446 protein-coding genes, 2 tRNA genes, 3 rRNA genes, 6 pseudogenes and 1 riboswitch (2 of these 458 cut by a window edge) are annotated in these 451,645 nt (G+C 71.0%); of the genes and pseudogenes, 166 read left to right on the top strand and 291 right to left on the bottom strand.

Annotated elements, in window-relative coordinates; genetic code table 11:
- From F6J85_RS07170 to F6J85_RS07160, 3 genes are all read left to right on the top strand, one after another.
- Positions 1-1,303 carry the 3' portion of a hypothetical protein gene (locus F6J85_RS07170; protein WP_150924425.1) on the top strand. It extends 2 nt beyond the left edge of the window, so only the last 1,303 of its 1,305 coding nucleotides appear in the window; only part of the start codon is in view: it crosses the left edge, with 1 base visible at position 1; it ends in the stop codon at positions 1,301-1,303.
- Between the two features lie 165 nt (positions 1,304-1,468).
- Complete coding sequence (locus F6J85_RS07165; RefSeq protein ID WP_191906782.1) at positions 1,469-2,443, top strand: aggregation-promoting factor C-terminal-like domain-containing protein; 975 nt, start codon at positions 1,469-1,471, stop codon at positions 2,441-2,443.
- Positions 2,444-2,749: 306 nt separating this feature from the next.
- A complete protein-coding gene (locus F6J85_RS07160; RefSeq protein WP_150924424.1) occupies positions 2,750-3,253 on the top strand; it encodes a hypothetical protein in 504 nt (167 codons plus the stop codon).
- Positions 3,254-3,314: 61 nt separating this feature from the next.
- Here F6J85_RS07160 and F6J85_RS07155 read toward each other — a convergent pair whose 3' ends face one another.
- On the bottom strand, positions 3,315-5,027 hold the full coding sequence (locus F6J85_RS07155) for an ABC1 kinase family protein (protein ID WP_150927256.1): 1,713 nt from the start codon (positions 5,025-5,027) through the stop codon (positions 3,315-3,317).
- A 55-nt stretch (positions 5,028-5,082) separates the two neighbouring features.
- Positions 5,083-5,685 (bottom strand): PadR family transcriptional regulator, encoded by a 603-nt coding sequence (locus tag F6J85_RS07150; protein WP_150924423.1) that lies wholly within the window; start codon positions 5,683-5,685, stop codon positions 5,083-5,085.
- 262 nt (positions 5,686-5,947) lie between these two features.
- Here F6J85_RS07150 and F6J85_RS07145 point away from each other — a divergent pair, with 262 nt between their 5' ends.
- Positions 5,948-6,346, top strand: coding sequence for a TIGR03618 family F420-dependent PPOX class oxidoreductase (locus F6J85_RS07145; RefSeq protein ID WP_150924422.1), 399 nt, complete (start codon positions 5,948-5,950; stop codon positions 6,344-6,346).
- 15 nt (positions 6,347-6,361) lie between these two features.
- On the opposite strand, the gene F6J85_RS07140 is transcribed toward F6J85_RS07145, so the two are convergent.
- The 13 genes from F6J85_RS07140 to F6J85_RS07080 all read right to left on the bottom strand — a co-directional run bounded on the left by F6J85_RS07140 (position 6,362) and on the right by F6J85_RS07080 (position 18,799).
- A complete protein-coding gene (locus F6J85_RS07140) occupies positions 6,362-7,261 on the bottom strand; it encodes an aggregation-promoting factor C-terminal-like domain-containing protein (protein WP_150924421.1) in 900 nt (299 codons plus the stop codon).
- 237 nt (positions 7,262-7,498) lie between these two features.
- On the bottom strand, positions 7,499-7,996 hold the full coding sequence (locus F6J85_RS07135) for a DUF427 domain-containing protein (protein WP_150927254.1): 498 nt from the start codon (positions 7,994-7,996) through the stop codon (positions 7,499-7,501).
- Positions 7,997-8,009: 13 nt separating this feature from the next.
- Positions 8,010-9,689 (bottom strand): glucose-6-phosphate isomerase, encoded by a 1,680-nt coding sequence (gene pgi, locus F6J85_RS07130; protein ID WP_150924420.1) that lies wholly within the window; start codon positions 9,687-9,689, stop codon positions 8,010-8,012.
- Positions 9,690-9,704: 15 nt separating this feature from the next.
- Complete coding sequence (locus F6J85_RS07125) at positions 9,705-10,589, bottom strand: NAD(P)H-hydrate dehydratase (protein ID WP_150924419.1); 885 nt, start codon at positions 10,587-10,589, stop codon at positions 9,705-9,707.
- Positions 10,573-11,340, bottom strand: a complete 768-nt coding sequence (locus F6J85_RS07120) for a histidine phosphatase family protein (protein ID WP_150924418.1) — start codon at positions 11,338-11,340, stop codon at positions 10,573-10,575. The genes F6J85_RS07125 and F6J85_RS07120 overlap by 17 nt, the downstream gene beginning before the upstream one ends.
- 62 nt (positions 11,341-11,402) lie before the next feature.
- A complete protein-coding gene (locus F6J85_RS07115; protein ID WP_150924417.1) occupies positions 11,403-12,545 on the bottom strand; it encodes a PQQ-dependent sugar dehydrogenase in 1,143 nt (380 codons plus the stop codon).
- Between the two features lie 137 nt (positions 12,546-12,682).
- Positions 12,683-13,471 carry a siderophore-interacting protein gene (locus tag F6J85_RS07110; RefSeq protein ID WP_150924416.1) on the bottom strand — a complete coding sequence of 263 codons (789 nt, stop codon included), beginning with the start codon at positions 13,469-13,471 and terminating at the stop codon, positions 12,683-12,685.
- Positions 13,472-13,512: 41 nt separating this feature from the next.
- Positions 13,513-14,265: an iron ABC transporter ATP-binding protein gene (locus F6J85_RS07105; protein WP_150924415.1), complete on the bottom strand. Its 753-nt coding sequence runs from the start codon at positions 14,263-14,265 to the stop codon at positions 13,513-13,515.
- Between the two features lies 1 nt (position 14,266).
- On the bottom strand, positions 14,267-15,253 hold the full coding sequence (locus F6J85_RS07100) for an iron chelate uptake ABC transporter family permease subunit (RefSeq protein ID WP_150924414.1): 987 nt from the start codon (positions 15,251-15,253) through the stop codon (positions 14,267-14,269).
- Positions 15,250-16,266: an iron chelate uptake ABC transporter family permease subunit gene (locus tag F6J85_RS07095; protein ID WP_238707083.1), complete on the bottom strand. Its 1,017-nt coding sequence runs from the start codon at positions 16,264-16,266 to the stop codon at positions 15,250-15,252. The genes F6J85_RS07100 and F6J85_RS07095 overlap by 4 nt, the downstream gene beginning before the upstream one ends.
- Before the next feature lie 13 nt (positions 16,267-16,279).
- Positions 16,280-17,320: a siderophore ABC transporter substrate-binding protein gene (locus F6J85_RS07090; RefSeq protein WP_150924413.1), complete on the bottom strand. Its 1,041-nt coding sequence runs from the start codon at positions 17,318-17,320 to the stop codon at positions 16,280-16,282.
- Positions 17,321-17,445: 125 nt separating this feature from the next.
- Positions 17,446-18,276: an SDR family NAD(P)-dependent oxidoreductase gene (locus F6J85_RS07085; protein ID WP_150924412.1), complete on the bottom strand. Its 831-nt coding sequence runs from the start codon at positions 18,274-18,276 to the stop codon at positions 17,446-17,448.
- 40 nt (positions 18,277-18,316) lie between these two features.
- A complete protein-coding gene (locus F6J85_RS07080; protein WP_150924411.1) occupies positions 18,317-18,799 on the bottom strand; it encodes a pyridoxamine 5'-phosphate oxidase family protein in 483 nt (160 codons plus the stop codon).
- A 313-nt stretch (positions 18,800-19,112) separates the two neighbouring features.
- On the opposite strand from F6J85_RS07080, the gene F6J85_RS07075 reads away from it, so the two are divergent.
- Both F6J85_RS07075 and F6J85_RS07070 read left to right on the top strand, forming a co-directional pair.
- Entirely contained in the window at positions 19,113-20,876 is a 1,764-nt protein-coding gene (locus F6J85_RS07075) for a pyruvate dehydrogenase (protein WP_150924410.1), read from the top strand.
- A 25-nt stretch (positions 20,877-20,901) separates the two neighbouring features.
- The gene (locus tag F6J85_RS07070; protein ID WP_202980879.1) at positions 20,902-21,459 is read left to right on the top strand and encodes a dihydrofolate reductase family protein; all 558 of its coding nucleotides are present in this window, start codon (positions 20,902-20,904) and stop codon (positions 21,457-21,459) included.
- 10 nt (positions 21,460-21,469) lie between these two features.
- Here the strand turns inward: F6J85_RS07070 and F6J85_RS07065 are convergent, their stop codons facing one another.
- Positions 21,470-21,859, bottom strand: a complete 390-nt coding sequence (locus F6J85_RS07065; protein WP_150919060.1) for a nuclear transport factor 2 family protein — start codon at positions 21,857-21,859, stop codon at positions 21,470-21,472.
- A 53-nt stretch (positions 21,860-21,912) separates the two neighbouring features.
- On the bottom strand, positions 21,913-22,623 hold the full coding sequence (locus F6J85_RS07060; RefSeq protein WP_150924408.1) for an NUDIX hydrolase: 711 nt from the start codon (positions 22,621-22,623) through the stop codon (positions 21,913-21,915).
- Between the two features lie 175 nt (positions 22,624-22,798).
- Here F6J85_RS07060 and F6J85_RS07055 point away from each other — a divergent pair, with 175 nt between their 5' ends.
- From F6J85_RS07055 to F6J85_RS07035, 5 genes are read left to right on the top strand one after another with little or no spacing between them, the layout of a single operon-like run.
- Positions 22,799-23,155, top strand: coding sequence for a glutaredoxin family protein (locus F6J85_RS07055; protein WP_238707082.1), 357 nt, complete (start codon positions 22,799-22,801; stop codon positions 23,153-23,155).
- Between the two features lie 34 nt (positions 23,156-23,189).
- The gene (gene msrB / locus F6J85_RS07050; protein ID WP_150924407.1) at positions 23,190-23,654 is read left to right on the top strand and encodes a peptide-methionine (R)-S-oxide reductase MsrB; all 465 of its coding nucleotides are present in this window, start codon (positions 23,190-23,192) and stop codon (positions 23,652-23,654) included.
- Positions 23,651-24,208 carry a peptide-methionine (S)-S-oxide reductase MsrA gene (gene msrA, locus F6J85_RS07045; protein WP_150924406.1) on the top strand — a complete coding sequence of 186 codons (558 nt, stop codon included), beginning with the start codon at positions 23,651-23,653 and terminating at the stop codon, positions 24,206-24,208. The genes msrB and msrA overlap by 4 nt, the downstream gene beginning before the upstream one ends.
- Positions 24,205-25,383 (top strand): MalY/PatB family protein, encoded by a 1,179-nt coding sequence (locus tag F6J85_RS07040; RefSeq protein ID WP_238707081.1) that lies wholly within the window; start codon positions 24,205-24,207, stop codon positions 25,381-25,383. Before msrA ends, F6J85_RS07040 begins: the two co-directional genes overlap by 4 nt.
- A 25-nt stretch (positions 25,384-25,408) precedes the next feature.
- Positions 25,409-26,491, top strand: a complete 1,083-nt coding sequence (locus tag F6J85_RS07035; protein WP_191906780.1) for a DNA polymerase IV — start codon at positions 25,409-25,411, stop codon at positions 26,489-26,491.
- A 21-nt stretch (positions 26,492-26,512) separates the two neighbouring features.
- Here the strand turns inward: F6J85_RS07035 and F6J85_RS07030 are convergent, their stop codons facing one another.
- The gene (locus tag F6J85_RS07030; RefSeq protein WP_191906779.1) at positions 26,513-27,115 is read right to left on the bottom strand and encodes a M15 family metallopeptidase; all 603 of its coding nucleotides are present in this window, start codon (positions 27,113-27,115) and stop codon (positions 26,513-26,515) included.
- Positions 27,116-27,202: 87 nt separating this feature from the next.
- On the opposite strand from F6J85_RS07030, the gene F6J85_RS07025 reads away from it, so the two are divergent.
- Positions 27,203-27,886: a response regulator transcription factor gene (locus F6J85_RS07025; RefSeq protein WP_150924404.1), complete on the top strand. Its 684-nt coding sequence runs from the start codon at positions 27,203-27,205 to the stop codon at positions 27,884-27,886.
- Entirely contained in the window at positions 27,876-28,970 is a 1,095-nt protein-coding gene (locus F6J85_RS07020) for a sensor histidine kinase (protein ID WP_150924403.1), read from the top strand. Before F6J85_RS07025 ends, F6J85_RS07020 begins: the two co-directional genes overlap by 11 nt.
- Here F6J85_RS07020 and F6J85_RS07015 read toward each other — a convergent pair.
- On the bottom strand, positions 28,943-29,380 hold the full coding sequence (locus F6J85_RS07015; RefSeq protein ID WP_150924402.1) for a VanZ family protein: 438 nt from the start codon (positions 29,378-29,380) through the stop codon (positions 28,943-28,945). The two genes, F6J85_RS07020 and F6J85_RS07015, sit on opposite strands and share 28 nt — an antisense overlap.
- Positions 29,381-29,525: 145 nt before the next feature.
- On the opposite strand from F6J85_RS07015, the gene F6J85_RS07010 reads away from it, so the two are divergent.
- Positions 29,526-31,091, top strand: a complete 1,566-nt coding sequence (locus F6J85_RS07010; RefSeq protein ID WP_150924401.1) for a sodium-dependent transporter — start codon at positions 29,526-29,528, stop codon at positions 31,089-31,091.
- Positions 31,088-31,255, top strand: a complete 168-nt coding sequence (locus F6J85_RS07005; RefSeq protein ID WP_150924400.1) for a methionine/alanine import family NSS transporter small subunit — start codon at positions 31,088-31,090, stop codon at positions 31,253-31,255. The genes F6J85_RS07010 and F6J85_RS07005 overlap by 4 nt, the downstream gene beginning before the upstream one ends.
- Before the next feature lie 9 nt (positions 31,256-31,264).
- Here the strand turns inward: F6J85_RS07005 and F6J85_RS18155 are convergent, their stop codons facing one another.
- Together F6J85_RS18155 and F6J85_RS17675 are read right to left on the bottom strand one after the other, a co-directional pair.
- Positions 31,265-31,396: a hypothetical protein gene (locus F6J85_RS18155; protein WP_275094062.1), complete on the bottom strand. Its 132-nt coding sequence runs from the start codon at positions 31,394-31,396 to the stop codon at positions 31,265-31,267.
- Complete coding sequence (locus F6J85_RS17675; RefSeq protein ID WP_191906778.1) at positions 31,393-31,536, bottom strand: hypothetical protein; 144 nt, start codon at positions 31,534-31,536, stop codon at positions 31,393-31,395. Before F6J85_RS17675 ends, F6J85_RS18155 begins: the two co-directional genes overlap by 4 nt.
- A gap of 273 nt (positions 31,537-31,809) precedes the next feature.
- On the opposite strand from F6J85_RS17675, the gene F6J85_RS07000 reads away from it, so the two are divergent.
- From F6J85_RS07000 to F6J85_RS06980, 5 genes are all read left to right on the top strand, one after another.
- Positions 31,810-32,301: an FBP domain-containing protein gene (locus F6J85_RS07000; RefSeq protein ID WP_150924399.1), complete on the top strand. Its 492-nt coding sequence runs from the start codon at positions 31,810-31,812 to the stop codon at positions 32,299-32,301.
- 129 nt (positions 32,302-32,430) lie between these two features.
- Complete coding sequence (locus F6J85_RS06995; protein WP_202980878.1) at positions 32,431-33,180, top strand: glycosyltransferase family 2 protein; 750 nt, start codon at positions 32,431-32,433, stop codon at positions 33,178-33,180.
- The gene (locus tag F6J85_RS06990; protein WP_202980877.1) at positions 33,173-33,982 is read left to right on the top strand and encodes an endonuclease/exonuclease/phosphatase family protein; all 810 of its coding nucleotides are present in this window, start codon (positions 33,173-33,175) and stop codon (positions 33,980-33,982) included. The genes F6J85_RS06995 and F6J85_RS06990 overlap by 8 nt, the downstream gene beginning before the upstream one ends.
- On the top strand, positions 33,979-34,548 hold the full coding sequence (locus tag F6J85_RS06985) for a DUF2238 domain-containing protein (protein ID WP_150924396.1): 570 nt from the start codon (positions 33,979-33,981) through the stop codon (positions 34,546-34,548). The genes F6J85_RS06990 and F6J85_RS06985 overlap by 4 nt, the downstream gene beginning before the upstream one ends.
- Before the next feature lie 45 nt (positions 34,549-34,593).
- Complete coding sequence (locus F6J85_RS06980) at positions 34,594-34,962, top strand: DUF3054 domain-containing protein (protein WP_150924395.1); 369 nt, start codon at positions 34,594-34,596, stop codon at positions 34,960-34,962.
- Between the two features lie 125 nt (positions 34,963-35,087).
- On the opposite strand, the gene F6J85_RS06975 is transcribed toward F6J85_RS06980, so the two are convergent.
- Entirely contained in the window at positions 35,088-35,597 is a 510-nt protein-coding gene (locus F6J85_RS06975) for a glycine cleavage system transcriptional repressor (RefSeq protein WP_150924394.1), read from the bottom strand.
- 90 nt (positions 35,598-35,687) lie between these two features.
- Here F6J85_RS06975 and F6J85_RS06970 point away from each other — a divergent pair, with 90 nt between their 5' ends.
- The 3 genes from F6J85_RS06970 (at position 35,688) to F6J85_RS06960 (ending at position 37,824) form a co-directional block, all read left to right on the top strand.
- Positions 35,688-36,044: a nuclear transport factor 2 family protein gene (locus F6J85_RS06970; RefSeq protein ID WP_150924393.1), complete on the top strand. Its 357-nt coding sequence runs from the start codon at positions 35,688-35,690 to the stop codon at positions 36,042-36,044.
- Position 36,045: 1 nt separating this feature from the next.
- On the top strand, positions 36,046-36,339 hold the full coding sequence (locus F6J85_RS06965) for a DUF503 domain-containing protein (RefSeq protein WP_150924392.1): 294 nt from the start codon (positions 36,046-36,048) through the stop codon (positions 36,337-36,339).
- 129 nt (positions 36,340-36,468) lie between these two features.
- Complete coding sequence (locus F6J85_RS06960) at positions 36,469-37,824, top strand: HNH endonuclease signature motif containing protein (protein WP_150924391.1); 1,356 nt, start codon at positions 36,469-36,471, stop codon at positions 37,822-37,824.
- Positions 37,825-37,899: 75 nt separating this feature from the next.
- On the opposite strand, the gene F6J85_RS06955 is transcribed toward F6J85_RS06960, so the two are convergent.
- On the bottom strand, positions 37,900-38,220 hold the full coding sequence (locus F6J85_RS06955) for a TraR/DksA family transcriptional regulator (RefSeq protein WP_150924390.1): 321 nt from the start codon (positions 38,218-38,220) through the stop codon (positions 37,900-37,902).
- A 120-nt stretch (positions 38,221-38,340) separates the two neighbouring features.
- On the opposite strand from F6J85_RS06955, the gene F6J85_RS06950 reads away from it, so the two are divergent.
- A complete protein-coding gene (locus tag F6J85_RS06950; RefSeq protein ID WP_150924389.1) occupies positions 38,341-39,375 on the top strand; it encodes an FUSC family protein in 1,035 nt (344 codons plus the stop codon).
- 14 nt (positions 39,376-39,389) lie between these two features.
- Here F6J85_RS06950 and F6J85_RS06945 read toward each other — a convergent pair whose 3' ends face one another.
- Genes F6J85_RS06945 through F6J85_RS06935 form a run of 3 tightly spaced genes read right to left on the bottom strand, consistent with a single transcriptional unit; the run spans position 39,390 to position 41,647 of the window.
- Complete coding sequence (locus F6J85_RS06945) at positions 39,390-40,034, bottom strand: SDR family oxidoreductase (protein WP_150924388.1); 645 nt, start codon at positions 40,032-40,034, stop codon at positions 39,390-39,392.
- A gap of 52 nt (positions 40,035-40,086) precedes the next feature.
- Positions 40,087-41,187 (bottom strand): NAD(P)-binding domain-containing protein, encoded by a 1,101-nt coding sequence (locus tag F6J85_RS06940; RefSeq protein WP_150924387.1) that lies wholly within the window; start codon positions 41,185-41,187, stop codon positions 40,087-40,089.
- 28 nt (positions 41,188-41,215) lie between these two features.
- Positions 41,216-41,647 carry a YchJ family protein gene (locus F6J85_RS06935; RefSeq protein ID WP_150924386.1) on the bottom strand — a complete coding sequence of 144 codons (432 nt, stop codon included), beginning with the start codon at positions 41,645-41,647 and terminating at the stop codon, positions 41,216-41,218.
- 108 nt (positions 41,648-41,755) lie between these two features.
- Here F6J85_RS06935 and F6J85_RS06930 point away from each other — a divergent pair, with 108 nt between their 5' ends.
- Entirely contained in the window at positions 41,756-42,661 is a 906-nt protein-coding gene (locus F6J85_RS06930; protein WP_150924385.1) for a hypothetical protein, read from the top strand.
- Positions 42,662-42,689: 28 nt separating this feature from the next.
- Here the strand turns inward: F6J85_RS06930 and F6J85_RS06925 are convergent, their stop codons facing one another.
- Positions 42,690-43,280 (bottom strand): nucleoside deaminase, encoded by a 591-nt coding sequence (locus F6J85_RS06925; RefSeq protein ID WP_150924384.1) that lies wholly within the window; start codon positions 43,278-43,280, stop codon positions 42,690-42,692.
- 104 nt (positions 43,281-43,384) lie between these two features.
- Here F6J85_RS06925 and F6J85_RS06920 point away from each other — a divergent pair, with 104 nt between their 5' ends.
- Genes F6J85_RS06920 through F6J85_RS06910 form a run of 3 tightly spaced genes read left to right on the top strand, consistent with a single transcriptional unit; the run spans position 43,385 to position 45,541 of the window.
- Positions 43,385-43,903 (top strand): hypothetical protein, encoded by a 519-nt coding sequence (locus tag F6J85_RS06920; protein WP_150924383.1) that lies wholly within the window; start codon positions 43,385-43,387, stop codon positions 43,901-43,903.
- Positions 43,904-43,920: 17 nt separating this feature from the next.
- Positions 43,921-44,685: a hypothetical protein gene (locus F6J85_RS06915; protein ID WP_150924382.1), complete on the top strand. Its 765-nt coding sequence runs from the start codon at positions 43,921-43,923 to the stop codon at positions 44,683-44,685.
- Positions 44,686-44,713: 28 nt separating this feature from the next.
- Positions 44,714-45,541: an alpha/beta fold hydrolase gene (locus tag F6J85_RS06910; RefSeq protein ID WP_238707080.1), complete on the top strand. Its 828-nt coding sequence runs from the start codon at positions 44,714-44,716 to the stop codon at positions 45,539-45,541.
- A gap of 30 nt (positions 45,542-45,571) precedes the next feature.
- On the opposite strand, the gene F6J85_RS06905 is transcribed toward F6J85_RS06910, so the two are convergent.
- A complete protein-coding gene (locus F6J85_RS06905) occupies positions 45,572-45,991 on the bottom strand; it encodes a hypothetical protein (RefSeq protein WP_150924381.1) in 420 nt (139 codons plus the stop codon).
- A gap of 113 nt (positions 45,992-46,104) precedes the next feature.
- On the opposite strand from F6J85_RS06905, the gene F6J85_RS06900 reads away from it, so the two are divergent.
- Positions 46,105-47,034 carry a 5'-3' exonuclease gene (locus tag F6J85_RS06900; protein WP_150924380.1) on the top strand — a complete coding sequence of 310 codons (930 nt, stop codon included), beginning with the start codon at positions 46,105-46,107 and terminating at the stop codon, positions 47,032-47,034.
- 24 nt (positions 47,035-47,058) lie between these two features.
- Here the strand turns inward: F6J85_RS06900 and F6J85_RS06895 are convergent, their stop codons facing one another.
- Genes F6J85_RS06895 through trpD form a run of 3 tightly spaced genes read right to left on the bottom strand, consistent with a single transcriptional unit; the run spans position 47,059 to position 50,414 of the window.
- Positions 47,059-48,336, bottom strand: coding sequence for an MFS transporter (locus F6J85_RS06895; protein ID WP_150924379.1), 1,278 nt, complete (start codon positions 48,334-48,336; stop codon positions 47,059-47,061).
- 20 nt (positions 48,337-48,356) lie between these two features.
- Positions 48,357-49,349 (bottom strand): PHP domain-containing protein, encoded by a 993-nt coding sequence (locus tag F6J85_RS06890; RefSeq protein WP_150924378.1) that lies wholly within the window; start codon positions 49,347-49,349, stop codon positions 48,357-48,359.
- Between the two features lie 3 nt (positions 49,350-49,352).
- Positions 49,353-50,414, bottom strand: coding sequence for an anthranilate phosphoribosyltransferase (gene trpD / locus F6J85_RS06885; RefSeq protein WP_150924377.1), 1,062 nt, complete (start codon positions 50,412-50,414; stop codon positions 49,353-49,355).
- A gap of 153 nt (positions 50,415-50,567) precedes the next feature.
- Between trpD and ctaE the strand changes: the two genes are divergently transcribed.
- From ctaE to F6J85_RS06850, 7 genes are all read left to right on the top strand, one after another.
- The gene (gene ctaE, locus F6J85_RS06880; protein ID WP_150919126.1) at positions 50,568-51,203 is read left to right on the top strand and encodes an aa3-type cytochrome oxidase subunit III; all 636 of its coding nucleotides are present in this window, start codon (positions 50,568-50,570) and stop codon (positions 51,201-51,203) included.
- A 19-nt stretch (positions 51,204-51,222) separates the two neighbouring features.
- Positions 51,223-52,029, top strand: coding sequence for a cytochrome bc1 complex diheme cytochrome c subunit (qcrC, locus tag F6J85_RS06875; RefSeq protein WP_150924376.1), 807 nt, complete (start codon positions 51,223-51,225; stop codon positions 52,027-52,029).
- 42 nt (positions 52,030-52,071) lie between these two features.
- Positions 52,072-53,151, top strand: coding sequence for a cytochrome bc1 complex Rieske iron-sulfur subunit (qcrA, locus tag F6J85_RS06870; RefSeq protein WP_150924375.1), 1,080 nt, complete (start codon positions 52,072-52,074; stop codon positions 53,149-53,151).
- A gap of 59 nt (positions 53,152-53,210) precedes the next feature.
- Positions 53,211-54,992 carry a cytochrome bc1 complex cytochrome b subunit gene (gene qcrB, locus F6J85_RS06865; protein ID WP_150927244.1) on the top strand — a complete coding sequence of 594 codons (1,782 nt, stop codon included), beginning with the start codon at positions 53,211-53,213 and terminating at the stop codon, positions 54,990-54,992.
- A gap of 120 nt (positions 54,993-55,112) precedes the next feature.
- On the top strand, positions 55,113-55,538 hold the full coding sequence (locus F6J85_RS06860; RefSeq protein ID WP_150924374.1) for a rhodanese-like domain-containing protein: 426 nt from the start codon (positions 55,113-55,115) through the stop codon (positions 55,536-55,538).
- 63 nt (positions 55,539-55,601) lie between these two features.
- The gene (locus tag F6J85_RS06855) at positions 55,602-56,117 is read left to right on the top strand and encodes a DUF2243 domain-containing protein (protein WP_150924373.1); all 516 of its coding nucleotides are present in this window, start codon (positions 55,602-55,604) and stop codon (positions 56,115-56,117) included.
- Complete coding sequence (locus F6J85_RS06850; protein WP_150924372.1) at positions 56,114-56,935, top strand: cytochrome c oxidase assembly protein; 822 nt, start codon at positions 56,114-56,116, stop codon at positions 56,933-56,935. Before F6J85_RS06855 ends, F6J85_RS06850 begins: the two co-directional genes overlap by 4 nt.
- Here the strand turns inward: F6J85_RS06850 and F6J85_RS06845 are convergent.
- The 6 genes and pseudogenes from F6J85_RS06845 to F6J85_RS06820 all read right to left on the bottom strand — a co-directional run bounded on the left by F6J85_RS06845 (position 56,905) and on the right by F6J85_RS06820 (position 62,800).
- Positions 56,905-57,693, bottom strand: coding sequence for a PP2C family protein-serine/threonine phosphatase (locus F6J85_RS06845; RefSeq protein WP_150924371.1), 789 nt, complete (start codon positions 57,691-57,693; stop codon positions 56,905-56,907). The genes F6J85_RS06850 and F6J85_RS06845 overlap by 31 nt on opposite strands.
- 7 nt (positions 57,694-57,700) lie before the next feature.
- Positions 57,701-58,132 (bottom strand): cytochrome c oxidase subunit 4, encoded by a 432-nt coding sequence (locus tag F6J85_RS06840; RefSeq protein WP_150924370.1) that lies wholly within the window; start codon positions 58,130-58,132, stop codon positions 57,701-57,703.
- On the bottom strand, positions 58,132-59,895 hold the full coding sequence (gene ctaD / locus F6J85_RS06835) for an aa3-type cytochrome oxidase subunit I (protein ID WP_150919141.1): 1,764 nt from the start codon (positions 59,893-59,895) through the stop codon (positions 58,132-58,134). Before ctaD ends, F6J85_RS06840 begins: the two co-directional genes overlap by 1 nt.
- A gap of 6 nt (positions 59,896-59,901) precedes the next feature.
- Positions 59,902-60,789 carry an aa3-type cytochrome oxidase subunit II gene (gene ctaC, locus F6J85_RS06830; RefSeq protein ID WP_150919143.1) on the bottom strand — a complete coding sequence of 296 codons (888 nt, stop codon included), beginning with the start codon at positions 60,787-60,789 and terminating at the stop codon, positions 59,902-59,904.
- A gap of 176 nt (positions 60,790-60,965) precedes the next feature.
- The gene (locus F6J85_RS06825) at positions 60,966-61,331 is read right to left on the bottom strand and encodes a HesB/IscA family protein (RefSeq protein ID WP_150919145.1); all 366 of its coding nucleotides are present in this window, start codon (positions 61,329-61,331) and stop codon (positions 60,966-60,968) included.
- A gap of 75 nt (positions 61,332-61,406) precedes the next feature.
- Positions 61,407-62,800: pseudogene (locus tag F6J85_RS06820) on the bottom strand (M20/M25/M40 family metallo-hydrolase).
- A 45-nt stretch (positions 62,801-62,845) separates the two neighbouring features.
- On the opposite strand from F6J85_RS06820, the gene F6J85_RS06815 reads away from it, so the two are divergent.
- Complete coding sequence (locus F6J85_RS06815) at positions 62,846-63,418, top strand: DUF3043 domain-containing protein (protein WP_150919149.1); 573 nt, start codon at positions 62,846-62,848, stop codon at positions 63,416-63,418.
- Positions 63,419-63,560: 142 nt separating this feature from the next.
- Here the strand turns inward: F6J85_RS06815 and F6J85_RS06810 are convergent, their stop codons facing one another.
- The 5 genes from F6J85_RS06810 to dnaE form a co-directional block, all read right to left on the bottom strand.
- A complete protein-coding gene (locus F6J85_RS06810; RefSeq protein WP_150924369.1) occupies positions 63,561-64,595 on the bottom strand; it encodes a quinone-dependent dihydroorotate dehydrogenase in 1,035 nt (344 codons plus the stop codon).
- 39 nt (positions 64,596-64,634) lie between these two features.
- On the bottom strand, positions 64,635-65,120 hold the full coding sequence (gene nrdR / locus F6J85_RS06805; protein WP_150924368.1) for a transcriptional regulator NrdR: 486 nt from the start codon (positions 65,118-65,120) through the stop codon (positions 64,635-64,637).
- A gap of 25 nt (positions 65,121-65,145) precedes the next feature.
- Positions 65,146-66,474, bottom strand: a complete 1,329-nt coding sequence (gene hisD, locus F6J85_RS06800; protein WP_150924367.1) for a histidinol dehydrogenase — start codon at positions 66,472-66,474, stop codon at positions 65,146-65,148.
- Positions 66,475-66,522: 48 nt separating this feature from the next.
- Positions 66,523-67,749: a hypothetical protein gene (locus F6J85_RS17670; RefSeq protein ID WP_238707079.1), complete on the bottom strand. Its 1,227-nt coding sequence runs from the start codon at positions 67,747-67,749 to the stop codon at positions 66,523-66,525.
- An 85-nt stretch (positions 67,750-67,834) separates the two neighbouring features.
- Positions 67,835-71,299 carry a DNA polymerase III subunit alpha gene (gene dnaE / locus F6J85_RS06790; RefSeq protein ID WP_238707106.1) on the bottom strand — a complete coding sequence of 1,155 codons (3,465 nt, stop codon included), beginning with the start codon at positions 71,297-71,299 and terminating at the stop codon, positions 67,835-67,837.
- A 116-nt stretch (positions 71,300-71,415) separates the two neighbouring features.
- On the opposite strand from dnaE, the gene F6J85_RS06785 reads away from it, so the two are divergent.
- The gene (locus F6J85_RS06785; RefSeq protein WP_150924365.1) at positions 71,416-71,889 is read left to right on the top strand and encodes an NUDIX hydrolase; all 474 of its coding nucleotides are present in this window, start codon (positions 71,416-71,418) and stop codon (positions 71,887-71,889) included.
- On the opposite strand, the gene F6J85_RS06780 is transcribed toward F6J85_RS06785, so the two are convergent.
- From F6J85_RS06780 to F6J85_RS06685, 20 genes are all read right to left on the bottom strand, one after another.
- Positions 71,886-72,455, bottom strand: a complete 570-nt coding sequence (locus tag F6J85_RS06780) for a GNAT family N-acetyltransferase (protein ID WP_150927242.1) — start codon at positions 72,453-72,455, stop codon at positions 71,886-71,888. The genes F6J85_RS06785 and F6J85_RS06780 overlap by 4 nt on opposite strands.
- Positions 72,456-72,586: 131 nt before the next feature.
- A complete protein-coding gene (locus F6J85_RS06775) occupies positions 72,587-73,510 on the bottom strand; it encodes an RluA family pseudouridine synthase (protein ID WP_150919159.1) in 924 nt (307 codons plus the stop codon).
- Positions 73,510-74,124 (bottom strand): signal peptidase II, encoded by a 615-nt coding sequence (gene lspA, locus F6J85_RS06770; RefSeq protein WP_150924364.1) that lies wholly within the window; start codon positions 74,122-74,124, stop codon positions 73,510-73,512. The genes F6J85_RS06775 and lspA overlap by 1 nt, the downstream gene beginning before the upstream one ends.
- Positions 74,125-74,133: 9 nt before the next feature.
- A complete protein-coding gene (locus F6J85_RS06765) occupies positions 74,134-74,730 on the bottom strand; it encodes a DivIVA domain-containing protein (RefSeq protein ID WP_150924363.1) in 597 nt (198 codons plus the stop codon).
- Between the two features lie 114 nt (positions 74,731-74,844).
- Positions 74,845-75,147, bottom strand: coding sequence for a YggT family protein (locus F6J85_RS06760; protein WP_150919363.1), 303 nt, complete (start codon positions 75,145-75,147; stop codon positions 74,845-74,847).
- A 6-nt stretch (positions 75,148-75,153) separates the two neighbouring features.
- Positions 75,154-75,612, bottom strand: a complete 459-nt coding sequence (locus F6J85_RS06755) for a cell division protein SepF (RefSeq protein WP_150919361.1) — start codon at positions 75,610-75,612, stop codon at positions 75,154-75,156.
- A gap of 31 nt (positions 75,613-75,643) precedes the next feature.
- Positions 75,644-76,333 (bottom strand): YggS family pyridoxal phosphate-dependent enzyme, encoded by a 690-nt coding sequence (locus F6J85_RS06750; protein WP_150924362.1) that lies wholly within the window; start codon positions 76,331-76,333, stop codon positions 75,644-75,646.
- A 66-nt stretch (positions 76,334-76,399) separates the two neighbouring features.
- Positions 76,400-77,578 carry a cell division protein FtsZ gene (gene ftsZ / locus F6J85_RS06745; RefSeq protein WP_150919357.1) on the bottom strand — a complete coding sequence of 393 codons (1,179 nt, stop codon included), beginning with the start codon at positions 77,576-77,578 and terminating at the stop codon, positions 76,400-76,402.
- Positions 77,579-77,724: 146 nt separating this feature from the next.
- Positions 77,725-78,642: an FtsQ-type POTRA domain-containing protein gene (locus tag F6J85_RS06740; protein WP_150924361.1), complete on the bottom strand. Its 918-nt coding sequence runs from the start codon at positions 78,640-78,642 to the stop codon at positions 77,725-77,727.
- A 5-nt stretch (positions 78,643-78,647) separates the two neighbouring features.
- Complete coding sequence (murC, locus tag F6J85_RS06735) at positions 78,648-80,057, bottom strand: UDP-N-acetylmuramate--L-alanine ligase (protein ID WP_150924360.1); 1,410 nt, start codon at positions 80,055-80,057, stop codon at positions 78,648-78,650.
- A gap of 238 nt (positions 80,058-80,295) precedes the next feature.
- The gene (locus tag F6J85_RS06730) at positions 80,296-81,375 is read right to left on the bottom strand and encodes a UDP-N-acetylglucosamine--N-acetylmuramyl-(pentapeptide) pyrophosphoryl-undecaprenol N-acetylglucosamine transferase (RefSeq protein WP_150924359.1); all 1,080 of its coding nucleotides are present in this window, start codon (positions 81,373-81,375) and stop codon (positions 80,296-80,298) included.
- Between the two features lie 49 nt (positions 81,376-81,424).
- The gene (gene ftsW / locus F6J85_RS06725) at positions 81,425-82,624 is read right to left on the bottom strand and encodes a putative lipid II flippase FtsW (protein WP_150924358.1); all 1,200 of its coding nucleotides are present in this window, start codon (positions 82,622-82,624) and stop codon (positions 81,425-81,427) included.
- Complete coding sequence (gene murD / locus F6J85_RS06720; protein WP_191906775.1) at positions 82,587-84,140, bottom strand: UDP-N-acetylmuramoyl-L-alanine--D-glutamate ligase; 1,554 nt, start codon at positions 84,138-84,140, stop codon at positions 82,587-82,589. Before murD ends, ftsW begins: the two co-directional genes overlap by 38 nt.
- The gene (mraY, locus tag F6J85_RS06715) at positions 84,137-85,240 is read right to left on the bottom strand and encodes a phospho-N-acetylmuramoyl-pentapeptide-transferase (RefSeq protein ID WP_150924356.1); all 1,104 of its coding nucleotides are present in this window, start codon (positions 85,238-85,240) and stop codon (positions 84,137-84,139) included. Before mraY ends, murD begins: the two co-directional genes overlap by 4 nt.
- On the bottom strand, positions 85,237-86,649 hold the full coding sequence (locus tag F6J85_RS06710) for a UDP-N-acetylmuramoyl-tripeptide--D-alanyl-D-alanine ligase (RefSeq protein WP_150924355.1): 1,413 nt from the start codon (positions 86,647-86,649) through the stop codon (positions 85,237-85,239). Before F6J85_RS06710 ends, mraY begins: the two co-directional genes overlap by 4 nt.
- Before the next feature lie 18 nt (positions 86,650-86,667).
- Positions 86,668-88,452, bottom strand: coding sequence for a peptidoglycan D,D-transpeptidase FtsI family protein (locus F6J85_RS06705; protein WP_150924354.1), 1,785 nt, complete (start codon positions 88,450-88,452; stop codon positions 86,668-86,670).
- A 5-nt stretch (positions 88,453-88,457) separates the two neighbouring features.
- Complete coding sequence (gene ftsL / locus F6J85_RS06700) at positions 88,458-89,036, bottom strand: cell division protein FtsL (RefSeq protein WP_150924353.1); 579 nt, start codon at positions 89,034-89,036, stop codon at positions 88,458-88,460.
- Positions 89,033-89,986 (bottom strand): 16S rRNA (cytosine(1402)-N(4))-methyltransferase RsmH, encoded by a 954-nt coding sequence (rsmH, locus tag F6J85_RS06695; protein ID WP_191639758.1) that lies wholly within the window; start codon positions 89,984-89,986, stop codon positions 89,033-89,035. The genes ftsL and rsmH overlap by 4 nt, the downstream gene beginning before the upstream one ends.
- Before the next feature lie 98 nt (positions 89,987-90,084).
- On the bottom strand, positions 90,085-90,516 hold the full coding sequence (gene mraZ / locus F6J85_RS06690) for a division/cell wall cluster transcriptional repressor MraZ (RefSeq protein WP_150924352.1): 432 nt from the start codon (positions 90,514-90,516) through the stop codon (positions 90,085-90,087).
- A 191-nt stretch (positions 90,517-90,707) separates the two neighbouring features.
- Positions 90,708-91,082, bottom strand: a complete 375-nt coding sequence (locus F6J85_RS06685; protein WP_150924351.1) for a DUF3040 domain-containing protein — start codon at positions 91,080-91,082, stop codon at positions 90,708-90,710.
- Positions 91,083-91,146: 64 nt separating this feature from the next.
- Between F6J85_RS06685 and F6J85_RS06680 the strand changes: the two genes are divergently transcribed.
- Positions 91,147-92,238, top strand: a complete 1,092-nt coding sequence (locus tag F6J85_RS06680) for a polyprenyl synthetase family protein (RefSeq protein WP_150924350.1) — start codon at positions 91,147-91,149, stop codon at positions 92,236-92,238.
- Positions 92,239-92,254: 16 nt separating this feature from the next.
- Here F6J85_RS06680 and F6J85_RS06675 read toward each other — a convergent pair whose 3' ends face one another.
- Positions 92,255-92,596, bottom strand: a complete 342-nt coding sequence (locus tag F6J85_RS06675; RefSeq protein WP_150924349.1) for an Rv2175c family DNA-binding protein — start codon at positions 92,594-92,596, stop codon at positions 92,255-92,257.
- A gap of 136 nt (positions 92,597-92,732) precedes the next feature.
- Between F6J85_RS06675 and F6J85_RS06670 the strand changes: the two genes are divergently transcribed.
- Complete coding sequence (locus F6J85_RS06670; RefSeq protein ID WP_150924348.1) at positions 92,733-93,761, top strand: LysM peptidoglycan-binding domain-containing protein; 1,029 nt, start codon at positions 92,733-92,735, stop codon at positions 93,759-93,761.
- Positions 93,762-93,841: 80 nt separating this feature from the next.
- Positions 93,842-95,773 carry a Stk1 family PASTA domain-containing Ser/Thr kinase gene (pknB, locus tag F6J85_RS06665; protein WP_150924347.1) on the top strand — a complete coding sequence of 644 codons (1,932 nt, stop codon included), beginning with the start codon at positions 93,842-93,844 and terminating at the stop codon, positions 95,771-95,773.
- Positions 95,774-95,887: 114 nt separating this feature from the next.
- Here pknB and F6J85_RS06660 read toward each other — a convergent pair whose 3' ends face one another.
- Genes F6J85_RS06660 through F6J85_RS06650 form a run of 3 tightly spaced genes read right to left on the bottom strand, consistent with a single transcriptional unit; the run spans position 95,888 to position 98,886 of the window.
- The gene (locus F6J85_RS06660; RefSeq protein ID WP_150924346.1) at positions 95,888-97,225 is read right to left on the bottom strand and encodes a class II 3-deoxy-7-phosphoheptulonate synthase; all 1,338 of its coding nucleotides are present in this window, start codon (positions 97,223-97,225) and stop codon (positions 95,888-95,890) included.
- Between the two features lie 9 nt (positions 97,226-97,234).
- Entirely contained in the window at positions 97,235-97,948 is a 714-nt protein-coding gene (locus F6J85_RS06655; protein WP_150917315.1) for a lysophospholipid acyltransferase family protein, read from the bottom strand.
- Between the two features lie 2 nt (positions 97,949-97,950).
- The gene (locus F6J85_RS06650; protein ID WP_150924345.1) at positions 97,951-98,886 is read right to left on the bottom strand and encodes an ROK family glucokinase; all 936 of its coding nucleotides are present in this window, start codon (positions 98,884-98,886) and stop codon (positions 97,951-97,953) included.
- Positions 98,887-99,019: 133 nt separating this feature from the next.
- On the opposite strand from F6J85_RS06650, the gene F6J85_RS06645 reads away from it, so the two are divergent.
- Positions 99,020-100,846 (top strand): AMP-dependent synthetase/ligase, encoded by a 1,827-nt coding sequence (locus tag F6J85_RS06645; protein WP_150924344.1) that lies wholly within the window; start codon positions 99,020-99,022, stop codon positions 100,844-100,846.
- Positions 100,847-100,870: 24 nt separating this feature from the next.
- On the opposite strand, the gene F6J85_RS06640 is transcribed toward F6J85_RS06645, so the two are convergent.
- From F6J85_RS06640 to F6J85_RS06630, 3 genes are read right to left on the bottom strand one after another with little or no spacing between them, the layout of a single operon-like run.
- The gene (locus tag F6J85_RS06640; RefSeq protein WP_150917306.1) at positions 100,871-101,362 is read right to left on the bottom strand and encodes a peptide deformylase; all 492 of its coding nucleotides are present in this window, start codon (positions 101,360-101,362) and stop codon (positions 100,871-100,873) included.
- A 4-nt stretch (positions 101,363-101,366) separates the two neighbouring features.
- Positions 101,367-102,947, bottom strand: coding sequence for a MinD/ParA family ATP-binding protein (locus F6J85_RS06635; protein WP_420846138.1), 1,581 nt, complete (start codon positions 102,945-102,947; stop codon positions 101,367-101,369).
- 46 nt (positions 102,948-102,993) lie between these two features.
- Positions 102,994-106,401 carry a pyruvate carboxylase gene (locus F6J85_RS06630; protein ID WP_150924343.1) on the bottom strand — a complete coding sequence of 1,136 codons (3,408 nt, stop codon included), beginning with the start codon at positions 106,399-106,401 and terminating at the stop codon, positions 102,994-102,996.
- A 65-nt stretch (positions 106,402-106,466) separates the two neighbouring features.
- Between F6J85_RS06630 and F6J85_RS06625 the strand changes: the two genes are divergently transcribed.
- Positions 106,467-107,279: a ParA family protein gene (locus F6J85_RS06625; protein ID WP_135065326.1), complete on the top strand. Its 813-nt coding sequence runs from the start codon at positions 106,467-106,469 to the stop codon at positions 107,277-107,279.
- A gap of 143 nt (positions 107,280-107,422) precedes the next feature.
- Here F6J85_RS06625 and F6J85_RS06620 read toward each other — a convergent pair whose 3' ends face one another.
- The 3 genes from F6J85_RS06620 to F6J85_RS06610 all read right to left on the bottom strand — a co-directional run bounded on the left by F6J85_RS06620 (position 107,423) and on the right by F6J85_RS06610 (position 109,252).
- Complete coding sequence (locus F6J85_RS06620; RefSeq protein WP_135065323.1) at positions 107,423-107,968, bottom strand: MerR family transcriptional regulator; 546 nt, start codon at positions 107,966-107,968, stop codon at positions 107,423-107,425.
- 97 nt (positions 107,969-108,065) lie between these two features.
- Complete coding sequence (gene ftsR / locus F6J85_RS06615) at positions 108,066-108,752, bottom strand: transcriptional regulator FtsR (protein ID WP_150917300.1); 687 nt, start codon at positions 108,750-108,752, stop codon at positions 108,066-108,068.
- Positions 108,752-109,252, bottom strand: a complete 501-nt coding sequence (locus F6J85_RS06610) for an FHA domain-containing protein (RefSeq protein WP_150917296.1) — start codon at positions 109,250-109,252, stop codon at positions 108,752-108,754. The genes ftsR and F6J85_RS06610 overlap by 1 nt, the downstream gene beginning before the upstream one ends.
- Before the next feature lie 311 nt (positions 109,253-109,563).
- Here F6J85_RS06610 and F6J85_RS06605 point away from each other — a divergent pair, with 311 nt between their 5' ends.
- Both F6J85_RS06605 and lpdA read left to right on the top strand, forming a co-directional pair.
- A complete protein-coding gene (locus F6J85_RS06605; protein WP_191906774.1) occupies positions 109,564-110,202 on the top strand; it encodes a copper resistance CopC family protein in 639 nt (212 codons plus the stop codon).
- Between the two features lie 10 nt (positions 110,203-110,212).
- Positions 110,213-111,610 carry a dihydrolipoyl dehydrogenase gene (gene lpdA, locus F6J85_RS06600; protein ID WP_150924341.1) on the top strand — a complete coding sequence of 466 codons (1,398 nt, stop codon included), beginning with the start codon at positions 110,213-110,215 and terminating at the stop codon, positions 111,608-111,610.
- A 70-nt stretch (positions 111,611-111,680) separates the two neighbouring features.
- Here lpdA and F6J85_RS06595 read toward each other — a convergent pair whose 3' ends face one another.
- Positions 111,681-112,313: a CYTH domain-containing protein gene (locus tag F6J85_RS06595; RefSeq protein ID WP_150924340.1), complete on the bottom strand. Its 633-nt coding sequence runs from the start codon at positions 112,311-112,313 to the stop codon at positions 111,681-111,683.
- A complete protein-coding gene (locus F6J85_RS06590) occupies positions 112,310-112,537 on the bottom strand; it encodes a response regulator (protein WP_150924339.1) in 228 nt (75 codons plus the stop codon). Before F6J85_RS06590 ends, F6J85_RS06595 begins: the two co-directional genes overlap by 4 nt.
- A gap of 65 nt (positions 112,538-112,602) precedes the next feature.
- Here F6J85_RS06590 and glgP point away from each other — a divergent pair, with 65 nt between their 5' ends.
- Together glgP and F6J85_RS06580 are read left to right on the top strand one after the other, a co-directional pair.
- On the top strand, positions 112,603-115,146 hold the full coding sequence (glgP, locus tag F6J85_RS06585; protein ID WP_150924338.1) for an alpha-glucan family phosphorylase: 2,544 nt from the start codon (positions 112,603-112,605) through the stop codon (positions 115,144-115,146).
- The gene (locus F6J85_RS06580) at positions 115,143-115,886 is read left to right on the top strand and encodes a glutamine amidotransferase (protein ID WP_150920167.1); all 744 of its coding nucleotides are present in this window, start codon (positions 115,143-115,145) and stop codon (positions 115,884-115,886) included. Before glgP ends, F6J85_RS06580 begins: the two co-directional genes overlap by 4 nt.
- Here the strand turns inward: F6J85_RS06580 and F6J85_RS06575 are convergent.
- From F6J85_RS06575 to F6J85_RS06550, 6 genes are all read right to left on the bottom strand, one after another.
- Positions 115,874-116,587 (bottom strand): NAD(P)H-hydrate epimerase, encoded by a 714-nt coding sequence (locus tag F6J85_RS06575; protein ID WP_150924337.1) that lies wholly within the window; start codon positions 116,585-116,587, stop codon positions 115,874-115,876. The genes F6J85_RS06580 and F6J85_RS06575 overlap by 13 nt on opposite strands.
- A complete protein-coding gene (locus F6J85_RS06570; protein WP_191906773.1) occupies positions 116,580-117,575 on the bottom strand; it encodes a YihY/virulence factor BrkB family protein in 996 nt (331 codons plus the stop codon). Before F6J85_RS06570 ends, F6J85_RS06575 begins: the two co-directional genes overlap by 8 nt.
- A 62-nt stretch (positions 117,576-117,637) precedes the next feature.
- Positions 117,638-118,144: a prepilin peptidase gene (locus tag F6J85_RS06565; protein ID WP_150924335.1), complete on the bottom strand. Its 507-nt coding sequence runs from the start codon at positions 118,142-118,144 to the stop codon at positions 117,638-117,640.
- 1 nt (position 118,145) lies between these two features.
- Positions 118,146-118,445 (bottom strand): DUF1905 domain-containing protein, encoded by a 300-nt coding sequence (locus F6J85_RS06560; RefSeq protein WP_150924334.1) that lies wholly within the window; start codon positions 118,443-118,445, stop codon positions 118,146-118,148.
- Between the two features lie 2 nt (positions 118,446-118,447).
- The gene (locus F6J85_RS06555) at positions 118,448-119,254 is read right to left on the bottom strand and encodes a glycosyltransferase family A protein (RefSeq protein ID WP_150924333.1); all 807 of its coding nucleotides are present in this window, start codon (positions 119,252-119,254) and stop codon (positions 118,448-118,450) included.
- A gap of 68 nt (positions 119,255-119,322) precedes the next feature.
- Positions 119,323-120,237 (bottom strand): L,D-transpeptidase, encoded by a 915-nt coding sequence (locus F6J85_RS06550; protein WP_150924332.1) that lies wholly within the window; start codon positions 120,235-120,237, stop codon positions 119,323-119,325.
- An 87-nt stretch (positions 120,238-120,324) separates the two neighbouring features.
- On the opposite strand from F6J85_RS06550, the gene F6J85_RS06545 reads away from it, so the two are divergent.
- From F6J85_RS06545 to F6J85_RS06530, 4 genes are all read left to right on the top strand, one after another.
- Positions 120,325-120,789, top strand: coding sequence for a hypothetical protein (locus tag F6J85_RS06545; protein WP_150924331.1), 465 nt, complete (start codon positions 120,325-120,327; stop codon positions 120,787-120,789).
- 93 nt (positions 120,790-120,882) lie between these two features.
- Entirely contained in the window at positions 120,883-122,103 is a 1,221-nt protein-coding gene (locus F6J85_RS06540) for a serine hydrolase domain-containing protein (protein ID WP_150924330.1), read from the top strand.
- A gap of 68 nt (positions 122,104-122,171) precedes the next feature.
- Positions 122,172-123,401: a sensor histidine kinase gene (locus tag F6J85_RS06535; RefSeq protein WP_150924329.1), complete on the top strand. Its 1,230-nt coding sequence runs from the start codon at positions 122,172-122,174 to the stop codon at positions 123,399-123,401.
- On the top strand, positions 123,398-124,054 hold the full coding sequence (locus F6J85_RS06530; protein WP_150924328.1) for a response regulator: 657 nt from the start codon (positions 123,398-123,400) through the stop codon (positions 124,052-124,054). Before F6J85_RS06535 ends, F6J85_RS06530 begins: the two co-directional genes overlap by 4 nt.
- A 6-nt stretch (positions 124,055-124,060) precedes the next feature.
- Here the strand turns inward: F6J85_RS06530 and F6J85_RS06525 are convergent, their stop codons facing one another.
- The 3 genes from F6J85_RS06525 to F6J85_RS06515 form a co-directional block, all read right to left on the bottom strand.
- A complete protein-coding gene (locus tag F6J85_RS06525) occupies positions 124,061-124,627 on the bottom strand; it encodes a mismatch-specific DNA-glycosylase (RefSeq protein WP_150924327.1) in 567 nt (188 codons plus the stop codon).
- 1 nt (position 124,628) lies between these two features.
- The gene (locus F6J85_RS06520; protein ID WP_150924326.1) at positions 124,629-125,618 is read right to left on the bottom strand and encodes an aldo/keto reductase; all 990 of its coding nucleotides are present in this window, start codon (positions 125,616-125,618) and stop codon (positions 124,629-124,631) included.
- 79 nt (positions 125,619-125,697) lie between these two features.
- Positions 125,698-126,507 carry an SDR family oxidoreductase gene (locus F6J85_RS06515; protein ID WP_150924325.1) on the bottom strand — a complete coding sequence of 270 codons (810 nt, stop codon included), beginning with the start codon at positions 126,505-126,507 and terminating at the stop codon, positions 125,698-125,700.
- A 134-nt stretch (positions 126,508-126,641) separates the two neighbouring features.
- Between F6J85_RS06515 and F6J85_RS06510 the strand changes: the two genes are divergently transcribed.
- The 6 genes and pseudogenes from F6J85_RS06510 (at position 126,642) to F6J85_RS06490 (ending at position 130,730) form a co-directional block, all read left to right on the top strand.
- On the top strand, positions 126,642-127,274 hold the full coding sequence (locus tag F6J85_RS06510; protein WP_150924324.1) for a GntR family transcriptional regulator: 633 nt from the start codon (positions 126,642-126,644) through the stop codon (positions 127,272-127,274).
- Complete coding sequence (locus tag F6J85_RS06505) at positions 127,271-127,810, top strand: OsmC family protein (RefSeq protein WP_150924323.1); 540 nt, start codon at positions 127,271-127,273, stop codon at positions 127,808-127,810. Before F6J85_RS06510 ends, F6J85_RS06505 begins: the two co-directional genes overlap by 4 nt.
- Positions 127,811-127,831: 21 nt before the next feature.
- Positions 127,832-128,707: a sigma-70 family RNA polymerase sigma factor gene (locus tag F6J85_RS06500; protein WP_150924322.1), complete on the top strand. Its 876-nt coding sequence runs from the start codon at positions 127,832-127,834 to the stop codon at positions 128,705-128,707.
- A gap of 264 nt (positions 128,708-128,971) precedes the next feature.
- A pseudogene (gene erm, locus F6J85_RS06495) lies at positions 128,972-129,724 on the top strand (23S ribosomal RNA methyltransferase Erm); the annotation flags it as partial.
- Between the two features lie 101 nt (positions 129,725-129,825).
- Complete coding sequence (locus F6J85_RS17950) at positions 129,826-129,984, top strand: hypothetical protein (protein ID WP_238707078.1); 159 nt, start codon at positions 129,826-129,828, stop codon at positions 129,982-129,984.
- Positions 129,985-130,067: 83 nt separating this feature from the next.
- A complete protein-coding gene (locus F6J85_RS06490; RefSeq protein ID WP_238707105.1) occupies positions 130,068-130,730 on the top strand; it encodes a VIT1/CCC1 transporter family protein in 663 nt (220 codons plus the stop codon).
- A gap of 49 nt (positions 130,731-130,779) precedes the next feature.
- On the opposite strand, the gene F6J85_RS06485 is transcribed toward F6J85_RS06490, so the two are convergent.
- The gene (locus F6J85_RS06485) at positions 130,780-131,181 is read right to left on the bottom strand and encodes a VOC family protein (protein WP_150924320.1); all 402 of its coding nucleotides are present in this window, start codon (positions 131,179-131,181) and stop codon (positions 130,780-130,782) included.
- A gap of 63 nt (positions 131,182-131,244) precedes the next feature.
- Between F6J85_RS06485 and F6J85_RS06480 the strand changes: the two genes are divergently transcribed.
- Complete coding sequence (locus F6J85_RS06480) at positions 131,245-131,958, top strand: TetR/AcrR family transcriptional regulator (RefSeq protein ID WP_150924319.1); 714 nt, start codon at positions 131,245-131,247, stop codon at positions 131,956-131,958.
- 48 nt (positions 131,959-132,006) lie between these two features.
- Here F6J85_RS06480 and F6J85_RS06475 read toward each other — a convergent pair whose 3' ends face one another.
- From F6J85_RS06475 to F6J85_RS06465, 3 genes are read right to left on the bottom strand one after another with little or no spacing between them, the layout of a single operon-like run.
- Entirely contained in the window at positions 132,007-132,495 is a 489-nt protein-coding gene (locus F6J85_RS06475) for a GAF domain-containing protein (protein ID WP_150924318.1), read from the bottom strand.
- 10 nt (positions 132,496-132,505) lie between these two features.
- Entirely contained in the window at positions 132,506-133,114 is a 609-nt protein-coding gene (locus F6J85_RS06470) for a histidine phosphatase family protein (protein WP_150924317.1), read from the bottom strand.
- 37 nt (positions 133,115-133,151) lie between these two features.
- A complete protein-coding gene (locus F6J85_RS06465) occupies positions 133,152-134,381 on the bottom strand; it encodes a PEP/pyruvate-binding domain-containing protein (RefSeq protein WP_150924316.1) in 1,230 nt (409 codons plus the stop codon).
- 55 nt (positions 134,382-134,436) lie between these two features.
- On the opposite strand from F6J85_RS06465, the gene F6J85_RS06460 reads away from it, so the two are divergent.
- Both F6J85_RS06460 and F6J85_RS06455 read left to right on the top strand, forming a co-directional pair.
- The gene (locus F6J85_RS06460; protein WP_150924315.1) at positions 134,437-134,829 is read left to right on the top strand and encodes a DNA-binding protein; all 393 of its coding nucleotides are present in this window, start codon (positions 134,437-134,439) and stop codon (positions 134,827-134,829) included.
- Positions 134,826-135,461, top strand: a complete 636-nt coding sequence (locus tag F6J85_RS06455) for a transcriptional regulator (RefSeq protein ID WP_150924314.1) — start codon at positions 134,826-134,828, stop codon at positions 135,459-135,461. The genes F6J85_RS06460 and F6J85_RS06455 overlap by 4 nt, the downstream gene beginning before the upstream one ends.
- A 33-nt stretch (positions 135,462-135,494) precedes the next feature.
- Here the strand turns inward: F6J85_RS06455 and F6J85_RS06450 are convergent, their stop codons facing one another.
- Positions 135,495-136,124 (bottom strand): GyrI-like domain-containing protein, encoded by a 630-nt coding sequence (locus F6J85_RS06450; protein ID WP_150924313.1) that lies wholly within the window; start codon positions 136,122-136,124, stop codon positions 135,495-135,497.
- Positions 136,066-136,641 (bottom strand): PadR family transcriptional regulator, encoded by a 576-nt coding sequence (locus tag F6J85_RS06445; protein ID WP_150924312.1) that lies wholly within the window; start codon positions 136,639-136,641, stop codon positions 136,066-136,068. The genes F6J85_RS06450 and F6J85_RS06445 overlap by 59 nt, the downstream gene beginning before the upstream one ends.
- A gap of 69 nt (positions 136,642-136,710) precedes the next feature.
- Between F6J85_RS06445 and F6J85_RS06440 the strand changes: the two genes are divergently transcribed.
- Positions 136,711-137,070, top strand: coding sequence for an MmcQ/YjbR family DNA-binding protein (locus F6J85_RS06440; RefSeq protein ID WP_150924311.1), 360 nt, complete (start codon positions 136,711-136,713; stop codon positions 137,068-137,070).
- A 133-nt stretch (positions 137,071-137,203) separates the two neighbouring features.
- On the opposite strand, the pseudogene F6J85_RS18150 reads toward F6J85_RS06440, so the two are convergent.
- Positions 137,204-137,352 (bottom strand): annotated as a pseudogene (locus F6J85_RS18150) (winged helix-turn-helix transcriptional regulator); the annotation flags it as partial.
- Positions 137,353-137,577: 225 nt separating this feature from the next.
- Between F6J85_RS18150 and F6J85_RS06430 the strand changes: the two are divergent.
- A complete protein-coding gene (locus F6J85_RS06430; protein WP_150924310.1) occupies positions 137,578-139,011 on the top strand; it encodes an MFS transporter in 1,434 nt (477 codons plus the stop codon).
- Here F6J85_RS06430 and F6J85_RS06425 read toward each other — a convergent pair.
- Both F6J85_RS06425 and F6J85_RS06420 read right to left on the bottom strand, forming a co-directional pair.
- Positions 139,003-139,758, bottom strand: a complete 756-nt coding sequence (locus F6J85_RS06425; protein ID WP_150924309.1) for a CPBP family intramembrane glutamic endopeptidase — start codon at positions 139,756-139,758, stop codon at positions 139,003-139,005. The two genes, F6J85_RS06430 and F6J85_RS06425, sit on opposite strands and share 9 nt — an antisense overlap.
- A 59-nt stretch (positions 139,759-139,817) precedes the next feature.
- Positions 139,818-141,077, bottom strand: coding sequence for a hypothetical protein (locus tag F6J85_RS06420; RefSeq protein ID WP_150924308.1), 1,260 nt, complete (start codon positions 141,075-141,077; stop codon positions 139,818-139,820).
- A 183-nt stretch (positions 141,078-141,260) separates the two neighbouring features.
- Here F6J85_RS06420 and F6J85_RS06415 point away from each other — a divergent pair, with 183 nt between their 5' ends.
- The 5 genes from F6J85_RS06415 to F6J85_RS06395 all read left to right on the top strand — a co-directional run bounded on the left by F6J85_RS06415 (position 141,261) and on the right by F6J85_RS06395 (position 144,202).
- Positions 141,261-141,767: a hypothetical protein gene (locus tag F6J85_RS06415; RefSeq protein WP_150924307.1), complete on the top strand. Its 507-nt coding sequence runs from the start codon at positions 141,261-141,263 to the stop codon at positions 141,765-141,767.
- An 87-nt stretch (positions 141,768-141,854) separates the two neighbouring features.
- Entirely contained in the window at positions 141,855-142,079 is a 225-nt protein-coding gene (locus F6J85_RS06410) for a hypothetical protein (RefSeq protein WP_150924306.1), read from the top strand.
- Between the two features lie 13 nt (positions 142,080-142,092).
- A complete protein-coding gene (locus F6J85_RS06405) occupies positions 142,093-142,872 on the top strand; it encodes a MerR family transcriptional regulator (protein ID WP_150924305.1) in 780 nt (259 codons plus the stop codon).
- A gap of 83 nt (positions 142,873-142,955) precedes the next feature.
- On the top strand, positions 142,956-143,537 hold the full coding sequence (locus tag F6J85_RS06400) for a small multidrug efflux protein (RefSeq protein ID WP_150924304.1): 582 nt from the start codon (positions 142,956-142,958) through the stop codon (positions 143,535-143,537).
- A gap of 26 nt (positions 143,538-143,563) precedes the next feature.
- Positions 143,564-144,202, top strand: coding sequence for a hypothetical protein (locus F6J85_RS06395; RefSeq protein ID WP_150924303.1), 639 nt, complete (start codon positions 143,564-143,566; stop codon positions 144,200-144,202).
- A 126-nt stretch (positions 144,203-144,328) separates the two neighbouring features.
- Here the strand turns inward: F6J85_RS06395 and F6J85_RS06390 are convergent, their stop codons facing one another.
- Entirely contained in the window at positions 144,329-144,739 is a 411-nt protein-coding gene (locus F6J85_RS06390) for a helix-turn-helix domain-containing protein (protein WP_150924302.1), read from the bottom strand.
- Positions 144,740-144,831: 92 nt separating this feature from the next.
- Positions 144,832-147,564 (bottom strand): ATP-binding protein, encoded by a 2,733-nt coding sequence (locus F6J85_RS06385; protein ID WP_150924301.1) that lies wholly within the window; start codon positions 147,562-147,564, stop codon positions 144,832-144,834.
- Between the two features lie 316 nt (positions 147,565-147,880).
- Between F6J85_RS06385 and F6J85_RS06380 the strand changes: the two genes are divergently transcribed.
- The 5 genes from F6J85_RS06380 (at position 147,881) to F6J85_RS06360 (ending at position 152,979) form a co-directional block, all read left to right on the top strand.
- Complete coding sequence (locus F6J85_RS06380; RefSeq protein ID WP_150924300.1) at positions 147,881-148,696, top strand: ABC transporter ATP-binding protein; 816 nt, start codon at positions 147,881-147,883, stop codon at positions 148,694-148,696.
- Entirely contained in the window at positions 148,693-149,466 is a 774-nt protein-coding gene (locus F6J85_RS06375; RefSeq protein WP_150924299.1) for an ABC transporter permease, read from the top strand. Before F6J85_RS06380 ends, F6J85_RS06375 begins: the two co-directional genes overlap by 4 nt.
- Positions 149,467-149,481: 15 nt before the next feature.
- Positions 149,482-150,258 carry a MerR family transcriptional regulator gene (locus F6J85_RS06370; protein WP_150924298.1) on the top strand — a complete coding sequence of 259 codons (777 nt, stop codon included), beginning with the start codon at positions 149,482-149,484 and terminating at the stop codon, positions 150,256-150,258.
- A gap of 100 nt (positions 150,259-150,358) precedes the next feature.
- Entirely contained in the window at positions 150,359-151,324 is a 966-nt protein-coding gene (locus F6J85_RS06365) for an ABC transporter ATP-binding protein (RefSeq protein ID WP_150924297.1), read from the top strand.
- On the top strand, positions 151,321-152,979 hold the full coding sequence (locus tag F6J85_RS06360; protein ID WP_202980876.1) for an ABC transporter permease: 1,659 nt from the start codon (positions 151,321-151,323) through the stop codon (positions 152,977-152,979). Before F6J85_RS06365 ends, F6J85_RS06360 begins: the two co-directional genes overlap by 4 nt.
- A gap of 123 nt (positions 152,980-153,102) precedes the next feature.
- Here F6J85_RS06360 and F6J85_RS06355 read toward each other — a convergent pair whose 3' ends face one another.
- From F6J85_RS06355 to F6J85_RS06335, 5 genes are all read right to left on the bottom strand, one after another.
- Positions 153,103-154,287 carry a glycoside hydrolase 5 family protein gene (locus F6J85_RS06355; RefSeq protein WP_191906772.1) on the bottom strand — a complete coding sequence of 395 codons (1,185 nt, stop codon included), beginning with the start codon at positions 154,285-154,287 and terminating at the stop codon, positions 153,103-153,105.
- A 20-nt stretch (positions 154,288-154,307) separates the two neighbouring features.
- On the bottom strand, positions 154,308-156,332 hold the full coding sequence (locus F6J85_RS06350; RefSeq protein WP_150924295.1) for a beta-galactosidase: 2,025 nt from the start codon (positions 156,330-156,332) through the stop codon (positions 154,308-154,310).
- A gap of 3 nt (positions 156,333-156,335) precedes the next feature.
- Complete coding sequence (locus F6J85_RS06345) at positions 156,336-157,175, bottom strand: carbohydrate ABC transporter permease (protein ID WP_150924294.1); 840 nt, start codon at positions 157,173-157,175, stop codon at positions 156,336-156,338.
- Positions 157,175-157,996, bottom strand: coding sequence for a carbohydrate ABC transporter permease (locus tag F6J85_RS06340; RefSeq protein ID WP_150924293.1), 822 nt, complete (start codon positions 157,994-157,996; stop codon positions 157,175-157,177). The genes F6J85_RS06345 and F6J85_RS06340 overlap by 1 nt, the downstream gene beginning before the upstream one ends.
- A 92-nt stretch (positions 157,997-158,088) precedes the next feature.
- Positions 158,089-159,372, bottom strand: coding sequence for an ABC transporter substrate-binding protein (locus F6J85_RS06335; RefSeq protein ID WP_150924292.1), 1,284 nt, complete (start codon positions 159,370-159,372; stop codon positions 158,089-158,091).
- 251 nt (positions 159,373-159,623) lie between these two features.
- On the opposite strand from F6J85_RS06335, the gene F6J85_RS06330 reads away from it, so the two are divergent.
- Positions 159,624-160,559: an acetylxylan esterase gene (locus tag F6J85_RS06330; RefSeq protein ID WP_238707077.1), complete on the top strand. Its 936-nt coding sequence runs from the start codon at positions 159,624-159,626 to the stop codon at positions 160,557-160,559.
- Between the two features lie 23 nt (positions 160,560-160,582).
- Here the strand turns inward: F6J85_RS06330 and F6J85_RS06325 are convergent, their stop codons facing one another.
- Together F6J85_RS06325 and F6J85_RS06320 are read right to left on the bottom strand one after the other, a co-directional pair.
- Positions 160,583-161,596 carry a LacI family DNA-binding transcriptional regulator gene (locus F6J85_RS06325; protein ID WP_191906770.1) on the bottom strand — a complete coding sequence of 338 codons (1,014 nt, stop codon included), beginning with the start codon at positions 161,594-161,596 and terminating at the stop codon, positions 160,583-160,585.
- A gap of 44 nt (positions 161,597-161,640) precedes the next feature.
- The gene (locus F6J85_RS06320; RefSeq protein WP_150924289.1) at positions 161,641-162,672 is read right to left on the bottom strand and encodes a LacI family DNA-binding transcriptional regulator; all 1,032 of its coding nucleotides are present in this window, start codon (positions 162,670-162,672) and stop codon (positions 161,641-161,643) included.
- A gap of 105 nt (positions 162,673-162,777) precedes the next feature.
- Here F6J85_RS06320 and F6J85_RS06315 point away from each other — a divergent pair, with 105 nt between their 5' ends.
- Both F6J85_RS06315 and F6J85_RS06310 read left to right on the top strand, forming a co-directional pair.
- The gene (locus tag F6J85_RS06315; protein WP_150924288.1) at positions 162,778-163,503 is read left to right on the top strand and encodes a helix-turn-helix domain-containing protein; all 726 of its coding nucleotides are present in this window, start codon (positions 162,778-162,780) and stop codon (positions 163,501-163,503) included.
- Between the two features lie 11 nt (positions 163,504-163,514).
- A complete protein-coding gene (locus F6J85_RS06310; protein WP_150924287.1) occupies positions 163,515-165,860 on the top strand; it encodes an FAD-dependent oxidoreductase in 2,346 nt (781 codons plus the stop codon).
- 69 nt (positions 165,861-165,929) lie between these two features.
- Here the strand turns inward: F6J85_RS06310 and F6J85_RS06305 are convergent, their stop codons facing one another.
- Positions 165,930-168,110 (bottom strand): family 16 glycosylhydrolase, encoded by a 2,181-nt coding sequence (locus F6J85_RS06305; protein WP_191906769.1) that lies wholly within the window; start codon positions 168,108-168,110, stop codon positions 165,930-165,932.
- 372 nt (positions 168,111-168,482) lie between these two features.
- On the bottom strand, positions 168,483-169,154 hold the full coding sequence (locus F6J85_RS06300; protein ID WP_150924285.1) for an SDR family oxidoreductase: 672 nt from the start codon (positions 169,152-169,154) through the stop codon (positions 168,483-168,485).
- Between the two features lie 91 nt (positions 169,155-169,245).
- Here F6J85_RS06300 and F6J85_RS06295 point away from each other — a divergent pair, with 91 nt between their 5' ends.
- Positions 169,246-170,178 (top strand): AraC family transcriptional regulator, encoded by a 933-nt coding sequence (locus F6J85_RS06295; protein WP_150924284.1) that lies wholly within the window; start codon positions 169,246-169,248, stop codon positions 170,176-170,178.
- Positions 170,179-170,385: 207 nt separating this feature from the next.
- On the opposite strand, the gene F6J85_RS06290 is transcribed toward F6J85_RS06295, so the two are convergent.
- The 3 genes from F6J85_RS06290 to F6J85_RS06280 are packed head-to-tail and all read right to left on the bottom strand — an operon-like array spanning position 170,386 to position 174,643.
- Positions 170,386-171,387 carry a Gfo/Idh/MocA family protein gene (locus F6J85_RS06290; RefSeq protein ID WP_150924283.1) on the bottom strand — a complete coding sequence of 334 codons (1,002 nt, stop codon included), beginning with the start codon at positions 171,385-171,387 and terminating at the stop codon, positions 170,386-170,388.
- The gene (locus F6J85_RS06285; RefSeq protein WP_150924282.1) at positions 171,387-172,439 is read right to left on the bottom strand and encodes a zinc-dependent alcohol dehydrogenase; all 1,053 of its coding nucleotides are present in this window, start codon (positions 172,437-172,439) and stop codon (positions 171,387-171,389) included. The genes F6J85_RS06290 and F6J85_RS06285 overlap by 1 nt, the downstream gene beginning before the upstream one ends.
- A 2-nt stretch (positions 172,440-172,441) precedes the next feature.
- Complete coding sequence (locus F6J85_RS06280; protein WP_150924281.1) at positions 172,442-174,643, bottom strand: alpha-galactosidase; 2,202 nt, start codon at positions 174,641-174,643, stop codon at positions 172,442-172,444.
- Between the two features lie 132 nt (positions 174,644-174,775).
- Between F6J85_RS06280 and F6J85_RS06275 the strand changes: the two genes are divergently transcribed.
- The 5 genes from F6J85_RS06275 (at position 174,776) to F6J85_RS06255 (ending at position 180,513) form a co-directional block, all read left to right on the top strand.
- Positions 174,776-175,969, top strand: coding sequence for an ROK family transcriptional regulator (locus F6J85_RS06275; RefSeq protein ID WP_150924280.1), 1,194 nt, complete (start codon positions 174,776-174,778; stop codon positions 175,967-175,969).
- An 88-nt stretch (positions 175,970-176,057) separates the two neighbouring features.
- On the top strand, positions 176,058-177,326 hold the full coding sequence (locus tag F6J85_RS06270; protein ID WP_191906768.1) for an ABC transporter substrate-binding protein: 1,269 nt from the start codon (positions 176,058-176,060) through the stop codon (positions 177,324-177,326).
- Positions 177,323-178,318 carry a carbohydrate ABC transporter permease gene (locus F6J85_RS06265; RefSeq protein WP_150924278.1) on the top strand — a complete coding sequence of 332 codons (996 nt, stop codon included), beginning with the start codon at positions 177,323-177,325 and terminating at the stop codon, positions 178,316-178,318. Before F6J85_RS06270 ends, F6J85_RS06265 begins: the two co-directional genes overlap by 4 nt.
- Complete coding sequence (locus tag F6J85_RS06260) at positions 178,315-179,166, top strand: carbohydrate ABC transporter permease (protein WP_150924277.1); 852 nt, start codon at positions 178,315-178,317, stop codon at positions 179,164-179,166. Before F6J85_RS06265 ends, F6J85_RS06260 begins: the two co-directional genes overlap by 4 nt.
- A gap of 36 nt (positions 179,167-179,202) precedes the next feature.
- The gene (locus F6J85_RS06255) at positions 179,203-180,513 is read left to right on the top strand and encodes an ADP-ribosylglycohydrolase family protein (protein ID WP_150924276.1); all 1,311 of its coding nucleotides are present in this window, start codon (positions 179,203-179,205) and stop codon (positions 180,511-180,513) included.
- A gap of 643 nt (positions 180,514-181,156) precedes the next feature.
- On the opposite strand, the gene F6J85_RS06250 is transcribed toward F6J85_RS06255, so the two are convergent.
- Positions 181,157-181,393 carry a hypothetical protein gene (locus F6J85_RS06250; protein WP_150924275.1) on the bottom strand — a complete coding sequence of 79 codons (237 nt, stop codon included), beginning with the start codon at positions 181,391-181,393 and terminating at the stop codon, positions 181,157-181,159.
- A 48-nt stretch (positions 181,394-181,441) separates the two neighbouring features.
- Here F6J85_RS06250 and F6J85_RS06245 point away from each other — a divergent pair, with 48 nt between their 5' ends.
- Positions 181,442-181,630 (top strand): SDR family oxidoreductase, encoded by a 189-nt coding sequence (locus F6J85_RS06245; RefSeq protein WP_275094063.1) that lies wholly within the window; start codon positions 181,442-181,444, stop codon positions 181,628-181,630.
- A 27-nt stretch (positions 181,631-181,657) separates the two neighbouring features.
- Here the strand turns inward: F6J85_RS06245 and F6J85_RS06240 are convergent, their stop codons facing one another.
- Complete coding sequence (locus F6J85_RS06240) at positions 181,658-182,719, bottom strand: extracellular catalytic domain type 1 short-chain-length polyhydroxyalkanoate depolymerase (protein WP_191906767.1); 1,062 nt, start codon at positions 182,717-182,719, stop codon at positions 181,658-181,660.
- A 275-nt stretch (positions 182,720-182,994) separates the two neighbouring features.
- Between F6J85_RS06240 and F6J85_RS06230 the strand changes: the two genes are divergently transcribed.
- Positions 182,995-183,285, top strand: coding sequence for a DUF1905 domain-containing protein (locus F6J85_RS06230; RefSeq protein WP_150924272.1), 291 nt, complete (start codon positions 182,995-182,997; stop codon positions 183,283-183,285).
- A 68-nt stretch (positions 183,286-183,353) separates the two neighbouring features.
- Here the strand turns inward: F6J85_RS06230 and F6J85_RS06225 are convergent.
- Positions 183,354-183,427 (bottom strand) — tRNA-Pro (locus F6J85_RS06225).
- 161 nt (positions 183,428-183,588) lie between these two features.
- Between F6J85_RS06225 and F6J85_RS06220 the strand changes: the two genes are divergently transcribed.
- Entirely contained in the window at positions 183,589-185,040 is a 1,452-nt protein-coding gene (locus F6J85_RS06220) for an HNH endonuclease (protein WP_150924271.1), read from the top strand.
- A gap of 44 nt (positions 185,041-185,084) precedes the next feature.
- Positions 185,085-185,666, top strand: a complete 582-nt coding sequence (locus F6J85_RS06215) for a GNAT family N-acetyltransferase (RefSeq protein WP_150924270.1) — start codon at positions 185,085-185,087, stop codon at positions 185,664-185,666.
- Here the strand turns inward: F6J85_RS06215 and F6J85_RS06210 are convergent.
- Positions 185,650-186,825, bottom strand: a complete 1,176-nt coding sequence (locus F6J85_RS06210) for a low temperature requirement protein A (RefSeq protein WP_150924269.1) — start codon at positions 186,823-186,825, stop codon at positions 185,650-185,652. The genes F6J85_RS06215 and F6J85_RS06210 overlap by 17 nt on opposite strands.
- Before the next feature lie 50 nt (positions 186,826-186,875).
- Between F6J85_RS06210 and F6J85_RS06205 the strand changes: the two genes are divergently transcribed.
- Together F6J85_RS06205 and F6J85_RS06200 are read left to right on the top strand one after the other, a co-directional pair.
- Positions 186,876-187,562, top strand: coding sequence for a lysoplasmalogenase family protein (locus tag F6J85_RS06205; protein WP_238707076.1), 687 nt, complete (start codon positions 186,876-186,878; stop codon positions 187,560-187,562).
- Complete coding sequence (locus F6J85_RS06200) at positions 187,559-187,927, top strand: RNA-binding S4 domain-containing protein (protein WP_224793663.1); 369 nt, start codon at positions 187,559-187,561, stop codon at positions 187,925-187,927. Before F6J85_RS06205 ends, F6J85_RS06200 begins: the two co-directional genes overlap by 4 nt.
- A 3-nt stretch (positions 187,928-187,930) precedes the next feature.
- On the opposite strand, the gene F6J85_RS06195 is transcribed toward F6J85_RS06200, so the two are convergent.
- The 32 genes from F6J85_RS06195 to argC all read right to left on the bottom strand — a co-directional run bounded on the left by F6J85_RS06195 (position 187,931) and on the right by argC (position 224,765).
- Complete coding sequence (locus F6J85_RS06195) at positions 187,931-188,836, bottom strand: NUDIX domain-containing protein (protein WP_150924267.1); 906 nt, start codon at positions 188,834-188,836, stop codon at positions 187,931-187,933.
- Positions 188,837-188,866: 30 nt separating this feature from the next.
- Positions 188,867-190,339, bottom strand: a complete 1,473-nt coding sequence (der, locus tag F6J85_RS06190) for a ribosome biogenesis GTPase Der (RefSeq protein WP_420846144.1) — start codon at positions 190,337-190,339, stop codon at positions 188,867-188,869.
- Between the two features lie 43 nt (positions 190,340-190,382).
- Complete coding sequence (gene cmk, locus F6J85_RS06185) at positions 190,383-191,084, bottom strand: (d)CMP kinase (RefSeq protein WP_191906766.1); 702 nt, start codon at positions 191,082-191,084, stop codon at positions 190,383-190,385.
- The gene (locus tag F6J85_RS06180; RefSeq protein WP_420846137.1) at positions 191,077-192,195 is read right to left on the bottom strand and encodes a prephenate dehydrogenase; all 1,119 of its coding nucleotides are present in this window, start codon (positions 192,193-192,195) and stop codon (positions 191,077-191,079) included. Before F6J85_RS06180 ends, cmk begins: the two co-directional genes overlap by 8 nt.
- A gap of 8 nt (positions 192,196-192,203) precedes the next feature.
- A complete protein-coding gene (locus F6J85_RS06175; protein WP_150922004.1) occupies positions 192,204-192,971 on the bottom strand; it encodes a pseudouridine synthase in 768 nt (255 codons plus the stop codon).
- Positions 192,968-193,546: an SMC-Scp complex subunit ScpB gene (scpB, locus tag F6J85_RS06170; protein ID WP_150922003.1), complete on the bottom strand. Its 579-nt coding sequence runs from the start codon at positions 193,544-193,546 to the stop codon at positions 192,968-192,970. Before scpB ends, F6J85_RS06175 begins: the two co-directional genes overlap by 4 nt.
- Positions 193,536-194,342 carry a segregation and condensation protein A gene (locus tag F6J85_RS06165; protein ID WP_150924265.1) on the bottom strand — a complete coding sequence of 269 codons (807 nt, stop codon included), beginning with the start codon at positions 194,340-194,342 and terminating at the stop codon, positions 193,536-193,538. The genes scpB and F6J85_RS06165 overlap by 11 nt, the downstream gene beginning before the upstream one ends.
- Entirely contained in the window at positions 194,326-195,240 is a 915-nt protein-coding gene (locus F6J85_RS06160; RefSeq protein ID WP_150924264.1) for a ParA family protein, read from the bottom strand. Before F6J85_RS06160 ends, F6J85_RS06165 begins: the two co-directional genes overlap by 17 nt.
- 62 nt (positions 195,241-195,302) lie before the next feature.
- A complete protein-coding gene (gene xerD / locus F6J85_RS06155) occupies positions 195,303-196,226 on the bottom strand; it encodes a site-specific tyrosine recombinase XerD (protein ID WP_150924263.1) in 924 nt (307 codons plus the stop codon).
- Position 196,227: 1 nt separating this feature from the next.
- Positions 196,228-196,821 (bottom strand): NUDIX domain-containing protein, encoded by a 594-nt coding sequence (locus F6J85_RS06150; protein ID WP_150924262.1) that lies wholly within the window; start codon positions 196,819-196,821, stop codon positions 196,228-196,230.
- 1 nt (position 196,822) lies between these two features.
- Entirely contained in the window at positions 196,823-198,511 is a 1,689-nt protein-coding gene (locus F6J85_RS06145) for a CTP synthase (RefSeq protein ID WP_150924261.1), read from the bottom strand.
- Positions 198,512-198,605: 94 nt separating this feature from the next.
- On the bottom strand, positions 198,606-201,431 hold the full coding sequence (locus tag F6J85_RS06140) for a DUF2207 domain-containing protein (RefSeq protein ID WP_150924260.1): 2,826 nt from the start codon (positions 201,429-201,431) through the stop codon (positions 198,606-198,608).
- Positions 201,428-203,119 carry a DNA repair protein RecN gene (gene recN / locus F6J85_RS06135; RefSeq protein ID WP_150924259.1) on the bottom strand — a complete coding sequence of 564 codons (1,692 nt, stop codon included), beginning with the start codon at positions 203,117-203,119 and terminating at the stop codon, positions 201,428-201,430. The genes F6J85_RS06140 and recN overlap by 4 nt, the downstream gene beginning before the upstream one ends.
- A complete protein-coding gene (locus F6J85_RS06130; RefSeq protein ID WP_150924258.1) occupies positions 203,116-204,036 on the bottom strand; it encodes an NAD kinase in 921 nt (306 codons plus the stop codon). The genes recN and F6J85_RS06130 overlap by 4 nt, the downstream gene beginning before the upstream one ends.
- Entirely contained in the window at positions 204,033-204,833 is an 801-nt protein-coding gene (locus F6J85_RS06125) for a TlyA family RNA methyltransferase (protein WP_150924257.1), read from the bottom strand. The genes F6J85_RS06130 and F6J85_RS06125 overlap by 4 nt, the downstream gene beginning before the upstream one ends.
- Positions 204,830-205,003, bottom strand: coding sequence for a hypothetical protein (locus F6J85_RS17665; protein ID WP_167747746.1), 174 nt, complete (start codon positions 205,001-205,003; stop codon positions 204,830-204,832). Before F6J85_RS17665 ends, F6J85_RS06125 begins: the two co-directional genes overlap by 4 nt.
- 17 nt (positions 205,004-205,020) lie before the next feature.
- Positions 205,021-206,061, bottom strand: a complete 1,041-nt coding sequence (locus tag F6J85_RS06120; protein WP_150924256.1) for an HAD-IIA family hydrolase — start codon at positions 206,059-206,061, stop codon at positions 205,021-205,023.
- Entirely contained in the window at positions 206,058-206,708 is a 651-nt protein-coding gene (locus tag F6J85_RS06115; protein WP_191906765.1) for a hypothetical protein, read from the bottom strand. The genes F6J85_RS06120 and F6J85_RS06115 overlap by 4 nt, the downstream gene beginning before the upstream one ends.
- Positions 206,709-207,631: 923 nt before the next feature.
- Positions 207,632-207,748 (bottom strand): 5S ribosomal RNA (gene rrf, locus F6J85_RS06105).
- A 106-nt stretch (positions 207,749-207,854) separates the two neighbouring features.
- Positions 207,855-210,961, bottom strand: a 23S ribosomal RNA gene (locus tag F6J85_RS06100).
- Between the two features lie 406 nt (positions 210,962-211,367).
- Positions 211,368-212,888, bottom strand: a 16S ribosomal RNA gene (locus F6J85_RS06095).
- The 16S, 23S and 5S rRNA genes sit together here, the layout of an rRNA operon.
- 522 nt (positions 212,889-213,410) lie before the next feature.
- Positions 213,411-214,211, bottom strand: a complete 801-nt coding sequence (locus tag F6J85_RS06090; protein ID WP_150924255.1) for a DUF4184 family protein — start codon at positions 214,209-214,211, stop codon at positions 213,411-213,413.
- Between the two features lie 9 nt (positions 214,212-214,220).
- Positions 214,221-215,534, bottom strand: coding sequence for a tyrosine--tRNA ligase (gene tyrS, locus F6J85_RS06085; protein WP_224793624.1), 1,314 nt, complete (start codon positions 215,532-215,534; stop codon positions 214,221-214,223).
- A gap of 5 nt (positions 215,535-215,539) precedes the next feature.
- Positions 215,540-216,244 carry a hypothetical protein gene (locus F6J85_RS06080; protein ID WP_150924254.1) on the bottom strand — a complete coding sequence of 235 codons (705 nt, stop codon included), beginning with the start codon at positions 216,242-216,244 and terminating at the stop codon, positions 215,540-215,542.
- Positions 216,241-216,891: a SatD family protein gene (locus F6J85_RS06075; protein ID WP_150924253.1), complete on the bottom strand. Its 651-nt coding sequence runs from the start codon at positions 216,889-216,891 to the stop codon at positions 216,241-216,243. Before F6J85_RS06075 ends, F6J85_RS06080 begins: the two co-directional genes overlap by 4 nt.
- 47 nt (positions 216,892-216,938) lie before the next feature.
- Complete coding sequence (gene argH / locus F6J85_RS06070; RefSeq protein WP_150924252.1) at positions 216,939-218,369, bottom strand: argininosuccinate lyase; 1,431 nt, start codon at positions 218,367-218,369, stop codon at positions 216,939-216,941.
- Positions 218,366-219,505 (bottom strand): heparan-alpha-glucosaminide N-acetyltransferase domain-containing protein, encoded by a 1,140-nt coding sequence (locus F6J85_RS06065; RefSeq protein WP_238707075.1) that lies wholly within the window; start codon positions 219,503-219,505, stop codon positions 218,366-218,368. The genes argH and F6J85_RS06065 overlap by 4 nt, the downstream gene beginning before the upstream one ends.
- Positions 219,484-220,407 carry an ornithine carbamoyltransferase gene (argF, locus tag F6J85_RS06060; RefSeq protein WP_150924251.1) on the bottom strand — a complete coding sequence of 308 codons (924 nt, stop codon included), beginning with the start codon at positions 220,405-220,407 and terminating at the stop codon, positions 219,484-219,486. The genes F6J85_RS06065 and argF overlap by 22 nt, the downstream gene beginning before the upstream one ends.
- On the bottom strand, positions 220,404-221,666 hold the full coding sequence (locus F6J85_RS06055; RefSeq protein WP_150924250.1) for an acetylornithine transaminase: 1,263 nt from the start codon (positions 221,664-221,666) through the stop codon (positions 220,404-220,406). The genes argF and F6J85_RS06055 overlap by 4 nt, the downstream gene beginning before the upstream one ends.
- On the bottom strand, positions 221,663-222,565 hold the full coding sequence (argB, locus tag F6J85_RS06050; RefSeq protein WP_150924249.1) for an acetylglutamate kinase: 903 nt from the start codon (positions 222,563-222,565) through the stop codon (positions 221,663-221,665). The genes F6J85_RS06055 and argB overlap by 4 nt, the downstream gene beginning before the upstream one ends.
- Positions 222,562-223,719, bottom strand: a complete 1,158-nt coding sequence (argJ, locus tag F6J85_RS06045; RefSeq protein ID WP_150924248.1) for a bifunctional glutamate N-acetyltransferase/amino-acid acetyltransferase ArgJ — start codon at positions 223,717-223,719, stop codon at positions 222,562-222,564. Before argJ ends, argB begins: the two co-directional genes overlap by 4 nt.
- On the bottom strand, positions 223,716-224,765 hold the full coding sequence (gene argC / locus F6J85_RS06040) for an N-acetyl-gamma-glutamyl-phosphate reductase (RefSeq protein ID WP_150924247.1): 1,050 nt from the start codon (positions 224,763-224,765) through the stop codon (positions 223,716-223,718). Before argC ends, argJ begins: the two co-directional genes overlap by 4 nt.
- Positions 224,766-225,029: 264 nt before the next feature.
- On the opposite strand from argC, the gene F6J85_RS06035 reads away from it, so the two are divergent.
- Positions 225,030-226,163, top strand: a complete 1,134-nt coding sequence (locus tag F6J85_RS06035; RefSeq protein WP_150924246.1) for an AAA family ATPase — start codon at positions 225,030-225,032, stop codon at positions 226,161-226,163.
- Positions 226,164-226,172: 9 nt separating this feature from the next.
- On the opposite strand, the gene pheT is transcribed toward F6J85_RS06035, so the two are convergent.
- From pheT to infC, 10 genes are all read right to left on the bottom strand, one after another.
- On the bottom strand, positions 226,173-228,686 hold the full coding sequence (pheT, locus tag F6J85_RS06030) for a phenylalanine--tRNA ligase subunit beta (RefSeq protein ID WP_150924245.1): 2,514 nt from the start codon (positions 228,684-228,686) through the stop codon (positions 226,173-226,175).
- Entirely contained in the window at positions 228,686-229,726 is a 1,041-nt protein-coding gene (gene pheS / locus F6J85_RS06025) for a phenylalanine--tRNA ligase subunit alpha (protein ID WP_150922047.1), read from the bottom strand. Before pheS ends, pheT begins: the two co-directional genes overlap by 1 nt.
- Before the next feature lie 42 nt (positions 229,727-229,768).
- Positions 229,769-230,695 (bottom strand): amino acid ABC transporter permease, encoded by a 927-nt coding sequence (locus F6J85_RS06020; RefSeq protein ID WP_150924244.1) that lies wholly within the window; start codon positions 230,693-230,695, stop codon positions 229,769-229,771.
- Positions 230,692-231,348, bottom strand: coding sequence for an amino acid ABC transporter permease (locus F6J85_RS06015; RefSeq protein ID WP_150924243.1), 657 nt, complete (start codon positions 231,346-231,348; stop codon positions 230,692-230,694). The genes F6J85_RS06020 and F6J85_RS06015 overlap by 4 nt, the downstream gene beginning before the upstream one ends.
- 64 nt (positions 231,349-231,412) lie before the next feature.
- Positions 231,413-232,318 (bottom strand): glutamate ABC transporter substrate-binding protein, encoded by a 906-nt coding sequence (locus F6J85_RS06010; RefSeq protein WP_150924242.1) that lies wholly within the window; start codon positions 232,316-232,318, stop codon positions 231,413-231,415.
- A gap of 40 nt (positions 232,319-232,358) precedes the next feature.
- Positions 232,359-233,123 carry an amino acid ABC transporter ATP-binding protein gene (locus F6J85_RS06005; RefSeq protein WP_150920960.1) on the bottom strand — a complete coding sequence of 255 codons (765 nt, stop codon included), beginning with the start codon at positions 233,121-233,123 and terminating at the stop codon, positions 232,359-232,361.
- Between the two features lie 52 nt (positions 233,124-233,175).
- Positions 233,176-234,009: a TrmH family RNA methyltransferase gene (locus F6J85_RS06000; RefSeq protein WP_150924241.1), complete on the bottom strand. Its 834-nt coding sequence runs from the start codon at positions 234,007-234,009 to the stop codon at positions 233,176-233,178.
- 105 nt (positions 234,010-234,114) lie between these two features.
- The gene (gene rplT, locus F6J85_RS05995) at positions 234,115-234,498 is read right to left on the bottom strand and encodes a 50S ribosomal protein L20 (RefSeq protein ID WP_150920958.1); all 384 of its coding nucleotides are present in this window, start codon (positions 234,496-234,498) and stop codon (positions 234,115-234,117) included.
- A 29-nt stretch (positions 234,499-234,527) separates the two neighbouring features.
- Positions 234,528-234,722, bottom strand: a complete 195-nt coding sequence (rpmI, locus tag F6J85_RS05990) for a 50S ribosomal protein L35 (protein ID WP_135065005.1) — start codon at positions 234,720-234,722, stop codon at positions 234,528-234,530.
- 48 nt (positions 234,723-234,770) lie between these two features.
- Positions 234,771-235,406 carry a translation initiation factor IF-3 gene (gene infC / locus F6J85_RS05985; RefSeq protein ID WP_150924240.1) on the bottom strand — a complete coding sequence of 212 codons (636 nt, stop codon included), beginning with the start codon at positions 235,404-235,406 and terminating at the stop codon, positions 234,771-234,773.
- Between the two features lie 239 nt (positions 235,407-235,645).
- Here infC and F6J85_RS05980 point away from each other — a divergent pair, with 239 nt between their 5' ends.
- Positions 235,646-236,050 carry a DUF1844 domain-containing protein gene (locus F6J85_RS05980; RefSeq protein WP_150920956.1) on the top strand — a complete coding sequence of 135 codons (405 nt, stop codon included), beginning with the start codon at positions 235,646-235,648 and terminating at the stop codon, positions 236,048-236,050.
- A 30-nt stretch (positions 236,051-236,080) separates the two neighbouring features.
- Here F6J85_RS05980 and F6J85_RS05975 read toward each other — a convergent pair whose 3' ends face one another.
- The 6 genes from F6J85_RS05975 to F6J85_RS05950 are packed head-to-tail and all read right to left on the bottom strand — an operon-like array spanning position 236,081 to position 240,350.
- On the bottom strand, positions 236,081-236,851 hold the full coding sequence (locus F6J85_RS05975; RefSeq protein WP_150924239.1) for an SseB family protein: 771 nt from the start codon (positions 236,849-236,851) through the stop codon (positions 236,081-236,083).
- The gene (gene priA, locus F6J85_RS05970) at positions 236,835-237,581 is read right to left on the bottom strand and encodes a bifunctional 1-(5-phosphoribosyl)-5-((5-phosphoribosylamino)methylideneamino)imidazole-4-carboxamide isomerase/phosphoribosylanthranilate isomerase PriA (protein WP_150920954.1); all 747 of its coding nucleotides are present in this window, start codon (positions 237,579-237,581) and stop codon (positions 236,835-236,837) included. The genes F6J85_RS05975 and priA overlap by 17 nt, the downstream gene beginning before the upstream one ends.
- Before the next feature lie 46 nt (positions 237,582-237,627).
- The gene (hisH, locus tag F6J85_RS05965) at positions 237,628-238,278 is read right to left on the bottom strand and encodes an imidazole glycerol phosphate synthase subunit HisH (RefSeq protein WP_150924238.1); all 651 of its coding nucleotides are present in this window, start codon (positions 238,276-238,278) and stop codon (positions 237,628-237,630) included.
- Complete coding sequence (hisB, locus tag F6J85_RS05960) at positions 238,275-238,889, bottom strand: imidazoleglycerol-phosphate dehydratase HisB (protein ID WP_150920952.1); 615 nt, start codon at positions 238,887-238,889, stop codon at positions 238,275-238,277. The genes hisH and hisB overlap by 4 nt, the downstream gene beginning before the upstream one ends.
- Positions 238,886-239,971, bottom strand: a complete 1,086-nt coding sequence (locus F6J85_RS05955) for a histidinol-phosphate transaminase (RefSeq protein WP_150924237.1) — start codon at positions 239,969-239,971, stop codon at positions 238,886-238,888. Before F6J85_RS05955 ends, hisB begins: the two co-directional genes overlap by 4 nt.
- A 28-nt stretch (positions 239,972-239,999) precedes the next feature.
- Entirely contained in the window at positions 240,000-240,350 is a 351-nt protein-coding gene (locus F6J85_RS05950; RefSeq protein ID WP_150924236.1) for a LysM peptidoglycan-binding domain-containing protein, read from the bottom strand.
- A gap of 253 nt (positions 240,351-240,603) precedes the next feature.
- Here F6J85_RS05950 and lexA point away from each other — a divergent pair, with 253 nt between their 5' ends.
- Both lexA and F6J85_RS05940 read left to right on the top strand, forming a co-directional pair.
- On the top strand, positions 240,604-241,284 hold the full coding sequence (gene lexA / locus F6J85_RS05945; RefSeq protein ID WP_150920949.1) for a transcriptional repressor LexA: 681 nt from the start codon (positions 240,604-240,606) through the stop codon (positions 241,282-241,284).
- A 69-nt stretch (positions 241,285-241,353) separates the two neighbouring features.
- The gene (locus F6J85_RS05940) at positions 241,354-243,270 is read left to right on the top strand and encodes a dipeptidyl-peptidase 5 (protein ID WP_150924235.1); all 1,917 of its coding nucleotides are present in this window, start codon (positions 241,354-241,356) and stop codon (positions 243,268-243,270) included.
- A 98-nt stretch (positions 243,271-243,368) separates the two neighbouring features.
- On the opposite strand, the gene hflX is transcribed toward F6J85_RS05940, so the two are convergent.
- On the bottom strand, positions 243,369-244,910 hold the full coding sequence (gene hflX / locus F6J85_RS05935) for a GTPase HflX (protein ID WP_150924234.1): 1,542 nt from the start codon (positions 244,908-244,910) through the stop codon (positions 243,369-243,371).
- A 103-nt stretch (positions 244,911-245,013) separates the two neighbouring features.
- On the opposite strand from hflX, the gene F6J85_RS05930 reads away from it, so the two are divergent.
- Entirely contained in the window at positions 245,014-245,655 is a 642-nt protein-coding gene (locus F6J85_RS05930; protein ID WP_150924233.1) for a class I SAM-dependent methyltransferase, read from the top strand.
- Here the strand turns inward: F6J85_RS05930 and dapF are convergent, their stop codons facing one another.
- The 16 genes from dapF to thyX all read right to left on the bottom strand — a co-directional run bounded on the left by dapF (position 245,656) and on the right by thyX (position 261,585).
- Positions 245,656-246,507, bottom strand: coding sequence for a diaminopimelate epimerase (gene dapF / locus F6J85_RS05925; protein WP_150924232.1), 852 nt, complete (start codon positions 246,505-246,507; stop codon positions 245,656-245,658). It lies immediately after the preceding gene.
- A gap of 9 nt (positions 246,508-246,516) precedes the next feature.
- Complete coding sequence (gene miaA / locus F6J85_RS05920) at positions 246,517-247,440, bottom strand: tRNA (adenosine(37)-N6)-dimethylallyltransferase MiaA (protein WP_150924231.1); 924 nt, start codon at positions 247,438-247,440, stop codon at positions 246,517-246,519.
- Entirely contained in the window at positions 247,437-248,987 is a 1,551-nt protein-coding gene (gene miaB / locus F6J85_RS05915) for a tRNA (N6-isopentenyl adenosine(37)-C2)-methylthiotransferase MiaB (RefSeq protein WP_150924230.1), read from the bottom strand. The genes miaA and miaB overlap by 4 nt, the downstream gene beginning before the upstream one ends.
- Before the next feature lie 56 nt (positions 248,988-249,043).
- Complete coding sequence (locus F6J85_RS05910; RefSeq protein ID WP_191906764.1) at positions 249,044-250,189, bottom strand: alpha/beta hydrolase family protein; 1,146 nt, start codon at positions 250,187-250,189, stop codon at positions 249,044-249,046.
- A gap of 42 nt (positions 250,190-250,231) precedes the next feature.
- Positions 250,232-250,870, bottom strand: a complete 639-nt coding sequence (locus F6J85_RS05905; RefSeq protein ID WP_150924228.1) for a regulatory protein RecX — start codon at positions 250,868-250,870, stop codon at positions 250,232-250,234.
- Between the two features lies 1 nt (position 250,871).
- Positions 250,872-251,918, bottom strand: a complete 1,047-nt coding sequence (recA, locus tag F6J85_RS05900) for a recombinase RecA (RefSeq protein ID WP_150924227.1) — start codon at positions 251,916-251,918, stop codon at positions 250,872-250,874.
- A gap of 269 nt (positions 251,919-252,187) precedes the next feature.
- Positions 252,188-252,412, bottom strand: a complete 225-nt coding sequence (locus F6J85_RS05895) for a DUF3046 domain-containing protein (protein WP_150920936.1) — start codon at positions 252,410-252,412, stop codon at positions 252,188-252,190.
- 27 nt (positions 252,413-252,439) lie between these two features.
- Complete coding sequence (locus tag F6J85_RS05890) at positions 252,440-252,748, bottom strand: helix-turn-helix domain-containing protein (protein ID WP_150924226.1); 309 nt, start codon at positions 252,746-252,748, stop codon at positions 252,440-252,442.
- Positions 252,749-252,904: 156 nt separating this feature from the next.
- On the bottom strand, positions 252,905-253,426 hold the full coding sequence (locus F6J85_RS05885; protein ID WP_150927226.1) for a CinA family protein: 522 nt from the start codon (positions 253,424-253,426) through the stop codon (positions 252,905-252,907).
- Positions 253,426-254,013: a CDP-diacylglycerol--glycerol-3-phosphate 3-phosphatidyltransferase gene (pgsA, locus tag F6J85_RS05880; protein WP_150924225.1), complete on the bottom strand. Its 588-nt coding sequence runs from the start codon at positions 254,011-254,013 to the stop codon at positions 253,426-253,428. Before pgsA ends, F6J85_RS05885 begins: the two co-directional genes overlap by 1 nt.
- A complete protein-coding gene (locus F6J85_RS05875; protein ID WP_150924224.1) occupies positions 254,013-256,691 on the bottom strand; it encodes an FtsK/SpoIIIE family DNA translocase in 2,679 nt (892 codons plus the stop codon). Before F6J85_RS05875 ends, pgsA begins: the two co-directional genes overlap by 1 nt.
- 65 nt (positions 256,692-256,756) lie before the next feature.
- Entirely contained in the window at positions 256,757-257,248 is a 492-nt protein-coding gene (locus tag F6J85_RS05870; RefSeq protein ID WP_150924223.1) for a GNAT family N-acetyltransferase, read from the bottom strand.
- Positions 257,249-257,250: 2 nt separating this feature from the next.
- A complete protein-coding gene (locus F6J85_RS05865; protein ID WP_150924222.1) occupies positions 257,251-258,927 on the bottom strand; it encodes a ribonuclease J in 1,677 nt (558 codons plus the stop codon).
- 60 nt (positions 258,928-258,987) lie between these two features.
- A complete protein-coding gene (dapA, locus tag F6J85_RS05860; RefSeq protein WP_150920930.1) occupies positions 258,988-259,965 on the bottom strand; it encodes a 4-hydroxy-tetrahydrodipicolinate synthase in 978 nt (325 codons plus the stop codon).
- A 71-nt stretch (positions 259,966-260,036) separates the two neighbouring features.
- Positions 260,037-260,801 (bottom strand): SDR family NAD(P)-dependent oxidoreductase, encoded by a 765-nt coding sequence (locus F6J85_RS05855; protein WP_150924221.1) that lies wholly within the window; start codon positions 260,799-260,801, stop codon positions 260,037-260,039.
- Between the two features lie 40 nt (positions 260,802-260,841).
- Positions 260,842-261,585, bottom strand: a complete 744-nt coding sequence (thyX, locus tag F6J85_RS05850; RefSeq protein ID WP_150920928.1) for an FAD-dependent thymidylate synthase — start codon at positions 261,583-261,585, stop codon at positions 260,842-260,844.
- 106 nt (positions 261,586-261,691) lie between these two features.
- On the opposite strand from thyX, the gene F6J85_RS05845 reads away from it, so the two are divergent.
- From F6J85_RS05845 to F6J85_RS05830, 4 genes are all read left to right on the top strand, one after another.
- Complete coding sequence (locus F6J85_RS05845; RefSeq protein ID WP_150924220.1) at positions 261,692-262,129, top strand: thioredoxin family protein; 438 nt, start codon at positions 261,692-261,694, stop codon at positions 262,127-262,129.
- Complete coding sequence (locus F6J85_RS05840) at positions 262,122-262,718, top strand: DUF4395 domain-containing protein (RefSeq protein ID WP_150924219.1); 597 nt, start codon at positions 262,122-262,124, stop codon at positions 262,716-262,718. Before F6J85_RS05845 ends, F6J85_RS05840 begins: the two co-directional genes overlap by 8 nt.
- A gap of 119 nt (positions 262,719-262,837) precedes the next feature.
- On the top strand, positions 262,838-263,263 hold the full coding sequence (locus F6J85_RS05835) for an OsmC family peroxiredoxin (RefSeq protein WP_150920925.1): 426 nt from the start codon (positions 262,838-262,840) through the stop codon (positions 263,261-263,263).
- A complete protein-coding gene (locus F6J85_RS05830) occupies positions 263,256-264,164 on the top strand; it encodes a TIGR01777 family oxidoreductase (protein WP_150924218.1) in 909 nt (302 codons plus the stop codon). The genes F6J85_RS05835 and F6J85_RS05830 overlap by 8 nt, the downstream gene beginning before the upstream one ends.
- Before the next feature lie 22 nt (positions 264,165-264,186).
- Here the strand turns inward: F6J85_RS05830 and F6J85_RS05825 are convergent, their stop codons facing one another.
- The gene (locus tag F6J85_RS05825) at positions 264,187-264,639 is read right to left on the bottom strand and encodes a tetratricopeptide repeat protein (RefSeq protein WP_150920923.1); all 453 of its coding nucleotides are present in this window, start codon (positions 264,637-264,639) and stop codon (positions 264,187-264,189) included.
- Positions 264,636-265,448 (bottom strand): 4-hydroxy-tetrahydrodipicolinate reductase, encoded by an 813-nt coding sequence (dapB, locus tag F6J85_RS05820; protein WP_150924217.1) that lies wholly within the window; start codon positions 265,446-265,448, stop codon positions 264,636-264,638. Before dapB ends, F6J85_RS05825 begins: the two co-directional genes overlap by 4 nt.
- A 30-nt stretch (positions 265,449-265,478) precedes the next feature.
- Here dapB and F6J85_RS05815 point away from each other — a divergent pair, with 30 nt between their 5' ends.
- Complete coding sequence (locus F6J85_RS05815) at positions 265,479-265,946, top strand: GNAT family N-acetyltransferase (RefSeq protein ID WP_150920921.1); 468 nt, start codon at positions 265,479-265,481, stop codon at positions 265,944-265,946.
- 109 nt (positions 265,947-266,055) lie between these two features.
- On the opposite strand, the gene F6J85_RS05810 is transcribed toward F6J85_RS05815, so the two are convergent.
- The 3 genes from F6J85_RS05810 to F6J85_RS05800 form a co-directional block, all read right to left on the bottom strand.
- Complete coding sequence (locus F6J85_RS05810; RefSeq protein WP_150924216.1) at positions 266,056-266,658, bottom strand: histidine phosphatase family protein; 603 nt, start codon at positions 266,656-266,658, stop codon at positions 266,056-266,058.
- Between the two features lie 67 nt (positions 266,659-266,725).
- Positions 266,726-267,751, bottom strand: coding sequence for an aldo/keto reductase (locus tag F6J85_RS05805; RefSeq protein WP_150927224.1), 1,026 nt, complete (start codon positions 267,749-267,751; stop codon positions 266,726-266,728).
- A 189-nt stretch (positions 267,752-267,940) separates the two neighbouring features.
- Positions 267,941-270,226, bottom strand: coding sequence for a polyribonucleotide nucleotidyltransferase (locus F6J85_RS05800; RefSeq protein WP_150924215.1), 2,286 nt, complete (start codon positions 270,224-270,226; stop codon positions 267,941-267,943).
- Between the two features lie 326 nt (positions 270,227-270,552).
- On the opposite strand from F6J85_RS05800, the gene F6J85_RS05795 reads away from it, so the two are divergent.
- Both F6J85_RS05795 and F6J85_RS05790 read left to right on the top strand, forming a co-directional pair.
- Positions 270,553-271,680: an aggregation-promoting factor C-terminal-like domain-containing protein gene (locus F6J85_RS05795; RefSeq protein ID WP_150924214.1), complete on the top strand. Its 1,128-nt coding sequence runs from the start codon at positions 270,553-270,555 to the stop codon at positions 271,678-271,680.
- 27 nt (positions 271,681-271,707) lie between these two features.
- Positions 271,708-271,893 (top strand): DUF5302 domain-containing protein, encoded by a 186-nt coding sequence (locus F6J85_RS05790; RefSeq protein ID WP_150920917.1) that lies wholly within the window; start codon positions 271,708-271,710, stop codon positions 271,891-271,893.
- Between the two features lie 34 nt (positions 271,894-271,927).
- On the opposite strand, the gene F6J85_RS05785 is transcribed toward F6J85_RS05790, so the two are convergent.
- From F6J85_RS05785 to F6J85_RS05770, 4 genes are all read right to left on the bottom strand, one after another.
- Positions 271,928-272,683 carry a fructosamine kinase family protein gene (locus F6J85_RS05785; RefSeq protein ID WP_150927222.1) on the bottom strand — a complete coding sequence of 252 codons (756 nt, stop codon included), beginning with the start codon at positions 272,681-272,683 and terminating at the stop codon, positions 271,928-271,930.
- 16 nt (positions 272,684-272,699) lie between these two features.
- Positions 272,700-273,365, bottom strand: coding sequence for a CE1759 family FMN reductase (locus tag F6J85_RS05780; protein WP_150924213.1), 666 nt, complete (start codon positions 273,363-273,365; stop codon positions 272,700-272,702).
- A 1-nt stretch (position 273,366) separates the two neighbouring features.
- Positions 273,367-274,572: an LLM class flavin-dependent oxidoreductase gene (locus tag F6J85_RS05775; protein ID WP_150927220.1), complete on the bottom strand. Its 1,206-nt coding sequence runs from the start codon at positions 274,570-274,572 to the stop codon at positions 273,367-273,369.
- Positions 274,573-274,677: 105 nt separating this feature from the next.
- Positions 274,678-275,562 (bottom strand): alpha/beta fold hydrolase, encoded by an 885-nt coding sequence (locus F6J85_RS05770; protein WP_150924212.1) that lies wholly within the window; start codon positions 275,560-275,562, stop codon positions 274,678-274,680.
- Positions 275,563-275,637: 75 nt separating this feature from the next.
- Here F6J85_RS05770 and F6J85_RS05765 point away from each other — a divergent pair, with 75 nt between their 5' ends.
- Both F6J85_RS05765 and F6J85_RS05760 read left to right on the top strand, forming a co-directional pair.
- Positions 275,638-276,825, top strand: coding sequence for an acyltransferase family protein (locus tag F6J85_RS05765; RefSeq protein WP_150924211.1), 1,188 nt, complete (start codon positions 275,638-275,640; stop codon positions 276,823-276,825).
- 51 nt (positions 276,826-276,876) lie between these two features.
- Positions 276,877-277,893, top strand: a complete 1,017-nt coding sequence (locus F6J85_RS05760; RefSeq protein WP_150924210.1) for an isopenicillin N synthase family dioxygenase — start codon at positions 276,877-276,879, stop codon at positions 277,891-277,893.
- Between the two features lie 239 nt (positions 277,894-278,132).
- Here F6J85_RS05760 and rpsO read toward each other — a convergent pair whose 3' ends face one another.
- Entirely contained in the window at positions 278,133-278,402 is a 270-nt protein-coding gene (gene rpsO, locus F6J85_RS05755; protein WP_019180606.1) for a 30S ribosomal protein S15, read from the bottom strand.
- Between the two features lie 225 nt (positions 278,403-278,627).
- Between rpsO and F6J85_RS05750 the strand changes: the two genes are divergently transcribed.
- Entirely contained in the window at positions 278,628-279,926 is a 1,299-nt protein-coding gene (locus F6J85_RS05750) for an MFS transporter (protein ID WP_150927218.1), read from the top strand.
- Positions 279,927-280,014: 88 nt separating this feature from the next.
- Entirely contained in the window at positions 280,015-280,938 is a 924-nt protein-coding gene (locus tag F6J85_RS05745; RefSeq protein ID WP_150924209.1) for a DMT family transporter, read from the top strand.
- 6 nt (positions 280,939-280,944) lie between these two features.
- Here F6J85_RS05745 and F6J85_RS05740 read toward each other — a convergent pair whose 3' ends face one another.
- The 3 genes from F6J85_RS05740 to F6J85_RS05730 form a co-directional block, all read right to left on the bottom strand.
- The gene (locus tag F6J85_RS05740; RefSeq protein ID WP_150924208.1) at positions 280,945-281,994 is read right to left on the bottom strand and encodes a DUF2776 family protein; all 1,050 of its coding nucleotides are present in this window, start codon (positions 281,992-281,994) and stop codon (positions 280,945-280,947) included.
- 159 nt (positions 281,995-282,153) lie between these two features.
- Positions 282,154-282,519 carry an FKBP-type peptidyl-prolyl cis-trans isomerase gene (locus F6J85_RS05735; protein ID WP_150920968.1) on the bottom strand — a complete coding sequence of 122 codons (366 nt, stop codon included), beginning with the start codon at positions 282,517-282,519 and terminating at the stop codon, positions 282,154-282,156.
- Positions 282,520-282,684: 165 nt separating this feature from the next.
- The gene (locus tag F6J85_RS05730) at positions 282,685-283,848 is read right to left on the bottom strand and encodes a PrsW family intramembrane metalloprotease (RefSeq protein ID WP_150924207.1); all 1,164 of its coding nucleotides are present in this window, start codon (positions 283,846-283,848) and stop codon (positions 282,685-282,687) included.
- Positions 283,849-283,923: 75 nt separating this feature from the next.
- Between F6J85_RS05730 and F6J85_RS05725 the strand changes: the two genes are divergently transcribed.
- Positions 283,924-284,787 (top strand): fumarylacetoacetate hydrolase family protein, encoded by an 864-nt coding sequence (locus F6J85_RS05725; RefSeq protein ID WP_150924206.1) that lies wholly within the window; start codon positions 283,924-283,926, stop codon positions 284,785-284,787.
- 8 nt (positions 284,788-284,795) lie between these two features.
- Here the strand turns inward: F6J85_RS05725 and F6J85_RS05720 are convergent, their stop codons facing one another.
- From F6J85_RS05720 to F6J85_RS05705, 4 genes are all read right to left on the bottom strand, one after another.
- Positions 284,796-286,268, bottom strand: a complete 1,473-nt coding sequence (locus tag F6J85_RS05720) for an aspartate ammonia-lyase (protein ID WP_150920971.1) — start codon at positions 286,266-286,268, stop codon at positions 284,796-284,798.
- A gap of 109 nt (positions 286,269-286,377) precedes the next feature.
- On the bottom strand, positions 286,378-287,295 hold the full coding sequence (locus F6J85_RS05715; protein WP_150924205.1) for a phosphodiesterase: 918 nt from the start codon (positions 287,293-287,295) through the stop codon (positions 286,378-286,380).
- Positions 287,296-287,326: 31 nt separating this feature from the next.
- Positions 287,327-287,659, bottom strand: a complete 333-nt coding sequence (locus F6J85_RS05710) for a peptidase (protein WP_150924204.1) — start codon at positions 287,657-287,659, stop codon at positions 287,327-287,329.
- Complete coding sequence (locus tag F6J85_RS05705; protein ID WP_150924203.1) at positions 287,656-288,900, bottom strand: inorganic phosphate transporter; 1,245 nt, start codon at positions 288,898-288,900, stop codon at positions 287,656-287,658. Before F6J85_RS05705 ends, F6J85_RS05710 begins: the two co-directional genes overlap by 4 nt.
- A 179-nt stretch (positions 288,901-289,079) precedes the next feature.
- Between F6J85_RS05705 and F6J85_RS05700 the strand changes: the two genes are divergently transcribed.
- Both F6J85_RS05700 and F6J85_RS05695 read left to right on the top strand, forming a co-directional pair.
- The gene (locus F6J85_RS05700) at positions 289,080-291,194 is read left to right on the top strand and encodes a S9 family peptidase (protein WP_238707073.1); all 2,115 of its coding nucleotides are present in this window, start codon (positions 289,080-289,082) and stop codon (positions 291,192-291,194) included.
- A 603-nt stretch (positions 291,195-291,797) separates the two neighbouring features.
- On the top strand, positions 291,798-292,415 hold the full coding sequence (locus F6J85_RS05695; RefSeq protein ID WP_150924202.1) for a hypothetical protein: 618 nt from the start codon (positions 291,798-291,800) through the stop codon (positions 292,413-292,415).
- 43 nt (positions 292,416-292,458) lie between these two features.
- Here F6J85_RS05695 and F6J85_RS05690 read toward each other — a convergent pair whose 3' ends face one another.
- The 3 genes from F6J85_RS05690 to F6J85_RS17660 form a co-directional block, all read right to left on the bottom strand.
- Positions 292,459-293,487: a 6-phosphofructokinase gene (locus F6J85_RS05690; RefSeq protein ID WP_150920977.1), complete on the bottom strand. Its 1,029-nt coding sequence runs from the start codon at positions 293,485-293,487 to the stop codon at positions 292,459-292,461.
- Positions 293,488-293,586: 99 nt separating this feature from the next.
- Positions 293,587-295,746, bottom strand: coding sequence for a DEAD/DEAH box helicase (locus F6J85_RS05685; protein WP_150924201.1), 2,160 nt, complete (start codon positions 295,744-295,746; stop codon positions 293,587-293,589).
- A gap of 188 nt (positions 295,747-295,934) precedes the next feature.
- Positions 295,935-296,102: a hypothetical protein gene (locus tag F6J85_RS17660; RefSeq protein WP_191906763.1), complete on the bottom strand. Its 168-nt coding sequence runs from the start codon at positions 296,100-296,102 to the stop codon at positions 295,935-295,937.
- 75 nt (positions 296,103-296,177) lie between these two features.
- Between F6J85_RS17660 and F6J85_RS05680 the strand changes: the two genes are divergently transcribed.
- Both F6J85_RS05680 and deoC read left to right on the top strand, forming a co-directional pair.
- On the top strand, positions 296,178-297,563 hold the full coding sequence (locus tag F6J85_RS05680) for an MFS transporter (protein ID WP_150924200.1): 1,386 nt from the start codon (positions 296,178-296,180) through the stop codon (positions 297,561-297,563).
- A gap of 9 nt (positions 297,564-297,572) precedes the next feature.
- Entirely contained in the window at positions 297,573-298,289 is a 717-nt protein-coding gene (gene deoC, locus F6J85_RS05675) for a deoxyribose-phosphate aldolase (protein ID WP_150924199.1), read from the top strand.
- On the opposite strand, the gene F6J85_RS05670 is transcribed toward deoC, so the two are convergent.
- Genes F6J85_RS05670 through F6J85_RS05650 form a run of 5 tightly spaced genes read right to left on the bottom strand, consistent with a single transcriptional unit; the run spans position 298,283 to position 301,691 of the window.
- Positions 298,283-299,263 (bottom strand): bifunctional riboflavin kinase/FAD synthetase, encoded by a 981-nt coding sequence (locus tag F6J85_RS05670; protein ID WP_150920981.1) that lies wholly within the window; start codon positions 299,261-299,263, stop codon positions 298,283-298,285. The two genes, deoC and F6J85_RS05670, sit on opposite strands and share 7 nt — an antisense overlap.
- Positions 299,260-299,709: a hypothetical protein gene (locus F6J85_RS05665; RefSeq protein ID WP_150924198.1), complete on the bottom strand. Its 450-nt coding sequence runs from the start codon at positions 299,707-299,709 to the stop codon at positions 299,260-299,262. Before F6J85_RS05665 ends, F6J85_RS05670 begins: the two co-directional genes overlap by 4 nt.
- A 43-nt stretch (positions 299,710-299,752) precedes the next feature.
- Positions 299,753-300,121, bottom strand: coding sequence for a hypothetical protein (locus tag F6J85_RS05660; RefSeq protein ID WP_150924197.1), 369 nt, complete (start codon positions 300,119-300,121; stop codon positions 299,753-299,755).
- A complete protein-coding gene (gene truB / locus F6J85_RS05655) occupies positions 300,118-301,017 on the bottom strand; it encodes a tRNA pseudouridine(55) synthase TruB (RefSeq protein ID WP_150924196.1) in 900 nt (299 codons plus the stop codon). The genes F6J85_RS05660 and truB overlap by 4 nt, the downstream gene beginning before the upstream one ends.
- Positions 301,017-301,691: a nucleoside/nucleotide kinase family protein gene (locus F6J85_RS05650; RefSeq protein WP_150924195.1), complete on the bottom strand. Its 675-nt coding sequence runs from the start codon at positions 301,689-301,691 to the stop codon at positions 301,017-301,019. Before F6J85_RS05650 ends, truB begins: the two co-directional genes overlap by 1 nt.
- Positions 301,692-301,762: 71 nt before the next feature.
- On the opposite strand from F6J85_RS05650, the gene F6J85_RS05645 reads away from it, so the two are divergent.
- On the top strand, positions 301,763-302,629 hold the full coding sequence (locus F6J85_RS05645) for an HhH-GPD family protein (RefSeq protein ID WP_150924194.1): 867 nt from the start codon (positions 301,763-301,765) through the stop codon (positions 302,627-302,629).
- A gap of 21 nt (positions 302,630-302,650) precedes the next feature.
- On the opposite strand, the gene rbfA is transcribed toward F6J85_RS05645, so the two are convergent.
- From rbfA to F6J85_RS05620, 5 genes are all read right to left on the bottom strand, one after another.
- Positions 302,651-303,148 (bottom strand): 30S ribosome-binding factor RbfA, encoded by a 498-nt coding sequence (rbfA, locus tag F6J85_RS05640; RefSeq protein ID WP_150924193.1) that lies wholly within the window; start codon positions 303,146-303,148, stop codon positions 302,651-302,653.
- A gap of 222 nt (positions 303,149-303,370) precedes the next feature.
- Positions 303,371-306,181 (bottom strand): translation initiation factor IF-2, encoded by a 2,811-nt coding sequence (infB, locus tag F6J85_RS05635; RefSeq protein ID WP_191906762.1) that lies wholly within the window; start codon positions 306,179-306,181, stop codon positions 303,371-303,373.
- 93 nt (positions 306,182-306,274) lie between these two features.
- Positions 306,275-306,526 carry a YlxR family protein gene (locus tag F6J85_RS05630; RefSeq protein ID WP_135064812.1) on the bottom strand — a complete coding sequence of 84 codons (252 nt, stop codon included), beginning with the start codon at positions 306,524-306,526 and terminating at the stop codon, positions 306,275-306,277.
- A gap of 42 nt (positions 306,527-306,568) precedes the next feature.
- On the bottom strand, positions 306,569-307,558 hold the full coding sequence (nusA, locus tag F6J85_RS05625; RefSeq protein WP_150920988.1) for a transcription termination factor NusA: 990 nt from the start codon (positions 307,556-307,558) through the stop codon (positions 306,569-306,571).
- 103 nt (positions 307,559-307,661) lie between these two features.
- Complete coding sequence (locus F6J85_RS05620; RefSeq protein WP_150924191.1) at positions 307,662-309,500, bottom strand: lipase family protein; 1,839 nt, start codon at positions 309,498-309,500, stop codon at positions 307,662-307,664.
- 78 nt (positions 309,501-309,578) lie between these two features.
- On the opposite strand from F6J85_RS05620, the gene F6J85_RS05615 reads away from it, so the two are divergent.
- A complete protein-coding gene (locus tag F6J85_RS05615) occupies positions 309,579-310,388 on the top strand; it encodes a DUF1206 domain-containing protein (RefSeq protein WP_150924190.1) in 810 nt (269 codons plus the stop codon).
- A gap of 3 nt (positions 310,389-310,391) precedes the next feature.
- Here F6J85_RS05615 and F6J85_RS05610 read toward each other — a convergent pair whose 3' ends face one another.
- From F6J85_RS05610 to ispG, 5 genes are all read right to left on the bottom strand, one after another.
- Positions 310,392-311,213: an aldo/keto reductase gene (locus tag F6J85_RS05610; protein ID WP_150924189.1), complete on the bottom strand. Its 822-nt coding sequence runs from the start codon at positions 311,211-311,213 to the stop codon at positions 310,392-310,394.
- Between the two features lie 2 nt (positions 311,214-311,215).
- Complete coding sequence (locus tag F6J85_RS05605) at positions 311,216-312,988, bottom strand: proline--tRNA ligase (protein ID WP_150920992.1); 1,773 nt, start codon at positions 312,986-312,988, stop codon at positions 311,216-311,218.
- Between the two features lie 34 nt (positions 312,989-313,022).
- The gene (locus F6J85_RS05600; protein ID WP_150924188.1) at positions 313,023-314,033 is read right to left on the bottom strand and encodes a hypothetical protein; all 1,011 of its coding nucleotides are present in this window, start codon (positions 314,031-314,033) and stop codon (positions 313,023-313,025) included.
- Positions 314,034-314,186: 153 nt separating this feature from the next.
- On the bottom strand, positions 314,187-315,371 hold the full coding sequence (locus F6J85_RS05595) for a benzoate/H(+) symporter BenE family transporter (RefSeq protein WP_150924187.1): 1,185 nt from the start codon (positions 315,369-315,371) through the stop codon (positions 314,187-314,189).
- A 164-nt stretch (positions 315,372-315,535) separates the two neighbouring features.
- Positions 315,536-316,666 (bottom strand): flavodoxin-dependent (E)-4-hydroxy-3-methylbut-2-enyl-diphosphate synthase, encoded by a 1,131-nt coding sequence (ispG, locus tag F6J85_RS05590; protein ID WP_150927213.1) that lies wholly within the window; start codon positions 316,664-316,666, stop codon positions 315,536-315,538.
- A gap of 198 nt (positions 316,667-316,864) precedes the next feature.
- Here ispG and F6J85_RS05585 point away from each other — a divergent pair, with 198 nt between their 5' ends.
- Positions 316,865-318,760: a chorismate-binding protein gene (locus tag F6J85_RS05585; protein WP_150924186.1), complete on the top strand. Its 1,896-nt coding sequence runs from the start codon at positions 316,865-316,867 to the stop codon at positions 318,758-318,760.
- 3 nt (positions 318,761-318,763) lie between these two features.
- Here F6J85_RS05585 and F6J85_RS05580 read toward each other — a convergent pair whose 3' ends face one another.
- The 3 genes from F6J85_RS05580 to F6J85_RS05570 form a co-directional block, all read right to left on the bottom strand.
- Positions 318,764-320,041: an RNA polymerase sigma factor gene (locus tag F6J85_RS05580; RefSeq protein ID WP_150924185.1), complete on the bottom strand. Its 1,278-nt coding sequence runs from the start codon at positions 320,039-320,041 to the stop codon at positions 318,764-318,766.
- Positions 320,038-320,403 (bottom strand): YciI family protein, encoded by a 366-nt coding sequence (locus F6J85_RS05575; protein WP_150924184.1) that lies wholly within the window; start codon positions 320,401-320,403, stop codon positions 320,038-320,040. The genes F6J85_RS05580 and F6J85_RS05575 overlap by 4 nt, the downstream gene beginning before the upstream one ends.
- 88 nt (positions 320,404-320,491) lie before the next feature.
- Complete coding sequence (locus F6J85_RS05570; RefSeq protein WP_150924183.1) at positions 320,492-321,835, bottom strand: M50 family metallopeptidase; 1,344 nt, start codon at positions 321,833-321,835, stop codon at positions 320,492-320,494.
- A gap of 113 nt (positions 321,836-321,948) precedes the next feature.
- Here F6J85_RS05570 and gad point away from each other — a divergent pair, with 113 nt between their 5' ends.
- A complete protein-coding gene (gene gad / locus F6J85_RS05565; protein WP_150924182.1) occupies positions 321,949-323,322 on the top strand; it encodes a glutamate decarboxylase in 1,374 nt (457 codons plus the stop codon).
- 130 nt (positions 323,323-323,452) lie between these two features.
- Positions 323,453-325,116, top strand: a pseudogene (locus F6J85_RS05560) (Mur ligase family protein).
- 82 nt (positions 325,117-325,198) lie between these two features.
- On the opposite strand, the gene dxr reads toward F6J85_RS05560, so the two are convergent.
- A complete protein-coding gene (dxr, locus tag F6J85_RS05555; protein ID WP_150924181.1) occupies positions 325,199-326,284 on the bottom strand; it encodes a 1-deoxy-D-xylulose-5-phosphate reductoisomerase in 1,086 nt (361 codons plus the stop codon).
- A gap of 29 nt (positions 326,285-326,313) precedes the next feature.
- Entirely contained in the window at positions 326,314-327,255 is a 942-nt protein-coding gene (locus F6J85_RS05550) for an FKBP-type peptidyl-prolyl cis-trans isomerase (protein ID WP_191906761.1), read from the bottom strand.
- Between the two features lie 163 nt (positions 327,256-327,418).
- Here F6J85_RS05550 and F6J85_RS05545 point away from each other — a divergent pair, with 163 nt between their 5' ends.
- From F6J85_RS05545 to dhaM, 4 genes are all read left to right on the top strand, one after another.
- The gene (locus F6J85_RS05545) at positions 327,419-328,129 is read left to right on the top strand and encodes a lysophospholipid acyltransferase family protein (protein WP_150920082.1); all 711 of its coding nucleotides are present in this window, start codon (positions 327,419-327,421) and stop codon (positions 328,127-328,129) included.
- Positions 328,130-328,210: 81 nt separating this feature from the next.
- On the top strand, positions 328,211-329,203 hold the full coding sequence (gene dhaK / locus F6J85_RS05540) for a dihydroxyacetone kinase subunit DhaK (RefSeq protein ID WP_150924179.1): 993 nt from the start codon (positions 328,211-328,213) through the stop codon (positions 329,201-329,203).
- Positions 329,204-329,205: 2 nt separating this feature from the next.
- Positions 329,206-329,844 (top strand): dihydroxyacetone kinase subunit DhaL, encoded by a 639-nt coding sequence (gene dhaL / locus F6J85_RS05535; RefSeq protein WP_150927211.1) that lies wholly within the window; start codon positions 329,206-329,208, stop codon positions 329,842-329,844.
- Complete coding sequence (gene dhaM / locus F6J85_RS05530) at positions 329,841-330,584, top strand: dihydroxyacetone kinase phosphoryl donor subunit DhaM (protein ID WP_150924178.1); 744 nt, start codon at positions 329,841-329,843, stop codon at positions 330,582-330,584. Before dhaL ends, dhaM begins: the two co-directional genes overlap by 4 nt.
- A 7-nt stretch (positions 330,585-330,591) precedes the next feature.
- Here the strand turns inward: dhaM and F6J85_RS05525 are convergent, their stop codons facing one another.
- Complete coding sequence (locus F6J85_RS05525) at positions 330,592-331,560, bottom strand: sugar-binding transcriptional regulator (protein ID WP_150924177.1); 969 nt, start codon at positions 331,558-331,560, stop codon at positions 330,592-330,594.
- Positions 331,561-331,668: 108 nt separating this feature from the next.
- Here F6J85_RS05525 and F6J85_RS05520 point away from each other — a divergent pair, with 108 nt between their 5' ends.
- The 3 genes from F6J85_RS05520 (at position 331,669) to glpK (ending at position 335,854) form a co-directional block, all read left to right on the top strand.
- Positions 331,669-333,396: a glycerol-3-phosphate dehydrogenase/oxidase gene (locus F6J85_RS05520; protein ID WP_150924176.1), complete on the top strand. Its 1,728-nt coding sequence runs from the start codon at positions 331,669-331,671 to the stop codon at positions 333,394-333,396.
- A gap of 117 nt (positions 333,397-333,513) precedes the next feature.
- Positions 333,514-334,266 (top strand): MIP/aquaporin family protein, encoded by a 753-nt coding sequence (locus F6J85_RS05515; protein WP_150924175.1) that lies wholly within the window; start codon positions 333,514-333,516, stop codon positions 334,264-334,266.
- 73 nt (positions 334,267-334,339) lie between these two features.
- The gene (glpK, locus tag F6J85_RS05510) at positions 334,340-335,854 is read left to right on the top strand and encodes a glycerol kinase GlpK (RefSeq protein ID WP_150924174.1); all 1,515 of its coding nucleotides are present in this window, start codon (positions 334,340-334,342) and stop codon (positions 335,852-335,854) included.
- A 118-nt stretch (positions 335,855-335,972) separates the two neighbouring features.
- Here glpK and F6J85_RS05505 read toward each other — a convergent pair whose 3' ends face one another.
- Positions 335,973-336,440: an OsmC family protein gene (locus F6J85_RS05505; protein ID WP_150924173.1), complete on the bottom strand. Its 468-nt coding sequence runs from the start codon at positions 336,438-336,440 to the stop codon at positions 335,973-335,975.
- A gap of 63 nt (positions 336,441-336,503) precedes the next feature.
- On the opposite strand from F6J85_RS05505, the gene F6J85_RS05500 reads away from it, so the two are divergent.
- Together F6J85_RS05500 and ald are read left to right on the top strand one after the other, a co-directional pair.
- The gene (locus F6J85_RS05500) at positions 336,504-337,487 is read left to right on the top strand and encodes an asparaginase (RefSeq protein ID WP_150924172.1); all 984 of its coding nucleotides are present in this window, start codon (positions 336,504-336,506) and stop codon (positions 337,485-337,487) included.
- Positions 337,488-337,523: 36 nt separating this feature from the next.
- Positions 337,524-338,639, top strand: coding sequence for an alanine dehydrogenase (gene ald, locus F6J85_RS05495; RefSeq protein WP_150924171.1), 1,116 nt, complete (start codon positions 337,524-337,526; stop codon positions 338,637-338,639).
- A gap of 44 nt (positions 338,640-338,683) precedes the next feature.
- Here the strand turns inward: ald and F6J85_RS05490 are convergent, their stop codons facing one another.
- From F6J85_RS05490 to prmC, 19 genes are all read right to left on the bottom strand, one after another.
- Positions 338,684-339,913, bottom strand: coding sequence for a saccharopine dehydrogenase family protein (locus F6J85_RS05490; RefSeq protein WP_150924170.1), 1,230 nt, complete (start codon positions 339,911-339,913; stop codon positions 338,684-338,686).
- A 3-nt stretch (positions 339,914-339,916) separates the two neighbouring features.
- Entirely contained in the window at positions 339,917-341,455 is a 1,539-nt protein-coding gene (locus F6J85_RS05485; protein ID WP_150924169.1) for an APC family permease, read from the bottom strand.
- A 32-nt stretch (positions 341,456-341,487) separates the two neighbouring features.
- On the bottom strand, positions 341,488-344,274 hold the full coding sequence (locus tag F6J85_RS05480) for an FtsK/SpoIIIE domain-containing protein (protein WP_150924168.1): 2,787 nt from the start codon (positions 344,272-344,274) through the stop codon (positions 341,488-341,490).
- A 91-nt stretch (positions 344,275-344,365) separates the two neighbouring features.
- The gene (locus F6J85_RS05475) at positions 344,366-345,139 is read right to left on the bottom strand and encodes a PP2C family protein-serine/threonine phosphatase (RefSeq protein WP_150924167.1); all 774 of its coding nucleotides are present in this window, start codon (positions 345,137-345,139) and stop codon (positions 344,366-344,368) included.
- Between the two features lie 94 nt (positions 345,140-345,233).
- A complete protein-coding gene (locus F6J85_RS05470; RefSeq protein WP_150924166.1) occupies positions 345,234-346,211 on the bottom strand; it encodes an aldo/keto reductase in 978 nt (325 codons plus the stop codon).
- Positions 346,212-346,279: 68 nt separating this feature from the next.
- Positions 346,280-347,053: a DUF5684 domain-containing protein gene (locus tag F6J85_RS05465; RefSeq protein WP_150924165.1), complete on the bottom strand. Its 774-nt coding sequence runs from the start codon at positions 347,051-347,053 to the stop codon at positions 346,280-346,282.
- A 116-nt stretch (positions 347,054-347,169) separates the two neighbouring features.
- Positions 347,170-347,919: a YaaA family protein gene (locus F6J85_RS05460; protein ID WP_150924164.1), complete on the bottom strand. Its 750-nt coding sequence runs from the start codon at positions 347,917-347,919 to the stop codon at positions 347,170-347,172.
- A gap of 101 nt (positions 347,920-348,020) precedes the next feature.
- Positions 348,021-348,281 carry a F0F1 ATP synthase subunit epsilon gene (locus F6J85_RS05455; protein ID WP_150921287.1) on the bottom strand — a complete coding sequence of 87 codons (261 nt, stop codon included), beginning with the start codon at positions 348,279-348,281 and terminating at the stop codon, positions 348,021-348,023.
- 1 nt (position 348,282) lies between these two features.
- The gene (gene atpD / locus F6J85_RS05450) at positions 348,283-349,725 is read right to left on the bottom strand and encodes a F0F1 ATP synthase subunit beta (RefSeq protein WP_150921288.1); all 1,443 of its coding nucleotides are present in this window, start codon (positions 349,723-349,725) and stop codon (positions 348,283-348,285) included.
- Between the two features lie 22 nt (positions 349,726-349,747).
- Positions 349,748-350,644 carry a F0F1 ATP synthase subunit gamma gene (locus tag F6J85_RS05445; protein WP_150924163.1) on the bottom strand — a complete coding sequence of 299 codons (897 nt, stop codon included), beginning with the start codon at positions 350,642-350,644 and terminating at the stop codon, positions 349,748-349,750.
- 21 nt (positions 350,645-350,665) lie between these two features.
- A complete protein-coding gene (gene atpA, locus F6J85_RS05440; RefSeq protein ID WP_150924162.1) occupies positions 350,666-352,303 on the bottom strand; it encodes a F0F1 ATP synthase subunit alpha in 1,638 nt (545 codons plus the stop codon).
- Between the two features lie 71 nt (positions 352,304-352,374).
- Positions 352,375-353,166: a F0F1 ATP synthase subunit delta gene (locus F6J85_RS05435; protein ID WP_150921291.1), complete on the bottom strand. Its 792-nt coding sequence runs from the start codon at positions 353,164-353,166 to the stop codon at positions 352,375-352,377.
- Positions 353,166-353,735, bottom strand: a complete 570-nt coding sequence (locus F6J85_RS05430; protein WP_150921292.1) for a F0F1 ATP synthase subunit B — start codon at positions 353,733-353,735, stop codon at positions 353,166-353,168. Before F6J85_RS05430 ends, F6J85_RS05435 begins: the two co-directional genes overlap by 1 nt.
- Positions 353,736-353,763: 28 nt before the next feature.
- A complete protein-coding gene (gene atpE, locus F6J85_RS05425; RefSeq protein WP_135064700.1) occupies positions 353,764-354,000 on the bottom strand; it encodes an ATP synthase F0 subunit C in 237 nt (78 codons plus the stop codon).
- A 46-nt stretch (positions 354,001-354,046) separates the two neighbouring features.
- Complete coding sequence (gene atpB / locus F6J85_RS05420) at positions 354,047-354,916, bottom strand: F0F1 ATP synthase subunit A (protein WP_420846135.1); 870 nt, start codon at positions 354,914-354,916, stop codon at positions 354,047-354,049.
- 69 nt (positions 354,917-354,985) lie between these two features.
- On the bottom strand, positions 354,986-355,456 hold the full coding sequence (locus F6J85_RS05415; protein ID WP_150924161.1) for a Cg1360 family ATP-synthase-associated protein: 471 nt from the start codon (positions 355,454-355,456) through the stop codon (positions 354,986-354,988).
- Positions 355,453-356,607 carry an MraY family glycosyltransferase gene (locus F6J85_RS05410; RefSeq protein WP_150924160.1) on the bottom strand — a complete coding sequence of 385 codons (1,155 nt, stop codon included), beginning with the start codon at positions 356,605-356,607 and terminating at the stop codon, positions 355,453-355,455. The genes F6J85_RS05415 and F6J85_RS05410 overlap by 4 nt, the downstream gene beginning before the upstream one ends.
- Positions 356,604-357,296 carry an L-threonylcarbamoyladenylate synthase gene (locus tag F6J85_RS05405; protein ID WP_150924159.1) on the bottom strand — a complete coding sequence of 231 codons (693 nt, stop codon included), beginning with the start codon at positions 357,294-357,296 and terminating at the stop codon, positions 356,604-356,606. The genes F6J85_RS05410 and F6J85_RS05405 overlap by 4 nt, the downstream gene beginning before the upstream one ends.
- A 55-nt stretch (positions 357,297-357,351) precedes the next feature.
- Complete coding sequence (gene prmC, locus F6J85_RS05400; protein ID WP_150924158.1) at positions 357,352-358,227, bottom strand: peptide chain release factor N(5)-glutamine methyltransferase; 876 nt, start codon at positions 358,225-358,227, stop codon at positions 357,352-357,354.
- Positions 358,228-358,335: 108 nt separating this feature from the next.
- Between prmC and cysK the strand changes: the two genes are divergently transcribed.
- The 3 genes from cysK (at position 358,336) to F6J85_RS05385 (ending at position 361,581) form a co-directional block, all read left to right on the top strand.
- Positions 358,336-359,274, top strand: coding sequence for a cysteine synthase A (cysK, locus tag F6J85_RS05395; RefSeq protein WP_150924157.1), 939 nt, complete (start codon positions 358,336-358,338; stop codon positions 359,272-359,274).
- The gene (gene epsC / locus F6J85_RS05390; protein ID WP_150924156.1) at positions 359,275-359,844 is read left to right on the top strand and encodes a serine O-acetyltransferase EpsC; all 570 of its coding nucleotides are present in this window, start codon (positions 359,275-359,277) and stop codon (positions 359,842-359,844) included. It abuts the gene before it with no gap.
- 339 nt (positions 359,845-360,183) lie between these two features.
- Positions 360,184-361,581, top strand: coding sequence for an amidase (locus F6J85_RS05385; protein ID WP_150924155.1), 1,398 nt, complete (start codon positions 360,184-360,186; stop codon positions 361,579-361,581).
- An 8-nt stretch (positions 361,582-361,589) separates the two neighbouring features.
- On the opposite strand, the gene prfA is transcribed toward F6J85_RS05385, so the two are convergent.
- The 9 genes and pseudogenes from prfA to F6J85_RS05340 form a co-directional block, all read right to left on the bottom strand.
- Complete coding sequence (gene prfA, locus F6J85_RS05380) at positions 361,590-362,669, bottom strand: peptide chain release factor 1 (RefSeq protein ID WP_150927210.1); 1,080 nt, start codon at positions 362,667-362,669, stop codon at positions 361,590-361,592.
- Positions 362,670-362,690: 21 nt separating this feature from the next.
- Positions 362,691-364,880: a transcription termination factor Rho gene (gene rho, locus F6J85_RS05375; protein ID WP_150924154.1), complete on the bottom strand. Its 2,190-nt coding sequence runs from the start codon at positions 364,878-364,880 to the stop codon at positions 362,691-362,693.
- Positions 364,881-365,038: 158 nt separating this feature from the next.
- On the bottom strand, positions 365,039-365,968 hold the full coding sequence (gene thrB / locus F6J85_RS05370; RefSeq protein ID WP_150924153.1) for a homoserine kinase: 930 nt from the start codon (positions 365,966-365,968) through the stop codon (positions 365,039-365,041).
- A pseudogene (gene thrC / locus F6J85_RS05365) lies at positions 365,965-367,046 on the bottom strand (threonine synthase). Before thrC ends, thrB begins: the two are co-directional and overlap by 4 nt.
- 1 nt (position 367,047) lies before the next feature.
- Positions 367,048-368,412, bottom strand: a complete 1,365-nt coding sequence (locus F6J85_RS05360) for a homoserine dehydrogenase (protein WP_150924152.1) — start codon at positions 368,410-368,412, stop codon at positions 367,048-367,050.
- Positions 368,409-369,821 carry a diaminopimelate decarboxylase gene (gene lysA / locus F6J85_RS05355; protein WP_191906760.1) on the bottom strand — a complete coding sequence of 471 codons (1,413 nt, stop codon included), beginning with the start codon at positions 369,819-369,821 and terminating at the stop codon, positions 368,409-368,411. The genes F6J85_RS05360 and lysA overlap by 4 nt, the downstream gene beginning before the upstream one ends.
- Before the next feature lie 127 nt (positions 369,822-369,948).
- Positions 369,949-370,755, bottom strand: a complete 807-nt coding sequence (locus tag F6J85_RS05350; RefSeq protein ID WP_150924150.1) for an LmeA family phospholipid-binding protein — start codon at positions 370,753-370,755, stop codon at positions 369,949-369,951.
- A gap of 2 nt (positions 370,756-370,757) precedes the next feature.
- Positions 370,758-372,425 (bottom strand): arginine--tRNA ligase, encoded by a 1,668-nt coding sequence (argS, locus tag F6J85_RS05345; protein WP_150924149.1) that lies wholly within the window; start codon positions 372,423-372,425, stop codon positions 370,758-370,760.
- Positions 372,426-372,641: 216 nt separating this feature from the next.
- Complete coding sequence (locus tag F6J85_RS05340) at positions 372,642-373,442, bottom strand: transglutaminase-like domain-containing protein (protein WP_150924148.1); 801 nt, start codon at positions 373,440-373,442, stop codon at positions 372,642-372,644.
- 145 nt (positions 373,443-373,587) lie between these two features.
- Between F6J85_RS05340 and F6J85_RS05335 the strand changes: the two genes are divergently transcribed.
- Entirely contained in the window at positions 373,588-374,415 is an 828-nt protein-coding gene (locus tag F6J85_RS05335; RefSeq protein ID WP_238707070.1) for an SGNH/GDSL hydrolase family protein, read from the top strand.
- A gap of 7 nt (positions 374,416-374,422) precedes the next feature.
- Here the strand turns inward: F6J85_RS05335 and F6J85_RS05330 are convergent, their stop codons facing one another.
- The 3 genes from F6J85_RS05330 to F6J85_RS17655 are packed head-to-tail and all read right to left on the bottom strand — an operon-like array spanning position 374,423 to position 375,484.
- Complete coding sequence (locus F6J85_RS05330) at positions 374,423-374,833, bottom strand: VOC family protein (protein ID WP_150924147.1); 411 nt, start codon at positions 374,831-374,833, stop codon at positions 374,423-374,425.
- A gap of 5 nt (positions 374,834-374,838) precedes the next feature.
- Positions 374,839-375,285 (bottom strand): helix-turn-helix transcriptional regulator, encoded by a 447-nt coding sequence (locus tag F6J85_RS05325; protein WP_150924146.1) that lies wholly within the window; start codon positions 375,283-375,285, stop codon positions 374,839-374,841.
- 40 nt (positions 375,286-375,325) lie between these two features.
- On the bottom strand, positions 375,326-375,484 hold the full coding sequence (locus F6J85_RS17655) for a hypothetical protein (RefSeq protein ID WP_191639994.1): 159 nt from the start codon (positions 375,482-375,484) through the stop codon (positions 375,326-375,328).
- Between the two features lie 152 nt (positions 375,485-375,636).
- On the opposite strand from F6J85_RS17655, the gene F6J85_RS05320 reads away from it, so the two are divergent.
- Positions 375,637-375,822 (top strand): hypothetical protein, encoded by a 186-nt coding sequence (locus F6J85_RS05320; RefSeq protein WP_150924145.1) that lies wholly within the window; start codon positions 375,637-375,639, stop codon positions 375,820-375,822.
- Positions 375,819-376,004: a hypothetical protein gene (locus F6J85_RS05315; protein WP_150924144.1), complete on the top strand. Its 186-nt coding sequence runs from the start codon at positions 375,819-375,821 to the stop codon at positions 376,002-376,004. Before F6J85_RS05320 ends, F6J85_RS05315 begins: the two co-directional genes overlap by 4 nt.
- Positions 376,005-376,018: 14 nt before the next feature.
- Here the strand turns inward: F6J85_RS05315 and F6J85_RS05310 are convergent, their stop codons facing one another.
- The 3 genes from F6J85_RS05310 to F6J85_RS05300 all read right to left on the bottom strand — a co-directional run bounded on the left by F6J85_RS05310 (position 376,019) and on the right by F6J85_RS05300 (position 378,208).
- Positions 376,019-377,098: a DNA glycosylase AlkZ-like family protein gene (locus tag F6J85_RS05310; protein WP_150924143.1), complete on the bottom strand. Its 1,080-nt coding sequence runs from the start codon at positions 377,096-377,098 to the stop codon at positions 376,019-376,021.
- Positions 377,099-377,141: 43 nt separating this feature from the next.
- Positions 377,142-377,807, bottom strand: coding sequence for an SDR family oxidoreductase (locus tag F6J85_RS05305; protein ID WP_150924142.1), 666 nt, complete (start codon positions 377,805-377,807; stop codon positions 377,142-377,144).
- 62 nt (positions 377,808-377,869) lie between these two features.
- Positions 377,870-378,208 (bottom strand): sugar ABC transporter ATPase, encoded by a 339-nt coding sequence (locus F6J85_RS05300; protein ID WP_150924141.1) that lies wholly within the window; start codon positions 378,206-378,208, stop codon positions 377,870-377,872.
- 164 nt (positions 378,209-378,372) lie between these two features.
- Between F6J85_RS05300 and F6J85_RS05295 the strand changes: the two genes are divergently transcribed.
- Complete coding sequence (locus tag F6J85_RS05295; RefSeq protein ID WP_150924140.1) at positions 378,373-379,212, top strand: SDR family oxidoreductase; 840 nt, start codon at positions 378,373-378,375, stop codon at positions 379,210-379,212.
- 66 nt (positions 379,213-379,278) lie between these two features.
- Here F6J85_RS05295 and F6J85_RS05290 read toward each other — a convergent pair whose 3' ends face one another.
- Positions 379,279-379,989 carry a LuxR C-terminal-related transcriptional regulator gene (locus F6J85_RS05290; protein WP_238707069.1) on the bottom strand — a complete coding sequence of 237 codons (711 nt, stop codon included), beginning with the start codon at positions 379,987-379,989 and terminating at the stop codon, positions 379,279-379,281.
- A 267-nt stretch (positions 379,990-380,256) separates the two neighbouring features.
- On the opposite strand from F6J85_RS05290, the gene F6J85_RS05285 reads away from it, so the two are divergent.
- The 4 genes from F6J85_RS05285 (at position 380,257) to F6J85_RS05270 (ending at position 384,623) form a co-directional block, all read left to right on the top strand.
- Positions 380,257-381,684 (top strand): thioester domain-containing protein, encoded by a 1,428-nt coding sequence (locus F6J85_RS05285; protein WP_150924138.1) that lies wholly within the window; start codon positions 380,257-380,259, stop codon positions 381,682-381,684.
- A 118-nt stretch (positions 381,685-381,802) separates the two neighbouring features.
- Positions 381,803-383,227 carry a thioester domain-containing protein gene (locus F6J85_RS05280; protein ID WP_150924137.1) on the top strand — a complete coding sequence of 475 codons (1,425 nt, stop codon included), beginning with the start codon at positions 381,803-381,805 and terminating at the stop codon, positions 383,225-383,227.
- A 70-nt stretch (positions 383,228-383,297) separates the two neighbouring features.
- Positions 383,298-384,161, top strand: a complete 864-nt coding sequence (locus F6J85_RS05275) for a universal stress protein (protein WP_338037103.1) — start codon at positions 383,298-383,300, stop codon at positions 384,159-384,161.
- Between the two features lie 54 nt (positions 384,162-384,215).
- Positions 384,216-384,623 (top strand): HIRAN domain-containing protein, encoded by a 408-nt coding sequence (locus F6J85_RS05270; protein ID WP_150921320.1) that lies wholly within the window; start codon positions 384,216-384,218, stop codon positions 384,621-384,623.
- Positions 384,624-384,627: 4 nt separating this feature from the next.
- Here the strand turns inward: F6J85_RS05270 and F6J85_RS05265 are convergent, their stop codons facing one another.
- The 3 genes from F6J85_RS05265 to glsA form a co-directional block, all read right to left on the bottom strand.
- The gene (locus tag F6J85_RS05265) at positions 384,628-385,803 is read right to left on the bottom strand and encodes a Fic family protein (protein WP_238707067.1); all 1,176 of its coding nucleotides are present in this window, start codon (positions 385,801-385,803) and stop codon (positions 384,628-384,630) included.
- Between the two features lie 69 nt (positions 385,804-385,872).
- Complete coding sequence (locus F6J85_RS05260) at positions 385,873-386,919, bottom strand: YihY/virulence factor BrkB family protein (RefSeq protein ID WP_150924135.1); 1,047 nt, start codon at positions 386,917-386,919, stop codon at positions 385,873-385,875.
- A gap of 127 nt (positions 386,920-387,046) precedes the next feature.
- Positions 387,047-387,973 (bottom strand): glutaminase A, encoded by a 927-nt coding sequence (gene glsA / locus F6J85_RS05255; protein ID WP_150924134.1) that lies wholly within the window; start codon positions 387,971-387,973, stop codon positions 387,047-387,049.
- Positions 387,974-388,088: 115 nt separating this feature from the next.
- On the opposite strand from glsA, the gene F6J85_RS05250 reads away from it, so the two are divergent.
- A complete protein-coding gene (locus F6J85_RS05250; RefSeq protein ID WP_150918464.1) occupies positions 388,089-388,271 on the top strand; it encodes a hypothetical protein in 183 nt (60 codons plus the stop codon).
- 79 nt (positions 388,272-388,350) lie between these two features.
- Here the strand turns inward: F6J85_RS05250 and F6J85_RS05245 are convergent, their stop codons facing one another.
- Positions 388,351-389,376 carry a zinc-dependent alcohol dehydrogenase family protein gene (locus F6J85_RS05245; protein WP_150924133.1) on the bottom strand — a complete coding sequence of 342 codons (1,026 nt, stop codon included), beginning with the start codon at positions 389,374-389,376 and terminating at the stop codon, positions 388,351-388,353.
- Positions 389,377-389,642: 266 nt separating this feature from the next.
- Here F6J85_RS05245 and F6J85_RS05240 point away from each other — a divergent pair, with 266 nt between their 5' ends.
- From F6J85_RS05240 to F6J85_RS05215, 6 genes are all read left to right on the top strand, one after another.
- Positions 389,643-389,846, top strand: a complete 204-nt coding sequence (locus F6J85_RS05240; RefSeq protein ID WP_150924132.1) for a hypothetical protein — start codon at positions 389,643-389,645, stop codon at positions 389,844-389,846.
- Positions 389,847-389,940: 94 nt separating this feature from the next.
- A complete protein-coding gene (locus F6J85_RS05235; RefSeq protein ID WP_150924131.1) occupies positions 389,941-390,294 on the top strand; it encodes a cupin domain-containing protein in 354 nt (117 codons plus the stop codon).
- An 82-nt stretch (positions 390,295-390,376) separates the two neighbouring features.
- On the top strand, positions 390,377-391,966 hold the full coding sequence (locus F6J85_RS05230; protein ID WP_238707066.1) for a radical SAM protein: 1,590 nt from the start codon (positions 390,377-390,379) through the stop codon (positions 391,964-391,966).
- Entirely contained in the window at positions 391,963-392,280 is a 318-nt protein-coding gene (locus F6J85_RS05225) for a hypothetical protein (RefSeq protein ID WP_150924130.1), read from the top strand. Before F6J85_RS05230 ends, F6J85_RS05225 begins: the two co-directional genes overlap by 4 nt.
- A gap of 3 nt (positions 392,281-392,283) precedes the next feature.
- Positions 392,284-393,108 (top strand): prolipoprotein diacylglyceryl transferase, encoded by an 825-nt coding sequence (locus tag F6J85_RS05220; protein WP_150924129.1) that lies wholly within the window; start codon positions 392,284-392,286, stop codon positions 393,106-393,108.
- Positions 393,092-393,586, top strand: coding sequence for a hypothetical protein (locus F6J85_RS05215; protein ID WP_150924128.1), 495 nt, complete (start codon positions 393,092-393,094; stop codon positions 393,584-393,586). Before F6J85_RS05220 ends, F6J85_RS05215 begins: the two co-directional genes overlap by 17 nt.
- A 105-nt stretch (positions 393,587-393,691) precedes the next feature.
- Here the strand turns inward: F6J85_RS05215 and F6J85_RS05210 are convergent, their stop codons facing one another.
- Positions 393,692-394,273, bottom strand: coding sequence for a TetR/AcrR family transcriptional regulator (locus F6J85_RS05210; RefSeq protein WP_150924127.1), 582 nt, complete (start codon positions 394,271-394,273; stop codon positions 393,692-393,694).
- Positions 394,274-394,494: 221 nt separating this feature from the next.
- Here F6J85_RS05210 and F6J85_RS05205 point away from each other — a divergent pair, with 221 nt between their 5' ends.
- The gene (locus tag F6J85_RS05205) at positions 394,495-395,433 is read left to right on the top strand and encodes a hypothetical protein (protein WP_150924126.1); all 939 of its coding nucleotides are present in this window, start codon (positions 394,495-394,497) and stop codon (positions 395,431-395,433) included.
- Positions 395,434-395,650: 217 nt separating this feature from the next.
- Here the strand turns inward: F6J85_RS05205 and F6J85_RS05200 are convergent.
- From F6J85_RS05200 to F6J85_RS05170, 7 genes are all read right to left on the bottom strand, one after another.
- A tRNA-Arg gene (locus tag F6J85_RS05200) sits at positions 395,651-395,723 on the bottom strand.
- A 54-nt stretch (positions 395,724-395,777) separates the two neighbouring features.
- Positions 395,778-396,020 (bottom strand): hypothetical protein, encoded by a 243-nt coding sequence (locus F6J85_RS05195; RefSeq protein WP_150924125.1) that lies wholly within the window; start codon positions 396,018-396,020, stop codon positions 395,778-395,780.
- A gap of 37 nt (positions 396,021-396,057) precedes the next feature.
- On the bottom strand, positions 396,058-396,375 hold the full coding sequence (locus F6J85_RS05190; RefSeq protein ID WP_150924124.1) for a DMT family transporter: 318 nt from the start codon (positions 396,373-396,375) through the stop codon (positions 396,058-396,060).
- A gap of 10 nt (positions 396,376-396,385) precedes the next feature.
- Positions 396,386-396,450, bottom strand: a riboswitch (guanidine-III (ykkC-III) riboswitch).
- Between the two features lie 111 nt (positions 396,451-396,561).
- Entirely contained in the window at positions 396,562-397,434 is an 873-nt protein-coding gene (locus F6J85_RS05185; RefSeq protein WP_150924123.1) for a CPBP family intramembrane glutamic endopeptidase, read from the bottom strand.
- Positions 397,431-398,696 (bottom strand): MFS transporter, encoded by a 1,266-nt coding sequence (locus F6J85_RS05180; protein ID WP_150927202.1) that lies wholly within the window; start codon positions 398,694-398,696, stop codon positions 397,431-397,433. The genes F6J85_RS05185 and F6J85_RS05180 overlap by 4 nt, the downstream gene beginning before the upstream one ends.
- Positions 398,697-398,701: 5 nt before the next feature.
- Positions 398,702-399,436 carry a tRNA (guanosine(46)-N7)-methyltransferase TrmB gene (gene trmB, locus F6J85_RS05175; protein ID WP_150924122.1) on the bottom strand — a complete coding sequence of 245 codons (735 nt, stop codon included), beginning with the start codon at positions 399,434-399,436 and terminating at the stop codon, positions 398,702-398,704.
- A gap of 162 nt (positions 399,437-399,598) precedes the next feature.
- A complete protein-coding gene (locus tag F6J85_RS05170; RefSeq protein WP_150924121.1) occupies positions 399,599-400,432 on the bottom strand; it encodes a DUF3097 domain-containing protein in 834 nt (277 codons plus the stop codon).
- A 145-nt stretch (positions 400,433-400,577) separates the two neighbouring features.
- Here F6J85_RS05170 and F6J85_RS05165 point away from each other — a divergent pair, with 145 nt between their 5' ends.
- The 4 genes from F6J85_RS05165 to F6J85_RS05150 all read left to right on the top strand — a co-directional run bounded on the left by F6J85_RS05165 (position 400,578) and on the right by F6J85_RS05150 (position 404,820).
- On the top strand, positions 400,578-402,602 hold the full coding sequence (locus tag F6J85_RS05165) for a TPM domain-containing protein (protein ID WP_150924120.1): 2,025 nt from the start codon (positions 400,578-400,580) through the stop codon (positions 402,600-402,602).
- A gap of 87 nt (positions 402,603-402,689) precedes the next feature.
- Positions 402,690-403,451: a PspA/IM30 family protein gene (locus tag F6J85_RS05160; protein ID WP_150924119.1), complete on the top strand. Its 762-nt coding sequence runs from the start codon at positions 402,690-402,692 to the stop codon at positions 403,449-403,451.
- Between the two features lie 107 nt (positions 403,452-403,558).
- The gene (locus F6J85_RS05155) at positions 403,559-404,368 is read left to right on the top strand and encodes an arginase family protein (protein ID WP_150924118.1); all 810 of its coding nucleotides are present in this window, start codon (positions 403,559-403,561) and stop codon (positions 404,366-404,368) included.
- The gene (locus F6J85_RS05150; RefSeq protein WP_150924117.1) at positions 404,365-404,820 is read left to right on the top strand and encodes a Fe-S oxidoreductase; all 456 of its coding nucleotides are present in this window, start codon (positions 404,365-404,367) and stop codon (positions 404,818-404,820) included. Before F6J85_RS05155 ends, F6J85_RS05150 begins: the two co-directional genes overlap by 4 nt.
- 18 nt (positions 404,821-404,838) lie before the next feature.
- Here the strand turns inward: F6J85_RS05150 and F6J85_RS05145 are convergent, their stop codons facing one another.
- The 3 genes from F6J85_RS05145 to F6J85_RS05135 all read right to left on the bottom strand — a co-directional run bounded on the left by F6J85_RS05145 (position 404,839) and on the right by F6J85_RS05135 (position 406,581).
- Positions 404,839-405,303 carry an SIP domain-containing protein gene (locus F6J85_RS05145; RefSeq protein ID WP_150918426.1) on the bottom strand — a complete coding sequence of 155 codons (465 nt, stop codon included), beginning with the start codon at positions 405,301-405,303 and terminating at the stop codon, positions 404,839-404,841.
- A gap of 85 nt (positions 405,304-405,388) precedes the next feature.
- Positions 405,389-406,108: a tyrosine-protein phosphatase gene (locus F6J85_RS05140; RefSeq protein WP_150924116.1), complete on the bottom strand. Its 720-nt coding sequence runs from the start codon at positions 406,106-406,108 to the stop codon at positions 405,389-405,391.
- Positions 406,105-406,581 carry a carboxymuconolactone decarboxylase family protein gene (locus tag F6J85_RS05135; protein WP_150924115.1) on the bottom strand — a complete coding sequence of 159 codons (477 nt, stop codon included), beginning with the start codon at positions 406,579-406,581 and terminating at the stop codon, positions 406,105-406,107. Before F6J85_RS05135 ends, F6J85_RS05140 begins: the two co-directional genes overlap by 4 nt.
- 76 nt (positions 406,582-406,657) lie before the next feature.
- On the opposite strand from F6J85_RS05135, the gene F6J85_RS05130 reads away from it, so the two are divergent.
- The 8 genes from F6J85_RS05130 (at position 406,658) to F6J85_RS05095 (ending at position 414,094) form a co-directional block, all read left to right on the top strand.
- Positions 406,658-407,617, top strand: a complete 960-nt coding sequence (locus F6J85_RS05130) for an alpha/beta fold hydrolase (RefSeq protein WP_150924114.1) — start codon at positions 406,658-406,660, stop codon at positions 407,615-407,617.
- A 133-nt stretch (positions 407,618-407,750) separates the two neighbouring features.
- On the top strand, positions 407,751-409,265 hold the full coding sequence (locus F6J85_RS05125; RefSeq protein ID WP_150924113.1) for an ABC transporter substrate-binding protein: 1,515 nt from the start codon (positions 407,751-407,753) through the stop codon (positions 409,263-409,265).
- Positions 409,262-410,215 carry an ABC transporter permease gene (locus tag F6J85_RS05120; RefSeq protein ID WP_150924112.1) on the top strand — a complete coding sequence of 318 codons (954 nt, stop codon included), beginning with the start codon at positions 409,262-409,264 and terminating at the stop codon, positions 410,213-410,215. Before F6J85_RS05125 ends, F6J85_RS05120 begins: the two co-directional genes overlap by 4 nt.
- Positions 410,212-411,102 (top strand): ABC transporter permease, encoded by an 891-nt coding sequence (locus tag F6J85_RS05115; RefSeq protein WP_150924111.1) that lies wholly within the window; start codon positions 410,212-410,214, stop codon positions 411,100-411,102. Before F6J85_RS05120 ends, F6J85_RS05115 begins: the two co-directional genes overlap by 4 nt.
- Complete coding sequence (locus F6J85_RS05110) at positions 411,099-411,902, top strand: ATP-binding cassette domain-containing protein (protein WP_150924110.1); 804 nt, start codon at positions 411,099-411,101, stop codon at positions 411,900-411,902. The genes F6J85_RS05115 and F6J85_RS05110 overlap by 4 nt, the downstream gene beginning before the upstream one ends.
- Positions 411,899-412,690, top strand: a complete 792-nt coding sequence (locus F6J85_RS05105) for an ATP-binding cassette domain-containing protein (protein ID WP_150924109.1) — start codon at positions 411,899-411,901, stop codon at positions 412,688-412,690. Before F6J85_RS05110 ends, F6J85_RS05105 begins: the two co-directional genes overlap by 4 nt.
- A gap of 38 nt (positions 412,691-412,728) precedes the next feature.
- Complete coding sequence (locus tag F6J85_RS05100) at positions 412,729-413,796, top strand: M4 family metallopeptidase (RefSeq protein ID WP_150924108.1); 1,068 nt, start codon at positions 412,729-412,731, stop codon at positions 413,794-413,796.
- A gap of 31 nt (positions 413,797-413,827) precedes the next feature.
- A complete protein-coding gene (locus F6J85_RS05095; RefSeq protein ID WP_238707064.1) occupies positions 413,828-414,094 on the top strand; it encodes a protealysin inhibitor emfourin in 267 nt (88 codons plus the stop codon).
- A gap of 1 nt (position 414,095) precedes the next feature.
- Here the strand turns inward: F6J85_RS05095 and F6J85_RS05090 are convergent, their stop codons facing one another.
- From F6J85_RS05090 to F6J85_RS05075, 4 genes are read right to left on the bottom strand one after another with little or no spacing between them, the layout of a single operon-like run.
- A complete protein-coding gene (locus tag F6J85_RS05090; protein WP_150924106.1) occupies positions 414,096-414,704 on the bottom strand; it encodes a GNAT family N-acetyltransferase in 609 nt (202 codons plus the stop codon).
- Between the two features lie 24 nt (positions 414,705-414,728).
- A complete protein-coding gene (locus F6J85_RS05085; RefSeq protein ID WP_150924105.1) occupies positions 414,729-415,202 on the bottom strand; it encodes a GyrI-like domain-containing protein in 474 nt (157 codons plus the stop codon).
- Positions 415,203-415,252: 50 nt separating this feature from the next.
- On the bottom strand, positions 415,253-415,948 hold the full coding sequence (locus F6J85_RS05080) for a uracil-DNA glycosylase (RefSeq protein ID WP_191906759.1): 696 nt from the start codon (positions 415,946-415,948) through the stop codon (positions 415,253-415,255).
- Position 415,949: 1 nt separating this feature from the next.
- Positions 415,950-416,447, bottom strand: coding sequence for a phosphoribosyltransferase (locus tag F6J85_RS05075; protein WP_150924103.1), 498 nt, complete (start codon positions 416,445-416,447; stop codon positions 415,950-415,952).
- A 78-nt stretch (positions 416,448-416,525) separates the two neighbouring features.
- Here F6J85_RS05075 and F6J85_RS05070 point away from each other — a divergent pair, with 78 nt between their 5' ends.
- Positions 416,526-418,004, top strand: a complete 1,479-nt coding sequence (locus F6J85_RS05070; RefSeq protein ID WP_191906758.1) for an MFS transporter — start codon at positions 416,526-416,528, stop codon at positions 418,002-418,004.
- Between the two features lie 12 nt (positions 418,005-418,016).
- On the opposite strand, the gene F6J85_RS05065 is transcribed toward F6J85_RS05070, so the two are convergent.
- Positions 418,017-418,793: an SDR family oxidoreductase gene (locus F6J85_RS05065; RefSeq protein WP_191906757.1), complete on the bottom strand. Its 777-nt coding sequence runs from the start codon at positions 418,791-418,793 to the stop codon at positions 418,017-418,019.
- A gap of 128 nt (positions 418,794-418,921) precedes the next feature.
- Here F6J85_RS05065 and F6J85_RS05060 point away from each other — a divergent pair, with 128 nt between their 5' ends.
- Positions 418,922-420,244, top strand: a complete 1,323-nt coding sequence (locus tag F6J85_RS05060) for a bifunctional o-acetylhomoserine/o-acetylserine sulfhydrylase (RefSeq protein WP_150924102.1) — start codon at positions 418,922-418,924, stop codon at positions 420,242-420,244.
- Between the two features lie 375 nt (positions 420,245-420,619).
- Here the strand turns inward: F6J85_RS05060 and F6J85_RS05055 are convergent, their stop codons facing one another.
- Together F6J85_RS05055 and F6J85_RS05050 are read right to left on the bottom strand one after the other, a co-directional pair.
- A complete protein-coding gene (locus F6J85_RS05055; protein ID WP_238707158.1) occupies positions 420,620-421,432 on the bottom strand; it encodes a CPBP family intramembrane glutamic endopeptidase in 813 nt (270 codons plus the stop codon).
- 188 nt (positions 421,433-421,620) lie between these two features.
- The gene (locus tag F6J85_RS05050) at positions 421,621-422,229 is read right to left on the bottom strand and encodes a DUF3887 domain-containing protein (RefSeq protein ID WP_150924101.1); all 609 of its coding nucleotides are present in this window, start codon (positions 422,227-422,229) and stop codon (positions 421,621-421,623) included.
- A gap of 416 nt (positions 422,230-422,645) precedes the next feature.
- On the opposite strand from F6J85_RS05050, the gene F6J85_RS05045 reads away from it, so the two are divergent.
- Entirely contained in the window at positions 422,646-423,374 is a 729-nt protein-coding gene (locus F6J85_RS05045; protein WP_150924100.1) for a DUF1345 domain-containing protein, read from the top strand.
- 48 nt (positions 423,375-423,422) lie between these two features.
- Positions 423,423-424,628, top strand: coding sequence for a homoserine O-acetyltransferase MetX (metX, locus tag F6J85_RS05040; protein ID WP_150924099.1), 1,206 nt, complete (start codon positions 423,423-423,425; stop codon positions 424,626-424,628).
- Here metX and F6J85_RS05035 read toward each other — a convergent pair whose 3' ends face one another.
- From F6J85_RS05035 to F6J85_RS05020, 4 genes are read right to left on the bottom strand one after another with little or no spacing between them, the layout of a single operon-like run.
- Positions 424,629-425,843, bottom strand: coding sequence for an MFS transporter (locus tag F6J85_RS05035; RefSeq protein ID WP_238707063.1), 1,215 nt, complete (start codon positions 425,841-425,843; stop codon positions 424,629-424,631).
- Between the two features lie 21 nt (positions 425,844-425,864).
- Positions 425,865-426,182: a thiamine-binding protein gene (locus F6J85_RS05030; RefSeq protein ID WP_150924098.1), complete on the bottom strand. Its 318-nt coding sequence runs from the start codon at positions 426,180-426,182 to the stop codon at positions 425,865-425,867.
- A 2-nt stretch (positions 426,183-426,184) separates the two neighbouring features.
- A complete protein-coding gene (locus tag F6J85_RS05025) occupies positions 426,185-427,408 on the bottom strand; it encodes a glycosyltransferase 87 family protein (RefSeq protein WP_150924097.1) in 1,224 nt (407 codons plus the stop codon).
- Positions 427,409-427,468: 60 nt separating this feature from the next.
- The gene (locus tag F6J85_RS05020; protein WP_150924096.1) at positions 427,469-428,314 is read right to left on the bottom strand and encodes an ADP-dependent NAD(P)H-hydrate dehydratase; all 846 of its coding nucleotides are present in this window, start codon (positions 428,312-428,314) and stop codon (positions 427,469-427,471) included.
- A gap of 30 nt (positions 428,315-428,344) precedes the next feature.
- Here F6J85_RS05020 and F6J85_RS05015 point away from each other — a divergent pair.
- Positions 428,345-429,411: pseudogene (locus F6J85_RS05015) on the top strand (NADH:flavin oxidoreductase/NADH oxidase).
- 51 nt (positions 429,412-429,462) lie between these two features.
- Here F6J85_RS05015 and F6J85_RS05010 read toward each other — a convergent pair.
- Entirely contained in the window at positions 429,463-430,509 is a 1,047-nt protein-coding gene (locus F6J85_RS05010) for a hemolysin family protein (RefSeq protein ID WP_150924095.1), read from the bottom strand.
- Positions 430,506-431,849 carry a hemolysin family protein gene (locus F6J85_RS05005; RefSeq protein ID WP_150924094.1) on the bottom strand — a complete coding sequence of 448 codons (1,344 nt, stop codon included), beginning with the start codon at positions 431,847-431,849 and terminating at the stop codon, positions 430,506-430,508. Before F6J85_RS05005 ends, F6J85_RS05010 begins: the two co-directional genes overlap by 4 nt.
- Before the next feature lie 367 nt (positions 431,850-432,216).
- On the opposite strand from F6J85_RS05005, the gene F6J85_RS17945 reads away from it, so the two are divergent.
- On the top strand, positions 432,217-433,170 hold the full coding sequence (locus F6J85_RS17945; RefSeq protein ID WP_238707062.1) for a hypothetical protein: 954 nt from the start codon (positions 432,217-432,219) through the stop codon (positions 433,168-433,170).
- A gap of 397 nt (positions 433,171-433,567) precedes the next feature.
- Here the strand turns inward: F6J85_RS17945 and guaB1 are convergent, their stop codons facing one another.
- A complete protein-coding gene (gene guaB1, locus F6J85_RS04995) occupies positions 433,568-435,025 on the bottom strand; it encodes a GMP reductase (protein WP_150924093.1) in 1,458 nt (485 codons plus the stop codon).
- 157 nt (positions 435,026-435,182) lie between these two features.
- On the opposite strand from guaB1, the gene F6J85_RS04990 reads away from it, so the two are divergent.
- Positions 435,183-438,845, top strand: coding sequence for a multifunctional oxoglutarate decarboxylase/oxoglutarate dehydrogenase thiamine pyrophosphate-binding subunit/dihydrolipoyllysine-residue succinyltransferase subunit (locus F6J85_RS04990; protein ID WP_150924092.1), 3,663 nt, complete (start codon positions 435,183-435,185; stop codon positions 438,843-438,845).
- Positions 438,846-439,024: 179 nt separating this feature from the next.
- Here the strand turns inward: F6J85_RS04990 and F6J85_RS04985 are convergent, their stop codons facing one another.
- From F6J85_RS04985 to F6J85_RS04975, 3 genes are read right to left on the bottom strand one after another with little or no spacing between them, the layout of a single operon-like run.
- Entirely contained in the window at positions 439,025-440,323 is a 1,299-nt protein-coding gene (locus tag F6J85_RS04985) for a GNAT family N-acetyltransferase (protein WP_150924091.1), read from the bottom strand.
- Positions 440,324-440,366: 43 nt separating this feature from the next.
- Complete coding sequence (locus F6J85_RS04980; protein ID WP_150924090.1) at positions 440,367-440,606, bottom strand: zf-HC2 domain-containing protein; 240 nt, start codon at positions 440,604-440,606, stop codon at positions 440,367-440,369.
- Positions 440,603-441,274 (bottom strand): sigma-70 family RNA polymerase sigma factor, encoded by a 672-nt coding sequence (locus F6J85_RS04975; protein ID WP_150924089.1) that lies wholly within the window; start codon positions 441,272-441,274, stop codon positions 440,603-440,605. Before F6J85_RS04975 ends, F6J85_RS04980 begins: the two co-directional genes overlap by 4 nt.
- Positions 441,275-441,400: 126 nt before the next feature.
- On the opposite strand from F6J85_RS04975, the gene aroA reads away from it, so the two are divergent.
- The 3 genes from aroA to bcp are packed head-to-tail and all read left to right on the top strand — an operon-like array spanning position 441,401 to position 444,176.
- Positions 441,401-442,639, top strand: a complete 1,239-nt coding sequence (gene aroA / locus F6J85_RS04970) for a 3-phosphoshikimate 1-carboxyvinyltransferase (RefSeq protein ID WP_420846133.1) — start codon at positions 441,401-441,403, stop codon at positions 442,637-442,639.
- A gap of 14 nt (positions 442,640-442,653) precedes the next feature.
- Positions 442,654-443,706 carry a ribosome small subunit-dependent GTPase A gene (gene rsgA / locus F6J85_RS04965; protein WP_150924087.1) on the top strand — a complete coding sequence of 351 codons (1,053 nt, stop codon included), beginning with the start codon at positions 442,654-442,656 and terminating at the stop codon, positions 443,704-443,706.
- Positions 443,703-444,176: a thioredoxin-dependent thiol peroxidase gene (gene bcp / locus F6J85_RS04960; RefSeq protein WP_150918362.1), complete on the top strand. Its 474-nt coding sequence runs from the start codon at positions 443,703-443,705 to the stop codon at positions 444,174-444,176. The genes rsgA and bcp overlap by 4 nt, the downstream gene beginning before the upstream one ends.
- A gap of 13 nt (positions 444,177-444,189) precedes the next feature.
- On the opposite strand, the gene F6J85_RS04955 is transcribed toward bcp, so the two are convergent.
- Positions 444,190-444,579, bottom strand: a complete 390-nt coding sequence (locus tag F6J85_RS04955; RefSeq protein ID WP_150924086.1) for a histidine kinase — start codon at positions 444,577-444,579, stop codon at positions 444,190-444,192.
- A gap of 226 nt (positions 444,580-444,805) precedes the next feature.
- Between F6J85_RS04955 and F6J85_RS04950 the strand changes: the two genes are divergently transcribed.
- Positions 444,806-445,054: a WhiB family transcriptional regulator gene (locus tag F6J85_RS04950; protein ID WP_013583608.1), complete on the top strand. Its 249-nt coding sequence runs from the start codon at positions 444,806-444,808 to the stop codon at positions 445,052-445,054.
- A 72-nt stretch (positions 445,055-445,126) separates the two neighbouring features.
- Here the strand turns inward: F6J85_RS04950 and F6J85_RS04945 are convergent, their stop codons facing one another.
- Genes F6J85_RS04945 through F6J85_RS04935 form a run of 3 tightly spaced genes read right to left on the bottom strand, consistent with a single transcriptional unit; the run spans position 445,127 to position 448,519 of the window.
- The gene (locus tag F6J85_RS04945) at positions 445,127-446,620 is read right to left on the bottom strand and encodes a sensor histidine kinase (protein ID WP_150924085.1); all 1,494 of its coding nucleotides are present in this window, start codon (positions 446,618-446,620) and stop codon (positions 445,127-445,129) included.
- A gap of 34 nt (positions 446,621-446,654) precedes the next feature.
- On the bottom strand, positions 446,655-447,893 hold the full coding sequence (locus F6J85_RS04940; RefSeq protein ID WP_150924084.1) for a CpaE/TadZ family protein: 1,239 nt from the start codon (positions 447,891-447,893) through the stop codon (positions 446,655-446,657).
- Positions 447,890-448,519 carry an SAF domain-containing protein gene (locus tag F6J85_RS04935; protein ID WP_150924083.1) on the bottom strand — a complete coding sequence of 210 codons (630 nt, stop codon included), beginning with the start codon at positions 448,517-448,519 and terminating at the stop codon, positions 447,890-447,892. Before F6J85_RS04935 ends, F6J85_RS04940 begins: the two co-directional genes overlap by 4 nt.
- 98 nt (positions 448,520-448,617) lie before the next feature.
- Here F6J85_RS04935 and F6J85_RS04930 point away from each other — a divergent pair, with 98 nt between their 5' ends.
- A complete protein-coding gene (locus F6J85_RS04930) occupies positions 448,618-448,896 on the top strand; it encodes a helix-turn-helix domain-containing protein (RefSeq protein WP_150924082.1) in 279 nt (92 codons plus the stop codon).
- Positions 448,897-448,900: 4 nt separating this feature from the next.
- Here F6J85_RS04930 and F6J85_RS04925 read toward each other — a convergent pair whose 3' ends face one another.
- Entirely contained in the window at positions 448,901-449,521 is a 621-nt protein-coding gene (locus F6J85_RS04925) for a hypothetical protein (protein ID WP_150924081.1), read from the bottom strand.
- A 147-nt stretch (positions 449,522-449,668) separates the two neighbouring features.
- On the opposite strand from F6J85_RS04925, the gene F6J85_RS04920 reads away from it, so the two are divergent.
- A complete protein-coding gene (locus tag F6J85_RS04920; protein ID WP_420846131.1) occupies positions 449,669-450,109 on the top strand; it encodes an Rv3235 family protein in 441 nt (146 codons plus the stop codon).
- Between the two features lie 15 nt (positions 450,110-450,124).
- On the opposite strand, the gene F6J85_RS04915 is transcribed toward F6J85_RS04920, so the two are convergent.
- A complete protein-coding gene (locus F6J85_RS04915; protein WP_150920028.1) occupies positions 450,125-450,472 on the bottom strand; it encodes a hypothetical protein in 348 nt (115 codons plus the stop codon).
- 70 nt (positions 450,473-450,542) lie between these two features.
- Positions 450,543-451,645, bottom strand: partial view of a pyridoxal phosphate-dependent aminotransferase gene (locus tag F6J85_RS04910; protein WP_150924080.1) — the 3' portion only. The gene runs 124 nt beyond the window's last position; 1,103 of the gene's 1,227 nt are visible here — the last part of the coding sequence; its start codon lies beyond the right edge, outside the window; it ends in the stop codon at positions 450,543-450,545.

Genomic DNA, 451,645 nt, shown 5'->3' with positions numbered 1-451,645 from the left:
GAACGACGACCCGACGACACCCGGATCCGGAACGAACGCGCCGTCGGAGGGCGGCGCTCCCGATCCCGCCGCCTCCCCGCCGCCCGCGCCCACGGCGCCGCGCTCCTCCGCGCCGCCGGCCGCCCCGTCGCCGGGGGTGCCTCCGTACGCCGCCGCCCAGTACGCCGCCCCGCCGCAGTACAACGCCCCGCCGCAGCACGCCGCGCCGCCCCAGTACGCCGCGCCGCCTCAGTACGCGCCGCCCCACTACGCCGGCCCGCCGCAGCATCCGTCGTCGCCGTCGAGCCCGCCGTACGGGGCTGCGCAGAACAACGCGCCGCGTTACGCCGCTCCCGCCGGGAGCCCGGTGCCATCCGGATACCCGCAGCAACCCCTGCAGCAGCCGCGCCAACCCGACACGCGCCCCAAGACCATCGCCGTCATCGCCCTCATCGCCGCCGCCGTGGGGCTGGTGATGGCGGCCATCCCGTTCCTGGCGTGGTTCTCCGGGCTACTGCTCCTCGCCGGCCTCGTCCTCTCCCTCGTCGCGCTCATCAGCGGCAAGCAGGGCGGCAAGGGCTTCGCGATCGGGGCGCTGGCCACATCGGTGGTCGGCGGGCTGGTCGCCATCGTGGTGAGCATCGTCACGGTCTTCTCACTCGGCATGTCCACCATGACGGACGGCATGGAGTCCGGGCCCTCCCCCGCACCCCCGATCGAGGCACCGGAGGAGGGCTCCGGCGCATCCGGTGGCGCCCTGGAGCTGGAAGTCACCGAGGTCGCGTTCGCCCCCGACGAATACGACCCGTCGGCGTGGTGGTACGTGGTGGTGCTCGATAACCCCAGCAGCGACCACGTCTACGATTTCGCGCCGGTCGAAGTCGACGCACTGGACGCCGACGGCGCCCTGATCGAGTCGCGCACCGACTACGCCCGGATCCTGCCCGGAGAGATCGCACTCAGCGGAATCTTCTTCGACGTCGGGGAGCGCGAGATCGACACGGTGGAGGTGCGTCTCCCGGGCGTCGACGAGGCGTCGCCCGTTCCCGCCGAAGAGGTCGGCGAGTTCGTCTTCGAAGACGTCCAGGCCACCCCCGGCGCCAACTCCACCGCGGTGCGCGGCACCATCCGCACCACGTTCGACGTCGTCCCCGAAGCGTTCGAGATCACCATCGTCGCGCGTGACGCCGACGGCACCATCCTCGGCGCCGACTGGGACTACATCACCGAGGTTCCTGCCGACGGCGCCCCCGTGCCGTTCGAGGGACGCTTCTTCCAGGTCATGCCCGACGACGCGGAGTACGAGGTCTACGCCTACCGCTGATCCGCCGCACAGCTGGACCACTGGAGCGGGCCTGGGTGGGGCGCACGAGCGCCCTCACCCAGGCTCCGTCCAGGGAGAACGTGCGAAGGTGGGGGTTTTGTGTCCGCATGACGCGGGCGCGAGGCGCCGTGCGAACGGCGCGATCCCCCATACGGAACTGGTCTCATGCGCTCCACAACGTCGACGTCCTCTGCCCGCCGCACCCTCCGTCAGGCCGCCCGCCGGGCCCGCCGCCGCCCGGCCCTCGCCGCCGGCGGACTCGCCCTGGGAGTCTTCGCCGCCACCGTTCTGACCGGTACGGCACCCGCCCCGCGAGAGGACACCGCCCAGTCGGCGCCGACGTTCGCCCTGGCGTCCTACCAGGTGTCGGTCCAGCCCTCCGAGCCGCAGGAGATCCTCGACGCACGCGCGGCCATGACCGCTGCCGAGACCGCACTGGCGGAGGCTGCCACGGTCACGAACGACATCGCGGCGTCGGGTGTCGACATCGGCGAGCCCGACCCCACCGTCGACACCGCTGCACTGGAAAGCGCCGCTCAGCGCCTTTCCGACGTGCAGGCCCTCCCCATTCCGCTCCTGCCCCACGTCACCGACGATGTGACGATGCATGCCGCCACGGTCGACACACGCGTCTCCCAGCTGCGCGGAAGCCTGGACGGAGCGCTCGCGCGCAAGGCGGAGGCGGAGGCCGCCGAGAAGGCCCGCGTCGAGGCGGAAGCCGCCGCTTCCGCCGCCGCAGCCGCCGCAGCCGCCGCGGCGGAGCAGCCGGCTGCCGCCGCGTCCGCTCCCCGCCCCGCCGCGCCCCTGCCCACCGGTGGCGGAAGCGGCGACAACAGCCCCGCCGGCGCCCAGGCGACCGCGCGCGGCATGCTGGGCGGATTCGGCTGGGGCGATGACCAGTTCGGATGCCTCGTCTCGCTGTGGCAGAAGGAATCCGGCTGGAACTACCAGGCACAGAACCGCTCGAGCGGTGCGTACGGCATCCCGCAGGCGCTCCCTGGCAGCAAGATGGCCTCCGCGGGCGCCGATTGGGCGACCAACGCCGGCACGCAGGTGGCATGGGGCCTCGGGTACATCTCGGGTCGCTACGGTTCGCCGTGCGGCGCGTGGTCGCACTCGCAGTCGGTCGGCTGGTACTGAGCCCGTGCGGCGCTGACGCGCCGCCCCACCTCCGAGACCGTTAGCGCATTCCGGCGCTCGGTTCCAGCCCACCCTCCTCCTCGCGCAGATGGCCGCGCGGTGATGAGAACTGGGAACATATTCCAGCCGTCGCATACCGCCATGCGCCGCGGAACTGCGCCGGGGCAGCGCTCCCAGGGCGCGTGAAGCGACCGTGAGCACACTCTCATGCGGCCGCGGCGGCCGCCTCGAGCCCCCTACGTTCGGTGTCCAGTCCGAATCAGGACGGCCGCACAGACGGTGTGGCCGAACGAAAGGGGAGGACTCATGAAGAAGACGGCGAAGAAGAAGATCTCGGCCCTGGCCGCCGCATCCGCGCTCACGCTCGGCTTCGGCGCTGCCGGAGCAGCACCGGCATCGGCTGCCGAGACCGCGTGGGTGGACCTCGCCGACATCGCGCCCATCCAGTCGGCGACCAACGACGTGTCCTTCGTGGACGCGTACGGCGAGACCTTCGAGATCACCGTCACCACGACCTGGCAGCGCACGTCCGCCACGCAGGCGACCCTGGGCTCCATCGTCGTCCGACCCAAGAGCATGCCGCGCGGTGACTGCCTCGGTTTCTTCGACGTGGGCTCCACCGCCAACATCGGCTTCAACCAGGGCGGCGGCACGCTGTGCCCGGATGGCTACCTCACGTTCGCGCCGAACACGGCCGTGACCACGTACGCGGGGTCCACGACGCTCGGCCAGCTCACCTTCCGCACCCCCGACCCGGGTGACCCGTTCGGCGGCGGAGCGAAGACCATGGTGATCGAGTACGCCACCTGACGCGCGGACGCAGTCCAGCGAGGGAGGGGCCGCCTGAGGGTGACCCCTCCCTCGCTCCAGGTCAGTCCGTCCCGCGCCGGCCGAGGAAACCCGCGAGCACCGCGTACAGCAGCGGGAGCACCGACACGACGATGAGGACGGAGCCGAAGACCGCGGCATCCGGACGCAGCAGCACCCCGCCGATCAGGAGCGCGGCGAAGAGCACCGCCGCGAGCACGCGCCGGCCCAGGCGCTCCAGTGCGCGCAGGCGCCGCTCCAGCCGCGGGACCTGCGCCGTCAACCGCCCGTCCTCGATGCGGGTGGCGAGCTCGTCGAGCCGGCGGGGAAGCCGCGCGACGAGGCCGGCGTAGTCGGTCGCCTCCGTCATGGCGGCTCGGGCCACGTTGCCCCGCTCCTCCTGGATGAGCCGGTTGGCGTAGGGCTCCACGGCATCCCAGATGTTGAACGCGGGATCCAGCGCGCTGCACATGCCCGAAGTCAGCGACATCGCGCGGATGATGAGGAGGAAGTTCTCCGGCAGCTGGAACGGCAGCGCGCGGACGGTGTCGCCGAACTCGACGGCGAACGCGCGGAACTCGCGGGGGTCGACCTCCTGCAGTTCGGCGAAGCCCATGCCGCCGAACCGGGCGAACAGCTGGGTCATCGCGCGTTCGAGTTCCGCGGTGTCGGCGCTGGGCAGCAGCACCCCCACGTCGCGGATGCCGTCGACCAGGCCCTTGCCGTTGCGGGTGGCTGCCGCGATCAGCACGCGGCGCAGGCCCCGCCGGAGGCCGTCGGGTACTTCGCCCATCATGCCGAAGTCGATGAAGGTCAGGCGCCACGCACGCCCAGCGCCGCCGCTCGGGCTCCCGACGGGCTCGGGCATCGACGGGTCGGGCGCGGGCAGCGGGGTGACGAAGATGTTGCCCGGGTGCGGGTCGGCGTGGAAGAACCCGTGCACGAACAGCTGGTCGAACATCACCGCGGCGAACCGGGTGGCCACCTCGGCGGGGTCGATCCCCGCGGCCCGCAGCCCGTCGAGGTCGTTGATCTTGATCGCCGTGACGTCCTGCAGCGTCAGCACGCGGCGCGTCGTCCGCTCCCACACGACCTCGGGCACGGCCACGCGCGGGTCGCCGGCGAAGGAGGCGGCGAAGCGCTCCGCACTCGCTGCTTCGTGCAGATAGTCGATCTCCTCCAGGCTCGTGCCGGCGAACTCCTCCACGAGCGCGGGCACGTCCACGCGGTCGGCGACCGCGCGCACACGGGTCAGCCAGCCGGCGACGCGGCGAAGCGCCCGAAGATCGACGTCGATGACGGCGTCGATCCCCGGGCGCTGCACTTTCAGGACCGCGTCCGAGAGCCCGGTGTCGCTCACATCCGGCTCCGCGAGCGCCGCCCGGTGGGCCTGCCCGAGGGATGCCGCGGCCAGCGGGTCGGGATCCACGAACGTGAACGCCCGCTCCAGCGGGATGCCCAGCTCGGTCTCGGCCAGCGTGCGGATCGCGGCGAACGGCACGGGCGGGACCTCATCCTGGAGCCCCTGCAGCTCGGTCGTGATCTCCGGCGGCAGCACGTCCAGCCGCGACGACATGAACTGGCCGACCTTGATCATGAGGCCACCCAGGTCGACCGCGAGCACGTGGAAGCGCTCGGCGATGCGGCGGAGGCGAGCTGCCCGCCCGCGCGCTGCGAACCGGCCCAGCCCGAGGCGCGGGAGGAACAGCTCGAACCACCACGACTGCACGAGATAACGCGCCGCGAAGCGCGTGATGCGACGGTACCGCGCGCGCATCGCGTAGACGTCGGTCGCCGAGCCGTCCCGACGCCGACGCGCTGCGGGCACGCGGTCAGTCCCGCGCGAGGATGGAGAAGATCTTCCGGCGCGCCTCGTCCAGAACGCCCACGGCCTCCCGGATCTGGTCGGAGCTGCCCGAGCGGCCCACCTGTGCGACGGCCTGCGCGAGGTCGATGCCCGACTTCGTCAGCGCCGAATGCCGTCCGGTGTCGCGCGCGCCTGAGCTCTCCCACGGTGTCGCCCCCTCGGCGGCGGCGACCTGACGGCCCGCCTCCGTGAGCGCGTACGTCTTGCGTCCGCCCGACTCCTCCGCCTCGATCAGTCCCTCGTCCGCCAGCAGCTGGAGCGTCGGGTACACCGAGCCGGGGCTCGGCTTCCACGTCCCCCCGCTGCGCTCCTCGATCTCCGAGATGATCTGGTATCCGTGCATGGGGCGCTCGGCCAGCAGCGACAGCACGGCGGCGCGGACATCGCCGCGACCCATGCGTGTCGACGACTGCTTGGGCATGAAGGCGCTCCGCAACTGCTCCATCGCGTCCCAGATGCCCGTGGCCGGCCAGCCCGCGCCGGGGCCGGCGCTCCCGGTCCCGCCGTCGCCGCTGCGGCCGGTGCCGCCGAATCCCGCGAACCCGTCGCCCAGGAATGAACCGCTCATGATGACCTCCGTAGCACGAGCCCGGTCGGCTCGACGATACGTAACGATATATCGCTCAGCGCCGGATCGGTAGGGCACTCGGAGCACTGCCAGGTAGTGGCGCTCACGCTGAACCCGTCCCACATGTAGCCGGTCCCGGGCACACCCTCCAGGTCGCTCAATTCGGGTGCGGTGCCGGACGGCGGTCCGCCATGGCGGGAAGCCAGCGTCACTGCCCGCCCGCGCCTACCCCCGCCGCATCCGAAGCACCTAGCCTGGACCCATGGCGAAGACCTGGAACGACGTCCGTCCGTACTTCGAACGCACCGCCGTCGCCCATGTCGCGACGCTGCTCCCCGACGGCGCACCGCACTCGGTGCCGGTGTGGGTGGGCGTGGAAGGCGACCGGCTCGCCTTCTTCACGCAGGCCGGTTCCCGCAAGGACGCCAACCTGCAACGCGACCCGCGCATCGCCGTGTCGATCACGCACCCCGACCAGCCGCTGGACATGGCGTTCGTGCGCGGGCGCGTCGTGGAGCGCATCGAGGGCGATGACGCGATGGTCGTGGTGGACCGGATCGCCGAGCGCTATACCGGTGCGCCGTACGAACTCCGCTCGGGCTTCGTCGCATTCCTCATCCAGCCCGAGATCTGCTGGTCGCAGGACTACTCCGGCGAGTGACCGGCGGTCGCCGGCTCAGTACCAGTTCGTGGCCTGCGAGTGCCCCCACGCGCTGCACGGCGAGCCGTACGCCCGGGCGATGTAATCCAGGCCCCACGCGATCTGGGTGGCCGCGTTGGTCTGCCAGTCGGGTCCGGCGCTGGCCATCTTGCTGCCCGGCAGCGCCTGCGGGATGCCGGTGGCGCCGCTGGAGGGGTTGTACGCCTGGTAGTTCCAGTTCGACTCCTTCTCCCACAGCGAAACGAGGCAGGAGAACTGGTCGCCGCCCCACCCGTAGCGCTCGGCGGCCAGCTGCTGCGCGTACGCCCGCGCGCCGGCGGGCGTGTTGACCGCGGCGAGGAGCTCCGCTTGACGCTGCGCCTCGGCAGCGGCAGCGGCCTCGGCCTGGCGCTGCGCCTCCGCTGCCGCTTCCTCGGCGGCCTTCTGTGCGCGCGCGGCCTCCAGCGCCTGTGCGGCCTCGGCGACGCGGGCGTCCAGGGCCTGCGCGTGCGCGGCGGCGTCTTCGGCGAGGGCGGGGAACAGCAGCACAGGGACGAACGTCGCCTCCTGGAGTCGTTCGACGGCATCTCTCAGCGGCGCCGTGTCGATGACCGGCTGCCCTTCCAGCTCGAGATCGGATGCGGCGATCTCCTCCTGCAGGGCTTCCGCCGACTCCAGCGACGCCTGGGCGGCGGCGAGGGCGGCGGCCGCATCCGGCGCACTGATCGCGACGGTGTCGATGTCGGCCGTGAGCGCGGGAGTGAGGACGGCTGCCGTGGGCGGGGCGACGGGTCCTGTCGACGCGTTCTCGGTGGCGACGGCGGCGACGTTCGTCGTGCCGAGGATGGCGAGCACCGTGCCCAGGCACGCGCCGACCCCGGCGACGAGACGGCGGGAGGGACGGCGGACGGCAGCGCGGATGTTGCTGGAACGCATGGAGAAAGGGCATCCCTTCGGGTCGAGGGCACGCCGAAGCCGCGCACCTGTCCGGGTCAGGCGCGCGGCGCCCCGTCGGTCGACCGGCCTCTTCTCGGGTGAGGCGCGGCGCCGCGTCGGGTCAGGCGCGGGAGGGTGCCCCGTCGGGTGAGGCACACACCGAGTCTGCGGGGCCGGTCTGGACGGTTCATCCGTGTTGCCTGGATGCGCCGTGTAAGCCCTCACCAGGCCGGGGCGTCACCGGCCCATCGAACCGGGCGTCCCCTTGAACGGACCGACGACGTCGGGCGTGACCCAGCCGCCGTAGAAGCCGCCGGGCTGCGGCACCACCTCGACGTCGTCGACCGTGCAGCGGTCCATCGGGGCGGCGTACACGGCCACGCGACCGCGGAGGAGCTCGTAGCCCGCGGAGGGGTGCGGGTAGTACCACGCGGCACCGCGGCGCACCTGTCCACCGCCGGTCACGTCGAAGTACCGCGCCGCGCCCTTGTACTCGCAGAACGACGCTCCCTCCCCCGGCGCGAGCGCACCGGGGGCGAAAGCGTCCACCGGCACGTAGTAGACCGGCGGATGGCTCGTCTCGAGCACGCGCACGACGTCATCGGTGTCGACCAGGGTCTGGCCGCCGAGCTCGATGCGCACGCGGCGGCCGGTGCGTTCGATGCGCGGAGGACGCGGGTACTCCCACACCGATTCCTGTCCGGGGCCGGTGGGATCGGGGGTGGGACGCCGCATCACGACCGTCCGCTCAGGGCCGCTGGGATCGGTAGTACGCCAGCAGCGACTTCGTCGACGCATCCTGCGCCTGGAGTGCCTCCGCATCCCCCTCGATCGCGGGGGCGATCTGCAGCGCGAGCTGCTTGCCGAGCTCGACGCCCCACTGGTCGAAGGAGTTGATCCCCCAGATCGTGCCCTGCGTGAAGGTGATGTGCTCGTACAGCGCGATGAGCTGACCCAGCACCGACGGGGTCAGCGCCGGCCCGAAGATCGACGTCGTGGGCCGGTTGCCCGGGAAGGTCCGGGCGGCCACGAGCGCTCCGGTGGTCCCCTCGGCCTCGACCTCCTCGGCGGTCTTCCCGAACGCCAGCGCCTTGGTCTGGGCGAGGAAGTTCGCCAGGAACAGTCCATGCACGTCGCGGCCGTCGTCCTCCAGCGGGTAGGCGGGCTGGGCGAACGCGATGAAGTCGGCGGGGATCAGGCGCGTCCCCTGGTGGATCAGCTGGTAGAACGCGTGCTGGCCGTTCGTGCCGGGCTCGCCCCAGAAGACCTCGCCCGTGTCGGTCGTCACGGGGGTGCCGTCCCACCGCACCGACTTGCCGTTGGACTCCATCGTCAGCTGCTGCAGGTACGCCGGGAAGCGGTGCAGCTGCTGTGCGTAGGGCAGCACGGCGTGCGACTGCGCGCCGAGGAAGTTCGTGTACCAGACGTTCAGAAGCCCCATGAGCACCGGCACGTTGCGTTCCAGCGGCGTGGATGCCACGTGCTCGTCGACGACGTGGAACCCCGCGAGCAGCTCCCGGAAGGCGTCGGGACCGAGCGTGATCGCCAGCGACAGGCCGATCGCGCTGCCGACGGAGTAGCGTCCGCCCACCCAGTCCCAGAAGCCGAACGCGTTGGACGGGTCGATCCCGAAGTCTGCGACCTTGTCCAAGGCGGTGGAGACGGCCACGAAGTGGTGCGCGACGGCGTCGGTGCGCGCCGCGTCGGTGTCATCGATCGCCCCCGTTGCGGCAAGCCTCGCCCACAGCCAGTCGCGGGCGAGGCGGGCGTTGGTGAGGGTCTCCAGCGTCGTGAAGGTCTTGGACGCGACGATGAACAACGTCGTCTCCGGATCCAGGCCCTCGGTCTTCTGAGCCACGTCGGTGGGATCGATGTTGGAGACGAAGCGCGCCTCGATACCCGCGTCGGCGAGGGGCTTGAGTGCTTCGTAGACCATCACGGGCCCGAGATCGGACCCGCCGATGCCGATGTTGACGACGTGCGTGACCTTCTTGCCCGTGACCCCGCGCCACTCCCCCGCGCGCACGCCCTGCGCGAACGCGGAGAGCCGGTCGAGCACCTCGTGCACGTCGGTGTCGACGTGCTGACCGTCGACGACCAGCTCGGGGCTCGCCCCCGCGGGCCGGCGGAGAGCCGTGTGCAGCACGGCACGGTCTTCGGTCGTGTTCACGTGCCCGCCGCGGATCATGTCGGCGTAGCGCTCGGCGACGCCGGTCTCCTCGGCCAGCTGCACGAGGGAGGCGAGGATGTCGTCGGTGACGAGGTTCTTCGACAGATCCACGTGCAGATCCCCGAGCGTGTGCGTCATCCGCTCCACGCGCGCGGGGTCGCCGGCGAACCAGCCCCGCAGATCAGGGGTGAAGGAGTCGCGGGCCGCGGTCAGCCGGCTCCAAGCGGACGTGGACGTGGGGTCGACAGGTGCACTCACCCCTCCACGCTAGCGTCAGGCGACCTCGCGCAGGGCGAGCGGAAGCTCGGCGACCAGCTCGCGCGCGAGGAAGCCCAGGCCCAGCCGCTCGGTGAGGCGGTCACCGGCTCGCGCATGCACCCATGAGCCCCACACGGCGGCCTGCGCGAGGTCGGCACCGCGCGCGGCGAAGCCGGTGATCGCGCCGGAGAGCACGTCGCCGCTTCCCGAGGTGGCAAGACCCGGACCGCCGCCGACGATCCGCCACGTCGCCCCGTCGGGAGCTGCCACGACGTCGTAGCACGTCACGACCGCGCGGTAGCGGCGCGCGACCTCCGCCACGGCCGGGGCGAGGTCTTCCGCGAGATCGGCACCGGGATCGCCGTCGCGCAGGATCGCGAGCTCTTCGCGGTTCGGGGTGAGCACGAGGGCCTCGGGCAGCCGGTCGCGGTCGACCCCGGGAAGGATGCCGAGCGCGTACGCGTCGAGTGCGAGGCACTGCGGCCGCGCGTCGGCGACCGCCAGCAGGGTGTCGCGCGTCTCATCCGCGTCGTCGAAGCCCGGGCCCACGAGCACGGCGTCGGCACCGGCGAGGGTGGCACGCGCGGAGTCGTCGAAGGGGTCGGATGCCCGGTCGGGCAGCGCGTACACCGCCGCCTCGGGCAGCACGGCACCCAGCTGCGCGTCGATGGAGCCCGGGGCGAAGACGCCGAGCCGTCCGGCCCCCACACGCAGCGCCGCCTCTCCGGCGAGCATCACGCCGCCGGGGGTGCGACGGGAGCCGCCGACGACGACGACGTCGCCGCGCGCCTTCTTGTCGTCGCCGGGATCGGGTAGCCGCCACGATCGCAGCAGCTCCGCAGTGACCGTCTCTGCCTCGCGCGCGGTGCGCGCGTGCGTGGGCTCACTCGGGTCGGACATCGGATCCCCTCCGTTCGGGCGGGTCCACGGGGCGCGGATCGGCGACGTCGGGCGTGCCCGGGTGCACCGTGACATCGGCGCCCTCCTCCTGCAGGTGACTCACGTCGGCGAAGGACGTGACACCCCACACCCCGTCCGCGCGATCCAGCCGGGAGAGAGAGGCGTTGAGCACGGGATTGGCGGCGGCGAAGGCGAGCAGCTCCTCCTCCTGCAGGTTCAGCAGCAGCGCCGCGATGAGCGTCACGACGGCGTCGTGCACCACGATGAGGGCGGATTCCTCCGGGCGCGACAGCAGGTCGCCCAGGAACGACCGCAGCCGCAACGCGACATCCGCCCACGACTCGCCGCCGGGCGGGCGGTGGTAGAACTTGCCGAGGTGCCGCCGCCGCTGCGCCTCCTCCGGATGCAGGCGGGCCACGCCCTTCGTCGTCAGAAGATCGAGGATGCCGAGCTCCCGGTCGCGGATGCGCTCGTCGACGCCGACGACGGCGGCTTCGTCGCCCAGCGCGATCGCGAGGGTCTGCCGCGCGCGGAAGTAGGGCGACACCCAATACATCCCGACGTCGGCACGGTGTTCGTCCAGCCACCGGCCCAGCGCGGCGGCCTGCTCCTCCCCGGTCGGGGAGAGCGGCACGTCCGCGTCGCGGATGTCGAGCGGGATCCGCTCCAGTCCCTCGCGCTCGGCGCGCGTGGCGGCCACGTTTCCCACGCTCTCGCCATGGCGCACGAGCCACAGAGTCTTCATCGGCATCCGCCCAGCGTAGGAGCAGCCCGCCGGCGCCCGCCGGGGGTTGCGCTCGGGAGCTGCAGCCCTCAGCCTGCGGTCAGCGGTACGCGCAGGAGGCGATCGTCGCCGGGTCCCGGCGACCCCCGTCCGTCGGTGTTGCCCGTGAGCAGCCACAGTTCGTCGCCGGCGACGACGGCATCCCGCATCCGCCCGTACTCCCCCGCCCACAACGCCACCGGGTCGCCCGCGAGCGCATCGTCGGCGACATCCAGCATCCACACCCGCTCGCCGCGGAGACCGGCGACGAACAGCGTGCTCCCCGCCGCCGCGAGGCCGCTGGGGCTCGCGTCCGACGGCGTCCACGCGACGATCGGGTCGACGTACGCCGCATCCCCGGCCACCCCCTCGTGCACGGGCCACCCGTAGTTGCCGCCGGCGACGATGCGGTTGACCTCGTCGAAGGTGTTCTGCCCGAATTCGCTGGCCCACGTCTGCCCGTCGGTCGTCCACGCGATGCCCTGCACGTTGCGGTGCCCGAGGGAGTACACGCGACTGTCGAACGGATTGCCCGGCGCCGCCTCCCCCTCCGGTGTCAGGCGCAGGATCTTGCCGGCGAGGGAATCCGGGTCCTGGGCGGCATCGCGCAGGCCGGCGTCGCCGGTCGTGACGTAGAGGAACCCGTCCGGCCCGAACGCGATGCGGCCGCCGTTGTGCGTGCTCGCGCGTGGGATGCCGTCGAGGATCATCTCCGCGTCGCCGAGCGTGCGGCTCCCCGCATCGCCCGTGAGCGCCAGCCGCACCACGCGGTTGTCGGTCTCGGCGCCGTGGTAGGCGTACAGCCACAGCTGCTCGTCGCGCTCGCGGACGGCCAGACCGTGCAGTCCGCCCTCCCCGCCCGAGACGACGCCGGGGATGCGGCCCACCTCCCGCACGGTCCCGTCCGCGCCGATCTCGAGCACTGCGCCGGTGTCGCGCTCGCTGACCAGCTGCGTGCCGTCGGGCATCACGACGACCGACCACGGTGCGTCCAGGCCCGCCGCGACCTCGGCCGGGTCGGCGCCGGGCCGGTGGGGAGTCGCGGGGCTCGCGGTGACGTCGCGGTCGGGGCTGGGCGCCACGGTGACCGGCTGGGGCGTCGCCCGTTCGGCGACCGCGGCGCATCCGCCGGTCAGCAGGACGATCGCGAGTGCTCCGACGGCTCGTGCCCCACGGCGGCGTGCGGAGGTCATGTCAGCTCCTGTCCGATGTGCGTTGTGCCGCCGGCGCCGGAGCGGGATCTCCCCCGCGCGGGGACGGTACGACGATACCGACCACGGTCGCCGAGACGGCGGCGCGCCACCGCGAGGGCAGGTGTTTCTCCGTGAGGTCAGTGCGGGGCGTGGAAGGCGGCGTCGCCGCGCTTCCAGTAGCCCTTCACGACGATCCGGGCGGGGTCCAGGCCCCACCGCTCGACCGCGAGCGCCCGCCCGGGCCGCACGACCGCCTGCTCGGCGCCGATGAAGGCGAACACGTCGCCGGTGGGGCGGTCCGAGGCATCCATGGCGTCCAGGCGCGCCGCCAGCGCCGTGCCGCCGACGGCGTTGCCGCGGTGCACGTACGACACCACCACGCCCGCCGGAGCCTCGATCGCCAGCTCGTGCGCGGCGTCGGGCACCTCGACCAGCACCGTGCCCACCGCATCCGCCGGCATGGATGCGGCGAACCGCCGCATCGCGGGCACCGCCGTCTCGTCGCCGGCGAGGAACCACGCGTCGGGCGCGCCTTCCACCACCATCGAGCCGCGCGGTCCGCCCACGCCCACCGGCGCCCCCAGCGGTGCGGACGCGGCCCACTCCGCCGCGACGCCGCGGTGGCCGTCATCGCCGTGGATGGCGAACTCGACGTCGAGCCACCCCTCGCCCCACGCCAGCGGCGTGTACTCGCGGCTGGGGGCTGCGCGCATCTGCTCGACGGTGTCGACGGGCCCGTCGGGGAAGAACAGGCGCATGTGGTCGTCGCATCCGAGGGAGACGAAGCCGCGCAGATCGTCGCCCTCCAGGCGGAGGCGCACGTACGCGTCGGTCACCCATTGCCGCTGCGCGAGGACGGCAGAGCGGAACCGCAGGTCGAGCCCGCGGCGGGTGAGCACGAACGGGGCTTGCGTGGAGTTCGTCATGATCTCTTCCTCATCTTCTGATCCTGGCCCAGCGTCGCCGGTCATTCCCACAGGACGACCCGCCGTCCATCCAGCTCGGCGACGTGCGCGGGGGTGTCGTAGAGCGCCTCGAGCCGCTCGGCGGTGATGACCTCGTCGACAGGTCCGTGGTGGACGACCGCGCCGTCGCGCATCGCCACGATGTCATCGGCGTACCGGGCGGCGACGTTGATGTCGTGCAGCACGACGACGATCGTCATGTCGCGCTCGGAGGCCAGGCGGCGCATGAGCTTCATGAGGGTCACGCCGTGCCGGGGGTCGAGGTTGTTGAGCGGCTCGTCCAGCAGCAGATGGTCGGTGTCCTGCGCGAGGGCCATCGCCACGAACGCGCGCTGGCGCTGGCCACCGGAGAGCTCGTCGAGGAAGCGCGTGCGCACCGCCTGCAGATCCAGCAGCTCGATCGCCGACTCGACGTGCACGCGATCCTGCGGCGAACGCCCCGATCCGCCGTGGGGGAAGCGGCCGTAGGCGACGAGGTCTTCGACGCTGAGCCGGATCGCGAGGTGGTTGTCCTGCCGGAGGATCGCCAGCCGTCGGGCGATCTCGCGCGAGCGCGTCGTCGCGACGTCGCGTCCGTCGATCGTGATGGCTCCCCCGTCGGTGCCGATCAGCCGGCCGATCGCGGCCAGCAGGGTGGATTTGCCGGCGCCGTTGGGTCCGATGATCGCGGTCAGCCCCGTTCCGATGTCGACGGTGACGTCGTCCACGGCGACGAGTGCGCCGTGGCGCTTGACGACGGATGTGGTGGAGATCATGTCAGCGGGCCCTTCCGGTGAGGACGAGGAGGAGGAAGAACAGCCCGCCGACGAACTCGATCACGACGGGCAGTTCGGTGCCGAAGCCGAGCAGGCGGTCCAGGATCAGCTGGCCGCCGATGAGGGCGACCACTCCGATCGCGATCGTCGCCGGGATGCTGCGGGAGTGCCGGTGACCGACGGCCGAGTAGGCGAGGTTGGCCACCAGCAGCCCGAAGAAGGTCACCGGGCCCACGAGCGCGGTCGAGGCGGCCACGAGCACCGCGACCACCACCACGACGTGCATGACGGTGCGGCGGTGGTCGACCCCGAGCGAGACCGCGCGGTCCTCGCCCAGCGCCATGACATCCAGCGCACGGCGGATGGGCCACAGCGACACCAGCGCGCACACCACGAGCACCGCGGTGGGCGCGAGGAGTTCGCGTTCGACGGCGGTGAAGCTCGCGAAGACGAGGTCCTGCACGATCGCGAAGGTGTCGGGGTCGAGGAGGCGCTGCAGGAACGCGGTGACCGAGCGGAACAGCACTCCCAGGACGAGGCCGACCAGCACGATCACGTGCAGGTCGAGCCGGCGCCGCTGGAAGAGCCATCCGTACAGGAGGACGACCACGACGCTCATGAGCACGAGCTCGACGAGCCATGAGGCCAGCGGGGGCGCCGCCAGCAGCACGGTGGGGCCCAGCACGAAGGCGGTGACCACCTGGATGGCGAGGAACACCGCGTCGAACCCCATGATCCCGGGGGTGAGGATGCGGTTGGCGGTGATCGTCTGGAACAGCACGGTCGCAACGCCCACCGCGGTGGCCGCGAGAGCCATGCCCGCGACGGTGCGGCCGCGGAGCCCCAGCGCGTACTCCCATGCGCCGGGGAGGTCGGTGAACACGTAGATGCCGGTCACCCCCACCGCCAGCAGCACCAGCAGCGCCACGCGCCACGGTCCGCTCGTCCACCGCCGGTTCCCTCGCCGGGCCGGCAGAACCGCGGTCATCGCACGGCCTCGCGGCGAAGGGGCGCGGGAGCGCGCCGCCGGCGGGCGCCGGCCGTGTCGGCCGGGCGGGCCGTTCCCAGCAGCATCCACAGGAACACGACACCGCCGACCACGCCCATGACGACGGAGATCGGCAGCTCGTAGGGGAACCGCACGACGCGCCCGATGATGTCGCACAGCAGCACGAGCGCGGCGCCGAGAAGGGCCACCAGCGGCACGGCGCGCCTCATGTTGTCGCCGATCAGGCGGCTGACGATGTTGGGCGCGATCAGCCCCAGGAAGGGCAGGGTGCCGGTGACGACCATGAGGATGCCGGTCACGACGGCGATGATGCTCACCCCGAGCGCCAGCACGCCGCGGGTGTGCAGCCCGAGCCCCCGGGCGGTGTCTTCGCCGAGGCCGGCGAGAGTGAACCGGTCGGCGGCGAACCACGCGATCCCCGCCGCCGCCGCGGCGAGGAAGAGGATCTCGTAGCGGCCGCGCAGGACCGCCGAGAAATCGCCCACTCCCCAGCTGAGCAGCTCCTGCAGCGCGTCGGTGCGGTGGGCGATGAAGGTGGTGACCGCTCCGATGACGGCGCCGTAGAGGAGGCCCACCACCGGCACCAGGACGCTCGATCGCGACGGGATGCGGCGGACCAGCGCGAGGAAGCCGGCCACCCCGGCCAGCGCACCCAGGGACGCCACGATCGCCTTCGCCCACAGCGGCAGGCCGGGCGTGGTGAGCAGGACGGCGAGAAGCGCGAGGCTCGCGGCATCCGTCGCGCCGGTCGTGCCCGGCTCGACGAACCGGTTGCGCGTGAGCAGCTGCATGATCAGGCCCGTGATCGCGAAGGCCGCGCCGGCGAGGATGAGGGCGACGGTGCGCGGAACCCGGCTGGCCAGGAGGATGAAGGCATCCAGCTCGGCGACGCCCACGAACAGCGAGACCGTCGCGAGGGCGGTGACACACACCACCCCCGCGACGATCAGCAGGGTCGGACGACGGATCAGCGGACCGCGTCCTCTCCACACCGGCGGAGCAGGGTCACGACGCGACCGCTTCCTCGACCGTGTCCAGGACTGCGGAGATCGCGGACAGTCCGTTGATCACGATGTACAGCTCGCCGGCGGGGAGCAGGACGATCCGGTCGTTCTGCGCAGCCGCGGTCCGCTCGACCAGCTCGTTGGCCAGCGTCTCCTCAGCGCTGCCGCCGTCACCGGTGGCCGCGCCGCGGTCGAAGACGAAGATCCACTCCGGGTCGGCGGTGAGGATGAACTCATTGGTGACCGAATCGCCGTGCGGCGATCCTTCCGCCCCCGGCAGCTCGGCGGCGGGGACGGCGGGGGTGAAGCCGAGCTCGTCGTAGAACCATCCGAAGCGCGAGCCCTCACCGAACGCGCTGTACTCCCCGCCGGAGACGGCCATGACGAGGGCGGTGCCCGACGCGTCGGCGGCGACCGCGTCGATGCGTTCCTCGATGTCTGCGGCCAGCTCGGCGACCTCGTCCTCACGGCCGAAGATCTCACCCAGCTGCGCGGCGCGCACCAGGCCCGCGGCGGGATCGAACGTGCCGCCCGCGGTACCGGTGAGGTCGATCGTCGTGGCGATCTCGGACAGCTCGTCGTACTGGCCGGTGCTGCGCGCCGCCGTCACGATGAGGTCGGGGTCCAGCTCCACCACGGCCTCGAAGTCGGGCTCGAACAGCGTTCCGACCTTGGGGAGGTCTGCGTACTCGGACAGGTAGTCCGGCAGCACGACGTCGGGGATCGCGACCACGGCGTCGCCGGCGCCGATGGCGTCCAGCGTGTCCAACGTGGCGATGTCGAACGTGATGACGGCGCCGGGCTCCCGCGGCACCTCTACGGACGCGCGCTCGGTCGAGGGGTCTTCGCGGTAGGACGATTCCCCGTCCTCCTCCACCAGCACGAGGGTCGGCTGCGCGTTGTCGACCACGACGGTGTCCGCCGCATCCTCGGGAGCGGCGTCCGCGGCGCTCGGGGTCGAGCAGGCGGTGACGGAGAGGGCGAGGACGGCGAGGACGGCGAGGCCGGCGAGGGGCGCAGCGGATCGGGATCGAGCATTCATGTAGGTGAGGCTACCCTTACCAACGCCCTCATCCTGGACACCGAAGCCCACCCCCGCAACCGTCGCACGAGGCGGATTTCCGCCATGACGTGGGACGAATCCGCACGCGATCCTCGCCGCAGTCGTTATCCTTCCGTTACCTGCAGCATGGCGACGCTGCGATCCCACAGCATCTTCGCGAGGGCGGGATCGTCGGCGAGTCGACTGGTCCGAGCGACGCGGTTGTTCGCGTAGTACTCCCCCGGCTGCCAGTCCACGCCCGGTTTGCCCATCGCGAGCCAGGTCAGCCGCGACCCGCCGACCTCGACCGAGGTCAACACGCGCTTCATCACCGGATTCGTGTAGAGGAAGCGCCACGCTCCGGTGGATGCGGCAGCGAAACCGCTGGCGATGGCGCCGGGGTGGAACGCCACCGCGTGGATCCCGGCATCCCCGTAGCGGCGGTGCAGCTCCTTCGTGAACAGGATGTCGGCGAGCTTGGCGTTGCCGTACGCCGCGCCCGCGGAGTAGCGCCGTTCCCCCTGCAGGTCGTCGATGTCGAAGCGCGAGAACCGGCGCGCGGCCACGCTGGAGGTCTGGATGACGGTCGCCGAGCTCTCCTGCAGCCGCTCCATCAGCAGGTTCGTGAGCAGGAACCCGGCCAGATGGTTCACCTGGAAGGTCAGTTCGAACCCATCCCGCGTCACCGTGCGGTCTCCGAAGATTCCGCCGGCGTTGTTGGCCAGCACGTCGATCCGGGGATATGTCTCCGCCAGCACCGCGGCCAGGTCGCGCACCTGCGACAGATCGCTGTAGTCGGCCACGTGCCAGGGCGCATCGATCGCCTCCGCCACGGCCCGGGTCTTGTCCGGGTCGCGCCCCACCACGACGACCTGCTCGCCGGCTTCGCGCAGCTGGCGCGCCGACGCGGCCCCGATCCCGTCGCTGGCACCGGTGATCACGACGGTGCGTGGCATGCCGCCCCCTCCGCCGAGGCGGGGCGACGCGCGCCCGGCGTCACAGGTCGATCTTCTCGTTCTCGCCTTCCATGCGGTCACCGGTGACCTTGTGCTTGACGAACGCGAGGAGACTCGCCACCCGGCCGCCCGGGCTGTCCCAGTACTCCGCGCTGTCGGCGTCGATCTTCAGCAGCACGACGTTCGGGTCTTCCGGCCCCTCCGGGAACCACGCCTCCAGCCCCGCGTTCCATTCCTCGCGCAGTTTCGCGTCGTCTTCCACGACGTGCGCGGTGCCCGACAGCGACAGCCACGAGTCGTTGCTGCTGAACGAGACGCCCACGGTGGGGTCGAGGCGGATGTGCTCCACGGCGGAGGCCTGGCGGCTGATGACGAACCAGAGGTCGCCGTCGAACTCCGTCTCCTGCACCGTCAGCGGATGGGCCACGAGCTTGCCCTCCGCGGTGCGGGTGGTCACCATCGCGAAACGGAAACCCTTCAGCAGTTCGTTCAGCTTGGTCAGTTCGGCGGTATCGGCGGTCATGGGAGCCTTCCTTTCGAGGATCGGATCCGTCCATGCAAACCCGCGCGCACCGTCCGCCACGAGGCGTTGACATCCGGCGTGATCCGTGCGGCGGAGGAAGGCGCGGCGCAGGTTGCGCCGCCGCGTTCCCCAGTTCAGGAGATCTGCCCGAATCAGGCCCGATCCGGCCCCATCCGTCCTGATTCCGGCGATCCTCCTGTTTTCGGGCACGATGCGGATACGGCAGCGGTGCCCCGGCAAGCCCTGGACGTCGGCGCGCACGGCACGAAGACTGGGTGCTGCGAGCGCGCCGCGCACGCAGGGAAGGGCCACCGTGGCACAGAACGTCGCCGAACAACTGATCCAGCAGCTCCAGGATGCGGGGGTCACGCGCATCTACGGCATCGTCGGCGACTCGCTCAACCCGATCGTCGACGCCGTGCGCCGCACCGGCGGTTCCGCCGACGGCGGCATCGACTGGATCCACGTGCGCAACGAGGAGGCCGCCGCCTTCGCCGCGGCAGCTGAAGCGCAGCTGACCGGGAAGTTGGCCGTGTGCGCGGGCAGCTGCGGGCCGGGGAACCTCCACCTCATCAACGGGCTCTACGACGCGCACCGCTCGGGTGCGCCGGTCCTGGCGATCGCGAGCCACATCCCGACGGTGGAGATCGGCTCGGGGTACTTCCAGGAGACGCACCCCGAACGCCTGTTCACCGAATGCTCGAACTACTGCGAACTGGTCTCGACCCCCGAGCAGTCCCCGCGCGTGGTGGACTCCGCGATCCGCCACGCCACCGGCGGATCGGGGGTCGCGGTGGTCGTGCTGCCGGGCGATCTGGCCGCCGACAAGGCCGCAGGATCCGCGCCGCCCTTCGTCCCCGTCCGCGCCGGGCGCGTCGCCCCGCACCCCGTGGACGTGGAGAAGCTGGCCGCCGCGATCGCCGAGGCCGAGAAGATCACGCTCTTCGTCGGCGCCGGAGCGCGCCACGCGCGTGAGCAGGTGCTCGCGTTCGCCGACCACCTGCAGGCCCCGATGGGGCACACCCTGCGCGGGAAGCCGTGGATCCAGTACGACAACCCGTTCGACGTCGGGATGTCGGGCCTGCTCGGCTACGGCGCGATCGACTGGGCGATGAAGGAGGCGGACCTCCTCCTCCTCGTGGGCACCGACTTCCCGTACGCGCAGTTCTTCCCCGACGGCGAGCACGTCACGATCGCGCAGATCGATGCGGATGCCACGCGCCTGGGCCGCCGCGCCGCCGTCCGCCACCCGGTGCACGGCGACGTCGGCCGCACCCTTGCGGCGCTGCAGGAGCTCCTTCCCGCCCGCACCGACCGGGCGTTCCTCGACCACGCGCTCGCGCGGCACCGGAAGGCTCTCGAGGACGCGGTGGCGGTGTACACCGACTCCGACGACACCCCGATCCATCCCGAACGCGCCATGACCGCGATCGACCGGGCCGCCGCATCCGACGCGGTCTTCACCGCCGACACGGGGATGGGCAACGTCTGGCAGGCCCGCTACGTCACCCCCACGCGCGACCGGAGGCTGCTCGGCTCGTACGTGCACGGATCGATGGCCAACGCGCTACCCCAGGCCATCGGCGCGCAGTTGGCCCATCCCGACCGTCAGGTGATCGCGATCGCCGGCGACGGCGGGCTGTCGATGCTGCTGGGCGAGCTCATCACCGCCGCCGCGTACCGCCTGCCGATCAACGTGTTCGTCTTCAACAACTCCACCCTCGGCCTGGTGAAGCTCGAGATGCTCGTCAACGGCTACCCCGATTTCGGCGTCGACGTCCCGATGGTCGACTTCGCCGCGCTCGCGGGGAGCCTCGGGTTCCTCACGCAGCGCGTGACCGATCCGGCCGACCTGGATGCCGCGGTCGCCACCGCTCTCGCCCACCCCGGCCCGGCGCTGGTCGACCTCGTCACCGACCCCAACGCGCTCTCGGTGCCGGGAACCGTCTCCGCCCAGCAGGTGACCGGCTTCGGGCTGTCCATGGCCAAGCTCGTCCTCGGCGCGGAGCAGACCGGGGGCCTCCGCCAAGTCGTCGACACCGCCAAGAGCAACATCAAGCACCTGCGGGGGCTGTAGCGAAGGGAACACGACGATGCAGGACATGGCTCCCCAGACGGCCGGCGGCAAGGTGCTGTGGCACTTCACGATGTCTCTGGACGGATTCGTCGCCGGCCCCGGGCACACGACGGAGTGGATGTACGGGATCAAGGATCGCGCCGGCCTCATCGACGAGTACACCTCGACCACCGGCGCGGTCCTCGGCGGGCGTGACGGATGGGAGGCCTACCCCGACGCGACGGCGACGTACGGCGGCCGCTGGCAGGGGGCGACGTTCGTGCTGACGCATCATCCCGAGGATGCGGCGCCGTCGGCGGGCGTCACGTTCCTCTCGTGCGACGTGGCCGAGGCCGTCGCGATCGCGCGCGCGGCAGCCGGCGGCAAGAACGTCGAGGTGCTCTCGCCCTCGATCGGCCGGCAGCTGCTCGAACGCGGCCTGCTCGACGAGATCGACATCCACATCGCGCCCGTCCTCCTGGGGGACGGTATCCGGCTCTACGACAACCCCGGCGGCCGGCCCGTCCCGCTCACGCTCATGAACGGCGACGCAGGCCGAGTGACCGTCGACGTGCGCTACCGGCCGGTGCCATCGCCGGGGTGAGCGCGCCGGCTCACAGCTCGACGCTCTCCTCGCCGGGAACAGGGGTCTGCTGGTACAGCGCGAGTCGCCACCCGCTGTCCTCCTGCACGTAGACGCTCGTCATCACGGCGTCGAAGGGCGGGCCGCCGGAGGCGCGGAACGCCCGCCCCCGGTACACGAACGCCGCCGAGTCCGGGCCCAGGCCGACGAGCCGCTCGTCGGTGATCTCGTACGCCGACCACGCCGGCGCGTCATCCAGCGACGCCACGACGGCGTCGCGGTCGAGCACCGAGCCGTCGGCGAGCACCATGACGCCGTCGTCGGTCATGACGGCCCCGTAGAACTCGCCTCCCGACCCATCGCACAGGGCGGTCCATCCCGCGTGCTCGAGCCTGAGGAGTTCGGTCAGATCAATCGCCATGCCGAAGAGTTTCGGGGCGGGCTCCCACCGAGCGCAACAGGTTGCGGCATCGCTCAGCGGGTGTCAGCGGGCTGCTCGACGGGCACCGGCAGGGGCAGCTCGCGCGAGCGGTCCCACGGCTCGGTCCATCCCAGCCGGTCGAACAGCCCGTCCAGCAGCATCCCGGTGAAACCCCACACCAGGTGCGCGCCGGTGGCGTGAGGGACGAGGAAGGCGGGTGCGCGCCACTCGCGCCCCTCGGCGCGGGCGACGGTCACCCCGCGGTTGGCGGGATCCAGCAGATCGGCGACGGGGGCGCGGAACACGTCGGCCGACTCCGCGTCGTCGACGACCCGCACAGGAGAGGGATGCCGCCACCACGCCAGGACGGGAGTGACCAGGTGCCGCGAGTACTCCAGCGGAATGGGCTGCAGGGCCCCCAGCACCTCGACGCCGGACGGATCGAGCCCGGTCTCCTCCTCCGCCTCGCGGAGAGCGGCGGCGACCGGTCCGGCGTCGCCGGCGTCGATCCGGCCACCGGGGAACGCGACCTGTCCGGGGTGGGAGCGCAGCGTCGCGGCGCGCGAGAGCAGCAGCACGTCGAGGTCGCGCGACACCGCCCGCGCCTGCGCGTCGTGGTCGCTGGGGCGCTCGTCGAGCACGCCGAAGAGGATGAGTACCGCCGCAGGACGCCCCAGACCGCTCGCCGGCTGCACGCCCGCGTCCGCGCGGGCAAGTTCCGCCAACTGCGCGCGGGCGCCGCGGGCGATGTCGTCGACGGTCATCCCCCCAGGCTACGGGGCACACGACGCGGGCGGAGGGCATGTCGCGGCGGGAGGATGGATCTGCCCGTCTCCGTCCTCCGCCGGCGACATCTCCTCCCCGCACAGCCGGCCCGCGCGCGGGAGCCTTCCGGAATGCGGGTGCCGACCCGGACGTTGTCGGACGACGGAGGAACTCATGCCCGCACAGCTTCCGGTGACGCTCGAGCTGTACTCGACGTCGTTCTGCGGTGCCTGCCGCCGCACGCGCGCCGTGCTCGACCGCGTCCGCCGGCTCCTGCCGCACGTCGCCGTCACCGAGCACGACGTGGCGTTCGAGCCCGACCTCGCCGAGTCCCGCGGCATCCGGGCCACTCCGACCGTCATCGTGCGAGCCCCCGGGGGCGGCGAGACGATGCGCGCGGACGGCGTTCCCACGATCGACCACGTGCTCGTCGCCGTGGCGGACGCGATGGATGCCTCACGGGGACGAAGTCACGGCGCGCTCCCAGCTTCGCGGGACCAAAACGGCGGGGCCGATCGTTCTCCTCGGTAGACGCCGCAGCCAGCGCCGTCAGCCAGGAGGAATCGTGAGCAACGAGTACCGCAAGACTCCGGAGGCGCTCAGTCGCCTCACCCCCGTCCAGTTCCGCGTGACGCAGGAGGAGGGCACCGAGCCGCCCTTCCGCAATCGCTACTGGGACAACCACGAGCCGGGCATCTACGTCGACGTCGTCTCGGGCGAGCCGCTGTTCTCCTCGAACGACAAGTTCGACAGCGGCACCGGATGGCCGAGTTTCACCCGTCCCATCGACACATCGGCCGTCGTGGAGAAGACCGACCGTACGCTGTGGATGACGCGCACCGAGGTGCGCTCGACGATCGCCGACAGTCACCTCGGGCACGTCTTCGACGACGGACCGCGCGAGGCGGGAGGGATGCGTTACTGCATGAACTCCGCCGCCCTGCGCTTCATCCCCCTCGACGAGCTCGACGAGCAGGGGTACGGCGCCTACCGCACGCTTTTCACCGACACGAAGGAGAACGCCTCATGACCAGCGGACCCACCGACACCGGAGCCATCACCCGCACCCCCGGCACGGAGACCGCCGTCCTCGCCGGCGGCTGTTTCTGGGGGGTGGAAGACCTCATCCGCCGCCAGCCCGGCGTGCTCGACACGCGCGTGGGCTACACGGGCGGGCGCAACGACCACGCGACCTACCGCAACCACCCCGGCCACGCCGAGGCGGTGGAGATCGTGTTCGACCCCGCCAAGACGACCTACCGCGACATCCTGGCGTTCTTCTTCCAGATCCACGACCCCTCGACCCTGAACCGGCAGGGCAACGACATCGGCACGAGCTACCGCTCTGCGATCTTCCCGCTCACCCCCGAGCAGGAGCGCGTCGCGCGCGACACGATCGCCGATGTGGATGCGTCGGGCCTGTGGCCGGGCAAGGCCGTCACCACGATCGAGCCCGCGGGCCCGTTCTGGGAGGCCGAGCCCGAGCATCAGGACTACCTGATCACCTACCCCCACGGATACACGTGCCACTTCCCGCGCGCGGACTGGGTGCTGCCCCGCCGCGAGCAGGCGGCGACCGCGTGACCACTGCCGACTTCGATGCGCTCACCGAGACGGATCTGCGACGGGGCGGCAGCGTCAAGTGGACGATGTTCCCCGAGGTCATCGGCGCGTTCGTGGCGGAGATGGACTTCGGTCTCGCCCCGGCCGTCCGGGAGGCGATGGTGGCTGCGCTGGAGCGCGGACTCACCGGATACCTCCCCGCGCACCTGGACGAGAGCCTCGCCGCAGCGACGGCGCAGTGGTACCGGAGCGCGTACGGATGGGAGGTTCCGCCCGAGCGCGTGCACCACGTCCCCGACGTCATCGCCGCCTTCGAGCTGACGATCGAACGGTTCACGACGCCGGGCACGGCCGTCATCGTCCCCACTCCGGCCTACATGCCGTTCCTCACGGTGCCCCAGCTGCACGGGCGCCACGTGATCGAGGTGCCCAGCATCCCCGTGAACGGCCGGATGACGATGGATCTGGACGGCATCGCGCGGGCGTTCGACGACGGAGGGGAGCTGCTCGTGCTGTGCAACCCGCACAATCCCCTCGGCACGGTCTTCACGCGCGCCGAGCTGGACGCCGTCTCGCACGTCGTGGCCTCGAAGAACGGGCGTGTGTTCTCCGACGAGATCCACGCACCGCTGGTCTACGCCCCCGCGCGCCATGTGCCGTACGCGTCGATCTCGGAGCAGGCCGCGTCCCACACGATCACGGCCGCATCGGCGTCGAAGGCGTGGAACCTCGCCGGCCTCAAATGCGCGCAGGTGATCCTCTCCAGCGACGCGGATGCCGCCGCGTGGGCGGAGTTCGGATTCTGGGCCGGCCACGGCACGTCCACACTCGGCGCCGTGGCCAACGCAGCCGCCTACACGCACGGCGCGCCCTGGCTGGACGAGGTCGTGGACTACCTCGACGGCAACCGGCGCCTCCTCGCCGAGCTCGTGGCCGAACTCCTCCCCGACGCGCGGATGACGATGCCGGAGGCGACCTACATCGCCCTCATCGACTTCCGCGCGTACGGCATCGCGGGCGACCCGGCGGAGTGGTTCCGCACGCACGCGGCCGTCGCGATGACCGACGGAGCCGCGTGCGGCGTCGCCGGCATCGGGCACATGCGCTTCGTCTTCGCCCTCCCCCGCCCGCTCCTGCGCGCCGCGATCGAGCGGATCGCCTCCGCGCTGGCCAACCGCGGCGCCGCCCACGCGTGACGGAGTCTGCGCCACACTGGAGCGCATGAGCGACGCAGCCGTGCGGCCCTGGGTGCTGCACGTCGACCTCGACCAGTTCATCGCCGCCGTCGAGGTGCTGCGACGGCCCGAGCTGGCAGGGCGCCCCGTCATCGTCGGCGGCCGCGGTGACCCCACCGAGCGCGCCGTCGTCTCCACGGCGTCGTACGAGGCGCGCGAATTCGGGGTGGGCTCGGGGATGCCGTTGCGCCTGGCGGCGCGCAAGGTGCCCGACGCCGTCATCCTGCCGGTGGACGCTCCCGCCTACACCGCCGCATCCGAGGAGGTGATGGCGACCCTGCGCGCGCAACCGGGTGCGGTCGTGCAGGTGCTCGGGTGGGATGAGGCGTTCGTGGGGGTGAGCACCTCCGACCCGGAAGCCCGTGCGCGTGACCTGCAGGCCGCGGTGCTGGAGCGCACGCGCCTGCACTGCAGCGTCGGGATCGGCGACACGCTGGTGCGCGCGAAGGTCGCGACGGGGTTCGGCAAGCCGCGCGGGGTGTTCCGGCTGACGGCGGAGAACTGGTTCGAGGTCATGGGCGATCGCCCCACGCGCGACCTGTGGGGCGTGGGCTCGAAGATCTCCCGGCGGCTGGAGGGTCTCGGCATCCGCACCGTGACGCAGCTGGCGCACGCGGACGAGGCACCGTTGATGGCCGAGTTCGGGCCGCGCATGGGTCCGTGGTACCGACAGCTCGGCCGAGGCGAGGGGGCGAGCGTCGTGGACGACACCCCGTGGGTGGCGCGCGGGCACGGCCGGGAGACGACCTTCCAGCAGAACGTGGCCGACCCGGCCGAGATCGAGCACGCCGCCCGCACGCTCGCGGCGCAGGTGCTCGACGACGTCGCCGCCGAGGGCCGGCCGGTGGTCGGTGTCGGGCTGAAGGTGCGGTACGCGCCCTTCACGACGAAGACCTTCACGCGGAAGGTGCCCGTCACCTCCGATCGGGATGTCGTCGTCGCGGCGATCCTCGCGCTCGTGGCGAAGATCGAGCCCGACCGGCCGCTGCGGCTGCTCGGCGTGCGCGCGGAGATGCAGATGCCCGACGACGCGCGCGAGGGGCACACCCCCACGCGCGGCGGCTGGTGACGGGCCGCTCCCCGGGCGCCCTCACCCTTCTCGTGCGGACGAGGCGTCGGGCACCATCTGTGGGCACACGTCACCCGGGTCGATGAGACGCTCGTAGTGCCACGGCTCGTTGGCGTACACCTGGCACAGGCCGTAGTCCGCACCGTGCTGGCTGAGCCAGGACTGCGCGTCGACGGAGCCGATGTCCACCGCCTTCCCGGTGACGTGGCTGGACTCCTCGGGCGTCGCGACGAACTGCCGGGCGACGTCTTCGCTTCCGTAGGTCTCCACGGCGATGCGGAGCATCCAGTCCTGATACTGCGCGCTGCGCCAGCCGCTGGCGACCGGGAAGTCCAGCCCGGAGCCGGCGGCATCGGTCGCGGCCTCCCGCATCGCGCTGAGCAGGGCCGGATCGAGCTTGCCGATGGCGGGGAGGTGATCGTCATCCAGCGACACGGTCGCCCCCTCCGGGATGTGGCCGTCCTGCACGCGGGGGCTGAAGGGAGCCGTGGCGAACGACGTGGTCAGGCCCGCGACGACGATGACGCACGCCGCGACGATCGCCGCCAGGCACACGGCGAGGGCGACGAAGGTGGTCTGGCGCACCCGGGAGGGCGCCGCGACGAGGTTCGTGGAGATCTGCATGGGAGCCATCCCAGACGGCGGGACGTTGCCGGGCCGTATCGGACTTCGCATACACCCGCGATATCCACCCCGACCTAGCATGGGGGCGTGCGCGTACTGATCGTCGAGGACGAGCCCTATCTCGCCGAGGCGATCCGTGACGGCCTGCGCCTGGAGGCCATCGCCGCCGACATCGCCGGCGACGGCGACACCGCGCTGGAGCAGCTCTCCGTCAACTCCTACGACGTCGTCGTGCTCGACCGCGACATCCCGGGGCCCGACGGCGACGAGATCGCGCGTTCACTGTCGCAGGTGCCCGCCGGGCCGCGCGTGCTCATGCTCACCGCCGCCGACCGGCTCGACGACAAGGTCACCGGGTTCGAAAGCGGCGCCGACGACTACCTCACCAAGCCGTTCGCGCTGCGGGAACTGGTGCTGCGCCTGCGTGCGCTCAGCCGGCGCCCTGCCGGCGGCAGCCCGCCGGTGATGGAGGTCGCGGGGATCCGCGTGGACCCGTTCCGCCGCGAGGTCTACCGCGACGGACGGTATGTCGCCCTCACCCGCAAGCAGTTCGCCGTGCTCGAGGTGCTCGTGGCCGCAGGCGGCGGCGTGGTCAGCGCCGAGGATCTGCTGGAGCGCGCGTGGGACGAGAACGCCGATCCGTTCACGAACGCCGTGCGCATCACGATCTCCGCCCTGCGCAAGCGTCTGGGCGAGCCATGGTGGATCGGAACCGTCCCGGGCGTCGGCTACCGCATCCAGGCCGGGACGGCCGCACACGATGGACCCTGAGCTCCCCCGCCCGGCCGGGCTCTCCGTGCGCGTCAAACTGACCCTCAGCTACGCCGGATTCCTCCTCATCGCCGGGGTCGCACTGTTCGCGGTCGGATTCCTCCTGCTGCGATTCGTCCCCGACGCGAACATCCAAGACCTCGGGGGCCTGTTCGTCCCCAACCGCTCCGACCTCATGGAGGTCTTCGTGCGGTACGCGTGGTGGGCCCTGATCGCCCTCCTGCTGTTCGGGCTGGTGGGCGGGTGGATCCTCGCCGGCTTCGTCCTGCGACCGCTCGGCCGCATCACCGACGTGGCACGCCGTGCGCGCGACGGGTCACTCGGCGCGCGCATCCGGCTGCCCGGGCGCCGGGACGAACTGACCGACCTCGCCGACGCGTTCGACGCGCTCCTGGACCGCGTGCAGCACACGATCGACGAAGAGCGCCGGTTCGCCGCGAACGCCTCGCACGAGCTGCGCACGCCGCACACGATCGTGCGGACCCTCGTCGAGGTCGCCCAGGCCGACCCCGCCGGTCGCGACGTCGATCGGCTGCTCACCCGCATCGGCGAGACCAACGACCGTGCGATCGCCACCACCGAGGCCCTGCTCTCGCTCGCGCGGGCCGGACGCGGGGACGCCCTCGAGCGGGAGCGTCTGGATCTGGCCCCCATCGCCGCCGGTGCGGTGACGGACGCGGCATCGGATGCGGAGGCCGCCGACGTCCGCGTCGACACCGATCTGTCACCGGCCCCCGTGATCGGGCACCCGACGCTGCTGGCGCGGCTCGCCGGCAACCTCGTGCACAACGCCGTCATCCACAACCATCGCGGCGGCCGCGTGCGCGTCACCACGACCGATCTGCCGGGCGGGGCGTCGCTGGAGGTCGTCAACACCGGCGCCGTGATCGATTCCGCGACGGCGGCCACCCTGACCGAGCCGTTCGTCCGCGGCGCCGGCCGCACCCGGGGCCCCGACGCCGCTCAGGGATCGGGTCTGGGCCTGGCCCTCGTCGCCGCGATCGTGCGGGCCCATCACGGCACCCTTGAGGTCACAGCCCGCGGCGAGGGCGGGCTTCACGTACGCGTGACGCTGCCCCGCTGAGCCCGCACCGCTGCGGCGAGCGCGCGTACGAGCGTCACCGCCCCCACGCCCACCAGGGCGCCCACGGTGTTCCACACCACGTCGGTGGCATCGGGCACCCGCCCCGGGATCGCCGCCTGAAGGTATTCGACGGCCACCGAGACGCCGAAGCCGGCCGCGACGGCGAGCGGCCATCCGCGCAGCGGAAGCAGCAGCGCGAGGGCGGCGCCCAGCGGGACGAACATCGCGGTGTTGAGGAGCCGCTCCGCGTCGGCATACTCCGCTCCGCCCAGCAGGGGCATCGTCGTGGCATCCGCCCAGTCCAGGAACGCGCGGCGGGCGGGGCCGACGAGCATGCGCGGGGCGAGCGTCAGCCCCGCGACGACGGCGAGGGCCACGACGGCGAACAGGCCACGGACGAAGACGCGCATGACCCCATCCCATCCGGTGGCATGTTGCGCCGGCATATGCGAACGCGCCGCGCCGCGCGCGCTCACGCTCGGTCAACCGGGTGCGCGCCGTCCGCGTCGGTGCTATCGTCCTGACCGCCCTCCGTCCGTCGCACCGAAGGATCGCATGAGCACCGCAGCAGCCCCCCGCGAGCAGTGGACCGGTCAGGTCGGCTTCATCCTGTCGGCCATCGGCTCGGCGGTCGGGCTCGGCAACATCTGGCGGTTCCCCGGTGTCGCGTACGAGAACGGCGGGGGTGCGTTCCTCATCCCGTATCTCGTCGCCCTGCTCACCGCCGGCATCCCGATCCTCTTCCTCGACTACGCGATCGGTCACCGGTTCCGCGGATCGGCGCCGACGTCGCTGCGGCGACTGGGCGGGCCGCGCGGGCGCTGGCTGGAGTCGCTCGGCTGGTTCCAGGTGGCGATCGCCTTCGTGATCGGGCTCTACTACACCGTCGTCATCGCGTGGGCGGTGAGCTACTTCGTCTTCTCCTTCGACCTGCGCTGGGGCGACGACCCCGCCGGTTTCTTCTCCGGCGATTACCTGCAGACCGGCGACCCCGGGTTGAGCTTCGAGTTCGTCCCCGGAGTGCTGATCCCCCTTGCGCTCGTGTGGATCGTCACGATCGCCGTGCTGGCGGCCGGCGTGGCGAAGGGCCTGCAGCGCGTCAACGTCGTGTTCCTGCCGCTGCTGGTGGTCGCCTTCCTCATCCTGGTCGTCCGCGCGCTGTTCCTCGAGGGCGCCGGGGTGGGGCTGGACGCACTGTTCACCCCGAACTGGGCGGCGCTGGGCGACCCGAACGTGTGGATCGCCGCCTACAGCCAGATCTTCTTCTCCCTCTCCATCGCGTTCGGCATCATGATCACCTACGCCTCCTACCGGCGCCGGCGCTCGAATCTGACCGCTCCGGGCCTGGTCGTGGCGTTCGCGAACTCGTCGTTCGAGATCCTCGCCGGCATCGGCGTGTTCGCGACCCTGGGGTTCTTCGCCGTACAGGAGAACGTCGCGATCGGAGAGCTCGAGGGACTCACCGGCGTGGGGCTGTCGTTCATCACCTTCCCCGCGATCGTCTCGGAGATGCCCGGCGGGGCCCTGTTCGGCTGCCTCTTCTTCGGCTCGCTCGCGATGGCCGGATTCACCTCGCTCGTCTCGGTGCTGCAGGTCGTGTCGGCGGCCGTGCAGGAGAAGTTCGCGCTGTCACGGCGCGCAGCGGCGCTGGGCGTCGGCATCGTCTCGGCGGTGCTGTCGGTGCTGCTGTTCTCCACCACGACCGGGCTGCTGGCGCTGGACGTCACCGATCAATGGGCCAACAACATCGGCATCGTCGCATCGGCGGTGCTCGGCTCCGTGCTGATCGTGTGGGTGCTGCGCCGTGCGGGCGAACTGCGCTCCCACCTCAACGCCGTCTCCACCTTCCAGGTCGGCCGCGTGTGGGTGGCCCTGGTGGGAGTGGTGGCCCCGGTCGTACTCGGGTACATGCTGATCCAGCGCATCGTGACCCTGATCTCCGAGGGGTACGGCGGTCTTCCCGGCTGGTACCTCCTCGCCTTCGGGTGGGGCTCGATCGCCTTCATCGTGGTCGCCACGATCGTCCTGTCCCTGCTGGCGTGGCGGCGGTCGCCGGATGAGTTCACCCCGTGGCCGCCGTATCCCCCGGCGTCCACCCGTCGTGAGGAGCGGGCCTCATGAGCGCCGTCGCGATCGTCTTCCTCACCCTGGCCATCGTCATCCTGTGGGGCGGCCTCATCGCCAGCATCCTCTACCTGCGGGCACGGCCGGATCGCGCCGACTACCCGCAGGGCGGCGAGGACGACGAGCGCCCCGCGAACGCCATCATCGAGCGCGACACCTGAGCGCGGGGGTCAGTCGTTCTCGTCGGCCTCGTCGCTGTCGCGCCGCGCGGGCACGGCCGGGGTGGCGGGTGCGGCCGGAGGCGGCGGTGGAAGCTGACCGCTCTCCCCCGCGGCCAGACGGGTCTTCTCCTCCGCGTTCATGACTCGTCCTCGTCGGCCGCGCCGGCGTGCTTCTCGGCGGATGCGGCGTCCGCGCGCACCTCGTCGGTGACCGCGTCGGTGGGGGGCGCGTCGTCGGCTCGTGCATCGTCGTCGTGCCGGCCGTGCGTGGTATCGCTCATGGAAGTCCCTTCCGTCGCCTCCAGCCTCCTCGCCGCCCGCTCCGCGGCAAGACCCTGGACAACGCCCCCTCCGCCGCGTACGGGCGTTACCCTGAGACGGTGACACGGACGATCAGGCCTGCGCGCCGGATGGAGGTACCCGGCGCTTCCCGCGTCGGCACGAGGTAGCACGGCACCGCCGGCTCCTCGCCCCTCGGGGCTTCTCTCGCGCACCGCGCGCTCCTCCGCTTCGCCTCGCCGTCCCCGGCGAGCGCCGTCACGAAAGTCGTCGTCATGCTCCCCATCACCGACGCCCAGGTCCGGGCGTCCTTCCTCAACGCCTCCCGCAGCGAGCGCAAGAACCTCTCCCTCCCCGCCGGCTTCGACGCCCTCGAGTGGGACCGGCTCGACTACCTCGGGTGGCGCGACCCCAAGCTCCCTCTGCTGGGCTATGTCATCGTCGAACTCGACGGCGACCTCGCCGGCGTCCTCCTGCGCCAGGCGGAGGCGCGCCCGCGCTCCCGAGCGCAGTGCGCGTGGTGCGCCGACGTGCAGCTCCCCAACGACGTCGTGTTCTTCAGCGCCCGGCGCTCGGGCGATGCCGGCCGGCGCGGCGACACCGTGGGCACGCTCGTGTGCGGGCACTTCGAGTGTTCGCACAACGTCCGCAGGCGCCCTCCCGTGGCCTACCTCGGGTTCGACGTCGAGGCCGCGCGACAGCGGCGGATCGAGGCACTGCGGGAGAACGTCGGCGGCTTCGTCCGCAGCATCCGCGACGGGAACTGACCGGCCGCGGGTATCTGCTCCCGTGGGAGGTGTCAACCGTGCCGACCCGGCCCGGAGGTCCCCATAGCGTGAGGGGGTGATCCCGAGAGTCGAGGATCCCGACCCCGGCCTGGAGGCGATGTGACGCGCGTGTCTGTCGTCATCCCGGTCAAAGACGACGCCGCAGTGCTCCGCCGCTGCCTGCGCGCCCTCGCGCTGCAGACGCAGCATCCCGATGAAGTGGTCGTGGTCGACAACGGCTCCTCCGACGACTCCGCCACGGTCGCCCGCGACGCCGGTGCGCGTGTGGTCCCCTGCCGACGCCGCGGCATCCCGGCGGCGAGCGCCTGCGGCTATGACGCGGCGATCGGCGACATCATCCTGCGCCTGGACGCCGACTGCCTTCCGGCGGTCACGTGGGTGCAGACGATGGCGGCGGCGTTCGAGCGCCACCCCCGCGTGGGGGCGTTCACGGGGGGCGCGCGGTTCGTCGACGGCCCGCGGCGGCTGCGCGCGCCGTTGGCGGCGGTCTATCTCGGCGCCTACACCGCGGTGGCGTTCTCCGCGCTCGGTCACCTGCCCCTCTACGGGTCGAACCTCGGTTTCCGCCGCGACGTGTGGCGGCGCGTCCGCGGATCGGTGCACCTGTCCCCCGGCATCCACGACGACTTCGACCTCGCGTTCCACATCGGGATCCGCTACCCCATCCGGTTCGCACGCGACGCCGCGATGGGCGTGTCGATGCGTCCGTTCGGCGATCCGCGCGCCTTCGCGGTGCGGACGATCCGCGGCGTGCTCACCGTCGTGCTGCACTGGCCGCAGGACTTTCCCCCTGTGCGCTGGGTGCACCTCGTGATGCGCCGAGCGCTGGATGGCGCGAGGGCGGGACGCTGTGCCTGACAACGACGCCCTGATCGGGCCGGTGCCGGCGCCACAGCTGTCCGTCATGACGTTCAACGTGCTGCGTGCGCGCAAGGGCTCTGCGGGCTGGCTGCGGCGACGCGACAGCATGCGCGCGCTGCTGCGCCGTGAGCAGCCGACGATCCTCGGCGCGCAGGAGGTGCTGCCGCATCAGGCGGACGTGGTGCGCGACGCGCTGGGCGCCTCGTACCGCTTCGTCGGCCGGGGCCGCGACGCCGACGGTGGGGGCGAGGGCTGCCCCGTGTTCTGGGACGATGCCCGCCTCGAACTGGTCGACTGGGACCAGCGTGCCCTTTCGGCACGGCCCGACGTCGCGGGTTCGCGGTCGTGGGGAACCCTGTTCCCCCGCATCCTCACCCGCGTGCAATTCACCGACCGCGCCACCGGGGCGCGCTTGCTGATGATCAACACGCACCTGGACGTCCTCTCCCCCCTCGCCCGGGCGCGCTCGGCAGCGATCCTGGCCGACAACGCCGGAGACGGCGCAGCCCTGATCACGGGGGACTTCAACGCCGGGCCCGAGTCCGCCCCGCGGCGACGGCTGGACGCCGCCGGATTCGCCGACACGTGGGCGCTCGCGAGCACGCATCTCACGCGGGAGTGGGGCACGTACGCCAGCCGCCGCCGGCCGCGCTCGGGCGGCACGCGCATCGACGCGATCCACGCACGCGGCTTCGACGTCGTGAGCGCCGGCATCGGTGCCCGCCCGGTGCGCGGCGGTCGGGCGTCGGATCATCTGCCGGTGCAGGTGGTCGTGCGGATGCGGGGCGCCGTCGCATGATCGAACGGTTCCTGCGCCCGCCATCCGGCGCCGCCGAATGGGTCGCCGACGCGCTGCGGGTGGCCGGCCTGCTGAGCGTGTTCGTCGCGGGATTCGTGTGGAGCCCCACCGACGCCGGGATCCTCGCGTTCACGCTGCCCGCGCTCGTGCTCCCCCGGTTCCTCGGCGTGCGGGCGGGGTTCGACATCCTCTTCAGCGTGTCGGTGCTCGTGGCGGCATGGAGCAACGTCATCGACCTGTACCGCATGGTGCCCGGATGGGACCTGCTCGTGCATTTCGAGTGCACCGGTGCCCTCGCGGTGATGCTGTACGTCTTCGCCGGCCGCCTTCGCGTCATCCCCGCTGTGATCGGGACGCGCCCGCCCGCACGCACCCCGATCGTCCTGGTGACGATCATCGGGCTGGCCATCAGCGCCCTGTGGGAGATGGTGGAGTGGGCCGGCTACACCTTCATCACCGACGAGATCTTCGTCGAGTACGCCGACACGATCGGCGACATGGCCGCCGGCGGGCTCGGCGCGCTGGTGGGCGGGCTCATCGCCACCCGCGTGCACCTGCTGGAGTGATCCCGCCGACACCGTCCACGCCGCCGATGCGGGGAGAATGGAGGCATGTCGACTCGCCGCGCCGCACTGGGCGCCTTCGCTCTGGACGCCCTCCTCGTGACGGTCTTCGCCGCCATCGGCCGCGCCACGCACGAGGGCGACCCGTTCGGCCCGGGCGGCTCCGGTCTGGCGCAGACGGCATGGCCCTTCCTCGTCTCCCTCGTCGCGGGGTGGCTGATCGTCCTGGCGTGGCGCCGCCCTGCCGCTGCCCTGCGCACCGGCGTGCCGGTGTGGGCGATCACAGTCGCCGGCGGGATGCTGCTGCGCGCGGTGTCGGGACAGGGCACCGCCGTGGCCTTCATCGTCGTGGCCGCCGTGACGCTCCTGGCCTTCCTGGTCGGGTGGCGCGCCATCGCTGCCCTGCGCAGACGGTGAGACACCACATCCCGTCCGAGACACCGGGCGACGCCGGGTGTCTCAGGCGGAAAGTGGTGTCTCGGCGGAGGGTGACGTCGACGCCGGGAGAACCGACCGCCCGCGTGGCCGGCTGACCGAGCCCGTCAGTCGCTGACGGCGAGGTCGACCTGGATCTCCGCGGCCACGCGCTCGAGCTCACCGCGGACGTCTTCCACGTTCAGCCCTGCCGGAACCCGTGCCTCGATCGACGCTTCGAACAGCCGGCCGCCCGACATCGCCGCATCCCGCACCTCGGTGGTCATCCGGTCGATGCTGAGGCCGTGCGTGCTCAGCGCAGCCGTGATCTCGCGCACGATGCCGGGGCGATCGTTGCCGAGCACCTGCAGTGCGATGTGCCGCGCCGGCGCGTGGGCTGCGGATGCGGCGGCGACGGTGGTGACCGTCACGAGCCCGTCCATACCGCTCAGCGCTTCACGCAACTCGTCGGCGCGTTCGTCGGGCACCGAGACCTCGACGATGCCCGCGAACGCCCCCGCGAGCTCCGCGAGCTGGCTGCTCTCCCAGTTGCCTCCCGCGGCATCGACGATCGTCGCGACGGCGGCGACGATGCCGGCGCGATCGTCGCCGACGAGGGTGAGGACGAGCGTGGTCATGGCGTCAGCGTACCCAGGCGCCGTTCCCGGCCACAGTGCGTCACGCGAAACGTCGTGGCGTGGGCGGCCCCGACCCGGTAGACCGGAGTCATGACACGTACGAGCGACTGGCTCGCCGGCTACCAGCGAGCGTGGCGCACCAAGCGCCCCGATGACGTCCGCGCCCTGTTCACCGACGACGCCGAATACTGGTTCCGCCCCGACGATCCCGCCCCGGCGATCGGAATCGACGCCATCGTGGCGATGTGGGGTGAGGACGAGCCCGCCGAGCCCGTGTACGACCTGCGCGTGCTCATCGAGAACGACGACCTGGGCATCGTCACGGGATGGGTCGACTACCCCGGTCACGAGAGGTACTCGAACCTGTGGGAGGTGCACTTCGCCTCCGACGGCCGTGCTCGGCGGTTCGTGGAGTGGTTCATGGCGCCACGCGCGTCGGCGTCCTGACATGTGGGTCGGATGGATCGCGTTCGACCTGCTGCTGGGCGACGTGCACTCGCTGAAGGAGAAGCGCAGCATCCTGCGCCCCATCCTGGCCGGCCTCAGCCGGCGCACGGAGGCGGCGGCCGCCGAGACGGGCGCGCACGACCTGCACCGCCGCGCGGAGATCGGCGTCGCGGTCGTCGCCGAGTCGCCCGCGCACGTGCGGGACGTGCTCGACACCGCCGAGCGCGTGATGGCCGAGCATCCCGAGGCGACCCTGCTCTCGGCCAGACGCGGGCTGCATTCCAGCGACGACTGACGTCGCCGGGGGGCGAAGACATCGGGCACTTCGGATGCGGCGCTGTGGAGAACGCGGGTTCTCCACAGGGTCGTCGCCGACCCATCCGGGCGCGGAGGCAATGTCGGTGGCCCCCGCTAGCGTGAAGGCATGGAAAACAGCTTCGGGCCTGGGGAAATATCCCCCGGCGATGCCGCCCGCCTGCGGGCCGGCCTGACCGCCGCACGGCAGCAGGAAGCCATCATCGCCCGGGCACAGGCGGCGCGGATCCGCCATCACGCCGCCCTCGTCGAGGTCGCCCTGGAGCAGACGGCGCGCATGACCTCGCGCGATTCTCGTGAGCGCGAGATGCCCATGCGCTCGCTCGCCGCCGAGATCGCCTTCGCGACGCACGTGCACGACCTCACGGCGCAGAAGGAACTGAACGACGCGTACACGCTCGTGGCGAAGCTGCCTGCCACGGTGGCGGCGTTGGAGGAGGCGCGCATCTCCCAGCGGCACGTCACCGTGATCCTCGAGGTGGGCGTCGGCGTCGCAGACGACGATGTGCGCGGGGCGTGGGAGCAGACGGTTCTCGACTTCGCCGCCAAGGAGACGCCGGGTCGGACGAAGGCGTACGCACGTGAGCTCGCCGAGGCCGTCAACCCGGTGGGGATGGATGAGCGCCACGCGTGCGCAGCGAAGACCCGTGGGGTCAGCATCCTCGATCTCGACGACGGGATGGCCCTCCTCCAGCTGCGCCTTCCCGCCGCCATCGCGTACGGGATCCGCGACCGCATCCGGCAGCAGGCCCGCGTGATCCGCGACGAGGCCAACGCCGAGCGCGCGCGCCGCGGCGACGACAACACGGCCGCACCGGATGCGGCGCCCGACGTCGAGCCGGCGGTCGATGACGCGCGCACCCTCGCGCAGATCGGCGCGGATGTGGCCGCAGACATGCTCCTCACCGGCGCACCCGCCGTCGACCCCACCACCGGCGACCACTACCCGGGCGGGCTCGGCGCGGTTCGGGCCCACGTGCAGGTGGTCGTGCCGGTCCTCACTCTCCTCGGCGCCGTCGGCTCCGGTGCGAGCCTGCACGGACAGGTCCCGATCGACCCCGACACCGCCCGGCGGCTCACCGCCCACGCTCCCGGGTGGGATCGGGTGCTGGTCCATCCCGTCACCGGCACGGTCCTCGAGGTCGACCGGTACACACCCCGCCCCGATCAGAGACGGTTCCTGCAGGCGCGCGACCAGCACTGCCGCGGCTTCGGATGCCGCCAGCCGGCGCACCGCTGTCAGATCGACCACAATCACGAGCACCACGACGGCGGTCCGACTGCGGTCGGCAACCTCTCGCACCTGTGCGTCCGCCACCACACCCTCAAGACGGAGACGGCGTGGACGGTGCGGCAGCGCGCCGACGGGACGCTGGAGTTCACCAGCCCCCTCGGCAGCACCTACACCGACGAACCCCCACCCCGCGTGGTGTTCATCCCCGACGCAGGCCCGCCGCCCTTCTGACGCCCGGCCAGCCCTTCAGGGATGCGACGACGCGGACACCCTGCGCCGCAGGAACAGGGATCGAGGGCTCCTTTCCTATGCGCAGGCCACGCACAGGTGGGCCGTCGGACGCACCTCCATGCGCTCGGCCGGGATGGGGCGGCCGCACCTGGCGCAGATGCCGTAGGTGCCGTCGGCCAGCCGCGCCATGGCGGCGTCGATCTCCGCCAGTTCGCCCAGCGCCGCCCGGCGCAGGGCGTCCACGCGCGACCACTCCCCCGACAGCGTCGAGCCCTCCGGGTCGTGTTCGTCGTCGGCGGTACCGTCGGCCCGGTCGTGCAACAGGGAGCGCTCGTCGGCGCCCAGGCGCTCGAGCCGCGTCAGGACGTCGCGGCGCATGAGCTCCAGATCCGGCATGCCTCCACGCTACGCCCGCCGTCACAGGCGCTGGCCGCCGGAGGCCTCGATCCGCAGCGTGGCGGCCCGACGGCGCGCAACCCCGCACCATCCCCCTGTCGTCCCTGCGACACTCGGTGCATGCGCATTCCCGCGACCTTCCGATCCCCCCGGCGCGGGCCGCTGCTGCAGGTGCTGAAGTCGGCCGTCGCGGTCGTCGCGGCGTGGATCCTCGCCGCGTGGCTCGTGCAGGGCCCGCTGCCGGTGTTCGCGGCGATCGCCGCGCTGCTGGTGGTGCAGCCGAGCCTCAATCAGTCGTTCACGAAGGCCATCGAACGCAGTATCGGGGTGGTCGCCGGCGTCGTCATCGCGTCGGTGCTCGGCATCCTGCTGGGCACCCACCCGTGGGTGACGCTGCTGGCCACCGCCGTAGCGCTCCTGGCGGCATGGGCGCTCAAGCTCACCCCGGGAACGTCGAACCAGGTGGGCATCAGCGCGCTGCTCGTGCTGTCGCTGGGCACGGCGACGCCGGGGTACGCGGTCGACCGCGTTCTGGAGACCCTCATCGGCGCCGCGATCGGCTTCCTCGTGAACCTCGCCGTCGTGCCGCCGGTGGCGATCGGCCCCGCTCGCGACAAGAGCGACGGGCTCGGCATCGAGATCGCCGACGCGCTCGACCGCCTGGCGGGCGCACTGTCCCATCCCCGCACCAGGGCGGAGCTGGAGGAGCTGCTGCTGACCGCGCGACTGCTCCGGCCCATGCGAGACGCCGCCGAGAAGGCCATCGACGAAGCCAATGACTCCCTCACGTTCAACCCGCGGGGGCGTCGAGTGCGAACCGCCGTCGCCCGCGCGCAGGAGGAACTCGACATGTTCGGACCGATCAGCACGCAGGTGATCGGGATGACCCGTGCCGTCGTCGACCGCTACGACCCGAGCATCGTCGACGAGCCGTCGGTACGGGCCATCGCCGAGCAGCTGCGCCGCGCGGCCCACGACGTGCGGCTGCGGGTGTCAGCCGGCGCGGTCGCCGGCCCGGCCGAGACGCCCCCCGCCGAGCCGCCCGCCCTCACCCGGCCGCTGCAGGTGGCCGCGCCGTCAGCCGATCACTGGGTGCTCGTGGGATCGCTGCTGGTCGACCTGCACCGCATCCACGAGAACCTCGTCGGCGACTGACGCACGCGCATCCGTCAGCGGGCGAGGGCCTCCGCGATCGGGGTGTCGCCGGAACCGAAGCGGATGAAGCGGCCCACGGTGTGGTCCTCGGCGAGCGTGGCGGCGATCACGGCGGCCACGTCGGCGCGCGGAACAGCCCCGTCACCTTCGGGGTCGAGGGCGATCCGGCCCGTGGGGGGATCGAGGGTGAGGGCGCCCGGCCCGAGGATGGTCCAGTTCAGCGTGCTGGCGCGCAGGTGATCGTCGGCGGCGAGCTTCGCGTCGGCGTAGGCGTAGAACGGGTTGTCCGGATCCACGCCGTGATCGGGCGATGACCCGATCCACGACACCATCACGTACCGGCGCACGCGGGCGGCTTCCGCCGCATCCATCGAGCGGATCGCCGCGTCGCGGTCGATGGCGTACGTGCGCTCGCGGCTTCCGCCGCCGGCACCGGCCGACCAGACGATCGCGTCGTATCCGGCGAACGCCTCGCCGAGCTCGGTCCCGTCCTCCAGGTCGAGCACGAGGGGCTTGGCCCCGGTGGCCGACACGTCGTCGGCGTGCGCGGGATTGCGGATGACGGAGGTCACCTGGTCGCCGCGGGCCACCAGCAGGGGGGCCAGAAGGAGGGCGACCTTGCCATGGCCGCCGAGGATGAGAACACGGGAATCAGTCACGGTCCCACGCTATTGGGCGCGTCCGCGCGGAAACGAGGGGTTGACGCCGCGCTCACGCGTCCACGCCGACCGGCTCGGCGGCGATCGCCGCGGCCACCGTTCGGCCGGCGCGGTTCGCGCCCACCGTCGATGCCGACGGCCCGTACCCGATGAAGAACACGCGGGGATCGTCGAGCGAGCGCGAGTCGCCGACGCGGAATCCGCCCTCGGGCGTGCGCAGGTGCAACGGTGCGAGGTGGTCCAGTGCGGGGCGGAAGCCGGTGGCCCACAGGATCACGTCGGCGGCGAGGAACGATCCGTCCGGCATGCGCACGCCGTCCTCCTCGATGCGGGTGAACATCGGCAGGCGTTCCAACACCCCGCGATCGCGCGCACGCTCGGCCCACGGGGTCCAGTGCATGCCCGTGACCGAGATGACGCTGCCCGGCGGTAGGCCCTGACGAACGCGCTCCTCCACACCGGCGATTGCGGCCAGCCGCGCGGGAATGTCGAAGTCCTCCTCGATCCACTCGGGTTCGCGCCGGGTCATCCAGAAGGTCGTCGCGACGTGGGAGATCTCCTCCAGCAGTTGCACGCCGGAGATGCCTGCGCCCACCACGATCACCCGCTGCCCGGCGAACTCGTCGGCCGAGACGTAGTCGGCGGTGTGCAGCTGGCGGCCGCGGAACCGCTCCTGGCCGGGGTAGTGCGGCCAGAACGGGCGGGTCCAGGTGCCGGTGGCGTTGACGATGTAGCGAGCCGACCACGCGCCGTGGTCGGTCTCCACGAGGAGTCTCCCGCGCGGGTCGTCGTCGGCGGGACGGACGGCGCGGACGGCGACGGGACGCTGCACGTCGAGTGCGAACCGCCGCTCGTACTCGGCGAAATACGGCGGCAGCACCTCGCGCGCGGGTGCGTCCGGGTCGGCCGGCGGCACCGGGAAGCCCGGCAGCTCGTGGATGCCGTTGACCGTGGCCATCCGCAGCGACGCCCAGCGGTGCTGCCACGCGCCGCCGGGCGCGGCCTCGCCGTCGAGCACCACGAAGGTCGCAGCATCCGCCGCCTGCGTCACCGGGGAGAACCCGCGCCGACGCAGGTGGTAGGCGGCGGAGAGGCCGGCCTGTCCCGCCCCCAGGACGGCGACATCGACCTCGCGGAGCGCGTCGGTGTCCATACCCGGCAGAACCGCGCCTGCCTCCGCGCTATTCCGCGGCGACGTCGCCGTCGAGATACAGCCAGCGTCCGCCGCGCCGGGCGAACCGGCTGCGCTCGTGCAGCACCCCGCGTGAGGTGCCGTCACGCCACGAGGCGCGGAACTCCACGACACCGGCGTCGGCGTCGGCGTCGGCGTCGGCGTCGGACGACGCATCCACGATCTCCAGGCCCGTCCACTGCACGTCGGGGTCGAGCTGCACCGCGTCGGCAGGACGCGTGCGCGGATGCCACGTGCGCTCGAGGTGCGCCGCATCCCGCACGACGAACGCCGTGTATCGCGAGCGCATCAGCCGTTCGGGGGTCGGCGCAGGATCGCCGGCCAGGAGCGGCCCGCAGCATGAGCCGAACGCCGCGCCGCTTCCGCACGGGCACGGCGCGCCGTCACCCGCGCGCGCAGCGGAGGCGGCACCGAACGACATCCCGCCACTTTATCGGCGGGCACGCATCGGGCTTTCCACACGATCACCCGCAGATCCGTCAGGGGCGGGACGGATCCGTACCATGGGGCCACCGGCGAGAGGAGCATCATGACCGGTCCCGACGTTCCGCCGTCGCTCCATCAGCCGTATCCCGGCGCTCCTCCCGCCTACGGCCCCGACCCCCGTCGCGCCGCTCCGCCGCCGGGCCCTTCCGGACTCGCCCTCGCCGCCCTCGTGCTCGGGATCCTGTGCCTGGTGGGGGCGGTCGTTCCCGTCGCCGGGCGGATCCTCCTCGTCCCCCTGCTGCCGGCGGCCCTCATCGTGGCGGTCGTCGCGATCGTGCGACGCGCGGCCCCGCGCGGTCTTCCGATCGCCGCGCTCGCACTGGCCGGGGTGTCGGCGGTGATCATGGCCTGGTCGTTCGTGGTTCCCCTGGGCGTACCGAGCTGGCCATGGGAGACGAGGGACGCACCGCCCGCCGTCGAGGAGCCGGCTGTGCCCGGTGTTCCGGACGAGCCGCCGCTCGCTCCGGAACTGGGCGTCCCGGGGCTCGACGGGGCGGGAGCCTCGCGGGCCGACCCGCTCCCGTACGGCACGACCGTCACGATCATCGATGAGAACTCCGGCTCCGAGGTGTGGGCGATGACCGTCGGCGCACCGGAGGACGTCACCGCCGCCGCATCCGCATCGGGCGGAACCGAGCCGGAGAACGGCGCCTACCTCGCCGTGACCGTCGAGCTGGCCAACCTCAGCGAGGGGACGCTCGATCCGGTGCACGACTACGACTACGCGCCGTACTCATGGCTGCTCACCGGCGACGGCGGCCGGGCCGACGCGGAGTACCTCCCCGACCTGACCGCTCTCCCACCGATGTGGGACCTCGATCCCGTGCCGCCCGGTGCCACGGAGCGCTACGCCGAGGTCTTCGACGTCGCCCCTGCCGTGGCGGCGACCGGCTACTTCGTCCTCGAACTCCCCGGCTACACGCGGGTGTACTGGGGCACGGCCGGGTGAGCGGTGCGGGCGGCGGGTGCGCGACCGCTCAGGTGACTGCGCCGCGAGCGTTGTAGACGACGGCGTCCGCCGCACCGTAGTCGGCGAAGACCCGCACTGCCTCGTCGCGCCGCACGTCGGTGATGACGCGGATGCCGCGGGCTTCGAACTGCGCGATCCAGTCGGCGACGACCGGTCCCTCGTCGAACCCGCTGAGCGACTCGAGCTCGGGGCCCTCACCGGCCACGACGAGCGAGCGGACGCCGCTCCACATCGTCGCGCCGTAACACATGACGCACGGGCGCCAGTTGACCACGAGCTGCAGGTCGGCGCCCGAGGCGCCCAGGTCCCACCGCCCGAGCGCGGTCTGGGCCAGGCCGATCGCCGTCACCTCGGCGTGCTGGGAGCTGAGCCCCGAGCTCAGCACGACGTTGACGCCCGCCGACACGAGCCGCCCCGACTCGGCCTCCACCACGATCGCCGCGAACGGACCGCCGTTGCCGGCGCGCCAGTTGCGGTCGGCGAGCGCGTTGACGAGGTCCATGCGGTCTTCGAGCGTGGGCAGGGTCTCCGGCAGGTTCGGCAGGTCGGCGACGAGCCAGTCGGGGAGCGTGGCGGAGAGAGCGGTGGCAAGGGTCATGCCGCCATCCTGGCGCGTGCATGTTTCCGACCTGCTACGCCCGATGTCGTCGATGTTGTGGATAACGGGTGCGAGGGGCAGGTCTCGCTCCTAGCCTGGGTGCCATGCTCGCCCGAGTAGCCCGCGCCCTCGCCGTCCTCGCGGTGGTGGCCGCTGCGGCAACGGGATGCGTCGGCTCCCCCGAGCCCCAGGAGACCACGCCCACTCCGCTCACCGACGAGCAGGCCTTCGCCGCCGCCGAAGAGACCTACCGCGCCTACGTCGACGCCCTCAACCAGGTCGACCTGAGCGACCCCGCCACGTTCGAGCCCGTCTACGCCCTCACCACCGGTGACGCCAACGCATCGGCCCGCGAATCGTTCACCCAGATGCACGCCGACGGATGGACCGTGACGGGCGAGAGCGTCGTAACCCTTGTTGAGCCGGCCGTTCGCACCACGGACGTAGCTTCTGTTGACGTGTGTGTGGACGTGTCCGCTGTGTCACTGACAGATTCAGCCGGTCAGTCCGTGGTCAGCGCAGAGCGTCCGGACATTCAGGCCCTGACGGTCGAGGTGAGCCCAGCTGCGGAGTCCATAGTCCGGTTCGTACCGCGTGATGGGGAACCGACGTGCGGCTCATAACGGTCGCGACTCTAACAATGGCGCTCCTCACGCCTGCAGCTACCAACGCGCCGACGGGGTGCAGCGGATTCGGCTGGCAGAATGCTTGCGCGTCTAACTCGGGGAGTCAGATCGACATCGTCGGGGAGACGATCACGCCGCAGCGTCCGCCGAGAGGGGGAGGGAACCCGGGCGGATCGGACTCCGCCGGCCCGGAGTCCCCCAGCGATCCGGAGGCGCTGCCGCCGGGCTGCACGCTCATCGGAGGCGGGTTCGCCGTGTGCGAACCCGTCGAAGGTGAAGTGCTCCCCGGCATCCCCGCCGTGACGGCGCGGGATGTCGCGAGCTTCGCGCCCGGAGGGCCTGCCCTCGCTGGAGAGCCCGACGGTGTGGGTGTGGTGGGCATGCCGGTGAACTTCGTCGCCTCCGCGTCGGCGCAGTCGGTCAGCGGCACGCTGTTCGGCCGCCCCGTCACTGTGCGGTTCACCCCCTCGGCGTTCGTCTTCGACTACGGCGACGGCACCACCGCGCGCTCCACCTCGGGCGGAGCATCCTGGGGCGAGCTGGGGCAGGCGCAGTTCACTCCCACGGCCACGAGCCACGCGTACGGCGAGCGCGGCGTCTACCAGGTCGCGGTCACGACGGAATACTTCGCGGAGGTCGACTTCGGCGTGGGGCGCTGGTTCCCCGTGAACGGGCCAGTCACCTCCACGACGGCGGGGTACCCGGTCGAGGTCTTCGAAGTGCGCACGGCCCTCGTCGACAAGACGTGCGACGAGAACCCTGCAGGGCCGGCCTGCTGAGCCGGCGCCCCCGCCCTAGTGTGAAGCCGTGCGGTTCATCGACACGACCGACGGCTCCCGGATCGCCGTCGAGATCCACGACTCTCCCGGAGCCGTGCCGGTCGTCGTGGTACCCGGCGGCCCGTGCCGCGACCCCGCGTATCTCGGCGACCTCGCCGGCCTCGCCCGCACGCGGCCACTCGTCATCCTGCATCCCCGGGGCACCCCCGCATCCGGTGGACTGTCGCGCGGGTGGTGGACGGATGCGGACGACCTCATCCAGGTCGCCGACCACCTGGAGGCGCCGGCCGTAGACGTCATCGCGCACTCCGCCGGCACGCGGCTCGCGCTGGCGGCCGCCGCCCAGCATCCCGGCCGCATCCGATCGCTGGCGCTGGTGACCCCGGCCGCCGCGTGGCTGACGGGGACACCGCACGACGGCGCGGCGTTGGCGGCGCACCGCAGCGAGCCGGAGATCACCCGCGCATTCGCGTCGATGAACGGGGAATCACCCGGCGACGAGACCACATTCCAGCGTGCGCTCGAGGCCGAAGCGGCAGCCGGGTATGCCCGCTGGACGCCGGTCGAGCGCCAGCACGCCGGAGTCGGTGCCATGACATGGGCGGCGTCGTCGGCGTGGTTCCGCGACATCCCGGCCGATGCGGCCGCGCGCATCACGGCCTCTCCCCTGCCACCGACGTTCGTGCTCGGTGGCCGCGACGACCTCCTCAGCGGCGTCGCACCCGTCCGCGCCTATGCCGATGCGCTCGGCGCCCACCTGACGCTGCTGGATGACTGCGGCCACTATCCGTGGATCGAGCAGCCCGCGGCCTTCCGCGCCGCCCTGGGCGACTGGCTCGCCCGCGTCTCGCAGTAGTCAAGGAACAGGCGAGAATCGCGGCGGCACTCAGCCTTCCTGCGCGGCTGGTGGTGCGGATCCGACCGGGCTCAGCGCCTGTCGGCGCAGCCGCAGGGCGTTCCCCGAGTAGGCCACGGCGAGCGTGCCGAACGCGAGGAGGATCGCAGCCCCGGCGAGGACTCCGAAGCGGCTGCTCTCGTCGGCGATCCGCACGATGAGGATGCACGCCCCGGCGGCGGCAGCAAGCGCGTTGAGAATCGCCATACCGACGGCGCCTCGGAAGGTGGTGGTCGTCATCGTCGCGAGCATTCCGTCACTGTACCGGCACGGCACGGTGCCCAAGCTCGACGAAGGATCGCCTCCCCGTCCCTGGGGGTAGCTCGCGCCCATGACTATCTGGTTCACCTGCACGTGATGCTGGTGCCGGTCGAGGTCACGGTCCGCCGCGTTGCAGTACCAGAACGCCATCCTCATCGGTGAGCCGGCCTGGCCGTGCTGGACACCGGACGCCCTTCGCTGACGAGTGCCACCGACACCGAATCGGGCTGGGATGTGAGGGGTACCGCGGATACGCTGACGACGTGTCCTCTCGGTCAGACAAGCTGCTCCTCCTCGACTCCGCGTCGCTGTACTTCCGGGCGTTCTACGGCGTGCCCGACACGGTCCGCTCGGCGGACGGCACCCCCGTCAACGCCGTACGGGGGCTCCTCGACATCGTGGCCAAGCTCGTGAGCACGTACCACCCGACGCACCTGGTGGCGTGCTGGGACGACGACTGGCGACCGCAGTGGCGGGTCGACCTCATCCCGAGCTACAAGACCCACCGCGTCGCCGAGGTGGTGGCGGGCTCGCCCGACGTGGAGGTCGTGCCCGACCCGCTGGAGGCGCAGGTCCCCATCATCCGCGAGGCGCTCGACGTCCTGGGGATCCCGATCGTCGGCGCCGCGGAGCACGAAGCCGACGACGTCATCGGAACTCTCGCCACGCGCGCCGGCATGCCCGTCGACATCGTCACCGGCGACCGCGACCTGTTCCAGCTCATCGACGACTCCCGCGACGTGCGCGTCATCTACACCGCGCGGGGTATGAGCAACCTCGAGATCGTCACGGATGCCACGGTCCTGGCCAAGTACGGCGTGCACGCCGCCCAGTACGCCGACTACGCCGCACTGCGAGGCGACAGCTCGGACGGGCTCCCCGGCGTCGCCGGCATCGGGGAGAAGTCGGCCGCCACACTCCTGACGGCGCACGGCGACCTCGCCGGCATCGTCGCAGCAGCCGAAGCGGGTGAGGGGATGCCGGCGGGTCAGCGCGCGAAGATCCTCGCCGGCGCCGACTACCTGAGGGTCGCCCCGACGGTCGTGGAGGTCGTGCGCGACCTGGACCTGCCGGCGATCGACGACCGGCTCCCGGGGGTGGACGACCGGCGTCGCGAGGCCGCCGAGGCGCTCGCCCGGGAATGGAACCTCGGCTCGTCCATGACCCGAGCCCTCGCCGCACTCGCCGTCTGACGCGCGCCTCGCCCCGCCTACGGGTCAGAGGGCCGCGCGACGGACTGCGATGAAGGACGCCGCCAGCAGGACGGTGTACACCACCGCCACGACGATCAGCAGCGTCAGCGCCCCCGACCAGTCGCCGACGGCCGCGTACAGTGCGCCCAGCACGGGTCCGGCCAGTGCCCCGATCGCGTAGCCGCCGCCCTGCACGAGGGCCGACATGCCGGCGGCTTCACTGTCGGAGCGCGCGCCCTGCACGAGTGCGCTGAAGATTGCGACGAAACCGCCGGAGTGACCGATCGCGCCGATGGACAGCCACACGATCATCAGCGACGGCGCCGTGAGCACCCCAACGGTGAGGATGAGCCAGCTGCCGCTGATGATCGCCACCGTCACCCACGACGGCGCGACCCGCGTCAGCAGCGGCACCACGAACGCGCCGACGATGCCCGCGCCCTGGAAGATCGACGCCAGGGCACCCGCAGCCGTCTGATCCAGCGCGAGCAGATCGCCGGAGATCACCGGCAGCCACGTGGTGAGGCCGAAGTAGATGAACGTCTGGCACGCGAAGGTCGCCAGGAGCAGCCACGGCACCGGGCGGCGCAGGAACGAACCGCCGTGTGCGGAGATCACGGGCATGGGACCGGTGAGGGTGCGCGGATCGATCTCGTCGGTCGCCACCGGCCGCACGGGGTCCTCGCCGGAGTACCTCGTGTCGGGGTCGACGCCTGCGCGACGCCATCGGGCGAGGTGCGCGCCCCACAGGAGGATGCCCGCCACCGTCAGCAGCGACCACAGCAGGAGCGCCACCGGCCACCCCGTGAGTGCGGCCAGCGGGGCGGTCAGCAGCGACGTCAGCAGCGACCCGGCGTTGAGCATCGCCACGTAGGCGGCGGTCACCAGGCTCACGCGCGGGGGCGGCACGTCGCGGCGGATGATGACGGGGATGACGACATTGCCGATCGTGATGGCGGCGCCGATCACGACCGTGCCCGCCAGCATCCACCCGAAACCCGGCACGGCCCGCATGACCGTCCCCACGAGCACGCCGGCGAGGGTGATCAGGAGCGCCCGTTCGGGCCCCGAGCGGCGGATCACGAACGCGGCCACCGGGGTCAGGATGGCGAACATCAGCACGGGCGCCGTCGTCAGCAGCGCAACCGATGCGGGGGTCAGGCCGAGGTCGCGTTCGATGTCGCGCAGCACGGGGGTGGGCGAGACGATGGGACCGCGCAGGCTCAGCGCCGCGACGAGCACACCCCAGATCAGCAGCCACGGCAGTGCCCGCCCGGCGGCAGGCGCACGCCCGGAGGTCATCCCCCCAGTTTACGAGCGGCTCACCGGTCGCGGCCGAGCCACTCCCGCAGCTTCGCCAGCGGCCACGTCGTCACGATGCGCTCGGCGGGAACGCCGGCGCGCTCGGCGCGCGCCGCGCCGTAGTCCAGCAGCGACAGCTGTCCGGGAGCATGGGCGTCGGAGTCGATCGCGAACAGGCACCCCTTCTCCAGCGCGATCGCCAGCAGGTCGTCGGGCGGATCCTGGCGCTCGGGCCGGGAGTTGATCTCCACCGCGACGCCGTGCGCCGCGCACGCCTCGAACACGGCCACGGGGTCGAACGTCGACTGCGGGCGCGTGCCCCGCGCACCCTCGACCAGCCGCCCCGTGACGTGCCCCAGCACATCCACGTGCGGGCTGGAGACGGCGGCGACGAATCGCCGGGTCATGGGAGCACGCTCCATCCGCAGCAGGGAATGCGCCGACGCGACGACGACATCCAGCTGGTCCAGCAAGCCGGGCTCCTGGTCGAGCGCCCCGTCTTCGAGGATGTCGACCTCGATGCCGCTGAGCAGCGCGAACCCCTCGCCGCTCAGACCCGCCACCACGCCCAGCTGCTCTCGCAGCCGCTCGGGAGACAGGCCGTTGGCGACGCGCAGCCGCGGCGAGTGATCGGTCAGAGCCAGGTACTCGTGGCCCAGGCGCCGCGCGGAATCCACCATCGCCTCGATGGGGGTGAGCCCGTCGGACCAGTCGCTGTGGCTGTGCAGGTCGCCGCGGAGCGCGGCACGCAGGTCGGAGGGGCCCGCGACACCGGCCTTCTCACGCAGGACGACGAGGTACTCCGGCACGTCGCCGGCCAGCGCCTGCTGGATGACGGTGTACGTCGACTCGCCGATGCCCTTGCGCCGGCGCAGACCCGGATCCCGCAGCTGCGCGTCGTCGAGACCGGCGATCGCGTCTGCGGCGGCCCGGAACGCCTTGGACTTGTACCTGCTCGACCGCTCCCGCTCGAGCAGATACGCGATCTCGGTGAGGGCGTCGAGCGGGTCCACGGGTCAGCCTGCCAGCTCGTGCGTTGCCGCCACCCACGCGTCCAGCTTCGCGGCGGCCCGGCCGTCGTCGATGGCCTCGGCCGCCTCGTCGCGAGCCTGCGCGAGCCGTTCCACGATGGGCTGCTGTGCCTGAGCGGGATCGCGGAACAGCCGGTAGGCCACGATTCCGGCGGCGGCGTTGAGCAGCACGATGTCGCGCACGGGCCCCGGATCACCGGCGAGGACGCGGCGCACGACTGCGGCGTTGTGCGCAGGGTCACCGCCCAGCAGGTCGTCGATGTCGGCCAGCGGGATGCCGAGATCCCGCGGGTCGAGGTCGTGCTCGTGCACGTCTCCGAGGCTGATCTCCCACAGCCGGCTGTGGCCCGTCGTGGTCAGCTCGTCCAGGCCGTCGTCGCCGCGGAAGACCAGCGCCGTCGCACCGCGCGTGCGGAAGACGCCGGTGATCAGCGGCACGCGGTCCAGCTGCGCCACGCCCACGGCGTTGGCCTCGGCGCGGGCGGGGTTGCACAGGGGGCCGAGGAAGTTGAAGACGGTGGGCACGCCCAGTTCTGCGCGCGTGGGCCCCGCGTGACGGAAGCCGGGGTGGAACGCCGCGGCGAAGGCGAACGTGATGCCCGTGCGGGCGAGCGTCTCGGCGACGGCCTCGGGGCTCAGCGCCAGGTCGATGCCCAGCGCCGCGAGCACGTCCGACGAGCCCGACGACGAACTGGCCGCCCGGTTGCCGTGCTTGACGACGGGGACACCGGATGCGGCGGCGACGATGGCCGCCATGCTCGAGACGTTCACAGTGCCGTAACGATCGCCGCCGGTGCCGACGATGTCGAGCACGTCGGCGGGGACGGGCAGCGGGAGCGCCGCCTCGAGGATCGCGTCGCGGAACCCCACGATCTCATCCACCGTCTCGCCCTTGGCCCGCAGCGCGACGAGGAAACCGGCCAGCTGGGACGGGGTCGCCTCGCCGCTCATGACGCGGCGCATCGCCCACGTCGACTCCGAGACGCTCAGGTCTTCTCCGCCCAGAAGACTCGTGAGAAGTTCGGGCCACCCATACCGCTCCGCCATGCAGCGATCCTATCCAGCGCCCGTTCCGGCCGCCGGGAAGGGCTCTCGGAGGACCCGCAGCCAACTCGCGGGCGATTCTTAGGCCTCCCTAAGTCCCGGGTGAGGCGAATCGGGCATCGCCGGTGCCAAACGACGGCCTCGGTATCGGCCATAATGGGGAGTGTGACCACGCCAGCGACATACCCCCAGGCCCTCCGGTCCGTGAAACGGCCCGACCCGGTCGCCGTTGGCACCATCGTCTGGCTGGGCAGCGAAGTGATGTTCTTCGCCGGCCTCTTCGCGATCTACTTCACACTGCGCAGCACCTCGCCTGAGCTGTGGGCCGAAGAGACCCAACTGCTGAACGTTCCCTACGCGACCGTCAACACGATCATCCTCGTGCTGTCCTCGGTCACGTGCCAGATGGGTGTCTTCGCGGCCGAGCGCTACCAGCCGTACCGCACCGGCGGCAGCCCCCTGAAGTGGGGCATGGTCGAGTGGTTCTACCTCACCTTCGCCCTGGGCGCGATCTTCGTGTCGGGTCAGGTGTGGGAGTACGCGCAGCTGGTCGCCGAGGGCATGCCCATCACGGCCAACCCGTACGCGTCGGCGTTCTACCTCACCACCGGGTTCCACGCACTGCACGTCACCGGCGGGCTCATCGCCTTCCTGTTCGTGATCGGCCGCGCGTACGCCGTCAAGAACTTCGGGCGCAAAGAGATGACCACCTCGATCGTCGTGTCCTACTACTGGCACTTCGTCGACGTCGTCTGGATCGCCCTGTTCCTCGTCATCTACTTCCTGAAATAGAGCGGAGCTGCACCTCGACATGGCACGTGAGAAGAAGCGACGCTCGACCGGCCGCCGGAGCCCCCTGGCCGCGGCCGCACTGATCGGTATCGGACTGCTCGTCACCGGCGGACTGTACGCCGGCGCGACGGCGGCCATCGCCGCCACCGAAGACGAATCCCCCGCCAACGCCACCCTCACGGTGGAAGACGGCAAGAAGCTGTTCCAGGCCAACTGCGCGACCTGCCACGGACTCGACCTCCAGGGCAGCGAGAACGGCCCGTCGCTGTACGGCGTCGGCGAGCTGTCGGTGCACTTCCAGGTGTCCACCGGCCGTATGCCGATGCAGGCGCAGTCGCCCCAGGCCCCGCAGAAGCCGGTGCAGTTCACCGAAGAGCAGATCGATGCGATGGCCGCCTTCGTGCAGTCGACCGCTCCCGGCCCGACCTACCCCGAGGCCGAGGTGCTCGAGGGTGAAGGCGCCGACCTGTCCCACGGTGCGGAGCTGTTCCGCATCAACTGCGCGATGTGCCACAACGTCGCCGGCGCGGGCGGTGCGCTGACCGAGGGCAAGTACGCCCCAGGCCTGCACACCACCACGCCGCTGAACATGTACGCGGCGATGGTCACCGGACCGCAGAACATGCCGGTCTTCAACGACTTGAACCTGACTCTCGAGGACAAGCGCGACATCATCGCGTACCTCGTCTTCCTGCAGGAGGCGGAGTCCCCCGGCGGTTACGCGCTCGGCTCGCTCGGCCCCGTCTCGGAGGGCCTGTTCATCTGGGTCTTCGGAATCGGCTCGCTGATCGCGCTCACCGTGTGGATCACGGCGAAATCCAACTGACACCTGCCGACTAACGACATTTCGGAACGCACGAGGAGCACCATGGCACACGAGGACGACGCGCTCGAGCACGAGAGGGCTTCCTGGAAGCCGTCTTCCGGGCTCGCGGTCGCGGTGACGGATCCCGTGCGAAGCCCGGAACTCCCGCCGCACCGCGAACGGATGACCGACAAGGACCCCAAGGCCATGCGCCGTGCGGTCCGCACCGTCTACACGCTGTTCTATCTCTCGGTCGCCGCGAGCATCTGGGCCATCGCCGCCTACATGCTCTTCCCGATCGAGTCCGGCGCGCTGATCGACATCCGCAACAACAACCTCTTCGTCGGGCTCGGCATCGGCCTGGCGCTCCTGGCCATCGGGCTGGGCGCGATCCACTGGTCCAAGGCGATCATGTCCGACAAGGAGTACATCGAGCCGCGTCACGCCACGCGCGGACGGGACTCCACGCGCGCGGCCGCCGTCCAGGCCTTCGCCGCCGCCAACGAGGAGTCCGGGTTCGGCCGGCGGACGATGATCCGCAACTCGCTGTTCGCCGCGCTGGCCGCATCGATCCTCCCCGGCATCACGCTGTTCCGCGGCCTCGCGCCGGAGAACACCCCCGAGCACCCGCACGCGGGTGACCCGGTCTACCTCATGAGCCACACGATGTGGAAGGAAGGCACCCGCCTGGCGCACGACCCGTCCGGCCGCCCCATCCGCGCCTCGGAGGTCACGCTGGGCTCGGCGTTCCACGTCATCCCCGAAGACCTCGCCGAGGTCAGCCACCACGACGGCTACCTCGAGGAGAAGGCCAAGGCCATCGTGCTGCTCATGCGCCTGATGCCCGAAGACCTCATCGAGTCCGACGACAAGAAGGACTGGTCGTACGACGGCATCGTCGCGTACTCGAAGGTCTGCACGCACGTCGGATGCCCCGTCGCCCTCTACGAACAGCACACGCACCACCTGCTGTGCCCCTGCCACCAGTCGCAGTTCGACGTCGCCAATGGTGCGGCCGTCATCTTCGGCCCCGCCGCCCGTCCCCTGCCGCAGCTTCCGATCACCGTGGATGACGAGGGTTACCTCGTCGCTCGCAGTGACTTCCACGAGCCCGTCGGCCCGAGCTTCTGGGAGCGCCATTGAGCACCACGACTCATCCCACGGATAACGTCACCACCGAACCGGCCAGCCACACCGGACCGGTGAACGCCGGCCGTGATGGAAAGCCCCTCGGCGGACGTTTCGTCGGCGCCGCGTCGAACTACATCGACGAGCGCACGAGCATCTCCGGTTTCGTCAAGGAACTCGGCCGCAAGATCTTCCCCGACCACTGGTCGTTCATGCTCGGTGAGATCGCGCTGTGGAGCTTCGTGGTCGTGCTGCTGTCCGGCACGTTCCTGACGTTCTTCTTCGACGCCTCGATGGTGGAGACCCACTACGACGGCGCGTACGAGCCGATGCGCGGCATCGCGATGTCGGCCGCGCTCGAGTCGACCCTCAGCATCTCCTTCGACCTGCGCGGCGGGCTCCTGGTCCGTCAGATCCACCACTGGGCAGCGCTCGTGTTCGTCGCCGGTATCGGCGTGCACATGCTGCGCGTGTTCTTCACCGGTGCGTTCCGCAAGCCGCGCGAGCTGAACTGGGTGGTCGGCTTCATCCTCTTCATCCTCGCGATGGGTGAGGGCTTCACCGGCTACTCGCTGCCCGACGACCTGCTCTCCGGCAACGGTCTGCGCATCATCGACGGCATGGTCAAGGGCATCCCGGTGGTCGGCACGTGGATCTCGTTCCTGCTGTTCGGCGGAGAGTTCCCCGGCACCGCGATCGTCGGACGCCTGTACACGCTGCACATCCTGCTGTTGCCGGCGATCCTGGTGGCGCTGCTGGTCGTGCACCTCATGCTGATGATCATCAACAAGCACACGCAGTTCGCCGGCCCCGGCCGCACGAACGACAACGTCGTGGGCTACCCGATGATGCCCGTGTACATGTCGAAGATGGGCGGGTTCTTCTTCATCACGTTCGGTGTGATCGTCCTGATCGCCTCACTGTTCACGATCAACCCGGTCTGGAACTACGGTCCGTACGACCCCTCCCCCGTGTCTGCCGGTACCCAGCCCGACTGGTACATCGGCTTCGCCGACGGCGCTCTGCGACTGGTTCCCCCGCACCTCGAGTTCGTCCTGTGGGACCGCACGTGGTCGTGGAACATCCTGATCCCGCTGGCCGTCCTGGGCCTGTTCATCGTCCTCGTCCTGATCTACCCCTTCATCGAGGCGTGGATCACCGGTGACAAGCGCGAGCACCACCTCGCGCAGCGTCCGCGCAACGCCCCGACCCGCACCGCCATCGGCGCCGCCGGTGTCACGTTCTACGCGGTCCTGTGGGCGGCGGCATCCTCCGACATCATCGCGACCCACTTCTGGCTCACGATGGAGGGCGTCATCCACGGCCTGCAGGCACTGCTGATCGTCGGGCCGATCATCGCCTACTTCGTCACGAAGCGGATCTGCCTCGCACTGCAGAAGAAGGACCGCGAGATCGTCCTGCACGGCTACGAGTCCGGACGCATCGTGCGTCTGCCCGGTGGCGAGTACATCGAGGTGCACCAGCCCGTCGACGAGTACGAGCGCTGGAAGCTCATGGACGTCGACAACTACGCCCCCCTGGTGGTGCGGCCGAACGCGCAGGGACGCATCCCGTGGCACGAGCACCTGCGCGCCGGGTTCTCGCGGTGGTTCTTCGAAGACCGCCTCACCCCGCTCACGCAGTCCGAGCTGGATGCCGCGGCCGCGCACCAGCGCCACGACCTCGATCACGTCACGCACGACGCCGAGGAGGAGCTCGAGGGCTCCAACCAGCGTGCGATCGAGGAGGGACGCCCGGTGGCCGCCCCCCATGACCAGGTCGCGGTCGGCGAATTCCCCTCGCCCAAGCGCCTGGACGAGCTCAACGAGCCGCACGGCGACGACACCGCCAAGTGACACCCGGAAGGCCCCGGTCCGCTCTGCGGATCGGGGCCTTCCGCATGCCTGGCAGGATTCCACCGCGCCTCGGCACTCCGCGCTCCTCACCCGTGGGCGGCGCGCCCCTAGCCTGAGCGCATGTCTCACCCCGCCGCCCACTTCCGCGCACGCCTCACCGCCGAGACCGACCCCTCGGACGTCTATGCCGCACTGAACGCCGGCGAACCGCTCACCCTGGTCGACGTCCGTGGCGCCGACGCATGGGCCCAGGGCCGCATCCCCGGCGCCGTGCACCTCCCCTACCGGCAGATCGCCGAGCGGGCGCCGTACGAGATCGATCCAGAGGTGCCCGTGGTCGTGTACTGCTGGAGTCCGGGCTGCAACGCCGGGGTGAAGGGGGCACTGGCCTTCGCCGAGCTCGGTTACTCCGTCAGGGAGATGATCGGCGGATATGAGTACTGGGTGCGCGAGGGCCAGCCCGTCGAGAACGACGAGGGCCCCCTGGCCCGCGTGTTCGATCCGCTCGTCATGGTGGTCCGCGCCCCCGCGTCGCAGCTCGCGTAGCGCCGGCGCGGGGCGCTGTCCAGCCCTTCCCCTGCCGGAAGGCGCACCGGAGAGGCTGGAAGCATGACCACATCCGGCCCCGGTTCCCCCTCTTCGTCCGCCACAGTCCTCACGCGGCGGGCCGCCCGGTCGGCGCAGAACGTGTGGTCGGGCGTGCTGTTCGGTGTGGGGCTGGTGGCCTTCGTCGACGAGGCGGTCTTCCATCAGCTCCTGCACTGGCACCACTTCTACGACCGGGGCACGACCGAGCTCGGCCTGGTCTCGGACGGTGTGTTCCACGCGATCAGCTGGTTCGCCACCATCGCCGGCCTGTTCCTCCTCGCCGATCTGCGCCGACGGGATGCGCTGTGGTGGCCGCGCTGGATCGGGGGCGTCCTGGCGGGCGCGGGCGGCTTCCAGCTGTACGACGGTCTGATCCAGCACAAGGTCATGGGGCTGCATCAGATCCGCTACGTCGAGAACCTGCTGGCGTATGACATCGCCTGGAACGTCTCTGCGGCGGTGCTGCTGGCGGCCGGCCTCGTCCTGATCGTCCGCACCTCTCCCGCGCGGGCACGTGCACACGCGGAGGCGACGTGACTGCGCAGGGCACGGGAGGCCATGCGCACGCGGGCGACGCGGGCGGGTTCCTGGACGGCCTCGTCCTCGCCGTGGCCGCCCTGGCGATCGTGATGTACGTCGCGGCGGTGGTCGTCTCCCATCGGCGTGGGCGCGGATGGCCGCGCGCACGGGTGGTCGCCTGGATCGCGGGTGTGACCCTGGGCGCGGCGGCGGTCACCGGCCCCCTCGCCGCCACCGCGCATGACGACTACGTCGCGCACATGGGCACCCATCTGCTGGCCGGCATGCTCGCGCCCGTGCTGCTCGTGCTCGCCGCGCCCGTCACCCTGGCCCTGCGCACACTGTCGGTGACGCCCGCGCGGCGGCTGTCAGCCCTCCTGCTCTCACCGGCGGCACGCGTGATCAGCCACCCGGTGACGGCCGCGCTCCTCAGCGCCGGCGGTTTGTGGGCGATCTACCTGACACCCGTCTTCGAGGCGATGAGCGATCCGCTCGTGCACGTCCTCGTCCACGCGCACCTGCTGGCTGCGGGTTTCCTCTTCACCTCGGCGGTCATCGGGCGCGATCCCGCCCCGCATCGGCCCTCGCGCCCCGTCGTCGCCGTCGTCCTCGTGCTGGCGATCGCCTCGCACGCGATCCTGGCGAAGTACCTGTACGCCCAGCCCCCCGCATCCGTCCCGCTCGCTGAGGCGGAGGCGGGCGCGCAGCTGATGTACTACGCCGGCGCGTGGGTGGAAGCGGCGCTCATCGTCGTCTTCTGCGCAGACTGGTATCGCGCGGCCGGGCGCGACCTGCGCGTGGGCGGTCAGCCCGTCTCGACGTCCTCGGCGAAGTAGCCCGCCGCCGAGCCGAAGAAGATCGGGCCCGTGTCGGCCGCTTCGTCGTCCAGGACATCGCATACGACCGCCGTGACGTTGTCGGCGCTGCCGGCCTGCAACGCGTACGCGACGATGTCCGCAGCCGTGTCGCGCGGGCTCCTGCCCGCCCCCAGGAGCGCTGCCACATCGGTCTCGGGAGCGTAGTCGGTGACACCGTCGCTGCACAGCAGCCATCGGTCGCCGGCGATCGGCTGCCGTTCGCTCACCGACACGACGTCCTCCTCACCGCCGCCGAGGGAGGCCGTGATGATGTTGCGACGAGGATGTGTCGCCGCCGCCTCGGGCGCCAGCAGGCCCGAGTCCACGAGCGCCTGCACGTACGAGTCGTCACGCGTCTCGCGCGTGAACCAGCCGTCGCGCAGCAGGTAGCCGCGGGAGTCGCCGGTGTGCGCCACGAGGAGGGATCCGCCGGCGCCCACGAACAAGCCCGTGAAGGTCGTCGACATCCCCTGCAGCGAGGGATCGCGCAGCACGTGCGCACGCAGGTCCCAATTCGCCTCGCGGATGCGGACGATGAGGGCCTCCGCATCCGATGCGCCCACCGGCCCTGCCACCAGACGGTGCACGAGGGCGGCGGAGGCGAGGTCGCCCGAGGGCCCGCCGCCCACGCCGTCGGCCACCGCGGCCCCCCACGACGCCGTGAAGGCGGCGTCCTGGTTGGTCTTGCGGTGGGAGCCGACGTCGGAGACGGCGGCCGCGCTCAGGCGGATCGGCACGCGCTGCTCAGCGTGCGAAGTATCCGCGGTAGTACTCGAACACCCAGCCCACGATGGCGACGGCGAAGATGGCGATGCCGATGGGCATGAGCCACGCGCCGACGGCCAGGCCGATCATCGCGATGGCCGCCGAGAAGGCGAGCACGATGGGCCACCACGACCAGGGGCTGAATTCACCCATCTCGGGGTCGCCGTCGTCGATGTCGGCGGTGAGGATGTCTTCGGGCAGCTCGCCGCCCTGCGCCCGGTGCACGCGCTGCACGTAGAACGCGATCAGGGCGGCCATCAGCGCGGCGAAGACGAGCGCGACCGTTCCCACCCACTCGATGCGCGTGAGGACGTCACCGGTGTAGAAGAGCATCGCCCACACGGTGTAGGCGATGCCCACCACGAGGAAGAAGACCGACAGCAGCCACCAGAGGCCGACATTGGTGCGCATTACTTGACCTCTCCCTCGGCGGCGTCGACGACCGGGGCATCAGGGGCGTCCTTGGCCGGACCCACGCCGACCGGCACGCCGGCTTCGGGGTGGTTCAGGTCGAACGCGGGACGCTCGCTGCGGATCCGCGGGATCGACGTGAAGTTGTGCCGCGGCGGCGGGCACGACGTGGCCCATTCGAGCGACGCGCCGTAGCCCCACGGGTCGTTGACGGTGATCCGCGGCGCCTTGCGCGCGGTGATCCACACGTTCAGCAGGAACGGGATCATCGAGGCGCCCAGGATCATCGCACCCACGGTGGAGACCTGGTTCTCCCACGTCCAGTTGTCCTGCGGCGAGTAGTCCGCGTAGCGGCGGACCATACCGTCCACACCCAGCCAGTGCTGGATGAGGAACGTCATGTGGAAGCCGATGAACAGCATCCAGAAGTGGATGTAGCCGAGGCGCTCGTTCAGCATCCGGCCCGTCCACTTCGGCCACCAGAAGTAGAACCCGGCGAACATCGCGAACACCACGGTGCCGAACACGACGTAGTGGAAGTGCGCCACGACGAAGTAGGAGTCCGACAGGTGGAAGTCCAGCGGCGGCGAGGCCAGGATGACGCCCGTCAGACCGCCGAACACGAACGACACCAGGAATCCGAGGGAGAAGACCATCGGGGTCTCGAACGTGAGCGAGCCGCGCCACATCGTGCCGATCCAGTTGAAGATCTTCACGCCCGTGGGCACCGCGATGAGCATCGTCATGAGAGCGAAGAACGGCAGGAGCACGGCGCCCGTGACGTACATGTGGTGCGCCCACACCGCCACCGAGAGGGCGGCGATCGCGATCGTCGCGTACACGAGGGTCTTGTACCCGAAGATCGGCTTGCGGCTGAAGACCGGGAAGATCTCCGAGACGATGCCGAAGAACGGCAGCGCGATGATGTACACCTCTGGATGCCCGAAGAACCAGAACAGGTGCTGCCACAGCAGCACACCGCCGGCGGCCGGGTCGTAGATGTGCGAACCGAGCACGCGGTCGGAGGCGGCGGCCAGGATCGCGGCGGCCAGCACGGGGAACGCCATCAGGATGAGGATGCTCGTAATGAGGGTGTTCCACGTGAAGATCGGCATGCGCCACATGGTCATGCCGGGGGCACGCATCGTCAGGATCGTGGTGATGAAGTTCACCGCGCCGAGGATCGTTCCGAACCCGCTCATGCCCAGGCCCAGCATCCACAGGTTCCCGCCGACACCTGGCGAGAAGCTCGCATTGGCCAGTGGCTGGTAGGCGAACCACCCGAATCCGGCGGCACCGGCGGGGGTGAGGAAGCCGGAGACGGCGATGAGCGAGCCGAACAGGAACAGCCAGAACGCGAAGGCGTTCAGACGCGGGAACGCCACGTCGGGCGCACCGATCTGCAGCGGCAGGATCGCGTTGGCGAAGCCGGCGAACAGCGGCGTCGCGAACATCAGCAGCATGATCGTGCCGTGCATCGTGAACAGCTGGTTGTACTGCTCCTTCGTCGGCACGATCTGCATGCCCGGCTCGAACAGCTCGGCGCGGATGATCAGCGCCATCACACCGCCGAGCATGAAGAACATCACCGAGGCGATGAGGTACAGGTACCCGATCGTCTTGTGGTCGGTGGAGGTGATCCACTTGACGATGATGTTGCCCTTGCGCTCGACGCGCGAACCGGTCAGCAGCGCCGCCTGCCGCGGCGGAAGCGTCGTGGGGCGGCCTGGAGCCGACTCTTGGGGGGGAAGCGTGGTGGTCATGCTCGCTTAGCCTTCCTCGGCGCGCCCGAACCCGGTGTTGCCCTGGAGTCGGTCGTAGGCCTCGTCGATGTCGCCGGTCTGTCCTGCGTCGCGGAGGGTCTCGAGGTAGTCCTCGTACTCCGCCTCGCTGACGACCTTGACGTTGAACAGCATCGCGGAGTGGTATTCACCGCACAGCTCGGCGCACTTGCCGGCGTAGGTGCCCTCTCGCGTCGGGGTGAACGACCAGAAGTTGTCGCGCCCGAGGTACATGTCCTTCTTGTACAGGAAGTCGATGACCCAGAAGGAGTGCGCGACATCGCGCGACTGCAGTTCGATCCGCACCGTCTTGTCCACGGGCAGGTAGAGCGTGGGCAGGGCGTCCTGGTCGACGTATCCGTCGCCCTCGGGCTCGGCCTGCACGCCCATGCTCCACACGGCGTCGGAGAAGTCCTCGTCCTCGCCGTTGTACTGGAAGTCCCACGCCCACTGCTTGCCGTACGCGGTGATGGAGACCTCGGGGTCTTCGTACTGCGTCTCGAGGATGTCCTGGTCGCGTGCGGTGAAGGCGAAGAACCCGACCACGAGGATCAGGGGCACGACCGTGTAGAAGATCTCGATCGGCATGTTGTAGCGCAGCTGCACGGGCAGGCCCGTCTGGCCCTTGCGCCGGCGGTATGCGACGGCGGCCCACAGCATGAGGCCCCACGTCACCAGGCCCACGACCAGCAGCACGATCCACGAGTTCACCCACAGACCGGCGACCATGTCGACGCGGTTGGTGGTGGGGACGCCATCCTCCTGGAAACCGGGCAGATACCCGTGGAGCTGGGTCGGGCTACACCCGGCGAGCACTGCAGCCGTCGCGATCCCAACCGGGAGGGCGGCCCAGCGGAGGCGGCGTTTCGAGGGCACGGTGCACCTTTCCGGGACGTGAATGTTGCTTCCGTCAGTCTAGAGCAAGCTCTCACGCTTCTCAGGCCAACCGCTCAGGCTGGCAGACGCGAAAACCCGCGGGACGGGGCGATTTTCGCTCCCGAGCCGCGGGTCTTGGCGTGTCGTTCGTGGCCGGGGTCCCCCGGCCGCAGGGGTCAGTGGAAGCTGTCGCCGCAGGCGCAGCTGCCGGCGGCGTTGGGGTTGTCGATCGTGAAACCCTGCTCCGAGATCGTGTCCTTGAAGTCGATCGTCGCGCCGTCCAGGTACGGCACGCTCATCTCGTCGACGATGACCTCCACGCCGTCGAAGTCGACGGCCTTGTCACCGTCGAGGAAACGCTCGTCGAAGTACAGCTGGTAGATCAGGCCGGAGCATCCGCCGGGCTGAACGGCCACGCGCAGGCGCAGGTCGTCGCGCCCTTCCTGGTCGAGGAGGCTGCGGATCTTGCCGGCGGCGGCGTCGGTCAAGGCGACACCGTGGTCGCGGACGGTCTGGTCGGTCGACAGCGCGGTGTCGGTCATGACAGGCCCTTTCGTCGGTGCGGGTCGCGGTTCGGACTTTCAGAGTCTACGCCGCCCCCGCGCGCGGACGGCGGTTCACACCGTGCGCGCGTCCAGGCTCTCCAGCAAGAGCGCCTCGGCCGCCACGGCGTGACGGAAGGTGTCCAGGTGCAGCGACTCGTTGGGGCTGTGCGCGCGCGAGTGCGGATCCTCCACTCCGGTGACGAGGATCTGGGCTCCGGGGAACTGGTGCACGAGGTCGGCGATGAACGGGATCGATCCGCCCACGCCGACGTCGACGCTGGGCACCCCGTAGCCCTCTTCGAACGCCTTGCGCACATCTTCCACGGCCCATCCGCCGGTGTCGACGAGGAAGCCGTCACCGAGGTCGACGTCGGAGAAGGTCAGCTCCGCACCGAAGGGGGCGTGTGCGCGCAGATGCGCCTGCATCGCCGCGTACGCCTCCTGGGCGGACTGCCCGGGGCCACGCGCGCGCTGATCACGACGGAGATCTCCGGCGCGAGGGTGTTGGATGCCGCCGCGACGCTCGTGGCGTCGATGCCCGTGACCGTGATCGAGGGCTGATTCCACAGGCGGCTGAGGATCGGCCCCCGCCCGATCGGCGAGACGCCGTCGGGCAGCCCGGCCTCCGAGCGCAGCGTCTCCTCGCTGTAGTCGGGTGTCGCCGCATCCCGCGCCGTCATGCCCGCCACGGCCACGGCGCCCTCGTCGTCCCACAGGGTGGCCAGGAGCTTCACGGTGGCGAGCATCGCGTCGGGGACCGCTCCCCCGAACATGCCCGAGTGCGACGCGTGCTCGAGCGTGCGCACACGCAGGGTGAAGCGCGCGTTCCCGCGCAGCGAGACCGTCAGCGCCGGAGTGCGCTCGTCCCAGTTGCCGGAGTCAGCCACGACGATGGCGTCGGCGCGGAGCGCGTCGGCGTTGTCGGCGAGGAACTGCCCGAACGAGCGCGACCCGAACTCCTCCTCGCCCTCGATGAACACCGCGACTCCGAGGTCGACGTCGCGCCCGAGCGCCTGGATGAGCGCGCGCAGTGCCGCCACGTGCGCCATGACGCCCGCCTTGTCGTCGGCCGCTCCCCGGCCGTACAGGCGGCCGTCGCGCACGGTCGGCTCGAAGGGCGGGGAGTCCCACAGCGCCTCGTCGCCGGCGGGCTGGACGTCGTGGTGCGCGTACAGCAGCACGGTGGGGCGGCCGTTGCGCGCCGCGCGCGTGGCCAGCACCGCCGGCTGGCCGTGCTCGTCGGTGCCGGGGATGGCGGCGGTGGTCACCTCGACGCGATCGAAGAAGTCCAGGCCCCGGAAGAGGGCGGCGACCGCCTCGGCGCTTCGGGCCACCTGGGTCTGGTCGAACGCGGGCCACGCGACGGAGGGGATGCGCACGAGGGTGCCGAGATCGGCGAGGGCGGCGGGGAGGACGGATGCGGCGGCGGCGCGCACGGCGTCACGGCGGGACGGTTCGGGGGTCATGCGGGTAATCTTAAGAGCCCGCATCCGATGTCTCCGAGGTTCCCCGTGGCCAAGACTCCCGCCCCCGCGTCCAACGACGCTCCCGTCGACCCCGCCCGTCCGGGCTCCGGCAAGGGACGCGCGACGCCGACGCGCGCCGAACGGGAGGCCGCGCGCAAGCGCCCGCTCGTGGCCGACACCAAGGAGGCCAAGGCCCGCGCGCGCGCAGAGCTCGCCGCCCGGCGCGAGAAGGCCCGTCTCGGCATGGCCGCCGGTGACGAGCGCTACCTGCCCGCGCGCGACAAGGGCCCGCAGCGCAAGTTCGCCCGCGACTTCGTCGACGCCGGGTGGCACCTGGGCGAAGGCGTCATGCCGTTCATGGTCCTGGTCATCGTCGCGACCCTCATCCCGCTGGCGGTGTTCCAGTACTGGGCGTTCGTGGCGCTGTGGATCTACATCCTCTTCGTCGTCGGCGACATGATCCTCACCTCCATCCGCGTCAAGCGTGCCGCGCGCGAGAAGTTCGGCGCGACGCGCATGGAGAAGGGCCTGGGATGGTACGCCGCGATGCGCACCGTGCAGATGCGCTTCATGCGCCTGCCCAAGCCCCAGGTCAAGCGCGGTCAGCACCCCGCCTGACCCGCCCCTCCCGGCTCCGCCCGCCCTCCCGTCCGCCCGTCCCGTCCGTCCCGTCCGCGAGACTGCACGCAGCCGACGAAACAGCGACATTATGTCGCGGTCTCGTCGGCAGGCTGCAGTCTCGCGAAGCTGCGACGTGGTGCTACGCGGAACGAGCGGATGCGGCGAGGGCGCGGTTGATCTGCCGCGCCCACAGCGGGCCGCGGTACAGGAACCCGGTGTAGCCCTGCACGAGGGTCGCCCCCGCGTCCAGTCGCTCGCGCACGTCGGCGGCGGTCTCGACCCCGCCGACGGAGACGACGGCGAACTCCGGCGGCACGACGGCGCGCACGAGGCGCAGCACCGCCATCGCCCGCGCCTTCAGCGGGGCACCGGACAGGCCGCCCTCCCCCGCGGCCGCGACGACCTCGGGCGGTGTGCGCAGCCCCTCACGGGAGAGCGTCGTGTTCGTGGCGATGAGCCCGGCCAGCCCCAGGTCCACCGCGAGCCGCGCGATCGCCTGCACCTCGTCGTCGGCGAGGTCTGGCGCGATCTTCACGAGCAGCGGCGTCTCCCCCGCCGCATCCCGCACGGCCGTCAGGAGAGGGCGCAGCGTGTCCACCGCCTGCAGCCCGCGGAGCCCCGGCGTGTTCGGTGAGGAGACGTTGACCACGAGGTAGTCGGCCAGCGGGGCGAGCAGTCGCGTGCTGCGGACGTAGTCGCCGGTGGCGTCCTCGACCTGCACGACCCGGCTCTTGCCGATGTTCACACCGATGACCGGTCGCGTGCGTCGACGGTGCAGCCGTTCCAGCCGCGCGGCAGCGGCCTCCGCCCCGGCGTTGTTGAATCCCATCCGGTTGATCACGGCGCGATCGGGGATCAGCCGGAACAGCCGCGGCCGCGGGTTGCCGGGCTGGGGCAGGGCGGTGACCGTGCCGATCTCGACGTGCCCGAAGCCCAGCGCGCCCAGGCCCTGGACCATCCGCACGTCCTTGTCGAAGCCCGCCGCGACCCCGAACGGCGAATCGAACACGAGCCCCAGCGCCTCGGTGCGCAGCGCCGGCGCGGGTGCGGTCAGCCGGCGGGTGATCCACGCGAAGGGCGGGACCCCCAGCAGACGGATGACCGGGATGGCGAGGTGGTGCGCGCGCTCGGGATCGATGCGCGAGAGCACGAGGCGGAAGAGGGTGGGGTACATCCCCGCCAGCCTAGAGGACGGCGCTATTCGGCGACGGCGCTATTCGGCGAGGGAGGCCGCACCGGCTGCGCGGCGTGCCGAGTGGTCGGCGCGGAGCAGGCCGATGGCCGTCTCGAAGTCCTCCAGCGACTCGAACGCCTGGTACACGCTGGCGAATCGCAGGTACGCGACCTCGTCGAGTTCGCGGAGCGGACCGAGGATCGCCAGGCCGATCTCGTTCGCCTCCACCTGCGACGCCCCCGTCTGGCGCACCGCCTCCTCGACGCGCTGGGCGAGCATCGCGAGGTCGGCTTCGGTGACCGGCCGGCCCTGGCACGCCTTGCGCACGCCCGACATGACCTTCTCGCGGCTGAACGGCTCGATGACGCCCGACCGCTTGATGATGTTCAGGCTCGCCGTCTCGACGGTCGAGAAGCGTCCGCCGCATTCGGGGCACTGGCGGCGACGGCGGATGCTGAGGCCGTCGTCGCTCGTGCGGGAATCGATGACGCGGGAATCGGGATGACGGCAGAAAGGGCAGTGCATGGCATCGACAGACTACGCGACGAGGTCACCCCTCGCGTGTGTCCGTCCCTCCCGGTCCAGGGAAGCGCGCGGTGACGGCCTCGCCGTGCGCGGGCAGGGCCTCGGCCTCCGCGAGGGCGACGATCGCGTCGCTGACGACGGACAGCCCGTCACGGTCGTACTCGATGACCTGCTGCGGACGCAGGAACGTCGCCGCCGAAAGGCCGGCGGCGTATCGCGCCTGACCCCCGGTGGGCAGCACGTGGTTGCTGCCGGCGAGGTAGTCCCCGAGGCTCACAGGCGTGTACGGGCCGACGAAGATCGCACCGGCGTGCACGAACCGCTCCGGCCGCGGCTCGGCCACGTGCAGTTCGAGGTGCTCCGGCGCGTACGCGTTACTGAAGGCGACGGCGGCATCGGCGTCGTCGACGAGCACGATCGCGGACTGCGGGCCACCGAGGGCGGCCTGCACCCGCGCGGAGTGCCGCGTGCGCCGGGCCCGTTCGGCCACCGCATCCGCCACTGCAGCGGCCAGCTCCGGCGAATCGGTCACGAGCACGGCGGAGGCCTGCTCGTCGTGCTCGGCCTGGCTCACCAGGTCGGCGGCGACGAGATCGGCGTCGGCGGTGGCGTCGGCCACCACGAGGATCTCGGTTGCTCCGGCCTCGGAGTCGGTGCCGACGCGGCCGGCGACGGCACGCTTGGCGGATGCGACGAAGTTGTTGCCGGGCCCGGTGACGCAGTCCACCGGTTCCAGGTCGAGCGACGCCACGCCGGAGGTGAACGCACCGATCGCTCCGGCGCCGCCCATCGCGTAGACCTCCGTGACGCCCAGCAGATGGGCTGCGGCGAGGATGACCGGGTGCACGCGGCCGCCGAACTCGCGCTGCGGGGGCGAGGCCAGCGCCACCTCGTCGACACCCGCGACCTGGGCCGGCACGACGTTCATGACGACGCTGGAGGGGTAGGCGGCCTTGCCGCCCGGCACGTACACCCCCACGCGCCGCACGGGCTGCCAGCGCTGCGTCACCCGTGCGCCGGCGCCGAGCTCGGTGGTCACGGGCGCGGGCACCTGGGCCGCCGAGGCCTGCCGGACGCGCCGGATGGCCTCTTCCAGCGCCGAGCGCACGGCGGGGTCCAGCGTGGCGACCGCCTCGGCCAGGTGTTCCCCGGGCACGCGCACGGCGTGGCCGCTGACGCCGTCGAAGCGCTCGGCCTGCTCGCGCAGGGCCGTCTCACCGCGCTCGGCGACGTCGGCGACGATCGCCGCGGCCGTCGCGAGGGCTTCATCGCGGGCCGCGGCGGCGCGCGGGACGGCCTCCAGCAGCTCGGCTGCGGTGAGGGCGCGACCGCGCAGGTCGATGGTGCGAAGCATCCCTCCAGGCTACCGCGCGCGCCACCCGCCGATGATGCGCGTCAGGCGTCAGCCGCGGGTCACGCCGCTGACGTCGTGCAGGTAGCCGATGCGGCCGTCCTCGTGGCGCACGACGAAGACCTCACCGCGGTCTTCGAGCACGAGCGCCCACGCGGTCGGGCCGATGCGGAACAGCGGCGCACCGTACTCGTCGACCACGTCGCGCTCGACCGGGACGAGCGCCCAGAACGCCTGCTGCTGCACCGGGGCGCTGTGCGAGACGGATGCGACGGTGTCGTCGGTCGGGTCCCACTCCTGGGTCTGCGTGTCGCCGGCGGCAGGTGCCTGCTCGTCGTGCAGGGGGGCGAACACGTCGGTGTCGTACGATCCGGTGTCCTGGGCCGTCGCCGGCTGCGCGACGGGCTCGGCGGCCGTCTCGGGCGCAGGGGCCGGCTGCGGAGCGTCGTACGCCGTGGTGGGCGCGGCCGCGGGGTCGTAGGCGTGCTGCGGGCCTCCGCCGAACGCGGTCCCGTCGACGGGGGCGGGAGCAGCGGCGTGCGGGGCCTGCTGGCGCGCGGGACGCTCGCGGACCGGGCGCGGGGTGACGGCGCGGACGGGTCGGGCGTTGCGGTGCGCGGGCGCCTCGGGGCGGGCCTGGAAGTCCTGCTCGAGCACGGGGATGATCGGGGCGAACACGGTCAGCGCGACGCCGGCGAGCATGAGGACGACCTCGACCCACACGACCCACGAGCGGGTCCAGAACTCGGTTTCGATCACGATGGCGATCGTGTCCCACAGCCACGTCAGCCACACCAGCGCCGCCACCGAGAACGCCACGGAGGCGAACTGGTCGATGCCGAGGGATCCGACCCGGCGGATGCCCTGCGGCGAGAGGCGCCGCAGCACCAGGAGGAAGACCGCGACGGTGGGCAGGCCGATCGCGAGGATCCAGGACAGACCCGAGACCCACACGTTGTCGCCGCCGAAGAGCGGGCGCGCGTTGCCCCCGACGATGTTCAGCGGGAAGAAGGACACGATGAAGGCCACGAGCCACACGCCCGTGAGTGCGACCTCGCGCACGGTGAACGGCCCCACCCCGTACTGCGGCGGGTTCTCCTGGTCGGTTCCTCGGGCCTCGGCGGGCTGCGCGTCGAGGGTCGCCGCCTCCGCAGCCGGCGTCTCGGTGGCGGGGGCGTCCGCCGCGCCGGCATCCTCGCGGGCGGCGGCAGCATCCTCGCGGGCGGCGGCAGCAGGCGCGCGGGCGATGGTGGTGTCGTCCAGTTCGGGGTCAGTCACAATGGTCCTCTCCAAGGGGGCGGGGATGATCCTACTCACGGTCGGCGGCGCATCGCAGGATCGCACCGCCGGTTGACAGCGACGATCAGCCCAGGCAATTGGGGCCGAGCAGGCCCTTGAGCTCGCCGAAGAGGTCGGCCGTCACCCGGACGGGCAGGGGAACCTCGAACACCTTCGCGGTGCCGGCCTTGTGCAGCTTGAGGGTGACCTCGGTGTCTCCGCTGTGACGGCGCAGCACGCCGGCAAGCTCGGTCACCAGGTCTTCCGAAGCACGCTGCTCGGGCATGAGCAGCACGAGCGGGCCCGACTCGTCCAGCGCCCCCAGGTCGGGTGAGAACGCCGACTGCGCGTGCAGGTTGAGGCCGTCGTCGCGCCGCGAGACGCGCCCGCGCACGACGAGGATGGCGTCGGCCTGCAGGACGGGCGAGAACTCCTGGTAGGTCTTGCCCATGAACATCACGGTGACCTCCCCGTTGAAGTCCTCGACGGTGATCATGCCGTAGGGGTTGCCGCTCTGTTTGGCCACGCGGTGCTGCACGGAGGTGACCAGTCCGGCGATCGTGACCTGGTCGCCGTCCTGCACGTCCTCCGACGAGAGGAGGTCGTGGATGCCGATCGAGGCATGCTTGGCCAGCGCCACCTCGAGACCGGCGAGGGGGTGGTCGGAGACGTACAGTCCGAGCATCTCGCGCTCGAAGGCCAGCTTGTCCTTCTTCGTCCACTCGGGGCGGTCGGGGACCTTCGCCACCTGATGCGGCTCGTCCCACAGCGAGTCGAAGTCGAACCCGACCTCGCCGTTGGCCTCGCGGCGCTTGTCGAGGACGGCGCCCTCGGTGGCGTCTTCGTGGATCTCCAGGAGCGCGCGCCGGGTGGCGCCGAGGGAGTCGTACGCGCCGGCCTTGATGAGCGATTCCACGGTGCGCTTGTTGGCCACGTGCAGCGGCACCTTGGCGAGGAAGTCGTGGAAGGAGGTGAACGGCGCCTCCTGTCGCGCCGTGACGATGCCGTCCACGACGTTGGCCCCGACGTTGCGCACGGCGCCGAGGCCGAAGCGGATGTCTTCGCCGACGGCGGCGAAGAAGCGGATCGACTCGTTCACGTCGGGCGGGAGGACCCGGATGCCCATGCGGCGGCACTCGTTCAGGTACACCGCCATCTTGTCCTTCGAGTCGCCCACGCTCGTCAGCAGCGCCGCCATGTACTCGGCGGGATAGTGCGACTTCAGGTACGCCGTCCAGTAGGACACGAGTCCGTACGCGGCCGAGTGCGCCTTGTTGAAGGCGTAGTCGGAGAAGGGCAGCAGGATGTCCCACAGCGACTTGATCGCGGCCTCGCCGAAGCCGCGCGACACCATGCCGCCGTGGAAGCCCTCGTACTGCTTGTCGAGCTCGGACTTCTTCTTCTTGCCCATCGCACGACGCAGGATGTCTGCCTGCCCGAGCGAGAACCCGGCGACGCGCTGGGCGATCGCCATGACCTGCTCCTGATAGATGATCAGGCCGTAGGTGGTGTCGAGGATGTCCTTGAGCGGCTCTTCCAGCTCGGGGTGGATCGGGGTGATCTCCTGCTGGCCGTTCTTGCGCAGGGCGTAGTTGATGTGGGAGTTCGCGCCCATGGGGCCGGGGCGGTACAGCGCGATGACGGCGGAGATGTCTTCGAAGTTGTCGGGCTTCATCAGGCGCAGGAGCGACCGCATCGGCCCGCCGTCGAGCTGGAAGACGCCCAGCGTGTCACCGCGGGAGAGCAGGTCGTACGAGGCCTGGTCATCCAGCGGCAGGTCTTCCAGCACGAGCTCCTGGCCGCGGTTGGCCTGGATGTTGTCGACCGCGTCGTTGATGATCGTGAGGTTGCGCAGCCCCAGGAAGTCCATCTTGATGAGGCCGAGCGACTCGCACGCGGGGTAGTCGAACTGCGTGACGATCTGGCCGTCCTGCTCGCGACGCATGATCGGGATGATGTCGATGAGCGGTTCGCTCGACATGATCACGCCCGCCGCGTGCACGCCCCACTGGCGCTTGAGGTTCTCCAGTCCCACGGCGGTGTCGAAGACCGTCTTGGCCTCGGGATCGGTCTCGATGAGGGTGCGGAACTCCCCCGCCTCCTTGTAGCGCGGGTGCTCCCTGTTGAACATGCCGTCCAGCGGCATGTCCTTGCCCATCACCGCCGGCGGCATGGCCTTGGTCAGCTTCTCCCCCATGCTGAAGGGGAATCCCAGCACCCGCCCGGCGTCCTTGAGGGCCTGCTTGGCCTTGATGGTGCCGTACGTGACGATCTGGGCGACGCGCTCGTCACCGTACTTCTCGGTGACGTACTGGATGACCTCGCCGCGGCGGCGGTCGTCGAAGTCGACGTCGAAGTCGGGCATGGACACGCGATCCGGGTTGAGGAAGCGCTCGAAGATGAGGCCGTGCTGCAGCGGGTCGAGGTCGGTGATGCGCATCGCGTACGCGGCCATCGATCCGGCGCCCGATCCACGGCCGGGACCCACGCGGATGCCGTTGTCCTTGGCCCAGTTGATGAAGTCGGCGACGACCAGGAAGTAGCCGGGGAAGCCCATCTGGGTGATGACGCCGGTCTCGTACTCGGCCTGGCGGCGGACGTCGGCGGGGATGCCGTCGGGGTAGCGGAACTCGAGACCCTTCTCGACCTCCTTGATGAACCACGACTCCTCGGTCTCCCCCGCGGGCACGGGGAAGCGCGGCATGTAGTTGGCCGACGTGTTGAACTCCACGTCGCACCGCTCGGCGATCAGCAGCGTGCTGTCGCAGGCCTCGGGATGATCGCGGAAGACCTGGCGCATCTCGGCCGGGGATTTGACGTAGTACCCGTCGCCGTCGAACTTGAACCGTTTCGGGTCGTCGAGGGTCGACCCCGACTGCACGCACAGCAGGGCGGCGTGGCTGGTGGCGTCGTGCTGGTGGGTGTAGTGCAGGTCGTTGGTGCCCACGAGCGGGATGTCGAGGTCTTTGGCGATCTTCAGCAGATCGCCCATGACGCGGCGCTCGATGGAGAGGCCGTGGTCCATGATCTCGGCGAAGTAGTTCTCCTTGCCGAAGATGTCCTGGAACTCCGCCGCCGCCGCTCGTGCGGCGTCGTACTGGCCGAGCCGCAGGCGCGTCTGCACCTCGCCGGACGGGCAGCCCGTGGTGGCGATCAGTCCCTTGCTGTAGGTCTGCAGCAGCTCGCGATCCATGCGCGGCTTGAAGTAGTACCCCTCGATCGAGGCCCTGCTGGAGAGCCGGAAGAGGTTGTGCATGCCCTCGGTGGTCTCCGAGAGCAGCGTCATGTGCGTGTATGCGCCCGACCCCGATACGTCGTCGCTGCTCTGCTCGGGCGTCCCCCACCGCACGCGCGCCTTGTCGGCACGGTGGGTGCCGGGGGTCACGTACGCCTCGATGCCGATGATCGGCTTGATCCCGGCATCCTTGGCGGTCTTGTAGAACTCGTACGCGGCGAAGGTGTTGCCGTGGTCGGTGACCGCGATCGCCGGCATCCCCTGGCGGACGGCCTCCTGGACCATCGGCCCGATGCGGGCGGCTCCGTCGAGCATCGAGTACTCGCTGTGCACATGGAGGTGAACGAAGGAGTCGGATGCCACGAGTCGAGTCTACGTTCGCCCGCCCACATGGCCGCGGTGAGGCAGCGCGCGCCGCCTAGGGTGGAACCATGGCCACGCCCGAGTTCGTCCTGTCGCTGCGCGAGAAGATCGGGCACGACCCGCTGCCGCTGGTCGGGGTCACCGCGATCGTGTTCCGCGACGAGAAGGTGCTGATCGGCAGGCGTGCCGACAACGGCCGCTGGCAGCCGGTGTCGGGCATCGTCGACCCGGGCGAGGAGCCGGCGGATGCCGTGGTGCGCGAGTGCCGCGAGGAGGCGGGCGTCACCGTCCGTGCGACCCGGCTGGCCCTCGTGCAGCAGGTCCCCCGCATCACGTACGCCAACGGCGACCAGGTCGACTACCTCGACCTGGTCTTCCGCTGCGACTGGGTCTCCGGCGAACCCCATCCGGCCGACGGGGAGCTCACCGAGGTCGGGTTCTACGGCCTGGGCGAGCTCACCGACGTCGCCCACGAGCACGTGCGCAAGATCGCCCTCGCCGTCGCCGAGGACGATCCGGCTTCCTTCGTCGGTGGACGCTAGAGCGGAAGCCGCATCAGCACACGCGGGAAGCCGTCCAGGCGGGATCCGGTCTCGGCCGCGAGGGCGAATCCGGCCTTCTCGAACAGCGCCCGCGTGCCCACGTATGCCATCGTGAGATCGACTTTCGCGCCGCCGTTGTCCACCGGGTAGCCCTCCACCGCGGGCGCGCCATGAGCACGGGCGAAGTCGACGGCGCCGGCCACGAGCGCGTGCGAGATGCCCTTGCCGCGGTGACCGGGCCGCACGCGGATGCACCACACCGACCACACCGGGAGATCGTCGACGTGCGGGATGAGCCGGGCCGTCGCGAACGTCGTGTCGACGCGCGGGGCCACGCCGGCCCATCCCACCACCTCGTCGCCGTCGTAGGCGAGCACGCCGGGGGCGATGTCGCGGGCGCAGAGCTCCCGCACGTACTCGCCACGCGCCTCGCCGACCAGCTCGCGGTTGCGCCGGCTCGGGATGCGGTAGCTCAGGCACCAGCACACGTTCGCATCCGGCCGCTTGGGCCCGACCATCGTCGCCACGTCGTCGAAGGACGACGCGCCTCGCACGTCCACCGTCATGCCCGCCAGTGTCGCATCCTCCCCCGACGCCGCGCTCACCGAGGTCGGAGCATCCTGCGTATGTCGGAGGATGCGCGCGGCATCCTCCGACATACGTGCGATTCTCCGACGCCGCGGAGCGCGCCGGGGCGTCAGTCGGCGCGGAGGATGTCCAGCGCGTGGGCGAGGTCGGGCGGATACGGCGAGGTGAACGTCGACCACTCCCCCGTCGCGGGATGCGCGAACGCCAGCTGACGGGCGTGCAGCCACTGGCGGGTCAGCCCCAGCCGGGCCGAGAGCGTGGGGTCGGCGCCGTAGAGGGGGTCGCCGACGCACGGGTGGCGGTGGGCGGCCATGTGCACGCGGATCTGATGCGTACGGCCGGTCTCCAGGTGGATCTCCAGCAGGGATGCGCCGGGGAAGGCCTCGAGCGTCTCGTAGTGCGTCACGGAGTCCTTGCCGGCGGGGGTGACGGCGAACTTCCACGAGTGGGTGGGATGCCGCCCGATCGGCGCGTCGATCGTCCCGGCCAGCGGATCGGGGTGGCCCTGCACGACGGCGTGGTAGATCTTCTCCACCTCGCGCTCCTTGAAGGCGCGCTTGAGGGCGGTGTAGGCCTGCTCGGTCTTGGCCACGACCATGAGCCCGCTCGTGCCGACGTCCAGGCGGTGCACCACTCCGCGGCGCTCGGCGGCGCCGCTGGTGGCGATGCGGAAGCCGGCTGCCGCCAGGGCGCCGAGGACCGTCGGACCTTCCCATCCCATCGAGGGGTGCGCGGCGACGCCGGCCGGCTTGTCGACGACGACGATGTCGTCATCGTCGTAGACGATCCCGAGGTCGGGGACGGCGAGGGGCACGATCTCGGGCTCGCGCTTGGGCGTCCACGACACGCTGAGCCAGGCGCCCGCGCGCAGGCGGTCCGACTTGCCGAGCGTGCGCCCGTCCTGCTCGACGCCCCCCGCGTCGGCGACCTCGGCCGCGAACGTCCGGGAGAATCCGAGCATCTTCGCCAGCGCGGCATCCACCCGCGCCCCCTCCAGCCCGTCGGGGACGGGCAGGCTTCGCGACTCGGCCATCAGCGGGCGGGCGCGCCGGGGTCGTCGTGGTCGGGGCCGGCGGTCCCCGCCGGGTCGGCGCCGGGACCCGCGTCGTCGACGGCCTCCGCCGCCTCGGCCCGCGTCTCACGCGTGCCGTCCAGGCGCAGCCCGATCAGCACCAGCAGCGCCACGCCGATCATCATCGTCACGATGAAGATGTCGGCGACGTTGTAGATGGCCGGCATCATCCACGGCGTGGAGATGAAATCGACCACGTGCCCCACCGGGAAGCCCGGCTCGCGCAGCAGGCGGTCGGTGAGGTTGCCCAGCACTCCGCCCAGGAGCAGGCCCAGGATGATCGCCCACGCGCGCGAGGTCACGCGCGTGAGCGCCAGCCACACGATGCCGGCGGCCACGGCGGCCAGCGCGATCGTGAACAGCCACGTGACGCTCTCCCCCAGGGAGAACGCGGCGCCGGGATTGCGGACGAGGTAGAACTGCAGGAACTCGCCCAGCACCGGCACCTGCTCCTCCGGGGGCAGCTCGGCGATGGCGAGGATCTTGGTGAACTGGTCGGCGGCCAGCACCGTCACCGCGAGGATCGCGATGAGGGTGCCGGCCGCCGCCTTACGCAGGGGTGCCCGGCTGCGCACCGTCCGGGCCTAGAGGCCGATCGCCGAGACCGGGGTGGATCCGGACGGCGTTGCGGTGGTGTCGAGGTCGCGGAGCTTGCCCTCGATGTAGCTGCGCAGCTGAGCGCGGTAGTCGCGCTCGAAGGCGTTGAGCTCGGAGATGCGGCCCTCCAGTGCGACGCGCTCCTTCTCCAGGCGAGCGATCTCGTCGCGGCCCTTCGCCTCGGCCTCGGCGACGATGGCCGCCGCGCGGGACTGGGCCTCGGAGATGAGCTGGTCGCGCTGCGCCTTGCCCTCGGCGACGTGCTCGTCGTGCAGGCGCTGAGCCAGCTCGATGATACCGGCGGAGGTCGACGCGGGGTCGGCGGAGGTGGCAGGGGCGGGGGCGGGAACCTCCGACACCACCGTCTCGGCCGGAGCCTCGGCAGCGGGCTGCTCGGCGGCGGGCTGCTCACCCGACTCGTACGCGGCGAGCTTGGCCTTCAGTTCCTCGTTCTCGGCGAGGGCCTTGCGCCACTCGACGACGATCTCGTCGAGGAAGTCGTCGACCTCGTCGGGGTCGAAGCCCTCCTTGAACCGGACGTGCTGGAACTGCTTGGTGACGACGTCATCGGGGGTCAATGCCATGGTGTTCCTCTTTCGAGAGCTGGTCGCTGGCCGGTTCGGACGGCGCTGCGGGCCGTGCGTGCTTCGAGCAAGCATAGTCCGCGGCTCCGGAGGCTGTCGAAGCCTCCAGGCGGATCAGCCGGCGGCCAACGAGCGCGTGACGCCCAGCAGGACGAAGCACAGCAGCATCGTCAGCGCGAAGGCGAAGTCGATCGCGACCGGGCCGACCCGCAGCGGCGGGATGAAACGACGGAAGAGCTTGATCGGCGGGTCGGTGACGGTGTAGACCACCTCGGCGGCGACGAGCGCTGCCCCCCGCGGCCGCCACGAACGATTGAACATCGGGATGTACTCCAGAACGAGTCGTACCAGGAGCACGATCACGTACAGGAACAGCAGCCCGTTCAGAATCGTCGCGACCAGGCGCAACAGATCCACGATCGGTTACGGCTGGGCGAACGCGACGGACTCGGGGTCCGCCTGCGCGAGCGCACCATCACCGGAGACGGCGATGTTCTCGGGAGAGAGCAGGAACACCTTGCTGGTGACGCGCTCGATCCGACCGTACAGACCCATCGACAGACCGCTCGCGAAATCGATCAGGCGACGCGCGTCGGCGTCGCTCATCTGCGACAGGTTGATGATGACCGGAACGCCCTCGCGGAAGCTCTCGGCGATCACCTGCGCGTCGCGGTACTGCTTGGGGTGCACCGTCAGGATCTCGCTGACCGGCCCGGGGGTGGGCTGTCGCACCACCGAGGGGCGGTGGATCGGGGTCACCGGTGCGGCCTTCTCGACGGCCTGCGGCTTGCGGCTCGAAGGCTGCGTCACCGGCTCGTCGAAGGTTTCCTCTTCGTCCGCGAGGCCCAGGTACACCATCGTCTTCTTGAGCGGGTTCGACATCGCATCCTCCGTTCGCTCGTCTGTTCCGAGGCTAGCCGCGCACGGGCCTCGGACCCGTGATTGCCGAGCCGATCCGCAGGTGTGTCGCGCCCATCGCGACCGCCTCGGGGTAATCGCCGGTCATCCCGGCCGAGATCCAGTCCGCATCGGGCACGACGCGCCGCACGGCGTCCGCTGAGCCGCGCAGGCGCTCGAAGGCGCGGGCGGGCTGCTCGTCCAGCGGAGCGACGGCCATGACCCCGCGCAGGCGCAGCGTCGGGCAGCCGGCGACATGCGCGGCGAGGCTCGCGACCTCGCCGGGGTCGACGCCGCCGCGCCCGGTGTCGTCGGTGAGGTTCACCTGCACGAGCACATCGAGCCGGTCGCCCTGCTCGGGCGCCGCCGCATCCAGGGCATCGGCCAGGCGGGAACGGTCGACCGAGTGCACGGCCGAGGCGACAGCGCGGATGGCGCGGGCCTTGTTCGTCTGCGCCTGCCCGATGAAATGCCATCGCAGCCCGTCGAGCGCGCCCACCTCGGCCGCCTTGGCGGAGAGCTCCTGCTGGCGGTTCTCCCCCACGTCGCGCACGCCCAGGTCGTACAGGTCGCTCACGAGCCGTGCCGGGTGGAACTTCGTCACCACGATGCGCGTGATGTCGGCCGGGTCTCTCCCGGCAGCGCGGGCGGATGCGGCGATCCCCTCGTCGACGGCGGCCAGGCGATCGGCCAAAGCGGTGTCCATGTGCCCTCCCGGCAGACGACGAAGCGGGCCCGGGGCATGCCGGGCCCGCCGCGTACGATCGGATTCCTACTTCAGGAAGTCGGGGATGTCGAGATCGTCGTCGCCGAACGCCGAGTCGTAGGCCGGCTCGGGAATCCGCGCCGCCGCAACGGGCACCGACTCGCGGGCCACCTGCTTCTCCTCCGCGGCCGATGCGGGCGCCGACACCGAGGCGAGCGGGTCCTCCACCGGCAGCGGCGGCAGCACGGGCGTCGCGGGGCGCTGCGCGGCCCCCACGGCGTCCAGGCGCAGCGAAGGCTCCCCGCCGTCGAAGCCGGCGGCGATGACCGTCACGCGCACCTCGTCGCCGAGGGTGTCGTCGATGACGGTTCCGAAGATGATGTTGGCCTCGGGGTGAGCCGCCTCCTTCACCAGCTGGGCGGCGTCGTTGATCTCGAAGATGCCGAGGTTCGATCCGCCCTGGATGGAGAGCAGGACTCCGTGCGCGCCTTCGATCGACGCCTCCAGCAGCGGCGATTCCACGGCCAGTTCGGCCGCCTTGATCGCCCGGTCGGCTCCGCGCGCGGAGCCGATGCCCATGAGCGCGGATCCCGCGCCCTGCATGACCGACTTGACGTCGGCGAAGTCGAGGTTGATCAGTCCGGGGGTCGTGATCAGATCGGTGATGCCCTGCACACCGGCCAGGAGCACCTGGTCGGCGGTCGCGAACGCCTCGATCATCGAGATGCCGCGGTCGCTGATCTCCAGAAGACGGTCGTTCGGCACCACGATGAGGGTGTCGACCTCTTCCTTGAGCTTCGAGACGCCGGTCTCCGCCTGCTGCTGGCGGCGACGGCCCTCGAACGAGAAGGGCTTCGTCACGACACCGATGGTCAGGGCGCCGATCGACTTGGCGATGCGGGCCACGACCGGCGCGCCACCGGTACCCGTGCCACCGCCCTCGCCCGCCGTCACGAACACCATGTCGGCGCCGGCGAGTGCTTCCTCGATCTCTTCGGCGTGGTCTTCCGCGGCGCGGCGACCCACCTCGGGGTCGGCACCGGCACCGAGTCCTCGCGTGAGCTCGCGCCCCACGTCGAGCTTGACGTCGGCGTCGCTCATGAGCAGCGCCTGCGCGTCGGTGTTGATCGCGATGAACTCCACGCCGCGAAGGCCCAACTCGATCATGCGGTTGACGGCGTTGACGCCACCCCCGCCGACCCCGACGACCTTGATCACGGCGAGGTAGTTCTGGTTCTGGCTCATGCCGGCCTCCATATCCCGAACTTTAAACCTCATCTAGAGGGTTAAAGAATTGCGCGGTATGCAATTCCTGATCTGAACGTAGGTGGATGCGGCGGCCCTGACGGCAACGGCGTGGGCGTGTCGCGACATCCCCTCGCGAACTCGTGTCAGCGGACCACGACGGCCGACGGCGACGAGACGTCGTACACGCTCGTCTGCGCCGGCGGACGCGCCTGCATCGTCTTGTCCAGGGTCAGCGCCTTCATGGCGGAGTCCTCCGCACTCCCCCACACCACGGTGGTGTTCGTGCCGCCGAGGGTCAGGGTCACATCGTCGGCCGTGGAGGCGGAGACGGCCGTGACCTGGAGCCGGATGGGTTCGGGCAGCGCCCGCATGACGGTGCCGGCGGCACGGAAGGCCGGCGAATCCAGGCCGCCCGTGATCGACAGCAGCGGTTGCCCCGACGGCGGCGTCGGCGTCGTGGAGAGGGCGACACCGGCGGCGTCGACCACGGTGAACCCGGCGGGGGATTCCAGGACGCCCACGGGCGTGCGCTCGACGATCCGCACGACGAGCTCGTGCGGCGGGCGGGCCTCAAGGGTGTACGACTCCACGAGTGGGAACCGCACGAGCGCGGCCTTCACCGCGCTGTCGTCCACGAGGGGCAGCGGCGTGCCGAGCTGGCCCTCCAGCGCGTCGGCGACGGCCGTGGCATCCAGCGCGCTCGTGCCGGCGACCTCGATGCGCTGCACGGCGAACAGCGGGCTGTACGCCGCACCCACCGTGCCCAGCACGAGCAGCGCGACCGACGATGCCACGCCGATCCACAGCATCCGCCGCCGGCGCTGGCGCACCGTGAAGCGGCGCACCTCCGCCCGCAGCGCGCGCCGGCGGTTGCGCGAGTTGCGCCACACCTCGCGCAGTCCCCCACGCTGCGGCGCGGGTTGGGCCGGCACCTCGGCGGCCGGGCGGCGCTCCTCCCCCGGCAGGAGCGGGATGATCGGCGCTGCGACGTCGTCGGTGACGGCCCGCCTGGTCGGGCGCGACTCCGCAGGGGGCGGCGGCAGCGGGTGGGGCCGACGCATCCCGGTCACACCACGGCGTTCTCGTCGGTGCGCGCGAGGGCGTCGAGCACCTGCGGGATGATGAGGTTCACGTTGCCGCAGCCCAGCGTGATGACGTAGTCACCGGGTCGCGCGACGGCGGCGGTGTAGTCGGCCGCCTCCTGCCAGTCGGGCACGAAGTGCACGCGGTCGGGGTCGGCGAACGCCTCGCTGACCAGGGCACCGGTGACCCCGGGTACGGGATCCTCCCGCGCGCCGTACACATCCAGCACGACGGTGTGGTCGGCGTGGGATTCGAGCACCTCGGCGAACTCCCGGTACATCGCCTGGGTGCGCGAATACGTGTGCGGCTGGTGCAGCGCGATGATGCGCCCCTCCCCCACGACCGTGCGGGCGGCCGCCAGCGCCGCCGCGACCTCGGTCGGGTGGTGCGCGTAGTCGTCGTACACGCTCACCCCGCGGCGCACGTCGTGCAGTTCGAACCGGCGGGCCGTGCCGGCGAATCCGGTCACCGCGTCGGCGGCGGCGGCGAGGTCGTGGCCGAGGGTGAGCAGGACCGCCACCGCGCCGGCCGCGTTGATCGCGTTGTGGGCGCCGGGCACCTGGAGTCGGACGGGGACCGAGGTGCCGCCGGCGGTGAGGGTGAAGGAGACCGGCCCCTCGGTGCGGAGGTCTCCCACGCGCACGTCGGCGGCGGCATCCTGCCCGAACGTCACAACCCTGCGGTGCGACAGCCGGGCGCGGACGCGCTGGGCGCCGGCGTCGTCGGCGGAGATCACGACGGCCTCGCGCGCGCCGTCGGCGAAGCGGGCGAAGGCGGCGTCGAAGGCGTCGAACGAGCCGTAGTGGTCGAGGTGGTCGGGGTCGACGTTGGTGATGAGGGCGACCGAGGTGTCGTAGAGGAGGAACGTGCCGTCGGACTCGTCGGCCTCGATCACGACGACGTCGTCGGAGCCGGTGGCGCTGGAGACGCCGTACTCGGCGATGACGCCGCCGTTGACGAAGGTGGGGTCTTCGCCGAGCCCGCGCAGGGCCGTGACGATCATGCCGGTGGAGGTGGTCTTGCCGTGCGCGCCGGCGACGGCCACGAGGCGCCGTCCGCCGATCAGCCAGTGCAGCGCCTGGGAGCGGTGGATGACGGCGAGTCCGCGCTGCTTCGCGGTGACGAACTCGGGGTTCTCCGGCCAGATCGCCCCCGTGTGCACGACGGTGTCGGCGTCGCCGAGGTGGGCGGCGTCGTGCCCCACGTGCACGGTCGCCCCGCGGGCGGCCAGGTCGCGCAGCGCCGGGCTGTCGGCCCGATCCGAACCCGATACGCGGATGCCGCGGTCCAGGAACATGCGCGCCAGCCCCGACATGCCGGAGCCGCCGATTCCGATGAAGTGGGCGGCCTCGATGTGCTCGGGGATGGGCAGGCTCAGGTCGGGGCGAATCATGACCCGATCATCCTAGGTCGGCGCACCTGGGCGTCGGCTCCGGCGCGCGGGATGGTCGCGCCCGCGGCCTTGGGGAGCGGCACGGCCCGCGGTCATCCGGCGTCCGGACGGTAGCCGAGATCAGGAGAATCGCCGGAATCAGGCCGGATCGGGGCCGAAACGTCCTGAATCCGGCGATCGGCCTGATTTCGGCGCGCGGGCGAAGGGTTCGGCGTCGGGTGCAGGTGGGGACGCGGGGTCAGCGGCGGCGCGCGAGGGCGTCGTCGATCAGGCTGATGACGTTCTGCGTTCCGGTGCGCGTGCCCACCGAGGCCGCGGCATCCCGCATCGCCTGCCGTGCGTCGGCGTCCTGCAGGAGCGGCACGACCTCTGCGCGCACGCGCTCGGGGGTGAGCTCGGCGTCGGGGATGATGCGGGCAGCCCCCGCGCGGACGGCGGCGGCGGCATTGAGCCGCTGCTCGCCGTTGCCCACGGCGTAGGGAACGTAGACGGCGGGGATCGACAGCGCGCTGACCTCGCTCACCGTCGCCGCCCCCGAGCGCGACACGATGACGTCGGCGAGGGCGTAGGCCAGGTCCATCCGGTCGACGTAGCGGACGACGGCGTAGCCGGGCACGCCCGGATCGGGCAGGTCCGACCGGTCGCCGGTGACGTGCAGCAGCTGCCATCCGGCGGCCAGGACGTCCTGCCACGAGCCCCCGAAGGCCTGGTTCAGGCGCAGCGCGCCCAGCGATCCGCCGAAGACGAGGAGCGTGGGACGTCCGGCGTCCAGGCCGAAGTGCTCGGCGGCCGCGGGGCGGGATGCCGCGGCATCCAGATCCACGATCTCACGGCGCAGCGGCATTCCCACCACACGGGCCCCGCGCAGCGGCGTGCCGGCGAAGGCCACGCCCACGGCGGCGGCAGTGCGCGCGCCGAGCACGTTCGCAAGCCCCGGCTTGGCGTTGGCCTCATGGACCACCACCGGCACGCCCGCGCGCCGGGCGGCGACGTAGGCAGGGGCCGACGCGTAGCCGCCGAAGCCCGTGACGACATCCACCTCGTGGTCGCGGAGGTGCGCGCGCACCTGCGCGATGGCCCGGCGGAAGCGCGTGGGGAACGTCGCGGCAGCACGGTCGGGGCGGCGCGGGAACGGAACCTTGTCGACCACGAGCAGCTCGTATCCGCGCAGCGGGACCAGCCGGGCCTCCAGGCCCTCGCGCGTGCCGAGGACGTACACGGCGGCATCGGGATCGCGCTCGTGCAGGCCGTCGGCCACCGCCAGCAGCGGGTTGACGTGGCCGGCCGTGCCGCCGCCGGCGAGGAGGTAGGTCGTCACCATCCGACCCTAACCGCCGCCGCCTGAGCGTTCCCGCAGGGGCTCGGGGTCAGCGCTGGCGCACGGGGAGGGTCCGGGCGAAGGACAGCAGCACTCCGCACGCGAGCAGCACGGAGAGCAGGCTCGTGCCACCCTGCGACATGAACGGCAGCGGCACGCCCAGCACGGGGAAGACCCGCAGCACGACGCCGATGTTGATCAGCGCCTGCCCGACGATCCAGATCGTGATGGCACCGGAGACGATGCGCACGAAGGGGTCGTCGGTCTTGCGGATGATGTGGAAGGCCCCGACGGCGAACAACGCGAACAGGCCGAGCACGACGGCGCAGCCGATGAGGCCGAGCTCCTCGCCCACGATCGCGAAGATGTAGTCGTTGGCGGCGGCGGGGAGCCAGTCGTACTTCTCCTTGGAGTTGCCCAGCCCGAGGCCGAAGATTCCGCCCGACGCCAAGCCCCACACCGCGTGCAGCGCCTGGTAGCACGTGTCGTAGTAGCAGTCGACGCTGTCGGGACGGAGGAAGCTGAAGATGCGCGCGCGGCGGTTCTCGCTGCTCAGCGCCAGCGTCACGACGGCCGCGACCGCCAGCAGCGCCGGGATGATGAAGATGCGCAGCCGCACGCCGGAGAAGAACAGGGCCGCCAGGACGACGAGGAACAGGATCATCGCCGTCCCCAGGTCGCGGCCGGCGAGGACCGTGGCGATCACGAGCGCCCCGACCGGGACGACGGGGATGAACACGTGCGCCCACGAGCGCAGGAGCGTGCGCTTGCGGTACAGGACGGCGCCCATCCACAGCGCGAGGGCGATCTTGAGGAACTCCGCCGGCTGGAACTGGATGCCGCCGAGGGAGACCCAGTTGCGGTTTCCGTACGACTCCACGCCGAGCCCTGGGACGAACACGAGCAGCTGGAACGCGGTCGCCCCGATGAGGGCGAGCCACGCGACCTTGCGCCAGAAGCTCACCGGGAACCGGCTCGCGACGAACATCACCGGGATGCCGAGGACGGCGAAGACACCCTGCTTGATCACGTGCTCGAACGGGTCCTGACCACCGCCGAGGGCGGAGGTGGCCGAGAGCACCATCACCAGGCCGAAGCCCGTCAGCAGCAGCGCGGTGGAGGCGATGAGGAGGAACTCGCTCGGCACCGGTGTGAAGACCCGGCCGAGCGACACGCGCGCGGCCAGGCCGCCGCGCGAGGGCTCCGAAGGGTCAGGCGCCTGCGTCGGGGGCGGTGTCGTCGTGGTCACGTGCACCCCCCTCTCCTGCGCTGATGCGTTCCCTCACCGCGTCGGCGAAGCGCGTGCCGCGGTCGGCGTAGGACGAGAACTGATCGAAGGACGCCGCCGCCGGTGCCAGCAGCACCACGTCTCCGTCGCGGGCGACGTCCAGCGCCAGGTCGACGACCCGTGCCATGACGTTCTCAGTCTCTGCGGGGTCGACCTCGAAGACGGGGACCTCGGGGGCGTGTCGCGCGAACGCCGCCAGCACGTCGGTGCGGTCGGCGCCGATGACGATCGCGGCCTTCGCGCCGCCCCCTCGGCCGGCCACGAGCGGGGCGATGTCGACACCCTTGAGCATTCCGCCGACGATCCACAGCGCACCCGGATAGGCGGCGAGAGAGGATGCGGCGGCGTGCGGGTTCGTGGCCTTGGAGTCGTCGATCCACGTGACGCCCTCGTGCACGGCGACGACCTGGATGCGGTGCGGGTCCAGGGCGAACGAGCGCAGCGCCGCGCGGATCGCCGCCGGCTCGACATCCCGCGACCGCGCCAGGGCGGCGGCGGCGAGGATGTTCGACACGATGTGTGGAGCACCCAGCCCCTCGGCGGCGAGCTCGGACACCGTCGTCAGTTCGAGCGCGGACGAGTGCCGCTCGGCCAGGAACGCCCGGTCCACGAGAATGCCGTCGACGACGCCGAGGTCGCTGGGGCCGGGGACGCCCAGGTCGAATCCGATCGCGCGGGCCCCCTCGACCACGTCGGCGTCCTCGACCATCTCGCGCGTGGCGACGTCGGACTTGTTGTACACGCACGCCACGCGCGTGTTGCGGTACACGACCGCTTTCGCGTCGCGGTAGGCCTGGAAGGAGCCGTGCCACTCCAGGTGGTCGTCGGCGAGGTTCAGGCACACCGCGGCATACGGCGACAGCGGGTCGGGACCGTCCACCGGCGCCAGACCGAGGTACCACAGCTGGTGGCTGGATACCTCGACCACGAGCACGTCGAATCCGCCCGGGTCGCGCACGGCGTCCAGCACCGGCACGCCGATGTTGCCGACCGGTGCGGCGCGCAGGCCCCCGGCCACGAGCATCGAAGCGGTCAGGCGCGTGGTCGTGGTCTTGCCGTTGGTGCCGGTGATCAGCATCCAGTCGGCGGGCGACCCGTCGGGGCGCAGCACCTTGTCGCGCACGCGCCACGCCAGCTCGATGTCGCCCCACAGCGGGGTGCCGCGCTCCTGCGTCCACGCGATGACCGGATGCCGCGGCTCGAAGCCCGGCGAGGCCACGACGACCTCCGGCTCGAACGCGGCCAGCTCCTCCGGCACCTCGTGCAGCGGCCCGGTCCACAGGCGCGCGCCGATGACCGGCAGCAGCCGCGCGTACTCCTCGTCGGCCGATTCGGTGAAGACGTACACGTCGGCGCCGAGTTCGGCCAGCGTGTCGGCGACGGAGAAGCCGGTGGTCGAGAGCCCCAGCACGGCGACCCGCAGTCCGCGCCAGTCGGCGTGCCAGCTGGTCAGAGTGTCCACGCGTGCCGTGCTCATGCCCGGGAGAGCCATTCGACGTAGAAGAATCCGACGCCCGAGACGGCCAGCATCCCGGCGATGATCCACATCCGCACGACGATCGTGACCTCCGACCAGCCGCGCATCTCGAGGTGATGGTGCAGCGGACTCATGAGGAACAGCCGTTTGCCGCGCGTGATCTTGAAGTACGCGCGCTGCAGGATGACCGAGCCGGAGGCGATGACGTACACGCCGGCGACGAGGACGAGGAGGAGCTCCGTGCGGGTGAGGATCGCCATCGCGGCGATGACGCCGCCGATGGCCATCGAGCCGCAGTCGCCCATGAAGACCTTCGCCTTGGGCGCGTTCCACCACAGGAAGCCCACGAGGGCGCCCACGAAGGCCGCCGAGATGATCGCGAGATCGAACGGATCGCGGGTGTTGTAGCAGGCCGGCTGCACGGCCTCGGCGACGTTGGTGCACACCTGCTGCACCTGCCAGAACGCGATGAGGCTGTACGCGCCGGTGACGAAGATGCCGGAGCCCGCGGCCAGGCCGTCCAGCCCGTCGGTGACGTTGACCGAGTTGGATGCGGCCACCCCGATGAAGGAGACCCACGCGAGGTACAGCAGCCATCCCAGGATCGGGCCGAGCGCGAACAGCGACAGCAGCGGGAGGTCGCGGAAGACCGAGATGTACTCCGACGCGGGCGTCTGATTCACCCGGTTGGGGAAGTTCAGCGCGACGATGCCGAAGGGGATCGTCACGATGATCTGGCCGACGATCTTGCGCCATCCCGACAGTCCGAGGCTGCGCTGGCTGCGCACCTTCATGAAGTCGTCGATGAAGCCCACGGTGCCGAATCCGACCATCATCCAGATCACGAGCAAGCCGGAGATGGTGGGCGGATTGTTGCCCGTGAACGTCCCCACGAGATAGCCGACGATGGTGCCGACGATGAAGATCGTCCCGCCCATCGTGGGAGTGCCGCGCTTGGCGGCGTGCGAGGGGTTGTGGATGTCTTCGGGCGTGCGGATGACCTGACCCCAGCCCCACTTGCGGAACAGCCGCAGGAAGACGGGGGTGAGGAACAGCGTGAATGCCAGCGAGATCGCGGCTGCCGTCAGGAGGGATCTCACGAGAACGATTCTCCCAGACGATCGCCGAGGAACCGCAGGCCCGCGGCGTTGGAGGATTTCACCAGCACGCGGTCGCCCTCGCGGAGCTCGGTCAGGAGGTAGTCGTACGCGGCGTCGGCGTCGGGGAAGAACACTGCCTCGCCGTCCCACGAGCCCTGCGAGACGGCCTCGAGGAACATGCGCCGCGCCTCGGCGCCGACGACCACGATGCGCTGGATGCCCAGGCGCACCGCGAGCAGGCCGATGCGGTCGTGCTCCTCCCCGGCGTACTCTCCCAGCTCGCTCATGGCACCCAGCACCGCGACGGTGCGCTCCCCCGGCCGCGTGATCTGCGCGAGGGTGCGCAGGGCTGCGGCCATCGAGTCGGGGCTGGCGTTGTAGGCGTCGTTGAGGATGCGGACGCGCTCCGAGCCGAGCGGCTGCATGCGCCACCGCTCGGCGATCTCCAGGGTCTCCACGCGCGCCACGGCGTCGCGGGGGTCGACCCCCAGCGCGGTGGCGGCGGCGATGGCGGCCAGGGCGTTCATGACGTGATGCTCGCCGAGCACCTGCAGGTGCAGCGGCACCGCCTGCCCGTCGATCTCGAGCTCGGCGCGCGTGCCGGCGGCGGTCACCTCCACGTCGGTGGCCCGCACGTGCGCGTCCGGTCCGCGACCGAACCAGCGCACCGAGACGTCGCCCTCGGCCGCGATGGGGGCCATCGCGCTCACGCGCGGGTCGTCGGCGTTGAGCACGGCCAGCCCGCCCGGGCGGATGGCGCGGACGAGTTCGGACTTGGCGGCGAAGGTGGCCTCGATGCCGCCGAATCCGCCGGCGTGCGCCATCCCGACCATCAGCACGACGCCGATGTCGGGCGAGACGAGCCCGGCCAGCCGTGCGATCTCGCCCGGGCCGCTGGCGCCGAACTCGCTCACGAGGAAGCGCGTGTCCTCGGTGACCCGCAGCATCGTCAGCGGTGCGCCGACGGCGTTGTTGAACGATGCCCGGGGTGCGACCGTCTCACCCTCGCCCTCCAGGATGCGGGCGAGCATGTTCTTCGTCGTGGTCTTGCCGTTGGATCCGGTGATGCCGACGATGCGGAGGTCTCCGCGCTCGCGCACGCGCGCGACGACCTCGCGCGCGAGATCGGCGAGGGCGGACACGGCATCGGGCACGACGATCTGGGTGATCGCCTCCTCGACGGGGCGCTCGACGAGCGCGACGGCGGCGCCGCGGCGGAGCGCGGCATCGACGAAGCGATGGCCGTCGGTGGTCTCGCCGGGTTTGGCGACGAAGATGCCGCCGGGTTCGATGAGGCGCGAATCGGTGTCGACGGCGCCGGATACGACCGTGTCGGGCGTGTCGGAGCCGCTGAGGCGGAGGTCGCCGCGGACGGCGGCGGTGAGCTGGGTGAGGGTGAGGGGGATCATGACTGTGGGGGCCGCGGGTCAGCCGAACTTGGGTAGTTCGGGAGTGCCGGAGCCGGAGGGCATGACGCGATAGGTCTTCAAGACCTGCGTCATCGCCTTCTGGAACGCCGGCGCGTTGGCCGCAGACGATTTTACCGTCGCCGGCTCGTCCAGCGTGACAGCGACGACGAACTTCGGATCGTCGGCGGGGGCGTAGCCGATCATGGTCGTGAAGTACGCGCCGGCCTTGTACCCGCCCGCGCCGTCGGACTTCTCGCCCGTTCCGGTCTTGATGGCGAGGCGGTACCCGGGGATCTCCACCTGCTTGGCCAGGCTCCCCTGCGTCGCGACGTTCTCGAGCATGAGCGACACGTCGTCGGCTGCCTTCTCGCTCACGACCTGCTGACCGGTGGTGTCGGGGACGTCGGTGACCGTGCCGTCGGGGCGCGTGCATCCCTCCACGAGCGACAGGGGCATGCGCATCCCGTCGTTGGCCAGGGTCTGGTACGCCCCCACCAGCTGCGGGACGGTGGTGGTCAGTCCCTGCCCGAAGTTGACGTTGTAGAACGTCTGGTTGTCCCACTGATCGATGGGGCGCAGGACGCCGGGCTCCTCGCCCTGGAAGTCGATGGGCGTGTCGAGCCCGACGCCGAAGCGCTGCAGGTAGTCGTAACGCGTCTGCGCGCTCACGGTGTCGCCGAACTTCGAGATGCCGACGTTGGAGGAGTCGATGAGAACGCCGGTGAGGGTGTAGTTGTTCACCGGGTGCACGAACGGGTCGCGCACCCTCGCGCCGTTGGGGAACGACTCCTTCCAGTCGGCCGTGACGGTGGAGCCGGGGCTCGCGCCGCCCGCGTCGATCGCGATCGCCGCGGTGAGCGCCTTGAAGGTCGAGCCGGGCTCGAAGGTGTTCGTGAAGATGCGGCTGCCGCGATCATCCGGATGCGACCCGTCGACGTTGTTCGGGTCGACGGTGGGGTACTCCGCCATCCCGCGCACCTTGCCCGTCTCCACCTCGACGACCGTGATCGTGGCCGATTTCGCGCCGGTGTTCTGCGCCTGCTCGGCCGCGAGCTGCTGGAGGTACCACTGCAGGTCGCGGTTGATCGTGAGCTGCAGCGTCCCGCCGTCCACGGCCGGCTCCTCCACGGCCGTGCCGGGGATCGTGACGCCGTCCTTGCCGCGCTGGAAACGCAGGACGCCGTCCGCGGCGGTGAGGCAGTCATCCTGCGCCTGCTCCAGTCCGGCGAGCGGCTCTCCGTCCGTTCCGACGAAGCCCACGAGGTTTCCGCCGACGGCGCCGTCGGGGTACATGCGGGAGGGATGCTGGTCGAAGTAGAGGAACGGGATCCCGAGCGCCACGAGACTGCGGTACTGCTCGGTGGTGAGCCCGCGCTTGAGCAGCGCGAACTGCGAGTCGGGGTCGTTCGCCTTCGCGTCGGCGACGATCTTCTGCACCTCGGCGGGGGTCTGCCCGGTGATCGCTGCGATCTCCGCCGCCAGCTGCGGCCAGCTCACCTCGACGCGCTCGCCGTCGGGACCCTCGCGGCGGATGCCGTTGACGTTCGAGGGGTCCAGCTGGGCGTCGTAGAGCAGGATGCTGTCGGCCAGGGTCGCGCCCTGCTCGTCGACGATCGTCCCGCGCGTTCCGTACAGCGTGCGTTCGGCGGCGAAGCCCAGCGAGAGGGAGTCTTCGATGTGCTCGCCGGCGTTGACGACCTGGATGTCGACCAGGCGCACGACGAAGCCGACCAGCACGGCGAGGACCACCGCGAGGGCGACCACCGTGCGACGGCGCGGGCTTCTCGTGCTGCGGGTCGTCATGGCGCCTATCGTGTCGCGGGTGTGGGCAGGCCGTCGGTGATCGGCGGGGGTGTCGTCGATCCGGTCGCCTCAGTCGCCGCGTCGGGCACGAGCGGGACGCCCTTGATCGTCGCATCCGGCGCGGTGACCAGCGGCGTGTCGGCGATGAGGGCGTTGGGGACGGCGCCGCGGTTGATCGCGTCGACCGCCGATGCGTCGGCGGCGGCGTGACCGGTGCCGATGATGGCGCCGTCGCTCAGGCGCAGGTAGGAGGGCGACTCGTTGATGACCATGCCCAGCGCCGCGGCGTTCGCGGCGAGGTACTGGGGGGAGCCGAGGCCTGCGACGTCGTCGTAGAGGATCTGCTTGTCGTAGGTGAGGTCGCGCTGCTGCTGCGTGAGGGCGGCCACTTCGTACGTGCCCTGGGTGGTCAGGATCGACAGCCCCATCTGCGCGAGCGCGATCGCGACGGCACCGGCGACGGCGATCACGCCGTAGGCGAGCTTGGGGCGCCTACGCTGCGCGGGCGCTTCGACGACGCGGAGGCGGCGCGCGGGCGTCTCCGCCGGGCGGCGCAGCGGCAGGGCGTGGGCAAGATCGGTCATGCCGCCTCCCGGATCCGTTCGGCCGCGCGCAGGCGCACGGGGGTGGCACGAGGGTTGCGGGCGCGTTCGTCGTCCGAGGCCAGTTCGGCGCCCTTGACCAGCAGGCGGAACCGGGCGGCGTGCTCGGGGAGCTCGACGGGAAGGCCTGCGGGGGTGGTCGAGGCGGTGGCCTCGGCGAGCAGCCGCTTGACGAAGCGGTCCTCCAGCGACTGGTAGGAGAGCACGACGATGCGCCCGCCGAGGTTCAGCAGATCAAGGGCTGCCGGCAGCGCCCGCTCGAGCGCGGCCAGTTCGCCGTTGACTTCGATGCGCAGGGCCTGGAAGACGCGCTTGGCGGGGTGACCGGCGTTCATGAGGGCGGCCGGAGTCGCTGCGGAGAGGATCTCCACGAGGCGCCCCGACCGGACGATGGGCTCCTCGGCACGCGCGGCCAGGATCGCGCGCGCATACCGGCCGGCGAGCTTCTCCTCGCCGTAGCGCTCGAAGATGCGGCGCAGGTCGCCCTCGCCGTAGGTGGCCAGGACGTCGGCGGCGGTCATCCCCGCGCTCTGGTCCATGCGCATGTCCAGGGGTGCGTCCTTCGCATACGCGAAGCCGCGGTCGGCGACATCCAGCTGCAGCGACGAGACGCCGAGGTCGAACAGGATCCCGTCCACGCGGCGCACCCCGGCCGAGGCGACGGCCTCGGCGATCCCGTCGTACACGGTGTGCACGAGCGTCACGCGGTCGCCGAAGACGGCGAGGCGCTCCCCCGCGATGCGCAGGGCGTCGGTGTCGCGGTCCAGGCCGATCAGCCGGACGTGCGGGAAGCGCTCCAGGAAGGCTTCGGAGTGGCCGCCCATGCCCAGCGTCGCGTCGACGAACACCGCGCCGGGCCGCTCGAGGGCGGGGGCGAGCAGCTCGACGCAGCGCTCGAGCAGAACCGGGGTGTGGATGTCGCGGGAGTCCATGATGCGGGGGCTTCGGCCCGGGGCTCTGATCCCCATCCGCGTCGACCTGGCGCCGGGGAAGTGCGTCAGGGCGAGCGGCTGGGAATCACAGCCGGGGGTCAGAACAAGCCCGGGATCACCTCCTGCTCCATCTCGGCGTATATCTCTTCGTTGCTTTCGGCGTAGGCGTTCCACGCGTCGGCGTTCCAGATCTCCGCGTGCGCCCCCACGCCGGTGACGACGAGGTCGCGCTCGAGTCCCGCGTACGCACGCAGTGCCGGCGGGAGGGTGATGCGGTTCTGGCTGTCGGGCTTTTCGGCGCTGGCTCCCGACAGGAACATGCGCAGGAAATCCCGCGCCTGCTTGTTGCTCAGTGGCGCCTCCCGGATGCGCTCGTGCACCCGTTCGAACTCCGCCGTGGAGAACACGTACAGGCAGCGTTCCTGCCCGCGCGTGACCACCACGCCCGCGCCGAGGTCGTCGCGGAACTTCGCCGGGAGGATGACGCGGCCCTTGTCGTCGAGCTTGGGGGTGTGCGTGCCCAGCAGCATCCGTGCACCCCCTTCGTCCCGGCCCTGCGAAGTATCACCACTTTACTCCACTCTCCTCCACTTAGCTATCACTTGGCCTGAGATTCCGCGCTTCGCGGCGCCTGGATCGCCACGAGGGCACAAAAAAAGCACCGACTCCGCAGAGTCGGTGCTTGTGTCGTCCCGGGCGTTTCGCCCGGATCAGCGGCGGGTCAGTGCCCGTCCTGCCGCCGGTCCCAGCGGTCGTTCATGCGGTCCATGAACGATGCGCCTCGGCTCGGGGTGGCCTGGGGGCGGGAAGTGGAGGGACGTGCGGGGCTCGCGCCGCGCATCGGGGTGACGGCGAGGATGACGCCGCCGAGCATGACGGAGAAGCCCACGACGCCGAGGATGACGCCGAGCGTGTTCATTCCCACGGTCACGCCGAAGATGAGACCGCCCAGTCCCACGAGGACGAGGATCGTCCCGTAGACGATATTGCGGTAGCTCAAAGCGTTGCCGGGCGCGGTGACGACATCGGCGTCGTTGCGCATGAGATGGCGTTCCATCTCATCCAGCAGACGCTGCTCCTGTTCGGAGAGTGGCATGGAACCCCCTCGGATGCTTCTTGGCGACAATTCTACGCGTGCGGTCAATCACTAGGCTAGGGCCGTGTCACCCTCCCCGGATTACATCGAGGCTGTTTCCCAGCGACTGAACACCTTCCTCACCTCCCGTCGGGACGAGGCGAGGGAGCTCGGAGCGGAAGCCGGCCTGCTGGTGACCACCGCCGCCGACGCGCTGCACGGCGGCAAGCGACTGCGTGCGCGCTTCTGCCTGACCGGATGGCGCGCGGTGGCCTCTCCTCGAGCCGGCTCCCCCACCCCGGCGGACGTGGTCGGGACAGCCGCCGCACTGGAGATCTTCCACGCCGCCGCCCTCGTGCACGACGACCTCATCGACAACTCCGACACGCGCCGCGGCCGGCCCGCCGCGCATCGCCGGCTCGAGGCCGACCACCGCCGGCAGAGCTGGCACGGCGACGCGGCGGCGTTCGGGCGCTCCGGCGCGGTTCTGCTGGGCGACCTCCTCGTCGCGTGGAGCGACGATCTGCTCGAGGAGGCCATCGCCGCCACTGCTCCCGACCGCGCCGTGGCGACGAGGGCGGCGTACGCGCGCATGCGTCGCGACGTCACGATCGGGCAGTTCCTCGACGTCGCCGAGGAGTCCGCCTTCTCCACCCAGCCCGACGCCGACCACGCCGAGCGTGCGCTGCGGATCGCGTCGCTGAAGTCGGCGCGGTACAGCATCCAGCAGCCCCTGCTCATCGGCGCGGCCCTGGCCGGCGCCGACCCCGAGCAGGAGGACGCACTGTCGGCGTTCGGCCACCCCGTGGGAATGGCCTTCCAGCTGCGCGATGACGTGCTGGGGGTCTTCGGTGACGCATCGGTCACCGGCAAGCCCTCCGGAGACGACCTGCGCGAGGGCAAGCGGACGGTCCTGGTCGCCTTCGCACGGGAGGAGCTCTCCCCCGGCGCACGCCGCGTGTTCGACGAGCTGCTGGGCGATCCCACCCTCGAGGAGGAGCAGATCGCGTCGCTTCAGCGGACGATCCGCGACACCGGCGCCCTGCAGCGCACGGAGGAGCTCATCTCCGCCTATGCGCACGAGGCCGACCGGGCGCTGTCGGGCGCTCGTCTGGACAACGCCGCCGTCGGGGAGCTGCGCGATCTCGCACGCGCCGCCACGACGCGGACGTCGTGAGGCCGCGCGCCGCGGTTCACGCGAGGGTCTGAGCGACCCGCCGCACCTCGCTCTTCCGTCCGGCGCGCAGCGCCTCCAGCGGCGCAACGCCGATCGTGTCATCCGGAGCGAGCAGCCAGTCGATGGCCTCGTCGTCGGTGAAGCCCACGTCGTGCAGCACGATCACGGTGCCGCGCAGCGACGGGAGCGGGCGGTCGTCGACGAGGAACAGTGCGGGCACGGCGAGCGGCCCGTTCCGGCGCGACCCGATCAGGTGGTGATCGTCCAGGAGGCGTCGCACGCGTCCGAGCGGCTCACCCAGCACCTCGACGAGTTCGGGAAGGGTCAGCCAGGTGGTTTCGAGGGGAGTGCCGGTCACGTTTTCACTATCTCACCTCTGCGAGCCGCCCGGCACAGCGAGCGGCTGTTCACATCCGTCACAGCAGTCACTGTGGTTGACACCTGCACCGCATCCGTGACAGCGTGACGGAAACCGAGAACGGAGCATCCCCCCCATGCGACCCTCAGGGCGAACCCCCCGCGCCCGCTCGTTGGCTTCCGGCCTGCCCTTGGCACTGGCCGGATCCATCGCGCTGGCCCTCACTGCAGAATCCGCGCACGCCGCGCCCGCACCGGCCGAAGCCGACCACACCGGCGTCCTGCCCGATGGGCGCAACGCCGCCGGCGGCAAGGTCGTCGCGCATCGTGCCGCGGCGCTGGCGATGGCCGCACCCGCCGACCACGTCGTCGTGGCCGGTGACACCGTGAGCACCATCGCCGCACGGTACGGACTGCGCACCCCCGACGTCCTCGCTGCCAACGGACTGGACTGGTCCTCGGTGATCTATCCCGGACAGGTGCTGCGCCTGGCCGCATCCGCCCCCGCGCCTGCCCCTGCCCCTGCGCCTGCGCCTGCCCCTGCGCCTGCGCCGGTGGCGGTGTTGCACACCGTGCAGGTCGGCGACACGATCAGCGCGATCGCGCGCGGCAACGGCGTCAGCACGCAGGCGGTGCTCGACGCCAACGGCCTCACGCGGGCGTCGATCATCTACCCCGGCCAGACCCTGGCGATCCCCGCCGCCCCCACCCTGTCCGCGGCGCCGGCTGTCGCCACCTCCCCCGCGCCCACGGCCGACGGGCTGGATGCCGAGCAGATCGCGAACGCGCGGATCATCATCGGCATCGGCCGCGAGCTCGGGGTCTCCGAGCGCGGCATCGCGATCGCCCTGGGAACGGCGATGCAGGAGTCGTGGCTGCGAAACCTCGACTGGGGCGACCGCGACTCGCTCGGACTGTTCCAGCAGCGACCGAGCATGGGGTGGGGTTCGGCCGAGGAGATCCGCGACCCCGCCCGGTCCACCCGCGCCTTCTTCGGCGGCGCGGGAGACCCCAACGGCACGCTCACGCGAGGCCTCCTGGACATCCCCGGGTGGGAGTCGATGACCTACGCCGACGCGGCGCAGGCGGTTCAGATCTCCGCATTCCCCGAGCGGTATGCGCAGTGGGAGCAGCCGGCATACGCGTGGCTGGCGGCTCTGGGCTGAGCCGGAATCGTCAGAGAACAGCTGCGTAACGGGGTGAGCCGCTCCCAGGCCTTGCCGGGCCCGCTCCGTAGACTCTGTCCGTGAGTACGAGCCAGGCCGACCCGCTGATCGGACGTCTTGTCGACGGCCGATACCGGGTTCGCGCGCGGATCGCGCGCGGCGGCATGGCGACGGTGTATGTGGCGACCGACCTGCGCCTGGAGCGTCGCATCGCGCTGAAAGTGATGCACGGGCACCTCAGCGACGACGCGGTGTTCCAGAGCCGCTTCATCCAGGAGGCGCGTGCCGCGGCACGCCTGGCCGATCCGCACGTGGTCAACGTGTTCGACCAGGGCCAGGACGGCGATATGGCGTACCTCGTCATGGAGTACCTGCCCGGCATCACCCTGCGCGAACTGCTGCGCGAACACCGCCGGCTCACCGTGCCCCAGACCATCACGATCATGGATGCGGTGCTCTCGGGCCTGGCGGCCGCTCACCGCGCGGGCATCGTGCACCGCGACGTCAAGCCCGAGAACGTGCTGCTGGCCGAAGACGGCCGCATCAAGATCGGCGACTTCGGGCTCGCCCGCGCCACCACCGCCAACACCGCGTCGGGTCAGATGCTGCTCGGCACGATCGCCTACCTCGCCCCCGAGCTGGTGACCCGCGGCACCGCCGACGCCCGCAGCGACATCTACGCGCTGGGCATCATGCTCTACGAGATGCTCACCGGCGAGCAGCCGTACAAGGGCGAGCAGCCCATGCAGATCGCCTTCCAGCACGCCACCGATTCGGTGCCGCGGCCGAGCGTGAAGAACCCGGGCGTGCCCGAGCAGCTGGACGAGCTCGTGCTGTGGGCCACCGAGAAGGTGCCCGATGACCGTCCGATCGACGCCGCAGCGATGCTCGATCGCCTGCGCGAGATCGAACGCGATCTCGGCGTCGCCCCGCAGGTGGCGCGCGCCGTGGCGGTGGGGACCGCGACCGCCGACGACGTGACCGACTCGGCCGAGCTGACCAAGGTGCTCCCCCCGAGCGTGGTCACCTCACCCGCGCCGCCGGAGGAATCCGACAACGGCGCGCGGCTGCGGGCACGCACCAGGCGCCGCGCCGCCAAGGGCGGATGGCTGCTCGTGCTCGTGCTGCTGCTGGCGGGCCTCGCCGGCGGCGCGGGCTGGTGGTTCGGCTCGGGTCCGGGGTCGCTGGTCGCGGTGCCCGATGTGACGGGAGGAACCTTCGCCGACGCGCAGGCGCGTCTGCTGCAGGACACCCTCGTCGCGGCAGAGGAGGGCATCCACAACCTCGACGTCGCCGCCGGTACGGTCGTCGGCACCGACCCGGAGCCGGGGACGCGCGTGGACCGCGAGACCACCGTCACCGTGCTCGTCTCCCTCGGGCCGCGCCCGCAGCAGGTCGAACCACTCGCGGGGATGTCGGCCGAGCAGGCCCGCGGCATCCTCACCGGCATCAATCTGCTCGTCAGCGACCCCGACGCGCAGGAGTTCACCGACGCGCCTGCCGGCTCGGTCCTGGGCGCCACCCTGACCCCGCGCGCGGGCGGCGACCCCACCGACTGCACGCAGGGGTGCGCGGCACTGGAGGGTGACACCGTGTCGCTGCTGGTGTCGCTCGGTCCCGTCCCCGACGTGACGGGCGACAGCGTCGACCGTGCCACCGAGCGACTGTCCGACGCCGGCCTGCAGGTCTCCGGAGACCGCTCGTCGGAGTACAGCAACTCCATCGCGGAGGGCGATGTCATCGGCATCCTCGCCCGCGACGGCGGAGGCAACTGGCGCCCGGGCGATACCGTGCAGCTGCTCGTGTCGGAGGGACCCCGCCCCATCCAGGTTCCCGACGTCGTCGGGCGCACGGTGTCGGAGGCGTTCGACATCCTCCGCGATGCCGGCTTCGAGCCCGGCACGGCGCTGCCCGAGCTGGTGTGGGGCCTGTTCACGGTGAGCCGCACCGATCCCGCCGCCGGCACGTCGCACCGCCCGGGCACCGCCGTCCGCGTCTTCGCCACGGGCTGACCCGCTCCGCCACCTCAAGTCCGCGAGACTGCACGCCACCGGCGAGACCGCGACATTATGCCGCTGTCTCGCCGGTGGGCTGCAGTCTCGCGGATTATGCCTGTGGGCGGCGGGCTAGAGCTGCTCGAGCTCTTCGGCGACGAGGAAGGCCAGCTCGAGGGACTGCATGTGGTTCAGGCGCGGGTCGCACAGGGACTCGTAGCGCGTGGCGAGGGTGGCCTCGTCGATCATCTCCGAGCCGCCCAGGCACTCCGTCACGTCATCGCCGGTGAGCTCCACGTGGATGCCGCCGGGGAACGTGCCCACCGCGCGGTGCGCTTCGAAGAAGCCGCGGACCTCGTCCACGACGTCGTCGAAGCGCCGCGTCTTGTAGCCGTTCTCCGACGTGATGCCGTTGCCGTGCATCGGGTCGGTCACCCACAGCGGCGTGGCGCCGGAATCCTTCACGGCCTCCAGCAGCGGCGGTAGCGCATCGCGGATCTTCCCGGCGCCCATGCGCGTGATGAACGTCAAGCGGCCGGGCTCGCGCTCGGGGTCGAGCTTGTCGATGAGCGCCAGCGCCGTCTCGGGCGTCGTGCTCGGTCCGAGCTTGACGCCGATGGGATTGCGGATGCGGGAGAAGTAGTCCACGTGCGCACCGTCGAGGTCGCGCGTGCGCTCGCCGATCCACACGAAGTGCGCCGAGGTGTTGTACGGCGTGCCGGTGCGCGAGTCGATGCGCGTCATCGGCCGCTCGTAGTCCATCAGCAGGCCCTCGTGGCCCGTGTAGAACTCCACGCGGCGCAGCTCGTCGAAGTCGGCGCCGGCGGCCTCCATGAAGTTGATGGCGCGGTCGATCTCGGCCGCCAGGCGCTCGTACCGCTGATTGGCCGGGTTGGAGGCGAAGCCCTTGTTCCAGCTGTGCACCTCCCGGAGGTCGGCGAAACCGCCCTGCGTGAAGGCGCGGATGAGGTTCAGGGTCGACGCGGCGGTGTGGTAGCCCTTCAGCAGCCGTGCGGGGTCTGGCTTGCGCGACTCCTCGGTGAAGTCGTACCCGTTGACGATGTCGCCGCGGTATGCCGGAAGTGTCACGTCCCCGCGCGTCTCGGTGTCGCTGGAGCGCGGCTTGGCGAACTGCCCGGCCATCCGGCCCATCTTCACGATCGGCATCGAAGCGCCGTAGGTCAGGACGACGGCCATCTGCAGCACCGTCTTGACCCGGTTGCGGATCTGCTCGGCCGTCGCACCGGCGAAGGTCTCGGCGCAGTCGCCGCCCTGCAGCAGGAACGCGCGCCCGGATGCCGCACGCGCGAGGCGCTCGCGCAACGTGTCCACCTCGCCGGCGAACACGAGGGGGGGCAGCGTCGCGATCTCGGCGGATACCGCGGCCACCGCGTCGGCGTCATACCACTGCGGCTGCTGCTTGATGGGCAGAGTGCGCCAGTGATCGAGGCCATCGAGGTGCTGAAGCATCCTCGAAGTCTATCGCCGCGCCGGAGCGCCGGATTGCGCGCGGGAGGCGAGGAGGCGGTCCTTCACGGTGGAGGCGTAGACGTCTTCGTATTCCTGCTCGCCGAGCCGCTGGAGGGCGAGGGTGATCTCGTCGGTGACCGAGCGGAGGATGTAGCGGTCGCTCTCCATCCCGGCGAAGCGGGAGAAATCCAGCGGCTCCCCGATGACGATGCCCACCCGGCCGATCCGGGGGATCCGCTTGCCGATCGGCTGGATCGTGTCGGTGTCGACCATGACCACCGGCACCACCGGGACATGAGCTTCCAGCGCCATCCGCGCGATGCCGGTGCGGCCGCGGTACAGCTTGCCGTCGGGGCTCCGGGTGCCCTCGGGATAGATGCCCAGCAGCTCGCCGCGTCCGAGCACCCGCAGGCCGGTGTTCAGCGACGCCTCCGACGCCTTGCCGCCGGTGCGGTCGATCGGGATCTGCCCCGTGGCCTTGAGGAACATGCGCGTGGCCCAGCCCCGCAGGCCCTTGCCGGTGAAGTAGTCGCTCTTGGCCAGGAATGCCATGCGACGGTCGATCATCAGCGGAAGGAAGACGGAGTCGGCGAAGGACAGGTGATTGCTCGCGAGGATGGCCGGGCCCTCGGCCGGGATGTTGCGGCGGCCGACGATCCACGGACGGAAGATGGCTTTGAGGGCCGGTCCGATCACGACGTACTTCATCAGCCAGTAGAACATCGTCAGCGGCCCCTGCCCGCAAGGTCGGCGACGCCGATGAGCCCGGCGTCATTGCCCAGCCGCGCGACGGCGAACTCGGCCGTCGGACGGTCGCCGCCGCCGGGGAGCGACGCCGCGTAGGCGGCACGCACCGGCTCGAGCACCACATCGCCCAGCTGGGCCACTCCCCCGCCGATGACGAAGACCTCGGGGTCCAGGACCGCCTGGAACCCGCCGCACGCCTCCCCCAGCGCGCCGGCGACCCGGCGCAGCGCCTCGAGGGCGCCGGGGTCACCGGCCTCCACGAGACGGGAGATGTCGGCGCCGTGGATCGCGCCGTCGGAGTCCCGCGCGTCGGCCAGGGCCTGCCCGATGCCGCCGGCGGCAGCGATCTCCGCCGCCTGCCGCTGCAGTGCCCGACCGGATGCGTACTGCTCGAGGCACCCCTTCTGGCCGCACCCGCACGGCAGGCCGTCGCGGATGAAGCGGACGTGCCCGAGTTCTCCGCCGGAACCGAATCCCCCTCGGTACAGCGCGCCATCGGAGACGACGGCGCCGCCCACACCGGTTCCCATCGTGAGCATCACCATGTGCGAGCGTCCGCGGCCGGCCCCAAAGCGGAACTCGCCCCATCCGGCAGCGTTGGCGTCGTTCTCGATCGAGACCGGGGCGTGCAGCCGCGACTCGAGCACCGCACGCAGCGGCTCGTTGCGCCACGCGATGTTAGGGGCGTGGATGACGGTGGAGCGGTCACGGTCGATGAACCCGGCCGCCGCCACCCCGATCGCGGTGATGTCGTGACGTGCACGCAGGTCTTCGGCCATCGCGACCACGGCGTCCACGAGAGCGGGCACCTCGGCGGGAGTGTCCACGCGGCGCTTGTCGAGGATGCCTCCGGCGGCATCGACGACTCCCCCGGCGATCTTGGTTCCGCCGATGTCGATTCCGACGTTGAGCACCGCGCTCCCTTCCCGGCCGACGACGCGACGACGGCGCCTGCGAGTCTAGTCGCGCCTGCTCCGGCGCGACGGCGGCGTCCGGATACACTCGAACCATCCGAAACATGTGTTTTCCGGTACCGAAGGAGCTGCCGTGACCGAATTCGTCGTCCCGCCGATCGTGCCCGCCGATCCGTCTGCGAACATCTCAGACCTGCTCGCCGAACGCGTCGCCGCGACACCCGACCGCGCCCTGTTCGCCGTCCCCGACGGCCCCGGATGGCGGGACGTGTCGGCCGCGGAGTTCCAGCGGCAGGTGATCTCCCTGGCCAAGGGCTTCGCCGCTTCGGGCATCCAGCCCGGCGACAAGGTCGCCTTCCTCGCGCGCACCACCTACGACTGGACGCTCGTGGACTTCGCGCTCTTCTACGCCGGGGCCGTCATGGTGCCGGTGTACGAGACGAGCTCGCCCGCCCAGATCCAGTGGATCCTCTCCGACTCCGGTGCCATCGCCGTCATCGTCGAGTCGCCGGATCACTCCGCACGCCTGGACGAGGTGCGCGCCGACCTGCCCCTCCTGCGCGAGGTATGGGGCATGCACCTGGGCGACCTGGACAAGCTGGTGACCGCGGGCGCCTCGATCGAGGATGCCGAGATCCAGCGCCGGCGCGGCATCGCCAACGGTGACGACATCGCGACGCTCATCTACACCTCCGGCTCGACCGGACGCCCGAAGGGCTGCGTGCTCACGCACAGCAACTTCGTCGAGCTCTCCCGCAACTCCGCCAAAGCCCTGCACGAGGTCGTCGAGGCGCCGGGGGCGTCCACCCTGCTGTTCATCACCACCGCGCACGTGTTCGCGCGCTTCATCTCGATCCTCAGCATCCACGCCGGTGTGAAGGTCGGGCACCAGCCCGACACGCGTCAGCTGCTGCCGGCACTGGGCTCGTTCAAGCCCACGTTCCTGCTCGCGGTGCCCCGCGTGTTCGAGAAGGTGTACAACTCCGCCGAGCAGAAGGCCGAAGCCGGCGGCAAGGGCAAGATCTTCCGCGCCGCCGCCGCCGCCGCGATCGAGCACTCCAAGCTCCTGCAGGACGGCAAGAAGATCCCGCTGGGCCTGAAGGTGAAGTTCGCGCTGTTCGACCGCCTCGTGTACTCCAAGCTGCGCACCGCCATGGGCGGGCGCGTGCAGTACGCCGTCTCGGGGTCGGCCCCGCTGGGCGAGCGCCTCGGGCACTTCTTCCACAGCCTGGGCGTGGTCATCCTCGAGGGCTACGGCCTGACCGAGACGACGGCCCCGGCGACGGTGAACCTGGCGACCAAGTCCAAGATCGGCACCGTGGGTCCGGCGCTGCCGGGTGTAGGCGTGCGCCTGGCCGAGGACGGCGAGATCGAGGTGCGCGGGGTCAACGTGTTCAAGGAGTACTGGCGCAACCCCGAGGCCACCGCCGAGGCGTTCGACGGCGACTGGTTCAAGACCGGCGACCTGGGCTCCTTCGACTCCGACGGCTTCCTCACCATCACGGGGCGCAAGAAGGAGATCATCGTCACCGCCGGCGGCAAGAACGTCGCCCCCGCGGCGCTGGAGGACCCGATCCGGGCCAACCCCATCATCGGACAGGTCGTGGTCGTGGGCGACAAGAAGCCGTTCATCTCCGCGCTCATCACGCTGGATTCGGAGATGCTCCCGACGTGGCTGGCGAACAACGGCCTCTCCGCCGACATGACCCTGGCGCAGGCGGCTGTGCACGAGGTCGTCCACCTCGAGGTGCAGCGGGCCATCGACGGCGCCAACGCCCACGTGTCGCGTGCGGAATCGATCCGCAAGTTCACGATCCTGCCGGTGGAGTGGACCGAGGCCAGCGGTCACCTCACCCCGAAGCTCAGCATCAAGCGCACCGTGATCCTGAGCGACTTCGCCGAGCACGTCGAGGAGATCTACAGCACGCCGGTCAACACGACCAACGTCTCACTGCCGTAAGGCCGGCTCCGCGGGGGCTCCCGGTCAGAACCAGGAGCTCTCGCGGATCTGCCGCATCGCCTCGCGGCGGGCATCGGCGGGCAGGCGCTGCAGGAACAGCATCCCGTCGAGGTGGTCGGTCTCGTGCTGCAGGGCCTGCGCCATGAGGCCCTCCCCCTCCAGCACCAGCTCGTCGCCGTCCAGGTCGATGCCGACGACCTTCGCATACGGGTGACGCAGTGCGTCGTGCCACACGCCGGGGATCGAGAGGCACCCCTCGCCGGTGGGCACGGGGTCACCCGCCGTCTCCACGAGCACGGGGTTGAGGATGTAGCCGATGTCGCCGTCGATGTTGTAGCTGAAGGCGCGCAGGCCCACCCCGATCTGCGGCGCCGCGACGCCGGCGCGGCCGGGGGGCTCGACGGTGTCGAGCAGGTCGCGCACGAGCGCGCGCACGCCGTCGTCGATGTCGGTGATCGGTGCGCTCACGGCGCGGAGGACGGGGTCGCCGAAGAGGCGGATGCTGCGGACGGTCACAGCGTCACGCGGCGGGGGCCATCGACCGCAGGCCTTCGACGACCGCGGCGGCCAGGTGGCGCGCCGCCTGGCGAGTGGCCGGCTGCAGGTCGCGGAAGGTGATCTCGCTGCCCGCTCCGATGAGCGGGTCGTACGGCATGCGCACGACCGTGCGTACGCGCGTGCGGAAGTGCGTCTCCAGTTCGCGCTCGCTCACCAGCGGTGTGCCGGGGCGGGCGTTGTTGAGCACGACCACGGCGTTGCGCACCTGCTCGGCGTACCCGTTCATCTCCAGCCAGGTCAGCGTCTCGGACGCCAGGCGCGCCTCGTCGACGCTGAGTCCCGCCACGATCACGAGCTCGTCGGCCATCTCCAGGGTGGCCCCCATGACGGAGTGGACGATTCCGGTGCCGGTGTCGGTGAGCACGATGGAGTAGTAGTGAGCGGCGACGGCGGCCACGTCGTGGTAGTCGCGATCGCTGAAAGCCTCCGACACGCGCGGGTCGGAGTCCGACGCGAGGACGTCCAGGCGCGTCTCGTCGCGCGCCACGATCGTGGAGATGTCGTTGAACCCGGTCACCTCGCCGCGCACGCGGGCGAGGTCGCGGACGGTGCGGCCGCCGACGCGGCCGATGCGGTCGGCGAGCGTGCCGCGGTCGGGGTTCGCGTCGATCGCGATGACGCGGTCATCCCGTGCGGAGGCCAGCGCCATCCCCAGGAGCGTCGTGATCGTGGTCTTGCCCACGCCGCCCTTGCGCGAGAGCACCGGCACGAACCGCGCGCCGCCGGGCAGGGGCGCGGAGATGCGCACGTCGAGCTGCTTGCGCTCGCGAGCCTTGCGACTGTCGCCGAGGTTGATGCGATGCCGCGACAGCGAGTAGACGATCTGCTGCCACAGCCCCTCCGGCTCGGCGCCGCTGAGCTGGCCGCGGTCGAGCAGGCGGTCGGCGGTGAGCAGGTCGGAGGTCTCGCGGTTCTGCTCGAACTCGCCGAGGCGCTTGGAGGTCAGCGCGATCTCGGGCTGGGGCGGGTGCACGCGCTCGACGGCGTGCGCGCGGTCGCCGCGGGCGTGCTCGTCGACGTGGTGGGCGGCGCGCCGCGTCGTCGGGATGGCCCCCGTCAGCGGCACGGGGTCGCCGACGGGAACGGACCGACGGGCGGATGCGGCGGATGCGGCGGGTCGCGCGGTGGCCGGGGCTGCGTCCGCCGCGGTCTCGGACTCGGGCGCCGCCTCCTCGGCGGGCGCGGGCACATCGGCCTCGGGCGCAACGGCGGGAGCGGCGTCGGCGGGGGCGTCGTCCTCGGCGGGAGCGTCGTCGTGGACCTCCTCCGCGTCGTGGATGTCGTCCGACTGCGACGCGGCCCCGTGGTCCTCCGGCGCATGCTCGAGGATGATGTCGCCGGTGGGGATGTGCTCGATCGAGACGTCGTCGACGACCTCGTCCTCGGCCAGTTCGTCGTCGTCCGCGTTCGGAAGCGTCACGCGCACCTGTGCGGTCGCAGCCCCCAGGATGCCGATACCGGCGGTGTCGACGCTGCCGGCGTCGGTGAGCATGCCGTGTTCGGGCTGCTCCTCAGGGGTCTCATCGAGTCGGTCGGGGGTCACAGCAGGTCTCCAAACGGGAATCGGGCGCACGCGCCCATCCCCCAGGTTACTGCGAGGGGCGGATGACGACCAAAAGGTCCCCTGCGTCCACCTGCTGCGTGCTGCCCACGACGAGGCGCTCCACGACGCCGTCGACGGGACTGGTGATCGCCGCCTCCATCTTCATCGCCTCGATCGAGGCGACGGCCTGACCGGCGGCGACCGTGTCACCGACCGCGGTCTTGAGGGTCACCACGCCCGAGAACGGGGCGGCGACCTGACCGGGCTTGGAGGTGTCGGCGCGCTCGGCCGACCGCGTCTCCACCGCGATCGAGCGGTCGCGGACGAACACCGGGCGCAACTGGCCGTTGAGGGTGGTCATGACGGTGCGCATGCCCTTGTCGTCGGCGTCGCCGATCGCCTCGAGACCGACGAACAGCTGCACGCCCTTCTCGATCTCCACCATGTGCTCGGAGCCGGGCATGAGCCCGTACAGGTAGTCGGCGGTGTCCAGCACGCTGAGGTCGCCGTAGGCGTCCCGCACCTCCGTGAACGTGCGCGTCGGCCCGGGGAACAGCAGGGTGTTCAGGCGCTCCCGGCGCTGGGCCGACGTGCCGGCCAGGTGCACCGCATCCTCGTCGGTCAGCGGCGTCACGCCGATCTTCACCTCGCGCCCCGCGAGCACCTTCGTGCGGAACGGCTCCGGCCATCCGCCCGGGAGGTCGCCGAGCTCGCCGGCCATGAATCCAACCACGGAGTCGGGCACGTCGTACTTCTCCGGGTGGGCGGCGAAGTCGGCCGGGTCGGCCTTGACCGCCGCGAGGTGCAGCGCGAGGTCGCCGACGACCTTGGACGAGGGCGTCACCTTGGGCACCCGGCCGAGGATGTCGTTCGCGGCGGCGTACATCTCCTCGATGAGCTCGAAGTCCTCCGACAACCCCAGCGCGATGGCCTGCTGACGCAGGTTGGACAGCTGGCCGCCGGGGATCTCGTGGCGGTACACACGCCCCGTGGGCCCCGGAAGGCCCGACTCGAACGGGCGGTACAGGTGGCGCACGGCCTCCCAGTACGGCTCGAGATCCGACACCGCCTGCAGGTCCAGTCCGGTGTCGCGGTCGGTGTGGGCCAGGGCCGCCACGAGAGCGGACAGCGACGGCTGGCTCGTGGTGCCCGCCATCGGCGCGGATGCCGCGTCCACCGCATCCGCACCGGCCGCCGACGCCGCCAGGAGGGTGGCCAGCTGGCCGCCGGCGGTGTCGTGCGTGTGCACGTGCACGGGGAGGTCGAACCGTTCGCGCAGGGCCGTCACCAGGCGCGAGGCAGCGCCGGGCCGGAGCAGCCCCGCCATGTCCTTGATCGCCAGTACGTGCGCACCGGCGTCGACGATCTGCTCGGCCAGGCGCAGGTAGTAATCCAGCGTGTAGAGGTTCTCGGCCGGATCGAGCAGGTCGCCGGTGTAGCACACGGCCACCTCCGCGACCGAGCGTCCCGTCGCCAGCACGGCATCGATGGCCGGACGCATCTGGGCGACGTCGTTGAGCGCGTCGAAGATGCGGAAGATGTCGATGCCGCTGTCGGATGCCTCGGCCACGAACGCGTCGGTCACCTCGGTCGGATACGGCGTGTAGCCCACCGTGTTGCGTCCGCGCAGGAGCATCTGCACCGCGACGTTGGGCAGCGCGCTGCGCAGCGCGTCCAGTCGCTCCCACGGGTCTTCGCCGAGGAACCGCAGCGCCACGTCGTACGTGGCACCGCCCCACGCCTCCACCGAGAGCAGCTGAGGCGTCATGCGTGCGACGTAGGGCGCCACGATCGCGAGGTCCTTGGTGCGCACGCGCGTGGCCAGGAGCGACTGGTGGGCGTCGCGGAAGGTCGTCTCCGTCACGGCGAGGGCGCGCTGCTCGCGCAGGGAGCGGGCGAATCCTTCTGGGCCGAGCTGCTCGAGGCGCTGACGCGATCCCGCCGGCGCGGGGGTGAGCAGGTCGAGCGCGGGGAGCTTCAGCTTCGGGTTCACCGTCACGGGGTTCTCGCCGTGCGGGCGGTTCACCGTCGCATCCACGAGCCAGTTGAGGATCTTCGAGCCGCGGTCCTTGGACTCCCGCCCGCGCAGCAGCTCCGGGCGCTCGTCGATGAACGACGTGCTGACATCGCCGGCGAGGAAGGCGGGGTCATCCAGCACCGCCTGCAGGAACGGGATGTTGGTGGACACCCCGCGGATGCGGAATTCCGCGAGCGAACGGCGGGCACGGGCGACCGCGGCGGGGAAGTCGCGCCCGCGGCACGTGAGCTTGGCGAGCATCGAATCGAAGTGCGGACTGATCTGCGCACCCGCGGCGGTCGTGCCGCCGTCCAGGCGCACCCCCGCACCGCCGGGTGAGCGGTACGTCGTGATCTTGCCGGTGTCGGGACGGAAGCCCTGCGACGGGTCCTCGGTCGTGATGCGGCACTGCAGCGCGGCGCCGCGCAGGCGGATGTCCTCCTGCGCGAGGTGCAGCTCGTCGAGGGTCTGCCCGGCCGCGATGCGCATCTGCGACTGCACGAGGTCGACGTCGGTGACCTCCTCGGTCACGGTGTGCTCGACCTGGATGCGGGGGTTCATCTCGATGAAGACGACCTCGCCCGTGCGCGGTCCTGCCGTCTCCAGCAGGAACTCCACGGTGCCGGCGTTTTGGTAGCCGATCGACTGGGCGAACGCGATGGCGTACCGGTGCAGCGCATCCCGCACGTCCTCGGAGAGGTTGGGAGCCGGCGCGATCTCGATGACCTTCTGGTGGCGGCGCTGCACCGAGCAGTCGCGCTCGAACAGGTGCACGGTGTGCCCGGCCTGATCGGCGAGGATCTGCACCTCGACGTGGCGCGGGCGCTGCACGGCCTGCTCGAGGAACATCCGCGCATCGCCGAACGCGCTCTCCGCCTCGCGCATGGCCTCGGCCAGCGCCGGTGCGAGCTCGCCGGCGGAGTCCACGCGCCGCATGCCGCGCCCGCCGCCGCCGGCGACGGCCTTGGCGAACAGCGGGAACCCGATGTCCTCGCCCTGGGCCACCAGGGCGTCGATGTCGTCGGAGGCCTCGGTGGAGCGCAGGACCGGCACGCCCGCGGCGACCGCGTGCTCCTTGGCGGTGACCTTGTTGCCGGCCATCTCCAGCACCGAGGCGGGCGGGCCGATGAAGGCGATGCCGTTCGCGGCGGCCTTCTCGGCGAGCTCGGGGTTCTCGGAGAGGAAGCCATAGCCGGGGTAGATCGCATCGGCCCCGCTCTCGCGTGCGACGCGGATGATCTCGTCGACACTCAGGTAGGCGCGCACGGGATGCCCGCGCTCACCGATCTGGTACGCCTCATCCGCTTTCAGGCGGTGGAGGGAGAACCGATCCTCGTACGGGTAGACCGCGACGGTGCGCGCTCCCACCTCGTAAGCGGCTCGAAAAGCACGGATGGCGATCTCGCCGCGGTTGGCGACCAGGATCTTTCGGAACATGCACACCTCACAGTGGCGGCCGGTTGAGTGTGCACTCAGCCTAGGGGACGGTAACGTAGACGCTTGTGCACGTACTCTCCGTCAGCTCGCTCAAGGGCGGCGTCGGCAAGACCACCGTCACGCTCGGCCTGGCCTCCGCGGCCTTCGCCCGCGGCGTGCGCACCCTCGTCGTCGACCTCGACCCCCAATCCGACGTGTCCACGGGCATGGACATCCAGGTGGCGGGCCGGCTGAACATCGCCGACGTCCTCGCCAATCCGCGCGAGAAGGTCGTCCGCCAGGCGATCACGACCAGCGGGTGGGCCAAGGTCCACCCCGGCACGATCGACGTGCTCATCGGCAGCCCGTCGGCGATCAACTTCGACGGCCCGCATCCCAGCGTCCGCGACGTGTGGAAGCTCGAAGAAGCCCTCGCCACGATCGAAGCCGACTACGACCTCGTGCTGATCGACTGCGCCCCCTCGCTCAACGCGCTCACGCGCACCGCGTGGGCCGCGAGCGACCGCGTCATCGTCGTCACCGAGCCCGGCCTGTTCTCCGTCGCCGCCGCCGACCGTGCGCTGCGGGCGATCGAGGAGATCCGCCGCGGCCTCTCCCCCCGTCTTCAGCCGCTGGGTGTCGTGGTCAACCGCGTCCGCCCGCAGTCGATCGAGCACCAGTTCCGCATCAAGGAGCTGCGCGACATGTTCGGCCCGCTGGTGCTGAACCCGCAGCTGCCAGAGCGCACGTCGCTGCAGCAGGCCCAGGGCGCGGCGAAGCCGCTGCACGTGTGGCCGGGAGATTCCGCACAGGAGCTCGCCGCCGACTTCGACGCGTTGCTGGATCGCGTGATGCGCACCGGCCGCATCCCGATCCCCGGCGACGTCGCCAGCGTCTGACCCGCCGGTCCGTCCCCCGGAATCAGGCGATTCGCCCGGATCAGGATGGAATCAGGCCGAATCGGCCTGATTCCGGCGATCTTCCTGATTCGGGCGCGCACGATCCACCCGCACGCGGGCGGTGCGGATGCGGCGCCGGGAAGTTACGCGGTGCGCTTCGCGCGGTGGGCCGCGAGCTCGTCGACCGGGTCGGGTGCGGTCGCGTCGAACTCCACGAGCGTGGACTCGACCTCACGCAGCACCTTGCCCACGGCGATGCCGAAGACGCCCTGGCCGCGACTGACGAGGTCGATGACCTCGTCGTTGGACGTGCACAGGTACACCGACGCGCCGTCGCTCATGAGCGTCGTGCCGGCGAGGTCGCGGATGCCGGCGGCGCGGAGCTGATCGACGGCGGTGCGGATCTGCTGGAGCGAGATCCCGGTGTCCAGGAGACGCTTGACGAGCTTGAGGACGAGGATGTCGCGGAAGCCGTACAGCCGCTGCGAACCCGAGCCCGACGCCCCGCGGACGGTCGGCTCGACCAGTTCGGTGCGTGCCCAGTAGTCCAGCTGACGGTAGGTGATGCCGGCCGCACGTGCGGCGACGGCGCCGCGGTACCCGACTTCGTCGTCCATCTCCGGCAGACCGTCGGTGAACAGGAGATCCGAGACGAACCGAGGTTCGCCGACTGCTTTTCCAGCGGTCATGCCAGGAACCTCCTCGGGGAATCGGATACGTCAACGCTAGATGAGCGAGCGGCCCGCGGCAACGACATCCGCATCCCGGGTTCGGCGTGTCGCGCCATCACGAGATGATGCGATCGATCGCGTCGCGCACGAACACCGCACGCACGTCCTCGAGACGTTTGGCCAGCTCCGGGGCGAGCTCGCTCGCACGCGCGCGGGACGCGGCATCCGGGCGACGCATGAGGGTCGCCAGCGCCGACTCGATGAGCGAGGCCTCGCGCTCGGCGCTCTGGCGGAGACTGCGCAGGTGGCGCGGTTCGATGCCGTGCCGATCCAGCGCCACGAGCGCGCGCAGCAGGGCCAGCGTCTGATCGGTGTACGTCTCGGACGCCGCGATCATCCCGGTGCTGATCGCATCGTTGAGCAGCTGCGGGGCGGCCCCTGCGGCGGCCAGCAGCTCCGCCCGGCGGTACCGGCGCGGAGCGGGCACGATGGAGGGGACGGCGCTCGGCGGCGACGGATTGCGGCCCGCGTCGAGCTCGGCGAGGTAGTCGCGGATGACGTTCAGCGGCAGGTAGTGGTCGCGCTGCAGCGTGAGCGCCAGGCGCAGACGGTCGAGGTCTGCGGCGCAGAACTTGCGGTACCCCGAGTCCGTCCGCGTGGGCGCGACGATCCCCTGCACCTCGAGGAAGCGGAGCTTGCTGGAGGTCAGCGAGGGGAATTCCGGGGTCAGCCGCGCCAGCACCTGGCCGATGCTCAGCAGCCCCGCGGACGACGAACGTCCACGGGCGGATGCGGCGGGCATCAGGCGTTGGCGGCCGGCGGGAGGTCCGCGGGCGAGACGAAGAAGGTCAGGCGGAACTTGCCGATGCGCACCTCGGCGCCGTTGGCGAGCGTCGTGCGGTCCACCCGCTCCCCGTTGACGTAGGTGCCGTTGAGCGAGCGCTGGTCGACGATGTCGAAACGCACGCCCTCGCGGATGATCTCGGCGTGCCGGCGGGAGACCGTCACGTCGTCGAAGAAGATATCGGCCTCGGGGTGACGACCGACCGTGGTGACGTCGGTGTCGAGCAGATAGCGGGCGCCGGCAGTGGGGCCCGAGCGCACGAGCAGGAGGGCAGCGCCTGACGGCAGCGCCCCGATCGCCTCGATCTCGGTCTCGCTCAGCTCGCTTCCGAACGGCACGAAGGACAGGTCGGCGTCGTGGCCGAAGGTCTGCGTGGTGTCGTGCGAACGGGCATCCGAGGTGCCGTTATCGGCGTCGCGCCGGATCTCGCCCGGCTCGGGTCGACGTGTTTCGTCCACGAGTCCTCCTTCCTCATCCACACTAACCGAAAGCGGCGGGCCTGATGCGGCCTCTCCCCCGCGACGCCACGGCGCTGTGCTGCGCTCTGGGTCGGCGTTCGGGCACCGGTTCCGGATCCGCCTCACAGGGCGGGGATTCGAACCTACTGACAAGGAGTCCACCGTGTCGAGTCCGGCACCCGGCATCGCGCCCATCATCGGGGTGTCCATCCCGCACCTCCGTCCCCATGCGGCAGCGGGCGGATTCCCCGCCTGGCCGCCCGGCAGGGGCAGCCGGTGGCCCGCGCAGGGCCGCGGGTAGGCTCGGAAGGGTGACCCCCGACCGCTTCCGCATCCACCCCCTGACCGCCCTTGCGACGGTCCTCCTGATGGGCCTCGCCCTGCTGTGGGGCGCGGCGTCGCCGGCGGCGGCGCACGACCAACTCGTCTCGACCGACCCGGAGGCCGGCGCCGAGCTGACCGCACTCCCCGAGACGCTGACGCTCACCTTCAGCGCCGAGCTCCTCGGCGCCGACGACGCGAACCAGGTGCAGGTGACGGATGCCGCGGGCACCGCGCTGGCCGAAGGCCCCGCCGTCGTGGCGGGCACCACGCTCACGCAGGCACTGTCGGGCGAGCCCAGCGGCAGCATCCAGGTGGTGTGGCGCGTGGTCTCCAGCGACGGCCACCCGATCTCGGGCGAGTTCGCGTTCACGGTCACCCCGCCCGCGCCGACCCAGACGCCCACGGCGGCGCCGGAGCCCAGCGAGACGGCCACCCCCACCGACTCCGCCGAGCCCTCCCCCTCCCCCACGCTCATATCGAGCGAGGACGGCGAGGACGGCGCCGACCCGCTGCCGTGGATCGTCGGCGCGGTCGTGCTGGTCGTCGTGATCGGGGTCGTCGTGTACCTCCTGGTCATCCGCCCGCGGCGCGCGCAGACCGGCTCCGGCACGCGCGACGGGCGATAGGCTGGGAGTCATGCCTCACTACGACGTCGTCATCCTCGGCGCGGGCCCCGGCGGTTACGTCGCGGCGATCCGCAGCGCTCAACTGGGCCTCTCTGTCGCGGTCATCGAAGAGAAGTACTGGGGCGGTGTGTGCCTGAACGTCGGCTGCATCCCCTCCAAGGCGCTGCTGCGCAACGCCGACCTGGCGCACACGTTCCACGCCAAGGCCGACCTGTTCGGCATCTCCGGAGACGTGCACTTCGACTTCGGCACCGCGTGGGATCGCAGCCGCAAGGTTGCCGACCAGCACGTCAAGGGCATCCACTACCTGATGAAGAAGAACAAGGTCACCGAGTACGACGGGCGCGGCACGTTCGTCGACGCGAACTCCATCGACGTCGCCGGTGCCAACGGCTCGGTCGAGCGCGTGACCTTCGACAACGCCATCATCGCCACCGGCTCCACCGTGCGGCTCCTGCCGGGCGTGAGCCTGAGCGAGAACGTCGTGACGTACGAGGAGCAGATCCTCAACCGCGAGCTGCCGAAGTCGATCGTCATCGTCGGCGCCGGGGCCATCGGCATGGAGTTCGCGTACGTCCTGACCAACTACGGCGTCAAGGTCACGATCATCGAGTTCCTCGACCGCGCCCTCCCCAACGAAGACGCCGAGGTCTCCAAGGAGATCCAGAAGCAGTACCGCGGCTACGGCGTGGACATCCTCACCTCCACCAAGGTGGAGAAGGTCGAAGACTCCGGCGACAAGGTCACCGTCACCTACACCGGCAAGGACGGCGCGCAGGGCTCGATCGAGGCCGACCGCGTGCTCATGTCGATCGGCTTCGCGCCGCGCGTGGAGGGCTTCGGCCTGGAGAGCACGGGCGTGAAGCTCACCGAGCGCGGGGCCATCGGCATCGATGACCACATGCGCACGAACGTGCCGCACATCTACGCGATCGGCGATGTCACCGCGAAGCTGCAACTGGCCCACGTGGCCGAGGCGCAGGGCGTCGTGGCCGCCGAGACGATCGGCAAGGCCGAGACGATGACCCTGGGCGACTACCGGATGATGCCGCGCGCGACGTTCTGCACGCCGCAGGTGGCCTCCTTCGGTCTCACCGAGCAGCAGGCCCGCGACGCCGGTCACGAGATCAAGGTCGCGAAGTTCCCCTTCACCGCCAACGGCAAGGCCAACGGCCTGGGCGAGCCGATCGGCTTCGTCAAGCTCATCGCCGACGCCGAGCACCTCGAGCTGCTGGGCGGGCACCTCATCGGCCCCGATGTCTCGGAGCTTCTGCCCGAGCTGACCCTCGCGCAGAAGTGGGACCTGACCGCCCTCGAGCTGGCGCGCAACGTCCACACCCACCCCACGCTGTCGGAGGCGCTGCAGGAGGCGTTCCACGGCCTGTCGGGTCACATGATCAACATCTGAGGTCTCACACGCCCGACCTGCGGCGCCGCCCCGACCGAAGCCGGGGGCGGCGCCGCAGTGTTTTCCGCGGTCAGCGGCCGAGCGTGCGGGCGAGCTTGGAGCCGGATGCGGCGGGGCGGGCGCCCACGGCAGCCACCGCAGCGTCCACCGCGGTGAAGAACGCCGCCTGCCGGTCCGGATCGGCCGGGGCGGCGGGGCCGAGCTCGACCTCCCACTCGCGCCACGCCGATTCCCGGCCGCTGCGCTCGTCGCGGGCGCGCACGCGGTCATCGACGAACTCCGCGACGAGGGCCCCGGCGGTGTCGCGCAGAGCGTAGGCCGTGCGGGTGTTGCGCACGCGGGCGAGCGGGGTGAAGGGCGGCTGCGCCCACTGCGCGATCGCGGCGGCGACGGCCTCAGGGACGACGGGATCGTCGGTCTCCTCGTCGAGGGGCCACTGCCACTCGTGCCGGCCGTCGGGTGCCGACACCTTCACGTGCCACCCGGCGTCGGGGCCGCCGGAGCGCCGGCGCACGGCCACGCGGGCCCGGGCGAGCGCTCCGTCGGCGGTGTCGAGGTAGCGGGCGTCGAGTTCGCGCACTTCCGCCTCGTCGACATGCGCGACGCCCGGCAGTGCCGACCAGTCCGGCAGGACGGCGCTGTCGTCGACGTCGTACTTGCGCTCGACCTCGATCGAGCGGAGTGGCTCGGCGTCAGCCGTCACTCCAGACGCCCGTCCTCATTGGGGTTGATGTCCTCGGTGCCCTCGACGAAGCGGAACGTCGCTTCGGTGGGGCCGTCGTCCTCCCCCGTGTGGGTGAAGCCGCCGTCACGGCGGTAGACCAGCTGGCCTTCGCCGTAGCCCACGATCATCGTGTCCTGAGTGTCGTCGTCGAGAGGGAGCACCTGGCCGTCCAGCGGCCCTCCGGTCAGTCGTGCGATAGCCATCCCCACAGCGTAGTCCCGGCGGGAGCCGCGGGGCCGATGCCGGTGCGAGCCCTAGACTCACTCGGATGAAGGCCCTGCGCACGTTCACCGTCCGACCCGTCCTCTCCGAGCGTCTCGCGCACCTGGACCGGCTGGCGTCCAACTGGCGCTGGTCGTGGAGCCGCGCGACGCACGCCCTGTTCGCGTCGATGGACCCGGGCCTGTGGGTGCAGATCGGTGAGAACCCCTCGCGAATGCTGGGGGCCCTCGGCCAGGCGCGACTGGACGAACTGGCCCGCGACGATCAGTTCGTCGCGCGCGTGCACGAAGAAGACGACCGCCTCCGGGCGTACCTGACCGGAGACCGCTGGTTCCAGTCGCTGCCGGGCCCCAAGCCCGCGCACATCGCGTACTTCTCCCCCGAGTTCGGCGTCGACGGCTCACTGCCGCAGTATTCGGGAGGCCTCGGCATCCTCGCCGGCGACCACCTCAAAAGCGCCTCCGACCTGGGCGTCCCGCTCACCGGCGTCGGGCTGTTCTACCGGGCGGGCTACTTCCGTCAGTCCATCGCCGATGACGGATGGCAGCGCGAGAGCTATCCCGTGCTCGACCCGTACGGGCTCGGTCTGACCCTTCTCCGCGAAGACGACGACACCCCCGTCGAGATCGCCCTGGCCGTCACCGGCGGGCGCACGCTCTCGGCGCGCGTGTGGGTGGCAGACATCGGCCGCGTCCCCCTGCTGCTGCTGGATTCGGAGACCCCCGCCAATCCGGAGGACCTCCGCCACGTCACCGACCGGCTCTACGGCGGGGGCGGCGAGCACCGGCTGCTGCAGGAGCTGCTCCTGGGGATCGGCGGTGTGCGCGCCGTGCGGGCGTGGTGCCGCATCACCGGTCGCGAAGAGCCCGACGTCTATCACACCAACGAGGGCCACGCCGGATTCCAGGGGCTGGAGCGGATGTCCGAGCTGATGTCCGGCGCCGGGCTCGGGTTCGACGCCGCGCTCGCGCAGGTGCGCGCCTCGACGGTCTTCACGACGCATACGCCGGTGCCCGCCGGCATCGACCGGTTCCCGCGCGACCTCGTCGCGGACTACCTCGCCACCGGGCTGCTCGCGGGCCTGGACGCCGGCCGCGCCCTGGCACTCGGCGCCGAGGACTACCCCGGGGGCGACGCCGGCGTGTTCAACATGGCGGTTCTGGGCCTGCACCTCGGCCAGCACGCCAACGGCGTCTCGCGCCTGCACGGCACCGTCAGCCGGGCGATGTTCGGCACGCTGTGGCCGGGAGTGGACACCGACGAGGTGCCCATCGGATCGATCACCAACGGCGTGCACGCGCCGACGTGGGTGCACCCGGCCCTCAAGTCGCTCAGCGAGCGCGCGTTCGGCGACGCCCTCACCACCGAGCACGACTGGCGCGACCGCGACGTCGTCAGTGACGGCGAGCTGTGGGCGGTGCGCACGGCGATGAAGCAGGAGCTGATCGCCGAGGCGCGCGGGCGCCTGGCCGCCGCCGGGTCGACCGCCGGCGCGTGGGCCGGGGACGTGCTCGACCCCGACGTGCTCACGATCGGCTTCGCCCGCCGCGTGCCGACGTACAAGCGCCTGACGCTCATGCTGCGCGATCCCGAGCGCCTGACGCGGCTGCTGACCGACCCCGAGCGCCCCGTGCAGATCGTGATCGGAGGCAAATCGCATCCGGCCGATGACTCCGGCAAGCTGCTCATCCAGCAGCTCGTGCGATTCAGCCGCGACCCGAAGGTGCGCGACCGCATCGTATTCCTCCCCGATTACGACATCACCCTCGCCAAGACGCTGTACCCCGGGTGCGACGTGTGGCTGAACAACCCCTTGCGCCCGCTCGAGGCGTGCGGGACCTCGGGTATGAAGGCGGCCCTGAACGGCGCGCTGAATCTGTCGGTGCTCGACGGATGGTGGGACGAGTGGTTCGACGGACGCAACGGCTGGGCGATCCCCACCGCCGACACGGCCACGAGCGATCAGGAGCGCGACGACCTCGAAGCCGCCGCCCTGTACGACCTCATCGAGCACCAGCTGGTGCCGGCGTTCTACGACCGCGACGGCGGCATCCCCGTGGGCTGGCTCGAGCGCGTGCGGCACACGATGACGGACCTGGGCGCGAAGGCCACGAGCGACCGGATGGTGCGGGAGTACGTCGGTGCGCTCTACACGCCCGCCGCCGTGCACGCGCACGCCCTCGCCGCCGACGGCCACGCGGCCGCGGTCGAGCTGGCCGCCTACATCGCACGCGTGCGGGGAGCATGGAGCGGCGTGCGGGTGCGCAGCGTGGATGCGTCGGGCATCGCGCAGCAGGCGCGCGCCGGTGACCGCCTGACCGTGCGGGCGGAGGTGGAGCTCGGCGGGCTCTCCCCCGCCGACGTGGCCGTGCAGCTGGTGTCGGGTCGTGCCGACGCCGACGGCGACCTCGCCGGCGAACGGACCGTCCTCACGCTTGACGCCACCGGCGCGCACGAAGAGGCGACGGTGTTCGAGGCGGCGCTGGATCTGGATGTCACCGGACCCTTCGGCTACGCCGTGCGCGTCGTGCCGCAGCATCCGCACCTGGTCTCTGCAGTGGAGTTCGGTCTGGTGACCTTCGCGTCATGACCGGAGCACCACGACCTTTCGTCCTCCTCGCCACGCGCGCCGAGGACGGCCCCGCCGACGAGGAGTACGCCCTCTTCCTGCGCGCGAGCGGCCTGCGACCGGAGCAGCTGCGGCGCGTGCGGCTGGAGGCGGGCCCGATGCCCGCCATGGACCTGGACGCGGTGTCGGGGATCTTCGTGGGCGGGAGCCCGTTCAACTCCTCCGACCCCGCCGACACCAAGTCGGCGGTGCAGCGACGCGTCGAGGCCGAGTTCGCCGACCTGCTCGCCGAGGTGGTCGCGCGGGACGTGCCCTTCCTCGGCGCGTGCTACGGCGTGGGGACGATCGGCACGCATCTGGGCGCGACCATCGACCGGCGACATTCCGAGCCGATCAGCATCGTGCCGGTGACCCTCAGCGACGCCGGTGCGGCCGATCCGCTGCTGGCGGGGATGCCGCGCACCTTCGACGCGTTCGTGGGGCACAAGGAGGCCATCAGCGAGCTGCCGGCGCCGGCGGTGCTGCTGGCGTCCTCACCCTCGTGTCCGGTGCAGATGTTCCGCGTCGGCGAGAACGTGTACGCGACCCAGTTCCACCCCGAACTGGATGTCGACGGCATCACGACGCGGATCCACGCGTACGCGGCCCACGGCTACTTCGCACCCGACGAGCTGGACGCCACCCTCGCCGCCGTGCGCCGGGTGCATGTGAGCGAGCCGGCGCGGATCCTGCGGACGTTCGTGGCGCGCTACGCGCGCTGACGCCCCACGAAGGACACGACCGGGATGGGGCCGGTCACCTCGGGTCTGGAACGCGCGAGCGCGGGGCCGAGGCCCAGGTCGACCAGCCGCACCTCGCCGGAGAGCTCAGGCCCGCGCCCGCGGACGAGGCCTGCCTTCACGGCGCCGAAGGTCACCGTCGTCGTCGCCGGCAGCACCACATCGTCGGCGTCTCCGTCGTCGGGGTGCAGTCCGCTGGGCAGGTCGACGGCGATGACGCTCGCCTCACCCCCGCGCACCGTCGGCAGGAGGCGCTCGACCACGGCGCGTGCCACTCCGCGCAGGCGCGGATCGGCCGAGGCCCCGATGCCCAGGATGCCGTCGAGGATCACCGTGTACTCCCCCGCCCGCTCGCGCATCTCACCCGCGCTGCGGAGCACAGCGCCCGCCGACAGCGCGGAGGCGAGGGCGTCGCGGTGCGCGCGGTCGGAGGTCAGCACGATGTCCACGGGCTGCCGGGGCGTGGCGATCTCGGCAGCGGCATACAGGGCGTCACCGCCGTTGTCGCCGCCGCCGGCGAGCACGAGAAGCGCGCCGGGCGTCTGCGCGAGTCGCTCGCGCACGACGTCGGCGAGGGCGGCCGCCGCCTGCCGAATGAGCGGTTCGCCCGCCGCCAGCAGCGGAGCCTCCGCGGCGCGGACCGCGGCGGCGCTGTAGGCGGAGTTCAGAGCGTTCTCACGCATTCTCGCGCTCCTTCTCCTCCGCCTCGCGTGCCGCGCGGAGCTCGGCGGACACCGCTTGCACCTCCTTCTCCGCGCGGCGGACCCGGAACTGGCCGAAGGTGGCCGCACCGTACCGGGCGCTCACGCGATCCTCGTCCTCCTCCACGCCCATGACGATGTACGCGGCGGCGATGAGGATCACCTGGCTGGAGAGGTTCAGCCACAGCAGCAGCGCGATGAAGGAGGCGAAGGTGGCCAGGAGCGGGTTGGCCGACGCGCCGCCGACGAACAGACCGGACAGCTGCTGCAGGACCGTGAGACCGAACCCGCCCAGCATCGCGCCGACCCACAGGGTCCGCGGGCGCGCCCGGACGCCGGAGAGGAGACGGAAGGACACCCCGACGACGAGGGTGTCCAGGACGAACACGACGAGCGCGGAGACCAGCCAGGCGACGAAGCCCAGCGCCGGCTCACCCTCGGCGATGCCGAGCCAGTCGGTCAGGACCGAGAGGCCGGCGGTGGCCAGGAAGGTCGCCGCCGCGGCAGCGGCCAGGCCCAGTCCGATCCCGATCGCCAGGAGGAGGTTGCGCAGGATCACCCAGATGAACAGCACGTCGTCGACGGCGACGCCGGCGATCGACCGCAGCGCCGAGCGCAGCGATCCCACGGCGCCGATCGCGGCGCCCAGAAGAGCGACCGCCGAGATGACACCGGCGATGCTCAGACCGTCCGGGGCCACGACCTCGTCCAGATCGATGACGCCGACCAGGCCGGGGATCGCCGCGTCGAGGGCATCGACGAGGGCGTTCCACGCCTCCCGGTTGCCCGCGAGCCACAGCGCCGCGACCGAGAAGCCCAGCAGGACGCCGGCGAACAGGGCGAACAGGGTGCGGTACGTCACCGAATCGGCCAGCATCGGGCCGCGGTGGCGGCTGTACAACAGGAACGCACGCACCGGACGGCGGGCCAGCGCCCAGGCGGTCAGGCGGGAGAGCACCGAACTCGACATGTCGCCAATCTATCTGCGGCCCGCCACCCCACCCCGGGGCTTGACGGCCGTGGAGCCGGAGGTCACCTCGACGCGAGCGCGGGCAGGGCGGCGGCGAGGATCGCGAACCAGGCCCCGCCCAGCATCCACGGGCCGAAAGGGATCGCCGTGCGCGCCGCGGCGCGCCGCGTGAGCAGCAGCACCACGGCGTAGATCCCCGCCAGCAGGAAGCCCGCGAGGGCGCCCACGAGGACGCTCTCCCATCCGAGGAATCCCAGGTACGCGCCGATGACGCCGGCCAGCTTGACGTCGCCGCCGCCCATCGCGGCGGGGCGCAGCATCCGCAGCAACAGGTAGAAGGCGAACAGGGCCAGGGCTCCGCCGGCGACGGGCAGCAGTCGCTGCGGCGCGCCCTGCGCGAGCGCCGACGCCGTCAGCAGCACGGCGGCGACGGGGTATCCGGGCAGCACGTAGCGATCGGGCAGGCGGTGCGTGCGGGCGTCGATGACGGCGAGGACCACGGACTGCACGGCGAACACGGCGTACGCGAGGAGTGCGCACGCAACGGCCACACCGAGCGCGACCGTCATGTCAGCCGTCGAGGATGTCCAGGTCCACCGTGACCGGGCCGCCTTCGACGAGACCTTCACCCTCGCGCACGGCCCGCTTGAGCGGGAGCGCGTACGTGCCCGATGACCCAGGGAAGATCGACGTGCGCCACGTCGTCTCCCCCACGGTCGCCTGCACGCGCACGGCACCGAAGCCGCCCGCGAACGGCTGCATCACCTCGCGCACCTCGGCGCTCAGCTCCTCCGGCACGTCGGCGAAGAACCACGCCGCATCCTGGCGGGCCTGCCACCGGTACACGTGGGTCTCGAAGCGCAGGTGCACCGTTACCGCCGCTTCTCCGGCGTCATCACGTCGCCGCCGGCCGGCCACGTGATGTCGGCGGCCCGCAGGGGCCGGGCGCTCTGCGCCTCGTGCGCACGGTGCCACGGGGAGCCTTCCGGCCAGCTCGCCGCGAACGTCGGGATGACCCGCCACACCCGTCGCAGCAGCGCCGAAGGGCGGGCGAACGGACGTGCCGACACCGGCATCCGCAGGTCGGGGTCATAGCGCACGCCGTCGCTGGGGCGCAGGTGGATCGTGAGGTCGAGGTCGTCGTGGATGATCGGGTTCGTCCGCTCGACCTGGTCGCGCACGCGCTCCCACACGCGTGAGCGCATGGCGAAGTTCGATCCGAACACCAGCGGGACCCCGAGCCACTGCTTGACCCAGAACGTGCCGCCGCCGATGTACCAGTGATCGCCGAGATAGCGCACGAGGGGCGTGGAGCCGTAGAACTCCGAGCCGCCCGTGAGCACCCCGAGGTCGGGGTCGGCGGCGAAGGCCTGCGCGATGCGGGCGATCCAATCCCGGTGCGGGCGGGAATCCGCGTCCAGACGGGCGATGAGGTCGAACCCGCGTGCCTCGTCGTACCCCCGCGCCGCCGCGGGCCAGATCCCCACGAGCGACTCGGTGACCACACGCGCCCCGTGCCGGCGGGCGACGTCGGCGGAGTCGTCGGTGCTGACGTTGTCCACGACGATCACCTCGTCGGGCGGGCGCGTCTGCGCGGCCAGGGCCCGCAGGCACTCGTCGAGGTAGGGCGCGTCGTTGCGGCACGGGATGACGACCGCGATGCGGGGGAAGACGGACACGGGGCCACGCTACTCGCGCCGGTCGCCGCGTGTGGCGGAGGCCGCGCCGCAGGGCCGGATCGTCCCGGTCAGCGGATGACGACGGGGGTGCCCACCGGCAGCTGCCCGAGCCGGGCGATCGCCTCGGCGCCGAGCCGCAGGCAGCCGTTGGAGATGCCGCCGGATCGCGCGTCATGATAGTGGAAGGCGGTGACGGCGACCGGTGCGCCGCCGAAGCCGTCGAGGGTCGGCGACTGCACCGACAGGTAGACCAGCGGATGACCGCGCGTGTAGCTCAGCGACGGCTCGGAGCGCACCATCATGACGAAGGAGCGGCCGCGCGGGGTCGGAGTACCCTCCGCTCCCCACGCGTAGTCGTCGGCGACACGCTCACGGGCGCCGTCGCGGCCGACGACGTCGATCGTCCGCGCGGCGAGGTCCACCTCGATGCTCTGCTCCCACGCCGACAGCTCCACGTCCTGTGCGCGCACCCAGCCCGTCACCTGCGCGGGGTTCCCCGTCGACGGCAGTGCCGAGCGTCCGGTGAGCAGCACGTGCAGCCAGTGCTCCTGCCGCTCGATCACGGGCACCGTCGTGCCGTCGTAGAAGTGGTCGCGGGGCAGAGTCGCCACCGGCGCCTCACCGGGGACGGCGAAGACGGGGATGCGGTCAGCGTTGGCGCGGACGAGGTCGCCCGTGAACGCCCCCGCAGGGTCGGCGTCCACCGGGAGCGCGGGAATCACGGCGTACACGTCGACCTGGGGAAGCTGGTCGAGCGGATACGCCGTGGTGTCGGCGGGGTGGCCGCTCGGGGTCGGGGTCGGGGTCGGCGTGGCGCTGGGCACCGCGGCCGGCGTCGTGGCCGCCGGCGACGCCGCGGGCGGCGCGGAGGGCTGGTTGGACACCGCCCACACCGTGACCGCGCCGGCGGCGACGAGCACGGCGGCGACCCCCATCGCGATCGAGCGGGCGGCGCGTCGGCGCGGCGGTCGGGAGTCGGTCACCGTCCCATGCTCCGCTGTGCGGCGGCGCGGGGCAAGCCGGCGCTACCGGATGCTCCCCTCAGGGACGACTCCCGGTAGCGTCTGGCCGTGGGTTTCTCGCTGTGGGGGTTGATCGTCAGCGCCATCGTGCTGCTACCCAATCTCCTCCTGGTCGCCCTTCCCCCGCGCACGCCGCTGCCGCGCCCGCGGGTCCCGGTGCTGTGGGCGGCGGCCGAGCGCGTTGGCCAGGCGCTGTGCTTGGTCGTTCCGGCCGTCACCGCGCCCGGCGGGTCGGCGCCGGGGTGGTCGATCGTCGTCGTCGTGGCCGTCGTCGCCTACCTCGCGCTGTGGGGGCGCTATCTCCGCACCGGTCGGCAGGCGGCGGCGCTGTTCGACCCCGTGTGGCGGGTCCCGGTGCCGATGGCGATCCTCCCCGTGGTGGCCTTCGCGGCCACAGCGGCGTGGCTCCTGAGCCCGTGGATCGCGGCATCGGCCGCTCTGCTCGCCATCGGGCACATCCCCTCCTCGCTCACCCGTGCTCGCGCGCTCCGGGAGGCCGGGCGCGTGGGGTGACCGCGCCGGTGAGAGCAGGACCTGTCCTTGCGGACAGGGCGGACTGATCGTGCGGCCGGGGTGCGCCGCATCCGCGGTGCGCAGGCTGGAGACATGGATGCACTGACCCACACCCCCACCCCCTCTCCCACCCCCGATCGGCGCCGTGCCCCGCGTGGGCGCATCGCGCTGGCCGCGACGACGGCAGCCGTGCTCGTCGCCGGTGCGCTGGCCTTCGGCGCGGCCGCACGTACGACCGCCGCCGACCCGGTCGAGAGCGCGCTGGAACAGCGCCTGCAGTCGCTCGTGGACGCCGGCTACCCCGCGGCGCTGGCATCGGTCACGCGCCCCGACGGGACGAGCATCGAAGTGTCCGCCGGCGACGGCGACCTGAGTTCTGACCGCAAGACCCCGGCGGACGCGGAGGTGCGCATCGGCAGCAACACGAAGATGTTCGTCGCCACCGTGGTGATGCAGCTGGTCGAGGAGGGCGCTGTCTCCCTCGACGAGCCGATCGAGACCTACCTGCCCGGAGTCGTCGCGGGCGACGGGATCGACGGCGCCGCCATCACCGTCCGGGATCTGCTGCGTCAGACCTCGGGTCTGCCCGAGTCGTCCGAGGTCGTCGCCACCGACCCGTTCGGCATGCAGGACGTGTACATCTCGGGACGTGATCTGCTGGACATCGCCCTCGCCCAACCCGCCTCGTTCGCGTCGGGCGAGCGCTGGGAGTACAGCAACACCAACTACATCCTGCTGGGCCTCCTGATCGAACGCGTCGCACAGCGCCCGCTGTGGGAGCAGATCGACGAGCGGATCGTGGAGCCGCTGAGGCTCGAGCACACCTACCTGCCCGTCCCCGGCGAGCGCGAACTGCGCGGGGCGCACGTGGAGGGCTACCACGCCGACTTCCCCGGCGAACTGCGGGAGATCACCGACATGGACCCCGCCTTCGGGTGGGCCGCCGGCGCCGTGGTCTCCACGCCCACGGAGCTGAACCGCTTCATGCAGGCGCTGTTCGGCGGCGAGCTCGTCAGCGCCGAGAGCGTGGCGCTGATGCAGGACACCGTCGCCGCGGACGATCCGTTCCACCCCGACCTCGGGTACGGGCTCGGCGTGCAGAGCTACTCCCTCGAATGCGGGATGGTGTGGGGTCACGGCGGCGACATCCCCGGCACCCAGACGCGCAACGCCGTGGCACCGGACGGCACCGCGGTGACGATCGCGGTGACCGCCCTTCCGTGGGCGATCGCCGATCCCGCCGACGAGGCGGTGCTGCTGCCGAAGTACGAGGTCGTGATGGACGTGCTGGATGAGACGCTGTGCGATTCGTGAGCACGAACCGCACCCACCCGGCTGCCGACGCGAATCCGCGTCGGCAGCCGGCGTGGTTGACTCACTCCATGTCCGTCGCCACCGCCCCTGCCGCCCCGGCCTCGCGGGTGCGCGCAGCGGTCGCTCCGGTGCTCACCGCCGCCGTCGCCGTGGGGTATGTCGGCATCGACCTGACCGGGGTCGACGATCCGGTGCTCTCACCCCTGCCTCCCCTGGGCCACGCCGCCCTGGTCATGCTGCAGGCCGTCGCACTGCTGTGGCGCGAGCGTGCGCCGCGGACGGTGCTGGGCATCGTCGTCGCGCTGGATCTGGTGATCCTCGCCACCAGCGGCGGTCAGCTGGGGATCGGCGCCCTGGCCGTGCTCATCGCCGTCTACGCCGTGTGGCGGCGGGGCACGCCGGGCGCCACTGCGGCGCTGGTCTGCGCGGCCGTCGCGACGATCGTCGTCAGCGCGACCGCCATGGCGGTCGCGGGCCTTCCGGTGCTCGCGATCGCGGTCGCCGCGGCGGCGCGGGTCATCGTCCTGTATGTGCTGCCCGTCGGGGCCGCAGAGTACGTCCGCAACCGCGCACGCCTGGCCGTGGCGGAGCGGGAGCGCGCGGCGCTGCTCGAGCGCGGCCGGCGCGAGGCGACCGCACGCGCCCTCCGCGCCGAGCGCACCGCCCTCGCGCGGGAGCTGCACGACATCGCCGGCCACCACCTCTCCGGCATCATCGTCACCGCGCAGGCCGCGTCCGCCCTCGCCGCCACCGACCCGGCGCGCACTCGCGACCTGCTCGGCAGCGTGCAGGAGGAGGCCCGCACGGCGCTGGCCGACCTGCGCCGCACCGTGGGGCTCCTCCGCGACGAGGGCACCGACGGGGACGGATCGCATGCTCCCGCCGCGGCACCGTCGCTCGCGCGGGTGCCGGAGCTCGTGGGGCAGGCGCGCACGGCCGGCCGCCGCGTCGAGCTCCTGATGGACGACGCCCTCCCGACGCTGTCGCCGTTGGCCGACGCGGCCGTGTACCGCATGGTGCAGGAGTCTCTCGCCAACGTCGCGCACCACGCGCCCGGCGCCGCATCCGTCGTGCGGATCGAGTCGACGGGTGGGATGCTGCGGGTCGTCGTGGGCAACGACCGCCCGCCGGCCCCGCCACCCGCGCGCCGTCGAACCGACGGCTACGGGCTCGCCGGGATGCGCGAACGCGCGGATCTCATCGGGGCGCAGCTCACCACCGGCGCCGAGCCGGACGGAGGCTGGTGCAACGAGCTGGTGGTCACGGTGGCTGAGGAGAAGGCAGAAGGACGCGCATGATCAGGGTGCTCATCGCCGATGACCAGACCATCGTCCGCGCAGGCCTGTCGGTCATCCTCGGCGCCGAACCCGACCTGGAGGTCGTGGGCGAGGCCGCCGACGGGGCGGAGGCGATCGCGCTGACCCGCTCCCTCCGCCCCGACGTGGTCTGCATGGACATCCGGATGCCGGGCACCGACGGCATCGCTGCGACCCGGGCCATCTCCGCCGACGCGGAGCTGACCACCGAGGTCCTCGTCCTCACGACCTTCGACATCGACGACGACGTGTTCGCGGCGCTGGAGGCAGGTGCGGCGGGCTTCCTGCTCAAGGGCGCCGACGAGGCGACGCTGGTCGCCGCCATCCGTTCGGTCGCCGCCGGTGAAGGCACGCTGGATCAACGCCTGACGCGCCGCATCCTGCGGGAGTTCACCGCGCGACGCCGCGCACCCCAGCCGCCGGCGGCCCTGCCCGTCGCCCTCACCGACCGCGAGCACGAGGTGCTCGGCCTGCTCGCCGAGGGGCTGTCGAACAGCGAGATCGCCGAGCGCCTGTATGTCGAGCCGACCACCGTGAAGTACCACCTCGCACAGATCCTGCAGAAGACCGGCGCCCGCGACCGCCTGCAGGCGGTGCTGTGGGGCATCCGCACCGGCGCGGTCGACATCCGCTGAGGCGGGTCAGGGCAGGACGCCGGCCGCGCGTGCGGGTGCGGCATACGCCTCGGCGAGCGTGGCGACGGTGTCGTGCGCGTTCAGCCCGCTCGGATTCGGCACGACCCAGGTCTCGACGCCGCCGATCTGCTCCGACTGGCGTCCCGCCTTCGCGCGCGGACGGTCGAAGCCCTGCCGGTACGCCGTGACCCCCACGACCGCGATGACACGGGGACGCCAGCGCGCCGCATCCGCTGTCACCCGCTCGGCACCTGCGCGCAGTTCGTCGCGCGTGAGCTCGTCCGCGCGGGCGGTCGCACGCCGGACGAGACTGGTGATGCCGATTCCGGCGTCCAGGATCATCGCGCGGTCGGCCTCGCTCAGCGGCTCCGAGAACGCCGGGAGCCGCGGCAGGACGCCTGCCGCCACGAGCGCCGGATAGAAGCGGTTGCCGGGATGGGCGAACGGCGTCCCGGTGGCCGCGGTCCACAACCCGGGGTTGATGCCGACGAACACCAGCCGGGGCCGGTCGGGCATGAGGTCGGGAATCGTCGCGTCGCGATACGACTCCAGTTCGGCGCGTGTGAAGCCCACGTCACCAGAGCGGGTGGATGTGGGCCCGCAGGCGCTCGTCGTACACCCGGTGCACGGCCGCGTCGAAGCCCGCGAGGTCTCCGCTGTCCAGGAGGGCGGCGGCATCCGCATTCGCCTCCGCCTGACCGGGGTTGCGTGCGCCGGGGATGACGCTCGTGATGCCCGGCTGCGCCGCGATCCAGGCCAGCGTCGCCGCCGGCAGCGGCACACCGGCCGGGAGGGCTGCTGCCAGCTCGGCGGCCGCCGCGACGCCGGTCTCGAAATCCACGCCCGAGAACGTCTCGCCCCGGTCGAACGCCTCGCCGTGACGGTTGAAGGAGCGATGGTCGTTCGCCGCGAACGTCGTGGAAGCGGTGTAGCGGCCCGACAGCAGCCCTGAGGCCAGCGGCACGCGGGCGAAGACGGCGACCCCGGCGGCGTGCGCGGCCGGGAGGACCTCGTCGAGGGGCTTGAGGCGGAACGGGTTGACGATGATCTGCACGTTCGTCACGTGCGGGCGCGCGATGGCGGCGAGCGCCTGCGCGCACGTCTCCACCGAGACGCCGTACGCCGCGATCGCACCGTCGGCCACGAGCGCGTCCAGCGCGTCGTAGGTCGCGTCCGCCTCGATGACGGCGGAGGGCGGGCAGTGCAGCTGCACCAGGTCGAGCGTGTCGACGCCGAGGTTGCGCCGGGACCGCTCCGTCCAGGCGCGGAAGTTCTCCGGCGTGTAGTTGCCCGGCTCCTGCGCCATGCGCCGGCCCATCTTGGTCGCGACGGTGATGCCGGCGTCCGGGCGCGACGCGAGGAAGCGGCCGATGATCGCTTCGCTGCGCCCATCGCCATACACGTCGGCGGTGTCGAAGAGGGTCACGCCGCGGTCCGCGGATGCAGCCAGCACGGCCGTGGCGTCATCCTCGCTGACATCGCCCCAGTCGCCCCCGAGCTGCCACGTCCCCAGTCCGATGACCGAGACCGAGCGGCCGGTGCGGGCGAAATCACGGTGCTGCATGGGGAGGATCCTTTCGCGCCCGGCGGTGTGCCGGCCGACTACGACCCTGCCACACCCGCACCGGGCGCGGCAGGCACGGTCACGGGGAACGTGACGGTGCGCCCGACCGAGCGCTCGCGTTCGGCGCGGATGCCGCGGCGCGCGTCACCAGGAATTCGGGCCACGTGAGCGTTCCGCGCGCAGCATCCGGACCGGCGAGGTTGCGTCCGTCCCGGTAGGCGGCGCCGATCGCGCCGCCCAGCGGCACGGGCACCGTCCACCGGCGGCGCCGCCTCGTCTTCAGCAGCGGACCCAGGATCTGCGGCACGTCCAGCACGGTGGGTCCGGCGAAGTCGGGGACCCGGCCCGCAGGGCCGTCCATCGCCACGCGCGCGAGCCGCGCGGCCACCTCGGCGACATCGACCGGCTCGAACCGCAGACCCCGCGGCGCCGGGACGACCGGGAGTCTGGCCATGGCCCCGATCGTGGCCAGGACGAAGTCGTGGAACTGCGCCGCACGCAGGATGCTGTGCGGGACCGCGCAGCTGCGGATCTCCTCCTCCGCCGCCGCCTTGGCGCGGAAGTAGCCGATCGGCATCGCGTCCGCCCCGATGACGGAGATCAGGACGAGGTGGGCGACACCGGTCCGTCCGGCGGCCGCCGCGACGTTGCGCGCTGCCACATCGTCGCCCTTGCGCCCGCCGGCCAGGTGCAGCACCACGTCGGCGCCCGCCATCGCGGCGTCCAGCCCGACACCCGCGACGGTGTCGCCGCGCAGGACGGGGATGCCGCGCGCGTCGGGCGTCGCCGTGCGACTGAGTACGCGGACGGTGGCGCCCGCATCGCGCAGCAGCGGCACGACATGGCGCCCGAGGTTTCCGGTTCCGCCGGTCACGAGCATCGTGGGCATGGTGGTCTCCGTCTCCGGGCGCGATCCACGCCCGCTGCGATGACGGCGACGCGGGGTGAAGTGTGACCACCGCGACGCTTCATGCGACCGGAGATATGTATGCAATGTGATCTTGTGCATGCAATAATCGCCGCGTGGCCGAGGTGTACGAAGCGTTGAAGGATCTCGTGGTGTCCGGCGCCATCCATCCGGGCGTGCGGGTGTCGGAGAGCGAATTGTCGGAGCGGCTGCACGTGTCGCGCACTCCCGTCAGAGAGGCGCTGGCTCGCCTGGAGGGTGACGGCCTCGTCCATGCGCGCGGTCGCGGCGTGCGGGTCGCGTCGCTGGACGCCGCGGCGCTCGTCCTGGTGCTGGAGGCCCGCGAGGCGCTGGAGTCGTGGGCGCTGGGCCGCGCGGCCGAACGCGTCGCCGAGGGGCTGGTCGCCCCGGTGCAGCTCACGCGGCTGCGGGCGCTCGCCGCGGCGGCGGACGAGCGCACGCGCGCGGGCGAGCTCGCATCCGCCGTCTCGGCGAACCGGGAATTCCATCTCGCCGCGACGGCACTGTGCGAGAACCCGCTCGTGCAGCGCACTCTCGAGGGCTACTGGAACCTCATCGCCATCGCCACCCGAGCCGGCCTGGACGAGGCGCGCCGGGCAGACAGCGTCGACCTGGAACACCGCCGGATGCTGGATGCCCTCGCGGCGGGCGACGCGCCGGCGGCCGCGCGCTCCGCTGCCGACCACGTCCGTCATACCCGAGAGGTCCTGTCGAAGGAGGACTCATGAGCCGCGCGCACACGTACTCGCTGTCGCTGGAGTGGACGGGCAATCGGGGCACCGGCACCTCCGGCTACCGGGACTATTCGCGCGACCACGTCGTGTCGCATCCGGACGCCCCGCCCATCCCCGGATCCTCCGATCCGGCCTTCCGCGGCGATCGCAGCCGCTGGAACCCCGAGCAGCTCCTGGTCGCCTCCCTGTCGCAATGCCACATGCTCTGGTACCTCCACCTCGCCGGAACGGCGGGTGTGGTCGTGACGGAGTATCACGACGACGCGACCGGCACGATGGCGGAGGACGACACCGGCGCCGGACGGTTCTCCGAAGTCGTCCTGCGTCCGCGGGTCGTCGTCTCGGCGGAGAGCGACCTCGACCTCGCCGAGCGACTGCACGGCGAGGTGGGCGATTACTGCTTCATCGCCCGTTCGGTGAACTTCCCGGTGCGCCACGTCCCCGCCGTCGTCCGGGCGGGCGCCTCGCCCCACCAGGCGGGCGTGGCTGACGCGGTCACAGGTCAGGCGCCGAAACCGTCATACCCATGACGCAGGAGAGGCAGCGGCGACATGACCGACCCGAGGATGCTGGCACGGTGGTTCCAGTCACAGCGTCCGCGCCTGGTCGCCATCGCCGTCAACCTCCTGGGCGATGCGGCAGAGGCCGAGGACGTCGTCCAGGACGCATGGCTGCGCCTGCAGCGCGTGGACCCGGCGGGCATCGACAATCTCGCCGCGTGGATGACCACGGTCGTATCGCGACTGAGCCTCGACGTCCTGCGTTCGGCCCGCCGACGCCATGAAGCGCCACTGAGCGCCGAACGATGGCCCGCGCACGCGGATGTCGCGCCCAGCCCGGAGGACGAAGCATCCGCGGCCGATCGGGTCGGAGTCGCCCTGCTCGTGGTGCTCGAGACGCTCGGCCCCGCCGAGCGGCTCTCGTTCGTCCTGCACGACGTCTTCGGTCTCTCCTTCCCCGAGGTGGCCGCCATCCTCGATCGCAGCGAAGCGAGCGCTCGGAAACTCGCCTCCCGCGCGCGTGCCAGGGTGCGCGGCGCGGCGCCCTCGCGGGCCGTATCGCGCACGGACGACCGGCTGGTCGCCGCGTGGCTTCGGGCAGCGCGGGAGGGTGAGTTCGCGACGCTGCTGGAACTTCTGGACGAGGGCGCGGTGCTGCGGGCCGACTACGGCACGCACAGCGAGACGATCCGCGGGGCGCGCGACATCGCGGAGCGGGCGGCGCTGTCGGCCAAGCTCGCCGCGAATTCCACGCGCGTGCTCATCAACGGCCGTCCTGCCGTGGCCGCGGTGGTGCGCGGCCGCATCGTGTCGGTGATGCTCTTCGGCATCCAGCGTGGCCGCATCACGGCTCTGGAGGTCTTGGCCGGCCCCGACCGGTTGCACGCCATCGCGGGACTGGATGAGGCGGTCGGGCCGCACACCTGATGCGACGAAGGGCTCCCGCTCGCCCCGCAGGTTCCGCTACGATCGCGCGCATGGCATACACCGATCACGGGGCGTTCGGCCGCCTCGCCCTGACGCGGCTGCGCAGCGCCTGACGGCGCGCCCCGCTGACGCAACAGCCGGTCGCTCCGCTCCGGACCCTGCGCCCGGACCGACGAGCGTGATTCACCGCCCCTCACCGGGGCGAGCTCCGCCGCGTCGTCCGCGTGCTCCGCACCCGAGTACGACTGGACCATTCGCATGCCCATGCACTCCCCTCCTGGCGGCCGCGCCGAGCTCGGCCAGAACTTCCTCCGCGACCCGCACGCCATCGCCCGCACCATCGACCTCGTGCACTCGACGCCCGGCTCCATCCTGGAGATCGGAGCGGGCGACGGCGCGCTGACTCTCCCGCTGTCCCGCCTCGCCCGGCCGCTGCGCGCGATCGAGATCGACCCCGCACGCGCACAGGCGCTGCGCAGACGCGCGCCCCACATCGACGTCGTCGCCGCCGACGGGCTCCAGGTGCCGCTGGATCGGCCCACCCTCGTCAGCAACGTCCCGTTCCACCTCACCACGCCGCTGCTGCGCCGCATCCTGCACTCCGGCACGTGGACGCACGCCGTGCTCGTGCTGCAATGGGAGGTCGCCCGCAAGCGCGCGGGGGTGGGCGGGCGCACGATGATGACGGCACAGACCGACCCCTGGTTCTCGTTCTCGCTGGAGGGGCGCATCCCCTCCCATGCGTTCACGCCCCGTCCGGGAGTGGACGCGGGCCTACTGCGCATTCAGCGGCGCACCGCTCCTCTCGTGCCCTTCGCCGAGCGCGGCGCGTACTCCGCGTTCGTCCGGCGGGTGTTCACCGGACGCGGCCGGACCATGATGCGCCTCATCGCCAACGCCGCACCCGGGTCATCGCCGCAGGCGGTCGGCGACGCCCTCGCGCGTGCAGGTGTCCCCTCCTCTGCGCTCCCCCGCGACCTGCGTCCGGCGCAATGGGCGGACATCTGGCGCGCGGCCGCTCGCCTCGATGGCACGAGGACGCGGCGCTCATCGGGGACGAGGTCCCTGGACCGCTCACATGGCGCTCGCGAGGATGGAGCCGTGGACGGGGGACAGCGGTGAAAAGTCGGCTCAACAGGTATCCGGAGTTCGCGGAGACCTTCGCCCGGCGCGGCCTCGAGCTCTCCGGCGGCGCCGTCGGAGTCGCCCTCGTGGTGCGCGTGCTGATCGAGCCCGAGGGCGTCGCCGTGCTCCTGACCGCGCGGGGGCGACCGTGAGCACTCCCGGCCGTCCGCGGCGACGGCATTCCGGCACGGGCCCGAGCGCTGCGCACACGGGCGGAGGCGACCTCGCGGCACGCATGAACTCGCTGCGCGCGGGCGTGCTGGGGGCGAACGACGGCATCGTCTCGGTCGCCGCCGTCGTGGTGGGTGTCGCGGGGGCGAGCGCCCAGATCTCGCACATCGTCACCGCCGGCGCCGCCGCGCTGATCGGAGGCGCGATCTCGATGGCCGTCGGCGAGTACGTGTCGGTGAGCAGTCAACGCGACACCGAGCGGGCGCTGATCGCGCATCAGCGCCAGGCACTCAGCACGTCGCCCGAGGCCCAGTTGGCGCGACTGAAGGAGGCGTATCGCGCGAAGGGCCTGTCCGACGCGACGGCGCAGCAGGTGGCCGGAGAGCTCACCGCACAGGATCCGCTCGCCGCCCACCTGGAGGCGGAGTACGCCATCAGCGCCGAGCAGGTGGTGAGCCCATGGACCGCTGCGCTGTCCTCGGGCACCGCGTTCGTGATCGGAGCGGTCCTGCCCATGGCGGCGATCCTGCTGCCGCCGCCCGAATGGCGGGTGACGGTCACCTTCATCACCGTGCTGCTGGCCCTGGCCGTCACCGGCGCGGGCGCCGCTCGGATCGGCGGCGCGCCGCCGCTGCGCGCGATGGCGCGCACGGTGCTGGGCGGCGCGCTCGCGCTCACGGCGACATGGGCTGCGGGGACGCTGCTGGACTCGACGGGTGTGGTGTAGCGGGAGTCCCGGGTACACCACACCCAGCGCGAAGACGGGCACGACGGGATCACGACGTGGTCGGCACCACGTCGTCCACCCACTCCACCAGCTGCCAGATCAGGCCGTTGGGGTCGGCGAACTGGCAGAAGCGCTCTCCCCACGGCTCCGTCTCCGGCGGTGTCACCACACGTGCCCCGGACGTCTGGATGCGCGCGAACTCGGCGTCCAGACCGTCGACCACGAACACCAGCAGCAGGCCCTGACCCGCCGGTCCTGCCACCTCTGCCGGCCGGAACGTGGACAGGCCCGTCGCCAGGAAGATGAGGTTGACCCCCGCTGTCGGATGCCCCAGCGACACGAAGCCGTCGGATGCCATCTGGTCTTCGAATCCGAAATGCCTCCTGGCGAACTCGGCCGACGCGTCCACGTCGCGCACGTTGAGAGAGATCGCCGACTGGGTGATGTGCATATCCGCTCCTCCTGTCTAACTCCGTACATTGTACGTAGTGTGGTGGTGCGACACAATGGGAGCGTGCCGAGACCGTTGATCGACCTCCTCTGGCGCGGTCATCCGAACGCCCCCGATGGCGGGAGCCGCGGGCCGCGAGCGAAGCGATCGACGTCCACCGTGGTCGACGGCGCGATCGCCTTGGCGGACGCGTCAGGGCTGGACGCAGTGACGGTCCGGGCGCTGGCGCAGTCGCTCGGGATGTCGACGATGTCGGTGTACACGCACGTCAATTCGCGCGACGATCTTGTGGTCCTCATGACCGACAGCGCGCACACGACGATGACACCGCCGCCGTACCGGGATATGGACTGGCGCTCGCGCGTGCGCGCCGTCGCCGACGCGAACCTCGCGCTGCACACCAGGCACCCCTGGCTCCTCGACGTGCACGACCCGCGCTCGGCGCTCGGGCCCGGCACCATCGCCAAGTACGACCACGAGCTCCACGCGTTCGATGACACCGGGATCGACGGGGTGCAGCGCGACGCCACCCTCGCGTTCGTCCTGGATTTCGTCAAGGCCAACGCATCCGCCCGGCTCGTCGTCCCCGAATTCGGCGCGATCTGGTCGGAGTCGGCCGACACGCTGGCCCACTACGTGGGGCAGGACTTCCCGCTGGCACGGCGCGTGGGAGCCGCGGCGGGCGAGAGCATGGGCGGCCCCTACAGCCCGGACGCCGCATGGGAGTTCGGGCTCGGCCGCGTCATCGCCGGGCTCGCCGCCATCATCGACGAGTGACCCGACCGCCGCGGCGCGAGCCGGCCCCACTCGAGGGAAGGACGCCGTTCAGCGCGAGTCGTTCCACAGCCCGGACGTGAGCCCGGACACCGTGCCGTCGTGGATCTGCTGCCAGTTGCGTCCGCCGCGGGCGAAGGTCCGGTGCACGCCCGGCGGCACGTCGTCGTGGGGTATCGGCGCATCCAGCCACGTACAGGGGCGGACGTGCACGAGGTCGACCGCCGCCGCCTCGGCGCCCCCGTCGTAGCGCCACCCGCCGTCCAGGCGCCCCAGCCAGAGGAGTCCCTCGGCATCCCGGGTCCACACGAATGCGCCATCGGGCGCCGCCGCGAACCGCTCCAGCCGCCGGGCCATCCTCTCGTCGTAGCGGGCGGCCACCTGCTCGGCGGCCGCCGCGAGGGAGGCGGGTCTGGATGCCAGCACGCCGCCGATCCCGCAGAGGCCGTGCGTGAGCGCGCGCTCCACGGCTGCTCCGCCATCCACGCCGCGTTGCCGCGACCGCATGGGCGCGCGGAAGACGGGGCTCGCGGGCGTCACCGTTCCATTCTCACGGGCGGAGCGCCGGTCGGAACCCCGTCCATCGCAGGTCGTCGGAGAGGTGACTCATGTCGTTGAACATCATGACCGTCGGAGCAGCCCCTGCTCGGTAGGTGAGCACGGTGAGTGCGGCGTTCGCGCTGGTGAGGTCCAGCCAGCGCGCGGGCGGGGACTCCAGCGCGTGGCGCACGAGCCACGCGATCGGGTAATCGTGCGTGATGAGCACTTCGTGCCGCTCTGCCGTCCCCTGCCCCGCGGGTCCCGCCGTCGCGAAACGTTCCGTGAGCGTGTCGGCAGTCCGCCGACCCGCGGCCGCGTCTGCCTCCGCGTAACCGTCGAAGAAGCCCGCCCAGCCCGGGGGCATCGTGTCGCCGGGCGGGACGTAGGGGATGTTGTCGATGAGTTCGGCCGCTTCGGCGACGGTAGCAGCCGGGAGGTGCCGGGCCACCTCGCGGGCGGTGGCGGCGGCGCGGGGCAACGGCGAGTGCCAGATCGCGCTGATGGGCAGGGACGCGAGCCGTTCCCCCAGGAGCTCCGCCTGCCGACGACCGGTTTCGGTGAGGGTTCCGAACGGGTCGGCTGCGCCGTGCCGTGCAATGTAGAGGTGACGTGTCGTCATGATCGCGCGTGGGGCCGGAGGGGCGTGGCTGATGTTCTCACTTCTGCTCCATGGGATAGGGGGGCGGGCGGTGGAGGTCGACGGTGCCGCGTGCCCCGTCGATGGTGAGCGCGGCGGATTCGGTGATGCGGCTGGTGGCGCGCGGGACACCGAGGACAGCGGGAATGCCGTGCTCGCGGGCCACGATCGCGGCGTGCGAGAGCGCACCTCCGGTTTCGGTGACGACGCCGGCAGCCGCGCGCAGGAGGGGCGTCCAGCTGGGGTCGGTGTACCGGCACACGAGGATGTCCCCCCGCCGAACACGGACGAAGTCGGCCGGCCCCGTGATGATCCGCGCCGGACCGCACGCGATCCCACGGCTGCCCGGAATTCCCTGGAGCGGGGCGGACGCCGTGCTGCTGACGGGCGAAGGGATATCGGCGGTGACCGGACGCGCCTGGAGGATCCAGATCCCGTCGCGATCCATCGCCCACTCGATGTCCTGCGGGGCACCGAGCACGTCGGCGATGTCCTGACCCAGCCCGCTCACAGTCCTCGCCGTGGCGTCATCGATGGTCGGTGCGACGCGCTGCGGCGGCCGCACGCGCCGCGTGCGAATGGTCTCTCCCGAGCGATCGGAACGGGTCAGCTTCCGCCCGATCGTGCGCACCACAGCGCCGTCGCCGTGGACCTCGTACCGGTCGGGATCGACGGTGCCGCCCACGGTGCCGATCCCCAATCCCCAGGCGCATTCGATACGAGTGACCTGCCCCGGACTCGAGGTGAACATCACTCCGGAGACCCGCGCGTCGACGAGCCGCTGAACGATGACAGCCATCGCCGGCCCGGGGTGCGGGCGGCGTGGCAGGCCATGACGGTACGAGCGGGCGCGGTCGCCGTGCAGGGAGGACCAGCAGGTGCGGACGGCGGCGCTCACCGACCCGACGTCGTGCGCGCCCAGCACTGTGGCGTACTGGCCGGCGGCGGAGGCGCCCTGGGCGTCCTCGTCGCGCGCAGAAGAACGCACCGCCACGGGCGCACCACCCCAGCCCGACAGGTGTCGCGCGATCGCCTCCGTCATCTCCGGCGGGATCACCGGAACGCCGGCGCCGGACAGGACGTCGTCGGCCCCTGCGCGCGGAGCGCTCCGCGTCACTGCGCCGAGGTAGGCGGAGAAGGGGATGACGAAGCCCTCCGGTACGGGAAATCCCGCCCGGCGCAACGCGCCCATGGTCGCCGCCTTGGCCCCGCACTCCTGCGCGACGGCGTCCTCGAGCCAGCGGATCATGGCGCCCCTTCAACAGAACGTTGACAACGATCCGTTGATTCTTCATGCTGATCCTGTGATCCGCAAGACCCCTATCGCCGACGCAGCGCGGGAAGACCACGCCGCGGCGGACCGCTACCGGATGGCGCGCGCGACCCTGCATGAGCACGGCGCGAAAGCGCTCGACCCTCGCCCGTGGCGGCCCGCATCCCACCCCTCCGCGATCGATCTGGCCCAGTTCGCCCTCTGGCGATCCCCCGACCTCCCCACCGACGGCCTGCTCAGCGCGCTCACCCTTCTCGCCGAGGCTCGCTCGGAGGTCGAGGGACTGGAGGCGGGCCTGCTGTTCGTTGCCCGCAGCGCGGGTCTCACGTGGGCTCAGATCGCCGAGTCGATGGGGTTCAACTCTCCGCAAGCCTGCCAGCAGCACTACAACCGCCTGACCGAGCGGCGAAGCAGCCGCCGATGACCCGCGCCTCGGCATCCGGCCTGCTCGTCCTGCACTCGGTGCGCCTCGCAGGTTTCGCCGACACCCCGGAGGTCGCGCAACGGTTCGGCCTGGAGCCCGTCCAGGCCGACGACGCCCTGCGCGACTTCCAGCGGCGCGGGTGGGTCCAGCACTCGAGGTTCATCGACCTCTCCGGATGGTCGCTGACCGAGGCGGGGAAGATCGAGAACGAGCGGCAGCTCGCACGGGAGCTCGACGAATCCGGTGCACGAGGAGCGCTCGCCGAGGCGCACCGGGACTTCCTCCCCGCGAATGCACGCCTGCTGGCAGCCTGCGCCGACTGGCAGGTGCGCCCCTCCCCTTCCGACGTGCTCGCCCAGAACGATCACCTGGATCCGCACTGGGACGCCGGCGTCCTGGCGGAACTGGGCTCACTCGAGGGGTTTCTGGGCCCGCTCATCCGGCGGCTCAGCGGCCGATTGGCGCGCTTCGGCGGATATGACACTCGTTTCGCCGCCGCACTCCGGCGGGCCCGGGCGGGAGACCACGACTGGGTCGACCGCGGAGGCGTCGACTCGTGTCACCGCGTCTGGTTCCAGCTTCACGAAGACCTCATCGCCACTCTCGGGCTCACGCGCGGCGAAGCCGCCTGACGCGGGGCGACGCCGCTTCGCATGAGGGTCGGATCACTGCGGCGGGCCCGGCGTGACGGGCTGGCGCAGGATGGTGCGGAGCTTCTCGGGGGCGACCGTGCGGAAGTCGCTGAAGTAGATCTCGTGATGCCGGCCGGCCATGCGGAGACCCTGGGCAGGGATGAACTCCTCGTGCATGCGGGCGAGGACGGGCGCCTCGTCGTCGAACGAGCCGACGTGCAGGGTCTGCACGCAGCGCCCCTCAGAGAGTCCCTCGAGTCGGACGTCGGCCAGGCGCGCGGGCGGGGCCTTCGCTCCGGCCTGGGCGACAGCATCCGCCACCATGGCGGTCTCGATCCAATCGGGGACGAGGAGCATCATCGTCCAGTCCCACTGGGACTTGTCGCGCGATGCGGTGAAGGCCGCCATGTCATCGGCCCACCACAGTCCTTCCAGCGGCGGGACGACGTAGTCGCGCCCGAGCTCCCGCTTGCTGGCGAACTTCAGCTTGTACGCCACCGGGTACAGCGCCTCCAGGGCCTCGGAGTACGCCGGTGACGTGTTCGGGTCGCCGTGCCCGTCGATCATCAGGTACTGCAGGTCGGGGACGTCGACGATGCGGAATTCACCCCGAGGCGCCCGGTAGCTGTCGAGGGTCTTCTTCAGATCGATCTTCTCGGTCATGGGACACCTGGGCCCGCGCTGCGAGCCACGACCTTTCTGCCTTCATGAGGCTCAGCGAGTAGGAGAGGACTTCGGATGCCGCCATCGGGAGGGGTTCCTGGGCGCGCTCGGCGGCCTCGACCGCCGCGATCCGCGCGTCGATCTGCACGAGCCTGGCGCCCAGCGCGGCGGCGTACTCGTGCTCGGCGAGCAGCGGGAGGTTCGCGATCCCGGCCAGTACGGGGTGCGGCGCAGGTGCCGCTTCGGCGATGAGGGTGCGGGCGCCGCGGGCCGCCGCATCCCGCCCGTCGGCCGTGGCGTGGAAGACGCGCCGGGCTTTCGCACCGCCGGATGCCTGCGCCGCTTCCACGAGTCCGCGCTTCTCCAGCTTGGCGAGCAGATAGTAGATCGAGGAGAAGCCGATGTCGGTCCACTGCCGGATGCCGCGCTGCTCGATGACCTGTTCCAGCTCGTAGCCGTGCTGCGGGCGCTCCACGACGAGCCCGAGGAGGGTCAACTCGGCCGGAGTGAGTTCCACGCCGCTATTCTAGCGCCAGAATACCCGCGTGTCCTTGACGGATGCGGCGGACCCGATTGGGATGTCGGCATGGCGGTCATCGGCGACGTCCTCGCCCTGGGCACGTCGCTGGAGCGCTCCTCCCCCGCTTACGTGCGCGGGAAGCTCAAGTTCCGCGTCGGCTCGTTGGTGTACGTCGCCTTCTCGTCGGACCAGAGCGTCATGGGGTTCGCCTTCCCCAAGGAGGAGCGGGAGGCGCTGGTGGGCGGCGATCCGCGCAAGTTCCAGATGCCCTCGGCATCCGACCTCCGCTTCAACTGGGTCCACGCCGACCTCGAGGCACTGGATCCGGGCGAGGCGCGCGAGCTCGTCGTCGACGCGTGGCGCATGGTCGTCCCGCAGAAGGTGGCGCGGGCCTACGACCTCGCGCACCCCGGCGGACCAGCCTGACGCGCGGCCCGCCTCATCCGGTGGGGGCGCCGTCCTCGCGGCGGTCGTACTCGTTGCGCGCACGCACGATGTAGTCGGTGTTCTCCTCGGTCCACGTCACCAGCGACTGCACGGTGGCGTGCAAACCCCGCCCCACCGAGGTGAGGCTGTACTCCACGCGCGGGGGATGACGGGGTAGACCACCCGGTTCACCAGGCCGTCACGCTCGAGGTGCCGCAGCGTCACGGTGAGCATCCGTTGGCTGATGCCGTCCACGGCACGCTGCAGCTCGGTGAAGCGCATCGGGGTGTCGTCGAGAAGGGCGATCACCAGCAACGACCACTTGTCGGCGATGCGATCGAGGATCTGGCGAACCTCGCAGTCCTCGCGCCGATCCCATTGGAAGGCGTCCCACCCCTCCGTTCCCTTGTGGTAACCGGGTGACTGCAAAGTGCCTTCTTCCACCATGCCTCCATGGTGACGCAATATGAGGCCTCGAACAATTGGTAACCGAACCCGGAGGCCCCGATGTCCCGCCCCATCCCCTCGGCGCCACTGGCGCGAGCCGCCCTCCTCGCCGTCCTGTGCGGCGCGGCCTTCCTCGAGGGCATGGACGTCGCGATGTTCAACGTCGCCCTTCCTTCCATCCGTGCCGACCTGGGCCTGACGACTCCGCAGGTCCAGTGGATCGTCAGCGGATACGTCGTCAGTTACGGCGCTCTGATGCTCGTCGGCGGGCGCGTGGCGGACGCGTACGGGCACCGCCGCGTCTTCCTCGTCGGGCTGGCGGCGTTCACCGCGTTCTCGCTCGTGGGCGGGCTCGCCGACGACGTCTGGATCCTCATCGCGATGCGCGTCCTCACCGGTGCGTGCGCGGCCTTCCTCATGCCGGCGGGGCTGGCGATCATCAACACGACGTATCCGGCCGGGCACGTACGGGATCGCGCGGTTCTCATCTACGCGGGCATCGGGGCGGCGGGTTTCTCGATCGGCCTGGTCGCCGGAGGCTTCCTCTCCCTCCTGGGCTGGCGGTGGGTCTTCCTCTTCCCCGCGGGCGTCGGAGTCCTCCTGTTCGCCGGGGCGTCGGCTCTGGTCCCGCGCGATGTCACGGGCCGGCGCGGGTCGCGCGTGGACTATCCCGGAGCGGTGCTCATCGCCGCCGCCGTCGCGTTCGCCATGCTCGGCATCGAATCCCTCGCCCACCACGCCGGCCCCTTCCCCCCGGTGGCGTGGACGGTCGCGGCCGTGACCGCCTTCCTGCTCTTCATCGCGCGACTCCGACGGGCGGCGGAGCCGCTCCTGTCCCTGTCGGTTCTGTCGCAATCCGCGGCGGTGCCGGCGGTGATCGGGGCCGCCTCGCTGGCGGCCGGTTTCGCGGGCTTCCAACTCGTGTTCGTCTTCTACCTGCAGGAGTCCCTCGGGTGGTCGGCGCTCCACTCGGCGCTGGGCATGCTGGTGCTGGCGATGGACGCGATCCTGGCTCCCCTGGTCACGCCGCTGCTGGTCCGGCGATTCGGTGTGTGGCCGGTGGCCACCACCGGCCTGGGGTTCGCCCTGATCTCCTACACCCTGTTCCTCCCGCTGGATGGCGCTGACCACTATCTGCATTTCCTTCCGGGGCTCGTGGCCCTCGGATTGGCCTTCACCTTCGCGTACGGCCCGCTGACGATCGCGGCCACCGAGCGCGCCCCTCGCGAAGACCAGGGTGTCGTCAGCGCGGTCCTGTACACGTGCTTCCAGTTCGGCGCCGCCCTGGGCATCGCGGGGGCTTCCGTCCTGTATTCGATCGCCGCCGAGACGCTCGGAGACGGTCTGCCGGCGCTGAAGGTCGCGCTGATCGCGTCCATCGTGGCGGCGGCGCTCGGGTTCGGCTCAGCCTTGGCGACGACGATCCGCCGGCGGTCGCGCCCCGGGCCGGCAGTATCCGTCCCCGCGACCTCCCCCATCGACAGGTCAGCGTGAGCCGGCGGACTCGGCCGGCGGATCGGGCGCAGGTCCCACCGCCGCCAGGCGACTGCGGAGGAAGAAGATGTACGGGATCATCACGGCCGCGATGATGCCCGCCACGACGGTCTCACCCCAGACGGAGTCGGTCGTGAGGGTGCCGCTGAGGTTGAACAGCGCGTGGAAGACGGCTCCGGGCAGGATGCTCCCGGTCAGCACGACCCCGTAGGCCAGCGCGATGCCGACCAGGATCGCCAGCACGATCTGCACCAGCTGCTCGGTGAGCGAGTACCCGCGCAGCAGGTTGACGACGTGCCCGACCCCGAACGTGACACCGGAGACGACGATCGCCCACGTCAACCGGCCCTCCGCCCTCAGTGCGCGCAGCAGGAACCCGCGGAAGATCAGCTCCTCGACGAACCCCACCCCCGCGACCAGCAGGATTGCGAAGACCACCGTCTCCGTGTCCAGTCCGGGAGCCCATCCCTTGCCGTAGGACACGAAGGCGGTGACGAAGAGCGGGATGAAGAAGGCCGTCGCCGGCAGCGTGCCCGGTTGCACGCGGCGCACCCCGTAGAAGGCGAGTCGGCGCGTGCGCCGCAGGTAGACGACCAGGACCACGGAGAGGGTGAGGAGGACGATGCTCGTCGTTCCCGGGAAGTGCAGCAGCCCGCCCACGGCATCGCCGACGTTCACGGCGGCGATGTAGATCCCGATCCAGATCAGCGCGTGCCACAGCGGCTGAGTGTCCTGGAGCTTCCGCATGCGATCCCTCCGGCGGATGCTCCGCAGCGGCCGCCGGGCCGAGGCTAGACCTCTCCGCGTCAGGGAGACAGGGCCGCGTCGGGGATCAGCACCGTTCGCTCATGCGTGCCGCCGACGGCGTCGCGGTACGTCACCTCGACGATCGTCCCGCTCGCCGTCGCGCCGGTCACCTGTGCGCCCGCCACCCGCTGATCCATCGGGATGAGGTCGCCGGTGCGCGGGTCCAGCAGGCCGATCGCGACCGAGTCGCCGTCGCGGTCGCGGTGCTGGGCGACGAGGCCCCTGGCGCCGTCGGTGTCGCCGCCGGTGTCGTCTACCGTCCAGCCCGTCGGCAGGTCGAACGTGGTGAGCTCGCCGTCGCTCCCGTCCAGCCATTGCACGGAGGCCCGGTTCACCAGGCGCACATCCGCGTCGGCAGGCTGATACGACTCGGGCCGGTCACCACCGGTGATCTCCGTCGTCCAGCCGGCCCCGCCTGCCAAGGGGATGCCGACGGCGACGGGCCGGTCGTCTTCGTAGCCGAAGGTCACGAGCGTGTCGCCGGCGATGACCCACTCGCCGTACTCGCCCAGCTGCGCGGTGATGGCGGTCTCACCCGTGCGGGTATCCACGACCGCGTACCGGTCCGCATCGTCGACGGACACGACGATCCAGTCGGCTTCGGGCGTCCAGCGCTGCGGATTGAAGGACGATCGGCCCTCGCTGCTTGCGATCGCCGAGCCCGCGGTCTCCCACACGCGTTCGCCGCTTCGCCGATCCACGGCGAGGGTGCGCTCCCCGTCGGTGAAGACGATGACGTCGGCATTCGCGGAGAAGGGCTCTGCCCCATCCACTTCGGCAGACCACTCGGTCTCCCCCGTCGCCGTGGCGATGGACATGGCGGGTCCGTCCGATGTCCCGGCGGCGAACGCCACGACCGAATCCCCCGCCGAGACGGCGGACCAGCCCTCCACCTCGGCGACGTCGTCGTTGACCCACAGGACCGACCCATCGTCGGAGTACCCGACGAGCGCGTTCCGATCCCGTTCGGCCAGGACGCGGACGTCGTCGGTGCCGCCGACCTCCCAGTAGTCGTCGACATCCTCGCTGGGCGAGATGTCTGGGAGCACCTGCCACCCCTGCGGCACCGGCGGCCGGCCATCGACCGCGAGGCATCCGCCGGCCACGACAGCGGCGCCGGCGACGAGGCCGATGAGTGCCGACCGGCGCGTACCGCTCAGGGCGCACAGGACCGCCAGCCCGACGGCCGCCAGCGACAGCACCCACACCACCCACCCGAGGTCCAGGACGACCGCGGCCACCCCGCCGGCCACACCCACCGCGCCGAGAATCGCAGCCGCGATCGCTGCCCCCCGCCGGGGTCTGGCGAAAAAGGGTGCGCGCGACGTTGCGTGGGCCTCGGTCATGGTGGTCTCCGCTCTGCAGGAATCAGCACGTGGCCGGGATCTCCACGCTAGCGGGAGCGCGACCCGGATGTCGGTGGGCGCGCGTAGCCTCGCCGCATGTCGACTCCTCTCAGCGAACACCTGCTCAGCGGCGGGCCCGGTCACGCAGCATCCGAGACGTTCGGCCGGTTCGTCGGCTCCTGGAGCCTCGAGTGGTCGCGACCGGGTGACGCGGCGGCACCGGAGGGGGCCGTCGGCGAGGTCCACTTCGGCTGGGTGCTCGGCGGCCGCGCGGTCCAGGACGTGTGGACCGTGCCCGGACCTGGGCAGCCGGGCGCCGGCGAGGCGCCCTATGGCTTCCACGGCACGACGGTGAGATTCTTCGACGAGGTGCTGGGTGCATGGCGATCCACGTGGATCGAACCGGTCAACGGACGGGTGCGGAAGTTCATCGGCCGAGAGGTGGGCGACCAGATCCACCTCGTCAGCACCGACGACGCGCCTTTCCTCCGGTGGCGGTTCACCGAGATCGGCCCCGACCGCTTCGTGTGGCTGGGCGAGTACTCCGACGACGAGGCGCGCACGTGGCACCTGGAGGAGCGGATGGTCGCCCGCCGGCGCTGACAATCCGGAAGCCGGTTCTCACCACACGGAGGAAATAAGGGTGAGCTACCGACGCGAAGCCGCCGGGGCCGCTGCCATCGTGGCTGCATGCCCGAAGAACACGGAGAACCCCTGACGACCCAGCGCATACCGGCGACCCGGTCCGGCGCCCTGACCGGGACGCGCGACACCCCGCCGCCGTATCCCCTGACCCGGCCGGCCGCGCCCGGGAGCGAGCGGGCGACCCGCTACGCCGGGGCGATCAGCCTCGCCGCGGCGCTGGGCGGCACCCTGCTGTGCGCCGCCGGGACGCGCGGCCCGGCGGCGCGCTGAGGAGGGCCGTCGCATGGCCTGGAGCACACGCGAGCTCGCCGACCTGGCGGGCACGACCGTGAACACCGTCCGCCACTACCACCGGGTCGGTCTGCTCGACGAACCCGAGCGCCGGTACAACGGCTACAAGCAGTACGGCGTGCGCCATCTCGTGCGCCTGCTGCGGATCCGGCGGCTGGCCGATCTCGGCGTGCCGCTGTCGCAGGTGGGAGTGGTCGGCACAGGTGGGGAGAACACTCCCGAGGTGCTGCACGCGCTGGATGCCGAACTGGCGGAGAACATCGCACGCCTGCAGCAGGCCCGTGCCGACATCGCGGCGATCCTGGATGACGGAGCCCCCGCCGATGCGCCCCCGGGTTTCGCGTCCGTCGCCTCGCACCTGTCCGAAGCCGACAGCTCGATCATCCACATCTACTCCCGGCTGTACGACGAGGAGGCGATGGCGGATCTGCGGCGCATGGTCGAAGTGGATGCCGAAGCCGGCGCCGTCGGCGACGAGATCGGCGCTCTCCCCGCGGATGCGGACGAGGTCACCCGCCAGCAGCTCGCCGAGCAGCTCGCGCCCACGCTCGCGCAGAACCTGATCGAGTACCCGTGGCTGTCGGATCCGGCGGGGCACCTGTCCAAGAGTGCCCACGTGACGCGACAGACCTTCATCCAGGCCGTGACCGAGCTCTACAACCCCGCCCAGCTCGACGTGCTCGCGCGCGCGGGAATCCTCGCGCAGGAGCTGCTTTCCGCGCACCGCTCGGCGGACGACGACGCTTCGCCGTCCGTGCGACACACCGCTTGACCTGGTTCTGAGAACACGGTCTCTACTGGGCACCGGGTCGAGAGATCTCCCGACTCGCCGTCCCGAAGAAAGAAGCCGGAGCCATGAATCCCCTGCAGGAACTCGTCAGCAACTTCCAACAGCTCGTGAGCCAGGTGCCCGAGCTCGTCCAGCCCCTCATCGTGATGCTCGCCGCCGCCATCCCCTTCCTCGAGGGGGAGCTGGGAGCCACGATCGGCATCATCGGCGGCCTCCATCCCCTGGTCGCCGGCATCGCCGCGGCCATCGGCAACTTCGTGAGCGTGCTCCTCGTGGTGCTGCTCACGTCCGGGGCACGCACCGCCGTCGTCCGCCGGCCGATCCGGGTGGGAGCAGGTGTGGCGGCCGGATCATCCGAGGCGTCACGCTTCGATGAGCCGGCCGACACCTTCGATCAGATCACCTCCGCCAAGCCCGAATCCAAGGGGCGGGCGCGCTTCAAGAAGTGGCTCGTCCGCTTCGGCGTCCCCGGCGCGAGCATCCTGGGTCCCCTGGCCATCCCGACCCAGATCACCTCCGCCATCCTCGTCGGCAGCGGCGTCGCCCGGGCATGGGTTCTGCTCTGGCAGGCGGTGGCGATCATCTTCTGGACTACCGTGACGACCGTCTCGGTATGGGCGGCACTCACCTTCGTCGTCGGCGTCTGACCCCGGCGGAGTGGAGAGGACACCCCATGTCGCGCGATGAGCCGGTCACCCTCGGTGAGGGGAAGCGACTGCCCCGCTACCGCTGGTGGCAGCAGTTCTCCCGCTCCCTCTTCCACCTGCAGCTTGCCGGCGACGACGGCTCACGGCAGACCTGGTCGGTGGATGTCCGCCCCGGGGGCGATGCCGACGGCGAGGTGCGCGCGCGCCTGTACCTCGACGGTGTGCACCAGGCCACGGCGAAACCCCCGGCGGCGTTTCCGGTACCCGGTGGAGCGATCGAAGTCGCGGTGAGCGCCTTCGGGGTCAAGCGGAGTCACTACGTCACCCCCGACGGGAGCGAGCGTCAGCTCTCACCCGATCCCTCCTCCGCCGAGGGACGGCGCGCCCGATTGGAACGGACTCATCCCGCGGCCAGCCGCGCCATGGGCGCCGCGTCGTTGGTCGTCCTCGCGGTCTCCCTCGTTCTGGGCATACCGCAGATTCTCGAGCAGATCACGCAGATCCCGCCGGTCGCCGAGATGGTCGGCACGTTCTCCAGTCCCGTCCAGCTCCCCGCGTGGGCGAACATCTCGCTCCTCGTGGCGACGCTGGCCGCCAGCACCGAGCGGGCGCTGCGGCTGCGGTACAACTGGCTCCTCGACGGCGGGCTCTTCGGCGGCGAGTAGAGACCGCCCGCCGACTCGTCCGAACCCCACTCACGGCGTTCCCGCCGCCCCAGCCCAGGAGGACCCCATGTACGTGCCCCGCCCCAGCGACATCACCCTGCCGCCGACTTTGTCCATCGATCTGAGTCACCTCGTCGCCGCGGCACTCGCGTCAGCGCCGTCGTCGCCTCCGACGCCGTCGCGGGCATCGTCGCGATCGGCCGCCCCGGAGCCGGCGGCCCGGGCCGAGAGCATGGCCCTGATCTCGGCCCGCGCGAGCTGAAGCCGGTCGATGCTCGCCGACAGATCCGCTTCGATCAGACGGAGCATCCGCTCGTCCGAGTGCGGGCCATCGTCCGGGGGGATCTCCGCAATGGGGACGCCGCGCTCCCTCAGGCGCCGGATGTGGAGCAGCTGGCGCAGGTGGCTGCTCCCATAGTGCTTGTAGCCGTTGGGCCCTCTCTCGGGTTCGTCGAGAAGGCCTATCCGGTGATAGTGCCGCACGGTGTTGACCGTGGTTCCGGCAAGTTCTGCCAGCTCTCGTGTGCTCCAGGACATTCGATCGACCTCGTCTCCGTCGGTCTCAGTCCACGCCCTGTGGTCGGGACCGGGTCAAGCTCGGCGGCGGGTTCTGAAGGGTCGAGCGGGGGTCAGAGCTGGAGTTCCTTGAGGTCGCGACGGGAGCTGATGCCCAGCTTCCGGAAGATGCTCCGCAGGTGGGCCTCGATCGTCCGCGGGCTGAGGAACAGCGTCGCCGCGACCTCGCGGGAGGTGGCTCCGGTGGCGACCAGGCGTGCGATGTGCAGCTCCTGCTCGGTCAGCACGACGCCGGGCGCGGATGTGCGCGCACGCGGGTGCTCGCCCGTGGCGCGCAATTCGTTCGCCGCGCGCTCGGCGAACCCCGCCGCGCCCATGTCGGTCAACATGTCATGTGCCGTGCGCAGCTGCTCGCGCGCATCGCGGCGGCGACCCTCCCGGCGGAGCCATTCACCGTAGAGGAGGTGAGTCCTCGCAAGGTGGCCGGCGGCGCGGGAACCCGTCAGCTGCTCGATCGCGTCGCGGTAGTGCTCCTCGGCCGCGCGGTCCTGGGCGATCAGTGCCCGCGCACGGGAGGCCAGACCTCGCGCCCACCGCGTGCCGCTCGCCTGCGCTCGCACGCACAGCTCGTCGGCGGCTGCGCGAGCCTCCTCCAGGCGACCGGCCCGCGCGGCCGCTTCGACGAGTTCGGGGAGGGCGAGGCTCACGACAGCGAGCTCATCGGATTCGGCCGCACGCTGGGCCGCGGTCATGGCGGGAAGGAACTCCCCGGTGGCGTTGTGGAGCACGGCGAGCGCGTAGTGCGCCAGCGTCACCTCGGCTCCCCGCCCCTCCTCCTTCCCCCGGATGCTCTCCCGGTGGAGGGCGGTGGTCTCCGCGGCCCGGCCGCGCCACGACGCCAGGATGAGATCCCCGTAGGGCAGGGGGGCCGCCCCCGTCGCTCGAGCGATCGCCGCGGCTTCCGCGGCGAGTTCGCCCGCTCCGCTGAAGTCGCCACTCAGGGCGAGAGCGACCGAATGCGAGACCAGCGCGGCACGAAGGGTCGCCACGGCTCCCGCCTCCCTCGTGAGGGCGACATTGCGCACCGCCAGGTCTCGCATCAGGTCGTCATCGAAGAGCGCGAGGGCCGTGCGGTTCGCGAGCCACAGCCAGCGGTCGCTGTCGGTGTGTCCGACGATGTCTCTGTCGACCTCCTCGTCGCAGAACGATATGAGAGCCTCCCGGAGCACGCTCACCCCGGCGGCGTAGCCGTCCGTATAGACCGACACGAGGCCGTCGAGCAGTAGGTCCAGCGGCCGGGGAGGATCCGGCGCGGGAGGTGCCGCGAGGGCCGCCTCGGCGACGCCTCGCACATCGCCGCCGGCGATGAGAGCCGCGTTGAGGGCGAACAGAAAGGCCTCCCGCGCCATCCTCGGCTCGACCGGCGCCAGCGCACGCGCGGCATCCAGGAACTCCGAGGGGAGCTCGCTCCCCTGCGCCAGGTAGAAGGTGATGTGCGCACGGAAGAGAGTGAGCCGAGCGGCCTCGAAGGGACTGAGCGGTCCCTGCGCGGCGAGCGCGAGCAGCGTCAACGCCTCATCCGCCGCGCCCGCCTCGTATTTCGCCTGCGCCGCGAGCGTCGCCCGCTGGGTGCGCAGCGCGGGTTCGGGCGTCAGCTCGGCCGCGCGCTGAACGAACGCCGCCGCCGCCGCCATCCCGCCGCGGGCGAGCGCTCGGTGGCCGGCGCGCTCCAACTCGTCGGCGACGTCCGCGTCCGGACCGAGGACGGCCTGCCCCCGATGCCACGCACGGCGATCCGGATCGACGCGCGCGTCGCCGGCGGCCGCCAGCGCCTCGTGCGCGCGGCGGCGTTCGGATGGCGTCGCCGCGGCGTAGATGGCCGAGCGCACCAGCGGATGACGGAACCGCACCAGGGAGTCGATGCGGAACAGGCCGACATTCTCCGCCGGAGCAGCCGCGGAGCGTGGGATGCCGAGGTGCGACGCCGCCCGGAACAGCAACGCCACCTCGCCCGTCGGTTCGGCCGCAGCGACGAGCAGGAGCCGTTGAGTCTCCGCCGGCAGCTCGGCCGAACGGTGCCGGAACGCCTCCTCCATACGACGTGTGACGCTCGGTCGCTCGTGCGCGTCGAGCCCGCTGGCCAGGATCTCGGGACGGGAGTTTCGGGGCAGCTCCAGCAGGGCCAGAGGATTCCCGTGGGCTTCCGCGATGACGCGATCCCGGAGCGCGTCATCGATCGGCATGCGGATCTCGGCGGCCAGCAGCGCCCGCGCGTCGCTGTCGCCGAGCCCGGGGAGCGTCAGCGCCGGCAGGCCGGCGAAGGGAGCGGCCTCGCTGTCGTCGGTGTCGCGCGCCGCGACGAGGATCACCAGGCGCTCGGCGTGCGCTCGCCGAGCCGCGAAGGCGATGACCTCGGCCGAAGCCCGGTCCAGCCATTGCGCGTCGTCGACGAGGCAGAGGAGCGGCCGTTCCTCGGCGCTCTCCGCCAGCAGATTCAACATGGCCAGACCGACGAGGAACCGGTCGGGCGGGGGGCCCGTCTTCCGACCGAACGCGGTGGCCAGTGCGTCGCGCTGCGGCTCGGCCAGGGCAGCGTCGTACTTCAGAAGAGGCGCACACAGCTGGTGCAGCGCCGCGTAAGCGAACTGTCTCTCCGACTCCATGCCGACCGCACGCACGACCCGGAACCCCAGCGGATCGGCGACTGCGCCGGCGTAGTCCAGCAGGGCTGTCTTCCCGATGCCGGCCTCACCGCGTGCGAACAGGACGCCGCAGCGGCCGGCTTGCGCCTCCGCCAGGACGCGCTCGATGATCTCGCGCTCATGCTGACGTCCGAACAACTGCACGCGTCGTCACCCCCCGTGACATCAGTCGAGACCGGTGCGGTCTTTTTGGAATCCGCGCACACCGACCCTGTGCTTACCCCACACTATGGCCGGGCAGAGGATCACCGCCCCGTGCCCGACCCGGGCAACCGCGCGGCACGGGCGAATCCCGAGGCAGATCGGGTCTTGACCTTGATCCTGCATCAACCCCGCATCCTGAGTGCAGCGGCCCCCGCAGAGGCGGCGCGGCCCATCGAGAGAGGCGGATGATGTCGGGTTTCATCGAGAAGGTCGTCGGCGACATGGACGACGGGGCAGAGAACGGGAGCCGCCGGTCATGACCGCGGGGACGACAGTTGCGCCGGCGATCCGGGTGCACGCGCTGGAGAAGTCGTACGGGAAGCTCGCGGTGCTCCGCGGGGTGGACTTCGAAGTCGCCCCTGGAAGCATCTTCGCCCTCCTCGGCTCCAACGGGGCGGGCAAGACCACCGTCGTCAGGATCTTGTCCACGCTCCTGCGCTCGGACGCGGGAACGGCCACCATCAACGGTTTCGACGTCTCCTCCCAGCCCGCACAGGTACGGGAGTCCATCAGCCTCACCGGTCAGTTCGCCGCCGTGGACGACATCCTCACCGGCCGGGAGAATCTGGTCCTCGTGGCCAAGCTCCGCCACCTGAAGAACCCGGGTGCGATCGCCGACGACCTGCTCGGCCGGTTCGCACTGACGGATGCCGGCGGGCGGAAGGTCGGCACGTACTCGGGCGGCATGCGCCGACGGCTGGACATCGCGATGAGCCTGATCGGGAACCCGCCGGTGGTGTTCCTGGACGAGCCGACCACCGGCCTTGACCCGGAGCTGCGCATCGAGGTGTGGAAGGCGGTCGAAAAGCTCGCAGCGGGCGGGACGACCGTGCTGCTGACGACGCAGTATCTGGATGAAGCCGAGGAACTGGCGGATCAGATCGCGATCCTGCACAAGGGCCGGATCATCGTCGAGGGAACCCTGGACGAGCTGAAGCAGCTCCTGCCGCCCACCGAAGTCGAGTACGTCGAGAAACAACCCTCCCTGGAAGACATCTTCCTCGCGCTCGTGGGCGCGGACAGCGACAGCGACGCCCGGTACAACGGTGCCGACGAGAAGGGAACACCATGACCTCGCGCTTTTTCGGCGACACCGCCACCCTCACCGGCCGTTCGCTGAAGCACGTCACCCGCAGCCCCGACACGATCATCACGACCGCCGTGATGCCGATCGCGATCATGCTGCTGTTCGTCTACGTGCTCGGCGGCGCCGTGGACACCGGCCCCGACTCCGCGTCGGGCGGATACATCGACTACGTGCTGCCTGGCGTCCTCTTGATCACGGTGGCCATGGGCATCTCCTACACCGCATACCGGCTCTTCACCGACATGCAGGGCGGAATCTTCGACCGGTTCCACTCCATGCCCATCGCCCGCTCGGCAGCGCTCTGGGCGCACGTGCTGACCTCGCTGACGGCCAACCTCATCTCGGTTGTGCTGGTCATCGGCGTCGCGCTGCTGCTCGGTTTCCGAGCGGATGCGGGAGTGCTCGGGTGGCTCGCGGTGGCCGGCATGCTGCTCCTGTTCATCCTCGCGCTGACCTGGGTCGCGGTCATCGCCGGCCTGTCGGCGAAGTCGATCGAGGGTGCCAGCGCCTTCTCCTACCCGCTGATCTTCCTGCCGTTCATCAGCTCCGCGTTCGTGCCCACCGCGTCGATGCCCGGCCCCGTGCGGTGGTTCGCGGAGCACCAGCCAGTGACCTCCATCGTCAACACCATCCGCGATCTGTTCACCCGGCAGCCGGTGAGCGGCGACATCTGGATCGCGCTGGCGTGGTGCGTCGGCATCTTCATCGCGGCGTACGTCGCCGCGATGGTCGTCTACCGGCGGAAGATCGCCTGAGGCAGGGTGGGTGTCATGCTCGCGATCAGCCAACTCGCCGCATATGCCGGGGTGACGGTGGCCACCGTCCGCCACTACCACAAGGTCGGGCTGCTGCCCGAGCCGGAACGCGACCGCTCCGGGTACCGCAGCTACGACGCCGCCGCCGTCGTGCGGCTGATCCGCATCCACGTCCTGGCCGGCGCCGGCGTGCCTCTCGCCCAGGTGGAGGACCTCCTCGACGCCGGCCCGCACGAGTTCGCGGCGGGGGTGCGGGAGATCGACAAGCGGCTGCGTACCGAGGTTCGACGGCTGCAGGACTCCCGCAGGCGGCTCGCCCGGCTCGCCGCCGGCGAGTCGACCGCGCTGCCGGCCAGCGTGGTCGGTTATCTGGACCGGCTGCGCGGGCTCGGCATCGAGGAGCGGTACATCGAGCTGGAAAGAGACGCCTGGATCATGGTTGCCGCCCAGCTACCAGACCAGATCGACGCCGTGATCGCTCAGAAGCACGCCGACCTGGACGACCCCGACATGGTGCGGCTCTACACGCTTCTGAGCGACGGGATGACCTGGACGGCGGACGATCCGCGCGTGGTCGAGGCCGCCGACATCCTGCACCGGATCAATGTGCGTGCCGTCGAGGCCGGCACGACGGGCGGCGACGGGTTGGACGACCGCTTCGTCGCCCTGCTGGACGCGACCATGGCTCAGGCCGCACCGGCTGCGAGGCGGCTGCTGACCCTCCTGGAGGAGCGGGGCTGGAAAGGCTGGACCCGCGTGCAGCGAGTGCCCGCCGACGACCACGCCCCGTAGCCGACCACCGACTGCACCCGGTGAGGCCGCGCCCGGCCTCGCCGCATTCGCTGCGCGCTGCCCGCGCCCTCTCAACGAACCCTACGAACGGATCACTCACATGACCATGACCGGCAACCCGATCGAAGTCGTCGATCTGCGCAAGTCGTTCGGCTCTGTCACAGCGCTCGACGGCCTCAACCTGACCGTCCGTCCCGGGGAGGTCGCCGGCTTCCTCGGCCCGAACGGCGCCGGCAAATCGACCACGATCCGGGCCTTGCTGGGATTGCAGCGGACGGATTCCGGCATCGCCCGGCTCTTCGGCGGTGACGCGTGGCGCGATGCCGTCGCCCTGCACCGCCGGTTGGCCTACGTCCCCGGCGATGTGAGCCTCTGGCCGAACCTCACCGGCGGAGAGGCGATCGATTACCTCACACGGTTGCATCGCCCGTCGTCCGACACCGCGAGACGGCAGTCCCGCAAGGCCGAACTGCTGGACCGCTTCGACCTGGATCCGACGAAGAAGGCACGGACCTATTCGAAGGGCAACCGCCAGAAGGTGGCGCTGGTGGCGGCGTTCCTCATCGACCCGGAGCTCTACATCTTCGACGAGCCGACCTCGGGCCTGGACCCGCTCATGGAGGCGATCTTCACCGAGCAGGTCCAGCAGGCCAAGGCGGCCGGCAAGTCGGTTCTGCTGTCCTCCCACATCCTGAGCGAGGTGGAGAAGCTCTGTGACACCGTGACCATCATCCGTAACGGTCGTACGGTCGAGAACGGCAGTATCACCCAGCTGCGTCACCTGACCCGCACGGCGGTCACCGCCGTGGTCGCGCATGATCCGACCACCCTGCGGTCGGTCACCGGGGTGCACGACCTCACCATCTCGCCGGGAGAGGACGGCACCCGGGTCGGGTTCGCGGTCGACGCCGCCGCCATGGGCGACGTTCTCGTCGCACTCACCCAGCTCGGCGTGCGCGCGCTCTCCGCCGCACCACCGTCGCTCGAGGAACTGTTCCTGCGGCATTACGGTGATTCCGCCGACACCGTCGGCGGCCTCGCGCACTCCGGGGCGGTCGCCAGATGACGTCGAGAACCGTCGCGCGCACCCGCCCCATGGGTCAGGCACCCACCTGGGCTTCGGCGACGGTGGGCACCGGACACCTTCTGCGCTTCCTGCTCCGACGCGACTGGCGGCGCCTGGCCGTGTGGGTCGGGTCCCTCGCGGTGTTCTGCGTGTACTACGTGACAGCGACCAGCGCGCTCTACCCGACGGCAGCGGACCGCCAGAACCGCGCCGCATCCATATCCAACCCGGGTGGCGTCTTCCTCAGCGGCCCCGGCTACGGAGCGGACGACTACACCGCCGGTGCGATGTTCGCCAACGAGATGACCATCTGGCTCATGGTGCTCCTGGCGGTCATGAACATCCTCCAGATCACCCGCAATACCCGCTCTGAGGAAGCAAGCGGCCGGGCCGAGCTGGTTCGCGCCCTGCCTGTCGGGCGACACGCGGCGCAGGTGGCCGCCTTCCTTCTGGTCGCGATCGCGGATGCGGCTTTCGCCGTACTGGGCAGCGCGCTTCTGATCGCTGCAGGGCTCCCCGTTCCCGACACGATCGCGATGATGGCCGGGCTCATGGCGACAGCGCTGGTGTTCGCCGGGGTCACCACGGTCACCTGCCAACTCACCCTGCACCCACGCGGCGCGTCAGGGCTCGCCATGGCCGCCCTCGGGCTCGCATTGATGATCCGCGGTCTGGGGGACATCGTGCAGCCGCACGGCAGTCCGCTCTCCTGGTTCTCGCCCCTCGCCTGGCCGCAGCAGTTGAGGGCGTACGTCGACCTGCGGGTGTGGCCGCTCGGGGTGAGCGTGTTCGCGATCATCCTCACCCTCGCGATCGGCGCTCTCCTCGCATCGCGCCGAGACCTCGGCGGTGCGCTCCTGCCCGAACGCACGGGTCGCTCCGACGCGACTCCCGCTCTGGCCCATCCATTCGCACTGGCCCTCCGACAGCAGCGGACCTCGCTGCTGTGGTGGCTTGTCGGCTGCGTCGCCATGTTCGGACTCACCGGCCTGTTCGTCGGCGAAGGCTTCGGCGACGTCCTACGTGACATCGCCGATCAGAACGACCTCACCGCTGCGATCTTCGGAGACGATCCGCTGGCGGCGTTCCTGGGGCTGATGATGCTGCACAACGCGCTCGCCGCCGCCGTTTACTGCATCGCCACGACCCTGCGGATCAAGTCCGAAGAGGATGAGGGGCGCCTGGGACTGACCCTGTCCCGCCCCGTACCGAGGGCCACCGTGCTGCTCTCGCATCTGGGGGTGGTCGGGCTGGGCACCTTCGTTCTGGTCACCGTCGGCGGCGCAGTCGCGCTGTGGATCGGAGTTCTCATCTCCGGGGGCGACGTCGGCCTCGGAACCCTGCTCACCAGTGCCGGGGCGTTCTCTCTCGCCATCGCGGTGATGCTCGCGTTCACCGCCGCGCTCTACGCATGGATACCTCGAGCGACCCCGCTCGCGTGGGCCCTGTTCGCCTACGTCGTCGTCGAAACGTTCTTCGGTGTCCTCGTGAACCTCCCAGCCGCGCTCAGAGCGCTGTCGCCCTTCTGGTGGATCGGCGACTACCCCGCCACGCCGCTCAACCCGGCGCACATGATCGGCCTGAGCGCGGCAGCGCTGGCACTGTTTGTGGTCGCCGTTGCCGGTTTCCGCCGGCGTGACCTCTCCGCGGGATGAGTGAGGGAACCATCAGGTGAGAGCGTCGTTCTCGGCTCTCGACATGAGCTCGAGGCGCACTTGTGGGTCGGCCTCCGCCGAACAGTCCGGAATCACGCGACTCCGACAACGCGGGCGACCCGGTCAACCCTGCGAGGCCCGGCTCGACCGGACAATCGCGGTCTCCTCGCACACGATGACGGGATCCTCGCCGCGAGCAACGAGATCGAAATAGCCATCCGCGAAGGCGAGGTCCGGCACCTGGCCCTCCGGCAGCACGAGCTCCGGCCGGGGACGGGCGAGGTCGGCTGGATCGAGCGCGGCACCGCGGCGATGCGCCGCGATCACCTCCGCGAGCGCGGCGCCCACGGGCTTGACCTGGTTGTCCACGGTCAGCAGGCCGAGGTCGTACTCGAGCTCGTCGAATCCCGTGAGTGCGCGGTCGATGTCGTGGGAGCACCACCACGTGACGCCCCACGGCCTCGCGATCAGCGCGTTCCGGAGCAGCGCGGCCGCGAACTCCGGCAGCGCCTCTTCCGGAACCCACTCGGAGGAGACGCCGATCTCCTGCAACCACACCGGCCGACCGTCCGTCCGTCCGTAGGCCCGACCCAGTTCGATCAGGTACCGGGCGAGGTGGAGCGTTCCCGTGCCCTCCCTGCCATAGCGTTCGAGCGCACCCGTGAAGTAGACCCACGAATGGATGCTCGTCACTGCACCCGCCTCCCCGAGGCGTTCACGGCTGAATGGCGCATCATCGCGGAGCCAGGGCATATGGTCGACGCCGATGGTGTGCAATCCACCGGGCATCACACGCTCGGAGTGCTCGAGCAGCGCCGATGCCCACGCGTCGCCCTCGCTACGCGACACATTGTTGCCGCGATACGACGCGAGCGCGTTGGGCTCATTGCCGATGTCGATCCCGAGGACGTTCCGGTGGCCCTGGACTGCGCCGGCCACCGCCGTGATCAGGCGCCGCTCAGCGTCGAGCGCCTCGGTGTCGGTGAACAGGTTCGTCGACTCCCGCTGCCACATCGGACGGAAGAATGTGCCGGACATCCACCCGTTCAGGACGCAGATGACGACATCGAGACCGCACTCGGCGGCCATCTCCACGACCTCGGTCAGTCGCGTGAGCATCGTGGGACTCACGAACGTGCGGTTGGGCTGGAAGTACGTCCACAGGCACTGCAGTCGGATGTGGTCGAAGCCGAGCCCGGCGATCGCCTCCAAGTCGCGCCGGATAGAGGCGGGGTCCCAGTCGACCCAGCCGTACAGCCAGCCCTTCGAGGGCGTGTAGTTGGCTCCGAACCGGCAGTCAACCGACATCTCGTTCTCCTTCGTGCCCCTCATGCGGAGGCGAGGGCGATGATCCGGACGTCCCGCGGCGCCACGCGGACACGGCCGTCACCCGGGTCTGCGACGCGAGCGGAGGTGACGTCCACCGTCTGCTCGAGGTCGCCGTGATTGAGTAGGAACAGGTATCGCCCCCGACGAACCGCTTCGATTCCGGGTGGCAGGCCGGGCAGCGTCGGGACGATGCCGGCGTCGGCGGCGAGCCGGCCGGCCGTGGCGATCAGCGACGCCTCTTCCAGCGAGGCCGCGAGGTACGTCGCCCGCCCCGCGCCGTGCGTGCGACTCGTGATCGCCGGCGCGGCCTCGAGATCGCCGCCGACGAACGCGGCGACGGCCTCCGCTCGGCGTTCGAGGTCGAGAAGCTGCACATGCTCGGCGAAGCGCGCGTAGGCCAGTTCGCCCACACCGTCACCGCGCACGAGCCGGCCGGGGTGGGGCGGGGCGACGGCCGCGGAGATCCGGGCCGCACCCGAAGCGGGGGACGCGATCTCCGCGAGTGGCCAGTGCTCGAGCACCCGGACTCCGAAGAGTTCGCTGAGCGGTCCCGGGTACCCGCCCCGGTGCACGCCGAGGGTGTCATCGACCACACCCGTGAGGTGGGTGCCGACCACATGACCGCCTGCCGTGACGAACGCGGAGATGCGCTGCGCCGTCGACTCGGAGACGAGGAAGTGGCTCGGGAGCACCAGGAGACGGTACGCGTCGAGGTCCGAGTCGACCGAGACGAAGTCGGTGGGGATGCCGAGTTCGAAGAACGCCGCATGCCATCGTCGAAGCTCGACGTCTGGCGCGTCGGCGTCTGGTCCGTGCGCCTCCCGCCGGGCCCACAGGCTGTTCCAGTCCAGCATGATGGCCACGTCGGACTCGACGCGGTCGCCGACGGCCGTCTCGATCGTCGCGAGTTCGCCGCCCAGCCCGACCACCTCGGCCCAGCGCGGCCCGACCGGCCCCGCGTGACCGACCATGCCCGAGTGGAACGTCTCGGCACCGCGAATCGACGCCCGCCATTGGAACTGGCAGATGCCCTGCGCGCCGCGCGCGACCGCCTGCATCGACCACAGCCGGAACTGGCCCGGGCGTTTGGGCGTGTTCACGTCTCGCCATTGCACCGCGCCGACGGCCTGTTCGAGGATGAGCAGTTCCTTGCCTTCGGCCAGCGAGCGCATGAGGTCGATGTGGAGCGCGTTGTCGCGCGCACCGCAGGGATCGTTGGGGTCGGGGTAGGTGTCGTCGGTGACGAGGTCCTCCGCCCGCGCCCATTTCCAGTAATCGAGACCGTGGAACAGCCCCATGAAGTTGGTCATGACCTGAGCGTGCGGGGCGACCGCCTTGATCAGGTCACGCTCGGCGGTGAACTGCTCGAGCAGCAGATCGGATCGGAACCGGGCCCAGTCGAGGTACTGAGCCGGGTTGCCGAAGTCGGAGGTGACCCCGGGCGGCTGGATCTGGTCCCAACTTCCGAACCGAAGGGACCAGAAGGCCGTGCCCCACGCGTCATTGAGCGCTTCCAGCTCCACGTACCTGCGGCGCAGCCAGCCAACGAACTGCGTGCGGCACCGGCCGCAGAAGCATGCCGCGGCGCCGCCGAACTCGTTACCCGAATGCCACATGACAACCGTGGGGTTCAGCGCGTACCGCCGCGCGAGTTCGGCCGTCAAGCGCCGCGACGCGCTCCGGTAGACCGCCGAGCTCGGGCAATGATGCCCGCGGGTGCCGCCGGATCTGCGCCGGCCGTACCCGTCGATCGACGCCAGCTCCGGATCCAGATCACCGAGCCACGCCGGCGTCGACGCGCTCGCCGTCGCGAGGTCCACCGCGATACCCGCCTCGCCGAGGCGGTCGATCAGGTCGTCGAGCCACTCGAACCGGTACTCCCCCGGAGCCGGCTCGATGAACGCCCAGGCGAAGACGCCCAGGGTGACGAGATTCACCCCGGCCTCGCGCATGAGGCGGAGGTCCTCATCGATCGTCGCAGCATCCCACTGCTCGGGGTTGTAGTCGCAGCCGTACCAGATCATGGGTCAGCCCTTCACCGATCCGAGCGTCAGTCCCGTCCGCAGGAACCGCTGCATCAGGAAGAAGCCGATGACCAGCGGGATGACCGTGAGCAGTGAACCGGCGAGGATCAGGTTGTACGTTGCCGCGCCCTTGTCGGCCTGCCACGCGTACAGTCCGAGCGTCACCGGATAGAGACTCCGGTCGGAGAGCATGATGAGCGGGAGCATGAACCCGTTCCACGCACCGACGAAGCTGAACAGACCGACGGTGGCCAGGGCGGGAGCCATGATCCGCCCGGTGATCTGCCCGAAGATGCGGAGTTCGCCGGCTCCGTCCATCCGCGCGGACTCGATGATCTCGTCCGGGACGGCGCCTTCCGCGTACACCCGACACAGGTAGACCCCGAACGGGCTGATGATGGACGGGATGATGATCGCCCAGATCGTGTTGGTGGCGCCGACGGAGGCCGCCACCAGATAGAGCGGCACGGTGAGCAGGGCACCGGGGATGAGCAGACCCGCGATGACGCCGCCGAAGATGAGCTTGTCCCCGGGGAAGCGGAACTTCGCGAGCGCGTAGCCGCACGCGCCCGACGTGATCGTCGCGCCGATCGCCGCGGCCAATCCGTAGCCGACCGAGTTCCCGAACCAGATCGGGTAAAGACCGCCGTCGCGGACGAAGACGGCCTGGATGTTCTCGACGAGGTTCATCTCGGCGAACCAGAAGCCGTTCGAGGAGAACAGGTCGGCATTCGATTTCGTCGCCGAGACTAGGAGCCACCACACGGGGAACAGGAAGTAGATGGCCGTGAGCACCAGCACCCCGTTGACGATGAGCCGGCTGCTCCATGCGGGCCTGTGCATCAGGACTCACTTCCTCGGGTGGACAGCTTGCGGTAGACGATGGCGAGGATGCCGGCGATGATCGCGATCAGCACGGAGATGGCCGAACCGCGCTCGAAATTGTTGGCAGCGAACGTCGCGTTGTACGCGAGCATCATCGGTGTCCATTCGGCGCCGATGGCGGTGGTGATGGTTCGCAACACCACCGGCTCGTTGAAGAGCTGGATGGAGCCGATGGTCGACAGCAGCGCCGTCAGCGCGATCGGACCCCGGATCAACGGTGCCTTGATCCGCATCGCCAGAACCCAGCCGTTGGCGCCATCGATCTGCGCCGCCTCGATCACCTCCTTCGGGATCGACTGCAGCGCGGCCGTGTAGATGATCACGTTGTACCCGGCCCACGACCAGATGGCGATGTTCGCGATCGAGAACAGCACGGTCGGAGCTCCCAGCAGATCAATGTCCCATCCCCAGGACTGAACCAGCTGGATGACCGGGCTCAGCTGAGGAACATAGAGGTACGCCCACAGGAGCGACGCCACGATGCCGGGAATCGCGTAAGGGAGGAAGCTCGAGAGCCGGAAGACCCCACGGCCTCTCGCCGCACGGGAGTCGATGAGGAGTGCGATCGCCATCGCGACGACGAGCATCACGGGGATCTGGATGAGCCCGTAGCCGAAGACCCGGAGGATGCCCTCCCAGAAGACGGGCGAGGTCACGACATCCACATAGTTCGCGAGGCCGACGAACACGTCTGTGGGCGCGCCGATCCCGATACCCGACGTCTGTTTGCGGAACACGCTGCGAACGAGCGAGTAGCCGAGCGGGATCAGGTAGACCACCAAGAAGAGAATCACGAACGGCCCGACCAGGACCGTCAATGCGAGCGCGGGGCGGGACCGCCGAGAGGCGGTCCCGCCCGAGGTGCGGCGTGTCACGGCTCGGTGACCGAGATGCCCAGAGCCTTCATCGACTCGATCTGCTGTGCCTCCAGCGTCGCCAGCAGGTCGCTGAGAGTGCCCGAGCCGTCCTTGAACGCGGCCATGGAGTCACCCAGCACGGTCATGCCCTCCGTCCACGTCGGCGAGTACCGCCACGGCCGCATCGCGAGCGCGTACTCGGCGAGTTCCTGGTTGATCTCCGCTCCACCGAAGAACGTCTTCACCTCGTCGGGCGTCGACATCTGGTCCGTCTTCATGGCGGGGAAGCTCTTCAGGCTCAGGATCGCGTCCATATCGGTGGTCAGCCAGTTCGCGAACTGCATCGCCTCATCGGGGTGCTCGCAGCCCTTGATGGCCAACTGCGCGCCGCCGCCATTGGAGGACGAGGCGACATCACCTTCGGTCCAGTTCGGCATAGGGGCGATCGCCCATTCGCCGGCCCCACCGCTGACGTTGGCGGCCAGCAGTGGCGCCTGCCATGCACCGCCGATGACAGCGAGCTGGCGACCCTCGCTCAGGTCGTTGTAGAACGTCGGGTCCCAGCGGTTCGTCATGTTGAGCAGGCCCTCGTCACGCAGTCGCTGCCAGTAGTCGGCGACCTCCTCCGACTCCGGGTTGGTGACATCCACGCTCCACGCGTCGTCCGAGATCTCGAACCACGGGTCCGACTTCTGACCGACCAGGGAGATGAAGTCGGTGTGCGAGTCGCCACCGAGCCCGATCAAATACGTACCAGGTGCCTTGGTGGAGACATCGCGCGCCGCTTGCTCGAACTGCTCCCACGTTGCGGGGACCTCGATGCCGAGCTCGGCGAACTTGTCGGCGCGGTAGTACATGGCCATGGGCCCACTGCCGGACGGAACGCCGTAGGTCGCCCCGGCATAGTTGACCAGCTCCCACGTGCTCTCGAGGTAGTCGGACTCGTAGCCGGCGACTTCGTCGGTGACTTCGGTGAGCGCGTCAGCCACGAGCAGTGACGGGATGTAGTCATAGGGCATGAGCATGAGGCACGGCGCGTCTCCGGACTGGAGAGCGGCCATGAGCTTCGCGAACTGCTCACCCCAGGACCCGTCCGAGGTCGACAGAGCGACCTGGATATCGGGGTTCGCCTCGTTCCACTCGTCGACCAGGACATCCGTCCCCTGCAGCCCCGACCAGTATTCGATCGTCACCGGGCCGTCCGCCGCGGGCTCCGCGGTCGCCCCACACGCCCCGAGCAGCCCCGTCGCCGCGATCACCGCGGGTACTGCGGCCCAGCGCCTCTTGTGCCTTCTCATCTGTGCTCTCCTCCTGATTCCTGCACGCGTCTTCGCGTGATGCAAAACGGAGACGCGATGCGGGAGGTCGGAGACCCCGGCCGCCGCGCGCGCCTTTGGTCGCGGCGAGGCATCCGGGGCGCTCGGCGCCAGGACAATATCGTCGCTGGAAACTGCAACTGGTACGGCAGTTAGGTTACACGGTTTACCACGCCGTCGCAATGTGTGAGCGTTCACCGTTTCCCCCCTCGGTTGTGGGCCAGGATGGTCCCATGGATCCGACCTACGGGTACACGATCGACACCCTCCTCGCCGTCCAACCCCCCGTCGCCCCCGCGGACTTCGCAGAGTACTGGGGCGCCCGTTACGCGCGGGCCCGCGCCATCGACCCGACGCCGGTCCTTCGCCCGAGCGCACAGCCCGCTCCGCCGGGAACGCGCTTGTACGATGTCGAGTTCTCGACCACGGACGGGCTGCGCCTGGGAGGCTGGCTCACCCTCCCCGCAGAAGGCCGGATCGAGCGCGGCCTGGTCGTCAGCCACGGATACGGCGGACGGCTCGAGCCCGAGCATGTCGCGCCCGTCGAGCACGCGGCCGTGCTGTATGCCTGCGCCAGAGGGATGGGTGCCCGAAGCCTCATCGATGACATCCCGTCGATCGCGGAGCGGCACGTCCTCCACGGGATCGCCGATCGCGACACCTACGTGCACGGAGGGTGCGCGGCCGACGTGTGGTGCTCGGTGAGCGCGCTGACCGAACTCGTCCCGGCCGTCGCCGGCCGCGTGGCGTATGTGGGCGGAAGCTTCGGGGGCGGTATCGGCGCCCTCGCCCTCCCCTGGGAGGATCGAATCTCGGCCGCATGCCTGTCGATCCCGAGCTTCGGCCATCACCCGTTGCGCGTCACGATGCCGTGCACGGGCAGCGGCGAATCGGTCCGTCGCCGCGTCGAAGCGCACCCGGAGACGATGGACGTCCTGCGATACTTCGACGCCGCCACCGCCGCAACGATGATCACCATCCCCACTCACGTCGCACCGGCCCTCGCCGATCCTGCTGTCCCGCCGCCAGGGCAGTTCGCCATCGCAAACGGCCTCGCCGGCGAGCGCGAGGTCTTCGTGCGCGCCACGGGGCACATGGACCACCCCGACGCGCCGGACGAGGCCGAGGCGCTGCGAGCATCCCAGCGCGACTTTCTCGCGCGGACCTGATCGCCGGCCGACCCAGACGCCCGTCAGCGCTGCGGATCGATTCCGTAGGAGGCCCGCTGCACGAAGCGCGCAGGCAGGGTCCGCTGGACGGGCGCGACCGTTTCGGCCTCGAGCCCCGCCAGGAGCATCCGCCCCGCGATCTCGCCGAGCTCGACGTAGTCGCACGCGATCGTAGCCAACGGCGGCGCCAGGTACGGAGCGAGCGGAATGCCGTCGAATCCGAACACCGCGACCTGCTCCCCTACCCGCAGGCCCGCCTCCGCGATCGTGCGCATGCCGGCGGCCGCCATGACGTCGTTGGCGTAGAACACCGCTGTCGGCGGTTCGGCGACAGCGAGGATCTCGCGCGTCGCGTCCTCAGCACCCAACTCGGTGAACCCGCCCACCGCGAGCAGATCGGAGCGCAACCCATGCCGCTCGAGGACGCCTGCCCAGATGTTCCGGCGCCGCCGCGCGTGTTCGAGCGCGGGGTCTCCCATGACGTGTCCGATGCGCGTGTGCCCCCGCGCGATCCAGCCGTCGATCGCGTCGCGAATCGACTCGTCGGAGTCGTGGAAGACGGCGGGAAGCTCGACTTCCCCCGGTGGATCGCCGATCACGATAGCCGAGGCCCCGATTTCGTCCAGCAAGCCGAACCGCGGATCGTCGTCGCGGAGATCCGCCACGATGAAGGCGTCGACGGTGCGTTCGGCTCGCCAATCCCGGTAGCAGAGCTCCTCCTCCGTCTCATCGGATACGAAGCGGATCGTCAGGGCGTACGCCTGCTCCGAGAGCACCCGCTCCAGGCCCGCGAGGAACAGGGGGAAGAACGGGTCTGCCCCGAGCAGGTCCGGCTCGCGCTTGAGAATGAACCCGATCGCGTGCGCCGGAGAGCCCTTGATCGCCCGCGCCGCCATGTTGGGGCGCCAGCCGAGCTGATCAGCCGCGTCCATGATGCGCTCGACCGTGCTCGCCCGCAGGCGGTAACCGCCGTTGAACGCACGTGACACCGCGTTCCGCGACACGCCGGCGAGGTCGGCGACATCCTGTGCGGTCACCCGGCGGCGCCTGGCGGTCGACATGGTCTTGGGCGCCCCCATCGTCAATCGGCCCACAGCTCGTATGACGCACGCGGCAGAAAGCGTCCGGCGAGCGTCGTGACGGGCGCAACAGACTCACCCGATGAGAGCAGGGCCATCAGCTCACGACCAACGATGTCGCCGAGCTCGTCGAAGTCGCACACGATGGTCGCGAGGGGCGGTGAGAGATACTGCGCAAGCGGGATCCCGTCGAATCCGGCGACGGCGATGTCGCCGCCCACGATTCGGCCCCCGTCCGCGAGCACGCCCATTCCCGCGGCGGCCATGATGTCGTTCGCGAAAAAGATCGCGGTGGGCGGTTCGGCTGCGGTCAAGAGTGCGCGCGTCGCGACCTTCGCGCCTTCCTCGGTGAACCAGCCGGTCTCCACGAGGTCGGGGGTGAGCCCGTGCGCGGCCAAGGCATCGGCCCAGATCGCACGCCGGCGCAGCGTGTGCCGCAGGTTCGGATCGCCTGTGACGTGCGCGATCCGGGTGTGACCCCGCTGGACCCACCCGTCGACGAGCTCGCGGATCGAGGCGTCGGTAGTGTGATAGACGGCCGGCTGAGAAACCGCACGCCCGGGATCGCCGACGATGACGCCGGGCAGATCGAGCTCGTCGAGCAGCGCGAACCGTGGGTCGCCGTCGCGGAGGTCGGAGACGATGACGCCGTCGACGCGGCTCTCCGCGACCCAGTCCCGGTAACAGCGGGTCTCCTCCTCCTCACTCGTGACGAACCGGATCGTGATGGCGTACGCATTCGCGGAGAGCACTCGCTCGACGCCCGCGAGGAAGAGCGGGAAGAACGGGTCGGAACCCAGCAACGCGGGGTCACGGCGGACGACGAATCCGATGGTCCTCGCCGGGGCGCCCTGGATGGCACGCGCGGCCGCGTTGGGGCGCCAGCCCAGTTGCTCGGCGGCGTCGTGGATCCGCTTCACCGTGCTCTCGGGCAGCCGGGAGGCGCCGTTGAAAGAACGCGAGACGGCCCCCTTCGAGACTCCCGCGAGAGCCGCGACGTCGTTGATGGTGACCCGTCGGCGACGCTCTGACATACGCCGAGAGTACTACCGGAGATGGTCGCCGCCGGGGCGTCTCAGCTCTCCTCACCGATGCCCCGCGAGATAGCTATATTGCACTGAACGCAATATGCTCGCGTCGTGCTTGAATCCGGACTCGACATCCTGCGGATCGTCGCCGAGGCGGACCGTCCCCTCACGGCCACCTCGATCGCGCAGCGTGTCGGCCTGCACGTGTCCTCGGTGTCGCGCACGCTCGGCGTCCTGGTTCGGCACGGATATCTGCGCAAGCCCACCTACCACTCGTTCGCTGCAGACCTCGGCCTCCTCGCGCTGGCCGGACGGTCGGCGTCGTCCCTGACGGAGATCACCGCCACTCTCGCACCGGTCGAACGGCTCGCTGGCGAGACTGGACTCCAGGCCACGCTCGCCGCGCTCCACCGCGACGAGGTGCTCTACTTGCACCAGTCGCAGCACGGACGGACGACATCCGCGGTGGCGGGCGGCTACCCGCTGCACCTCTCGGTCGTCGGGCTCCGCCTGCTCCTCGATCTGCCCGCGCCACAGGCCATCGAGGTGCTGTCGGTGGCGGCGCGCCGCTACGGGTGGGATCGGCCGACGCCGGGGACACCCACGGACCCCGAGAGCTGCCTCGCCCGCGCGCGCGCCCAGATCCACGACGGCGTGCTCCGGATCGACGCCTGGGGCGACCCATCCGTGCTCGCCGCAGCCGTCGCCGTCTCGGTGCCCGGGCGCGCGCCGCTCGCCCTCGCACTCGTCGGTCCCCGCCCGTCGGGCGACCCCGATGCATTCGTCCGCGAGCACCTTGCGCGCGTCGCCGGGCACCTCCGCACTGCCCTCACCTAGGAGAACCGATCATGCTGAGAGAACAGTCCTTCGACCTCGTGGTCGCCGGCGGCGGTATGGCGGGCGTGTGCGCCGCGATCGCCGCAGCGCGTGAGGGTCTGCGCACATGCCTGGTCCACGAGCGTCCGGTGCTCGGCGGCGTGGCCTCGAGCGAGATGCGCGTGACGGTCCACGGCGCAGGACACAATCACTCGTTCGCCCGCGAGACAGGCATCATCGCCGAACTGCTGAGCGAGGAGCGGCGCCGCAATCACGAGCCGATCAACGAGAACGGCTGGACCAACTCGGTGTTCGACCAGGTGCTGTACGACTTCTGCGTGCGGGAACCGAACCTGACCCTTCATCTCAACACCAGCGTCATCGGCGTCGAACTCGACGGCGCCGACGAGGTCGACCGGGCGCCGCATACCGACAAGGGTTACTACGAGCGGGAGGCCTGCGCTCCGAGCCGCCGGCTGACCGCCCTCCGGGCGCGCACCTTGTCAGCCGAGGTCGATCTCCGACTTGCCGCCGACCTGTTCATCGATTGCACTGGCGACGGGTTCATCGCCGACCGGGCCGGCTGCGGCTGGCGGATGGGCAGCGAATCCCGCGCCGAGCACGGCGAACCACACGCCCCCGAACAGCCCAGCACCGCCACGATGGGCAACTCGCTCCACATCCGAGCCAAAGACGTCGGTGCACCCGCGCCGTTCACGCCCCCCCAGTGGGCCGCGCGGCTCGATGACCCGTCGTACTTCTACGAGCAGGGCCGTGTGCCCAGCGACCCGCGCGGTGGGTTCTGGTGGATCGAGATCGGGATGCCGTGGCACACGATCTTCGACAACGAGGCCATCAGGCACGAGCTCACCCGGTATGCGCTGGGTGTGTGGGACTGGATGAAGAACCGGGATCCCGAAATGATGGAGCGCTGCCGCAACTTCGCGCTCGACTTCGTCGGCCAGGTGCCCGGCAAGCGCGAGAGCCGACGCGTGTTCGGTCGCCACTGGCTGACCGAGCAGGAGATCCAGGCTCACACGCCGTTTCCCGATGCGGTCTGCTACGGCGGCTGGGGCATCGATCTGCACACGCCCGGTGGATTGCTCGCGAAGACCTCTGAGCCCTCGGCAGCCGAGCGCTACCAGGAGGATTCCGAGTACGCGAGCAAGATCTATGTGCGCCCCTATGGCATTCCATTGCGCAGCCTGATGGCGCGCGACGTCGACAATCTGCTGCTCGCTGGACGCTGCATCAGCGTGACCCGAGCCGCTCTCGGCTCGGCGCGGGTGATGGCGACGACGGCATCGATGGGGCAGGCGGCGGGCGTCGCCGCCGCGGTGATGACTCAGCGCGGCGTGACGATTCCGGAATTGGCGGCCGATGCCGCGGCGGGTGGCCCGGCCGTGCGCGAGGTCCAGCAGCGTCTGCTGCGCGCCGGCGCGTTCATCCCGGGCGTCCGCAATCACGACGACGCCGACCTGGCGCGCTCGGCCACCGCCTCCGCATCGTCCCGGCAGCTCATGCACGGGCTGTCGCCGACCGACCCCGCGCCGTTCGAACAGCTCACGAGTATCCCCGAGGAGAGGTCCTACGGGCTTGAGGTGGAGGTCGCCCAGCTGGTCTGGTGCGATGGCCGGCTCGACACCGTTTCGCTCTGCCTCGACAACACCACCGACGCCGAGCTGCGCCTGCCGTTGCGACTGGTCCGCGTCGGCGAGGTCTGGGACAACCGGAAGGGCGGCGACAGCGTGCTCGCCGAGGGTGCCGTCAGTGCCCACCCGGGCATCGCGCGGTGGACGGACTGGCGGGTGGCTCTCGCGAACCTGTCCCCCGGCTGGGTCCGCATCGAGACTGCGGAGCCCGCGCCCGGCCTCCGGTGGCGCTACGCCGGAGGCGTCATGCCCGGGCATTTCGCGAGCCGCAGCCTCTCGCCGACCCGGCTACGCGATCTGCATGCCTCCTTCGCCTACCGCACCGTGCCGGCACAGAACGCTTTCGCACCGGCCGAGGTGCTGTCCGGGGTCACCCGGCCGACGACCAGTACGGCCACGTGGCGGAGCGATCCCGGCGCCGGACTGCCGCAATGGCTCGAGCTGGCCTGGGATGACGCGCAGCCGATCGAGCACGTCGAGGTCACCTTCCCGGGGTCGCTCCTGCGTGACGTCCACAGCACTCCGCCGTTCTACGTCGAGCCGCAGACCGCCAGGGATTACGTGATAGAGATCGAGGGTGTCGAGGCCGTCAGAGTCGAGGGGAATACGCAGTGGCGGCGCGTTCACCGACTCGAGACCGCGGCGAAGGCTCGAAGCATCCGCTTGATCATCCTGTCAACGAATGGCGATCCGGCCGCGTCCGTTACGGAGATCCGCTGCTACTGAGGTCGGGAAACGCCTGCGCCGCACCCCGGATGGGACGCGGCGCAGGCGTGATCACCGCGGTGGCGGCGATCAGTTGAGCGTGAAAACGACCGTCTGGCTGTTCCCGGCGACGTCGAGGATCACGAGCGAGTTGACCCCGGCGATCGCACCGAACACACCGGGCTCGATGAAGTTCAGGTCTGACCACGTATTGTCTGACAGGTCCTTGACGGTGCCGTTGAGCTCGATGCGATCGAGCTTCCGCGCGTCATGGAGTTTGAAGCTCACAAGGTCGTAGCCATCGCCGGTCTGCACGGTGAAACCGTCGCCGATCTTGACCACCGCCGTTGGCGGCGTCGAGTCCGCCACGAAGTCGAACATCCCCGTTCGAGAGACGTTCCCCGCGGTGTCATGCGCGTTGAACCTGACCGTGTACTCGCCGTCAGGCAACGTCACCGAGGCCGTGTGCGTGGCCGAGACAGCACCATCGACGGCTGATTGCGTGCTTCGCACGAGTGATCCGGCACGGTACACGTTTGCGACGATCCTGCTCAGCCCCCGATCGTCCGAGGCATCGACTCGGAGGTCGATACCGCGCAGCGGACCCGCCGACGTCGGCGTGACGAGCGTCGCCTCGGGTCGCACCTCGTCAGGCACCGGCGACTGCTCGTCCCACGCCCGGACGTAGTCGACCGCGAGCACACTCGGCACCTTCGGGTCGCGCGCATTAGAAGCCGCGAGGTTCAGGATGAGGTACTGGCGGTCGGTCGTGCCGAGATAGTGCGTGGCGAGATAGACCCCGTCGTAGTAGAAGTCGATGTTGCCGTCCGTACGCCAGTGCGCACCGTAGACGTGCCAGGCGTCGGGTGCGACGTCGAGGCACGCTCGTTCGTCGATGTCGGGGCCGTGCACGCTCGCGCAGGCCTGACCGGCCAGGCCCTCCATCACGTCGATCTCGCCCGTATGCGGCCAGTTGTGGCTCTCGCCGTTGAGCCAGAACGCTGGCCAGTTGGCGATGCCGTGCGGGGCCTGCTCGGTACGCATGCGAGCCTCGACGAAACTGCCCGGTCCGACCGCGAACTTCTTCCAGCTCTGGATCATGGCGCCCGCGTAGTCGTATTCGAACGATGTGCCGCGGCGCTCGCACTCGGTCGCACGCTCGACGAAGTGGAGCTCGAGTGATCCGTCCCGGATCTGGATGTTGTCGGGGTCGTAGCACTGGATCTCCGTGCCGACGTTGACGGGCGTCGTCATCTCGCCGTCCACGCCGTCCACCCACCCGCGGTTCCAGACGCTCGCGTCCAGCGTCGGCGCGTCGAAGCCGTCGTCGAGCAGGACCGAGGTCATCGACCCGGCGACCTCGGGGGGTGCAAGCGGATGCGGCTCACCGGCTCCGCCGCCGGGCGGGCACTCGAGGGGGGTCACGTCGAAGACCCACTCTGTCTGCGCACCAGGCGTCACCGAATATCCGGGCGTTGCTTCCGCTGTCACCGTGAGCTCATTCCCGGTGCGTGCCTGCGTGTACGAGACGCCCTCGATGTCGGGGATCACGATCTGCGGTTCGATGCCGCAGGCCGAGGCCTGCCGGATCGGCGTGGCGGGCACGACGCCGCGTACGGTGTCCCATGCCCGCACGTAATCGATCGCGAAAGTGCTCGGCGCGACCACACGATTCGGCCACGCCGCAACGTTCAGGATCGGATACATCGGATCGGTGGTACCGAGCGCGAAGCTCGCCGTCGGCGCACCGTTGTAGTAGATGTCCACGGTCCCGTCGACCTTCCAGTGCGCGCCGACTGTGTGCCAGGCATCCAGCTCGAGCGCCGCACACCGCTTCTCGCTGGCGCCGTCGGCTCGTGTGACCGAGGCACAAGCTCCGCCGGGTTCACCCTTCATAAGCACCACGGTGCCGTTGCTCGGCCAATTCAGGCTGCGTCCCTGCATCCAGACCGTCGGCTCGTTCTCGATCGACCCCGTGCCGCCCGGCAGGAACACACGCGCCTCGAGAAAGCTGCCCGGCCGGACGGTGAACTTGCCGTAAGAGGTGATCATGCCCCCGGCATAGGCGCGCGCGACGCCGCCGCAGGCGAGGCTCTTCTCGGTGAGGTCGAGCGCGACTTCACCTCCCCCGACGGTGACGTTCTCCGGGTGGTAGCACTGCACCTGCCCGGCGTTCACCGGAGCGGTCACGTCCGCGCCGTTGCCGAACCACCCCTTCGTCCAGACCGTCGTGTCCAGCGCGGCGCCGTCGAAACCGTCGTCGAGCAGCACCCCTGTCACCTGGTCAGCTACTCCGGCCGGTGCTGTGGGGACAGGCGGAGCACCGGGCTCCTCCCCCGACGCGGGTGTCGCGCTCAGCGTGGCAGCAAGCACGGCGCAGGCGGCGAACGCGGCCAGCAGTGGTCGTTGGCGTCTCATTCGGGACGTTTCCTTTCGCGTCATTGCGCGACGGGATCCCTCATGAGCCCGCCGGAACGGAGCACGACATCGGACGCCGTCGCAATATGCCGCCGGAGGTCCTGCCACCGTACGCGAGGAGGTTAACCGGTTTACCGCCGTGTCGTCAACGGGGACCACCGGCCCTCCGACTTCGTCTTGTCCCGGTGACGAGGAAGGGCGACGTCCAGGCAGTGCGCAACCGTCTCAGGCGGCGAGCGCAGCCTTGGCATCGATGGTGTCCTGATCGGCGAGCACCTCGCGTGCACCCGCCTCGAGTCCGTCCAGTGCCGCGGTCACCACGTCGGCCGGGTCGTTCTTGGGGATGTCCCAGCCGGCCATCATGTCCGTTTCGGTCGCGCTCAGGTAGAGGCCGGTGACCTGCGTGCCCTGCCCGGCCAGCTCCAGGCGGATGCCGTTGGTCATGCTCCACGACGCGGCCTTCGACGCCGAGTAAGCGTTGGCACCTGCGACCGACAGCCACGACAGGCGCGAGTTCACGTTCAGGATGCCGCCGCCGCCGTTCCGGGCCAGGATGGGCGCGAACGCGCGGATCATCGCCAGCGGGCCGAAGAAGTTCGTCTCGAACTCCGTCCTGATCGTGGCCAGATCCCCGGTGACGAGATCGGTTCCGGTGGAGACGCCGGCGTTGTTGACCAGGAGGGTCAGATCGGTGGCGACGGCGGCGACGCGGGCCACCGAGTCGGGATCGGTGATGTCCAGCGCGAGCGGGATCGCGCCCGGCGCGTCGATGCTCTGCGGGTTCCTCGCGGCCGCGTACACCTTCGTCGCCCCTCTCTCCAGCAGGTGCTGGACGAAGTGCCGGCCGATGCCGCGGTTGCCGCCGGTCACGAGTGCCACGCTTCCTTCAATGTTCATGTAACTAACGTATGAGGCTCGTTTGCGCGTCACAATGACAGACTCGCTCAGATCCATACCAGTAACACTCACCTGCTAGCGTTGAGGAACCATGGATGCCCTATCAGAGCTCATCGACACCCAGGGGGTTCGCGGCGTGCTCGGCGCGCTCATCACCGCCGGCGACGACTGGGGCTGGTGGTCGACCGAGACGCCGGGTGCAGCGTTTCATGCGGTGACGTCCGGCACGGTGTGGATCGCCCCGGAGGGTGGTGATCCGGTGCAGCTCCTGCCCGGCGATCTGCTCCTGCTTCCCAGCGGCGGTGCGCATGCCCTCGCGAGCGATCCGCACGCACTCTCGCGAACATCGCCGAAGCGCTCCGACGACCCGGCGATGGTTGCGGACGGGACGGTTCGGATGGGGCGGAGTCCGGCACGGACGCACATCCTCTGTGCGCATTTCACCCACGATCCCATCACCTCGGCCCCTCTGCTCGCGGCGCTGCCGCCGGTCCTGCTGCTTCGCGGGCACGGCGATGACCAGGGGCTCGCCGAGACGGTCCGGCTGGTCGGGCGCGAGCTGGCCGCACCACGACCGGGAAGCCCGGTCGTGCTGGCTCGCCTGGTCGACGTGCTGCTGATCCAGGCATTGCGCGCGTGGTTGGAGAGTGAGGACGAGCGCACCGCGTCCCCGCTGCACGCGGTCCGCGATCCCGCGGTCAGCACGGCGATGGCACTGATAGACGCCGCCCCGGGCGATGCCTGGACGGTCACGAGCCTCGCGAGAGAGGCCGCGGTGTCCCGCGCGACACTGGCGCGCCGCTTCCCCGCCGTCGTGGGCGAGACGCCGGCCGCGTACCTCACCCGCCGCCGGCTCGACCTCGCCGCACGTCGCCTTCGCGATACAGACGACACCCTCGAGGCGATCGCACAGCACGTCGGTTACACGTCGGTCTATGCGTTCAGCCGCGCATTCCGCCGGGAACGCGGCGTTGCACCCGGCCGGTTCCGCGCCGCTGCACGCGCCGGCATCCTCGCTTCATGAACCGCATCGCCGAATGCGCTGTGCCGCCGTCGGAGCACGCCACGGCACCCCGGTCCTCGTGGGGACTAGAAGGCGCCCGCACCCGAGGATCCGTCCAGCCTCGTGTTCATTGACGATCAGGACATCAGCCTGCGCGACCGACTTCGTCGGCACGTCGACAACGGGCGCGAGGTCAGCAGAAAACCTGGGGGTAGGTCTGAAATCACGTCACTCCCCCTGATACCGAAGACCGATGGTCTCCCTGACCGCGTCCATCGTCCCCATGATCGCCACCGATTCGGCGGGCATGATCAGCGGGCTTCCCGGAAGACCTTCGCGGACGAGCCGCTCCATCTCGGCGGCCTCGAACTGCATCCCACGCCCCGATACCGGAGCGTCGTACACCTCCAGGAGGTCATTCCGCTCGTCGTAGAGCGACACCGTCGTCGGCGCGTACCAGGTGTCGGCCAGTTCGAGGCGTCCCTTCGTCCCGACGATGGTTGCGCGATTCGACCCCCGCGCTTCCAGCGAGGAGAAGGACGTCGAGATCGCGCCTCCCCGGTGGGTGAGGGTCGTCGCAACCGACGCGTCGACACCGGTTCGGGTGAGCGTGGCGCGCGCAGCGATATCGACGGGAACCCCGAGGATGTCGTGCGCGAACGAGATGGGGTAGATGCCGAGGTCGAGGAGGGCACCACCGGCGAGCGCTGGATTGTTGAGTCGGTGGCTGTCGTCACGAGGCAGACTCTGGGCGTGATCGGCATGAAGATGCCGGATGTCACCGAGTCGGCCCGCCGCGATGGTGTCGCGCACATGAGCCATGTGAGGCAGAAATCGCGTCCACATGGCCTCGAGGACCACGAGCCCCTTTCGGGCAGCCAGCTCGGTGACCGCGCTCGCTTCGGCCTGGGTGAGCGTGAACGACTTCTCGACGAGGACATGCTTGCCGTGCTCGAGAGCGAGCGTGGCATTCTGCGCGTGAAAATTGTGCGGAGTGGCGACGTAGATGACGTCGATCCCCGGGTCGGCGGCCAGCTCTTCGTAGGATCCGTACGCGCGGGGAATGCCGTATCTCGCCGCGAAGGCCTCGGCGGACGGGAGCGAACGCGATCCGACCGCCGTCACGCGATGCCCATGCGTGAGGAGGTCTCGCGTGAGTGCGCCGGCGATTCCCCCGGTGGCGAGGATGCCCCAGCCGAGGGCACCGTCGGAGCGCGGGAACGGCTCCATCACTCGCCTGCCGCCGGCCGGTAGTCCAGCACCACCTGAAGCGCGCTCTCGGGTGACGTGTCGAGCATTTCAAAGGCCGCGGGAGCGTCTTCCGCCGGGAGCGTGTGCGTGATGAGTGACGTCAGGTCGAGACGCCCCTCGCGCGCGAGCTCGAGCGCGGTGGTCGACATCCGCAGCTCGTTCCAGCGGTGCTGCAGAGCGGGTGCCACGCCCGATATCTGAGACCCGACGATCGATATGCGGTTGTGGTGGAACTCCTCGCCGAGCCGCACCGGGGTCGCACTGCCCTGGAAGAAGCCTCCGACGACGACCCGGGAACTGTACGCCGCCGTGCGGACTGCCTCCTGCAACGCGTGGTAGCTGCCGCTCATCTCGATCACGACGTCCGCCCCGCGATTGCCCGTGACCTCACGGACCCTTTCGGCCACGTTGTCAGCCGCGGGGTCCAGCGTGAGCGAGGCGCCGAGGCGTTCGGCCAGTTCCCGGCGACCCGGGATGAGGTCGACGCTGATGACCCCCGCCCCGTTGAGGCGGGCGAGCTGAGCCACGATCTGTCCGGGAACGCCCGCCCCGAAGACGACGACCGTCTCGCCGACGTGGATGTCCGCGTCGAGCACGGCGTTCAGCCCGATCGCCCCGATCTTCGCGAAGATCCCGACGACGGGGTCGAGCCCGTCCGGCATGACACGTTCCATAACCCACTGTGCGGGGCGGACCGCTGAGGAGCGGTGGCCCCACGTGCCCCACACGAGGGCACCGATCAGCCCGGGGTCGACCCCCTCGCCGACCTCCGTGACCGTCCCGACCTCTTCGTAGCCCCATGCGTCCAGGGGGTAGGCGTGCGTCGAGTCGCCCGGCACGAACAGCCGGCGTTCCGCGTCCCACTCGCTGCTGAGATACGGGTTGCTTCCGCGATACGCCGTGAGCTCTGTGCCCGCAGAGATGCCGGAGTAGAGAGTCTCGAGGCGGATGTCGCCCGCGCCGAGCGGGGCTTCTTCGAAGTCGACGACCTCGGCCACTCGTGGCGAGGTGAAACGAACCAACCGTCCCATGTTCACTTCCTTTCAACGGTGCGGGATGCGGGAGCGCCGGTGCCGTCAATGGCGACGAGGCGGAACAGGAGCGCCTGCTCGGGATACAGCATGGGGCCCTGGAGGCCGATGGTTCGGAGGACCGCGCCCGAGACGGTCGCGGGGGCGCTCCACCAGGATGGCGGTCCGCCCGCCACACGGGTGAGCGCGGAGGCGGAGAGCTCGATCGGCTCGATGCGGTAGAACGCTTCGTCGCGGAGGCCGGGGATCCGGATGCGGCCGGGGTGCACGCCTGCCGTCGTGCCGAGCGCGACGAACGAGATGAGAGCCCGGTCGCGGTCGGGCGAGACGTAGCCGTGCGCCCAGTACGCATCGTCCGGATAATCGCTGTGTACCGCGGTGCCGGTGTGGATGAGGTGGCGCTCGGACTTGTAGAGCTCGACCCACGCCGCCAGCTCCTCGAGTTCCGACGGGGACGCGTCCCGCAGGTCCCACTCGATGCCGAAGTGACCGAACACCGCCGTGGCCGCGCGGAAGGCAAGCGAATGCGTGCGGTGGGTCGTATGCGCAGTCGGCGCGCCGACGTGCGAGCCGACGAGCTCCGGAGGCAGGAGGAGCCCCGTCCAGCGCTGGATCTGCTGGCGCTCGAGGGCATCGATGCAGTCGCTCGCCCACACGCGTTGCGTGCGTTCGAGAACGCCCAGGTCGACGCGGCCGCCTCCGGAGGAGCACGACTCGATCTCGAGCGCGGGGTGCCTCCTGTGCAGCTCGTCCATCAGCGCGTAGGTCGCCAGCGTCTGCGCGTGCACCCGCGGAGCGCCCGTCGCTCGGTCGCCGGCTTCGACGAGATCGCGGTTGTGATCCCACTTGATGTAATCGATGGAGTACTCCTCGATGAGCGAGCTCATCGACTCGAGGATGTAGTCGAGCGCCTCGGGGATGGTGAGGTTGAGCACCTGCTGCGAGCGCCCGGTGATCGGCAGCCGCTCCCCCGGCGCGAGGATCCACTCGGGATGAGCGCGAGCGACATCCGAATCTTCGTTGACCATCTCGGGCTCGAACCACAGGCCGAACTGCATTCCGAGCGAGCGCACGACGTCGACGAGAGGACCCAGTCCGTCGGGCCACACGTCGCGGGCGACCTGCCAGTCGCCGAGACCGGCACGATCGTGGCGGCGGTGGGTGAACCAGCCGTCGTCGAGGACGAAGCGCTCGACACCCACTCGGGCCGCGAGCTCGGCGAGTTGCGTGAGAGAGGGCAGGTCCTGATCGAAATACACCGCTTCCCATGTGTTGAGGACGACGGGTCGAGGAGACGCGGGATGCGATGCCCTGCCGCGGAGGTGGTCATGGAATGCCTGGGCGATCCGGTCGAGCCCTTCCCCATAGGCGCCGTAGACGAACGGCGACGAGTAGGACGCGCCCGGCCCGAGAATCATTTCTCCCGGCAGCAGGAGTTCGCCGGCGCCGAGAACCCGAGCGCCGGTGAGGCCGAGTTCCGCAAACGTCGCGTGGTTGCCGCTCCACGCGGTATGGACTGCCCACACCTCCCCCGAGCGGAAGCCGAAGCCGGGTGTCCCGGCCGCCAGGAGGATGCTGGCGTCGGACCCGGTGCGACCCCGCCGACCTTCACGGAGATGCGTTCCGGCGACGAAGGGATGCCTTTGCGGTGTGCGCTCGCGGAGGTGGCGCCCGGTGAAGTCGAGAATCTCGACTGCTTCGGCGGGAATGGGGAGGACCACCCGCAGGGCGTCGACGCAGTAGTCGCTCTCCTGCGCGGTGTTGGTCACTCTGGCGGCGACGCGGATCAGTCCCGACGGCAACATCTCGATCGTGGTGGTGAGCAGCAGCTGTGCAGCGGGGTCCTCCGCGTCCACCACAAGGCTCCGCACGCCATCGCGCGAGTCGTCGAGGCGCCAGGATTGGAGTTCGAAGGCCGAGGAGAAGCTCGTTCCGTTCCGATGGCCCTCGAGACCCGGGGTTCCCATCCATCCCGCAGACTGCTCCGGAAGCACGCTCGGCGACTTGCGCACCTCCAGCAGATCGGCACCGCCCTGCGTGTCACCGAGAGAGGCGAGGAAGGCGGCGTCGTCGGGGACGGTTGCGAACGACGGCCCCCAGTGCAGGATTCGCGGCACCCCGCCGGACACGTCGACCACAAGCGCCGTATCGCTTGCTTCGAGGATGACCGACCCGGCTGCCTCCTCCGCCCTCGGTACGCTCATCCGAACTCCTTTGTCACACTTTCATATTTCGAACTGAAACTAATAAAGTCAAGCATGGCACAGATATCGCACACGCTTTCGGTCACCCTCGACCGTCCTCGCGACGCCTTTCAGAGTCGGAAAGGGTGACCGATGGGAACCTATGAAACGGAATCCGGCGCGGCGCTGTCGGCGTCATCCAAGGCCGTCGCCATCGAGGTGCTCGTGCACGGCGCCGAGTCCCGCGCGCGCCTCGCACAGCGCATGGGGCTGTCGCCGGCGACCCTCACGCGACTTGTTCGCCCGTTGGTGGAGGCAGGCGTTCTGGTCGAATCCGACGCCGTCCGCACACCCGGGCGAGGACGCTCCTTCCTCCCGCTGGACGTCGCTCCCGGGAAGTACCGGTTCATCGGACTGAAACTCACTGAGCAAACCATCTACGCAGTCGTCACGGATGTTCGCTCACGCGTTCTCGCGCAGGAGTCCGTACCCTTGCACTCTCTCCGAGTCGCCGATGTCGTCGCCTCCGTCGAGCAGGTCGTCTCGGGCCTCCGGGCGCGCAGCCCGCAGCAGGTGACTGCGGTGGGCCTCACAGTGGGTGGGACGGTCGAGGCGGGCGAAGTCGTCGCCGACTCCCCCTTCCTGCACTGGCACGACGTTCCGCTCCGCTCCCTCGTCAGCGAGGCGCTCGGGCTCCCGGTGCACATGGACAACGACGTCGTGGGGCTCACCCAGGCTCAGCATTGGTTCGGTCATGGCAGGGGGTACTCGAGCTTCGCCCTGCTGACCGTCGGGGCGGGAGTGGGATACGGGCTCGTCATCAACGACGTCATGGTTCCGACCATGGTCAACCCGGTGAGCCACTACCCGGTGGATCCGCTGGGGCCGCTGTGTCCTCTCGGTCATCGCGGGTGCATGACAGCCCTGCTGTCGTCGGGAGCGATCACCACCGCAGTCTCGGTGGCCCATGGCCGCTCCATCGACTACGACGAAGTCCTGGACATGGCGCAAGCCGGCGATGCGGCGGCCACGCGGGTGGTTCGCGATGCGGGTCGGGCGCTCGGTCGCGCCGCATCAGCGATCACCGCGCTCACAGGGGTGAGCCGGATCATCCTGTCCGGTGAGGGAGTGCACCTGGTCGATGTCGCCAGCTCCAGCGTCGAGGAGGGGCGAACGGAGTACGACCCCGATGGGGCGATGCGCGCTGAGCTCATCGTCCGCCCTATGGACTTCATCGAGTGGGCTCGGGGCGCAGCCGTGATCGCGATCCAAGAGGAGTTTCCGGGCACTGCCGGCTCAGCAGAATCCGCATCGACCGACCCGGAGGCGGCGCGCTCTCTCGAGTAGACATCAGCTGTTACCTTGACAGTTCTCGTTTCATGCTGAAATTATGTCGGTGGCTGTTACACGACTTTCAGCGTTAGGAAGCGCAACGATGCATACCTTCTCTCTCAGGACGCCGGCTGTCATTGCAACCGCCGCCGGGGTGCTGATCCTCGCCGGTTGCACCGGTGGAGGCACCGGCTCCGATGCGGACGACGACACACTGCGGTATCTCGTTGAGCAGCCCGAAGATCCCGCGGCGTTGCAGGCGCTGGAAGATCACATCGCGGAGTTCTCGGAAGCGAGCGGTATCGACATCGAGGTCGAAGCCATGCCGTTCGACACCCTTCGTACGGTCCTGCAGACGCAGCTTCAGTCCGGCGAAGGACCTGATGTCTTCAACTGGGGCTCGGGCCCAGGATTCGGCGGGGCGTTCGCGGAGGCGGGCCTGCTCTACGACCTCACCGACGCCTACGCCGAGTACGACTGGCCCTTCTACGACTTCGCCAAGGAGCGCGTCACCTTCGAGGACACCCTCTATGGCATCCCCGGAGAGATGGAGACCCTCGGGCTCTTCTACAACGCGGATCTCTTCGCCGAGCACGGCATCGCGCCTCCGGAGGACCTCGCCGGGTTGGAGGCCGCCTCGAAGAAGCTCGCGGATGCGGGCATCGTTCCGATCGCCGCCAGCAACCAGGAAGGGTGGCAGGGCGGGCACCTGCTGAGCATGGCGCTCTCGAGCCGCGTCGGGTCGACGGGAATGGACGCGCTGGTCAGTGGCGAAGCCTCGTGGGATTCCCCTGACGTGGTCGCCTCCCTTCAGCTGTGGCAGGACTACCTGGAGCAGGGCTACCTTCCGGAATTCCCGACCTCGCTCAGCTACGACGGCGCGAATGCCCTGTTCTACTCCGGGGATGCGGCCATGGTTCCGACCGGAAGCTGGCTCACCTTCGAGATCGACGACAACGCAGACTTCGAAGTCGGCTACATCCCCTTCCCCGCTGAGGATGGCCCCGGAATCTTCGCGGGCGGACTCGGCTCAGGTCCGATGATCTCCGCGAGCACGACGAAACTCGATTCTGCCCTCGAGCTCGTGGACTACCTTGCATCGCCGGAGCACGCGCGGTGGATGGTGGAGAACCTGAACGTCATCCCGCCCCAGCCGATCGCCGCAGACGTCGACGTGTCGCCGCTCTTTCATCAGGTGCTCGATGACACCGCGAAGTTCTCCGATGGCACGGGCGACTTCGGTTACAACATCGACGTGCTGACCACGGATGAGTTCAACGAGGCCATGCTCGACGGCGTCGCTGCGATCCTCTCCGGTCAGATGAGCGCCGAAGAGGTCGCCGCTCAGATGCAGGCTGCGGCGCAGCAGTGACCGTCGGGATCGCGGTCGGCGCCTCGGCTCTCGCCGACGGGCCTGACCCGGCGACCAAGAAGAGAAGGCGCTCGACCCGGATCGTGCTCGACACGCCGCGCGCGACCAGGCGGGCGCAGACCCGCCTGGGGTTGCTGCTCGTCGCGCCGGTGATGATCCTGGTCCTGCTCTTCTTCCTCGTGCCCCTCGGAAACGCCATCTACTACGCGTTCGTGGACTTCAACGGGGTGAACCCGAACCCCGAGTTCGTCGGGCTCGCCAACTTCATCGAGCTGTTTCAGGATCCGAACCTCTGGCCGGCGTTGAAGAACAACGCCATCTGGATCATCATCGGAACGATCGCGCCGCTGGTGATCGGGCTCGCTCTCGCGCTTCTCATGTGGAACGTCGGGCGGGGCGGCGTCCTCTACCGAGTCGCGTTCTTCCTCCCGTACGTCCTCCCGCAGGTGGCCGTAGGCGTGGTGTGGAGCTGGATCTATGACCCGGTGCGCGGCTGGCTCAATCAAGCGCTCGATGCGGTAGGGCTGTCCTTCCTCCGGACGGGGTGGCTCGGCAACCCGGATACAGCTCTGTTCGCGGTGCTCGCCACCGCCATCTGGGCGACATCGGGTTTCGTCTTCGTCATCTTGCTCGCCGCGCTGCGGAACGTGGACATCGAGCTGGTCGACGCGTCCCGGCTCGACGGGGCGAACACCATCCAACGACTCTGGTACATCATCCTTCCGCAGATCATGCCGGTGTTCCTGATGGTCACGACGATCACTCTCGTCGGCGGGTTCAGCGTCTTCGACATCATCTTCGTCATGACCGGGGGCGGTCCGGCGGGTGCGACCGATGTGCTCGGCACGCTCGCCTACAGCGAGGCATTCCAGCTCAACCGCATCAGCTACGGCACGACCATCGCACTCGTGATGACGGTCCTCGCGGTCCCGTTCGCGGTCTGGTTGAACCGACTCCAACGACGAGTTTCTCTGCAGGGAACGGGCGCATGACCATCAACGACAACCCGACCTCTCCGCGCGTGAGAGCGTGGCGCGTGGGCAGGCACACCGTTCTCATCGTGCTCTCGCTGTTCGCGATCTTCCCGATCATCCTCACGATCTCGACGGCTTTCAAAACGGACGCCGACGTGACGGTGAATCCCTTCGGGTTGTTCTCGTCGTTCTCCTTCGAGAACGTCGTGGTCGCCTGGACGGACGGCAATTTCGGCGACTACGTGCTGAACAGCTTCCTCCTGTCGGTACCCAGCACGATCCTGGTGGTCGTCGTCTCGACGATGGCGGGATACGCCTTCGCCCGGCTGCCCTTCCCCGGGCGCGGCATCGCGTTCTACCTGGTGATGCTGGGGCTGCTGGTGCCGTTCTTCACCTACATGATCCCGCTCTACTTCCAGCTCAGGGGGATGGGTCTTCTCGACACGCTCCCCGGCGTCAACCTGGTGCTCACCACCACGGGGCTCGCCTTCGGGACGTTCTTCATGAGGGCGTTCTTCTCCGATCTGCCGACCGAGTTGGAACAGGCTGCGCGCATCGACGGGGCCTCCGAGTGGCAGATCTTCTGGAGGATCATGGTCCCGCTGGTCTCAGCGGGAGCCGGTGCACTCGCGGTTTTCACCTTCCTCCAGAACTGGAACAACTTCCTCGTTCCCCTGCTCTACGTTCCCGGCGGGGAGTTCCGCCCGCTCACGACGGGGCTGTATCTGTTCCTCGGCGGCCGGTCGATCGACATCGGGCCGCTCGCGGCGGGCACCCTCATCACGATCATTCCGGTGATCGTCGTGTTCATCCTGTTGCAGAAGCAGGTCACTCAAGGTTTCCTCTCCGGTGCGGTCAAGGGCTGATCCGCTCCGTTCCCCCTCGACCCGAAAGCGACGCGCATGCACGACGTCCTCGATCCCCGCGACTATGTCCCCGACGAGGCCGAGCAACTGCGATTGAGCGGATTCGAGATCGGCGACATCGAACAGGACGCCGCGGACGCCGCTCTGCGGGGAGATGTGGCCCTGCTCCTCTCCCTGGAAGAGAAGATGCGAAGTCTCGAACGGACGCAGGGTTGGCGGTACCGCGAGCCGGAGGACCTCGCGTCGCTGGAGGCGTTGTTCGCCGCGATGCCGCGAAAATCGGTCGATGCCGCGCAACTGCCGTCTCGCATCCGCGGCGCTTGGCTCGGTCGAACCGTCGGAAACACACTGGGTAAGCCGATGGAGGGGCTGACGCGCGCCGAGCTGGAGATCTACTTGAGGGCCGCCGACCAATGGCCGCAGCGTGGGTATGTCCCACTGCTGGATCCGCTGCCCGAGGGGGTGGAGAAGCTCCACCCCTCTGCGAAGACGGCGTCGGCGGGGCTCTTCGAAGACGTGCCGCGCGACGACGACATCGACTGGACCATTCTGGGGCTCCATCTTCTGGAGACGTACGGGCGCGAACTCACCACGGAGCAGGTCGCGGCCGAGTGGCTAGACCGCGTGCCCTTCAGTCAGACCTACACGGCGGAGCGAGCGGCGTACCGCAACCTCATCCACGGTGTGACCCCGCCGGACACGGCAACTCGGAGCAACCCCTACCGGGAGTGGATCGGTGCACTCATCCGGGCCGATGCTTTCGGTCTCACCAACCCCGGCGATCCCGGTGCAGCGGCCAGACTCGCGCTCATCGATGCCCGCCTGACGCATACCGCGAACGGTCTGTACGGTGAGCTCTGGGCGGCGGCTCTGGTGGCAGCAGCGCTGACGTCGACGAGCGCCGAGGACGCCCTCCGCCACGCGGCAGCCGTCGTGCCGCCGGAGTCCCGGCTCGCGGAGGCGCTGGATGGCGTGTTTCACCTGCTGGGGTCCGGCGCGGGCCACGTGGCCGCACTCGATTGGGTGGACGAGACTCTCGGCGAGTATCCGTGGGTACACACCATCAACAACGCCGCCCTCATCGCGATCGGTCTCCTATGGGGCCACGATTTCATGAGCTCCGTGGGCATCACGATCTCGGGCGGGCGAGACACGGATTCCAACGGTGCAACGGTGGGGTGCGTCTTCGGCGCTCTTCACGGGGCGGGAGGAATTCCCACCGCACTCGTCGGAACGACTCACGTGCGTGTCCGGAGCGCGGTACGAGACTTCGATCGCGTGACGATCGACGAACTCGCACAGCGCACTCTCGCTGTCACCGAAGCGCTCGCGTCGACGGAGCGCTGACTCGAGTGCACGCGGAGCCCGGCACGGCGATGGCGAGCTTGAATTCGTCACCCTCGGGCGTCTTGCTGCGCCGGGTGCCCCGGCAGTCCAGTAACGGACGGCGGGCTGTCGCACCACGAACATGCGAACTATTCCCACCAAGAAACGGAGGAAGACAACGAGAAGGGCACCGGCTCGAAGCCAGTGCCCTTCTCGTTGTTTCGGCTGTCTTGCAATCAGTATTACCAACAGTCCGACCCGACCGTGGGCTGTTGGCAGAACCTGTCCCGTTGCGGATCGCGCGAGCTCTCGTTTCCGCGTTTCCTGTAACGCTGCCTCGGTTTTCCTGGAACGCCATCGCCAGTCTCGGGACTTGACCCTTCAAACACAAAAAGGCGATAGCCGTTCGAGTGCCCCATGCTCAGGGCGAGAGCGAGGGCGTGCTCTCAAGGCAAGTGGCGAGCCGTCTCGTACCCTGCGCCGAAGCGTCGCCGGCCGGGAACGGACCGCGACGGCGGCAAGTGGACTGTCGTGTGCGAGAAGCGCAGCACCCTCGTCAACGTCGCCCCCTCGCCGCGGCCGGGATCTTCCGGCGGTCGCGGAACTTCCCACCGACGTCGACAACGCCCGCCGACTGAGGTCGGCGGGCGTTTTCTGTGCCTGGCTACTGGTGCAGCGACGAGCGTGGGACGGTGGACGCTTCCCGCTTCTCCTTGTCGTTGCCGTGCCAGATGTAGGCGATGATGCCGAGCACCGCGGCCGGTGCGATGGCGCACAAGCCCATGAACCCTAGCCCTGCCGCGAGCCCGTCAGCTGCGAACACAGGGCCCGCGGCCGTCCCGATGACCAGGATGGTGACGGTGGCCGCGAGCAGCTGCCGGTTGCGATGCTTGAGGGTCATGTCAATCCACCTCCGGGGTGAGAGACCGGTCGGCACACTCCGGGGTGGATCGACACGGCGTCCGCATCGGATCGCGAACGGCGTATGGGCGCGGCCACCCCCGTCGGCCGATCCGGCACCGCAGACGAGGTGGGACACGTGATCGCCTTCCTCGCCGGCGAAGGCGCGTCCTACATCACCGGTCAGCTCATCACGGTGGACGGCGCCAACTCGATCAGCGAAGAGCGCGGTCGATGACATCCGCATCACAGGATCGGGGATCCGTCATCCATCTCCGGCTGCCGCTGCATCATGGAGCTGCGCGAAGGCCCAGGCGATCCGCGTCACGTCGGGTCCTCCCGTATCGGTGAAGAGCCCCCTGCTGTGCGGGTGGGACCACGCGTGCCCGAGTCTGTCCGCGAAGACGTACTCGACGAGGGCGCGTCCCTCCGCCGTCCGCAACGTGGTGTGCTCGTACCCGTACTGCGTCGCCATCGGCGGATGCTGCACAGTTTCGGAGACGAGCGCGAGACTGTCATTGAGCAGCCCGTCGTCGATCAGGTCGTGCAGCGCGACCCAGTGATCGACGAGCCGTTCTCCCACGATCGTCGGCACGACGTCATCCTGTCCCCCCTGCACAACCAGCAGCGGAAGGGGCCGGGCTCGATCACCCATCTGCGCCCACGCCTGACGCGCCGTCGCACTCGGAGGGGTCGAGTCCGGATCGTCGGGATCGACTTGATTCAGGCCGTACTCACCCCCGGCCACCGATGTGACGGTGGCGAAGACGTCCGGATATGTGGCGGCGAGGATCACGGCCGCACCGGCGCCCGACGACGCACCCGAAACATGCACGCGATCAGCGTCGGCACCGAACGTGGAGACCACCTCACGTGCGACGCCCGCCAACAGCGCCGGCTCGCCCGACCCGCGCACCTGGTTGCGGGGGTCTGACGAGTTCCAGCAGTTGATGGCGCTCTCGAAGGGGCGCTGCGTCGGATACACGACGATGAAGCCTTCACGGTCGGCGAGCGCGTTGAACCGCGTCGCGTCCTTCATCGAGTTCCACCCGAACCCGGTCATCCCGCAGCCGTGCAGCGCCATCATCACCGGCAGTTCCGCTGACCCATCGTGTTGCGGCGGAAGGTGCACCTGGTAGTGCTGGCGGGCGCCGTCCGACGAGACGTGAACGTGGTTGCTGTCGTTCGCTCCGCTCCACCAAGGGAGCCCGAACTGGAAGACGAGACTGAGCGCGACGGCGGTGAGGGCCAGTGCTGCTGCGGAGAGGCCGACGATCCGCGGCCATCTGCGCCGGCGCCGGACGCGGGCCTGGAGAGATTCCGTCATGATCGCATTCCCCTCACGTGGTGCATGCTCTGGGCTCCGAGTGAAAACCATGGCCTCACCACAGGGTCAAGCAGGGCTCCTCCAGTCCTCCACATCCGTCAACGGGGCAGAATCGAGCATGATGTGATCGGAGGCCGGCCCGAGGTCCATCGGCAGCGCCCACCGTTTGCGGGAGTTGACCGCGTCCAGGCAGACGCGGTCGCGACGGCGCCCGAAGCGGCTGATGGTCCGCGAGCCGAGCCGATCAACCCCCAAGCAAGACAGGAGGGCCACTTATGCCCAACGAATCAGCAGAGATCGATCACACGTTCAACGGAACCATCGGGGTAGACGTCAAGGGAGAGATCTGGACATGCGTCGAAATCCCCGACTCGGCCGCACTCTTCGGCTCGCTCAGGTCGATCCGCGTTGACGCCACAATCGACGGCATCCAGCTGCTCAACACGGGGCTGATGCCCACAGGTACCGGCGAACTCATGCTGTCGCTCAATGCCAAGCTCCGAAAGCAACTCAACAAGGGCATAGGGGATGTTGTGACGGTCCGCGTGCAGAGCCGTCAGATGTGAGCACACCCCACGCCCCCACCAATGGGTAAGGGCCGGAATCTCTAGAGATTCCGGCCCTTACCGGACCGTCGGGATGACAGGATTTGAACCTGCGACCCCTTGACCCCCAGTCAAGTGCGCTACCAAGCTGCGCCACATCCCGGTCCATTGCCCGCAAGCGGACAACTCCACCATCCTACCCGCTCCGCAGAGCTCCCGCGAACGCGCGCGGCCGCCTCCTCCACAGGGCGGGCGGTCCGGGAGTTCTCCACAGCCGCCCTCGACATTCGAACGAATGTCCGAGGTTCGTGGTTGCATGAAGGCATGACGAACCCGGTGGATGCCCTCCTTGACACACTGGCCGCGCTGCGGTCGGCGTGGGGTGAGGCGAGCGGCGCCGGCGGCGATGAGCGTGGGATGTCGGCGGCCGCGCTGCTCGACGTCAATCAGCGGATCGCGGAAGCGCGGCGTCTGCTCGACGGTGTGCACGCGCGTGTGGCCGCGGAGATGTCGGCGCGGTCGCGACCGGAACTGGGCTCCGCCGGCCTGGCGAGACAAGCAGGGTTCCGCTCCCCCGCCAAACTCATCGCCGCCGCCACGGGCGGCCACACCGGCGACGCCGTCCGGCTGATCCAAGTCGGCGAGGCGACCCGCGAGCGCACATCCCTCTCCGGAGAACCGGCGCCGGCACGCCACCCGCACATCGCCGACGCGCTCCGGGAGGGAACGGTCAGCGTCGCCGCCGCAGCGGCGATCAGCGCGATGCTCGACCGCGTCGCCGTTCGCGTCGAAGCCGGCACACGTGCGGATGCGGAGGCCGCACTCATCCGGCAGGCGCCGCTGCTCTCCCTCGACGAACTGCAGGCGGTCCTGCGTCGCGCAGAGGCGCACCTCGACCCCGACGGCCTCGAGCCCGTGGTCGAGGAACTGCACGGGCAGCGCTCGCTGAAGATCCAGCAGGACGCCACCGGCACGACCGTCCTCACCGCCCGCCTGGACGCCGAGACCGCCGCTCCCATCGTTGCCGCCATCGACGCGATCGTCACGGCGCAGCTACGCACCTCACGTGGTCACAACACGGAGTCGGGCCTCACCGTCGACGCCCCTGCCGGGGATGCGGTCGGATCTGGAACGGACGCGCCGCGCGGTCCGGTGGCTCCCGAGACGCGCTCGCTGCCGCAGATGCGCGCCGATGCGCTCGCGGCGATCTGCCGGCACGCCTCCGGCTGTGACGAGAACACCCTGCCGAGACCGTCCACCGCGGTCATCGTCCGCATGGACCTCGACCAGTTGCGGGAGGGGGCCGGGGTGGCGACGATCGACGGCATCGAGCAGCCCATCGACGCCGGCAGCGCCCGCAGGATGGCCGCCGCGGCAGACATCATCCCGTGCGTCCTCGGCACCGCGAGCGAGGTCCTCGACTTCGGCCGGGCCCGCCGCCACTTCAGCAGCGCGCAGCGCCTCGCACTCGTCGAACGCGACGGCGGATGCGCGTTCTGCCACCTGCCTCCCGCCTTCGCCGAAGCCCACCACATCCGGTGGTGGCAGCGCGACGGCGGGTCCACCGACCTCAGGAACGGGATCCTGCTGTGCACGGCGTGCCACCACCGGGTGCACGCGGAGAACTGGGAGATCCGCATCGACGCCCCACCGGGCGCGCCGCCCACTGCCGGCACCGTGTGGTTCATCCCGCCGCCACAGGTCGACCCGCAGCGCACACCCCGCCTCGGCGGTCGACGACGCTTCGATCCGCTCGCCTACCACCTCGTCGCATGACCCGGGATTTGGCGCGTGTCGGACCACCGGCCTATCGTTCCGGCATGAGCGTCCAAATCCTCCCCGCAACCGCCGACCGCTTCGACGATGCCGAGCACGCCCTGACCGGCGGCGGCGACGGCCCCTCCTGCCAATGCCAGTGGTGGACGCTGCGCAACGAACCGTTCCGCACGACCACGACGGAGGAGAAGACCGAGATGCTGCGCGCAGAGCTCGCCACCGAGCCCTCCCCCGCTCTCATCGCCTACGTCGACGGCACCGCCGCCGGGTGGGTCCGTGTCGGCCCGCGCGTCCGGCAGGCCCGCATCGCCGCCACGCGCATCATCACGGCGAACTCCCCCGAACCGCTCGATGATCCCTCCGTCTGGGCGGTCACGTGCTTCGTCGTACGCAAAGAGCACCGCGGCTCCGGACTCATGGCCCGGCTCCTCGATGCCGCCGTCTCGCACGCGCGCGCCGGCGGCGCCCGCACGGTGGAGGGTTACCCTTTCGACCCGACCGTGAAGAAGCGCCCTTCCAACGAGCTGTACCACGGCGTGCTCCGGGTCTTCCTCGACGCCGGCTTCGACGTCGTCGCCCAGCCGCGCCCCGACCGGGCGCTCGTATCGCTCACGCTCGACGGGTAGCGCCGCGCGCGCCATCCGCCTCCAACGCGACCACGACACCCGTCATGACCAACGCGGCCGCCACGAACTCGCCCACCGGGAGCAGCCCCGCCAGCGCCACGAGCACACTCCCCGCCACCATCACCACCGACACCCACGGCGCCACCCGGCGACGCAGCATCAGCGCCCATGCGCTCACGAGGAAGACCGCCAGAGGCGCCGTGAGAGCAAGGCCGGCCGCCGCATCCGAGATCTCCGTGTGCCCGGTGAGCTCGTCGATCTCCACCTCCACGCCCGACGACACAGCACCGACGGCCGCGAAGATCACGTAGTGCACATACCCGAACGTGAAACCGCCGCGCAGCTCCCCGAGACCGTCGTACTGCTCCCGCGCGAAATAGATCCACCAGATCGCCGCGGTGATGAACAGGCCCGACCCGGCCAGCCACAGCAGCTCGGCCACGTGCTCGCCCTCGGCGATGGCGTCGATCAGCGCGTTCGCCGAGGCCAGCAGGCTCTCGCCCAGCAGCAGCAGGGTGAACAGCCCGAACCGCTCGGCGATATGGTGCGGATGCCACTGCGTCCGCCCCCGCAGCTCCGCCCACACCGGCACGGCGAGCTCGGCGAGGACGAGCAACCCGAAGGTCCACAGCGGCGCCTCATCCCCCAGCACGGCTGCGCGGGCGACCCAGAGCACCTGCACCGCGCCGATCCCGGCTGCCATCCGCAGCGCCGTCGGACGCGACACGGAATCGGATGCGGCGACCCGCAGCCACTGCGCCACCATCGCGAGCCGCATCACGACATAGCCGGCGGTGATCACGGTGTAATCGGAGAGCAGCATGGCGTCGTGGACGCCGGCGGCCAGCACGAGCACGCCGCCCATCTGCACGATCGTCAGCACACGGTAGAGCCAATCGTCGGTGTCGAACGCCGACGCGAACCACGTGAAGTTCATCCACGCCCACCACACGGCGAAGAACACCATGAGGTACGCGAGCACCCCCGGCCCCACGCGGCCTTCGCTCACGAGGTCGTGCAGCGTGCTCGAGGCCTGCGCCACCGCCACCACGAACACGAGGTCGAACAGCAGCTCCAGCGGAGAGGCCGCGCGATGCGACTCGAACACGTCGCGCGCGGTCATCCGTCGCAGGCCGAACCGTGCCACCGCATCCGTCATGCGTCCGATTATGGGCCGCGGGGACGGATCCGCGCCCCTACGATGAGCGGATGACCAGCGCACCGATGCAGGCCCGCCCAGCGACCGTGAGGGCGATGGGCGGATTCGTCCCGTACGCCGTGATCTCCGTGGTGCACGTGGGCGCGCTCGCGATCGGCGCCCACGCGATCGCCGGGCCCACCAAGCTCCTGCTGATGCCGGCCCTCGCCCTCGCTGTGCTGTGGACGGCGCGCCCTCTCGCCGCCGGACGGACGCTCGTCCTCCTGCTCGCGGCCATCGGCCTGTCATGGCTGGGCGATGGCGCGGCGACCTTCTTCCCGTTCCTGCCCGAACTCCCCGTCATGCTCGCGTGCTTCGGGCTGGCGCACCTGGCCTACATCTGGCTGTTCGCGCGCGAGCTCCCCACCCGGTCCCTGCCCCGGTGGACGGCGGTCTACCTCGTGTGGTGGGTCGTGCTGCTGGCGGTGCTGTGGCCCCACCTCGGCGCCCTCACGGTCGCCGTCGCCCTGTACGGCATCGTGCTGGCGGGCACCGCGGCCACGGCCGCCCGAACCGACGCCGTCATCACGTGGGGCGCGGTGTTCTTCCTCACCTCCGACACGCTGCTGGCCTTCCGCATCTTCACCCCCGACGCCCTGCCGGAATGGGCGGGCGCCCCGGTCATGCTCACCTACACCCTGGGTCAGGGCCTCATCGCCGCCGGGGTCGTCCGCGCCCGACGCCGGAGGGTCTCGTGACGGCAGGCTCGGTCCGCGTGGACTCGTGGCTGTGGGCGATACGGGTGTACAAGACCCGGTCGGCGGCGACCACCGCCTGCCGCGCCGGTCACGTCCGCGTCAACGGGGAACGCGCGAAAGCCGCCCAGCAGGTCAAGCCCGGTGACGAGCTGCGCGTGCGCATCGCGGGGTTCGACCGCATCCTCGTCGTGCGCGAACCGATCGCCAAGCGAGTCGGAGCTCCGCAGGCCGCGCTGGCCGTGGACGACCGCACGCCTCCCGCGCCACCGCGCGAGAGCATCCCCGCGTTCGCCCAGCGCGACCGTGGCGCCGGACGCCCCACCAAGCGGGAGCGCCGCGAGATCGACCGCCTCCGCGGTCAGTGACCCTCAGGGCAGCCGGTCGAGCAGCCAGCCCGCACCGTGCACGACGCCGCCGGCGGCCACGACGCGTTCGGCGAGTCCCCGGTCGCTCGTGACGACCGTCACCTGCTCCCCCGCAGCGACTGCACCCGCGGCCTGCGCGGCGATCTCGTCGTCACCGGAGGCGGGAGCCGCCACCACCTCGACGGCGCCGGATGCCGCGGCCGCCGCATCCCGAGCCCGCCCCTCCAGCACGACCACGACGCGCGGGAACCAGGTGTGCGCGTCGAGGGACAGCTGGTCGCCGGCAACTCCCGGTGCCACCCAGCGGTCGATGCGCTCCAGCAGACGGCCCGCGGCGCCCGCCCGATCACGCCACCACCCGTCGGGGACGGCGCCCACGACGTTCGCCGCGTCCACGACGATCGTGGGGCGCACCGGCAGGAGCGTCCGCAGCTGCCCCCACGCCTCGGCGAAACCGGGATGCAGCGGATAGTCGTCGACGGCGTCCACCGGCACCCACGACAGCTCCACGCTCTCGGGGTCGCTGATGACCGGCTCGAACGGCTGCACGACGTCGGCGACCACGGTGGTGTAGGACCAGAACCCCAGGTCCAGAAGGCTGACCAGCCGGGCGCGCACCGCACCCTCGGGCACGCCGGCTTCCTCCGTCGCTTCGCGCATCGCGCCGGCCACGGCCGACTCGTCCTCGTGGCGGGCACCGCCGGGCAGGCCCCACGTGCCGCCGAAGTGACTCCACGACACCCGGTGCTGCAGCAGCACCCCACGGCGCGCGTCCAACGCGAGCAGTCCCGCGGCGCCGAACCTGCCCCAGTACCGCTCGCCCGTGGGAGCGACCACCCACGCGTCGCCCGGATCGCGCGGCCCCGACGGGCGGCGCGGCCCGCTGTCTCGGGGCGGCTCGATGGTCACCTCTTCAGCCTGTCACACGCCCCGGTGCGCTCAGCGCTGGCGGCGCTCCCGGATACGCATGTTCAGCACGATCGGGGTGCCCTCGAAGCCGTAGATCTCGCGCAGGCGGCGCTGGATGAAGCGGCGGTAGCCGGGGTCGAGGAATCCGGTCGTGAACAGGACGAAGGTCGGCGGGCGCGTGGACGCCTGCGTGCCGAACAGGATGCGCGGCTGCTTGCCTCCGCGCAGCGGATGCGGGTGCTCGGCGACGAGTTCGGAGAGGAAGGCGTTGAACTTGCCCGTCGGGATGCGCTGGTCCCACGAGGCCAGCGCGGTCTCCAGCGCGGGCACGAGCTTGTCGAGGTGGCGACCGGTGCGCGCGGAAATGTTCACGCGCGGCGCCCATGCGACGTGGGCGAGATCCTGCTCGATCTCCCGTTCGAGATAACGCCGGCGATCCTGGTTCTCCAGCTCCGGGGTGGTGAGCAGATCCCACTTGTTGAACGCCAGCACGAGCGCGCGGCCGGACTCGAGCACGAGGTCGATGATCCGCACGTCCTGTTCGCTGAGCGGCTGCGACACGTCCAGCACGACGACGGCGACCTCGGCCTTCTCCAACGCGGTGGAGGTGCGCAGCGACGCGTAGAAGTCCGCGCCCTGCTGCAGGTGCACGCGGCGGCGGATTCCCGCGGTGTCGACGAGACGCCACAGGCGTCCGCCGAGCTCGACGACCTCGTCCACCGGGTCGCGGGTGGTTCCCGCCAGCTCGTTGACGACAACGCGCTCCTCGCCGGCCGCCTTGTTCAGCAGGGAGGACTTCCCCACGTTGGGGCGACCGAGGATCGCCACGCGTCGCGGACCGCCGATCTCGAACTTCGCCACCGCCGAGACTTCGGGGAGCACCTTCATGACCGCGTCCAGCAGGTCGGCCACACCGCGCCCGTGAATGGCCGACACGGGGTACGGCTCGCCCAGGCCCAGGCTCCACAGCGCGGCGGCCTCGGGTTCCTGCCGCGCGTCGTCGATCTTGTTGGCCACGAGGAAGACCGGCTTGCCGCTGCGGCGCAGCAGCTTCACGACGTGCTCGTCGGTGGAGGTGGCCCCCACGCGCGCGTCGACGACGAACAGCACGACGTCGGCGAGGTCGATCGCGACCTCCGCCTGCGCGGCCACCGAACGGTCGATGCCGCGGGCGTCCGGTTCCCATCCGCCGGTGTCGACGAGCGAGAAGCGGCGGTCCATCCACTCGGCCTTGTACGTCACGCGGTCGCGCGTGACACCGGGGGTGTCTTCCACGACGGCCTCGCGACGACCCAGGATGCGGTTGACCAGGGCCGACTTGCCGACGTTCGGGCGCCCCACGATCGCGACGACGGGGAGGGCGGGGAGATACTCGATCCCGTCGCCGTCCTCGGCGAGGCCGGCGAGGAGCTCGGCGTCCTCCTCATCCAGGTCGAAGTCCTCCAGGCTCGCCCGGAGGGCCGCGGCGCGCTGGTCGGCGAGGGCGTCGTCCAGCTCGCCCATCTTCTCGGCGAGCTGGTCGGGCCCGCCTTCGTATTCGTCTTCGTCAACGCCCATCGCGGGCTCCAATCGTGCGTTCGACGACCGCGAGAACGGCGTCGACGGTGTGCGGGAAATCAAGGTCGGTCGAATCGACCACCTGCACGCCGGGGGCGGCAGTGAGGAAGTCGACGACGGTGGAGTCGGATGCGTCGCGGCGGTGCAGCGCGGCAGCGACGGCGGCGGCATCCTGCGTGGTGACCTCGGCGCTGCGTCGCGCGGCACGCACCTCGGGAGCGGCGGTCAGCAGGATGCGCACGGGCGCTTCGGGTGCCACGACGGTCGTGATGTCGCGCCCTTCCACGATGACGCCCGGGAGTGCCGACTCGGCCACGAGCCGGCGGAACAGCGCGTTCACGCCGTGGCGCACCGCCGGGATGCGTGCGACACCGCTGACGGCGTCGGTCACACGCGGCTCGCGGATCGCGGCCGTCACATCGTGGCCGCCCACACCCACCCAGTAGGCGTCGGGGTCGAGGGAGATGGCGAAGTCGAAGTCGCCGAACACGTCCAGCACGGCCGACGCGTCGGAGGTGTCGGCGCCGTGCTCGAGGGCGTGCCAGGCCAGCGCCCGGTAGGCCGCGCCGGTGTCGAGGTAGCCGAAGCCCAGTCGGCGGGCGGCCTCCTTCGACACGCTGGACTTGCCGCTGCCGGCCGGGCCGTCCACGGCGATGATCGTCGGGCCGGTCGTCATGGTGGAGTCAGTCATTGGTGCTCGCAATCCGCCAGCCGCGCGCGGTCAGGCCTTCGGTGGCGGGGCGGACGGCATCGGGGACGACGCTGATCTCGGCGAGACCGAACTGCGCGCCGGGCGAGTGCTCCAGGCGCAGGTCTTCGACGTTGACGCCCAGCTCCCCCAGCTCGCCGAACAGTCGCCCGAGCTGGCCGGGGGTGTCATCGACCATCACCACGAACGAGTCGAAGCGGCGGTTCTGCCCGTGCTTGCCGGGCAGGCGCTCGACGCCGTCGTTGCCACGGCGGATGGTGTCGGCCACCGCGCGGCGTGCGCCCGGGGCATCCGGAGCGCGCAGCGCCGTCGCCACCGCCGACAGATCGGCCGCGAGCGCATCGAGCACGTCGACGACCGGCTCGGCGTTGGCGCCGAGGATCTGCACCCACAGTTCGGGGGCGGATGCGGCGATGCGCGTCGTGTCGCGCACGCCCTGTCCGGCCAGGCCCAGCGCACCGTCGGGGGCGTCGACGAACCGCCCGGCGAGCAGGCTCGCGACCAGTTGCGGCACGTGCGAGACCAGCGCGACGGAGCGGTCGTGCTCCTCCGGCGACATCTCCAGCGGGACGGCGCCCAGATCCAGTGCGAGGCCCTCCACGAGCGCGAGGTCGTCCGCGGGCGTCTCGCCGTCGCGGCAGACGACCCACGGGCGCCCGATGAACAGGTCGGCACGCGCGGAGATGGCGCCGCCGCGTTCGCGGCCGGCCAGCGGGTGCGACCCGATGTAGTGCGTCAGGTCGATTCCGCGCGCGCGCAATTCGTGCAGCGGCTGGAGCTTGACGCTCGCGACGTCGGTGACGACGACTCCGGGATGGGCGGAGAGCTCGCGCGCGATGACGTCGGCGGTGACGTCGGGGGGCACGGCCACGACGATGAGCGAGGGGGCGTCGTCCGGCTGCGCGAAGCGCCCGGCGCCGTAGTCCACGGCGAGCCGCAGCTGGGCGGGCGAGGCGTCGTCCAGCGCCACGTCGATGCCGCGGGCGGTGAGGGCGTGCCCGATGCTGGAGCCCAGGAGCCCCGCGCCGACGATGCGCACCGTCCCCCGAACACGCGGGGCCAGCGGTGCGGCCGCGCGCGCGGAAGAGTTCATCGAATCGCTCACGGGGTGTCGTCCGGTGCGCCCTCGCCACGGGAGAGGGTCAACAGCGCACCGCGTTCCAGCTTAGTCAACTCGCGTGCCCGCCCAACCGGGAGGGTTCCCAGGTGCAGCGGTCCGAACTGGCGGCGCACGAGCTCGACGACCGGATGCCCCACCTCGGCCATCATGCGGCGCACGATGCGATTGCGGCCGGAGTGCAGCGTCAGTTCCACGAGGCTCGAGTCGCCCGACGCATCCAGCAGGCGCGCCTTGTCGGCGGCGATGGGTCCGTCCTCGAGCTCGATCCCGCGCGTCAGGCGCGCGATCGTCTGGGCCGTGACGCGCCCCTCGACCTGGGCGATGTACACCTTGGTGACCCCGAACGACGGATGCGCCAGGACGTGGGCGAGGTCGCCGTCGTTGGTGAGCACGAGCAGTCCGCTGGTGTCGGCATCCAGGCGGCCGACGTTGTAGAGGCGCTCGTCCCACTCAGCGGTGAAGCGGCGCAGGTCGGGGCGGCCGCGTTCGTCCTTCATGGTGCTCACGACGCCGGTGGGCTTGTTGAGCATGACGTAGCGCTTGCCGGTGTCCAGCTGCACGGCCACGCCGTCGACGTCGATGAGGTCGGCATCCGGATCCACGCGGCTGCCCAGCTCGGTGACGACGACGCCGTTCACGCGCACGCGCCCCTCGACGATCAGCTGCTCGGACACGCGGCGCGAGGCCACGCCGGCGTTGGCGAGAGCCTTCTGCAGCCGGACGCCCTCTGTGCTGCGCGGCTCGCTCATCGCACGCCCTCCAGGTCGAAGCCTTCGGAGCCGTCGTCCAGCAGCGGCGAGATGTGGGGAAGCTCGTCGAGGGAGTTGATACCGAGGTTCACCAGCAGCGCGTCGGTCGTGCCGTAGTTGATCGCGCCGGTCTCGGGGTCGGTGGACACCTCGGTGATGAGCCCCCGCGAGAGCAGGGTGCGCACGACCGAGTCGACGTTGACGGCGCGGATGGAGGCCACCTGCCCGCGTGTGACCGGCTGCTTGTACGCGATCACGGCGAGGGTCTCCAGGGCTGCCTGCGACAGGCGCGAGGGCGCCTGCGTGTTCACGAACTCCGACACGAGGTCGTCGTGCTCGGGCCGCACGTACACGCGCCATCCGCCGCCGACTTCGCGCAGCTCGAAGCCTCGCCGCGGTCCCCCGGCGCGACCGTCGTAGTCGTCCACGAGCGTGTCGATCGCCTGGCGCACCGCGGCGACGGGGGCCCCCACGGCTGCGGCGAGGCTCACGAGGCTCTGCGGCTCGTCGACGACCATGAGGATCGCCTCCAGGCGCCGGGCGACGTCCGTTCCGGTCGAAGGCTCATCGGTCATAATCGGCTCCCAAAGTTGCGAGATTCTCCTCCGACCACCGTTCGGCGGTCCAGCGGAGCGTGAGTTCGCCGAGCGGCTCCACCTGCTCGAACGACAGTGCGGCGAGGCGGTACAGCTCGAGCACCGAGAGGAAGCGCGCCACGACGACCCCGGTCTGGGTGACACCGGCGACGAGGTCGCGGAAGGTCAGCGCACCGGAGTCGCGCAGCAGCGTGACCACGACGGCGGCCTGCTCGCGGATGCTGACCAGCGGCGCGTGCAGATGGTCCAGGCCCACGCGCGGGATCTCCTTCGGCGCGAAGGCCAGCAGCGCCAGCGCCGCGAAGTCGTCGGGGCTGAGGCTCCACACCAACTCGGGGGCGGCGTTGCGGTACTTCTCGTCCAGGCGCACGGCGCGCACGTGCCGGCGGTCTTCGGACTGCAGCCGTTCGGAGAACCAGCCGGCCACCTCTTTGAACGCGCGGTACTGCAGAAGCCGCGCGAACAGCAGGTCGCGGGCTTCCAGGAGCGCGACCGATTCGGCGTCGACCAGTTCCCCCTGCGGCAGGAGCCCGGCGACCTTCATGTCCAGCAGCGTCGCTGCCACGACGAGGAACTCGGATGCCTCGTCCATCTGCGCGTCCGGGCCCATCGCCCGGAGGTACGCGATGAACTCGTCGGTGACGGCGCTGAGGGCCACCTCGGTGATGTCGAGTTCCCGCTGGGAGATGAGGGTCAGGAGAAGGTCGAAGGGGCCGTCGAAGACCGGCAGCGAGACGCGGAACCGACCGTGCGCCTCGTCAGGCGACGGCGCCACGGGCGACCAGTTCCCGCGCCAGGCGCAGGTACGCCTGAGCGGCCGCGTGCTCGGGGGCGAACTCGGTGATCGGCACGCCGGAGACCGACGCGTCCGGGAACTTCACGGTACGTCCGATGACGGTCTCCAGCACGTCGTCGCCGAAGGCTTCGACCACCCGCTCGAGCACTTCGCGCGAGTGGAGCGTGCGCGGGTCGTACATCGTGGCGAGCACGCCGTCGAGGGTGATGGCGGGGTTCAGGCGGTCACGCACCTTGTCGATCGTCTCGACGAGGAGGGCCACGCCGCGCAGCGCGAAGAACTCGCACTCGAGCGGGATGACGACGCCGTGGCTCGCGGTGAGGGCGTTGACGGTGAGGAGGCCGAGCGACGGCTGGCAGTCGATGAGGATGACGTCGTACTCGGGAGTGACGTGGCGCAGCACGCGCGCGAGGATCGTCTCGCGGGCCACCTCGTTGACGAGATGCACTTCGGCGGCGGACAGGTCGATGTTCGCGGGGATGACGTCCAGGCCCTCGACGGAGGTGTGCACGATCGTCTCGTGCGGGTCGCGCTTGGTGTCCAGGAGCAGATCGTAGATCGTCGGTAGGTCGTGGGTCTGGATGCCCAGGCCCGCCGACAGCGCGCCCTGCGGATCGAAGTCGATCGCGAGCACCTTGCGGCCGTAACCGGCGAGGGCTGCGGCGAGGTTGATGGTCGTCGTGGTCTTGCCCACGCCGCCCTTCTGGTTGCACAGCGCGATGATGCGCGCCGGACCGTGGCCGTTGAGCTTCGGCGGGGTCGGGAATCCGTGGTAGGGACGACCGGTCGGGCCGAGGGTGACCTCGTCTCCCCCTGCCGCGGCTTTCGCCTTGCCCTTCGTCGTGCTGCCCGCCACCGACTCTCCTGCCCTTGCCATAACGTGCACCGATTCTAGCCGGGGTCGCCCCGCGCCACGGGATGCGCGCCGCATCCGTTGGCTTACCGGGCGCGCGGATGCGACGTGGCGTACACGTCGCGCAGCGCGTCGACGCTGACGTGCGTGTAGATCTGCGTCGTGGACACCGACGCGTGCCCGAGCAGTTCCTGCACGACGCGCACGTCGGCGCCGCCTTGCAGCAGGTGCGTCGCGAACGAGTGGCGCAGCGTGTGCGGGGACACGTGCGCCGTCAGGCCCGCGCGGTCGGCTGCCTGCTGCAGCACGAGCCAGGCGCTCTGGCGCGACAGGGGCGCACCGCGCATGCCCAGGAACAGGCGTGGGGTGGCCGGTCCGCGCCGCGCCAGCTCGGGGCGCACCCGCGTCAGGTAGGCCTCCACTGCGCGGCGCGCGAACGACCCCACCGGCACGATGCGCTCCTTGGAGCCCTTGCCCCGCACGCGCAGCACGTCGCCGTGGGCGAGGTCGTCGACGTCGAGCTGCACGATCTCCGACACGCGCGCGCCAGTGGCGTACAGCAGCTCCAGCAGCGCCCGATCGCGGATGCCGGCCACCTCTCCCGGCGCCGCGTCCTCGGGCGCGGGCCCGGATGCGTCGATGAGCTGCGAGACCTGGTCGATCGTGAGCGCCTTCGGCAGGCGCCGGGCGGCCTTGGGTGGGCGCAGGCGCCCGGAGGGGTCGTCGTCGGAGATGCCCTCGCGCGCGAGGAAGCGGTGCAGGCCCCGCACCGAGGACTGCAGCCGGGCGAGACTGGATGCCGCGGGCGGGGGCTGTGCGGAGGCACGCTCGGCGGCGAACTCCGTCACGAGTGCGTCGGTCACCTCGTCGGTGTCGTCCACGCCGTGGCCGGCGAGCCACTCCACGTAGCCGGCGAGGTCGCGCCGGTAGGCGGCCACGGTGTGCTCGGAGAGCCCGCGCTCGAGCGAACTGTGCCGCAGGTAGGCGTCGACCGCGCGCGGGAGGCGCACGTCACCGCCCCGCCGTGTCGCCCGTCTCGCGCCGCAGCACCTCGGCGGCGGCGAGGACGCTCGCGACGAGGATGCCGTTGGTCAGCCGGCCCGCCATGACGGCGTCGACCACGTCGCTCAGCGGCACGCGGGCGACCCGGATGTCGGCCTCCTCGTCCGCACGCGCGAACGCCTGCGGAGCATCCGAGAGACCGCGCGCCAGGAACACGTGCACGACCTCGTCGTTGCCGCCGGGGCTCGTGCGCAATGACAGCAGCGGCTGCCAATGCTCGGCGACGAGGTCGACCTCCTCGGCCAGTTCGCGCCGGGCCGACTCCAGCGGCGGCTCCCCCGCGACATCCAGGAGCCCCGCCGGGATCTCCCAGTCACGCAGCCGAAGGGGGTGACGGTACTGCTGGATCAGGACGATCCGCTCCTCGTCGTCCAGTGCCACGACCGCCGCGGCCCCCGGGTGCTCGACGTACTGCCGGACGATCTCGCCGTCGCCGTAGCGCACGGTGTCGGAGCGGACGTTCCACACCGCCCCGCGATACACGACTTCGCTGGCGATGACGTCGGGGTCCACCGGCTCGTCGTGCAGCTGGGCGGCGTCCACGTCAGGCCTGCTCGACGTCGAAGAGCTCACTCGCGCGGTGGCGCTCGAGGGCTGCGCCGATGAGCCCGCGGAACAGCGGATGCGGCTCGGTGGGACGCGAGCGCAGCTCGGGGTGGGCCTGCGTGGCGATGTAGTACGGGTGCACGTCGCGCGGCAGCTCGACGTACTCCACGAGGCCGAGGTCGGGGTTGGTCCCCGAGAACACCAGGCCGGCCTCGGACAGCTGGTCGCGGTACGCGTTGTTGACCTCGTAGCGGTGGCGGTGACGCTCGGACACCCGGGAGGCGCCGTACACCTCCTCGGCGATCGAGCCGGCGAGCAGGTCGGCGGGGTACAGGCCCAGGCGCATCGTCCCGCCCAGGTCGCCGCGGTCGAGGATGTCGACCTGCTCGGCCATCGTCGCCACGATCGGGTTGCCGGTGTCGGGGTCGAACTCGCTCGAGGACGCGTCCTCGATGCCGGCGACGTGGCGGGCGTACTCGATCACGATGCACTGCAGGCCCAGGCAGATGCCGAGGGTCGGGATGCCCTGTTCGCGCGCGAAGCGCAGTGCACCGACCTTCCCCTCGATGCCCCGGATGCCGAAGCCGCCGGGGATCACGATGCCGTCGAGGGCGCCGAGGGCCCTGGCCGCACGCTCCGGCGTCTCGCACAGGTCGGAGGGGATCCACGTGATCTTCACGTGCGTCTCGTGGGCGAATCCGCCGGCCTTGAGTGCCTCGGTCACCGAGAGATACGCGTCGGGCAGGTCGATGTACTTGCCGACCAGTCCGATCGTGACCTCGTGCTTGGGGTTGTGCACGGCCTCCAGCACACGCTGCCAGCGCGACCAGTCCACCTCGGCGGCCGTGCCGATGCCCAGCGAACGGACGATGTAGTCGTCCAGTCCCTGCTCGTGCAGCATCGAGGGGATGTCGTAGATGCTCGGCACGTCCACTGCGTTGACCACGGCGTCTTCATCGACGTCGCACATGAGGGCGATCTTGCGCTTGTTCGACTCCGTCACCGGGCGGTCGCTGCGCAGCACCAGCGCGTCGGGCTGGATGCCGATGGAGCGCAGCGTCGCGACGGAATGCTGCGTGGGCTTGGTCTTCTGCTCACCGGAGGCGCCCATGAACGGCACGAGCGACACGTGCACGAAGAACACGTTGTTGCGGCCCAGCTCGTGACGGATCTGCCGCGCCGACTCGATGAAGGGCTGCGACTCGATGTCGCCGACCGTCCCGCCGATCTCGGTGATGATGACATCCGGGCGCGGTTCCTCGGTGGCCTGCAGCCGCATGCGGCGCTTGATCTCGTCGGTGATGTGCGGGATCACCTGGACCGTGTCGCCGAGGTACTCCCCACGGCGCTCACGGGCGATCACCTGCGAGTAGATCTGGCCCGTGGTGACGTTGGCCGCCTGGCTCAGGTTGATGTCGAGGAATCGCTCGTAGTGCCCGATGTCGAGGTCGGTCTCGGCGCCGTCGTCGGTGACGAACACCTCGCCGTGCTGGAACGGGTTCATCGTTCCGGGGTCGACGTTCAGGTAGGGGTCGAGCTTCTGCATCACGACCCGCAGACCGCGCGCGGTGAGCAGGTTGCCGAGGCTGGCCGCCGTCAGGCCCTTCCCGAGAGACGAAACGACACCGCCCGTCACGAAGATGTGCTTGGTGGTGTCGTTCACATGTCCCGCGTCTGAAGTCTGCATCACGGGCTTCGATCCTATCAGCCGGGGGTCGGGGTTCCGCTGCCGCGGCGCGCGCGGGATCGGTTCCCTGCAGTCTGCCAGGAACCGCGCGTGCTCACGATCGCCGGCGCGTCGCGTAGAAGTTGGCGAGGGCCAGCAGGACGGCCGCCCCCGCGGGAAGACCCAGCAGCGGGAACAGCGGATCGCTGTCCACCGAGTCGGCCGTGCGCCACACGAAGAGGATCGCTCCCGCGATGGCGAACCACGGCGGGATCCACCGGACGACTTCGCGCACGAGGCCGGGCTTCGACACCCGCGGCGCGCCGCCGAGGCGGAGAATGAGGCCCAGCAGCGCGCAGCCGGCGGCCAGGAGGGAGAGCCCCAACGGCAGTGCGATCGGCACCGCGTGGGCGACCTGCGACATCCACCACGATCCCTGGCCGACGTCGGAGAACGTTCCCGCGGGGAACACGAAGCGGACACCGACGTCCCTGCTCGCCTCGGACGTCCATCGGCCGTCCGGATCGGGCAGCAGCTCCCACCGGTACACGTCCTCCCCGTCGTCGCCGGGGGCAACGGCCGGAAGTCCGGGAGCCTGCTCGTCCCGTGGGCCCTCGAGCACGCTGCCCTCGTGGAGCTGGGCCCGGAGCTCGGCGGGCATCCGTACCGTCATCGCCACGCGTTCGATCTTCTGCTCCGGCCACGACCACGCGAACCGCCACCCCTCGTTGAGGGCCGTCCACTGCACGTGCTCGTACCACTGGCCGTCCTGCTGCACCGCGGCGGCCGCATCCGCCAGCCGGTACCGGATCTGAACGGTGTGCTCGCCGCCGCCCCAGTCGCGCGTGAGCCGGGTCTGCACGAAGGCCATGCCCTCCTCGCGCCGCTGCTCGTACGCCACGGGGTCGCCGTCGACGGCGACGCCGGTGACCTCCAGCCCCATGTCGTGCCCGTGGACGACATCGCGCCACTGTCGCATGACCTGGGGCAGCGTGTCGCGGCCATCCTCGACGAAGACGGTGAGGGTCTCGGTGACCGTGACGGCCGCCTTCCCCGCCTCCGTCCGCTCCAGCCGCGCGTCGGCGACCAGCTCGGTCACGAGCCATCCCCGCGACCCGGCCAGGTCGCCCGAGTACGCGACGTCCTCCGGCGGGGTCCGCAACGAGGGCGAAGGGAGCGAGGCGGCCACCGCGATCGCGCCGACGACCGCGAGCATCGCGACCGCGCGCACGCCCAGGCGAGCGGCCGTGAAGAACCCGGTGCGCAGACCAGGGTCCTGATGGCCGCGTTCGTCGAGCAGACGCAGCACGATCTCCCGAGCGCGCCGCGGCTTGGCGAACATCACGACGTAGGGCAGCAGCTCGTCGCGCAGCGTGGTGCGCTCGTCCATCCGGGTCTGCTCGATGTACAGCCGCAGGCCCAGCAGATGCTCGCGTGCGAGGGCGCCCGCACGGGTGAGAGGCCGCGCCGACAGCGCGATCACGAGGATGACGACCGCCAGCGCGACGGTGGCGGCCACGATCGCCAGGGGCCACCAGTAGACGCTGAGGATGACCTGGTGGGACAGCTGCCGCACGAGGCCGAATTGCACGAGCGTGAGGGCCAGCGTCGCCCCGATGAACACGTCGCGCACGATTCCGCGCGGGACGCGTCGCAGCTTCAGGAAGAACTGCTGGCGCCACGCCGGCGCGGAGAGATAGTGGCGCCACTCGGGCCACAGGTGCCCCAGCCGTCCCGTCCGCCAGGCGACGCGGCCGATGCGCGTGACCGGCTTGGGGCCGATGCCGGCGTGTGCGTCGCTGATCGCCTGCACGAGGGGTGCGGTGAGGACCTGTCGCATGAGGCGGGAGGCCAGCGGCGCGGGCACCTGCGGGTCGGGCTCGTACTGCGGCACGAACCACGCCCGGCCGCGGGCGTCGTTCCACACCAGCGCGCGGGCGGCCAGCACGAACAGCAGGCCGGCGGCCAGCAGCAGCAGCGGGACGAACGGCCCGACCACGAGCACCCAGTACAGCGGTGAGGGCTCGGGCATCGTGAACGTGCCCTCGGCGAAGCGCAGCGTGAACCAGATGTCGGTGTGCGGCGGCATGTTCTGATCCACCGTCACGACGTACGTGACCTGGTCGGCGGTCTCGCTGTCGGGGGTGAGGGTGGTCGCGTCGCTCAGCAGTGTCCACGACATCGCCGCGCGCGGTGTGCGTTCGAGGGCGTCGTGCAGATCCCTCGGCACGACGAGCGTCATCTCCACGCCACGCATCCCCTGCCCCCACGAGGGTCCGAGGATCTCCCACTCCAGCAGGTCCTGCAACCGGCCCGTGGAGGCATCCTGCGCGGTGTAGGCGACGTCGGACAGGGTGTAGCGGACGACGAACTCATGCCTGCCGGTGAGGACCTCTCCGGTGTCCCACGTCAGGGAGGTGGTCGTGGCGCCCACGCGCGCGGCGACCTCGACCGGCTCCCCGTCGAGCTCGCCGCCGGTCACCCGCGGGTGCAGGTCGTGCCCCTCGTAGTGCGTGGCGATCATGCGGGTGATGCCGGTCTCTTCCACACCCTCCGGGAAGTCGGCGGTGATCCGCTCCTCGACGTGCACGAGGAGGCGGCCCTCATCGGTGCGCTCGAGCTCGAATCGGGCGTCGACGTCGTGCGCGATCCACCGCTCGGTCACGTCGCCGGCCGCGGATGTGATGTCCTCCAGCGAGCGCGGTTCGTTGATGACGGGCCCGGTCAGCAGCAGCTGGCCCGCCGCGGCGACGAGGAGCCACACGAGCGCGTTCGTCAGGCGGACGCGGCGCGAGCCCCGTGCGCGGGCGCGCGCCTCCAGGCGCAGCAGGAGGCCGCCCATGCCGCGGTACAGGCGCGTGGGCCGACGCGTCTCGACGGCGATGGCGCCCTCGGGTGCCGGCTCGTCCGCGGGATCGCTGCCGGGTGCCTCGCCGCTCACCGGACCGTACGCCCGGTGTCCAGCAGCTCGCGCGCGTGGGCCAGCGCGGCCTCCGAATCCGGCATACCCGACAGCAGTCGCGCCATCTCCGCCTCCCGGTCCGCGCCCTCCAGTCTGCGCACGCTCGACGCCGTCACCGCACCGTCGGTGCCCTTGACCACCGACAGGTGATTCCCCGCGAACGCCGCCACCTGGGCGAGGTGCGTCACGGCGATCACCTGTGAGGTCTCGGCCAGGCGGGCGAGGCGGCGGCCCACCTCGATGGCAGCGGCGCCGCCGATCCCCGCATCCACCTCGTCGAACACGAACGTGGGCACGGGGTCCACGCCGGCGAGCACGACTTCCAGCGCGAGCATGACGCGGCTGAGTTCGCCCCCGGAGGCGCCCCGGGCCACCGAGCGTGGCTCGGCGCCGGGGTGCGGGGCGAGCAGGATCGTGACCTCGTCACGGCCTGTGGCCGAGGGCGGCCCGGGCGACACGGAGACGGTGAGGGTCGCGTCGGGCAGCGCGAGCGCGTGCAGCTCGCGCGTGACGGCCTCCCCCAGGCGCCCGGCCGCGTCGGTGCGCACCGCGGTGAGCGCTTCGGCCGCTGCATCCAGGCGCGCAGCAGCCGCGGTGCGCTCGGCGGCCAGGCGCTCGATGCGGTCGGAGTCGTCGTCCAGTTCGGCGAGGCGGGCCGACCCCGTCTCCAGCAGTTCCAGGGCCGCCTCCAGACTCCCATGGGTGCGCGAAAGACCGGCCAGCACCGCACGCCGCTCCTCCACGGCTGCCAGCTCGTGGGGCCCGGTCTCGTCCAGATCGGCGAGCTGGCCCGACAGTGCCGCGGCGATGTCGGCGACGCGGTAGCCCACCTCGGCGAGCTGCTCGGCGAGCTCCCCCAGTGCGGCATCGCCCGCGCGCTCGAGGGCGCGACGGGCCTCGGCCAGCAGCGTCGTCACATCGGGCGCGCCGGCTTCCGAGGAGAGCGCCTCGTGCGCCGTGACGACGGCCAGGCGAACCTCCTCGACGTTGGCGAGGCGCTCGGCGCGCGCGGCCAGCTGCACGTCCTCCCCCGCCGCCGGTGCGGCCGCCTCGATCTCGGCGAGACGGATGCGCAGGTCCTCGGCCTCGCGCGCGCGCTGGTCGCGATCGTTCTCGAGGGCGGTCAGCTCGGCGTCCAGGGCGCGCCAGTCCTGGTATGCCCGGCCATACTCCGCCAGTGCACGCGCCACCGGCTGCCCGCCGAAGCGGTCGAGGGCGTCGCGCTGGGCGGCGGCGGAGCGCAGACGGAGCTGCTCGGATTGACCGTGCACGACCACGAGGTCATCGGCGAGGTCGGCGAGCACACCGGCCGGGGCGGTGCGCCCGCCCACCGTGGCGCGGCCGCGGCCTTCGCTGGAGACGGTCCGTCCCAGATACACCTCGGCGCGCCCGTCCCCGATCGGCTCGACGTCGCCTCCCGCCTCGCGCACGCGCTCGGCAACGGGCCCGTCCTCGGGGACGATCCACACCCCCTCCACCGACGCCTGGCCGGCACCGGAGCGCACGGCACCCGAATCGGCCCGTTGCCCCAGGAGCAGGCCCAGGCCCGTGACGACCATGGTCTTGCCCGCGCCGGTCTCGCCGGTGATCGCGGTGAACCCGGTGCCGATGGGCAGGGTCGCGTCGGCGATGACGCCCAGGTCGCGCAGATGCATCTGCTCGATCACGCCGTCCCCCTGTCCGGGCCGCGCCATCCTTCGACGGGCAGACGGAACTTGCGCACGAGACGATCGGTGAACGCGGCGGGGTGCAGCCGAGCCAGACGCACCGGCACGCTGGAGCGGCGCACCACGACCCGCGCACCCGGCGGCAGGTCGTGCGAGCGTCGTCCGTCGCACCACAGCACGCCGCCGCCGCTCGTGCGTTCGAGCACTTCGATCGCCACGGCGGCGCCGGGGTCGACGACGAGGGGACGGGCGAACAGTGCGTGCGCGGACAGCGGCACGACGGCGATCGCCTCGACGTTGGGCCAGATCACCGGGCCACCGGCGGAGAAGTTGTACGCGGTGGACCCGGTCGGCGAGGCCACCACCACGCCGTCGCACCCGAACGACGACAGCGGCCGGCCGTCGATCTCCATCACCACTTCGAGCATGCGCTCGCGGCTGGCCTTCTCGACGGTGGCCTCGTTGAGCGCCCACGTCTCGTACACCACGGTGTTCGCGGCATCCTTCACCCGCACCGACAGCGCCAGGCGCTCCTCCACGCGGTAGTCGCGCGCGATGACGCGTCGCACCGCGTCGTCCATGTCGTCGCGTTCGATCTCGGCGAGGAATCCGACATGTCCGAGGTTGATGCCGAGCACGGGAGCCGTGCCACCGCGCACGAGCTCGGCCGCACGCAGGATCGTGCCGTCCCCGCCGAGGACGATCGCCAGTTCGACGTCGGCCAGGGGCACGTCCAGCGCGAGCGTGCCGACCCCCGTCAGATCGAGCAGGTCCCCCAGCGCGGCCCGGTCGTCGACGGACAGCACCGGACGCGCACCGGCTGCACGCAGTTCGGTCAGCACACGCCGCGCCGCCTCGACGGTGTCGTCGCGGCGGGAATGCACGACCACCAGGATGCTGCGTTCGCTCGAGTTCATCGGGTACCGGCCACTTCGTTCACGGTGCCTGACCATTCTGACGGATCGCTGCCGCGTGCCGTGCTCAGGTGCGCCACGACCTCGCGGTTGCCGTGCGTGCCGGGAACCGGAGACCCGATGAGCCCCGCCGTGCGCAGTCCGACATCCCACGCCGCCCACAGCACGGTGTTCACGGCATCGGCCCGGAGCGCGGGATCGGTGACCAGCCCGCCCTTCACGGCGGTGCGGCCCACTTCGAACTGGGGCTTGATCAGCAGCACGATGTCGGCGCCGGGGGCGGCGACGGCGGCTACGGCCGGCAGCACGTGCGTGAGCGAGATGAACGACAGGTCGCCGGTGACGACGGTGGGGGAATCGGCGACGCCGGTCGCGGCGGTGAGGTTCGCCGCATCCATGTACCGCACGTTGTATCCCTCGACGGCGATGACGGCGGGGTCGGCGGCAAGCTCGGGGGCGAGTTGGCCGTGGCCCACGTCGACGGCGAGCACCGGCGAGGCCCCGCGCTCGCGCAGGACCTGCGTGAAACCGCCCGTGGAGGCGCCGAGGTCCAGCGCCACCCGACCCGACACGTCGATGCCGAAGGCATCGAGCCCCGCGAGGAGCTTGTGCGCGGCACGGCTGACGTAGGAGTCCGCCGCCGCCACCTCGACGCGAGCCTCGTCCGCGACCGGCGTGGAGGGTTTCACCACGGGCCGCCCGTCCACGCTGACCACCCCGGCTGCGATGAGCTGTGCGGCATGCGTGCGCGAGCGCGCCAGGCCGCGGGCGGCCAGGGCCGCGTCGAGGCGAGCGGTCATCCGCGCGACCCGCTGTCGGCACCGGGACCGGACTCCAGGCGCCGAGCGAGTTCGTCGTGGAGCGCGGCGTAGGCGTCGGCGCGATCGGCCAGCGGCTGCGACTCGATCACCCGCAGACGGCTGATCAGCTCGTGCCCGGCGTCGGTGGCGGTGTCGTCGGGCTCGGGCATGCGGCTATCGTAACGACCTACACGCGCCAGAACGGGTCGGCATACAGGCGTTCAGGCACTCGGAACCCGAAGATCGCACGTCCAGACGACCACACCGCCGCCGTCGCGGCTCGCACGAGGTCGATCTGCCGGTCGCCTTCGTCCACGATCCGCAGGTCTGGGCCATCGATCTCCACCACCGACCGGCCGACGGTGGTCCGCTCTCCCCGCACGAGGGTCTCGGGGTACGGCTCGAACAGTTCGCGCAGATCACTCACGATGAACTCCGGGCGGGCGTCCGGCGGGGCCGCCAGAAGGTGCTTCGGACGGTCGATGCCGGTCAGCACGAGCGCGGAGGGGATCCCCGCCCGCGACGCACCCTGGATGTCGGTGTCGAGCCGATCGCCGATGAACAAAGGCGAATCCGCGCCGAACCGGGCGACCGCCTCGGTGAAGATCGGCGTCTCGGGTTTGCCCGCGACGGTGGCCAGGCGCCCCACAGCGGTGTGCACGGCGGACACGAGCGTGCCGTTTCCCGGCGCCACCCCGCGCGCCTGCGGGATCGTCCAGTCGGTGTTGGTGGCGATCCAGGGGATGCCGCCTTCGTCCTCCGGAGTCTGCAGCGCGTACGCGGCTTCGGCCAGCTGCATCCAGCCGACCTCCGGCGCGAACCCCTGCACGACGGCGGCCGGGGCGTCGTCGGCGCTGCGCGTGACGGTGTATCCGGCCTTCTCCACCTCGACGACCAGGCCCTCTCCGCCCACGACGAGGATGGTGGCCGGTGGCGGCACGATGCCCCGCAGGAGGCGCATCGCCGCCTGGGGGCTCGTGACGACCTCGTCGGGGCGAACGGTGAGACCCAGTTCGGTCAGATGGGCTGCGACGGCCGCGTCGGTGCGCGAGGCGTTGTTGGTGATGTAGCCGAGCCGGCGCCCTTCCCGTGCGGCACGGTTGAGGCTCTCCACCGCGTGCGGGATGGCTCCCGGACCGGCGTAGACGACCCCGTCGAGGTCGGCGAGGACGACGTCGACGCCGTCCAGGGGCGCCGCCCCCAGCGCAGGCTTCCGGCGCCCGATCATCGATCGTGCTCCGCGTCGTCCCCCACTGCGGGCTCTTCCGCGTCGCCGGGGCTGGATGCGGCGTCCTCGTCCTCGTCCTCGTCCTCGTCGACGTCTTCCACGACGATCACTTCGCGGTCGGCGACACCGGTGGCCGCGTCCAGCGCGTCTTCGGCGACCTGGGCACGGGCGTACCACTGTGCCGCCTCCTCGTCGCGCCCGAGCTCTTCCAGTACGGTCGCGCGCGCGGCGAAGAGGCCGGGGCTCCACTCGAACGCGCGGTCGGGATCGAGCTCGGGGATGTCGAGCTCCCGCAGCGCCGCCTCCGCCTGCCCGAGATCCAGGCGTGCGCCCGACATCGCGATCGCCAGTTCCACGCGCACCGGCACCGGCAGCGTGGAGCGGTCGACGGACCGGCCGACCTCGAGCGCACGATCCGGGCGGCCCACTCCCCGTTCGCTGTCGACGATGAGGGGAATCTGGTCGTCCCGTCCGGAGATCCGGCGGTAGGTGCGCAGTTCCCGCAGCGCCAGCGCGAAGTCACCGACCGCGTACGCGGTGATGGCCGCGGTCTCGCGCACGACCGCGACGCGGCCGGCACGGCGCGTGGCGGCGAGGGCGTGCTCGTGGGCGAGCGCGGGGTCTTCGTCGATGAGCTTGGCGGCCATCGCGAGGTGGCGCGCGACGTGCTCGGCGTTCTCCTTGCTCAGCGTCTTCAGCTCGTTGCGGGCGGGCGCTGCCAGATCGCGTGCCGTGATCTCCTCGGGCAGCGGCGGCTCGGCTACGCGTGCGCGGCGTTCGTCACTGGTCGGGATGGGCCGTGGCGGTCGCCGGTCATCACCGCGGCGCGGTGCTTCGCCGCCACGGCGGGGCGCGGGGGTGCGGCTGCCACCGAAGTCGCGGCGCCGGTCGCCCTCGCCCGACGGGCGGTAGGGGCGGTCGCCGGACGCCCGGTTCGGGCGCTCACCCGACGGGCGGTACGGACGATCCCCGGAGCCGCGGTTGGGACGATCACCCGACGCGCGATCCGGCCGTTCACCCGTTGGGCGGTAGGGGCGGTCGCCGGCGCCGCGGTTGGGTCGATCCCCAGACGGGCGGTACGGACGATCCCCGGAGCCGCGATCCGGACGGTCACCCGACGGGCGATACGGCCGCTCACCCGACGGGCGGTACGGACGATCGCCGGCGCCGCGATCCGGACGCTCACCCGACGGGCGGTACGGACGATCCCCGGAGCCGCGGTTGGGACGATCACCCGACGCGCGATCCGGCCGCTCACCCGACGGGCGGTACGGACGATCCCCGGAGCCGCGATCCGGACGGTCACCCGACGGGCGATACGGCCGATCCCCGGACGCGCGATTCGGCCGGTCGCCGCGGCTCCGGTCCGACGAACCCGCTCCGTCCTGACGAGGCCGCGAGTGCCCCTGAGAACCTCGGTCGCCTCCGCGAGCACGCGCGTCGCGCGCTTTGCGATCGTCGCGGTCGTCGCGGTCGTCCGTCGCCACTGGTTTCTCCTTCTCGTCACCCGAAAACAGGTCTGTAAACGCGAAATGGCCACCCAGCGTTGGGTGGCCATTTCTCGGAAGAAGTCCGGCGGTGTCCTACTCTCCCACAGGGTCCCCCCTGCAGTACCATCGGCGCTGTGAGGCTTAGCTTCCGGGTTCGGAATGTAACCGGGCGTTTCCCTCACGCTATGGCCGCCGAAACACTATTGATGTTTCAGTCGTACACAAACGTAGTTCTATGTTGTGTTGTTGTTCCCGACCGTACATCGGGAACCACTCAGTGGACGCAAGCACCAAAAACGGTGTGTTATCAAGTCATCGGCTTATTAGTACCGGTCAGCTTCACGTGTTGCCACGCTTCCACATCCGGCCTATCAACCCAGTAGTCTGGCTGGGAGCCTCTCGCCCGAAGGCATGGAAGTCTCATCTTGAGGCCGGCTTCCCGCTTAGATGCTTTCAGCGGTTATCCATCCCGAACGTAGCTAATCAGCGGTGCTCCTGGCGGAACAACTGACACACCAGAGGTTCGTCCAACCCGGTCCTCTCGTACTAGGGTCAGATCCTCTCAAACTTCCTACGCGCGCAGCGGATAGGGACCGAACTGTCTCACGACGTTCTAAACCCAGCTCGCGTACCGCTTTAATGGGCGAACAGCCCAACCCTTGGGACCTACTCCAGCCCCAGGATGCGACGAGCCGACATCGAGGTGCCAAACCATGCCGTCGATATGGACTCTTGGGCAAGATCAGCCTGTTATCCCCGAGGTACCTTTTATCCGTTGAGCGACAGCGCTTCCACAAGCCACTGCCGGATCACTAGTCCCGACTTTCGTCCCTGCTCGACCTGTCAGTCTCACAGTCAAGCTCCCTTGTGCACTTACACTCGCCACCTGATTGCCAACCAGGTTGAGGGAACCTTTGGGCGCCTCCGTTACTTTTTGGGAGGCAACCGCCCCAGTTAAACTACCCACCAGGCACTGTCCCTGAACCGGATTACGGTTCTAAGTTAGATATCCAGAGTGACCAGAGTGGTATTTCAACAATGACTCCACATGAACTGGCGTCCATGCTTCACAGTCTCCCACCTATCCTACACAAGCCACACCGAACACCAATACCAAGCTGTAGTAAAGGTCACGGGGTCTTTCCGTCCTGCTGCGCGTAACGAGCATCTTTACTCGTAATGCAATTTCGCCGAGTTCGCGGTTGAGACAGTTGGGAAGTCGTTACGCCATTCGTGCAGGTCGGAACTTACCCGACAAGGAATTTCGCTACCTTAGGATGGTTATAGTTACCACCGCCGTTTACTGGGGCTTAAATTCTCAGCTTCGCCTTGCGGCTAACCGGTCCTCTTAACCTTCCAGCACCGGGCAGGCGTCAGTCCGTATACATCGTCTTGCGACTTGGCACGGACCTGTGTTTTTAGTAAACAGTCGCTACCCACTAGTCTCTGCGGCCTCCAAACGCTTTCGGAGCAAGTCCTAATACGCCGAAGGCCCCCCTTCTCCCGAAGTTACGGGGGCATTTTGCCGAGTTCCTTAACCACGATTCTCTCGATCTCCTTGGTATTCTCTACCTGACCACCTGAGTCGGTTTGGGGTACGGGCGGCTTGAACCTCGCGTCGATGCTTTTCTTGGCAGCATAGGATCACCCACTTTTCATCCGCATCGTGTCTCAGCCTTAATGAGTGACGGATTTGCCTATCACTCGGCCTACGCACTTGCACCAGGACAACCATCGCCTGGCTTGGGCTACCTTCCTGCGTCACACCTGTTAATACGCTAACCGCACCAGCATGGGGTCGAGCGTTCGCCAAGACGGCTTCACCCCGAAGGGATCCATCCATTCCTGGTTAGGACTCTTAGCACCACTGGATTAGCTTGGGCGGTTCTTCGCCGGTACGGGAATATCAACCCGTTGTCCATCGACTACGCCTGTCGGCCTCGCCTTAGGTCCCGACTTACCCAGGGAAGATTAGCTTGACCCTGGAACCCTTGGTCTTTCGGAGGACATGTTTCTCACATGTCTTTCGCTACTCATGCCTGCATTCTCACTCGTGTGGCCTCCACGGCTGGTTCACACCGCCGCTTCGCTGGCCACACGACGCTCTCCTACCCATCAACACGGCTGGACCACGAAGGCCTACCAATAATGTCAATGCCACAACTTCGGTGGCGTGCTTGAGCCCCGTTACATTGTCGGCGCGGAATCACTTGACCAGTGAGCTATTACGCACTCTTTCAAGGGTGGCTGCTTCTAAGCCAACCTCCTGGTTGTCTAAGCAACTCCACATCCTTTCCCACTTAGCACGCGCTTAGGGACCTTAGTTGGTGGTCTGGGTTGTTTCCCTCTCGACTATGAAGCTTATCCCCCACAGTCTCACTGCTGCGCTCTCACTTACCGGCATTCGGAGTTTGGCTGACGTCAGTAACCTTTTGGGGCCCATCGGCCATCCAGTAGCTCTACCTCCGGCAAGAAACACGCAACGCTGCACCTAAATGCATTTCGGAGAGAACCAGCTATCACGAAGTTTGATTGGCCTTTCACCCCTATCCACAGCTCATCCCCTCAGTTTTCAACCTAAGTGGGTTCGGTCCTCCACGACGTCTTACCGTCGCTTCAACCTGGCCATGGATAGATCACTTCGCTTCGGGTCTAGGACACGCGACTGAATCGCCCTATTCAGACTCGCTTTCGCTACGGCTACCCCACTCGGGTTAACCTCGCCACGTATCGCTAACTCGCAGGCTCATTCTTCAAAAGGCACGCTGTCACAGCTGCTATGGCTGCTCCAACGGTTTGTAAGCAAACGGTTTCAGGTACTATTTCACTCCCCTCCCGGGGTACTTTTCACCTTTCCCTCACGGTACTTGTCCGCTATCGGTCATCTGGGAGTATTTAGGCTTATCAGGTGGTCCTGACAGATTCACACGGGATTTCTCGGGCCCCGTGCTACTTGGGATACTCTTCGCGTCAAGAGAGGCATTTCGACTACGGGGTTCGCACCCTCTATGACCGGCCTTTCAAGACCGTTCGTCTATACCTTCTTGTAACGCCGACAGATCGGCAGAACTGTCTGAAAAGTCCCACAACCCCGAATACGCAACTCCTGCCGGATATCACACGTACTCGGTTTAGCCTGTTCCGGTTTCGCTCGCCACTACTAACGGAATCGCGGTTGCTTTCTCTTCCTGTGGGTACTGAGATGTTTCACTTCCCCACGTTCCCTCTACCCGCCCTATATATTCAGGCGGGAGTCACTGGGTCGGCACGCCGCCCAGCGGGGTTTCCCCATTCGGAAATCCTCGGATCGAAGTGTGCTTATCCACTCCCCGAGGCTTATCGCAGATTGCTACGTCCTTCTTCGGCTCCAGATGCCAAGGCATCCACCGTTTGCTCTTAAAGACTTGAAATCACATGAGTTTTATCAAAGAATCGGTCCGGACAAAGTCCGGCTCGAAATTGACTAATGATCTTTAAGATCATCTATGAGAACTGACCGAAGTCAGTTCAAAGATGCTCGCGTCCACTGTGTAGTTCTCAAAGTACGGGCGGTACCCTCCCCCGCCACCGCAAACACGGCAACAGAAAAAGGCCCAGAGGTTCAGCTGCGGTATAAAACCGCACCCGGTCCCTCAGGACCCAACAGCGTGCATGTGCCGGCCAACCCACCCAGTACTTTTCCAGCTGCAAGCAGCGTACTCAAAACCAGGCGACCCGATCGGCACCCCATCAAATGTTCCACCCATGAGCTACCAGCGAGAACATTCGTCTCGATCTGGCGCCTGGACACCCCAAAGGGTGCCAGATGCTCCTTAGAAAGGAGGTGATCCAGCCGCACCTTCCGGTACGGCTACCTTGTTACGACTTAGTCCTAATTACCGATCCCACCTTCGACAGCTCCCTCCACAAGGGTTGGGCCACCGGCTTCAGGTGTTACCGACTTTCATGACTTGACGGGCGGTGTGTACAAGACCCGGGAACGTATTCACCGCAGCGTTGCTGATCTGCGATTACTAGCGACTCCGACTTCATGAGGTCGAGTTGCAGACCTCAATCCGAACTGGGACCGGCTTTTTGGGATTCGCTCCACCTTACGGTATTGCAGCCCTTTGTACCGGCCATTGTAGCATGCGTGAAGCCCAAGACATAAGGGGCATGATGATTTGACGTCATCCCCACCTTCCTCCGAGTTGACCCCGGCAGTATCCCATGAGTTCCCACCATTACGTGCTGGCAACATAGAACGAGGGTTGCGCTCGTTGCGGGACTTAACCCAACATCTCACGACACGAGCTGACGACAACCATGCACCACCTGTATAGAGACCTTGCGGGGCGACTGTTTCCAGCCGTTTCCTCTATATGTCAAGCCTTGGTAAGGTTCTTCGCGTTGCATCGAATTAATCCGCATGCTCCGCCGCTTGTGCGGGTCCCCGTCAATTCCTTTGAGTTTTAGCCTTGCGGCCGTACTCCCCAGGCGGGGAACTTAATGCGTTAGCTGCGTCACGGAGACCGTGGAATGGCCCCCACAACTAGTTCCCAACGTTTACGGGGTGGACTACCAGGGTATCTAAGCCTGTTTGCTCCCCACCCTTTCGCTCCTCAGCGTCAGTTACGGCCCAGAGATCTGCCTTCGCCATCGGTGTTCCTCCTGATATCTGCGCATTCCACCGCTACACCAGGAATTCCAATCTCCCCTACCGCACTCTAGTCTGCCCGTACCCACTGCAGGCCCGAGGTTGAGCCTCGGGTTTTCACAGCAGACGCGACAAACCGCCTACGAGCTCTTTACGCCCAATAATTCCGGATAACGCTTGCGCCCTACGTATTACCGCGGCTGCTGGCACGTAGTTAGCCGGCGCTTTTTCTGCAGGTACCGTCACTTTCGCTTCTTCCCTGCTAAAAGAGGTTTACAACCCGAAGGCCGTCATCCCTCACGCGGCGTTGCTGCATCAGGCTTCCGCCCATTGTGCAATATTCCCCACTGCTGCCTCCCGTAGGAGTCTGGGCCGTGTCTCAGTCCCAGTGTGGCCGGTCACCCTCTCAGGCCGGCTACCCGTCGACGCCTTGGTGAGCCATTACCTCACCAACTAGCTGATAGGCCGCGAGCCCATCCCAGACCGAAAAATCTTTCCAGCTGCTGACCATGCGGTCGCAGCTCGTATCCGGTATTAGCAGCTGTTTCCAACTGTTATCCCAGAGTCCGGGGCAGGTTGCTCACGTGTTACTCACCCGTTCGCCACTGATCCAGGGAGCAAGCTCCCCTTCACCGTTCGACTTGCATGTGTTAAGCACGCCGCCAGCGTTCATCCTGAGCCAGGATCAAACTCTCCGTAAAAGAATTTTGCTACCACCGAACCGGAATAGGTTCGGCAGAGCGAGCTTGATCTGACGATCGGATGTCATTACTGACATTTATCCGTTTAATCTCAAAAGAATCTCACCGGCCAGCAAAGCTGACCGCGAGGTTTTTTGGCATTTGACAAGTGCACGCTGTTGAGTTCTCAAGGATCGGATGCTCCTGCTACTCAGCCTCTCAGCCTCGCCCGCAGGGCAACTTCTCTACCTTACCCCACCCCGTGAGCCTGACGCGCCAGCACTTCATTCGTTCCGATCGGAACCGAAGTGTCGATGATCAAGCCTTGCGGCGGGGGGAAACCCCATCCTAGACCCGGAGGTCGTCACACTCAAGGTGGTGTGAGGTTGGGGGTGGTTCTCCGCTTGAGAGGAAGCGGGGCCTTCCGGCCTCTCCGCTCTCCCCTGTGGGGCGAACAAGTAAGAGATTACGCGGGATGCGCGGACTCGGCAAATCGCGTGCATCCCTGGCGTGTCGCGCGTGTTTCCGCGGGCGCCGTGGAGTTCAGCGCGACGCTCCGGCGCGGCGCCGCACGAGGATCCCGGCGCACAGCGCGGCGGTGGCCAGCCCCCACACGGCGCACGCGGGCGGAAGCACGCGATACGCCAGATGCGCGGCGGTGAAGTCCGCGTCCAGGGGCCCGAGGACGGCGAGCCCGACCAGCCACGCGCTGATCAGCACGACCGGCAACGACACCCACCACGCCAGGCGCAGCGCCGCCGGCAGGACGCGATCGACCGGCGCGGGACGCCGACGCGACAGCCACCCGAGACCCCACGCCGCGAGGATCGCCAGACCCAGGACGCTCGAGCCGTGCTGCAGCCACGTGTACCCGGGGAGCGGTCCCCACCGTTGGGCCAGGACGGGCACGACATCCACGCCTCCACGTCCCGCGTGCGTGAACAGGTCCCACCCCACGTGCGTGACGACGCCGATCGCGAGCGAGAGCACGACCAGCCCGAGCGCCGGCCACGAGACGCCGCTCGCGCCGACGGCGAGGGTCTCGCGCAGCCCGTCCGCCGCCGAGGCGTCCCATCGCCGGGGCAGCCGCGCGGCGACCGCCCGGGGAGCAAGCTCCCGCACCGCCGGGCGCAGCAGCATCCGCCAGATCAGCAGCAGGCCGAGGGCGAGCGCGACGGTGACCGGAAGCCAGGCGAGGTCATGGGTCACGCCGTAGCCGGGGACGACGACACGGACGAACAGCGGAAGGTCGGGCGTCATCGCCCCCACCGCGATCGCGGCCGGCACGAGCGGCGTCCGCACGAACGCCAGCGCCACGACGGCGTGGCTCGGCGTGAGGGGCATCGGAGCGAGTCAGTCCAGGAAGACGCCCGCGAGGGTCTTCTTTCCCCGTCGCAGCACCGACACTCCCCCGGGGAGAGTGCCCGCCACGACCGCGTCTTCGGCGGTCACGCGCGCGCCGTCCAGCGACACGCCGCCCTGGCCGATCGCCCGTCGCGCTTCGCTGGCGCTGGAGACGAGCCCCGTGGACTGCAGCGCCTCCACGACGGATGTACCCCGCGTCACGCGGGCATGCGGGAGCTCCTCCAGCGCGCTGCGCAGCGTGGCGGCATCCAGCGTCGCCAGATCGCCCTGCCCGAAGAGCGCGTCGGATGCCGCGGCCACCGCCGCCGCGGCTTCCTCGCCGTGCACGAAGACGGTCACCTCCCGCGCGAGACGCCGCTGGGCCGCACGGCGGAAGGGCTCGTCCCGGACGAGCCGCTCGTACTCGGCGATCTCCTCGCGGGTGAGGAACGTGAAGACCTTCAGGCGCGTGATCACGTCGGCGTCGAGGGTGTTGAGCCAGAACTGGTAGAACGCGTACGGGCTGCACATCTGCGGATCCAGCCAGATCGCGTTGCCTTCGCTCTTGCCGAACTTCGACCCGTCGGCGTTCGTCATCAGCGGCGTGCCGAGGGCGTGCACCGAGGCGCCCTCGACCCGGTGGATGAGGTCGACACCGCTGGTGAGGTTGCCCCACTGATCGCTGCCACCGGTCTGCAGCACGCACCCGTACGCACGGAACAGCTCGAGGTAGTCCAGACCCTGCAGGATCTGGTAGCTGAACTCGGTGTAGCTGATGCCGGCCTCGGAGTTCAGCCGCGCCGCGACGGCGTCCTTCTTCAGCATCGTGCCCACGCGGTAGTGCTTGCCGATCTCGCGTAGGAAGTCGATGGCGCTCATCGGCGCGGTCCAGTCGAGGTTGTTGACGATGCGCGCGGCACTCTCCCCCTCGAAGCTCAGGAACCGCTCGACCTGGGTCCGGAGCGAACCGACCCACTCCGACACGGTCTCCTTGGTGTTGAGCGTGCGTTCGGCGGAGGGGCGCGGGTCGCCGATCAGACCGGTCGATCCGCCGACGAGACCGAGCGGGCGATGTCCCGCCAGCTGCAGGCGCCGCATGGTGAGCAGCTGCACGAGGTTGCCCAGGTGCAGGCTCGGGGCGGTCGGATCGAATCCGCAGTAGAAGACGATCGGGGGTCCGCCCAGCAGCTCGCGCAGGGACTCGGCATCCGTGGACACGTGCACGAGACCGCGCCACAGGAGTTCGTCCCACACGTTGTCGAACGTCTGGTCGTTGGCGGGGGCGAGAGCGCTCACGGCGGTGTCGGTGGCGGGGCTGGGCACGCGGTTCAGGTTATCAGCGGGGCGGCGCCCCACCACACGAGCGCCGCCGCGGCCAGGGCGCACGCCCAGCTGGCGAGGCTTCCGACGAGGAAGTACTCCGCCCGGTCGCCCGAGTCGCCGTCGCGGGAGATCTCCGGGAAGCGCACGATCCCCTTCGCCGCGAGCACGGCGGCCAGGAGCGTGTACGCGCCGGCGAGGGTCAGGGCGAAGACGAGCACGCGTTCGAGCGGTCCGATGAGCCGTCCGCCCTTCAGGCCCGAGCCGGTCGGCAGGACGACGGCCTCCTGCCGGAGCGCCGAGCGCACGACGATGTTGCCCGACTCCAGCAGGAACACCGTCGCACCGGCGACGGCGACGATCGTGTCCACCGAGACGGGGCCGAACGGCGCCACCGGCTGCCACGCGTCGCCGAGGGGCCCGGCGTGCGCGCGCGGACCGACCGCGAGCACCGCCGCCGCGCAGACGACGGCGAGCACGGCCGCCGCCCACACGCCGGATCGGCGCGCGCCGTCCGGCGCGACGAGCGCAACCCATACGGCTGCGGCGAGGGCGGCTCCGATCGCGGCGGGCACGGCATCCAGAGCCGACGCCGCCAGCAGCAGCGCGACGGCGGCGATCACGTACGCGACCGCCCGCCGCCCGGCGGGGAGGAACTGGCGCAGGAGATCCACGCCGCCGATCGCGAGCAGGAGGACCCCGGCGACGATCATGCCGGGCTCCCGTCGGTCAGGACGGCGAAGCCTTCGAGGATCGCGCCGGCGCCGGCGCCGGCGAGCGCCTGGGACACGGCGGACTGCGTGATCCCCTCCGCGTGGGCGAGGGCACGCTGGGTGCGCCCGATGCAGCGCCCGTACACGAGTCGTCGCGTGCGCTCGCTCATGGCGCCCACGAGCTGGTCGCGCGTGAGCAGGTAGGCGTTGGCGAAGGCGACACGGGAGAGCACACCGGCATTGTCCTCCCCCTCGGCGACACCCACCCACGTGCGCGCGCTGGGCGCGGCGCGCTGCTGCAGCGCGTGGACCCGATCGATCGCGGCGCGCGCGGCCCACCATCCTGGCCCGTCGGTGAGCTCCTCCGCCGTGGAGGGCAGCGGCTCGATGTCGCCGACGCCCACCCCGAAGCGGCACTCCAGGCCGTCGGGGAGGGCGAGCTGCAGCAGCAGCAGCCCCTTCAGCGCCGCGGTGAGGTCGGGGTAGACGCCCTGCAGCTCATCGCCTACCGTGGCCGTCAGCGCGCGGTCGGCGAACGGATGCTCCGCCTCCACGCGCGCGATGGTCTCCTCGAGAGCCACCTGGGCGGCCGCGCGATCGCTCAGCCGGCGGGAGCCGACGATGTCGGCGATGACCACGGTGGACATGACATAAGCATATCGCTGATCATCAAAGAATATCAGCCCTTGGCTTATCAGAGACCGAGGGTGTGGGCGACGGCCTGGGCACGCGACACGAGGTCGCGACGCTGCTCGGTCACGCGCACGGGCGCGGTGCCCCCGACCCCCGAGCGGCTGGCCACCGAGCCGGCCACCGTCAGCACGTCGCGCACCTCCGGGGTCAGCGCGGGCGACACCTCCGCGAGCAGCTCGTCCGGTGCCTCGTCCAGGCCGATGCCGCGCTCCTCGCACGCGCGCACGAGCGAGCCGGAGATCTCGTGCGCGTCGCGGAAGGGCACGCCCTGACGCACCAGCCAGTCGGCCACATCCGTCGCGAGGGAGAATCCCTCGGGGGCGAGCTCCGCCATGCGGGCGGTGTCGAAGCGCAGCGTCGCGATCATCCCGGCGAAGGCGGGCAGAATCAGCTCGAGCGTGCGGACGCTGTCGAAGACGGGCTCCTTGTCCTCCTGCAGGTCTCGGTTGTAGGCCAGGGGCAGCCCCTTGAGAGTCGCCAGGAGCCCGGTGAGGTTGCCGATCAGCCGCCCCGCCTTGCCGCGGGCGAGCTCGGCGATGTCGGGGTTCTTCTTCTGCGGCATGATGCTCGAGCCGGTCGAATACGCGTCGTCGAGGGTGACGAAACCGAACTCGCGGGTGTTCCAGATGATGACGTCTTCGGCGAAGCGCGAAAGGTCGACGGCGATCATGGCGGTGACGAAGGCGAATTCGGCCACGACGTCACGGGATGCGGTGCCATCGAGCGAGTTCTCCGCCGGGCGGGCCAGCCCGAGCTCGCGTGCGACCAGCTCGGGATCCAGTCCCAGCGACGATCCGGCGAGCGCCCCGCCGCCATACGGCGACACCGACGCGCGCACCGACCAGTCGCGCAGGCGCTCGAGCCCCCGGACGAGGGTCCAGCCGTACGCCTGCAGGTGATGGGCCAGCAGCACCGGCTGCGCGTGCTGGAGGTGGGTGCGGCCGGGCATCACCGCGTCCGCGTGGGCGTCGGCCTGCGCCACGATCGCGTCGATGAGGCGCAGCACCTCCCGAGCGATCGTGCGGCCGTGATCGAGCAGGTACAGCCGCACGAGCGTGGCGATCTGGTCGTTGCGGCTGCGCCCGGCCCGGAGCTTCCCGCCCAGGGCGGGACCGACCTCGGCGATGAGCGCGTTCTCCAGCGCGCCGTGGACGTCCTCGTCCTCGGGTGCGGCGCGCAGCGTGCCCTCCCCGACGCGGGCGGCGAGCGCATCGAGCCCGGCGTGCATGGCGCGCGCCTCGTCGGCGGTCAGGTACCCGGCGGCCTCGAGCGCGCGGGCGTGCGCATGCGATCCGGCGATGTCGTACAGCGCGAGATCCCAGTCGAAGTGGGTGGAGCGGCTCAGCGCCGCCAGCTCCGGCGACGGTCCCCCGGCGAACCGCGCGCCCCACAGCGCGCCCTCGTTCGTACCCGAACCCGTCTGATCGCTCATCCTTCCAGCCTACCGACGCCGCCGGCCCTGGCCGGCTCGCGCACGGCCCACGTGCTCAAGCGCGCGATGACCGCTTCCAGGGGTCCTCGGCCGATCAGCAGCGTCCACGCCGTGCACGCCAGGATCAGCGCCAGCGTCATCGGCCAGAAGGGATCCAGTGCCCGGAATCCGGACAGATCGCCCGTGGCGCCCAGAACGGATGCGGCCACCACCGCCCACGCCACCAGCTGCACGACGTACGCGGTCAGGGGCATGGAGCCCACCGCCCGCAGCGGCACCGCCACCCAGCGCAGCGCCGTGGCGCACACGAGCAGGCACAGGCCGATCACCGCGATCGCGAATCCACCGGAGCCCACCACCTCCAGCACTCCGCTGGAGTGCGCCCGCGCGGTCCACACCGCTCCGAGGATCGACTGGCTCTCCGCCACGACGCCGGCCCCGCTCACCGCCGCCAGAGCGTAGCCCAGGGCGGCCAGGGCCGCCCCCGCCGCCAGCAGCAGGGCCGCCGTCCGCGGCGAGCGCAGGTCGGTGCGCCCGATCGCCATCCCCGCCAGCAGGAAGGCGATCCACACCGGGAACGGGTACTGCCAGCCGATCAGCGCCGCCACCGTGAGGCCGTCGGGCGTCGACCAGAACGGCGCGGCGTCCCACAGCGCCTGCGGGAACGGCATCACCACGCCCACCACGGCGGCCAGGAGGAACAGCGCGGGCGGGCGCATCCCCAGGAAGGGCAGCGACAGCAGGAACAGGATCGCGTAGGCGGGCAGGATGACGTACACCGGAACCCCGGTGGCCACCAGCATGAGCCCGATCGCCCACAGCAGCAGGGCGCGCAGTGCGATGCGCGCCGAGGCGCGAGCGCGCCGCGCGCCGCGGAAAGGACGCTGCCCACCCGTGACCAGGGCGATCGAGACGCCGGCCAGGGTGGCGAAGAGGATGGACGAGCGGCCGTTGGCGACGTCGATCCAGGTCGCCGGATCGCCGGGGTCGAACGCGTCGATCACGAGGAGGTGGGCGGCGATCATCCCGATCACCGCGAGCCCGCGCGCCAGGTCGATGCCCGCGAGGCGGGGCGGGGCGTCGAAGCGACGCCACCGCGACCGGATCCAGCCGGTCAGCCCTGCCGCAGCAGCCACACCAGGAGCGCCTTCTGCGCGTGGAGCCTGTTCTCGGCCTCGTCCCACACGACGCTCTGGGGGCCGTCGATCACCTCGGCGTCGACCTCGTAGCCGCGGTCGGCCGGGAGGCAGTGGATGAAGATCGCATCGGGGCGCGCGATCGCCATGGTGTCGGAGGTCACCTTGTAGGCGCCGAGGTCGCGGAGCCGAGCGAGCTTCTCCTCCTCCTTGCCCATCGACACCCACGTGTCGGTCACCACGACGTCGGCCCCGGCGGCGGCCTCGTTCGCATCGGTGTAGAGGGTGACCGACCCGCCCGTGCGCGCGGCGATGTCGTCGGCGTCGGCGAGCACGTCCGCCCGCGGCGCGTAGTCCTCCGGCGACGCGACCCGCACGTGCATTCCCGCGGTGACCCCGGCCAGCACGTACGAGTGCGCCATGTTGCTGCGCCCGTCGCCGAAGAACGACAGCGTGAGACCGGCCAGGTCGCCCTTGTGCTCGCGGATGGTGAGCAGATCGGCCAGGAGCTGACAGGGGTGGAAGTCATCGCTCAGCGCGTTGACGACCGGAACCGTCGTGCCCGCGGCCATCTCCTCGAGCCCCGCCTGGGCGTAGGTGCGCCACACGATCGCGGCGACCTGCCGCTCCAGCACGCGGGCGGTGTCGGAGGGGGTCTCCTTGCCGCCGAGCTGGCTGTTCGCGGTGGAGATGATCAGCGGGGATCCGCCGAGGTCGGCGATCCCGACCGCGAACGACACGCGCGTGCGCGTGGAGGACTTGTCGAAGATGACCGCAACCGTCTGCGGGCCGGCGAGCGGCCTGTGCGCCCAGCGGTCCTTCTTCAGCTCGATCGCGAGATCCAGGATCTCCGCCTGTTCGGCGGGACTCAGGTCATCGTCGCGCAGCAGGTGACGGGTCACGCGGGCACTCCCTTCGCCGCGGTGGCGGCATCCTCCAGCAGCAGCGACGAGGCGACGGTGGCCAAAGACGCGGTGAACAGCTCGACGAACTCGCCGACCTCGGTGTCGCCGATCGTGAGCGGCGGCACGAGCCGGATCGTGTCGTCATTGGGGGCGTTGACGATCAGGCCGTGCTCCTGGGCGGCGGCGACGACGGCCTTGGCGACCGGATGCCGCAGCGCCACGCCGAGGAGGAGCCCCTGGCCGCGCACGCCCGCCACCAGCGGCGAGCCGATGCCGCAGATCTCGGCGCGCAGCTGCTCGCCGCGACGGCGCGCGTTGTCGAGCAGCCCCGCGTCCTCGATCTCGGCCAGCACCGCCCCTGCCACGGCGGTCCCCAGCGCGTTGCCGCCGAACGTCGAGCCGTGGGTGCCGGGGTAGAACAGGTCGCTGGCCGCGCCGAAGGTGATGAGGGCCCCGATCGGGAAGCCGCCGCCGATGCCCTTGGCGACGGTGATGGCGTCGGGCGTGATGCCCGCGTGCTGGAAGGCGAACCACTCCCCCGTGCGCCCCGCGCCGGTCTGGATCTCATCGACGATCAGCAGCGCGCCGTGACGGGTCGTGAGCTCCCTGGCCGCCTGGAGGTACCCCTCGGGCAGTTCCACGACGCCGGCCTCGCCCTGGATCGGTTCGACCACGAGCGCGGCGACCCGGTCGTCCATGGCCGCCTCCAGCGCCGCCACGGTCGCCGGGATGTGCTCGACTCCCGGCACCATCGGCAGGAAATCCGCCTGCAGCGCGGGCTTGGCCGTCATCGCGAGCGTGCCCATCGTGCGTCCGTGGAACCCGCCGTGCAGGGTGAGGATGCGGGTGCGGTCGGGGCCCCCGTGCAGGCGGGCGAGCTTGAAGGCGGCTTCGTTGGCCTCGGCGCCGGAGTTGCCGAAGTAGACCCGGCCGCTCGGACCGGTGCCGGCCAGGCGCTTCAGGCGCGCGGCCAGCGCGAGCTGCGGCGGCGTCGCGAAGTAGTTGGACACGTGGGCCAGGGTCGCCGCCTGCCGTGACACGGCGTCGACGAAAGCGGGATGGGCGTGCCCGAGGGCGTCCACGGCGATCCCGGCGAGGAAGTCGAGGTGGCGTCGCCCCCCGTCGTCCCACACGTAGGATCCCTCCCCGCGCACGAACAGGGCCATCCGCTCGCCGAAGCTGCGGACGAGGTCACGTCCGGCGTCCTCCTGCCACGACGCGCTGTCATCGCCGGGCAGCACTGGTGCATCGCTCATGCGACGACCTCCGTTCCGATCCCCTTGCTGGTGAACAGTTCCACGAGCACCGAATGCGGCACCCTCCCGTCGATGATGGCCGCGGTGGGCACGCCGCCGTCCACGGCATCCAGGCACGCCTGCATCTTGGGGATCATGCCCGACTCCAGCTGCGGCATCATCGCGCGCAGCTCCGTCGAGGTGAGGTGGGACACGAGCGATTCGCGGTTGGGCCAGTCGGCGTACAGGCCGGCCACGTCGGTGAGGACGACGAGCTTCTCCGCCCCCAGGGCCACCGCGAGCGCGGCGGCCGCGGCATCCGCGTTGACGTTGAGGGAATGTCCGGGGTGATCCAGGTCCGGCGCGATGCTGGAGACGATCGGGATGCGACCGGCCGCGAGGTGGTCCAGGACGGGCTGGGGGTCCACCGACACGACATCGCCCACGCGTCCGAGGTCGTGCTCGACGCCGTCGACGACGACCCCGCGGCGGCGGCCGCCGAAGAGCCCCGCGTCCTCGCCGCTGAGACCCATCGCCAGCGGGCCGTGGGCGTTGACCTTGGCCACGAGCTGGGGATTGATCTGACCGGTGAGCACCATGCGGACGACGCTGATGGCTTCCGTGGAGGTGACACGGTAGCCGCCCTTGAATTCGCTCGGGATGGCGAGGCGATCGAGCATCGAGGAGATCTGCGGTCCGCCGCCGTGCACGACGACCGGGCGGACGCCGACGTACCGGAGGTACGCGATGTCGGCGGCGAAGGCGTCCTGCAGCTCGTCGCTGACCATGGCGTTGCCGCCGTACTTGATCACGATGACCTGGTCGCGGAAGCGCCGCAGCCACGGCAGCGACTCCACGAGGGTGGCTGCCCGCGCGCTCGCGGCGGTCGGGTCGGTGTCCTGGATGTCGATTCCGGTCATGACGAATAGGCGCTGTTCTCGTGGACGTACTCGTGCGTGAGGTCGTTGGTCAAGATGACGGCGGTCGCATCGCCGGCTTTCAGGTCGATCACGAGGTCGGTGGCCCGCGGCGTCAGGTCGACGTCTTCACGGGGGCGGTCCGGGCCCCCCGCGGTGCAGACGCGGACGCCGTTCATCCACACGTCCACGTCGTACGGGTCGAACCGGGCCGTCGTCGTGCCGATCGCGGCGAGCACCCGGCCCCAGTTGGGGTCGTTGCCGAAGATCGCGGCTTTGAAGAGGTTGTTGCGGGCGACCGAGCGGCCGACGTCGACGGCCTCGTCCTCGGATGCGGCGTGGGTCACCTCGATACGGATGTCGTGGCTGGCGCCCTCGGCGTCGGACTGCAGCTGCTCGGCGAGGTCGAAGCACACCGCGGCGAGCGCCTCGCGGAAGGCTTCGGCCTGGGGGCGGATGCCGCTGGCTCCGCTGACGAGCAGACTGACCTGGTCGTTCGTGGACATGCACCCGTCGGAGTCGAGGCGGTCGAAGCTCACGCGCGTCGCGTGCCGCAGCGCAGCGTCCGCCTCGGCGGAATCGAGCACGGCGTCGGTGGTGAGCACCACGAGCATCGTCGCCAGGCCCGGCGCCAGCATCCCGGCGCCCTTGGCCATGCCCCCGATCGTCCAGCCGTCTTCGCTGTGCACGACGCGCTTGGGTCGGGAGTCGGTGGTCATGATCGCCAGCGACGCGGCCTCTCCCCCGTCGCCCGACAGCGCCGCGATCCCTTCCTCGACGCCGTGGAGCACCTTGGCGCGGAACACCTCGTCGCCGGTGCCGATCAGACCGGTCGAGCACACCAGGACGTCGCCGGCGCCCGCTCCCAGCAGTTCTGCCGTCTTCTCCGCGGTCTGATGCGTGGTCTGGAATCCGAAGGAGCCGGTGAAGCAGTTCGCACCGCCGGAGTTGAGCACGATGGCTTCCACGACGCCGTCCGCGATGGCCTGCTCGGACCACAGGATGGGGTTGGCCTTGGCCCGGTTGGAGGTGAACACCGCCGCCCCGACCTTGAGCGGGCCACGGTTCACGACGACGGCGACGTCGGGCTTGCCGCTGGATTTCAGTCCCACGGCGACTCCCGCGGCCTCGAATCCGGCCGGTGCGGTGACGCTCACGGTGCCACTCCGTTCACGCTCAGTCCACGCGTCTCGGGGAGCCCGAGCGCGAGGTTCATCGACTGCACGGCGGCTCCCGCCGTGCCCTTGACGAGGTTGTCCACGGCGGTGACCACCACGACGCGGTTGGCGTCGCGGTCGACCGCGAGTCCCATGAGCGCCGTGTTGGCCCCGATCACATCGGCCGTGCGCGGGAAGTCGCCGGCGGGAAGGAGGTGCACGAACGGCTCGCCGTCATAGGCCGCCTCCCACGCGTCACGGATCTGCGCGTCGGTGGTCCCCGGCGCGATCGGCGCCGACGTGGTGGCGAGGATCCCACGGGCCATCGGCACGAGCACGGGCGTGAAGGAGACGCGCACCGCCGCCGCATCCGCCCCGGCGGCCACCAGTGCCTGGCGGATCTCGGGGATGTGGCGGTGCGTCCCGCCCACCGCATACGGATTGGCCGACCCCAGGATCTCGGCGGCCAGGAGGTTGGTCTTCAGGCTCTTGCCGGCGCCGCTGGGGCCCACCGCCAGGACGCTGACGATGTCGGACGCGTCGATGACGCCGGCGGCGACTCCGGGCGCGACGCTCAGCGACACCGTGGAGGCGTTGCAGCCGGGGGCGGCGATCCGCGTCGCGCCGACCAGGGCGTCGCGCTGCTTGCCGCCGTCCGCCGGGAGTTCCGGCACGCCGTAGGTCCACGCTTCGGAGTGGGCGCCGCCGTAGAAGCGGTCCCAGTCGGCGGAGTCGGTCAGGCGATGATCGGCGCCGGCGTCGATGACGAGGGGCACCTCGGCCAGCGCGTCGGTGTACTGCGCGGACTGCCCGTGCGGCAGTGCGAGCACGACGATGTCGTGGCCGGCGAGCACCTCGGGCGTCGTCTCACGCAGGGTGAGGCCGGCGAGCGAGCGCAGGTGCGGCTGGTGCTCGATCAGCGGGCGGCCGGCACTGGTGTGCGCGGTGACTGTGCGGATCTGGACGTCGGGGTGCTCGGCGAGGAGACGCAGCACCTCACCGCCGGCGTAGCCGGATGCGCCGGAGACGGCGACCGAATAGGGCATGACTTCAACCTTATGTCTGGGACGACGGGGCCGGTGACGGCGACACCCGAGCCGCAGACGCGTTCCGGGGTCGCCTAGAGTCGGCGGCCGTCGCGGCGCACGCGCACAGCGCCCCCGCCGAGCGGGAGCGGGGCGAAGCCGGCGGAAAGCATGGGGCGACCTTAGTCCCGTCCCACCCCGTCCGCAAAATCCGTCCGCCTGTGCGCCGCGCCGAGCCCCGCCGCCTGGGCACGCGGTGTCGGAGGGTTCGGCCAGGATGGTCCCGTGCTGACCTCCCTCGCCGTCGCCGGCTATCGCTCGTTGCGTGACGTGGTGCTCCCCCTCGAGCGCCTGACCGTGGTGACCGGGCCCAACGGATCGGGCAAATCGAACCTGTACCGGGCGCTGCGGCTGCTGTCCACCGTGGCCGCCGGCGACCTCGTGGGGGCCGTGGCCCGCGAAGGCGGCCTGTCGTCACTCGTGTGGGCGGGCCCCGAGACCGGTCAGGGCGAGGAGGGGACGCGTCGCCGGGGACCGGTGGCGGTGCTGCTGGGGTTCGCGTCGGAGGACTTCGGATACCTCGTCGACCTGGGCCTGCCGCAGACCGAGCAGTCCAGCCTGTTCCTGCGCGACCCCGAGATCAAGCGCGAGCAGGTGTTCTCCGGCCCCGTCGCCAAGCCCGCCTCCCTCCTGGTCGACCGGTCGCGCGGGGTCACGCGCGTGCGCGAGGACACGTGGCGCACGTTGAACCAGCATCTGTCCGCCTACGAGAGCGTCGTCACGGATCTGGCCGACGGGGAGGCGGCACCCGAACTGCTGGCCCTGCGCCGGCAGCTGTCCCAGTGGCGTTTCTACGACCATTTCCGCGTCGACGCGGAGGCACCGGCCCGCCGGCCGCAGGTCGGCACCCGTACCCGCCGGCTGGCCGATGACGGAGCCGACATCGCCGCGGCGTGGCAGACCGTGCGCGAATCCGGCGCCGGTGCGCGCCTGGACACCGAAGTGGACCGCGCCTTCCCCGGCAGCCGCGTGGAGATCTCCGCCGACGACGGACGGTTCCGCCTGCTGTGGCGCCAGCCGGGTCTGCTCCGCCCGCTGTCGGGCGAAGAGCTCTCCGACGGCACGCTGCGCTATCTCCTGCTCGCCGCCGCGCTCCTGGCCCCCGAGCCGCCTCCGCTGATCGTGCTCAACGAGCCCGAGGCGAGCCTGCACCCCGATCTGCTGCATCCGCTGGCCGAGCTGATCGCCGCCGCATCCGAGACCACGCAGGTGATGGTCGTCACGCACGCCGAGCCGCTCGCGGAGGCGCTGGCAGCCGCCGGGGCGCTCCTGCACCGCCTGGAGCCGGGCCGCGGCGGCACGCGGGTCAGCGGACAGGGGACGCTTGACCGCCCGCCGTGGCACTGGCCCTCGCGCTGACGCCGCCGGTTACTCGCGGATGGCTGCGCCGAAGCGTTCGGCGGCCACCGCCACGCCGGCAAGCTTCGCCTCGGTCGCCTCGGCCGCGGTGAGCGTGCGGTCGGGGGCACGGAAGCGCAGCGCGAAGGTGAGGCTCTTGCGCCCTTCCGGCACGCCAGGGCCGCGGTAGTCGTCCACGAGCCGCGCCGATTCCAGCAGGTCGCCGGCGCCGTCCACGAGCGCCGCACGCACGTCGGCTGCGGGCACGTCGGCACCCACGACCAGCGACACGTCCTGCGTCGCCACGGGATACCCCGACAGCGACGCGGCCATGACGCGGTCGCCGGCCCGCGCCAGCAGGGCGTCCAGGTTCAGCTCGGCCACGGCGACGCGGCCGGGCAGGTCGGCGGCCGCCGCGACAGCGGGCAGCACCTCCCCCACGTAGCCGACCTCCACGTCGCTGACGGTGAGGATCCCCGTGCGTCCGGGGTGCAGCGCCGCGCGCTCCCCCTGGGTCACGGAGATCTCCACCCCGGCGGCGACGGCGATCGTGCGCACGGCGTCCAGGACGTCGGCGACGTCGAACGGCTCGGCGTCCTGCCCCGGCTGCTTGGCGATGCGGTTGCCGGTGACGAGCACCGCGATGTGGCGCGGCTGCGGCGGGATGGCCGCATCCAGCGCCGCGAGCGTGGCCGCGTCCGGACGCACGGCGGGGGCGGGCACCGTCTCGGTGCCGTACGTCACGCCCTCCTCGGGCACGACGACGACGCCGGCTTCGAACAGCGCGAGGTCGGTGAAACCGCGGGAGACGTTGCGGTGCGCGACCTGGAGGAGCCCGGGGATCAGCGAGCGACGCAGGAACGGCGCCTGCCCGTCGAGCGGGTTGGCGAGCTTGATGCTCGGCACGTGCGCGCCGGTGGCCGAGCCGTGCAGGTCGTTCTGCTCCGCGGTCGTGAAGCCGAACGACAGGGTCTCGACGTACCCGGCGGCCGCCAGCGCGTTGGCGACACGGCGCCGCGCCTGCTGAGCGGGCGTGAACCCGCGCCCGGAGGGCGGGATGGGCAGGGTGGAGGGGATGCGGTCGTACCCGGTGATGCGGGCGACCTCCTCGGCGAGCGTCCACTTGTCGGTGAGGTCGGGACGCCAGGACGGCGGGATGACGATCCACTCCTGGCCGGCGTCCTCCGTCACCTCGCAGCCGATCCTCTCCAGAGCACCGGTGATCTCCGCCTCGGTGTACTCCACCCCGATGAGGCCGGGGACGAAGGCCTTGGGCAGCTCCACTGCCTCGACGAAGACCTCCGTGAAGAGGGCACCGCCGGTCTCGGTGTCCAGCGTCCCGCCGGCGTGCTCGACCATGAGGTCGGCCACCCGGCGCGCGGCGACGAAGGGGATCAGCGGGTCCACGCCGCGCTCGAAGCGTCGCGACGCCTCGGAGGGGAGCTTGTGGCGCCGTGCGGTGCGGGCGATCGTGACGGGGTCGAAGATCGCCGCCTCGATCAGGACGTTGCGGGTGGCCTCGGTCATCTCCGTCGTGCCGCCGCCCATGACCCCGGCCAGGCCGATGGGGCCGGACTCGTCGGTGATGAGGAGGTCTTCGACGCTGAGCGTGCGCTCCCTGCCGTCGAGCGTCGTGAGCTTCTCACCCTCCTTCGCCCGGCGCACCGTGATGCCGCCGGTGAGGGTGTCCAGGTCGTACCCGTGGATGGGGTTGCCCAGCTCGAGCATGACGTAGTTGGTGATGTCGATGAGGATGCCCAGGGGCCGGACGCCCGCCAGGGTCAGGCGCGCGACCATCCACGGAGGCGTCGGCCGGGTCGGATCGACGTCGCGCACGATGCGCGCGACGAACTCGCTCGCCCCCACGCGCCCGCGGATCGGTCCTTCGTCCACGACCGCGACGGGGAAGCCGCCGGTGGGCTGCTCGAGTTCTTCGAACGGGCGGTCGCCCGGATCGCGGAACGCCGCGCCGGTGGCGTGGGAGTACTCCCGCGCGACGCCGCGCAGACTCAGGGCGTAGCCGCGGTCGGGCGTGACGTTGATCTCGACGGCGACGTCATCCAGCCCCAGGAGGGCGATCGCGTCGGTGCCCACCTCGGGGTCCAGTCCCAGCTCGGCCAGGCGCAGGATGCCGGAGTGCTCGTCGCCCAGGCCGAGCTCCTTGGCGGAGGCGATCATGCCGTCCGAGACGTGCCCGTAGGTCTTGCGCGCCGCGATCGGGAAGGGACCGGGCAGCACGGCGCCGGGAAGGGTCACCACGACCTTGTCGCCGGCGAAGAAGTTGCGCGCGCCGCACACGATGCCGCGCACACCGCCGTTGGCCGCCCCGACGTCCACCTGGCACCAGCGGATCGTCTTGCCGTTGGACTGCGGCTCCTCGACGAAGTCGACGACCTGTCCCACCACGATGGGGCCGGTCAGCCCGAAGCCGTGGACGTCCTCCTCCTCGAACCCGACGGAGACGAGGGAGGCGAGGATGTCGTCGGCCGTGGCATCCGCCGGCACATCGACGTACTCGCGCAGCCAACTCAGGGGGACGCGCATCAGACCACCATTCCGAACTGCTCGCTGAAGCGGACATCGCCCTCGGCCATGTCGCGCATGTCCTGCACGTCGGAGCGGAACATCAGCGTCCGCTCGAAACCCATCCCGAACGCGAAGCCGGAGTACACCTCCGGGTCGATGCCGGCCGCGCGCAGCACGTTCGGATTGACCATGCCGCAGCCGCCCCATTCGATCCAGCGCGCCCCGCCCTTGAACGTCGGGTGCCACAGGTCGAACTCGGCCGACGGCTCGGTGAAGGGGAAGTAGTTCGCCCGCATGCGGGTGCGCGCCTGGTCGCCGAACAGCTGCTGCGCGACGTGATCGAGCGTGCCGCGCAGGTGCGCCATCGTGATGCCCTTGTCCACGACGAGGCCCTCGAACTGGCTGAAGACGGGCAGGTGGGTCGCGTCGAACTCGTCCGTGCGGAACACCCGGCCCGGCGACACGATGTAGATCGGCAGCTCGCGCGTGAGCATCGAGCGCATCTGCACGGGGCTCGTCTGCGTGCGCAGCAGGAGGTGGCGCGCGACCGGGTCGACGTAGAACGTGTCCTGCATCTGCCGCGCCGGGTGGTCGGCGTCCAGGTTCAGCGCGTCGAAGTTGTACCACTCGTGCTCGAGTTCGGGGCCCTCCGCGATCTCCCACCCCATGCCGACGAAGATGTCGCCGACCTGATCCTGCAGCAGGGTGAGCGGATGCCGCGCCCCCACGCGGGCGCGCTGGGGCAGCGCCGTGATGTCGATGCGCTCGGCTTCCAGCTTCGCGGCGGTCTCCGCCTCGGCCAGCGCGGCCTCGCGCGCGGCGATCGCCTGGTTCACACGCCCGCGGGCCTGGCCCACGAGCTTTCCGAACGCCGCCTTGTTCTCGGGCGCCACATCCCGCAGGCGGGCGTTGAGCCGCGCGAGCGTGGAGCCCTCGCCGGAATGGGCGGCGCGGACGGCTTTCAGCTCGGCGGTATCGGCGGCGGCGTCGATCGCGGCGAGCGCCGCATCCACGGCGGCCTCGACCGCTTCGGGGGTGATCTCAGGTGCATCGGACACGAGAGTCGAGTCTACCGACGGCTCACCGTCGCCCCGCGCGCGTCAGACGGCGCCGCCGCCGGTGTTCGTCCCGTCGTATTTGCCCAGCCCGCGCTGCGCGACGATCAGTTCCGTATCGGTCACTTCCTGCGTGGGCTGGTTGGCCCCGGCCACGTTCGCGACGCGGGGGGAACGGCGCATCCGCTTCTCCGCCAGCGTCGCGACGCCCGACAGCGCCAGGCACAGGGCGATGTAGATCGCGCCGGTGACCATCGTGGCGGGGATGATCGGCGAGCCGATGCTGGCCTGCGAGCCGAGGAACTTGGCGTAGAACAGCAGCTCCGGGTAGGTGATGATGAACCCGAGTGCGGTGTCCTTGAGCGTCACGACCAGCTGCGCGATGATCACCGGCAGCATCGCCCGGATCGCCTGGGGAAGCAGGATGAGGCGCATGACCCCGGACTTGCGCAGCCCGATCGCGTAGCCGGCCTCCTTCTGCCCGCGCGGCAGCGACTCGACGCCCGCGCGGAAGACCTCCGCCAGCACCGAGCCGTTGTAGGCGATCAGGGCGATCACGACGGCCCAGTACGGCTCCATCCTCACGCCGATCACGGGGAAGCCGTAGTACAGCAGGAACATGAAGATCAGCACCGGCACGGCGCGCAGCAGCTCGATCACGACGGTGAACGGCACGCGCACCCACGCGTGGTCGGACAGGCGCCCGATGGCGAGCACGAAGCCCAGGACGAGGGCACCGACCGCCGCGGTGGCGAACGCCGCGAGCGTGCGCAGCGTCGCCTCCCCGATGTTGACCCACACGTTGGTGTAGGTGAACGCCGACCACTTCTGCGCCGTGAACTGCCCGGTCGCCGCGAGACGCCATACGAAGAAGCCGACCACTGCCAGGACGACCACGACGGTCAGGACCCCCAGGACGCGGTTGCGCGCCATCGCGCGCGGTCCGGGGACGTCGTACAGGACGCTGCTCATCGCGCGATCCTCCAGCGGTTCTCGAGGGTGCGCTGCACCCAGGACAGCACGAGCACCAGGACGATGAAGATGACCATGACCCACAGGATCACGACGAATTGGTTCTCCCCGCGCTCACTCAGGTAGTTGCGGATCGACCCGAGGTTGATGACGGAGAAGCCGGCGGCCACGGTCGTGTTCTTCAGCAGCGCGATGAACACGCTCATCATGGGCGGGATGACGGAGCGGAACGCCTGCGGCATGATGACGCTGCCCATCACCTGGCCGAACGTCAGTCCCAGTGCACGCGCCGCTTCCGCCTGGCCCACCGGCACGGTGTTGATTCCCGAGCGGATGGTCTCGGCGACATACGTGGCGGTGTACACGCCCAGTGCGCACACCGCGAGGGTCACCGAGACCGACTGCGTCAGGCGCAGGCCCAGCAGCGGCGGCAGCGCGAACGAGAACGCGAAGAACACCAGCGTCAGCGGCGTGTTCCGGATGGTGTTGACGTAGACGGTGCCCACCGCGCGCGCCACCGGGATCGGCGACACGCGCATCGCACCGACGATGGTGCCGAGGACCAGGGCGAGGGCACCTCCCGCGACGAACAGGAAGAGGGTGCCCAGGAGGAACGTCCACCACAGGTCGAGGTTGTCGGTGATGACGCCCACGCGCGATCCTTCCTTTTCACAACGGCCGAGAAGGGGGCGGCGCAGGTGCGCCGCCCCCGGGAACTCACTGCTCGACGTCGGGCTGTTCGGCCTCGATGCCGGCGGGGGCCAGGTGCTGTTCGAACAGCGCGGTCCACACGTCGCCGCCGTCGGTGAACAGCGCGTTGATGTAGTCCTTCATCGCCGTGTCGCCCTTTTCCAGGCCGACGCCGTAGCGCTCCTCGCTGAAGGGCTCGCCGGCGATCTTCAGGACGTCGGGCTCGAGCGCGACGTAGCCGGCGAGGATCGCCTCATCCGTCGTGATCGCGTCCACCGAACCGGCCTTCAGCTGCTCGACGCACTGCGAGTAGGTGTCGTACTCGACGGCGTCGCCGGGGTTGTACTCGTCACGGATGCGCTGCAGCGGGGTCGAGCCCGTCACCGAGCAGACGATCTTGCCCTCGAGGTCGTCGGGACCGGTGATCGAGTCGTCGTCGGCGGCGACGAGCAGTCCCTGACCGGTGATGAAGTACGGTCCGGCGAAGTCGATCTGCTGCTTGCGCGCGTCGGTGATCGAGTACGTGCCGACGTAATAGTCGATGTCGCCGTTCACGAGCGCCTGCTCGCGGTTGGCGGAGGGGATCGTGACGTACTCGATCTGGTCCTCGTCGAAGCCGAGGGATGCGGCGATCCAGCGCGCGATGTCGACGTCGAAGCCGGTGCGCTCACTCGTGGCGGCGTCTTCGTAGCCGAGGCCGGGCTGGTCGTTCTTGACGCCGACGATGACGCCGTCGCGCTCGACCATGCGGTCGTACGTGGGGCTGCCTTCCAGGTCGACCTCGGTGGCCACCTCCCACAGGGCCTCGTCTCCGCCGGTCTGTTCGCCGCCTCCGCCGGATCCGGCACTGGGCGAGCCGCTGTTGCAGGCGCTGAGGGTGATCATGGCGACGGCGGCCAGGCCGATGCCGGTGAGGATCCGGGACTTTCGCATGTGAGAACTCCTTGTGGGATCTGCTGTGGATGGGGTGGGGTCAGTGCGTGATGAGCTTGGAGAGGAAGTCCTTGGCCCGCTCGGAGCGGGGGGACGTGAAGAAGCCCTCCGGCTGCTGCTCCTCGACGATCAGGCCGTCGGCCATGAAGACCACGCGGTCGGCGGCCTTGCGGGCGAAGCCCATTTCGTGGGTCACGACGATCATCGTCATGCCGTCACGGGCGAGGCCCACCATGACGTCGAGGACCTCGTTGATCATCTCGGGGTCCAGCGCGCTGGTGGGCTCGTCGAAGAGCATGAGCTTCGGGCGCATCGCGAGGGCCCGCGCGATCGCGACGCGCTGCTGCTGCCCGCCGGAGAGCTGTGCGGGGAGCTTGTTCGCCTGCGCGTCCACACCCACGCGCTCCAGGAGCTCGTGGGCCTCGCGCTCGGCGTCCGCCTTCTTCTTGCCGCGCACCTTCATCGGTCCGAGCGTGATGTTCTCGAGGATCGTGAGGTGGGCGAACAGGTTGAAGGACTGGAAGACCATCCCCACGTCGGCGCGGAGCTCGGCGAGGGGCTTGCCCTCCTTGGGGAGTTCCCGCCCGTCGACCGTGATCGAGCCCGACGAGATCGTCTCGAGGCGATTGATGGTGCGGCACAGCGTGGACTTGCCCGACCCGGAGGGGCCGATGACGACGACCACTTCGCCACGGTGCACCGTGAGGTTGATGTCCTTGAGTGCTTGGAAGTCGCCGTAGTGCTTCTGGACGTCCGTGAGCACGACAAGAGGATCACCGCTGGCGCGGGAGTCGGAGGTCTCCATGCCTACACCCTAGGAGTGCGTGGCATCGGCAACCAGCCAATGCCACGCGCCTTTACCGACTTGTAACAGCACCGCGACCATCGGGGGCCTCCCCCGCGCGCTGGGCGAAGGCGGTCTCGTACAGGCACACGCTCGCCGCGGTGGCCAGGTTCAGCGACTCCGCGCGACCGTAGATCGGCAGGCGCAGCGCCAGATCGGCCTGGGCCAGAGCGGCCTCCTCCAGCCCGCGGGCCTCGTTGCCGAACAGCCACGCGGTGGGTTCGGCCAGCACGGCGCGTGATTCCAGGAAGTCGCTGCCGCCGACGTCGGCGGCCACGACGCGCATGCCGGCCGCGTGGGCGCGCTCGACGGCGCTGGAGAGCTCGGCCCCCACCGCCACCGGGAGGTGGAACAGCGATCCGGTGCTCGCGCGCACCACCTTCGGGTTGTACGGGTCCACCGTGCGACCGGTCAGCACCACGGCGTCGGCGCCGGCGGCATCGGCGGCGCGGATGATCGTGCCGAGGTTGCCCGGGTCGCGCACCTCCTCGCAGATCGCGATGAGCCGCGGCCGGGCGGCGAAGATGTCCTTCATCGCGGTGGGCGCCTGCTGCGCGACGGCGACGATGCCCTGCGGGGTGACGGTGTCCGCCATCGCGTCGAGGACGTCTTCGCTGGTGAACTGGATCTGGATGCCCGCCGCGTGCGCGGCATCCCGGACATCGACATGACGCTCGATCGCGGTGGGCGTCGCGAACAGCTCCAGCACCGTGCCCGGGGCGTATGCGAGGGCCTCCCGCGCGGCCTGGGGCCCTTCCAGGAGGAACAGTCCCGTCTCTTGGCGCGCACTGCGCTTGCTCAGTTTCGCGACGGCTCGCACGCGCGGTGACCGCGGATTCTCCAGCACCCCTTCAGTGTATGGGCCGCCCCAGGCCGTCCCTGCACGCGCCGTGCCCGCACACGCGGAAGGGGCGCCCTCCGATGGAGGACGCCCCTGTCACGTGGTGCGGTGTTACGCGGTCTTGGCGGCGTTGACGTCGCCGGGCAGCGCGTTCTTCGCCGTCTCCACGAGCGACGCGAAGACGGCCGGCTCGTGCACGGCCAGCTCGGCGAGCATGCGGCGGTCCACCTGCACGCCGGCCAGGCCCAGGCCCTGGATGAACCGGTTGTACGTCATGCCGTTCGCGCGGGCGGCGGCGTTGATGCGCTGGATCCACAGGCGGCGGAAGTCGCCCTTGCGCTTGCGACGGTCGCGGTACGCGTAGACGAGCGAGTGGGTGACCTGCTCCTTCGCCTTGCGGTACAGGCGCGAACGCTGTCCGCGGTAGCCGGACGCGCGCTCGAGGATGACGCGACGCTTCTTGTGGGCGTTGACGGCCCGCTTGACTCTAGCCATTTCTTCTACTTCCTAACGTGCGTCGGCGCTCAGATGCCGAGGAGCTTCTTGGCGACCTTCGCGTCACCCTTGGCGAGGACCTGGTCCTGCGACAGGCGGCGGGTGCGCTTGGTGGGCTTGCCTTCGAAGTTGTGGCGGAGGTTCGCCTGCTGCTTCATGATCTTCCCGCTGCCGGTGACCTTGAAACGCTTCTTGGCACCCGAGTGGGTCTTCTGCTTCGGCATTTCTCTTCCTTCGTTGTGGTTCCCGCTCGGGCGGGAGTTCTGGGGGCCTTATTCGGCCGGTGTCTCGGCGGGCGCGTCGGTGTCGCTCTCGGCCGGCGCGTCGCCGCGGGCGGCCGAACGGGCGGCTTCCTTGTTGGCAGCGCGCTGGGCGTTCTGCTCGGCCTTCGCCTCGGACTTGTTCTTGTGCGGTGCGACCACCATCACCATGTTGCGCCCGTCGATCGTGGGGTTCGACTCGACCGTGCCGAACTCGGCGACGTCCTCGGCGAACTTGCGCAGCAGGCGCACACCCTGCTCTGGGCGCGACTGCTCACGACCGCGGAACAGGATCATGGCCTTGACCTTGTCGCCGGCCTGCAGGAAGCCTTCGGCGCGCTTGAGCTTGGTGATGTAGTCGTGCGCTTCGATCTTCAGACGGAACCGGACCTCCTTGAGGACGGTGTTCGCCTGGTTGCGACGCGCTTCCTTGGCCTTCTGCGCAGCCTCGTACTTGAACTTGCCGTAGTCCATGATCTTGACCACGGGCGGCTTCGAGTTGGGGGCCACCTCTACGAGATCGAGGTCGGCCTCCTGGGCCAGGCGCAACGCCACCTCGATGCGGACGACGCCGACCTGCTCACCCGCGGGTCCGACGAGGCGGACCTCGGGGACGCGGATGCGGTCGTTGGTGCGGGGATCGCTGATGCGGAACTCCTCTTCTGCGACTGTCGGCCTTCACAGCGCGGGTGCGACGTGAGCGAAGAGGAAACGCACGCCACCCGGCACGACGCCATCAGCGCCGGCTTCTCGCACCCGAACAGCCCCGAGGACGGGGCGGAGTGCGTGGACCCGGTAGCCTGGAGCGGCGAACGGGTGGGATGGAATCCTCTTTCGTCCGAAGCAGAACGCTCCGGAGCCCGCCATAGTCTAACAGAGAGAACGCTGTGCACACGATCCCCGGTAGCGAGCCCACCCCCGACCCAGAGGCCGAGCGTCTCGCCCGCTGGGAGGAGCAGGAGCGTGCCGCCGCATCCGCCACCCGCGACATCGCCGACGTCCCGGCCGTGGAGGTCATCACGACCACCGCCGTGCACCTGCTCAGCGCCGCCGCGGTGAAGGTCGGACTCGCCGACGACCCCGAGAACCAGACCGACCTGGACGAGGCGCGCAAGATCATCAACGCCCTCGCGGGCCTCATCACCGCCGGCGCCCCCGAGATCAGCGACATGCACGCCCGCTCGCTGCGCGACGGCCTGCGCTCGGTGCAGCTGGCCTTCCGCGAGGCCTCCCCCCTCCCCGACCCGATCGGCAAGGGGCCGGGCGAGAAGTGGACGGGGCCCGTCACGTAGCCCGACCTGCCCCCGTGACTCCCGAGGGGGTTACGGGGAGCGGTGGAGCTTCACCGTGAGGGAGTCCACGAGCACCGCGATGCGGTCATCGCCCGCCCACCGGCGGGCGACGCGCGCGAGCACGACGTCCAGCTCCTCCTGGGCGAGCCCGTGCATGAGCTGCAGGTGCACGACGAGTTCCGGACCCCGCAGCCGGGCCGCGGGGTCGCCCGGCTCGACGGCGAGGTCGAGCACGGCCAGTTCGCCGGAGATGGACTCCTGCAGCCCCGTGAACACCTCGGCCGAAACGTGCGCGGGCTCCCACGCGATGCCCTGGCCGATCGCCCACACCGCCGGGCGGCGCAGGACGAACTCCGTCTCCGAGCCCGGATCGATCACGATGAGGTCGGTGTCATCGGCTGCGGCGGCAAGCGCGGTGCGCACACCCTCGGCGGGCACCGGCCGGGCCGTGGCATCCCACCGGCCCATCGCGGCGACCGACGTGAAGACGGGGAGCACCTTGCGCCCGTCCGGGGCGGCGACCGTCACGATCGACAGCTCCTGCGTCTTGTCCACCTCGAGACCGTGCGCGCCGACCCCCGAGTCGCCCTTCTCGGCGATGAGCGGGATGAGCAGCCGTGCGGTGCGGTAGGCCTCGACGACGGCGACGGCGTCGCCCTCCCCCGCGCGGAAGGCGGTCAGCGCCGCCAGGAGCGCCGGATCGGCCGATCCGTCATCACCGGCGTGCGGGTTCGACTCGAACCGGCGGCCCTCCCACGGGACGCCCGCCGAATCGGCTCCCGGATCAGCCTCCGGCGACATCCAGCGCCTCAGCCAGCGTGAACGCGCCGGCGTACAGTGCCTTGCCCACGATCGCACCCTCGACGCCGAGGTGCACGAGCTCGCGCAGCGCGAGGATGTCGTCCAGGCTCGACACCCCGCCGGAGGCGACGATGGGCTTCGGGGTGCGCGAGGTCATCTCCCGCAGGAGCTCCAGGTTGGGGCCGCGCAGTGTGCCGTCCTTGGTGACATCCGTCACGACGTAGCGGGAGCACCCGGCCTCTTCCAGCCGGTCCAGGACGGTCCACAGATCGCCGCCGTCGCGGGTCCAGCCGCGGGCGGCGAGGGTCGTGCCGCGCACATCCAGGCCGACGGCGATGGCGTCGCCGTAGCGGCTGATCACGTCGGCGGCCCACTCCGGGTTCTCCAGCGCGGCCGTGCCCAGATTGATGCGGGCGGCGCCGCTGTCCAGCGCCGCTTCCAGCGACCGGTCGTCACGGATGCCGCCGGACAGCTCCACCTGGACGCCCCGGACCTGCTTGATGACCTTGCGCAGCACGGCACCGTTGCTTCCGCGCCCGAAGGCTGCGTCCAGATCCACGAGGTGGATCCACTTCGCACCCTGTCGCGCCCACTCGGCGGCCGCGTCGACCGGGTCGCCGTAGCTCGTTTCAGTGCCGGCCTCCCCCTGGGTCAGGCGCACGGCCTTCCCCGAGGCGATATCGACGGCGGGCAGCAGGATCAGCTCAGGGCTGGAGGCGAAATCGTTCATGGCTCCTCGTGCGATCGGACGGCGGGCACCGGCGCGGGGCACAAGCTCAGAGAGTATCCCTGCGCAGGCCGCCGATCCAATTGGACAACAGCTTGATGCCGGCCTCGCCGGATTTCTCCGGGTGGAACTGGGTCGCCGAAAGCGGGCCGTTCTCCACCGCGGCCAGGAACGGCGTGCCGTAGGCGCACCACGTGAGAGTGGGCGCGGGGAAGGGCGGCATGACCTCGAGGTGCCATTGCTGCGCCGCGAAGGAGTGCACGAAGTAGAACCGCTCCGACTCGATTCCGGCGAACAGGCGCGAGCCTTCGCCCGCCTCGACGGTGTTCCAGCCCATGTGCGGCAGCACGGGAGCGTCCAGCTCGGTCACGACACCGGGCCACTCCCCGAGCCCCTCGGTGTCGACCCCGCGCTCCACGCCGCGCCCGAACAGCACCTGCATGCCGACGCAGATCCCCAGCACGGGACGACCGCCGGCCAGACGGCGTTCGATGACCTCGTCGCCGCGGCTCTCGCGCAGCGCTTCCATCACCGCCCGGAATGCGCCCACCCCGGGAACGACCAGTCCATCGGCGTCGCGGATGAGGCCGCGGTCGCTGGTCAGGCGTGCGTCGGCGCCGGCCGCGGCCAGCGCCTTCACGGCGGAGTGGACGTTGCCCGAGCCGTAGTCCAGGACAGCGACGACCGGCCGGTCGGTCACAGTGCGCCCTTGGTGCTGGGGATGCCTTCCACGAGCGGGTCCAGCGCCTTGGCCTGGCGGAACGCGCGCGCGAACGCCTTGTACTCCGCTTCGGCGATGTGGTGGGCGTCGCGACCCTCGAGCACCCGCACGTGCACCGTGAGGCCGGCGTGGAAGGCCAGCGCCTCGAAGGTGTGCCGCACGAGGGAGCCGGTGAAGTGGCCGCCGATGAGGTGGTACTCGAAGCCGGCCGGCTCGCCCGTGTGGACGAGGTAGGGACGGCCGCTGATGTCCACGACGGCCTGCACGAGCGCCTCGTCCAACGGCACGAGGGCGTCGCCGAACCGCGTGATGCCGGCCTTGTCGCCGAGGGCCTGACGGATGGCGTCGCCGAGCACGATCGCGACGTCCTCCACGGTGTGGTGGGCGTCGATGTGGGTGTCACCGGTGGCCCGCACGGTGAGATCGGTCAGCGAGTGCTTCGCGAACGCCGTGAGCAGGTGATCGTAGAACGGCACGCTCGTGGAGATGGAGCTCGTCCCCGTGCCATCCAGATCGAGTTCCAGCTCGACGGTGGACTCGCTCGTCGCGCGTCGCAGAGTCGCCGTGCGCGGCGCGCCTGATGCGGTCATACCTTCGATCCTACCGAGGCGAGCGCGTCGAGGAACGCGGTGGTCTCCTCCGCGGTGCCGGCGGTGACACGCAGGTGATGCGGGATGCCGACGTCGCGGATGAGGATGCCGCGGTCGTACAGTTCCCGCCACGTCCGGGCGGGGTCGTCCACGCCGCCGAACAGGACGAAGTTGGTCGCCGAGTCGTAGGGCGTGTACCCCAGGGCCGAGAGGGTCGCCGACATGCGGTCGCGCTGCGCGACGATCTCATCCACCATCCCGAGCATCACCGGCGCGTGCGCGAGCGCCGCCAGGGCGGCCGCCTGCGTGAGACCGCTCAGGTGGTAGGGCAGGCGGACAAGGCGCAGCGCGTCGACGAGCGCGGGGTCGGCGGCGAGGTACCCGACGCGGGCCCCGGCGAAGGCGAACGCCTTGCTCATGGTGCGGGACACGGCGAGGCGCTCCCGCCCGGGGAGGAGGGTCAGCGCCGAGCGCTCGTCGCGGGGTGCGAACTCCTGGTAGGCCTCGTCCACGATGACGATGCCGTCCGTGGCGTCGTACACGGCCTCGACGACGTCCAGGCCCATGGGGGTACCGGTGGGGTTGTTCGGTGCGCACAGGAAGACCACATCCGGCTGCACCTGCGCGACCTGCGCCGCAGCCGACTCGGGCGACACGGTGAAGTCGTGGGCGCGCTCACCGGCGATCCACTGCGCGCCGGTGCCGCGCGTGAGGAGGGGGTACATCGAATAGGTGGGCGCGAAGCCGAAGGCGGTCCGGCCGGGCCCGGCGAAGGCCTGCAGGAGGTGCTGCAGCACCTCGTTGGACCCGTTGCCCGCCCAGATCTGCTCGGCTGTGAGACCGTGCCCCAGGTAATCGGCGAATGCCTCCCGCAGGGCGGTGAACTCGCGGTCGGGGTATCTGTTGATCTCGCGCAGCGCGCGGGCAACCGAGTCGAGGATGTCGTCGGCGACCTCCTGGGGCACCGGGTGCGTGTTCTCGTTGACGTTCAGAGCGATGGGCAGCGGCGCCTGCGGTGCGCCGTACGGCACGAGACCGCGCAGATCGTCGCGGAGCGGGAGGTCGTCCAACCGGGTCGTCATTCCTCCCATGCTACGGCGAGGCGCTGACCTATGACTGCGGCGCGTACTCCAGCGGAATCGCCAGGCGCTGACCGGCCGAGACGCTGGAGGACTCCAGCACGTTCAGTCGCGTGATCTCCTCGACGACGTCCCGCGGGTCGGCGTGAGGGGCGAGGTCCTGCGCGATGGACCACAGGGACTCCCCCGACATGACCGTGATCTCGGTGAAGGTACCGGCCGTCGCGCCGCCCTCGGCGGACGCCAGGGCGCTCCCGCCGCCGAGCACCGCCACAGCGATGGCGACCGCGGCGGGGAGTGCGGCCAGACCCGCCAGCAGCCGGCGGCCGCGCGCCGTCAGACGCAGACGGGTGGTGGGGGCGACGCTCGCGATGGTGGCCATGGCTCCTCCTCTGGCGGAAGGTTCGCATCCGATCCTCGGCCGGGAGGGCCGGATGCGAACCTGTATTCCGAATCTATCTTCGATACTGTTCGTCTGTCAATCGTTTCTGTTATCGATACGGATCGAACGCGACACGCGTGGTGTAGCGGGATCTGCAGCGCGATACCGGATACGGTTTCGACAACGGAAGACCATCACGGACCTCCGACATTCGAAGACCGGTGCCATGGCGGGCACGGGAGGGAGCACGAGAATGACCGACGCGACCGCTCGCGACAAGCCGCAGACACGCCGGCGAAAGAGCCTCAGCGACAAGCAGCTGGCGATCCTCGAGGTCATCCAGCGCTCGATCGCGCGGCACGGCTATCCGCCGAGCATGCGGGAGATCGGTGACGCCGTGGGCCTGAAGTCGCTCTCCAGCGTCACCCACCAGCTCAACCAGCTCGAACTCAGCGGCTATCTGCGCCGCGACCCGGGCAAGACGCGCGCGATGGAAGTGCTCATCGACCTGCCCGGCACCGCCGCGGAGAACCCCGCCGACACCGCCCCCGCCCTCGGCGACGCCGCCTTGGTGCCGCTGGTGGGACGCATCGCGGCGGGCGTTCCCATCACCGCGGATCAGCAGGTGGAGGAGATCTTCCCCCTCCCCCGCCAGCTCGTGGGCAAGGGCGACCTGTTCATGCTCAAGGTCTCCGGCGAATCGATGATCGACGCGGCCATCTGCGACGGCGACTGGGTGGTCATCCGGTCGCAGGCGACGGCGGAGAACGGTGAGATCGTCGCGGCGATGCTGGACGGGGAGGCGACGGTGAAGACGTTCCGCCGTCGCGACGGCCACACGTGGCTGCTGCCGCGCAACTCCGCCTTCGAGCCGATCCTCGGCGACGACGCCGTCGTCCTCGGCCGCGTCGTGGCGGTGCTGCGCGCCGTCTGACCGGCACGCACCGGGCGCTCGGCACGGCGACTCCGTGGGCGGGCGCGACGCGGCGCCTAGGCTGACGGGATGCCGACTCCCCTGCCCTTCGGATCCTGGCCGTCTCCCCTGTCCGCCCAGGCCGTCGCGACGGCCTCGCCCCGCATCGACGGGGCCCGTTTCGTCGGCGACGAGATCTGGTGGGGCCAGACGGTGCCGGAGGAGGGCGGCCGGACGACCGTGCGGCGCCGCACGGCGGACGGCGCCGTGGCCGACGTCCTCCCCGCCCCCGGCAGCGCCCGCTCGCGCGTGCACGAGTACGGCGGCGGAGCGTGGGAGGTCACCGACGACGGCGAGCTCGTCTACGTCGAGAAGGCCGACGGCCGCGTCCGGATGCTGCCACCGGGGGGCGAGCCGCGGGCGCTGACGCCGCCGCGCGAGGGGGTGCGCTACGGCGGGCTGCGGATGCAGGCCGGCATCCTGCTCGCCGTGCGCGAGAGCGACCGCGACGCCCGCACGCCGCGGCGCGACATCGTGGCGATCCCCCTCGACGGCTCCGGCGCCGCAGATGACGCCGCCGTGCGCAGCCTCGTGGCCGGCAGCGACTTCGTCGCGCAGCCGGCGCTGTCCCCCGACGGCACGCGGCTGGCCTGGATCGCGTGGAACCACCCGGACATGCCGTGGGATCGCACGCAGCTGCGGGTCGGCGCCCTCGAAGACGGCGTCGTCCGGACCTGGACGGTCATCGCCGGCGGCGACGGCTCGGCTCCCCTGCAGCCCGAGTGGACGGCCGATGACGAGCTCACCTACCTCGATGACCGCACCGGGCGGTGGAACGTGTGGCGCACGCGCCTGGATGGCACGCCGCATCCGCTCGCCCCCGCCGACGCCGACACCGGCGGCGGCCTGTGGGTCCTGGGATCGCGCTGGTTCGCACCCGTGGACGGCGGATTCGTCGCGGTGCGCACGCACGGCGCCGACGAGATCGTCGCCGTCGTCGGGGGCGGCGTGCGGACGCTCCCGGTCCCCGTGACCTCCGGCGCCCTCGTGGAAGACGCCCGCGGGCGCCGCGTGCTCGTCTCCGGCTCGGGGACGGTGCAGCAGAGCGGACTGTGGCTGGTCGACCTCGACACCGACGCGCCCGCCGCGCTCGTCACCGGCGGTGCCGCCGTGCTGCCGGAGGAGTGGATGCCGCGCCCGCGGGCGGTGACCACCGATGGCCCGCGCGGCCCCGTGCACGCCTTCGCCTACCCGCCCACCAACCCCGAGCACACCGGCATGCCAGGGGAACGCCCGCCCTATCTCGTTCTCGTGCACGGCGGACCCACCGCCCACGTCGGACCTGCCGCATCCGCCAAGACGGCGTACTTCACCAGTCGCGGCATCGGGGTGCTCGATGTGAACTACGGCGGTTCCACCGGCTACGGTCGCGCGTACCGCGAGCGGCTGCGCGGCCAGTGGGGGGTCGTCGACGTCGAGGACGTCGCCGCCGCCGCGAGCGCGCTCGTGGCGCGGGGCGAGGCCGACGGTGCACGACTCGCGATCGACGGCGGGTCGGCGGGCGGGTGGACGGTGCTGGCGGCGCTCGTGGGGACGGATGTCTTCTCGGCCGGCGTCGCCCGTTACGCCGTGGGTGACGCCCGCACCCTCGCCGAGGACTCGCACGACTTCGAAGCCCGCTACCTCGACGGGCTCATCGGCCCGCTGCCGGAGGCGGAGGAGGTCTACCGCGAGCGGTCGCCGCTGAGCCGCCCGGAGGGATTCACCGTGCCGCTGCTGATCCTGCAGGGCGCGGAGGACGCGGTGGTCCCCCCGGCGCAGGCCGAGGCGATCCGCGACGCGCTCGTGGCCCGCGGCATCCCGCACGCCTACGTGGTGTACGAGGGTGAGGGGCACGGCTTCCGCCGTGCCGAGACGATCGTGCACGCCCTCGAGAGCGAGCTGGCCTTCCTCGGGCAGGTGTTCGGGTTCGCCACGCCGGGCGTGCCGCCGCTCCCCCTGTCCTGACCCGGCCGGTTCGCCGAGAGTGCATCACCTCGGCGAATCCGCACCGGATCCCGTGCACTCTCGCCGAGGCGATGCACTTTCGCCGTGCGGGGCACGGGTCAGGAGGCGAAGGGTGCCAGCTCTGCGGCGAGGCGCTCGCCCACGTGCGCGTGCAGGAACGTGCCCTCGGCGCGGTGCTCCTGGGCCAGGATGAGGCCGGAGTCGTGCGCCGCGGAGATCAGATCGCCGCGGTCGTACGGGACGACCGCGCGCACCTCCACCGCCGGCAGCGGCAGGGCGTCCTCGATCGCGGCGCGAAGCTCCCCGATGCCCTCGCCCGTCCGGGAGGAGACGAACAGCGCGTCCGGCTGCAGCCCGCGCAACACCAGCCGCGTGTCGGGATCGAGCAGGTCGGCCTTGTTGAACACGACGATCTCGCGCGTCGAGCGGGCACCGACATCGCCCATGACATCGCGCACGGTCGCCAGCTGCGCCGCCGGGTCGGGGTGGGATCCGTCCACGACGTGGACGATGACGTCGGCGTCGCCGACCTCCTCCAGCGTCGAACGGAACGCCTCGACCAGCTGGTGGGGCAGGTTGCGGACGAAGCCGACCGTGTCGGTGAGCGTGTAGACACGGCCGTCGGCGGTCTGCGACCGGCGCACCGTGGCATCCAGCGTCGCGAACAGGGCGTTCTCCACCAGCACACCCGCGCGGGTGAGGCGGTTGAGGAGACTCGACTTGCCGGCGTTGGTGTAGCCGGCGATCGCGACGGCGGGGATGACGTTGCGTTTGCGCTCGGCGCGCTTGGCCTCGCGCGCGGGCGCGAAGTCGCGGATCTGGCGGCGCAGCAGCGCCATGCGCGTGCGGATGCGGCGGCGGTCCAGCTCGATCTTCGTCTCACCGGGACCGCGCGAACCCATCCCGGCACCGCCGGCGCCGACCTGGCCACCGGCCTGGCGGCTCATGGAGTCACCCCACCCGCGCAGCCGCGGCAAGAGGTATTCCAGCTGCGCGAGCTCGACCTGCGCCTTGCCCTCGCGGCTCTTGGCGTGCTGGCTGAAGATGTCGAGGATCACCGTCGTGCGGTCGATGACCTTGACCTTCACGACGTCCTCGAGGGCGCGCCGCTGGCTGGGCGCGAGCTCGGTGTCGGCGATCACGGTGTCGGCACCGACGGCCACGACGATGTCACGCAGCTCCTGCGCCTTGCCCCGCCCGACGTACGTGGCCGGGTCGGGATGCGGCCGCCGCTGCAGCACGCCGTCCAGCACCACGGCGCCGGCGGTCTCGGCCAGGGCCGCCAGTTCGCGCAGGGAGTTCTCGGCGTCCTCCTGCGACCCCTGGGGGTGCACGCCCACGAGCACGACGTTCTCCAGGCGCAGCTGGCGGTACTCGACCTCGGTGACGTCTTCGAGCTCGGTGGAGAGCCCGCCCACGCGTCGCAGCGCTGCGCGCTCCTCGCGGTCCCACTGCTCGCCGTCGGTGTCGCCGTAGGCGACGGTGGTCTCGTCCTGCAGCGCCTGAGCGGCTCCGAACACGCGGACCCCCGAGCGCGCGTCGGCGTGCGCGAGCACCCGCTCCACGGGATCCGTGTCCGCCGCGTGCGTGCCGGCGACGGGCGCGTCCTGCCCGTTGCGGGGTGTGGTGGTGTCCGTCATCTCATCCTTTTCCGCGGAATCCTGCGCCCGGCTGGTGTCGGCCGGCACATCCCTGCACTCTAACTCTCCCCCTGCGCCGATACTCTTCCGCTACGCTCTCGGCATGGGGAGCGACCACTACTTCAGCGCGTCGCCTTCGAGCCCCTCTCAGTTGCGCCGCATCCGTGTCTCGCTGGCGGGACAGGATCGGGAAGTGACGACGGCGTCTGGAGTCTTCAGCCCCGACCGGCTCGACGCCGGTACCGCAGTGCTGCTGTCCCACACGCCCCCGCCGCCCTCCGGCGGCCATTTCCTCGATCTCGGCTGCGGCTGGGGCCCGATCGCGTTGACACTTGCACTGGAATCGCCGCGCGCCACGGTGTGGGCGGTCGACGTCAACGAGCGGGCCCTGGACCTTGTGCGGCGCAATGCCGAGGAACTGGGACTCCCCAACGTCAACGCCGTGCGCCCCGAGGATGTTCCCGACGACGTGAAGTTCCGCACCATCCGCTCCAACCCGCCGATCCGGGTGGGCAAGAACGAGCTGCACAGCATGCTCGAGCGCTGGATCCCGCGCCTGGACGAGCGATCGGACGCGTGGCTCGTGGTGCAGCGCAACCTCGGCTCCGACTCGCTCCAGCGGTGGCTGGCGGCGACGTTCCCGCGCGGGTACGGCGTGCACAGGGCGGCGACGGGACGCGGATACCGCGTGCTCAAGGTCCGCCGCCACGGAACGCCGGAGACCGGCACCATCGAACTGCCCTGATCAGGCGAGGGTGACCTCGCCCGAGAAGACGAGGGATGCCGGGCCTGACAGCAGCACGTCGCCCGCGCGCACGCGGACCCCCAGGCGCCCGCCGGGAACGTCGACCATCCAGCGGTCCGGCGCCGCCGGTCCCGCCCAGTGGCGCACGGCCAGCGCCGCGGCGGCGACGCCCGTGCCGCAGCTGAGGGTCTCCCCCACGCCGCGCTCGAACACCCGCATCCGCAGGCTCCCCACTCCATCGCGCACGAGCGGGTCGGCAGGGACCACGAACTCGACGTTGGCACCGTGGCGGGGCGCGGGCTCCAGCATCGGCTGGTAGGCGAGGTCGAGGCCGTCCAGCTCGGCGCGGGAGGACAGTGCCACCACGACGTGCGGGTTGCCGACGTCCACGCCCACGCCCGGGCGTGCGACATCCAGCCCGCGGGCCCGCACGAGGGTCTCCGCCGGCTCGATCGCGAACGCGCCGAGGTCGACCTCGAAGCCGTCATCGCTGCGAGTGAGGGTCTTCACGCCGGCTCGCGTGCCGATGCGCAGCCCGTCGTCGATGCTCGCGAGCCCGGCGTCGACCAGGTACTTCGCGAACACGCGTGTGCCGTTGCCGCACATCTCCGCCTTGGAGCCGTCGGCGTTGCGGTAGTCCATGAACCACTCGGCACCATCGGCGGTTGCGCCCTCCGCCAGGGCTCGCGAGCGCACGACCCGCAGCACGCCGTCGGCGCCGATGCCGAAGTGGCGGTCGCACAGCGTCGCGACCTGCGCGTCCGACAGGTCGAGGTCGCCCTCGGGATCGGCGATCACGACGAAGTCGTTTCCGGTCCCGTGGCCCTTGGTGAAGGGGAGCGTGAGCGGCATCGGACCAGTCTATGGGGCGGTCGCGCCGGCCAGCGCGGCCGCGTCGGCCGTGCGCGCGTCGACCCACGTGAGGTCGGCGTAGCGGCGGAACCACGACACCTGCCGTCGCGCGTAGCGGCGGGTCAGCGCCTGCGTCTGCGCGATCGCCTCCTCGGCGGTGACCTCGCCGCGCAGCTGGGCGAGCGCCTGCGCGTAGCCGATCGCCCGCCGCGCGGTCACGCCCTTCTCGAGCCCGCGTTCGCGCAGCGCGTCGGCCTCCTCGACGAGCCCTGCCCGCCACATCCCCTCCACGCGGGCGTCCAGCATCGCGACGAGCTCGGCGCGCTCGATGTGCGCGCCGATCACGTGCGTGGCCGGATGCCACGGCGCGGGCCGATCGGGGAGGGCCGCGCCGTGGGTGGCCTCCCCCTGCGCGAGCACTTCCAGCGCGCGCACGATCCGACGGCCGTTGGCCGGGTCGACGCGGGCGGCGGTGGCGGGATCGGCCGCGCGCAACCGGGCGAAGAGGGCACCGGCACCGTGCTCGGCCAGTTCCGCCTCCAGTCGCGCGCGCACCTGCGGGTCACGCGGGGGGAAGCGGAAGTCGTGGATGACGGCCGACACGTACAGCCCCGAGCCGCCGACGAGGATCGCATCGGCGCCGCGCTCGTGGATGCCGCGGATCGTCGCGCGCGCGGCATCCTGGTACCACGCCACCGCCGCCTCCTCGGTGACCTCGAGCACGTCCAGGAGGTGGTGCGGTATGCTGCGGCGCTCGGTCACGGGAAGCTTCGCCGTGCCGATGTCCATACCGCGGTACAGCTGCATGGCGTCGGCGTTGACGATCTCCGCCCCGCGGCCCGACGCGATCAGCGCCTCGGCGAGGGCCAGCGACAGCGCGGACTTGCCGGTGCCGGTGGCCCCGACGACGGCCCATAGGCGCGGCGTGCTCACTCTCCGACGCGAAAGACCGGAAGGCCGAGCGACACCGGACGCGGGCCGGATGCCGCGGCCGGCACCGCCGGCACGGCGCACGATTCGGCCTGCGCACGATCCCACGCGTCGCCGGCGCGGGTACGCCGCACCCGCAGCGGTGCACCGTCGGGGCTGTCGGCCAGCAGGTGGAACGGCGCGGCGTGGGTCACGACCGCCGTCACGACATCGCCGGGTCTCGGGACGGCGGAGCCGGCGGGCACCTCGACGTGGACGAGCCGGTTGTCCTCGGCCCGGCCGGTGAGACGGTGGGTGGCGGCGTCCTTCTTGCCCTCCCCCGTGGAGACGAGGATGCGCACTTCGCGCCCCAGTTGACGCTGGTTCTCTTCGAGCGAGATCCGCTCCTGCAGCGCGATGAGCCGCTCGTACCGCTCCTGCACGACGTGCTTGGGCACCTGGTCGGGCATGGTCGCAGCGGGTGTGCCGGCACGGATGGAGTACTGGAAGGTGAAGGCGCTGGAGAATCGCGAGGCCGCCACCACGCGAAGGGTGTCTTCGAAGTCCGCATCGGTCTCGCCGGGGAAGCCGACGATGATGTCGGTCGTGATCGCGGCGTGGGGCATCCGCTCGCGCACGCGGTCGAGGATCCCCAGGAACCGTTCGCTGCGGTACGAGCGCCGCATGGCCTTGAGGACGCGGTCGCTCCCGGACTGCAGCGGCATGTGCAGCGACGGCATGACGGCAGGGGTCTCGGCCATGGCCGCGATGACGTCGTCGGTGAACGCCGCCGGATGCGGGCTCGTGAACCGGATGCGCTCGAGTCCGTCGATCTCCCCGGCCGCCCGCAGCAGTTTGCCGAACGCCAGCCGGTCGCCGAACTCCACGCCGTAGGAGTTCACGTTCTGCCCGAGCAGCGTCACCTCGATCGCCCCGTCGTCCACCAGCATCCGGATCTCGCTGAGGATGTCGCCGGGACGGCGGTCCTTCTCCTTGCCGCGCAGGCTCGGGACGATGCAGAACGTGCAGGTGTTGTTGCAGCCGACGGAGATCGAGACCCAGCCGCTGGCGGCGGAGTCGCGCTTGGTGGGCAGCGTCGAGGGGAACACCTCGAGGGATTCGAGGATCTCAAGCTCCGCCTCGCCGTTGTGGCGGGCGCGCTCGAGCAGGTTCGGGAGGGAGCCCATGTTGTGGGTGCCGAACACCACGTCGACCCAGGGCGCCTTGTCCAGGACGGCCTGCTTGTCCATCTGCGCCATGCACCCGCCGACGGCGATCTGCATGCCGTGATGCACATCCTTGCGGGACTTCAAGTGCCCGAGGGTGCCGTACAGCTTGCCGGCGGCGTTGTCGCGCACGGCGCACGTGTTGATGACGATGACGTCGGCTTCCTCGCCGGCCGCGGCGCGGACGTAACCCGCGCTCTCGAGGGAGCCGGACAGGCGCTCGGAGTCGTGCACGTTCATCTGGCACCCGAACGTGCGCACCTCGTAGGTGCGGGGGCGGCCGTCGAGGTCGCTCGCGGCCGCGGACGGCGCGATGAGCGTGGGAGCGCTGGAGGGGGCAGACATGATGCGAGCCATTCTACGTTCGGGCGGCGGCGCCCCCGGTGGTCAGCCCCCGGCGGTCACGGGAGGAACGGTTCCAGGAACCGCTCGAGGTGCGACGCGTAGCCCTCCGGATCGACGTTCCAGCTCTGGATGTGGCCCGCTCCGGGCACCGGGACGTACTGCGCCTTCGGCAGCGATGCGGCGAAGTCGGCACTGTCGGCGTGCGGGACCAGCGGGTCGGCGAGACCCTGGAACAGCAGGACGGGCAGCCGCTCGAACGCCGCCGTCTGGTCCAGTTCGTCCAGCGGTGTCAGCGACAGGTCGCCCCGCCATTGCACGACGAGACGCACGAGCGGTGCGAGGGCGCTGAGGTGCAGGCGCTCGGCCTGTCCGTCGATCACCGCCGACCAGTCGAGGACGGGAGCATCCAGCACCAGGCCGACGACACGGTCGGCATGGTGCGACTCGTGCAGGAAGCGCGTGACGATGCTGCCGCCCATCGAGTCGCCGTAGAGCACGAACTTCTCCGCGCCGCGCTGGAGGGCGTAGTCGGCGGCTGCCTCGAGGTCACGCCACTCGCGCTCGCCCAGGCTGATCAGCCCGTTCGGGCTCGGCGGGGCCCCCGCATCGTTCCGGTAGGAGATCAGGAGCGTGGGCAGACCAGCGTCTGCGAGGGTGACCAGTGGGCGCAGGCCGCTCTGGCGCACACCGTCGATCCCGTGCACGAACAGCACCCACGTGTCGCCCTCGCCTTCGACGAGCCACGCGGGCATCGCGCCGAGCTCCCCCTCGATGTCCACGTCCTGGAAATCGATTCCGAGCGCGGTGCGCGGATCGCCGGTCCACAGGTTGGGGTTCAGGTCGACCTTCGTCCCGGCGGCGGGAACAGCGCCGGCGGGGAGGAACTGCCGCGTGATCGTGGCGCCGTCGGTCCACAGCATGGGCCCGACGACCGCCTCCCCCGCGATCCGGCCGTTCTCGTCCGACCACGTCAGGCCGTACGTACCCTCCCGGGTGCCGGCATCCGTGTGGGTGAGGGTGATCTCGTCCTCGCCGACGGCCACGACCGTACCGGCCGCGGTGCTGAGGCTGTGATGCGGGGTGAGCAGGATCTGCGCACTCCACAGCGGAACGCCCACCACCACGGCCGTGGCCACGACCGCTGCGACGACCCCGATGACGATGGGCCACCGGCGACGGTGCGAGCGGTGCGAGCGGGCCACATCGCCGAGCATAGAGCCCGCGGCGCGGCGCCCCCGAACCCGTTAGCGGAATCGCACCCCGCCGCCGGACCGGTTCTCCGCCAGGGCCGCGCGCGCCGCCGTCGCGGCGACCGACCCGGGGTAGCCGCGCCGGGCCAGTTGGCCCATCAGCCGGCGCAGCGCCGTGTCGTCGTCGTACCGGCCGAGCTGGCGCGCCTTGGTGCGGGCGAACTCGAGGGCGCGCTCGGCGTCGTCGTCGGGAAGCTCGCCCAGCGCAGCATCCGACACGTCGCGAGGGACGCCTCGCGCCGACAGCGCCTGGGCGATCGCCCGTCGCCCCTGGCCCTTCCGCTGCGTCGCGGCGTGGATCAGCTGCTCCGCCAGCACCGCGTCGTCGAGATACCCGCGGCGACCGAACTCCTCGATCAGCTCGTCCACCTGCGGGCGCTCCAGGGAGGTTCCCGTGAGCAGGAACGACCGCGCCTCGGAGACCGACAGCTGCCGGGCGCGCAGGCGGCGCAGGAGCGCGCGCTCCGCGTCGGCGACGGCATCGGATGCGGGCTCGGACGCACGCGTCGTCTCCGGCTCCGTCTGCTCGTCGCTCCGCCACGCCGGATGCCACGCGGCCGCGTCGGGCTGCGCGCCGAACAGGGGGGTCACGGGGGCGAGGCGGTCGTCCTCGCCCCCGTCGAATGCCGGCATGTCAGGCCGGGCGGCGCGCGGCCAGCTCGTCTTCGACCGCACCTCCGCGCGGTGCGCCGATCCCCAGCTTGTCCTTGATCTTCGTTTCGATCTCGGCGGCCACGTCGGGGTTCTTCAGCAGGAAGTTGCGGGCGTTCTCCTTGCCCTGCCCCAGCTGCTCGCCGTCGTACGTGTACCACGCGCCGGACTTCTTCACGATCGCGTGCTCCACGCCGAAGTCGATGAGGCTGCCCTCGCGCGAGATGCCCGTGCCGTAGAGGATGTCGAACTCGGCCTGCTTGAACGGCGGGGCCATCTTGTTCTTCACGACCTTGACGCGCGTACGGTTCCCGACCGCGTCGGTGCCGTCTTTGAGCGTCTCGATGCGACGGATGTCCAGGCGCACGGATGCGTAGAACTTCAGCGCCTTACCACCGGCGGTGGTCTCGGGCGAACCGAAGAACACGCCGATCTTCTCGCGCAGCTGGTTGATGAAGATCATGGTCGTGTTGGTGGTGTTCAGCCCACCGGTGAGCTTGCGCAGGGCCTGAGACATGAGGCGCGCCTGCAGGCCGACGTGGGAGTCGCCCATCTCGCCTTCGATCTCGGCCCGCGGCACGAGGGCGGCCACGGAGTCGATGACGACCAGGTCGATGGCTCCCGAGCGCACCAGCATGTCGGCGATCTCGAGCGCCTGCTCACCCGTGTCGGGCTGGGACACCAGGAGGGAGTCGATGTCGACGCCCAGCTTCTTGGCGTAGTCGGGGTCGAGCGCGTGCTCGGCGTCGATGAACGCCGCGATGCCGCCGGCGCGCTGGACATTGGCGATCGCGTGCAGCGTCAGCGTCGTCTTACCGGAGGACTCCGGGCCGTAGATCTCGATGATGCGGCCACGCGGGAGCCCGCCCACGCCGAGGGCGACGTCCAGGGCGATGGAGCCGGTCGGGATGACGGCGACGGGCGCACGCTCATCGCTGCCCAGTCGCATGACCGAGCCCTTTCCGAACTGCCGGTCGATCTGGGCGAGAGCCGATTCGAGGGCCTTCTCGCGGTCTGCGGGTGAGGGCATGGTGTGCTCCTTCTGGTGCGTGGTCCGTCGCCTGTAGGCTGACGCGCTCCCACCCGGCGGACGGGATGCTGCGACAAGGCGTGTGGTGTCATTCGACGCTGTCCACGCTAGGCGGGGGTTCCGACATTGCGGCGGATTCCCCTCGTGGCGGGGACAGACGCTTTCGCGACACCTGCTGTGCAGGAGCCTACGCTCGGATCGAACACATCTTCGATGACACGCCGGGAATCGTCCCCTCGGTGCCGGACCGCGTCTCGCAGACGCCGGGGTCAGCTGCGCTTCGGCTCGAGGCGGCCGGCCCCGTAGCGCCGCGAAGGCGGCACGTCGGTCTCCTCGCACAGCGCGAGCCAGACCTCGCGCGGCGGCACACCGGCCGCGAGCGCTTCTTCCGCCGTGCGCCCGCCGATGGCGGAGAGGACGAGGTCGCTCACGAGCGACGCCCCGCGCGCACCGAATTCGTCGGAGACGGCACGATCGAACTCGGATCTACGCACGAAGGTGTTCCAGATCGAGTCGGCTGATCAGCGCAGCGACAGCTCGGGCTCGACCGATGCCACCAGATCGTCGGGGACGACGTCGGGGAAGGCCTGCAGGCCTTCGAGCACGGACAGCCGGTCGCCGACTTCGCGCATGATGACCGAGATGGGCACGTCGAGCGCTTCCGCCACCGCGGCCAGGATCTCGCTCGAGGCTTCCTTCTGACCGCGCTCGACCTCGCTCAGGTAGCCCAGCGCCACGCTCGCGCGGCTGGCCACCTGCCGGAGGGTGCGACCCTTCTGCTGGCGGAGCTCGCGCAGGACTTCGCCGATCTCTTGACGTACCAGGATCATTTCTTGCCCCTCCTCACGCTCGACTCCGCCGTTCCCGGGTGGACAACGGTACAACACCCAGTGGTGCCAATCTAAACCCGCGCGCTGGGGAAAGGTTGGGAATCCCCCAATGTAACCGCCTGGAAACAGGCCTTATTCCCCTGCCTGGAACGCCGATCACAGCGCCACCAGGGCACGACGGACCGCGATCCGTGCTGCCTCCGCGCGGATGGCGTCGCGGTCGCCGCTGAGCACGAGCGAGTCCACGCGCGTGCCCAGCGGGGTGGAGACCGCGATGTGCACCGTGCCCACGGGCTGGCCGTCGGGAGATTCCGGACCGGCGATCCCCGTCGTCGCGATCCCCACCTCCGCCGCGACGCCGCCGTGACCGAGCACCTCGCGCACACCCTTGGCCATCTGCCGTGCCACGCGGGGATGCACCGCCCCGTGCGCCTCGAGGAGGGCGGCGTCCACGCCCAGCACCGTCTGCTTGATATCGGTGGCGTACGCCACGACGCCGCCGCGGACGACCCGCGAGGCGCCCGGCACGGCCACGAGCGAGGAGACCACGAGTCCCCCGGTGAGCGACTCTGCCACCGCGATCGACCAGCCGAGTTCGGCGAGGCGCTCCACCAGGGTGGCGGCGCTCTCGCGAGGGTTGCTGGCCAGTGTCTGCTCGAGCTCTTCGGGGAGCTCCATCACGACGCGGTCCTGCGGGAACGGGCCGCTCGCACCTCGGTGACGATGTAGTCGATGCCGCTGGCGATCGTGAGGACCACCGCGATGGTCATCGTCACGACGTTCACCCACCACACCGCGCCGGCCCACACCAGGCTGTCGATCAGGGTCGCCAGCGGCGTGAGCGCGAGGGAGAGGGCGACGGCCTGCGCGACGGTCTTGAGCTTGCCCATCCACGCCGCTGCCAGCACGTGGTCGCTCACCACGATGAAGCGGTACACCGTGATGCCCACTTCGCGCACCAGCACGACGATCGTGACCCACCACGGCAGCTCGCCCAGGATCGACAGCCCCACGAAGGCCACGCCGGTGAGCGCCTTGTCGGCGATGGGATCCAGGAGCTTGCCGAGGTCGGTGACGATGTCGTGGCGACGCGCGAGGTAGCCGTCGATGCCGTCGGTGCCGATCGCGACGATGAACAGCACCGCCGCCCACCACCTGAGCGGTCCGTCCGCGCCGCCGTCGGCCAGCAGCATCCACAGGAAGACCGGTGCGCACAGGATGCGGACGATCGTGATCGCATTCGGCAGCTGCCGGGGAACGGCCATCAGTCGCGCCCCGTCAGCTGCCACGCGTCTTCGCCGTCGTCGTCCTCGTCGACGACCGGCAGGCCCGCGAACTGCGCCTCGACCGGGTCGCCGCCGTAGGGATCGGACCCTGCCGTCTCGGGGACGTCGTCGCCGCGCAGCTTCGCCAGCACGGAGGGGAGCTGCTCTGCGGTCACGAGGACATCGCGTGCCTTCGATCCCTCCGACGGACCCACGATCTCGCGCGACTCCAGGAGGTCCATGAGCCGGCCGGCCTTGGCGAAGCCCACGCGCAGCTTCCGCTGGAGCATGGACGTCGAGCCGAACTGCGTCGAGACCACCAGTTCGGCCGCCGCCAGCAGGAGTTCGAGGTCGTCGCCGATGTCGGCGTCGATCTCCTTCTTCTCCGCCGCGACGGCGACATCGGAGCGGTACTCCGGCCGCGCCTGCTGGGTGACGTGGGCGACGACCTTCTCGATCTCCGACTCGCTGACCCACGCGCCCTGCACGCGCAGCGACTTGTTGGCGCCCATCGGCAGGAACAGGGCGTCGCCCTGTCCGATGAGGCGATCCGCACCGGGCTGGTCGAGGATGACGCGGGAGTCGGTGACGCTCGTCACGGCGAACGCGAGACGCGACGGCACGTTGGCCTTGATCAGTCCGGTCACCACGTCGACCGATGGTCGCTGGGTGGCGAGCACGAGGTGGATGCCGCTGGCGCGGGCCAGCTGCGTGATGCGCACGATGGAGTCCTCGACGTCGCGCGGGGCGACCATCATCAGGTCGGCGAGCTCATCGACGACGACCAGGAGGTACGGATACGGCTTGAGGACACGCTCGCTGCCGGCGGGGAGCTGCAACTCCCCCGCCACCACGGCCTTGTTGAAGTCGTCGATGTGGCGGAATCCGAACGACGCGAGGTCGTCGTACCGCATGTCCATCTCCTTCACGACCCACTGCAGCGCCTCGGCGGCCTTCTTGGGGTTCGTGATGATGGGCGTGATGAGGTGCGGCACGCCGGCGTAGGCGGTGAGTTCCACGCGCTTGGGGTCCACCAGCACCATCCGCACTTCCGACGGCTTGGCGCGCATGAGCAGGCTCGTGATCATCGAGTTCACGAAGCTCGACTTGCCGGAGCCGGTGGAACCGGCCACGAGCAGGTGGGGCATCTTCGCGAGGTTCGCCACCACATAGCCGCCGCCGACGTCCTTGCCGACGCCGATGGTCATGGGGTGCGTGGATGCCGCGGCCACCGGCGAGCGCAGGACGTCACCCAGCGTGACGATCTCGCGGTCGGTGTTGGGGATCTCGACCCCGATCGCGCTCTTGCCGGGGATCGGGGCGAGGATGCGCACCTCGTTGGATGCGACGGCATAGGCGATGTTGTTCGTGAGCGCCGTGATGCGCTCGACCTTCACGCCCGGGCCGAGCGAGATCTCGTACTGCGTGACGGTCGGCCCCCGAGAGAACCCCGTGACGCGGGCGTCGACGTTGAACTGCGACAGCACGCTCTCCACAGCCGCGACGACCGCGTCGTTCGCCGGCGACCGGTCCTTGTGCGGCGTGCCGGCCGCGAGCGCCGCGACCGAGGGCAGGCGGTAGTTGGCGGCGGGGGGAAGACCCTGGCTGTCGCCGCCGAGGCCCGAGATGCCGGGCAGCTCCTCGGTGGCGGGGTCGGGCGCGTCGTCGCGCAGCGCGGTCCTGCCCGCTGCGGCGCCGGCGAGGGCGGCCGGATCGAACACCTCGGTGAGCGCGTCGGGAGCGGGAACGGGCGGTGCCGGGGGGGCGGGCGGCGGCGCGGGGAAGACCTGCTCGAAGCCGCCCTCCACCGTGCCCGGCGACAGCAGCTGGGTGAGGTCCTGCGATCCCAGCGAACCGTCGGCGTCCTGCTCGCGCCCGGATTTGTTCCGCCGCCACCACGGCAGCCCCGGCTCGTCGTCGTCCTCCGCCGCGGCGGGCGCCGCGGCATCCGCCCTGCGCTGCTCGGCGCGGGCCGCGCGCTCGGCCGGGTCGGCGCCGAAGAGCCAGTCGTACAGGTCGCCCAGGCGCTGACCGATGCGGTTCGGCGGGGTCTTGGTGAGGATCAGGATGCTGAGCACCGCGACGAGGGCGAGCACGATGTAGGCGCCCACCGGTGTGATGAGCATCGCCAGCGGCTCCCCCACCATCCAGCCGAAGAGCCCGCCCGCGGTGCTCAGCGCCGGCAGGCCGGCGCTGGGCTGCGGACGGTCGGCGATGACGTGGCAGAACCCGGCCACGGTCACGACGAACAGCGCGAAGCCGATGCCGATCCGGCCGTTGTCGTGCACGGAGGACGGATGCCGGAACAGCCAGCCCGCCAGCAGGAGCAGCAGCACGGGGAAGACGAACGCCTCGCGGCCGATCAGTCCCCCGACGCTGTAGGCGCTGATCAGGGGCGCGACATCGGTGCCGATGAGGAACCACTCCACCACGGCCCCGGCGGCGGCGAGGAGGACGAGCAGGAGCGGGAAGCCGTCGCGGCGCTGATCCTTCTCCAGGGTCTCGGGCCCGAACGCGCGGAACATGCCGCCCACCGCGTGCGCCAGCCCCAGCCACGCGCGGACGATGACCGGCGGTTTCTCCGGCTCGCCGACATAGCGTTTCGGGGCGGGGGCCGGCTTGCGCGCGCCACCCTTTGCGGACGCGCGGGCGCCGGTCGTCGTGGAACTGCGGGGCATACTCCCACGGTAGGCGCGGTGGCCGACGTTTCCCCGGATTGACGCGGGATTGCGGCGACGCCGCCTCAGGGCAGCCGCTTGACCATCGTGTCGCGGCCGATCCCCGCACGCGTGACGGCGAACCCCTCGGAGCGGTACAGCGTCGAGGCGAAGTTGCCGCGCTCGACGCTGAGGCTGATGCGGCCGTAGCCCTCGGCGCGCGCGTGCTCGCACAGCGCCTGGATCAGGATGCGGCCGACCCCGTGCGAGCGCCACAGCGGACGCACTCCGATGATGAGCTCGGGCACGCCCGTTCCGACGTACGCGAAGCCCGGCTCGGTGCGCGGGAACATGCGGTACCACGCTGCGCCCACCGGCTCTCCCCCGGGCGACTCGGCGATCACGCCGGCGTCGCCCGGCCGCATCCAGCCGGCGAGGTAGCGCAGGTAGTCCTCCCCGGCGAGCACCTGGTGGCGCGGGCGGTGGGTGCCCGGGCGCCAGTTGGCCGCTTCCACGACCATGTCCGCGAGGAAGGCCCCGTCCGCCTGACGGGCCGCGCGGACAGGCGTGGCGGGCATGGTTACGCCTCGATCACCAGCGGCACGATCATGGGGCGCCGGCGCAGCGTCTGGTTGACCCAGCGACCGATCGTGCGGCGCACGACCTGCGACATCGCGTGACTGTCGCGCGTGCCCGATCGCGCGGCCTCGGCGAGGGCGGCGGCGATCTTGGGCTTGACGCTCTCGAAGACCCCCGCGTCCTCCGCGATGCCGCGCGCGTGGATCTCGGGCCCGGTGATGATCGCTCCGGTGGCGGCGTCGATCACGACGATGACGGAGATGAACCCCTCCTCGCCGAGGATGCGTCGGTCCTTGAGATCGGCCTCGGTGATCTCCCCCACCGAGGAGCCGTCGACGTACACGAAGCCGAGGTCGAGCTGACCGACCACCTCGGCGCGCCCGTCGCGCAGATCCACGACGGTGCCGTTCTCGCCCAGGATGGTGCGCTCGGCGGGGATGCCGGTCTCCTGCGCGAGGCGCGCGTTGGCCATGAGGTGCCGGTACTCCCCGTGGACGGGGAGCACATTGGCGGGCTTGAGGATGTTGTAGCAGTACAGCAGCTCACCGGCGGCGGCGTGACCGGACACGTGCACCTTGGCGTTGCCCTTGTGCACGACGGTGGCCCCGAGCTTGGTGAGCCCGTCGATGACGCGGTACACGGCGTTCTCGTTGCCGGGGATGAGGCTGGAGGCGAGGATCACCGTGTCGCCGGGGCCCGGCTCGATCTCATGGTCGAGATTGGCCATGCGCGAGAGCACCGCCATCGGCTCCCCCTGCGACCCGGTCGACATGTAGACGATCCGGTCCTCGGGGAGGTCGCGGGCCTTCTTGTAATCGATCAGGACACCTTCGGGGACGTTCAGGTAGCCGAGCTCCTCCGCGATGGTCATGTTGCGCACCATGCTGCGACCCAGCAGCGCCACGCGCCGCCCGTGCGCGGCCGCCGCATCCAGGACCTGCTGGACCCGGTGCACGTGGCTGGCGAAGCTGGCGACGATGACGCGGCGGGGCGCCTGGCCGATGACCTGCTCGAGGACGGGGCCGATGCTGCGCTCGGTGGGCGTGAAGCCCGGCACGTCGGCGTTGGTGGAGTCGACCAGGAACAGGTCGACGCCCTCCTCACCCAGACGCGCGAAGGCGCGCAGGTCGGTGATGCGGCCGTCCAGCGGCAGCTGGTCCATCTTGAAGTCGCCGGTGGCCAGGACCATGCCCGCGGGCGTGCGGATGGCCACGGCCAGCGCGTCGGGGATGGAGTGGTTCACGGCGATGAACTCGAGGTCGAACGGGCCGACCTTCTCCCGCTGCCCTTCGGCCACGGTGAGCGTGTAGGGCTTGACCCTGTGCTCCTTGAGCTTGGCCTCGGTGAGCGCGAGGGTCAGACCCGAACCGAGGATCGGGATGTCGCGCTTGAGCTTGAGCAGGTACGGCACGGCGCCGATGTGGTCTTCGTGCCCGTGGGTCAGCACGACGCCGACGATGTCGTCGAGGCGGTGCTTGATCGGCTCGAAGTCGGGGAGGATCAGGTCGACACCGGGCTGGTGCTCCTCGGGGAACAGCACGCCGCAGTCGACGACGAGGAGCTTGCCCTCGTACTCGAACACGGTCATGTTGCGGCCGACCTCGCCGAGTCCGCCCAGGGGCGTGACCCGCAGCGTACCGGGGACCAGCGCAGGCGGATCGTAGACGTTCGTGGGCATTTCAAGCCTCCTCGGATGCCGCGGCATCCTCATTGCGGCCCGCGCGCGGCGCGGGCGGGGTCATCGTGTGGTGCCGTGCACCTTCGGCAGAGCGCCGCCGGCGGCCGCATTGCGGTCGGGGCGGAAGTTGGAGAAGTCGGCGCCGGCGACGTCGCGGACGAGTGCGAGCTCGTCCTCGATGATGGCGGCCTCCCACTCCTCCGGCCCCACCAGCGGCAGGCGCACGCGCGGGCTGGTGATGCGGCCCAGCCCGTGCAGGATGTACTTGGCCGCGACCGTGCCGGGCACGTGCGTCATGACGGCGCGGACGAGCGGTTCCAGTGCCTGATGCGCGGCGGTGGCCGCCGCGAGGTCGCCGCGGTTGACCGCATCCACCATCGTCCGGTAGGGGGCGGCGGCGATGTTCGCGGTGACGCCGATCAGGCCGGAGGCCCCGATCGACAGGTGCGGCAGGACGTTGGCGTCGTCGCCGGAGAAATACATCAGGTCGGTCTGGTTGAGCACCCGGCTGACCTCGCTGAAGTCGCCCTTGGCGTCTTTGATGGCGAGGACGTTGGGGTGCTTGGCGATCCGCAGGATCGTCTCGTACCGGATCGGCACGCCCGTCCGACCGGGGATGTCGTAGAGGATCACCGGCAGGTCGGTGGCATCGGCCACGAGGCGGAAATGCGTGAGGATGCCGGCCTGCGTGGGCTTGTTGTAGTACGGCGTGACGATCATGATGCCGTCGGCGCCGGCCTTCTCGCTCGCGCGGTACAGCTCGATGGCGTGCGCGGTCTCGTTGGAGCCGCCGCCGGTGATGATCTTCGCGCGGCCGGCCGCGACATCCTTGCCCACCTCGACCAGGCGCAGCTTCTCGGGGTCGGTCAGCGTGCTGGTCTCACCCGTGGTGCCGGTCACGACGATGCCGTCGGCCCCGGCGACGATCACGTCGTCGATGTGCTTCTCGACGGCGGGCCAGTCGACCTCGCCGTCGGCCGTCATCGGAGTGACGAGCGCGACGAGCACCTGCCCGAAGGGATTGCCCGATTGCGTCATGTTCTCAGGGTATCGGTCGACGCGGCCCCGCGCCTGCGCCCGGTCCGCGGCCGCGGCATCCGGCGGACGCGTCAGCGGCCGCGCTCGGCGGCTGCGACCACGACCGCGTCCGGCAGCACGCGCGAGAGGGCGACGAGCGCCTTGTACCGCGCCGACGGGATCGAGATCGACCGCCCGCGCGCCACGTCGCGCAGCGACTGTGCGACGACCTCCGGGGCGTTCAGCCACATCCACTCGGGCACGCCCTCGTCGCCCGGGGGCAGGCCCAGGCGCTCGTGGAAGTTGGTGTGCACGAATCCCGGGCACACCGCGGTGACGCTGATCCCGCGGTCGCGGTAGTGCACGTTGGCCCACCTGCTGAAGCTCACCAGCCACGCCTTCGCGGCCCCGTACGTGCCGCGCGGGACGAGGGCGGCGACGGAGGCGACGTTCACGATCCGTCCGCTCTCGCGCCGCAGCATCCCCGGCAGCACCGCGCGGATGAGCCGCATCGGGACCGTCACGTGCAGCTCGAGGTGTCGCACCTCGTCGTCGATGTCGTTGGCTTCGAACCCCTGCCGCAGGCCGTAGCCGGCGTTGTTGACGAGCATGTCGATCGGATGCTCCGCATCCGACAGGCGTGCGACCACGCGCTCGCGCTGCCGCGGGTGCAGGAGGTCGGCGGCGAGCACCTCGACGCGCACCCGGTGCCGGTCGCGCAAGGATGCCGCCAGCACCGCGAGCGCCTCGCGGTCGCGCGCCACCAGCACGAGGTCCATGCCGCGCGCGGCCAGCTGACGCGCGTACTCGGCGCCCAGGCCCGAGCTCGCGCCGGTGATCAGTGCCGTGCGTGCCATGGCCGCCAGCCTAGGTGCGCGCAGCGGTAGGGCACGACGACTACGGGGAGACGCGGCCGTTGGCGTTGAAGGCGGCGTGGGTCATCGGCATGAGCTCGGTCCACAGCGCCTCCATCTTCTCCGCGCACATCTCGATCTCCCGCTGCGGGAAGGACGGGAAGTGCGTCCCCTCCACCTTCGTGCGCAGCGACAGGAAGTTCATCAGCGAGCGTGCGTTCATCGTCACGTACATCGACGAGTAGATGTTCAGGGGCAGCACGATGCGGGCCACTTCGCGCGCCACACCGGCGGCCAGCATCCGCTGGTACGCGGAGAAGGCGAACTCGGCGGCGTCGCGCGTGGCGGTGTCGACGATGGCATGCTGCTCGGGCGTGCCGGGGAGGAACTCGTACGCGCCGGGCTTGCCCACCTGCAGGAGGTTGCGCTCGGGCGCGGGGACGTAGAAGACGGGGCGCAGCTCGCGGTAGCGGCCGGATTCCTCGTTGTACGACGCGATCCGATGACGCATGAACTCGCGGAACACGAAGATGGGCGCCTGCACGTAGAACGTCATCGAGTTGTGCTCGAACGGCGAGCCGTGCCGGTCGCGCATGAGGTAGTTGATGAGGCCACGGTCGCGGGCGGATGCCTCGTTGCCGGACTGCGCCTCCTCCAGCGTCTGCTCGCCCTGCGTGGATACGCGGGCGGCGAAGAGCACATCGGAGTCCGACGCGCTGGCGCGCACCAGCTCGACGGTGACGTCACTTCGGAATTCGATCTCAGGGCGGATGTCGGCGTCGCTCACGCTGCAACCCTACTGCCGCGGCGGACCCCGCCCTGCGTGTGAGGTTCGTGTCATCTTCCCCTGCAGGCCCCGAGCACGGGAGGATGACCGCTAGCCTGGACTGCTGATGACGATTATCGAAGCATGCCTCGCGCTCGCGGTTCTCCTTGCCGCGGCCTTCGTCGGCGGCCTCGTCTTCCGCCGGAACTCCACCCGTGCGCGCCGTCACATCCCGCACGAGGTCATCCAGCCGGAGCGGCTGGGCGCCGACGGGCTGGGTGCGAACGCGACGCTGCTGCAATTCAGCACCGAGATGTGCGGCCGCTGCCCGGGCGTGCACCGGATGCTCTCGAGCGTCGCCGCCGACCATGAAGGCGTGCGCCACCTCGATGTGGACCTCACGTATCGCCCCGACATCGCCCAGCACTTCCGGGTGCTGCAGACCCCGACCACACTCATCCTCGACCGTGACGGCGCCGTGCAGTCGCGCATCGGCGGAGTACCCGGGCGCGACGTGCTCGAGCTGGAGCTGACCCGGCTCACCGCAGAGACCGCGGATGCCTGAGGAGCGTCCGCGCGGCATCGACCCGCGCGGGCCGCGGTTCACCGCCGCCGGCACGGCCCTCCTCCTCGCCGTCGACGTCGTGCTGGCCCTCGCCGGGATCGCGACGGCCCGGATCGACTCGTCGACCGCGTCGTTCGGATGGTTCGCCTATCAGCCCCTCGCGGACGCGACCTACTACCCCGGCGGGGTGTGGGCCATCCGGGCCGCGTCGCCGGCGGAGCGCATGGCCGACCCCGGGTTCCTGCTGCTGGCGGTGGTCGCCCTGCTCTTCCTGTGGGGCATGCTCTCCCCGCGCACCGCGCCGTGGGGCGCGCTGTTCCGCCGGGTCGTGCAGCCGCGTCTGCCCGCCTCCCGTCACCTGGAAGATCCTCGTCCGCCGCGCTTCGCGCAGGGGGTGGGCCTGCTCGTCAGCGCCGTCGGCCTGCTGCTGCACGTGGTCGGGGTCCCCTGGGCGCTTCCCGTCGCGGCGGCGATGGCCTTCGTGGCGTCGTTCCTCAACGCCGCGTTCGGGCTGTGCGTGGGGTGCCGTCTCTACCTGCTCCTCCAGCGCGCGGGCCTCATCGGCCGCAGCCGGGCGGCGTCGGTCTGAGGCGTCCGCGGCTACCACGCACCCGGTCCGCTGTCGAGTCATCCCCTCCCCCGCGGTGGACGGTTAGGCTCGCACCGACGCCGCCTCCGCGGCGCGATCGTCCACCCGGGAGGTAACCCATGACCGTCACGAGCGAAGCCACCACCGCCTGGAAGGGCAGCCTGCTGGAGGGCTCCGGCCAGGTGTCGCTCGCCACGTCCCACGTCGGCACGTTCGACGTCAACTGGAAGGCCCGCGCGGAGGGCTCCGGTTCCGTCACGACGCCGGAGGAGCTGCTCGCCGCGGCGCACTCGGCCTGCTTCAGCATGGCGCTCTCGCACGCGCTGAGCGAGAACGGCACGCCCCCGCAGTCCGTCGACGCCACCGCATCCGTCACGTTCAAGCCGGGCACCGGCATCACCGGCAGCCACCTGAACGTCAACGCCGTGGTCCCCGGCATCGACGCCGAGACCTTCGAGCGCATCGCCGCCGACGCCAAGGCGAACTGCCCCGTGTCGCAGGCTCTCGCCGGGATCGAGATCACCCTCGAGGCGACGCTTGCCTGACACCCCCCGCGTCATCGTCGCGGGCGCTTCCGGACTGATCGGAAGCGCCCTCGTCGACGCGCTGCGCGCCGACGGCGTGCAGGTGACGACACTCGTGCGCCGGCCCGCCACCGCGGCGGACGAGGTGGAGTGGCTGACCGGACCCGAGCCGCTGCACCCCGACGTGCTCGCGGGTGCCGCAGCCGTCGTGGGCCTGAACGGGGCCAGCATCGGCCGGTTCCCGTGGACTTCGCAGTACAAGAGCGCGCTGCTGTGGTCGCGGATCACGCCGACCCGCACCCTCGCCGCCGCGCTGCGGACGCTGGGCGCGGATGCTCCGGCGTTCGTGAGCGCGTCGGCGGTGGGCTACTACGGCTCGGCGCCGGGCCGGCGCCTCACCGAGACGGCGCCGCGGGGCAGCGGGTTCCTCGCCGACCTGTGCGGGGAATGGGAGAACGCCGCTCGCGCAGCGGGGCCGCACGCCCGCGTCGCGCTGCTGCGCACGGCACCCCTCGTCCATCCGGACGGCGTCCTCAAGCCCCTCCTGCTGCTGACGCGGCTCGGACTTGCCGGCCCGATCGGCCGCGGCACGCAGGTGTGGCCGTGGATCTCGCTCGAGGACGAGGTGCGCGCGATCCGACACGTGATCGACGGCTCGATCGAGGGCCCCGTGAATCTCACCGGCCCCACGCGCGCCACCGCGAACGACCTGGGTTTCGCCCTGGCGCGGCGGATGAACCGCCCCTACGTGCTGCGGGCGCCGGCCTGGGCGATGCGCATGGTCCTGGGATCGGACGCCACCGACGCCATCCTGACCTCCGACGCCGACGTCGTCCCCGAGGTGCTGGAACGGACCGGCTTCGCCTTCACGCATCGCACGGTCGAGTCCGTCATCGACGCCGTCGTCCCGCGCGGAGCCTGAGGCCGCGGCATCCGGGCACGGCTCAGGCGCCCGGCCGGTCCGAGCGCTCGAGCCGGATGGCGTGGCGGATCGCCTCGCGCGCGCGCCGGCGGTCGGAGGCGGCATCGTAGGCGAGCCCCAGGCGGTACCACGCCCGCCAGTCCTCCGGGTTCGCCTCCACCTCGGCACGGTACTGCGGGAACACCGCGTCGCCGTCCTCGCGCACGACACGGCCGCTCGGGCGCACAGCGACCTCGTCGTCGGGAAGGGCGCCGTCCTGTTCCAGCCGGCGCCCCAGGCCGTCGGCGCGCCAGCCGAACCACAGTTCCCGCCCGAGCGCCCACACCGCCAGCAGCGGCAGCACGATCAGCGCGATCCCCAGCGCGATGCCGACCGGCTCGCCGCTGGCCACGAGCAGCCACGCGCGCTGGCCGACGAGCACGATGTACAGCAGCAGCAGCGCCGCCATCACGGCGACGCCGATCCGCGCGCTCATACCGGCGTCGCGCGTGCCGCTTGGCCGGACAGCCCGTCCACGGGCGGCTCGACGCGCGGGCGGTGCGCGCGCGTGCGCACGCCGATGTCGACGAAGCTGTCCAGCCCCACGCTCACGCCCTCGGCGTCGCGGGCCGCGGCCAGGGCGAGGCGGATGCCCGGGGCGTACGCGAGCGCCGGGTCGATCGTGTCGTGCACGATCGTGACGGACTCCCCCGGGCCCGACAGCACGACCTCCTGCCGCGCGATGACCCCGGGGCGGCGCAGCGAGTGGACCGGCACGCTGGCCACCTGCTGGCCGCGGGCGCGCTGATCGACGTGCGGGGATTCGACGGGTCCGACCTCCGCGCGCGCGGCCGCGATCATCTCCGCCGTCCGCACGGCCGTTCCGCTGGGCGAGTCGACCTTCGTCTCGCGGTGGGCCTCGACGATCTCCACGGAGGGGAACAGGGGCGCCGCCGCGGCGGACAGGGCGCTGGCGACCACCGAGCCCAGGGAGAAGTTCGGGATGAACACCGCCCCCGTGCCCGCGGCATCCACGAGCGGGCGCACGAGCGCGATGCGCTCGCTGGACCACCCCGACGTGCCCACGAGGATGTTGACGCCGCGCTCGATCGCCGCGCGCACGACGTCGATGGAGATGGCGGGGGTCGACGCGTCCACGATAAGGTCGGCGCCGTCCAGCTCGTCCAGGCTCGAGGACGACGACAGCACGGCGGAGACCTCGAAACCGGGCTCGTCCTCGACGACCGCGCGGATGACGCCGCCCAGCTTGCCGGTACCGCCCACGATGGCCACGCGCGTCGTCATGCCTCCAGCCTAAGTGGCTACCCTCGGAGCATGGTCACCATCCGTCCCGTCGCCGTGGACTCCGCTGACGCGCACGCCCTCCTGCAGGAGTACTTCGCGCTGCGCGCATCGATCTTCCCCGGCGGCGGCTACCGCATCACCTTCCCCGCCCCCGACGGCTTCCGCGAGCCCGACGGCGTGTTCCTCGTGCTCTACGACGGCGAGGAGCCCGCGGGCTGCGCCGGCATCCGGCGCCTTGAGGACGGGCCGCTGGGGCCGCGGTTCGAGGTCAAGCATCTGTACGTGTGCGACGCGGGTCGGGGCCGGGGCTGGGGCCGGATGCTGCTGCAGGAGCTCGAGCGACGTGCCGTCGAGGCCGGCGGCGCCGAGATGGTGCTCGACACCCACCACACGCTGGATGCCGCGGGCTCGCTGTACGAGCGGTCGGGGTACGTCCCCACCGAACCGTACAACGACAACGCCAACGCGACCCGCTGGTACGCCAAGCCGCTCGCGTGACCCGGGCCGGCGGCATCCATCCCCCGAGAGTGCATCGAACCGGCGAATGTGCACCGAATCCGGTGCCCTCTCGCCGACGTGGTGCACTTTCGGCGACCGGGGCGGATGCTTAGACCGGGCTGGGCTCGGGGAGGCCGGTGCGCAGCTCGAACGGCAGGTGCGCGAGGTCGTTGTGGGCCAGGAGCGTCCAGGGGCGGCCCGGCTTCTGCGCGATGACCGTGAGGCCGCAGTGGGCCTGGTTGAGGGTCATCCACCGCCAGTCGGGTGCGCCCAGCACCTCGCGCACGAACCAGGCGATCACGAAGTTGTGCGTGATGAGCAGTTCGTGCACCTCGCCGGAGCGGCGCGCGAGGAACTCGGCCGTCGCATCCGCCATCTGGGCCCGGCCGGCGTCGATCTCGGCCTCGGTGATCGAACCGAAGAACGGCTCGTACGCCGACGGCGTCTCCCCCGTCATCCCCGTGGGGATGCAGTCGAACAGCAGCGCCGACGGCGCGGGCGACACCGCGGGGAGGCGCTCGGCCACGGCCACGGCCGTCTGCTCCGCGCGCTGCAGCGGCGAATGCCGCACAGCATCCAGCGGAACCCCCGACAGCCGGTCGGCGACGGCCGCGGCCTGCCGCAGCCCGCGGGGCGAGAGGGGGCCGTCGGCCAGACCGTGCTCGGCGTCCAGATGCTCGCCGTGGCGCACGAGGTAGATGTAGTGCGTCACGTCAGCTCACTTCGTCGTCGGTCCGCGCTCGAAAGCACGCCACCAGCCTATGACAGGGAGTGCGCGATCAGGCGGAGGCGCGAGCGATGTCGGACAAGTGACCGCGGCTCAGGCGCACGCCGACGCCCTGGACGAGTTCTTCGACGTGCTCGGGCGCGAAGGCGTTGACGATGGGGGCCACGACGATCCGCTGGGCCAGGAGCCACGCGATCGACACCGCGGCCACCGGGACGCACAGTTCCTCCGCGACCCCGTCCAGCGCGCGCAGCGTGCGGCTGCCGCGACGTGTCAGGCTCGCGGCCAGCTGCGCATCCCGCACCGTACGCACCTCGCGCGCGCGACGGCGCTGCGCACCGGCGAGGAAGCCGTGCTCGAGGGCGTGCGACGGCGTCACGGCCATGCTCTGCGCGCCGGCGACCAGGCGCAGGTCGCCGTCGAACTCCTCACGGCGCAACAGGTTGTACGGCACGTCGAGCACCGTGATGCGGGGATACCCGGCGGAGGCGAGGATGCGGGCTTCCACGAGCTGCGACGCGGTGTATCCGTAGGCGGCCACGGCGCCGACCTTTCCGGATTCCACCAGCCACTCCCCGGTGGCGAGGGTGTCCTCCAGCGACACCGCGTCACCGGCCTTGGCGTCGAGGTACAGCACGTCGATGCGGTCGGTGCCCAACCGGTGCAGCGACGCCTCGACGGCGCGCACGAGGTTGACCGACCCCAGCCCCGGGTTGTCGGGGTGGCGGCCGATGCGCACCGCCACGACCATCGCGTCACGGGTGCCGCGCGAGCGCATCCACTGTCCGATGATGTGTTCGCTCCGCCCGGCGGAGAAGTTGTCGGCCGTGTGGACGATGTTCCCGCCCAGCTCGACGTACCTGTCGAGGATGCCGTGGCTCGCTTCGACGTCGACGTTCCACCCGAATTCGGCGCCGCCCAGGATGAGGGGGAACACGTTCAGGCCGGTCTCCCCCAGCGCGACGCGCACGGCCTCGCCGATGGCGGGTCCCTGCACGGGGATCGGGGCGGACGGATGCGACGGCCGGAAGCGGCGCAGGCTGGCGGTGGCCGGTCGACCGACGCTCGAGCCCGACATGGTGCGCTCCCCGATGATGGCCGGCGAGCGGGTCCCGATGAGCCGCACGCCCGGCGTATTACGAGGCTAGGGCGTGCCTGGGACACTCCCGCCCATTGCAGCGGCTCGTCGGTAAACATTGCATAACGCTTTTGCGTACGACGATGCCCGCCCCGCGAGCGGGACGGGCATCGATCGTGCAAGAGCGGATCAGACCTGGGCGGGCGCCTCGGTCGCGCTCTCGGCTGGCTCGTCGGACGCGGCGGACTCTTCGGTCACCGGCTCGAGCGACAGCTTGCCGCGATCGTCGATCTTCGTGATGCGCACGAGGATCTTCTGACCGACCGAGAGCACGTCTTCGACGTTCTCCACGCGCTTTCCGCCGGCGAGCTTGCGCACCTCGCTGACGTGCAGCAGGCCGTCCTTGCCGGGCACCAGCGAGATGAACGCACCGAAGGTCGCGATCTTCACGACGGTTCCGAGGAACTGCTCGCCGATCTCCGGGTTGGTGGGGTTCGCGATCGCGTTCACCTGTGCGCGGGCGGCCTCGGCCGAGGGGCCGTCGGTGGCACCGATGTAGACCGTGCCGTCCTCCTCGATGGAGATGTCGGCACCCGTGGCGTCCTGGATCGCGTTGATCGTCTTGCCCTTGGGGCCGATCAGTTCACCGATCTTGTCGACGGGGATCTGGACGCTGATCACGCGGGGCGCGGTCGGGGCCATCTCATCCGGCGCGTCGATCGCGGAGTTGAGCACGTTCAAGATCGTGATCCGCGCCTCGTGGGCCTGCTGCAGCGCGGCGGTCAGCACCGACGACGGGATGCCGTCGAGCTTGGTGTCGAGCTGGATGGCGGTGACGAAGTCGCTCGTACCGGCCACCTTGAAGTCCATGTCACCCAGGGCGTCTTCGGCGCCGAGGATGTCGGTCAGCGCGGCGTAGCGCGTCTGGCCGTCGACCTCGTCCGAGACCAGACCCATCGCGATGCCGGCGACGGGCGCGCGCAGCGGCACACCCGCGTTCAGCAGCGAGAGAGTCGAGGCGCACACCGAGCCCATCGAGGTGGAACCGTTGGAGCTGAGGGCCTCGGAGACCTGACGGATCGCGTAGGGGAACTCCTCGCGGCTGGGCAGCACGGGGACGAGCGCGCGCTCGGCGAGGAAGCCGTGCCCGATCTCGCGACGCTTGGGGCTGCCCACTCGACCGGTCTCACCGGTCGAGTACGGCGGGAAGTTGTAGTGGTGCATGTAGCGCTTGTGCGTCACAGGCGACAGCGAGTCGATCTGCTGCTCCATCTTGAGCATGTTCAGCGTGGTGACGCCCAGGATCTGGGTCTCGCCGCGCTGGAAGATCGCCGAGCCGTGAACGCGCGGGATGACCTGCACCTCCGCATCCAGCGGACGGATGTCGGCGAGGCCGCGGCCGTCCATGCGGACGCCCTCGGTGAGGATGCGGCTGCGCACGATGAGCTTGGTGACCGCCTTGTAGGCGGCCGAGAACTCCAGCGTCGCCACGGCGGGCAGGTCGCCCGCCTCGACGGCTGCGAGAAGCTCCGCCTTGACGGCATCCTTCAACGTGTCATCGGCGTCCTGTCGCTGGACCTTGTCGGCGATCTGGTAGATCGGCACGAGCTTGTCGTACGCGAGGCCCGCCACGAAGTCGTACGTCTCCTTGCTGTAGGGCAGGAAGACCGGGAACTCCTTGATCGGCTTGGCCGCGGTGTTGGCCACGACGTTCTGCGCGGCGACGAGCTCCTTGAGGAACGGCTTCGCCGCCTCCAGGCCTTCGGCCACGACCTGCTCGTTCGGCTTGGTCGCGCCGGCCTTGATGAGGTTCCAGCTGCTCTCGGTGGCCTCGGCCTCGACCATCATGATCGCGACATCGTCCTTGCCGTCGGCATCGGTGACGACACGGCCGGCGACGATGAGGTCGAAGACGGCCTCCTCCAGCTGCGCGGCGGTGGGGAACGCGATCCACTGGTCGGCCTGCTCGCCGGAGCCGGGCATGAGCGCCAGGCGCACACCGGCGATCGGGCCGGAGAACGGCAGACCCGAGATCTGGGTGGACAGCGACGCGGCGTTGATGGCCAGGGCGTCGTAGAACTCGCCGGGCGCGATGGAGAGCACCGTGACGACGATCTGGACCTCGTTGCGCAGGCCCTCGACGAAGGACGGACGCAGCGGACGGTCGATCAGACGGCACACCAGGATCGCCTCGGTGGAGGGGCGGCCCTCGCGGCGGAAGAACGAGCCGGGGATCTTGCCGGCGGCGTACGAGCGCTCTTCGACGTCGACGGTCAGCGGGAAGAAGTCGAAGCCTTCACGCGGGTGCTTGCCGGCGCTGGTGGCCGAGAGGAGCATCGTCTCCTCGTCGAGGTAGGCGGCGACGGCGCCCTGCGCCTGCTGCGCGAGACGACCGGTCTCGAACCGGACGGTGCGGGTGCCGAATCGGCCGTTGTCGAGAACGGCTTCGGCTGCGGTGATTTCTGGACCTTCCAAGAGGTCCCTCCTTCTTTGTTTAGACTCGCACGCCCGTATGACGGCGAGGCATTCGAAGGAGCAGGAACAGGCAGAAGGGTGCGCGACGACGACAGTCGCTGCGCTGCCGGGCGACTGGTCACCAGTAGACGACCACCATCCGACACGGATGGGGATCCACCACAGGGGACCAGCGTCTGCCGGCCTGCTCCACAGCTCGTATGAAATTGAGCGGCTGCCGGAATCGGCAACACCCCACAGCCTAACAGGACGGTGCTCGCAGGCACCTGAACGCCGAGCGCATCCTGGCAGGTGCGCCCGCGGGCGCGGTCCCCTAACGTGACCTCATGGGTCACGCCGGTCACATCCGCCACATCGGCCTCGCGTGCGCCGTCGTCCTGACCCTCGTCCTGCCCGCGACCGCGGCATCCGCGGCGGTTCCACGGCCGGTGCGAGCCTGGGCCGTGGGCGAGCTGCAGGCTCAGGTCGGCGCAGCCGAGTCCGCGTCGGCGACCGCGTCGGTGCGCGCGCTCGCGGCGGCGGAGGCGGCCGCACGGGCCAGGGCGGAGGCGGATGCGGCATCCGCCCGCGCCTCCGCACTGGCCGAGCAGTCGGCGGCCGCAGAGCTGGAGGCGACGGTCCGCCGTGCACGATTGGGGGCGGTGGCCTCGGGCCTGTACCGCTCCGCCGGCGACGGACCGATCCTCGCCCAGCTGCTGACGATGTCCGACCCCGAGGCGCTCCTCGGGCGCCTCGCGGTCTTGGAGCGGGTGGGCGAAGCCTCAGCCCGGTCGGCCCATGCCGCTCGCTCGGCGGCGGAGATGGCCGCCTCACTCCACGATCAGGCCGGCACGGCCGCCGAGGAGCGGGAGCGCCTCGCCGTCGCCGCGGAGGCCGCTGCTGCAGCCGCCTCCGCCGAGGCGGAAGCGGAAGCGGTCGCCGTCGCCGCCGCATCCGCCCTCGACACCGCTTACTCCCGCCTGGCCGCGGTGCGCGGCACCACGCCCGCCCGGGAGAAGCAGGCGCGCCTGGACGAGCGGGCGGAGGCGGATGCCACGGCCCCCGCCGGCGCCGGAGCGGGCGGAGGTGGCCGCGAGGACGCGGTGACCCCCGCGCCCACCCCGCCGCCGGCACCGGCTCCTCTTCCGCCCGCGGCGGGGCCGGTGATGTCGCCCGCCGAGGCTCAGGCCCATGCGCGCACGGCGATCTCGCGGTACGGCTGGGGCGAGGAGCAGTTCTCGTGTCTGGTGCGACTGTGGAACCGCGAGTCGGGCTGGCGCGCGGAGGCGCTGAACCGCTCGAGCGGCGCGTACGGGATCCCGCAGGCGCTGCCGGCGGAGAAGATGGCCTCGGCCGGGCCGGACTGGCGCACCAACGCCGCGACGCAGATCTCGTGGGGACTGGCGTACATCAAGGCCAGGCACGCCAGCCCGTGCGGCGCGTGGGACCACTCCCAGCGCACCGGGTGGTACTGACCGCGGCGGCGCGCTTAGGGTGGAGACATGAGCACTGAGGACAAGCCTGCGGGCAGCGCATCCGACGAGATGAAGCGAAAGTTCCGCGAGGCGCTCGACAAGAAGAACGCCGCCAGCCGATCGGGCGAGGCTCACCTGGACGGCGACTCCTCCGTCCACGGCACGCACGGCGCGGTCAGCTCCAAGCGCGAGTTCCGCCGCAAGAGCGGCTGACCCTCCGGCTGTACGCGCGCATCCGGCGCGCACGTCACCCGGCGAGGGCCAGGGTGTGCACGGCTGCCTCCGTGAGAGCACGGCCGTACGAGGGGCCGTGGCCGGCGGCGTGCACGGCGAGCGGATGCAGCTGGTGCACCGGTATGCGGTCCTCCCACCCCGCCCGCAACGGGGCGCGGGCGTCGTAGGCGTCGCGGATCACATCCAGGAACGGGCAGCCGAACAGATCGAGCATCGCCAGATCGGTCTCACGATGCCCGCCGTGGGCGGCGGGGTCGATGAGCACGACCTCCTCGCCCGACCACAGCACGTTCCCGTTCCACAGATCCCCATGCACTCGTGCGGGTTCTTCGTCGTCGTCGAACGCCCCCGCCGCGACCACCGCGCACGCGCGCTGCACGGTCGCAGCGTCCTCGGGGCGGAGGTTCCCCGCCGCCACGGCTGGCGCCAGGAAGGGCAGCACGCGCTGCGCGGCGTAGAAGGCACCCCACGTCGCGGTGGGCTCCGCACTCTGGCGCCGGCGGCCGATGAAGTTCGGGCCGCTCCATCCCTCCGGCGGCGCGCCGAACGCCGCGGCCCCGGCCGCGTGGGTTCCGGCCAGTGCCCGGCCGAACGCGGCGGCGGCCACCGCATCCGCCCGCCCGCCGGGGATGCGCTCCAGCTCGATGCGCCCCGGGCTCACCGACAGCACCCGCGCCACGCGCACGCCCCCGGCTGCGGCGAGCCACCGCAGTCCCGCCGCCTCGGCTTCGAAGAATCCCGGCGGCGCGTCGGCGCGTTCCTTGACGATCCGCTCCACGCCCGGCCTACTCCCCCGCGAGCCCGCCGAGCAGATGCCCGAAGGAGCGACCCTCCCCCAGGTACGACGCGGGGTCGTACGGGTCCTCGTCGCGCACCGCAGTGCGCGCGGCGACCGCCGCGGCGAGTTCGCGGGCAGCCCGGTCGACGCGTGCGCCCAGCGGCGCCACTTCGTCCTCGCCGGCACCCCAGTCACCGGATGCGGCGAACACGCCGGTGGGCACCGGGTTGGCGTGCAGGTACGTGAACAGCGGTCGCAGCGCGTAGTCGATCGCGAGCGAGTGCCGCGCCGTGCCCGCGTTCGCGCCGAGCAGGACGGGGACACCGGTGAGGGCGTCGGGGTCGAGGATGTCGATGAACGACTTGAACAGGCCCGAGTAGCTCGTGGAGAAGATCGGCGTGACCGCGATGATCGCGTCCGCCGACACGACGGCGTTGACCATGGACTCGAGGCCCGGCGCGGCGAAACCGGTGAGGAGGTTGTTCGTGATGTCGTGCGCGTAGTCGCGCAGCTCGAACACGTCGACTTCCGCCTCGATGCCGTCCGGGTCCGCCGTCGTCGTCGTGGCGCGCAGGGCGGACACGGATGCGGCGGCCAGGCGGTCGGCGAGCATGCGAGTGGACGAGGGGTTGGACAGTCCCGCCGTCACGACGGCGATCCGGCGAACGGCCATGTCAGGCCCCCGTCCGCGCGGCCGCGGCGCCGAAGGCGCTCCCGGCGGATGCGGCGGCGTCACGGTAGGGCGAGCCGTCGGTGAGGTTGTCGCCGCGGTTGGCCTTGGGACGCGCTTCGCGGGGCACGCCGTCACCGTACGCGGCCGCGACGAGGTTGGCATGGGTGGGCGCATCCGGCACCGACGCGGGGCGGTTCTGCGCGAGCTCCCGGCGGAGCACCGGCACGACCTCGCCGCCGAGGATGTCGAGCTGCTCGAGCACCGTCTTCAGCGGCAGGCCGGCGTGATCCATCAGGAACAGCTGACGCTGGTAGTCGCCGAAGGTGTCGCGCATGGCGGCGTAGCGGTCGATGACCTGCTGAGGGGAGCCGACGGTCAGCGGGGTCATCTCGGTGAAGTCCTCCAGGCTCGGACCGTGTCCGTAGACGGGGGCGTTGTCGAAGTAGGGGCGGAACTCCCGCACGGCGTCCTGCGAGTTCGCACGCATGAACACCTGTCCGCCCAGGCCCACGATCGCCTGCTCGGGCGTGCCGTGGTCATAGTGGGCGAAGCGCTCGCGGTACAGCGTGATGAGGCGCTGGTAGTGCTCCTTCGGCCAGAAGATGTTGTTGGCGAAGAATCCGTTGCCGTAATAGGCGGCCTGCTCGGCGATCTCGGGCGTGCGGATGGATCCGTGCCACACGAACGGAGGCACGCCGTCCAGCGGGCGGGGCGTCGAGGTGAAGCCCTGCAACGGCGTGCGGAACTTCCCCTCCCAGTCCACGACGTCTTCGCTCCACAGGCGGTGCAGCAGGTCGTAGTTCTCGATCGTCAGCGGCAGGCCCTGGCGGATGTCCTTGCCGAACCAGGGGTACACCGGGCCCGTGTTGCCGCGCCCGAGCATGAGGTCGACCCGCCCGCCTGCGACGTGCTGCAGCATCGCGAAGTCCTCGGCGATCTTGACCGGGTCGTTCGTGGTGATGAGCGTCGTGGAGGTCGTGAGGATCAGCCGCTCGGTCTGAGCCGCGATGTACGCGAGGGTCGTCGTCGGCGAGGACGACCAGAACGGCGGATTGTGGTGCTCGCCGAGCGCGAAGACGTCGAGACCGACCTCCTCGGCATGGCGGGCGATCTGAAGCGTCGCCTGGATGCGCTCGGCTTCGCTGGGGGTGCGACCGGTCGTCGGATCCTCGGTGATGTCGCTCACCGTCATGATGCCGAACTGCATGCCGGGCCAGGATGTCTCGTTCACGTCTTCTCCCAAATCGCCACCCACACTTCTATGCGGGTGAATATACCCGGTGCAACGCGGGGGTCCCCAGGGTATTCCCGCTCACGCGGTGGCGAACAGCTCCAGCATGTCGTGCACGACCTGGTGCGGAGCGGTCTCGCAGGGGCTGTGGCCGGTGTCGTAGACGGCGAAGCGCGCGCCGATGCGCACCGCATAGGCCCTGTGCTGCCCCGTCGGCCACAGGTCGTGCTTCCCGACCGCGGACAGCAGCGGCACCCCCGCATCCCGCAGCTCATCCACCACATCGGGCATGTGCATCATCAGATCGACCATGTCATCGACGCTCTCGCGCCGGGTCAGGGCGAACCGCTCGCGGACGAACGCCAGCCGGCGCGGCGGCACGCCGTTGAGGTTGTTGCGGATGCCCCACAGCATGAGCGTCGCGCCACGGCGCGGCGTGGCCAGGGGGGTCAGTCGTCCGATGCGCTTGATGCCGCGGAAGACGTTGCCGGTGGCGGGGGGCGTGGACAGCAGGGTCAGCGACGCGAACAGGTCGCTGCGCCGCGCGAGCGCGATCTGCCCGACGAGCCCGGCGAAGGAGTAGCCCAGCACGTGGGCGGGTGTGGCGCCGTCTTCGAGCACCGCGATCAGATCCTCGACGAAGAGGTCGTAGTCGTAGTGCCGCCGCGGCGGCGACAGCCGCTCGGGGCCGGCCCGGTAGGACTCGTACTGGCCGGCGAGGTCGAACGCCTCGACGCGGTATCCCGCCTCCGCCAGCAGCGGCAGCATGAGGGTGAAGTCCTCTTTGGAGCCGGTCGCCCCCGGAACGAGCACGACGCGGCCTCGCTCCCCCGATCCCATCGCCACGCGGGCCAGTCCGCCGCTGGGCGCCGCGAAGACATCGCTGACGGCTCCGACCGGCAGTTGTCGCCAGTCGAGATCGGACAGCGCGTGGTCGCGCTGCACGGCATCGTCGAGGGTGGTCATCCCGCCGTACACTATCCCGCGCTCGGACCAGGAGGGCTCGTCGGCTCGCCAGGGCCGAGATAGGGTGGCGCCGACATGAGCGACGCGACCGCCCCTGGGAATCCTGATCCGACCACCGGCGCGACGCCCGCCGTGCGGCCACGGCGGCGCGTTCCCTTCTGGGACAACGCCCGCTTCGCGTGCATCGTGGTGGTCGTGCTGGGGCACGCCGTGCAGCGCCTCACCTACGACTCCGACATCGCGCTGGGCCTGTACCTCCTGATCTATGCGTTCCACATGCCCGCCTTCGCACTGATCTCCGGGTACTTCTCCAAGGCCGGCACCCCCACGCGCCTCCAGATGGCGCGGGTGCTGACCGACATCCTGGTGCCGTACGCGATCTTCGAGGCGCTGTGGACGCTGACCAAGTGGCTCGTGGAGGGTCAGGCGAACCCCAATCCGACCCAGCCGTCGTGGACGCTGTGGTTCCTGGTGGCGCTGGGGATCTTCCGGGTCGTGCTCCCCTACCTCGCCCTCCTGCGCTGGCCCCTTCTGTGGACGGTCGTCATCTCCGTCGGCGTGGGCTACCTGCCCAACATCGACTCGACCTTCGCACTCACGCGCACGCTGGGACTGCTGCCGTTCTTCACGCTGGGCTGGTGGCTGCGGGAGAACGACATCGTCGAGCGCCTGGGGCTGCTGCGCCGGCGCCCGTGGTGGGTGATCACGGGATCGATCGCGACCTTCGTGGCGGCGGCGCTGGCCTGCTGGTACTTCGTGGACGTCTGGCGCGACGTCGACCTGCGCTCATGGCTGTTCTACGACACCGCATACGGCGAGATGGTGGGCCCGCAGTGGTGGGCAGGCGGGGTGCGGATGCTGCTGCTGGCGGTCGCGCTCCTGCTGTGCACGGCGTTCTTCGCGCTGCTCCCCCGCCGCCAGATGTGGTGGACCCGCTTCGGCCAGTACACGATGTACGTCTACCTGCTGCACTCGTTCGTGCTGTACCCGTTCCGCGAGTCGGGGATCCTCCGTGACGCCGAGCCGACATGGCTGTGGCTCCCGCTGGTGATCGTGGCCAGCGTGCTCATCGCGCTGGCCCTGGCGACCCGCCCCGTCCGCCGCGTGTTCCGCCCACTCATCGAACCCCGCCCCGGGTGGCTGTTCGCCGACCCCGCCCTCGCCTCCCGCGATGGCTGGCGCAACGACCCCACCGGTTCGCGGCGCCCGCGCGAGGGCACGCCGCGCGGGAAGTCGCAGGGCGGGAGCGAAGGAGGCCGGTAACGCGACGCAACATTCGCGCGCCGCGCTCGGACCCCGATCTAGCCTCGGGGCATGTCCGACCTCAACCTCCCCGTGCTGGATCTGTCCCTCCTCGACCAGGGTCCGCAGGCCGCGGCGCGCTTCCGCGACGACCTGCGCGCCGCCACCCACGACGTGGGTTTCTTCTACCTCACCGGCACGGGCGTCACCCCCGAGCTGGAGGCTCGGCTCCTGCAGGGCGCGAAGGACTTCTTCGCCCTCCCCGAGGCGGACAAGCTCGCGATCGAGAACGTCCAGAGCCCCCACTTCCGGGGATACACCCGTGTCGGCGGAGAACGCACGCAGGGCAAGGTCGACTGGCGCGAGCAGATCGACGTCGGCCCCGAGCGCGAGCCGGTGACGGATGCGGACGCGCCGGACTACGCGCGCCTGATCGGGCCCAACCTGTGGCCCGACGCCCAGCCGGAGCTGCGGGAGATCGTCAGCGAATGGCACGACCACCTCACCGGCGTCGCCCGCAAGCTGCTGCGGGCGTGGGCGCTGTCACTGGGGGCGGAGGAGTCGTACTTCGACCGCCACTTCGGTGAGCCCCAGACCCTCATCAAGATCGTCCGCTACCCCGGCAAGGAGGACCCGTGGGCCCAGGGCGTCGGTGCCCATAAGGACTCGGGCGTGCTCACCCTGCTGTGGGTCGAGCCGGGCAAGGGCGGCCTGCAGGTGCAGCGCGACGGCGAATGGGTGGATGCTCCGCCGGTGCCCGGCGCGTTCGTGGTGAACATCGGGGAGCTGCTCGAGTACGCCACGCAGGGTTACCTCACCGCGACCAACCACCGCGTGATCTCCCCGCGCTACCCCGACGAGCGCATCTCGGTGCCGTTCTTCTTCAACCCGGCGCTGGACGCGCGCCTGCCGATCATCGAGCTGCCCGCCGAGCTCGCCACCCAGGCGCGCGGTGTCACCGACGACCCGGACAACCCGATCCACGCCACCTACGGCGAGAACGCCCTGAAGTCGCGGCTGCGCGCCCACCCCGACGTGGCCGCGATCCACCACCCCGACCTGGCGGCCGCCCGCACCGCCACCCCCTGACCTCTCCGCCGCCCCTCCCCGGTCCGCCGCCCCGCCCCCCGCCATCCGCGAGACTGCATCCCCGTGACGAGACCGCGACATCATGTCGCGGTCTCGTCGGCGGCGTGCAGTCTCGCGGATACGGATACGGATGCGGATGCGGATGCGGATGCGGGCGCGGACGGCGGGAACGAAAACGAGGGCCGCCCCACACCTGGAACGGCCCTCGAGAAGTGCGATATACGCCGGGTGGCGGTGCCTTAGCGGCGGAGCCCCAGACGCTCGATCAGCGAGCGGTAGCGCGCGATGTCGATGTCCTGGAGGTAGCCGAGCAGACGACGGCGCTGACCCACCATCAAGAACAGACCACGACGTGAGTGGTGGTCGTGCTTGTGCTCCTTGAGGTGCTCGGTGAGGTCCTTGATGCGCTGCGTCAGCATCGCGACCTGCACCTCGGGGGATCCGGTGTCACCGGGGTGCGTCGCGTACTCTTCGATGATCGCCTTCTTAGCGTCAGACTCGAGTGGCATAGATGGGATCCCCTTCCTGCTTGTTGCGCGGCGCCCGACGGCTGATCCGTGGGCTCTCTTTCTCCGCGGCCGATCCAACGGCAACCGAACAAGTCTACCAGCGCACGGCGGCATGGGCGAACGCTCGCGCCGGCGACCGGGCTAGCCTGGACGGATGCGTCGAGACTCCCCCGCCGTCCGCGTGCGGCGACCGTGAGCACCCGCCCCCGCCCGGCGCGCCGACGGATGCTGCAGCGAGATCATCTCGTCGATCTCCGTCCCCTGCGCACACCCGCCTTCGCACGGCTGTGGGTGGGGTCCGCACTGGCGGGCCTGGGCGGCCAGCTCACGGTGGTGGCCGTCATGCTGCACGTGTACGAGCTCACCGGCGACACCTTCGCCGTCGCCATGATCGCCGTCGCCGGGCTGCTCCCGATGATCGTCGCCGGCCTGTACGGCGGGATGCTGGCTGACTCCTTCGACCGCCGCTCCGTGGCCCTGATCGCCGCGTCGGTGACCTTCGCGTCGACCGTGCTGCTGTCGGTGCTGGCGTGGACCGGGGGCGAGACGGTGTGGTGGCTGTACGCGCTGAGCGTGGTCAACTCCGCGGCCAATTCGGTGGTCATGGCCACGCGCGCGGCGATCGTGCCTCGTCTGATCCCCCGCGAGCAGCTCCCCGCCGCCGCCGCACTGCAGGGCATCTCCGCCGGCATCATGGTCATGGGCGGCCCCGCCCTCGCCGGGCTCCTGGTGGCCTTCACCGGGTACGCCTGGACGTACACCATCGACGTCGTGCTCATGCTGGGGCTCTTCCTCGGCCTGTGGACGCTCCCGAAGATCGCCCCCGAGGGCGACGTCGTCAAGGCCGGCCTGGAGTCGCTGCGCGATGGCTGGCGGTTCCTGCGCCGGGCGCCCAACATCCGTCTGCAGTTCGTCCTCGACATCGTCGCCATGACGTTCGGCCAGCCCCTCGCGCTGTTCCCCGCGATCGGGGCGGTGCTGCTGGGCGGAGGCGCGATCACCACGGGCGCGCTGACCTCCGCCATCGCGGGGGGCGTGCTGCTGTCGAGCCTGTTCTCCGGGCCGGTCGGACGCGTGCGCCGACAGGGCCTGGGCATCGAGCGGGCGATCCTCGTGTACGGCGCGGCGATGCTGCTGTTCGCCCTCGTGCTCGTGGCCGCTGCCCTCGGCGCGTTCGCCCCCGACCGCGTCGACGCCGAGTCGGCGAACATGCCCCTCATCGTCGCGGGGATGATCGCGCTGGCCCTGGCAGGCGCGGCCGACAACGTCAGCGCCATCTTCCGCTCCACCATGCTCCAGGCCGCCGTTCCCGACAGCATCCGCGGGCGCCTCCAGGGCGTGTTCATCGTCGTCGTCGCCGGCGGACCGCGCCTGGGCGCGCTGTACGCGGGGGCGCTCGCAGCCGTGACGACGCTGTGGTTCCCGCCGCTGCTGGGCGGGTTCGTGATCCTGGCCCTGGTGGGCGTGCTCGTGCGCCTGAACCCCCGCTTCCGCCACTACGACGCCGCCCATCCCGTGCCCTGACAGCGGACGACGGCCGATCGTCGTCGGATTACGGACGTCGCAGTCCTCACCCTCCGGCGACGACGCAGGGCGGCGCTATCGTCGGCGGGTGGCTGCTCCCCCGCTCGTGCGCACCCCCTCGCCGCTCGCGGTGAGCGTGCAGTTCGTCCTCGCCGGCATCGTGTGGGGGGCGAGCTTCCTGTTCATCGCCGTCGCGCTGACCGGGATGACCCCGGCGCAGGTCGTGTGGTCGCGGCTCGTGTTCGGAGGCGTCGTGCTCGCGGCGATCGTGCTCATCCGTCGCGAGCGGGTCCCACGCTCGCCGCGCGTGTGGGCGCACCTCGGCGTCGTGGCGATGACCTTCTGCATCATCCCTTATCTGCTGTTCGCGTGGGCCCAGCAGTACGTCACATCGAGCCTTGCCAGCATCTTCAACGCCACGACACCGCTCATGACCGCCCTCATGGCGTGGGCGGCGTTCCGCGTCGAGCGGCTGCACGCGGGCCAGCTCGCCGGCATCGGCATCGGTGTGGCAGGGGTGATCCTGATCATCGCCCCCGGCGCGGACCTGGGTGCGGAGAGCACCATCGCGCAGGTCGCGATCCTCGGAGCCACCGCGTGCTACGGATTCAGCCTGGCATACATGCGACGCTTCCTCGCCACCACGGGGCTGTCGGGGATCGCGCTGGCCGGCGGGTACATCGGCATCGGGGCGGCGGTCATGCTCGTGCTCTCGCCGGTGGTCTTCCTCGAGCCCGTGCGCTGGGACCCGTGGGTTCTGATCAGCGTCGTGCTGCTGGGATGCCTCGGCACCGGCTTCGCCTACATCTGGAATCAGAACACGCTCGCGGCCTGGGGGCCGACGCGGGCCTCGACTGTGACGTACATCACGCCCGTGGTCGGGGTGATCCTCGGCATCGCCGTGCTCGGCGAGACCCTCTCGTGGAACGAGCCGGCCGGCGCGGTCATCGTGGTGCTGGGCATCCTGCTCGTGCAGGAGCGGATCCGGTTGCGCCCGCGCAGCGTCGTGTGACGCCGGTCACGACTTCTTCGACGTGCCCGCCTCCAGGATGGACACGATCGAGAACAACGTGAAGCACACCGCGCCGAGCCCCGTGAGCACGCGCGCAGGGATGAAGAAGTCCGGATCGGTGGTGGCCGCCTCGGCGAGGAAAGCGGCGAAGAACAGGCACGCAAGACACGTGAACACCGGGATGAGCGGCACGCGGTTGGCGAGGGCGAATTCGCGTCGCCACACCGAGGCCAGCAGGAACACCTTCGAGATGATGCTGAAGCAGATGAGCCCCAGTCCGATGAGGATGCACCCGGGCGGGATCCGGTCGCCTCGGTCGGATCCGAACAGCACGAACAGGCCCCACACGATCGCGGCGCTGCCCATCACGAGTACCCAGATCGACCACACCCAGCGCTCGCGCTCCCCGAACTCGTTGCGCACCTGGCGACTCACCGTGGCCACGAGCGAGATGAGGCTCGCGCAGATGGCCGCGAGGCCGATCATGACGTGCCCGGCGACGTACCGTGGAGCATCGGCGGAGTCCGCCAGCAGGATCCCGGCCCACACGACCAGGACGACCGCGGCGGCGGCCGGGATGCACACGAGCCCCACCGCGACGGCCCGGCCGTAGGCTTCGTCGGGCGGGCCGTCCTCGGGCCGCCCCGCGGCGTTCTTGGTGATGAGGGTGAAGGCACTCGAGGCGACGGCGACCGTCGTGACGCACGCCGCGATGAGCCCGACGCCGAACATCACGTGCCCTGCGACGAAGTCGGCGTTCGTCGGGCCGCTGCGGAGCACCAGGCCCCACACCGCGGTGGCCGCCGCGACCCCGTAACCGACGAGCGGCAGCACGACCTTCCACACCGGTGCGAACGTGTGCGTGAGCTGCCGGATGATCATCGCCGCGGTCGTGAACAGGGCGATGCAGATGGCGGTGAGCGAGATGAGCACGTGCCCCGCGGTGCGGTGGGCGGCGTCGTCGCCGCCCGCGAAGACGTACCAGCCGAAGCTCAGGCAGACCGCGCCCATGAGGAGAGGGATCGCCCGGAAGAGGATGCTGATCCCATAGTTCATCGCGCCGGCCCCTCGCCGGGCGGCCAGGACGCCGCCCTCCGCACGCGAGCCTAGGATCAGCCGCAACGGCGGCGGTAGGGTCCGCACGATCCGCCGGCGGGCACGGAGACGCCGATGGGGCCGGACGCCGCAGCATCCGACCCCATCGTCACGTCGGGCTCAGCCGACGGCGAGCAGGTCGATGATGAAGATCAGGGTCTTGCCGCCGAGGAAGTGGCCGCCGGCCGGGCCGTACGCGAGGTGCGGCGGGATGATGAGCTCGCGGCGCCCACCGACCTTCATGCCGGGGATGCCGTCCTGCCACCCCTGGATGAGGCCGCGCAGCGGGAACTGGATGCTCTCGCCGCGACCCCACGAGGAGTCGAACTCCTCGCCGGAGTCGAACTCCACGCCGGCGTAGTGCACGGTCACGGTGTCGCCGGGCTTGGCCTCGGGCCCGTCGCCGACGATGAGGTCACGGATGACGAGGTCGGTGGGAGCGGGCCCCTGGGGCGCGTCGAATTCGGGCTTGGTGCGATCGGTCATGCATTCATCCAAGCACGCCCGTGCGCCCGGCGGCGGCACCCCTTGACACTCCCGGGGCCCCGCGCGATCCTGAGAGCAGGCCAACTCAGCGCCCGGGAGACACGCAGGCATCGCCGCGGCACCGGGCGCTGAGTCCTGTTCCGGCCGGCCGCGCGGCCCCCGCGGTCAGGGCGCGAACAGCGCCATGCGGGTGTGCGAGGCACGCGTGAGGAGCTCCCGCTCGACCGCGGCGGCGTGCGGGTCGCGGCCCGTGAGGGCGCGCTCCCGGGCGGCGGCGAGCGCCGTGGCGTCGGCGATGAACGAGCGCATCAGCGGCCGGCGGTCACCGCGGAGCGTGCGCGCCCAGGCGAGCGCGGCACGGCGGCCCGGGCCGGTGGCGAGCATGTCCACCTCCTGGGGCGTGAACCACCCGGCCGCGGCGTATTCGCCCAGCCGGGCGCGGGTCAGTCGTGCCTCCTCGCGCCGCAGCAGCACGATCCCGAGGATGAAGACCACGAACAGCGGAACCTGGAGCGTGATGTACATCCCGAAGAAGTCTGCGAACACCGCCGATCCGTTCCACAGCGCATGCAGCGCGATGGCCACGACGAGCCCCGCGAGGAAGTACCCGAGCGTGGTGCCCGCACCGGCTGCGCGGCGGGCGGCCAGGCCCAGGGCGAACCCGGTCATCGCGGTGAACATGACGTGGGCGAACGGGGACAGCACCGCCCGCAGGAAGAAGGTCAGCGTGACCTCGGCCACTCCGCCTTCCAGCAGGCTCACGGCGAAGTACTGGATGTTCTCGGTGAAGGCGAATCCCGCTCCCACCAGCGCCCCGTAGACCACGCCGTCCACCGGCCCGTTGAAGGCACGGCGGGCGGTGGCGTAGATGAGCACCACACCGAGGCCCTTCGCGATCTCCTCCACGACGGGCGCCTGCACGACCGAACCCACCCAGGAATCGCCCACGCCGAACAGCAGCACCAGCACGAGGTCGACGCCCAGCGCGATGGCCACCGACGCGATCGCTCCCCACGCGATGGCGAAGACGACCAGTCCGCGCGGCTCGGGCTCCCAGCGGTCCACGATGCGCACCGCGAGCCACACGCCGACGAAGGGGACGGCGGCGAGGACCATGCCCACCACGGATGCTCCGGGCCCGAGGAAGCGTACGAAGTAGGCCACGAGCCCCAGGAGCAGAAGCACCAGGACGCCGCCCACCCAGATCAGGGCGGCACCGGTGCCGCGGGGCCGACGGGGGGCGGTCGCGGGAGCGGGAGCCGCGGGCGCGGGGCGGATGGCTGCGCCGGCGCCGGGATGCGGCTGCGACAGCGGCGAAGGATACGACATGCGCTCAGCCTAGGGGCGCGAGCGGCCCCTTCCCTGCCGCGCTGATCAGCCTGTCGCGACCGGTAGCGTGGAGGGATGCGTTTCGCCCATGTGGTCCCCTCGGCGTCGAGCGCGCCCCGTCTGATCATCGTGCGCGAGGGCGAGAGCACCTTCGTCGACGAACTGTTCCCGGGGGCTCCCCGCACGCTCGAGGAGCTGATCGGCGGGGGCGATGAGCTGCTTGATCGCGTACGGGATGCGCAGGAGGGTGCGTCGTGGCATCCGCTGGGTCAGCCCACCTTCGCCTCCGCCGTCCTCGCGCCGCCGGTCGTCCTCGCCGTGGGCCTGAACTACGCCGCCCACTCGGGCGAACTCGGGCTGAAGACCGACGCCACCCCGACCGTGTTCGTGCTGTGGCCGAACTCCCTCACCGCTCACGACGCCACCACCTCGTGGCCGCGCAGCCTCAGCCAGTCGGTCGATTACGAAGCCGAACTCGGCGTGATCATCGGCCGGCCGGCCAAGGACGTCGCCGTCGAGGACGCCCTCGCCCACGTGTGGGGGTACACGGTGGTCAATGACATCACCGCACGCGACATCCAGTTCTCCGAGGCGCAGTGGTCGCGGTGCAAGTCCTTCGACGGGTTCACCCCGACGGGTCCGTTCGTCGTGACCGCCGACGAGATCCCCGACCCGCAGGATCTGCACATCTGGACCGTCGTGGACGGGCACCGCGTGCAGGACGCCTCGACGGGGCAGATGGTCCGCTCGGTGGCGGCGCTCATCTCCCACCTGTCGCGCTCGGTCACGCTGCTGCCGGGCACGCTGATCTCCACCGGGAGCCCCGGCGGGGCGGGCTACTCCCGCGACCCGCAGATCTTCCTCCGCGACCGCTCGACGGTCACCGTCGGCGTCGACGGCATCGGAGAGCTCACGACGCACTGCCGCATCCTGGACTGAGCCCGGCGTCAGTCCTCGGCGCGGGCGACGACGTTCTCAGCGGCGTGGATGACCGGCAGCGCCTCGGTGATCGCCTCCAGTCCCGACAGCCGCATGGGCGAGAGCTGCTTGGCGACCTCCTCGCGCGACATCAGGCCCGCCTCCACGACGAGGTCTGCGACGTTGTGCCCTGTCAGCAGGGCGGTCTTGGCCAGCGCCGCCGCCGCCGCGTAGCCGATGAAGGGTGTGAGGGCGGTGACGACGCCGACGGAGGCGCCGACCATCGCCCCCAGCCGCTCGCGGTTGGCGGTGATGCCCTCCACGCAGTTGACCCGCAGCGTCCACATGGCCTGCTGCATCCACGTCAGCGACTGGAAGATGGAGTGCGCGATCACGGGCTCGAACGCGTTGAGCTGCAGCTGCCCGCCCTCCACGGCCATCGTCACGGTGAGATCGGCGCCGGCCACGGCGAAGGCGACCTGGTTCACGACTTCGGGGATGACGGGATTGACCTTGCCCGGCATGATGCTCGACCCCGCCTGACGGGCGGGCAGGTTGATCTCCCCGAAGCCCGCCTGCGGACCGCTGGAGAGCAGCCGCAGGTCGTTGCAGATCTTGGAGAGCTTGATGGCGTTGCGCTTGAGGGAGGAGGAGAACGACATGAACGACCCCGTGTCGCTCGTGGACTCGACGAGGTCGGTCGCCGTCTCCAGGTCGAGCCCCGTGATCTCGCGGAGGTGCCGGAGCACCGCGGCGCCGTAGGCCGGATGCGTCGTGATGCCGGTGCCGATCGCGGTGGCGCCCATGTTGATCTCGTACATGAGGTAGGCGTTCTCGGTGAGGCGGTTGTAGTCCTCCCCCAGTGTGGTGGCGAAGCCGTTGAACTCCTGGCCGAGCGTCATGGGCACGGCATCCTGCAGCTGCGTGCGGCCGACCTTCAGCACGTCGCGGAACTCCGCGGCCTTGTTCAGGAACGCCTTGCGCAGCAGGTCGAGTTCGCTCAGGAGGGTCAGGAGCGTCAGCGACAGCCCCACCTTGATCGCCGTCGGGTACACGTCGTTGGTGGACTGGCTGCGGTTGGTGTCGTCGATGGGCGAGAGGAAGCCGTAGTCGCCCTTCGCACGCCCCGCCATCTCCAGCGCCACGTTGGTGATGACCTCGTTGGCGTTCATGTTCGTGGAGGTGCCGGCGCCGCCCTGGATGACGCCCACGACGAACTGGTCGTGGAACTCGCCGTCGATCACGCGCTGGGCGGCGGCGTCGATGAGATCGGCCTTCGCCGGATCGAGAACGCCGATCTCCCGGTTGGCGCGCGCGGAGGCCTGCTTGACCATCGCGAGTGCGCGCACGAGGTTGGGGTAGACCGAGATCGGCCGCTTGGAGATCGGGAAGTTCTCCAGGGCCCGAGCCGTGTGGATGCCCCAGTAGGCATCGGCGGGGATCTCCAGGGAGCCGAGGGAATCGGTTTCGATGCGGGTACGCGTCGCTGCGTCCAGTGCCATGTGTGGTGTCCTCGTGGGTCGTTTCACGGCGGGCGGGGTACTCCGAGCCTACCCGCCGCGTCCCCTCGCCTCCGCCCCGGCCGGGCCGGGGGCGCGGCACCTGACGGCCTCAGGACTCGGCGCGCGGCGGCTTGCGCGAGAACGCCTCGAGGCGCTCCTGGGCGCTGAGGGCGGCCATCTCCGCCACCCACTCCGCCGTGAAGGATCCGGCGGTGTCGGCGTCGACGACCGGGACCACCGCGGAGGTGATCGTGTCGTCGTACACGTGGACGAGGTGGAAGGACTGCCCCGCGTCCATCCCGTTGACCTCCTCCGCCGGGCGGGCGAGGTCCATCGTGTAGCACGTGGCCGCCGCGACGCTCACCGGGACGCCGGCGAACATCCCGCTGGTGGAGTAGTGCAGGTGACCGGCGAGGATCTGCCGCACGTCGGAGCCCGCGATCGCAGCCGCGAGCCCCTCCTGGTCGCGCAGCTCGAGGATGTCGAACAGCGGGATGTGGGAGGGCAGCGGCGGGTGATGCAGCGCGAGGATCGTGCCCCGTTCGGCGGGCGTGGCGAGCACGTCGCGCAGCCAGGCCAGCTGCGCGGCATCCAGGTCGCCGTGATGCCAGCCCGGCACGGAGGTGTCCAGCGCGATCAGGCGCAGCCCGCCCAGATCCCACACGCCGGTGACCGGCTCCTCGGTGGGCTCGAGGCCGAGCAGTTCGCGGCGCAGCGCCGGTCGCTCATCGTGGTTGCCCGCCACCCACACCACCGGCGCGCCCAGCCGCGCGGCCACCGGCTCGACCGTGGCCCGGAGCGTGCGGTACGCCTCGGGCTCGCCGAGGTCGGTGAGGTCGCCGGTGAACACGATCGCGTCGGGTCGCACTCCCAGCGCCTCGACGGCTTCGAGCGTGCGGGTGAGGTGACCCGCGGTGTCGTACCGGCCGCCCAGCGGCCGGTCACCGGCGAGCAGGTGGGTGTCGCTGACGTGGACGATCACCCGCCGGGCGGGCGGGTGCTGACCGAAACGGACCGCTGCGTGCATGGCTCCACCCTAGGACGGGGCGCGGACGGCCTCAGTGCCCGACGACGATGAGGATGAGCCCGGCGAGCACCGCCAGCGCGCACACGGAGAAGCAGGCGTACGCGCCGTACAGCGCGACGCGCTTCTGACCGGGGGTGAGCGGGTTCTTCTTCGCCGCCTTGGCGGCGGCCTTCTCGGCACGGCGGCGCTGCTTGTCGGTGACCACGGCGATCGCGTCGGTGAACGTCGCCGGCGCGACCACGGGGACGCGCCCGGCGCGCACGAGCAGCCGCAGTCCCATCGCGTAGAAGAACACCACCAGCACGGCGCCCAGCAGAGCTGCGGCGAACACCTGCAGGAACGAGGTCCAGTCGACGGCGATCATGACCGGTCCCCCTCATCCGTGCTCTCGGGGCGTTCCTGTGCCGACGCGTTCGCCCGCCGGCGCTGACGGCGCGTGGGGGGCGGGTTGGGCGTGACCTTCACGGCATGGCCCGACCCCGCCACCTCGCTCATGGCGTTGGAGGAATCCACCCGGTTGCGGCGCGATCGCAGGAACAGGCCCAGGATGATCGCCAGCGCCAGCACCGCGTCGAAGGCGATGCCCCACGGGCCCAGCCACACCACGATGAGCGCCGCGAAGGCGCCCACGGCGCCGGCGGCGGGCAGAGTCAGCAGCCATCCGATCATGATGCGTCCCACGGTGCCCCATCGCACGATGGAGCCGCGGCGGCCCAGGCCGGATCCGATCACGGAGCCGGAGGCCACCTGCGTGGTCGACAGTGCGAAGCCCAGTGCGCTGGAGGCGAGGATCGTGGCGGCCGTGGAGGTCTCGGCCGAGAAGCCCTGCGCGGGCTTGACGTCGGTGAGGCCCTTGCCGAGTGTGCGGATGATGCGCCATCCGCCCATGTAGGTGCCCAGGGCGATCGTGACCGCACACGCCACCACGACCCACAGCTGCGGTTCGGGGTGCGCGGTGGACTGCCATCCGACCGTGATCAGTGCGAGCGTGATGACACCCATGGTCTTCTGCGCGTCGTTCGTGCCGTGGGCGAGGGCGACGAGGCTGGACGTGAAGATCTGACCCCAGCGGAAGCCGTCGCGGCCGTCCGGCTTGGCGTCGTAGCGGCGCGTGACGGCGTAGGCGATCTTGGTCACCACGAAGGCGATGACACCCGCCGTCAACGGTGCGATGAGGGCGGGCAGGATGACCTTGGACATCACCACGCCGAAGTCGATCGCCGTCGTCCCCACACCCACCAGCGTCGCCCCGATGAGGCCGCCGAACAGCGCGTGCGACGAACTGGAGGGAAGACCCAGCAGCCACGTGAGCATGTTCCACGTGATGGCGCCGATGAGGCCGGCGAAGATGATCGCCGGGAAGATCGTGACGGAGATCTCCTCCTCCCGGATCATGCCGCCCGATATGGTCTTGGCGACCTCGGTGGACAAGAACGCCCCGACCAGGTTCAGCACGGCTGCCAGCAGTACCGCCACGCGCGGCTTGAGTGCGCCGGTGGCGATGGGGGTGGCCATCGCGTTCGCGGTGTCGTGGAACCCGTTGGTGAAGTCGAAGAACAGTGCCAGCAGGATCACCAGCACGATGACGAGAGTTGCGGTCTCCACCGTTCGCTTTCCGTAAGGGGATGTGGGGGCGGCCGGCGATGCGGCCGTGTGACGAACGAACAGTTCACCGTCTAGTCGTGTGCCGTTTATCCGGGCACCGCAGAATCCTGACACCCTCGCCCCCGTGGGTCAAACTCGCCGTTGGGCCGGGTCGTGACAGCCTCCACTACCGTGGGAGCGTGACCGACACCGCCGCATCCCCCCTCGCCCCGCAGACCGAGCGCAAGCCCATCGCCCGCACGCACCACGGTGACACCTTCGAGGATCCGTACGAGTGGCTGCGGGCCAAGGACGACCCGGCCGTGATCGCGCATCTGGAGGCCGAGAACGCCTTCACGCAGGCCCGCACGGCGCACCTGTCCGGGCTGCGGGAGCAGATCTTCACGGAGATCAAGGGCCGCACCCTGGAGACCGACCTGTCGGTGCCCACCCGGCAGGGGCAGTGGTGGTACTACGGCCGCACCGTGGAGGGCAGCCAGTACGGCATCCAGTGCCGCGCGCCCATCGCCTCCCCCGACGACTGGACCCCGCCGGAGCTCGCCCCCGACGCGGAAGTGCCCGGCGAGCAGATCCTGCTGGACGCCAACGTCGAAGCCGACGGACACGACTTCTTCTCGCTCGGCAGCTTCGACGTCTCCGAGGACGGCACGCGGCTGCTCTACGGCGTCGACGTCGCCGGCGACGAGCGCTACACCGTGCGCGTGCGCGACCTCGCCACCGGCGAGAACCTCCCCGACGAGATCCCCGGCACCTTCGCGGGGGCCGGATTCTCCCCCGACGGGCGCTTCGTCGTGTACACGACGGTGGATGAGGCGTGGCGGCCCGACACCGTGTGGCTCCACGAACTCGGCACCCCCGTCGCCGACGACGTGAAGCTGTTCACCGAGCCGGATGAGCGCTACTGGGTCGGCGCCGGGTTCACACGCAGCCGCCGCTACCTCATGATCGAGGTCGGCTCCTCGATCACGAGCGAGGAGTGGCTCGTCGACGCCGACGACCTGCGGTCGGAGCCGCGCGTGGTGTGGCCACGCCGTGAAGGGGTCGAGTACTCCGCATCCCACGCCGTCGTGGACGGACACGACGTCCTGTTCGTGCTGCACAACGACGGGGCGCTGGATTTCGAGCTCGTCCGGGTGGACGCATCCGACCCCCAGGGTGAGCGCTCGGTCGTGCTCCCGCACGAGCCCGGCCGGCGTCTGCTGGACCTGGACACATTCCGCGACTGGGGCGTGGCCGCCTACCGCCGCGAGGGCCTCGCGCGCGTGGCCCTGCTGGATTACGCCGACGGGACGCTGCGGGAGGTCGGGTTCGACGAGCCGCTGTACAGCGTCGGCACGGCGGGGAACCCCGAGTGGGCGCCTCCTCTGGTGCGGCTGGGATACGGCTCGTTCGTGACGCCGGGCACGATCTTCGACTACGACGTCGCCACCGGCGAGCTGCTGCTGCGCAAGCGCCAGCCGGTGCTGGGCGGCTACGATCCCGCCGACTATGCGCAGGAGCGCGTGTGGGCGACCGCGCAGGACGGGACCCGCGTGCCGGTGTCGGTGGTGTGGAAGCGCTCGTTCGGCGACGCCGGCGCTGCGCCCCGCGCTCTGCACCTGTACGGGTACGGCTCCTACGAGCACTCGATCGAGCCCGGTTTCTCCGTGGCGCGGCTGTCGGAGCTCGACCGCGGCGTCGTCTTCGCCGTCGCGCACGTGCGCGGCGGCGGGGAGATGGGCCGTCAGTGGTACGAAGACGGCAAGCTGCTGGCCAAGCGCCACACCTTCACCGACTTCGTCGACTGCGCGCGGCACCTGGTCGAGGCCGGCTACACCACACCCGACCGGATGGTCGCGGAGGGCGGCAGCGCGGGCGGGCTGCTGATGGGCGCCGTCGCCAACCTGGCCCCCGAGCTGTTCGCGGGGATCCTCGCCGACGTGCCGTTCGTGGACGCCCTGACCACGATCCTGGATCCCTCGCTGCCGCTGACGGTCATCGAGTGGGACGAGTGGGGCGACCCGCTGCACGATCCCGACGTCTATGCGTACATGAAGTCGTACACGCCGTACGAGAATGTGCGCGAGGGCGTGCGGTATCCCCGCATCCTCGCCGTGACGTCCCTCAACGACACCCGCGTGCTGTACGTCGAGCCGGCCAAGTGGGTCGCGCGCCTGCGGGAGGTGGGCGCCGACGCGATGCTCAAGTGCGAGATGGTCGCCGGGCACGGGGGTGTGAGCGGCCGCTACAACGCGTGGAAGGAGCGCGCGTTCGAGCTCGCGTGGCTCCTCGACGTGGTCGGCCTCCCCGCCTGACCCGCCCGCCTCGCCCCGCCTCCGCCCCGGCATCCGCCGAAACCGGGGATTCGCGCCGAGACCGAGGGCGACGCCCGCCGTCTCGGCGCGAATCCCTGGTCTCGCCGGACGACGCGGGCGTCCTCCACAGGCGGGTGACGGATGCGGGATGTGCACAGGCTGCTGCGGACCGCGGCGCCGGCCGGGATGACGCCGCGAAGCTGGGGACGTGATCGGAACCACGACCCCGCTCCTGCTGCTCACGCGCGAGCAGCCTGATGACGTGCGCCGGCTGGACCGCGACCGGGAGCTGCATCGCCTCCGCGCCGGCGCATACGTCCGCGCGAGCGAATGGGAGGCGCTCGCGCCGTGGGAACGGTATCGGCTGCGCGTGGAAGCGGTCGCACGGACGTGGAGTTCTCCGGTGTTCTGCCTGGAGTCGGCAGCCGTCCTTCTGGGCGGGCTGCCCGTATTCGGTGAGCCGAGGGACATCCACCTCCTGAGCCCCGACGGCCACTCGTGGCGCGAGGGCGACGTCGCGGTGCACGCGTCGCAGGATCAGCGGGAGCCGGCTCTGATCGGCGGCGCGCTGCTGACCTCCCTCGCCGACACGACGGTGGATCTGTGCCGCGTCCTCCCCCGGCATTCGCCCTGGCCACCGCAGATGCCGCGTTGCGATCCCTTGCCGCCCAGGGGCGGACGCTCGCCGTGGCGGACCACGGACGCGCGCAGGCGAACCGTCGCGGCCTGCGCCGTCTGGACTGGGTGCAGGATCGGGCGACCCCGATCGCCGAGTCCCCCGGCGAGTCGGTCTCGCGCGCCGCCATCGAGTGGCTCGGTTACGAGGAGCCCGAACTGCAGCAGGAGTTCCGCTACGAAGGCGCCCGCGACCGGGCGGACTTCTACTGGCGGCGGCTGCGGAGAATCGGCGAATCCGACGGCTACGGCAAGTACGACGCCGTTGACGTCGACTCGGCGAGGGCGCACTTCGTGCGTGAGAAGCTCCGGGAGGACCGCCTGCGCAGACACGAGCACGGATTCATCCGGTGGGACTGGGGCGACTGCATCCGCTGGAAACCGCTCGACGCCAAGCTCGCAGCCGGCGGCCTCACCCCCGTGCGGCCCCGCTCCCCCGGCATGCTCGCCTCACTGGGTCCAAACCCGCGCTCGCTCGATCGCCGAGTCAAGGGAAACGCGCCGAAGCCGAGGGCGTCGCACTCGGTTTCGACGCCGATCCCTTGACTCGGCGAAGAGTGGCGGGGGCGCGGGGCGGGGGGGCGGGGGGTCAGCCGAAGAGGGCGGCGGCCTCTTCGTAGCGGTAGTACGGGACGCTGTTGAGCTCGCCGAGGGCATCGGCGAAGGGCACGCGCACGATGTCGGTGCCGCGCATCGCGACCATCTGCCCCCACGCCTGGTCCATCAGGGCATCGGCGGCGTGCAGGCCCAGGCGCGTGGCCAGGACCCGGTCGAACGCGGAGGGCGAGCCGCCGCGCTGGATGTGGCCGAGCACCGTGGAACGGGTCTCGATGCCGGTGATCCGTTCGATCTCGGGGGCGAGCACCTCGCTGATCCCGCCCAGGCGCGGCCGGTTGAAGGCGTCGAGGCCCTTGTCGCTGTACGCCTCCTCCATGCCCTTGAGGGTGAACCCCTCCGAGACGACGACGAGCGGCGCGCGACCTCGATCGTGCGCGCGTGAGACCTGCGCGCAGATCTCCTCGATCGACATCGGGACCTCGGGGATGCAGATGACGTGGGCGCCGGCGGCGATGCCGGCGTGCAGCGCGATCCACCCGACGTGACGGCCCATCACCTCGGCGACCATGCACCGCTGATGCGAGTCGCCCGTCGTGCGCAACCGGTCCATCGCGTCGGTGGCGATGTTCACGGCGGTGTCGAAGCCGAAGGAGTAGTCGGTGGCGCGCAGGTCGTTGTCGATCGTCTTGGGGACGCCGAGGACGTTGATGCCGTCCTTGGCGAGCCGGTCGGCCGCCGCGAGCGTGCCCTCGCCGCCGATGGCCACGATGCCGTCGATGCGGTGGCCGTACAGCGTCTTGGCGATGTTCTCGGCTCCCCCGCGCGGCCCCTCGTACGGATTGGTGCGGCTGGTGCCGAGGATCGTCCCGCCGACCTTGGACAGGCCCTTCACCTCGTGGCGGGTCAGCGGGAAGAAGTCGGCGTCGACGACGCCGCGCCATCCGTCGCGGATTCCGACGAACTCGATGCCGTAGTTGGTGGTGCCCTTGAGCACCGTGCCGCGGATGACCGCGTTCAGGCCGGGGCAGTCCCCGCCGCTGGTCAGAATGCCGATCTTCATAGCTGAAGTCCTCGCTGTATCGGAGTGAAGTCGCGGCGACGCTGCCACCCTGACCCTAGCGGCCGCACCGGGCCGCTGCCACACGGCCCGGGTGGCTCCTCAGTCGCCGCCGAGAGCCTGCCGCAGCAGGTGGGTGAGGGCGCTGAGCTGCACGGAATCGCTGGATGCAGCATCCATCGCGACCCCGTCCAGGGCACGCAGCGCGAGTCCCTGCTTGGAGTCGATGAGCTCGGCGATCTTCGTGTCGATCGTGTGCGCGGCGATGATGCGCCACGCCGTGACCGGCTCGCCCTGTCCGATGCGGTGCACCCGGTCGATCGCCTGCGTCTGCTCGGCGGCGGTCCAGCTCAGCTCGGCCAGCACGACGTTGGACGCGGCCTGCATGTTCACACCGACACCGGCTGCGGTGAGCGAACACACCGCAATGCCCACGCCCGGGTCGTTGTTGAACGCGTCGATCGCCTCCTGGCGTGCGGGCGTGCTCTGATCGCCGCGAAGGGACACCGTGCGCACGCCGGATGCGGCGAAGTGGGCCTCCGCGGCATCCATCACGTCGATGTGCTTGGCGAAGAACACGACCTTGCCCACCGACCGCTGCAGCTGCACGGCGTAATCGGCGGCCAGCTGCGCCTTGGCCTTGCCGATGCGGCGGACCATCGTGAAGACGTTCTCGGCGCCCGAGCCCGCGGCCTTGGACTCGTCGAGTTCGTTCTGGGCGACCAGGCGCACGATGTCGTGGTCGATCTCGCCCGCGGCCAGCCCGCGGTTTCCACGCGCCTCCAGGATGCGGCGGTACTTCGCCGCGAGCCGGTCGGCCAGCTCGCGCTCGGCACGGCGGATCGAGCGCCCCTCCTCGTCGTCGAGCTCGACGGGCAGGTCGGCGATGAGCTTGTCGGGCAGGTCGGCGGCGACGTCCTTCTTCTTGCGCCGCACGATGCCCATGTCGATCACGGCGCTGCGCGCCTGCGGATAGAAGGCCTTGTCGGCGGGCGTGAGGCCGGTCGCGTCGAGCTTCTCCATCAGCTCCGGGCCGGGCTTCTCGCCGTTGGTCCACCCGAGGAACCGCCAGATCGCGTCGAAGTCCTCGACGTCGTTGATCAGCGGTGTGCCCGTCAGCGCCAGCAGCAGCGGGTCGCGGACCTCTTCGCGGATGCGGCCGGCCAGCGCGAGCACGTTCTGCGAGCGCTGCGAGGAGAGGTTCTTGATGAAGTGCGCCTCGTCGACGACCATGCCCTTCAGGCCGATCGAGCTCAGCCAGGACAGGTGACGGTCGAGGATCTCGTAGTTGACGATGAACACGTCGGCGAAGGCGTCCATGTCCTCGCCGTCCCCGGAGATGACGGTTGCGCGCCGCTGCGGAGTCCACCGGTGCACTTCGCGCGCCCAGTTCATCTTCACGACGTTGGGGACGACGGCGAGCAGGGGGTACGCGCCGGCGACGGATGCGGCCAGCACCGACTCTGCGGTCTTTCCCAGGCCCGGCTCGTCGGCGAGGAGGAAGGTCCGGTGCCCCGCGCGCACGGCTTCCAGGAACCGTGACTGGTGCGGCATGACGTCCAGCCCCTTGGGCGAGAGCCGGTCGAACTCGGGCACGTCGGGCAGGTCCATGGACGCAGCAGACCCGCCCGCGCCGGTCTCGAACGCCTTGTACAGCGGGCCCATGAGCTCCCAGCCATCGAGCCGGCGACGCGGTGCGGGCTGCGGAGAGCGAGCGGTGAGGTCGGGGGCGAGGAACGGGTTCGCCATCATCCGCGCCTCAACGGCGGGGGGCACGACCTGTCGTTCGGCCAGGGCGGCCGGAACGACCTGCTGCGCGGCGGGAGCGACGTCGGTGATGATCAGCTCGTCCGGGGGCAGCTCGGCTCCCGACTCCAGGAGCCAGTCGCGACGCATCCGGCGGGCCACCGGCGAGGCGACCTGGTCGGCGTCCAGCAGCTGGATGAGCGACGTGTCCCGCGCGGCGGTCTTGGCGAGGATCGTCGCGACCCCGTCGAGCCGCTTGAGCAGCTCGGACCGGGTGGCGTCGCCGATCTCGGAATCGGCCTTCACACGCGCCCGCTCCTCGCGGACGAGGAAGGCGATCACCTGGAACTTGACGCGGTTGGTGGGGCCGAGCTTGCCGCGCTGGGCCTTGGCCTCCACCTCGCGCACCTTGCGGGCGAGGATGGGGATGAGTGGGGCCTCGTCGTCGCGGCGTGCGGACGAGGATTTCCTGCGCTTCTGCGTGGAGCTGGAAGCGGCGGTCGCCGTGGTCGGCATGCTCCTCCTGAGCGTGTCATCCGGTTCGGCGTCGACGACGACAGATCCGGTCGGTGTGCGATCCCGGGGGGCGGCGTGAACCGTGACTCCCGCGGGGCGGCCCCTCAGCCGGTCGGAGGCGTTCGCTCAGCGAACTGCGTCGGCGGAGGAGGGGATTCCGCCAACCAGTCTAGCGCCTCGGGGGCGCCTCACCCGCCGACTGTGTCGAGGATGTCTTCGGAGTACCCGTCGGGGGCGATGTTGAGCCAACCGGTCGCCACCCACAGGCCGTCGCGGAGGGCGTGCGTCTCACCGCGCACGTACTCGGCGTCCCCGAGGTCGCGGCGCCCGGCGGGCGCGTCGCACGCGTCCTGCACATCGCACCCGGACGCTCCCCCACCGCCGTCGGCAGCACCGCCCGCGGGAGGATGCCGAGGCCTAGGGTGGTGCCCATGGCGGAGCCCATGACGCGCGACCAGCGGCTGGTCCTGTGGATCGCGATCCTCGGTTCGTTCGTGTCGTTCCTGGACGGCACGGTCGTCACCGTCGCACTCCCCGCGATCCAGGAGGAGCTCGGCGGCGGCCTCACCACCCAGCAGTGGGTGGTCGACGCCTACCTCATCACCCTGGGCGCGCTCATCCTGGTGGCCGGCTCCCTCAGCGACGTGCTCGGACGCCTGCGGGTCCTCACCATCGGGCTCATCGGGTTCGGGGTGACCTCGGTCGCGATCGCGGCGGCTCCGACACCGGAGTTCCTCATCGTGGCGCGGGCCCTGCAGGGCGTGGCCGGGGCGCTGCTGGTGCCCAGCTCCCTCGCGCTCATCACCGCCAACTTCCGGGATGCCGCGCAGGCACGGGCGATCGGGATCTGGACGGCGGCGACCACCGCCGCCATGATCGCCGGCCCGGTCCTGGGCGGCCTCTTCGTGGACTTCGCGTCGTGGCGGCTGGCGTTCCTGATCAACGTCCTGCCCCTGGCGATCACGCTGTGGCTGATCGTGCGCCTCGGACACCGGGACCAGCGCCGGCCCGGCGCGACGGTCGACCTGCTCGGCGCCGCGCTGTGTGCCGTGGGGCTGGGGGCGGGCGTGTTCGCCCTCATCGAGCAGTCCACCCTCGGATGGGGGTCGCCGGCGATCTGGGGATCGCTCACGCTCGGGATCGCGTCCTTCACGGCGTTCCTGGTGCGCCAGCGGTTCGCGCGGCAGCCGATGATGCCGCTGAGCCTCTTCCGCGTGCGCAACTTCTGGACCGGCAACCTCGCGACCGCCTTCGTCTACGCCGCGCTGTCGCTCAACGGGTTCGTCATGGGGGTCTACCTGCAGCAGGGTGCGGGACTGCCGGCCACCCTCGCGGGCCTGGCCACCCTCCCCGTCACGATCCTGATGATCCTGTTCAGCTCGCGCGTGGGAGCCCTCGCGGGGCGGTGGGGATCACGGGTCTTCATGACGGCGGGCCCGCTGGTCATGGCCGCGGGCGTCCTGCTGCTGCTGACGGTGTCGGAGGACTTCTCGTACTGGTGGCAGGTGCTGCCCAGCGTGCTGGTGTTCGGCGTCGGGCTCACCCTCACCGTCGCGCCCCTGACCTCGACGATCCTCGGCTCCATCGAGGAGAGCCGCTCGGGCATCGCCTCCGCCGTCAACAACGCCGTCGCGCGGGTGGCGGGGCTCATCGTGATCGCCCTCCTCGCCACGATCGTGGGCGGCGCGCTGGATCTGCCCGGCTTCCACCGTGCGGCGGTGGTCACCGCGGTGCTGCTGGCAGCCGGCGGGATCGTGTCGTTCCTCGGCATCCGCGACCGCGCCCCCGCCCCGTCGCCGGACCGCACGTCCGCCTAGGCTGGGGGCATGCCCGCCATCAGCGAACGCGACCTCGCCGCGACCATCGACCACGCCATCCTCAAGCCCGAGATGACCCGTCCGCAGGTCGACGCCGAACTGGACATCGCGGCGCAGTGGGGCGTGTTCAGCGTGTGCGTGCGTCCGTCCGACATCGCCCACGCCGTCCGCCGGCTCGAGGGGACGGGCGTGGCCGTGGGCACCGTGATCGGCTTCCCGCACGGCACCACCTCGACCGTCGCGAAGGTGGCCGAGGTGACCCAGGCCCTCGCCGACGGAGCGAGCGAGGTCGACATGGTCGTCAACATCGGGTTCCTCCGGTCGGGGTTCGACGACGCCGTCGTCGACGACATCCGAGCCGTCGTGGATGCCGCACACGGCCGCATCGCGAAGGTGATCCTGGAGACCTCCTACCTCGACGACGAACAGATCGCCCGTGGCAGCCGCCTGACCGAGGCGGGCGGGGCCGCCTTCGTGAAGACCTCGACCGGATTCGGCGGCGGCGGCGCGACGGTCGAGCACGTGCGCCTCATGCGCGCGAACGTCGGCCCCCGGGTGCAGGTGAAGGCCTCCGGCGGCGTGCGCGGACTGGAGACGGCGCTGGCGATGCTGGATGCGGGAGCGACGCGCCTGGGCACGAGCGCCAGTGCGACCATCCTGGGCGAGCTGCGCGCCATCGGCGGCGGCGCGGGCCCCACCGGCGCGCGGGATGACTCGTCCTACTGAGCTCCGCGCTCCTGGGGCTCGGACAGCACGGCGCGCACGCGCGCGACGTCGTCGGTCATCTGCACTTTGAGCGCCTCGATGCCGTCGAAGGCGACCATCCCCCGGATGCGCGTGACGAAGCGCACCTCCACCAGATGGCCGTACAGGTCGAGGTCCGTCTCGTCCAGGACGTAGGCCTCGACCTGACGCACTGGCACGTCGTCGAACGTGGGATTCAGTCCCACGCTGATGGCGGCGGCGTAGCGGGTCCCCGGGCGCAGGCCGTCTTCGGAGCGCTGGTCGATGAGCCACCCGGCGTACACACCGTCGGCGGGGACGAAGCCCTCCAGTCGCGGTGACAGATTGGCGGTGGGAAAGCCCAGCTCGCGGCCGCGCTTGAGGCCGTGCACGACTTCTCCCCACACCGACGGAGCGCGTCCGAGGAGCTTGGCGGCGCGCGCCACATCGCCCTCGGCGAGCAGCTCGCGGATCCAGGTCGACGACACCCGGCGGTCGTCGTCGATCGCGCGCACGTCGTCGACGACGTCGACGACGAAGCCGTATTCGGCCCCCATCGCGCGCAGCAGCGCGGGGTCTCCCGCACCTCCTCTGCCGAAGCGGAAGTCCTGGCCCACCAGAACGGTGCGCACCCCCAGCGCCTGCACCAGCACGTGACGGACGAACTCCTCCGCCGTCAGGCTCGCCAGGGCCTCGTCGAAGGTCAGCAGCAGCGTCGCATCCACGCCCGCGCGCTCGAGCAGGCTCAGCTTCTGGTGCACGCCGATGAGCTCGGGCGGGCTCAGCTCGGGTCGCAGCAGACGCAGCGGGTTGCGATCGAAGGTCACCGCCACCACGCGCGCCCCGCTGGCGGCATCCACGCGCGCGCGGTCGATCACGGCGCGATGGCCCGTGTGCACGCCGTCGAACTTGCCGATCGCCACGACCGAGGGCCCGAATCCGGGCGGGATCTCGGCGGGGTCGCGGAAGACGATCACGAGGCCGCCCCCGCCGTCTGGGGCGCGGGCTCGGCGCGGCCGGCGTGGCCGCGGTGGGCGGCGAGCCACCACAGCCCGAGGAAGGGCAGCACCAGCGGGATGAAGAGGTAGCCGTTTCCGAACAGCGACCACACAGTCGGATGCTGGAACAGCTCGGGGAGCACGATGCTGAGGGTGCCCACCACGAGCACGCCGACCAGCTCGAAGGCGATCGCGACCCATGCCACGACGTACCACGTGCGGCGCCCCGCGAACACGAGGGCGAGCGTGGCGAGGATGTAGACGAGCGCGCTCACCGCCGACAGCGTGTAGGCCAGGGGCGCCTGGTCGAACTCGCTCACGATCTGCACGAAGGAGCGTCCGGTGGCGGCGAGGGCCATGATGAGGTAGACGATGACCAGGACGCGGCCGATGCCGGTCATCCGGCGGGGAGTTCGGGTTGCCATGACCCCTCAATCCTAGGCGCGACCAAGCCCCGGGCTCCCCCGCTCACGCGACCTGGACGGTCCAGATGACGTGCATGCGCCACACCATGACGGCCACCGCGAGGGCTGCGACGCCCATGATGACGGTGCTCCAGCGGCTGCGCTCGACCAGCGCCCATGCCACCCCGACCGGGGGCAGCAGGGCCGCCGAGACCAGGTACACCCAGAACTCCAGGAGGCTCCCCGTGGGCGGGTTGCCGGCGAGGGGCGCGATGACCGCCGTGACGATCTGGGCGAGCAGGAGCACCTCGATCAGCGCCAGCCCGCCCACGGTCACGTCGCCGGGCCGGCGGCCGGCGAGGCCCGCCACGATCGCCACGACGCCGGCCACGCCGGCGACGGCCACCTGTGCGATGGTGAACCACAGGATCATGGACGCTTCTCCTCGGGCATGTTCATGGCGCTCTTCAGGTCGGTGCCGCGCGGCTCGACGATGCCCACGAGGGCGCCGTCCGGATCGATCGCCGCGGCGCGGATCCCCCCGGGGATCCGATCGGCAGCGCCGGGGAGCCGCTTGCCGTGCCGCAGGTCGCGCGCCTCCTCCGCCGTGACCGGCACGGCGCCCAGCACCGCGGTCGCCGCGGCGGCCGGCGACAGCATCCGCTCGGGGGTGAGCGCGTCCAGCCCGGTCGCGTCCTCCACGCCGAACGGCCCCACGCGCTCGCGCCGGAGGGCGGTGAGGTGCCCGCCGACACCGAGCGCGGTGCCGAGGTCGCGGGCGAGGGCGCGGATGTAGGTGCCGCTGGAGCAGTCCACGCTCACCTCCAGGTCGACGTGATCGTCCAGGCGGCGCGTGGCGAGCACGTCGAACCGCGACACCCGCACCTGCCGGGCGGCCAGTTCCACCTCGACGCCCTCACGGGCGAGGTCGTACGCGCGACGGCCGGCGACCTTGATCGCGGACACGCGGCTGGGCACTTGGGCGATGACACCGGTCAGCGCCGCCACCCCGCGGGCGACCGCCGCGTCCTCGACCGCGGCGAGGGCCGCCGCATCCGCGCGGGAGGTGGTGAGTCCATCGGCGTCATCGCTGTCGGTGCTCTCCCCCAGACGGATCGTCGCGGTGTAGGTCTTGTCGGCCCCCACCAGGAAGGTGAGCAGCCGGGTCGCGCCTTCCACGCCCAGGACGAGCAGGCCCGTCGCCATGGGATCGAGCGTGCCGGCGTGGCCGATCTTCCGCGTACCCAGCGCCCGGCGGGCGCGGGCGACGACGTCGTGACTGGTCATGCCCCCGGGCTTGTCGACGAGCAGGATGCCGCTGGCGACCATCAGCAGAAGTCTCCGAAGACACGCACTGGGGCGGCGAGATCGGAGTTGTCCACGATGGCGGACGCCGCCCGGCGAGGATCGGCCTCCCGCAGGTACAGCTCCTGACCCTGCCGGTAGCGCGCGTTGGTGGGAGCGTCCGGATCGGGATCGCTGCCGTCGCGCACCGCCATCCGCGCGTAGGAGACGTCGAAGGGCACCTCCAGCCACACCGACCAGTCCCACAGGCCGCGCAGCTCCGGCCGGTGCAGGAACACGCCGTCGACGATGAGCACCGCGTCACGCGGAGCGGTGACCCACTCCGACGCCACCGGAGCATCCCGCGCGACGTCGTGCGCCGCGAGCTGGAAGCCGGCGCTCCCGCCGGTGCGGAAGGGGTCGATCAGAACGCGTCGGAACGTGGCGTAGTCGAAGGAATCCCGGTAGTACCCCTCCGGGGAGGTGCGCCCGCGAGCGTACCGCTCGGCGCGCGGACGGTGGAACCCGTCGATCGAGGCGCGGAAGACCGCCCCGCCCTGCTCCGCGAACACCTCCGCGAGACGGTCGGCGAAGACCGTCTTGCCGGCGCCGTCCACGCCGTCCACGGCCACGATCACGCGGCCGGCGCGGTAATGCCGGCGCACCTCGTCGCGGAGTCCGCGCAGGAGGGTCGTGGCCGGGGTGGTGGGAAGCCGCACCCATCCAGCGTACGTGCCCGGCACGGCCGGCCGTGCCGCCTGCGGGCGGCGGCGGCACCTAGGCTGATCGGGTGCAGGACCTCGCCACCCCGCTCGCCGCCTGGTACGCCACCGCCGCGCGGGATCTGCCGTGGCGACGGCCCGGCTTCGGCGCGTGGGGGACGCTCGTGAGCGAATTCATGCTGCAGCAGACCCCCGTCGCACGCGTCATCCCCCACCTGCAGGCGTGGCTGTCGCGGTGGCCGGCACCGGCGGATCTGGCAGCGGATGCTCCGGCCGAGGCCGTGCGCCAATGGGCGAACCTGGGCTACCCCCGGCGTGCGCTGTGGCTGCATCGCGCCGCCGTGGAGATCCGCGACCGCCACGACGGCGTGGTGCCGCGAGACGTGGAGACCCTCCTGTCGCTCACCGGCATCGGCGACTACACCGCCCGCGCCGTGGCGGTCTTCGCGTACGGCGACCGGCATCCCGTCGTCGACACCAACACGCGTCGCGTGCTCGCCCGCGCCGTCGAAGGACGCGCCCAGTCCGGCCCGCCCTCCCGCCGGGACCTCGATGCGATGGAGGCGCTGCTCCCCGCGGACGTCGCGACCTCCACCGTCGTCAACGCCGCGGCCATGGAGCTGGGGGCGACGGTGTGCACCGCGCGCGCGCCGCGATGCGACGCCTGTCCGCTCGCGTCCGCCTGCGCCTGGCGCGCGGCGGGCTACCCCGTGACGGAGGACCGCAGGCGCCGGCAGGCTCGCTACGAGGGCAGCGACCGGCATGCCCGGGGCGCCGTCCTGCGGACGCTCCGCGACGCCGCGCCACGCCCGGTGGCGCTGGCGGAGGTCATCGCCCAGTGGCCCGACCCCGCGCAGCGCGACCGTGCGATCGACTCGCTCATCGCCGACGGCCTGGCCGAGGCATCCGAGGAACTGCTTCGCCTCCCCCGGTGACGACGGCGGTCGCGCCCCGGATCAGGACCGGGGAACGTCGTCCTCGGCCGGGACCTCGTCCTCGGCGGCGTCATCGTCGTCATCCGACTCCGCTGCCACCTGGTCTTTGGGCTTGAGGTAGGGGTCGGCGTCGCCGGCGTAGGTGCCGGCGGCGGCGAGGGCTGCGACGGCCTCGTCGCGCTCGCGGGCCTCGCGCAGGAGCGCGGCGATGTGGTCGGCGTTCTCGGGGATCGCATCGAGGAAGAACTCCAGCGACGGTGTCAGCCGGGTGTTCAGGTGCTTTCCCACCTCGGAGCGCAGCATCCCGGTCGCGGACTTCAGGGCGGCTGCCGTGTCGGCGCGCAGGGCCTCATCGCCCATGACGGTGTAGAACACCGAGGCGTGCTGCAGGTCGCCGGTCACCTTGACGTCGGTGATGGTGACGAACCCGAGGCGCGGGTCGCGCAGCCCCTTCTCGAGCCGCTCCGCGAGGACCACGCGGATGCGGTCGGCGACTCGTGCCTGTCGTTCGGATGCCATGTCTCTACTCTCTCTCACACCGTGATGGTGTTTCCTACCGTGTTCGCTGTGGGTAATTCCTGCCCCGGCGAGGATTCGGATGTTCCGCCGGAGCGATCGGGGTAGGGGCCCCGCTCTCGCGGAGGCGGGACATCCGAATCCTCAACCCCCGGAGCAGTGGCCGAACCCGGCCCGGTCGGAAACCGAAGAGGCCCCGAGCCGCAGCTCGGGGCCCCCGTCGAATCAGCCGCGCGGCTTCTCGACCATCTCAGTGGTCTCGATCTCGTCGCCCACCTGGATGTCGTTGAACTTGCCGAGTCCGATACCGGCCTCGAAGTCCGTGCGCACCTCGGTGACGTCGTCCTTGAACCGGCGCAGCGACTCGATGGCCAGGCCATCGGCCACCACGACGCCGTCGCGGATGACGCGCGCCTTGGCGTTGCGGGTGATCGTCCCGGAGCGCACGATGACACCGGCGATGTTGCCGAACTTGGAGGAGCGGAACACCTCCCGGATCTCGGCGACACCGGACTGCACCTCTTCGAACTCCGGCTTGAGCAGGCCCTTGAGCGACTGCTCGACGTCGTCGATCGCGTTGTAGATGACCGAGTAGAACCGGACGTCCACACCCTCGCGGGCAGCGCGCTCGCGCGCCTTCGTGTCGGGGCGGACGTTGAACCCGATGACGATCGCGTTGTCGATCGTGGCGAGGTTGATGTCCGACTCGGTGATCGCGCCGACGCCGCGGTGGATGATCCGCAGCTGCACGCTGTCGTCGACCTCGATCTTGAGGAGCGATTCCTCCAGCGCCTCGACGGCACCGGACACGTCGCCCTTGATGATGAGGTTGAGAGATTCGACCTTGCCCTCTTCGAGAGCACGGGTGAAGTCCTCGAGCGAGATGCGCTTGCGCGCCTTGGCCAGAGCGGCGTTGCGCTCGGCTGCCTCACGCTTCTCAGCGATCTGGCGGGCCAGACGGTCCTCTTCGGTCACGATGAAGACGTCACCGGCGCGCGGCACGGAGTTCAGACCCTGCACCTGCACGGGGCGGGAGGGCGCAGCCTCGAGGACGGCGTCGCCGTTCTCGTCGACCATCGCCCGGACGCGGCCGTAGGCCGTGCCGGCGACGATCGCGTCGCCGACCCGGAGCGTGCCGGACTGGATGAGCACCGTCGCCACCGAACCGCGGCCCTTGTCGAGCTTCGCTTCGATCGCCACACCGCGTGCCGCCTTGTTGGGGTTGGCCGTGAGGTCCAGCCCCGCGTCGGCGGTGAGGAGCACCGCATCCAGGAGTGCCTGGATGTTGGTGCCCTCGCGAGCGGACACGTCGACGAACATGACGTCGCCGCCGTACTCCTCGGCGACGAGACCGTACTCGGTGAGCTGCTGGCGCACCTTGGCCGGGTTGGCGTCGGGCTTGTCGACCTTGTTCACCGCGACCACGACCGGCACGCCTGCGGCCTGGGCGTGGTTGAGCGCCTCCACCGTCTGGGGCATGATGCCGTCGTCGGCGGCGACCACGAGGATCGCGATGTCGGTCACCTGCGCACCGCGGGCACGCATGGCGGTGAACGCCTCGTGACCGGGGGTGTCGATGAAGGTGATCGCGCGCTCGATGCCGTCGTGCTCGGTCCACACCTGGTAGGCACCGATGTGCTGGGTGATGCCACCGGCCTCACCGGCGACGACGTTGGTCTGACGGATCGCATCGAGCAGTCGCGTCTTACCGTGGTCGACGTGACCCATGACGGTCACCACCGGCGGACGGATCTCGAGGTCGTCCTCGCTCTCGGCCTCCAGCTCGGCATCCAGGTCGAGACCGAAGCCCTCGAGGAGCTCTTTGTCCTCGTCCTCGGGCGAGACCATCTGGATCTTGTAGCCCAGCTCCTCGCCGAGCACCTCGAAAGTCGCCTCGTCGAGCGATTCGGTCGCGGTGGCCATCTCGCCCAGGTTGAACAGGATGGTCACGAGCGTGCCGGGCTGCACGGTGTAGCCGCGGATCGCCTCGAGCTTGTCGGCGAAGTCGGAGATCGATGCGCCGCGGCGCAGGCGGATGATCTCGCCGTTGCCCTTCTGGACGTTGACGCCGCCGACGACCGGCGCCGACCGCATCTCGAATTCCTGCCGCTTCGCCCGCCGCGACTTGCGCTGCTTGGACTTGCCGCCGCCCTTACCGAAGGCACCTGCGGTGCCGCCGCCGGGTCCACGACCGCGGCCACCGCCGCCACCGGGACGACCGGCGAAACCACCGGCGGGACGACCCGCGAAGCCACCCGCGGCACCGCCACCGGCACCGCCGGGACGGCCGGGGCCGCCTGGGCGCTGCTGGAACGGCGCGCCGGGACGACCGCCGCCGCCGGGACGACCTGCGCCGCCGGGGCGCGGTGCGCCCGGGCGCGGGGCGCCGGGGCGCGGTGCCTGGGGGCGCGGGATGTTGCCGGGAGTCGGACGCTGGCCCATCCCCTGCTGCGAGGAGAACGGGTTGTTGCCCGGACGCGGACCGGCCGGACGCTGGCCCATCCCCTGCTGCGAGGAGAACGGGTTGTTGCCGGGGCGCGGTGCACCGCCGGGACGCGGCGGCTGCGGTGCGCCGGGGCCGGGCCGGGGCCCACCGGCGGGGGCTGCCGGAGCCGCCTCCGCGTCGGCGGGAGCCGCCGGGGCGGCCGGAGCCGGCGCGGCCGGAGCCGACGGAGCCGGAGCGGGCGCGGAAGGCGCGGGCGCAGCCGGTGCCGCAGGCGCGGCCGGTGCCGAGGCCGCAGGCGCGGCGGGGGCTGCCGGCTGGGCGGGGGCCTCCGGAGCGGACGCCGCGGGGCGAGACGGCGCGGCCGGACGTGCCGGGCCGGGCTTGGCTCCCGAACGCGCGGCAGCGGGTGCCGGTGCTGCCGGAGCGCCACCCTCGGACGCGAGCGCGGCGCGCAGCTTGCGCGCGACCGGCGGCTCGATGGTGGATGAGGGGCTCTTGACGAACTCGCCGAGCTCCTTCAGCTTCGCGAGGGCGACTTTACTGTCGACGCCGAGCTCGGAAGCGATCTCGTGCACGCGTGGTTTTGCCACAATTCTCCTGTCTGGGGGCCTACCCCGGACAGGGCAGACCGTTAGATGCGGACGGGTCTCATTTCGAGCCGTTCACTTTGAGTCCATAGCCGTTCAGCCGTTTCGCTGGAGGGTCTGTTGAAAGGTCTGCGTGTCGAGCGGGCCCGACACACGCAATGCGCGGACGAAGGCGCGGCGCCGTAAGGCGAGGTCCACGCACGCATCCGTCTCATGCACCCACGCGCCCCGCCCCGGCATCATCGCCCGGTCATCGCGCACGAGGACCGAATCGACGGCCACGACCCGAAGGAGCGTGGACCGGGGAGCTCGCGTGCGACATGCGACGCACGTTCGTTCCGGTTCCATTCTACACGTGAGGGCGGGCCGACGACCGACAGCCGTGCCGGCTCACTCGTCCTCGAGGATGCTGTCGGGCTGGATGTCGATCTTCGCGCCGGTCAGCTTCGCCGCCAGGCGCGCGTTCTGCCCTTCCTTGCCGATCGCCAGCGACAGCTGGTAATCCGGGACGAGAGCGCGGACGGCCTTGGTGGTCGGATCCAGGACGAAGCTCGAGGTGACCTTCGCCGGCGACAGGGCGTTGGCCACGAAACGCGGCAGCTCGGGGTCGTAATCGACGATGTCGATCTTCTCGCCGCCGAGCTCCTCCGTGACGGCGCGCACGCGCCGGCCCAGTTCGCCGATGCACGCGCCCTTCGCGTTGATCGTCGGGTCGTTGGCCTTGACGGCGATCTTCGTGCGGTGACCGGCCTCGCGCGCGAGGGACACGATCTCCACGAGCCCCGACGCGATCTCGGGCACTTCGAGTGCGAACAGCTTCCGCACGAGGCCGGGGTGGGTGCGCGAGACGGTGATCGAGGGGCCCTTCGTGCCGCGCGAGACGGACGTGACGTACACGCGGAGGCGGGATCCGTGGGGGTAGGTCTCCCCCGGCGCCTGCTCCTCGGGCGGGAGGATCGCCTCGACGGTGCCGAGGTCGACGTGGACCATGCGGGGGTTGGGGCCCTGCTGGACGACCCCGGCGACGATGTCGCCCTCCTTGCCGCGGAACTCCCCCAGCACGGCGTCGTCGGCGATGTCGCGCAAGCGCTGGCTGATGACCTGCTTCGCGGCGAAGGCGGCGATCCGCCCGAAGTCCTCGGGAGTCTGCTCCTCCTCGCCGATGACGGCGCCCTCGTCATCGAGCACCGGCGTGAAGACGGCGACGTGGCCGGTCTTGCGGTTCACTTCCGCGCGCGCCCCTTCGGGTGCGGCTCCCGTCGGCGAGGTGTGCTTGCCATACGCAGTCAGGATGGCCTGTTCGATGATGCTCGCGAGTTCCTCGAAGGGAATCTCCTTCTCCCGCTCGATCGTCTTCAGCAGTCCGAGATCGATGTCCACCGTGGGGCCTCCGTATTCAGCTCTCGCCGACGCGAGAACGCGCCGACAACCCCAGAACGTTACCGGATCCGCCCGTGCCCCGCCTGCGAGCGGCCTGAGCCGCTCACCGCCGGCCGCAGTCGTCGAGGATCTGGGGCGATCGGTCGAACAGCCCCTCCGTCCACTGGATGAGGACGGGGAGGAACCGCGAGCCGGGCAGGATGGGGCGCAGATGGTCGTAGTCGCGGTAGGCCCGCCACCGCACCTGCTGCCCCTGTTCGCACAGCCCCTGGACGTAGCGCTCCTGCAGGCTGGGCGGGAGGACCTCGTCCTCCTGCCCCCACGCCACCAGGATGGGCGAGCCGGTGGGTCCGGTCGCGGCGTTCTCGGCAAGTCTGCGCCCGAGCGCTCCGGTGGTCAGATCGGCGGCATAGAGGGGGCGATCCTCCGACACCCCCAGCGCGGTCACCACCGAGACCACCACGCCCGGCTCGGTGGGGCACCGCTGGGTCATCTCGCGCACGATGGCCCGTGCGCCCGGGGCGACGTAGTCGTCCAGGTGCACGTCGGCGTACGTCTCGGAGTACGGCACGAGCACCCACGACGTGAGCACGGAGAGCAGGGCGCCGGCATCTGAGTCCAGCAGCTCGTCGGCGAGGGCGAGGGGGTCGGCGGCAGGCGCGATGGCGGCGGTGCCGAGGACGTTGACGCCGGGGGTGTACTCCTCCGCGATCGTCGCGGTCCACAGCGCGGCGTGGCCGCCCTGTGAGTGACCCCACACGACCGTGTCGGGCGACAGGGTCAGGTCGGGAAGCTCCGCCGCCGCCAGGACGGCATCCAGCGACGAACGCGCCTCGCCCTTGCCGATGAGATACGGGAAGGTGCCGGGTGCACCCTGACCGGAGTAGTCCGACGCGACCACGACCCATCCGGCATCCAGGGCCTCCTCCAGCGCCGGGATGGCCCACCGCGTCGCCGACGCGTCGCGCAGGCTGGGCGCGCACCCCTGCGCGACGCCGGTCGTGCCGTGGTTCCACACGATCACCGGGCGCGGGCCCGGCGGTGGGTCGTTCGGCACGATCACCAGGGCGCTGGCCACCGCCGGCCGGCTGACGGCGTCACGGGTGGTGTAGAGGATGCGGCTGACCTCGCCGCCCTGGGGGGCGCGACCGAGGTAGCCGTCCCACCGGATCAGGCGGCCGTGACCGGGCGGCAGCCGGTCGGGGGGATCGTAGAAGGCGTCGACGACCGGCGCGCCATCGGCGAGCCAGTCATCCAGCAGCCAGCCTCCCGCCGCCGAGGTCACCAGCAGCAGTGAGAGCGCGTACCGTCCGACGGCCGTCCACGCCGACGCCCGCCGCGCACGCGCACCGGACGGGGCGGCCGCCGGGAGGCCCCGTCGGAGACGTCCGGCCGCACGCATCCCGCGCACGCCGCGGGCGATGAGCGAGACCCCCAGCGCGACGGTGCGCACTCCGAAGACGATCGCCACGAGCAGGACGGTGACATCCGGCCACGTCAGCGACAGGATGCCGAACGCGATCTGCGTCGCTCCGGAGGCCGCCGACAGCACACGCTGGCTGGGACGACCGCGGGCCACCGCGTCACCCACGGAGGCCAGCCCGCCCACCACGAGGAAGACGGCCAGCACCGGCGGCAGCAGATCCAGGCTCCGCCCCAGCCACACCAGTACGAGCAGCCCGCCGGCGATCCACGCCACCGCGAACAGCCGGGTCCACCATCGCTGCGATCGCCGGGTGATGAGTTCGGCGAGCCCGGTGACGATCGCGCTGAGGGCGACGTACACCCCGAGCAGGACGAGGGAGGTGAGGGGGCGCGTCACGATGAGCGCACCGAGGATCACGATGAGGATCCCGGCCACCAGCAGCACCCGGGCAGGGGCCCGCCCGATCAGGTCGGGCAGCGCTCTCCACGGGGAGGACAGGTGCCGGCGGGGGGACATCCGCCCCATGATATGCGCCCTGCCCAGCCGCTCCCGACCGGTCAGGAGCCGGCCCGCCGGACCGGTAATGTCGCCGTCATGCGCAGCGAGGTCCGCGCGGCAGCGCGGAGCGCCGAGCACAACCCGGTGCTGCGCGTGCTCGCGCGCGCCGGGTACGCGGCGAACGGCGTCATGCACGCCCTCATCGGCATCATCGTCCTCGCGGCGGCCTTCGGAGGCTCCGGGGCCGCCGACCAGACCGGCGCCTTCCGATCCGTCGCGGCCGCGCCGTGGGGATTCGCGCTGCTGTGGGCGATCGCGGTGGGGCTCATCGCCCTGGGGGTGTGGCACGCCGTCGCCGCCGTCGGGGCGCGCCGTGCACGACGCACGCAGCGCCTGGGGATCCTCGCCGCCGAGATCGGTCAGGCGGTCGTGTTCGCCACGGTGGGAGCGGTCGCCGCATCCGTCGCCCTCGGAGCGCGCCCGAGTGCCGAGCGCGCCGCGGAGGACGCCAGCGCCGGCGTGCTCTCGATGCCCGGCGGGCCCTTCCTGCTCGCCGCGGTGGGCCTCGGGGTCGCCATCGCCGGTGTGGCGTTCGTCGTGATGGGCGTGCGGCGTTCGTTCCGCTCGAAGGTGACGCTTCCCCGCACCGCCTGGGGGCACGCCGTCGCGGGGCTCGGGGTCGCGGGCTTCGTCGCGAAGGGCATCGCGCTCTTCATCGTCGGGGTGCTCCTGGGCGTCGCCGCCGTGCAGGTCGATCCCGGGCAGGCCGGCGGGCTCGACGGCGCCGTGCAGGCGCTCCTGCAGCTCCCGGCCGGTCCGCTGCTGGGGGTCGCGGTGGGGGCGGGGTTCCTCGCCTACGGCGCGTTCACGATCCTGCGGGCGCGCTTCGCCAAGCTCTCGGTGTGAGCGTCAGTCCTGATCGGGGTCGCGTCCGGTGCGGACGCCCGTCTCCAGGCCGGCGATCGCGGCACGGTCGGCGTCGTCGAGCGTGAAGTCGAAGACGTCGGCGTTCTCCCGCAGCCGGGCGATCGAGGTCGACTTCGGGAACAGCACGAGACCGCGGTCCAGATGCCACCGGATCACCACCTGCGCGGGCGTCTTGCCGTACGCCGCACCGATGCGGTCCAGGACCGGCTCATCCAGCAGGCCCCCGCGCGCCAGCGGCGCCCACGATTCGGTGACGATGCCGTGCGCGGTGTTCCAGGCCTGCAGCTCGTACTGCGGGAAACGCGGGTGCAGCTCGACCTGGTCGATCACCGGGCTCACCCCCGTCTCCTGGACGAGGCGCTGGATGTGCACGGGCGAGAAGTTGCTCACGCCGATCGAGCGCACCCGCCCCTCCTCAGCCAGGCGCACGAGGGCGCGCCACGTGTCGAGGTAGCGGTCGGCGCTGGGGATGGGCCAGTGGATGAGGTACAGGTCGACCGCATCCATCCCGAGGCGTCCGGTGCTGGCGTCGAACGCGCGGAGGGTGCGGTCATAGCCCTGGTCGTCGTTCCACACCTTCGTCGTGACGAAGACGTCCTCGCGCGGCACGCCGCTGCGCCGCAGGCCCTCCCCCACCTCCGCCTCGTTGCCGTACAGGCTGGCGGTGTCGATGTGGCGGTACCCGAAGCGCAGGGCATCGGCGACGAGCTCGGCGGTGACGTCCGCGGGCACCTTGTACGTGCCCACTCCCAGCTGCGGGATGCGGTTCCCATCGGCGAGCGGGACCAGCGGGGCGGGGATCACGGTCAGACGGCGGTGAGGCGGCCGACCGCCTCTGCGGCGGGGACGACCTCCCGGGCCCCCGTGCGACGGTCCCACAGCTCGACCTCGCCGGCTGCGGCTCCGCGCCCGACGATGACGATGCGCGGCACTCCGACCAGTTCGGCGTCGCCGAACTTCACGCCGGGCGACACCTTCGGGCGGTCATCGAACAGCACGTCCAGGCCCGCCGCTTCGAGGTCGGCGCTGAGGCTCTCGGCGAGCTCGAAGGCCGCCGCATCCCGGCCGGTGGCAACGACGTGCACGTCGAACGGCGCGACCGACGCGGGCCAGATGAGGCCCTTGTCGTCGTTGTTGAGCTCGGCGATGATCGCGAGGATGCGGGTGACCCCGATGCCGTACGAGCCCATCGTGACGGTGACGAGCTTGCCGTTCTCATCGAGCACCTTCAGGCCCAGCGCGTCGGCGTACTTCCGGCCCAGCTGGAACACATGGCCGATCTCCATGCCGCGCGCGAGGGTCACCGGTCCCGAGCCGTCCGGCGCCGGGTCGCCCTCGCGCACCGTGGCGACCTCGACGAAGCCGTCGGCGGTGAAGTCGCGGCCGGCGACGAGGGTGTGCACGTGCTTCTGGTCGATGTTGGCCCCGGTGATCCAGCTCGTGCCGTCCACCACGCGCGGGTCGAGGAGGTAGCGGATGCCGGTGGCCGATTCCTCTCCGAGCACCGGGCCGGTGGGCGACCACGGGCCGATGTATCCCTTCACGAGGAACGGATGGCGCTCGAAGTCCTCCTCCGTGGCCTGCTCGACCTCGGCCGGCGCGAAGACCACCTCGACGCGCTTGTCGTCGATGTCGCGGTCTCCGGGCAGTCCCACGATGACGAGCTCCCGCGTGCCATCGAGGTGCTTGAGAGCAAGCACGACATTCTTCAGCGTGTGCGCGGCCGTCCATTCCCCGCCGTCGGCGGGCGGATCGAGCACGGCGTTGCAGTGGGCGACGAGCGTCGGGATCGTCGGGGTGTCGGGCGAGTCGAAGATCACCGGATCGGGCAGCCCGTCGAACGGGATGGACTCGGGAACGAGCGTGGTGAAGGCCTCGACGTTCGCCGCGTAGCCGCCGGCCGAGCGCACGAACGTGTCCTCGCCGATGGGGGTGGGGTGCAGGAACTCCTCGGACTTGGATCCGCCCATCGCCCCGGCGTCGGCGTCGACGATGACGTATTCGAGTCCCAGACGCCGGTAGATGCGCTCGTACGCGTCGCGCTGCGCCTGGTACGACGCATCCAGGCCCTCGTCCGAAGCGTCGAAGGAGTAGGCGTCCTTCATCGTGAACTCGCGGCCGCGCAGGAGACCGGCGCGCGGGCGCGCCTCGTCGCGGTACTTGTCCTGGATCTGGTAGATCGTCAGCGGAAGGTCCTTGTACGACGAGTACAGGTCTTTCACCAGCAGCGTGAAGACCTCTTCGTGCGTGGGGGCGAGCAGGTAGTCAGCGCCCTTGCGGTCCTTCAGGCGGAACATCCCGTCGCCGTATTCCTCCCACCGGCCCGACGCCTCGTACGGGTCGCGTGGGAGCAGTGCGGGGAAGTGCACCTCGTAGGCGCCGGCGTTCGCCATCTCCTCGCGGATGATGGCCTCGATCTTCGCCTTGACCTTCAGCCCCAGCGGCAGCCACGCGAAGATGCCCGGCGCCTGGCGCCGGATGTAGCCGGCGCGCACGAGCAGACGGTGGCTCGCGACCTCGGCATCAGCCGGGTCTTCGCGGAGGGTGCGGAGGAAGAAGTGCGACAGACGTGTGACCACGAGGATCCAGTCTAGGCGTGCGGGCCGGAGGCCCTCATCGACCCTGCGCGAGCACGGCGGCCGCCGCCGCGCGCACGGCGTCGAGCGACATGCCGTAACCCCCCACCGTCCAGCGGTGGCTGTCACCGACAACGACCACGGCCGGGCCGTCGGCGCGGCCGGTCAAGGTATAGGCGACGTCAGCTCCCGGCACCTCGGTCAGCTCGGCGCCCACCTGCGCCAGGGCGTCGTCCGAGGGCGGACCGGCATCGGCCTGCCAGAAGACCTCGACGCCGGCGGCGGCGTCGTACCATGCGCACCACTCGACCAGGCCATGCGAGCGCAGGATCTCCCACGTGGGGCCCTCCGGGTACACGTCGCTCGGGTACCCCGAGACGGGGGCGCTCACGCCCGCCGCCTGCTGCACAGGTCCGGCCAGCGTGTCGCACGCGGGGAGCACGCGCTCGACCGCCGGCCCGGGCGAGCCGGCCAGCGCCGCGCCGTGGGCGCGTAGCGCCTCGAACGCGGCGTCGAGGCGTCCCTGGACGATGGCGGACTCCTCCGCCGTCGGCTCGCGCTCGGGCGGGTGCACGGGTGGCACGGTGACGAGGGCCCACGTGTCGGCGATCACCTCGCTGCGGTGACAGCTCACCGGACAGGACTCGTCGGCGAGTTCCTGCGCGATCTCGGCCGGTACGAGGGAGGCGGGGAAGAGCGTGACCCACACGTACGCGGCGAGGTTCTCGCCGCGCCATCCGCATTCCAGGCCGCCCACCACGGCTGCACTGGCCGGAAGACCCGGCGGGATGACGTTCAAGGAGCCCCCCGAAAGGGTGGGCGCCTCCGCTCCCGTGATCGTCACGAGATCGTCGTCCGTGAAGACCTGTGCGCAGTCGCCGTCGAACGGGACCCGGACGGGGGCGACGGTCGCCGACGCGGAGGGCGAGGGGGAACTGCTCGGGGCAGCAGTGGGTGTCGAGGCGGGAGCCGGCTGCGCGCAGCCGGCGAGGGCGCCTAGGACGATCGCGACGGCGAGCGCGGCGGGTGCGCGCCGAAGGGTGATCATGCGCATACTCTAGGGCGCTGCGCCGACGCCTGGAACAACCCCCTATCACTGCCGAAATCAGGCGAATCGCCGAGATCAGGACCGGACCGGCCGCATCCGTCCTGATCCGGGCGATTCTCCTGATTTCGGCGCGGCAGGCGGGCCGAGGGGGCGTCAACGGCGTCCGGCGTGCAGGACGGTGCGGACGACGAGACCGGCCACGAGGGCCCAGAACGCGGCGCTGACCCCGGCCACGGCGACACCGGATGCGGCGACGACGAACGTCACGACGGCGGCGAGCCGCTCCCCCGGGTCGTCGATGGCCTGCTGCACCGCCGAACCGAACGCCGCGAACAGTGCCACGCCGGCGACGGCCGGGATGACGCCGGCCGGCGCGACGACGACGAGCGCGACCAGGGCCGCCGACAGGCCGCCCAGGACGATACCGGTCGCACCGGTGGAGACCCCCGCCACCCACCGCCGCGTCGGATCGGGATCGGCGTCGGGGGCGGCGGCGAGCGCGGCGCTGATCGCGGCGAGGTTGATCGCGTGTCCGCCCGCGGGTGCGCCCAGGGCCGTGCCGACGCCGGTGACGAACATCGCCGGTCGCCACGGGACGGTGTAGCCGTAGCTGCGCATGACCGCGACACCGGGAACGTTCTGCGACGCCATCGTGACCAGGAACAGCGGCAACGCGAGCCCCACGATCGCTCCAAGGCTGATGCTGGGTGCCGTCACCTCCAGGCGAGGTATGAGGTCGGCCGGCGCCACCGAGCCACCTGTCACGGTGACGTGCACGGCGACGACGACCGCGGCCGCGAGGAACGCCAGCGGCACCGCCCATCGCGGCGCGAGGCGCACGCACACGAGCCACGTGAGCAGCACCGGGGCCACTCCCCACGGGTCGGTGACCAGCCCGGTCACGGGAGCCACGCACAGCGGGAGGAGGATCCCCGCGAGCATCGCCTGCGCGATCGAGGGCGGGATGCGGGCGATCATCCGGCCCAGCTGCGGCCACAGCGCCGTGAGCAGGATGAGGCCCGCGGTCACCAGGAACGCGCCCACCGCGGCCGGCCAGCCGCCGTCCACCGAGCCGGTCGCAGCCAACAGCGCCGCCCCCGGCGTCGACCACGCCACCGTGATCGGCATGCGGTACCGCCACGCCAGAACGATCGAGCCGAGGCCCATCGTGACGCACAGCACGAGGAGCCCGCTCGCCGCCTGCGCAGGCGTGGCCCCCACCGCATCCAGGCCCGTGAGCACGACGGCGAAGCTGCTCGTCGTACCCACGAGAGCGGTGACGATGCCGGCGATGATCGGCCGGGAAAGCGGCACGCGTGCGATCGGGGAGTCGGTCATTTGACTCCCGACGGTAGTGGATGCCGTCGCCCGCCCGCCCGCCCGCACAACAGCGGATCCCGTCTGCGACACGCCGCCGCATCCGCCCCCGCTCGGCGTGTCGCCGAAGATCTCCGCCGTTGTGCGCGAGCGACGAGGGACGAGGACGCGGGGCGCAGTCCGCGTCAGGCGGTGATGACCTGCGCGGTGCCGATCTGGGCGTCGGGGCCCATCTCGTCGGCGATGCGGTTGGCCTCCTCGATGAGGGTGGCGACGATCTCCGACTCCGGCACGGTCTTGATGACCTGACCCTTGACGAAGATCTGACCCTTGCCGTTGCCGGATGCGACGCCCAGGTCGGCCTCACGGGCCTCGCCCGGGCCGTTGACGACGCATCCCATCACGGCCACGCGCAGCGGCACCGTCATGTCCTTCAGGCCCTCGGTGACGTTGTCGGCGAGGGTGTAGACGTCGACCTGCGCGCGCCCGCACGAGGGGCACGACACGATCTCGAGCTTGCGTTCGCGGAGGTTCAGCGACTGCAGGATCTGGTGGCCGACCTTGACCTCCTCCGCCGGCGGGGCCGACAGCGACACGCGGATGGTGTCGCCGATGCCCTCGGACAAGAGGATGCCGAAGGCCGTGGCGCTCTTGATGGTCCCCTGGAACGCGGGCCCGGCCTCGGTGACGCCCAAGTGCAGCGGCCAGTCGCCCATGGCGGCGAGGAGCCGGTAGGCCTTGACCATGATGACCGGGTCGTTGTGCTTGACGGAGATCTTGAAGTCGTGGAAGTCGTGCTCTTCGAACAGCGACGCCTCCCACCGGGCGCTTTCGGCGAGCGCCTCGGGGGTGGCCTTGCCGTACTTCTCCAGCAGGCGCTTGTCGAGGGACCCCGCGTTCACGCCGATGCGCAGCGACACACCGGCGGCCTTGGCCGCGGCGGCGATCTCGCCCACCTTGTCGTCGAACTGGCGGATGTTGCCGGGGTTGACCCGGACCGCGGCGCAGCCGGCGTCGATGGCCTGGAAGACGTACTTCGGCTGGAAGTGGATGTCGGCGATCACCGGGATCTGGCTCTTCTTCGCGATGATCGGCAGCGCCTCCGCGTCGTCGGCGCTGGGCACGGCGACGCGCACGATCTCGCATCCGGATGCGGTCAGCTCGGCGATCTGCTGGAGGGTCGCGTTGATGTTCGTGGTGGGCGTCGTGGTCATCGACTGCACGCTCACGGGAGCGCCACCTCCGACGAGCACCTTGCCGACGCGGATCTGACGGGTCTTGCGCCGAGGCGCGAGCACCTCGGGGATCCGCGGCATCCCGATGTTCACTGCTGGCACGTCCTCAGCCTACGCCGCCGGGCTGACCACCGGCTCGGAGTGGGCGTGTGGTACCTTCGGCGCATGTCCGCGAACCGCACCTGGTGGCTCACCGTTTAGGCGGTGTCTTCGTGTGACAGACCGCCCTCGGGGCGGTCTTCTTCGTTTGGGCGGCCGCCCCCCGACGAAAGACCGACGATGAACCGGCCCGACATCCCGCTTCTGCTCACCCGCCTCGCCGAGACCAGCGCGCCGTTCGCCCTGCTCGCCCGCGACCCCGACACCGTCGAGGTCCTCACCGGCGACGTCGTGGACGTGTCCCTCCTCGCCGACATCCCGCTCGAGGATGCGTCCGGCCGCGCCCGCGAGGTGCTCGCACTCGTGCCGTTCCGGCAGGTGCGCGAACGCGGCTTCGTCAGCCACGACGACGGCGCGCCGCTGCGCTGCCTCGTCGTGAACGAGCATGTGTCACTCCCCCGCGCCGAGGTCGTCGCCGCTCTGCCGGCCGACCCGGTGCCCCTCGGCGACGCCGGATTCGACATCGCGGACGACGAGTACGCCGACATCGTCCGCCGCGTCATCGCCGACGAGATCGGCCGTGGCGAGGGGGCGAACTTCGTCATCCGGCGCGATTTCACCGCAACCGTCGGCACCGACCCGCGCGTGGCGGCGCTGACGTGGTTCCGGGCCCTGCTGGAGCACGAGCGCGGCGCGTACTGGACCTTCGCGGTCGTGACCGACGGACACGTCGCGGTGGGGGCCAGCCCCGAAGCGCACGTGAGCGCGCGCGGCGGGGTCGTCACGATGAACCCGATCTCCGGCACCTTCCGCCACCCGGCCGGCGGCGCCACGGCGGAGACCCTCACCGAGTTCCTCGAGTCGACGAAGGAGACCGAAGAGCTCTTCATGGTCGTCGACGAAGAGCTGAAGATGATGTCGGCGGTGTGCTCGGACGGCGGCCGCATCACCGGTCCGCACCTCAAGGAGATGTCGCGCCTCACCCACACCGAGTACATGCTGCGCGGGCGGAGCCGGCTGGACCCGCGCGACATCCTCCGCGAGACGATGTTCGCGCCCACCGTCACCGGCTCCCCCATGCAGAACGCGTGCGCGGTGATCGCGCGGCACGAGACCACGCCGCGGGGGTACTACTCCGGCGTCGCGGCGCTGTTCACGCCGTCGACGGAGGAGGGCGGGGCGACGCACGACCTGGACGCACCCATCCTCATCCGCACCGCGTACCTGGAAGGCGGGCGCCTGCGCGTCCCCGTCGGGGCGACCCTCGTGCGCCACTCCGATCCGCACGGCGAGGTCGGCGAGACCCACGGCAAGGCCGCGGGCGTGCTGGGCGCCATCGGCGCGATCCCCCGCGACGTGCCGGCACCGGATCCGGATGCTCCGGCCGGCCGACGGCGGGTCCTCGCCGACGACCCGGCCATCGCGGAGCTGCTCGCCTCGCGCAACAGCAGGCTGGCCGCGTTCTGGATGCAGCCGCAGGACAGCGCGCCGGCGGGGCCGTTCCGCGGCGTCGACGCGATCGTCGTGGACGCGGAGGACCGTTTCACCACGATGCTCGCCCACCAGCTGCGCCACCTGGGGCTCGAGGTGACCATCCTCCCGTGGGGGGAGGTCACCGATGCGCAGGTGGAGACAGCCGGCCTCGTCGTGGCAGGGCCCGGCCCCGGGGATCCTCGTGATGCCGACAGCGCGCGGATGCAGCGGATGCGCGAGGTCGTGGCGCACCGCCGCGGGACGGGCCGCCCGCTGCTGGCGGTGTGCCTGAGTCACCAGATCCTCGCCGACGCGCTGGGGATCGGCCTGGCGCCGCTGACCCGCCCCCACCAGGGGCTCCAGCTGAACGTCGACGTGTTCGGTGAGCCCGCCTCGATCGGCTTCTACAACACCTTCACCGCACGTGTGCCCGCCGGGACCGCGGGGGTGGGCGAGACCGAGGTCGCCGCGCATCCGGACAGCGGCGACGTGTACGCACTGCGGGGGCCCGGCTACGCGTCCGTGCAGGGCCACCTGGAGTCGATCCTCTCGCGTGACGGCATGCGCACGCTGGAGCGTCTCGTCGGGCACGCGCTGGCGTAGTCCTCACTCCGGCAGACGCGAACGCAGGAGCCGGCGCTCGGCGTCGTTGCGCGCGAGTTCGGCGGCCCGCGCATTTCCGGCGGCCGCCTCGGCACCTCGCCCGAGTCGACGGAGCAGGTCGGCGCGCACGGCGTGCCACAGGTGGCTGGAGTCCAGCGGCAGGACCTCGACCTCGCTGAGGGCCACGCGGGGACCTGCCACCTCGGCGAGCGCCACGGCGCGATTGAGCCGGACGACAGGTGACGTGTCGTACCGCAGCAGCAGTTCGTACAGGACCAGGATCTGTCGCCAGTCGGTGGCTGACGGATCCTCCGCTTCGGCATGGCACGCGGCGATCGCGGCCTGCAGCTGCCACCGTCCAGGGCGATGCAGCGCGGCTGCCCGATGCAGGAGAGCGATCCCTTCGGCGATCGCCGCCGGGTCCCAGCACCGCCGGTCCTGCGCGGGAAGCAGGACGATCTCTCCGTTGAGTGACCGTGCCTCGTCGCGCGCACGGTGCAGGAGCAGCAGCGCCAGGGCCCCGAGCGCCTCGGGCTCCTCGGGGAGTGCGGATGCGACCACCCGCGCGAGCCACACCGCGTCCTCCGCGGCGTCGCGATCCGTGCGCCCGTCGGCGCCGTCGAGAAGATGCGCGCGCGTGTACACGGCCGCCACGACGGCCAGCACCGTGTCCAGTCGCGCGGGGAACTCCGCGCGTTCGGGTATCCGCAGCGGGATGCCGGCGGCGGAGACCTTCCGCTTCGCGCGCACGATCCGCTGCCCCACGCGCGCCACGGGCTCGAAGGTGAGCGCCGCGATCTGCGCGGCAGTGAGGCCGCACACCGCGCGCAGGGTGAGGGCGAGCTGCGCGTCCGGCGCGAGCGCAGGGTGGCAGCATCCGAACAGCAGCGGCAGCCGTTCGTCGGCATCGGCCCGCTCATCGGCGGGCTGCGCCGGCGGCGCGGCCCACTCGGCGAGCTTGTGGCGATACCGCGCATCCCGGCGCACGCGGTCCAGCGCGTTGTGGCGGGCCGCGGTCGCCAGCCACGCGCCGGGGCGGGGCGGGATGCCGCAGACCCGCCATTCGCGGAGTGCCTCCGCCACGGCGTCGGCGACCGCATCCTCCGCGACGTCGAGGTCGAAGCGGCCCGCCAGCGCGCGGACGAGGCGGGCGTTCTCCGCGCGCACCACCTCGGCGAGCGCCGCGTCGGACGGGCGCGCCCCGGCCGGCCCGTCGCGCGGGTCGGACGGGCGCGCCCCGGCCGGCCCGTCGCGCGGGTCGGCCGGGGCACGGACGGTCATTCGAACTGGCCGTAGTCGGTGACCATCGGACGGATCTCGACGCAGCTGCCGGGCATGCTCAGCGACGGCCACGTCTTCACCAGCGCGATCGCGGCGTCCATGTCGGCGACGTCGATGATGCTGAATCCGCCGATGACCTCGCGGGCTTCCGAGAACGGTCCGTCCACGACGACCACATCGCCGCTGTCGTGCCGCACCGTGGTGGCCGTCTCCACCGGCTGCAGTTCCGCCCCGCCGTCGTCGATGACCGCGGCGTTGTCCTGGAACCACCGGTAGATCCGGGCGTAGTCCTCCTGCATCCGCTCCGGCGGCTGAGCCGCGTCCAGCTCGGGGTCGGAGGCGAACATGATCACGTACTTCATCGGTGTCTCCTTCGCTCTGTGGGAACTTTCCCACCCCGTCAGCGAACGGGCCAGAGCGGTTTCGACATCTCCGCCGATTCCGGCGGGATCAGAACAGCGACACCGGGTTGAACAGGTCGGCGAGGATGAGGATGGCCCCCATCCCGATCAGCAGCACGACCACGACGAAGGTCACCGGCACGAGCCTGGTGGCATCCACCGGCTTCGGCGGGGGCCGGCGGAACAGCGTCGCCCACGCGCGCTTGACACCGTCCCACAGCGCCACCGCGACATGGCCGCCGTCCAGGGGCAGCAGCGGAATGAGGTTGAACACGAACAGCGCGATGTTCAGCGAAGCGAGCAGTCCGATGAGGCTCGCGACGCGGTCCAGGACCGGAGCATCCGTCGCGGCCACCTCGCCGGCCAGGCGTCCCGCGCCCACGACGCTGAGGGGACCGTTGGGATCGCGTTCCTGACCTGTGAACAGGTCGACGGCGGTGTCCCATACGCGCACGGGCAGCTGCGTCATGATGCCCGCCACCGCGCCGACGTTCTCGAACGCCGCCTCCGGTCCCGCCCACAGCGGCTGCGGGACGCGCGTGACCTGCGGCCCGACGCCGACGAAGCCCACCTCCTCGGTCTCCGGTGCCCCGTCGGCACCGACCACCGGGCGCCCGTCCTCGCCGATGACCTCCCTGCTCGTGCGCACCGGGGTCACCGTGACCGTCTGCTCGGATCCGCCGCGCTCCAGCACGACGCGGATCGGGGTGCCCGGGTGGGCCCGGATGATGTCGGATGCCTCCTCGAACGTCGAGACGGGGGTGCCGTCGATCGACACGAGCACGTCGCCGGGCAGGATCCCCGCCTCCGCGGCGGGGGCCGCGGGGTCACCGGATGTGCACTCGGTGCGCTCGGTGCCGGCCGGGAGCACGCACTCGCTGACTGAGGCGATCGTCGTGGTGGCGCTGCTGATGCCTATGCCGCTGAACAGGACCGCGAACAGCACGATCGCGAACAGGAGGTTCATGACCGGCCCGCCCAGCATCACGACGACGCGCTTCCACACCGGCAGGCGGTAGAAGACGCGGTGATCGTCGTCGCCGACGAGGGTCTCGTCGTTGGCGGCCCGGGCGTCCTGCACCATCGTGGCGAAGAAGCCGCCCCCTGCACGCCCCGAACGCTCCCCCGCCAGCGCGGCCTCGCGTTCGCGCGGGGAGGGGGGATACATCCCGGCCATGGAGATGTATCCGCCCAGGGGGATCGCCTTGAATCCGTATTCGGTCTCACCGATGCGGCGCGACCACAGGGTCGGTCCGAAGCCGATCATGTACTGCCCGACGCGCACGCCGAACTTCTTCGCCGGCACGAGGTGGCCGATCTCGTGCAGCGCGATCGACACGGCCAGCCCGACGACCATGATGAGCACGCCGACGACGAAGGCGATCACTTCCACAGCCACACCGTACCCGCGGCGCCCTAGGAATTGGCCGTGACCGAAGTCTCTGTCGGCGCCGCGTCATGCGGCATACGCTCGCGCCGAGTCGAGCGACCAGATTCGGAGAAATCATGAGCGCGCAGAACGACAGCGAGGACGCGCCGCAGTTCGCACGGCCGGGCGAGGCCACCGTCTCCGCCCACCACGTGATTCCCCAGGAGGAGTCCCTCCCCGACACCGCCAAGCAGATCGTCGAAGACGAGACGATGCTCGACGGCAACTCCCGGCTCAATCTCGCCACCTTCGTCGGCACCTGGATGGACGACGACGCCAAGCAGGTGTACGAGGCCTCGTTCGACAAGAACATGATCGACAAGGACGAGTACCCCCAGACCGCGGCCATCGAAGACAACTGCTGGCACATGCTGGCGAACCTGTGGCACGCCCCCGACGCGTCCCAGAGCATCGGAACGTCCACGATCGGTTCGTCGGAGGCCTGCATGCTCGGCGGCCTCGCTTTCAAACGGCGCTGGCAGCAGGCCCGTCGCGCCGCAGGGAAGGACACGTCCAAGCCCAACCTCGTGATGTCTTCCGCCGTCCAGGTGTGCTGGGAGAAGTTCTGCAACTACTTCGACGTCGAGCCGCGGTTCGTCCCGATCAGCAGAGAGCACAAGACGCTGGATGGGCACGACCTGGAGAAGTACGTCGACGAGAACACGATCGGGGTCGTGGCGATCATGGGGGTCACCTATACCGGCATGTACGAACCGGTGGCCGAGATCGCCCGGACGCTCGACGCCATCCAGGCCGAGAAAGGGCTCGACATCCCGATCCACGTGGACGGGGCATCCGGCGCGATGGTCGCCCCGTTCCTGCAGCCCGAGCTGGAGTGGGACTTCCGTCTCGAACGGGTGCACTCCATCAGCACGTCCGCTCACAAGTACGGGTTGGTTTACCCGGGACTGGGCTGGGTGGTGTGGCGCCACGCGCAGTGGCTGCCGGAGGACCTGGTGTTCCAGGTGAGTTACCTCGGCGGGCAGATGCCGACGTTCGCCCTGAACTTCTCCCGACCGGGCGCGCAGGTGCTGCTGCAGTACTACATGTTCCTCCGCCTCGGCTTCGAGGGCTACCGCGCCGTGCAGAAGGCCTCGCAGGACGTCGCGAAGCACCTCGCCGAGGGCATCGCCGGAATCGGTGCCTTCCAACTGTGGAACGACGGCAGCGACATCCCCGTCTTCGCGTGGTACCTGAAAGACGGGCACACCGAGAACTGGAACCTCTACCACCTGCAGGACCGACTGCGCATGAATGGCTGGCTCGTGCCGGCCTATCCCATGCCCGATGACCTGAGCGACCTCACGGTGCAGCGCATCGTGGTGCGCAACGGCCTGAGCATGGATCTGGCCGCCGGCCTTCTCGCCGATATCCAGGCGCAGACCGCCTACCTGGACGCGCTGGAGTCGCCGATGCCGGTCGAAGGCCAGCATCCTGGATTCCACCACTGAGGCCGCGACATGTCGGTCGGCACGGAGGAACAGACCGCCACCGGGTGAATCTCCCCGTCGTGGCGTGCGAGATCGCCCGTCTGGCACCGGACGGGCGATCTCGTGCGGGCGGTGAGAGGATGGATGCGCCATGCCGACCGACGCGCCCTCCCACCTCCCTCCCGTCCTCCGACCCGATGCCCCGCCCCAGCACATGCTGGACGAACTCGTGGCGCGCTTCGCGACCGGCGTGCGCGGCGCGACCGCCGGCGTCCGGCTTTCGGGTCTGACCCTCGCCACCGCCGATCTGCGCCCCGGTGACGTCTTCGTCGCGATGCAGGGCGTGAACCGGCATGGTGCAGAGTTCGCAGCTCAGGCTGCGGACAAGGGCGCCGTCGCGATCGTCACCGACGAAGCCGGCGCCGACGCGGCCGAGGCCGGCGGTCTCCCGGTCGTGCTGGTCGAGGATCCCCGCGGCATCCTGGGCGAACTCTCGGCCTGGGTGTACCGTACCGGTCGCGATGACACCCTGCCGCTGCTGCTGGGGACGACGGGGACGAACGGCAAGACCAGCGTCTCGCACCTCCTGGAGGGCATCCTCGGGCAGCTGGGTGTCATCACCGGCCTCTCCTCGACCGCCGAGCGCCACATCGCCGGTCAGGTGATCGTGTCGCGGCTGACCACCCCGAGGCCTACGAGATGCACGCGCTGCTGGCGCTCATGCGCGAGCGCGGTGTGGAGGCGGTGGCCGTCGAGGTGAGCGCGCAAGCGCTGAGCCGCCGCCGCGTCGACGGGATCGTGTTCGACGTGGCCGGATTCACCAACCTCACCCACGATCACCTCGACGACTACGCCGACATGCGCGAGTACTTCGAGGCCAAGCTCCCGCTGTTCCGCTCCGACCGCGCCCGCCGCGCGGTGGTGTGCATCGACTCCGAGCCCGGCGCGGAGGTCGCGGCCCGGAGCGAAGTCCCGACGGTGACGGTGGGCACGCCCGTCCTCGCGTCCGACCCCGGCGCCGCCGCGGCGGCGGACTGGGTCGTGGAGATCCTGGACGAGCGGCCCGCGGGCACGCAGTTCCGCCTGAGCGCGCGCGACGGTCGCACGCTGACCACGGTCGTCCCCGTCATCGGGCGCCACATGGCCGCGAACGCCGGGCTGGCGATCGTCATGATCCTCGAGGCCGGCTACGCGTGGGACCGGATCGCCGCCGCACTGGACGGCGACCGCATCCAGGCACACCTCCCGGGGCGCACGCAGCTCGTCTCGGGCGAGCGCGGCCCGGCCGTGTACGTCGACTTCGGGCACTCCCCCGACGCCTTCGAGAAGACCCTCGCCGCTGTGCGCCGTGTCACGCCGGGGAAGGTGCTGATGCTCTTCGGTGCCGACGGCGACCGTGACGCCACGAAGCGGCACGACATGGGGCGGACGGCCGTCGAAGGCAGCGACATCCTCGTCCTGACCGATCACCATCCGCGCTTCGAGGATCCCGATTCCATCCGCGCGACCCTGCGTGAAGGCGCCCTGCGGGCGCGCCCGGATGCCGAGATCCACGAGTTCTCACCGCCCGAGCGCGCGATCGTCGAGGCCGTCGCGCTCGTGGGCGAGGGCGACGCGATCCTGTGGGCCGGTCCGGGACATCAGGACTACCGCGACATCCGCGGGCAGCGGACGCCCTATTCGGCCCGGGAGCTCGCCCGGCGGGCGCTGCGGGCGGCGGGCTGGCCCGTGCCCGAGCCGACGTGGCCGGTGCCCTATCCCGACGACGACACCCCGCCCTCCGACCCGGAGCGCCCCTTCACGTCGCCGCTCTGACGCGAGAGTGCATCACCTCGGCGAAGAGGCACCGAATCCGGTGCACTCTCGCCGGGTCGATGCACTCTCGGCGAAGAGTGCGTCAGGATGCGGCGGAGATCGCCCGGTCGGCGGCGGCGCGCGCCCACGCCTCCGCGTCGGCGAGCGACTCCCGGCTGAGCGTGTCGGGCGGCTCGTGCGCCTCGACCACGCGCTGGACGGTGTCGAGGATGCCGAGGAACGACAGCCGTCCCTCGTGGAAGGCGTCGACGGCCTGCTCGTTGGCGGCGTTGAACACGGCGGGGTACGTGCGCCCGACGCGCCCGACCTGCTTGGCCAGCGCCACCGCGGGGAACGCTTCGGCATCCAGCGGCTCGAACGTCCACGACGTGGGCGTGGTCCAATCCAGCGGGCGCCCGACGTTCTCGACGCGGTGCGGCCAGTCCAGCCCGAGGGAGATGGGCAGACGCATGTCCGGCGGCGAGGCCTGCGCGATGGTCGACCCGTCGATGAACTCCACCATCGAGTGCACGACCGACTGCGGGTGCACGACGACGTCGATGCGGTCGTAGGGCACGTCGAACAGCAGGTGCGCCTCGATGACCTCCAGGCCCTTGTTCACGAGGGTCGCGGAATTGGTCGTGACGACCCGGCCCATGTCCCATGTGGGGTGGGCGAGGGCCTCAGCCGGAGTGACATCGGCGAGGCCGGCGCGGTCGCGCCCGCGGAACGGCCCCCCGGATGCGGTGAGCACGAGCCGGCGCACCTCCCTCGGCTCCCCCGACCGCAGGGCCTGCGCGATGGCGGAGTGCTCGGAGTCCACGGGCACGATCTGGCCGGGCCGGGCGAGGGCGGTGACGAGGTCGCCGCCGACGATGAGCGACTCCTTGTTCGCCAGCGCCAGCGTGCGGCCCGCTTCCAGCGCCGCCAGGGTCGGGCCCAGGCCGACCGAGCCGGTGATGCCATTGAGCACGACATCGGCCTCGACGTCGCGGACGAGCTGCTCGGCCTCCGCGGCGCCCACGGCGGTGTGCTCGACGTGGAAGAGCTCTGCCTGCGCGCGCATGCCGTCGCGGTCGCGGCCGACGGCGAGCCCGACCACCTCGAACCGCTCGGGGTGGGCCTGGATGACCTCGAGGGCCTGAGTGCCGATCGAGCCGGTGGATCCGAGGACGAGGACGCGCCGCATCCGGTCAGCCTACCGACCGCGTCAGGCGGCTACTGGCCGGCGTGCTCGGTGGCGAGGATCTCGACGACGAACACGAGGTCCTCTCCGGCGAGCTGGTGCTGGGACGAGGCCTTCTCGCCGTAGCCGCATCTGGCGGGCATCGCCACGAGGACGACGGAGCCGACGGTGTACTCTTCCAGCGCGCGCTGGAATCCGGTCACGACCCCGTCGGTGGTGAACGTCTCAGGCTCACCGCGCTCCCAGCTCGAGTCGAACGTCGAGCCGTCGGACCACTTCACGCCGGTGTAGTGCGCCTCGACCGCGTCGCCGGCCTGCACCGTCTCGCCGTCGCCTTCGGTGAGCACCTGCACCTGGACCTCGGCCGGGGGCTCGGTCGCCGGGATGCCGATCGCGGGGGCGCCGGTCTCATCGAAGGTCACCGTGGGTGCGTTGCCGGAGAATTCCTCCGCCACGCACCACTGCGACTCCGGCGTGACCTCGAGCACGTCGAACACGTACACCTGCGCGCCGTTCTGGCCGCCGTCGCCGGGCAGCGCCGCCACGACGCGCGATCCGGGCGTCGCGCACCCCAGCACCTGTCCGAGGGGATTGTCCGGCGAGATCTGCTGAGGCTGCAACGGTGCGTCGTAGCCGGCTGCGGCAAGCTCCTGGCCGCTCGTTGCATCGAACGCGGTCAGTGCGTACGCGACGTAGTCGCCCGCGGCAGCCGCGTCGCCCGAGCCCTCCGTCACGACCGTCCGTTCCAGCTCGACGACCTCGAGCGGGGCGGAGAAGGTCGCCGTGGCGGGCGCACCGATCTCGCCCTCCACCGTCACGGAGTCGGAGACCGCCCCGGAGGGGGCCGCTGCGGCACACAGGTCTCCGGGCGTACCGGTGGGGCTCTCCTCCGGCGCGGATCCGCCCGAGCAGCCGGCGAGGACGACGGCGGCAGCGGCGAGAAGTGAGACGGTGGTGAGCGATCGGATGCGCACAGGCAGACCTTCCGAAGAGACAGGGGCTCCCCATCCTGACGCATTCGGCCTAGGGATCGCCTGGGAGCGGGGCATGCCCGGCGGAGAATGAAACGCGGAGTAGCCTCTTCGAGTGACAATCGAGGAAGGCCGCTCCCCCGCCGACAGTCCCGAGAGCCTCCCGATGAAACGGGTCGCCGCGACCTACGCGTTCGGTCGGGGTGTCGTGGCACCTCTGGCCCGCCTCATCTACCGGCCGCGCATCGTCGGCCGCTCGCTGGTGCCGCGTACGGGCCCGTTGATCTTCGCGAGCAACCACCTGTCGTTCATCGACTCCGTCGTGATCCCCATCGCCGCCCCGCGCCCGGTGCACTTCCTGGCGAAGTCGAGCTATTTCGAGTCGTGGGCCTCGCGGCAGTTCTTCACCGCCATCGGCGCCATCGCCGTCGAGCGCGGCGCCGGGCAGGCGGCTCTGGACGCGCTGGACCAGCAGCGTCACCTCCTCGAGGAGGGTCGCGCGGTGGCGCTGTACCCCGAAGGCACCCGCTCGCTGGACGGCCGGCTGTACAAGGGCCGCACCGGCGTGGCGTTCCTCGCGCTGCAGACGGGCGCTCCGGTGGTGCCGGTGGGCCTGATCGGCACGGATGTCGTGATGCCCGTCGGCGCGCGTTTCCCCACCCTCCGCGAGCGGGTCACGGTGAAATTCGGCGAGCCCATCGACCTCACCGCCCACGGACCGGCCACCTCGGGCCGTGCGCGCCGCGCGGCCACCGACGAGATCATGGCCGCGATCCACGCGCTCTCCGGGCAGGAACTCGCCGGCGTGTACAACGAGGTCCCGGCGGCCAATCCGCTCGAGCGGATCCGCCAGGTCCTCCCCCACGAGCGCCGCTGAGGGCAGGGCTCTCGCCCTTGACAGCGGGACAGGCGAGGGGGAGATTCTCCCTGACCGCACCGTCGCGCCAGGGAGAGAGCCATGAAGAAACTCATCAATGCACCCGCCGATGTTCTCACCGACTCCCTGCGAGGCGTCCAGGCCGCGCACCCCGAACTGCGCGTGGACACCGAGCACCGCGTGATCTACCGCGGGGAAGCCACGCGCGCCGGAAAGGTGGCGCTGGTCTCGGGCGGCGGTTCGGGGCACGAACCCATGCACGGCGGTTTCGTGGGCCTCGGGATGCTGGATGCCGCGGCAGCGGGCGAGGTTTTCACTTCCCCCACGCCCGACCAGGTGCTCGAAGCCACTAAGGGCGCCGACTCCGGCGCCGGCGTGCTGCACATCGTCAAGAACTACACCGGCGATGTGCTGAACTTCGAGATGGCAGCCGAACTCGCCGCAGCGGAGGGGATCACGGTCGAATCCGTCGTGGTCGCCGACGACGTCGCGGTGCAGGACTCGACGTGGACGGCGGGGCGGCGCGGTACCGGCACCACCGTCGTCCTGGAGAAGATCGTCGGCGCTGCCGCCGAGGAGGGCGCCGACCTGGCTGCGGTGGTGGCGCTGGCGCAGCGGGTCAGCGCGAGCGGGCGGTCGATGGGCGTTGCACTGACCAGTTGCACGGTCCCCGCCGCCGGGAAGCCGACCTTCGACCTCCCCGATGACCAGATGGAGGTGGGCGTGGGCATCCACGGCGAACCCGGACGCGAGCGCGTGCCGCTGGCCTCGGCGCACGAGATCGCACGCATGCTGGTGGACCCGATCCTCGCCGACTTCGACGCGGCGGGGCCGGCGATCGTGCTGCTGTCGGGCCTGGGCGGCTCTCCCCTGATCGAGCTGTACCTGATGTACGGCGAGGTCGCCGCGCTCCTGGCCGAGGCCGGCGTGGACGTGCGCCGCTGCCTCGTGGGCGACTACATCACGAGCCTGGACATGGCGGGGTGCTCCCTCACGGTCGTGAAAGCCGATGACGAGCTGATCCGCCTGTGGGATGCACCCGTGGTGACACCGGGGCTGCGGTGGGGGGCGTGAGCATGTCCGTCACGCCCACCGATCTGACCGCCTGGATCACGCGCTTCGACGCACTCGTCGCCGAGCACGAGGCAGAACTCACCGCCCTCGATTCCGAGATCGGCGACGCCGACCACGGGTCGAACATGGCGCGCGGCATGCGAGCGGTCGTGGCGAAGCTGTCCGCCGAGCCGCCGGCGACCCCCGCCGAGCTCGGCAAGACGGTCGGCATGACGCTCGTCTCCACGGTGGGAGGGGCCAGCGGACCCCTGTACGGCACGCTCTTCCTGCGACTGGGCACCTCGGCGGGCGACCGCACCGAGCTGGATGCCGCGGAGCTGGGCGCGGCCCTGCGAGCGGGAGTGGAGGGCGTCGTGGCCCGGGGCAAGGCGGAGCCGGGAGACAAGACGATGATCGACGCGCTCCTGCCCGCCGTGGACGCGTGGGATGCCGCGGTCGGGGAGGGCGGGGGCGTCGCGGAGGCTGCGACGGCGGCGCTGGAGGCCGCCGAGCAGGGGCGCGACGCCACGATCCCCCTCGTGGCCCGGAAGGGCCGGGCCAGCTACCTCGGCGAGCGCAGCGCCGGCCACATGGACCCGGGAGCGGCGTCCTCGACGCTGCTGATGGCGGCCCTGCGCGACGCACTGGAGGCGGCGACGTGATCGGCATCGTCGTGGTCTCCCACAGCGCACCGCTGGCTGCGGCAGCGGTGGACCTGGCCCTGCAGATGGGGGGCGACTCCCCTCCGCCGATCGAGGTGGCCGCCGGCACCGCCGATGCCGGCTTCGGCACCGACGCGGCCGAGATCGCCGCCGCCATCGACCGGGTCGCCTCCGAGGACGGCGTGCTCGTGCTGATGGACCTCGGCTCCGCCATCCTCAGCGCCGAGATGGCGCGGGAGTTCGTCCAGACCGACGCGCGCATCGTGCTCAGTCCCGCGCCGTTCGTGGAGGGGCTCGTCGCCGCCGTCGTGGCCGCCGCGGCGGGATCGACCCTGGATGTCGTGGCCGCGCAGGTGCGCGGCGCTCTGGAGGCCAAGCGCGCGCAGCTGGGCGAGGACGACGGCGGCGCGAACGGCGCCGGGTCCGCCGCATCCGAGGCCTCCCCCGCACCGTCCGCGAGCGCCGAGGAGTCGTTCGAGGCGGTCATCCGCAACCCGTCCGGGCTCCACGCACGCCCGGCCGCGGCATTCGTCCGCGCGGTCGGCCGCTTCGACGCCCGCGTGCAGGTGGCCGATCTGGACGCCGGCTCCGCACCGGCGGCGGGCGACAGCCTCCTCGCCCTCATGTCGCTGGGCGTGCGACCGGGCACACGCATCCGCGTGAGCGCCACCGGACCGCAGGCACGGGAGGCTGTGGACGAGCTGCGGAGAATGGTGGCGGACGGTTTCGGCGAGCTGTGACGCGCGTTCAGCGCGCCGTGCCGACTTCCAGCAGCCGCCGGGCGAGGGACTCCTCCACGACGAGTTCGGTGATCAGTCCGGCGGCGAGCGCGCCGCGCAGGCTGTCGAGCTTGGACAGGCTCGACACGACGCAGAACCGTCGGGGGATGCGGCGGACCGCCGACAGGTCGGGCCCGCTGGAGCGCTCGTTGAGCTCGATCCCGTCCGACGTTCCGTCCAGGCGGTAGAAGACCGTCGCGCAGTCGCCGACGACGCCGGAGCGCTCGATCGAGCGGCGGTCGGCGTCGTCGAAATAGTCCCCGGCGTACACGTGCGACGGCACATCGGCGTGCGGGGAGCCCAGTCCGAAGACGAACACGCTCACGCGCTCCTGGATCTCCAGCACGGCGCGAACGGATCGCTCCCGCCACATCGCCTGCTTCGTCAGCGGATCATCGAACAGTGCCGGCACCGGGAATTGGTGCACCGACGCCGACCATGCCGATCCGAACCGGGTCAGGATCTCACCGGCGTAGGGGATGCCCGACGTGCGCACGTTCGCGGCCCCGTTCATCTGCACGACGCGGGAGTCGTGCGTGCGCTTGGTGGGCAGATGCCGGGCGATGGCGGAGAGGGTCGACCCCCACGCGATCCCGACCGTCATGGCCGAATCCACGCGGCCCGTGAGGATGCGCGCGGCCGACAGCGCGGTGCGCTCGAGTCGTTCCGCCTCGCTGATGCGGTCGGGGGTGGGCACCACGTGCGCGGTGATCCCGAACCGGTCGGCCACGCGGCTCTCCAGCTGGTTGCGGGCATCGTGCGGCGAGTGGATCGAGATCGTCACCAATCCGCTGTCGCGGGCGTAGGAGAGCAGGCGTGACACGGAGGAGCGCGACACGTGCATCTCGCTCGCGATGGCCTCCATCGTGAGGTCCTGCAGGTAGTACAGCTGTGCCGCTCGCAGGGCGTCCTGCGGGCGCGTGGCCGCTGATGGCATGAGGTGTCCCCCTCCGGAGGCCTTCATCTTTGCACGTTTGTGCAACTGGCTTGAAACTCCGTGCACGAGGGGTGAGGGTGGAGGGACGCTCCCTGAAAGGCCGCATCCGTGACTACGCCGACGCCGTCCTCCTCCCCCGTCCGCCCTGACGTTCAGGCGCTCCGCGCGCGCGGGGATGTCGACATCCTCGTCGTGGGCGGTGGCATCAACGGCATCGCGACCTTCCGCGACCTCGCGCTGCAGGGCGTGGACATCGCCCTCGTCGACCGCGGCGACTTCGTCTCCGGCGCCTCCTCCGCGTCGAGCCACATGGTGCACGGCGGCATCCGCTACCTGGAGAACGGCGAGTTCCGCCTCGTGAAGGAGGCGGTCACCGAGCGCAACGCGCTGCTGCGCACCGCTCCCCACTACGTGCGGCCGCTGCAGACGACGATCCCGATCTTCAAGACGCTCTCGGGCGTCCTCTCCGCCCCGTTCCGGCTGCTGGTGACCCACGGTCGCGGCAAGCCGCGAGAGCGGGGCGCACTGCTCATCAAGACCGGACTGATGATCTACGACACCTTCTCGCGCGGCGGCGGCGCCGTGCCACGGCACCGCTTCCGCGGTCGCAAGGCGTCGCTGGCGGAGTTCCCCGACATGAACCCCGGCGTGAAGTACACCGCCACGTACTACGACGCGTCGATGTGGGATCCGGAGCGCCTCGCACTGGACGTGCTGCACGACGGCCTGGAAGCGGGCGGACCGCGCGCCACCGCGGTGAACTACGTCGGCGCGGTGGGCATGCGCGACGGCGCGGTGCAGCTGCGCGACGAGCTCAGCGGCGAGGAGTTCTCGATCCGGGCCAAGGTCGTCGTCAACGCCAGCGGCCCGTGGACCGACCTCACGAACGACGCGCTGGGCATGCCCACGCGCTTCATGGGGGGCACGAAGGGGTCGCACATCGTGCTGGATCACCCCGAGCTCCTGGCGGCGACGAAGGGCCGCGAGATCTTCTTCGAGCACTCCGACGGCCGCATCGTGCTGATCTACCCGCTCAAGGGACGCGTTCTGGTGGGCACGACCGACATCGACGCCGACCCGGCCGAGCCGGCGGTGTGCACCGACGACGAGATCGAGTACTTCTTCGACCTCATCGCGCAGGTGTTCCCCGACATCGCGGTGGACCGCTCGCAGATCGTCTACACGTTCTCGGGCATCCGCCCGCTCCCCCGCCACGACGACACCGCGCCCGGCTTCGTCTCGCGCGACTACCGCATCGTCGACGACACCCACCAGGGCACCCCCATCCTGAGCCTGGTGGGCGGCAAGTGGACCACCTTCCGCGCGCTGGCGGAGCACCTGAGCACCCGCACGATGCAGACGCTGGGTCGCCCGCACCGCCTCAGCACCGCCGGCGTCGCCATCGGCGGGGGCAAGGGCTTCCCGCGCACCGACGCCGACCGCCGCCGCTGGATCCAGGCCAACGCATCCGGTCACCCCGCGGAGGTGGTCGAGCGGATGCTGGGCCGCTACGGCACGCGCGCCACCGAAGTGCTGGCGGCTCTCCCCCCGGAGGCGACACCCCTCCCGCACGCCGACGGGTACTACGCCGAGGAGCTGGCGCACCTGGCGGCGACGGAACAGGTGGTTCATCTGCTCGACGTCGTGCTGCGGCGCACGTCGCTGGCCTTCACGGGTGCCGTGAGCCACCAGACGCTGCGCGAAGTCACCGACGCCATCGCCGGCGTGCTGGGCTGGGACACCCAGCGGTGCGAGCACGAGGTCGCCCGCACGGTGGAGATCCTCCGCGGCGCGCACCGCGTGGAGTTCGAGGAGGTCGACAGCGCCTCCCGGTGAGCTCGCGCCGACCCCCCTCGCCTGCGACCCCTGTGATCGCTAGCCTCGCACTCACAAGGGCCCCGGCCGAGGCTTGTGGGCGCAGAGCGGGTACTTCACGGAAAGGTCGATGTCGACATGCAAGAAGTGAATCTGGGTCTGTATTTCCTGTCCGAGTTCGTCGGAACCGCCATGCTCGTCCTCCTGGGCTGCGGCGTGGTCGCCAACGTCGTCCTGGCCCGCACGAAGGGCAACGGCGGCGGCTGGCTGCTGATCAACTGGGGGTGGGGCCTCGCCGTGTTCGCCGGCGTCCTGGTCTCGGCGTACTCCGGCGCGATGATCAACCCTGCCGTCTCGCTCGCCCTGCTCATCGCCGGGAACATCGAGTTCGTCTGGTTCCTCATCGCCATCCTCGCGCAGCTGGTCGGCGCCTTCGTGGGCGCGGTGCTCGCGTGGGTCGCGTACAAGCAGCACTTCGACGAGGAGCCCGATCCCGCCCTCAAGCTCGCGGTCTTCTCGACCGGGCCGGCCATGCGCTCGTACGGATGGAACCTCGCCACGGAGGTCATCGGCACCTTCGTGCTGATGTTCGTCATCTTCGCCTTCGCCGATTACGGTGACATCGACGTCGGCGTTCCCGGCGGACTCGGTCCGCTCGCCGCGGTACCGGTCGCTCTGCTCGTGGTCGGCATCGGCGCATCGCTGGGTGGCCCCACCGGCTACGCCATCAACCCCGCCCGCGACCTCGGTCCGCGCATCGCCCACGCCGTCCTGCCCATCAAGGGCAAGGGCTCCAGCGACTGGGCGTACTCGTGGGTGCCCGTGGTCGGCCCCCTTCTGGGCGGCGCCATCGCCGCACTCCTCGCGCCCGTGCTCCTGAGCCTGGCCTGACCCGGTGGGCGCCGCCGCGGCGGCGCCCACCACCTTCCATATCCGAAACCCTCACACAGACAAGGAAGTCCACATGGCTGACTACGTCCTCGCCATCGATCAAGGCACCACCTCCACCCGCGCGATGATCTTCGACCGGAAGGGAGGCGTCGTCTCGGTCGGGCAGAAGGAGCACGAGCAGATCTTCCCGAAGGCCGGATGGGTCGAGCACGACCCATCCGAGATCTGGCACAACACGCAGGAAGTGATCGGCCTCGCCCTCAGCCGGGCCGACGTCACCCGCCACGACATCGCCGCCGTCGGCATCACCAACCAGCGCGAGACCGCAGTGGTGTGGGACAAGAACACCGGAGAGCCGGTGTACAACGCGATCGTGTGGCAGGACACCCGCACGCAGCCGCTCGTGGACCGCCTCGCGGAGGACGGCGGCGTGGAGCGGTTCAAGGAGATCGTCGGGCTGCCGCTGGCGACGTACTTCTCCGGCACGAAGATCATGTGGATCCTGGAGAACGTCGAGGGGGCCCGCGAACGCGCCGAGGCCGGCGACCTGCTGTTCGGCACGACCGACTCCTGGGTGCTGTGGAACATCACCGGCGGACCCGAGGGCGGGGTGCACGCGACCGACGTGACCAACGCCAGCCGCACGCTGTTCATGGACCTGGAGACCCTGCAGTGGCGCGACGACATCCTCGAGGTCTTCGGGGTGCCGCGCTCGATGCTGCCGGAGATCCGCTCGTCCTCCGAGGTGTACGGCCACGCAGAGTCGTCTTCGCTGCTGCGTGAGACGCCGGTTGCCGGCATCCTCGGCGATCAGCAGGCCGCCACCTTCGGGCAGGCCGCCTACGACCCGGGCGAGAGCAAGAACACCTACGGCACGGGCAACTTCCTCATCTTCAACACCGGCGAGGAGATCGTCCGCTCCAAGAACGGCCTGCTCACCACGCTGGGCTACAAGCTCGGCGACGGTCCGGCGCACTACGCGCTGGAGGGGTCGATCGCCGTGACGGGATCGCTCATCCAGTGGCTGCGCGATCAGCTGGGCATCATCTCCTCCGCCCCCGAGGTCGAGCAGCTGGCCGAAGCGGTCGAGGACAACGGCGGCGTCTACTTCGTCCCGGCGTTCTCGGGCCTGTTCGCCCCGTACTGGCGCCCCGACGCACGCGGGGCGATCGTGGGCATGACGCGCTACGTCAACAAGAACCACATCGCCCGCGCCGCGCTGGAGGCGACCGCCTTCCAGACGCGCGAGGTGCTGGACGCCGTCAACGCCGACTCGGGCGTGCAGCTGGAGGAGCTCAAGGTCGACGGTGGCATGACCGCCAACGACGCGCTCATGCAGTTCCAGGCCGACATCCTGGGCGTCTCGGTCATCCGCCCGGTGGTCGCCGAGACCACGGCCCTCGGTGCCGCGTACGCGGCGGGGCTCGCCGTCGGCTTCTGGGACAACCTCGACGACCTGCGTGCGAACTGGCAGGAGGGCAAGCGCTGGGAGCCCGACATGGACCCCGAGGAGCGCGAGCGCCAGCTGCGCCTGTGGAAGAAGGCCGTGACCAAGTCGATGGACTGGGTCGACGACGACGTGCGCTGACCCACCCGACCCCGCGATCGCACTCGCACCACCCGCCGAGACTGCACCGCACCGACGAGACCGCGACATTATGCCGCGGTCTCGTCGGCTGCGTGCAGTCTCGCGGCCGTGGGGTGGGTCAGGCGACGAGCACGACCGGATCGATGCGGACGGGGAAGTTCACGGAGTTGGCGATGAAGCACCACTCGTGGGCGTCCGCGTGGGCGGCGACGGCGGCATCCACCATCGAAGCGTCGGCCACCACGACCCGCGGATGCAGCACCACCTCGCGGAACGCGCCGCCGTTGCCCTCCACCACCACAGTGCCCACGGCCTGGTCTTCGTAGGCCGTCACCACGACCCCCGCCTGCACGCACGCGTACAGGTACGACAGCAGGTGGCACTCCGCGAGTGCGGCCACCAGCAGGTCCTCCGGGTTCCACTTGGCGCCATCGCCGCGGAAGGGCCGGTCGGCCGACACCGGCAGAGCCGGCTTCCCCGCCACCTCCACCGTCACCGACCGGTCGTAGTCGCGGTACCCGCTCGTGCCGGTGCCGCGGTCGCCCGTCCACGTCGCAGCCACCCGGTACGTGTGCTCACCCGTCATCGGGCCAGTCTCCCACCGTGCGTCGCCCCGCGCCCCCGCCGGCGTCGGCGTTAGTGTGGAGGGGTGCCGTTGACCTCCGCCGCATCCGTGGATCTCGCCCTCGTCGAGCGCAACGGCTTCGTCGAATCCCGCCACAGCGGGGCGGCCATCGTGCTGGCCCCCGACGGCACCGTGGCCGACCGGCTCGGCGACGCGTCGGCGACGATCCTGCCGCGCTCGAGCATGAAGCCCCTGCAGGCCCTCGCGTGCCTGACCGCCGGAGCACCGCTGGATGGCGAGCGCCTGGCTCTCGCGACCGCCAGCCACTCCGGCACCGACCGGCACGTCGCCGTCGTGCGCGACATCCTCACCGCCGCCGGGCTCGGCGAGGAAGCGCTCGGCTGCCCGCCCGCGTGGCCGTCCGACACCGCCACGCGCGACGAACTGGTGCGCGACCGGGCCGAGCCCGCCCGCATCCGCATGAACTGCTCCGGCAAGCACGCCGCGATGCTGCTGACCTGCACGACGAACGGGTGGGACACCGGCGGCTACCTCGACCCCGCCCACCCGATCCAGACGCACATCCGCGAACTGGTCGAGCGCCTCACGGGCGAGAAGTCCGCGGCGATGGCAGTGGACGGATGCGGCGCACCCGTGTACGCCATGACCCTGACCGGGCTCGCGCGCGCGATCCAGCGCGTGGGCACGTCGTCGGAACGCTCACCGTTCGCCCTGCACCGCTCCGCCGGTGCGCTCGTGGGCGCCGTGCGGCAGAACCCGTGGACCATCGACGGCCCCGGCCGCCCCGACACGATCATGATCGAACGGCTCGGCGTCTTCGCCAAGGCCGGCGCGGAGGGCGTGCAGGTCGTGGTCGCACCCGACGGCACCACGGTCGCGCTGAAAATCCTGGACGGCAGCGGCCGAGCCGCATCCGCCGTCGCCCTGCGGCTGCTCGAGCGCGCCGGCGCACTCGCGGCGGCCGATGTCGCCGAGACGATGTCACACCTTCCGCTGTCGGTCTCCGGCGGCGGCCGAGATGTCGGGGTCATCCGCCCCGCGTTCTAGAGCGCGGCCCACCCGGCTGTGCGGAGAGGTCGATCGATGAGGATCTGCGTTCCCACCGAGGTGAAAGACAACGAGTACCGCGTGGCCCTGACCCCTTCGGGGGTGCACGACCTGGTCGCCGCCGGACACGAGGTTTTCGTCCAGCGCGGCGCGGGGCTCGGTTCGTCCATGACCGACACCGACTATGAGGAGGCCGGCGCGCGGCTCCTCGACGACGCGGCCGAGGTGTGGTCGCGCGCCGAGCTGCTGCTGAAGGTCAAGGAGCCCATCCCCAGCGAGTACGGACACTTCCGCGACGACCTCGTGATCTTCACGTACCTGCACCTCGCCGCCGATCGTCCGCTCACCGAGCGGCTGCTCGCCGACGGGGTCACCGCCATCGCGTACGAGACGGTGCAGCTGCCCGGGGGGAGCCTTCCGCTCCTCGCGCCGATGAGCGAGGTCGCCGGGCGCCTGGCGCCCACGGTGGGCGCCCACACCCTCCTGCGGTCGGAGGGCGGGCTGGGCCTGCTCATGTCGGGGGTCCCCGGCACCCGCCCCGCGCGGGTGACCGTCATCGGCGGCGGCGTGGCCGGGGCGAACGCCACCGTCATCGCGGCGGGGCTCGGTGCGGAGGTGACCGTCTTCGACACCAACGTGCAGCGACTCCGGTACCTCGACGACCATTTCCAGGGCCGCATCCGCACCGCAGCTTCCAACCCGCTCGACCTGGAGCGCGCCGTCGTCGGCTCCGACCTCGTCATCGGCGCCGTGCTGATCCCCGGCGCACGCGCCCCCAAGCTCGTCTCCAACGAGACGGTCGCGCGCATGCGGCCCGGCAGTGTGCTCGTGGACATCGCCGTGGACCAGGGCGGATGCTTCGCCGACACCCGTCCGACCACCCACGCCTCCCCCACCTTCGAGGTGCACGGGTCGGTCTTCTACTGCGTCGCCAACATGCCCGGCGCCGTGCCGAACACCTCCACCTCGGCGCTCACCAATGTCACGCTGCCCTACGTCCGCCAGATCGCGGCGCGCGGGTGGCGCGAGGCGCTGCGGGCCGACGCCGCACTCGCGGCGGGCCTGAACACCGCCGGCGGCGCCGTGGTGAACGAGGGGGTGGCCGGCGCCCATGGCCTGTCCGCCGCATCCCCCGCCGACGTCCTCGCCTGACGCCGGCCGGCGCCTCGCGCCGGGGTGCACGTCGCCGCGGCGGGTCAGGCGGGCGCCTTCTCCTGGATGCCCCACGGGGAGCCGTAGCCGGCGGGGGCCGGGGCGGACAGCAGGTCGAGGAACGGACGAGCGGGGAACGCCTCGGGGCCGAGCACGCCCGCGCCCGACCATGTCCCGGCGGCCAGCAGCTCCAGGGCGATGAGGGGGTTCAGCGCCGTCTGCCACACCACCGCCTGCGAGCCGTACTCGGCCATCGTCCGCTCGTTGTCCGCGACGTGGTAGAGGTACGTCGAGCGCGGCGACCCGTCCTTCCCGGTGCCGGTCACCCACACCCCCGCGCACGTCTTGCCGCTCATGCGATCGCCGAGGGTCGCCGGGTCGGGCAGGCACGCCGCCACGACATCTCGCGGCGACACCTCGACGCCCTTCACGGTCACCGGATCGGTCCGGTCCAGACCGAGCTTGGCCAGGACCTTCAGCACCTCGATGAACTCGTCGCCCAGCCCGTACTTGAACGTCACGCGCTTCGCGCTGGTCCACCGCGGCATCAGGAGCACCTCCTCGTGCTCGACGTTGACGCATTCCACCGGGCCGATGCCCTCGGGGAAGTCGAACACCTCCGGCTCGCTGAAGGGCTCGGTCGTGTACCACCCGCGGTCCCGCTCGTAGACGACGGGCGGATTCAGGCACTCCTCGATCGTCGTCCAGATGGAGAACGACGGCGCGAAGTCGTACCCCGCGACCACGAGGTTCGCACCGTCGCGCACGCCGAGTTCGTCGATCTCGGAGAACAGCTCGTCCTCGGCGTACCGCGCGAACACGTCGCTGAGGCCCGGCTCGACGCCGATCCCCACCAGGGCGAGGAGTCCCCTGCGCTCCCACGCGTCGGCACGGGCGAACTGCTCATCGCCGAGCTTGACGCCGGGGAGCTCGAAGGGACGCTCCGGATGCCGCGTCGACAGGCTCATCGCCATGTCGAGGTAGGTGACGCCCGCCGCGAAGCAGCCGTCGAAGATCGGCAGGACGAAGCGCGGATCCACCGCGTTCAGCACGTGCGTGATGTCATGCGCGCGGACGAGGTCGGCCACCGACTGGGCGCTGCTCGCGTCCACGTGCGCTGCGCTCAGGCGAGGATCGCCGAGCTCGGCGACGAGCGCCGCCGGCCGCGCCGGGTCGTAGTCGGCGATCACGAGCGCGTCGAAGAACGACCGGCGCACGGCGATCCGGGCCGCTGCCGACCCCACGCCGCCCGCGCCGATGATGAGGATCCGCATCGCCTACGCCAGTCCGCCGTCGACCGAGCGCAGGTAGCCTGCGGGATCCTCCGGGACGAGTACGGGAGTGTCGCGGTTGAGGCTCTCGCCGCGGAAGAACGGCTTGGACCCCGGGAACAGGAACCACAGGATCATCAGCACGACCCCCACCGCAAGCGCCCCGATGCCGACGACGAAGGTCCCGCCGATGCCCAGCAGGACCGTGTAGCCGTAGTCGATGTCGTACATGTCGATGGCCGACTGCACGAAGGCGTACGTCAGCATGAGCGCGCCGGCCAGCGGCAGGATGCCGCGGTAGACGAGGTTGCGCGCGGAGCTGAACAGGTCGCGGCGGAAGAACCACACGCACGCGTAACCGGTGATGGCGTAGTAGAACGCGATGGCAAGACCCAGCGACAGGATCGAGTCCTGCAGGATGTTGTCGCTGATGAGGGTCATGCCCACGTAGTACAGGCTTGCGACCACGCCCATCACCAGGGTCGAGAACGAGGGCGTGCGATACCGCGGATGCACCGTGCTGAACCGCGCCGGCAGGGCCCGATATGCCGCCATCGCGAGCGTGCCGCGCGCGGTGGGGAGGATGGTGGTCTGCGTGGAGGAGACGGCCGAGATGAGCACCGCGATCACGAGCACCCACCCGAACGGGCCGAACAGTCCCTCGCGGAGGGCGAGGAAGACGTCGTCGGCGTTGGCCTCGTTGCCGAGGCCCGAGCCGGTGTCGCCCAGGCCCGCGTACATCATCGCCGCCACCGTCACCCCCACGTATGTCAGCAGCAGGATCACGGTCGTCAGCACCGCGGCGCGCCCCGGGATGCGTGCAGGGTCCCTGGTCTCCTCATTGAGCGCGAGACACGCGTCCCACCCCCAGTAGATGAACAGCGCCAGGAGAACCGCCTCGGTGAAGCCGCTCCAGTCCGTGAACGCGAACGGGTTGAACCAGGCGATGTCGAACGGCGTCGGGTCGGGCGCCGAGCCGTCGAAGAACCGCCACAGGGCAGCGACGACGAAGACGGCGAGGACGAGGTACTGGATGGCGAGGAGGATGTTCTGCACCCTCTCCCCCAGTTCCACGCCCCGCCAGCTCACCCACGTCATCACCGCGATGAAGGCCACCCCCGTCGCCGTCACCAGCGGGACGTTCTCCGAGAGCGACCCGTCGCCGAACAGCGACCAGAAGTAGATGCCGGCGATCTGAGCGAGGTTGGCGAGGACGACCATGCCGGCCACCGCCACGCCCCATCCGCCCATCCACCCCACCCACGGACCGAACGCCTTCGTCCCCCACGTGAACGTCGTCCCGCAGTCGGGGACGGCGTTGTTCAGTTCCCGGTACGCGAGGGCGATGAACAGCATCGGGATGAAGGCGAGGACGAACGCGATGGGCGCCTGCGCTCCGACGGCCAGGACGACGAACCCCAGCGTCGCGACGAGGGAGTACACCGGCGCCGTGGAGGCGAGTCCGATGACCACGGATCCCCACAGCCCCAGGGTGCCTGTCGCCAGGCCCTTGCCGCCGGTGGGGGTGCGTTCGCTGATGCTCACACGCTGAACGTAGGACTCGACGGCGGGGAGGGTCAAGTGTCGGCGGAGGGCGTCACAGCCACCCGCCGGGGCGGCCGTCCGCCGACGAACTCCCACGCACGGCCCCGCTGCGGTCTGGCATAGGGCGGGAGGTCGCGCTCGCCCGTGAGAAGGCGCAGATCACGACCGCACGCCGCATCCACGACGAGCGTCGAGCCCGATCGCATGCGTTCGAGCAGGCGCGGTCGCGTCATCCACTGGTCCGGGTCGCCGACCAGGACGACTCGGCCGCCGGGCTCGGCTGCCGTCGGATCGTCGGCGGCGTCCACGGAGCGCACCCGCACCCCCGTGCGCTCCCACCTCTCCAGCGGCTCGGTGACGCCGCGGCGGGTGACGAAGCCGGATACCCCCTCCGGAGGCTGCCACAGCGGGACCACCGGCACCGGGGCCGAGGCCGCGATCGCGGGAGCCACGGCGACCTGCAGGACGAGCCCGTCCAGCACGCCCCGCCCGGGCGGTGCGGATGGCGCGAAGCCCGCGGCCTGGCCGCCCGCCGCGACGTGTTCGGCGCGGCTGGGGGTGGGCAGCACGAGCCTGCGCGGGAACAGTTCGGCGATGCGCCCGGCGATGCCGGTCAGGCGCTGCGCGGTCGCGAAGACGCGGATGCCGAGTGCCCCGGCATCACGGACGAGCCGCTCGATCGCGTCGGCGGCGGCACGCCCGTACTCGTCCGGGAGCCGCCCGCCCACCGCGTCGACATCGTCGAGGAAGACCGCGGTGCCGGGAGGCGGCGGTTCCAGTGCGAGCGCCGAGAGGACGTCCCACGCGTGTTCGGGGTCTGTCCCCACCCATACGCGCGCGGGAATCTGCGCGGCGATCGTGTGCAGCGCCGTGGTCTTGCCCGACCCGGGACCGCCGACGACCAGCAGACCCCGGCCGTCGGGCGGGAGGAGCACGGGATCCTGGCGCTGCCGGTCGGGTTGGTCGCCGAGTCCCAGCACGATGCCGGGAACGATCGTGCGCAGGTCGTCTACGGCCACGCGCGGCGGCAGCTCGGGCAGCCACGTCGCCCTCGGCGCGGGCCCCGCCCCACGTGCGGCGGCGGCGATGTCCTCCGGTCCGCACAGTGCCACGCGCACCCGCGTGGCACGCGTGTCGGCACCGCGCCGCACGAGGGCGAGCCCGCGCGCGGCGGGATCGCCCGGCAGCGCCGCCGCATCCGGGGTGCCCACGACGGCCGTGCTGTCGTACGCGTCGGCCACCCGCAGACTGATGCGCAGCGCGCAGTTGGCCATCAGCCCGTCGCGGATGACGCCGCCGGCGCGCTGCGTACCGAGCACGAGGTGGATGCCGAGAGCCCGGCCGCGCGCGGCGAGGTCGGCGAAGAGCGGTTCGAGGTCTGGGTGCGCATCCCGCAATGCTGCGAACTCGTCGACGACGACCACGAGGCGGGGCAGGTCGACCCCGGCGATGTCGCGTTCGCCGGCGCGCGCGAGGACCCCCTCACGATGGCGGACCTCGGCGCGGAGGCTGTCGATGGCGCGCCCCGCGCTGCCGGTATCGAGGTCGGTGATCACGCCCGTCACGTGCGGGAGTGCCGCGAGCGGTTCGAACGCGGTCCCGCCCTTGAAGTCGGCCAGCAGGAACGACACGTCGCTGGTGCGATAGCGCGCGCACAGCGCAGTGACCCACGTGACGAGCAGTTCGCTCTTGCCCGCCCCGGTCATCCCCACCACGACCGCGTGCGGCCCGTCGCGCACGAGGTCCACGTCGTACGGCGCTCCCCCCGCGACGCCCACGGCCACCGCCAGAGCGGTGCGCGAGGGCTCGCGTTCCGGCGCGCGCAGCGCCGAGAGCGGCACGATGCGGTCCTCGTCCACCGCCGCCACCCCCGCTGCCGCGTACCGTGCCGTCAGCTCCGCGGCGATCACGGCAGCCTGCGCCTGCCCCAAGGCCTCGACCTCCACCTCGTGCACGTCCGCCCCCGCTTCCACGCGCGCACTCCCCGGACCGGTCAGCGTGATCACCACAGCGCGGCCCGGCGGCAGCGGGTCACCGGGGCGCGCGCACAGCACGACGACATCGGCGTCAGGCGGCGGCATGCCTGCGCGAGCCCACACGATCCGCCGGGAACCCGAGCGGGCAGCGTGCGGCAGGGCGTGGATCCACGCCGCCTCGCCGGGATCGATGGCGGCGATCTCCACATCGCCCGGAGGCTGTGCCAGAGCGACCTGCAGCAGCAGTGCACGCAGCACCGCTCTGGCCGTCACCTCAGGGCCCACCACGACGCATCCCGCCGCCAGCGCCACGGCCACCGGCGCATCGCTGAGCGTGCGGGCGGCGTGCGCGAGGCGGCGGTCGTCGGGATGCGACCCGCTCGCCGACACCCGCGTGGCGCTGGCGACCTCTCCTGTGCCGACCACGACGCGCCCCTCCCCGGCGCTTCCGCTCCGCCAGATCCGGTCGGGCCGGGCGAGGTGTCCGGCGACGTCGGGATGCCGCGTGCGCAGCGCCTCCCGTTCCGCGTCGTGCCGCTGGTCGACGTCAGCCCGGACCCGGGCGAGCGCCTCGGCCGCCTCGCGGTCGGCGGAACGCCGCGCGCGCCGCGTGGCGCGCGCACCGTCCGCGATCCCGGCGACGGCGATGAGGGGCCCGAGGAGGGCGAACCACAGCGCGAAGACCGATCCGGTGAGCGCCCAGAACCCCAGCGCCCCCACGACCGGCACCGCCGATGCCAGCCACGGCACGGGCGGGCGCGCAGGGGCGCCGGGTCGCGGCGGAAGCGACAGCGGCGTCGCATCCGCCGTGTGCGGCAGGGGTGGCGGGGAAGCGGCGCTCATCGCACCAGTTCATCGCGCGCGACGGAGCCCCGAGCGCGCGGGCGACGCGGCTGGGGATGACCGGGCCGGCTCCCCGGTTGGGGAGGAGGACTCAGTCGGCGACGCGGCGGACGTCGAGCACGACGATCGTGACGTTGTCGCGCCCGCCGTTCTCCAGCGCGGCATCGAGCATGGCCTCGACGGCGTGGGCGGGGTCGGGGTTCTCATCCAGGAAATGCCGGATGCCGTAGTCCGTGAGCTCCTTGGTCAAGCCGTCGGAGCAGATCACGAAGCGGTCGCCGCTGACGACGTCCAGGCGCACGTAGTCGGGCTTGACGCTCTCGGTCGGACCCACTGCGCGCGTGATGACGTTCCCGTAGGGGTGGCTCTCGGCCTCTTCGGGGCTCAGCCGGCCGGCTGCCACCAGCTCTTGCACGACGGAGTGGTCGGTGGTGATCTGCACGAGGTCGCCGTCGCGTAGCAGATAGACGCGGGAGTCGCCGATGTTCAGCGTCACCCAGTGGGGCGGATTCTGCGACGTGTCCAGGAACAGCCCCGTGAGCGTGGTGCCCGTTCCCTCGTCGGTCGCCTCGGGGTGGGAGAGGATGTCCTTCACCGCCCGCACGAGCGCTTTCTCGATCGCCTTGGGCGTCACAGTGCCGTCGTCGACCATCGCGCGCAGGCGCTCGACGGTGCTGGCGCTGGCGATCTCGCCGCCGATGTGCCCGCCCATGCCGTCGGCGACGACGAACAGCGGGAAGCTCGTGAGCACCGCATCCTGGTTCACCTCGCGGCGGCGCCCGGTGTCGGTGACCCCCGCCCACGACAGCTCGATGGTCGCGTCCTGCACGCGGACGGAGCGGGTGCTGGTGGTCACCTGTGGCACGCCACGTCCTCCGGTTGCCGAGAGCGGTCATCGCGAGGGAGCCCCGCGACGTCCTCACATCTTAGTGGAATGCATCGCCCGCGCTGCGGAGCACTCACGCGGCGGGATCCTCCGGCAGCGGCAGGATCTCATCGATGGCGGCGAGGTCCTCGGCGCTGGGGACCCATGCCGTCGCCGCCTCGGCGTTGGAGCGCACCTGCTCGGGGGTCGTGGCCCCCGCGATGACGCTGGAGACCGGCTGCTGGGCCAGGAGCCACCCGAAGGTCGCCTGCAGCATCGTGATGCCTCGCGCGTCGGCGAAGTCGCGATACGCCTCCAGCCGGTCCCACGGCGCATCCGACCACACGTGCGGACGCTGGCGCAGGATGCGGCTGTCCTGCGGGCCGCCCTCCCGCGTGAACTTGCCCGTGAGCAGTCCGTTGTGCAGCGGGAAGAACGGGAAGAATCCGAGGCCGAAGTGCCGCGCGGCCGGGAGCACCTCGCGCTCGGCCGCGCGCGCCAGCAGGCTGTACTGGTTCTGCGCGGAGACGAACCGGATGCCGCGGCCGGCGGCGGCGTCGGCCTCGGCGATCTGCCACCCGGCCAGGTTGGAGTGTCCGACGTAGCGGACCAGGCCTGCACGCACGAGGTCGCCGAGGGCGTCCAGCGTCTCCTCGATCGGGGTGTGCGGGTCGGGCGTGTGCAGCTGGTACAGGTCGATCCAGTCCGTCTGCAGGCGCCGCAGCGATGCCTCCACCGAACGGCGGATCGTCGTGCGCGATCCCTTCGCGCCACCCACGACCGCCGGCGCCAGCTGGGCGTGACCGAACTTCGTGGCCAGCACGACCTCGTCGCGGCGCCCCCGGAGCGCCTCACCCATGAGGGTCTCGGAGAGCCCGAACTCCTTGCCGTAGACGTCGGCGGTGTCGAGGAAGGTCACACCCGAGTCGATCGCGGCATCCAGCACCGCGCGCGTCCCCTCGAGTGTCTCCGTGCGCGTTCCCGAGCGGCCGAAGTTGTTGCAGCCCAGGCCGACGGCAGATACGAGAAGGCCGGATGCGCCGACCTGACGGAGAGGAACCGAGTGGGTCATGCCTCCACGCTATCCCCGAATGCGATGAGCCCCCGCCGGGGGCGGGGGCTCATCGGATGCGGGCGGGGTCAGCCGCGCGGCGGCTCGGCCGGCGGGGCGGGAGGCGTCGCCGGCGGCTCCTGCGCGGGCGGCGGGGTCGCTGCCGGGGGCGCCGCGGGCGGCGGCGTGGTCGGCGGCGCGGCGGGCGGGGGCGTGGGCGCTCCAGGGGCCGGGTAGCCGCCGGGTGCCGAGGGCGCCGGGTAGCCTGCGGGCGGCTGGCCGTAGCCAGCCGGCGGCGGGTAGGCGCCGGGGGCCGGGTAGCCGGGGGCTGCGGGGGGCGCGTATCCGACTGCACCCTGGGCGGGGATGCCGGGCCACACCGTGTTGTCGGCGAGGAAGTTGCGCGCCCACGGCGCAGGAGCGACGGCCGTGGTCCAGCGCGACCGGTCGAACGCCATGATGCCCAGCCACACGATCCACAGGAAGATCGCGAGGATGACCCACGGAGCATCCTTGCCGAGCTTCGTCTGGATGCGGTACGCGGCGAGGATGACGTACACGTAGGCCGCGACGCTGGGGATCCAGCCGATCAGGACGCCCACGTACGGAACGAGGTTCAGCACGAATGCGGCGCCGATGAGCACGAGCAGCCACCAGGGGTTCAGGTCACCCAGCTTGACGAAGATCAGCTCCCGGTAGAAGGGAACCCATCCGCGCCATGCGCCCTCGACCCCCGCCTTGGCGAAGAGCTTGGCGTAGAAGATGGACGACACGACATACGCCGCTGCCGCGACGATCAGCCAGATGAAGAGCCCGGCGACGATCAGGCCGATCACCGCGCCCGAATTGTCGTAGTTATACACGAATAGTCCTTCCGAACGGGTTGTCGTGCCCGCGCACCGCGGGGAACACCCCGCGTCGTCATGCTAGCGAAGCTGTGTGTTTCCTGGCAGACGCCGCGCGGGCGCCGCCGAGCACGTCACACCACGAGTTCGATCTCGCCGGGTCGCCCGCGCCGCGCGATCCGGCCCGAACGCTCGGCCCAGCGGAGGAATCCGTCCGTCGAGGCCAGGCGCGGCCGCTCGGCGGCCAGCGCCCGCACGAGCGCGCCCTTGGCGTGTTTGTTGAAGTGATTGAGGGCGCGTGCCGCTCCCCCGGCCGTCTCGGTCACGACGCGCACGTACGCCGCATCCACCCCGGCGGGGACGGGTCCCAGAGCGGCATACGCCTCCGAACGCAGGTCGAGGACGAACCGGGGCGACGCCGCCGCCAGCGCCGCAGTCACCGGTCCCGCCCACAGCTGGCGAAGCGGAGGGACGCCGGGGAGCGCGGTGCCGGCGGCCAGCCGGTAGGCGGGGATGGGGTCGGCGGCGGCCACGGGGCCGAACGGGGCGGAGTGGATGAGCACGTGCGCGCCCAGCCACCGGCGGGATTCGCCATCCAGGGTCTGCGCGTCCAGGGCGTCGTAGAGCACGCCGGTGTAGCGGTCGACCGCGGGCATCGTGGGCGCCTCCCGCAACGCGGCGTTGACGGCGACCTCGCCGCGCTGGCGCGCGCTCAGGCGCAGCACGCGTGCGGCCGCATCCTCGTCCGAGGACAGCTCCACCAGGGCCGCGACGACGTCGGCGCGCTGCGCACCCAGCGTGGGCAGGGCCAGCGTGTCGAGGCGCAGCGGCGGCCCGTCGCCGCCGGGACGCTTCGTCTCGGACGGCGGCAGCAGGATCAGCATCCGCCGATCTCCTCCTTCATGCGAAACACCACATCCCGTCCGAGACACCGCGCGATGCGGGGCGTCTGGGACGGAATGTGGTGTTTCGGGGTGTGTGCGACCTAGGAGACGAGGACGGCGTTGCCGGCGACGATCGTCACGGTGTCACCCTCCATCGACAGGAACCCGTCCTGCGCGTTGACGATGACCTTCGAGCCGTCGGCGCGCGTGATGCGCACCTGCCCCTCGGCGAGGATCGCGAGCACCGGCTCGTGACCTGCCATGAAGCCGATCTCGCCCTCGACCGTCTTGGCGACCACGAGGGAGGCCTCACCGGTCCACACCTCGGCATCAGCCGAGACGAGGTGCACCTGGAGCGGCATGTCAGCCGTTCTCCTTCTGGATCTGAGCCCACTTGGCCTCGACGTCGGCGATGCCGCCGACGTTGAAGAAGGCCTGCTCGGCCACGTGGTCGAAGTCGCCCTTCACGATCGCGTCGAAGGACTCGATGGTCTCCTTGATGGGAACCGTGGAGCCCTCGACACCGGTGAACTTCTTCGCCATGTACGTGTTCTGGGAGAGGAACTGCTGGATGCGGCGTGCACGCGACACGACGATCTTGTCCTCTTCGCTGAGCTCGTCGACACCGAGGATCGCGATGATCTCCTGCAGCTCCTTGTTCTTCTGCAGGATCTGCTTCACCGAGGTGGCCACGCGGTAGTGGTCCTCACCGATGTAGCGCGGGTCCAGGATGCGGCTGGTGGAGCTGAGCGGGTCCACCGCGGGGTACAGGCCCTTCGACGCGATCTCACGCGAGAGCTCCGTGGTGGCGTCCAGGTGGGCGAACGTGGTCGCCGGGGCCGGGTCGGTGTAGTCGTCGGCGGGCACGTAGATCGCCTGCAGGGAGGTGATCGAGTGGCCGCGCGTGGAGGTGATGCGCTCCTGGAGCACACCCATCTCGTCGGCGAGGTTCGGCTGGTAGCCCACCGCGGAGGGCATGCGGCCCAGAAGCGTGGAGACCTCGGAGCCGGCCTGCGTGAAGCGGAAGATGTTGTCGATGAACAGCAGCACGTCCTGCTTCTGCACGTCGCGGAAGTACTCCGCCATCGTCAGAGCGGACAGGGCCACGCGCAGACGCGTCCCCGGCGGCTCGTCCATCTGGCCGAAGACGAGGGCGGTCTTGTCGAAGACGCCCGCCTCCTCCATCTCGGCGATGAGGTCGTTGCCCTCACGGGTCCGCTCGCCCACGCCGGCGAACACCGACACACCACCGTGGTCCTGCGCGACGCGCTGGATCATCTCCTGGATGAGGACGGTCTTTCCCACGCCCGCGCCGCCGAACAGGCCGATCTTCCCGCCCAGCACGTACGGGGTCAGGAGGTCGATGACCTTGATGCCGGTCTCGAACATCTGCGTCTTCGACTCGAGCTGGTCGAAGTTGGGGGCCTTGCGGTGGATGGGCCAGCGCTCGGTGATCTCGATCTTCTCGCCGGGCTCGGCGTTGAGGATCTCGCCGGTCACGTTGAACACGCGGCCCTTGGTGACATCGCCCACCGGGACGGTGATCTGGTCGCCGGTGTCGCGCACTTCCTGGCCGCGGACGATGCCGTCGGTGGGCTTGAGCGCGATCGCGCGGACGAGGTCGTCCCCGAGGTGCTGCGCGACCTCGAGCGTGATCTCGGTCGACTCGTCACCGATCGTGATCGTCGTCTTCAGCGCGTTGTAGATGTCGGGGATGCTGTCGTGCGGGAACTCGATGTCGACGACCGGGCCGGTGACGCGCGCGACGCGCCCGACGACCGCGGTCTTCTCGGCGGTGAGGCTCATGGCTTCTTCTCTTTCTCTGGGTCTACTTGCCCGACGCCAGGGCGTCGGCGCCGCCGACGATCTCGGCGATCTGCTGCGTGATCTCGGCCTGGCGTGCGTTGTTGCGCAGGCGCGTGTAGTCGGTGATGAGCTTGTCGGCGTTGTCGCTGGCGGACTTCATCGCCTTCTGCGTCGCGGCGTGCTTGGCGGCCGAGGACTGCAGGAGGGCGTTGAAGACACGGCTCTGGATGTACACCGGCAGGAGCGCGTCCAGCACGGTCTCGGCCTCGGGCTCGAACTCGTACAGCGGGTACACCTGCCCGCCCGGACCCTCCTCGGCCTCGACGACCTCCAGCGGGAGCAGGCGCACCGACTCCGGGCTCTGGGTCATCATGCTGACGAAGCGGTTGTACACGAGGTGGATCTCGTCCACGCCGCCCTCGCCGCCGCCGCGGTTGTAGGCGTCGATGAGGGTGGCGGCGATCTCCTCCGCGGTGCGGAACTGCGGCGTGTCGGTGTCACCGGTCCACTCCGCCTCGGTGGCGAGGCGACGGAACTGGAAGTAGCCCACCGCCTTGCGGCCGACGAGGTAGAAGGCCACCTCTTTCCCCTGGGAGCGCAGGAGGGCCGCCAGCTCCAGACCCTCACGGAGGATCTGCGAGTTGAACGCACCGGCCAGGCCCCGGTCGGAGGCGAAGATCACCACGGCGGAACGCCGGATGTCGACGCGCTCGGCCGTGAGGGGGTGATCGACGTCGGAGTGCGTGGCGACGGCCGAGACGGCGCGCGTCACGGCATTCGCGAACGGCGACGACGCGCGCACCCGCGCCATCGCCTTCTGGATGCGCGAAGCCGCGATGAGCTCCATCGCCTTCGTGATCTTCTTGGTGGTCTGAGCAGAGTTGATCTTCTGCTTGTAGACCCGCAGTTGTGCGCCCATGGTTGTGTCCTCGCGCCGCTGTTAGCGGCGGCCCTTGACGATCTTCTCCTGGTTGACGTCCCCGAGCGCAGCGGCCTCGACCGTCTCGTTGCCGGGAGCGCCGATGCCCTGTCCATCGCCGGCCTGGAACTCCAGGAGGAACGCGTCCACCTTCTGCTCCAGCTCGGCGGCGGTGTCGTCGTCGAGGACGTTGGTCTCGCGCAGGGTGTCGAGGATCGTGGAGTTGCGGCGCAGGTAGTCCAGCAGTTCGCGCTCGAAACGCAGCACGTCGGAGACCTCGATCGAGTCGAGCTTGCCGTTGGTGCCGGCCCAGATCGACACGACCTGCTCCTCCACCGGGTACGGCGAGTACTGCGGCTGCTTGAGCAGCTCGGTCAGGCGAGCACCGCGCGACAGCTGGCGGCGGGAAGCGGCATCCAGGTCGCTCGCGAACATCGCGAAGGCCTGAAGCGAGCGGTACTGGGCGAGCTCGAGCTTGAGCGTGCCGGAGACCTTCTTGATCGACTTGACCTGGGCGTCACCGCCCACGCGCGACACCGAGATGCCCACGTCCACGGCCGGACGCTGGTTCGCGTTGAACAGGTCGGACTGCAGGAAGATCTGGCCGTCGGTGATCGAGATGACGTTGGTCGGGATGTAGGCCGACACGTCGTTGGCCTTGGTCTCGATGATCGGCAGACCCGTCATCGAGCCCGCACCGAGCTCGTCGGACAGCTTCGCGCAACGCTCCAGCAGACGGGAGTGCAGGTAGAACACGTCACCGGGGTATGCCTCGCGGCCCGGCGGGCGGCGCAGCAGCAGCGACACGGCGCGGTAGGCCTCGGCCTGCTTGGACAGGTCGTCGAAGATGATCAGGACGTGCTTGCCGCCGTACATCCAGTGCTGGCCGATGGCCGAGCCGGTGTAGGGGGCGAGGTACTTGAAGCCTGCCGGGTCGGACGCGGGGGCGGCGACGATGGTGGTGTACTCCATCGCGCCGGCGTCCTCGAGGGCGCCCTTGACGGCGGCGATCGTGGAACCCTTCTGGCCGATCGCGACGTAGATGCAGCGCACCTGCTTGCTGACGTCGCCCGACGCCCAGTTGTCCTTCTGGTTGATGATCGTGTCGATCGCGATGGCCGTCTTACCGGTCTGGCGGTCGCCGATGATCAGCTGGCGCTGACCGCGGCCGACGGGGATCATCGCGTCGATCGCCTTTATGCCGGTCTGCATCGGCTCGTGCACGCTCTTGCGCGCCATGACGCCGGGGGCCTGCAGCTCGAGAGCACGGCGCCCCTCGCTGGCGACCTCGCCGAGACCGTCGATGGGGTTGCCGAGCGGGTCGACGACGCGACCGAGGAAGCCGTCGCCGACGGGGGCGGAGAGGACCTCGCCCGTGCGGGTGACTTCCTGACCGGCCTCGATGCCGGAGAACTCGCCGAGCACGACGACACCGATCTGGTGCTCGTCGAGGTTCAGCGCGAGACCCTGCGTGCCGTCCGCGAAGCGGACCAGCTCGTTGGCCATGACGCCCGGCAGTCCCTCGACGTGCGCGATGCCGTCTCCGGCGTCGACCACGGTGCCCACCTCGGTCGCGGCGGCGCCGGTGGGCTCGTAGGCGGCGACGAAGTCCTTCAGCGCGTCACGGATGACGTCGGGGCTGATCGTGATATCTGCCATTGTCTTCCTTCATGTTGTGGGGCGATACGCCCCGAGATGTGCGGTCCTCGCGGACGGCAAAGCCTTGTAGTTTAACCCGCCAGGCGCTGGCGCAGGCCGGCCAGGCGGGTGGAGATGCTCGCGTCGATGACGTCGTCGGCGATCTGCACGCGCAGCCCGCCCACCACCGACGGGTCGATCACGACGTTGAGTGAGACGTCGCCGCCGTACCGCGCCGAGAGCGCAGAGGTCAGGCGGGTCCGCTGCACGTCGCTCAGCGGCGCGGCCGACACGACCGTCGCCACCGTGCGTCCGCGCTGGTCGCCGACGAGTGACATTGCACGGTTCAGGAGACTGCGAACGCGACGGTCACGCGAATGCCGGACGAGCGAGGAGACGATGAGCGTCGTGGCTGCGCTGGCGCGCTCCCCCAGCAGGTCGGTGATGAGCGCGCCCTTGGCCGAGGAGTCGCCCAGGCGACTGCCGAGGGCGAGTTCCAGCTCAGGGTTCTGTGCCACGGTGCGCGAGAAGGAGAACAGCTCCGCCTCGACGTCGGAACCGGTCGCACCGATCGCCGCCGCACGGATGGCGAGCTCCTCGATCCCGTCCACGAGGTCGGATGCGCGCGACCAGCGCTGGTCGACCAGCGAGCTCAGCAGCGACACCGTGACGGGCCGGAAGGACGCACCGAACACGTCGGCGATCACCTTCGCGCGGGACTCCGGCGAAGCCGACGAGTCGGCCAGCGCGCCGCCCAGCTGCAGCGAACCGCCGATGGCGCGGGCCGCAGCGAACAGCTCGCCGGCGACCTCGAGGTCCACGCCCTGTGCGGCGCCGAGCGCCGCGGTCGTGACCTCGAGGGCCTGAGTGGTCGCGCTTCCCATTACTGGGCCGCCTTGGCGTTCTCAGAGGCTTCCAGGTCGGCGAGGAAGCGGTCCACGACCGCCTGCGCCTTCTGGTCGTCGGAGAGGGTCTCACCGATGACGTTGCCGGCGAGGTCGAGCGCGAGCGAACCGACCTCGGAGCGCAGCGACACGAGCGCCGCCTGGCGCTCGGCCTCGATCTGCGTGTGCGCGGTCGCGGTGATGCGCGCGGCCTCGGCGGATGCCGCGTCGCGAGCTTCGGCGACGATCTTCTTGCCGTCCTCGCGGGCAGCCTCCCGGATCTCGCCGGCTTCCTTGCGGGCCTCGGCGAGCTGGGCGGTGTACTGCTCCAGCGCGAGCTCGGCCTGCCGCTGCGCCTCGTCGGCCTTGGCGATGTTTCCTTCGATCGCGGCTCCGCGCTCGTCGAGCAGCTTCTGCATCCGAGGCAGCACGACGCGCCAGAAGACGAAGAGGATGACGACGAAGCAGACCGCCGACCAGATGATGTCGTAGTAGGCCGGAAGCAGCGGGTTGTGTGCCGCCTCTTCCCCCGCGGGCTCCGCGGCGAATGCGACAAGAGCGTTCAGCATCCTGTCTCCTTACCTCGAGGGGGCGCGATCAGAAGCCGAAGATGAAGCCGGTGGCGATGCCGATGAAGGCGAGCGCCTCGGTGAAGGCGATACCGATCCACATCAGGACCTGCAGGCGGCCGGCGAGCTCGGGCTGGCGGGCGACACCCTCGATCGTCTTTCCGACGACGATGCCGACGCCGATGGCCGGGCCGATGGCGGCGAGGCCGTAGCCGACGGTCGCGATGGATCCGGAGACCTGGGCGAGAACCGTAGTTGCGTCCACGGGTATTTCCTTTCGGGGTTGGGTGGTCCGGCGTGCGCCGAACCGCTCAGTGCTCTTCCGCGACCGCGAGCTGGATGTAGACCGCGGTGAGGATCGTGAAGACGTACGCCTGGAGGAAGGCCACCAGGAGTTCGAACAGGGTGAAGGCGAAGCCGAACGCGAGCGTGCCGGCTCCGAGAGCCGACCACCACCCGCCGAGGCTGAAGATGAAGAACTGCGTGGCCGAGAAGAACAGCACGAGCATGAGGTGGCCGACGATCATGTTCATCAGCAGTCGCAGCGTCAGGGTGACGGGGCGGATGATGAAGGTCGACAGCAGCTCGAGCGGCGTGACGATGATGTAGAGGAACGGCGGCACACCCGTGGGGAACAGCGAGTTCTTGAAGAAGTTCTTCGGGCCCTTCTTCAGACCCGCGTAGATGAACGTCACGTACGAGACCAGCGCGAGCAGCAGCGGCACGGCGATGACGCTCGTTCCGGCGATGTTGATGCCCGGGATCACGCCGGTGATGTTCATGAACAGCACCATGAAGAAGATCGTGGTGAGGATCGGCAGGAACCGGTCGCCGTCCTTACGGCCGAGCAGGTCGTGCGCGATGTTGACCCGGACGAAGTCGAGCCCCATCTCGACGATGGACTGGAAGCGCCCGGGGACGAGCTTCATGCGGCGCGTGCCGATGAGGAAGATCGTGATGAGCACCACCGTCGCCAGGATCTGGACGAGGTTGATGCGGGTGAAGGCGAACGGGGTCCCCTCGAAGAACACCGGCGGGAAGAAGTCGGCGATCGACGGCGGGTGGAACTCGTTCCCGTACGTCGCGGCATTCGCGATCAGGGTCGCAGCTTGAGTGAACAGCGGTGGCTCCAGCTTCGGGGCATCGGCGAGTACCGTTGCGACGATGGTCGGTGAGAGCACCCCGAGGGCGCTCTGAGAGCGTGCGGGCGCAGGTCAACCCTATCAAATGACGGGACCGGCCGATGCCGCTCAGTCGGTGCGGTCTCCCGCCTCGGGGTCGGTGGGCAGCGAGACGTCGCTCGCGTGGGGGATCCGCATCCGCATCATGACGACCATGTCGACCACGAGCGAACCGAGGACACTGGCCACCAGGGCGAGGAAGAACACGGTGGTGTCGATCCACGGTTGATCCCGCAGGAGCACGAGCGCGACGATGAAGAGGACGAGCTTGAGGATCCACCCGCCCAGGACCACGCCGAAGAAGATCGGCACGTACAGGTCGTCACCGAACCACCGGTTGGCGATGAGGATGCTCGCGGCCGTCACCGCGGAGAAGAACCCGCCCACCAGCACGCCCACCAGCGCGCTGGCCACCCCGTCTCCCCCGCTCACGGCGTAGCCGATGAGGGCGCCCACGACGGCCAGGACCCCCGCGACGATGCCTCCCCAGGTCAGGGCGGTGCGCAGCACCGGCGTGCTGGAGACGGGACTGGAGGTCATGCGGGCTCCTTGAGGGGGGCGGGACGCGCCTGGCGCCGGGAGGGGAGGAAGGTCAGGACGAGGCACGCGGCGACGCCCACGACGCCGAACACGACGCCCAGGGCGTAGTCACCCGGCCAGCTCTGGCCGGTGCCGATGTACATCAGCAGGAATGAGAACCCCACCACCGCCGTCCACGCGTAGAAGATCAGCACGGCGTCGCGGTCGGAGTGGCCCATGTCGAGCATGCGGTGGTGCAGGTGCTTGCGGTCGGGTGAGAACGGGGATTTCCCCGCCCGCATGCGCCGGATGATCGCGAGACCGAAATCCAGCAGCGGCAGGAGCACCACGACCACCGGCAGCAGGATCGGGATGAACGCGCCCAGCAGCTGCGAGCGGCCGAGCTGCTCGGGGTCGAGGACGGCCGGGTCGATCTGGCCGGTGATCGCCACCGCCGACGAGGCCATCAGCAGGCCCAGCATGAGCGCGCCGGCGTCGCCCATGAAGATCTTGGCCGGGTTCCAGTTGAACGGGAGGAAGCCGATGCACGCCCCGATGAGCACCGCGGCGAGGAAGGAGGCGAGGTTGAAGTACGTGCTGGCGCCGGTGTCGCGCACGAGCAGGTAGGAGTAGGCGAAGAACACGCCGTTGGCGATCAGGCACACCCCGGCCACCAGGCCGTCGAGCCCGTCGATGAAGTTCACCGCGTTCATCACGATCACGATCGCGAAGACCGTGAGGGTGAAGCTCATCCAGCCCGACCCCACGGTCAGGCCGCCGATCGGCAGCGAGAGGATCTGCAGTCCGCCCAGCAGCGTGATGATGCCGGCGGCGACGAACTGCGCGCCGAGCTTGATCATCCAGTCCAGGTCCCACAGGTCATCGGCCACGCCCACCAGCACGATCACGAGGGTCGCCCCGAGCACCGCGAGGACCGGGCCGGGATTGGCCCAGATGACGGAGAAGAAGGGCTGCTGGCTGGAGAAGAGGAATGCGGCAGCCACCGCCAGGAACATCGCCACACCGCCCAGACGCGGGGTGGGCGTCTTGTGGACGTCGCGTTCGCGGATGCCGGGATACAGCTTGAAGCGCAGGCTCAGGCGCCACACCGCCCACGTCAGGACGAACGTGACCACCGCGGTGAACAGCACCAGCAGGAGGTACTGCTTCACGCGGCACCGCCGGATTCGTCCTCGACGTCCGGCTCCAGCAGATCGCCGAGCACGTCGCGCAGCCGCTCCCGTGGCACGGCACCCTCGCGCAGCACGCGCACGAGCGGCTCGTCGCCACCCACCAGGCGCGTGGCATCCACGATCGTCGACGCGATGCCGGTGTGGCTCGGCCCGTCGTCCAGGTACACCCCGACCGACTCTCCCAGCATGTCGCGCGCCTCGTCGATCGTGACCGCCGCCGGCGCTCCGGTGCGGTTGGCGCTGGAGACCGCCAGCGGCCCGGTCTCCTCCAGCAGCTCCAGGGCGATCCGGTGCGCGGGCATGCGCACCGCGACCGTGCCCCGGGTCTCCCCCAGATCCCACGACAGCGACGGCTGCGAGGGCAGGACGATCGTGAGCCCGCCGGGCCAGAATGCCTCCACGAGGCGCTCGACCGGTTCGGGGACGTCGGCCACGAGCGCGCGGAGCGTGCTCACCCCGGCCACCAGCACCGGCGGCGGCTGCTGTCGCCCACGGCCTTTCGCAGCCAGCAGGCCCGCGACCGCGCGGGCGTTGAAGGCGTCGGCGGCGATGCCGTACACCGTGTCGGTGGGCAGCACGACCAGTTCGCCGCGGCTCAGCGTCTGGCGTGCGTGACGCATGCCGGAGAGCAGCTGGGCCTCGTCACGGCAGTCGTAAACGGGTGACATGTCCCGCCCAGTCTACGTGCGGCGCCTGCGACTCCCGCGAGAGCCGCCGCCGGGCTCACGGGCGCAGCGCCGTGGTGGCCCGGTCGCGCATCGTCAAGTCGGGGTGCGTCGCAGCCGCGCGCCATCCGTCGGCCGTCAGCAGCTCGCGGATCGCCGCGCCCTGCCATTCGCCGTGCTCGATCACGATGACACCGCCCGGATGCGCCAGCCGCAGCCCCACGCGGCTGAGCACGCGCACGACGTCCAGCCCGTCGGGGCCGCCGTACAGCGCTGCGGGCGGGTCGAAGAGTCGCACCTCGGGATCACGCGGGATCGCCCCGTCGGGCACGTACGGCGGGTTGGACGCCACGACCGACACGGTGCCGTCGAGGTCACCGAAGGCGTCGGCCAGGTCTGCCCGCACCACCGTGAGGTTCGCAGCCCCCACGCGCCGGGCGTTCTCCGTCGCCCACACGAACGCGTCGGCGGACTTCTCCGCCGCGTACACGCGCGCGTGCGGCACCTCGGTGGCCATCGCCAGGGCGATCGCCCCGCTGCCGGTGCCGAGGTCCACCGCGACCGGCTCCGCCCCTGCGGCGGCGGCCAGGGCGTCGATGGCCAGCTGGGCGACCATCTCCGTCTCCGGCCGCGGCACGAACACCCCCGGCCCCACGGCCAGCTCGAGGTGACGGAACGGCGCGCGCCCGGTCAGGTGCTGCAGCGGCACACGCGCGCACCGGCGCTGCACGAGATCCTCCAGCGCGGCCGCGGACTCCGCATCCATGCCGTCTCCGCGGATGGCGGCGGCCTGCACCGCGCCGCGACCGGCGCCCAGCACGTGCGCGGCGAGCAGTTCGGCGTCGACGTCGGGGTCGGGAACGCCGGCGGCGGCGAGGCGTGCGGTGGCGTCGCGGACGAGGGCGGCGACGGACGCGGCGGCGGGTGCGGGCATGGGTGCGACCAGCCTACGACCCGCCCAACCGCACGCGTCACACTCGGGCGGGGCCCAGGCGGCCCTCGGTAGGCTGGGAACCCACCGTCCGACGGCGAAAGGCCCGCCATGCCCGGCATCCACCCCGACATCACGTCCGCGTTCGGCGACACTCCGCTCGTGCGCCTGAACCGCGTCGCCGAGGGGGTGGACGCCAACATCCTCGCGAAGCTCGAGTTCTACAACCCCGCCGGCAGCGTCAAGGACCGCCTGGGGATCGCGATCGTGGATGCCGCGGAGGCCTCCGGCGAGCTGAAGCCCGGCGGCACGATCGTGGAGTCCACGAGCGGCAACACCGGCATCGCCCTGGCGATGGTGGGCGCGGCGCGCGGCTACCGCGTCATCCTCACGATGCCCGCATCCATGTCCAAGGAGCGGCGCGCGCTGCTCAAGGCGTTCGGCGCCGAGGTCGTGCTGACCGACCCGACCAAGGGCATGTCGTACGCGGTGGACGAGGCCAAGCGCATCGTGTCGGAGACGCCGGGGGCGGTGTGGGCGCGTCAGTTCGAGAACGAGGCGAACCCCGAGGTCCACCGCAGGACCACGGCCGAGGAGATCCTCCGCGACACCGACGGCAAGGTCGACTACTTCGTCGCCGGCATCGGCACCGGCGGGACCATCACGGGCGTCGGCCAGGTGCTCAAGGAACGCGTGCCGGGCGTGCAGGTCGTCGCCGTCGAGCCGTCGGACTCCCCCGTGCTCAGCAAGGGGCACCCCGGCCCGCACAAGATCCAGGGCATCGGGCCGAACTTCGTCCCCGCCATCCTCGACCGCGCCGTGATCGACGAGGTCATCGACGTCGAGTTCGACGACGCGATCCGTCTCGCCCGTGACACGGCCACCAAGGACGGCATCCTCGTGGGGATGTCCAGCGGCGCGGCCATCTGGGCGGCGCTGGAGATCGCCAAGCGCCCGGAGGCGGCGGGGAAGAACATCGTCGTGATCATCCCCTCCTTCGGCGAGCGGTACCTCTCCACCGCTCTGTACGAGCACCTGCGCGAGGACTGAGTGGGCCCCCTCCCGCGCCTGCGCGAAGACATCGCCGCTGCCAAGCTCCGCGACCCCGCCGCCCGCGGCACCCTCGAACTGGTCCTGCTGTACTCGGGGCTGCACGCCGTGTGGGCCCACCGCGTGAGCCACCGGCTGTGGCGACGGGGCTTCCGCTTCCCCGCGCGGCTGCTGTCGCAGCTGACGCGATGGCTCACCGGCGTGGAGATCCACCCCGGCGCCGTCATCGGGCGGCGCCTGTTCATCGATCACGGGATGGGCGTGGTGATCGGCGAGACGGCCGAGGTGGGCGATGACGTGCTGATCTACCACGGCGTGACCCTCGGGGGTCGTCAGCGTGAGGGCGGCAAGCGCCATCCCACGCTCGGTGACGGCGTGGCCGTCGGCGCCGGTGCGAAGATCCTCGGCCCCATCACGATCGGCGATCGCACCGTGGTGGGCGCCAACGCGGTCGTGACCAAGGATGCGCCGGCGGACTCCGTGCTCGTGGGCGTCCCGGCCACGCCGCGGGCGCGCCGCGTGGGCGAGGACACCCGGGCCGTGCTCACCGCCCCCGAGTACTCGATCTAGACCCCCTCCCGGGCGACTCGGTCTCCACCTCGCGCACAACGGCGGGGATTCCCCGCGACACGCCGCGCCCACACCATCCGCCCCGGCGCGTCGCCCGCGATCCCCGCCGTTGTGCGGGACGGCGCACGGAGCATTCGCGACACCCCGCGCCGCAGCATCCGCCACGGCCCGTCCTCGACCTCGCGCACAACGGCGGGGATCCTGCGCGACACGCCGCGCCCGCACCACCGCCCCCGCGCGTCGCCCGCGATCCCCGCCGTTGTGCGTGACGGAGCGACGGCGCGACGACGGGACGGCGGGACGGGCGGCGGGGTGGGCGAGGTGGCTACGCTCGGGAGGATGAGCGCGTTGCACGAGCTGTCGGCGGTCGAACTGGCCGGACTGCTGCGGCGCCGCGAGGTCTCCGCCGCGGAGGTCACCGCGCACTACCTGGCGCGGATCGCCGCGCACGCCGGTCTGGGCGCGTTCGCCGAGGTCACCGCGGATGCCGCGCTGCAGCGCGCCCGCGCGCTCGACGCCGGGCCGCCGGCCGGGCCGCTGTGGGGGCTGCCGCACGCCGACAAGGACCTCGTCGCCCGCGCGGGGGTCCCCACGCGGTACGGCTCGCTCTCGCGCGCCGGCCTCGTCCCCGCCGCATCCGACCCCCTCGCCGCGGCCCTCGACACCGCCGGCGTGGTGAATGTCGGCAAGACGGCCACAAGCGAGTTCGGACTCACCGGCTACACCGAGCCGCGCACCGCTCCCCCCGCACGCGACCCCTGGAACCCCGCGCACGGCGCGGGCGGGTCCAGCGGCGGAGCCGCCGTGGCGGTGGCGGCACGGATGCTGCCCCTTGCCGTCGCCTCCGACGGGGGCGGGTCGATCCGCATCCCGGCGGCCACCGTGGGCGTCGTCGGACTCAAGCCCTCGCGGGGGCGGCTGCCGATCGGATCGGGGTTCGACGCGCCCGACGGGCTCGCCGTCACCGGCCCGGTGGCCCGCAGCGCCGAGGATGCCGCGTTCCTCCTGGACGCCCTGGTCGGGCTCGCGTCCTTCCGCTACGCCACCGCCGCACCCGGGTCCGGTCCGTTCCTGGACGCGGCCCGGCGCGAACGGGGCCTCGCCCGCATCGGCGTGACGACGGTATCGCCGTGGGACGGGGATGAGCGCATCGTGCTCGACGAGGACACCCGCACGGCGGTGGAGACCGCCGCGGAGTGGCTCACCGGCGACGGGCACAGCGTCGAGGACGCGGTCTGGCGCCCGCACGGCTACGCCTCACTGTTCCGCATCCTCTGGCGCGCGAGTGCCGCGCGCATTCCGCTTTCGGAGACCGACCTCGCCGTCGTCGAGCCGCTCACGGCGTGGCTCGTGCGCGAAGGGCGCGGGCTCAGCGCAACCGACCTGCTCGGCGGGCTCACCGCCGCCCGCGTCTTCGAACGCGAGACGATCGAAGCGTTCGCGCCGTTCGACGCGGTGCTCATGCCGGCGCTGGCGCAGTCGCCGCGTCCGGTGGGCTGGTACGACGGGCACGACCCCGAGCGCACGTTCGCGCTGCAGGTGGAGTACGCGCCCTACTCGAGCTTCGTCAACGTCGCGGGGCTGCCGGCCCTCACCGTGCCGGTGGCCTCCGACGCGTCCGGGCACCCCGTCTCGGTGCAGCTGGTGGGGCGCCCCGGCGGCGAGGCTGGGCTGCTTTCTCTCGCGGCGCAGCTGGAGCGGCACCGCGGGCCGCTGCCGCATCCGCCGACCGGCTGACGGCCGGGTCAGGCGTCGCCGGCGAGTGCGGCGAGGCGCTCTTCCTCGTCCGTCGCGATGAGCGAGGCGATCACCGGCTCCAGGGCGCCGTCCATGACCTGGTCGAGGTTGTAGGCCTTGTACCCGGTGCGGTGGTCGGCGATGCGGTTCTCCGGGAAGTTGTAGGTGCGGATGCGCTCGGAGCGGTCCATGCCGCGGATCTGCGACCTGCGGGCGTCGGATGCTGCCGCATCCTGCTCCTCCTGCTGCTTCGCGAGCAGCCGGGCGCGCAGCACGCGCATGCCGGCTTCGCGGTTCTGCAGTTGCGACTTCTCGTTCTGCATCGACACGACGATGCCGGTGGGGACGTGCGTGATCCGCACGGCGGAGTCCGTCGTGTTGACCGACTGCCCGCCCGGTCCGGACGAGCGGAAGACGTCGATCTTCAGGTCGTTCGGGTCGATCTGGATCTCTTCGGGCTCGTCGACCTCGGGGAAGACCAGGACACCCGTCGTGGAGGTGTGGATGCGCCCCTGCGACTCCGTCGCCGGCACGCGCTGCACGCGATGAACGCCGCCCTCGTACTTCAGGTGCGCCCACACGCCCTGCGCGGGATCGGTCGAGGATCCCTTGATCGCGACCTGCACGTCCTTGTAGCCGCCCAGGTCGGATTCGTTGCGCTCGAGCAGCTCGGTCTTCCAGCCTTTCGACGCGGCGTACTGCAGGTACATGCGCAGCAGGTCGGCGGCGAACAGCGCCGACTCGGCGCCGCCCTCCCCCGCCTTGATCTCCATGATCACGTCGCGGGCGTCGTCGGGGTCGCGCGGGATGAGCAGACGGCGCAGCCGCTCGTGCGTCTCCGCCGCCCGTGCCTCCAGCCCGGGCACCTCCTCGGCGAACGCGGCGTCCTCACGGGCGAGCTCGCGCGCCGCCGTCAGATCCTCGGATGCGGCGAGCCAGTCCTCGTGCGCCTTCACGATGCGCGAGAGCTCCGCGTACCGCCGGTTCACGCGCTTGGCGCGGGCGGCATCGGCGTGCACCGCGGGGTCGGAGAGCTCCTCCTGCACCGCGCGGTGCTCGTCGATGAGCGCCTCGACCGAGGCGAACATGCCGGTCTCGGACACGTCCGGTCAGCGGATGCTGTTGTCGTGCCCGTGTGCGCCGCCCGCGCCGTGCGCGGGAGCGGGGATCGACTTCTGCATCTGCACGAGGAACTCGACGTTGGACTGCGTCTCCTTCAGCTTGCCGAGGACGACCTCCAGTGCCTGCTGGGTGTCCAGGCCCGCGAGGGCGCGGCGCAGCTTCCACGTGATCTTGACCTCGTCGGGCGAGAGGAGCATCTCCTCGCGCCGCGTGCTGGAGGCGTTGACATCCACCGCGGGGAAGATGCGCTTGTCGGCCAGCTGGCGGCTCAGGCGCAGTTCGCTGTTGCCGGTGCCCTTGAACTCCTCGAAGATGACGTCGTCCATCTTCGACCCGGTCTCCACGAGCGCGGTCGCGAGGATCGTGAGCGATCCGCCGTTCTCGATGTTGCGCGCGGCGCCGAAGAAGCGCTTGGGCGGATACAGCGCAGATGCGTCGACGCCGCCGGTGAGCACACGACCCGACGTCGGGGCCGAGATGTTGTAGGCACGGCCCAGGCGCGTGATCGAATCCAGCAGCACGACCACGTCGCGGCCGAGCTCGACGAGGCGCTTGGCGCGCTCGATCGCGAGTTCGGCGACGGTGGTGTGGTCTTCGGCGGGACGGTCGAAGGTGGATGCCACGACCTCGCCGCGCACGGTGCGCTGCATGTCGGTGACTTCTTCCGGCCGCTCGTCGACGAGCACGACCATGAGGTGGACCTCGGGGTTGTTCTGCGCGATGGCGTTGGCGATCTGCTGCAGCACGATCGTCTTGCCGGCCTTGGGCGGGGCGACGATGAGGCCGCGCTGACCCTTGCCGATGGGAGCGACGAGGTCGATGATGCGCTGCGTCAGCTTCTCCGGGGCCGTCTCCAGGCGGAGGCGGTCCTGCGGGTACAGCGGCGTGAGGTTGCCGAACTCCACGCGCGTGGCGGCATCCTCGATCGACAGGCCGTTGATCGCGTCGACCTTGACCAGCGCGTTGTACTTCTGCCGGCCCGACTGCTCGCCCTCGCGAGGCTGCTTGATGGCGCCGACGACGGCGTCGCCCTTGCGCAGGTTGTACTTCTTCACCTGGCCGAGGGAGACGTAGACGTCGCTCGGTCCGGGCAGGTAGCCGGTGGTGCGCACGAACGCGTAGTTGTCGAGCACGTCCAGGATGCCGGCGATCGGGATGAGGACGTCGTCCTCGGTGATCTCGGTGTCGAACTCGTCAGTGGGGGTCTGACCGCCGCGGCGCTTGTTGCGCTGACGGTTGCGGCCGCCGCCCTGCTGCTCTCCATCGGCCTCCGCCGCGGGCTGCTGCTTCTCGGGCTGCTGGCGCTCGGGCTGCTGACGCTCGCTCTGCTGACGCTCGTTCTGCTGACGCTCGTTCTGCTGACGCTCGTTCTGCTGCTTCTCGGGCTGCTTGTCGCCCTCGCCGTTGCCGCCGCGGTTGCGGTTGCGGTTCCGGTTGCGGTTGCGGTTGCGACCGGAGGACGCGCCCTCCTCGCCGGACTCGTCGTTCGACCCGGACTCGGCCTGCGGCGCGTCGGCCTGGGCCTCGGCTGCGGGCTCCGGGGTCTGGGCAGCGCTCTCGGAAGACGCGCGACGGCGTCCACCCCTGGCGCGTGCGCCTTCGGCGGCCGGCGCCTCAGCGGCGGCAGGCGCCTCAGCGGCGGCAGGCGCCTCAGCGGCGGCGGGCACCTCAGTGGCGGCAGGCGCGTCGGCGGTGGGCGCCTCAGCAGCAGGTGCTTCAGCGGCAGGCGCCTCAGCGGTGGGCGCCTCAGCGGTGGGCGCCTCAGCGGCAGGGGCGTCGGCGGTGGCAGCGTCGGCTGCCACGGCGGGCGCCTCGTCGGCCGGTGCGTCGGCGGGGATGTCGGTGCTCTTGGCGCGGCGCGGCGCGCGCTTGCGCGGGGCCTTCGCGGGCTTCTCAGCGGCGGCGGGCGGCGCGTCTTCGGCGGCGGGCGCCTCGGCGGCAGGCGCAGCCTCGGACGGGGCAGCCTCGGACGGGGCGACCTCGGCGGCAGGCGCCTCGTCGACCGGGGTCGCATCGACCGCGTCGGCGGCGACCTCCTCGGCCGGCGCGGCCTGGCCGGTGGCAGCGGACTGCGCGGCGGTGTCGGTGGTCTCAGCCGCAGCAGAGACGGTGTCTTCGGTGTTCGCCGCGTCGTCCGAAGACGCGTCGACACCCTGGATCTCGGAGATGGACTCCACGAGTACTCCCTTGTGAAACGGATGATCAAGCCGCAGCCGACGCCGGAAGAGACAGGCATCGATGCTCCGCGCGATTCGCTGGCCGGAAGGGCCGATTCGGGTTGCGGGTGCGTGCGGTGGTGGTTCGCAGATTTGCGCCGGAGGCCAGAGTCACGTGGTTACGTGGAACCCTCCGAATACTCCTTCACTGTACCACCCCTGACGTCGACGGCGAGCATGTGCGCCTCCCACGGGGTGTCGACCAGCGATGCCGCCAACTCGGCCGCCTCGAGGCGGCGACCGGGGCCGTCGGCGAGCACGAGCACGCTGGGCCCGGCGCCGGAGACGACCGCCGCGAAACCCTGGGCGCGCAGCGCGCGCACGAGCCGGTCGGTCTCGGGCATCGCCTGCGCGCGATAGCTCTGGTGCAGCTTGTCCTCGGTGGCGGCCATGAGCAGCTCGGGACTCTGGGTGAGGGCCGCGATCAGCAGCGCCGAGCGCGACACGTTGAACACCGCGTCCTCGCGCGGCACCTGCAGCGGCTGGAGGCTCCGGGCGACCTGGGTCGACATCGTGAACTCCGGCACGAGCACGAGCGGTGCGACGCCGCGATGGACGATCAGCTGCTTGTGCTGCGGTCCGGTCTCATCCATCCACGCGATCGTGAGGCCGCCGAACAGCGCGGGCGCGACGTTGTCGGGATGCCCCTCCATCTCGGTGGCCAGGCGCAGCAGCGTGTCGGGTCCGAACTCGACGTCGCCGGCCAGCAGCCCCTTCGCCGCGAGGAGTCCGGAGACGACGGCCGCCCCGGAGGAGCCCATGCCCCGCCCGTGCGGGATGACGTTGCGCGCTTCCAGGCGCACGCCGGGAAGCGTGCGTCCGACCGAGGCGTAGGCGTGCGCCATCGCGCGCACGACGAGGTTCGAGCCGTCGCGCGGCACGTCGGCGGCGCCCTCCCCCGTGACCTCGATGTCGAGCTGGTCGTCGCCCCGCTCGGTGACGACCAGCTCGTCGTAGACGCTCAGGGCGAGGCCGAGGGTGTCGAACCCGGGGCCCAGGTTGGCGCTGGTGGCGGGCACCCGCACCAGCACGCGACGCCCTTCGCTCATGCCGAGGCCGGAACGAGGTCCAGGACGGCGGCGACCTCGCTGGTGGCCGCGTCGACGACGGTGGGCTCGACGGAGCTGCCGTCGGCATTGCGCAGCGCCCACTGCGGGTCTTTCAGGCCGTGGCCGGTCACGGTCAGCACGACGCGCGCCCCGCGGGGCACGATGCCGGCCGCCGCACGGTCGAGGAGCCCGGCGACGCTGATGGCCGAGGCCGGCTCGACGAAGATGCCCACCTCGGCGGCGAGCAGCTTCTGGGCGGCGAGGATGCGGTCGTCCTCGATCGCGCCGAAGTATCCGTCGGTCGCGTCCCTGGCCTCCAGGGCCAGCTCCCACGACGCCGGGTTGCCGATGCGGATGGCACTGGCGACGGTCTCGGGCGCGCGGACGATCTCGCCGCGCACGAGCGGGGCGCTGCCGGCGGCCTGGAAGCCGAACATGCGGGGCACGCGCGTGGCGACACCGCGCTCGGCCTCCTCGCGGTAGCCGCGCGAGTACGCGGTGTAGTTGCCGGCATTGCCGACGGGGATGAAGTGGAAATCGGGCGCATCCCCGAGAGTCTCCACGATCTCGTACGCGGCGGATTTCTGTCCGTCGATCCGGTCGGGGTTGACGGAGTTCACCAGGTGCACGGGGTAGTGGTCGGCGAGCTCCCGGGCGATCTCGAGGCAGTCGTCGAAGTTGCCGCGCACCTGGATGAGGCGGCCGTTGTGGGCCACCGCCTGACTCAGCTTGCCCATCGCGATCTTGCCCTCGGGCACGAGCACGGCCGCAGTGATCCCGGCGTGCGCGGCGTAGGCGGCGGCGGACGCGGAGGTGTTGCCCGTGGAGGCGCAGATGACGGCTTTGGCCCCGTGCTCCACCGCACGGGAGAGCGCGACGGTCATGCCGCGGTCCTTGAACGACCCGGTGGGGTTCATGCCCTCGTACTTCACCCACACGTCGGCGCCGGTGCGGCGCGAGAGCGCGGGGGCGGGAAGCAGGGGCGTGCCCCCTCGCCGAGGGTGACCACCGTCGAGGCGTCGGTGACGCCCAGCCGATCGGCGTATTCGCGGAGGACTCCGCGCCAGACGTGTGCCATGTCAGTCTCCTTCCACGCGCAGCACCGAGACGACGCGCTCGACGACGTCGCTCTCGGCCAGCCGCGCGACGGTGTCGCTCAGGTGCTGTTCGCGTGCTCGGTGGGTGCCGATGACCAGTCGCGCCATCGGGATCGCAGGGGCGGATGCGGCCGCCGGAGCATCCGCGGGGGTAACGGGCGAACCGGGTGCCGGCTCGATGACGGTCTGCTCGACGGTGGCGATCGACACGTGGCCGTCGCTGAGGATCCCCGCGACGGTGGCGAGCACGCCCGGGCGGTCGTCGACTTCGAGCGTGATCTGGTAGCGCGTCGTGACGCGCCCGATCGGCGCGACGGCGAGGTTGGCGCGCGTGGATTCGCCCACGCCCTTGCCCCCGGCGATGTGCCGCCGAGCCGCCGAGACGACATCGCCCAGGACGGCGGAGGCCGTCTGCACTCCCCCGGCGCCGGCGCCGTAGAACATCAGGTCGCCGGCGGCTTCGGCCTGCACGAACACGGCGTTGTTCGCGCCGTGGACGCTCGCGAGCGGGTGGGCGCGGTCGACGAGGGCCGGGTACACGCGCACCGAGATCGATTCGCCCGTGTCGTCGTCGCCGGGCAGGCGCTCGCACACGGCGAGGAGCTTGATGACGTACCCGGCGTGGCGGGCGGCGTCGATCATGTCCTTGTCGATCGCGGTGATGCCCTCGCGGTGCACCTTGTCCAGCGGCACGGTGGTGTGGAAGGCGAGGCTCGCGAGGATCGCGGCCTTCTGCGCGGCGTCGTAGCCTTCGACGTCTGCCGTGGGATCCGCCTCGGCGAAGCCCAGGGCCTGCGCCTGCGCGAGCACGTCGGCGAACTCGGCGCCCTCGGCGTCCATGCGGTCCAGGATGTAGTTCGTCGTGCCGTTGACGATGCCCATGATGCGCTGCACGCGGTCGCCGGCGAGCGAGTCGCGCAGGGGGCGGATGATGGGGATCGCCCCGGCGGCGGCGGCTTCGTAGTAGACCTGCGCCCCGACCTGGTCGGCGGCGTCGAAGATCTCCGGGCCGTGCGTTGCCAGCAGCGCCTTGTTCGCCGTCACGACATCGGCCCCGGCGTTGATCGCCTGGAGCAGGTTCGTGCGCGCGGGCTCGATGCCGCCCATGAGCTCGATCACGATGTCCGAACCCACCAGGAGCGGTTCGGGGTCGGTCGTGAGCAGTTCGCGCGGAAGCTCGACGTCGCGGGTCGCGTCGAGGTCGCGCACGGCGATCCCGACGAGCTCCAGCGTCGCTCCGGCACGGTCGGCGAGTTCGTCGGCATGGCGCAGCAGCAGAGCCGCGACCTGCGAGCCCACGGCGCCGGCTCCCAGGAGAGCGACGCGCAGACGGCGATAGTCGGTCATGCGTTCCCTTCGTTCGGCCCCGCGCCCGTGTCGCGGGCGAGGAGGTCGGCGACGGTCTCCCGTCGGACGAGCACGCGCGCCCGGCCGTCGCGCACGGCGACGACCGGCAGGCGCGGCGTGTAGTTGTAGGTGCCGGCCAGCGAGAAGCAGTAGGCGCCGGTGGCGGGCACGGCCAGCAGGTCGCCCGGCGTGACGTCGCCGGGCAGGTACTCGGCGTCCACGACGACGTCGCCGGATTCGCAGTGGTGCCCCACGACGCGCACGAGCGCAGGGGCGGCGTCGCTGACGCGGGAGGCCAGTCGTGCGGAGTACTGCGCACCGTACAGCGCGGTCCGGGCGTTGTCGCTCATCCCCCCGTCGACGCTGACGTAGAGGCGCTCGAGGTCCGCGGTCACCTGCACCGGCTTGACGGTGCCGACCTCGTACAGCGTGACACCCGCCTGGCCCACGATCGCCCGGCCTGGTTCGAAGGCGAGCTCGGGCAGAGGGATGCCGCGCACCGCGCACTCGTCGGCCACGGCGTCGATGATGCCCACCGCCACCTGCTCGAGGGGACGCGGGTCGTCGGCGGAGGTGTAGGCGATGCCGAAGCCGCCGCCGAGGTTGAGCAGGGGGATGTCGCCGCCGTGGAGCAGCTCGGCGTGGAGGTCGACCAGCCGCGCGGCGGAGGCGATGAAGCCGTCGGCGTCGAAGATCTGCGACCCGATGTGGGCGTGCAGTCCCACGAACCGCAGCCCCGGCAGCTCCCGGATCCGCGCGACGGCGGCCGGGACGTCGTCGAGGGCGAAACCGAACTTCTGGTCCTCGTGGGCGGTGGCCAGGAACGCGTGCGTCTCGGCGTGGACGCCCGTGCGCACCCGCACGAGCACCGACTGGACGGCGTCACGGCGCTCGGCGATGGCCGAGAGCCGCTCGATCTCGATGTCGCTGTCGACGATGACGGTGCCCACACCCACCTCGACGGCACGCTCGAGCGCGGCAGGGGATTTGTTGTTCCCGTGGAACCCCAGCAGGGCCGGCTCGGCGCCGGCGGCGAGGGCGACCTCGAGTTCGCCCGCGCTGCAGACATCCACCCGCAGCCCCTCTTCGGTGACCCACCGCACGACGTCCGTGGTCAGCAGCGCCTTGCCGGCGTAATAGACGCGTGCCCGGCCGCCGTGCGCTGCCGCGGCGTCCCCGAACGCGGTCAGCGCCCGCCGGGCGTGCGCGCGCACCTCCGATTCGTCCATGACGTACAGGGGCGTGCCGTAGTCGGCGGCGAGTTCGCGCGCGGAGACCCCGCCGATGTGCAGTGCACCGTCGTCGTCGCGGCGTGCGGAGTCGGGCCAGATCGCCGGGCTCAGGTCGTTGGCATCCGCCGGCGTGCGCAGGCCATCGGGTACCGGCGAGGCAGAGTGCGAGGCGGACACGGGCAGGACCAATCGGGTGGATGCGGCGGTGCAGTCGGCCGCGGGAGGCAGCGGGTGCCGCGGCGGAGACGATCACACCGGGCAGTGCTTGCAGTCTAGCGGGACGCCCGCGGCGCCTGCGCGGGCGTCACGGGCAGGAGCCGGCGGCGCGCAGGTCGGGATCGATCACGAGGGCGCCGTCGATGTCGAAGCCGGCCACGAGCGTGTCGCCGTCGACCTGCACCGAGGTGAGGGTGAGGGCGGCGGGCAGGTGCTCGGCGATGCACACGTCCCACGTGCGCAGCACCGCGTCGGCCACGCCACCGAACTGCGCGCGCAGGGCGTCGGCGTCCACATCCGTCTCCCCGAGCGTGAACCGCGTCGGAGTCAGGGTGAGGTCGCCCTCGGCGGCGCCGGGCAGCAGCGCCACGCCGATCGGGAAGGCGGCGCCGAACACCGACAGCTCGGTGCCGATCGTGAGGTCGGGGGCGGCGATGCCGAGGGTGTCGGCGGGGAATCCGTCGATCGTGGCGAGGAGGGATCGGAGCTGTTCCTCGTCCAGGCGCACCGTGGCCGTGCCGGGCCCGGCGGCGGCATCGGCGGACAGCGGCACCTCGGTGAGAGCGACGTGCACGTCGCCGGTGACCGGTCCCAGTGCGACGTCGTCGGAGGCCACGGTGATCCGATCCAGCCGGCCCGACAGCAGCTGCGGCAGCACGAGGCCGTCCACCTCGACGTCGACCTCCTGGTCGGCGGGGAGGTCCAGCTGCGTCACGACGATCTGCCGCACGCCGGTCTGCACGGCACCGCGGGCCAGCGCCTCGGCGCCGACGGCCGCCGCCGCGACGAGGGCCAGGACGATCACGAGCGTGACGATCCACGGCCACCTGCGCGACCGGCGCCGCGGCCGCTGCTCTTCCGCCGGGAAGGGCAGCGTCGGCGCCGCGTCGCCCATCGTCACATCCGCTCGGGCGCGCTGACCCCGAGCAGGTCGAGCCCGTTGCGCAGCACCTGACCGGTGGCGTCGTTGAGCCACAGGCGCGTGCGGTGCACCGCCTCCACCGGCTGGTCGCCGAGGGGGATGACGCGGCAGTTGTCGTACCACCGGTGGTACAGGCCGGCGAGCTCCTCGAGGTAGCGGGCCACGCGGTGCGGCTCGCGCACCTCGGCGGCGAAGGCGACGGTGCGCGGGAACTCCTGCAGCGCGCCCAGCAGCGCCGACTCCGTCTCGTGCACGAGCAGCTCGGGCGCGAACTCCGAGCGGTCAACGCCCGAGTCGGCGGCGTTGCGCGCGACGTTGTGCGTGCGCGCATGCGCGTACTGCACGTAGAACACCGGGTTGTCGTTCGTCCGCTTCTGCAGGATCTCGGGGTCCAGCGTGAGCGGTGAGTCGGCGGGGTAGCGCCCCAGCGAATACCGCAGGGCGTCGGTGCCCAGCCACTCGCGCAGGTCGTCGAGCTCGATGATGTTGCCGGCGCGCTTGGACAAGCGCGCGCCGTTGATCGAGACGAGCTGGCCGATCAGCACCTCGATGTCCGCGTCGGGATCGTCTCCGGCGGCACCGGCGAGCGCCTTGAGACGGTGCACGTAGCCGTGATGGTCGGCCCCCAGGAGGTAGATCTTGTGCGCGAAGCCGCGGTCGCCCTTGTTGAGGTAGTACGCCGCGTCGGCGGCGAAATAGGTGTACACCCCGTTGGCCCGGCGGATGACGCGATCTTTGTCGTCGCCGAAGTCGGTCGTGCGCACCCACACCGCGCCGTCCTGGTCGAACACGTGCCCCTGCGCGCGCAGGCGGTCCACGGCCTCGTCGACGAGGCTCGGCCCGCCGCTGGGCGGTGCGGCGTGCAGCTCGCGCTCGGAGAACCAGACGTCGAAGTGCACGTTGAACGCCTCCAGCGAGGCCTGGATCTCACCGAGCTGGAATCGGTAGGCGAGGTCGCGCGCGAGGACCAGCTGCTCGTCGGCGGGAAGCTCGGCGAGGTCGGGTCGCGCCGCGAGCACGCGGCGGCCGAGCTCATCGATGTACGCGCCGGCGTATCCGTCCTCCGGCGTGGGGGCGCCCAGCGCCGCAGCCAGCACGGATGCGCCGAACCGGTCCATCTGTGCGCCGGCGTCGTTGATGTAGAACTCCCGCACCAGCGTCGCTCCGCTGGCCAGCAGCAGGCGCGCGATGGCGTCGCCGAGGGCGGCCCAGCGGGTGTGACCGATGTGCAGCGGCCCGGTGGGATTGGCGCTGACGAACTCGAGGTTGATGGTGTTCCCGCGCTGGGAGTCGTTGCTGCCGAAGGCGGCGCCGGCCTCGACGATCGTCTTGGCCAGCGCTCCGGCGGCGGCGGCGTCCAGGCGGATGTTGATGAAGCCGGGGCCGGCCACCTCGACGCTCGCGATGCCCTCGACCGCGGTGAGGGCGTCGGCGACCTCGGCTGCCAGTTCCCGGGGGTTGGCGCCGGTCTTCTTGGCGAGCTTGAGGGCGGCGTTGGAGGCCCAGTCGCCGTGATCGCGGTTCTTGGGCCGTTCCAGGGGCAGGTCGGCGGCGGTGAGCCCGGCGCTGGATCCTTCGCGTCGCGCCTCCGCGATGGGCGTCAGGACGGCGAGCAGGGCGGCGGAGAGGGCATCAGGATCCATAGCCATCTCATCCTAGGGTCGCGCGCCGTGAGGCCACCGAGAGCGGGCCGGGCCGCGGGGGCGGAGCGAGCGGTCCGCCGGTCCCCCGACGGCGGACCGCTCATTTCCCCCTCGATCACGAGGACCGATGACGAAAGGCTGTCAGGGCACCCGCAACGCCAGCGCAAGACCAGCGCAAGAGTTCTTCAAGAATCCCCCGGCACGCGCGTCGGCGCGTCAGGCGATCGACACCAGGGCGACGTGATCGTCGGGCTCGGCGGCGTCGGTGGATGCTTCGGCGGTGACGGTCATCCGCTCGAGGACGACGTTGCCGCCGTGGTAGCTGAGGAACGCGCAGTCCGCGGCATCCCGGCCCGTGGCGATGCGCACGAGCGAACGCCGGTCGGCCAGCCGGGTCGCGTCCACGACATACCAGGCGCCGTCGACGAACGCCTCCGCGACGGCGTGGAAGTCCATCGGCTCCAGCCCCGGCGCATAGCAGGCGGCATACCTGGCCGGAACGTCCATCGCCCGCAGCAGCGCGATCACTGCGTGCGCGTAGTCGCGGCACACGCCCTGACCCGTCTGCAGCGTCGTGACGGCGCTGTCGGTGCCCAGACTCAGCCCCGGCGTGTACGTGACGGCCGCCGACACGAATGCGGACACCGCCTGCACGAGCGCGACGCCCGCCAGCCCGCGGAACTGCCGGCGCGCCTGCGCGAACAGCTCGTCGGACTGGCAGTACCTGCTCGGCCGCAGATAGGTGATGTTCTCCAGCGCATCGTCGCCGCGCGGCGACGCGCGCCCCGTCACCGTCGCGGAGTACCGCACGTGAAGGGGTCCGGCCTCCGCCGTGAAGCGGTGCAGGCGGCTGCCGGCGCCGTCCACCAGCTCGGCGGCGGTGTACTGCCGGTCGCCCTGCGTGAACGCGAGGTGCTCGGTCAGCCCGGCGGCTTCGCGGGCGACCGTGATCTGGAAGATCAGGTCCACCGACGCCCCCAGATCGAGGTCGAGTTCGGCGGTCATCAGGCGCGGCACCGAGCAATCCTCGCATGCGGCCGGCAGCCGGCCGCGACACCGGAGGACGCCGCGGCAGGGCCATGCCTCCAGCGGTCGGACGCGTCGCGGCCACGGCGTGGGAATCGTTGCGCTCGGCATGGGCGGCATGGCTTAGGCTCTGCGCGTGAGCACCCCCGTCCCGCGCCGCCCGCGCCGTCCCCGGTGGCCGCTCGCCGTCCTCGCCGTGGCCGTGGCCGCGCTGTGCGCGCTGGCCGCCTGGCGCCCGTGGGCGCCGACCGGCGCGGCCGTGTCGGCCGGCGCGGACGCCGCGTCCGTCGTGGCGCCGGCGGCCCTCGCGCTGCCGGAGGATCCGCGCGTGCTGATCTTCGGCGATTCGTGGACCTACGGCTCGGCCGCATCCGACCCCACCCTCGGTTACGCGTACGTGCTGGGCCACGCCCTCGGGTGGGACACGGTCGTTGACGGCGTGCGCGGCAGCGGCTACCTCAAGCCCGGATGGGACGGCGGTTCGTTCGGCGAGCGCATCGCCGCACTGGACCCGGCGCTGGCTCCGGACCTCGTGATCCTGCAGGGTTCGATCAACGACCGACGCCTCCCCGCCGACGGATACCGGGACGCCGTCTCGGCCGGCTGGGACGCGCTGGCCGCACGGTTCCCCGCCGCCGTCATCGTGATCCTCGGGCCGGCGCCGCAGGTCCTGCCCGTGGAGGCGGCGACCGCCCGCATCGATGCCGATCTGTCCGCCCTCGCCGCCGCGCGCGGCTGGTGGTACATCTCCCCCATCGCCGAGGAGTGGGTCACACCGGCGAACTACCCGTCCGTCATCGACACCGGCGAGATCGGCCGCGATCACCCCTCGACGGCAGGACACGCGTACCTCGCCGAACGCGTGGCGAACGCTCTGACCGCGATGACCACGCCGGCCGACGTCGTCGCCGACGCGCCGGCGGATTCGACCTCCGACGGGGTGCTGGAGCCGGTCGGCCGCTGAGGGCGCGTCAGCCAGACTGCTGCATCCGGATCATGTTCCCGGCAGGGTCGCGGAACGCGCAGTCACGCAGCCCGTACGGCTGATCCGTGGGCTCCTGCACGACCTCAGCGCCGGCCTGCTCGAGCGCGGCGAAGGTCGCGTCCAGGTCGAAAGTGGCCAGGTTCACCCCGAAATAGCTGCCCTTGGCGACCAGTTCGAGCAGCAGGCGCTGCTCCTCGTCGGTGAGGCCGGGCGCGGCGGTGGGCGGTTGCAGGACGATGGCGGTGTCGGGCTGCCCGGCCGGCCCGACGGTGATCCACCGCATCCCGCCGTAGCCGACGTCGCCGCGGACGTCGAACCCGAGGACGTCGCGGTAGAACGCCAGGGAAGCATCGGGATCGGTGTGCGGAAGGAAAGAGGAGTGGATGGTGATGTCCATGCGCCTCACGCTACGGCCGAGGCCGCCCGCGCCGCTTCTCGATTCCTGACCGGTCTGGTGGCCTGCTTGGCCGTGCACGCGGGCATGCCGGCCGTCGCCCCCGCCGCCTGATCGCGGTAGAGGCTGGGCGGCATGCCCACGAGTTCGCTGAAGCGCGTGCTGAATGAGCCCAGGGAGGAGCAGCCCACCGCGAAGCACACCTCGGTGACGCTGAGGTCTCCGCGGCGCAGGAGTGCCATCGCTCGCTCGATCCGGCGGGTCATCAGGTACGCGTACGGCGACTCCCCGAACGCCGCCCGGAACGCGCGGCTCAGATGACCCGCCGACATGTGCACGTCGCGCGCGAGGGCCTCGACGCTCAGCGGCAGCGCGTACTCGCGGTCGATGCGGTCGCGCACGCGGCGGAGGAGCGCAAGGTCACGCGCTCGCTCGGGCGACAGGGCGACGCTCATGAGACCGATCGTGCCAGAGCACGGCGGAAGGCGCGAGGGCTCAGGTCTGCCGGCGGATGTAGCGCATGAGCCACGCGATGACGCCGAGGATCAGGAGCACCGCGCCGATCCACAGGAGGAACTTCACCGCCTGGACGAAGATGCCCAGCAGCAGCAGGACGAGACCGACGAGGACAAGGACGACTGCGACTCCGACCATGCTCCCAGCCTCGCCGGTGCGCGCGCCGGCTCTCCAGGGGTTGACACCCGGCGGCCGAGCAGACAGGTCTACACCCGCGGCCGCCGCCGGGACAACCCCGGAGGCGGGCGCGGCGGCTCCACGTAGCGTCGGGAGAGAGGAGAGGAGACATCATGACGAACAACCCGCTGCCCCCCATCGTCCCGGGCGGGGAGGACTCCGCAGCCCAGGACGCCGACGTGGACGCGACCCGCACGGTCGACGGCGACGAGGTGCTGGATGAGGACGTCAACGACGACCTCGTCAACAGCGCCGACGCCGACGCGATCGCCGCCGACCAGGACGGAGAGAGCGCATGAGCACGCCCGAGGAGGAGCATCCGGCATCGGCTGAGCCGACGACGCCGTCGGGCGAGGAGGCCCCCACCGGCGATGACGCCCCCACCGGTGGCGATGAGGGCACCGAGAACGAACTCCACGCCGACAACGCCGTCGAGGAGGACATGCTGCGCTCGTTCGATCCCGGCGCGCCCTCAGCGTGACCGGTGGCCCGGCGTCACGCCAATCCTGAGACCGTCAGCCCCAGCCACTCCCCCAGGTCGGCGATCTCGGCCCGGACCATCTCGTCCTCCTCCGACTCGAAGGGGAGGAACTCGTGCACGGCGTTGACCTGCAGCACGCCGCCGGCCCGATCCACCTCCGCGTCCAGCATCCCCACGAAACGGTCACCGAGCAGGATCGGATGCGCGAAGTAGCCGTAACGGCGCTGCGGCTTCGGCTTGAACTGTTCGAGCACGTACGCGAATCCGAACACGTCCTTCAGCCTCGGGCGGTCGAACAGCACGCTGTCGTAGGGGTTGAGCAGCGCCACGCGCCCGCCCGCGTCGTCGTCGAGCGCGGCGACGGCCTCCGGGTCGACGCGCCATCCCGTGCGCATTCCTTCGATCACGGCCGGCTCGCCGGCATCGCCGACGCGCGTCCACGGTGACTTCTGCTTGGCCAGACCCGCCGCCTGCAGGCGGCGTTCGTGGCGCAGGTACTCGGCCTCGTCGTCGGCGTACTCGGGCAGATCGGACGGATACACGCGTTCGGCGAGGTCCCACCGGCGGTGCCGGCCCTCCCGTCCGCTGACGGCCACGACGCCCTGGCGCATGAGGAATTCCAGCATGTGCGGCACGGCATTGGTGCCCGACCACCCGTCCGGCGCCCTGCCGACCTGAGCGGTGTCGGGGATCTGCGAGCTCAGCAGGGGCCCTTCCGCGCGCAGCCGCGCGATCACGTCCCTGCGGAAGCGGTCGTTGGCCTCGAGCCACTGCCGGCTGCTCTCGCGCCGTGGCCATTTCCGCATCTCGGGGAGCAGGAGGGGAAGCACGCTGATCGGCCGGAACGTGCCGTCGAACTCGAACAGCAGACGGTCGGACTCGACGGCCTTGTGCAGCTGGCCGGCCTCGTACGGCCACCCGATGCGCGACCACAGCACGGTGTGCTCGCACGGCGCGATCGTCGCGGTGGGGTCGATCCCGATGTACCCGAGCTGCTCGGCCACTTCGACGACGTCGCCGGGCCGCTCGGCATCCAGCAGCTGAGCCCGCACGATGATGCGCCGGGCCTGGTCGATCGTGAGGCGGTGCGTCACGTCCCCGACGCTAGCGCCCGGCCCCTCGCGCCGCGAGGGCTGATCAGAAGCGCGCGGAGAAGGCGCCGTCGGCGTGCAGCAGCTGCCCCGAGACCCATCGGCCCGCGTCGGAGACCAGGAACGCGACCACCTCGGCGATGTCGGGCGGAGTGCCGAGTCTGCCCAGGGGCTGCGCGGCCGTCAGCGCCGCGCGGGTCCCGTCATCCATCCAGCCGGTGTCGATCGGGCCGGGGTTGAGGACGTTCGCCGAGATACCGCGGGGTCCGAGCTCGCGGGCCGCCGAGATCACGATGCGATCCAGCGCACCCTTGGATGCTCCGTACGGGAGGTTGCCGGTCGTGTGGTCGCTGGTGAGAGCCACCACGGCGCCACCGGATTCGGGCACCTGCCGGGCGAAGGCGGCCAGGAGCAGGAGGCTCGCGCGGGCATTGACGGCCACGTGCCGGTCGAAGCTCTCCGCCGTGGTGTCGAGGATCCCCGACTCGACGTCGTGAGCGTGGCTGAGGACCAGCGCGCTGATCGGCCCATGGGCGCGGCTCACCTCTGCCACGAGCGACGGCGGGCCGTCCGAGGTGGCCAGATCGCACGGGACGTCGCCGGAGTCCAGGTCGCTCGTGACGACGTTCCAGCCGTCCGCGCGCAGCCTCGGGGCGATCCCCTCGGCGATGCCGCCGGTGCGGGCGATGCCGGTGATCAGGGCGGTGCGCATCGTGTCATGCTAGCGCCGGCTGCGCGCCCCGGCGGCGCGTGGCCGCGCCGCCGGGGCGTCGCTCAGTAGTCCTCTGGGGCGAGGTCGCCCTCGCCCTCGTCGCCGAGCACGGCGATCTCGGGGTCGAGGCCCTGCGTCTCGGGCTGCTGCCAGTCGGCCACCAGGTCCTCGGCCGGGATCTCGTCCATGTCACCGGGGATCTGGGCGGGGTCGTCCCCCGTCGCCGTGGGCGGGTGGAGGTCCTCCGGCGACGCACCCTCATCCAGCGCGATCGTCGCCTCCCACTCCGCCTGCGCCGGGTCGGCCGCCGCATCCGGGTCGATCGAGGTGTCCCCGTCACGCAACGGCTGGATGCCGGCATCCTCCGTCTCGGCGAAGGAATCGCTATCGGTGTCGCTCATGGTTGCTCCTCTCGGTTGCTTCCATCGAACGATGCCGACGCCGCCGCGGAGGGCCCCTTGACAAACGGAGCGCTTCCCCGCGCGTGTCAACCCCACTGAACAATCGGCCGCGATGATGTCGCATCGAAGGGTCGGCAATCCAGGAATCCGAGAAAGGTCGCCCCATGAACCAGCCCGCCCAGCAGCAGCCGGTGCCCGGATCCGATCAGGTGATGGATCCCAAGCCCGACTACGGTCAGGACAGCTACCGTGGCTCCGGCCGGCTCGAGGGCAAGGTCGCGCTCATCACCGGTGGCGACAGCGGCATCGGGAAGGCGGTGGCCCTCGCCTACGCCCGGGAGGGCGCGGACGTCGCGATCAGCTATCTCAACGAGCATGAGGACGCCGAGGAGGCGAAGAGATTCATCGAGGACGCCGGCCGCAGGGCACTCCTCCTCCCTGGCGACATCTCCGATCCCGCACATTGCCGATCGCTGGTCGCCAAGACGATCGAAGAGCTGGGCGGCCTCGACATCCTCGTCAGCAACGCCGCGTTCCAGATGGATCACCCCAGCCTCGAGGAGGTCTCCGACGAAGAGTGGGACTACACCTGGGCGACCAACGTCAGCGCCTTCTTCCACTTGGTGAAGGCGGCGCTGCCCCACCTCAAGGCCGGGGCATCCATCATCGGGTCGTCGTCTATCCAGTCCGATCAGCCCTCGCCGAACCTGCTGCCCTACGCCGCGACCAAGGCCGCGATCGCGAGCATGGTCGCCTCCCTCGCCCAGATGCTCGGCGAGCGCGGCATCCGTGCCAACAGCGTCGCGCCAGGGCCGGTGTGGACGCCGCTGATCCCCGCCACGATGCCGCCCGATACCGTCGCCAGCTTCGGGGAGCAGACACCCCTGGGTCGCGCCGCGCAGCCGGCCGAGCTCGCGCCGGTGTACGTGCTGCTGGCGTCGGATGAGGCGAGCTATGTCTCCGGTGCCCGCATCGCTGTGACCGGCGGCAAGCCGATCCTGTGAGACCGGGTCGGTGGCGGGTCGTCGAGGTCTCGCCACCGACCCCTTGTTCTTCTCGCGATCCGTCGCCTACCGCGTCCGCGGCGCATCTGCCTCGATGCCGGGCTTGTGCGTCATCTCGTAGATCGCCGCCTGCGTTCGGCGCTGCACATGCAGCTTCGCCAGCAGCGCCGACACGTAGTTCTTGACGGTCTTCTCCGCCAGGCCGAGCTGTTCGCCGATCTGCCGGTTGCTCATCCCCGAAGCGATGAGGCGCAGCACCTGTCGCTCCCGCGTCGTCAGATGCGGGTCGCGGTCGCCGTCGGGCGCCGGAGTCGTCTCGGGCTCGGGCCGGGGTGACACCGCGATGCGCGCGGCGACCTGCTCGCCTCGCGCCACCCGACGGATCACATCGAGCAGGATGCGGGCCTGCACGTCGTCGGGCAGGTATCCGTGGGCTCCGGCGGCCGCCGCATCCCCGCGCACCTCCTCGCGGCCCGGTCGGCCGAGGATGAGGCAGCGGGCGCGGCGATTCTGCGCGCGGATGCTGCGGGCCAGTTCGACGCCGTTGCCATCAGGCAGCACGGCGTCGATGATCACCACATCGGGCAGGCTCACCGCGATCCGGCGGGCGCTCTCGTGCACCGAGCCGGATTCGCCGACGACCACCAGGTCGCGCGCCGCGCCGATGAGATCTCGCAGGCCTCGTCGGAATATCTCGTGGGAATGAATCAGGAAAATCCTGATGAGTATCGATTCTTGGCCGACAACACGTTGCCGGACCACCGCAGGCGCGGTCACCGATTCTCCGAACATGGGGGCACCTCCCGTCCAGGTGCACACACCATAAGCACGTCTGCGGGAATTGCAAGAGGGGCTTGCGCGCGTCGCCTGACAGGGGGCGGATCCGGCGCCGGGACCTTGGACCCTGTGCGGCCTTCTACCCGGGCGATTCACTGGGAGCGACCCCCAGGAGGCGCCATGGATCCGCACGCTGCTCGAAGCCGCTCGGCGGCCTCGTCGCGATCGCGGCCGCCGCGCGCCCGCTCCGCAAAAGCGGCCCTGGTCATGGCGCTTGCAATCGCCGCGATGCTGATCGTCCCCGTTGGCGGAGCGGCCAACGCGTGGATCGAGGACGGTGCGCCGGTCATCGAGTCGCCGGACGGGCCGGACACCGCGATCGAGCTGGCGTCGACCGGCGCGGGCCAGAGGATCAGCGGCGGATATCCGGCCACCGCCGTCGTGCCGGATCCGCAAGCGGACTACCCTGCCGCACCCCCCGCGGGGTATACCGTGCGGAGCGGGTTCGCCGGCGTGCTCAACGTGGCCCGCGTCTCGGATCTGAGCCAAAGGGGGCAGGTGTTCTGCATCAGCGCTCGCACCCCCGCGTACGTCGGTGTCGGGTACGAGTCCGGCTCCTGGAGCGAGTCGGAGGTAGCGAACCTCGGGCAGGTGGCCTACATCCTGAACAACTACTACCCGGCCGTCCCCGGCGCCCCGGCCACGCTGGGCACGCCGAACCAGCGCGCCGCCGCGGTACAGGCGGCGATCTGGTACTTCACCGACGGCTTCGTGCTCGACCCGGCCGACAGCGTCCGTGCCGCCACGGCCGAGATCATCGCCGACGCGCAGGGGAACTCCCCGGCCCCGGAGCCTGAGCTCCCGCTCGCCATCACTCCGGCCTCGAGCTCCGTGGGGGTGGGCTCCCTTGCCGGACCGTTCACCGTCACCGCCGACGCCGCGGCGGTGGCCCTCGCTGTCCCCGCCGGATACGCCATGTACGGCAGTGCGGTCGGGGGCACCCCTCTCCCCAACCCGTACACCACCACCTCGGGCGCACAGGTGTGGGTCGGCAGCGAATCCGGCGCGGCCGATACGACGGTCCTGACCGCGACCGCATCGGTCGCCGTGCCGCGTGGCCGGGTCTACCTCTACGACGGCCTGGCACCGGGCCTCCCGGAGTCCCAGCCTCTCATTCTCGCCGAGACGGCCCAGCTGGAGACGACGGCGACGGCGCAGGCGACCGCCGAGTTCTTCGCCGTGGCCGGCCTCACGATCACCAAGGCCTTCGCCGGTGACGCCGTCGGCCAGCAGGGAGCGATGGAGCTGGTCGTCGACTGCGGCGACGGGGTTCCGCGTTCGACGACCATCCCAGCCGGCGCGTCCACGACTCAGTCGTTCCCGTTCACGGGTATCGGGGTGGGGGCCACGTGCGTCATCACCGAACCGACGACGGGTGCGACCACCGCGGTGGATGTGACCAGCGACGCGCCTCAGCAGGTCGTGATCACCGACACGGGCGCGACGGCGACGATCACCAATACCGTGACACGGCGTGGGGATGTGCCCGGAGTTCTCCCGGCGACGGGCACGGAAACTCCGTTCCCGCTCTTGTGGGGCGGCCTCGCGGGGCTGCTGGGGGGCGCCCTCCTGGTAGCCGCGCGTCTGACGCTCCTCCGCCAACCCGGGAACTCGGCGCGACCGCCTTGGTCGTAGCCGCGCTGGTCCCCCGACACCGACGAAAGGCCTCCCCGTGACCTACTCGCGCCCCCGTCTTCGATCCCGGAACCCCGGCAGACGTCTCCCCGCGTCCGTCCTCTGGGCGACGGCCGCGATGGCCGCGATCGCCGGGGTGGCCGCTCTCACCTTCGTCATCTTCCTCCCCGTCGGGGGGTCTGCCCAAGCGAGGCTCACCGAGGAGTCTCCCATCATCGAATCGCCGGACGGACCGAACACCGATATCGAGGTGACCGGCCTCGGGGCCGGAGCGAGGTTGACGGGAGGGTATCCGGCCACCCCGACGCCGCAGGACCCGACGGCGCCCTACCCCGCTGCACCCCCCGCGGAGTACACCCAGGGCGGCGGCTTCACCGCGCTGATCAACACCGCGAGCGTGACGGATCCGGCACTGACCGCCGAGATGTACTGCATCGACATCCGCGTCGGGACCCTGATCGGCGGCGGTTACGAGAACGGGACGTGGGACGAATCCAACGTCCAGAACCTCGGGTACGTCACCTACATTCTGAACAACTTCTACCCCGCGGTCCCCGGCGCACCGGCGGGTCTGTCCGAAGGCGAACAGGCCGCCGCCGTGCAATCGGCCATCTGGTATTTCACGGACGGCTTCATCCTGAACACAGGCTTGCCGATCCGGGCAGCGACGGCAGGAATCATCGCGGCCGCGCAGCTCAACGGCCCTGTGACCGAGCCTCCTCCCCCGGCGGTGTCCATCACCCCGCCCGCTGCCGCCGCGCCGGTGGGGTCGGCGGCCGGCCCGTTCACCGTGACAACGGACGCCCCGAGCGTGACCCTCTCCGTGCCCGACGGGTACACGATGTACGGTGACGCGGCGGCCACCGCTCCTCTCCCCAACCCCTACCCGACCACCTCGGGGGCCCAGGTGTGGGTGGGCAGCGGAACCGGCGCGGTGGACGAGACGCTGCTGAGCGCTCGAGCGGTCGTGGCCGTCCAGCGCGGGCGGGTGTACCTCTATGACGGTCTGGCACCGGGCGTCGATGAGTTGCAAAAACTCATCCTTGCCGAAACCGCCACGTTGGAGGCCACCGCCCAAGCGCCTGCCCAGTTCGTCGCGGCGGCCAGTCTGACCGTCAACAAGGCTTTCGCGGGGGCCGGAGTGGGCCAACAAGGGGCCAGTCAGCTGACCGTCGATTGCGGTGACGGCGTGGCACGGGTAGCGGACATCCCGCAGGGCGCGTCCACGACCCAGGTCTTCACCTTCCCGGGCATCGCCGTCGGCGCGACCTGCGTCATCGCTGAGCCCGCGACCGGTGCGACGTCCATGGTGGATGTGACGACCGACGCGCCTCAGGAGGTCTTCATCGCCGAGACGGGGGCAACGGCGACGATCACCAACACGGTGACGCGCCGCGCAGAGGTGCCCGGGGTGCTCCCGGCCACGGGAGCGGACACTCCCGCGCCTCTCCTCTGGGCCGGCGCCGGCGGCCTCGTGGTCGGCTCGCTGCTGGTCATCGCCAGCCCGACGCGACGCAGGCGCGCCGCGGCCACCCCGCGGTGACACGGGACTCGGTGACGCGCGACGGAGCGGCTGAGCACCGTCCCGGCGCCCCGCCCTGCACGGGGTGTGGATGTCACGCCGATACGCTGGCAGCGGAGGCATACGCATGAACGGAACGATCCTGGTCGGGATGACCGACTCCCCAGCGGCGCGCGCAGCGGCGGAGTGGGCTGCCCAGCGCGCGTCCGATCGCGGCGATCGGCTGGTGCTGATGTCGGTCGTCGGCGGCGCGCTCGGCGTGGTCGGCGAGGGTGCCGTGCTCGACGATGCCCTCGCGGTCACCCGCGGGCACCTCGAACGCATGGCCGAGGAGCTGGGGGCCGCCGAGGTGCGGGTCACCCGCGGCAAGCCGGTCGAACAGCTGCTCGCCGCATCCGAGAACGCCGACCTCCTGGTCATCGGCAGCGACTACCGGGGAACCGGATCCCGGGTCGCCCGCGGCCCTCACGGCGTCCGGATCGCCGCGGCGGCGTCGTGCCCCGTGGTCGTCGTGCCGCAGTCGGACCTGTCCGGCCGCAGCGGCGTCGTGGTCGGAGTCGACGGATCCGACCTCTCCGAGGCGGCGATCCGATTCGCCGCGGCCGAGGCCGACCGCCAGGGCGAGCCGCTGATCGCCGTCACCGCGTGGATGCCCGTCACCGCGCCCCTGGGCGTCATCACCTACCCCGACGACTACCGCGAGAACGCCCAGCATCTGGCCGAGGAAGCCATGGGGCTCTCGCTCGCGGGCCTCGCGCAGGATTACCCCGACCTCGAGGTGCGCCGCATCGTCGAAGCCGCCGACCCCGCCGCGCTGGTGAACCGGGTGTCGGCGGAGGCGCGCCTTGCCGTCGTGGGCTCCCGCGGACGCGGCGCCGTCGCCCGGTTCCTGCTCGGATCCACCAGCCACGACGTCCTGCTCACGCTCGCCACGGCCACCGCCGTCGTGCGCTGAGCGCGACCGTCCCGCCCGGGCGGTCTCCCAGGCGCCGGCGGATACTGTCGAAGCATGCCTATCTGGTGGGAACGCGTGCGACATCTTCTGTCGATGTCGGAGCTTGACCACTCCGCTCTCCCCGACCTGCGGGAGCTGGCCTCCACGCGCGTGCGGGTGAAGGGCACCCCGTACCGTGTGCACGACCCCGAGCGGAGACTGGCCGGCGACCGGCTCTACGTCCTGCGTCGCGAACCCGCCAACCGCCGCGATCCGTCGGCCATCGCCGTGTACGCGCAGGGCCGGAGCATCGGGTACGTCTCGACCGTGCGTGCCGAGCGAATGGCCCCACTGCTGGACCAGCTGGGCGGGGCGGCGCTGGTCAACGGAGTCGGGGCGGACACCGACAGCATCCGCCTGTGGGTGGATCTTCCGGAAGAGGACGCGCTGCGCGGCTTCGTCCGGTCCTATCCGTCCGTCTGACCGCTCACGCGGGGGGCGCGGATGCGGGCTCCCTCCGCCCGCCACCCATGCCGGCCCGGATTCGCCGGCCGAGGTCTTCCCCCTCGGCCAGGAGATCGGTGGCCGCCCATACGCGGCCGCGCTTGCGGCCCGTGACCTCGCGGATGACGCCGGCCGATACCAGTCTCTCCACCGCCTCATAGGCGCGAGCCCGTCCGGCACCGCCGTACCGCTCGAGCTCGGCGGCACCCATGGCCGGGTGTTCGGCGAAGGCCGCCACGAGCGCCGCCGCCGCGGAGCCCCGCCGCGGTTTGACTGCCGCCCGCCACGCGTCGGGGAGCTCCTTCACGCGCGCCGCGGTGATGCGTGACTCGATGGCGGCCACACGCGCGCAGTTGGCCACCAGGACGATGATCGGCGAAGGGTCGCCGTCCCGGTAGGCCACGAGCGACTCGGCGTACTCCTCCTGCCTCGCCTCCAGGCCGCCGGCCACCGGCACCACGGCGTGGCTGCTCACACCGCGACGCCGCAGGGAGGCCACGAGCAGGGCGCGTCCGATGCGGCCGTTGCCGTCGGCGAACGGGCGGATCGACGCGAACTGAGCGTGCGCGATGGCGGTCTGAACGATGACGGGGACGTCGTCGCGATTGAGGAAAGCGACGAGGTCGTCCAGGAGCGCGGGGACGCGGTCCGGCCGCGGCGGGACATAGGGCGCATCCGAGGGCGATCGTGTCGAGGTCTGGGTGTGACTGATCGGATCGTCTGCGGACCGGGGTCCCGCCTCTGTCCCCATCAGGACGACGTGAGCAGACTGCAGGTCGCCCACGGCGAAAGCCCCGCGCGCGTCGACCCGGTCGAGCAGATGCGCCACGGCGGACGCGGTGGCGACCACGCGCCTGGCACTGTCATCCTCGCCGATGCCGGCGAGCGCCTGGGCGTACTGGCCTTCGTCTGCGCGGATCCCGTCGATGCGCGCCGAGGCAATCGACTCGCATCTGACCATGAACTGCGACAGCGCCCCGCGGGACCCTGCGGCGTGGGCATCCGCTTGCGCGACGGCGATGAGCGCCGCCTCGCACGTTCCGACGGTGCGCAGCGACGGCGCGTAGTCCAGCTCGGCGATGCTCGGCGGGATGGCAGCCCCGTCGCCCTCGAACCGGTGCGCAGGCCAGACTTCCACGGAATCACCGAACGAGTTCACGCTCGCTACTCTCGCATGGTATTCCCGTTTACCGAAGCCAAGCGAGACAACGTGCGCGTGACCACGAGCTCATGAGTCGCGATCGTCACCGTGCTCCATGCGGATCCGGCGGCCCTCCTCGATGTCCTTCTTCTCCTTCTCGGCGGCTTTGTCGCTCTTGCGGGTGTCGCGGGGAGGGAGCTGGATGTCACGCTCGGCCGCCACGCCCGCCTGGAGCTGTCGGCCCCGTTCGAGCTCGGCATCCACCTCGGCGCCGAAGAGGATCGCAAGGTTGGCGATCCACAGCCACAGAAGGAAGATGATCACACCGGCCAGCGACCCGTAGGTGCGGTCGTAGTTGGAGAAGTTCGAGACGTAGAAGAAGAACCCGGCCGTGGCGATGCCCAGCACGACGATCGCGATGATCGCGCCCACGCTGATCCACTGGAACTTGGGCTGCTTGGCGTTGGGGGCTCCGTAGTAGAGGATCGCGAGGGCGAGGACGACGATGATCAGGAGCACCGGCCACTTGGCGATCTGCCACACCGTCAGGGCCACATCCCCCAGCCCGATGGCGCTGCCGAGCGCCTCGGCGATCGGCCCGGAGACCACGAGGATCAAGGCGGCGAGGGTCACGAGGATGACGAGGATGACCGTCAGCAGGAGCTGGATGGGCTTGAGCTTCCAGAAGGGACGCCCCTCCTCGATCTCGTAGATGCGGTTCATCGCCCGGCTGAAAGCGCCCACGTACCCCGAGGCCGACCAGATCGCCAGCACGATTCCGCTGACCAGGGCGAAACCCGCCCCCGGCGCCGAAGCGAGCTGCTCGATCGGTTCGCGCAGGGTGTCGGCCGTCCCGCCGGGAGCGACCTGGTCGACGATCTCGAGGACGGCCTTCGCGGACTCGCCGCCCTGCCCGAACACACCCAGGAGCGAGAAGACGGCGATCAGGCCGGGGAACAGCGCGAGCACCCCGAAGTAGGTCAGCGCGGCGGCGATGTCCAGGCACTGATCGGAGGAGAACTCGCGGACGGACTTGACGAGGACGTACTTCCAGGAGCGCTTGGTGAGTTCAGCGGGCGAATCGGGCTTGGCATCGCTCTCGGGGTCGGGGCGGGATGTGGTCTTCTCCGACATGACGATCCTCTCGGAGTCCGGGGGGGATTCTGACGTATGACAGGTCTACGACGAGCGGGGCCTGTTCGTCGGGTGGGTTGACTCGACGGGGCGCGTGTGCGCGGGGCGCCACCGCCGCTGAAGCCCGTCAGCCGAAGACGTGCAGGCCCAGTTCGTCGCTGAGGCGTTCGCAGGCGATGCGCCCGCGCACGCTCGTGCCCCGCTCGTCCAGCGGGGGGCTGATCACGGCGGCGCCGAGGGTCCGCGGCGCCGACAGCACGATGGCGCCGGAGACGCTGGATTTCGCGGGGATGCCGACGCCGCGCATCCACCGGCCCGATCCGTCGTAGACACCGCACGTGGCCATGACCGACACGACGTCACGAGCCGATTCCTCCGGCAGCACGCGCTCCCCCGTCACCGGGTTCACACCCCCGCACGCCAGCGTCGCCCCCATGACCGCGAGCGCCTCGGCGTCCACGAGGGTCGCGCACGCGCGCGCATACACGGCGACCGCGTCGTCGGCCCCCACCTCCAGCGTGCCCTCGGCGCGCATCAGGTGCGCGAGGGCGTGATTGCGGTCGCCGAGCAGATGCTCGCTGCGCGCGACGTCTTCGTCGACCTCGAGCTCCCGCCCCGCGAACGCCGCGAGGCCGCGCCGGATGCGTTCGTTGCGACCCTCGACATCGCCACCGTCGACGAGAGCCGCCGTCAGCAGCGCACCGGCGTTGACCATCGGGTTGGGCGGACGCCCCGTGCCGCTTTCCAGTTTGATCGCGTCGAACGCCTCGCCGGTCGGTTCGATCCCGATGCGGTGCAGCGCCTCGCCGCCGGTGTCCACCAGCGCGAGCGCGAAGAGGAACGGCTTGACGGCGGACTGGATGCTGAACGGCACATCCGCCTGCGTGCTGCCGCGCACCGTGCCGTCGGGCAGCGCCAGCGCGATCGCGCACAGGTCGGCGTCGGCACCGGCGAGCTCGGGGATGCTGTCATCCACCGTCCCGCCCTCTTCGGCGAGCACCCGGTCGCGGAGCCCCTCGAGGTCGTATCGGGCAGGGTCTGCGGAACGGCTCATCCCTCCAGCGTGCCAGCAGCTCCTGTCCGTCGCCTGCCAGGGGACCTCCCGATCCGCAAGCCCTTCCGCCCGCGGGCACCGCTGCTGTTGGCTGGGATCCGATCGAAGGAGAATCATGACCGACGCCACCCACAGCGACCGTTCCGAGAACAGCGGCTCGCAGCAGGACGATTCACCCGCCGCCGACGACACCGCCGCCCAGACCGGCTCGGAGTCTCCGGAGGAGGGCGCCGCGGCGGAAGAAGCCGCCGCCGATGCCGTCACCGACGGCGACGCGGGTGGCGCGACGAGCATCTGAGCGCACGCGGGGTGCCTGACGCGACGTGCGCGCCGGGCACCCCGCGCTCCGCCGGCACTCGCAGCGCCGACGGCGCGCATCACAGGGTCAGCAGAACCTTGATCGCGCGGCGCTCGTCCATCGCACGGTAGCCCTCCGCCGCATCCGCCAGGGGCAGGGTGAGGTCGAACACGTCGCCGGGGACGATGACGCCGTCCCAGATCAGCTCGACGAGTTCGGGCAGGAAACGGCGCACCGGCGCCGGTCCGCCGTGCAGGTGCACGCTGGCGAAGAACAGCTCGGCGCCGTCGAGGGTCACGTCGTGCGACACGCCCACGTACCCGATGTGGCCGCCGGGCCGGGTGGAGCGGATCGCCTGCTCCATCGACCCCTGCGTGCCCACCGCCTCGATGACGCTGTGGGCGCCCAGGCCGTGGGTCATGTCCTTGATGGCCGCGACACCGGCCTCACCGCGGTCGGCGACGATGTCGGTCGCCCCGAACCTGCGCGCCAGGGCCTGCCGGTCGGCGTGACGCGACATCGCGATGACCCGCTCGGCACCCAGCTGACTGGCGGCGAGGATGCCGAGCAGCCCGACGGCTCCGTCGCCGACGACGGCGACCGTCTTTCCCGGCGCGGCCTCGGCGGCCACCGCGGCGTACCACCCGGTGCCGAGCACATCGGATGCCGCCAGGAGCGAGGGCACCTGCTCCGGGGTCGGCTCTGCCGGGGTCCGGACGAGAGTTCCATCGGCCAGCGGGATGCGGGCGTACTCCGCCTGCGTGCCGATCGCGCCCATCATCACCTGATGCACGCAGCGGGACTGGTATCCGGCACGGCAGATCTCGCACGTGTTGTCGGAGGCGACGAAGGACCCCACGACGTAGTCTCCCGCCGTCAGGTTCCGCACCTCCGCTCCGATCTCCTCGACGACACCGATGTACTCGTGGCCCATCCGCTGGGGAGTCGCGGCGAGCGGCTCGAGCCCGCGGTACGGCCACAGGTCGGACCCGCAGATGCAGGTCGCCGTCACGCGGATGACCGCATCCGTCGGCGCGAGGATCTCCGGTCTGGGCCGCTCCTCCACCCGCACATCGCCGGGCCCGTACATCATCACTGCACGCATGCTGCGCTCCTCATCGTCTGCGGCTCTGGCACCGGCCGCTTCCCCACCCAACCCGCTCGCCACCGCGCGTGCCAGGTCTTGCGCATCCCGCCCGGCATCCACTTCTCCCCCGGGCCGCGGTGCCCGGTGGCGGGATCGGCCCCGCCGACCGGAGCGGTGTACTGCCGGCGCGCAGTGGGTGACCTGCCGCTGCGGGTCAACCCTCTGTCCGCAGCGGGCCTTCGGTGGCACCCTGCTGATGAGGACACGACGAACGGAGTCAGAGAATGAGCAATTCGGCCGATGCGGACGGACAGCGCAACGACGACGACATGCCCGCCGGCGACGAGCTCATCGAGCCCAGCACCGAGAAGGACCCAGGGGAAGAACCCAAGGCCGACAAGCCGCTGGATGCGGAGCCCGATCATGAAGCGGTCGGCATCGGCGTGATCGACGCCCCGCAGACCGACACCGACAGCGGCGCGGAGTAGACGACATCGTCGCGGGAGCGCGCTGGCAGGATCCCGCTTCCCCTTGACCGACCGGCGCGGGCGGGAACGGCCGCGCCGGGTCCACGATGGCGGCATGACCGAGCACTCCCCCGCCCCCGCCGACATCCAGGTCGTGCGGATCGACGAACTGCCCACCTTCGAGGTGACCCCCGGCATCACCGGGCGCCTTCTGCCCGCGACCGACCTGATCCGCGCGTGGGCCTACGACTTCGCTCCCGGGACGCGGTGGCCCACCACGGATCATCACGTGCTCGAGGAGCGCTATTACGTGGCGTCCGGCGAGATCGACGACAACGGCACGACGTATCCGGCGGGAACCTACGTCGTGTTCTCGCCCGGCACCTCGCACCGCCCCGGGTCCACCGCCGGCGGGCGGATGATCGGGCTCAGCGACGCGCGCGACCCCGGCGAGCCCGTCACCGGCTGAGCCGCCCGGCCGCGCGGGCGCGGCAGGATGATGCGCGCGAGCCGCGTCTGATCCGCAGCTATGGCCCGGCTATGGTGAGCCAATGAGCCAGGCCGGAGCGGGGATGCCCCTGCGCGACTACCGCGTCCATCGATACGTCAACGCATTCTGCCCGCAATGCCACGAGGAGGATCCGGACCGCCCGCTGAGCGAGGTCCGGCGGCTGTCGGGGTGGCTCGCCGATCGCGACGGGACGATCTGGCTCGAGCGCGGATGCCCCGATCACGGCCTCATCCGCACGCTCTACGACGAGTCCGCCGAGATCCTCACGTACCTCGAGCAGTGGACGGCGCCGACCAAGGTGCACACCCCCGATCTCGCGGGAAACTTCAAGCCGGTGCCGTCGGCGTACGAGGACGGGCTGCCGCAGATGCAGACCCAGCACACGTGCATCCTGCTGGAAGACCTCACCGACCACTGCAACCTGCGCTGCCCCACGTGCTTCGCGGAGTCCAGCCCCGCCGCATCCTCCATCGCGCCGCTGGCGGAGGTGCTCGCGTCGGTCGACGCACGACTGGCGCGGGAGAACGGCCGGATCGACGTGCTCATGCTCTCCGGCGGCGAACCGACGCTGTACCCGTGGCTCGAGCAGCTGCTCGAGCACCTCGTGGCGCGGCCGGTCGTGCGCATCCTGATCAACTCCAACGGCCTGCGCATCGCCCAGGACGACGCATTCGTGGAGACGCTCAAGAAGCACCGCGAGCGCGTGGAGATCTACCTGCAGTACGACGGCGAATCCGCCGAATCGTCCCGGTTCCACCGGGGAGCCGACATCCGCCGATTCAAGGAGCGCGCGATCCAGCGGCTCTCGGATGCGGGTGTGTTCATGACGCTCACCATGACCGCGACGCTCGGGGTCAACGACGGCGAGATGGGTGACGTCATCCGCCGCGCGATGGCGACGCCCTTCGTCGGCGGCGTCACGATCCAGCCGGTGTTCGGCTCCGGACGCTCCTCCGGCATCGACCCCACCGCGCGCCTCACCCACACGGGGGTGCTCGCCAGGCTCGGTCCGCAGACCGGCGGCGAGGTCACGTGGCGCGACCTCACGGCGCTGCCGTGCAGCCATCCGCACTGCTGCTCGGTGGGGTACCTGCTGAAGGACGACTCCGGCGACTGGAAATCGCTCGTCGGGCTGATCGGCCACGACCAGCTGAAGGGCTTCCTCGACCTCCAGCCCGACATGCTCGCCAACCGCATCGCCGACTCGAACGTGAACAAGGCGATCCGGGAGGTCGTGAAGGGCTCGCTGCTGGACCTGCTGAGCGAGCAGTCGTCGCTGTCGCACCCGTCGATGGCCACCATCTGGCGCGACATCTGCCAGAACTGCGACCTCGGGATCGGCACGCTCGCGACCCTCGCCGCATCCAAGCTCCCCGGTCAGCACGCGCGGCTGCGGAAGATGATGGGTGAGCGCGTGCTGCGCATCACGGTCAAGCCCTTCATGGACATCAACACGATGATCGAAGAGCGCCTCACCCAGTGCTGCGTGCACGTGGCGACCGTCAACGAGACCACCGCCGCCCACCAGTGCGCGCCGTTCTGCGCCGTGCAGGCGTGGGCACCGCTCTCGCGCACCCGCATCTCCACGGCCACCGGCGGTCGCCGGCAGATCCCCGTGAGCGTCGCATGAGCACCGCCGACTTCGGCCACCTCAATCAGCGCGACCCGTCGGTGGCCGACCCCGCTGCGCCGTTCGACCCGCTGCGGCTGTGCGTGTTCACGACCGTCGCCGCGATCGCCGCCCTCCTCGGCCCGATCGTCGTGGCCGTCTTCGCCGGCGTCGCCATCGCCGGGTACACCCGCGCCCGGCGGGCGGGGCTCCTCCGCTCGCGCTGCCGGCTCGGCGACACGCGTCTGGTCCTGGTCTACCTCTGGGTCCTCGAGGTGCTGGCACTGGTGGCCACCCCGTTGTGGGTCATGATGTGGGTGAGATTGCTGAGCTGACCGGTGTTCCCCACTCTTCGCGACCTCATCCCGTGGCTGCCGCCGGTGGACACGCACGCCGTCTTCGTCGCCCTGGGCCTGGGAGCTGCCGGCGTGGTGTTCCTGGTGGAGAGACGCCGCCGCGGGGTGAGCGATCCGCGGGTGGCCTATATCGTCCTCGGGGCACTGATGGGCGCGGCGGTGTTCTCCCGCCTGGGCACGTGGGCCCAGCACCTGGATCCCTCGCGGAACCTGAGCCTCATCGATCAGCTCGCGTACGGCAACGCCTCGATGCTGTCGGCGCTGGTGGGCGCGTGGCTGGGCGTGCACGTGGCCAAGCGCATCGTGCGCTTCCCCGATCGCACCGGCGACCTCTTCGCCCCCGCCGTCGCGCTGGCGATGGTGATCGGGCGCATCGGATGCCTCCTCACCGAGAAGCCCGGAACCCCCACCGGCGGCGGATGGGGCATCGTGCTCGACCCGGCGGCCGCCGCACGGGTGGGGGCCGAGGCCGGGGTGCCGCTGCATCCGAGCTTCGTCTACGAGATCGTCTTCCATGCGGCGGCCTTCGCCCTGCTGTGGTTCTGGCTGCGCCACCGCCCGGTCGCCGCCGGGGAGACGCTCACGCTGTTCATCGCGGCGTACGCGCTCTTCCGTTTCGGTGTGGAGTTCGTGCGCGGCAACGAGGTCGCCTGGCTCGGCCTCACGCGCCCGCAGCTGTTCCTGGCCGTCACCATCCCGCTGCTGCTCGCACGCATCGTGTGGATGGCGCGGCGCGGGACGCTCCGCGAAACCGCCGACCCCGAAACCGAATCAGGAAGGACGACGTCGAATGCCCAGCACGCCTGACGACCCCGAAGAGCCGCCGCGCGACGCGCCGGGCACGCCCGAGGAGCCGGAATCCGCCGATCCCAGTGACGCGGACGCCGTCGCCGGCCCGCCCGCGCCTGCGGTGCCGCCCGCCCCCGCACCGTACGGCACACCACCGCCGCCGCAGTTCGCGCCGCCGCCCGGGGGGCCGCAGCCTGCTCCCGCGCCGCAGCAGCCGCCCGGTGACCGCCGGAGGTTCGGCAGAGGCATCGCGGCGGGCCTCGGCATCGGCTGCGGCGCCTACGTGCTGGGCATCGTGCTGGCCCTCGGCACGCTCGGCGTCGCGAGCACCATCTTCGGCTTCCTATGGCCGTTCATCGCCATCGCCGTCGTCTCCATCGCCCTGATGTTCTCTCCGCGCACCCGCCCCTACGGCACCGGGATGCTCATCATGACGGGCGCGGCATGGCTCATCGTGATCGGCCCGTGCATCGCCCTGCTGGGCGGTTACGGCTGACGACGGACCTGCGGGATTCTGACGGCGGTCGGCACGAGCGTGGGAGACCTCGCACGCCAGTGGCACCGGGGATGATCGATGAAGGTTTGCGGCCGGTTCCTGATGTCAGCGACACGACGAGGTGACCTGGTCCAGGTGATGATCGAGCGCGGCCCGCAGCCGAGCGGGCGTCGCACGTTCTGGCCGGATGGCTGCGTGGACGGCCAGGCCGTCGAGCACGGCGAACAAGCGTTCCGCTTCCACCTCGCGCACGTCCTCGCCGGCGTCACCGCACAACCGGCCGACCCACAGCACACAGGCCTCACGCATCCGGTCATAGGCTTCGTCGCGCAGTGATCCGAGCTGAGGGTCGACCAGAGCCCGAGAAGTGAAGGCCATCCACACCTCGTTCTCTGCTTGCCGCTCGTCGTCCAACGGCAGCAGCTCCGCCAGCACCAGCTTCGCGGCCTGCAACGCATCATCCGGCTGATGCACCGCCGCGACGCGCCGCTCGATCCGCTCCATCACCGACCTCATCGTGAAGACCAGCAACTCCGGCTGGCTGCTGAAATAGTGCCGCAGCGACCCCGTGGACAGCCCGGCTTCGCGCGCCACCTCCCGCACGGACGCCCGTTCCAGACCATCGCGGCGAATGACCCGCCACACCGCCGAAGCGATCTCGTCTCTGCGCTGATCGGCGTCAACCATTCTCGGCACCTTTCCGTTGTATCACAGTCGTGATACTTTCCGAAGTATCACAGGCGTACTAGCACCAGGGAGGCAACGTGGACGGGTCACGTGACACGCGCGGATCAGCGGCGGTTCCCCGCGTGAAGACGGATGACGCCGCTGATGCGTCAGCTTCCGGTCGTCACGGCAGACGGCGGCTTCCGGGGCACTGGAGTCTGTGGGTGGCGACCGCGGGATGGGTGGCTGCGAACGTTTGGGTGGCGATCACCGCGCCCGGTGCGCTGCCGTTCGGCTGGCCCGCGCGCGCCGGGAAATCCACGTGGCAGATCCTGGTGGAGGTCAACCTGGCGCTGGTGGAGGTTCTGATGCTGATGGGCGTGGTGTACCTGCTGACCCGGCGTCGTGCGCCCGTGGACGTCGCGGGACGTGCGCCCGATCGCCACCGGGCCCGCGCCGAGACCTTCGCGCTGCTCGCGTACGGAGCGACCGGGCTGCTCGGGGGCTTCCTTCTCGCTCGAGCGTTCGGATGGCACCCTTTCGGCCTTCACCTCGCGGGAACACTGTTCGGCACCCATGAGCACCTTCCCCCGGCGGAGGTCTTGACGTGGGCCGGGTACAACGTGGCCGTCTATGCGGTGATCCCGCTGCTGTATTTCCGTCGACGGTACTCGTCGGTCGCGCTCGGGCTTCGCTCGACCGACGCCAAGAACGACGTCCTCGTCATCATCGTCGTGCTCGCGCTGGAGACGGCGTTCCAAATCTTCGCACTGGCCCCCGCGACGCTCGGCCTGCCGCCGGGGCAGCTGGCCGCGGGAGCCGCGTTGACTTTCCTGCTGTACATGGCAGGCGCGGTGCTGCCCGCGATGGTGTTCGTGTACGCCATCCTGGTTCCGCGCTACCTCAAGCTCACCGGCTCCGTCACAGCCACCGTGCTGTGCGGCGGCCTCACCTACGCCGGGTTGCACTTCTGGGACGCCTGGACCGTCTTCACATCCCCGCAGACCACGACCCTCTCGCTGATCTTCCTGCTCTTCACCTACCTCGGGCCGGGCATGATCAAGACCTACCTCACGGTGCGCACGGGCAATGCGTGGGTTCACGTGTGGGCCTATCACGCCTTCGCGCCGCACACCCTCTTGGACACCCCCCACATGCTCGACACCTTCGATCTGCGATGAAGTGCACCGCTGGCGATGCGTGCCCGGCAACCGGCGGCGGGGAAAGCGGTGGGCGGAAAGCTCCTCTTCGCCCCTCGGATGCTCTGCGGCGGAGTGAGACGAAGCCGGCGCCCGAGACCCGCGAAACGAGAAAGCGCCGCCTGAAACCAGGCGGCGCATTTCTCGTTCTGGGCCGTTCCGCGCACGGATCGAGCCCCGTTCTGCGTACGATCTTCAGTGCCCCCGACAGGAGTCGAACCTGCGACCTACGGTACCGGAAACCGGCGCTCTATCCACTGAGCTACGGAGGCGTACTGATCGAGGTTATCACCGGCGCGCGCCCTCTCCCGACACCGGCTGACCCCTCAGTGGCGCCCCTCCACGGCGGCCCGCGCGGCGCGCTGGGCGGCCGCGGCTCCGCGCAGCACCCACCCGACCATCCACACCGCCGTCCCGAGCGTCAGCATCGTGCGCACCCGGGCGAACTGATTGCGCGGCAGCCGGCCGTCGCGGCCTCGTCGGGCGAGCCACACCAGGAGCACGCCGGCGGCGGCCATGCCGAGTCCGGTCAGTACGAGCGGGAGCAGAGGGGCCGACGGTCCGTCCATGTCTCCCCGCGATCGACCCCTGACGCGGCGGCCCGCGTCAGGAGCTGACGAGCTTCAGTCCGATGATGCAGCCGACCAGGCCCAGGATGAGCAGGATCTTCACGAGCGACACCGGCTCGGTGCCCGTGAACATTCCGTACGCGACGGTCAGGGTGGCCCCGATCCCGACCCACACGGCGTAGCCGGTGCCGGTGGGGATCTCCCGCAGTGCCCACGCGAGGCCGCCCATGCTCGCCACGAGGGCGGCACCGAAGATCACCGTCGGCCAGAGCTTGGTGAACCCCTCCGACCTGCCCAGCGCGGTCGCCCAGACCGCTTCGAGGACACCGGAGACGACCAGAACGATCCACGACATGACAGAGCTCCTTGGCCAGTCTTGTCGCTGTCCGGGTACTGATCCCTCGTCCGGGGATGCGGTCGGCATCCGCCATCCAGCGTACCCCCGGTCGAAACACCACATCTCGTCCGACGCATCATGCGTCGCCGGGTGTTTCGGGCGGGATGTGGTGTTTCGGCGCCGAGGGAGCGGGCGGGGCGGGGGCTAGAGGAGGAAGATCGGGATCAGGCCGGGGTTGTGGGCGTGCACGAGCACCCCGAACACGACCGCGTCGAAGAGCAGGTGCACCGTCACGACGTAGCCGAGGGAGCGCGTGCGCAGGAACAGGATCGCCTGCACCAGCGCGAACGGGATGGTGAGCACCGGCCCCCAGGCCTGATAGCCGAGCTCCCACAGGAACGACACGAACACGACCGCCTGCAGCAGGTTGGCCTGCCAGTCGGGGAAGTGGCGGCGCAGCAGCACGTACACGGTGCAGATGAAGAACAGCTCGTCCCAGATGCCCACGGCCCCCACGCCCACGAACAGGCGTGCGATCATCTCCGGGGTGTCCACGACGGGCCAGTTCGTGTAGACGCCCGACGTGATGAAGTAGAACGGCAGGATCAGCCACCCGAGCACGAGCACGGCGACGAGCCATCCCCACTGCAGGGCCGTCCATCGCCCGCCCCCGCGCCAGGGGAAACGGATCGCGTAGTCGCGGTACACGTAGCGCGACACGAGGTAGGGCACCAGCACGGCCCCGCCGAGCGCGATGGTGAACCGCAGCATCGCCATGTTGTCCAGCTCCGCCTTCAGCGGGATGGCGCTGACGATCAGCTGCCCGAGCGCGATGAGCGACAGGTCGCGCAGGAGGCTCGGCGGCTCGTCCTCGTCGCGGCGGCGGAGGGATGCGGTGCCGTCGCGCCGCTCGACGAGCCACGCGGAGACCAGGCCCGCCGCGAGCAGGATCCACCCCAGCCACGCGATCTGCAGCACGAAGAACGCGGGAGCGGCCAGGCACACCAGCAGCGCGGGGACGAGCCCCCACGACAGCGCGGGCCGGGTCGGGGCGGGCGGAACGGCGTGGGCGGTCATGCGGCCTCCAACGGGTGGGCGATCTCGTCCCGCGGCATGCGGGCGGCGAGCAGGGCGATGAGGCCGAACGCGAGCGGCAGGGCGCCGGCGGCCAGGAAGATCGTCGACAGGGGCAGGACTTCGGCCAGGGGGCCGGCGAGCGCCATCGAGACCGGCATGAGCGCGAGGGACACGAAGAAGTCCAGGCTCGACACGCGCCCCAGCATGTGCCGCGGCACGCGGCGCTGCAGCAGCGTGCCCCAGATGACGTTGCCGTAGCTGAATGCGCATCCCAGCACGAAGCAGCACACCAGCAGCAGCCAGTACCGGTCGGTGAATCCGATCACGACGAAGGGTGTCGTCCCCGCCGCCCACACCACGATCATCGCGGTGAGATAACGCCGCGGCATCCGCATCGACGACGCCACGAGCGAACCCACCACTCCCCCGGCGCCCAGGGCTGCCAGGAGGAATCCGAACAACCGCGGATCCTCACCGACGCGTTCGCGCACGAGGAAGGGCAGGAGGACCTGTTCGGGCCCGAGGGACACCAGCACCCACCCGGTGGCGAACAGCAGCGTCCACAGCAGCCACGGGGTGCGGACGGTGAAGACGACCGCTTCGCGGAGGTCGTGGAGGACCCCGCGCGGGAGCGGCGCGTCTTCGGCGCCGGCCACCGGCTCGTGGCGCAGGAAGAGCAGGAGGATGAAGGCGAGACCGTACGCGGCGCACACGAAGATCGCCGCGTACGCAGGCAGGAGCGCTGCCAGGAGGAATCCGGCCGCCGCCGGTCCCGCCGCCTGCTGCAGAGCGGGGCGGATGGCGCCCTCCAGGCCGTTCGCGGCCAGGAGGTGCTCGGCGGGCAGGATACGGGGAAGGATCGCGCTGTAGGCGGGGAAGAAGAACCCCGACCCCGCGCCCAGGAGGAACGCCACCGCCGCGACGTGCGGGATCGTCAGCGCGCCGAGTGCGCCGGCGGCCACGATCGAGGCGACGGCGGCAGCATCCACCAGCGCGACCGCGCGGACGATGAGGCGCCGCGGGACGCGGTCGGCGGCGATTCCGCCGGGGATGGCGCATGCCAGGAGTCCGACGGCGTTGGCGGTGGCCACGATCGACAGCTGCAGCGGGCCGCCGCCTGAGTCGATCACGGCGTAGACCATCACCACCGCCCACATGCCGGCGGCGAACACCGACAGCACGACGGCGGCGAACAGCACACGGAAGTCGCGGTGACCGAGCGGGCGGACCGCCCGCAACCGGTCGCGACGTGCCGCGTGCACGACGGTCACGCCGGGATCCGCCGGTAGGCCAGGTCTCGGATGGCGCGGCCGGCGCGTGCGCCCTTGCGCTCGAACGCCGTGAGCACGCGCCCGTCGAAGCGCTCGGCCCAGTCGCCCTCGAACGCGCGCTCGAACAGGGGCGACGCATCCAGCACCGTGCGCATCTGACGCGCGTAGTCCTCCCAGTCGGTCGCGAGGCGCAGCATCCCGCCCGGCTTCAGCGCCCGCGCGGCGATGGGGGTGAACTCCGCGTCGATGAGGCGGCGCTTGGTGTGCTTGTTCTTGTGCCACGGGTCGGGGAAGAACACCCACACCTGGTCGGCGGATGCCGCCGGCAGCAGGTGCTCGAGCACCTCGGGTGCGTTGGCCTCCACGAGGCGGAGGTTGCGCGCGCCGGCACGATCGGCGTCCAGCATCGTGCGGGCAAGACCGGCCTTGAACACCTCGACGGCGAGGAAATCGGTGTCTGGATGCTCCGTCGCGGCGTGCACGATCGCGTGACCCTGCCCCGAGCCGATCTCCACGACGAGCGGCGCGGTCCTCCCCCACACGGCGGCCGGCTCGATCTCCGAGCCCGCGCGCACGCTCGTGGCCGCGGCATCCCGCGGCGCCTCGAGGAGGTAGAAGGGCGAGAGGCGCTCCCACGCCCGCTCCTGCCCGTCGGACATGCGTCCGCTCCGGCGCACGAACGACACGGGCCGGTCGCGGAAATCGCCACGTGCGGCGGGGGTTTCGGGCATACCCTCCAGGCTACCCAGTGCCCCACCCGCCTCCCGACGGGGATACGCCGTTCCCCGCGTCGAAACACCACATCCCGTCCGACGCATCAGGCGTCGCCGGGTGTTTCGGACGGGATGTGGTGTTTCGCCTGGAACTGCGCTCCCGCGGGGGCGAGGGGCGGGTCAGGCGGTGACGAAGTCGATGAGCTCCTCGACGCGACCGAGGAGTGCCGGCTCCAGATCGCGGAAGGTCGTGACGCGCCCCAGGATCCGCTGCCACGCGCGGGCCAGATCGGCCTGATCCTCTGCCGGCCACCCGAGCGCGCGGCACACGCCGACCTTCCACTCGATCGACCGCGGCACCTCGGGCCACCGTGCGATGCCGAGCGACTCCGGGCGCACGCACTGCCACACGTCCACGAACGGGTGTCCCACGATCCGCACGTGCTTTCCGTGCGTGCCCCGCGCGATCGCCTCCGCGATCCGCGTCTCCTTCGACCCCGGCACCAGGTGATCCACCAGCACGCCGTACCGCCGGTCGGCGCTGGGGGGCTCGGCCTCCAGCGCGTCGGCGAGCAGATCCACGCCCTGCAGGTACTCCACGACGACGCCTTCCACGCGCAGGTCGTGTCCCCACACCTTCTCCACCAGTTCCGCGTCGTGGCGCCCCTCCACGAGGATGCGGCTGGGGCGGGCGACCCGCGCCCTGGCATCCTCCACCGCGAACGACCCGGACGCGGTGCGCTTGGTCCCCGTCGGCGCTGCGGGCTTGGGCGCGGTCAGCACGACGGCGGCACCATCCACGAGGAATCCCGGCCCGAGGGGGAACAGCCGGCGGCGGCCGTGCCGGTCCTCCAGCTCCACGGTGCCCGACGCGACCTTCGTCACCGCGCCGCAGTACCCGTCGCCGGCCACCTCGACGACGAGGTCGCGCTCGGCCGGCACCTGCGGCACGACGCGACGCCCGGCATCGCGCCATCCCTTGGCCAGCACGTCGGTTCCGTAGCGATCATCCATTGCCGTCTCCTCCGAAGCCCCGACCCTAACCCGGCCCTCCCGCCCCGGCGGGCACCCACGCCGATCCGCCCGGAGGCCGTACCGGCTCGCACGGGCCGGACCATAGACTCGACAGAACCTGCCCCACAGCCCCTCAGGAGGACGGATGCGCGCGCGCTGGGCATTGGCGCTGACAACGGCACTGGCCGCCGCCATCGGCCTCGCGATCGCGCCCGCCGCGCACGCCACCCCTCCCGTGACACTCGAGAGCGGCTACGTGCTCGACGAGGCCGGCGTACTCAGCGGCGCGCAGGTGCGCGCTGCGGACGAACGTCTCGACGAGCTCTTCGACGAGACGGGGCTGGACCTGTGGGTCGTGTTCGTCGACGAGTTCACCGACCCCGACAGCCCGGAGGATTGGGCGAACACCGCCGCCGTCGTGAACGGCCTCGGCCCGACGCAATACCTCCTCGCCGTCGCCGTGGACGGCCGGCAGTACTACATCTCCGGCGACCTGGAGATCGGCCCGATCACCGGCGACCAGCTCAGTGCCATCGAACAGCAGCGCGTGCGCCCCGCCCTCGGCGACGAGGACTGGTCGGGCGCGATCGACGCCGCCGCAGACGGGTTCGAGGATGCCGCGGCCGGCGGTACCGGCGGCGTCCCCGGCGCCGACGCCTCCGACGGCGGGGGCATGAACTGGTCGCTCATCCTCGTGGTGCTGCTCCTGGTCGCCGTCTTCGCGATCGCGCTGATCTGGCTCGCCGTGCGGCGCAAGCGCGCCGCAACCGGCCCGAACGCGCCTGCGGCGAAGATGAGCCTGGAGGAGCTGACCCGCCGCTCCGGTTCGGCGCTCGTGGCCGCCGACGAGGCGGTCAAGACCAGCGAGCAGGAGCTCGGGTTCGCCCGCGCCCAGTTCGGCGACGACGCCGTGGCCGAGTTCGAGACGGTGCTCGCCCAGGCCAAGGCAGACCTCGACCGCGCCTTCACGCTGCAGCAGCAGCTCGACGACGCCACCCCCGACACGGAGGAGCAGATCCGCGCATGGCGCGGGGAGATCCTCACCCTCACCGCGGCGGCCGAAGAAGCGCTCGACGCCAAGGCCGACGCCTTCGATGCGCTGCGCGACCTCGAGGCCAACGCCCCCGCCGAGCTCGCCCGCACCCAGCAGGAGCGCACCGCCGTCGCCGCCGCGATCAGCGCCGCCGAGGCGCAGCTGGCGGCACTGCACGCCGAGTACGCCGACGACGCCCTCACCACCGTCGCCGACAATCCTGCTCAGGCGCGCGAGCGCATCGCCTTCGCCGACGCGCAGCTGACCGCGGCGCAGTCCGCCCTCGCCGCCGGCCGCGGCGGCGAGGCCGCGGTGGGCATCCGCGCCGCGCAGGAGGCGGTCGCGCAGGCCCGCCTGCTCGAAGACGCCGTCACGCGCGTGGGCACCGACCTCGCCGCCGCCGGCACGCGGGCCGGCGAACTCATGCGCGAGGTGGAGAACGACATCACCGCGGCATCCGCCCTGCCCGACCCCGAGGGCCGGATCGCCGCCGCCGTCGCCGCCGCGCGCGAGCAGCTCACCCGCGGTCGCCAGGCGCTGTCGTCGGGAGGCCGGCGGCCCCTGGAGGCACTCGCGGGGCTGGATGCCGCCAACGCCGCCCTCGACGCCGTCATCGCCGAGGGCCGGGATGCCGCCGAACGCCAGCGACGCGCGGCACTCCAGCTGGACGAGGCTCTCCTCCAAGCCCGCGCGCAGGTGTCGGCGGCGGAGGACTTCATCGGCGCGCGCCGCGGCGCGGTCGGCGCCGAAGCCCGCACGCGGCTGGCCGAGGCGAGCACGTCGCTGCACCATGCCGAGCAGCTCCGGGCGGCCGATCCCGCCGCCGCCCTCGCCGCCGCGCAGCGCTCGGCGCAGCTGGCGGCGGCCGCGTCGCGTTCGGCGCAGAACGACGTCGGCGCCTTCGACGGCGGGTACGGCGGCGGCCGAGGGTCCTCCGGTGACGGCATGATGGGTGCCATGATCGGCGGAATCGTGCTGAACTCCCTCCTGAGCGGAGGCGGGGGCGGCCGGCGCAGCAGCGGCTTCGGCGGCTTCGGCGGCGGATCCTCGAGCCGGCGCAGCAGCGGCTTCGGCGGCGGCGGGCGCAGCCGCAGCGGCGGGGGCGGACGCTCACGCCGGGGAGGTGGCCGATTCTGACCCCCGCGAGCCCTCCGCCGATCCCACGAATCTCACAACAACCGCCGACACACTCGACACGACGTCGATAGGAAAGGAAACCCCGCGATGGCTAAGCAGTCCATCTTCGGTCGCATCTCCACACTCATGCGGGCGAACATCAACGCACTCCTCGACCAGGCCGAGGACCCGCAGAAGATGCTCGACCAGCTGGTGCGCGACTACACCAACTCGATCGCCGACGCCGAGTCGGCCATCGCCGAGACGATCGGCAACCTGCGCCTGCTCGAGCGCGACCACCAGGAGGACGTGCAGGCGGCCGCCGAGTGGGGCAACAAGGCACTCGCCGCCAGCCGCAAGGCCGACGAGCTGCGCACCGCCGGCAACGCCGGCGAGGCCGACAAGTTCGACAACCTCGCCAAGATCGCCCTGCAGCGTCAGATCTCCGCCGAGGGCGAGGCCAAGTCGGCCGAGCCGACCATCGCGTCGCAGACCGAGGTGGTCGACAAGCTCAAGGACGGCCTCAACGGCATGAAGGGCAAGCTCGAGCAGCTCAAGGGCAAGCGCAGCGAACTGCTCGCGCGCGCCAAGGTCGCCGAGGCGCAGATCAAGGTGCACGACGCGGTCCGCTCGATCGACGTGCTGGACCCCACGAGCGAGCTCGGCCGGTTCGAAGACAAGATCCGCCGCGAAGAGGCCCTCGCCGCCGGCAAGCAGGAGCTGGCCGCATCCAGCATCGACGCCCAGTTCAACAGCCTGGAGGACATCGGCGAGCTGACCGAGGTCGAGGCGCGGCTGGCGGCGCTGAAGGTCGGCGGCTCGGCGCAGCCGCGAGCGGCGATCGACGCACCCAGCCCCGACACGGTCTGACCCGCGTCGCAGAGGGGGCCTTCGCTACGGCGAAGGCCCCTTCTCGCATGTTCCGCAACCGACGACGTCGGTGCGGCCGGGCCCCGGCGGGGTGGCAGGATGAACCCGTGACCCGGTTCGTGGTGGTACCGCAATGGCAAGGCAGTCCCTCGGCGCGCGCGATGCTGCTGCGCGACGGAGCGGAGGCGATCGCGGGAGACCTCCCCCGCTCGGCGACGGTCGTACTGGATGTGCCGCTGGAAGCCGGCGACGCCCAGGGCACCGGCATCCACCGCCTCAGCGCCGTGCGGCGCACGTCCGCGCTGACGGATGATGCGCTGTCGATGTCGTCCGAGCGCGCCGTGGTGATCGGCGGAGACTGCAGCGTGACCGTCGCCGCGGCGGCGCGCTGGGCAGCCGACGACATGGCGGTGGTGTGGATCGACGCCCACGCCGACCTCAACGACCCGGCCGGCTCGCCCTCCGGGTCGTCGGCGGGCATGGCGCTGCGCGCGCTCCTCGGCGGCGTGCCCGACCTGCTCGGCACCGCCGCCGTGGCGCCCGAGCGCGTCGTGCTCGTGGGCGCGCGGGAACGCGACGACGCGGAGGAGGCGTACCTGGCCGCCAGCGGCATCCGTCACCTCACCGAGTCCGCCCTCGCCGACCCGGCCGCGCTGGCGGACGCGGTCGCTGCCACCGGCGCCGCACGCGTGTACGTCCATCTCGACCTGGACGTGCTCGACCCGTCGGAGTTCCGCGGATCGGCGTGGGGCATCCCCTTCGGCATCCCCGTCGCCGACCTCGTCGCGGCGCTGCGGACGCTGCGCGAGCGGACCCCGATCGTCGGCGCGACCGTCGCCGGATTCGCCCCGGCCAGCCCCGCCGCCGCAGGCGACGACCTGGGCGCGATCCTCCGCCTGGTCGGAGCCGTCGCGTGAGCCCCATCCCGGCACCCCCCGCGAACTGGCGGGAGGACGCCGAGCGCGCCGTCGCCCGCAGCCGCCGCATCGAGGACCGCGTGCCCCGCGTGCTCCTGGACTCCCCCGTCAGCCACCTCGGCTACCTGTACGGCACCGCGGTCGGCTGGGTGTGGGGGTCGCTGTGGAGCACCGGCCGCGTGGAGCGGCGCGAGGGCATGTGGATCTTCCGCGGGATGCCGCGGTGGGCCTACCCCCGCGGCGGGGTCGCCGTGGGCGGCTGCTTCCTCACCGGTGACGGCCGCGTGACGCCCGCTCTCCTGCGCCACGAGGCCGCCCATGCCCGGCAGTGGCGCCGGTTCGGCTTCCTGATGCCGGTGCTCTACTGGGCGTCGGGGCGCAACCCGCTCCGCAACCGGTTCGAGATCGAAGCGGGCCTGGCCGACGGCAACTACGTGCCGCGCGACGCGTGAACGCCGCCGCGAGCCCGCTCAGCGGGCGGTGGCGAGACCGAAGCGCTCGGGCGTGTGGATCGAGGCAGGGGCCACGCCGCGACGCTCGGTGAGGTCGTCGACGATCTCGGCGGTGCCGAGGTAGCCGCCCAGCAGCATCACGCGGGTGGAGTCGTCCTCGTGACCGAGCATCTCACCGGCCCACGCCGAGACCGCCCGTGCCAGCGCCTGCCCGGGCGCGCACGCGCGGCCCGTGCCGGCCGCGCCGGTGCGGCGGGAGCGGTCGAGCCACGTCACGGTCATGCGGGCGGGGGCGGCGACGCGGCCGATCCACGACTCGTCCGGGACCTCGATGAACACGCGTCCGGTGGAGCACAGCGGCAGGGTGGCCAGCAGCGCCTCGAGCTCGGGGAGCGAGGACTCGTCGGCGGTCACCAGGTGCTGCACGCGCGTGTGACGCGATGCGCGGCACGCGGTCGGATTGTGTTCGGGTGAAGCGGACATGGCATCGCCACTATACCCCGACACAAAGGGTTGCCTAACCTTTGTTCGGCGCACTCGCAGGCAGTGCTCGGCACGCTCCCCCGCGTCAGGACCGGACGACGAGGATGCGACGCAGCTCCTCGAGCTCGTCGTCGACCAAGCCGTGCGCGCGCAGGTAATCCGCGGGCGAGCCGAACACCGCATCCAGCCGCTCCAGCACCTCCCGCATGACCGGCGCCGGCGACCGCGTGGCGAGGTCTTCCAGATGCAGCGACTCCGGATGCAGCGCCCGCAGGCGCGCGACCACGGCACGGTTGCGCGCCTCCGGCAGCAGCGCCTCGGTGCGGGCGTAATCGGCCACGACCGCCTCCGTATCCACGCCGGCTGCCGCGAGGGTGAGGGCGACCGTGACGCCCGTGCGGTCTTTGCCGACCGTGCAGTGCACGAGGACGGGCTGGTCGTGCAGGATGCCGCGGACGACCTCCACGACCTTGTCGGCGGATCCGTCGATGAGGCTCGAGTACATCCCGGGCAGGTTCGCGTCGTCCTCGAAGAACGACATCACCGAGCCGAGGAAGAGCGGCACCCGCTGGGTGACGAGGTCGAGGCCGTCCACCCTGCTGGGCGCCCACCGCACCTCGTCGTCGTCGCGCAGGTCGATGATGCGGCGCAGCCCCAGCCGGCGCAGCGACGCGGCACCGGCCTCATCCACGTGGGCGAGGTTTCCCGAGCGGTACAGCACACCCGATCGGGTGCGGCCGTCCCCCGCCGGCAGACCTCCGACGTCGCGGAAGTTCAGCGTTCCGGAGACGAGGGACTCGGTCACCGCTCCGGCTCCTCGCGCGGGGGCACGGGGTAGCGCCCCGCGATCGCGACGCGGTTGAAGGCGTTGATGGACACGAGCAGCCAGCTCAGCGCCACGTACTCCTGTTCGCTGAAGATGCCGCCGACGTGGTCGTACACCTCGTCGGGGATGCCCGCCTCGGAGATGAACGTGAACGACTCCGCCAGCTCGAGCGCCGCGCGCTCGCGCTCGGAGAAGACGCCGGAGTCGCGCCAGGCCGCGATCTGGGCGATGGTGTCGGCGTCGAGTCCCGCCGCCACGGCGCGGTCGACGTGGATGCGCACGCAGTACGAGCAGCCGTTCAGCTGGGACGCGTGGATGAGGACGATCTCCTTGAGCCGCGGCTCGATGCCCGCTTCGGCTGCCAGCAGGCCCGCTGTCTTGGACAGACCGGCGAGCGCCTGATAGGCCTGCGGCGCCGATCGCGACAGGTGCACGCGCTCCTCTTCGCTCATCCCTCCAGGGTAATGGCGCCATCCGGCCGCGCGACGGGCACAATGGTGCCGACCGCCTGCGGCCCGAAGGAGCCCCGTGACCGAATCCACCGACGTGTTCGACGAGTTCTCGTTCCTGCCCGATCAGGCAGCCGACAACGGCATCCCCGGCCCGCTCCCCCCGGTGCAGCGCCTGCGTCTCACCCTCGGCGACGGGCGCACCCTCAGCGCGCTGCGGTACGGGCAGGAGCCGCCGCGCGTGACACTGCTGCACGGAGCCGGGCTGAACGCGCACACGTGGGATACGACCGTCCTCGCGATGGGCCTTCCCGCCCTCGCCCTCGACCTCCCCGGTCATGGCGACTCGTCATGGCGGGAGGACGCCACCTACACCGCCGGCACGCTGGCGCCCGATGTCGTGGCCGCCCTGCAGGCATGGACGGACCGCCCCCAGCTGCTCGTGGGTCAGTCGCTCGGCGGGCTCACGGCGCCCGCTGTCGCAGCCGCCGTCGCCGAGAAGATCGCGCAGCTCGTGGTCGTCGACATCACCCCGGGCGTGGACCCGGACGCCGGCCCCACCCAGATCCGCTCGTTCTTCGCCGGCCCCACCGACTGGGCCTCGCGGGACGAGCTCGTCGACCGGGCACTGTCGTTCGGGCTCGGCGGGGGCGCCCGGCGCACCGCCGAGCGCGGCGTGTACCTGAACTCCCGCGTGCGCCCAGACGGCCGCGTCGAGTGGAAGCATCACTTCGCCCACCTGGCCGCGGCGGCCGCCAACGGCGGCGCCGACGCCCCCGCGCAGGGCGACGGCATGGCGGCATTGCTCTCCACGACCGGATGGGACGACCTCGCCGCCGTCCGTGCACCCCTGACCCTGGTGCGCGGCGCGCGGGGGTACGTCACCCCTGCCGACGCGGAGGAGTTCAGCCGCCGCTTCCCGGCGGCCCGCGTGGTCACCGTGGCGGGCGGTCACAACCTTCAGGAGGACGCCCCCCTCGAGCTCGGCCGCCTGCTGCGCGGGCTGGCCGGAGAGGCCGCGGGATCCGGAGAAGGATGAGGGCTGCCACGGTGTTGCCGGTAACACGGCGACTCCCCGGCGGCCACCGCAATAGGCTGATATCGCACCGAGTTGCCTCCGGCGTCATCCGACACCATCGAAGATGACGCCGGACCTGCGAAAGGAACCCGCCATGCCACGCCGCACAGCCTTGGCCGCGACGACCCTGTTGATCGCCGGAACGCTGGCGCTTGCGTCGTGCTCGGGAGGCGGCAGCGCCCCCGCCACGACCTCGGCCGGCGAACCCGACCCCGACGCCTCGCTCACCGTGGGGCTGGTGCTGGAACCGACGAACCTCGACATCCGCCGCACGAGCGGCGCGGCCCTCGAGCAGATCCTCATCGACAACGTCTACGAGGGCCTGGTCACCCGCACGCAGGAGAACGAGATCGTCGCCTCGCTCGCGAGCGCCTTCGAGGTATCGGATGACGGCCTCACCTACACCTTCACGCTGTCGGACGGCGTCACCTTCCACGACGGCACCCCGCTGACCGTCGAGGACGTCGTGACCTCTCTCACGCAGGTCAAGGACGATCCCGAGATCGTCGGCAACACCGAGTTCGCCGGCGTCGCCTCGATCACCGCCGCCGACGACAGCACCGTGGTCATCACGCTCACCGAGCCCAATCAGAACTTCCTGTTCACCCTCACCGGGCCCGCGGGCCTGGTGTTCAAGACCGGCGACACCACCGACTTCCAGACCGCCGCGAACGGCACGGGGCCCTTCACGCTGGAGCGGTGGAACCAGGGCGACAGCATCCAGCTCGTGCGCAACGACGCCTACTGGGCGGAGCCGGCGGGGGTGGCCGAGGTGGTCCTGCAGTACATCCCCGATTTCACCGCCGGCGTGAACGCGGCCCTGGACGGGTCGCTCGACGTGCTCACCGCGGTCCAGCCGGATCTGTCCGCGCAGCTGGACGAGGCCAGCGGGTTCACCCTCACGACGGGCCAGACCACCGACAAGGGCACGCTCGCCTTCAACAACGCCGTCGCCCCGCTCGACGACGCCCGCGTGCGCGAGGCGCTGCGGCTGGCCATCGACCATGAGGCCCTCGTGGAGGCCATCGGCAGCGGTCAGACGCAGTACGGGCCCATCCCCGAACTCGATCCCGGCTACGAGGACCTCTCCGACGTCGCGCCGTACGATCCGGAGCGGGCCATGGAGCTGCTCGAGGAGGCCGGGGCGGACGACCTGGAGCTGACTCTGACCATCCCCTCCTTCTACGGCACCACCGTGCCGCAGGTGCTGGTGTCGGACTTCGACGAGATCGGCGTGACCCTGGAGGTCGAATCCGTCGAGTTCGCGACGTGGCTGCAGGATGTCTACACCAACCACGACTACGAGCTGAGCTTCGTGCTGCACGTGGAGCCGCGCGACGTCGGCAACTTCGCCGATCCCACCTACTACTTCGGCTACGACAATCCGGAGGTGCAGGACCTGCACGCCCAGGCGCAGGTCGCCGTCGACCCCGACGAATCGGCGGAGCTGCTGGCGGAGGCCGCGCGCATCGTGTCGGAGGATCACGCCGCCGACTGGCTGTACACCGGCGCCACGATCACCGCGGTCGGCGACGGGGTGTCCGGGTTCCCGGTCGACTCGGTCAACTCGCGGATCGACCTGGCCGGTGTGACGGTGTCTTCGGAGTGATCCGCTACACGCTGACGAGACTGGCCCTGCTGGTCGTGGGGCTGCTCGTTGCCAGCGTGCTCATCTTCCTCTCGCTGCGGGTGCTCCCCGGCGACGTCGCCCTGCTGATCGCCGGCACCGACTCCACGCCCGCACAGGTCGCGGCCATCCGCGAGCGGCTGGGCCTGGGCGCACCGCTGCCGGCGCAGTATCTGGACTGGATCGGCGGACTCGTCCGGGGCGATCTCGGCTCATCGCTGGTGACCGGTTCGTCGGTGGCCGCCGAGCTCGCCGACAAGGCGCGCATCACGGTTCCCCTCGGCATCCTGGCCCTCCTGATCGCCCTCGCGATCGCCGTGCCGTTCGGTGTGCTCTCCGCTGTGCGCCGCCGGCGGCCCGCGGGCACCGCCCTGAGCGTGGTGGCGCAGGCCCTCGCCGCGGTGCCTGCGGTATGGGCCGGGATGATGCTCGTCGTGGTCTTCGCGGTGTGGCTGGGGGTCCTCCCCGCGCAGGGCTTCCCGCGCGGCGGGTGGAGCGATCCGGCGGCGGCGCTGCGCGCGCTGATCCTGCCGGCCCTGACGATCGGCATCATCGAGGGGGCCATGCTCATGCGGTTCGTGCGCAGCGCGACCCTGCAGGCGATCGGGCAGGACTACGTGCGCACCGCGGCCGCCAAGGGCCTGACACGCACACAGGCCCTCCTGCGCCACGGCCTGCCCAACGTCGCCCTGTCGGTCGTGACGGTACTGGGCCTGCAGGTGGCCGGGGTCCTCGTGGGCGCCGTCGTCATCGAGCAGCTGTTCACCCTCCCCGGCGTCGGGCGGATGCTGGTGGCCGATGTGGGCGCGCGCGACCTGCCCAAGGTGCAGGGGGAGCTGTTCGTGCTGACCGGTTTCGTGCTGATCGTCGGCTTCCTCGTCGATCTCCTCCACCGCGCCCTCGACCCCCGCCAGCGGGAGACGGTCGCATGAGCGCGCCCCGCGGTCGCACGGCGTGGCTCGGTCGCCTGTGGCGCTTGAGCACCGGGCGGTTCGGACTGATCGTGGTGGCCGTCATCGTGCTCACCGCGATCGTGGCGGCGGTGTGGACCCCGTTCCCGCCGCAGCGCGTGGACCTCGGCGACCGCTGGGCGGCGCCGGGCTGGCCGCACCTGCTGGGCACCGACAACAACGGACGTGACATCCTGAGCCTGCTCATGGCCGGAGCCCGCACCACGATCTTCGTCGCCGTCGGCGCCGGTGTGATCGCCACCGCGCTGGGCCTGGGCCTGGCGGCCCTGGGAGCCCTGACCCGGCGATGGGTGCGCGAGAGCGTCGCCGTGCTCGTGGACATCCTCATCGCCTTCCCCGTGCTGATCATCGCGATGATGATCTCCGCGGTGTGGGGCGGCTCGCTGTGGGTGGTCGTGTGGGCGGTGGGCATCGGCTTCGGCGTCAACATCGCCCGCGTGACCCGCCCGGAGCTGCGCCGCGTGCTGCACAGCGACTTCGTGCTGGCCGGGCGGGCCAGCGGCCTCTCCCCCGCGCAGAACCTGTGGCGCCATCTGCTCCCCAACGTCGCACCGGTGTTCATCGTGCAGCTGTCGTGGGGCATGGCCGTCGCGGTCCTGGCCGAGGCCGGACTGTCCTACCTCGGCTTCGGGGCCCCGGTGACCCAGCCGTCGTGGGGCGTGCTGCTGGCGGATCTGCAGCGCTACATCACGCTGCATCCGCTGTCGGTGGTGTGGCCGGGACTCACGATCACCCTCACGGTGCTGGGCCTGAACCTCCTCGGCGACGCCCTGCGCGAGGCCACCGACCCCACCCTCGCGGAGCGCGCCCCGTCGGCACGGCTGCAGGTGCCGGAGGTGGTCGCATGAGCCTGGAGGTACGGGATCTCGCGATCGAGATCGGCGGCGAGCGCGTCGTGGACGGCATCTCCTTCGACGTCCCCGACGGCGCACGCCTCGGACTCATCGGCGAATCCGGCTCCGGGAAATCGCTCACGGCGCTGGCGATCCTGGGCCTCCTCCCCGACGGCGCACGCGCCAGCGGGAGCGTGCGCTGGGACGGGCAGGAGATCCTGGGCCTGCCCGACCACCACCTCGCGCGCCTGCGCGGCAACGACATCGGCATCGTCTTCCAGGAGCCGGCCACCGCCCTGAACCCCATCCGCACGATCGGGCGGCAGATCGCCGAGTCCCTTCGCATCCATGAACGCGTCCCGCGCGCCGAGGCCCGCCGCCGCGCCGTCGCCGAGGCCGAACGCGTCGCCCTCCCCGACCCCGACGCGATCGTGGCGCGCTACCCGCACCAGCTCTCCGGCGGACAGCGACAGCGCGTGGCCATCGCGATGGCGCTCGTGTGCGGCCCGCGCCTGCTGATCGCCGATGAGCCCACCACGGCGCTGGACGTCACCATCCAGGCCGGCATCCTGCGCCTGCTGGGTTCGCTCGCGGAGGAGTCGGGCATGTCGCTGGTCTTCATCACCCACGACCTCGCGGTGCTCAGCCAGATCGCCACGCACGCCGTCGTGCTCGAACGCGGCCGCGTCGTGGAGCACGGCCCGCTGACCCAGCTGCTGACCGCGCCCGCGAGCCCGGTGACACGGGCGCTGCTGCGCGATGCAACGGCCACCCTGTGGCGCCCCGAACCCGACCACCCGGGAGCCACGGCATGAGCGACACGCTGCTGCGGGCCCGCGGGCTCACCCGCCGCCACCTCTCCCCGCGCCGCACACTGTTCGGCCCGCGCGTGCGGACCACGGCACTGGACGACCTCGATCTCGACGTCGACGCCGGCTCCGCGGTCGGCGTCATCGGCGAGTCGGGCTCGGGCAAATCCACCCTCATGCGGCTGCTCCTGGCGCTGGATGTCCCCACCGCCGGGACCGTGGAGTTCGACGGCCGCCTCGTCGATGCCCGCATGAGCAGCCGCGCGCTGCACTGGCTCCGACATGAGACCGGCATCGTGTTCCAGGACCCGTACGGGTCGCTGGACCCGCGCATGAGCGTCGGGCGGATCGTGGGCGAGCCGCTGTGGGCGCTGGATGTCCCCGGCGACCGCCGGGCGCGCGTGCGGGAGGTGCTCGAGGAGGTCGGACTGGATGCGGCGATGGCCGAGCGCTACCCGCAGGAGTTCTCCGGCGGGCAGCGCCAGCGCATCGCCATCGCGCGCGCGATCGTGCACCGTCCGCGCCTGCTCGTCGGCGACGAGCCGCTCTCGGCGCTGGATGTCACGGTGCGCGCGCAGATCCTGCGGCTTCTCGCCGATCTCCGCGAGCGCACCGGCCTGACGCTGCTGCTCGTGAGCCACGACATCGGCGTCGTGCAGAACCTGTGCGATCAGGTGGTCGTGATGAAGGACGGCCGCATCGTGGAGGAGGGCCCCACCGAAAAGGTGCTCCTCCAGCCGCAGGCCGCCTACACGCGCGCGCTGCTGGCCTCGATCCCGACCATCAGCCCCTGATCCGCGCCCGGGTCGGAACCGGGTCGTACAGTCGTCGCATGACCCCCGCCATCGTCCCGCCGTTCCTCCTGGCCCGCATCGCCGGCACCGCCGATCCGCGCCTGGCCCGCGCGGCCGCGGCGGCGGCGCGGACGCTCTCCGTCCCGCGTCCCGCGCGCGGCCTCGCCCGGGAGCGCCTGCGGCTGTCGATCGAGGAATCGGGCACCCTTGTGGCCGAGACCTCCCCCGCCCCCGACCGGGTGGTCTCCGACGCGCAGAACCGCGAGGAGCTCCCCGGAGTCCGGGTGCGGGGCGAGGAGGACCCGCCCAGCGGCGACGAGGCCGTCGACGAGGCCTTCGACGGCCTGGGGGCGACCTTCGACTTCCTGTGGGACGCCTTCGGGCGGAACGGCATCGACGGCGCCGGGGGGTCACTGGCGGCGACCGTGCACTACGGCGTGGAGTACGACAACGCGTTCTGGAACGGCGAGCGGATGGTCTTCGGCGACGGGGACGGCGAGGTGTTCGCCGGCTTCACGCGGTCGCTGTCGATCATCGCGCATGAGCTGGCCCACGGGCTCACCGACGCCGAGGGGGGCCTGGAGTACCAGGGGCAGTCGGGAGCGATCAACGAGTCGCTCTCGGATGTGTTCGGGGTGCTCGCCGAACAGCACGCCGCCGGTCACGGCGTGGCGGACGCATCGTGGCTCGTGGGCGCGGGCATCTTCACCGATGCGGTGCAGGGCGTGGCCCTGCGGTCGGTGAAAGACCCCGGCACGGCGTACGACGACGACGTGCTCGGGCGCGACCCGCAGCCGGCGCACGTGAGCGATTACGTCGAGACCGCCGAGGACAACGGCGGCGTGCACATCAACTCCGGCATCCCCAACCGCGCGTTCTACCTCACCGCCGCCGCCCTGGGCGGGAAGGCGTGGGAACGGGCCGGCCGCATCTGGTACCGGGCCCTCACCGACGGGCTCAGCCCGACGATCGACTTCGCCGGGTTCGCGGCGGCCACGCTGGCTGCGGCGCGGGCGGAGTACGGTGAGGACTCGGAGGAGGTCGCCGCGGTCCGCGACGGATGGGTGGGCGTCGGCGTCATCGAGGATGGATCACCCGCAGTCTGACGACCCGCAGCGCCGCGACGCGAATCGCGTCGTGGTCACCGTGACCCGCACCGGCGGCATCGCCGGCCGGCGGCGCCTGTGGCGGGCCGAACCGCCTCCCGATGACACCGCCCGGTGGGAGGAGCTGCTCGGGCGATGCCCGTGGGACGAGGTCGCCGCGGGCGGCGCCGGAGGAGACCGCTTCGTGTGGGCGATCCGCGCCGTCGACGACCGCACTCGGGAAGCAGAACTGGCCGACGCGCGGCTGCAGGGACCGTGGCGCGAACTGGTGGACGCCGTGCGCGCCGCCGCATCCTGATTCAGCCGGCCACCGGGCGCTTGCGCCGCTTCGGAATGCTCTTCTGCAGGTAGACCACTCCGAGCCAGCGGTTGAATTTGAAGCCCACGCGACCCATGCGGCCGACCTCGGTGAAGCCGAACTTCTCGTGCAGCCGGATGGAGGCGTCGGCGCCCTTGTCGCTGATGGCCGCGACGACCTCGCGGATCCCGACCTCCTGGCACGCCTCCAGCAGCGCCTTCAGCAGCGCCGACCCCAGGCCCTTGCCGGCGGCGGCCTGTCCCAGATAGATGGAGTCCTCGACCGTGTACCGGTAGGCCGACTTCGGCTTCCACGGCTGCACGAGCGCGTACCCGAGGATCTGCCCGGTGGGGCTCTCGGCGACGAGGAAGGGCATGCCGAGCTTGGCCAGGTGCGCGAACTTCTCCCGCCACTGCACCATCTTCCACGGCTTCTCGTCGAAGGTGACGACCGAGTTCGTCACGTAGTAGTTGTAGATCTCGCGGATGTCGGCGATATCGCGATCCTGCGCGGGGCGGATCGTGAACGCGAACGGCCGCTCCGGGGCGGGCGCGGGGCGCAGATGCCGCGGAAGACGCCGGCGGGTCTTGTCATACTCGTCCTCCAGCACGGCTGCCACTCTAGCGGGAGCCGCTCAGCGGACGGGCTGCTGCAGGTCGACCAGCCAGCGGTCGTAGCCGTCCTGGGGGATCTGCCGGTACACCTCGCGGAACGTCCCGGTCGGGGTCAGCCCGCGCCGCTGCACCTCCGCGAGCAGCTCCTGCCACGCCGCCGGCATCCCGTCGAGGTCGGGGGCGTCGTAGCGCAGCGCGAGCGCGTGGTGAACGACCGGCAGCACCTCGGCGTGGAGGCCCTCGGGCGTGCGCCCGGCGACCTGCTCTGCGGCGCCGACCATGGTGCGCTCGCCGTGCACGGTGTAATGGGCGATGCCGGGGCCGGTGCGCGGGGAGCCGGCCGCGGCCAGGGCTGCCGCGACCCGATCGAACATCGCCGGGAGCTTCGTCGCGATGTCGCCCATGTCCATGACGGCGGACACCTGGACCAGCCGCAGGTCGCCCAGGTCGGTCTCGGTGATGGCGGACACGGATGCTCCCTCCCGGCGGGTCACGCGGTGATCCCACGGACAGTCTGACACCGTGCGCCGGTCGGGGCCGGACGTCATCCGGCGGGAATGCGCCAATCCACGGGGGCCGCGCCCTGCTGCTGCAGCAGTGCGTTCACCTGCGAGAACGGCCGGGAGCCGAAGAAGCCGCGCCGCGCCGACAACGGCGACGGATGCGGCGACGCCACGATCGGCGTGTCCCCCAGCATCGGCCGGAGGCCCGCGGCATCCCGCCCCCACAGGATCGCCACGAGCGGGGCGTCGCGGGCGACCAGGGTGCCGATGGCGAGCTCGGTCACCGCCTCCCAGCCCCATCCCCGGTGCGACGCGGGCGCGCCCGGCGCGACGGTGAGCACGCGGTTCAGCAGCATGACGCCCTGGTCGCTCCACGCCGAGAGGTCGCCGTGCGGCGCGGGCGGCAGACCGAGGTCGGCCTCCAGCTCGGCGTAGATGTTGGTGAGGCTGCGCGGCAGCGGGCGCACATGGGCGTCCACGGCGAAAGACAGTCCGATCGGGTGCCCCGGCGTCGGGTAGGGGTCCTGCCCGACCAGCAGGACCTTGACCTCGGCGAGCGGGCGCTGGAAGGCGCGCAGCACATGCTCTCCCGCCGGGAGGTAACCGCGCCCGGCCGCGGTCTCGGCACGCAGGCGCTCCCCCAGCGCCGCGATCTGCGGGGCGACCGGCTCCAGCGCGGCGGCCCAGCCCCGGTCGATCAGCCCGGCCTCGGCGAGCTCCGGCAGGCTCCGCGCCACGTCAGGCGACCGCATCCTCGTCGAGCACCGACCCGCGCGCCGACCACGGGAAGTCGATCCACAGCGCGGTGTCCTTCCACGAGTAGTCGGGACGCACGATCGTGGTCGGCTTGGTGTAGATCACCACCGAGCGCATGTCGGCACCGCGGTCGCGCAGGAGCTTCACGGCCAGCGCGAGGGTGCGGCCGCTGTCGGCGACATCGTCCACGAGCAGCACGCGTCGGCCCTCGAGGTAGTCGATGTCCAGCGCGGGCGGGATCACCTCGGGGGCGTCGAGCACCGTGCCGATGCCGGTGTAGAACTCCACGTTGAGCGCGCCGCAGTTCTTCACGCCCAGCCCGTACGCGATCGCGCCGGCCGGCAGCAGCCCGCCACGGGCGATCGCCACCACGACCTCCGGCACGAAGCCGTCGGCGAGGATGGCGCGCGCCAGGTCGCGCGAGGCCTCGCCGAAGCCGTCCCATGACAGGCTTTCGCGCTCCCCCGTGCCTTCGCCCACGTGTCCTCCTCGTCGCCGGAGATCCCAGCCTACGGGCGGCGCCCGGGCGCGACCGCACCGCCGGTGTATCCTCGGCGCGTGACCCGAGCCTCCGCGCCCCTCCGCCGGCCCGGCCTGGGCGTCACCGCGGGGCTGATCGGCTGGTTCATCGTCGTCGAACTGGTCAGCGGCATCCTGCAGGGGTATTACGTGCCGCTGTTCAGCGACATCGTGATCGCCCTGGACATCCACGACTCCGACGTCAACTGGTTCGAGGCCGGCCAGCTGCTGCTCTCGGCCCTCGTGCTGCCGGTGCTCGCCAAGCTCGGCGACATGTTCGGCCACAAGAAGATCCTGCTCGTCGCGGCGGCGCTGACGGCCGGGGCCAGCTGGTGGCTGGTCTTCGCAGACTCGTTCTGGACGTTCCTGCTGGCGTGGTCGCTGCAGGGCTTCTACGTCGTGTGGCTGCCGCTGGAGATCGCCCTGATCTTCGAGCGGGGGCGCCGTCAGGCGCACGGCGTCTCGCGCACCCGCCGCGCCGCCGGCCTCCTCGTGGTCGGGCTGCAGGCCGGCGCGATCATGGGTGCCCTCGCCGCGGGGCGCCTGTTCGCCGCATCCGGGGAGGATCTGCGGCTGACCCTCATGATCCCCGCGATCGCCGTGACGCTGGTCACGCTCGTGATCTGGCTCGGCGTGCCCGAATCCGAGCCCGTCCCGAACCGGCGTCTGGACACCGGCGGCTTCGTGATCCTCGCGTTCGCGCTGCTGCTGGTGACGGGAGGGCTGTCGTTCCTGCGCGTGCCGGACGGCCCAGGGGCGGGGCTCGTCGCGGCGCTGGTGGCCGCCGGAATCGCGGCGTTCGCGGTGTTCGTCTGGTACGAACTGCGCCAGCCCGACCCCGCGATCGACATCCGCGTGCTCATCCAGCCGCAGATGTGGCCCGTGCAGGCCACCGCGTTCCTCGTGGGCATCAGCCTGCTCGGGGCGCAGGGGCCGCTCACCACGTACGCCGGCACGGACTCCTCGCTCGGCTACGGCCTGGGGCTGGATGCCACGGACCGCTCGAACGTCATCGGCGTGTACCTCGTCTCCCTCATCGTCGGTGCGGTGCTGTTCGCGCTCACCTCCCGCCGGGCGAGCCCGCGGCTCATGCTCATCGGCGCGGCGCTCCTGGTCGGCATCGGATACGCGCTCTTCCTGCCCTTCCACCTCGAGCTGTGGCAGGTGCTGCTGAACCTCTCCATCGCCGGCATCGGCTCGGGGGCCCTGGTGGGCGCCATGCCGGCCGCCGCCGCCGCGGCCGCCCCGCGCGGGCAGACGGGGATCGCCTCGGCCCTCACGAACACGACGAAGACGATCGGTGGCACGTTCGCCTCGGCGATCTTCGGGGTGGTCCTGGCCGGATCCGCCGGAGCGGCCGTGGCTTCCACCGCCGCTCCCCTCCTCGGCTACCTCACGGTGTGGACCGTGTGCGCCGCCGGCGGCTTCCTCGCCGCGCTGCTGCTGATGTTCGTCCCGCGCGTGGCCTTCGCCGACCCCGACGCGGAAGCCGCCGCGGGTCAGGCGCAGGTCCCGTAGCGCCGGCGCGGGTCAGGAGGAGCGCGGGCGGAGGGGTCCGCGGGCGAGGAGATGCTGCGCGGACTGGGCGACGGGGCGCATCGTCACGACGTCGAGGTTCACGTGCCCGGGGGCATCGAGGGCATACGCGATGACATCGGCGACGTCGGCGGCGGTGAGCGGATTCTCCACGCCCTCGTAGATGCTGTCGGCGGCGTTGGTGTCTCCGCGCAGGCGGTTGACCGAGAACTCCTCCGTGTAGACCATCCCGGGGGCGATCTGCGTCACGCGGATCGGCTCGCCGTTCAGCTCGAGCCGCAACGCGCCGGCGAGCATCGCCTCCCCCGCCTTGGCGGCGTTGTACCCGGCGCCGCCCGCGTACGCCGACTGCGCCGCGGTGGACGTGACGAACAGCGTGTCGGCGTGACCGTCCGCCGCCGCCGCGCGCCGCAGCAGCGGCAGGAGCGCGGCGACGAGCATCTGCGCCGAGACGACGTTGACCTCGAACATCCAGCGCCAATCCTCCGGCCGGGCGTCCTCGACCGCGTCCACGCCGCGCGCGCCGCCTGCCACGTGCACGAGTGCGTGCACGGGTCCGGACTCCTCGAGCCACTGCGCCAGGGCGGCGACGTCCTCGCCCCGCGTGAGGTCGGCGGCGAACCCCACGATGCCGATCTCCTCCTCGAGAGCCTCGAGCCGCTCGGCGCGCCGGGCGACGCCGACGACGTCCCATCCCCGCTCCCGCAGGATGCGCGCCGTCGCGCGCCCGATCCCCGAACTTGCTCCTGTGACCACTGCGCGTCGCGTCATGCCGCCACGCTACCCCGCGCGGTGTTACGTCACATTTCCCTCCTGTTGTCACCCCCGCCGCACTTTCGTAGCCTCGCTGACGGGGAGGACACCTCGTCCTCGCCCCCGAGACCCGCAGGAGAACGAACATGTCCGCACCCGAGAACTGGCAGTTCGAGACCAAGCAGATCCACTCCGGCGCGCAGCCCGACCCGGTCACCAAGGCCAGGGCCACGCCCATCTACCAGACGACGTCGTACGTGTTCGACAACGCCGACCACGCCGCCAACCTGTTCGCACTGGCCGAATTCGGCAACATCTACACGCGGATCCAGAACCCCACGCAGGATGTCGTCGAGCAGCGCCTCGCGGCACTCGAGGGCGGCACCGGCGCCCTGCTGGTGGCCAGCGGTCAGGCCGCGGAGACCTTCGCGGTGCTCAACATCGCCCAGGCCGGCGACCACATCGTGTCGTCGAGCTCCATCTACGGCGGCACGTACAACCTGTTCAAGTACACCCTCGCCAAACTCGGCATCGAGGTCACCTTCGTGGAGAACCAGGACGACGCCGCCGAGTGGCGCGCGGCGGTGCGGCCCAACACGAAGCTCTTCTTCGCCGAGACGATCGGCAATCCGCAGATCAACGTCCTCGACATCCGCACCGTCGCCGACGTGGCCCACGAGTCCGGCGTTCCGCTCATCGTGGACAACACCATCGCCACGCCCTACCTCATCCGCCCGTTCGAGCACGGCGCCGACATCGTCATCCACTCGGCCACGAAGTTCCTCGGCGGGCACGGCACCGTCATCGGCGGCGCCATCGTCGACGGCGGGACCTTCGCGTGGTCGCAGAACGTGGAGAAGTTCCCCGGCCTGACCGAGCCCGATCCGTCGTACCACGGCGCGAGCTACACCACCGCCGTCGGCGACGGTCTGGCCTACATCATCAAGGCGCGCGTGCAGCTGCTGCGCGACCTGGGCGCCGCCATCTCCCCCCACAGCGCGTGGCTGCTCATCCAGGGCATCGAGACGCTGTCGCTGCGCATCGAGCGTCACGTGCAGAACGCCCAGGAGATCGCGGAGTGGCTGGAGGCTCAGGACGACGTCGCGTCGGTGAACTACTCCGGTCTGCCCACGTCGCCGTGGTACGCCGCCGCCAACCGCTACGCCCCCAAGGGCGTGGGCGCGGTGCTGTCGTTCGAGCTCAAGGGCGGTGTGGCGGCGGGGCGCGAGTTCGTCAACTCGCTCACCCTCTTCAGCCACCTCGCCAACATCGGCGACGTGCGCTCGCTGGTCATCCACCCCGCCTCCACGACGCACTCCCAGCTCACGCCCGAGCAGCAGCTCACCTCCGGCGTGACTCCCGGGCTCGTGCGCCTGTCGGTGGGCCTGGAGAACATCGACGACCTCAAGGCCGACCTGGAGCAGGCCCTCGCCGCCGCTCGTCGTTCGGTGGAGGCCGCCCGCGCCTGATCCGCACCCCCACGGATGCCCCGGACCGGCGTGGTCCGGGGCATCCGCGCGTCCGGGCCCGCCGCGCACCGCGCTCTGCGAAGACTCGGGCACCAACAGAACGCATCCGCCGCGGGCCGCCTTCGCGCGTCGCTGTACGGCATGGACGCGCTGAATACGGCGGGGCGCCAGGCCTGGGTTCTTCGACAGAGAGCGCATTCGGCTGGCCTGTCGGCCCCGCTCACGCTCGCATTCCAGCGCTTGGACTCCTCCGGGTCGCGCTGCCGGCGCCCCGCGGCCCGTGCGATGCTTCGAGCGTTGTGCATCTGCGTTGCGATCGCGCCACGCCTGCGACGCTCTGCCGTTCTGCTCCGCGCCCGCCCGTTTGCCGAGTCCCTACCGAACACGGGGGGTGGCGAGCCTCTCGTCACCTCGTGACTTGGGTTGAGGCCGGTTGAACTGCCCGGTCGCGAAAAGCACTGCCACCACAGCGAGAGGGACAATCCACCCAGTCCATCCGAGAACAGTTGCCTGGGTGGTGTCGATGTGTGATCCGGCCTGCGCAAAGAGCAGATAGGACCCTGCCGCGCCGTTGAAGCTGGCGTGCGCGAGGGCTGCGGGCCAAACGGACTCAGAACGGATTCGCAGCCAACTGAATACCGCGCCGACCACGATGCACATTCCCACCATGGTCACCATCCCGAGCCAGCCCGGTGCGTCTGGGTAGTTGTACCCGAGGAGGATGAGCGGGGCGTGCCAGAGCCCCCAGACTGCGCCGCTGATCAGGAGGGCTGGGAGCGTACCGAGCGGCATCAGTTTCGGCAGGAGCCACCCGCGCCATCCGAGTTCTTCACCGAGCGCGGGGAGCAAGTTGATGAGAGATGCCAGGGGAAGGACAGCGAGTTGGATAGCGACGAGGGCGCCTATCGGCACTGTGAGCCCTGGCGCACCGGCGGCGGACAGCTGCGCGTCGATTGTCTGCTGAAAAGCCGAGAAATTGGCGACGTCGGCGGGGTACAGCCCGAACAAGGCCCCCACCGGGAGAGCTACGAGAACAAGACCTATCGGCACGAAGACGCCTAGCGCCGCATAGCCGAGGAGCCTCCGCACGGGCGTCATCGGCCAGAGCCCGAGAGCCCGTGCTCGCTGTCGGGGACGCTCGATGAGAAAAACGACTGCAAGGGCGGCGATCCCGGGGGTCGTCATCATGGCCACGGCCACGAGCGGAAACCACGGACTCGCGAGGCCATCACCAGTCCACAGGGGAAGCGCGACGAGCCAGGCCAGCCCGTACGCAATGGCGATGAACGCGAGGACGGCGCGACGGTCACGGCTACTCAGTCGCCTCTTCGCCCCATGAACGTCCGGGCTGACTGACGGGCGGGATGGTTCGCCGGTCATGAGGCTTCCGGGGAGAGGATGTAGAGACCAGCGATGGTCTGGTCGTCCCGGAATGTGATTCGGGCGGTATAGTCGCCAGCTTCGAACGACAGCGGCGTGTTCGTGATGGTCACATCCCCCGCGCGAGCTGCCTCGGAGTCGCCGTGGCTCTCGAATGCGCCCGACTGACCGATGAGCTGCGCCCATGCAGCAGCGAGAGCGTCTTCTGACAGACCGTCCCGCATGGTGGAGTCGAAGCGGCCGGTGACACGTGACCAGTGAGCGGAGGCTAGCTCGTTGATCACAGACGATGCCAACTCGGCTGCACCGGATAGCGGCGTGGTGTTCATAGGCTCCCCTGTTCTTGGATCGATTGGTTTGCCGTACCTCTGAAACGCTGCCTGCCGCGTGACGCCCAAGGCGTCGCCCACGGTCTGCCACGTGACACCGCTTCGCCGTGCTTGTTGCACCACGGCGCGCACGACATCATCAGCGGCCAGTTGGATGCTCAAAGCCCGTGCTACCGAACGGGGCCAGTCATCCCTGCTCTCAAGGACCCGGGACGCGAGCAGTTCCTCGGTGCGGGCGCGCAACACCTGTAAGGCAGGCATAACTGATTCACGCATATGTAAAGCTTATCTTTACACACCCGATGGGTTGCCGCCCGAAGGGGGCAACCCACCGCCTCCCGAAACCAAGCTTCCCGAAAATCGAGTGCCGGATCGAAACCGGGTTGAGCAACGACCACTGATAGCCGACTGCCTCACAGGCGTCGACGAGGGAGGGGGCTGTGTTCGGCCGCGGGTTGCCGATGCAGGCGCTCCTCGTAGAGGGCCGCCCCCGCGTTCTGAAGGATGGTCGAGACGTCGGTGAATGCCTCGCACGTTTCGATATCCGTCACTGTGGAAGGGGTCGTAGTGGGGGAAGGGGTGATGGCCGGGCCGGAGCCTAGCGTGCACTGCCATCCACCCCGACGATTGCAACCTCCGCAATGGCACGACCCTGATCCGGGCCCGCCGCGCACCGCGCCTACGATGGAGGGGTGGGGGCACGGCGGACACATCGGGTGGTCCCGCGGGCGTACGACGACACCTTCCGCAGCCTCCTGTCCACCGCGGCCGCCCTGTGCCTGACCACCGGCGGCGTGACGGCCCTGGCGCTCACCGGCGCGGCGGCCCTTCCCGATCTCCTGGGAACCGGCGCGCACCTGCTGAGCGTCCTGTGCGTGTTCTGGACGCTGTTCGCCGTCATCTACCTCTCCTGGACGCACGTGCGGTACACGCGATGCCCGCCCGGCGAGCTGCGCCGCATCGCCGACGTGCAGCACCACCGCCGGCCTTCCGGCGCCGAGCTGATGCTCGGCTTCGGCAGCACCGGCACGGGCACGGTCAGCGCGGCGCTCATCGCCCTCATCGGCGCGCTCGGGTCGGCGGTGATCGGCATCGGACCGCAGGACGGCGGGCGGGTGCTCATCGTGCTGCTGACCGTCGCATCCTCCTGGGCCACGATGGTCTACGCCTTCGCGCTGCGCTACCTCCGGCTGGATGCCGCGGGCGAGCGGATCAGCTTCGACATCGACGAGGCCCCCGAGTTCGAGGACTTCCTGTCGATGTCGGTGATGGTCTCCTCCATCGGCGCACTGTCGGCGGGGACCCCGCGCACGGGGGCTGCGCTCCGGGCGGTGCGCACGCACACCCTGTTCGCCTTCGTCTTCAACGCCTTCATCGTCGCGATGACCGTGTCGCTCGTGGTGGGGCTCGTCACCGCCTGACGCGTAACAGTGACGGAGCAGCGCCGCCGCTCCGGGACAATGGGGGGCATGGACTGGCAGACCTCCGAAGACACGGTGCCCTCGGCACCCGTCACGGAGGCCGACGCGCGTCTCCTGCTCGGCCGCCCGCCCGCCACCGGCGCGTGGCGCGACGGCGATCCCGTGGGCGAGCGCCGGTTCGCCTCCTTCGGCGCCTTCCGCACCGAGGGCGGGCGCGACCTGCCGGGGTACCGCATCGCGTACGAGACGTGGGGCGAGCTCTCCCCTGCGCACGACAACGCCGTCCTGGTCCTGCACGCCCTTACGGGCGACAGCCACGTGCGCGGGCCGGCCGGCCCGGGCCACCCCACCGACGGCTGGTGGGACGACCTGGTCGGGCCCGGCGCCGCCATCGACACCGACCGCTGGTTCGTCGTCGCCCCGAACATGCTGGGCGGATGCCAGGGGTCGACCGGCCCCGCGAGCATCGCGCCGGACGGCTACGAGTGGGCATCCCGCTTCCCGTACCTGACGATCCGCGACCAGGTCACCGCGCAGGCGCACCTGGCCGATACCCTCGGCATCCAGCGGTGGGCGGCGGTGGTGGGCGGATCGATGGGCGGGATGCACACGCTGGAGTGGGCCGTGGGACTGCCCGACCGGGTCGCCCGCGCGGCGATCCTGTCGGCCCCGCCCGTCAACACGGCCGACCAGATCGCGCTGAACTCCGTGCAGATCGAAGCCATCCGCATCGACCCGCGCTTTTCCGGCGGGGAGTTCTACGACGCCGGCGACGGCGACGGCCCGCACCGGGGGCTCGCCCTGGCCCGCCGCATGGCGCTGCTGAACTACCGGAGCCCCACCGAGCTGAATTCGCGCTTCCAGCGCACGTGGCAGTCGGGGGTCAGCCCGCTCGGCAGCGGGGGCCGGTTCGCCGTGGAGTCGTACCTGGATTTCCACGGCAACAAGTTCACGCGCCGCTTCGACGCCAACAGCTACATCACCCTCGTGGAGGCGATGAACTCCCACGACGTGGGCCGCGACCGCGGCGGCGTCGAGGACGCGCTGCGCCGGGTGACCGCGATGACCCTCGTCCTCGGCATCGACAGCGACCGGCTCTTCCCGATCGGGGGGCAGCACCGCATCGCCCGCGGCATCCCGCACACCCTCGACGGCGACGAGGCCGTCGTGCTCGCGAGCGATTTCGGCCACGACGGCTTCCTCATCGAGACCGCCGCCGTCGCCGGTCACCTCCGGCGGCTGCTCGCGGCCTGACTACCCGCGTGCGCGGCGCGCGCGCTCCACGCGGAAGCCCATGACGGCGATCCCCGCCCCGGCAAGACCCAGGGCCGCGCCCACCCACGCCGGCGCCGCGAATCCCCATCCCGCTGCGATCGTGAGCCCACCGAGGAACGCGCCGAGGCTGTTGCCGATGTTCAGCGCGGAGTGATTCAGCGCCGCCGCGATCGACTGGTTGTCGCCGGCGACGTCCATCAGGCGGGTCTGGATGCTGGGGCTGAGCGCCGAGCCGGTGAGTGCCACCGCGAACGCGAAGAGCCCGAGCGTCACGATCCACGCCGCCGTGAGTGCGAGGAGCGCAGATGCCACGGCGAGGGCGAGCAGACCCCACACGAGCGAGCGCCGCAGATCGCGATCCGCCAGGCGCCCGCCGACGAGGTTGCCCACGGTCATCCCGAGTCCCACGATGACCAGGACGAGCGACACGCTCCACTCCGGGGATCCGGCCAGGTCGGTGACCATGGGTGCGATGTAGCTGATCATCGCGAAGAACCCGCCGAATCCGATCGCGCCCGTGCCGAGGGCGAGCCACACCTGGCCCACCCGGAACACGCGCAGTTCGTCGCGCAGGCGCCGGCCCGGATCCCCCGGGTGCGGGGGCACGGTGAGCGCGATCGCGACCGTGGCCACGGCGAAAACGCCGGCGACCACGACGAAGGCCGCCTGCCATCCCCACTGCTGCCCGAGGAGCGTGCCCAGCGGCACGCCGACGACGTTGGCGACGGTGAGACCGGACAGGACGAAGGCGACCCCCTGGGCGCGCTTTCCCGGGCCCAGCAGGTCGGCGGCCACGAGCGCGCCGATCCCGAAGTACGCCCCGTGCGGAAGCCCGGCGAGGAAGCGGGATGCCGCCACGAGCTCGAAGGTGGGGGCGATGACGGTGAGCGCGTTGAACACCGTCAGCGCGAGGGCGAGCACCACCATCACGCGGTGCCGCGGGAACCGCGCGACCGAGCCCGCGATCGTCGGCGCACCCACGACGACGCCCAGCGCGTACAGCGAGATGAGCCAGCCGGCCTGCGCGATCGCGCTCTCCGGCTGCGCCGCCCAGGGCGCGGGGAGCAGTTCGGCGGCGATGTTCGGCAGGAGGCCCATCAGCACGAACTCGGTCATGCCGATGCCGAAGCTGCCGATCGCGAGGGCGAGGAGCGCCCTCGCCGTCGCCCTCCTCGTCGTGGTCGAGGAGGTCACCGCTCGATTGTAGCCTCCGGGTCAGTCGGTGTCGCGAATCGATTCGAGCGCGCTCTCCAGGCGCTCCACCTTGCCGTCGATCTCACCCGAGTGCCCGGGGCGGATGTCGGCTTTGAGCACGAGCGAGACGCGCGAGCCGAACGGCATGACCGCATCCGCGGCGCGCCTGACGACGTCGAAGACCTCGTCCCACTCCCCCTCGATCTCGGTGAACATCGAGGTCGTGCGGTTCGGCAGGCCCGAGTCTCGGACGACCCGCACGGCGGCGGCGACGGCGTCATGCACCGAGCCGTCGGCGGATCCGGTTCCGGAAGGGGCGACGGAGAAGGCGACCAGCATGCTCAGACGCTACCGCGCGAGGAGACGGCGGCGCGAGGCCTCCCGCCGACGGGCACCCGGAGCACCCGCACGCACATCCACGCGAACAGCGCCACCACGAGCGCGTTGCGCATCGTCAGCACGATGACCGCCGTGACCTCGGCGGCGAGCAGGCGGTCGTACAGCACGGGGTACACCAGCTGCGTGAGGCCGCACAGGAACAGCACGACCGCCGCCGGCCCCGCCCACCGGGCCCGATCGAGCACGACTGCCACCAGGAGCGGCGGCAGGAGCCACGTCATGTACTGCGGGGAGCCGACCTTGTTGGTCACGATGAACGCCAGGACCAGTGCGAGCGCGAGCGGCGGGAACAGGGCCGCGAAGGATGCTCCGCGCCAGGCCTGCACCGCCCCCGCCGCAGCGACGGCCACCACCACCGCCACGAGGACCGGCGTCATCGCCGCCGCCACGGCGGCCGAGCCCGCGCCGACGACTTCGAAGGTGATGATGTCGGCGGCGAAGTAGATCGCCGCACCCGGCACCCCGAGGGCGGCCTGCCACACGTACGGCGTGCTGACCGGGGCCTCCAGCTGCAGTCCGCGCACGGCCTGGTCGCCCACGAACCCGAACACCGTGGCGCCGCCGCCGGCCAGCACCACGACCGCGATCGTGGCCAGCGACACCGCGAGGGCGGCCCCCAGCACCGCCGCCCGGCGGCGCAGCGCGAGCACCGCCGCGGCCAGGAGCGCGGCCGGCCACACCTTGATCCACATGCCCACGGCCAGGAGCGCGCCCCCCAGCCATGGCCGTCCGACCAGCCACAGGCAGCCGGCCAGTGAGAGCGGCACCGTGAGGGCATCCAGTCGGAAGAGCCCCACCGGCCCGAGCAGGAGGATCGCGGCCAGCCACAGCCAGGCCGCCGTTCGCCGGCCACGCGAGCGGCCCCGGCCCACCAGCATCCCGAACCCCAGCGCGTTGGCGGCCGTGGCGAGCAGCCCCCAGCCGATCGTGTAGCCGCCCAGCAGCGAGAACCCCCACGCCAGCACCATGGGCACCAGCGCGATCTGCGGGTAGACCCACGGCTCGTCGATCCCCACGATGCCGGCGCCAATGAGCGCCTGCCGCGACCACGGCTCGTACACGTTGTACACGTCGCCCATGGGCTGGCTCGGCAGCACGTGACCGAGCAGGATCACCGCGGCGTGCACGAGGACGAAGGCAATCCACAGCGGCACGCGTCGGGACACGCTTCACATCCTAGGCCGCGCGCACGACACGGCCCGGCCGTGACCGGGATGCCGCCGGGTTCATCCGCTCGCGAGGACGCCCGCGACCACGCGCGGCAGGGCGGCGGCGACATCCATCGCCGTGATCGGGCCGCCCCGCGCACCCAGGGCGCCCGCGGCGGTGGCGCCGGCCTCGGCGTGCAGCCACGCACCGGTGGCAGCGGCGGGGCCGAGGGAGTCGGCATCCGCCGCGGGAGCCCCCGCGACGACCGCTCCCACGACGCCGGCGAGCACGTCGCCGGTGCCGGCGGTGGCCAGCCACGCCGTCGCCGCGCCGATGCGGCGGGTCCAGCCGCCCGGGGTCGCGACGACGGTCGTCGACCCCTTCAGCAGCACCGTCACCCCCAGGCGCGCGGCGGTCTCGACGGCGGCGGCCTCGCGGGCCTCGTCGTCGGCGTCGCTCCCGACCGGCGACAGCCCCGCCTGCGCGCGCACACGGTCGTGCTCGCGGCCGTGCGGCGTCACGATGCGCGGGGCCGATCCCACCGGCGCCAGATCCAGCGCCCCCGCGTCGACGACGACCGGCTCCGCCCCGTCCAGGATGCGCCGGAGGGCCGCGTCGTCGTCGGGCGTGCGATGCGCGGCATCCGTCCCCGACCCGATCACCCACGCCTGCACGCGCCCCGCTGCCGCCACCGTCTCGGGGCGCCGGGCGAGCACGAGGGAGGTGGGGACCTCGGGGCCGAGATAGCGCACCATCCCCACCCCCGTGCGCCATGCCGCCTCCACGCCCAGCACGGCCGCACCCGGGTAGGCCTGCGATCCGGTGCGGAACCCGACCACACCACGGGAATACTTGTCATCGGATCTCGTCGGCAGCCGCAGGATGCTGCGCACGTCGTCGGCCGTCCACTCCGCTGCGCCCATGCGCGCCACCCTAACGCGAGGAACACCGCGATGCCCCACCTGTTCTCCCCCCTCACCGTGCGCGACACCACGGCCCGCAACCGGCTCTGGGTCTCCCCCATGTGCCAGTACTCCGCCGGCGCCGACGGCGTCCCGCACGCCTGGCACCACGTTCACCTGGCGCAGTTCGCCTCCGGCGGGGCGGGGCTGGTCATGACCGAGGCCACGGCCGTGTCGCCGGAGGGTCGCATCTCCCCGAGGACACCGGAATCTGGAACGACGCCCAGGCGGCGGCGTGGCGCCCGATCGTCGACGACATCCGCTCCCGTGGTGCGGTCGCCGCCATCCAGCTCGCCCACGCCGGGCGCAAGGCGTCGACGTGGTCGCCGCTCACGCGCGAACGCGGCACGGTGCCGCCCGAACGCGGCGGCTGGGCCACCGTCGCGCCGTCCGCGATCGCCTTCGAGGGCTACGCCGCCCCGGCCGCGCTGGATGACGCCGGCATCGAGAAGGTCGTCACCGACTTCGCCGCCGCCGCGCGCCGGGCCGTCGCGGCAGGGTTCGAGGTGCTCGAGGTGCACGCCGCGCACGGCTACCTGCTGCACGAATTCCTCTCCCCGCTGTCCAACACGCGCACCGACGCCTACGGCGGCTCGCAGGAGAACCGCATCCGGCTGCTCACGCGCGTCGTGGCGGCCGTCCGCGAGGCCGCCCCCTCGGCCACCGTGTTCGTGCGTCTCTCGGCGACCGACTGGGCCGACGGAGGCTGGGACCTGCCCGGCACGATCGCGGCGGCGATCGCGTCGCGCGAGGCAGGCGCCGACCTCATCGACGTCTCCAGCGGCGGCCTCGTCGCGCATCAGCGCATCTCCACGGGCCCCGGCTATCAGGCCGGCTTCGCCGCGCAGGTCAGGGCGGCGGCGGCGATGCCGGTGAGCGCGGTGGGGATGATCGACTCCCCCGCCCTGGCCGAGGAGCTCGTCGCCCGTGGCGACGCCGACGCGGTGATGTCGGGGCGGGAGTGGCTGCGCGACCCGCACTACGGCCTGCGGGCCGCCGGCGAGCTCGGCGCCGACGTCGCGTGGCCGCCGCAGTACGAGCGCGCCCGGCGCGGGTGAGGCATGCCGACCGCCGGGACCCCTCGAGGGGTCCCGGGCGGTCGGGGCCGCTCAGCGACGGCGCGCCGTGGCGTCCTGAACCTCGCCGATGAGCTCCTCGATGATGTCCTCGAGGAACAGCACCGCGGTGGTCTCTCCCGCCTCATCGCGCACCTGCGCGAGATGGCGACCGGCGCGGCGCATCAGGGCCAGGGCGTCTTCGAGGTCGGTGGTCTCCATCACCGGCACCATGTGGTGGATGCGCTTGGCCGCGATCGGCCGCGACTGACCGTCGCCGTTCTCCGCGGCCCGCAGCACGTCCTTGAGGTGCACGTAGCCGATCGGCGACCCCGCGGCATCCACGATGACGTAGCGCGAGTAGCCGTGCTTGGCAACGGCCCGCTCGATCTGGCTCGGCGTGGTCGTCTCGGGCAGGGTGACGAGCTCACCCAGCGGCACGGCCACGTCGCGCGCCTTCTTGTCGGTGAACTCCACCACCGCCGCGACCGTGCCGGCCGCGTCATCCAGCACGCCCTCGCGGCGCGACTGGCTCACGATCGTGGCCACCTCCTCGAGCGTGAACGTCGAGGCGGCCTCGTCCTTCGGCTCGACGCGGAACAGGCGCACGGCGTGGTTGGCCGTCCAGTTCAGCGCCACGATGATCGGGTAGAACGCCTTGGACACCCACACCAGCGGGGTCGCCAGGAACAGCACGGCCCGGTCGGGCAGCGAGAACGCGAGGTTCTTCGGCACCATCTCGCCGATCACGACGTGCAGGTACGACACCAGCAGGAGCGCGATCACGAAGGCGATGACATCCACCATCGCCTCGTTCAGGCCCGTCAGACCCAGCGGCGCGGCCAGCAGGTGGTGGATGGCGGGTTCGGAGACGTTCAGGATCAGCAGCGAGCAGATCGTGATGCCGAGCTGACACGTCGCGAGCATGAGCGTGGCGTGCTCCATCGCGTACAGTGCGACCTTCGCAGCCCGCGAGCCGCGCTCGGCACGCGGCTCGATCTGCGAGCGGCGCGCGGAGATGACGGCGAACTCGGCGCCGACGAAGAAGGCGTTGGCCAGCAGCAGCACCACGAGCCAGGCGATCCCTGCCCAATCGCTCATCGCTGGTCACCCCCCTTGGCCGCGCGGACCAGTTCGTCCACGCCGTCGTCCTTGGGCGTCGCGGTGAACCGCACGCGGTCGATGCGGCGCCCGTCCATGCGCTGGACCGTCAGCACGCCGTCCTCGGTGGGCACCTCGTCGCCGACGGCGGGGATGCGCTCGAGCACGCTCATGATGTAGCCGCCCACGGTGTCGTAGACCTCGCCCTCGGGCACCTTGACGCCGGCACGGTCCAGAGCCTCATCGGGGCGCAGATCGCCGGGGAAGCTCACCGATCCGGCCACCCGCACGACCCCCGCACGAGAGCGGTCGTGCTCGTCGAGGACCTCGCCGACGATCTCCTCCACGAGATCCTCCAGCGTGACCACGCCCGCGGTGCCGCCGTACTCGTCCACCACGATCGCCATCTGGTATCCCCGCGCGCGCAACTCGGCGACGAGGGCGTCCAGGTGCACCGTCTCGGGTACGCGCAGCGGCTCGGTCGCGATGGCGGCGGCCGGCACATCCACCCGCCGCGCGCGCGGCACCGCGACGGCGGCCTTCAGGTGCACGATGCCGACGATGTCGTCCATCGACTCCTGGTACACGGGGAAGCGGCTGTGACCGGTGCGCATCGCCAGCTGCACGACGTCTTCGACGGTGTCATCGGCGGCGAGCGCGTGCACGGTGGGCCGCGGGGTCATCACATCGGCGGCGCTCAGCCGGGAGAAGGTGAGGCTGCGATCCAGCAGGGATGCGGTGTCCTTCTCCAGCACGCCCGCACTCGCCGAGCGGCGGACGAGGCTGGACAGCTCCTCCGCCGTGCGCGCGCCGGACAGCTCCTCCTTCGGCTCCACGCCGAAGGAGCGCAGGATCCCGTTGGCGCTTCCGTTGAGCACGGCCACGGCGGGGCGGAAGACGGTCGTGAACGCGACCTGGAACGGCATGACGAGCTTGGCCGTCTGCCGCGGGATGGCCAGGGCGAAGTTCTTCGGCACCAGCTCGCCGAGGATCATCGAGAGCACCGTCGCGAACGCCACGCCGATGACCGTTGCCAGTGGCGCCACGACCCCCTCGGGCCATCCCCACGCCGTGAACACCGGCCGCAGCAGGTTGGAGATCGCCGGCTCCATCGTGTACCCGGTCAGGAGCGTCGTGAGGGTGATGCCCAGCTGCGCGCTGGAGAGGTGCGTCGAGGTGATGCGCAGCGCGCTGATCGTGAGCGCCAGGCGCGACTCACCGGCGGCTTGGCGGGCCTCGAGGTCGGCGCGATCGAGGTTGACCAGGGCGAATTCACTGGCGACGAACAGTCCGGTTCCGACTGTGAGCAGGAGCCCCACGCCCAACATGACGTAATCCATCACGCATCACCCCCGTTCATCGGGGAGGCGGGTCGGTGGGGCGAGCGTCTACAAGAGGGAGGGTCGTCCATCGTGCCGAAAAGTCTACGGCAGCACGCCGCTCCCGCGCCCCGCCACTTCTCCCGCTCCCCTCCTGCGCCCCGGCCGCCCGCCCGCCCGCCGTCGCCCGCCCGTGCTGCCGCACCACATCCGCGCCAGTTCCGTGCATCCGCGCCATTTCCATGTGGCGCGGATGCGCGGAACAGGCGCGATCGCGGGAATTGCGCCGGGGATGCGGCGCTCCTCCCCAGAGGCGGCGGGCGGGCGGGTTGTCCACGGCCGCAGCGCGAAGGGCCGCACGGCGCGCGAGCGGCGGCAGGATCCGAAGATGCTCCTACCTGCCCCGTTCGATCTCACTCTGATCCGCCGGCGTGAGCGTGACGATCCGCTCGACAGCCGGCGTCTGCGCCGCGCGTTGGAGGAGGGGTCGTGGGTCCGCGTGACCGCCGGGGTCTTCGCCCTCAGGTCGGAGTGGGACGCGCTCACACCGATGGAGAGGCATCGTGTGCACGTCCGCGAGGTCGCAGGACGGATGCGGCGGCCGGCGATCCTCTCCCACCACGCCGCTGCGGCATGGTGGGGCATCGACGTCCTCGGCCCGTGGCCGGCGGCCGTCGACGTCACGACGCCGGGCACCGGCGGCCGCTCGAGCGGCCTCATCCGTCGGCACACCCGCGATCTCGCAACGCTCGAGACGGTGCCGGTCGGCGTGCATGCCGTCACCTCCCCCGCCCAGACCGCGCTCGACCTCGCGCGGGCCGAGCGGTTCCTGCCGGCTGTCGCGATCGCCGATCAGGCGATCTGGGGCGATCGCCCGGGCGGTGCACTCACGAGCATCGACGACCTGTGGACGCGCCTGGAGGCCGACCCCGGCCACCGCGGCGACGCACGCGCCGCGCGGGTTTTCGCCTTCGCGCAGCCGCTGGCGGCGAACGTGCGCGAGTCGCAGAGCCGCGTGGTGATCGCCCGGCTCGGATTCCCGCGTCCCCGGCTCCAGGAGCGGCGCGTGCTCCTCAGCGGACGCGTCGCCTACGCCGACCTGTACTTCCCCGACTACGACCACTGGTGTGAGATCGACGGCAGAGCCAAGTACGCCGATCCGCTCTTCCTCGACGGTCGCACGCCGCAGCAGGCGCTCATCGACGAGAAGAACCGTGAGAACGAGATCCGCCGCATCGTGCGCGCGTTCTCGCGCTGGGAGGCGACGGACGCCGACCACCCGCGTCGCATCTGGGACATCCTCACCTCGGCCGGCCTCCCCACCCCGCTCCCGCGCCCCTGACCACGATGCCCCTTCCGCCCCCCTTCGCCCGCGGCGCCCCCTTCGCCGCGCCCAACACCGCAACCGCGCCACTTCCGTGCGTTTGCGCCACATAAAAGCGGCGCGGATGCACCGAACTAGCGCGAACGTGGTGCGCCGCCGGCGCCGGCAGGACGCAGCGCCAGCGGGCGGCACGGGCAACGCCAGCGCCAGCGGGCGGCACGGGCAGCGCCAGCGCCAGCGGCGCGCGGCGCGTAGCGCGCGGCGCGCAGGGCACCACCCAGCGCGCAGCGGAACACCGCAACCGCGCCACTTCCGTGCGTTTGCGCTACATGAAAGCGGCGCGGATGCACCGAACTAGCGCGAACGTGGTGCCGCCGCCGGCGCCGGCAACGGAGCCGGGGAGGGCGACGCGGCGCTACCAGCTGGTGGGGAGCGCCTTGCCCTCGTCGTAGCCGGCCGTGGACTGGATGCCCACCCGGGCGCGCTCGGCGAATTCGGGGACGCTCGCGGCGCCGGCGTATGTGAAGGCCGAGCGCACGCCGGAGGTGATCATGTCCACGAGGTCCTCGACACCGGGCCGCAGCGGGTCGAGGTAGATCTTCGAAGAGGAGATGCCCTCCGCGAACAGCTCCTTGCGGGCCAGCTCGTACGGATCGAGCCGGCCGAAGCGCTCGTGCACGGCCTTCGTGGAGGCCATCCCCCACGACTCCTTGTACGCGCGGCCCTGATCGTCCACGAGCAGCTCCCCCGGCGCCTCGATCGTGCCGGCGAACCACGAGCCGATCATGACGGATGCAGCTCCCGCCGCCAGCGCGAGGGCCACGTCGCGCGGATAGCGCACCCCGCCGTCGGCCCACACGTGCGCGCCGAGCTCCCGTGCGGCCTGCGCGGTCTCCAGCACCGCCGAGAACTGCGGCCGCCCCACGGCGGTCATCATGCGCGTCGTGCACATGGCGCCCGGTCCGACCCCGACCTTGAGGATCGCCGCGCCCGACGCCACCAGATCGTGCACGCCCTCGGCGGTGACGATGTTGCCCGCCACCAGCGGGATGCCCAGGTTGAGGCCGGCCACGGAGCGCAGCGCCCGCAGCATCCCCTCCTGGTGCCCGTGCGCGGTGTCGAGCACGAGCACGTCGACGCCGGCGCCGGCCAGGGCGCGGGCCTTGGCCGCGACATCCCCGTTGATGCCGATGGCGGCAGCCACGGCAAGACGCCCGGACGCGTCGACGGCCGGCGGATACAGCGAGGCGCGGAGCGCGCTGCGTCGCGACAGCGTTCCCACCAGCCGGCCGTGGTCCAGGACGCACACCGTCTCCGCGTCGGCTGCCACCAGCAGATCGAAGGCGTGCCGCGCGCTGCCCACGTCCTCGGCGTCCAGGGACGCGACGCGTCCGTGGACGAGGTCGCCCAGGAGCGCGTCCGGCTGCGCGGTGCCGAGGCGCCCGGCCGGCACGACGCCGACGATCTGGTCGATCGTGAGGTGCCCGGCGCCGGTGTCGGCCACCACGATCCCGTGCCCCGGCGTCGCCGGCAGCAGGCGGCGGGCATCGGTCACCGTCGCCGAGGGCGGCAGCACCAGCGGGGTGTCCCATGGCACGGGCTGGGCTTTGACCCACCGGATGGCCGCGTCCAGCTCCTGCAGCGGCATGTCCTGCGGCAGGACGCCCAGCCCGCCGCGGCGGGCGAGGGTCGCCGCCAGCCGCGCGCCCGTGACCGAGTTCATGTTCGCCGACACCAGCGGCAGTCGCGCGGGCGTGCCGTCGCCGGGGGTCAGGTCCACGTCCAGCCGACTGGTGATCGACGAGCGTCTGGGCACCAGGAACACGTCGGCGTAGGTGAGGTCGAGGTCGGGCTGCGAGCCGGTGAACTCCATGCTCCCCACGCTACCCACCCCCCTCCCCGACGGCACCGGGATCGTGGGGCCGGGAACCGGCCACGGCGCGTCCAGTGGGTTAGGCTGGGGGGCGGTGCGCAGAGACCGCTTCTCGCGCAGCCCACCGATCTTCACCGAGGAAAGCAGGCGATCGACCGTGTCGAGCCAGGTCACAGGCGTCGGTACTTCGAACGAGGGCGAATTCGGGGCCAATGAATGGCTCGTCGATGAGCTCTACGAGCAGTACAAGGTCGATAAGAACTCCGTGGACAAGGCGTGGTGGCCCATCCTCGAGGCCTACCACCCCGTCGTCGCCGATGACGGCGCGGCGGCGGATGGCGCTGAGCCCAAGCCGGTGACCGCCCCGATCCCCGTCGTGGGTGCGCAGCCGGTGGCCCGAACGACCGCCAAGCCCGCGGCGCCGCAGCCCATCCCCGCGCAGGCCCCCGCCAACGCCCCGGCGTCGGCCGAACGCCTCGAGGAGGACACGGTCACGCCGCTGCGCGGCATGACCAAGACGCTCGCGGCCAACATGGACCAGTCGCTGACGGTCCCCACCGCCACGAGCGTGCGCACCGTTCCGGCGAAGCTGATGATCGACAACCGCATCGTCATCAACAACCACATGTCGCGCACGCGCGGCGGCAAGATCAGCTTCACGCACCTCATCGGATGGGCGATCATCCAGGCGCTCAAGGAGTTCCCGAGCCAGAACGTCTTCTACGCCGAGATCGACGGAAAGCCCTCCGTGGTCGCACCCGCGCACATCAATCTCGGCATCGCGATCGACATCCCCAAGCCCGACGGCAGCCGCGCGCTGCTGGTGCCGAGCATCAAGCGCGCCGAGAGCCTGACGTTCGGGGAGTATCTCTCCGCCTACGAAGACCTCGTGCAGCGCGCCCGCGCGAACAAGCTGGGCGCAGCCGACTTCCAGGGCACGACGATCTCGCTCACCAACCCCGGCGGGATCGGCACCGTCCACTCCGTGCCGCGCCTCATGAAGGGGCAGGGATGCATCGTGGGCGCCGGCGCGCTGGAGTACCCGGCGGAGTTCCAGGGTGCCAGCGACAAGACGCTCAACGAGCTGGCGATCGGCAAGACGATCACGCTCACCAGCACCTACGACCACCGCGTCATCCAGGGCGCGGGCTCGGGCGAATTCCTCAAGAAGGTGCACGAGCTGCTCACGGGCCAGCGCGGGTTCTACGACGACATCTTCGCGGCGCTGCGCATCCCCTACGCTCCGATCCACTGGGCCGGCGACATCAACGTCGACGTCTCCGAGCGCATCAACAAGACCGCACGCGTGCACGAGCTCATCAACTCCTTCCGCGTCCGCGGGCACCTGATGGCCGACATCGATCCGCTCGAGTACGTCCAGCGCACGCATCCCGACCTGGAGATCGAGTCGCACGGCCTGACCTTCTGGGATCTGGACCGCGAGTTCGTCACGGCCGGGTTCGGCGGCAAGCGCCAGATGAAGCTGCGCGACATCCTCGGCGTCCTGCGCGACTCGTACTGCCGCACGATCGGCATCGAGTACATGCACATCCAGGACCCCACGCAGCGCAAGTGGTTCCAGGACAACGTCGAGGTCAAGTACACCAAGCCGGGCCACGACGAGCAGCTGCGGATCCTGTCCAAGCTGAACGAGGCCGAGGCCTTCGAGACCTTCCTGCAGACCAAGTACGTCGGGCAGAAGCGCTTCAGCCTCGAAGGCGGCGAGTCGCTCATCCCGCTGCTGGACGAGATCCTCCAGGGCGCGGCATCCGCGGGCATGGACGGCGCCGCGATCGGCATGGCCCACCGCGGGCGGCTCAACGTGCTGACCAACATCGCCGGAAAGACGTACGGGCAGGTCTTCCGCGAGTTCGAGGGCTCGGTGGCCGTGGGCAGCAAGCGCGGCTCTGGCGATGTGAAGTACCACCTGGGCACCGAGGGCACCTTCGTCGCCGACGCCGGTGACGAACTGCCGGTGTACCTGGCCGCCAACCCCTCGCACCTGGAGACCGTCGACGGGGTGCTGGAGGGCGTGGTCCGCGCCAAGCAGGACCGCAAGCCCATCGGCACGTTCTCGTGGCTGCCGATCCTCGTGCACGGCGATGCCGCGTTCGCCGGTCAGGGCGTCGTGGTCGAGACGCTGCAGATGTCGCAGCTGCGCGGCTACCGCACCGGCGGCACGATCCACGTCGTCGTCAACAACCAGGTCGGCTTCACCACGACCCCCACCGACGCGCGGACCTCGGTGTACGCCACGGATGTCGCCAAGACCATCCAGGCGCCGATCTTCCACGTCAACGGGGACGACCCCGAGGCGGTCGTCCGCGTCGCCGAGCTGGCGTTCATGTACCGCCAGGAGTTCCACCACGACGTGGTCATCGACCTTGTGTGCTACCGCCGACGCGGTCACAACGAGGGCGACGACCCCTCGATGACGCAGCCGCTCATGACGAACCTCATCGAAGCCAAGCGCTCGGTGCGTCGCCTCTACACCGAGTCGCTCGTCGGCCGTGGTGACATCACGGAAGAAGAGTACGAGCAGGCCAAGCAGGACTTCCAGCGCCGCCTGGAGGTCGCCTTCGCCCAGACGCACGAGGCCGAGACCGGCGCCAACACGATCGTGGATCCGGATGCGTCGGAGGAGCCGGCCAGCGGAGCACCCGACACCACCGGCGTGCCGCGTGAGGTCGTCCACTCCATCGGCGACGCCTTCGTCAACAAGCCCGAGGGCTTCACGGTGCACACCAAGCTGCAGCAGCTGCTGGACAAGCGCCTGGAGATGAGCCGCAGCGGCAACATCGACTGGGGCTTCGGCGAGCTGCTCGCGTTCGGCTCCCTGCTGCTGGAGGGCACCCCGGTGCGCCTGGCCGGTCAGGACTCCCGCCGCGGCACGTTCGTGCAGCGCCACTCGGTGCTCCACGACCGCGAGAACGGCCAGGAGTGGATCCCGCTGACCAACCTCAGCGAGAACCAGGGCCGGTTCTACGTCTACGACTCGCTGCTGAGCGAGTACGCGGCGATGGCCTTCGAGTACGGCTACTCCGTCGAGCGCGCCGACGCGCTGGTGCTGTGGGAGGCGCAGTTCGGGGACTTCGGCAACGGGGCCCAGTCGGTCATCGACGAGTACATCTCCGCCGCCGACCAGAAGTGGGGACAGCAGTCCAGCGTCGTCCTGCTCCTCCCCCACGGCTACGAGGGTCAGGGGCCCGACCACTCGTCGGGACGCATCGAGCGGTACCTGCAGATGTGCGCGCAGGACAACATGACCGTCGCGCGTCCGTCGACCCCGGCGTCGTACTTCCATCTGCTGCGGCGCCAGGCCTACCAGCGCCCGCGTCGTCCGCTCGTGGTGTTCACCCCGAAGGCGATGCTGCGCCTGCGGGGCGCCACGAGCCCCGTGGAGGACTTCCTGACCGGGCGGTTCGAGCCGGTGCTCGACGACGATCGGCAGATCGACCGCTCCGCCGTCAAGCGCGTCCTCATGCACGCGGGCAAGATCCACTGGGATCTGCGCGGCGAGCTGGAGAAGAACCCCAACCCCGAGGTCGCCCTCGTGCGCCTCGAGCAGTACTACCCCGCTCCCGTCGACGAGCTGAACGCCGTGCTGGAGACCTACCCCAACGCCGAGCTGGTGTGGGTGCAGGACGAGCCGGAGAACCAGGGTGCGTGGCCGTTCATCGCGCTCGAGGTGGTCAAGCACCTGCGCGGGCGCACGATCCGTCGGGTCTCGCGCGCGGCGGCGGCGTCGCCGGCGACCGGGTCGCCCAAGGTGCACGCTCAGGAGCACGCCGAACTCATGCGGATGGCCCTCACGCTGTAGGCCACGATGCGACGAAGGCCCCGGGAAACCGGGGCCTTCGTCGTCGTCCCACAGCTGCACAACGGCGGGGACGGTTCCTGACACGCCGCCCGCTCCGCGGATGCCGCGGCGTGCCGCGCACGATCCCCGCCGTTGTGCTCGCGGGAGGGAGGCAGCGCGCGGGAGGCGGGTGCCGGAGATCAGTACCAGATGCTCAGCACGGGGGTGACTGCCGGCGCGAACGCGCGCGTCAGCGCGGCGACGCCGGCCGCATCGCCGTGGATCGCCCCGGCGGTGGCGAGGGCGTCGGGGCGCACGCCGCCGAGCAGGATGGAGGCCAGCGCGCTCGCGTCCAGCGTCACGTCGGGCGCCTCGTCGGACGGCATGGCCGACGCCGTGCCGTCGCCGTCGATGGTGACGCGCCAGGTGCCCTCGGCGAAGCCGAGCGGATCCTCCACACGCAGAGCGAGGTCCAGGGGGGCGGCGTAGGAGCGGATGGCGAGGGCTGCGGGTACGTCCAGAATCCGCAGCCAGTGGTGGTCGGTGCGCGTCTCGCGGACGGCCCGGTGGTCGGTGAGCATCCACCGCAGCGCCGAGTCGGCCGGCTGCAGGCTCGCCACGACGGTGCCGACGAGATCATGCTCGATCGCGAAGCGCCACAGTGCCGCATACGCGTCGTCATCGGCGGCGAACAGCGCACGGATGGTCAGTTCCTGCCGCGATCCGTCGTCGCCCTTCTCCGCGACCGAGTACACCATGATGCCGTCGGGCTCGTCGGCGCGGCGGTAGGCCACGGCGCGCACCTTGCGCCCGTCGTCCTCGCCGGGCCGCAGGCCCGACATGCGACGCCACAGCCCGGGCCACCCGGCGGCCTCGCCCGGGCGCAGCCGCCGGGTGCGCTCGTGCAGCGCCGCGAGACGGTCGGGCAACTCGTCCTGATGCAGGAAGTCCAGGCGCCCCTGCGGACGACGGCCACTCCACTGCACGCGTCGCGTGTCGACGGACAGGTCGGAGGTGAACACCGCCGGTCCGAACCCCCACCGGCCGTAGATCGTCGCCTCCGACACCGTCAGCCCCGCCAGTGCGAACCCGGCGGCGGCCGCGGTGCGCAGCTCGCCGGTGAGCATCGCGCGCGCGATCCCGCGGCGACGGTGGGTGGGCGCCACGGTGACCCCGCTGATCGCCCACATCGGCACCGTGCGGCCCGGCTCGCTCGTGAGCTCGCTGACCCACGAGTCCACCGTGCCGACGGGTACGTCGCGGTGGATCGCGCCACGGTCGAAGACGCCGGTCAGGCGGCGGGGGCGCAGAGAGGTGCGCGAGTCCTCGACCTGCTCGCTCGTGGGCTCGCCGTCCAGGAAGCCGCGCGTGACGGCCGAGAGGAAGGCGTCGAAGCCGGCGCCGTCGTTGTCGACGAGGGCGTACTCCAGGTGTTCGGCCGCGAGCGCGTCGGCCGAAGCGGGGTCCAGGGGAAGCGAATGGGCGTCGACGTCAGCCATGAACCCAGCCTACGGCCGGGCGCCGACACCGGTCACGGCGTGATCAGGTGACCGGATCGCTCCGCAGCCGCGCGATGACGAGGTCGCGCAACTCCTCGGGCGCGCTCTCCTTGCACGCTCGCGCCACCACGTCGGTCAGGGTGCGGGCGAAGTGCGCCTCGTCCCGGCAGCCCGGGCAGTGGGCGAGGTGCTCGGCGATGTCCTCAGGACTGGTCTTGCAGACCTCGTCGCGCAGGTACTCCTCGAGGTCGCGTCGTGCCCTCTCGCAGCCGCAGTCGCTCATTTCGTCACTCCTGTCGCGGCGGTGATGCCGCGCTCCTTCGCATAGTCGGTCAGCAGCTCGCGCAGCATCCGTCTGCCACGGTGCAGACGGGACATGACGGTGCCGATCGGTGTCTTCATGATGTCGGCGATCTCCTGGTAGGCGAAGCCCTCGACGTCGGCGAAGTACACCGCCAACCGGAAATCCTCCGGAATCGACTGCAGGGCGTCTTTGACCACGGATGCGGGCATCCGATCTATCGCCTCCGCCTCGGCCGAGCGCGCGCTCGTGGCCGTCGTCGACTCCGCTCCCCCGAGCTGCCAGTCCTCGAGGTCGTCGATGGTGCCCTGATAGGGCTCCCGCTGCTTCTTGCGGTACGTGTTGATGTACGTGTTGGTGAGGATGCGGTACAGCCACGCTTTGAGGTTGGTGCCCTGCGTGAACGTGCCCCACGATCCGAAGGCCTTCACGAACGTCTCCTGCACCAGATCGGCCGCGTCGGCCGGGTTGCGCGTCATACGCATCGCCGCCGCGTACAGCTGATCCATGAAGGGGAGCGCCTGCTCTTCGAACTGCTCGCGTGCTTCGACGGTGGCATCGGCCTTGTCGTTCATCACGCGCCAGTCTACGTCCGACGGCGCTGCGACGACCCGGGACTCCGAGCGCGAGCGGTTCAAGACAGCGATCATCTGCTCCTCCTTCACTAGGGTGGAACCGATGACCCTCGACGGCTATTCCCCCGCGACCTCCGACACCGCCCCCGCGGTGAGTGGCTCGCGCCCGTCGCGGAGGGTCCGCTGCGTGCGACGGTCGTCGTGCCCGGGTCGAAATCGCTCACCAACCGCGAGCTGATCCTCGCCGCCATCGCCGAAGGACCCAGCGTCCTGCACGCCCCGCTGCACTCGGACGACTCCGCCCGGATGGTCCAGGCCCTCACGAGGCTCGGGGTGGGCGTGGAGAGCGTGGATGACAACGGCGCCAGCGCCGACCTGCGCATCACCCCGGTCGCCCCCTTCCGCGGCAGCGTCGAGATCGACTGCGGCCAGGCCGGAACCGTGATGCGCTTCGTCGCGGGGCTCGCGGGATTCGCCTCCGGCGACGTGACCCTCACCGCGCACGAGAGCGCCCTGCACCGGCCGATGGGCTCGCTCATCGCGGCCCTGCGCGAGGTGGGCCTGGACATCGACGACGGGGGGCACTGGGCGCTCCCCTTCACCGTGCGCGGCCACGGCCACGTCCGCGGCGGCGAGGTCGAGATCGACGCGAGCGCCTCCAGCCAGTTCGTCTCGGGCCTGCTGCTGGCAGCCCCCCGCTTCGACGTGGGCCTGCATCTGCGCCACACCGGGGCCCGGCTGCCCAGCGTCCCGCACATCGACATGACGATCGAGTCGCTCGCGCACCGTGGCATCCATGTCGAGCGCCCCGCGCCGGGTGAATGGATCGTGCCGCCGGGGCCGGTGCGCGGCAAGGACATCGCGATCGAACCCGATCTCTCCAACGCCGCGCCCTTCTTGGCCGCCGCGATGGTCGCCGGCGGACACGTCACCGTGCCGGGCTGGCCCCTGCACTCGACGCAGCCCGGCGCCCTCCTGGGCGAGATCCTCGCCGAGATGGGCGCCAAGGTCGTCCGCCGCTCGACCAACCTCACCGTCACCGGCGGGGAGCACATCGAAGGCATCGACCTGGACCTGTCGGGAGCGGGAGAACTGGCCCCGACGCTGTTCGGCCTCGCCGCCTTCGCCGAATCCCCCACGACCTTGTACGGCATCGGGCACATCCGCGGCCACGAGAGCGACCGCATCGCCGCGCTGGTGTCGAACCTCCGCGCCCTCGGCGGCGAAGCGCACGAGCTGGAGGACGGCATCCGGATCGTGCCGCGCCCCCTGCACGGCGGGACGTGGCGGACCTATCACGACCACCGCCTGGCGACCACCGGTGCGCTCATCGGGCTGCGGGTCCCGGGGGTGCGGGTGGACGACATCGGCACGACCGCCAAGACGCTGCCGCAGTTCCCGTCGCTGTGGCAGGGGATGCGGGAAGGCACCGGCCGCTGACGCGGACGAAGACGATGAGCTGGCTCGAGGATTTCGACGACGACCAGGACGACGGCCCCGACGAGAACGACATCCGCGTCCGCCCCAATCCCAAGGCGAACCGTCCGCGCACCAAGCGCCGGCCCGCGCACGCCGACGCCGTGATCGCACGGGTCCTGGGGGTGGACCGCGGCCGCTACGCCGTGCTCGTGGACGAGGACGGCCCCCAGGAGCGCCGGATCACCGCCACACGGGCCCGCGAGCTGCGCAAGCAGGCCATCGTCACGGGCGACCGTGCGCGGGTCGTCGGCGACATCTCCGGCGCCCAGGGGACGCTCGCCCGCATCGTCGGCATCGAGGAGCGCACCTCGCTCCTGCGGCGCAGCGCCGATGACACCGACCAGGTCGAGCGGATCATCGTCGCCAACGCCGACCAGATGCTCATCGTCGTCGCCGCAGCCGATCCCGAGCCGCGCGCGCGGCTGGTCGACCGCTACCTCGTCGCGGCACTGGATGCCGGCGTCCGCCCCCTGCTCGTGGTCACGAAGACCGATCTGGCCGACCCTTCGTCGTTCCTGGCGCATTTCGAGGGCCTCGACCTGGAGGTCTTCACGAGCGCACCGGATGACGTCCCCCTCGAGCGGATCGGAGCAGCCCTCGTGGGGCACTCGACGGTGTTCGTGGGGCACTCCGGCGTCGGCAAGTCCACGCTGGTGAATGCCCTCACGGGATCCGAGCGCGCGATCGGCCACGTCAATGTCGTCACCGGGCGCGGCCGGCACACGTCGTCCTCCACCGTGTCGTTCCGCTACCGCGGCCCCGGAGGCGCCGGCTGGGTCATCGACACGCCCGGCGTCCGGTCGTTCGGTCTGGGCCACGTCGACCCCGCGAACATCCTGGGTGCGTTCACCGACCTCGCCGAGATCGCGAAGGAATGCCCGCGTGGATGCACGCATCTGCCGGATGCCCCGGATTGCGCGATGGCGGAAGCCGTCGCCGAAGGGCGCCTCGGTCCCGGCGGTGCGGCCCGCCTGGATTCGCTGCAGCGGCTGCTCATGACGTTCACGACTCATAGGGTGGAGGGGTGAGTACTCTCGAGCCCGGCGCCGCAGCGCCCGATTTCACGCTTCCCGATCAGGACGACCACCCCGTCTCACTGCATGATTTCCGGGGCCGCCGCGTCATCGTGTACTTCTACCCGGCGGCCATGACCCCCGGCTGCACGACGCAGGCGTGCGACTTCCGCGACAGCCTCGCCTCCCTGCAGGGCGCGGGCTACACGGTGCTGGGCGTCTCGCGCGATCTGCCGGAGAAGCTGCGGGAGTTCCGCGAGCGCGACGGACTGGCCTTCCCCCTGCTGAGCGACCCCGACCACGCCGTGCACGACGCGTACGGTGCGTGGGGCGAGAAGCAGAACTACGGCAAGACGATCGAGGGCGTGCTGCGCTCGACGTTCGTGATCGACGAGGACGGCGTCATCGAGCACGCGATGATCAACGTCAAGGCCACCGGGCACGTGGCCAGGCTGCGCAAGCTCCTGGGCATCGACGCGGCCTGAGCCGCCGCATCCGTCAGGGCTGCTGCCCGCGCCCGCCCTCCTGGCGTCCGGCAGCCCGCACGGTCAGGATCAGCAGGACCGCGCACACCAGCGCCGGCGCCGCGATCAGCGCCGCCGCAGCGGGGTTCGCGTTCTCGCCGGTCAGCTCGCCCAGGGCGACGGCGAGGATGAGGGCCTGCACGACGATGCCGCCCGAGCGGCCCCATGACTGGTCGCGAGCCGTGGCCGCGGCGAAGGCGGCCACCGCGACCGCTCCGACGAGGGTCAGCGTGGCCAGCGCGATCGCGCTGGCGAGCGATCCGGTGTCGCCGGCGAGCATCGCCATGACCTGCCACACCAGGAGGACGGCGAGTCCGAGCGCTTCGAGGGCGAGGATCGCGGCGGCGATCAGTCGGACGGTCATGCGGAAACTCCTGGAGGATTCGGTGCGCGGGGCGACGAAAGGCTGGTAACCGGCTGGAAAGCTCCCGTTCACCTCTTGATCGGTCCGGGTGCTTATGGGACGATATGTAAAGCCGTGTGCTCCCACAGCGACGTGGGGCGAGCCAGACGCTCGCATCTCCCCACCAGAGTATCGGACACCCGAAGCCGGGCTCTGATCAACCTGATTCCTCTCAAGGAGCACCACCATGGATTGGCGCGACAAAGCTGCCTGCCTGACCGTCGACCCCGAGCTGTTCTTCCCCGTAGGGAACACCGGGCCGGCCGTCGACCAGATCGAGAAGGCGAAGTCGGTGTGCGCCCGCTGCACCGTCACCGAGGTGTGCCTGCAGTACGCCCTGGAGTCCGGCCAGGACTCGGGCGTGTGGGGCGGGCTGTCCGAGGACGAGCGCCGCGCCCTCAAGCGCCGCGCCGCCCGCGCCCGCCGCGCGTCCTGACGACGCCGCATCGAACCATCCGCGCCATGCGGACGCTCACACCGCGTCCGCATGGCGCTGTTGCGTGAGGACTCAGCTGCCGCCGCGGGCGATGTAGCGCATCGGGATCTCGATGGTCACTTCGGTGCCGCTGCCCACGAGGGTGTGCCAGTCGATCGTGCCGCCGAGTTCCCCCTGGATGAGGGTGCGGACGATCTGCGTCCCGAGCCCCCGTCCCACCTGCCCCTCCGGCAGCCCCACCCCGGTGTCGCGCACACGCACCTCGAGGACGTCGTCGGTGCGCACGGCGGCGATCTCCACGTCGCCCTCCTGCCCCGCCAGACCGTGCTCGACGGCGTTGGTCACGAGTTCGGTGAGGGCCAGGGCCAGGGGCGTGGCGTACTCGCTCGGAAGCGTCCCGAAGCGCCCCGTGGTGCGCGTCTGGGCGCGCGTGTTGGGCGCGGCGGCGACCTCGGCGACGAGCTTGAGCACGCGGGCGAAGACGTCGTCGAAATCGACGTTCTGCGCGAGGCCCTCCGACAGGGTGTCGTGCACGACGGCGATCGCCGAGACGCGCCGCATCGCCTGCGTGAGCGCCTCGCGCGCCTCGTCCGAGTGCGTGCGACGGGCCTGGATGCGCAGCAGTGACGCGACCGTCTGAAGGTTGTTCTTGACCCGGTGGTGGATCTCCCGGATGGTCGCGTCCTTGGTGATGAGCTCCTGCTCCTGATGGCGGATCTCCGTCACATCGCGGCACAGCACGATCGCCCCGATCCGCGTCCCGCGCTCCCGCAGCGGAACCGTCCGCAGCGACACCTGCACGCCGCGGGCCTCCAGGTCGGCGCGCCAGGGCGCCCGGCCGGTCACGACCACCGGGAGCGACTCGTCCACCTGCCGCTTGGCCGGCAGGATACGGCTGACCACCTCGACGAGCGATTCCCCCTCGAGTTCGTCGTCGAAGCCCATGCGGTTGAACGCCGACAGCGCGTTGGGGCTGGCGAAGGTCGCGATCCCGTCCACATCCAGCCGGATGAGCCCGTCCGATGCGCGCGGAGCCCCGCGGCGGGGAGCGGTGGGCGCGGACAGGTCGGGGAACTCGGCCGTGGAGATCATGCCGAACAGGTCGTCCGCGCAGTCGTTGAAGGTGATCTGCTGACGCGAGGGGGTGCGGGTCTCCCCCAGGTTGGTGTGGCGGGTCAGGACGCCCACCGTGACGGCGGCCGCGCCACCGGGGCCCAGCTCGCGCACGATCGGCACCGCCCGCACGCGCGTGGGGGTCTCCTCGAACCAGTCCGGTGACGCCGAGTCGACGATGCGTCCGCTCTGGAAGGCCTCGCGCACCTGCGTGCGCCACTGCGGACGGACCCGGTCGCCCACGATGTCGCGGTAGAAGAGGGTGGCCGCGCCGCTCGGGCGCGCGTGCGCCACGGCGATGAACGAGTCGTCCAGCGTCGGCACCCACACCACGATGTCGGCGAAAGCGAGGTCGGCCAGCAGCTGGCCGTCGCTGACGAGGCGGTGCAGCCAGTCGACGTCGGCCTCCGTGGAGCGGCCCTGGGCGTAGACGAGATCGCTGAGGGTGGACACATCTCCACCCTATGCGGGCGCGCAACGGGCGCAGTCACGCGCTGCGGGCGACGCGGGCATGAAGCGTCCGCCGCGCACTGCGCCGCCGCTCCTGGGCGACGGGGGCAGGGGCCACCGCCTCCCCCACGAACCGGCGCACCGACGCCGCGAGGGGTGAACGCGGCGCGGTGTCGGCCACGGGGCGGGCCGCGAGCATCGCGGCATCGGCCGAGCGGGGATCCAGCGGCACGAACCACACGTCCTCGATCCCCGCGAACCGCTCGAGGGTGCGCCGCACCTGTCCGCGCGCGTCGATCCCGAGGGTGCCCGCCCGCAGGCGGTTCACCACGACCACCACCGGTGTCGCGCCGACGGCGGCCCGCAGCTCGGCATGCGCCCGCACGAACCGGGCGACCCCGACCGGGTCGGCGGCGCACACGGCCACCACGAGGTCGGACGCACGCAGGGCGGCCAGCGTCGCGGCGTTGCGGCGGGGTCCGTCCAGGTCGCTGACGATCTCCTCGTCGCGCTCGAGCGAGGCCGCGACATCCACCACCACCCACTCCGCCCACGAACGCGACGCCGCCAGCACCGCCGCCACGCGACTCTCCGACAGCTCCGGCCAGCGCCCGGGACGGTTGATGCCGGTCAGCACGTCGACGGTTCCGCCGGCGGTGCGCAGGGGCACGCTGATGCGACGCAGCTCCGCCTCGTCGAGCCCGCCCCGCTCCGCCTGCCGGCAGGCGGCGGCGAAGCCCGGACCCTCGTCGGCGAGTCCGAGCGACAGCGCGAGCGAGGGGGCGTGCGAATCGGCGTCCACGAGCGCGACGCCACGGCCGCCGCGCGACAGCTCCGCGGCCAGCTCGATGGCGAGGGTCGAGCGCCCGGGCGCCCCGTGCGGCCCCCATACCGACAGCACGCGGCCGGATGCAGCGGGCGCGGCGCGCGCGAGAGGGGTGGCGGGCGCCGTCAGCGAGTCGGCCAGCACCCAGCCCTCGACCGTGAGGGGAAGCGGGGCGGTGAGCCCGAACCGCGCCGCCAGACGCCGCCCCGACTCGTCGTCGCACAGCGGCGCGATGCGCACGCCGTGCGCGTCGCACGTCGCGACGACGTCGGCGGTCAGGGTCCCTGCCGCGACCTGCAGGATGAGGATGTCGATCTCTCCCCCGCCCAGGCGGAGCCTGGCGACCTCGGCGGCCCGCACCACGGGGCCGACCTCCACACCCTCGATGCTCAGCTCGGTGGCCAGCCGGTCGCCGTGCGGGCCGTCCACGGCCACCGCGACGCGGGTCACGGCATCCGTCCCGCCACCGGCACGACCGAGAGCGAGGATCCGCCCGACAGCGCCGCCAGGGTCGCGGCGACGTCGGCGCGAGGGATGACGAGCTCGATCGTCGCCCCGGCCTGCCCGATGACCCCCTCCTCGCGCACGACGTCGGCCACGGTGGCGTCGGCGACGAGGATGCGGGGAGTGTCGTACCGGCCGCGCTCCAGCGCCGGCGCATGCCACAGCTCCACGCGCGCGCCGGAGGCGATCGCGGCGGGCACGTCCACCGTGGTGTCCACGACGACCGTCGTCACCCTCGCATCGGCGCCCGAGCCGACGGCGTGGGCCGGCACGAGTTCGCCCGCGCTGATCGTCCGCGTGGCCACGGCCGCCTCGGGGAGATCGCCGGGCGCCACGTACGCCTCCCCCGTCGCGCCCAGCGCGACGTCGACGGTGCGCACATCGTCCGCGCCCAAGGTCTCCCCCGGCACGATCGTGCGCGCCGCGGCGAGCACGGGAACCGTCTGCCGCGCGGCCCCCACCACCAGCCACACGCCGGCGACGGAGACGACCACCAGAAGCACGCCGAGGAGGAACCGTGCGTCACCCCAGAAGGGCCGCGATCGCGCACGCGGACGGTCGTGGGCACTCATGCGGATATGGTGCTCCGATCGCTGCACGGGCGTCTGCGTTTATCCACAGCGCCGCGAGGCGATCCGGGGGCCGCCGGGGTGCCGGTCATAATGGGCACATGCCCGACCGTCCCCCAGCCGGCACGCACCTGCTCGCTCCCGCTCAGGTGGCGGAACTGCTCAGCATCACCGTCGACGAGGTCGTCGCCCTGGTCCACGAGGGGCGGTTGCGCGGCATGCGCGTGGGCAGCCCCGCACGGTGGCGCGTCGAAGAGGACAGCGTCGAGGCCTACCTGGAAGACCAGGCCGAGGAGGCCCGCCGCATCGCGCTGTGGCGCCAGTCCAACGCCGCGAGCTTCCCCGAGCTGTGGGGGCGCGCCGCCCCCGCGCGCGACTGACCCCTCACGCGCGCGTCGCCTCGGCGTGCCCATCGATCCCGATCCACGCGACGGCGGCGAACGGCACGATGCGGTAGCCGGTCACCTCGGCCGCCCGTCGGATCGCCCCGCGCTCATGCATGGCCAGGTCCAGGTGATCGGCGCCCGCACGGTCGATCGTGCCAGTGAGCGACCTGCCGTCGACCTCGTGAACGGTGACACCGGCACGCCGGCGCACGAGGTCGCGCACGGCGAAGCCGAACGTGGCCCGCCGTGACACGGCCGATCCGGCCGCTGCGGTCTCGGGGCGCGCGGAGCGCAGCAGCGCGGCGTGCGGCACGGTGACGCCGGCGATCGCGCTGAGCGGGACGAGCGCCGCACCCGAGCGCGACCCCCACGGCGACGCCAGCAGCCAATCGGCACCCAGCCCGGCCACCGGCGCCGACAGCGTCGTCCCGCCCTGCAGCTCCAGCCCCACGGCCGCCGGGTCGGCATCACCGGCGGCGACCAGCGCCGCCAGGCGTTCGTGCAGTGTGATGCGGGCAAGCCGGAGCCGCTCAGCCTCCGTCTCGAGCGCGGCACGCTCGGCCTCCCACTCGGAGGCGAGCTGGTCCTCGATGTCTTCGAAGAAGCGATCCCAGCGCATGGCGCGAGGTTAGAGCACGCGGCCGGAAACGACCGGAGTTGTCCACATCTGTCCGCCATCCTGGTCGCCGCAGGGCGGAGTGTGCTCTACTGAGCGCGAGAAATCTCCCTCTCGCACCGACATCCCTCTGTCGAGATAGGCGCGCACATGGCATCGATGCCGGCGGGCTCCCTCCCCGCACACCCTGTGACGGCCCGCGCCGCCGATGTGGACGAGTTCTTCGCCCCGCAGCGCACCTCCACCTCCGCCCTCCCCGATCCCGACCCGCTGCTGCGTAATCTCACGCGCGGCGTCCTGGAGGTGCTGGCCGGGGTGCGCGAGATCGAGCAGCTCGCCCGCTGGCTCACCGAAGACGCCTACCGGGCGCTGCTGACGAGGGCGAATCTCGCCACGCGCGCCCGCAGCGCGCGCGGCGTCCCGGCCACGCGCCCGGTCCACGCCATCCGCTCGGTGCGGCTGTGCGTGCCCGCCGACGGCGTCATCGAGGCCGTCGTGGTGGTCGCCACCCCCGCACGCACCCGTGCCGTCGCCGTGCGCCTGCAGGGCATCGACCGCCGCTGGCGGGCGACCTCGCTCGCGCTGCTGTGACCGCCCTGCTGTGACTCAGCCGGCGTCGATCAGCTCCAGCAGGCCCTTCAGTGCGTCGCGGATCTCGTCGTGGTCGTACTGGCCCGCGCGGCTCTCACCGGAGATGACGCCCGAACGGCGGACCTTGCGGAAGTCGCCGAACGGGAACGAATAGGCGCCCTTGGTCTCGCGGTTCTGACTCTTGTCGATGCCGAGGTGCCAGTGCGCGTACTCCGTCCACCCCTCCTTCTCGATGAACGCGTTCTCGTCCGCGGCGGATGGGGCCGCCTCCGACCAGTCGTCGCGCTCGTCCCTGACCACCTTCCCGTCGCGGATGAGTGCGCGGGCGTGACGCAGTGCCGGTTGGTTCAGTTCGATCGCCATGCCGGCGACGCTAACGCGGCGACACGGAACGGCGGCATCCCCTTGACGCGACGCGGGCGGTGACGCGGCCCTACGGCCGGTAGGACGACAGGAAGTTCCCGAGGCGCTCGATCGCGTCGGTCAGCACGCGCGCCTCCGGCAGCGTCACGATGCGCAGGTGGTCGGGCGTGGGCCAGTTGAAACCCGTCCCCTGGACGAGCAGGACGTGCTCGGCCACGAGGAAGTCGTAGACGAACTTCCCGTCGTCGGGGATGTCATAGACCTCGGGGTCGAGCCGGGGGAAGGCGTACAGCGCACCCCGCGGGCGCACGCAGGAGACCCCGGGGATCGCCTCCAGGCTCTCCCACGCCGCATCGCGCTGTTCGTGCAGTCGCCCGGACGGGGCGATGAGCGCGTCGATCGACTGCACACCGGTGAGGGCGGCGAGCACCGCGTGCTGCGCGGGCACGTTGGCGCACAGCCGCGTGGACGCCAGCAGCTGGATGCCCTCCAGGAACCCCGCGGCGTGCGTCTTCGGGCCGGTGATGGCGAGCCATCCCGACCGGTAGCCCGCGACGCGGTACGTCTTGGACAGTCCGTTGAAGGTCAGGCACAGCAGGTCGGGTGCCACCACGGCCATCGGGATGTGGGCGGCATCGTCGAAGAGGATGCGGTCGTAGATCTCATCGGAGAGCACGAGCAGCGAATTCTCGCGCGCGATCTGGGCGATCCCCTCCAGCACCTGACGCGAGTACACCGCGCCCGTGGGGTTGTTGGGGTTGATCACGACGATGGCCTTCGTGCGCGGCGTGATCTTCGCGCGGATGTCGTCGAGATCGGGCTGCCACCCGTCCAGCTCGTCGCACAGGTAGTGCACCGGAGTGCCGCCGCCCAGGCTCGTCATCGCCGTCCACAGGGGGTAGTCCGGAGCGGGGATGAGGACTTCGTCGCCCTCATCCAGCAGCGCCTGCATGACGATCGTGATGAGTTCGGAAACGCCGTTGCCGAGATACACGTCATCCGGATCCAGCCCGGGGAACCCGGGCACCTGCTCGTACCGCGACACCACCGCGCGCCTGGCCGACATGATGCCGCGGCTGTCGCTGTAGCCGTGGGCGTGCGGAAGGGCCTCGATCATGTCGCGGACGATCTGGAACGGTGCCTCGAAGCCGAACGAGGCCGGGTTGCCGGTGT

This window comes from Microbacterium lushaniae (assembly GCF_008727775.1).
In the GTDB taxonomy this organism is placed as follows: Bacteria; Actinomycetota; Actinomycetes; order Actinomycetales; family Microbacteriaceae; genus Microbacterium; species Microbacterium lushaniae.
The sequence above is the reverse complement of the archived record's forward strand: the minus strand, read 5'-3'. Positions and strand labels throughout refer to the sequence as shown.

Excerpts from the sequence above, each read along its gene's own strand:
- F6J85_RS05950 (WP_150924236.1), bottom strand. The coding sequence starts at position 240,350 with ATGGCCACCATCGCGAGCGTCGCCCCCACCACCCGTCTGCGTCTGACG.
- F6J85_RS06440 (WP_150924311.1), top strand. The coding sequence starts at position 136,711 with ATGGCGGTCATCGGCGACGTCCTCGCCCTGGGCACGTCGCTGGAGCGC.
- F6J85_RS04985 (WP_150924091.1), bottom strand. The coding sequence starts at position 440,323 with ATGGCTGACGTCGACGCCCATTCGCTTCCCCTGGACCCCGCTTCGGCC.
- rsmH (WP_191639758.1), bottom strand. The coding sequence starts at position 89,986 with ATGGACTCCCGCGACATCCACACCCCGGTTCTGCTCGAGCGCTGCGTC.
- F6J85_RS06320 (WP_150924289.1), bottom strand. The coding sequence starts at position 162,672 with ATGTCAGAGCGTCGCCGACGGGTCACCATCAACGACGTCGCGGCTCTC.
- F6J85_RS06785 (WP_150924365.1), top strand. The coding sequence starts at position 71,416 with ATGGCCACGCCCGAGTTCGTCCTGTCGCTGCGCGAGAAGATCGGGCAC.
- ctaE (WP_150919126.1), top strand. The coding sequence starts at position 50,568 with ATGGGGAGTGTGACCACGCCAGCGACATACCCCCAGGCCCTCCGGTCC.
- F6J85_RS07010 (WP_150924401.1), top strand. The coding sequence starts at position 29,526 with ATGAGCACCGCAGCAGCCCCCCGCGAGCAGTGGACCGGTCAGGTCGGC.
- F6J85_RS06970 (WP_150924393.1), top strand. The coding sequence starts at position 35,688 with ATGACACGTACGAGCGACTGGCTCGCCGGCTACCAGCGAGCGTGGCGC.
- F6J85_RS06020 (WP_150924244.1), bottom strand. The coding sequence starts at position 230,695 with ATGAGCAGCGTCCTGTACGACGTCCCCGGACCGCGCGCGATGGCGCGC.
- F6J85_RS05330 (WP_150924147.1), bottom strand. The coding sequence starts at position 374,833 with ATGGACATCACCATCCACTCCTCTTTCCTTCCGCACACCGATCCCGAT.
- F6J85_RS06470 (WP_150924317.1), bottom strand. The coding sequence starts at position 133,114 with ATGACGACACGTCACCTCTACATTGCACGGCACGGCGCAGCCGACCCG.
- F6J85_RS05715 (WP_150924205.1), bottom strand. The coding sequence starts at position 287,295 with ATGCACGCAGCGGTCCGTTTCGGTCAGCACCCGCCCGCCCGGCGGGTG.
- F6J85_RS06765 (WP_150924363.1), bottom strand. The coding sequence starts at position 74,730 with ATGGCATTGACCCCCGATGACGTCGTCACCAAGCAGTTCCAGCACGTC.
- F6J85_RS05515 (WP_150924175.1), top strand. The coding sequence starts at position 333,514 with ATGCAAGAAGTGAATCTGGGTCTGTATTTCCTGTCCGAGTTCGTCGGA.
- F6J85_RS06295 (WP_150924284.1), top strand. The coding sequence starts at position 169,246 with ATGGATGCCCTATCAGAGCTCATCGACACCCAGGGGGTTCGCGGCGTG.
- F6J85_RS07120 (WP_150924418.1), bottom strand. The coding sequence starts at position 11,340 with ATGCCGATGAAGACTCTGTGGCTCGTGCGCCATGGCGAGAGCGTGGGA.
- F6J85_RS06160 (WP_150924264.1), bottom strand. The coding sequence starts at position 195,240 with ATGGCAAGGGCAGGAGAGTCGGTGGCGGGCAGCACGACGAAGGGCAAG.
- F6J85_RS06490 (WP_238707105.1), top strand. The coding sequence starts at position 130,068 with ATGAACTCGCTGCGCGCGGGCGTGCTGGGGGCGAACGACGGCATCGTC.
- pheT (WP_150924245.1), bottom strand. The coding sequence starts at position 228,686 with ATGCGCGTCCCCCTGAGTTGGCTGCGCGAGTACGTCGATGTGCCGGCG.
- F6J85_RS07115 (WP_150924417.1), bottom strand. The coding sequence starts at position 12,545 with ATGACCTCCGCACGCCGCCGTGGGGCACGAGCCGTCGGAGCACTCGCG.
- argH (WP_150924252.1), bottom strand. The coding sequence starts at position 218,369 with ATGAGCGATCAGACGGGTTCGGGTACGAACGAGGGCGCGCTGTGGGGC.
- lpdA (WP_150924341.1), top strand. The coding sequence starts at position 110,213 with ATGCCTCACTACGACGTCGTCATCCTCGGCGCGGGCCCCGGCGGTTAC.
- F6J85_RS05710 (WP_150924204.1), bottom strand. The coding sequence starts at position 287,659 with ATGATCGCCGTCGACTGGACCTCGTTCCTGCAGGTGTTCGCCGCAGCT.
- F6J85_RS07015 (WP_150924402.1), bottom strand. The coding sequence starts at position 29,380 with ATGCGCGTCTTCGTCCGTGGCCTGTTCGCCGTCGTGGCCCTCGCCGTC.
- argC (WP_150924247.1), bottom strand. The coding sequence starts at position 224,765 with ATGCCCTATTCGGTCGCCGTCTCCGGCGCATCCGGCTACGCCGGCGGT.
- F6J85_RS06485 (WP_150924320.1), bottom strand. The coding sequence starts at position 131,181 with ATGCACATCACCCAGTCGGCGATCTCTCTCAACGTGCGCGACGTGGAC.
- F6J85_RS05445 (WP_150924163.1), bottom strand. The coding sequence starts at position 350,644 with ATGGGCGCACAACTGCGGGTCTACAAGCAGAAGATCAACTCTGCTCAG.
- F6J85_RS05680 (WP_150924200.1), top strand. The coding sequence starts at position 296,178 with ATGGCGGAGCCCATGACGCGCGACCAGCGGCTGGTCCTGTGGATCGCG.
- F6J85_RS06860 (WP_150924374.1), top strand. The coding sequence starts at position 55,113 with ATGTCTCACCCCGCCGCCCACTTCCGCGCACGCCTCACCGCCGAGACC.
- hisD (WP_150924367.1), bottom strand. The coding sequence starts at position 66,474 with ATGCTTCGCACCATCGACCTGCGCGGTCGCGCCCTCACCGCAGCCGAG.
- mraZ (WP_150924352.1), bottom strand. The coding sequence starts at position 90,516 with ATGCTGCTGGGCACGCACACCCCCAAGCTCGACGACAAGGGCCGCGTC.
- F6J85_RS07005 (WP_150924400.1), top strand. The coding sequence starts at position 31,088 with ATGAGCGCCGTCGCGATCGTCTTCCTCACCCTGGCCATCGTCATCCTG.
- F6J85_RS06810 (WP_150924369.1), bottom strand. The coding sequence starts at position 64,595 with ATGTACCCCACCCTCTTCCGCCTCGTGCTCTCGCGCATCGATCCCGAG.
- F6J85_RS05185 (WP_150924123.1), bottom strand. The coding sequence starts at position 397,434 with ATGACCGCCCACGCCGTTCCGCCCGCCCCGACCCGGCCCGCGCTGTCG.
- F6J85_RS07090 (WP_150924413.1), bottom strand. The coding sequence starts at position 17,320 with ATGAATGCTCGATCCCGATCCGCTGCGCCCCTCGCCGGCCTCGCCGTC.
- F6J85_RS04980 (WP_150924090.1), bottom strand. The coding sequence starts at position 440,606 with ATGAGCGACTGCGGCTGCGAGAGGGCACGACGCGACCTCGAGGAGTAC.
- qcrA (WP_150924375.1), top strand. The coding sequence starts at position 52,072 with ATGGCACACGAGGACGACGCGCTCGAGCACGAGAGGGCTTCCTGGAAG.
- F6J85_RS06345 (WP_150924294.1), bottom strand. The coding sequence starts at position 157,175 with ATGCACAGGCCCGCATGGAGCAGCCGGCTCATCGTCAACGGGGTGCTG.
- der (WP_420846144.1), bottom strand. The coding sequence starts at position 190,339 with ATGGGCGAGCTGGACGACGCCCTCGCCGACCAGCGCGCCGCGGCCCTC.
- dapA (WP_150920930.1), bottom strand. The coding sequence starts at position 259,965 with ATGACGCAATCGGGCAATCCCTTCGGGCAGGTGCTCGTCGCGCTCGTC.
- F6J85_RS05030 (WP_150924098.1), bottom strand. The coding sequence starts at position 426,182 with ATGCTGGTCGCCTTCTCCGTCGCCCCTTCCGGAACCGGATCCGCCGAC.
- F6J85_RS05245 (WP_150924133.1), bottom strand. The coding sequence starts at position 389,376 with ATGCGTGCAGTGATGATGTACGGGCCCGGCGATGTGCGGGTGGAGGAG.
- F6J85_RS06405 (WP_150924305.1), top strand. The coding sequence starts at position 142,093 with ATGGCCTGGAGCACACGCGAGCTCGCCGACCTGGCGGGCACGACCGTG.
- F6J85_RS06710 (WP_150924355.1), bottom strand. The coding sequence starts at position 86,649 with ATGATCCCCCTCACCCTCACCCAGCTCACCGCCGCCGTCCGCGGCGAC.
- ald (WP_150924171.1), top strand. The coding sequence starts at position 337,524 with ATGAGGATCTGCGTTCCCACCGAGGTGAAAGACAACGAGTACCGCGTG.
- F6J85_RS06520 (WP_150924326.1), bottom strand. The coding sequence starts at position 125,618 with ATGCAGCACCGTGATTTCGCCCGCACCGGCCGCTCGGTCTCGGTCATC.
- F6J85_RS05240 (WP_150924132.1), top strand. The coding sequence starts at position 389,643 with ATGAGCAATTCGGCCGATGCGGACGGACAGCGCAACGACGACGACATG.
- rbfA (WP_150924193.1), bottom strand. The coding sequence starts at position 303,148 with ATGGCATCCGAACGACAGGCACGAGTCGCCGACCGCATCCGCGTGGTC.
- F6J85_RS05620 (WP_150924191.1), bottom strand. The coding sequence starts at position 309,500 with ATGTCCCCCCGCCGGCACCTGTCCTCCCCGTGGAGAGCGCTGCCCGAC.
- glsA (WP_150924134.1), bottom strand. The coding sequence starts at position 387,973 with ATGAGCCGTTCCGCAGACCCTGCCCGATACGACCTCGAGGGGCTCCGC.
- F6J85_RS06360 (WP_202980876.1), top strand. The coding sequence starts at position 151,321 with ATGACGTCGAGAACCGTCGCGCGCACCCGCCCCATGGGTCAGGCACCC.
- F6J85_RS05690 (WP_150920977.1), bottom strand. The coding sequence starts at position 293,487 with ATGAAGATCGGCATTCTGACCAGCGGCGGGGACTGCCCCGGCCTGAAC.
- F6J85_RS07065 (WP_150919060.1), bottom strand. The coding sequence starts at position 21,859 with ATGGCGATTGATCTGACCGAACTCCTCAGGCTCGAGCACGCGGGATGG.
- F6J85_RS05165 (WP_150924120.1), top strand. The coding sequence starts at position 400,578 with ATGCGCGCGCGCTGGGCATTGGCGCTGACAACGGCACTGGCCGCCGCC.
- scpB (WP_150922003.1), bottom strand. The coding sequence starts at position 193,546 with ATGACCGATGAGCCTTCGACCGGAACGGACGTCGCCCGGCGCCTGGAG.
- F6J85_RS07020 (WP_150924403.1), top strand. The coding sequence starts at position 27,876 with ATGGACCCTGAGCTCCCCCGCCCGGCCGGGCTCTCCGTGCGCGTCAAA.
- glgP (WP_150924338.1), top strand. The coding sequence starts at position 112,603 with ATGAAGGCCCTGCGCACGTTCACCGTCCGACCCGTCCTCTCCGAGCGT.
- F6J85_RS07145 (WP_150924422.1), top strand. The coding sequence starts at position 5,948 with ATGGCGAAGACCTGGAACGACGTCCGTCCGTACTTCGAACGCACCGCC.
- F6J85_RS05765 (WP_150924211.1), top strand. The coding sequence starts at position 275,638 with ATGAGCGACGCGACCGCCCCTGGGAATCCTGATCCGACCACCGGCGCG.
- F6J85_RS06380 (WP_150924300.1), top strand. The coding sequence starts at position 147,881 with ATGACCGCGGGGACGACAGTTGCGCCGGCGATCCGGGTGCACGCGCTG.
- F6J85_RS05480 (WP_150924168.1), bottom strand. The coding sequence starts at position 344,274 with ATGAGCGCCGCTTCCCCGCCACCCCTGCCGCACACGGCGGATGCGACG.
- F6J85_RS07160 (WP_150924424.1), top strand. The coding sequence starts at position 2,750 with ATGAAGAAGACGGCGAAGAAGAAGATCTCGGCCCTGGCCGCCGCATCC.
- F6J85_RS06580 (WP_150920167.1), top strand. The coding sequence starts at position 115,143 with ATGACCGGAGCACCACGACCTTTCGTCCTCCTCGCCACGCGCGCCGAG.
- F6J85_RS05545 (WP_150920082.1), top strand. The coding sequence starts at position 327,419 with ATGAAACGGGTCGCCGCGACCTACGCGTTCGGTCGGGGTGTCGTGGCA.
- F6J85_RS06920 (WP_150924383.1), top strand. The coding sequence starts at position 43,385 with ATGCTCGCCCGAGTAGCCCGCGCCCTCGCCGTCCTCGCGGTGGTGGCC.
- F6J85_RS05230 (WP_238707066.1), top strand. The coding sequence starts at position 390,377 with ATGAGCCAGGCCGGAGCGGGGATGCCCCTGCGCGACTACCGCGTCCAT.
- F6J85_RS05840 (WP_150924219.1), top strand. The coding sequence starts at position 262,122 with ATGCCTGAGGAGCGTCCGCGCGGCATCGACCCGCGCGGGCCGCGGTTC.
- F6J85_RS05685 (WP_150924201.1), bottom strand. The coding sequence starts at position 295,746 with ATGCCGACCACGGCGACCGCCGCTTCCAGCTCCACGCAGAAGCGCAGG.
- ftsL (WP_150924353.1), bottom strand. The coding sequence starts at position 89,036 with ATGACCGATCTTGCCCACGCCCTGCCGCTGCGCCGCCCGGCGGAGACG.
- F6J85_RS05940 (WP_150924235.1), top strand. The coding sequence starts at position 241,354 with ATGCCGACTCCCCTGCCCTTCGGATCCTGGCCGTCTCCCCTGTCCGCC.
- F6J85_RS05055 (WP_238707158.1), bottom strand. The coding sequence starts at position 421,432 with ATGATGACGACCCCCGGGATCGCCGCCCTTGCAGTCGTTTTTCTCATC.
- priA (WP_150920954.1), bottom strand. The coding sequence starts at position 237,581 with ATGAACGATTTCGCCTCCAGCCCTGAGCTGATCCTGCTGCCCGCCGTC.
- F6J85_RS05660 (WP_150924197.1), bottom strand. The coding sequence starts at position 300,121 with ATGATCCTGTGGTTCACCATCGCACAGGTGGCCGTCGCCGGCGTGGCC.
- F6J85_RS05195 (WP_150924125.1), bottom strand. The coding sequence starts at position 396,020 with ATGGACGGACCGTCGGCCCCTCTGCTCCCGCTCGTACTGACCGGACTC.
- F6J85_RS05720 (WP_150920971.1), bottom strand. The coding sequence starts at position 286,268 with ATGGCACTGGACGCAGCGACGCGTACCCGCATCGAAACCGATTCCCTC.
- F6J85_RS06450 (WP_150924313.1), bottom strand. The coding sequence starts at position 136,124 with ATGACCGAGAAGATCGATCTGAAGAAGACCCTCGACAGCTACCGGGCG.
- F6J85_RS06115 (WP_191906765.1), bottom strand. The coding sequence starts at position 206,708 with ATGGCCGCCAAGCTCATCGACGAAGACCCCGCGCTCGCCCACGAGCAC.
- F6J85_RS06895 (WP_150924379.1), bottom strand. The coding sequence starts at position 48,336 with ATGACCTCCGGGCGTGCGCCTGCCGCCGGGCGGGCACTGCCGTGGCTG.
- F6J85_RS07000 (WP_150924399.1), top strand. The coding sequence starts at position 31,810 with ATGCTCCCCATCACCGACGCCCAGGTCCGGGCGTCCTTCCTCAACGCC.
- F6J85_RS07035 (WP_191906780.1), top strand. The coding sequence starts at position 25,409 with ATGAGCGACGCAGCCGTGCGGCCCTGGGTGCTGCACGTCGACCTCGAC.
- F6J85_RS05825 (WP_150920923.1), bottom strand. The coding sequence starts at position 264,639 with ATGAGCGCGCGGATCGGCGTCGCCGTGATGGCGGCGCTGCTGCTGCTG.
- trpD (WP_150924377.1), bottom strand. The coding sequence starts at position 50,414 with ATGGCGGAGCGGTATGGGTGGCCCGAACTTCTCACGAGTCTTCTGGGC.
- F6J85_RS05730 (WP_150924207.1), bottom strand. The coding sequence starts at position 283,848 with ATGTCGTATCCTTCGCCGCTGTCGCAGCCGCATCCCGGCGCCGGCGCA.
- F6J85_RS05470 (WP_150924166.1), bottom strand. The coding sequence starts at position 346,211 with ATGACCCACTCGGTTCCTCTCCGTCAGGTCGGCGCATCCGGCCTTCTC.
- F6J85_RS06290 (WP_150924283.1), bottom strand. The coding sequence starts at position 171,387 with ATGGAGCCGTTCCCGCGCTCCGACGGTGCCCTCGGCTGGGGCATCCTC.
- F6J85_RS06455 (WP_150924314.1), top strand. The coding sequence starts at position 134,826 with ATGACCCGCGCCTCGGCATCCGGCCTGCTCGTCCTGCACTCGGTGCGC.
- dapB (WP_150924217.1), bottom strand. The coding sequence starts at position 265,448 with ATGACGACGCGCGTGGCCATCGTGGGCGGTACCGGCAAGCTGGGCGGC.
- F6J85_RS05160 (WP_150924119.1), top strand. The coding sequence starts at position 402,690 with ATGGCTAAGCAGTCCATCTTCGGTCGCATCTCCACACTCATGCGGGCG.
- F6J85_RS05615 (WP_150924190.1), top strand. The coding sequence starts at position 309,579 with ATGCGCAGCGAGGTCCGCGCGGCAGCGCGGAGCGCCGAGCACAACCCG.
- F6J85_RS05770 (WP_150924212.1), bottom strand. The coding sequence starts at position 275,562 with ATGACCACCCTCGACGATGCCGTGCAGCGCGACCACGCGCTGTCCGAT.
- F6J85_RS06670 (WP_150924348.1), top strand. The coding sequence starts at position 92,733 with ATGCGACCCTCAGGGCGAACCCCCCGCGCCCGCTCGTTGGCTTCCGGC.
- F6J85_RS06855 (WP_150924373.1), top strand. The coding sequence starts at position 55,602 with ATGACCACATCCGGCCCCGGTTCCCCCTCTTCGTCCGCCACAGTCCTC.
- F6J85_RS05270 (WP_150921320.1), top strand. The coding sequence starts at position 384,216 with ATGCCTATCTGGTGGGAACGCGTGCGACATCTTCTGTCGATGTCGGAG.
- F6J85_RS07030 (WP_191906779.1), bottom strand. The coding sequence starts at position 27,115 with ATGCAGATCTCCACGAACCTCGTCGCGGCGCCCTCCCGGGTGCGCCAG.
- F6J85_RS06535 (WP_150924329.1), top strand. The coding sequence starts at position 122,172 with ATGTCCGTCGCCACCGCCCCTGCCGCCCCGGCCTCGCGGGTGCGCGCA.
- F6J85_RS04920 (WP_420846131.1), top strand. The coding sequence starts at position 449,669 with ATGGCATCGATGCCGGCGGGCTCCCTCCCCGCACACCCTGTGACGGCC.
- atpA (WP_150924162.1), bottom strand. The coding sequence starts at position 352,303 with ATGGCAGATATCACGATCAGCCCCGACGTCATCCGTGACGCGCTGAAG.
- dhaK (WP_150924179.1), top strand. The coding sequence starts at position 328,211 with ATGAAGAAACTCATCAATGCACCCGCCGATGTTCTCACCGACTCCCTG.
- rsgA (WP_150924087.1), top strand. The coding sequence starts at position 442,654 with ATGAGCTGGCTCGAGGATTTCGACGACGACCAGGACGACGGCCCCGAC.
- F6J85_RS06915 (WP_150924382.1), top strand. The coding sequence starts at position 43,921 with ATGGCGCTCCTCACGCCTGCAGCTACCAACGCGCCGACGGGGTGCAGC.
- F6J85_RS06985 (WP_150924396.1), top strand. The coding sequence starts at position 33,979 with ATGATCGAACGGTTCCTGCGCCCGCCATCCGGCGCCGCCGAATGGGTC.
- F6J85_RS05815 (WP_150920921.1), top strand. The coding sequence starts at position 265,479 with ATGGTCACCATCCGTCCCGTCGCCGTGGACTCCGCTGACGCGCACGCC.
- metX (WP_150924099.1), top strand. The coding sequence starts at position 423,423 with ATGGACTGGCAGACCTCCGAAGACACGGTGCCCTCGGCACCCGTCACG.
- F6J85_RS06120 (WP_150924256.1), bottom strand. The coding sequence starts at position 206,061 with ATGATCGGGCGCCGGAAGCCTGCGCTGGGGGCGGCGCCCCTGGACGGC.
- F6J85_RS06465 (WP_150924316.1), bottom strand. The coding sequence starts at position 134,381 with ATGATCCGCTGGCTCGAGGACGCCGTCGCGCAGGAGTGCGGGGCCAAG.
- F6J85_RS06825 (WP_150919145.1), bottom strand. The coding sequence starts at position 61,331 with ATGACCGACACCGCGCTGTCGACCGACCAGACCGTCCGCGACCACGGT.
- F6J85_RS05430 (WP_150921292.1), bottom strand. The coding sequence starts at position 353,735 with ATGCTGAACGCTCTTGTCGCATTCGCCGCGGAGCCCGCGGGGGAAGAG.
- F6J85_RS06365 (WP_150924297.1), top strand. The coding sequence starts at position 150,359 with ATGACCATGACCGGCAACCCGATCGAAGTCGTCGATCTGCGCAAGTCG.
- F6J85_RS05260 (WP_150924135.1), bottom strand. The coding sequence starts at position 386,919 with ATGTCGGAGAAGACCACATCCCGCCCCGACCCCGAGAGCGATGCCAAG.
- F6J85_RS05505 (WP_150924173.1), bottom strand. The coding sequence starts at position 336,440 with ATGACGGGTGAGCACACGTACCGGGTGGCTGCGACGTGGACGGGCGAC.
- F6J85_RS06780 (WP_150927242.1), bottom strand. The coding sequence starts at position 72,455 with ATGACGGTGGACGTGCGAGGCGCGTCGTCCTTCGACGACGTGGCGACG.
- F6J85_RS06575 (WP_150924337.1), bottom strand. The coding sequence starts at position 116,587 with ATGCGTGAGAACGCTCTGAACTCCGCCTACAGCGCCGCCGCGGTCCGC.
- F6J85_RS07105 (WP_150924415.1), bottom strand. The coding sequence starts at position 14,265 with ATGATCTCCACCACATCCGTCGTCAAGCGCCACGGCGCACTCGTCGCC.
- ftsZ (WP_150919357.1), bottom strand. The coding sequence starts at position 77,578 with ATGAGCCAGAACCAGAACTACCTCGCCGTGATCAAGGTCGTCGGGGTC.
- F6J85_RS05050 (WP_150924101.1), bottom strand. The coding sequence starts at position 422,229 with ATGCGTGAATCAGTTATGCCTGCCTTACAGGTGTTGCGCGCCCGCACC.
- dnaE (WP_238707106.1), bottom strand. The coding sequence starts at position 71,299 with ATGCTCGACGGAGCCGCCCGCATCGGGCCGATGGTCCAGGAGGCCGTC.
- F6J85_RS04925 (WP_150924081.1), bottom strand. The coding sequence starts at position 449,521 with ATGCGCTGGGATCGCTTCTTCGAAGACATCGAGGACCAGCTCGCCTCC.
- F6J85_RS06215 (WP_150924270.1), top strand. The coding sequence starts at position 185,085 with ATGAGCGTCCAAATCCTCCCCGCAACCGCCGACCGCTTCGACGATGCC.
- F6J85_RS05855 (WP_150924221.1), bottom strand. The coding sequence starts at position 260,801 with ATGGCACGCACGGCACTGATCACCGGCGCGAGCTCGGGCCTGGGCGCC.
- F6J85_RS07110 (WP_150924416.1), bottom strand. The coding sequence starts at position 13,471 with ATGACGAACTCCACGCAAGCCCCGTTCGTGCTCACCCGCCGCGGGCTC.
- F6J85_RS06330 (WP_238707077.1), top strand. The coding sequence starts at position 159,624 with ATGGATCCGACCTACGGGTACACGATCGACACCCTCCTCGCCGTCCAA.
- F6J85_RS05110 (WP_150924110.1), top strand. The coding sequence starts at position 411,099 with ATGAGCCTGGAGGTACGGGATCTCGCGATCGAGATCGGCGGCGAGCGC.
- F6J85_RS06590 (WP_150924339.1), bottom strand. The coding sequence starts at position 112,537 with ATGGCTATCGCACGACTGACCGGAGGGCCGCTGGACGGCCAGGTGCTC.
- F6J85_RS05215 (WP_150924128.1), top strand. The coding sequence starts at position 393,092 with ATGCCCAGCACGCCTGACGACCCCGAAGAGCCGCCGCGCGACGCGCCG.
- atpD (WP_150921288.1), bottom strand. The coding sequence starts at position 349,725 with ATGAGCCTCACCGCCGAGAAGACCGCGGTCGTCGGGCGCGTCGCGCGC.
- F6J85_RS05585 (WP_150924186.1), top strand. The coding sequence starts at position 316,865 with ATGAACCGGCCCGACATCCCGCTTCTGCTCACCCGCCTCGCCGAGACC.
- argS (WP_150924149.1), bottom strand. The coding sequence starts at position 372,425 with ATGGATCCTGATGCCCTCTCCGCCGCCCTGCTCGCCGTCCTGACGCCC.
- F6J85_RS06335 (WP_150924292.1), bottom strand. The coding sequence starts at position 159,372 with ATGAGAAGGCACAAGAGGCGCTGGGCCGCAGTACCCGCGGTGATCGCG.
- F6J85_RS06940 (WP_150924387.1), bottom strand. The coding sequence starts at position 41,187 with ATGGACACCGACGCGCTCCGCGAGGTCGATGTCGCCGTCCTGGGGGCG.
- F6J85_RS07060 (WP_150924408.1), bottom strand. The coding sequence starts at position 22,623 with ATGACCGTCGACGACATCGCCCGCGGCGCCCGCGCGCAGTTGGCGGAA.
- F6J85_RS05280 (WP_150924137.1), top strand. The coding sequence starts at position 381,803 with ATGGCCGCGATCGCCGGGGTGGCCGCTCTCACCTTCGTCATCTTCCTC.
- F6J85_RS07100 (WP_150924414.1), bottom strand. The coding sequence starts at position 15,253 with ATGACCGCGGTTCTGCCGGCCCGGCGAGGGAACCGGCGGTGGACGAGC.
- F6J85_RS06750 (WP_150924362.1), bottom strand. The coding sequence starts at position 76,333 with ATGGACACCGCTTTGGCCGATCGCCTGGCCGCCGTCGACGAGGGGATC.
- F6J85_RS05760 (WP_150924210.1), top strand. The coding sequence starts at position 276,877 with ATGTCCGACCTCAACCTCCCCGTGCTGGATCTGTCCCTCCTCGACCAG.
- F6J85_RS06755 (WP_150919361.1), bottom strand. The coding sequence starts at position 75,612 with ATGTCGAACCCGCTCAAGAAGACGATGGTGTACCTGGGCCTCGCGGAC.
- F6J85_RS06370 (WP_150924298.1), top strand. The coding sequence starts at position 149,482 with ATGCTCGCGATCAGCCAACTCGCCGCATATGCCGGGGTGACGGTGGCC.
- F6J85_RS05775 (WP_150927220.1), bottom strand. The coding sequence starts at position 274,572 with ATGCAGTTCGGCATCATGACGGTGAGCGACATCACCGAGGATCCGACG.
- F6J85_RS06935 (WP_150924386.1), bottom strand. The coding sequence starts at position 41,647 with ATGTCGTTCGGTGCCGCCTCCGCTGCGCGCGCGGGTGACGGCGCGCCG.
- F6J85_RS05385 (WP_150924155.1), top strand. The coding sequence starts at position 360,184 with ATGAGCGCGTTGCACGAGCTGTCGGCGGTCGAACTGGCCGGACTGCTG.
- F6J85_RS05295 (WP_150924140.1), top strand. The coding sequence starts at position 378,373 with ATGAACCAGCCCGCCCAGCAGCAGCCGGTGCCCGGATCCGATCAGGTG.
- F6J85_RS05105 (WP_150924109.1), top strand. The coding sequence starts at position 411,899 with ATGAGCGACACGCTGCTGCGGGCCCGCGGGCTCACCCGCCGCCACCTC.
- F6J85_RS06540 (WP_150924330.1), top strand. The coding sequence starts at position 120,883 with ATGGATGCACTGACCCACACCCCCACCCCCTCTCCCACCCCCGATCGG.
- F6J85_RS05885 (WP_150927226.1), bottom strand. The coding sequence starts at position 253,426 with ATGGAGCTCCCCGAAGAGCTCGAGCAGACACTGGCCAGCAACCCTCGC.
- F6J85_RS06080 (WP_150924254.1), bottom strand. The coding sequence starts at position 216,244 with ATGATCGTCGCCGGGGTCCTCCTGCTCGCGATCGGCGGCGTGGATCTC.
- F6J85_RS05320 (WP_150924145.1), top strand. The coding sequence starts at position 375,637 with ATGACGAACAACCCGCTGCCCCCCATCGTCCCGGGCGGGGAGGACTCC.
- cmk (WP_191906766.1), bottom strand. The coding sequence starts at position 191,084 with ATGACTGACTCCACCATGACGACCGGCCCGACGATCATCGCCGTGGAC.
- truB (WP_150924196.1), bottom strand. The coding sequence starts at position 301,017 with ATGGTCGCCAGCGGCATCCTGCTCGTCGACAAGCCCGGGGGCATGACC.
- F6J85_RS06905 (WP_150924381.1), bottom strand. The coding sequence starts at position 45,991 with ATGGCGTTCTGGTACTGCAACGCGGCGGACCGTGACCTCGACCGGCAC.
- F6J85_RS06500 (WP_150924322.1), top strand. The coding sequence starts at position 127,832 with ATGACCGACCCGAGGATGCTGGCACGGTGGTTCCAGTCACAGCGTCCG.
- nrdR (WP_150924368.1), bottom strand. The coding sequence starts at position 65,120 with ATGCACTGCCCTTTCTGCCGTCATCCCGATTCCCGCGTCATCGATTCC.
- miaB (WP_150924230.1), bottom strand. The coding sequence starts at position 248,987 with ATGTCTGCCCCCTCCAGCGCTCCCACGCTCATCGCGCCGTCCGCGGCC.
- glpK (WP_150924174.1), top strand. The coding sequence starts at position 334,340 with ATGGCTGACTACGTCCTCGCCATCGATCAAGGCACCACCTCCACCCGC.
- F6J85_RS06010 (WP_150924242.1), bottom strand. The coding sequence starts at position 232,318 with ATGCGAAAGTCCCGGATCCTCACCGGCATCGGCCTGGCCGCCGTCGCC.
- F6J85_RS05930 (WP_150924233.1), top strand. The coding sequence starts at position 245,014 with ATGGGGAGCGACCACTACTTCAGCGCGTCGCCTTCGAGCCCCTCTCAG.
- F6J85_RS05235 (WP_150924131.1), top strand. The coding sequence starts at position 389,941 with ATGACCGAGCACTCCCCCGCCCCCGCCGACATCCAGGTCGTGCGGATC.
- F6J85_RS05325 (WP_150924146.1), bottom strand. The coding sequence starts at position 375,285 with ATGAGCGTCGCCCTGTCGCCCGAGCGAGCGCGTGACCTTGCGCTCCTC.
- F6J85_RS05630 (WP_135064812.1), bottom strand. The coding sequence starts at position 306,526 with ATGGAACCGGAACGAACGTGCGTCGCATGTCGCACGCGAGCTCCCCGG.
- F6J85_RS05210 (WP_150924127.1), bottom strand. The coding sequence starts at position 394,273 with ATGGTTGACGCCGATCAGCGCAGAGACGAGATCGCTTCGGCGGTGTGG.
- F6J85_RS05065 (WP_191906757.1), bottom strand. The coding sequence starts at position 418,793 with ATGACGCGACGCGCAGTGGTCACAGGAGCAAGTTCGGGGATCGGGCGC.
- guaB1 (WP_150924093.1), bottom strand. The coding sequence starts at position 435,025 with ATGGAGTTCACCGGCTCGCAGCCCGACCTCGACCTCACCTACGCCGAC.
- F6J85_RS05600 (WP_150924188.1), bottom strand. The coding sequence starts at position 314,033 with ATGATCACCCTTCGGCGCGCACCCGCCGCGCTCGCCGTCGCGATCGTC.
- F6J85_RS04935 (WP_150924083.1), bottom strand. The coding sequence starts at position 448,519 with ATGAGTGCCCACGACCGTCCGCGTGCGCGATCGCGGCCCTTCTGGGGT.
- F6J85_RS05350 (WP_150924150.1), bottom strand. The coding sequence starts at position 370,755 with ATGGGCGACGCGGCGCCGACGCTGCCCTTCCCGGCGGAAGAGCAGCGG.
- F6J85_RS06205 (WP_238707076.1), top strand. The coding sequence starts at position 186,876 with ATGACCAGCGCACCGATGCAGGCCCGCCCAGCGACCGTGAGGGCGATG.
- F6J85_RS05405 (WP_150924159.1), bottom strand. The coding sequence starts at position 357,296 with ATGTCACCCGTTTACGACTGCCGTGACGAGGCCCAGCTGCTCTCCGGC.
- recA (WP_150924227.1), bottom strand. The coding sequence starts at position 251,918 with ATGCCCTCACCCGCAGACCGCGAGAAGGCCCTCGAATCGGCTCTCGCC.
- F6J85_RS06230 (WP_150924272.1), top strand. The coding sequence starts at position 182,995 with ATGCCCAACGAATCAGCAGAGATCGATCACACGTTCAACGGAACCATC.
- F6J85_RS06925 (WP_150924384.1), bottom strand. The coding sequence starts at position 43,280 with ATGACCCTTGCCACCGCTCTCTCCGCCACGCTCCCCGACTGGCTCGTC.
- F6J85_RS06395 (WP_150924303.1), top strand. The coding sequence starts at position 143,564 with ATGTCGCGCGATGAGCCGGTCACCCTCGGTGAGGGGAAGCGACTGCCC.
- F6J85_RS17665 (WP_167747746.1), bottom strand. The coding sequence starts at position 205,003 with ATGCCCGAGCCCGACGACACCGCCACCGACGCCGGGCACGAGCTGATC.
- F6J85_RS05575 (WP_150924184.1), bottom strand. The coding sequence starts at position 320,403 with ATGAAGTACGTGATCATGTTCGCCTCCGACCCCGAGCTGGACGCGGCT.
- ispG (WP_150927213.1), bottom strand. The coding sequence starts at position 316,666 with ATGCCGCGGATCCCCGAGGTGCTCGCGCCTCGGCGCAAGACCCGTCAG.
- F6J85_RS07135 (WP_150927254.1), bottom strand. The coding sequence starts at position 7,996 with ATGCGGCGTCCCACCCCCGATCCCACCGGCCCCGGACAGGAATCGGTG.
- qcrC (WP_150924376.1), top strand. The coding sequence starts at position 51,223 with ATGGCACGTGAGAAGAAGCGACGCTCGACCGGCCGCCGGAGCCCCCTG.
- F6J85_RS06955 (WP_150924390.1), bottom strand. The coding sequence starts at position 38,220 with ATGCCGGATCTGGAGCTCATGCGCCGCGACGTCCTGACGCGGCTCGAG.
- F6J85_RS06705 (WP_150924354.1), bottom strand. The coding sequence starts at position 88,452 with ATGACGACCCGCAGCACGAGAAGCCCGCGCCGTCGCACGGTGGTCGCC.
- F6J85_RS17655 (WP_191639994.1), bottom strand. The coding sequence starts at position 375,484 with ATGGTCGGAGTCGCAGTCGTCCTTGTCCTCGTCGGTCTCGTCCTGCTG.
- F6J85_RS05125 (WP_150924113.1), top strand. The coding sequence starts at position 407,751 with ATGCCACGCCGCACAGCCTTGGCCGCGACGACCCTGTTGATCGCCGGA.
- F6J85_RS05315 (WP_150924144.1), top strand. The coding sequence starts at position 375,819 with ATGAGCACGCCCGAGGAGGAGCATCCGGCATCGGCTGAGCCGACGACG.
- F6J85_RS05525 (WP_150924177.1), bottom strand. The coding sequence starts at position 331,560 with ATGCCATCAGCGGCCACGCGCCCGCAGGACGCCCTGCGAGCGGCACAG.
- pgsA (WP_150924225.1), bottom strand. The coding sequence starts at position 254,013 with ATGGCCGTTCCCCGGCAGCTGCCGAATGCGATCACGATCGTCCGCATC.
- thrB (WP_150924153.1), bottom strand. The coding sequence starts at position 365,968 with ATGAGCGAAGGGCGTCGCGTGCTGGTGCGGGTGCCCGCCACCAGCGCC.
- F6J85_RS05170 (WP_150924121.1), bottom strand. The coding sequence starts at position 400,432 with ATGGATGATCGCTACGGAACCGACGTGCTGGCCAAGGGATGGCGCGAT.
- F6J85_RS06660 (WP_150924346.1), bottom strand. The coding sequence starts at position 97,225 with ATGCTTCAGCACCTCGATGGCCTCGATCACTGGCGCACTCTGCCCATC.
- F6J85_RS06310 (WP_150924287.1), top strand. The coding sequence starts at position 163,515 with ATGCTGAGAGAACAGTCCTTCGACCTCGTGGTCGCCGGCGGCGGTATG.
- F6J85_RS05790 (WP_150920917.1), top strand. The coding sequence starts at position 271,708 with ATGAGCACTGAGGACAAGCCTGCGGGCAGCGCATCCGACGAGATGAAG.
- F6J85_RS05580 (WP_150924185.1), bottom strand. The coding sequence starts at position 320,041 with ATGACCGTCCGTGCCCCGGCCGACCCGCGCGACGGGCCGGCCGGGGCG.
- F6J85_RS06950 (WP_150924389.1), top strand. The coding sequence starts at position 38,341 with ATGCGCATTCCCGCGACCTTCCGATCCCCCCGGCGCGGGCCGCTGCTG.
- F6J85_RS05490 (WP_150924170.1), bottom strand. The coding sequence starts at position 339,913 with ATGCGGATCCTCATCATCGGCGCGGGCGGCGTGGGGTCGGCAGCGGCC.
- F6J85_RS06655 (WP_150917315.1), bottom strand. The coding sequence starts at position 97,948 with ATGTTCTACTGGCTGATGAAGTACGTCGTGATCGGACCGGCCCTCAAA.
- rpsO (WP_019180606.1), bottom strand. The coding sequence starts at position 278,402 with ATGCCACTCGAGTCTGACGCTAAGAAGGCGATCATCGAAGAGTACGCG.
- F6J85_RS06210 (WP_150924269.1), bottom strand. The coding sequence starts at position 186,825 with ATGACGGATGCGGTGGCACGGTTCGGCCTGCGACGGATGACCGCGCGC.
- lexA (WP_150920949.1), top strand. The coding sequence starts at position 240,604 with ATGACCGACGCGACCGCTCGCGACAAGCCGCAGACACGCCGGCGAAAG.
- F6J85_RS06965 (WP_150924392.1), top strand. The coding sequence starts at position 36,046 with ATGTGGGTCGGATGGATCGCGTTCGACCTGCTGCTGGGCGACGTGCAC.
- F6J85_RS06350 (WP_150924295.1), bottom strand. The coding sequence starts at position 156,332 with ATGATCTGGTACGGCTGCGACTACAACCCCGAGCAGTGGGATGCTGCG.
- F6J85_RS05275 (WP_338037103.1), top strand. The coding sequence starts at position 383,298 with ATGTCACGCCGATACGCTGGCAGCGGAGGCATACGCATGAACGGAACG.
- F6J85_RS06220 (WP_150924271.1), top strand. The coding sequence starts at position 183,589 with ATGACGAACCCGGTGGATGCCCTCCTTGACACACTGGCCGCGCTGCGG.
- hisB (WP_150920952.1), bottom strand. The coding sequence starts at position 238,889 with ATGACCGCATCAGGCGCGCCGCGCACGGCGACTCTGCGACGCGCGACG.
- F6J85_RS06620 (WP_135065323.1), bottom strand. The coding sequence starts at position 107,968 with ATGACCGCTGGAAAAGCAGTCGGCGAACCTCGGTTCGTCTCGGATCTC.
- prmC (WP_150924158.1), bottom strand. The coding sequence starts at position 358,227 with ATGCCCGCACCCGCCGCCGCGTCCGTCGCCGCCCTCGTCCGCGACGCC.
- F6J85_RS06565 (WP_150924335.1), bottom strand. The coding sequence starts at position 118,144 with ATGACGGTCGCGCTCGGTGTGGCCGTTGCGTGCGCACTCCTCGCGTAC.
- F6J85_RS06260 (WP_150924277.1), top strand. The coding sequence starts at position 178,315 with ATGACCATCAACGACAACCCGACCTCTCCGCGCGTGAGAGCGTGGCGC.
- F6J85_RS05780 (WP_150924213.1), bottom strand. The coding sequence starts at position 273,365 with ATGGCCGTTCGCCGGATCGCCGTCGTGACGGCGGGACTGTCCAACCCC.
- F6J85_RS05115 (WP_150924111.1), top strand. The coding sequence starts at position 410,212 with ATGAGCGCGCCCCGCGGTCGCACGGCGTGGCTCGGTCGCCTGTGGCGC.
- rpmI (WP_135065005.1), bottom strand. The coding sequence starts at position 234,722 with ATGCCGAAGCAGAAGACCCACTCGGGTGCCAAGAAGCGTTTCAAGGTC.
- F6J85_RS05805 (WP_150927224.1), bottom strand. The coding sequence starts at position 267,751 with ATGTCGGGCTCGAGCGTCGGTCGACCGGCCACCGCCAGCCTGCGCCGC.
- F6J85_RS05300 (WP_150924141.1), bottom strand. The coding sequence starts at position 378,208 with ATGAGCGACACCGATAGCGATTCCTTCGCCGAGACGGAGGATGCCGGC.
- F6J85_RS06125 (WP_150924257.1), bottom strand. The coding sequence starts at position 204,833 with ATGACCGCTCGCCTCGACGCGGCCCTGGCCGCCCGCGGCCTGGCGCGC.
- F6J85_RS04955 (WP_150924086.1), bottom strand. The coding sequence starts at position 444,579 with ATGACCGTCCGACTGATCGCCGCCGCGATCCTCGCCCTCGAAGCGCTC.
- F6J85_RS04915 (WP_150920028.1), bottom strand. The coding sequence starts at position 450,472 with ATGGCGATCGAACTGAACCAACCGGCACTGCGTCACGCCCGCGCACTC.
- F6J85_RS07125 (WP_150924419.1), bottom strand. The coding sequence starts at position 10,589 with ATGTCCGACCCGAGTGAGCCCACGCACGCGCGCACCGCGCGCGAGGCA.
- dxr (WP_150924181.1), bottom strand. The coding sequence starts at position 326,284 with ATGCGGCGCGTCCTCGTCCTCGGATCCACCGGCTCGATCGGCACTCAG.
- F6J85_RS06425 (WP_150924309.1), bottom strand. The coding sequence starts at position 139,758 with ATGCGGAAGCTCCAGGACACTCAGCCGCTGTGGCACGCGCTGATCTGG.
- F6J85_RS05285 (WP_150924138.1), top strand. The coding sequence starts at position 380,257 with ATGGCGCTTGCAATCGCCGCGATGCTGATCGTCCCCGTTGGCGGAGCG.
- F6J85_RS05455 (WP_150921287.1), bottom strand. The coding sequence starts at position 348,281 with ATGCCGCTCCAGGTGCACCTCGTCTCGGCTGATGCCGAGGTGTGGACC.
- murD (WP_191906775.1), bottom strand. The coding sequence starts at position 84,140 with ATGAGCACGGCACGCGTGGACACTCTGACCAGCTGGCACGCCGACTGG.
- F6J85_RS07085 (WP_150924412.1), bottom strand. The coding sequence starts at position 18,276 with ATGCCACGCACCGTCGTGATCACCGGTGCCAGCGACGGGATCGGGGCC.
- F6J85_RS07070 (WP_202980879.1), top strand. The coding sequence starts at position 20,902 with ATGGCTCCCCAGACGGCCGGCGGCAAGGTGCTGTGGCACTTCACGATG.
- F6J85_RS05595 (WP_150924187.1), bottom strand. The coding sequence starts at position 315,371 with ATGACCGACTCCCCGATCGCACGCGTGCCGCTTTCCCGGCCGATCATC.
- F6J85_RS06130 (WP_150924258.1), bottom strand. The coding sequence starts at position 204,036 with ATGAACTCGAGCGAACGCAGCATCCTGGTGGTCGTGCATTCCCGCCGC.
- F6J85_RS06570 (WP_191906773.1), bottom strand. The coding sequence starts at position 117,575 with ATGTCGAGTTCGGTGCTCTCCCGCCTGACCGCCTGGGCGCTGGCCCGC.
- F6J85_RS06175 (WP_150922004.1), bottom strand. The coding sequence starts at position 192,971 with ATGAGCGAGCCGCGCAGCACAGAGGGCGTCCGGCTGCAGAAGGCTCTC.
- F6J85_RS04950 (WP_013583608.1), top strand. The coding sequence starts at position 444,806 with ATGGATTGGCGCGACAAAGCTGCCTGCCTGACCGTCGACCCCGAGCTG.
- F6J85_RS05870 (WP_150924223.1), bottom strand. The coding sequence starts at position 257,248 with ATGCCCGCCACGCCTGTCCGCGCGGCCCGTCAGGCGGACGGGGCCTTC.
- F6J85_RS06355 (WP_191906772.1), bottom strand. The coding sequence starts at position 154,287 with ATGTCGGTTGACTGCCGGTTCGGAGCCAACTACACGCCCTCGAAGGGC.
- F6J85_RS06005 (WP_150920960.1), bottom strand. The coding sequence starts at position 233,123 with ATGGAGACCTCCGACTCCCGCGCCAGCGGTGATCCTCTTGTCGTGCTC.
- F6J85_RS06240 (WP_191906767.1), bottom strand. The coding sequence starts at position 182,719 with ATGACGGAATCTCTCCAGGCCCGCGTCCGGCGCCGGCGCAGATGGCCG.
- F6J85_RS07155 (WP_150927256.1), bottom strand. The coding sequence starts at position 5,027 with ATGCGCGCGCGGTACCGTCGCATCACGCGCTTCGCGGCGCGTTATCTC.
- F6J85_RS07150 (WP_150924423.1), bottom strand. The coding sequence starts at position 5,685 with ATGAGCGGTTCATTCCTGGGCGACGGGTTCGCGGGATTCGGCGGCACC.
- F6J85_RS06285 (WP_150924282.1), bottom strand. The coding sequence starts at position 172,439 with ATGGGACGGTTGGTTCGTTTCACCTCGCCACGAGTGGCCGAGGTCGTC.
- F6J85_RS05190 (WP_150924124.1), bottom strand. The coding sequence starts at position 396,375 with ATGTCGTGGATCGTTCTGGTCGTCTCCGGTGTCCTCGAAGCGGTCTGG.
- F6J85_RS06975 (WP_150924394.1), bottom strand. The coding sequence starts at position 35,597 with ATGACCACGCTCGTCCTCACCCTCGTCGGCGACGATCGCGCCGGCATC.
- F6J85_RS06390 (WP_150924302.1), bottom strand. The coding sequence starts at position 144,739 with ATGTCCTGGAGCACACGAGAGCTGGCAGAACTTGCCGGAACCACGGTC.
- ctaD (WP_150919141.1), bottom strand. The coding sequence starts at position 59,895 with ATGACCACCACGCTTCCCCCCCAAGAGTCGGCTCCAGGCCGCCCCACG.
- F6J85_RS04975 (WP_150924089.1), bottom strand. The coding sequence starts at position 441,274 with ATGATCGCTGTCTTGAACCGCTCGCGCTCGGAGTCCCGGGTCGTCGCA.
- F6J85_RS06410 (WP_150924306.1), top strand. The coding sequence starts at position 141,855 with ATGCCCGAAGAACACGGAGAACCCCTGACGACCCAGCGCATACCGGCG.
- F6J85_RS06685 (WP_150924351.1), bottom strand. The coding sequence starts at position 91,082 with ATGCCACTCTCCGAACAGGAGCAGCGTCTGCTGGATGAGATGGAACGC.
- F6J85_RS05020 (WP_150924096.1), bottom strand. The coding sequence starts at position 428,314 with ATGGGCGCAGCGGAGTGGACGGCCGACGACGTGCGCAGCATCCTGCGG.
- F6J85_RS05890 (WP_150924226.1), bottom strand. The coding sequence starts at position 252,748 with ATGATCCTGGTACGTCAAGAGATCGGCGAAGTCCTGCGCGAGCTCCGC.
- dhaL (WP_150927211.1), top strand. The coding sequence starts at position 329,206 with ATGTCCGTCACGCCCACCGATCTGACCGCCTGGATCACGCGCTTCGAC.
- F6J85_RS07165 (WP_191906782.1), top strand. The coding sequence starts at position 1,469 with ATGCGCTCCACAACGTCGACGTCCTCTGCCCGCCGCACCCTCCGTCAG.
- deoC (WP_150924199.1), top strand. The coding sequence starts at position 297,573 with ATGCCCGCCATCAGCGAACGCGACCTCGCCGCGACCATCGACCACGCC.
- F6J85_RS17675 (WP_191906778.1), bottom strand. The coding sequence starts at position 31,536 with ATGAGCGATACCACGCACGGCCGGCACGACGACGATGCACGAGCCGAC.
- F6J85_RS05725 (WP_150924206.1), top strand. The coding sequence starts at position 283,924 with ATGCGTTTCGCCCATGTGGTCCCCTCGGCGTCGAGCGCGCCCCGTCTG.
- F6J85_RS06430 (WP_150924310.1), top strand. The coding sequence starts at position 137,578 with ATGTCCCGCCCCATCCCCTCGGCGCCACTGGCGCGAGCCGCCCTCCTC.
- F6J85_RS05360 (WP_150924152.1), bottom strand. The coding sequence starts at position 368,412 with ATGACCGACTATCGCCGTCTGCGCGTCGCTCTCCTGGGAGCCGGCGCC.
- F6J85_RS05250 (WP_150918464.1), top strand. The coding sequence starts at position 388,089 with ATGACCGACGCCACCCACAGCGACCGTTCCGAGAACAGCGGCTCGCAG.
- F6J85_RS05865 (WP_150924222.1), bottom strand. The coding sequence starts at position 258,927 with ATGCCCACGAACGTCTACGATCCGCCTGCGCTGGTCCCCGGTACGCTG.
- F6J85_RS05750 (WP_150927218.1), top strand. The coding sequence starts at position 278,628 with ATGCTGCAGCGAGATCATCTCGTCGATCTCCGTCCCCTGCGCACACCC.
- F6J85_RS06275 (WP_150924280.1), top strand. The coding sequence starts at position 174,776 with ATGGGAACCTATGAAACGGAATCCGGCGCGGCGCTGTCGGCGTCATCC.
- F6J85_RS06280 (WP_150924281.1), bottom strand. The coding sequence starts at position 174,643 with ATGAGCGTACCGAGGGCGGAGGAGGCAGCCGGGTCGGTCATCCTCGAA.
- F6J85_RS05905 (WP_150924228.1), bottom strand. The coding sequence starts at position 250,870 with ATGCCGGCATTCGACGGGGGCGAGGACGACCGCCTCGCCCCCGTGACC.
- rplT (WP_150920958.1), bottom strand. The coding sequence starts at position 234,498 with ATGGCTAGAGTCAAGCGGGCCGTCAACGCCCACAAGAAGCGTCGCGTC.
- F6J85_RS05415 (WP_150924161.1), bottom strand. The coding sequence starts at position 355,456 with ATGACCTCCAGTCCCGTCTCCAGCACGCCGGTGCTGCGCACCGCCCTG.
- F6J85_RS05665 (WP_150924198.1), bottom strand. The coding sequence starts at position 299,709 with ATGGCAACCCGAACTCCCCGCCGGATGACCGGCATCGGCCGCGTCCTG.
- F6J85_RS05835 (WP_150920925.1), top strand. The coding sequence starts at position 262,838 with ATGACCGTCACGAGCGAAGCCACCACCGCCTGGAAGGGCAGCCTGCTG.
- murC (WP_150924360.1), bottom strand. The coding sequence starts at position 80,057 with ATGATTCGCCCCGACCTGAGCCTGCCCATCCCCGAGCACATCGAGGCC.
- F6J85_RS05305 (WP_150924142.1), bottom strand. The coding sequence starts at position 377,807 with ATGCGCACCGCCCTGATCACCGGCATCGCCCGCACCGGCGGCATCGCC.
- F6J85_RS05010 (WP_150924095.1), bottom strand. The coding sequence starts at position 430,509 with ATGAGCGATTGGGCAGGGATCGCCTGGCTCGTGGTGCTGCTGCTGGCC.
- F6J85_RS05225 (WP_150924130.1), top strand. The coding sequence starts at position 391,963 with ATGAGCACCGCCGACTTCGGCCACCTCAATCAGCGCGACCCGTCGGTG.
- F6J85_RS17945 (WP_238707062.1), top strand. The coding sequence starts at position 432,217 with ATGCTCCTACCTGCCCCGTTCGATCTCACTCTGATCCGCCGGCGTGAG.
- prfA (WP_150927210.1), bottom strand. The coding sequence starts at position 362,669 with ATGTTCGCCTCGGTCGAGGCGCTCATCGACGAGCACCGCGCGGTGCAG.
- F6J85_RS05100 (WP_150924108.1), top strand. The coding sequence starts at position 412,729 with ATGACCCCCGCCATCGTCCCGCCGTTCCTCCTGGCCCGCATCGCCGGC.
- F6J85_RS06055 (WP_150924250.1), bottom strand. The coding sequence starts at position 221,666 with ATGAGCGATGCACCAGTGCTGCCCGGCGATGACAGCGCGTCGTGGCAG.
- F6J85_RS06375 (WP_150924299.1), top strand. The coding sequence starts at position 148,693 with ATGACCTCGCGCTTTTTCGGCGACACCGCCACCCTCACCGGCCGTTCG.
- F6J85_RS06180 (WP_420846137.1), bottom strand. The coding sequence starts at position 192,195 with ATGAACTCTTCCGCGCGCGCGGCCGCACCGCTGGCCCCGCGTGTTCGG.
- F6J85_RS05845 (WP_150924220.1), top strand. The coding sequence starts at position 261,692 with ATGACGATTATCGAAGCATGCCTCGCGCTCGCGGTTCTCCTTGCCGCG.
- F6J85_RS05955 (WP_150924237.1), bottom strand. The coding sequence starts at position 239,971 with ATGACGACCCGGTTGGACGACCTCCCGCTCCGCGACGATCTGCGCGGT.
- F6J85_RS06840 (WP_150924370.1), bottom strand. The coding sequence starts at position 58,132 with ATGCGCACCAATGTCGGCCTCTGGTGGCTGCTGTCGGTCTTCTTCCTC.
- F6J85_RS06980 (WP_150924395.1), top strand. The coding sequence starts at position 34,594 with ATGTCGACTCGCCGCGCCGCACTGGGCGCCTTCGCTCTGGACGCCCTC.
- F6J85_RS06145 (WP_150924261.1), bottom strand. The coding sequence starts at position 198,511 with ATGCAGACTTCAGACGCGGGACATGTGAACGACACCACCAAGCACATC.
- F6J85_RS06740 (WP_150924361.1), bottom strand. The coding sequence starts at position 78,642 with ATGCGTCGGCCCCACCCGCTGCCGCCGCCCCCTGCGGAGTCGCGCCCG.
- F6J85_RS05975 (WP_150924239.1), bottom strand. The coding sequence starts at position 236,851 with ATGTCGCCGGAGGCTGATCCGGGAGCCGATTCGGCGGGCGTCCCGTGG.
- F6J85_RS06505 (WP_150924323.1), top strand. The coding sequence starts at position 127,271 with ATGAGCCGCGCGCACACGTACTCGCTGTCGCTGGAGTGGACGGGCAAT.
- F6J85_RS06930 (WP_150924385.1), top strand. The coding sequence starts at position 41,756 with ATGACCGGTCCCGACGTTCCGCCGTCGCTCCATCAGCCGTATCCCGGC.
- F6J85_RS06515 (WP_150924325.1), bottom strand. The coding sequence starts at position 126,507 with ATGCCCACGATGCTCGTGACCGGCGGAACCGGAAACCTCGGGCGCCAT.
- gad (WP_150924182.1), top strand. The coding sequence starts at position 321,949 with ATGAGCGCGCAGAACGACAGCGAGGACGCGCCGCAGTTCGCACGGCCG.
- F6J85_RS06415 (WP_150924307.1), top strand. The coding sequence starts at position 141,261 with ATGTCGACTCCTCTCAGCGAACACCTGCTCAGCGGCGGGCCCGGTCAC.
- F6J85_RS05795 (WP_150924214.1), top strand. The coding sequence starts at position 270,553 with ATGGGTCACGCCGGTCACATCCGCCACATCGGCCTCGCGTGCGCCGTC.
- F6J85_RS05875 (WP_150924224.1), bottom strand. The coding sequence starts at position 256,691 with ATGCCCCGCAGTTCCACGACGACCGGCGCCCGCGCGTCCGCAAAGGGT.
- F6J85_RS05735 (WP_150920968.1), bottom strand. The coding sequence starts at position 282,519 with ATGACCGATCGCACCAAGCCCGAATTCGACGCGCCCCAGGGGCCCGCT.
- F6J85_RS06250 (WP_150924275.1), bottom strand. The coding sequence starts at position 181,393 with ATGACCCTCAAGCATCGCAACCGGCAGCTGCTCGCGGCCACCGTCACC.
- hflX (WP_150924234.1), bottom strand. The coding sequence starts at position 244,910 with ATGACGGACACCACCACACCCCGCAACGGGCAGGACGCGCCCGTCGCC.
- F6J85_RS06630 (WP_150924343.1), bottom strand. The coding sequence starts at position 106,401 with ATGTTCCGAAAGATCCTGGTCGCCAACCGCGGCGAGATCGCCATCCGT.
- F6J85_RS07140 (WP_150924421.1), bottom strand. The coding sequence starts at position 7,261 with ATGCGTTCCAGCAACATCCGCGCTGCCGTCCGCCGTCCCTCCCGCCGT.
- trmB (WP_150924122.1), bottom strand. The coding sequence starts at position 399,436 with ATGCCCGAAACCCCCGCCGCACGTGGCGATTTCCGCGACCGGCCCGTG.
- F6J85_RS05435 (WP_150921291.1), bottom strand. The coding sequence starts at position 353,166 with ATGGGAAGCGCGACCACTCAGGCCCTCGAGGTCACGACCGCGGCGCTC.
- F6J85_RS06255 (WP_150924276.1), top strand. The coding sequence starts at position 179,203 with ATGCACGACGTCCTCGATCCCCGCGACTATGTCCCCGACGAGGCCGAG.
- F6J85_RS07055 (WP_238707082.1), top strand. The coding sequence starts at position 22,799 with ATGCCCGCACAGCTTCCGGTGACGCTCGAGCTGTACTCGACGTCGTTC.
- F6J85_RS07080 (WP_150924411.1), bottom strand. The coding sequence starts at position 18,799 with ATGACCGCCGATACCGCCGAACTGACCAAGCTGAACGAACTGCTGAAG.
- cysK (WP_150924157.1), top strand. The coding sequence starts at position 358,336 with ATGCCCGGCATCCACCCCGACATCACGTCCGCGTTCGGCGACACTCCG.
- F6J85_RS06075 (WP_150924253.1), bottom strand. The coding sequence starts at position 216,891 with ATGTCCACCGTGGTCATCGCCGACATCGTCGGCTCCCGCCGGCTGAGC.
- F6J85_RS06270 (WP_191906768.1), top strand. The coding sequence starts at position 176,058 with ATGCATACCTTCTCTCTCAGGACGCCGGCTGTCATTGCAACCGCCGCC.
- msrA (WP_150924406.1), top strand. The coding sequence starts at position 23,651 with ATGACCAGCGGACCCACCGACACCGGAGCCATCACCCGCACCCCCGGC.
- F6J85_RS05145 (WP_150918426.1), bottom strand. The coding sequence starts at position 405,303 with ATGTCCGCTTCACCCGAACACAATCCGACCGCGTGCCGCGCATCGCGT.
- F6J85_RS06300 (WP_150924285.1), bottom strand. The coding sequence starts at position 169,154 with ATGAACATTGAAGGAAGCGTGGCACTCGTGACCGGCGGCAACCGCGGC.
- dapF (WP_150924232.1), bottom strand. The coding sequence starts at position 246,507 with ATGCCGCTCACGCTCCCCTTCACCAAGGGCCACGGGACCGGAAACGAC.
- F6J85_RS05135 (WP_150924115.1), bottom strand. The coding sequence starts at position 406,581 with ATGAGCGAAGAGGAGCGCGTGCACCTGTCGCGATCGGCGCCGCAGGCC.
- F6J85_RS06960 (WP_150924391.1), top strand. The coding sequence starts at position 36,469 with ATGGAAAACAGCTTCGGGCCTGGGGAAATATCCCCCGGCGATGCCGCC.
- F6J85_RS18155 (WP_275094062.1), bottom strand. The coding sequence starts at position 31,396 with ATGAACGCGGAGGAGAAGACCCGTCTGGCCGCGGGGGAGAGCGGTCAG.
- F6J85_RS06090 (WP_150924255.1), bottom strand. The coding sequence starts at position 214,211 with ATGCCCCTCACGCCGAGCCACGCCGTCGTGGCGCTGGCGTTCGTGCGG.
- F6J85_RS06775 (WP_150919159.1), bottom strand. The coding sequence starts at position 73,510 with ATGGCCGAGTCGCGAAGCCTGCCCGTCCCCGACGGGCTGGAGGGGGCG.
- F6J85_RS06530 (WP_150924328.1), top strand. The coding sequence starts at position 123,398 with ATGATCAGGGTGCTCATCGCCGATGACCAGACCATCGTCCGCGCAGGC.
- F6J85_RS04930 (WP_150924082.1), top strand. The coding sequence starts at position 448,618 with ATGCCCGACCGTCCCCCAGCCGGCACGCACCTGCTCGCTCCCGCTCAG.
- F6J85_RS06400 (WP_150924304.1), top strand. The coding sequence starts at position 142,956 with ATGAATCCCCTGCAGGAACTCGTCAGCAACTTCCAACAGCTCGTGAGC.
- F6J85_RS05005 (WP_150924094.1), bottom strand. The coding sequence starts at position 431,849 with ATGGATTACGTCATGTTGGGCGTGGGGCTCCTGCTCACAGTCGGAACC.
- F6J85_RS05460 (WP_150924164.1), bottom strand. The coding sequence starts at position 347,919 with ATGCTGATCCTGCTGCCGCCGTCCGAGACGAAGCGTCCCGGCGGCGAC.
- argB (WP_150924249.1), bottom strand. The coding sequence starts at position 222,565 with ATGACCGGAATCGACATCCAGGACACCGACCCGACCGCCGCGAGCGCG.
- F6J85_RS05060 (WP_150924102.1), top strand. The coding sequence starts at position 418,922 with ATGTCCGCACCCGAGAACTGGCAGTTCGAGACCAAGCAGATCCACTCC.
- F6J85_RS05740 (WP_150924208.1), bottom strand. The coding sequence starts at position 281,994 with ATGAACTATGGGATCAGCATCCTCTTCCGGGCGATCCCTCTCCTCATG.
- ftsR (WP_150917300.1), bottom strand. The coding sequence starts at position 108,752 with ATGCCCGCCGCATCCGCCCGTGGACGTTCGTCGTCCGCGGGGCTGCTG.